Annotated in this window: 295 protein-coding genes, 5 tRNA genes and 3 pseudogenes (1 of these 303 cut by a window edge); 140 read left to right on the forward strand and 163 right to left on the reverse strand. The window is 46.3% G+C overall.

Annotated elements, in window-relative coordinates; all coding sequences use genetic code 11:
• The 3 genes from IC230_RS17120 to IC230_RS17130 all read left to right on the forward strand — a co-directional run.
• Positions 1-1,087, forward strand: partial view of a lactonase family protein gene (locus IC230_RS17120; RefSeq protein ID WP_191040266.1) — the 3' portion only. Its footprint begins 35 nt before the window's first position; the window shows 1,087 of its 1,122 coding nt (coding positions 36-1,122); the start codon falls outside the window, past its left edge; it ends in the stop codon at positions 1,085-1,087.
• A 117-nt stretch (positions 1,088-1,204) separates the two neighbouring features.
• The gene (locus IC230_RS17125; RefSeq protein ID WP_191040267.1) at positions 1,205-1,798 is read left to right on the forward strand and encodes a 3-keto-disaccharide hydrolase; all 594 of its coding nucleotides are present in this window, start codon (positions 1,205-1,207) and stop codon (positions 1,796-1,798) included.
• Positions 1,799-1,927: 129 nt separating this feature from the next.
• Entirely contained in the window at positions 1,928-2,845 is a 918-nt protein-coding gene (locus tag IC230_RS17130; RefSeq protein ID WP_223860695.1) for a 3-keto-disaccharide hydrolase, read from the forward strand.
• A 20-nt stretch (positions 2,846-2,865) separates the two neighbouring features.
• On the opposite strand, the gene IC230_RS17135 is transcribed toward IC230_RS17130, so the two are convergent.
• The gene (locus IC230_RS17135) at positions 2,866-3,357 is read right to left on the reverse strand and encodes a VOC family protein (RefSeq protein WP_191040268.1); all 492 of its coding nucleotides are present in this window, start codon (positions 3,355-3,357) and stop codon (positions 2,866-2,868) included.
• A gap of 94 nt (positions 3,358-3,451) precedes the next feature.
• On the opposite strand from IC230_RS17135, the gene IC230_RS17140 reads away from it, so the two are divergent.
• A complete protein-coding gene (locus IC230_RS17140; protein ID WP_191040269.1) occupies positions 3,452-6,739 on the forward strand; it encodes a S41 family peptidase in 3,288 nt (1,095 codons plus the stop codon).
• A 182-nt stretch (positions 6,740-6,921) separates the two neighbouring features.
• Entirely contained in the window at positions 6,922-7,524 is a 603-nt protein-coding gene (locus IC230_RS17145) for a hypothetical protein (protein WP_191040270.1), read from the forward strand.
• A 117-nt stretch (positions 7,525-7,641) separates the two neighbouring features.
• On the opposite strand, the gene IC230_RS17150 is transcribed toward IC230_RS17145, so the two are convergent.
• Both IC230_RS17150 and IC230_RS17155 read right to left on the reverse strand, forming a co-directional pair.
• On the reverse strand, positions 7,642-8,232 hold the full coding sequence (locus tag IC230_RS17150) for an outer membrane beta-barrel protein (RefSeq protein ID WP_191040271.1): 591 nt from the start codon (positions 8,230-8,232) through the stop codon (positions 7,642-7,644).
• Between the two features lie 247 nt (positions 8,233-8,479).
• Entirely contained in the window at positions 8,480-8,977 is a 498-nt protein-coding gene (locus IC230_RS17155; RefSeq protein ID WP_191040272.1) for a DUF6265 family protein, read from the reverse strand.
• Positions 8,978-9,144: 167 nt separating this feature from the next.
• Here IC230_RS17155 and IC230_RS17160 point away from each other — a divergent pair.
• A pseudogene (locus tag IC230_RS17160) lies at positions 9,145-9,255 on the forward strand (DnaJ domain-containing protein); the annotation flags it as partial.
• A gap of 31 nt (positions 9,256-9,286) precedes the next feature.
• Here the strand turns inward: IC230_RS17160 and IC230_RS17165 are convergent.
• Entirely contained in the window at positions 9,287-9,721 is a 435-nt protein-coding gene (locus IC230_RS17165; protein WP_191040273.1) for a putative toxin-antitoxin system toxin component, PIN family, read from the reverse strand.
• Positions 9,699-9,917, reverse strand: coding sequence for a hypothetical protein (locus IC230_RS17170; protein WP_191040274.1), 219 nt, complete (start codon positions 9,915-9,917; stop codon positions 9,699-9,701). Before IC230_RS17170 ends, IC230_RS17165 begins: the two co-directional genes overlap by 23 nt.
• Before the next feature lie 185 nt (positions 9,918-10,102).
• Here IC230_RS17170 and IC230_RS17175 point away from each other — a divergent pair, with 185 nt between their 5' ends.
• The 7 genes from IC230_RS17175 (at position 10,103) to IC230_RS17205 (ending at position 14,808) form a co-directional block, all read left to right on the forward strand.
• Positions 10,103-11,005 carry a DnaJ C-terminal domain-containing protein gene (locus IC230_RS17175; protein ID WP_191040275.1) on the forward strand — a complete coding sequence of 301 codons (903 nt, stop codon included), beginning with the start codon at positions 10,103-10,105 and terminating at the stop codon, positions 11,003-11,005.
• Positions 11,006-11,017: 12 nt separating this feature from the next.
• Positions 11,018-11,323, forward strand: coding sequence for a chaperone modulator CbpM (locus IC230_RS17180; RefSeq protein WP_191040276.1), 306 nt, complete (start codon positions 11,018-11,020; stop codon positions 11,321-11,323).
• A gap of 111 nt (positions 11,324-11,434) precedes the next feature.
• Positions 11,435-12,049 carry a sulfite oxidase-like oxidoreductase gene (locus IC230_RS17185; RefSeq protein ID WP_191040277.1) on the forward strand — a complete coding sequence of 205 codons (615 nt, stop codon included), beginning with the start codon at positions 11,435-11,437 and terminating at the stop codon, positions 12,047-12,049.
• 8 nt (positions 12,050-12,057) lie between these two features.
• A complete protein-coding gene (locus IC230_RS17190; protein ID WP_191040278.1) occupies positions 12,058-12,798 on the forward strand; it encodes a ferredoxin reductase in 741 nt (246 codons plus the stop codon).
• Between the two features lie 24 nt (positions 12,799-12,822).
• Positions 12,823-13,119: a DUF6510 family protein gene (locus tag IC230_RS17195; protein ID WP_191040279.1), complete on the forward strand. Its 297-nt coding sequence runs from the start codon at positions 12,823-12,825 to the stop codon at positions 13,117-13,119.
• Between the two features lie 11 nt (positions 13,120-13,130).
• Complete coding sequence (locus IC230_RS17200; RefSeq protein ID WP_191040280.1) at positions 13,131-13,595, forward strand: hypothetical protein; 465 nt, start codon at positions 13,131-13,133, stop codon at positions 13,593-13,595.
• A 148-nt stretch (positions 13,596-13,743) separates the two neighbouring features.
• Complete coding sequence (locus IC230_RS17205; RefSeq protein ID WP_223860696.1) at positions 13,744-14,808, forward strand: DmpA family aminopeptidase; 1,065 nt, start codon at positions 13,744-13,746, stop codon at positions 14,806-14,808.
• Positions 14,809-14,824: 16 nt separating this feature from the next.
• Here IC230_RS17205 and IC230_RS17210 read toward each other — a convergent pair whose 3' ends face one another.
• On the reverse strand, positions 14,825-16,885 hold the full coding sequence (locus IC230_RS17210; RefSeq protein WP_191040545.1) for an OPT family oligopeptide transporter: 2,061 nt from the start codon (positions 16,883-16,885) through the stop codon (positions 14,825-14,827).
• A gap of 81 nt (positions 16,886-16,966) precedes the next feature.
• The gene (locus IC230_RS17215) at positions 16,967-17,635 is read right to left on the reverse strand and encodes an AlbA family DNA-binding domain-containing protein (RefSeq protein WP_191040546.1); all 669 of its coding nucleotides are present in this window, start codon (positions 17,633-17,635) and stop codon (positions 16,967-16,969) included.
• Positions 17,636-17,842: 207 nt separating this feature from the next.
• Here IC230_RS17215 and IC230_RS17220 point away from each other — a divergent pair, with 207 nt between their 5' ends.
• On the forward strand, positions 17,843-18,319 hold the full coding sequence (locus IC230_RS17220; protein ID WP_191040282.1) for a sterol desaturase family protein: 477 nt from the start codon (positions 17,843-17,845) through the stop codon (positions 18,317-18,319).
• 150 nt (positions 18,320-18,469) lie between these two features.
• Here the strand turns inward: IC230_RS17220 and IC230_RS17225 are convergent, their stop codons facing one another.
• Positions 18,470-18,691 (reverse strand): DUF2795 domain-containing protein, encoded by a 222-nt coding sequence (locus IC230_RS17225; RefSeq protein ID WP_009284883.1) that lies wholly within the window; start codon positions 18,689-18,691, stop codon positions 18,470-18,472.
• Positions 18,692-18,928: 237 nt separating this feature from the next.
• Between IC230_RS17225 and IC230_RS17230 the strand changes: the two genes are divergently transcribed.
• Entirely contained in the window at positions 18,929-19,681 is a 753-nt protein-coding gene (locus IC230_RS17230) for a copper homeostasis protein CutC (protein ID WP_191040283.1), read from the forward strand.
• On the opposite strand, the gene purU is transcribed toward IC230_RS17230, so the two are convergent.
• Positions 19,650-20,504, reverse strand: coding sequence for a formyltetrahydrofolate deformylase (gene purU / locus IC230_RS17235; RefSeq protein ID WP_191040284.1), 855 nt, complete (start codon positions 20,502-20,504; stop codon positions 19,650-19,652). The genes IC230_RS17230 and purU overlap by 32 nt on opposite strands.
• An 81-nt stretch (positions 20,505-20,585) precedes the next feature.
• On the opposite strand from purU, the gene IC230_RS17240 reads away from it, so the two are divergent.
• The 3 genes from IC230_RS17240 (at position 20,586) to mog (ending at position 24,114) form a co-directional block, all read left to right on the forward strand.
• Positions 20,586-21,578: an isoaspartyl peptidase/L-asparaginase family protein gene (locus IC230_RS17240; protein WP_191040285.1), complete on the forward strand. Its 993-nt coding sequence runs from the start codon at positions 20,586-20,588 to the stop codon at positions 21,576-21,578.
• A 95-nt stretch (positions 21,579-21,673) separates the two neighbouring features.
• Complete coding sequence (locus tag IC230_RS17245) at positions 21,674-23,494, forward strand: glycosyltransferase (RefSeq protein WP_191040286.1); 1,821 nt, start codon at positions 21,674-21,676, stop codon at positions 23,492-23,494.
• Positions 23,495-23,592: 98 nt separating this feature from the next.
• Complete coding sequence (gene mog / locus IC230_RS17250) at positions 23,593-24,114, forward strand: molybdopterin adenylyltransferase (RefSeq protein ID WP_191040287.1); 522 nt, start codon at positions 23,593-23,595, stop codon at positions 24,112-24,114.
• Between the two features lie 63 nt (positions 24,115-24,177).
• Here the strand turns inward: mog and IC230_RS17255 are convergent, their stop codons facing one another.
• On the reverse strand, positions 24,178-25,374 hold the full coding sequence (locus tag IC230_RS17255) for an anhydro-N-acetylmuramic acid kinase (protein ID WP_191040288.1): 1,197 nt from the start codon (positions 25,372-25,374) through the stop codon (positions 24,178-24,180).
• A gap of 109 nt (positions 25,375-25,483) precedes the next feature.
• Here IC230_RS17255 and IC230_RS17260 point away from each other — a divergent pair, with 109 nt between their 5' ends.
• From IC230_RS17260 to IC230_RS17270, 3 genes are all read left to right on the forward strand, one after another.
• Positions 25,484-26,374 carry a fructosamine kinase family protein gene (locus IC230_RS17260; RefSeq protein ID WP_191040289.1) on the forward strand — a complete coding sequence of 297 codons (891 nt, stop codon included), beginning with the start codon at positions 25,484-25,486 and terminating at the stop codon, positions 26,372-26,374.
• A 92-nt stretch (positions 26,375-26,466) separates the two neighbouring features.
• Entirely contained in the window at positions 26,467-27,894 is a 1,428-nt protein-coding gene (locus tag IC230_RS17265) for a DEAD/DEAH box helicase (protein ID WP_191040290.1), read from the forward strand.
• A 72-nt stretch (positions 27,895-27,966) separates the two neighbouring features.
• The gene (locus IC230_RS17270) at positions 27,967-28,770 is read left to right on the forward strand and encodes a tetratricopeptide repeat protein (RefSeq protein ID WP_191040291.1); all 804 of its coding nucleotides are present in this window, start codon (positions 27,967-27,969) and stop codon (positions 28,768-28,770) included.
• Positions 28,771-28,823: 53 nt separating this feature from the next.
• Here the strand turns inward: IC230_RS17270 and IC230_RS17275 are convergent, their stop codons facing one another.
• Complete coding sequence (locus IC230_RS17275) at positions 28,824-29,636, reverse strand: toxin-antitoxin system YwqK family antitoxin (protein WP_191040292.1); 813 nt, start codon at positions 29,634-29,636, stop codon at positions 28,824-28,826.
• Here IC230_RS17275 and IC230_RS17280 point away from each other — a divergent pair.
• Both IC230_RS17280 and fcl read left to right on the forward strand, forming a co-directional pair.
• Complete coding sequence (locus tag IC230_RS17280; RefSeq protein WP_191040293.1) at positions 29,635-29,853, forward strand: hypothetical protein; 219 nt, start codon at positions 29,635-29,637, stop codon at positions 29,851-29,853. The two genes, IC230_RS17275 and IC230_RS17280, sit on opposite strands and share 2 nt — an antisense overlap.
• A gap of 109 nt (positions 29,854-29,962) precedes the next feature.
• Entirely contained in the window at positions 29,963-30,904 is a 942-nt protein-coding gene (gene fcl / locus IC230_RS17285) for a GDP-L-fucose synthase (RefSeq protein WP_191040294.1), read from the forward strand.
• A 56-nt stretch (positions 30,905-30,960) separates the two neighbouring features.
• On the opposite strand, the gene IC230_RS17290 is transcribed toward fcl, so the two are convergent.
• Positions 30,961-31,593, reverse strand: coding sequence for an acetyltransferase (locus tag IC230_RS17290; RefSeq protein ID WP_191040295.1), 633 nt, complete (start codon positions 31,591-31,593; stop codon positions 30,961-30,963).
• A gap of 112 nt (positions 31,594-31,705) precedes the next feature.
• Between IC230_RS17290 and IC230_RS17295 the strand changes: the two genes are divergently transcribed.
• Positions 31,706-32,539, forward strand: a complete 834-nt coding sequence (locus tag IC230_RS17295; RefSeq protein WP_191040296.1) for a UDP-2,3-diacylglucosamine diphosphatase — start codon at positions 31,706-31,708, stop codon at positions 32,537-32,539.
• Positions 32,540-32,550: 11 nt separating this feature from the next.
• Entirely contained in the window at positions 32,551-33,696 is a 1,146-nt protein-coding gene (locus tag IC230_RS17300; RefSeq protein WP_191040297.1) for a glycosyltransferase family protein, read from the forward strand.
• On the opposite strand, the gene IC230_RS17305 is transcribed toward IC230_RS17300, so the two are convergent.
• From IC230_RS17305 to IC230_RS17440, 28 genes are all read right to left on the reverse strand, one after another.
• The gene (locus IC230_RS17305; protein ID WP_191040298.1) at positions 33,691-34,515 is read right to left on the reverse strand and encodes an NAD(P)H-binding protein; all 825 of its coding nucleotides are present in this window, start codon (positions 34,513-34,515) and stop codon (positions 33,691-33,693) included. The genes IC230_RS17300 and IC230_RS17305 overlap by 6 nt on opposite strands.
• A 3-nt stretch (positions 34,516-34,518) precedes the next feature.
• Positions 34,519-35,541 carry an outer membrane beta-barrel protein gene (locus IC230_RS17310; RefSeq protein WP_191040299.1) on the reverse strand — a complete coding sequence of 341 codons (1,023 nt, stop codon included), beginning with the start codon at positions 35,539-35,541 and terminating at the stop codon, positions 34,519-34,521.
• Positions 35,538-36,482, reverse strand: coding sequence for a hypothetical protein (locus IC230_RS17315; protein WP_191040300.1), 945 nt, complete (start codon positions 36,480-36,482; stop codon positions 35,538-35,540). Before IC230_RS17315 ends, IC230_RS17310 begins: the two co-directional genes overlap by 4 nt.
• Entirely contained in the window at positions 36,451-37,065 is a 615-nt protein-coding gene (locus IC230_RS17320; RefSeq protein WP_191040301.1) for an RNA polymerase sigma factor, read from the reverse strand. Before IC230_RS17320 ends, IC230_RS17315 begins: the two co-directional genes overlap by 32 nt.
• A gap of 90 nt (positions 37,066-37,155) precedes the next feature.
• A complete protein-coding gene (locus IC230_RS17325) occupies positions 37,156-37,425 on the reverse strand; it encodes a DUF983 domain-containing protein (RefSeq protein WP_262893168.1) in 270 nt (89 codons plus the stop codon).
• Positions 37,426-37,477: 52 nt separating this feature from the next.
• Positions 37,478-37,759, reverse strand: a complete 282-nt coding sequence (locus IC230_RS17330; protein WP_191040303.1) for a hypothetical protein — start codon at positions 37,757-37,759, stop codon at positions 37,478-37,480.
• 12 nt (positions 37,760-37,771) lie between these two features.
• Entirely contained in the window at positions 37,772-38,314 is a 543-nt protein-coding gene (locus IC230_RS17335) for a DUF420 domain-containing protein (protein WP_191040304.1), read from the reverse strand.
• Between the two features lie 10 nt (positions 38,315-38,324).
• Positions 38,325-39,035 (reverse strand): SCO family protein, encoded by a 711-nt coding sequence (locus IC230_RS17340; RefSeq protein WP_191040305.1) that lies wholly within the window; start codon positions 39,033-39,035, stop codon positions 38,325-38,327.
• 1 nt (position 39,036) lies between these two features.
• A complete protein-coding gene (locus IC230_RS17345) occupies positions 39,037-39,360 on the reverse strand; it encodes a cytochrome C oxidase subunit IV family protein (RefSeq protein WP_191040306.1) in 324 nt (107 codons plus the stop codon).
• A gap of 11 nt (positions 39,361-39,371) precedes the next feature.
• Positions 39,372-40,169, reverse strand: a complete 798-nt coding sequence (locus IC230_RS17350; RefSeq protein WP_191040307.1) for a cytochrome c oxidase subunit 3 — start codon at positions 40,167-40,169, stop codon at positions 39,372-39,374.
• Between the two features lie 15 nt (positions 40,170-40,184).
• Positions 40,185-40,775: a cytochrome c oxidase subunit 3 gene (locus tag IC230_RS17355; RefSeq protein WP_191040308.1), complete on the reverse strand. Its 591-nt coding sequence runs from the start codon at positions 40,773-40,775 to the stop codon at positions 40,185-40,187.
• 9 nt (positions 40,776-40,784) lie between these two features.
• Positions 40,785-41,663 (reverse strand): heme o synthase, encoded by an 879-nt coding sequence (gene cyoE / locus IC230_RS17360; RefSeq protein WP_191040309.1) that lies wholly within the window; start codon positions 41,661-41,663, stop codon positions 40,785-40,787.
• Between the two features lie 2 nt (positions 41,664-41,665).
• On the reverse strand, positions 41,666-42,685 hold the full coding sequence (locus IC230_RS17365; protein ID WP_191040310.1) for a COX15/CtaA family protein: 1,020 nt from the start codon (positions 42,683-42,685) through the stop codon (positions 41,666-41,668).
• Positions 42,660-44,543, reverse strand: coding sequence for a cytochrome c oxidase subunit I (locus tag IC230_RS17370; RefSeq protein ID WP_191040311.1), 1,884 nt, complete (start codon positions 44,541-44,543; stop codon positions 42,660-42,662). Before IC230_RS17370 ends, IC230_RS17365 begins: the two co-directional genes overlap by 26 nt.
• Before the next feature lie 29 nt (positions 44,544-44,572).
• Positions 44,573-45,691 carry a cytochrome c oxidase subunit II gene (locus IC230_RS17375; protein WP_191040312.1) on the reverse strand — a complete coding sequence of 373 codons (1,119 nt, stop codon included), beginning with the start codon at positions 45,689-45,691 and terminating at the stop codon, positions 44,573-44,575.
• Positions 45,692-45,709: 18 nt separating this feature from the next.
• Positions 45,710-47,020, reverse strand: a complete 1,311-nt coding sequence (locus tag IC230_RS17380) for a quinol:cytochrome C oxidoreductase (RefSeq protein WP_191040313.1) — start codon at positions 47,018-47,020, stop codon at positions 45,710-45,712.
• A gap of 72 nt (positions 47,021-47,092) precedes the next feature.
• Positions 47,093-47,698: a c-type cytochrome gene (locus IC230_RS17385; RefSeq protein WP_191040314.1), complete on the reverse strand. Its 606-nt coding sequence runs from the start codon at positions 47,696-47,698 to the stop codon at positions 47,093-47,095.
• Positions 47,699-47,712: 14 nt separating this feature from the next.
• Positions 47,713-48,246 (reverse strand): DUF3341 domain-containing protein, encoded by a 534-nt coding sequence (locus tag IC230_RS17390; RefSeq protein ID WP_191040315.1) that lies wholly within the window; start codon positions 48,244-48,246, stop codon positions 47,713-47,715.
• Positions 48,247-48,327: 81 nt separating this feature from the next.
• Entirely contained in the window at positions 48,328-49,758 is a 1,431-nt protein-coding gene (gene nrfD / locus IC230_RS17395; RefSeq protein ID WP_191040316.1) for an NrfD/PsrC family molybdoenzyme membrane anchor subunit, read from the reverse strand.
• Positions 49,759-49,863: 105 nt separating this feature from the next.
• A complete protein-coding gene (locus IC230_RS17400) occupies positions 49,864-52,977 on the reverse strand; it encodes a TAT-variant-translocated molybdopterin oxidoreductase (protein WP_191040317.1) in 3,114 nt (1,037 codons plus the stop codon).
• 122 nt (positions 52,978-53,099) lie between these two features.
• Complete coding sequence (locus tag IC230_RS17405; RefSeq protein ID WP_191040318.1) at positions 53,100-54,425, reverse strand: c-type cytochrome; 1,326 nt, start codon at positions 54,423-54,425, stop codon at positions 53,100-53,102.
• A 247-nt stretch (positions 54,426-54,672) separates the two neighbouring features.
• A tRNA-Cys gene (locus IC230_RS17410) sits at positions 54,673-54,743 on the reverse strand.
• Between the two features lie 366 nt (positions 54,744-55,109).
• Positions 55,110-56,897 carry a 30S ribosomal protein S1 gene (gene rpsA / locus IC230_RS17415; RefSeq protein WP_191040319.1) on the reverse strand — a complete coding sequence of 596 codons (1,788 nt, stop codon included), beginning with the start codon at positions 56,895-56,897 and terminating at the stop codon, positions 55,110-55,112.
• Between the two features lie 279 nt (positions 56,898-57,176).
• A complete protein-coding gene (locus tag IC230_RS17420) occupies positions 57,177-57,692 on the reverse strand; it encodes an HNH endonuclease (protein WP_191040320.1) in 516 nt (171 codons plus the stop codon).
• A 137-nt stretch (positions 57,693-57,829) separates the two neighbouring features.
• Complete coding sequence (smpB, locus tag IC230_RS17425; protein ID WP_191040321.1) at positions 57,830-58,291, reverse strand: SsrA-binding protein SmpB; 462 nt, start codon at positions 58,289-58,291, stop codon at positions 57,830-57,832.
• A 202-nt stretch (positions 58,292-58,493) separates the two neighbouring features.
• The gene (locus IC230_RS17430) at positions 58,494-59,096 is read right to left on the reverse strand and encodes an OmpH family outer membrane protein (protein ID WP_191040322.1); all 603 of its coding nucleotides are present in this window, start codon (positions 59,094-59,096) and stop codon (positions 58,494-58,496) included.
• Between the two features lie 60 nt (positions 59,097-59,156).
• Positions 59,157-59,528, reverse strand: a complete 372-nt coding sequence (locus IC230_RS17435; RefSeq protein ID WP_191040323.1) for a hypothetical protein — start codon at positions 59,526-59,528, stop codon at positions 59,157-59,159.
• A gap of 66 nt (positions 59,529-59,594) precedes the next feature.
• Positions 59,595-62,042: a penicillin acylase family protein gene (locus IC230_RS17440; protein ID WP_191040324.1), complete on the reverse strand. Its 2,448-nt coding sequence runs from the start codon at positions 62,040-62,042 to the stop codon at positions 59,595-59,597.
• A gap of 103 nt (positions 62,043-62,145) precedes the next feature.
• Between IC230_RS17440 and IC230_RS17445 the strand changes: the two genes are divergently transcribed.
• The 3 genes from IC230_RS17445 to IC230_RS17455 all read left to right on the forward strand — a co-directional run bounded on the left by IC230_RS17445 (position 62,146) and on the right by IC230_RS17455 (position 66,142).
• The gene (locus tag IC230_RS17445) at positions 62,146-63,027 is read left to right on the forward strand and encodes a glycerophosphodiester phosphodiesterase family protein (RefSeq protein WP_191040325.1); all 882 of its coding nucleotides are present in this window, start codon (positions 62,146-62,148) and stop codon (positions 63,025-63,027) included.
• A 73-nt stretch (positions 63,028-63,100) separates the two neighbouring features.
• Positions 63,101-64,624 (forward strand): GH3 auxin-responsive promoter family protein, encoded by a 1,524-nt coding sequence (locus IC230_RS17450; RefSeq protein WP_191040326.1) that lies wholly within the window; start codon positions 63,101-63,103, stop codon positions 64,622-64,624.
• 264 nt (positions 64,625-64,888) lie between these two features.
• Positions 64,889-66,142, forward strand: coding sequence for a 4-hydroxy-3-methylbut-2-enyl diphosphate reductase (locus IC230_RS17455; RefSeq protein ID WP_191040327.1), 1,254 nt, complete (start codon positions 64,889-64,891; stop codon positions 66,140-66,142).
• On the opposite strand, the gene IC230_RS17460 is transcribed toward IC230_RS17455, so the two are convergent.
• The gene (locus IC230_RS17460; RefSeq protein WP_191040328.1) at positions 66,143-67,846 is read right to left on the reverse strand and encodes a glycoside hydrolase family 10 protein; all 1,704 of its coding nucleotides are present in this window, start codon (positions 67,844-67,846) and stop codon (positions 66,143-66,145) included.
• A 251-nt stretch (positions 67,847-68,097) separates the two neighbouring features.
• On the opposite strand from IC230_RS17460, the gene IC230_RS17465 reads away from it, so the two are divergent.
• Entirely contained in the window at positions 68,098-68,568 is a 471-nt protein-coding gene (locus tag IC230_RS17465) for an Lrp/AsnC family transcriptional regulator (protein ID WP_191040329.1), read from the forward strand.
• A 71-nt stretch (positions 68,569-68,639) separates the two neighbouring features.
• On the opposite strand, the gene IC230_RS17470 is transcribed toward IC230_RS17465, so the two are convergent.
• Positions 68,640-69,854 (reverse strand): tetratricopeptide repeat protein, encoded by a 1,215-nt coding sequence (locus tag IC230_RS17470; protein WP_191040330.1) that lies wholly within the window; start codon positions 69,852-69,854, stop codon positions 68,640-68,642.
• A gap of 132 nt (positions 69,855-69,986) precedes the next feature.
• Here IC230_RS17470 and hpt point away from each other — a divergent pair, with 132 nt between their 5' ends.
• A complete protein-coding gene (gene hpt / locus IC230_RS17475) occupies positions 69,987-70,514 on the forward strand; it encodes a hypoxanthine phosphoribosyltransferase (RefSeq protein WP_191040331.1) in 528 nt (175 codons plus the stop codon).
• Positions 70,515-70,580: 66 nt separating this feature from the next.
• On the opposite strand, the gene IC230_RS17480 is transcribed toward hpt, so the two are convergent.
• On the reverse strand, positions 70,581-71,801 hold the full coding sequence (locus IC230_RS17480) for an NADH-quinone oxidoreductase subunit D (protein ID WP_191040332.1): 1,221 nt from the start codon (positions 71,799-71,801) through the stop codon (positions 70,581-70,583).
• A 159-nt stretch (positions 71,802-71,960) separates the two neighbouring features.
• Here IC230_RS17480 and rpmG point away from each other — a divergent pair, with 159 nt between their 5' ends.
• The 8 genes from rpmG (at position 71,961) to IC230_RS17520 (ending at position 78,817) form a co-directional block, all read left to right on the forward strand.
• Positions 71,961-72,146: a 50S ribosomal protein L33 gene (rpmG, locus tag IC230_RS17485; protein ID WP_012929817.1), complete on the forward strand. Its 186-nt coding sequence runs from the start codon at positions 71,961-71,963 to the stop codon at positions 72,144-72,146.
• 74 nt (positions 72,147-72,220) lie between these two features.
• Positions 72,221-72,376, forward strand: a complete 156-nt coding sequence (locus IC230_RS17490) for a DUF4295 domain-containing protein (RefSeq protein WP_106136308.1) — start codon at positions 72,221-72,223, stop codon at positions 72,374-72,376.
• 180 nt (positions 72,377-72,556) lie between these two features.
• Positions 72,557-73,528, forward strand: coding sequence for a signal recognition particle-docking protein FtsY (gene ftsY / locus IC230_RS17495; protein WP_191040333.1), 972 nt, complete (start codon positions 72,557-72,559; stop codon positions 73,526-73,528).
• Positions 73,529-73,551: 23 nt separating this feature from the next.
• On the forward strand, positions 73,552-74,025 hold the full coding sequence (locus IC230_RS17500; RefSeq protein WP_191040334.1) for a hypothetical protein: 474 nt from the start codon (positions 73,552-73,554) through the stop codon (positions 74,023-74,025).
• Between the two features lie 104 nt (positions 74,026-74,129).
• Positions 74,130-75,440, forward strand: a complete 1,311-nt coding sequence (gene rimO / locus IC230_RS17505; protein WP_191040335.1) for a 30S ribosomal protein S12 methylthiotransferase RimO — start codon at positions 74,130-74,132, stop codon at positions 75,438-75,440.
• Positions 75,441-75,519: 79 nt separating this feature from the next.
• Positions 75,520-77,067 carry a bacillithiol biosynthesis cysteine-adding enzyme BshC gene (gene bshC, locus IC230_RS17510; RefSeq protein ID WP_191040336.1) on the forward strand — a complete coding sequence of 516 codons (1,548 nt, stop codon included), beginning with the start codon at positions 75,520-75,522 and terminating at the stop codon, positions 77,065-77,067.
• Between the two features lie 27 nt (positions 77,068-77,094).
• A complete protein-coding gene (locus IC230_RS17515; protein WP_191040337.1) occupies positions 77,095-77,691 on the forward strand; it encodes a 5-formyltetrahydrofolate cyclo-ligase in 597 nt (198 codons plus the stop codon).
• Between the two features lie 112 nt (positions 77,692-77,803).
• Complete coding sequence (locus tag IC230_RS17520; RefSeq protein WP_191040338.1) at positions 77,804-78,817, forward strand: aspartate-semialdehyde dehydrogenase; 1,014 nt, start codon at positions 77,804-77,806, stop codon at positions 78,815-78,817.
• A gap of 180 nt (positions 78,818-78,997) precedes the next feature.
• Here IC230_RS17520 and IC230_RS17525 read toward each other — a convergent pair whose 3' ends face one another.
• The 7 genes from IC230_RS17525 to IC230_RS17555 form a co-directional block, all read right to left on the reverse strand.
• Complete coding sequence (locus IC230_RS17525; protein WP_191040339.1) at positions 78,998-79,558, reverse strand: RNA polymerase sigma factor; 561 nt, start codon at positions 79,556-79,558, stop codon at positions 78,998-79,000.
• A gap of 285 nt (positions 79,559-79,843) precedes the next feature.
• The gene (locus IC230_RS17530; protein WP_191040340.1) at positions 79,844-81,652 is read right to left on the reverse strand and encodes a hybrid sensor histidine kinase/response regulator transcription factor; all 1,809 of its coding nucleotides are present in this window, start codon (positions 81,650-81,652) and stop codon (positions 79,844-79,846) included.
• 144 nt (positions 81,653-81,796) lie between these two features.
• Positions 81,797-81,880: transfer RNA gene (locus IC230_RS17535), tRNA-Leu, on the reverse strand.
• An 80-nt stretch (positions 81,881-81,960) separates the two neighbouring features.
• Complete coding sequence (locus IC230_RS17540; RefSeq protein ID WP_191040341.1) at positions 81,961-83,298, reverse strand: dihydroorotase; 1,338 nt, start codon at positions 83,296-83,298, stop codon at positions 81,961-81,963.
• Positions 83,295-84,266, reverse strand: coding sequence for a porphobilinogen synthase (hemB, locus tag IC230_RS17545; protein WP_191040342.1), 972 nt, complete (start codon positions 84,264-84,266; stop codon positions 83,295-83,297). The genes IC230_RS17540 and hemB overlap by 4 nt, the downstream gene beginning before the upstream one ends.
• A 77-nt stretch (positions 84,267-84,343) precedes the next feature.
• Positions 84,344-85,024, reverse strand: a complete 681-nt coding sequence (locus IC230_RS17550) for a response regulator transcription factor (RefSeq protein WP_191040343.1) — start codon at positions 85,022-85,024, stop codon at positions 84,344-84,346.
• Between the two features lie 50 nt (positions 85,025-85,074).
• Positions 85,075-86,991: a sensor histidine kinase gene (locus IC230_RS17555; RefSeq protein WP_191040344.1), complete on the reverse strand. Its 1,917-nt coding sequence runs from the start codon at positions 86,989-86,991 to the stop codon at positions 85,075-85,077.
• A 177-nt stretch (positions 86,992-87,168) separates the two neighbouring features.
• Here IC230_RS17555 and IC230_RS17560 point away from each other — a divergent pair, with 177 nt between their 5' ends.
• The 8 genes from IC230_RS17560 (at position 87,169) to IC230_RS17595 (ending at position 98,543) form a co-directional block, all read left to right on the forward strand.
• A complete protein-coding gene (locus tag IC230_RS17560; RefSeq protein ID WP_191040345.1) occupies positions 87,169-87,993 on the forward strand; it encodes a T9SS type A sorting domain-containing protein in 825 nt (274 codons plus the stop codon).
• Positions 87,994-88,148: 155 nt separating this feature from the next.
• Positions 88,149-88,394 carry a hypothetical protein gene (locus IC230_RS17565; protein ID WP_191040346.1) on the forward strand — a complete coding sequence of 82 codons (246 nt, stop codon included), beginning with the start codon at positions 88,149-88,151 and terminating at the stop codon, positions 88,392-88,394.
• Positions 88,395-88,864: 470 nt separating this feature from the next.
• Positions 88,865-91,948 (forward strand): glycoside hydrolase family 3 N-terminal domain-containing protein, encoded by a 3,084-nt coding sequence (locus IC230_RS17570; RefSeq protein WP_191040347.1) that lies wholly within the window; start codon positions 88,865-88,867, stop codon positions 91,946-91,948.
• A 238-nt stretch (positions 91,949-92,186) separates the two neighbouring features.
• Entirely contained in the window at positions 92,187-96,032 is a 3,846-nt protein-coding gene (locus tag IC230_RS17575; protein WP_191040348.1) for an Ig-like domain-containing protein, read from the forward strand.
• A gap of 56 nt (positions 96,033-96,088) precedes the next feature.
• Positions 96,089-96,523 carry a nucleoside deaminase gene (locus IC230_RS17580; protein WP_191040349.1) on the forward strand — a complete coding sequence of 145 codons (435 nt, stop codon included), beginning with the start codon at positions 96,089-96,091 and terminating at the stop codon, positions 96,521-96,523.
• Positions 96,524-96,579: 56 nt separating this feature from the next.
• On the forward strand, positions 96,580-97,194 hold the full coding sequence (locus IC230_RS17585; protein WP_191040350.1) for a superoxide dismutase: 615 nt from the start codon (positions 96,580-96,582) through the stop codon (positions 97,192-97,194).
• Positions 97,195-97,293: 99 nt separating this feature from the next.
• Positions 97,294-97,369 (forward strand) — tRNA-His (locus IC230_RS17590).
• Positions 97,370-97,664: 295 nt separating this feature from the next.
• Positions 97,665-98,543 (forward strand): MerR family transcriptional regulator, encoded by an 879-nt coding sequence (locus IC230_RS17595; protein WP_191040351.1) that lies wholly within the window; start codon positions 97,665-97,667, stop codon positions 98,541-98,543.
• Positions 98,544-98,565: 22 nt separating this feature from the next.
• Here IC230_RS17595 and IC230_RS17600 read toward each other — a convergent pair whose 3' ends face one another.
• The 9 genes from IC230_RS17600 to IC230_RS17640 form a co-directional block, all read right to left on the reverse strand.
• Entirely contained in the window at positions 98,566-99,531 is a 966-nt protein-coding gene (locus IC230_RS17600) for a YheT family hydrolase (RefSeq protein ID WP_191040352.1), read from the reverse strand.
• 89 nt (positions 99,532-99,620) lie between these two features.
• On the reverse strand, positions 99,621-100,391 hold the full coding sequence (locus IC230_RS17605; protein WP_191040353.1) for a glycosyltransferase family 2 protein: 771 nt from the start codon (positions 100,389-100,391) through the stop codon (positions 99,621-99,623).
• A gap of 79 nt (positions 100,392-100,470) precedes the next feature.
• Positions 100,471-101,430, reverse strand: coding sequence for a glycosyltransferase family 2 protein (locus tag IC230_RS17610; protein ID WP_191040354.1), 960 nt, complete (start codon positions 101,428-101,430; stop codon positions 100,471-100,473).
• A 121-nt stretch (positions 101,431-101,551) separates the two neighbouring features.
• Positions 101,552-102,376 (reverse strand): hypothetical protein, encoded by an 825-nt coding sequence (locus IC230_RS17615; protein WP_191040355.1) that lies wholly within the window; start codon positions 102,374-102,376, stop codon positions 101,552-101,554.
• Positions 102,377-102,448: 72 nt separating this feature from the next.
• Positions 102,449-103,396, reverse strand: coding sequence for a glycoside hydrolase family protein (locus IC230_RS17620; RefSeq protein ID WP_191040356.1), 948 nt, complete (start codon positions 103,394-103,396; stop codon positions 102,449-102,451).
• A complete protein-coding gene (locus tag IC230_RS17625) occupies positions 103,368-105,062 on the reverse strand; it encodes a hypothetical protein (RefSeq protein ID WP_191040357.1) in 1,695 nt (564 codons plus the stop codon). Before IC230_RS17625 ends, IC230_RS17620 begins: the two co-directional genes overlap by 29 nt.
• Positions 105,063-105,217: 155 nt before the next feature.
• Positions 105,218-106,291: an NAD-dependent epimerase/dehydratase family protein gene (locus tag IC230_RS17630; protein ID WP_191040358.1), complete on the reverse strand. Its 1,074-nt coding sequence runs from the start codon at positions 106,289-106,291 to the stop codon at positions 105,218-105,220.
• Positions 106,292-106,515: 224 nt separating this feature from the next.
• Positions 106,516-106,794, reverse strand: coding sequence for a hypothetical protein (locus IC230_RS17635; RefSeq protein ID WP_191040359.1), 279 nt, complete (start codon positions 106,792-106,794; stop codon positions 106,516-106,518).
• A 113-nt stretch (positions 106,795-106,907) separates the two neighbouring features.
• Positions 106,908-108,638 (reverse strand): M3 family oligoendopeptidase, encoded by a 1,731-nt coding sequence (locus tag IC230_RS17640; RefSeq protein ID WP_191040360.1) that lies wholly within the window; start codon positions 108,636-108,638, stop codon positions 106,908-106,910.
• A 169-nt stretch (positions 108,639-108,807) separates the two neighbouring features.
• Here IC230_RS17640 and IC230_RS17645 point away from each other — a divergent pair, with 169 nt between their 5' ends.
• Together IC230_RS17645 and IC230_RS17650 are read left to right on the forward strand one after the other, a co-directional pair.
• Entirely contained in the window at positions 108,808-109,188 is a 381-nt protein-coding gene (locus tag IC230_RS17645; RefSeq protein WP_191040361.1) for a BlaI/MecI/CopY family transcriptional regulator, read from the forward strand.
• Between the two features lie 50 nt (positions 109,189-109,238).
• Entirely contained in the window at positions 109,239-111,506 is a 2,268-nt protein-coding gene (locus IC230_RS17650; RefSeq protein ID WP_191040362.1) for a M56 family metallopeptidase, read from the forward strand.
• Positions 111,507-111,593: 87 nt separating this feature from the next.
• On the opposite strand, the gene IC230_RS17655 is transcribed toward IC230_RS17650, so the two are convergent.
• The 3 genes from IC230_RS17655 to IC230_RS17665 form a co-directional block, all read right to left on the reverse strand.
• The gene (locus tag IC230_RS17655) at positions 111,594-112,664 is read right to left on the reverse strand and encodes a ferredoxin--NADP reductase (protein WP_191040363.1); all 1,071 of its coding nucleotides are present in this window, start codon (positions 112,662-112,664) and stop codon (positions 111,594-111,596) included.
• A 112-nt stretch (positions 112,665-112,776) separates the two neighbouring features.
• Positions 112,777-113,622 carry an N-acetylglucosamine kinase gene (locus tag IC230_RS17660; protein ID WP_191040364.1) on the reverse strand — a complete coding sequence of 282 codons (846 nt, stop codon included), beginning with the start codon at positions 113,620-113,622 and terminating at the stop codon, positions 112,777-112,779.
• Positions 113,623-113,692: 70 nt separating this feature from the next.
• Complete coding sequence (locus tag IC230_RS17665; protein WP_191040365.1) at positions 113,693-113,941, reverse strand: cytochrome b5 domain-containing protein; 249 nt, start codon at positions 113,939-113,941, stop codon at positions 113,693-113,695.
• Positions 113,942-114,049: 108 nt separating this feature from the next.
• Here IC230_RS17665 and IC230_RS17670 point away from each other — a divergent pair, with 108 nt between their 5' ends.
• Together IC230_RS17670 and thiL are read left to right on the forward strand one after the other, a co-directional pair.
• Positions 114,050-114,508, forward strand: coding sequence for a hypothetical protein (locus IC230_RS17670; protein ID WP_191040366.1), 459 nt, complete (start codon positions 114,050-114,052; stop codon positions 114,506-114,508).
• Between the two features lie 65 nt (positions 114,509-114,573).
• Entirely contained in the window at positions 114,574-115,593 is a 1,020-nt protein-coding gene (gene thiL, locus IC230_RS17675) for a thiamine-phosphate kinase (protein ID WP_191040367.1), read from the forward strand.
• Between the two features lies 1 nt (position 115,594).
• Here the strand turns inward: thiL and IC230_RS17680 are convergent, their stop codons facing one another.
• From IC230_RS17680 to IC230_RS17715, 8 genes are all read right to left on the reverse strand, one after another.
• The gene (locus tag IC230_RS17680; protein ID WP_223860697.1) at positions 115,595-116,500 is read right to left on the reverse strand and encodes a serine hydrolase; all 906 of its coding nucleotides are present in this window, start codon (positions 116,498-116,500) and stop codon (positions 115,595-115,597) included.
• Between the two features lie 39 nt (positions 116,501-116,539).
• A complete protein-coding gene (locus IC230_RS17685) occupies positions 116,540-117,073 on the reverse strand; it encodes a hypothetical protein (protein ID WP_317171801.1) in 534 nt (177 codons plus the stop codon).
• 137 nt (positions 117,074-117,210) lie between these two features.
• Positions 117,211-118,296, reverse strand: coding sequence for a mannose-1-phosphate guanylyltransferase (locus IC230_RS17690; protein WP_191040368.1), 1,086 nt, complete (start codon positions 118,294-118,296; stop codon positions 117,211-117,213).
• Between the two features lie 131 nt (positions 118,297-118,427).
• Complete coding sequence (locus IC230_RS17695; RefSeq protein WP_191040369.1) at positions 118,428-119,924, reverse strand: efflux transporter outer membrane subunit; 1,497 nt, start codon at positions 119,922-119,924, stop codon at positions 118,428-118,430.
• Positions 119,921-121,021, reverse strand: coding sequence for an efflux RND transporter periplasmic adaptor subunit (locus IC230_RS17700; protein ID WP_191040370.1), 1,101 nt, complete (start codon positions 121,019-121,021; stop codon positions 119,921-119,923). The genes IC230_RS17695 and IC230_RS17700 overlap by 4 nt, the downstream gene beginning before the upstream one ends.
• Positions 121,022-121,040: 19 nt before the next feature.
• A complete protein-coding gene (locus tag IC230_RS17705) occupies positions 121,041-121,340 on the reverse strand; it encodes a DUF952 domain-containing protein (RefSeq protein ID WP_191040371.1) in 300 nt (99 codons plus the stop codon).
• Positions 121,337-124,516, reverse strand: coding sequence for an efflux RND transporter permease subunit (locus tag IC230_RS17710; protein WP_191040372.1), 3,180 nt, complete (start codon positions 124,514-124,516; stop codon positions 121,337-121,339). The genes IC230_RS17705 and IC230_RS17710 overlap by 4 nt, the downstream gene beginning before the upstream one ends.
• Positions 124,517-124,684: 168 nt before the next feature.
• Positions 124,685-125,617 (reverse strand): helix-turn-helix domain-containing protein, encoded by a 933-nt coding sequence (locus IC230_RS17715; protein WP_191040373.1) that lies wholly within the window; start codon positions 125,615-125,617, stop codon positions 124,685-124,687.
• 446 nt (positions 125,618-126,063) lie between these two features.
• Between IC230_RS17715 and IC230_RS17720 the strand changes: the two genes are divergently transcribed.
• On the forward strand, positions 126,064-126,510 hold the full coding sequence (locus tag IC230_RS17720) for a peptidylprolyl isomerase (protein WP_191040374.1): 447 nt from the start codon (positions 126,064-126,066) through the stop codon (positions 126,508-126,510).
• Between the two features lie 61 nt (positions 126,511-126,571).
• On the opposite strand, the gene IC230_RS17725 is transcribed toward IC230_RS17720, so the two are convergent.
• The 3 genes from IC230_RS17725 to gcvP form a co-directional block, all read right to left on the reverse strand.
• Positions 126,572-127,381, reverse strand: coding sequence for a TspO/MBR family protein (locus tag IC230_RS17725; protein WP_191040375.1), 810 nt, complete (start codon positions 127,379-127,381; stop codon positions 126,572-126,574).
• Positions 127,382-127,442: 61 nt separating this feature from the next.
• Positions 127,443-129,443 carry an OmpA family protein gene (locus IC230_RS17730; RefSeq protein WP_191040376.1) on the reverse strand — a complete coding sequence of 667 codons (2,001 nt, stop codon included), beginning with the start codon at positions 129,441-129,443 and terminating at the stop codon, positions 127,443-127,445.
• 178 nt (positions 129,444-129,621) lie between these two features.
• Positions 129,622-132,528 carry an aminomethyl-transferring glycine dehydrogenase gene (gene gcvP / locus IC230_RS17735; RefSeq protein WP_191040377.1) on the reverse strand — a complete coding sequence of 969 codons (2,907 nt, stop codon included), beginning with the start codon at positions 132,526-132,528 and terminating at the stop codon, positions 129,622-129,624.
• 270 nt (positions 132,529-132,798) lie between these two features.
• On the opposite strand from gcvP, the gene IC230_RS17740 reads away from it, so the two are divergent.
• The 5 genes from IC230_RS17740 to IC230_RS17760 all read left to right on the forward strand — a co-directional run bounded on the left by IC230_RS17740 (position 132,799) and on the right by IC230_RS17760 (position 137,638).
• The gene (locus tag IC230_RS17740) at positions 132,799-134,160 is read left to right on the forward strand and encodes a hypothetical protein (protein WP_191040378.1); all 1,362 of its coding nucleotides are present in this window, start codon (positions 132,799-132,801) and stop codon (positions 134,158-134,160) included.
• A 143-nt stretch (positions 134,161-134,303) separates the two neighbouring features.
• Positions 134,304-135,200, forward strand: a complete 897-nt coding sequence (locus IC230_RS17745; RefSeq protein ID WP_191040379.1) for an alpha-1,2-fucosyltransferase — start codon at positions 134,304-134,306, stop codon at positions 135,198-135,200.
• A gap of 37 nt (positions 135,201-135,237) precedes the next feature.
• Positions 135,238-136,071 (forward strand): glycosyltransferase family 2 protein, encoded by an 834-nt coding sequence (locus IC230_RS17750; protein WP_191040380.1) that lies wholly within the window; start codon positions 135,238-135,240, stop codon positions 136,069-136,071.
• 4 nt (positions 136,072-136,075) lie between these two features.
• Positions 136,076-136,843, forward strand: coding sequence for a class I SAM-dependent methyltransferase (locus IC230_RS17755; protein WP_191040381.1), 768 nt, complete (start codon positions 136,076-136,078; stop codon positions 136,841-136,843).
• A 57-nt stretch (positions 136,844-136,900) separates the two neighbouring features.
• Positions 136,901-137,638 (forward strand): FkbM family methyltransferase, encoded by a 738-nt coding sequence (locus tag IC230_RS17760; RefSeq protein WP_191040382.1) that lies wholly within the window; start codon positions 136,901-136,903, stop codon positions 137,636-137,638.
• A gap of 7 nt (positions 137,639-137,645) precedes the next feature.
• Here IC230_RS17760 and IC230_RS17765 read toward each other — a convergent pair whose 3' ends face one another.
• From IC230_RS17765 to IC230_RS17775, 3 genes are read right to left on the reverse strand one after another with little or no spacing between them, the layout of a single operon-like run.
• Complete coding sequence (locus IC230_RS17765) at positions 137,646-138,008, reverse strand: DUF2304 domain-containing protein (RefSeq protein ID WP_191040383.1); 363 nt, start codon at positions 138,006-138,008, stop codon at positions 137,646-137,648.
• The gene (locus IC230_RS17770) at positions 138,008-138,688 is read right to left on the reverse strand and encodes a glycosyltransferase family 2 protein (RefSeq protein ID WP_191040384.1); all 681 of its coding nucleotides are present in this window, start codon (positions 138,686-138,688) and stop codon (positions 138,008-138,010) included. The genes IC230_RS17765 and IC230_RS17770 overlap by 1 nt, the downstream gene beginning before the upstream one ends.
• A complete protein-coding gene (locus IC230_RS17775; protein ID WP_191040385.1) occupies positions 138,681-140,771 on the reverse strand; it encodes a DUF7657 domain-containing protein in 2,091 nt (696 codons plus the stop codon). The genes IC230_RS17770 and IC230_RS17775 overlap by 8 nt, the downstream gene beginning before the upstream one ends.
• Before the next feature lie 121 nt (positions 140,772-140,892).
• Here IC230_RS17775 and IC230_RS17780 point away from each other — a divergent pair, with 121 nt between their 5' ends.
• The 4 genes from IC230_RS17780 (at position 140,893) to IC230_RS17795 (ending at position 145,256) form a co-directional block, all read left to right on the forward strand.
• A complete protein-coding gene (locus IC230_RS17780) occupies positions 140,893-141,918 on the forward strand; it encodes a lysylphosphatidylglycerol synthase transmembrane domain-containing protein (protein WP_191040386.1) in 1,026 nt (341 codons plus the stop codon).
• 92 nt (positions 141,919-142,010) lie between these two features.
• The gene (locus IC230_RS17785) at positions 142,011-143,606 is read left to right on the forward strand and encodes a M28 family peptidase (RefSeq protein ID WP_191040387.1); all 1,596 of its coding nucleotides are present in this window, start codon (positions 142,011-142,013) and stop codon (positions 143,604-143,606) included.
• A gap of 171 nt (positions 143,607-143,777) precedes the next feature.
• Entirely contained in the window at positions 143,778-144,047 is a 270-nt protein-coding gene (locus tag IC230_RS17790; protein ID WP_191040388.1) for an ArsR/SmtB family transcription factor, read from the forward strand.
• 102 nt (positions 144,048-144,149) lie between these two features.
• The gene (locus IC230_RS17795; RefSeq protein ID WP_191040389.1) at positions 144,150-145,256 is read left to right on the forward strand and encodes an alkene reductase; all 1,107 of its coding nucleotides are present in this window, start codon (positions 144,150-144,152) and stop codon (positions 145,254-145,256) included.
• 93 nt (positions 145,257-145,349) lie between these two features.
• Here the strand turns inward: IC230_RS17795 and IC230_RS17800 are convergent, their stop codons facing one another.
• Complete coding sequence (locus tag IC230_RS17800; RefSeq protein WP_191040390.1) at positions 145,350-146,978, reverse strand: amidohydrolase family protein; 1,629 nt, start codon at positions 146,976-146,978, stop codon at positions 145,350-145,352.
• A 108-nt stretch (positions 146,979-147,086) separates the two neighbouring features.
• Here IC230_RS17800 and IC230_RS17805 point away from each other — a divergent pair, with 108 nt between their 5' ends.
• Positions 147,087-147,851: a hypothetical protein gene (locus tag IC230_RS17805; protein WP_191040391.1), complete on the forward strand. Its 765-nt coding sequence runs from the start codon at positions 147,087-147,089 to the stop codon at positions 147,849-147,851.
• A 106-nt stretch (positions 147,852-147,957) separates the two neighbouring features.
• Here IC230_RS17805 and IC230_RS17810 read toward each other — a convergent pair whose 3' ends face one another.
• From IC230_RS17810 to IC230_RS17830, 5 genes are all read right to left on the reverse strand, one after another.
• The gene (locus tag IC230_RS17810) at positions 147,958-148,842 is read right to left on the reverse strand and encodes a metallophosphoesterase family protein (protein ID WP_191040392.1); all 885 of its coding nucleotides are present in this window, start codon (positions 148,840-148,842) and stop codon (positions 147,958-147,960) included.
• A 50-nt stretch (positions 148,843-148,892) separates the two neighbouring features.
• Positions 148,893-149,552, reverse strand: coding sequence for a hypothetical protein (locus tag IC230_RS17815; RefSeq protein WP_191040393.1), 660 nt, complete (start codon positions 149,550-149,552; stop codon positions 148,893-148,895).
• A gap of 1 nt (position 149,553) precedes the next feature.
• Positions 149,554-150,825 (reverse strand): glycerophosphodiester phosphodiesterase, encoded by a 1,272-nt coding sequence (locus IC230_RS17820; protein ID WP_191040394.1) that lies wholly within the window; start codon positions 150,823-150,825, stop codon positions 149,554-149,556.
• Positions 150,822-151,622 carry a hypothetical protein gene (locus IC230_RS17825; RefSeq protein WP_223860698.1) on the reverse strand — a complete coding sequence of 267 codons (801 nt, stop codon included), beginning with the start codon at positions 151,620-151,622 and terminating at the stop codon, positions 150,822-150,824. Before IC230_RS17825 ends, IC230_RS17820 begins: the two co-directional genes overlap by 4 nt.
• Before the next feature lie 114 nt (positions 151,623-151,736).
• Positions 151,737-151,809, reverse strand: a tRNA-Met gene (locus IC230_RS17830).
• Positions 151,810-151,955: 146 nt separating this feature from the next.
• On the opposite strand from IC230_RS17830, the gene era reads away from it, so the two are divergent.
• Complete coding sequence (gene era, locus IC230_RS17835) at positions 151,956-152,876, forward strand: GTPase Era (protein ID WP_191040395.1); 921 nt, start codon at positions 151,956-151,958, stop codon at positions 152,874-152,876.
• Between the two features lie 93 nt (positions 152,877-152,969).
• Positions 152,970-154,277 carry a ribosome biogenesis GTPase Der gene (gene der / locus IC230_RS17840; RefSeq protein WP_191040396.1) on the forward strand — a complete coding sequence of 436 codons (1,308 nt, stop codon included), beginning with the start codon at positions 152,970-152,972 and terminating at the stop codon, positions 154,275-154,277.
• A gap of 184 nt (positions 154,278-154,461) precedes the next feature.
• Here the strand turns inward: der and IC230_RS17845 are convergent, their stop codons facing one another.
• Positions 154,462-155,271, reverse strand: a complete 810-nt coding sequence (locus IC230_RS17845) for an alpha/beta fold hydrolase (protein ID WP_191040397.1) — start codon at positions 155,269-155,271, stop codon at positions 154,462-154,464.
• Between the two features lie 30 nt (positions 155,272-155,301).
• On the opposite strand from IC230_RS17845, the gene IC230_RS17850 reads away from it, so the two are divergent.
• The 3 genes from IC230_RS17850 to IC230_RS17860 all read left to right on the forward strand — a co-directional run bounded on the left by IC230_RS17850 (position 155,302) and on the right by IC230_RS17860 (position 158,122).
• Entirely contained in the window at positions 155,302-155,760 is a 459-nt protein-coding gene (locus IC230_RS17850; protein WP_191040398.1) for a MaoC family dehydratase, read from the forward strand.
• 91 nt (positions 155,761-155,851) lie between these two features.
• Entirely contained in the window at positions 155,852-157,021 is a 1,170-nt protein-coding gene (locus IC230_RS17855) for an acyl-CoA dehydrogenase (RefSeq protein ID WP_317171802.1), read from the forward strand.
• Positions 157,022-157,195: 174 nt separating this feature from the next.
• On the forward strand, positions 157,196-158,122 hold the full coding sequence (locus tag IC230_RS17860; RefSeq protein ID WP_191040399.1) for an AraC family transcriptional regulator: 927 nt from the start codon (positions 157,196-157,198) through the stop codon (positions 158,120-158,122).
• 92 nt (positions 158,123-158,214) lie between these two features.
• Here IC230_RS17860 and IC230_RS17865 read toward each other — a convergent pair whose 3' ends face one another.
• From IC230_RS17865 to IC230_RS17885, 5 genes are all read right to left on the reverse strand, one after another.
• Positions 158,215-158,655 carry an energy transducer TonB gene (locus tag IC230_RS17865; RefSeq protein WP_191040400.1) on the reverse strand — a complete coding sequence of 147 codons (441 nt, stop codon included), beginning with the start codon at positions 158,653-158,655 and terminating at the stop codon, positions 158,215-158,217.
• Positions 158,656-158,658: 3 nt separating this feature from the next.
• Positions 158,659-159,432: a geranylgeranylglyceryl/heptaprenylglyceryl phosphate synthase gene (locus tag IC230_RS17870; protein WP_223860699.1), complete on the reverse strand. Its 774-nt coding sequence runs from the start codon at positions 159,430-159,432 to the stop codon at positions 158,659-158,661.
• A complete protein-coding gene (locus IC230_RS17875; RefSeq protein ID WP_191040402.1) occupies positions 159,392-159,916 on the reverse strand; it encodes a hypothetical protein in 525 nt (174 codons plus the stop codon). The genes IC230_RS17870 and IC230_RS17875 overlap by 41 nt, the downstream gene beginning before the upstream one ends.
• Before the next feature lie 36 nt (positions 159,917-159,952).
• Positions 159,953-160,378, reverse strand: coding sequence for a phage holin family protein (locus IC230_RS17880; protein WP_191040403.1), 426 nt, complete (start codon positions 160,376-160,378; stop codon positions 159,953-159,955).
• A 135-nt stretch (positions 160,379-160,513) separates the two neighbouring features.
• The gene (locus IC230_RS17885) at positions 160,514-160,900 is read right to left on the reverse strand and encodes a TraR/DksA family transcriptional regulator (RefSeq protein ID WP_191040404.1); all 387 of its coding nucleotides are present in this window, start codon (positions 160,898-160,900) and stop codon (positions 160,514-160,516) included.
• A 333-nt stretch (positions 160,901-161,233) separates the two neighbouring features.
• On the opposite strand from IC230_RS17885, the gene IC230_RS17890 reads away from it, so the two are divergent.
• Positions 161,234-162,508, forward strand: coding sequence for a Glu/Leu/Phe/Val family dehydrogenase (locus IC230_RS17890; RefSeq protein WP_191040405.1), 1,275 nt, complete (start codon positions 161,234-161,236; stop codon positions 162,506-162,508).
• Positions 162,509-162,620: 112 nt separating this feature from the next.
• Positions 162,621-163,286, forward strand: coding sequence for a phosphatidylserine decarboxylase family protein (locus IC230_RS17895; protein WP_191040406.1), 666 nt, complete (start codon positions 162,621-162,623; stop codon positions 163,284-163,286).
• A gap of 117 nt (positions 163,287-163,403) precedes the next feature.
• Here IC230_RS17895 and IC230_RS17900 read toward each other — a convergent pair whose 3' ends face one another.
• Positions 163,404-164,210, reverse strand: a complete 807-nt coding sequence (locus IC230_RS17900) for an SMP-30/gluconolactonase/LRE family protein (protein WP_191040407.1) — start codon at positions 164,208-164,210, stop codon at positions 163,404-163,406.
• Positions 164,211-164,458: 248 nt separating this feature from the next.
• On the opposite strand from IC230_RS17900, the pseudogene IC230_RS17905 reads away from it, so the two are divergent.
• Positions 164,459-166,147, forward strand: a pseudogene (locus IC230_RS17905) (GMC family oxidoreductase).
• Here the strand turns inward: IC230_RS17905 and IC230_RS17910 are convergent.
• Both IC230_RS17910 and IC230_RS17915 read right to left on the reverse strand, forming a co-directional pair.
• Entirely contained in the window at positions 166,130-168,424 is a 2,295-nt protein-coding gene (locus tag IC230_RS17910; protein ID WP_191040408.1) for an ATP-dependent helicase, read from the reverse strand. The pseudogene IC230_RS17905 and the gene IC230_RS17910 sit on opposite strands and share 18 nt — an antisense overlap.
• Positions 168,425-168,527: 103 nt before the next feature.
• Entirely contained in the window at positions 168,528-168,968 is a 441-nt protein-coding gene (locus IC230_RS17915; RefSeq protein WP_191040409.1) for a hypothetical protein, read from the reverse strand.
• A 161-nt stretch (positions 168,969-169,129) separates the two neighbouring features.
• Between IC230_RS17915 and IC230_RS17920 the strand changes: the two genes are divergently transcribed.
• The 3 genes from IC230_RS17920 to IC230_RS17930 are packed head-to-tail and all read left to right on the forward strand — an operon-like array spanning position 169,130 to position 171,450.
• The gene (locus tag IC230_RS17920) at positions 169,130-169,720 is read left to right on the forward strand and encodes an RNA polymerase sigma factor (protein WP_191040551.1); all 591 of its coding nucleotides are present in this window, start codon (positions 169,130-169,132) and stop codon (positions 169,718-169,720) included.
• Between the two features lie 58 nt (positions 169,721-169,778).
• A complete protein-coding gene (locus IC230_RS17925; RefSeq protein ID WP_191040410.1) occupies positions 169,779-170,417 on the forward strand; it encodes a hypothetical protein in 639 nt (212 codons plus the stop codon).
• Positions 170,398-171,450, forward strand: a complete 1,053-nt coding sequence (locus IC230_RS17930) for a DUF4097 family beta strand repeat-containing protein (protein WP_191040411.1) — start codon at positions 170,398-170,400, stop codon at positions 171,448-171,450. The genes IC230_RS17925 and IC230_RS17930 overlap by 20 nt, the downstream gene beginning before the upstream one ends.
• Before the next feature lie 31 nt (positions 171,451-171,481).
• Here the strand turns inward: IC230_RS17930 and IC230_RS17935 are convergent, their stop codons facing one another.
• Together IC230_RS17935 and tpiA are read right to left on the reverse strand one after the other, a co-directional pair.
• Positions 171,482-171,976, reverse strand: a complete 495-nt coding sequence (locus IC230_RS17935) for a cupin domain-containing protein (RefSeq protein WP_191040412.1) — start codon at positions 171,974-171,976, stop codon at positions 171,482-171,484.
• Positions 171,977-172,066: 90 nt separating this feature from the next.
• On the reverse strand, positions 172,067-172,831 hold the full coding sequence (tpiA, locus tag IC230_RS17940) for a triose-phosphate isomerase (protein ID WP_191040413.1): 765 nt from the start codon (positions 172,829-172,831) through the stop codon (positions 172,067-172,069).
• Between the two features lie 250 nt (positions 172,832-173,081).
• On the opposite strand from tpiA, the gene IC230_RS17945 reads away from it, so the two are divergent.
• Positions 173,082-174,344 (forward strand): aspartyl protease family protein, encoded by a 1,263-nt coding sequence (locus IC230_RS17945; RefSeq protein WP_191040414.1) that lies wholly within the window; start codon positions 173,082-173,084, stop codon positions 174,342-174,344.
• A gap of 8 nt (positions 174,345-174,352) precedes the next feature.
• On the opposite strand, the gene IC230_RS17950 is transcribed toward IC230_RS17945, so the two are convergent.
• Entirely contained in the window at positions 174,353-175,390 is a 1,038-nt protein-coding gene (locus tag IC230_RS17950; RefSeq protein ID WP_191040415.1) for a sensor histidine kinase, read from the reverse strand.
• A gap of 120 nt (positions 175,391-175,510) precedes the next feature.
• Entirely contained in the window at positions 175,511-176,218 is a 708-nt protein-coding gene (locus IC230_RS17955) for a response regulator transcription factor (protein ID WP_191040416.1), read from the reverse strand.
• A 291-nt stretch (positions 176,219-176,509) separates the two neighbouring features.
• On the opposite strand from IC230_RS17955, the gene IC230_RS17960 reads away from it, so the two are divergent.
• On the forward strand, positions 176,510-177,661 hold the full coding sequence (locus tag IC230_RS17960) for an AI-2E family transporter (protein ID WP_191040417.1): 1,152 nt from the start codon (positions 176,510-176,512) through the stop codon (positions 177,659-177,661).
• A gap of 63 nt (positions 177,662-177,724) precedes the next feature.
• Here the strand turns inward: IC230_RS17960 and IC230_RS17965 are convergent, their stop codons facing one another.
• The 6 genes from IC230_RS17965 to IC230_RS17990 all read right to left on the reverse strand — a co-directional run bounded on the left by IC230_RS17965 (position 177,725) and on the right by IC230_RS17990 (position 182,116).
• Positions 177,725-178,354 (reverse strand): LON peptidase substrate-binding domain-containing protein, encoded by a 630-nt coding sequence (locus IC230_RS17965; RefSeq protein ID WP_191040418.1) that lies wholly within the window; start codon positions 178,352-178,354, stop codon positions 177,725-177,727.
• A gap of 22 nt (positions 178,355-178,376) precedes the next feature.
• Positions 178,377-179,162: a cysteine hydrolase family protein gene (locus IC230_RS17970; RefSeq protein WP_191040419.1), complete on the reverse strand. Its 786-nt coding sequence runs from the start codon at positions 179,160-179,162 to the stop codon at positions 178,377-178,379.
• Positions 179,163-179,238: 76 nt separating this feature from the next.
• Positions 179,239-180,033 carry a hypothetical protein gene (locus IC230_RS17975; protein ID WP_191040420.1) on the reverse strand — a complete coding sequence of 265 codons (795 nt, stop codon included), beginning with the start codon at positions 180,031-180,033 and terminating at the stop codon, positions 179,239-179,241.
• A 27-nt stretch (positions 180,034-180,060) separates the two neighbouring features.
• Entirely contained in the window at positions 180,061-180,960 is a 900-nt protein-coding gene (locus IC230_RS17980; RefSeq protein ID WP_191040421.1) for a DUF4097 family beta strand repeat-containing protein, read from the reverse strand.
• Positions 180,957-181,589: a hypothetical protein gene (locus tag IC230_RS17985; protein WP_191040422.1), complete on the reverse strand. Its 633-nt coding sequence runs from the start codon at positions 181,587-181,589 to the stop codon at positions 180,957-180,959. The genes IC230_RS17980 and IC230_RS17985 overlap by 4 nt, the downstream gene beginning before the upstream one ends.
• Positions 181,586-182,116: an RNA polymerase sigma factor gene (locus IC230_RS17990; protein ID WP_191040423.1), complete on the reverse strand. Its 531-nt coding sequence runs from the start codon at positions 182,114-182,116 to the stop codon at positions 181,586-181,588. Before IC230_RS17990 ends, IC230_RS17985 begins: the two co-directional genes overlap by 4 nt.
• 135 nt (positions 182,117-182,251) lie before the next feature.
• Between IC230_RS17990 and prmA the strand changes: the two genes are divergently transcribed.
• The 7 genes and pseudogenes from prmA to IC230_RS18025 all read left to right on the forward strand — a co-directional run bounded on the left by prmA (position 182,252) and on the right by IC230_RS18025 (position 193,066).
• Positions 182,252-183,082 carry a 50S ribosomal protein L11 methyltransferase gene (gene prmA, locus IC230_RS17995; protein ID WP_191040424.1) on the forward strand — a complete coding sequence of 277 codons (831 nt, stop codon included), beginning with the start codon at positions 182,252-182,254 and terminating at the stop codon, positions 183,080-183,082.
• 113 nt (positions 183,083-183,195) lie between these two features.
• Entirely contained in the window at positions 183,196-188,283 is a 5,088-nt protein-coding gene (locus IC230_RS18000; protein WP_191040425.1) for a hypothetical protein, read from the forward strand.
• Between the two features lie 213 nt (positions 188,284-188,496).
• A complete protein-coding gene (locus tag IC230_RS18005) occupies positions 188,497-188,724 on the forward strand; it encodes a hypothetical protein (RefSeq protein WP_191040426.1) in 228 nt (75 codons plus the stop codon).
• 73 nt (positions 188,725-188,797) lie between these two features.
• Entirely contained in the window at positions 188,798-189,049 is a 252-nt protein-coding gene (locus IC230_RS18010) for a type II toxin-antitoxin system RelE/ParE family toxin (RefSeq protein ID WP_317171803.1), read from the forward strand.
• Between the two features lie 30 nt (positions 189,050-189,079).
• The gene (locus tag IC230_RS18015; protein ID WP_191040428.1) at positions 189,080-190,015 is read left to right on the forward strand and encodes a CPBP family intramembrane glutamic endopeptidase; all 936 of its coding nucleotides are present in this window, start codon (positions 189,080-189,082) and stop codon (positions 190,013-190,015) included.
• Between the two features lie 66 nt (positions 190,016-190,081).
• A pseudogene (locus IC230_RS18020) lies at positions 190,082-191,833 on the forward strand (GMC oxidoreductase).
• A 63-nt stretch (positions 191,834-191,896) separates the two neighbouring features.
• Positions 191,897-193,066, forward strand: a complete 1,170-nt coding sequence (locus IC230_RS18025; protein WP_191040429.1) for an alpha/beta hydrolase family protein — start codon at positions 191,897-191,899, stop codon at positions 193,064-193,066.
• Positions 193,067-193,180: 114 nt separating this feature from the next.
• Here IC230_RS18025 and IC230_RS18030 read toward each other — a convergent pair whose 3' ends face one another.
• The 3 genes from IC230_RS18030 to IC230_RS18040 form a co-directional block, all read right to left on the reverse strand.
• Entirely contained in the window at positions 193,181-194,329 is a 1,149-nt protein-coding gene (locus tag IC230_RS18030; RefSeq protein ID WP_191040430.1) for an ATP-binding protein, read from the reverse strand.
• Positions 194,330-194,399: 70 nt separating this feature from the next.
• Positions 194,400-197,936, reverse strand: coding sequence for a DEAD/DEAH box helicase (locus tag IC230_RS18035; protein ID WP_191040431.1), 3,537 nt, complete (start codon positions 197,934-197,936; stop codon positions 194,400-194,402).
• Positions 197,937-198,029: 93 nt separating this feature from the next.
• Positions 198,030-199,052: a hypothetical protein gene (locus IC230_RS18040; protein WP_191040432.1), complete on the reverse strand. Its 1,023-nt coding sequence runs from the start codon at positions 199,050-199,052 to the stop codon at positions 198,030-198,032.
• 252 nt (positions 199,053-199,304) lie between these two features.
• Here IC230_RS18040 and IC230_RS18045 point away from each other — a divergent pair, with 252 nt between their 5' ends.
• The 5 genes from IC230_RS18045 to IC230_RS18065 all read left to right on the forward strand — a co-directional run bounded on the left by IC230_RS18045 (position 199,305) and on the right by IC230_RS18065 (position 203,510).
• On the forward strand, positions 199,305-200,564 hold the full coding sequence (locus tag IC230_RS18045) for an anthranilate phosphoribosyltransferase (protein WP_191040433.1): 1,260 nt from the start codon (positions 199,305-199,307) through the stop codon (positions 200,562-200,564).
• 162 nt (positions 200,565-200,726) lie between these two features.
• Entirely contained in the window at positions 200,727-201,917 is a 1,191-nt protein-coding gene (lhgO, locus tag IC230_RS18050) for an L-2-hydroxyglutarate oxidase (protein WP_191040434.1), read from the forward strand.
• Positions 201,918-201,993: 76 nt separating this feature from the next.
• Entirely contained in the window at positions 201,994-202,500 is a 507-nt protein-coding gene (locus tag IC230_RS18055; protein ID WP_191040435.1) for a Dps family protein, read from the forward strand.
• Between the two features lie 89 nt (positions 202,501-202,589).
• A complete protein-coding gene (locus IC230_RS18060) occupies positions 202,590-203,042 on the forward strand; it encodes an NUDIX domain-containing protein (protein ID WP_191040436.1) in 453 nt (150 codons plus the stop codon).
• Positions 203,043-203,063: 21 nt separating this feature from the next.
• Complete coding sequence (locus tag IC230_RS18065; protein WP_191040437.1) at positions 203,064-203,510, forward strand: DUF1572 family protein; 447 nt, start codon at positions 203,064-203,066, stop codon at positions 203,508-203,510.
• 111 nt (positions 203,511-203,621) lie between these two features.
• Here the strand turns inward: IC230_RS18065 and IC230_RS18070 are convergent, their stop codons facing one another.
• The gene (locus IC230_RS18070) at positions 203,622-204,653 is read right to left on the reverse strand and encodes a PorP/SprF family type IX secretion system membrane protein (protein WP_191040438.1); all 1,032 of its coding nucleotides are present in this window, start codon (positions 204,651-204,653) and stop codon (positions 203,622-203,624) included.
• Between the two features lie 232 nt (positions 204,654-204,885).
• Here IC230_RS18070 and IC230_RS18075 point away from each other — a divergent pair, with 232 nt between their 5' ends.
• Positions 204,886-208,539 carry a PKD domain-containing protein gene (locus IC230_RS18075; protein ID WP_223860700.1) on the forward strand — a complete coding sequence of 1,218 codons (3,654 nt, stop codon included), beginning with the start codon at positions 204,886-204,888 and terminating at the stop codon, positions 208,537-208,539.
• Positions 208,540-208,640: 101 nt separating this feature from the next.
• A complete protein-coding gene (gene ruvB / locus IC230_RS18080; RefSeq protein ID WP_191040439.1) occupies positions 208,641-209,669 on the forward strand; it encodes a Holliday junction branch migration DNA helicase RuvB in 1,029 nt (342 codons plus the stop codon).
• Between the two features lie 83 nt (positions 209,670-209,752).
• Here the strand turns inward: ruvB and IC230_RS18085 are convergent, their stop codons facing one another.
• Positions 209,753-210,043, reverse strand: a complete 291-nt coding sequence (locus IC230_RS18085; RefSeq protein ID WP_394355494.1) for an ArsR/SmtB family transcription factor — start codon at positions 210,041-210,043, stop codon at positions 209,753-209,755.
• 508 nt (positions 210,044-210,551) lie between these two features.
• The gene (locus IC230_RS18090) at positions 210,552-211,223 is read right to left on the reverse strand and encodes a TVP38/TMEM64 family protein (protein ID WP_191040441.1); all 672 of its coding nucleotides are present in this window, start codon (positions 211,221-211,223) and stop codon (positions 210,552-210,554) included.
• Between the two features lie 129 nt (positions 211,224-211,352).
• On the opposite strand from IC230_RS18090, the gene IC230_RS18095 reads away from it, so the two are divergent.
• Complete coding sequence (locus IC230_RS18095) at positions 211,353-212,492, forward strand: cystathionine gamma-synthase (RefSeq protein WP_191040442.1); 1,140 nt, start codon at positions 211,353-211,355, stop codon at positions 212,490-212,492.
• A 102-nt stretch (positions 212,493-212,594) separates the two neighbouring features.
• Here IC230_RS18095 and IC230_RS18100 read toward each other — a convergent pair whose 3' ends face one another.
• Positions 212,595-214,967, reverse strand: a complete 2,373-nt coding sequence (locus IC230_RS18100; RefSeq protein ID WP_191040443.1) for a TonB-dependent receptor — start codon at positions 214,965-214,967, stop codon at positions 212,595-212,597.
• Between the two features lie 234 nt (positions 214,968-215,201).
• Here IC230_RS18100 and IC230_RS18105 point away from each other — a divergent pair, with 234 nt between their 5' ends.
• The 7 genes from IC230_RS18105 (at position 215,202) to serS (ending at position 220,244) form a co-directional block, all read left to right on the forward strand.
• Positions 215,202-215,444 (forward strand): DUF4926 domain-containing protein, encoded by a 243-nt coding sequence (locus tag IC230_RS18105; protein WP_191040444.1) that lies wholly within the window; start codon positions 215,202-215,204, stop codon positions 215,442-215,444.
• A gap of 67 nt (positions 215,445-215,511) precedes the next feature.
• Complete coding sequence (locus IC230_RS18110) at positions 215,512-216,207, forward strand: tetratricopeptide repeat protein (protein ID WP_191040445.1); 696 nt, start codon at positions 215,512-215,514, stop codon at positions 216,205-216,207.
• A gap of 122 nt (positions 216,208-216,329) precedes the next feature.
• Positions 216,330-216,830: a 6,7-dimethyl-8-ribityllumazine synthase gene (ribH, locus tag IC230_RS18115; RefSeq protein WP_191040446.1), complete on the forward strand. Its 501-nt coding sequence runs from the start codon at positions 216,330-216,332 to the stop codon at positions 216,828-216,830.
• A gap of 59 nt (positions 216,831-216,889) precedes the next feature.
• Positions 216,890-218,215, forward strand: coding sequence for an aspartate kinase (locus IC230_RS18120; protein ID WP_191040447.1), 1,326 nt, complete (start codon positions 216,890-216,892; stop codon positions 218,213-218,215).
• 60 nt (positions 218,216-218,275) lie between these two features.
• On the forward strand, positions 218,276-218,584 hold the full coding sequence (locus IC230_RS18125; RefSeq protein ID WP_191040448.1) for a nucleotidyltransferase domain-containing protein: 309 nt from the start codon (positions 218,276-218,278) through the stop codon (positions 218,582-218,584).
• Complete coding sequence (locus IC230_RS18130; protein ID WP_191040449.1) at positions 218,581-218,973, forward strand: HEPN domain-containing protein; 393 nt, start codon at positions 218,581-218,583, stop codon at positions 218,971-218,973. The genes IC230_RS18125 and IC230_RS18130 overlap by 4 nt, the downstream gene beginning before the upstream one ends.
• A complete protein-coding gene (gene serS / locus IC230_RS18135; protein WP_191040450.1) occupies positions 218,973-220,244 on the forward strand; it encodes a serine--tRNA ligase in 1,272 nt (423 codons plus the stop codon). Before IC230_RS18130 ends, serS begins: the two co-directional genes overlap by 1 nt.
• Here serS and IC230_RS18140 read toward each other — a convergent pair.
• Both IC230_RS18140 and IC230_RS18145 read right to left on the reverse strand, forming a co-directional pair.
• Entirely contained in the window at positions 220,241-220,516 is a 276-nt protein-coding gene (locus IC230_RS18140; RefSeq protein WP_191040451.1) for a hypothetical protein, read from the reverse strand. The two genes, serS and IC230_RS18140, sit on opposite strands and share 4 nt — an antisense overlap.
• A gap of 78 nt (positions 220,517-220,594) precedes the next feature.
• Positions 220,595-221,872, reverse strand: a complete 1,278-nt coding sequence (locus IC230_RS18145; protein WP_191040452.1) for a DUF349 domain-containing protein — start codon at positions 221,870-221,872, stop codon at positions 220,595-220,597.
• Positions 221,873-221,946: 74 nt separating this feature from the next.
• On the opposite strand from IC230_RS18145, the gene ettA reads away from it, so the two are divergent.
• Positions 221,947-223,614, forward strand: a complete 1,668-nt coding sequence (gene ettA / locus IC230_RS18150; RefSeq protein ID WP_191040453.1) for an energy-dependent translational throttle protein EttA — start codon at positions 221,947-221,949, stop codon at positions 223,612-223,614.
• An 11-nt stretch (positions 223,615-223,625) separates the two neighbouring features.
• On the opposite strand, the gene IC230_RS18155 is transcribed toward ettA, so the two are convergent.
• Together IC230_RS18155 and IC230_RS18160 are read right to left on the reverse strand one after the other, a co-directional pair.
• Positions 223,626-225,008 carry a sodium:solute symporter family protein gene (locus tag IC230_RS18155; RefSeq protein WP_191040454.1) on the reverse strand — a complete coding sequence of 461 codons (1,383 nt, stop codon included), beginning with the start codon at positions 225,006-225,008 and terminating at the stop codon, positions 223,626-223,628.
• 105 nt (positions 225,009-225,113) lie between these two features.
• The gene (locus IC230_RS18160) at positions 225,114-225,968 is read right to left on the reverse strand and encodes an inositol oxygenase family protein (RefSeq protein ID WP_191040455.1); all 855 of its coding nucleotides are present in this window, start codon (positions 225,966-225,968) and stop codon (positions 225,114-225,116) included.
• A gap of 286 nt (positions 225,969-226,254) precedes the next feature.
• Here IC230_RS18160 and IC230_RS18165 point away from each other — a divergent pair, with 286 nt between their 5' ends.
• Positions 226,255-226,974 carry a hypothetical protein gene (locus IC230_RS18165; RefSeq protein WP_191040456.1) on the forward strand — a complete coding sequence of 240 codons (720 nt, stop codon included), beginning with the start codon at positions 226,255-226,257 and terminating at the stop codon, positions 226,972-226,974.
• 18 nt (positions 226,975-226,992) lie between these two features.
• Here IC230_RS18165 and IC230_RS18170 read toward each other — a convergent pair whose 3' ends face one another.
• The 9 genes from IC230_RS18170 to IC230_RS18210 form a co-directional block, all read right to left on the reverse strand.
• Positions 226,993-228,081 (reverse strand): serine hydrolase domain-containing protein, encoded by a 1,089-nt coding sequence (locus tag IC230_RS18170; RefSeq protein ID WP_191040457.1) that lies wholly within the window; start codon positions 228,079-228,081, stop codon positions 226,993-226,995.
• A gap of 5 nt (positions 228,082-228,086) precedes the next feature.
• A complete protein-coding gene (locus IC230_RS18175) occupies positions 228,087-229,724 on the reverse strand; it encodes a sodium/sugar symporter (protein ID WP_191040458.1) in 1,638 nt (545 codons plus the stop codon).
• Positions 229,725-229,811: 87 nt separating this feature from the next.
• A complete protein-coding gene (gene accC / locus IC230_RS18180) occupies positions 229,812-231,155 on the reverse strand; it encodes an acetyl-CoA carboxylase biotin carboxylase subunit (protein ID WP_191040459.1) in 1,344 nt (447 codons plus the stop codon).
• A 126-nt stretch (positions 231,156-231,281) separates the two neighbouring features.
• Positions 231,282-231,752, reverse strand: coding sequence for an acetyl-CoA carboxylase biotin carboxyl carrier protein (accB, locus tag IC230_RS18185; RefSeq protein ID WP_191040460.1), 471 nt, complete (start codon positions 231,750-231,752; stop codon positions 231,282-231,284).
• Positions 231,753-231,837: 85 nt separating this feature from the next.
• Entirely contained in the window at positions 231,838-232,401 is a 564-nt protein-coding gene (efp, locus tag IC230_RS18190; protein WP_191040461.1) for an elongation factor P, read from the reverse strand.
• Between the two features lie 88 nt (positions 232,402-232,489).
• Positions 232,490-233,473: a beta-ketoacyl-ACP synthase III gene (locus IC230_RS18195; protein WP_191040462.1), complete on the reverse strand. Its 984-nt coding sequence runs from the start codon at positions 233,471-233,473 to the stop codon at positions 232,490-232,492.
• 83 nt (positions 233,474-233,556) lie between these two features.
• Entirely contained in the window at positions 233,557-234,498 is a 942-nt protein-coding gene (gene plsX / locus IC230_RS18200; RefSeq protein WP_191040463.1) for a phosphate acyltransferase PlsX, read from the reverse strand.
• Positions 234,499-234,644: 146 nt separating this feature from the next.
• The gene (gene rpmF, locus IC230_RS18205) at positions 234,645-234,839 is read right to left on the reverse strand and encodes a 50S ribosomal protein L32 (protein ID WP_012929722.1); all 195 of its coding nucleotides are present in this window, start codon (positions 234,837-234,839) and stop codon (positions 234,645-234,647) included.
• 97 nt (positions 234,840-234,936) lie between these two features.
• Positions 234,937-235,482, reverse strand: a complete 546-nt coding sequence (locus tag IC230_RS18210) for a YceD family protein (protein ID WP_191040553.1) — start codon at positions 235,480-235,482, stop codon at positions 234,937-234,939.
• A gap of 132 nt (positions 235,483-235,614) precedes the next feature.
• Here IC230_RS18210 and IC230_RS18215 point away from each other — a divergent pair, with 132 nt between their 5' ends.
• The 4 genes from IC230_RS18215 to IC230_RS18230 all read left to right on the forward strand — a co-directional run bounded on the left by IC230_RS18215 (position 235,615) and on the right by IC230_RS18230 (position 239,133).
• The gene (locus IC230_RS18215) at positions 235,615-236,508 is read left to right on the forward strand and encodes an EamA family transporter (protein ID WP_191040464.1); all 894 of its coding nucleotides are present in this window, start codon (positions 235,615-235,617) and stop codon (positions 236,506-236,508) included.
• Positions 236,509-236,556: 48 nt separating this feature from the next.
• Entirely contained in the window at positions 236,557-236,766 is a 210-nt protein-coding gene (locus tag IC230_RS18220; RefSeq protein ID WP_191040465.1) for a hypothetical protein, read from the forward strand.
• Positions 236,767-236,997: 231 nt separating this feature from the next.
• Complete coding sequence (locus tag IC230_RS18225) at positions 236,998-238,533, forward strand: S41 family peptidase (RefSeq protein ID WP_191040466.1); 1,536 nt, start codon at positions 236,998-237,000, stop codon at positions 238,531-238,533.
• 57 nt (positions 238,534-238,590) lie between these two features.
• Positions 238,591-239,133, forward strand: coding sequence for a 3'-5' exonuclease (locus tag IC230_RS18230; RefSeq protein WP_191040467.1), 543 nt, complete (start codon positions 238,591-238,593; stop codon positions 239,131-239,133).
• Here IC230_RS18230 and IC230_RS18235 read toward each other — a convergent pair.
• Positions 239,126-242,326, reverse strand: coding sequence for a ligand-binding sensor domain-containing protein (locus IC230_RS18235; RefSeq protein WP_191040468.1), 3,201 nt, complete (start codon positions 242,324-242,326; stop codon positions 239,126-239,128). The two genes, IC230_RS18230 and IC230_RS18235, sit on opposite strands and share 8 nt — an antisense overlap.
• Before the next feature lie 220 nt (positions 242,327-242,546).
• On the opposite strand from IC230_RS18235, the gene IC230_RS18240 reads away from it, so the two are divergent.
• From IC230_RS18240 to IC230_RS18250, 3 genes are all read left to right on the forward strand, one after another.
• Positions 242,547-244,658 (forward strand): prolyl oligopeptidase family serine peptidase, encoded by a 2,112-nt coding sequence (locus tag IC230_RS18240; protein WP_191040469.1) that lies wholly within the window; start codon positions 242,547-242,549, stop codon positions 244,656-244,658.
• A gap of 1,287 nt (positions 244,659-245,945) precedes the next feature.
• On the forward strand, positions 245,946-248,834 hold the full coding sequence (locus IC230_RS18245) for a DUF6923 family protein (protein ID WP_191040470.1): 2,889 nt from the start codon (positions 245,946-245,948) through the stop codon (positions 248,832-248,834).
• A 51-nt stretch (positions 248,835-248,885) separates the two neighbouring features.
• On the forward strand, positions 248,886-249,977 hold the full coding sequence (locus IC230_RS18250; RefSeq protein ID WP_191040471.1) for a T9SS type A sorting domain-containing protein: 1,092 nt from the start codon (positions 248,886-248,888) through the stop codon (positions 249,975-249,977).
• Between the two features lie 76 nt (positions 249,978-250,053).
• On the opposite strand, the gene IC230_RS18255 is transcribed toward IC230_RS18250, so the two are convergent.
• Both IC230_RS18255 and msrA read right to left on the reverse strand, forming a co-directional pair.
• Entirely contained in the window at positions 250,054-250,584 is a 531-nt protein-coding gene (locus IC230_RS18255) for a hypothetical protein (protein ID WP_191040472.1), read from the reverse strand.
• Between the two features lie 284 nt (positions 250,585-250,868).
• Positions 250,869-251,435, reverse strand: coding sequence for a peptide-methionine (S)-S-oxide reductase MsrA (msrA, locus tag IC230_RS18260; RefSeq protein WP_191040473.1), 567 nt, complete (start codon positions 251,433-251,435; stop codon positions 250,869-250,871).
• A gap of 182 nt (positions 251,436-251,617) precedes the next feature.
• Between msrA and IC230_RS18265 the strand changes: the two genes are divergently transcribed.
• From IC230_RS18265 to IC230_RS18280, 4 genes are all read left to right on the forward strand, one after another.
• Positions 251,618-252,499 carry a PPK2 family polyphosphate kinase gene (locus IC230_RS18265; RefSeq protein ID WP_191040474.1) on the forward strand — a complete coding sequence of 294 codons (882 nt, stop codon included), beginning with the start codon at positions 251,618-251,620 and terminating at the stop codon, positions 252,497-252,499.
• Between the two features lie 65 nt (positions 252,500-252,564).
• Positions 252,565-253,443, forward strand: a complete 879-nt coding sequence (locus IC230_RS18270) for a PPK2 family polyphosphate kinase (RefSeq protein WP_191040475.1) — start codon at positions 252,565-252,567, stop codon at positions 253,441-253,443.
• Between the two features lie 165 nt (positions 253,444-253,608).
• On the forward strand, positions 253,609-256,035 hold the full coding sequence (locus tag IC230_RS18275) for a TonB-dependent receptor (RefSeq protein ID WP_191040476.1): 2,427 nt from the start codon (positions 253,609-253,611) through the stop codon (positions 256,033-256,035).
• Positions 256,036-256,115: 80 nt separating this feature from the next.
• Positions 256,116-257,018, forward strand: a complete 903-nt coding sequence (locus IC230_RS18280) for a DUF4249 domain-containing protein (RefSeq protein ID WP_191040477.1) — start codon at positions 256,116-256,118, stop codon at positions 257,016-257,018.
• A gap of 104 nt (positions 257,019-257,122) precedes the next feature.
• Here the strand turns inward: IC230_RS18280 and IC230_RS18285 are convergent, their stop codons facing one another.
• Together IC230_RS18285 and IC230_RS18290 are read right to left on the reverse strand one after the other, a co-directional pair.
• The gene (locus IC230_RS18285; protein ID WP_191040478.1) at positions 257,123-260,674 is read right to left on the reverse strand and encodes a VCBS repeat-containing protein; all 3,552 of its coding nucleotides are present in this window, start codon (positions 260,672-260,674) and stop codon (positions 257,123-257,125) included.
• A 191-nt stretch (positions 260,675-260,865) separates the two neighbouring features.
• Positions 260,866-262,395 (reverse strand): oligosaccharide flippase family protein, encoded by a 1,530-nt coding sequence (locus IC230_RS18290; protein WP_191040479.1) that lies wholly within the window; start codon positions 262,393-262,395, stop codon positions 260,866-260,868.
• A gap of 180 nt (positions 262,396-262,575) precedes the next feature.
• Between IC230_RS18290 and purH the strand changes: the two genes are divergently transcribed.
• From purH to gatC, 3 genes are read left to right on the forward strand one after another with little or no spacing between them, the layout of a single operon-like run.
• Positions 262,576-264,144 carry a bifunctional phosphoribosylaminoimidazolecarboxamide formyltransferase/IMP cyclohydrolase gene (gene purH, locus IC230_RS18295; protein WP_191040480.1) on the forward strand — a complete coding sequence of 523 codons (1,569 nt, stop codon included), beginning with the start codon at positions 262,576-262,578 and terminating at the stop codon, positions 264,142-264,144.
• A gap of 20 nt (positions 264,145-264,164) precedes the next feature.
• Complete coding sequence (locus IC230_RS18300) at positions 264,165-264,890, forward strand: lysophospholipid acyltransferase family protein (RefSeq protein ID WP_191040481.1); 726 nt, start codon at positions 264,165-264,167, stop codon at positions 264,888-264,890.
• A gap of 24 nt (positions 264,891-264,914) precedes the next feature.
• A complete protein-coding gene (gene gatC, locus IC230_RS18305) occupies positions 264,915-265,202 on the forward strand; it encodes an Asp-tRNA(Asn)/Glu-tRNA(Gln) amidotransferase subunit GatC (protein ID WP_191040482.1) in 288 nt (95 codons plus the stop codon).
• Positions 265,203-265,227: 25 nt separating this feature from the next.
• On the opposite strand, the gene IC230_RS18310 is transcribed toward gatC, so the two are convergent.
• The 3 genes from IC230_RS18310 to IC230_RS18320 form a co-directional block, all read right to left on the reverse strand.
• Positions 265,228-266,730: a DUF1501 domain-containing protein gene (locus IC230_RS18310; RefSeq protein WP_191040483.1), complete on the reverse strand. Its 1,503-nt coding sequence runs from the start codon at positions 266,728-266,730 to the stop codon at positions 265,228-265,230.
• Between the two features lie 64 nt (positions 266,731-266,794).
• Positions 266,795-269,599, reverse strand: coding sequence for a DUF1553 domain-containing protein (locus IC230_RS18315; RefSeq protein ID WP_191040484.1), 2,805 nt, complete (start codon positions 269,597-269,599; stop codon positions 266,795-266,797).
• A gap of 190 nt (positions 269,600-269,789) precedes the next feature.
• Complete coding sequence (locus IC230_RS18320) at positions 269,790-271,733, reverse strand: sialate O-acetylesterase (RefSeq protein ID WP_191040485.1); 1,944 nt, start codon at positions 271,731-271,733, stop codon at positions 269,790-269,792.
• Positions 271,734-272,054: 321 nt separating this feature from the next.
• Here IC230_RS18320 and IC230_RS18325 point away from each other — a divergent pair, with 321 nt between their 5' ends.
• Positions 272,055-273,884 (forward strand): carboxypeptidase-like regulatory domain-containing protein, encoded by a 1,830-nt coding sequence (locus IC230_RS18325; protein ID WP_191040486.1) that lies wholly within the window; start codon positions 272,055-272,057, stop codon positions 273,882-273,884.
• Between the two features lie 96 nt (positions 273,885-273,980).
• Here the strand turns inward: IC230_RS18325 and uvrA are convergent, their stop codons facing one another.
• Positions 273,981-276,908: an excinuclease ABC subunit UvrA gene (uvrA, locus tag IC230_RS18330; RefSeq protein WP_191040487.1), complete on the reverse strand. Its 2,928-nt coding sequence runs from the start codon at positions 276,906-276,908 to the stop codon at positions 273,981-273,983.
• A 130-nt stretch (positions 276,909-277,038) separates the two neighbouring features.
• On the opposite strand from uvrA, the gene IC230_RS18335 reads away from it, so the two are divergent.
• The 5 genes from IC230_RS18335 to IC230_RS18355 all read left to right on the forward strand — a co-directional run bounded on the left by IC230_RS18335 (position 277,039) and on the right by IC230_RS18355 (position 281,670).
• Positions 277,039-277,668, forward strand: coding sequence for an MgtC/SapB family protein (locus IC230_RS18335; RefSeq protein ID WP_191040488.1), 630 nt, complete (start codon positions 277,039-277,041; stop codon positions 277,666-277,668).
• 42 nt (positions 277,669-277,710) lie between these two features.
• Positions 277,711-278,343 (forward strand): hypothetical protein, encoded by a 633-nt coding sequence (locus IC230_RS18340; RefSeq protein ID WP_191040489.1) that lies wholly within the window; start codon positions 277,711-277,713, stop codon positions 278,341-278,343.
• Positions 278,344-278,669: 326 nt separating this feature from the next.
• The gene (locus IC230_RS18345; protein ID WP_191040554.1) at positions 278,670-280,238 is read left to right on the forward strand and encodes an OmpA family protein; all 1,569 of its coding nucleotides are present in this window, start codon (positions 278,670-278,672) and stop codon (positions 280,236-280,238) included.
• A gap of 125 nt (positions 280,239-280,363) precedes the next feature.
• On the forward strand, positions 280,364-281,230 hold the full coding sequence (locus IC230_RS18350) for a transglutaminase domain-containing protein (RefSeq protein WP_191040490.1): 867 nt from the start codon (positions 280,364-280,366) through the stop codon (positions 281,228-281,230).
• Positions 281,231-281,232: 2 nt separating this feature from the next.
• Positions 281,233-281,670 carry a hypothetical protein gene (locus tag IC230_RS18355; protein WP_191040491.1) on the forward strand — a complete coding sequence of 146 codons (438 nt, stop codon included), beginning with the start codon at positions 281,233-281,235 and terminating at the stop codon, positions 281,668-281,670.
• An 86-nt stretch (positions 281,671-281,756) separates the two neighbouring features.
• Here IC230_RS18355 and IC230_RS18360 read toward each other — a convergent pair whose 3' ends face one another.
• Complete coding sequence (locus tag IC230_RS18360) at positions 281,757-282,704, reverse strand: hypothetical protein (protein WP_191040492.1); 948 nt, start codon at positions 282,702-282,704, stop codon at positions 281,757-281,759.
• Between the two features lie 366 nt (positions 282,705-283,070).
• On the opposite strand from IC230_RS18360, the gene IC230_RS18365 reads away from it, so the two are divergent.
• Both IC230_RS18365 and IC230_RS18370 read left to right on the forward strand, forming a co-directional pair.
• Positions 283,071-283,889 (forward strand): Fpg/Nei family DNA glycosylase, encoded by an 819-nt coding sequence (locus tag IC230_RS18365; protein WP_191040493.1) that lies wholly within the window; start codon positions 283,071-283,073, stop codon positions 283,887-283,889.
• 65 nt (positions 283,890-283,954) lie between these two features.
• Complete coding sequence (locus IC230_RS18370; RefSeq protein WP_191040494.1) at positions 283,955-284,815, forward strand: pirin family protein; 861 nt, start codon at positions 283,955-283,957, stop codon at positions 284,813-284,815.
• A 102-nt stretch (positions 284,816-284,917) separates the two neighbouring features.
• Here the strand turns inward: IC230_RS18370 and IC230_RS18375 are convergent, their stop codons facing one another.
• Positions 284,918-286,183 carry a DNA polymerase Y family protein gene (locus tag IC230_RS18375; RefSeq protein WP_191040495.1) on the reverse strand — a complete coding sequence of 422 codons (1,266 nt, stop codon included), beginning with the start codon at positions 286,181-286,183 and terminating at the stop codon, positions 284,918-284,920.
• A 120-nt stretch (positions 286,184-286,303) separates the two neighbouring features.
• Between IC230_RS18375 and IC230_RS18380 the strand changes: the two genes are divergently transcribed.
• The gene (locus IC230_RS18380) at positions 286,304-287,017 is read left to right on the forward strand and encodes a LexA family transcriptional regulator (protein ID WP_191040496.1); all 714 of its coding nucleotides are present in this window, start codon (positions 286,304-286,306) and stop codon (positions 287,015-287,017) included.
• A gap of 74 nt (positions 287,018-287,091) precedes the next feature.
• Here IC230_RS18380 and IC230_RS18385 read toward each other — a convergent pair whose 3' ends face one another.
• A complete protein-coding gene (locus tag IC230_RS18385; RefSeq protein ID WP_191040497.1) occupies positions 287,092-288,876 on the reverse strand; it encodes an ABC transporter ATP-binding protein in 1,785 nt (594 codons plus the stop codon).
• 211 nt (positions 288,877-289,087) lie between these two features.
• Here IC230_RS18385 and fusA point away from each other — a divergent pair, with 211 nt between their 5' ends.
• The 8 genes from fusA (at position 289,088) to IC230_RS18425 (ending at position 300,005) form a co-directional block, all read left to right on the forward strand.
• The gene (fusA, locus tag IC230_RS18390; RefSeq protein ID WP_191040498.1) at positions 289,088-291,205 is read left to right on the forward strand and encodes an elongation factor G; all 2,118 of its coding nucleotides are present in this window, start codon (positions 289,088-289,090) and stop codon (positions 291,203-291,205) included.
• Between the two features lie 109 nt (positions 291,206-291,314).
• Positions 291,315-291,620, forward strand: a complete 306-nt coding sequence (gene rpsJ / locus IC230_RS18395; RefSeq protein ID WP_191040499.1) for a 30S ribosomal protein S10 — start codon at positions 291,315-291,317, stop codon at positions 291,618-291,620.
• A 235-nt stretch (positions 291,621-291,855) separates the two neighbouring features.
• On the forward strand, positions 291,856-293,889 hold the full coding sequence (gene mutL / locus IC230_RS18400; RefSeq protein ID WP_191040500.1) for a DNA mismatch repair endonuclease MutL: 2,034 nt from the start codon (positions 291,856-291,858) through the stop codon (positions 293,887-293,889).
• A 37-nt stretch (positions 293,890-293,926) separates the two neighbouring features.
• Entirely contained in the window at positions 293,927-294,706 is a 780-nt protein-coding gene (locus tag IC230_RS18405; protein ID WP_191040501.1) for a rhomboid family intramembrane serine protease, read from the forward strand.
• A 2-nt stretch (positions 294,707-294,708) separates the two neighbouring features.
• On the forward strand, positions 294,709-295,629 hold the full coding sequence (locus tag IC230_RS18410) for a rhomboid family intramembrane serine protease (protein ID WP_191040502.1): 921 nt from the start codon (positions 294,709-294,711) through the stop codon (positions 295,627-295,629).
• A gap of 196 nt (positions 295,630-295,825) precedes the next feature.
• On the forward strand, positions 295,826-297,760 hold the full coding sequence (gene dxs, locus IC230_RS18415) for a 1-deoxy-D-xylulose-5-phosphate synthase (RefSeq protein ID WP_191040503.1): 1,935 nt from the start codon (positions 295,826-295,828) through the stop codon (positions 297,758-297,760).
• An 86-nt stretch (positions 297,761-297,846) separates the two neighbouring features.
• Complete coding sequence (locus IC230_RS18420) at positions 297,847-299,088, forward strand: aspartate kinase (protein ID WP_191040504.1); 1,242 nt, start codon at positions 297,847-297,849, stop codon at positions 299,086-299,088.
• A gap of 83 nt (positions 299,089-299,171) precedes the next feature.
• On the forward strand, positions 299,172-300,005 hold the full coding sequence (locus tag IC230_RS18425; RefSeq protein ID WP_191040505.1) for an aminotransferase class IV: 834 nt from the start codon (positions 299,172-299,174) through the stop codon (positions 300,003-300,005).
• Between the two features lies 1 nt (position 300,006).
• Here the strand turns inward: IC230_RS18425 and bioD are convergent, their stop codons facing one another.
• The 3 genes from bioD to IC230_RS18440 all read right to left on the reverse strand — a co-directional run bounded on the left by bioD (position 300,007) and on the right by IC230_RS18440 (position 303,045).
• Positions 300,007-300,654 carry a dethiobiotin synthase gene (gene bioD, locus IC230_RS18430; protein WP_191040506.1) on the reverse strand — a complete coding sequence of 216 codons (648 nt, stop codon included), beginning with the start codon at positions 300,652-300,654 and terminating at the stop codon, positions 300,007-300,009.
• 9 nt (positions 300,655-300,663) lie between these two features.
• Positions 300,664-301,830 carry an aminotransferase class I/II-fold pyridoxal phosphate-dependent enzyme gene (locus tag IC230_RS18435; RefSeq protein WP_191040507.1) on the reverse strand — a complete coding sequence of 389 codons (1,167 nt, stop codon included), beginning with the start codon at positions 301,828-301,830 and terminating at the stop codon, positions 300,664-300,666.
• 183 nt (positions 301,831-302,013) lie between these two features.
• Positions 302,014-303,045 carry a zinc-binding dehydrogenase gene (locus IC230_RS18440; protein WP_191040508.1) on the reverse strand — a complete coding sequence of 344 codons (1,032 nt, stop codon included), beginning with the start codon at positions 303,043-303,045 and terminating at the stop codon, positions 302,014-302,016.
• A gap of 80 nt (positions 303,046-303,125) precedes the next feature.
• Here IC230_RS18440 and IC230_RS18445 point away from each other — a divergent pair, with 80 nt between their 5' ends.
• Positions 303,126-303,647: a GNAT family N-acetyltransferase gene (locus IC230_RS18445; protein ID WP_191040509.1), complete on the forward strand. Its 522-nt coding sequence runs from the start codon at positions 303,126-303,128 to the stop codon at positions 303,645-303,647.
• A complete protein-coding gene (gene ybeY, locus IC230_RS18450) occupies positions 303,644-304,057 on the forward strand; it encodes an rRNA maturation RNase YbeY (RefSeq protein ID WP_191040510.1) in 414 nt (137 codons plus the stop codon). The genes IC230_RS18445 and ybeY overlap by 4 nt, the downstream gene beginning before the upstream one ends.
• A 1-nt stretch (position 304,058) precedes the next feature.
• Here ybeY and IC230_RS18455 read toward each other — a convergent pair whose 3' ends face one another.
• The 5 genes from IC230_RS18455 to IC230_RS18475 all read right to left on the reverse strand — a co-directional run bounded on the left by IC230_RS18455 (position 304,059) and on the right by IC230_RS18475 (position 312,353).
• On the reverse strand, positions 304,059-304,850 hold the full coding sequence (locus IC230_RS18455; RefSeq protein WP_191040511.1) for an SDR family NAD(P)-dependent oxidoreductase: 792 nt from the start codon (positions 304,848-304,850) through the stop codon (positions 304,059-304,061).
• 165 nt (positions 304,851-305,015) lie between these two features.
• Positions 305,016-306,482, reverse strand: coding sequence for a RagB/SusD family nutrient uptake outer membrane protein (locus IC230_RS18460; protein WP_191040512.1), 1,467 nt, complete (start codon positions 306,480-306,482; stop codon positions 305,016-305,018).
• Between the two features lie 26 nt (positions 306,483-306,508).
• Positions 306,509-309,505 carry a SusC/RagA family TonB-linked outer membrane protein gene (locus tag IC230_RS18465; RefSeq protein WP_191040513.1) on the reverse strand — a complete coding sequence of 999 codons (2,997 nt, stop codon included), beginning with the start codon at positions 309,503-309,505 and terminating at the stop codon, positions 306,509-306,511.
• Between the two features lie 725 nt (positions 309,506-310,230).
• Positions 310,231-311,145 carry a PfkB family carbohydrate kinase gene (locus IC230_RS18470; protein WP_191040514.1) on the reverse strand — a complete coding sequence of 305 codons (915 nt, stop codon included), beginning with the start codon at positions 311,143-311,145 and terminating at the stop codon, positions 310,231-310,233.
• Positions 311,146-311,156: 11 nt separating this feature from the next.
• Positions 311,157-312,353: a hypothetical protein gene (locus tag IC230_RS18475; RefSeq protein ID WP_191040515.1), complete on the reverse strand. Its 1,197-nt coding sequence runs from the start codon at positions 312,351-312,353 to the stop codon at positions 311,157-311,159.
• A gap of 257 nt (positions 312,354-312,610) precedes the next feature.
• Here IC230_RS18475 and cysS point away from each other — a divergent pair, with 257 nt between their 5' ends.
• The 3 genes from cysS (at position 312,611) to IC230_RS18490 (ending at position 315,728) form a co-directional block, all read left to right on the forward strand.
• On the forward strand, positions 312,611-314,125 hold the full coding sequence (gene cysS / locus IC230_RS18480) for a cysteine--tRNA ligase (RefSeq protein ID WP_191040516.1): 1,515 nt from the start codon (positions 312,611-312,613) through the stop codon (positions 314,123-314,125).
• Between the two features lie 105 nt (positions 314,126-314,230).
• Entirely contained in the window at positions 314,231-315,259 is a 1,029-nt protein-coding gene (locus tag IC230_RS18485) for a M28 family peptidase (protein WP_191040517.1), read from the forward strand.
• Between the two features lie 88 nt (positions 315,260-315,347).
• Positions 315,348-315,728, forward strand: coding sequence for a hypothetical protein (locus IC230_RS18490; protein WP_191040518.1), 381 nt, complete (start codon positions 315,348-315,350; stop codon positions 315,726-315,728).
• A 16-nt stretch (positions 315,729-315,744) separates the two neighbouring features.
• On the opposite strand, the gene nadD is transcribed toward IC230_RS18490, so the two are convergent.
• From nadD to IC230_RS18525, 7 genes are all read right to left on the reverse strand, one after another.
• Positions 315,745-316,317 (reverse strand): nicotinate (nicotinamide) nucleotide adenylyltransferase, encoded by a 573-nt coding sequence (nadD, locus tag IC230_RS18495; protein WP_191040519.1) that lies wholly within the window; start codon positions 316,315-316,317, stop codon positions 315,745-315,747.
• An 87-nt stretch (positions 316,318-316,404) separates the two neighbouring features.
• The gene (gmk, locus tag IC230_RS18500) at positions 316,405-317,004 is read right to left on the reverse strand and encodes a guanylate kinase (RefSeq protein ID WP_191040520.1); all 600 of its coding nucleotides are present in this window, start codon (positions 317,002-317,004) and stop codon (positions 316,405-316,407) included.
• A gap of 96 nt (positions 317,005-317,100) precedes the next feature.
• Positions 317,101-317,343 carry a hypothetical protein gene (locus tag IC230_RS18505; RefSeq protein ID WP_191040555.1) on the reverse strand — a complete coding sequence of 81 codons (243 nt, stop codon included), beginning with the start codon at positions 317,341-317,343 and terminating at the stop codon, positions 317,101-317,103.
• A gap of 130 nt (positions 317,344-317,473) precedes the next feature.
• Positions 317,474-318,154: a sigma-70 family RNA polymerase sigma factor gene (locus IC230_RS18510; RefSeq protein WP_223860704.1), complete on the reverse strand. Its 681-nt coding sequence runs from the start codon at positions 318,152-318,154 to the stop codon at positions 317,474-317,476.
• A 315-nt stretch (positions 318,155-318,469) separates the two neighbouring features.
• Positions 318,470-318,982, reverse strand: coding sequence for a hypothetical protein (locus IC230_RS18515; RefSeq protein ID WP_191040521.1), 513 nt, complete (start codon positions 318,980-318,982; stop codon positions 318,470-318,472).
• Positions 318,983-319,055: 73 nt separating this feature from the next.
• Positions 319,056-319,859, reverse strand: coding sequence for a (Fe-S)-binding protein (locus IC230_RS18520; RefSeq protein WP_191040522.1), 804 nt, complete (start codon positions 319,857-319,859; stop codon positions 319,056-319,058).
• Between the two features lie 27 nt (positions 319,860-319,886).
• On the reverse strand, positions 319,887-321,263 hold the full coding sequence (locus tag IC230_RS18525; protein WP_191040523.1) for a 4Fe-4S dicluster domain-containing protein: 1,377 nt from the start codon (positions 321,261-321,263) through the stop codon (positions 319,887-319,889).
• Positions 321,264-321,390: 127 nt separating this feature from the next.
• On the opposite strand from IC230_RS18525, the gene IC230_RS18530 reads away from it, so the two are divergent.
• Together IC230_RS18530 and IC230_RS18535 are read left to right on the forward strand one after the other, a co-directional pair.
• Positions 321,391-321,466, forward strand: a tRNA-Phe gene (locus IC230_RS18530).
• 281 nt (positions 321,467-321,747) lie between these two features.
• Positions 321,748-322,659, forward strand: a complete 912-nt coding sequence (locus IC230_RS18535; protein ID WP_191040524.1) for a DUF2279 domain-containing protein — start codon at positions 321,748-321,750, stop codon at positions 322,657-322,659.
• On the opposite strand, the gene IC230_RS18540 is transcribed toward IC230_RS18535, so the two are convergent.
• The 4 genes from IC230_RS18540 to gldB are packed head-to-tail and all read right to left on the reverse strand — an operon-like array spanning position 322,650 to position 327,872.
• Positions 322,650-324,500, reverse strand: coding sequence for a MutS-related protein (locus IC230_RS18540; RefSeq protein ID WP_191040525.1), 1,851 nt, complete (start codon positions 324,498-324,500; stop codon positions 322,650-322,652). The genes IC230_RS18535 and IC230_RS18540 overlap by 10 nt on opposite strands.
• A gap of 57 nt (positions 324,501-324,557) precedes the next feature.
• Entirely contained in the window at positions 324,558-324,974 is a 417-nt protein-coding gene (locus IC230_RS18545) for a Fur family transcriptional regulator (RefSeq protein WP_191040557.1), read from the reverse strand.
• A gap of 54 nt (positions 324,975-325,028) precedes the next feature.
• Complete coding sequence (locus IC230_RS18550) at positions 325,029-326,840, reverse strand: ABC transporter ATP-binding protein (protein WP_191040526.1); 1,812 nt, start codon at positions 326,838-326,840, stop codon at positions 325,029-325,031.
• A gap of 36 nt (positions 326,841-326,876) precedes the next feature.
• Positions 326,877-327,872: a gliding motility lipoprotein GldB gene (gldB, locus tag IC230_RS18555; protein WP_191040558.1), complete on the reverse strand. Its 996-nt coding sequence runs from the start codon at positions 327,870-327,872 to the stop codon at positions 326,877-326,879.
• A gap of 39 nt (positions 327,873-327,911) precedes the next feature.
• Between gldB and IC230_RS18560 the strand changes: the two genes are divergently transcribed.
• Positions 327,912-328,814 carry a porin family protein gene (locus tag IC230_RS18560; RefSeq protein ID WP_191040527.1) on the forward strand — a complete coding sequence of 301 codons (903 nt, stop codon included), beginning with the start codon at positions 327,912-327,914 and terminating at the stop codon, positions 328,812-328,814.
• 65 nt (positions 328,815-328,879) lie between these two features.
• Here IC230_RS18560 and hisF read toward each other — a convergent pair whose 3' ends face one another.
• From hisF to IC230_RS18605, 9 genes are all read right to left on the reverse strand, one after another.
• Positions 328,880-329,635, reverse strand: a complete 756-nt coding sequence (hisF, locus tag IC230_RS18565; protein ID WP_191040528.1) for an imidazole glycerol phosphate synthase subunit HisF — start codon at positions 329,633-329,635, stop codon at positions 328,880-328,882.
• Entirely contained in the window at positions 329,635-330,057 is a 423-nt protein-coding gene (locus IC230_RS18570) for a GNAT family N-acetyltransferase (RefSeq protein WP_191040529.1), read from the reverse strand. Before IC230_RS18570 ends, hisF begins: the two co-directional genes overlap by 1 nt.
• A 28-nt stretch (positions 330,058-330,085) precedes the next feature.
• The gene (locus IC230_RS18575) at positions 330,086-330,751 is read right to left on the reverse strand and encodes a hypothetical protein (protein WP_191040530.1); all 666 of its coding nucleotides are present in this window, start codon (positions 330,749-330,751) and stop codon (positions 330,086-330,088) included.
• A 15-nt stretch (positions 330,752-330,766) separates the two neighbouring features.
• Positions 330,767-331,486: a 1-(5-phosphoribosyl)-5-[(5-phosphoribosylamino)methylideneamino]imidazole-4-carboxamide isomerase gene (hisA, locus tag IC230_RS18580; protein ID WP_191040531.1), complete on the reverse strand. Its 720-nt coding sequence runs from the start codon at positions 331,484-331,486 to the stop codon at positions 330,767-330,769.
• Entirely contained in the window at positions 331,486-331,944 is a 459-nt protein-coding gene (locus IC230_RS18585) for a four helix bundle protein (RefSeq protein WP_191040532.1), read from the reverse strand. Before IC230_RS18585 ends, hisA begins: the two co-directional genes overlap by 1 nt.
• Before the next feature lie 44 nt (positions 331,945-331,988).
• Positions 331,989-332,576, reverse strand: coding sequence for an imidazole glycerol phosphate synthase subunit HisH (gene hisH, locus IC230_RS18590; RefSeq protein ID WP_191040533.1), 588 nt, complete (start codon positions 332,574-332,576; stop codon positions 331,989-331,991).
• Positions 332,577-332,782: 206 nt separating this feature from the next.
• Positions 332,783-333,133: a DUF5615 family PIN-like protein gene (locus IC230_RS18595; RefSeq protein WP_191040534.1), complete on the reverse strand. Its 351-nt coding sequence runs from the start codon at positions 333,131-333,133 to the stop codon at positions 332,783-332,785.
• A complete protein-coding gene (locus IC230_RS18600) occupies positions 333,130-333,363 on the reverse strand; it encodes a DUF433 domain-containing protein (RefSeq protein WP_191040535.1) in 234 nt (77 codons plus the stop codon). The genes IC230_RS18595 and IC230_RS18600 overlap by 4 nt, the downstream gene beginning before the upstream one ends.
• Before the next feature lie 15 nt (positions 333,364-333,378).
• Positions 333,379-334,296, reverse strand: a complete 918-nt coding sequence (locus IC230_RS18605; RefSeq protein ID WP_191040536.1) for a DUF72 domain-containing protein — start codon at positions 334,294-334,296, stop codon at positions 333,379-333,381.
• Positions 334,297-334,503: 207 nt separating this feature from the next.
• Between IC230_RS18605 and IC230_RS18610 the strand changes: the two genes are divergently transcribed.
• A complete protein-coding gene (locus IC230_RS18610) occupies positions 334,504-337,143 on the forward strand; it encodes a valine--tRNA ligase (RefSeq protein WP_191040537.1) in 2,640 nt (879 codons plus the stop codon).
• 146 nt (positions 337,144-337,289) lie between these two features.
• On the forward strand, positions 337,290-337,808 hold the full coding sequence (locus IC230_RS18615) for a D-glycero-alpha-D-manno-heptose-1,7-bisphosphate 7-phosphatase (protein WP_191040538.1): 519 nt from the start codon (positions 337,290-337,292) through the stop codon (positions 337,806-337,808).
• Between the two features lie 52 nt (positions 337,809-337,860).
• On the opposite strand, the gene IC230_RS34500 is transcribed toward IC230_RS18615, so the two are convergent.
• The gene (locus IC230_RS34500; protein ID WP_262893170.1) at positions 337,861-337,992 is read right to left on the reverse strand and encodes a hypothetical protein; all 132 of its coding nucleotides are present in this window, start codon (positions 337,990-337,992) and stop codon (positions 337,861-337,863) included.
• 107 nt (positions 337,993-338,099) lie between these two features.
• Complete coding sequence (locus tag IC230_RS18620) at positions 338,100-339,584, reverse strand: type III PLP-dependent enzyme domain-containing protein (protein ID WP_191040539.1); 1,485 nt, start codon at positions 339,582-339,584, stop codon at positions 338,100-338,102.
• 261 nt (positions 339,585-339,845) lie between these two features.
• Between IC230_RS18620 and IC230_RS18625 the strand changes: the two genes are divergently transcribed.
• The gene (locus IC230_RS18625) at positions 339,846-341,225 is read left to right on the forward strand and encodes a UDP-N-acetylmuramate--L-alanine ligase (protein WP_191040540.1); all 1,380 of its coding nucleotides are present in this window, start codon (positions 339,846-339,848) and stop codon (positions 341,223-341,225) included.
• Positions 341,226-341,383: the final 158 nt, after the last annotated feature.

Genomic DNA, 341,383 nt, shown 5'->3' on the forward strand with positions numbered 1-341,383 from the left:
GAGCCTATCTACTCAGGCACAGTCGTCGAAAGAAATTATGTATGTTGGTACGTATTCTGTTCGGGGAAGCGAAGGTGTTTACGTTTTCGAGTTTGATCGTAAAGCGGGCACCATGCAACAGATCCAGTCAATCTCGAACGGAAAAAATCCATCCTTTCTGGCCCTTCACCCATCCGGCAATTATCTCTATTCGGTTAATGAGGGACCCGACAAAGCAGGAGGAGCTAGTGCTTACGCTGTTGATAAAGCGACGGGAAAATTACAATTTCTGAACAGTCAGTCAACGCTTGGTGGAGGTCCCTGCCATATTAGTATCGATAAAACGGGAAAAACCGCATTCGTTTCCAATTACGGCGGTGGCAGTTTAGCTGTTTTTCCCATAGGTACTGATGGCAAACTCAGTGCAGCAGCCGATAGCGTTCAGGATTCAGGCACTGGGCCCAATGAAAAACGTCAGGAAAAACCGCACGTCCACTCGGCAACACTCGCGCCCGATAATCGATTCGTTTACGTAGCGGATCTCACAACCGATAAGCTGAACATCTTCGATATTGACGTTAAAGCTAGTACCGTAAAACCAGCGTCAACACCGTATGCTAGTGTGAAACCAGGCTCGGGACCGCGTCATTTTACGTTTCACCCGAATGGAAAGTATGGTTATTTAGTCGAAGAACTGACCTCTACAGTTGCTTCATTTTCCCGCAATGCCCAAACAGGAGCGTTGACGTTACTGCAAGACAATGTTAAAACGCTGCCCGACGATTTTACGGGTCAGAACACGAGCGCCGATATTCACATTGATCCGTCCGGAAAGTTTCTGTACCAGTCGAATCGGGGAGCTAATACATTAGCTATTTTCTCAATCGGCAACGATGGTAAACTAACGAAAATAGGCGATCAGCCAACCGAAGGCAAAACACCCCGCAACTTCCTCATTGATCCTAAAGGCGACTTCATTTTTGTGGCGCATCAGGACACGGATAATATCACCATTTTTAAGCGCGACCAGAAAACGGGAAAACTAACCTACACGGGTCAATCGGTGCCAGTACCAGCCGCCGTCTGCGTCATTATGGCTAGTCGGTAGTAACTTACTGTTACGTCTTATAATAGCAAGGGTTTTAAGCCGGATCTAGAAAAACAGATTAGTTTTACACAGAATAGCAACCTAAATCAATTTACGTACTCCAAATTCTTATACTCAATGAAATACTGCATTGCCTTTCTAATGCTGACAGTGCTGGCCTTTACGGCGCCGACCAAAACCATTAAGCTTTTTAACGGAAAAAACTTAGATGGCTGGAAAATTTACGGTACTGAAAAATGGTACGTCGATAATGGCGAACTCATCTGCGAGAGCGGGCCTGATAAGAAATACGGTTATTTGGCCACTGAAAAATTCTACAAAAATTTCGATCTGACGCTGGAATTCAAGCAGGAAGCCAATGGAAACAGCGGTGTCTTTTTCCGCTCAACCATCGACGGCACGAAAATTACCGGCTGGCAGGTAGAAGTAGCGCCACCGAATCATGACACCGGTGGTATTTACGAATCATATGGCCGGAATTGGCTGGTTCAAATTCCCGATGAAAAGGAAAACATCCTGAAACCCGGCGAATGGAACAAAATGCGTATTCGGGTTGAGGGTGATCATGTGCAGACCTACCTCAACGGGGAGTCGATGGTCGATTTTCACGACGAGAAGATTGGTAAGGGCGAGGGCTCCGTTGCTTTGCAAATCCACGACGGTGGCGGTATTAAAGTTCGCTGGAAGAATTTGGAGCTTAAACCATTGTAGTTCGTAAGGTAGCGTAGACTTCAGTACGCGTAGCCGTAGGTTAATGTGTGAAGAAAAATAGCAACTACGACATTAGCCTACGGCTACGCGGACTGAAGTCCACGATACCTTATCAACGTACGACATAGCATGTACTTCGTCGTAAATAAGATGTACCCAAAAATGTCGTCAAACGGTTTTTCTAAACTCGGTACGTTCGTGAAAGCACTCGCTCTACTTGTGTGTATTGGTTTGATCGTAATCACGTCAGCTACTGCGCAGTCAGTAACGTTAGCCGACAATTGGCAGGCTCTTTTTAATGGCAAGGACCTCAGCGGTTGGGAAACGTATCTTGACCGTCCTTACTCGACAGACAAGACAAAAGATAAAGCTTCACCTTTAGGCTTGAACAACGATCCGAACCACGTTTTTTCTGTAACGATGGTTGATGGACTGCCTGCGCTACGTATTTCGGGTGAGACCTTTGGCGGAATCAATACGCTAACCGAGTTTGAGAATTATCACTTCCGTCTGGAATTTAAGTGGGGCACCTTGAAATGGCCACCCAAACTCAACCAACCGCGCGATAGTGGCCTATTGTACCACAGCATTGGCGCGCATGGAACCCCGATGCTCTGGATGGAATCGTTCGAGTACCAGATTCAGGAGGGCGATTGTGGCGATTATTGGGGGGTAATGAACGTACTGGCCGATATTTCCGCCCGCAAAAACGACCAAGACAAGTACGTTTATCAGCCCGCTGCTACGCCCATTACGTTCCAGGATAAAACACCAGTCGGCCGTTCATGCCTCAAAAACCCAGATAGCGAAAAGCCATATGGCCAATGGAACGTATTGGACCTCTATTGTTTCGGCGATACGTGCTTACATATGCTGAATGGCAAAGTAAATCTCGTTCTGACTCACACCCGTCATTTAGTCAATGGGCAGCCGGAGCCGTTAACGAAGGGCAAGATTCAACTACAGTCGGAGGGAGCCGAGATCTTTTACCGGAACATATCCATTCGCGGTATTAAACAGCTTCCGGCTGACTTACTCCAGCAATAAATAGTACTTCGTAATTCCTGTCAAATTTCTCGTAGTAATCCTTCCAGGTCCAGCGGATGTGTGTACATCTCGATAGACCCATCGGGTTTACGCGGCCACTCTTCGTGCGGGCGGTCCCAGTACAATTCAACGCCATTCCGATCCGGGTCATTAAGATAAATCGCTTCTGATACGCCATGATCCGACGCGCCAGTTATGGGGTACTTTGCATCAATAAGCCGTTGTAATGCTACTGCTAAATCCCGGCGCGTCGGGTACAGAATAGCGGTATGAAACAGCCCGGCGCTACGTGCTGGTGCTGGTGGTGCATCTTTGCTATACCACGTATTCAGGCCGATGTGATGATGGTAGCCACCTGCTGAGATAAAAGCAGCTTCTTTGCCATACATGGTTATCAGCGTAAAACCCAGTAGATCCTGGTAAAACGCCAGCGCACGGTCAAGATCGGCAACTTTCAGGTGGATATGACCAATTCGGGTTTGGTCGGGAATGGTGTAGGGAGAATGGTCCATACTATGTAAATTTAGAGGCTGTTTCAGGCTAGTCATTTTTGATGACAGACTTACCCAAAACCAGAATCAACCGAAAATAAATCCGCTTTGCTCAATGCGCACTTCGTTTACTCAATTACTCATTCGTTGCTTACTAATCACGGGCGTTACGTTCCCATCGCTGGGGCAAACGCAACCCGCAACGCCAACACCCCGATTTGCCTTCGCTGAACCCAGCCTTTCGCCCGATGGCTCGGAAATGGCGTTTATATCCGGTGGCGACATCTGGACCGTACCAGTTGGCGGGGGCGAAGCGCGGCTATTGGTTTCGCATCCAGATAATGAGTCCCGGCCGCTGTATTCGCCGGATGGTAAATACCTGGCCTTTGCGTCGTCGCGCACGGGCAACGGCGATATTTACCTGATCACGCTGGAAACGGGGACCATTAAGCGACTGACGTACGACGATGGAGCAGAAGTACTTACTGGCTGGGCACGCGATGGAAAAATGGTTTATTTTCAGTCGACTAGCCATGATATTTCGGGCATGAACGACATCTACCGGGTAGCAATTACAGGCGGAACGCCAATGGCTGTTACAGCGGATCGCTACGCCAATGAATTCTACGGCGTCCCCTCCCCCGACGGCAAAACGCTGGCTTTTTCAGCGCGGGGTATTGCCTCCAACCAATGGTGGCGTAAAGGACGGAGTCATCTTGACGAAGCCGAAATTTGGCTCTATCATCTGGATAGTAAGAAAGCTGAAGAGACCTACAAGCAAGTGTCAGAGAGTGGGGCGAAAGAGCTTTGGCCGATGTGGGGTCAGGATGGCAAAACGCTTTATTACGTATCAGATCGCAATCAGACGCAGAATTTATGGTCGCATCCCCTCGCGGGCAAACCGACCATGTTAACTACGTTTACGAATGGCCGGGTGTTATGGCCATCGATTAGTTACGACGGGAAAACGATCGTATTTGAGCGTGATTTTGGCCTTTGGAAATACGATATCGCGAGTCGTCAGACGACACCCATTTCGATTCGACTCCGGGGTGTTGCAGCTAGTCCAGCTGTCGATCATTTGAAACAGACCAATCAATTTCGCGAACTGGCCCTGTCGCCCGATGGAAAAAAAGTGGCCTTTACAAGTCATGGCGAGGTGTTTGCCACATCAGCGAAAGATGGGGGCGATGCAACGCGGATCAGCCACACGTCCGCTAACGAATCGCAACCCGTCTGGACACCCAATAGCCGGGGATTGGTCTACGTATCAACGCGCGATGGAGCCGCCCATTTGTATCGCTACGACATTGCCACCCGCGACGAAACCCGACTAACGAACGATCCACTAGATGATAGTTCGCCCGTATTTTCTCCCGATGGTAAATCGTTGGCCTTTATTCGAAATGGTCAGGAGTTGCGCGTACTGGACGTAGCTACTAAAAAAGAGCGTTTGCTCAAGAAAGATTATTTAGGTCGGCCACCCTTTGCATCTACCGGTTCTATTGTTTGGTCGCCGGATAACAAATGGATTGCGTTTGCCTCGTTTGGTGCCAAAACGTTTCGGAATATTTCGGTCGTCCCCGCTGCTGGCGGAGTTAGTAAACCGATTAGTTTTCTGGCCAATACGTTTGGTGGCAATCTAAGCTGGAGCCCCGACGGGAAATACATTTTGTTCAGCACAAATCAACGTACCGAAACAGCGCAGATCGCTCGTATTGACCTGGTCCCTCGGCCACCTAAATTTCGAGAAGATCAGTTTCGAGATTTGTTCAACGAAGAAATCCCGAAAACACTAAAACCCGTCACCGTAACGCCCTCAAGCGCAAGAACTGCCGCGCGCGACACGACTGCTCGAACCGACACAACAGACAAAGGCGGACGTAGCGGAGCAACGGCAATCGTTTTTGAGGACATTCGCCAGCGGCTGAGCCTGTTGCCAGTGGGCGTCGATGTGGATGCGCACTCGATCAGCAAGGATGGCAAAACGCTCTTACTCGTCGCAACAGTAGCAGGGCAGCAGAATCTCTACACCTATTCGCTCGATGAACTTGGTCGCGAACAAAGCGTGGCGCGTCAGCTAACGTCAACGGCGGGCAGTAAAAGTGGCGCTCAGTTCTCACCCGATGGCAAAGAGATTTTTTACATCGAGCAGGGTCGAATTCAATCCATTACGCTGGATCGACGGGAACCGAAGCCACTGAGCGTAACGGCCGAAATGGATGTCGATTTCAATGACGAGAAGGTGCAAGTGTTCCGGCAGGCTTGGGACGTTCAAAACAAAGGATTTTATGACTCTACGTTTCATGGTGCCAACTGGAAAGCTATTCGTAGTGAATACGAACCTTTGGCAGCCGGAGCCCGTACGCCGGATGAGTTACGTCGCCTGATTAGTTTAATGCTGGGCGAATTAAACGCGTCGCACTCAGGTATTTCGGCACCAGCGGGATCGGTACAGACGACAACTGGGCGCCTTGGTTTACGCTTCGACCGAACCGAGTACGAAAACTCAGGCCGACTGCGAATCACAGAAGTTATTGAGTTGAGTCCGGCGGCTATAGCGGGGACTATTAAGCCTGGCGACTATCTGCTGGCTGTGGATGATAAGAAGATCAATGCTACAACAAATCTCGATCAACTGCTCGAAAATCAGATTAATCGTCGGGTTTCGCTCATGATTGCCTCATCGCCAACGGCCCCACCTCGTGAAGTGGTCGTACGTCCGGTCAACCTGGCAACAGAAAAAATAGTACTCTACAAACAGTGGGTTCAGCAACAGCGCGAATACGTGAACAAAGTCAGTAACGGACGGCTTGGCTACGTGCATCTGTACGACATGTCGGCCGAATCGCTGGCGCAGTTGAACATTGACCTGGATGCGGATAACCACGCCCGAGAAGGCGTAGTGGTCGACGTTCGAAACAATAACGGTGGTTTTGTGAATGCGTATGCATTGGACGTATTTACGCGCAAAGGCTACATGACCATGACACCGCGCGGCTTACCCGCAGCCCCAGCCCGAACACAGTTAGGCCAGCGAGCGCTGGAAAGTCCAACGATTCTGTTGACTAATCAGCATTCTCTTTCGGACGCGGAAGATTTTACGGAAGGTTACCGTACGCTTAAACTGGGTAAAGTCGTGGGTGAACCAACGGGCGGCTGGATCATTTATACCTCCGCAGCTCAACTTATCGACGGGTCGAACGTACGGTTGCCCTTCATTAAAATTACCGACAATACGGGGAAAAATATGGAATTGGCCCCACGCCCGGTTGATATCATGGTCGCGCGGCCCATTGGCGAGAGCTATACCGATAAAAACGTTCAGTTAGATAAAGCTGTTGCCGAGTTACTCAACGATCTAAACGAATCTAAAACATCTAGAGCCAGTACTGGCAAATAGTATAAACAGAGCAAACCGCGGAATGTGATCGAATGACCATATTCCGCGGTTTGTTAACTACTCTGCCCCATTCAGTAAGTGGGGCTCTTTGCTGGCTAACGTAATGCGTAGCTTTCCAGCCAAATTAACTAGTCATGTCTCTTATTCACACACTGGTTATCGGGCTGGTAACCTGCGCAATTATGACACCTTCAACTGCACAATCCACCAAAGAATCAATTGCCGGGGAATACTACCTGACGGGCGTTCGGGAAGTAGGCTCTGGAATCAAACTCAATGCCGACTCTACGTTTGAGTTTTTCTTTGCCTATGGTGCTCTCGACCGGATGGGTCAAGGCACCTGGAAACAACAAGGCAATCAACTTATATTGAACAGCCGCCCACGTCCACCCAAAGATTTCGCGCTGGTAACCAGCCGAACCATGTCCGAAACCAAGCTAACGATACGTATCGTCGATCCTAACAAACAATTGTTGCGTTACGTAGAAGTTGCGGCCAAAAACAGGGCGGATATTCAGCGAGGAATGACGGATGTTGATGGAAAAGCTACTTTTGCCAAACCGCCTGTGGAAGCAATTTCGTTACGTTTCGAGCTTTGCGCGGATCGTTATTCCGTTTTTCCAATTACGAACAAAGCACACAATTACTACGAGTTTCGGTTTGAGCCGTGGATTGCCGAAGTCTTCTTTAAGAACGCTACATATACGCTTTCCGATGGCGAACTCGAGGGGTCCCATCCGTTGCTGGAGCCGGGTAAAACGTACTCGTTTGAGCGAAATCAATAAAAGCTCTTACATACTTCAGCCGCGTTACGTCCTGGCGAAGAAGTCTGATAGTTGCCGACTAAAAATAAACGATCCGCTCAGGTTTTCTGAGCGGATCGTTTGGCAAAAGGATATGACTTAGCGTCGGCCACCACCAATGTCTGCGCCAATTTTGATTCCCAGGTAAGCATTTTCGCTGGTAACTTCCAGGGCTGACGAATTGTTCTTGGTTGTCGGCACAGCGTTGTATTCAACGGAGGCTACGAAGTGACCGGCTTTGATACCAGCCCGGATCATTCCACCAAATTTGGTGTCACTTACCAATTGAATGTTCTGGTTCGGTTGGCCATTATTGCTGATAACGACCGTACCAGCTGCGCCAATCGTGTATAGTCCAACACCTGCGCCAATAAAAGGACGAACGCTCCCCTGGGTAAACAGATAATTGCCCGTTATTAGGTATGAAGCATAAGCGCCTACGTCACCTGTTGTAATGTTACCGTTATACTGAACACCCCGCGCGACGGAAGCCACCTCCAGGCGAAGGCCTAAATCAAACTGATCGGATAGTCCGTACTTAGGTTCGACGGCTACCAAAAAACCGCCTGATACACCCGCGTTGAAGGGCTTGGCATAGCCAATAGATAAATTTACTTTAAACGGTTTGTACTCCTGAGCAGTAGCCGAAAGAGCAACCAGCATCAATACGCCTGCGAGATAATTTCTCATTTTATAGTGTCAAGTAGTGAATGTGATAAAACTGGCACTATAACTGAGCTCGGAGTAGTCTTGTTTAATCGGCGGGTAAATTTATTGGTAAATACAGAGCGACGGCTTATCGATTTAAACTGTAAGGCACGAATTACTCTTGACAGAACTCAGCGTGACTTTGGGGTTGAAAAACGTATAGACTGTAAATCTACAGCCTTCACTCTGAGTCCGTTATTCTATTTCCCAGGTTTGCAGGATGCTACGTTTATTTTACCCGGTTAAAAACGAACAAATCTTTAAAATCCCATTTATTATCCTGCTGCATCCCCCGTTGAATAGCTAGTTGATTCGCTGAGCGTTTTTCGTAGATGATCCGTATGGAGCCGTCTTCTTTCTCGAAAATGGCTTTGTCTTTCCCGGCTTCAATGAATTTGTAACGATCCGATTTGTCTTTCTCTTCCTGTCCGATCAGACCGGGTTTGAAATGCTTTACCAATACGATTGGTCCCTGCTCGGTTTGCTCGAAAATAAGCATCTCGTACATCGTGACTTTGTTGTCTTTCATCATGCGCATGAACCCAGTGAGGTTATCGCCGACCGGTGCTATCCAGGAGGCCTCAATAGGCCCACCGTTGAACGTACCTAGCCAACGCCCTTCCATAAAACTGACGTCAGCCAGTGAGCCTTTAGCGTTAGTTTGGGCGTATGTGGCAAGGCTAGAAAACAAACAGAGTGAGAAGACAACGAAGCGTGTAATTTTCATAGAGGCTTGGGTTGAATTAGGTTTTAATTAGTAAGATGCAGGAATCTGATATTTACTACAGAAATGACTGGAAAGTGAGCAGATTTTGGAGATTCTTATTTTCACAACCTTCCCTACCGCTTCTGAGTTTATACGGGTGATTAGTACGTAATACACTCCCACCCCGTATGGACTTTATCGATTATTACAGCGTTTTGGGCGTACCGAAAACGGCCTCTGACGACGATATTAAAAAAGCTTATCGCAAACTGGCCCGGAAGCATCATCCTGACCTGAGTGTATGTACTATGTAAATTAGGCGGAGGTGAATCAGTAGCCGAGTAACTGTTTAAACTCCTCTAATCGGAGAACCTTGATTTTAGGATATTCACGTTTCTTGAGGACATTAAAATGAGCGTCATTACTGACTAGATAATCTACCCCACCGGCAAAAGACACATCGGCGAATTTATTATCGTCGGGATCATTTTCAATCATCAACCATTTGAAATTAGCTTCTACATGAATGACGTGCGGAGCTACTGCCAGAATCTTCATTACGTTCTGCGCCAGCGAAGGAGCGTAGAATTCGCTCAATTTTTCTTCGTACTCAGTGATAATTTCCTGACTGACAATCCATTCGAATTTACGTGTTATAAACGCCTGATATAACCAATAATGTTCGCCTGAACGAGGAATAGACGCGATTAGGCAATTGGTATCAATAACAACCCGCATACTATTATCGAGTGCGTTGCGACTCATTCAGCACCCGGTCGAAGTCAGCCTGGGTATAACCTTTCTGAGCAATGATTTCATCCGCTTCTGCGGCAATTAATTCACTGTAATAGTCCATCAATAATTGATGAACCTTATCCAGTTCATCAGGAAGCATAGGACGATCAAAAAGACGCATTAGCGATACCTGAACCGAGTTAGGTTGTTGTGTTCCCGTCATCATACTAGTTGATGCATATATAGACAAAACTAACAAAAAAATAACCTGTTGCCGTTCATACAGATTACGGTATTAGACTCTATTGATAAACGCAACAGATACATAGTTCTTTACTTATATCTCTACAACCTTCCCTACCGCTTCTGAGTTTATACGGGTGATTAGTACGTAATACACTCCCACCCCGTATGGACTTTATCGATTATTACAGCGTTTTGGGCGTACCGAAAACGGCCTCTGACGACGATATTAAAAAAGCTTATCGCAAACTGGCCCGGAAGCATCATCCTGACCTGAACCCGAATGATGCGGAGGCTAACAAGAAATTCCAGCAGATCAACGAAGCGAATGAAGTGCTGAGCAATCCGGAAAATCGTAAGAAATACGATCAGTACGGTAAAGACTGGCAACATGCCGAACAGTTCGAACAAGCTCGGCAGCAACAACAATCGCGTCGACAACAGGCCCAGGGTGACACGGGAGAGTATGATTTTTCAGATGGTTTCGGTGGGGCCGATTTTTCGGATTTCCTTTCGTCGATGTTCGGGCAGGAAGGCGGTCCCCGAAACCGGCAACAAACCAAATTCAGAGGTCAGGACTATCAGGCCGAACTACACCTCAACCTACGCGACGCCTATACAACGCATAAGCAGACAATGACCGTCGATGGCAAGAACATTCGTATCACGGTTCCGGCGGGTATCGAAAATGGGCAGAAAATCAAGCTGGCGGGTTATGGTTCACCAGGTATGAATGGTGGTCCCAACGGCGATCTGTACATTACGTTCGTTATTGCCGACGACAGCCGCTACAAACGTAAAGGCAATGATTTGTATGTCGATGAGGAAATCGATCTGTATACGGCCATGCTGGGCGGAGATCACGTAGTGGAGACGATGGATGGAAAAGTAAAACTGACGGTAAAGCCTGAAACACAGAGCGGTACCAAAGTGCGATTGAAAGGCAAAGGATTTCCCGTTTACAAGCAGGACGGTACGTTTGGCGATCTGTACATTACGTGGCAGGTGAAACTCCCAACTAATCTAACCGATCAACAAAAAGAGCTTTTCCGCCAACTATCGACCCTTTAACCCACTGAAACCATGCAAACGACCCATCTAATTTCAGTTTATGATTTTTGCGTACATCACCACGTCGAAGTCACGTTTGTAGAAACCTTAGCCAATAATGGCCTGATCGAAACAACGCTTGTGGAGCAAGCCATTTATGTTCATCCAGAACAGTTGGTCCGTTTGGAGAAATTCGTTCGGCTGCATCAGGATCTGGCCATTCATACCGACGATCTGGACGTAGTGAGTGATCTGCTGGATCGCGTAGAAGATTTACAGCAACAACTCACGCAGTTACGAAATCGGCTGGTGTTCTACGAACCCGCAACCGATCAGTAAATACGCTCCGAGCACTGAGTTTCAAATCCATCCTTTTTTATGTAGCTTGTTGACAGATTAGGCCGTTTATTGGCCATTACGTTTACTTCCTTCCAGTTTCTACCAAACACCATGGCCTCATTCTTCAACAAAGGCTTCGGCCGAAAACGGGAGTCTGCATCCAGCGAACGGATTCCGCCCGGACAATACGAAACTCACGACTTCCCGGTATTAACGGCGGGACCAACACCCCGCATCCCGCTGACATCCTGGACATTTGTCATCGATGGCTTAGTCAAAACACCTATGCAATGGACCTGGGAGCAGTTTAATGCGTTACCCCAGACATCGTTTATGAATGACATCCACTGCGTAACGAAGTGGTCAAAATTAGATACGCACTGGACGGGCGTTAGTATTGATACGTTGCTCGAGCACATTAATCCGAGTCCCGAAGCCCGGTACGTAATGGCACACTCTTATGGCGATTATACGACTAATATTCCGCTCGATGATTTACGAAACGGAAAGGCGTTTATTGGTCTGAACTTCGAGGGAAAGCCGTTAGCACCTGAACATGGCGGACCGGCCCGGCTGGTTGTGCCGCATTTATACTTCTGGAAAAGTGCCAAATGGATCAAAGGATTACGGTTTATGGAAACGGATAAACCCGGATTTTGGGAGCAGGGAGGCTATAGTATGTACGGTGATCCCTGGAAGGAGCAACGGTATCGCACGGACGATTGAACAACAACATGGAAAAATTTCAGTGGCAGATTGCTCAGGTAAAGGCCATTACGCAGGAAACACCCCGTGTCAAAACGTTCACCTTACAACTTCCGCAGTGGATTCCTCATGTCACAGGTCAGCATTACGATCTTCGCTTAACGGCTGAAGATGGCTATCAGGCGGAACGTAGCTATTCCATTGCTTCGCCACCCGAACAGACCGGCGAAATCGACCTGACAGTTGAGTTAATCGACGATGGCGAAGTCTCTTCTTATCTGCACGAAGGAATTTCTGTCGGCGACCCGCTGGAAGTTCGTGGGCCGATTGGCGGATATTTTGTCTGGAAAGATAACATGGCGAATATACCCCTGCTGCTCATTGCGGGCGGATCTGGCGTTGTGCCCCTGATGGCCATGCTACGTCATCGTGCGAAAATTGGAGCTAAGAACCCAACTGTTTTGTTATTCAGCGTTCGTACGGCCGAAGAGACGATCTATCATCAGGAGTTAAGACAGTTAGCTGATCAGGATGCTCAATTTACGTTGCTTCTCACCTACACCCGGCAGCCACCGCCCGAGTGGAGCGGTTATCAGCGCCGGATTGATCGCCCCATGCTCACGGACGTATTGAAGTCGTTTACGAGCCAACCCATTTCGTTTGTCTGTGGCCCTACATTACTCGTCGAACAAGTTGCCAATACACTGGTCGATTTGGATATACCGACTGACAAAATCCGTACAGAACGATTTGGCCCGACCGGTGCGTAGAATAATCCCAACTTAACTTCTGCCATGATTCCAGAAACCGATACAATCAACGAGGCCCTGCGATTAGACGGAAACGCCGTAGCGGGTGAATTGCAGATGCTCCTGGGTTTCGACGTAACAGTGCTTCAGGCAATATGTGGTCATTGCCACAAAGAAGGCGTTTTTGCAAATCTTGTCGCCTATGTCCGTGGACCGGGTATGGTGCTACGTTGCCCAACCTGCGAAGGGCTTATCCTGCAAATTGTGAAAACACCCCAAACCGTGATTATAAATTTGGAAGGTATCACACCGGGTATAAAAAGTACAGTTATTCAACGCTAATTTGAATTCTTATGCGCACCAGTCTGCTTCTGCTGACCTTGCTATTTTTCCTGTATGGTTGTAACCAACGCTCTACGAAAACTGAATCGACACCAACTGACTCGTCAGCAAGTGCTTCGACAACAGCAATTACTCATCCCGACACCATGTGTTTTCGGCAAGTGGTCGGTCGTGATTCCACTACGTTGCAGTTGGTTATTAAGGATTCAACCGTTACGGGTGAATTGAACGTATTACCCTTTGAGAAGGATCGGGCGAAAGGGTCAATTCAAGGTATACTGGCGAACAACCAGATTCGAGCGGATTGGCAACGGTCGGGTGAAGGTGTCACGCAATCCTATGAAGTAGTCTTTACGTTGAAAGGCGATGCCGTAACTTGGCGCGAAGGAGAACGCATTGAGAAACAAGGAAAATGGGTTCTGAAAAATCCAGCGCAAGGATACGAATACGTATTGATGAAGACGGAGTGTCAATAAACCGATTATCTTTCGGTGGGTAGATTTGACGCGATTAGTTTAACTTGACTTCAACAACCTACTCAGCTAACTTAATAGTCGAATGCGTGTTCTTTGCCACTGCAAAATCTCATCAATAACACTTTTCCTTCTTATCACTGGCTCTATCATGGCGCAAACGCCAAAACGTCCGCGTGAGTATGGCATTCGATTTGGCGTATTACCGACGGGGTCACTCAACGCCATCACCGACGTACCGGGCGTTCGCGTTGGGCAGATAACGCTCAAACAGGGCCAGAACATCCGCACCGGCGTAACGGCTATTCTACCGCACGAAAAAAACCAGTTTCAGCAGAAAAGCCTGGCAGCTATTTATATCGGTAACGGTTTCGGAAAACTGGCAGGCTATAGTCAGGTGGAAGAGCTAGGTACGCTCGAAACACCCATTGTTCTGACGAATACCTTAAGCGTTCCCACGGCTGCCGACGCGCTGATTGATTACACCTTGACGCAACCAGGAAATGAACAGGTTCGCTCCGTCAATTCCGTTGTGGGTGAAACAAACGATGGTTTTCTGAATGACATTCGCGGGCGACACGTAACGAAACAGCACGTCCTGGATGCGCTTCGACAGGCGAAAACCGGGCCGGTCGAGGAAGGTAACGTTGGCGCTGGAACGGGAACCGTTTGCTTTGGCTTTAAAGGTGGCATCGGTACGTCATCGCGGAAATTACCCGCGTCGTTGAATGGGTATACAGTTGGTGTCTTAGTGCAGACGAATTTCGGCGGAACCCTGCAAATTACAGGCGTTCCGGTTGGGGTAGCGCTAGGGAAATATTCTTTCAAAGAAAACCTCGACGGATCGTGTATGATGGTTGTGCTAACGGACGCCCCTTTAGACGCGCGTAATCTCAAACGACTGGCTAAGCGCGCATTTATGGGGCTCGCCCGTACAGGCGGAATAGCGTCTAACGGCAGTGGTGACTACGTTATCGCTGTCTCAACCGCCTATCAGATCCCTCACGAAACAAATAGTGCTTTCGATGAAGTTAAGCTGTTACGTAACGACAACGTCTCAGCGTTGTTTATGGCCGCCATCGAAGCTACGGAAGAAGCAATTGTTAATTCTCTTTTTGCCGCCCAGACCCTTACGGGCGATCAGGGCCATAAAGTCGAGCAATTGCCGGTAGACAAAGTAGTTGACTTATTGAAGAAAGCGGGTCAGGCGAAATAAATCTTGTTTATCCTACCTAGCGCCTGCTCTCGGCTACCCGCCACAAAATACCCGCCAGACCTGCAAAGGCCAATGCGCCCAGCAACATATAGCCGCCTTCGCCCAGTGCTCCGGCTAGTGAAGGTTCCAGAGTCATTGAGGCCAGCCCGTTGTAGATTGAATCATTAACCGAAAGCAGGGCCACCGCTACACCCGCCAAAGCGCCACCCGCGACCAAACCCGTAGCAAAGAGATTCCCTTTACCGAGGTCAGCATCTTCCTCGACGGTTCCTTTTCGTTTAGCATTCCAGTCAACAATGTACTTGACAAGTCCTCCCGAGAAAATGGGCAACGTAGTGGAAAGAGGTAAGTAGAGTCCTACGGCAAATGCCAGCGCGCTAACACCAACCAATTCAAATACAAAGGCAATAAATGCGCCGACCAGCACAAACTGCCAATCGAGGTTAAACGACAGTAACCCTTTGATGAGCGTAGCCATCAGCGTTCCCTGGGGAGCCGGAAATTTATCGGAACCAATGGCGTGTGTAATGCCCTGCGCCAGCAAATCCGGTGTGGGTGTATCCAGAATTTTCACTGTGGCACCCACAACCAACGACGATACAATGACGCCAATGAACAGCGCCATCTGCTGATATTTTGGCGTCGCTCCGACTAAATACCCAGTTTTGAGGTCCTGCGACGTACCACCGGCATTGGCAGCCGCTACGCAAATCATACTTCCTACAACCAGTACCGCCGGTTCATAAACTTTTCCGGTCAACCCAAAACCGATGAAAACAAGCGACGTTCCCATAATCGTCGCAATCGTCATTCCCGAAACCGGCGACGAACTCGATCCGATCAGGCCCACGATTCGGCTGGCAACGGTCACGAAAAAGAATCCGAAGACAATCACCAATATGGCAATCAGCAACTTGGTTATAATCGAATCGCCGGGAATTTGCGGTAAAACAACCATCAACGCGGTCAGGACCACACTTCCGATAATAACGATACGTACGCTCAAATCCTGTTCGGTGCGCGGTGTCCGATTGCCGGTGCTTAATGCATCTTCCTTTTCAATAGCACTAATAGAAGAACGGCTAAAACTTTGCTTGAACGAAGAAATAATGGTTGGAATCGTCTTGATCAAGGTCATGAAACCACCCGCCGTAACGGCTCCCGCGCCAATCTGCCGGATGTACGCCCGGTACACAGCTGCAGCCGTATCGGCAAACGTGTGCGTAGCGGGGTTCCACCCGCCAGGTCCACCCGCTGTCTGCAGATTCGTTAGATAACCGAGTTTCTGGAGTTGAAGCGCAATCGTATCGCCCGGCACGACCGACGCCAGCAGTGGAATCAGCCCTAGCCAGGCTAGTATGCCGCCCCCAACCAACACGGCTGAAATACGAAAACCAATGATATAGCCAACGCCGAGATATTCCGGCGTAATTTCGCCAGCTACCTGCGCCGACGGGAAATAACGATTCGTTTGTTTCGTAGCCCAAACCGGCACTTCAGCGATGACATGCAGTACTTTTTGTAGTAGAGCATAGAGCAGAGCTGCGCCCAAACCCTGATAGGCCGTTTTCGCGAAATCACCCCCTTTTTCTCCGGCAATCAGCACAGACGCACAAGCAGTTCCTTCCGGATAAGGTAACGTACCGTGTTCCTGCACAATCAGTGACCGACGTAGCGGAATCATCATTAACGTACCAATCAACCCACCCAGAATCGCCAGCGTCAGAATCGTCCAGTAATTGAAGAAGTCGGCCCCGCTTCCATTCGTCAGGAAAAGAAAACCCGGCATAGTAAACACCACGCCCGATGCAATGCTCTCTCCCGCCGAGCCCGTGGTCTGGATAATGTTATTTTCGAGAATGGTCGTGTTTAGAAATTTCCGCCCGAGTGAAATAGCCAGTACGGCAATCGGAATGGAAGCCGATACAGAGAGACCAGCTTTGAGAGACAAATAGACTGTAGCGGCTCCGAATAATACGCCAAACACCGCACCCGTAATGATGGCTTTTAGAGTAAACTCAGCGGGTGATTCAGTCGCTGGAACGAACGGCTTATGGGTGGAGACAGGCTGGGACATGGTCTTGGGATTTGTCATGCGGCATCATTACGCATGACAAAGTAAGACATTCCCAATAGATACCGAAAAACAGTTGCGATTTTACTGAATAGCCCGCGTTGTGTATTGATCCATTACGTCGCTGGGGTGAATCTCCAGTACATGCGCTAATACCAGCAGCACGAGCGTTCGGGAAGCGATACGACGCGAGATTCCGGCAATTGACGCAAACAGATCTACCGTAATGCTATTGTGTTCGCCAAGGTGTTGCATTAGTTTATGCTCTTTCTCGCCATACGTAAAGCGAATATCCCGATCCGCCTGTTCGCCTTTCAGAATCTCGCGCACTTCGCGACTGGCCTGAACGGATTTATCGGCCACACGAACATAGACCTTCTTGTCGTCGGGGTTGGCCGGATCAGGAAGTATGTAATGTGGACGAGTCGGACTGCGGGGAACGCGGATGACAAGCACTTCGCGCTCGTCATAGAGTTGTACTCGCTCGATTGTGTAGGAAATGCGCGGAAAACAATACTTGTTAATAGCCCGGACGAGCAGGTATTCGTCCTCATCGGCGTATTTCAATCCCGGAATTTTCTTGTCGTCGCCGACGCCGATGAGCATGATGCCGCCGTTTGTATTAGCGAAGGCGACCACGCCCCGAATAATTTTCTCGGGATGATTTGTTTTCAGCTTGAACTCTAAACTGCTCCCCTCTCCCCGTTTAACCAGGTTTTTGAGTGCTTGATAGTCCATAACCGATGGGGTCATCTGGTTGAGTACCGAATTGGGATAAATATACAGCTTTTCCACAAACATGCAACTATTCGGCCTGTATCTCTATTTTACGTTGAAAACTCGGCTTATTTACTTCAACTTTTCGGCGTAACAAACCGTTAGTAGAGGTAAGCATCTGACGAGCAGGTCAGCCTCTACAACACTTTTGACTGCTCTATCTCTTACTAAATAAACGATAAAATGCTGGTAAACGTTGCTTTGGTCTTAGGGACTTTCCTTTTCATGGAGGGCGTAGCCTGGTTCACCCACAAATACGTCATGCACGGTTTTTTATGGAGTTGGCACCATGATCACCATAACCATCACAAAGGTTTTTTTGAGATAAACGACCTGTTTGCGGTTGTGTTTGCCTTAACGGCCATTGGCCTGATCGGAACGGGTGTTGCTTATCCCGAATTGGGTTTCTTAACCTGGATTGGCGCGGGCGTTACGCTCTATGGCTTCTTCTATTTTGTATTTCACGACATTATCGTCCACCGACGCGTTAAAGTCAAACTGGATACGAGTGGGCGTTATATGCAACGAATCATGCGGGCTCATTACATTCACCATAAAGTGCATACGAAAGAAGGAGCTGAAGCTTTTGGTTTTTTGTATGCGCCCAAGAAATACGACCGATCTGTAAAGGAGCGAAAAGCCGAAAGTAAATCAGTATAAGGTATCGCGGACTTTAGTCCGTATCGCTTCATCCTAAAATAGCCTCTGGTTCTGGTCATACGGACTAAAGTCCGCGATACCTGGCTAACAAAAAAGGCGTATCCACTTTGTTCTGGAGTACGCCTTTTTTGCTGGAGAGAATCCAACGGATCAATATTCGTCTTCGTTGAAAAAGAAATCGTCTTTGGTTGGATAATCCGGCCAGATCTCCTCAATGCTTTCATAAGGTTGACCGTCGTCTTCAAGCTCCTGTAAGTTTTCAACAACTTCAAGGGGGGCGCCTGAGCGAATTGAATAGTCAATTAGTTCATCTTTGGTGGCAGGCCAGGGGGCATCTTCCAGATAGGAAGCTAGTTCGAGAGTCCAGTACATAGTGTGTTCGTATTTAGTGTCTGTTTTTTCAATGAGGGTGCAAAAGTAAAAAAATCGTTAATATCCAAGCTATTTTACGCAAAAATGTTCAGCACCGTTGCTACGTTGGGATTTAGGCCATTAACGCGAAATTATTTCTTTTGTTTCAGGTTTATTTTTTGTTTTACCTCGGTCTTTCTATGTTTCGAGGCAGTCGGTGCCTAATATATCGAAAACTTAGGCTATTTCCACAAAATTATGCTCATCGAAGTTTGCGCTTTTTCTCTTGAATCCTGCTTGACGGCACAACAAGCCGGAGCCGGACGTATTGAACTGTGTGGTGGATTAGCTGACGGGGGCACTACGCCCAGCGCCGGGCTGATTCAACAGGCTCGCCAACACCTGACTATTCCGTTCTACGTAATGATTCGGCCACGTGGCGGTGATTTTATGTATACGGCTACTGAGCTGGACGTTATGAAGGCTGATATTCTAATGGCAAAAACATTGGGTGCTGACGGCATTGTATTGGGCGTTTTACAAGCGGACGGCACTGTTAACGAAGCACAAACGCGGGAATTAATCGAGTTAGCGAAACCGTTGCCCGTTACGTTCCACCGGGCGTTCGACATGACTCGTGACCCACTGGAAGCACTTGAAGCCGTTATTCGTACGGGAGCCGTACGGATTCTAACCTCTGGACAACATCAAAACGTTGAAGCAGGTTTATCGACACTACGTCAATTGGCAGAACTGGCAGCTGGACGCATCGAAATTATGGCTGGCGCGGGGGTAAATGCCCAAAATGCTAAGCCCCTGATCGAAGCAGGCGTCGACGCGCTGCATTTGAGCGGGAGCGTAAAAGAAGATAGCAAAATGACGTACCGACAGCCGTCTGTTTCGATGGCATCAAGCCTGCCGGACGAATATGAATATGTAGAAGCGAATGAAGAAAAAATTAGTAAAGTCGTTGAGCAAACTACAGCACAATCGCTCGGTTCCCCGAAATAAAAACACGGTCGTTAAAGACCAGCTTCAGCGCTTGCGACAGGACAATTTTTTCGACATCTCGACCTTCCGTAGCCATATCAGTTGCCGTTTGACGGTGATCAACTTCTTTTACATTCTGTGCGATAATGGGTCCTTCGTCTAAATTATTATTGACAAAATGGGCCGTAGCACCGATGATTTTTACCCCCCGATCATAAGCCTGCCGATACGGATTCGCGCCTATAAACGCGGGTAGAAAGGAGTGATGAATATTGACGATCCGGTTTGGAAAGTGATTCACAAAACCGGGCGTTAGAACCCGCATGTATTTAGCCAGAACCAGATACTCCGGTTCGTAGATGGTCAGCGTCCGTAAAATACTCTCTTCATGTTCTTCGCGCGTTTTGCCCTCATGCGATACGTAGTGAAACGGAATTCCAAACTTACTGACCAATGGTTGCAATACGTTGTAATTACTGATAACCGCCAGAATATCAGCATCCAATTCATCAAAAGCATAACGAATCAGCAACTCGCCTAAGCAATGGTGTTCTTTTGTGACCATCACTACAATGTTTTTCTTCCGTTTTGGATTCAGTCGGAACGTAATAGCTGATTGATTAGCAGATTCGGGCAATGTTGTTTTTAGCTCATCTAACAAGGCATCATTATCAAAGACGCCTTCAAATTCCGTCCTCATGAAAAACTGACCTGACGGACTGACGTATTCATCATTGTGAATAATGTTTAGGTTATGTCGGAATAATACGCCCGTTACGTGGTAAATCAGCCCCTTACTGTCGGGTCCATCCATCAGTAAGATATGTTTGTTGGGAACCGTCATCGATGGTTTTGAATAAATTGGTTAAAAGTAGCAAATGCCAACCGTTTATTCCTTTATTTTGGGTCATAAGCCTCCCTACCTATGATTAATCGACGCCGTTTTTTAACCCTGGGCTCACTTGCCGGGTTAATTCCCTCTCTACCCTTCAGGTCATCTGGCCAACCTCTTCGTCCTGTATCTGACGATACTGTATCGTCTGCCCCCTTAGCCGTTAAAGCGATGGTTATTTCAACCTGGAAGCAGCCCAAAGCAAATGCGGCTGCTCAGGCTTCATTGGATAAAGGAGAAAGCGCTCTGGATGCCGTTGAAGCGGGCGTTCGGGTACCAGAAGCCGATCCTGCCGACATGAGTGTTGGCTATGGTGGTCGTCCTGATCGCGATGGGCATGTTACGCTCGATGCCTGCATTATGGACGAAAAAGGGAATGCTGGCGCCGTTACGTTCCTGGAACACATTATGCACCCAATTTCTGTAGCGCGGGCAGTCATGGAAAAGACACCCCACGTAATGCTCAGTGGCGAAGGGGCTTTAAACTTTGCGTTATCTCAGGGGTTTAAAAAAGAAAACTTACTCACGAAAAAAGCTGAAAAGGAATGGCGTGAATGGCTCAAAACGGCTAAGTACAAACCCATTGCTAACATCGAACGGCACGATACCATTGGCATGCTAGCCATCGACAGCAAGGGGAATATCTCTGGAGCCTGTACAACGAGTGGGTTAGCTTACAAAATGCGAGGCCGCGTTGGTGATTCACCCATTATCGGGGCCGGTTTGTTTGTTGATAACGAAATCGGCGGTGCCTGCGCAACGGGATTAGGCGAGTTGGTGATGCGTACCTGTGGGGCCTTCTTGGTTGTGGAATTGATGCGCCAGGGCCGGACACCACAGCAAGCCTGTGAAGAGGCAGCACTACGTATTATTAAAAAGCAGGATTACAAAGATATACAGGTTGGCTTTCTGGCTGTAAACAAGAAAGGCGAGCACGGGGCCTACAGTATTCAACCTGGTTTTAACTACACGTTAACACAGGAAAAAAAAACGCAGGTAACCGATGCAAAATCGTACTTGAAATGAACAAGTTTTTCTTTTATTGTTTATAGTACTTAATTGCCGTCCAAATGGCCGGCAATTATCTGGACTAAACTGTTATTTAAAAACCATAAACTACATTGGAATCGGTATTTTCAACATCGAAGCGGAAGCTCCTACTCGAAGTCGCCTGGGAGGTGTGTAATCAGGTAGGTGGAATTTATACGGTTATCCGGTCGAAAGTGCCAGCAATGGTCGAAAAATGGGACGATAACTACGTAGCGCTTGGCCCGTATTTTCCGCAACGATCAGCGGCCGAATTTGAACCGATCACCGAGTCCGATGAGACGGAAATTGGGCAAACGGTACGTAAAATGAGGCAGTTGGGCTTCCATGTTGAATATGGTTATTGGCTCGTTACGGGTCGTCCCCGTGTTGTCTTATTCGATATCAATAGCATCAATGCGGAGCAGCTCAATCAGATAAAAACGCAGCTTTGGCTAAATTATCAATTATCGACGCTCCATATTGAAGACCTTGTCAACCAGACGATTGCGTTTGGTGAAATGGTTCGGTTGTTCATTACGTTATTAGCGGAAGACCATGCCCGTCGCGTTGATTTCGTAGCCCATTTTCACGAATGGATGGCTAGTACTGGCCTACCCGATTTACGGCGTAACAATGTCAAAGTCGCTACGGTGTTCACTACGCACGCTACGATGCTTGGGCGCTATCTGGCGCAGAACGAAGCGGGATTTTATGGCAAACTTCCCTTTTTCGACTGGAAGCGCGAAGCACAACATTACGGTATCGAAACCCAGGCAACTATTGAGCGACTGGCTGCCCTTCAATCACATGTATTTACAACTGTCAGTGACGTAACGGCTCGTGAATGTGAAGTTTTCCTAGGCCGAAACCCTGACCTGGTCTTACCGAACGGTCTGAACGTTACACGATTTGCGGCTGTCCACGAATTTCAGAATCTACACGTTCGCTACAAGCAGAAGATTCACGAATTTGTCATGGGCCATTTCTTCCAGAGTTATTCGTTCGATCTGGAAAAAACCCTCTATTTCTTCACATCAGGCCGTTTCGAGTTTTCTAATAAAGGGTACGACCTGACGCTTGAAGCGCTTGCTCGTTTAAACTACCGCATGCGTCAGGCTAACATGGATACCACCGTGGTGATGTTCATGGTAACCAAACAGCCTTATACATCGATTAACCCCGACGTACTGCACTCGCGTGCTTTGCTCGAAGAGATTCAGGAAACCTGCGAAAGTATTGAGAAACAGGTTGGTGAACGATTGTTTCATGCAGCAGCCTCTAATACACAGAGTACCACTTTACCCGATCTGAACAATTTTGTAGATGACTACTGGCGGCTTCGACTCCGGCGTACCGTACAAAGCTGGAAAACGAACCATTTGCCGCCTTTCCTGACGCACAATCTGGTCCAGGAAGATGACATGACACGATTTATCCGGCAGGCGAATCTGGTAAATAATGAGTTTGATCGGGTTAAAATCGTTTATCACCCTGATTTTATTGCGTCTACCAATCCTCTGTTCGGATTAGATTATAGTCAGTTTGTGCGAGGTTGCCACCTTGGCGTCTTCCCGAGCTATTACGAACCGTGGGGATACACACCCTTAGAGTGCGTCGTGCGGGGAATTCCGACTGTAACCAGCGATCAATCGGGTTTTGGCGATTTCATCATGCAAATCATGCGCGACTATGAAAACCGAGGTATTTACGTGATCAATCGTCGTACACAGTCGTTTAACGAGGCCGCTGATCAATTAACCGACGTACTGTATCGATTCGTCAGAATGGCTCAGCGCGACCGGATCAAGCAGCGTAACCAGGTCGAAAGTATTGCCGAAGTTTTTGACTGGAGCAGCCTCCGCTCCTATTATGACACGGCACACGATTTAGCGTTGAAGCGTAAAAAACCTTAATCCTCCAAGTGAAGAATGAAGAGTGCAAAATGAAGAATAAACGGTAGAGGTAAGTTTATTCTTCATTTTGCACTCTTCATTCTTCACTCTTTCTCTTTATGATTCGTATTGGGATTATTAATGTGTCAGATCGTGCCAGCGCGGGTGTCTACGAAGATATTCCGGGTAAAGCCGTTGTTCAATTGCTAACAGAGTGGCTTACGAGTCGCTGGGAACCGGTTTACCGCGTTATTCCCGACGAGCAGGATCAACTCGAAGCAAACATGATTGAGCTGGCTGATCAGGAAAATTGCTGCCTGGTTGTGACAACGGGTGGTACTGGTCCAGCATTACGTGACGTAACCCCCGAAGCAACCGAAGCCGTCTGCCAGAAAATGATGCCCGGATTTGGCGAATTGATGCGGCAGGAAAGTCTGAAATACGTACCAACAGCCATCTTATCCCGTCAGACAGCTGGCATTCGCAACCAAACATTGATTTTAAATTTACCGGGTAAACCGACAGCTATTGGTCAGTGTCTATCTGTCGTATTTCCCGCTATCCCCTACTGCATCGACCTGATCGGTGGTCCATTCCTGACGACTGATGAAACAAAAATGAAAGTTTTCCGACCCAAGTAAGGTAACACGGGCTTCAGCCCGTACAGGTCAGTCTAAAGATTACAGGCTGAAGCCCGTGTTAACTTACCGTGGGAAACTTACTTTTCCCATCGTTACGCTTGGTACGCCCTGCCGATTACCAAAAGACGTATTGCCCCCCGCTAAACTTTCATTAGCTAATACGGCAAAAAGTACCGCTTCTTTTGCATCACCGTTGATACCAAGCTCGTCAGTACGTCCAAAACTGAACGCAGGTAGTTGCTGCTGAATGGCGCCCGTAAGAATGGGATTATGCATGCCACCCCCGCTCATATACACGTGATACGTTTCGTGCTCACGAGTTACGCGCTTAATGGCATCCACGATCGTATCGGCGCTAAACTGGACGAGTGTTGCCATCAGGTCGGCAGGTAGTAAATCTTTGCTCTGACTGCGTGCTTGCGCTTCCTCAACGTAATGCACATTAAATACTTCAGGACCCGTTGTTTTAGGAAAGGGAGCGTCAAAAAAGAGATTTGTTTTTAATGCTTGAAGAAAATTGGAATTTACCTTTCCCTGAGCGGCCAATGCCCCATTCTCATCGTAGGGTGTATTCAGAAACTTCCGAGCATAGGCATCCAGAATTGTATTTCCAGGGCCGGTATCAGTTGTAAAAACCTCACTGGCGTTTCCATCTGCGGGTAAATACGTAAAATTAGCAATGCCCCCCATGTTCAGCAAAATGCGATTCTCGCCCGCTTTCGAGAACATAAAGTAATCGCCATAAACGGCCAATGGAGCGCCTTCGCCACCGTGGGCAATGTGTTTCTGTCGAAAATCACTGAACGTAATGATTTGTGTTTCAGCCGCTACGTGATCACCGTCGCCGATCTGGAGCGTAGCATTCGGGAACTTATCGCGTCGGTGTTGGCTTTTGGGGGCGTGATAAACGGTTTGTCCATGGCTCGCTACTACGTCGATTTCACTAGGTTCAATGCCCCAGGCATGTAAACAATTGAGAATCATTTGGCCATGTAGCCGACCAATATATGGATTAAGCAAACAAAGCTGCTCAAATTGGATTTCTATTTTAGCGAAGACGGTACGAATATCCGCTTTTAGGGTATCATCGTAGGATACGGTGGCGAAACGTTCGAGCAATACGTTAGTGTCCGGACCGCTGCCCGAAATTCGACATAAAGCAACGTCTAGGCCATCCAGTGAAGTACCGGACATCAGACCTATAATTCGGCGTTCAGGTTTCCGGGCAATGTCATACAGTTTTTGAATTTGTGCATTCATACATAGAGCAGCTTTTCATTTTGTTCTATTGTCGCTATCCTGGTTATCGTACTGTCAGGTTCAGAACCTGACAGTACGATAACTACAAAACACCACTACACAAATAACGATGGATTTTTGGGGTGACGAGCAATTTTCTTTTTTTGAAAGTATTCTATTTTCCACATTAGGTAAGCCGGTTCAAGTAATTGAGACCCAATTTATATCGGGGGGCGACATTAATGTGGCAGCACAGGTATTTTCCTCAGAAGGTGTTTTTTTCGTTAAATGGAACACGTTCGAGCAAGACGAAAACCAGAATCTGTTTGAAGCGGAAGCCAAAGGGCTTGATTTACTACGTCAAACTGATGCGTTACAGATTCCGCAGGTTATTGGCTATGGTCGGCATGGTGATAAAGCTTATCTGATTCTGGAGTACATCGAACTTGGCAAGCCCAATAAAACCTATTGGCACACGCTCGGCCAGTCACTAGCCCTGTTACACTCTCACACTCAACCAAAATTCGGCCTGCACTTCGACAATTTTATTGGCTCACTAAAACAAACCAATACGTTAACGGCTAGTGGATACGACTTTTTTTTCGATCATCGACTTCTTCCGCAGGCTGGTTTAGCAATGTACAGAGGTCTGTTATCCAAAGACGCTTACGATGCCCTGTTACGTCTCCGTACTCGACTACCCGAGCTTATTCCGAATGAACGTCCTGCTTTGCTCCACGGCGATTTGTGGTCGGGTAATGTACTGATCAATGAGCATAACAAACCCGTTCTGATCGATCCGGCGGTTTATTATGGCTTCCGGGAAGCCGAACTTGCGTTCACGAAATTATTTGCTGGCTTTGACGAATACTTCTATGAGGCTTACGATGAAGCCTTCCCACTCGAGAGCGGTTTTAATGAGCGAGTCGGTATCTATAATCTGTATCCATTGCTGGTACACGTGAATCTGTTTGGCTCGGGTTACGTTAGTGGCGTAGAACGTATATTAAAACAGTTCTGAAGTCAGCCGTCGCAACTAGCCTCAACAACGCACTTGCAACGCACCGACGGCTTTTGACTACTAACCACACGGGCTGTCCCGTATTGACTATTATGGAAATTACTTCTTTTGAGCAGTTTGAGTTGAATCGGCAGTTGCTGAACGCTGTAGCCGACTTAGGCTATACAGAACCAACGCCCATTCAGCAGAAAACAATACCGCTGAGTTTAGGCAACCACGACGTTTTGGGTATTGCTCAGACCGGCACTGGCAAAACGGCGGCTTATCTGCTGCCACTGCTCATGAAGGTTAAATATGCACAAGGCAACAGTCCACGAGCATTGATTCTGGCTCCGACACGCGAGCTGGTCATGCAAATCAACGAAGCTGTTGGGGAGTTAGGCAAATATACGGACCTGCGTCATCTGGCTCTGTATGGTGGCCTTGGCCCCAAAACACAGATTGAAACTCTTCGAAAAGGTGTTGACCTGCTGGTGACGACGCCTGGCCGATTCATGGATTTGTACCGCCTTGGCGAGATTGTGACGAAGGATATTCGCACTATGGTACTCGATGAAGCCGATAAAATGATGGATATGGGCTTCATGCCGCAAATTCGGTCTATTCTGGAAGTAATTCCCACGAAGCGGCAGAATCTGTTGTTTTCAGCCACCTTTGGAGGCCGCGTTGAGCGCTTGTCGGCCGAATTTCTGGAAGCGCCCGTCAAAGTGGAAGTGACACCCCAGGCATCCACCGCCGATATGGTTAACCAGGTAATTTACGAGGTGCCGAACTTTCGCACGAAAATAAATTTGCTGGATTATCTCATTAGCAAAGACACGTTTCAACGGGTTATTATCTTCGCCCGCTCGAAAAGTAATGCCGAGAATATTTATAAATTTCTGGCTCGCAAAGTAGTTGAGACAGCTCAAATACGGGTTATCCACGCTAACAAAGGTCAGAACACGCGCATCAACGCGATGGATGCGTTTAAAGAGGGGAATGTTCAGGTACTGGTCGCTACAGACGTAGCGGCACGCGGTATCGACGTAGCACAGGTGAGCCATGTTATCAATTTCGATTTGCCACTCATTTACGAAGATTATGTGCATCGAATTGGTCGAACGGGACGAGCTAATCATACTGGTGAGGCTATTACGTTCCTGACCATGGCCGAGGAATACCACGTACAGAAGATTGAAAAAATCATCCGTATGACAATTCCGCGGCAACCGCTTCCCCCTCAGGTTGAGGTTGCTGAAACCCCTTTTGATGAGCAGCAGGAGATGTTACGGTCAGTTGATGAGCAGCGCCGAAAAGAAGATCCAACCTTTTTGGGCGCTTTTCACGAAAAAAAAGCAAAAAATCTGCCGGGAGGCAAAGACCGGTTAAAAATTAAAGCGAAGCTCCCTGGCACAAAGAAAACCTCATCACAAGCCTCTGGAGGGCGTTCGGGCGGAGCAAGTCGTAAGACCGGTAGTGCAAAAGGAGCGAGTACAGGCAGTTCAAAGCGCCCCAGTTCGCGCGGGGGACATCGGTAATTTATGCCCGATGTACTAAGTTGGATTCTCTAGTCGTTTTATCGAGACACAGACTGTGGTGCATTGATTTCTATGATCGTTCGGATAAAACTGATACAGTGGACTTTAGTTGTTATTCCGTTTCTGGCGGCAGCACAACCTAAACAGTTCGTTACATCGGCGCGCTCAGGCGATTCCGTTCGGCAATCCAGAGCGTCTACCACGCCCGTAGCACCAAGCGCAAAACCAACAGACGTATCTGCCGTCAACGATACCGATGCTACCAGCGCATCGATCAATACGTTGCCTCTTTTTGGGGAACGGCCCAAAACAGCCGCCCAGATTGGCGAAGAAATTCATTTCCTGAACGACTGTGATCGAAACTTTGCCAATCGCTCAGAAGCCAGCGCCTTCTTTGCGGATCGCGGTTGGGACTACGTTGGTAATGGACAATTAGATACAGCGGCTTATCGGTTCAATCTGGCCTGGCTGCTTGATAATCGGAATGCAGATGCTTACTGGGGATTGGGCGTCGTTTGTTATCAGAAGAACCAATTGCCAGATGCCATTCGAATCATGAAAAAAGGGTTGGCCGTCGCCGATAGCCACATTGAATTAATGACGGATCTGGCAACAGTCGAACTCAAACACTATCAGGAAAAGCCAAACGCAGACGTATTAACCGACGCTGAAGGCCATTTACAGCGAGCCGTAGCGCTCAATCCTAATGCTGTCTATTATCAGAAGCTGTCAATGGTCTATTATCTAAAAACCGATTATGCCAAAGCCTGGGATTATTTTCACCAGGCCCGAACGAATGATATGTCTTCGATTGACTTCGGCTACCTGAATGAGTTGTTGGCCAGGCAACCCGATCCAAAGGGTATCTTCAAATAAAAAAGTCGCCACTTGCTGACGACTTTTTTATTTGAAGATACGTAGCGTATTAATTAGTTCTCCGTTTCGTCTTCCTGAATGACTTTTTCTTTCGCCCGTTCGTAAGTGACTTTTCCCTTTTCGTCCCATTCGGTAATTGTATAGGGCTCAAACGCTACGTCCCACTGATCGCTGGCATATTGCGTAAGTTTCCGGCGCATCCGTCGGCCACTGGGGTTAATTGGATAGTACTCCGTCCAACGGCCGATCTTTACGCCATTTTCGTATTTACCTTCCTCAGCCAGCAATCCATTTTCGTGAAAAGCCATGTATGTACCTCTCACTTTACCGTATTCTACGGGTATGATCTCTTTAATCTTCCGATGAGTCGAATCATAGTACGTTAAGCGCGATTCCTGCGGTACGCCCCGATGCCAGTTGGTTTTATCGGTCAGCATAAATTTGGCATCATATTTCTCCCAGCGACCGTCTTTCATACCAGCGTAATAATTGCCTTCTTCAATCAGCGCTTCGTTCTGATAGCGTTTGTAGGGGCCGTGGAGCAATAATCCTCCCCCTTCGTCTTTCACAATTGAATTGGTTACTCGATTTGACTTCTGATAATAGCGATACACATCCCGAACGTACGGAAGCGGCTTAGCCGTATCGTTGTCACGTAGTACATAAAACTCTTCAACAATAGTCCGATCACCACTGCCAAACTTAGTAACAGCTTTAACCATCGATAAGCCTTCATACTCTGTCTTTGCCAGTTTACGCTTGCTTTTCTTATCCGCTTTCAGTTTTTTGAGTTGTTTTACTTTCAGACCTAAATCAGGCATAACACCGGCCAGATAAGCATCTTTCTGCTCTTTTAACGACGCCATGCTTGGCAATCCAAGCGTCGTAAGCGATGCCGGGCCAGAAGAAAACGGTGACGCAGGCGCGCCCGAGGGAGCTAATACCGGTTTTGCCGAAGTTGTCAATGAGGAAGGAGCCGACGGATCTGTTCCGGAAGTTTGTGCCAAAACGGTCGATCTGAACGTAATAGTCAGAAGAAGAAGCGAAATTAGTAGTCTCAAATTAGAAGCAAACATGGGCTGAGCAACGATTGATGCCTGAAGTTTGTTAGTTTTGCAACGCTTAGCGTATCTATATTATTTTATCAACTTGTCCGCTCAACACACGAGCGATTTACTACAAATTAATTCTCGTGGAAAAAGAATCCCGTATTTATGTTGCCGGACACCGAGGTATGGTTGGGTCGGCGCTTGTTCGTAAACTTCAAGCAGAAGGTTATTCGAATATTATTATACGTACCTCCTCAGAACTGGACCTTCGCAACCAGGCTGCCGTTGCCGACTTTTTTGCACAGGAGCGACCCGACTATGTCTTTTTAGCGGCTGCTAAAGTAGGGGGTATTCTGGCGAATAATACGTATCGTGCTGAATTTCTGTATGATAACCTATTGATTGAATCGAACATCATTCATAGTGCTTATCAAACAGAAGTTAAGAAATTACTGTTCCTTGGCTCGTCCTGTATTTATCCTAAAATGGCCCCACAGCCGCTCAAGGAAGAATATTTACTCAGCGGTTATCTGGAACCAACAAATGAACCCTATGCTATTGCTAAAATAACGGGGATCAAGTTGTGCGAAGCTTATCGGGACCAGTACGGTTGTGATTTTATTTCGGCCATGCCTACAAACCTGTATGGGCCTAATGACAATTACGATCTGAATGGCTCACATGTCCTACCGGCCCTAATTCGGAAATTTCACGAAGCAAAAGTCAATGACCAGCCCTTCGTAGAAGTTTGGGGAACGGGATCACCCCGCCGTGAATTTCTTCACGCTGATGATCTTGCAGATGCTTGTTTCTTCCTGATGGAACATTACAATGACGAGCTGTTTGTCAACGTGGGCACAGGTGAGGACGTAACGATTCGCGAACTAGCTGAATTAGTTAAAGAAACGGTTGGATTCGAGGGTGAACTTCGCTGGAACACTGAAAAACCCGATGGTACTCCCCGTAAACTCATGGATGTATCACGATTGCACGCAATGGGTTGGAAGCACACTACCGAATTAAAAGAAGGTGTTGAGCGTACGTACCAGGATTTCCTGGCGAATGAAGTTCTGTACGTAGAATAGAAACAATTAGCTGGTAGGACGCACGGAGAATGGTACGTTCTGCCAGCTAGCTATTTCTATAGTTTTTTCGCAGGATTCCCAAACACAGTTATTCCGGCTTCCACATTTTCGATAACTACTGAGCCCGCTCCTACGCGGGCGTTTTTGCTTATAGTAACTCCCGCCACGATAACTGCGCCGGTTCCAATAAAAGCTCCTTCCTCGATCGTTACGTTGCTGTTTATTACAGCTCCCGTTCCAATCTGAATGTAATCACCAAGCTTGGCCCGACTCTCAATCACAGCGCCAGCCTGAATAATGCAGTGTTGTCCTACCTCTGCAAATGGATTTACCACAGCTTTTGCTGCAATCAGATTACCATGCCCAATGGTAGCCATCGTCGAAACCGTTGCCGTATCGTGAATAGCGTTGACCGGCTGCACTTTGCGCCGTTCGTTTAGCAGTTTGACCAGCCGTTTACGAACGCGCGCATCACCAATCGCAACAAACGCTTCGCATTTCTGACCGATTAATTTTAGGAAACCATCGTCGTCTGTCTCGCCCAATACGGATACATCGCCAAACTCTTTCCCATGTAGGTCTTTGTTATCATCTAAGAGCCCATAGACCACTACGTTATTACGCTGAAATAGATCTAAAGTCGTTACGCCTAAATTGCCTGCTCCGAAAATAAGCACCGGATTCTCCATTTTCTGTGGTTTGTTAAGTGAATATGAACATCTGCTCAAGCAGAGTTATAATGTTGTCAATTTGGTAACATTTCGATAAATCTTACTTCATGGATGATGTATAGTTTCGTTCATGCAAGTAAGTACGCAGTTCCGCACCATTGTGCTCTCCGATATTCACCTGGGCACGGCCGGGTCAAAGGCTAAAGAGGCTACTGAATTCCTGCGAAATTATTCCTGCCAAAAGCTTATCCTCAATGGCGACATCGTTGATGGCTGGCAATTAAAGCAATATGGCACCTGGAAGAAAAAACACACTGCCTTTTTTAAAACGGTTTTAAAGCAAATCGTTCATTATAACACAAAAGTTGTTTACCTGCGCGGCAATCACGACGATTTTCTGGATCAGATTATGCCGCTTAAAGTCGGCAGAAACTTCTCGATTCGTAAAGATTATACCCTTATATCCGGGCCCAAAAAGTACTACGTTACACATGGCGATGTGTTTGACTCTATTACGTCGCACATGAAATGGCTGGCCTATCTGGGTGATTTGGGGTACACGTTTCTTCTGTGGGTCAACAAGTTCTATAACAATTACCGTAACTGGCGCGGACTACCCTACTACTCCCTATCGCAACAAATTAAGTCCCGCATCAAACACGCAGTCAATTACATTTCAGATTACGAACAGAAGTTAACGGAACTGGCCCGTGCCCGCAATTGCGATGGCATTATCTGCGGCCACATTCATCAACCCGCCATTCGTGAATTCGATGGAATTATGTATATGAATTCGGGCGATTGGGTCGAATCACTGAGTGCCCTGGTCGAAGATCATGACGGCAATTGGAGCTTACTGTATTACACGTCAGATTTAGGCCAGGATAAAGAAGCCGACTCCTATTTACAAGGAACTGATAATAAGTCATTTAACAAAAATAACGTAGCAGTACCAAGTACCTAATTTTTGAAATTATGCGCATTTTATTCTTAATACAGGGTGAAGGTCGTGGGCATTTAACTCAAGCATTATCACTGGCACAGATTCTACAAATGGCTGGTCATGAGGTCATTGGTGCAGTCGTCGGCGTAACAGCTGAACGGACTGTGCCTGCTTTTTTTAGTGAAGCCTTCACAGCGCCAATCAAGCCCATTTTTAGTCCTGGCCTTGTTTATAATGCAGGAAATAATTCGCTTGAACCAACCAAAACAACACTACAGGCAGTTCGGAATATAAGACCACTTTGGAAAAGCCTGAAACAGGTACATCATATTATTGAAACGCAGCGACCTGATGTGGTTGTTAATTTTTACGAAATGCTTGGCGGATTGACATACGCCTTACTACGTCCGTCAGCGCCAATGATTTGCATTGCGCATCAGTATATGGTCTTTCATAAAAATTTCCAATGCCCAAAAGACCAGTGGCTCTATCGTCAGGCTTTCAAATTGAATACACGATTGACGTGTTTTGGTGCACAGGAACTGTTAGCCCTCTCATTTGATAAACAGGCTGACGAACCTCGTCATCGACTGCGAATCGTACCGCCATTGCTACGTCAGGAAGTAACGGCATTGAAGCCGACTGATGACGATTTTTTGCTGGCATACGTTACGCAGCCCGGCCTCAAAAGCGAAATTCTAAAGGCGCATCACCAATATCCGGATGTTCGGATGGATGGCTTTCATGCAGGTACGAGCTTGCCTGACGAAATTGTTGATGAAACCCTGACCTACCATGCCATCGATGGAAAACGCTTTTTAGAGTTTATGGCTCGATGCAAGGCCATTGTCACAACTGCTGGTTTTGAATCGGTTTGTGAAGCGGCTTATCTGGGCAAACCTGCTTTGATGATTCCTCAGCCCAACCATTACGAGCAGGCTTGTAATGCGATAGACGGGCAACGATCAGGCGTTGGCGTAGCTTCAGACCGTTTCGATCTCGATCAGCTATTAGCATACATTCCTGAACATAATACCCAGATAAGCGAGCGCTTTAGAGCTTGGCATGCGCAAGGGTATTTCTTATTTCTAGGTGCATTGAACCGGGCTAGTACATCCAGACGAAAATCCTCTGGTGGATTCTTCCAGACGCGCGTGCGTCAGTTGCTACGCTCATAATTCGTACAAAAACTGCAACGGATCAGGATAACGAAAGCTGTAGTGTATGGTCTGAATTAATTTCTCTGGGCTTATAACCTTGTAAGGAATAGATTCTGTTGGCGTAACGAGTATTGGTAATTCATAGCCAAAATCTGCACAACTTTTTCGGTAGATAGCTTCCCGCGTGGGATGCTCAGGCGCGACAACATTGAATGTGCCAGTTGGTTTTTGCTGAATAATAGCCACCAGAATATTGACAGCATCGTCGCGATGAATGTAATTGACTGGCACGGCACCAGTATCTACGGTTCGGCCGGCAACGTATTTTCCCGGTATACGATCGTATCCCATCAATCCCCCAGAGCGTAATACGGTTACTATTCGCTGGGGCGCGAGGCTTTGCACAAACTGTTCTGCCTGAACGAAGGCCGGCGCGGCTGATTGCTCTGGTTTTGTTACATCCTCCTCAATAACAATCCGGTTTAGTTCAGGGTAAACAGACGTAGAACTAACGTAGATAACATGCTTTACTGGAGAGGAACGTAGCGCATCCGTTAAATGCTGAATTTGCTTTGGATGAAACGCATCACCTACTTTTCCGGCTTTCGGTGGAATATTGACAACAAGCGTATCAGCTTCCAATAAGACAGTCAAATCACTGGTTGGTTCGGGATTAAGCTGGAGTTGATAAGCTTCTATTCCCCTCGACTTCAGAATAATTGCCTTCTCGACTGACGTAGTGCTACCTTTTACTTGAAATCCTTCTGATAAAAGTCGTTCCGCTAAAGGCGTACCCAACCAGCCGCAGCCTATAATCGATATCGTTTGATTGGTCATAATTTAGAAACCAATCCCAAACGAAAGCGTTCGCACATCAGGGCCTTTGTCTGTCTGGAAAAGAGGCTTGAGGTCATATTTTACAAAAAAATCGATACTGCGGAGCCCTAAGTGCGCCATTAACCCGTAGCGATAATTATTGAGGTAATAATCTGAATGTCGTCGATCCGTCCCTCCATCGGCTTCTTTTATTTTCCGATAGCTATCCAACCGGTAATTAACGTATCCGCCAAGGCCAATGTGACATATCTTACGTCCTTCGGTATTATAGAACGTAACACGGGGAACTACGGGAATACCAATGGTACAAACGGTCAGTTTACTTTTCTGCAGCTCCCGGCCAGCGTCCGGGAACGCTACACCGGCGGGCGTTTTTTCTGCTACGTTATTTCCCTCGAACATAAAGTTATTCCAGGCTACTTCGACACCATAATACAATTTCAGCGATGCGTACTTCCCCCGACTGATGGTTGGCATTGCCCCCACCGATAGCGCAAAGTAGCGCGATCCTATCGGCCGCAGATCGTAATTATCTTCAGGATAAGCAGGGTTTGAACTCTGCTGAACGAAGTTGTTCAGACCAAAGCTTATTCCGTAATCAATACTCCCTCGATCCCGGTCTCGCTTCTGGCGTCTGGCCCGATCATAGTCCCGATCACCCTGATCCCGTCGCCGTGATAGGGTTTGTGTGGTATCCCCTTTATCATTAATTACGATCGTAACACCATCTTTCTTTTTTGTTACAACCAGAACCGTATCTTTCAGAAAACGGTCCCCACCCTGTGAAATAGCCGTTTGCCCGCCAGCAACTGAATCTAATTTCATGCCCATTTCCCGAACAATTTTATTCAAATCGTAATTCGATAGCGCTTGAATGCCAGCTTTATCGGGTGCATAGATTACCAAACGGGTACGATTGGCAAATCGAATCACTAAAGAATCAGTTGGGCTCACAGGTTTAGCCTGAATGGCTGTCGTTGTCGCCAGACCAACAATCAGGGCGACGATACGTGCTATAGTTTTCATTGCTTCGCTGGTTTGTCTTTATCCAGGCTATGTTTTAGCCCGTCATACGCCCGGCTTAGTAAACCGCGGTCATCGTTGTTCGCATTGTCGCCACGCGCAAATAATTCGCCCTGCTTAAAGCGCTTCACCTGCTTCCACAAGCCACCTTCTTTAGTTTCTTTTTCAGGTTTGTCAGTAGCAGCCACCATTGATTTCTCATCAACGGCAGTTTTTGCCGCCTGTCGGGCAGCCACTAAAGCAGCGGGCTCTTCAATCGTTACAACCAATACCCGTTCAGCAGGTGGATTCGATTTAACGACTGGTTTGTTATCAGCTACCGTCACTTGTTCCAGAGTCGGTTGGCTAACAGGTGCTACGTTGTTAGGTGTTGTAGACGCTGCTGCTGATTCGGGTTTGGCTTTATGTTCAGTAGGCGCCGTCTGAGCTAAAACAGATTCACTACGTACCGACATCTCCGCTTGAGGAATCACGTTCTTTTCATTGACGGGTTGAGCAGATGAGCGAACCTTACCTGTAGTACGACCAGAGGCTTTTTCAACCTTAGCCAGTTGTTGCTGATCAATCGTCAACTTAGACGACGGAGCGATTCCTGTCGCTGGCGTTAACGTACTAGCAGATGGATTAGACTGCTTCACTACAGCTTTTTCCGGACGTACCGGCACGTTCTGATTAACCGCTACCTGCGACTCGTTTGAAGCTACCGGTGCGCCTGATGGCCAGTAGAGCCAGCCCAAAGAGCACAGCAAGACAAGACAGGCAGCTGCGGCCATGTATCGTTGCACGACTGGATTCCGCCAGAATACGATCCGAGCCTCCGGCTTATTCTGGCCCATACGCGCCTGTAACCGCTCAAAACCATCGGCGTTGGGCGGTAACGACATATTGCTCAGCTTTCTGGCAAACAGATTGTCAATTGGCTGTTTTTCGGTATGTTTTTTCATAAGATTCAGTCTGTCCGGTACGTTGTCCCGTTTCCTGTTCTAATTTTTTTAGGTTCGTTTGCAGCAGCAGCCGTGCCCGGCTTAACTGCGACTTCGACGTACCTTCCGATATACCTAACATCTCGGCAATTTCGGCGTGGGCATAGCCTTCAATGGCGTATAGGTTAAAGACAGTACGATAACCGTCTGGCAATTGATTCACGATACGTAGTAAATCATTTTCATTCAACGACGTATCGGCCCATTCATAATCCGGCTCGACCGTTACGTCCTCAAGAGGTACTTCCTGCCGCCATTGTTTCGATTTTCTGAGAAACATCAGCGATTCAGTCACCATCACCCGGCGTACCCACCCTTCGAAACTACCATCTTCCCGAAACTGCTCTATTTTTTCGAATACGCGCATAAAACCATCGAGCATCACTTCTTCAGCATCGGCCCGATTAGCGCAGTAACGAGTGCAAACGGCCATCATTTTACCGGCAAACCGTTCATAAACGACCTTGTGAGCGCGGCTTTCGCCCCGCTTCAAGGCAGTAATTAACTGCGCTTCAGTCGTAAAAAACGGTATAAGTCGAAGCATGTTCGTTTAGGTTCACCAGCAAGATGCAAGATAGTGGGGCGCGGGTTGCATGGATCACGTTATTTTTTTTCGGCCATAAAAAAAGGGCTGTTAAAGCCCTTTTACGTATTTGATTCCTGCTACGTAGTGTAGCCAGATGACTCGTGATATTCGAAAGTTAATCGGCGCAATTACAATCATAACCGGGGCAACAACGGCGGCATAAACCCAGCCTTCAGGATCTCCACCAAAATAAAAAAGGAGAAAGCCTAAAACTAAAGCTACACCACCTGAAATGGCGTAACTAACATACATAGCCCCAATAAAATACCCTGGTTCAACTTCGTAACGTAAGCCACAATGCGGGCAAAACTCATACATATCATCGAATCCCCGGGGAGAGTAGAACGGCTTTTTAAAAATCTTGCCTTGTCTACATCTGGGACATAGCCCGCTTAACGCGGCCTGCAATCTCGAGACGTCTTCCATGTTCGCGCTTGCTATTTCGATACCATAAATAGCCAATTGACGCGACTATCAGATAAGGGGCCATTAATAAATAAAGAATACCAAAATTCAGTTCAGAGGCCACCGTGCTACGTCCATTGCTAACCGTACTTTCCACCGTTCCACGGCACATAGCGCACTGAGCCATTAAGTCGGGCGTAACGGCCAGGAAAACAAGCACTATTAACCACACTTTCCAACTTCTCATGTCTCTTCCAGATTAATGAAGGTAATAGGGCTTAATCATCAGATAAACGATTACTCCCGTAATGCTAACGTACAGCCAAATTGGGAATGCATATTTCACCGTTTGTTTGTGCCGGGCAATCTGTCCACTTAGGGCGTAATAAACAGCTCTTAACACAAACCACACTACGACAACTGACAAAACAATATGCGATACCAGCAAAAAATAATAAACTGGACGTACCCAGCCTTGTCCCCCAAATGATGTTGACTCATTTGTCAAGTGATACAGGACGTAACTGACCAGAAACAGAGAACCAAACGCAAAAGCTGTTAACATAGTCCGTTTGTGCGCTTCTACATTTTTCTGCTTGATGAAGTACAGTCCCAACAACAATAACACTGCCGTAATAGAATTAATTACACCATTGATATGGGGCAGATACGTTGTCCAGTTGCCTAAATCAACTTTCTGACGAATGCCCAACAAGACAGCTACTGCAACTGGAATCGCTAAGGCCAGGATATTTATAACCCGGTTAGCTTTCTGCTCCTGAACGGGTTGTATTGTTTCCATACGTAGTGAATTATTCTTTACTGTAGATGTCCAGTAACACGCGGATTTCGAGTACCAAACGGTCTACCTGTTCCTTGTCAGTGCCATCATAAAAGCCTCTGACAATCCCCTGTTTATCTACTAATACCAACTTTTCGCTATGGATAAAAGTTTCGTCGGGCTTGCCTTCCTTCACCCCAGCGTCAACGGTTGGTAAATAATAACCGTGCATGGCTAAATCATAAATATCGGTTTTGCTTCCCGTTAGAAAATACCACTTGCCGGGGATGGCTTCGTATTTCTCGGCGTAGGCTTTCAGTTGCGCCGGACGGTCGTGTTCCGGATCAACGCTATGCGATAGAAAAACGATACTTGGGTTATCACGGAAGATATCCTGGACTCGGGTAAGCTGCGATGAGATTCGGGGGCAAACCGTTCCGCAACGGGTGAAGAAGAAGCTCGCGACGTAAATCTTGTTTTTTACAATCGACTGGTCGACCGTTGTGCCATCCTGATCAATCAGTTTAAATGGCGGAATATGATTGTAGAGCGTATCGGTTACTTTCTGACCGTCTGGCAACGTAACGATGCCCATCAGCGGTTCACCTTTTGCCGAGTCGATTTTGGGCAAATATCGAGGTAGGACGTAGTGGTTTTGCGTCCCAAATCTGAGGAATAGATACAGCAAAGCCGGGACCAGCAGCGTAGCGAGCAGAATCCCGGCTTTTCGAGTGGCCGTCATATTAACGTAATTCAAAAATCGACCCGCCTTCCATAAGCAGTGCGGTCAACAACCAGATAATGAAAACGATAGGTATGACAATTGCCCAGATCAGGCTTTTTACTTCGTGCTTCAAGTGCATGAACTCGCCAACGATGTAGAAAGCTTTCACCAACGTCATGATAATAAAGAATGACGTTCTGAGTCCTCCAGCTTTCATCAAATAGGCAAGCGTAAATTCAACGACGGTAATGCCTAACAAAATCCAGAATGTGCGCCAAATGGTACCTGTGTTTGCGGGTGGTATTTCGCCAACCTCATGGGTTCCGTGTGTGTGATCAGACATATAAGAGGTAATTATACCAGATAGAAGAATGTAAAGACAAATACCCAGACCAAGTCGACAAAGTGCCAGTAAAGACCAACTTTCTCAACCATTTCGTAATGACCACGGCGTGCGTACAATCCTGTGGCCGCCCGATAAAAAATCAGGACATTCAGTACAACACCGCTAAATACGTGTGTTCCGTGGAAACCCGTAATGAAGAAAAATAAGTCAGCGAACGCTGGTGGACCATATTGGTTTTCCACCAGATTAGCACCAAAGATGGTACGTTGTATGGTCTGTCCGTTTACCAGTTCATTAATTGTCGTACCGGTTTCTGTACCATGAATAAAGTGAGACCATTCCCAGGCCTGGCTCCCCAAAAAGGCGATACCGCCTAAGATGGTCCAGAGCATGTATTTTTCAACATCTGCCTGATCCATCCGGTGGCCAGCTTCAACGGCCAATACCATCGTTACGCTACTGAAAATTAGGATAAACGTCATGATACCGACGAAAATCAGCGGCAAATTGACTCCATGCAAGAACGGAACAGAATTGTAGACGTGTTCAGGAGACGGCCAGTACAGGTTCGAGAATTTAAATACTTCACCGAAAACAGCCGGGTCCCAGGCTGGGTAGCTATACCGAATCAAACCGTACGTAACCAGCAATGCCGAGAACGTAAAGGTGTCAGAAATCAGGAAGAACCACATCATCAGCTTGCCGTAGCTCACCTTCATTGGTTCAACACCCCCCATCCATGTCTTCTTGTCGAACACTTGATCAGAGTCGGTCGTCAGGGTATCGTGTGTTACAGTAGCCGCCATGCGTCTAAAAGATTATCAATGAAAATAGACTAAAAAGAAAAACAAATACAACCACAAAATGTCTAAAAAATGCCAGTACGTAGCCGCAATTTCTATTTGATTCAGACTCGTCGCATGAATCTTCAGTCGAAAAGCCGCTATCAACGCAACCAGCAGCACGATTATACCGGAAATTAAATGGAATCCATGTAATCCCGTGAAAATATACATAAATGATCCGGCTGGATTGCCAACAAAAAATACATTTTCATTGACTAACTCTATCCAACCCTGGAACTGCATGTACAGGAAAATCGCTCCGAGTACAAAAGTAATAGTTATCGCTATTTTCAGACTGCCAAAATTGTCTTTTTTTGCAGCCAGATAAGCCCAGTGCATCGTCAGACTACTAACAATCAGGACCACCGAACTATAGCTAAAGATCGATGGAATGTCGTATTCCAGCCAGTTCCCCTCCGCTCTACGTACCAAATACGCGCTGGTCATAGCTGCAAACAGCATGATGATGCTAACAATGAACAACCACAGAATAAACTTCCGTGGATTCATTGAGAGCGTTTCTTCTGGCTCCTCTACAATCGAAATGTCGTTTACTAACTCACTCATGATTTGTTGTTACACTTTGTCTAACAGATAAACAATCTGTACAACCGGCAAATACAGCAATGAACCGAACATCATCTGAAGCGCTGCCTTGTCTGTACAGGTTCTCATTAAATGAAACGTCTGCGCCAGAAACAAGATTCCGCCAATCGTAGCAACTAACGCCGAATTAATTCCAGTCATACCGAGCATGTAAGGCAACCAACCGACAGGAATCAGAAAAAGCGTGTAAATCATGATTCTGAAGGCCGTATCGGTTGTTTTACCAGTACCGGGCATCATCTGAATCCCTGCTTTTTTGTATTCGTCAAAAGCTAACCAGCCAATTGCCCAAAAGTGAGGAAACTGCCAAAAAAATTGAATGGCGAACAAAATACCCGGTGCCCAGCCAAAATGATTTGTAGCGGCTACCCAACCGATCATCGGAGGAAAAGCCCCCGGTAAGGCACCAACAAATACGGCAATCTGCCCTTTACATTTCAGGGGTGTATAAACAAACCCATACAACAGTAATGACAGAACTGCTAAGCCAGCTGCGCGAATATTGAAAAACTCAACGTACAGAACAGAGGCTACGCTAAACAGAATAAAGGCAAATACCGCTGCTTCCTGAACCGTCAGGCGTCCCGTTGGTAATGGGCGGACAGCGGTACGCTTCATCACTTTGTCGGAATCCTTTTCAATAATCTGATTGATAATATTGGCTGCACCCGTCATGCAAATCGAAGCGATCACTAAAATCGCCACTTTCCACCAACTGATATGATCAATGGCGAGGCAATATCCAAACACACCGGAGAATACAACCGCCAGCGTAAGCTTCAATTTTAATAATTCAATATAGGCTTTCGCTTTTACGTTGAGTGCTGCTACGGCAATTGTCTTTTCCATATTTATACGCCTACTAACCGAGAGTCTTGCTTATATCCTTTAGCAATGATCGTAACCGGATTTACCAATAACCAGGCTACAAACTGTAAGCCAATCATTATTATTGCTAAAAGTAAATGAATGGGTTGCGCTATGGCTGGAACACTAAAATAAGCCATAATTACACCCGTACCAATTTCAATAATGACAAACGTAATGAGTGCGTTTGAAATAGTTGGTAACCAGCTAATTGCCGGAAGTTTTCTCAGCTGATAGATAACAGCCAGATGAAAGGCCAATACAACTAGTGAGAAGGATCGGTGGATGTAAAAACTCATATCCAAATTACCAATCCAATTCTCGCGTTGTTCGTAACCTAATCGCTTGACAACAGCATCAAGTGCTTCACGTACCTGAGTTCCAAGAATTATTTGTCCCAATGTCAGTACCATTACCATCAGTAATAACCAGCGTACTGACTTGGTCTTCTCAGGAATTGACTTTATCTGCAAATGCGGTGCGTTTGAACGTACCATTACAAATAACAGCGCGAAGACAACAACTATAGCTAGTAATAAATGCAATGTTATTACGTACTGCGCTAATTCTGTAGCCACTACTCGTGAGCCAAGCCAACCATTAACTCCGATCAACAAGAAGGCAGCCAAGCTTCCGAAAAACACCGTTTTATCTTTGCGGAGATAGGAAAGCGAAGCCAGCAACGTACCAAAAACGAAGAAACCAGATAAGACGCCTAATAACCTATTGACGTATTCTATCCAGGTTTTTACAGCATTGAACTCAACTTCGCCCTTCAGCTTAGCGCCGTATATCCCCTGATAATTAGTTGGTAACTGGGAAATTTCGGTTGGGGGAATCCAGCGACCAAAACACTTCGGCCAGTCAGGACAGCCCATTCCGGAGCCGGTGCCTCTGACAATACCACCTGCTAAAATCAACAGGTAAATAATAATTACTGTCAGAAACGCCAGACTCCGGAATCGCTGTTCTTGTTTATCAGTGAGGCTGCTTGAACTGGTCATTCAGGTTTTGTGCCTCGATTTCTTTTTCCAAACCAATCAACTCGTTTTCGTGCGGCAGATTGGACTCAGGTGTTTGCGAATAAGGCACGTTTTGAGGGATAAAGTCATCCTTAGCACCTGGCTTGCTGTAATCATAAGGCCAACGATAAACGGCAGGAATTTCACCTGGCCAGTTACCATGCCCTGGATTGATTGGCGTTGTCCACTCCAGCGTGTTCGACTTCCACGGATTCTGAGTAGCCTTCCGGCCTTTGATCAGGCTATGAACGAAGTTATAAATGAATACCCACTGAGCGGTGAAGGTAAAAATGGCCGCCAAGCTAATAAAGGCATTCATGTCGGCGAAGATATTCTTCGTGAAATCGTAGCTGGTAAAAGCGTAATAGCGACGGGGGAAACCGGCAATACCAACGTAGTGCATCGGGAAGAATACAAGGTAAATCCCAATGAATGTTAGCCAGAAGTGAACATAACCCAGCTTTTCGTTCATCATTCGGCCGAACATTTTGGGGAACCAGTGGTAAACACCCGCTAACAGACCAAACGCTGACGCAGCTCCCATCACTAAGTGAAAGTGGGCTACTACGAAATATGTGTCGTGCAGCTGAATATCTAAAGCCGAGTTACCTAAGATCAGACCCGTTAGTCCACCCGAGATAAAGAACGATACCAGACCGATCGAGAACAACATCGCTGGTGTAAACCGGATATTGCCACGCCATAACGTAGTAATGTAGTTGAACGCTTTTACCGCCGATGGAACAGCAATAATTAGCGTCAGGAACATAAAGATCGAACCCAGGAACGGATTCATACCCGTTACGAACATATGGTGAGCCCAGACAATGAACGCCAGGAAGGCAATACCCATCATAGATGCGATCATGGCACGATAGCCGAAGATAGGCTTACGTGAATTCGTCGCAATAATCTCTGAGGTCATACCCAGTGCAGGTAGCAGTACAATATATACTTCAGGGTGACCTAAGAACCAGAACAAGTGTTGGAACAGAATCGGACTACCACCAACGTTTGGTAACGCTTCCCCTTTGATGTAGATCTCAGATAGGTAGAAGCTGGTTCCAAAGCTACGGTCGAAAATGAGCAGCAACGCAGCTGATAACAATACTGGGAATGAAATCAGACCAAGAACAGCTGTTAAAAAGAACGCCCAAATCGTCAGCGGTAATTTGCTGAAGGACATTCCACGAGTACGCAGGTTGATTACCGTAGTAATGTAATTGATACCGCCTAGCAATTGCGATACAATAAACAACGCCATACTGATTAACCACAGTGTCATACCCAATTCTGAGCCTTTATGCGCTTGTGGCAATGCACTTAATGGTGGGTAGATTACCCAGCCACCTGAAGCAGGACCTGTTTCAATAAACAACGATCCTAACATGATCATACTGGCCAGAAAGAAGAACCAGTAGGACAACATATTTAAGAAGCCCGAAGCCATATCCCGTGCGCCAACCTGTAATGGAATCAGGAAGTTCGAGAACGTACCACTTAGTCCAGCTGTTAGTACAAAGAACACCATGATTGTTCCGTGCATGGTGACTAATGCAAGGTAGAAGTCAGGGTCAAGTTTGCCTGTTTCGTTAATCCAGCTGCCAAGAATGGGGCGCAGGAAGTCCAGTTTCATATTAGGAAATCCTAGTTGAAGCCGGAACATCACGGACAAGCTAATACCAATAATCGACCAAATAATACCTGATATCAGATACTGTTTAGCAATCGTTTTATGATCTTCGGAGAAAATGTATGTCCGCCAAAAACTTTGCGGCTCATGATGGTCATGCTCTGCTGCATGTGCCACGGTTGCCGAGTTTGCTGATACAGTCGCCATCGTATTTGGGTTCTTGTAAGGTTAATAAGTTAACGAAGTGTGGCGCTCGCTACGGATACTCCACCTTGTGTAGTTGATGCTGTTGTACTGTCAGCAGGAGCCGCCGGGGCGTCTGCTGGCAAATATTTAGCTGCTTTAGCTTTTAAATTCGCTGGGATACGTGATGCCAACTCAGGAGTTGAGGTAAGCAAAGGCTTTTGCTCTCTGCACCAAGCCAGCCATGACGCTTCATCTTCAACAATTAAACGTATCCGCATAGAGAAGTGGCCTTGACCACAAACTTCTGTACAAGCGATTTCGTACCCGAAATTTGGATTACCTGTGATGTTACGCATTTCATCTGTCGTTTTATCGGCAGTGAATTGAAAGCGTGTTGGCATCCCAGGAACGGCATCCATTTTCACCCGTAGATGAGGAATAAATACACTATGTAATACGTCCCGAGCACGAATTTTCAGCAGAATTGGCTTATTGACAGGAATGTGAAGTTCCGAGGTCGAGGTAAAGTCATCAAACGATGCTTCGTCTGTGTAGTCAATACCCGTGTCGTTGTTGTTGTCGATCAACTTATAATTGAACGAACCAAGTTTGTTGTTATCAACACCTGGGTAGCGTGCAATCCAGTTGAACTGTTTACCAACAATTTCAAATACCTGTGCGTTTTCCGGTGCTTCAGCCATAATATCACGCCACGCTCTCCAGCCTGTAAATACCATTACGGCCATCACAACGGCCGGAATAACCGTCCAGATCAATTCCAGTTTGTGGTTCTCAGGATAGTAAGCGGCTCTACGTCCTTCTTTATGCTGATACAACCACGCAAAAATGAACAGCAAAGCATTCGTAACAACAAAGGCAACGGTAATAATGCCCATTGACAACCAGAACAGAAAGTCCGTCCGACGTCCGTGTGGTGATGCTGCTTCTGGCAGAAAGAATTGCTTAGCGTAGAGAAATGACCATACGGCACCGATTAAGGCAACTACAAAGAAAATCATGAATAACGCACCATTAATGCGATTACTCATACCAATACGTCCTTCTTCAACAGGACCATTGGTGTTCTTCACAACGGCAGCCATCCGGGAAACGACGACAGCAGCCAATCCCAGAAAAACTACCGATAATAAAGCGATTATATAAACCATTTTTGTGCGGGTTATTGATTAAATGTCGTGATGCAAAGTTTCCTCCAGCATTGGGTGATTCTTTGGAACCAAATTTGCTTTCGTTAGCTGTGAATACAGCGACCACGCAAAGCCACAAGCGAAAATCAAAATCATACCGAATTCCATCGGTCCAAAACCAGCGTGCTCACCAACCGTTCCTGGCATGATATTATTATAGAAGTCAAAGTAGTGACCAATGATAATACCCCATGCTGCCACTTTCAAAATAATGTATGTCCGTTTCGCATCCCGTGTCATTAGAACGAGGAATGGAAAAACAAAGTTTAGGAAAATGTTTATAAAGAAGGGCGCTTTGTAAATACCTCCGTAACCGCTGAAACGCTCTCGGTAATAAATGGTTTCTTCGGGTAAGTTGGCGTAGTAAATCAACATAAACTGGGCAAACCACACGTATGTCCAGAAAATTGTGAAAGCGAACATAAACTTACCAAGGTCATGCAGATGGCTTTCGTTGACCCACTGCATATAGCCCCGTTCTTTCAACGTAACAACTGTAAGCGTGATGATCGCCAGACCCGTTACGTGCCAGCTTGCCAGCGTATACCAGCCAAACATCGTGCTAAACCAGTGTGTGTCGATGGACATCACAAAGTCCCAGGCAGAAGTTGATGAGGTTACCCCAAAAACCAGAAGAAAAGCAGTCCCGAACTTTACACTCTTTTCATAATATGACGTACCACCGTAAAGATCCTCCTGCAATGAAAAAGCACGTAGTCTCTGCCATAAGAAATACCAAAGGCCAAAATAAGCTACGATCCGACCTACGTAAAAAGGTGTATTTAAGAATCCTTTTTTGCCGTTGATAATCGGATCAAATTCTGGACTGGCTTTATCATACAGTCCTGGATGAGTCCAGTGAAAAAGGTCATGACCAGCAATGAAGAACGTAGCCAGCATAACAATACCCATAAATGGCAGATAAGCAGGCATTGCCTCGGGGATACGCTTGAATGCAACTGACCAGCCAGCTTGTGCTAAATAATTATAAGACATGAAAAACATGCCAATAACGGACGCGCCAGTAAAGTAAACGGCATTTAACCAGATGTTAGCCCACAGACGGTTTGTCCACTTATACTCATGGTGTCCGCCCCCGTGTGCTTCATGAGCACCAGCAGCGTGAGCCGCTCCGTGCGCTTCATGTGAGCCAGCACCAGATGCCAGCAGATAAGCGCCTATTGCTACCAGCGCGACTCCGGCTCCGATGCCAATTAGCAGTCGACGTTTGGCTTCTGCGGTAAATTCAAATTCTTCGTCTAAGGACGGTATTGCGTGAGCCGATGCCATTCTTATTTGGTTGTCAATTAATTAGAATACGGTAGAGCTTAGTTGTTGAATGACTATTATCTATCGTTAAAACTATCCTTGCTGAAGCTTGTGCACATATTGAACAATCTTCCAGCGATCTTCCGGCGTAATCTGCGAACCATGTGGCCACATACGTCCTTTACCGTGTGTAATGACGTGAAAAATATGTCCGTCATTCATTGTCTTATAGGCATCTGATGAATAATTCGGTACGCCTTTATATTCTTTTGCTACTGGTCCATCACCTTTACCGGCTGCGCCATGGCAATGACTGCAATACCGAGTGTACAATAACTGCCCTTCAGCCTGCGCTTTTTCTGAGTCTGGAATTGGGTTCGTCAGTACACGCTCGGCTATTCCTATGCTATCCGCCGGAATATTGTACATCATTAGATCCGTTGTAGCGTTCGCGCCCGTACCGAATGTTGTGTGGTAATTAGGACGAGCAACGGTGCCGCGAGCCGGAAGACGCATGTTCAACCCCTGCGGGTTTATGGTGTTAGCCCGAATTTGCCGATACGGTTCGTAGCCTACTGCATCGTACATCTGAGGAGCATATTCAACACCCGTGTTGTCATGGTCTTTTTTACAGGATGTACCCGCAAATAGTAATCCAACAATAGCTAATGCTGTTACGCTCTTATGCTTAGTAATCATTCCCATTCTGGACATTAGAACTGCTTAACATTTACTTCAGCAGCACCTGATCTCTTCAGGATCTGCTCAATATCCGTTTCACCAATATTGTTTTTGCTCAGATCAATGGCCATCGCAAATTTGTTATCGGTGGTTCTGAGATCGTACATTAACGGCTTTACGGTTGGTCCTAATCCATTCGATACGATGAACGTACCAACCATACCTAATGCACAAAAAAGAACGGTTAACTCAAAAATAACCGGTACGTAGATCACTGGTGAATATGAATCCTTACCACCCACAATCATAGGCCAATCAAAACCTTCTGTGTAGAAAGTAAGTGCCAGAGCCGTAAGCGTACCCGATAAGGCAAACATAAATGCGGCTATCCCCAGACGACTGCGCGGGTGGCCAAGTGCTACGTCCAGTCCGTGAATCGGGAATGGTGAGTAGACTTCGTGAATCCGAACACCGGATTTCTTTACTTCTCTGACAGCTTTCAGTACAACATCATCATCATCGAAAATGCCTACTAAAAATTTACTATTACCGTGGACGTCTGACATACCTCTTGTTTGTCTATCTCAGATTCTGAATCGAAAGCGTTAATTCGACTGAGATTCAGAATGTGAGACGTTTATCTATTTCTATTCTACGTCTTTATTAAAAGTTGGGTTAGCAACACGCTCACCCTTGGCAACACCTGATACCGAAATCGGCAGTTTCTCAGATGACGACTTAATGATCGTTTTCACTTCAGCCATGTTGACTACCGGCAGGAATTTCGAGAACAGCAGGAACAACGTGAAGAAGAGGCCGAACGAGAAAATATAATCGCTGATGTCAAACAGGGTTGGGTGGAACATGGCCCAGCTTGATGGCAGGTAATCACGGTGTAATGAAGTCACAATGATTACAAAGCGCTCAAACCACATCCCGATGTTTACGATAACTGATAAAACGAATGTCCAAACAACGCTCCGGCGAATAGCCCGCGACCAGAACAGCTGTGGCGTAATTACGTTACAGGTCATCATCGCCCAATAAGCCCACCAATAGGGACCAGTTGCCCGATTAATGAAAGCATATGCTTCGAATTCAACTCCCGAATACCAAGCAATGAAGAACTCTGTCAGATAGGCAACACCCACAATCGAACCTGTCAACGTAATGACTTTGTTCATTGATTCGATGTGCTCTACTGTAATGTAATCTTCTAGCTTGAAAACGACACGGATAATCAAAACCAGGTTTTGCACCATGGCAAATCCGGAAAAGATAGCTCCTGCAACGAAGTAAGGAGGGAAAATAGTGGTGTGCCATCCGGGAATTACCGACGTAGCAAAGTCCATACTTACAATCGTGTGTACAGAGAGTACAAGGGGTGTCGACAAACCAGCCAGAATTAAGCTCATGTATTCATAACGAGCCCACGTTTTTGCAGAACCATTCCAGCCTAACGAGAAAGCACCATAGATATAACGAGATACTTTGCTACGTGCCCGGTCGCGGATTGTGGCTAAATCGGGGATAAGACCCATGTACCAGAAAACCAGCGATACTGTGAAATACGTACTGATGGCGAATACGTCCCAGACCAGCGGAGACTTAAAGTTCACCCAAAGTGATCCTAACGTATTTGGTAATGGTAAGCACCAGTAAGCAACCCAGGGACGGCCTGCGTGCATCATGATGAAGCTTGCCGCGCATATAACGGCGAAAATCGTCATAGCTTCAGCAGCCCGGTTAACGGCAGTCCGCCATTTCTGCCGGAACAACAGGAGAATAGCCGAAATCAGTGTACCAGCGTGACCGATACCTACCCACCATACGAAGTTGGTGATATCCCAGGCCCACCCAACGGTTTTATTAAGGCCCCAGACACCTAAACCTTCCCACCACGTCCAGAATAGACAGGCGGTACCGTATAGGAGCACAACCACCGCAATGGTGAAAGCGATAGTCCACTCCCGGGTTGGACTGCCTTCAACCTGTTTGCTGATATCCTCCGTCACGTCGGCATAGGTTTTGCCACCGGTGACCAGAGGAGGTCTTACAGCTGATGTAACATGCGACATATATCTTACTGATTTACGATGTATGGTTTATACTATACGAGTTACAAATTGTACGTCTGATTGTTACTACAAATCAAACATTAACTATATTAACTCGTACTTAATTTATGCATGAGCTTCCTGACGCTCAGTTTCCTTATTTTTTGGTTCTTCGTCTTTGTTACGAATCTTGGTCAAATATGAGATTTGCGGTCTCACGTTGATCTCTTCCAGTACGTGGAATGCGCGGCCTTCCAGTTCAACAGCAAGCACTTTAGAAATTGTGCTCTCTGGGTTATTCATATCACCGAAAACAATTGCCGTTGTTGGGCAAGACTGCGCACAGGCAGTTTGTACTTCATCAGCCCCTAATCGACGACGCTCTTTCTTGGCGGTGAGTTTGCTTTCCTGAATACGCTGAACGCAGAATGAGCATTTTTCAATTACACCCCGTGACCGAACCGTTACGTCTGGGTTAATGACCATTTTCCCAAGGTCATTGTTGAAATGATAATCGAAATTATCATTATCAAAATACTTAAACCAGTTAAAGCGACGGACTTTGTAAGGGCAGTTGTTTGCGCAATAACGTGTGCCGATACAACGGTTATACGTCATCTGATTCAACCCCTCGGTGCTGTGAGTTGTTGCCAGAACCGGGCAAACCGTTTCGCAAGGCGCATTGCTACAATGTTGGCAAAGCATCGGTTGGAATGTTACCTCGGGATTAGCGGAAGCAACTTCCAAAGCTGAGTAGTTTTCAGCCTCGCCATCACTACTATAATACCGGTCAATCCGCATCCAGTGCATTTCACGCCGTCTGATTACCTCTTTACGGCCAACAACTTGAATATTATTCTCGGCATTACAGGCCACAACGCAGGTTCCGCAACCGATACAGGAGTTCAGGTCAATGACCATTCCCCATGAGTGGTTCGGCTTACCGTAACCATTCCAGAGCGTAATATCGGTTGGATCAGTTGCTCCTTTTGAAGTCTGAACTTTGGGTTCGTACCGACCCGCTTTAGGACTCTTCTGGTATTGAGCTAAAATAGACTCCTGCAACACAGCTTTACGACCCATTACGGTATCGTGCGTTTGCGTTTGCGCTATTTCATGCGTTCCACTGGCTTTTTCTACTTTAGCGTCAAAAGCGGAATACGTAGCATAACCACCCGTTATTGTAGCAAATGGGTATGCATTCTTTCCAACACCGTTTGCCGATTTACCTGCTTTCTCACGACCATAACCGATAGCAACCGATACGGTGTTGTCCGCCTGTCCGGGCTGAATAAGTACGGGTAATTCGATTGACTTGCCATTAACAGAAACCGTTACCAGATCATTCTGGGCAAGTTTCATATCACCCGCAGTTTTCTGAGAGATAGCTGCGTAGTTATCCCAGCAAGCTTTCGAAACAGGATCAGGTAACTCCTGTAACCAGGGGTTATTCGCCATCGCTCCCGTACCAATAGCATTCTTCTCGTACAGCGCCAACTCCATACCTGTTGTTGGTTTATAGCGTTGTGCAATACCAGCCGCAGCCTGTGCTACGTTTCCAGCAAAGGTTGCACCACCTGCAACAGCCGGAGCCGCATTCGGTTCAAACACACCGTCGTTCAAACACTTTACCCAGAATGCATCAAAAGAACTGAAGCCTGTTGCCTGAGGAAAATGGGTTGTACGCCAGTAATTTTTCAAATACGTCTGATAGTCACTCGGCTTGCCAGCCCAGGTCAACAGACTCGACTGGAACTGACGAGTCTTGAAAATGAGCGTAATAGCGGGTTGCATTAAGCTGTAATAACCCTGCTTAGGCTCAGCGTCATTCCAGGACTCCAGAAAGTGAGGAGCTGGGGTGATATATTTCGATAGAGAAGCCGTTTCATCAGCCCGATCGGCGAATGATACAGACAAGGCAATTCTTGGCAAAGCCTCAGCAAGTTCGGCCCCGCGTGGGTGATCGTATACCGGATTAGAAGCAAAGAACAAAGCCGCCCCAATCTGCCCCGCTTTAGCCTCGTTGATAAAGGCATTCATCTGCTGGTCATTACCCTGACGGTAATTGACAGGCGTGTTAATATCTATCGTTGTTCCGTAGCTACCAAGTAGATTATTGAGTGCATTAACAACAATCTGTACGTTTGGATCATTTGAACCCGAAACAACTAATGCTTTTCCACGTGCGTTAGCAAGATCAGTAGCCGCCTTATCCAAATTGGCAACCGTAACTGATGGTGTACCGATTGCAGTCCCACCTAATTTAGCGGCTACTTTATTATACAGAGCTGCTACAACCAAGCCTTCCTGCGATGGTTTGATGGCAGTGCGATAATCAGCATTTGCCCCCGTCATTGACAGGCCAGTCTCGAATTGATAGTGCCGAGACATGGTTTTCTTACCACCGCCTATGGCACCGATTTTCCGGCCCTGTGCATAAGGACCCATGTATTCGATAGGCGCTATCCAGCTACCCAAGAAATCAGCACCAACGCTAACAATTGTCTGTGCTTTACTGAAATCATACGATGGAATAACGGCTTTACCAAATGATGCCTGGTTCGCCTGTACAATGCCAAAGACAGAATTAGCATCATACGTAATGTGTCGGGTAGTCGGGTATTTAGCAACGAAATCAGCAATAACAGCTTTGGTTGCCGGGCTAAGAATCGTTGATGTAATGATCCGAATCGCCCCACCTCTACCAGCTACCGAATTTAGTTGACTACTAATTTCGCGGTCAGCAACTGCCCATTCAATGGACGAGCCACCCCGTTGCGGGCCTTTCAGTTTATCAATATCGTATAAGGATAGAAGAGACGCCTGAACTCGAGGGGTTGTACCACCTTTCGATACGCTCGACGTTGGGTTACCTTCAATTTTAATAGGCCGACCTTCACGGGTTTCAACCAGAATAGCGGCATAATCTCCTCCTTCGCTGAAAGTAGAAGCGTAGTAATCCGATATCGATGGAAACGTAAATTCCGGTTTATTAATATAGGGGATGGCTTTATGAACGGGTGTTTCGCAAGCAGCCAGCGATACAGCGGCCATACCAAAGCCCATTACTTTAAGGAAGTCACGGCGTTGGGTGTTTGAACCACCGAGCAGACCTTCCAGATCGTCTGATGATTCGCTTAGGTCTGGGTTAGCAAATTCGCTATTTGCGTTCTTCACGAACGTAGCATCATTACGTAACTCTTCAACCCCTTTCCAATACCGTTTAGATGTATTTTCCATGCGTGTTTTTATGCAGCAGTGGTTAAAATGATTAATGTAGAAGATTAAATGAACCGCCCGTCAATTCCGGGTAAATCAGTTGCATTGGTGAATCACAATGCAATGGTCATTAGTCATCAACATTAGTAGTGACATTTAGAACATTCCAGACCGCCAATATTAGCAACTTTAAGCGGTTCTTTGCTTTCCTTCCGGTGAAGAGCCACCAGTTTATCGTAGTAGGCGTTGTCTTTCGTATTCACTTCGGTCCGACGGTGGCAATCGATACACCAGCCCATCGTCAGCGATGATCGAGCTTCCATCACCTCCATTTTTTCGACCTCACCGTGGCAGGTTTGACACGCTACGTTCCCAACATTTACGTGTTGAGCGTGGTTGAAATACGCCAGATCAGGTAAGTTGTGAACCCGAATCCACTCAATTGGGCGATTCTCTTCAATAGCTGTATAAATCTTCTGAATTTCAGGCGACTCTTTTTTGATAACGCCGTGGCAGTTCATACAGATGTTGGCCGCTGGAATCGTAGCGCTTTTCCCTTTCTGTGCACCTGTGTGGCAGTAGTTACAGTCAATTTTATATTGACCAGCGTGAAGCTTGTGCGAGTAAGCAATTGGTTGCTTTGGCGCATATCCTTGCTGAATACCAATACCATAAGCGCCATCAATAGTCTCTTTAGCAGCAACTAAAAGAAATAACCAAATGACGATTGAGCGAAGTGTAGGATTGTTAAAGGTATTCGATAAACCTGTTTTTAGTCGTTGGCTGAACGTGGAAGGAATTTGAGTACCTTCTCCTATTGAGACAGGAGATACAGCTTTCGAAAGAATCGTTACGATAACCAACAGAACACCCAGGACGAGCAACATTACGACCAACAAGGCAACCAAAACAAGTGTAAAAAGCTCAGATGGGCCGCCACTTGTTGGCCCTGAACCGCCCGTACCACCTGCGTTTTTGGTATCTGCTGCTCCAGCAACATCTGCCGTAACCGCAGGTTTACCAGCCTGGTCGATGTAAGCCAAGATGCCATCAATATCAGCATCCGACAGACTCGGAAAACTTGACATTTGAACCTTTCCGTTCGCATTAAACACCTGGTTTGCATATTGATCGCCAGAAGCAATCAGAGCCGAGGAGTTTTTAATCCACTTGTGCAACCAATCTCCTCCAGGCGCCCGTTCTTTGATTCCTTTCAGACCGGGACCAACTACCTTCTCACTCGTTACTGCATGGCATTGGGCGCAGTTATTGGTAAATAAGGTCTTCCCTTTTTCAACATCACCACCACCCCCTGCTGGGGCCGCTGGGGCCGCGGCACCGCCGGCTGCTGCATCCTGCGCCTTCACCTGAGCGTTAGCAAGCAACAGCATCAGAAATAAAGCGATGGTCCCACAGAGCTTGTATAAATGACTCATTTTATAAACTCTATTAATTGAGCGAATCAACATAATCACTACTGCTTTTTTATTAGCGTCCAAAAGTACGACACGATTACTGTATAGGCAAAAATTGGTGTTTAGTTATTTGAACCGACGTTTTTATTTATATTGGTTCTAATTAAGCAAGTGATGAATGGCAACTGGTACCTGACAAACATTGAGGATTATCGTTGTTTGTTGAAAACAAAATGCCACTTTTCTAATATTCTATTTGGATATTAGAAAGTGGCAAATGATCTACACTACTTATTATATGAGGTTCCGAGCGGATTCGAACCGCTGTACGAGGTTTTGCAGACCTCTGCCTAGCCACTCGGCCACGGAACCTGATAACCCAAACTTAACCGTCGTTATGTTTGGGAGTGCAAATATAGGTGTTTATTAGTTAGAGAGAAAGCTGGTTTAAAAAATCGTTTTGAATCTCGAGAATGAATAAAAGATTCTACGTGGCTTTTCTACAATGTTAAAGGTCAGTAATCGTAAAATACCAGGTAAAAGGCTGTTTCTGTGATCACCAAAAAGTTATTACGATTCGTTAATTAACTTTTTGGTGAAATAGAAAGTAGTTCTTACAAAAGAATTGGCATCAATACCAAGTGCATAAAAAGGCTATTGAACTTCTAGACAGTTTAAAAACAGAAATGCCCCTATATTCTCAGACATAGGGGCATTTCCTCACAGACGTACTACCTTTTAGTTACGACCTTCCATTTGCTCTTTCAAAGCAGCCAGTGCGTCAAGATCACCTAACGTAGCACCACGCTCTGCCTGAGCTGGAGCTGTAGTCGCTTTTGGTGAAGACACTTTTGCAGCTTTTTGCTCTTTAGCAGGCTCATTCTTCTCCTGCCACGTTTTTGTGTGCGAGAGCATGATCCGCTTCTCTTCTTTCGAGAATTCCGTTACTTTGAAGTCAAGCGTCTCGCCAACTTCAGCGAACGTGCCATCTTCTTTAGTCAAATTCTTTAGAGACGAGAAGCCTTCGATACCGTAAGGTAATTCCAGGGTTGCCATTTTGTCGTTCTTGCTGATGATTGTGCAACGATGAATTGTACCAACGGCAAATACGGTTTCAAAGGTATCCCATGGATTCTCTTCGAGTTGCTTATGACCCAGCGCTAGTCGACGGTTATCAATGTCCAGCTCAAGAACAACTACTTCGAGTTCATCGCCAACTTTGATAAAATCAGAAGGGTGTTTGATCTTCTTTGTCCACGATAAATCCGATACGTGTACTAAGCCGTCGATACCCTCTTCCAATTCCAGGAATAAACCGAAATTAGTTAGGTTGCGGACAACGCCTTTGTGTTTCGTACCAACAGCATATTTAGTACGTAGCTCCGGACGAGTCCAAGGATCTTCGGTCAATTGCTTAATACCTAACGACATTTTCCGATCGTTCCGGTCAAGTGTCAACACAACGGCTTCCACTTCATCACCAACTTTCAGGAACTCCTGTGGATTGCGAAGGTGCTGCGACCATGACATTTCTGACACGTGAATCAGTCCTTCAACACCCGGCATGATTTCAAGGAATGCACCGTAGTCCGCTACATTCACAATCTTGCCTTTCACTTTCGAACCAACCTGAATATCTTCAGCCAGAGCATCCCAAGGATGGGCCTGTAGCTGCTTCATGCCTAACGAAATACGCTTCTTGTCTTCGTCGAAATCAAGAACTACTACGTTGACTTTCTGATCGAGATGAAGAACTTCCGAAGGATGGCTGATACGACCCCACGAAATATCTGTGATGTGTAGCAGACCATCTACACCACCAAGATCGATGAATACACCGAAGTTGGTCATGTTCTTGATAACACCTTCCAGAACCTGACCTTTTTCAAGGTTGTTCAGGATTTGAGCGCGTTGGGCTTCAAGGTCTTTTTCGATCAGGACTTTATGCGAAACAACGACGTTGTCATTAGCATAATTGATCTTGACGACTTTAACCTCCATTTTCTTACCAACGAAAATATCGAAGTCACGAATTGGCTTCACGTCAATCTGCGATCCTGGCAAGAAGGCTTCAACACCATAAATATCAACAATCAGACCGCCTTTCGTCCGGCGTTTTACGAAACCATCAATAACGAGGTCATCGTCCAAAGCCTTCTGAATTTTCTGCCAAGCTGTGATTACCTTCGCTTTTTTGCGCGAAAGCACCAACTGGCCGTTGGGGTCTTCCTGATTTTCTACGTAAACTTCAATTTCATCCCCCATCTTCAGGTCCGGCATATCCCGAAACTCCGAAGCAGGTACCAAGCCGTCCGACTTGAATCCGATGTTGAGTAATACTTCCCGGTCCGTTATCCCAACGACGGTTCCCATTACCACTTCTTTTTCTTTAACCTCCGACAACGTATTGTCATACAGTTCCAACATCCGGTTGCGCTCCGCATCCGAATAGCCACTCCCAAAACCTTTGTTGTCTGCGCGGTCCCAATCAAATGCCGGCAGTTCGCGTTGCTGCGTTTTGCTCATAAAAAAAAGTTTCCTGACCCTCTCGGTACATCAGCCCGTAGGTCAATGGCGGGCTGACTTTTGGTTGTAAATAGTTTGCCTTCAAAAAAGGACTGCAAAGATAGCAATTGCTTTGATAAAAAAGTTTCGAAAAAGGCAAAAGTCTTTGAAATAGAGGGAGAAAGGAGGAGGGGGACAAACGGGAGAAGAGGAAAAAAGGGAAAGTGATGCAGAACATCTTCTATTTTCCTTTCTTCTTCTCCTTCCGTTCGTCCCCCTCCTCCTTTCTTTTACTTTATCTTATCGAAATGCTTTCTCTTTTTTGGCTAAGAATGGCATCCAGCTTTGCTCGATAGATCCTGAGAACTCGCGCAAGAAAACCAGGAATGTAGGCTTGAAAGGTTTCTGGTGTAATTTGAGGTTTGCTTCTTCTGGGGTGAAATCGCCTTTGCGAGAATTACATCGTTTGCAGGCAGTGGCCAGATTATCCCAACTGGTTTTGCCCCCCCGCGACTTTGGCATAACATGATCAAGCGTTAAATCTTCGGTGGTTCCGCAGTACTGGCAATGATGGCCATCGCGCTTAAAAATGTTCTGCCGGGTAAGCATTACACCTTTATAGGGAAGATTTATGTACCGATGAAGCCGAATCACCGACGGCATCGGGAACTCTGCTGATACGGTTCGGAGCATGAATTGCTCGGATTCAGCAACAAGTTCGGCTTTTTCTAAATAAACCAGCAAGAATGCTTTGGGAACGGAGCAGATGCTGAGGGCACTGTAATCTTGATTTAAGACTAATACTTTCCTACCCATAAACGTTTGAGATGCCTCTGTACGGTAGCAAGTTACAGAGTTATCCACATAAGGGCAAGCGTTGTAAAAAATTTAGTCAGCAGCTTTCTTGATTACCTAAATACTATCCATTAACGACTATTGACTGACATCTAAAATTAATATCGTTCCCGTTGCAGATCGCGTTCAACCTCACGCTCTTTAATGCTGTCGCGCTTATCATAAAGTTTCTTACCCTTGGCTAAGGCAATGTCTACTTTAGCAAAACCACGTTCGTTGGTGAAGAGACGGGTTGGTACGATTGTCAGGCCCTGATCCTTTAATTTTTCGGTCAGCCGTTTGATCTCGCGTTTCGTCAGCAAAAGTTTGCGATCACGAAGTGGTTCGTGATTATAGTGAGTCCCTTCGGTATAAACAGAAATGCTCATTTGGCGAACAAAAAGTTCGTCATTATGAATCACACAGTACGCATCCTGTAAATTCACTTTCCCCTGCCGGATAGATTTAATTTCTGTACCGGTCAGAACTATACCTGCCGTATACGTTTCTAAAAACGAATATTCGAAGGATGCGCGTCGATTACGGATATCAACTTGTTTAACAATAGAAGCAGAAGCCATAATAAATATAAACAGGGCTACAAAGGTAGCCAGGTAAGACCAAGAACACCGGAAATTGCGGAGAGGTTTATCTCTTTAGGAGAAAATGACAATCCATAAAACAAGTTATCCGTCTTCTGAGCGCGGCAAATGCATTCGCTCAGAAGACGGATACGTAAGACACGACAAAAATCAAGCGTCGGCTTTACTTGTTAGTACTACGTTATTTTTTGGGTTTTGTCTCTTTAGTCTGATACTCTTTGTTCAGTCCGTCGAGAATCGTTTTTGTCTGATCGGCCGATGGATCGGCAAACAGGATACCTCCACCCTTTGTATAACCGAGCACAAATTCATATTTGTTCTGAGCGTTTATCTTCTTCAGATAATCGTAGATTTGGTCGTACAGCTCTTTATTTTTACTCTGCTCTTCAACAGCCAGATTTTGGGCTGCCCGTTCGCGATAAGCCAGAATATCCTGTTGCTCTTTTTGGAGAGAAGCTTCTGTAGCACGCCCCTGCTCCTGCGTCATCGTGGCAGCACGTTGCTGAAAGAAAGCCACTTTATTCTGGAGATTCCGGCCTTTAGCTGCCAGATCGTTCTCTAACTGGAACCGTTTGCTTTCGAGAACTTTTTGCGTGTCTTTGAAATATTCGTATTTGGTCAATAACGAATCGACGTTTACATATACAATCGATTTACCTTTCGCTTCGGTTGAGGTCTTTGTTGCAGGAGCCGCTTCGGGCTGTTTGTCTTTGAAATGTAGATAATACAGTACAGCTACGGCAATTGTCAGGATGACGTTCAGAATTAATGAGGCATTCTTCACAGTAAAGAAATTGGTTAGTGACAAGTTTATCTTACAAATGTAGAGGGAATTATCGAATTACTAGGAACGCCTGAGAGTACGATTTGCCATCTGAGTGCCGGTAATTTGTCGGACAAAGAAACCCGATAAGCCAGATAAGCCTCCAACCAATCCGCCCAGAATACCCGTTACTAGTATAAGGATAGCTTCATTATTGGTCTTAAAAAGTAAGCTGCTCATTCGACCAGTAAAGACTCCATCAGTACGTACGTGAATGAGTAGTGCGTAGGCTACCCATACCAACATAATGCCTGCAAAGCCGTAAAAAAACGCGCGACCAGCACCTGGGCTGCGCCAGAAACAAACGCCAAACGCGACGACGGCCAGGCTCCACCAGGGCAGAATCAGTTGAGCCAATAAACTAAATATGGCAATGAGGATAATTTGAATCATAACATAATGGCTGGAAGCCACGAATTTTAGATAGATAAGAAGCTGCTTTCAGCCATGCTACGTTGGCTATTTCAGTAGTATTCTCCGTTTAACTCTTGGATGTTTGTCCTGCGCCGATTGTAGATAGAGCAATTCGTTCAATTGACCTTTTTTCCAGGTCTCAATCGTATTCTGATAATAAGGACTCCCTGGATTACCAGACTGACCGCCAGGATAAACCCCAAAGGCTTTTGGCTGCTCGCCTAGTGCAACTACCATTCGCCAGGAAGGTCCTGTCCGTTCATTTGTCGCGTTTACAATAACATTCCCTCCACCAACATCAAGATCAAGTACACTAAACGCATCAACGCCAGGTAACAAGTGCCGGATGTCTGTGCTTTTGTGCGGTCCCCAGGCCCAATTACTCCCGACAGGGCCATGCTTCTTTATGAGTGTGTCGCAGGTTGATTGAAAACTTTGAGCCAGCAAATCAGGCAAATGTTCGCGAGCAGGCGTTTTGACGTTATCGAACCAACGGGCACCTGAGTCGCGCTGCATAAGCGTCAACGTGCGGTCAAAGGATGGGAAACGCATGGGCAACGTATCGCCCGTATCGAACTCATCGGCCCAAATTGCTTTCATGAGTTGCGCATTCCATTCAGTAAAAATTGTTGGCCCTACTTCGCCCGCGTCGTTGTTACGTTTCCACTGCCGAAGCGACTGCAGTACTTTACGCTGTTCCTGGTTCAGACTTTTTTCTGACAACATTGACAACAGTGTCGGTAATGCGTCGGCGGCTCTGAGATTATACGTATCGTTCTGTAGCTGGCGCAGGCTATCTGTGGTAGCTCGTTGCATAGCCGCCAGACGCTGATTAATACGTCGGCCACGTTCGTAAGGTGCAAACTGCCAGTTGATATAGTACGGATAAGTTGGATCGGTGGAAAACTGGTTCGCCGAGCTGACGAACCCGCGGGGCGGATTCTTAACGATTGGATTCTGATCGGCAGGAATAAAGCCATGCCAATCAGTAGCCGGGTTAGTACCGTCCAGAAGAAACTTACCCTGATCTTTCCATTTAAGCGGAAAACGGCCGTTGGGCGAAATGGCTATGTCCTTTTTATTATCGGCAAAAATGAAGTTTTGCGCCGGTGCTACGTAGTAAGCCAGCGCTTTCCGATAATCAGCAAAGTTTTTGGCGCGGTTCAGGTAGTAAAAACAGCGCATTTCATTGGAAGGCTCGTGAGCAATCCAGCGAGCAGCATACCCCGTTGGAATACTTGCCCGGAAAGGCTTCGCGCCCGCTTCATAAACCAATGGTCCATGATGCGTATAATAAACCGTGTCAATTACGTCTGGCTTACCCTTCACACGTATCGTTTCAATTCGCCGATTAACTGCTTTCCATTGATTATCATGCCAGTATTTCCGACGTGAATCATCCTGGAAGCGAATAGCGTAAAAATCAAGTACGTCGGCCCCAACATTGGTTACGCCCCAGGCAACGTCTTTATTGAACCCAATAATGACGTTCGGTGCGCCGGGTAACGAGGCTCCATAAACGTTGACGGTTGGCGAGACTAGTTGAATCTGATACCAGATAGATGGTAGGCTTAGGGTCAAGTGTGGGTCGTTAGCTAAAATAGGATAACCCGTTGCTGATTTCTGTGGACCAACGGCCCAATTGTTTGACCCAATTTCCGGATTAGCCCGATTGGGGGGCGTACCAAAGCCCGGCGCCGATAAAGCAATCAGGCCACTTAACGCACTGTCTTTTGGCGCAGATGGTATAGGCAGCGGCTTGAATTCCCATTTCGTACCCGGCGGAATGATGGGATCTTCACGAGTTGGATAGTCCGGGAATAAATTAGCCGTGACCGTAGCGCCATATCTCCGCAGAATATTGGTCATGAGCAGATCATCAGCTCCGCCAGCAAGCGTGCTGCTCATTTGTTTCAGCAACAAAGCACATTTGAGTGGTGTCCAAGGCTCAGGCGCGTAACCTAGTAACTTGTATTCAATCGGATAGTGAGCGGGTGTAAGTTGGCCGATCCAGGCATTAACCCCAGCCGTATACGCATCGAGGGCATCGCGAGTTGTTGGGTCTGCCTGCATGCCCTTCAAGGTTTGTTCAGCACCGTAACCCATACCCAGGTGACGATTGAAACGGTCCAGCTCCAACGCTCTGTCACCAACAATTTCGGAGACGCGGCCAGCGGCTGCGTGTGTCTGAAATTCCATTTGCCAGAGTCGGTCGCGGGCCGTGAGATAACCTTGCGCGAAATAAAGATCATGGTCATTTTGAGCAAAAACGTGTGGAACGGCCTGATCATCAATAATAACTGTGACAGGCGATTTGGTGCCATGTACTGTTACCTCTTCATCTGCATCAATAATGGTCTCAGCATTTTGCCAGAAACCAACAAACGGGCTTAGTAACTGACCGAACGCCGGAATGCCTCCCCAGGAACGGTTTAACGCCCAAACCAGTAGGCATGTCAATAAAGTACTAATGATGGCCTTCGTATAGCGCATAACAGGGTAGAAACAACGGATCGTACAGGTATAGAGTCGAATACTGCCGAAAACTAACTAAAAAGAAGTAGTACTTTTGAGTGTTTCTTCTACTACGTTAGTTATGCGCTTTCTGGTATTACTGGTTTGCCTGATTAATTCGAGTGCTGCTCAAACCATTTTTGACCTACAGGGACACCGGGGAGGTCGGGGGCTAATGCCTGAAAATACAGTTCCAGCCTTTCTCAAAGCGCTCGATCTTGGTGTCAAAACGCTGGAAATGGACGTAGTAATCAGCAAAGACAGACAGGTCGTTGTTTCGCATGAACCCTATTTCAGCGCGGCTTACAGCATAAGCCCCGATGGAAAGCCAGTTGATAAAAGAGACCAAAAAAAATTGGTGCTTTATCACATGGATTACGTCGACATCAGGCAGTATGATGTTGGCTCTAACGGAAATTCAGCTTATCCGGAACAGCAGAAAATTAAAACGTATAAACCGCTCCTGAGCGAAGTTATTGAACAAGCTGAAGCCTATAGGAAAAAGAAAAACCTACCCATTTTTTCTTACAGTATTGAAATCAAAAGCGAACCATCGCAGTATAACAAAAGCCAGCCTGAACCAGCTGCTTTCGGCGATCTTGTAGAGGCTGTTATCCGTAAGCAATCGATTACCGAACGTACCATCATTCAGAGTTTTGATTTTGCAGTTTTAAAGCACTGGAAACAGCAGGTTATCGCAGGTAATTATGCTAATGTCAGGCTATCTGCACTGGTAGCCAGCTTACATAGACCGGAGAAAAGCATTCGGAAGCTTGGGTTCAAACCTGATATTTATAGTCCGCATTTTCGCTTGTTAAACAAAGCCAAGATTGCCCGTCTACATGAACAAACCATTAAGGTTATACCCTGGACAGTAAATAAGCGTAGGGATATGCTACGTTTGAAAGAGTGGGGTGTCGATGGGTTAATTACAGACTATCCTAATCGGGCAAGTGGTTTGTAAAAACTAATTATTACTTTCGTAAGTTTCTAAAAATAACCAATTTGGCAGATTGGTTTATGTGCATTGCGGATTTATGACCTTGCTTAATACTACGCTTAAATGGCTCCTACAACGGCGATTGCCGCGTATTGAAGCTATTATGCAACGCCCCGGTGCAGCGCAACAGAAAGTTTTCACTGAACTTATTCGGGCTGGGTGCCATACGGAGTGGGGCCGTAAACACGCGTATAAATCCATTCAGTGTATCCGCGATTTTCAGGAGCGAGTGTCTGTTTCGAGTTACGAAGACCTGTTTCCGTACATCGAACGTGTCATGAAGGGCGAAAGTAAAGTACTTTGGCCTTCGCCGGTTCGTTGGTTTGCCAAGTCGTCTGGTACAACCAATGCCCGTTCTAAATTCATTCCCGTCACTACGGAATCGCTGGACGAAAGCCACCTTAAAGGCGGTAAGGATATGATGGCCCTTTATATTGCCAATAATCCTGACAGCCGGGCATTTGAAGGCAAAGGTCTTTCCATTGGCGGCAGCCTGCATCAAAATCCCTATAGCACCAACAGCGCGGCCGGCGACGTTTCGGCGGTGGTTATGAACAACCTGCCCAGTTGGGCGCAGTATATCCGTACGCCTTCACTTTCAGTAGCCCTAATGGACGAATGGGAGGCCAAATTAGAGCGTATGGCAGAAATTACGTCGCAGGAAAACGTTACCAGTTTACTAGGTACGCCAACCTGGGGGTTAGTGTTGATTGACAAAATTCTCGCTCGTACAGGAAAATCAAACATTCTGGAAGTTTGGCCGAATTTTGAGGTGATGATGCACGGTGCGGTCAACTTTCAGCCATACCGGGAATTGTTCCAACAGCAAATTTTCCCGTCTAAAAGCGTTCTGTATCAAGAGATTTACAATGCCTCCGAAGGCTTTTTTGCCATCCAGGATGATCTGAAACGAGTGGGTGAAATGCTGCTGATGCTCGACTATGGCATTTTTTACGAATTCGTACCGATTGCCGAAGCCGATCAGCCTTTTCCTAAAGCGCTGACTATTGATGAAGTCGAACTGGATAAAAATTACGCCCTCATTGTCTCAACTAATGGCGGTTTGTGGCGATACAGAGTCGGCGATACGGTTCGGTTCACATCCCTATATCCGCATCGGCTCAAAGTCAGCGGACGTACAAAGCATTTTATCAATGCGTTTGGCGAAGAAGTCATCGTTGAAAATGCTGAAATGGCCATTACGCGAGCCTGTGAAGCGACCAACGCTGTTATAACAGATTATACTGCCGGACCGATCTATATGAGTAATGGTGCCAATGGATGCCACGAGTGGGTTATTGAATTTGCACAGGAGCCAGACAGCCAGCAACGATTCAATCAAATTCTGGATGAAACGCTACGTCAAATAAACTCTGATTATGATGCGAAGCGATACAATGACATGGTGCTGAAACGACCCCGTATTCATGTGGTGCAACCTGGTACGTTCTACGCCTGGATGAAACAACGCGGCAAATTAGGCGGTCAGCATAAAGTGCCCAGACTGGCTAACTCCCGCGAATACTTAGACGATATTCTTGGGCAGGTTCTTGAACTGTAATTGTGGCTACGTAACGATATGGATTATTCAATCTTTATCGCTTCGTTTGTGAAATTTTAGTGTTATCAGCTCTCGAATCCTTGTCAGGAATGATTTCGGCGTTCAAGTGCAGCGCTTAACCAGCTTCCTGATCAGGACTCTGTCCGTTTAGGACAACAACTAACTTTGTGTCGAACGAAGCCCTTTGTCTCTCTGTTTCTCTAATAGAAGTTACCATTGAGTTGACAGCTTAATCAGCTATTGATTCATCTGCTTATTGTTCTGATGAAATCTTTCGATATACCTGAATATTACCGTAGTAGCATTGTTACACCCCTGAAGGAATTTCGGCGGAAACGTGATAAGCTAAAGCGCGATTTTACACCGACTCTTCTTGATTTCGGACCGATCCGTTTGTTAATCGCTCGTCATTTCGGGTTTTGCTACGGGGTCGAAAACGCCGTTGAGATTGCCTATAAGGCTATTGCCGAGAATCCAGATAAACGGATTTTTCTACTCAGCGAAATGATTCATAATCCGGATGTGAATGCTGACTTACAGGATCGGGGAGTTCAGTTCATTATGGACACGAGTGGCCGCCAGATTACGCCCTGGACTGATTTAAAATCAGATGATGTGGTCATTATTCCTGCTTTTGGAACAACCTTAGAAACGCAAAATCAGTTGGCTTCCCTGGGATTAGACGTAGCCAAATACGATACCACCTGCCCATTTGTGGAAAAAGTTTGGAACAAAGCCAACCAGATTGGACAGAAAGACTATACGGTTATTGTACATGGCAAGCCCAGTCACGAAGAGACCCGCGCTACGTTCTCGCACAGTAAAGAAGCAGCTCCAACGGTTGTCGTTAAAGACATGAGTCAGGCTCAGCGATTGGCGAAGTATATTCTTGGAGAGTTGTCGCCGGAGCAATTTTACACTGAATTTACCGGACAATATTCTGCAGGTTTTGATATCGACCGCGATCTACAACGTATCGGTGTCGTTAATCAGACAACCATGCTGGCCTCTGATACACAAGGCATTGCCGACTATTTGAAACAGGTGATGGTTCAAAAATATGATTTAGCTGGAGATGAAATCGAGAACCACTTTGCCAATACCCGCGACACACTTTGTTACGCAACAAACGACAATCAGGATGCTACGTATGCGTTACTAACCTATCCAGCCGATTTTGCCATTGTAGCTGGAGGCTATAATTCGTCTAATACGTCGCATATCGTTGAGCTCTGTGAAGAGAAATTACCGACTTATTTCATCGAATCTGAGCAGAAAATTTTGTCCGATAGACTAATTCGGCATTTTGATGGTCACACAAAACAGGAGATTGTAACGGAAAACTTTATTCCCCGGCTGAACGATTCCGATGAGCAGCCGGTAACAATTGCTCTCACTTGCGGAGCCTCTTGTCCAGACGCCGTTGTCGAAGGTATTCTACTTAAATTGATCAGCTTTTTCCCCGACGCTCGGCCGATTAGTGACGTAATCACTAACGTAATGGGCGAAAATCAATAGTTAACGCGCTGTTTCGCTAAATTTTACGGTAACCTCTCGGCTTTCGTTCTGTAGTTGATCCAGAGCGGTAACGGCGTAGATGTATTTCTTTTGCGGATCAGCCGTTTTGTCCACATAATGAGTTGTTGATTGGCCAACACACTTCGCCACAATGTGCCGGGGATCATCCAGACGGATTAGCGGTCGTAATCCTTCAAATCGATAAACGAGATACCCATTCGCGCCATCGCCATCCAGCGCTTCGGCCGATTGCTGCCAGGACAATTCAATGCCGTCGGGCGTTCTAATTAATTTTAAATCACGCGGTGGCAAAGGCGGAAGGCTGTCTAACCAGGGCATAGTGGGAACCAGCGCCAGATGTCGGTAGAAATTTGTTTTCAACGAATCATTAATCGCCAATGGATTGGCTTTTAGATTTCTGGCGCTGAAAAACACACTGCCAGATACGGCCTTCTGCTGACGATTGTATCGCATCTGATTCGGAAATTCGGTAGCTCGCCACCAACCCGGATCGCGATCAGAACCACGGCCAACCCGATAAGCGCCATGACCGATGTATAACTGGCAGGTGCTGCTGGTACAATTACGTGTCCACCAATCAACTAAGGTTTTGTAAGGCGCTCGTCCAAACTCCGAACTAAAGTACACTTGTGGCACAATGTAATCGATCAGGCCATCACGTATCCACTTACGGGTATCAGCGTAAATATCGTAGTACGACTGCCCGCCATTCGTAGCGGACCCTTCAGGGTCATTTGCCTGATTTTTCCAGATACCAAATGGGCTAATACCAAATTTTACCCACGCTTTATTGGCTCGGATTGAATCGCGTAGTTCGGCAACGAGTCTATTAACATTATCGCGTCGCCAGTCACCTTTATTTTTTATGCCATTCGAATACGCTCGATACGTACTGTCGTCACGTAACGTCTGGCCCGGTTCTGCGTATGGATAGAAGTAGTCGTCAAAATGAATACCATCTACGTCATATTCGCGTACTACGTTCGCTACAACACCGGCAATATAGGATCGAACGGCAGGCACGCCGAGATTAAATAATTTGCGCCCTCCATAGGTCAGCATCCATTCTGGTTTACGATAGATAATGTTGGTTGGAGCGACACTAGACGTTTTGCTAAACGTTGCCCGATCAAGATTAAACCACGCATGGAATTCAAGACCACGTTTATGGGCTTGCTCAATCATAAAGTCTAACGGGTCATAAAAAGGCTCTGGTGCTAATCCCTGCTGACCTGTTAGCCATTCTGACCAGGGCTCTGAACTTTTCGCGTAAAATGCATCGGCAGCGGAGCGAATCTGTACAACTACCGCATTAAGCCCTATTTCCTGATGCTGATCGAACATAGCCAAAATCTCACGCTGCTGGTTGGCAACAGGGAGTCCTTTTTTAGTAGGCCAGTCTAGGTTATCAATAGTAGCAATCCATACTGCCCGAAACTCTCGCTTTGGAGGAGGGGGCGTTAAGTCAATTATATCGTCATACTTAAGGGTATCAACAGAAGTCGGTAAGGTCTGTTTTGGCGGAATTGGTTTAGCCACGATTGGCTTGGCAAACGCGGGTTTACTCACTGTTGATTGAGTTACGACACCCGATGTTTTGGCAGTCACCACCGGTTTATTATCGCGACAACTAATGCCTATAAGGCCAACAAAAGCAAGAAAAAGGTACGCGATTGGACGCATCGATACGAATAAATTAATCAACAAAAATAGGTATCATCTATTAGACCGGTGCACTTCATATAAGGTCGTCAGAAGAAAAAAGTCAATTTGGCTGCTTATAGATTTCACTTAATATTGTGCCGTATAATATGATTCCACACAACATTTGTTTTGATTTTTAGAAAAATTCATCATAATTTAAGAATTTTCTATCGCAAAAGATACTAGCTTTGTAGGGAATAATAACTAAGTATAACAGATTACTTTAATCTATGTCGAGCCACAAATTAGATCAGATAGATCGCAACGTATTAGAAATTCTGCAAGCCAATGCTAAAATAACTAACGCTCAGTTGTCCAAAGAAATTGGCCTTTCGCCCGCTCCCACGCTGGAACGCGTTAAAAAACTTGAAACGTCAGGCATTATCCAAAGTTATCATGCGCAGTTAAATCGTGACAAAATAGGCTTAGGCGTTACTACGTTCGTCATGGTTACGCTGGTCGGCCATAAGAAAGATACGACCATGTCGTTTGTAGACCGGGTCAACGAAATTCCTGAAATCATTGAATGCCACCACATCACGGGCTCAGGCGACTTCCTGCTTAAGGTGATTTCTAAAGACATATCCTCCTATCAGGCACTAATGCTGGACGTTATCAACGAGATCGATGAAGTGGCGAATACGCAGACGATGGTGATTATGTCTACGTTTAAAGAAAGCAAAGTATTACCAATTCCGTAATGACTGATGAATTGTGAATGATAAATGCTACAGGAATGAATGTTCGTTCGTCATTTATCATTCATAATTCGTTACTTACGTTTCCGGCGCTCCTCTCTCCTCGATTTCTTTGCGTCTTCCAACGCCTTTTTAGCTTCTTTATATTGACTGGATTTTCGCTCAGCTTTATCCATCACTTCTTTAAAATAAGTCTGAGCCAGATCATAGTTTTTTTCTTCCGTAGCAATTTTCGCTAAGCCCAGCACAGAAGACCAGTAATACCCAGCATTTGTTGAGTTCGTCTGCTTGGCAAAATCGATCGACTGCTGGTAATATTTCTTTGCTTCCGCTGTGTTCTTGTAAAAAATCTGATTGATGTAAGCGAGAATGTAAGCGGCTGTTCGGCCACCCACGCCCTCGTATCCCGACTGCGTCCGTTCAATCTTGGCCAGCATATTTTTGGAAACCCGCTCGGCTTCATTCAAACGTCCAGTCACGAAGGCTGATCGGGCGTAATAGCGCTCAAAGAATGGATTGTCAGGATATTGCTCATTCATGTATTTCGACATTTCATAAGCCTTGTCGTACTGATTTTCCATACTATAGATCTGAACCAGAAAATAGCGAGCCTCAACGCGCGTGTAAAACGCCGTATTAGCCGTTTTTTCCAACTCTTTAATGCCTTTCACTTTATTTCCTTTCGGAAAAAACATCAGAATTGGCTTTAGCAATGGATAATTTTCGGGAATCCACTGCGCGTAAAAATCGTACATGCCATCCCCAAAGAGTAATTCGGGACTGAAATCAGCATTGCCTTTACATTTCTCGAAGTATTTAAGCGCACTTTTTCCAGAAAAGGTAGCTTTCGTCCACTTTTTTCGCTCAGCATACAAGCGGCTTTTAAAGGCATACGCAGCGGCCAGAAAAAACGCTGGCTCCAGTTTATTATCGCTATCATCGTAAAGCTTTTCGGCCAACGTAATGGTTGTATCCATAAGCGACAGACAGCGATCATCATAGTCCGTTACGTCCGTATTTGGCACAATTTTCCACCATTCCGCTAGGCCCATCAAAAAATACGGCATCGGATGTTTGGGGTACCGCACACGAAGCCATCGAAACTCTTTATCGGCATCATAAAACTTGTAGTTGTACATGAGATTGATCGCTTCTGCTGACTCAATCTGTACACCCGGATGTTTTAATAAGCCATCATATTTTTTATCGAACGCAGACGGATCATAAAGCTGAGCCTGTGCAAAAAAAGCCATTCCCGTTAGCCATACCGTCAATACTAAGTTCTTCATTGGTTAAAAAGTGCTTATACTGATATATCAACGCAAACAGGTCGCAGACCGTTTGCCAAGACTTCTTTTTCCCATAATTTTTTGTCCACCAACCTATTGTCAGCGTATCTTTGACGCCCTACAGACGCTAACATGCTAACGATTAAAGATAAAACGTTCGTCCCATTTATTACTTCTGAATCGATCCAGGCTCGAATTCAGGAATTAGCCGAACAAATCAATCAGGAATACGCTGGTAAACAGCCCCTTTTAGTAGTCATTCTGAATGGGGCTTTTCTCTTCGCGGCTGATCTGGCAAAACATTTGACTGTTCCCTGCGAAATCACATTTCTACGCGTTTCATCGTATAAAGGCACAGAATCTACCGGCCAGCTTAAAGAGATTTTAGGCCTCACGGAATCCATTATTGATCGGGACTTGATTGTGATCGAAGATATTGTGGATACGGGTAAAACTCTTCACGATATATGCAATCAGCTTCAGGCACAGAAACCGGCATCGCTTACCATTGCTACGTTGCTATACAAGCCGGAAGCCTTACAAAAACCGCTTGATTTACACTACGTCGGTTTCGAGATTGAAAACCGTTTTGTTCTGGGATACGGATTAGACTATGACGGTTTAGGGCGAAATACGCCAGATATTCTGGTTCTGGAATAACAGATCGGAAAATTTCATTCGCTGGTTAAAACAATGTGAACAGCTGGCGTATAATTCCGGGATTCGTTACCGGTCTACTTCACCCATCACGATATCAATCGAGCCGATAACGGCAATTAAATCGGCCAGCATGGCGCCCCGACTGATTTCGCCGATAACGGACAAGTTATGGAACGAACACGACCGGGCTTTGCAACGTATCGGCACATCTGATCGACCATCGGTTCGGAAAAAAAAGCCTAATTCTCCTTTTGCACTCTCGGCCCGGGCGTAAAAATCCATTGCTTTCGGTCGAATTTTCTTGGGGACTACGGCCTGAGGGTCATAGTCCCGAGTGCGCCGATGATCGCCCGTAAGTTGGTCTAAGCATTGTTCCACAATGCGAATTGACTCATAACATTCGAGCACCCGAATGTTATTACGGTCCCAGCAATCGCCAACCGTGCCCATTTTCCCTTCTCCAATCGGAATATCAAAGTCCAGTTCAGGATAAACCGAATAATTATCTACTCTCCGAAGATCATACGCTAATCCAGAACCACGTAGCACCGGTCCTGTACAACCATAATTAATCGCTACCGCCAGTGGCAATACACCTACGTTAGCAGTACGTTTTATAAAAATCTCATTGTCGATTACTAGCTGGCGCAGCTCCAGTAACTTGGGTTTCAGATACGTAATAAATTCTCGGCAGCGCTCCTCAAAACCCACGGGAAGATCGTAAAACAAGCCCCCAACCCAAATGTAATTGTAGAGCATGCGGGCTCCACTCACCCACTCCAGTAACCGCTGGATGTGCTCGCGGTCACGCATAAGCCACAGAAAGGGCGTATAGGCCCCTATATCAAGTGCGTACGTACCAACACCGACAAAATGGGAAGCAATCCGGTTCAGCTCAGCTACCAAGACACGGATGTACTCCGTACGCTTTGGAATATCGTTCTGAATTCCCAGCATTTTCTCTACTCCCATGACAAATGCATGCTCGCAATTCATGGCAGCCAGATAATCAAGACGGTCTACGAACGGAATTGTCTGGTTGAAGGGCAACGCCTGAGCGTGTTTCTCAAAGCAGCGGTGCAAATAGCCCAGATGCGGCACTACGTCGACGATAATTTCACCGTCTGTGATGACTTCGAGCCGCAATACACCGTGGGTTGATGGGTGTTGAGGCCCCATATTCAGAATCATTTCCCCTTCACTCAGCATGTCGGGCTGATACAGACTCGGATCAGAGGCCCGGAAATGGCCGGGTGCATATTCATATTGAATCGTTTGCGTAGTCATTACAATGTCAAAGGTCGAAAGGTAAAGCCCGAAAGCCAAACGCCGTTGATCTTTTGCGGATTAAGATCAAAAAATCATTACTTTTTCCTGATACCCAGTTTGGTAAATAAAAGGAATTTCGTACCTTTGCGCTCCTTATCGAGAAAACAGACTTTAGCAATGGCAAAGAAAGGCGCCAATAGAATCCAGGTCATTCTGGAATGCACCGAGCAAAAAGACAGCGGTGTTCCCGGCATGTCCCGGTACATTACTACGAAAAACCGGAAGAATACGCCGGCTCGTATCGAACGGAAGAAATACAATCCGTTTCTGAAAAAAGTAACGCTGCATAAAGAAATTAAGTAATCAGTCAATTTTCGTTAGCTAATAGTGATTATATTGCTATCAACTAACTATTGACTACTAACTTCTATAAAGAAATGGCAAAAAAGGTAGTTGCAACCCTGAAAACGAAGGATAACGGCAAGGCATTCGCTAAGATTATCAAAGCCGTAAAGTCGCCTAAAACTGGCGCTTATACCTTCAAAGAAGAAATGGTCCCGGTTGATGAAGTACAATCTGCACTGAAAGCGTAAGCTTTTCAGCCATCAACTTTCTACGTAAAGATGCATAGGTCCCACAGCCTCAACTGGCTTCGTGGGACTTTTTTTATGAAAAAACAGTTAGGTCAGATAATAAGTCAGCCGGTCTGAAAGTAATTATGTACCTGTAAATCTGTCTGACTTACCATCTCATCTAACTCACTGACTAGTCACATGGCTTTATTCGGTTTATTTTCGAAAGAAAAGAAAGAAACACTCGACAAAGGCTTAGAAAAAACAAAGGACAACTTTTTCTCTAAACTCGGCCGGGCAGTTGTCGGTAAATCTACCGTTGACGAAGAAGTTCTGGACGAAGTAGAGAATGTTCTGGTTTCGTCGGATGTAGGCGTAGAAACGACTGTTAAGATTATCAAACGGATTGAGGAACGTGTTGCCCGCGACAAATATATGGGCACCGATGAATTAGACCGTATCCTTCGGGAAGAGATAGCCGCTTTGCTATCTGATAACAATACCACTGATGTAACCGGAGCGCCGGACCGTGATGATTTTGCTTTACCTACCGACAAAAAACCATACGTTATTATGGTCGTAGGAGTTAATGGCGTTGGTAAAACGACAACGATCGGAAAACTAGCAGCTCAGTTTCATAAGCGAGGCAAAAAGGTAGTACTGGGCGCGGGCGATACGTTCCGGGCGGCTGCCGTTGACCAGCTTAAACTCTGGGGGGATCGTGTTGGTGTACCGGTCATTTCGCATGGCATGAACACTGACCCGTCAGCGGTTGCTTATGATGCCGTCAAAAAAGCGACCGAAACAGGCGCTGACGTTGTCATCATTGACACGGCCGGACGACTCCACACGAAGGTTAACCTGATGAATGAGCTAGCTAAAATCAAACGCGTGATGCAAAAATTCACGCCTGATGCTCCCCATGAAGTACTGCTGGTGCTTGACGGATCGACGGGTCAGAATGCGTTTATTCAGGCCACGGAGTTTACCAAAGTAACGGAAGTCACAGCGCTGGCTATTACTAAATTAGACGGCACAGCGAAAGGTGGCGTCGTCATCGGTATTTCGGATCAGTTTAAAATTCCAGTTAAATATATTGGCGTTGGTGAGAAAATCGACGATTTGCAGACATTTAACAAGATGGAGTTCGTGGATTCGTTCTTCAAGAAATGAAATCGCTTCGACCCAGTACTAGCATGAAATACCTGACCTTGAGCCTAATAGTGTTACTACTTGCTGGTTCGCTTTTTGCTCAAAAGCCTTACCGCCGAAAAGCTGTAAAAACTACACCCATGCAAGGCATTTGTGGAACTGTTGTTTTGAAGCAGGGAAATTTTATGCCCAGTCCCGACAGACCCGCTCGTACAGGCCAGTTAGTCGAGCGGGAAGTTCTGGTTTTTCCACTTTTGAATAAAAGCCAGGTAGATTCGAGCGAAGATGGTTTTGTCAGTTCTGTGCGCGAAACGAAGCCCGTTAAAACTATAAAATCTGACAAAAACGGAAAATTCTGCGTGCGTTTGCCCATCGGTAAATACTCCGTACTGGTACGGGAGCCCAAGGGTTTATACGCCAATCTGTATGACGATCAGAATAATATTTTTCCCGTTGTCGTCCAGAAGAACCGCCAATCCGATGTGCGGGTCGAGATTACACACCAAGCTGTTTTCTAGGCATATAGAATTATTTCCCTACTTACGTTAAAGATTAATTCATCGAACTTTGCTACTTAACATTAGCGTTAGTTAGTACTAATGCACTGAAATTCATTTCTGTTTTGAAAACCAAAGGAATACGGACCAATAAAATCAATATCGTTACGCTGGGTTGTTCAAAGAATCTTGTGGATTCGGAGGTACTTTTTACGCAACTCAAAGGCAATGGGATGAACGTAACGCATGAATCGAAGAAAGACGACGCCAATATTGTCGTTATCAATACGTGCGGTTTCATCGATAATGCCAAAGAAGAATCTATAAATACAATCCTGCGCTACGTTGATGCCAAAGAAGCGGGCGTAGTCGATAAGGTTTACGTAACGGGTTGCCTCTCCCACCGCTATAAGGACGAACTTGAAGTAGAAATGCCAACGGTAGACGCCTGGTTTGGTACCAATGAGCTACCGCGGATGCTGAAAACGTTACGTGCTGATTATAAGCATGAGCTTGTTGGCGAACGACTGTTGACAACGCCTGCTCATTATGCCTACCTTAAAATTGCCGAAGGTTGCGACCGCCCCTGTTCGTTCTGTGCTATTCCGCTGATGCGTGGGGGGCACGTATCGCGTCCAATAGATGAATTGATTACTGAAGCTAAATCGTTGGCTCGGCGTGGTACTAAAGAGCTAATCTTAATCGCGCAGGATCTTACGTACTACGGTCTGGACCTCTATAAAAAACGCAATCTAGCTGACCTCATCGACCAACTCTCTGACGTAGAGGGCATTGACTGGATTCGTTTGCAGTATGCTTACCCTTCTGGTTTTCCAATGGATGTACTGGACGTAATGCGCGACCGTCCGAATGTTTGTAAGTATCTGGACATGCCTTTGCAAACTGGATCGACGGAGCTATTGAAACTCATGCGACGGGGAATTACACGCGAAAAAACAGAAGGACTTATTCATACTATTCGGGAGAAAATTCCGGACATTACCCTCCGCACTACGTTGATTGTGGGCCACCCCGGTGAAACCGACGCGATGTTTGACGAAACATACGACTTTGTCGAACGGATGCGCTTTGACCGTATGGGTGTGTTTACCTACTCGCACGAAGAAAATACGCATTCTTACTCCATGCCCGACGATATTCCTTCCGATGTGAAACAGGAACGCGCCGATGAACTAATGGAACTTCAGCAGGGTATTTCCCAGGAATTGAACCAACAAAAAGTTGGAAGAACGTATAAAGTGTTGTTCGATCGAAAAGAAGGGGGGTATTTTATCGGACGTACTGAAGCCGATTCACCTGAAGTAGACAATGAAGTACTAGTGCCCGCTACACAGTACGTTCGACTTGGCGACTTTGCTACTGTGCGAATTGATCGTGCCGAAGAATTTGATTTGTATGGAGAAGTTATCTCCTGAATTTTATAAACCCGCAAGCGTATCGAACTCCGAACCTTGCGGGTTTTTCTATTGTTGAGCCGAATAAATCCCAACCTGCATGGACTGTCAGTACCTGCCACTTGCCTCAACTGGCCAGTTTTCGTCACTGTTTCTTGATTACATCACTAAAAAAGATAAACTAAAATCATTTTATAGCCGCTTCCCGGAACTACCCGCTTTCCAGGAACAGATTAATGATAAATCATTCGACGAATCGAAACGACAGATTCTAGTCGACACCCTTGAGCGGCAGTACCAGCAGATTACCAATAAGCCTGACTTTTCTGTGCTCCTTCAGGCCAATACGTTCACCGTCACAACAGGCCATCAACTCAACATTTTTACAGGCCCGCTTTACATTGTCTATAAACTTATTACGACAATTAACCTCGCTCGACGGCTGAAAGAAGCTTACCCTGATTACAATTTCGTACCTGTCTACTGGATGGCTACGGAAGACCATGACTTTGCCGAAATAAACCACTTCTCTTTATTAGGTCGGAATTACGCCTGGCAGACGGAGCAGCGCGGAGCCGTAGGGCGCATGAATCCGCAGGAGTTAAAAAGTCTTTTCAGCCAGATTCCTGAAAAGCTATCTTTGTTCGAAGAAGCTTATTTGAAGCGCAATACGCTTGCCGACGCAGCACGACACTACGTCAACGAATTGTTTGGAGCGGAAGGCCTTATCTGTTTAGATGCGGATGATACGGCTTTAAAACGCGTTTTTGCTCCTATAATGCACGATGAACTTATTTATCAGAAATCTGGCGAACTCGTTCAGAAGAAAACGGAACAGCTAGAAAGTTTAGGCTATAAAACCGTTATCGCTCCCCGCGACATTAACCTGTTTTACCTGGACGATCAACTTCGGGAACGTATCGAACGTACGGCTGATGGAACGTATCGGGTTTTACACACAAAGCTGAAATTTTCAGAAAGTGAGATAACTGCCCTTCTTGAGGAACACCCTGAGCAGTTCAGTCCGAACGTTGTACTACGTCCATTGTATCAGGAAACGATTTTACCAAATCTAGCCTATGTAGGCGGCCCATCGGAAGTACCCTACTGGCTACAATTAAAGGACGTTTTTGACCATTTTCAGACAACGTTTCCTATTTTGATGCCGCGTAATTTCGCGATGTATGTCCCCTCTGTAGCAGCAAAGCGCATCTGCAAACTAGGGCTGACTCCTGAAGATCTGTTTCAGGATACACTGGTTCTCAAACGTGAATACGTTGAACACCATGCCCGCCATACGCTCAAGTTTGATAATGAGAATAAGACTGTCCATAAGGCATTAGACGCTATTTTGCATAAAGCCCAAATGGTTGATCCAACACTTGAAAAGGCCGTACTGGCTGAAACAAAACGTTTTGCTAATGCGGTTGCCCGGCTCGAAAAGAAAATGCGACGGGCAGAAGAACGTAATCAGGAAACGGGGGTCCGGCAGTTACTAGCCGTCAAAAATGAGCTTTTTCCCAATGGTGCTTTACAGGAACGTAGCGAAAATTTTCTTACCTTCTATTTAAACGACCGAACGTTTCTAGAAAAAATGCTGGCTGTATTTAATCCGTTCGATTACCGTATGCAGCTTTGTTTAGAGTAGCAACGACTGTTCTGGCCGATTGACAGTATGGACAAAGTAACAGCCCGTCAACAATTTCTAGCCAAACGAAAGACGCTTTCTGCAAACGACGTTAAACGACGTAGTGAGCTTATCGCCAGGCGTTTTTTCGATTTTTTGAAAAAACATGGCTTAGCTGATAAGTCTCCAACAATCCATACGTTTTTGCCAATTAAGCGCCAGAATGAGGTTGATACCTGGCTGATTATTCGCCACATATGGTCTGAATACACCAATTTACGAATTATAGTCCCCGTTACAGATATTTCCACAAATGCATTAAGGCATTATAATTTACATCCACAAACAGCACTTGTTGAGAATCGCTGGGGTATTTCTGAGCCAGTAACTGATAGTCAGGCTTCGGTGAGCCCTGCCGATTTTGATATCGTTCTTGTTCCCTTGCTGGCTTTTGACGAGCAGGGCAATAGGGTTGGTTACGGAGGAGGTTTTTATGATCGATTCTTAGCCGACTGTCGACCAGATTGCCGGAAAATTGGTCTGTCTCTCTTTGATCCTATTAAGCAAATTGAGGACACAGAACAAACAGACGTACCATTAGACATCTGCATAACGCCAGACCGAGTCTGGCTTTTTTCGCAATAAATTAACTGTGCGTCAAAGTTTTGCCGTATTTTTGCACTCCAAATTGGAACACGGGTACGGAACCCGTTTTTTATTAACTAAGCAAAAGCGGATTTATACCCGCATTACTAAAATGAAAATCGCAGTCGTTGGCGCCACGGGCCTTGTCGGTGGCGAAATCCTGAAGGTTCTGGAAGAGCGTAACTTTCCAGTAACTGAACTTATTCCCGTTGCATCCGAACGATCGGTTGGTAAACAGGTTGAGTTCAAGGGTAAACCATACACGGTTGTTAGCTTCGAGGACGCCATTGCTGCTAAACCTGCTATTGCCATTTTTTCGGCTGGTGGTAGTACGTCGTTAGCCTTAGCTCCCAAATTTGCGGAAGCTGGTATCGTTGTTGTCGATAACTCTTCAGCTTGGCGTATGGATCCAACCAAAAAATTGGTCGTTCCTGAAGTCAACGCCGACGTGTTAACAGCTGCTGACAAAATTATTGCGAATCCAAACTGCTCAACAATCCAAATGGTTGTGGCGCTAAAACCGCTGCATGACCGCTATACAATTAAGCGGGTTGTTGTCTCCACATATCAATCGGTAACTGGTACGGGTAAAGCCGCTGTTGATCAGCTTTTCGCTGAACGCAAAGGAGAGAAAGAAACCCCAAAAGTATATCCGCACCCTATTGACCTCAACGTATTGCCTCACATTGATGTCTTCCTCGATAATGGGTATACAAAAGAGGAGATGAAAATGGTTAATGAAACCAAGAAAATCATGGGTGACGATTCGATTCAGGTGACAGCTACAACGGTACGCATCCCAACCATTGGTGGGCACTCGGAAGCGGTTAACATCGAGTTCGAAAATGAGTTTGAGTTGAATGAAGTCGTTGAAATCTTGACTAATGCTGAAGGCGTTATTGTACAGGATGATCCGCAAAATAAAGTTTACCCTATGCCATTAACGGCACACGGTAAAGATGAGGTTTTTGTAGGGCGCATCCGACGCGATGAAAGTCAGCCCAAAACATTGAATATGTGGATCGTAGCTGACAATCTCCGTAAGGGGGCGGCTACCAACGCAGTTCAAATCGCGGAATATTTATTGAAACACAGCTTGGTAGAAAGCGAGGCAATAACCGCTTAAGCTCTTTCTCAAGCAAAAAAGAAAGCCTTAACCAATAAGAATTTGGTTGAGGCTTTCTTTTTTTTACGATTGTCAAGAACTATAAAAAATCCTAGTGACTGGGCAAATAGGCAATTGCATCATACCAACCAGTAATTCTTTAAGCAAGGCAAAAAACCACATACCCACTTTTATCAGCGGTTAAAGTGTCCGGCACATCTGTTGATTATAGACTTTACATACCTTGTCGCGGCTGCGTTTAAGTCGCATTTTAACGGCGCTTTCTGAAATCTGATACTGCTCACCTATTAATTTAATCGATAAACCCTGTTCATGTTTCAATCGTAATAATGTTGCCTCTTCAGACGGTATAGTATTCATAGCCTGCTCAAGAACACGCCATTGTGTAAGAAACGGATCAATCTGGTCTGGTTCTATTACCTCTTGGGCATAATTTTCTAGTAATGGCTCTGTATTCATTCGTTTACTCAAACGAAGTTGATCCAGACAATAGTTATGTGAAACACTATAAAGCCAGGTTAAAAAAGCCGAGCGATTCTGAAAAGTATCCAGTTTACAGAATACTTTGATAAAAATATCCTGCGTGAAGTCTTTAGCTACCTCAGGATCCTTAGTCATTGACAAACATTTTTGATAAACTTTCTCAGCGTATCGCTTGTAGATAGCTTCAAAATTATCTATCGAAATAACATTATTATATATGTTAATTTTTTTATTATTTGTTGATGAAAGCGTGTGCATAGTGAGTAGGTGACTAATTAAAATGGAGAAAATAGGGTGAAATTAACTTAGTAAGCAGTTGAGCGGTGATCTTTCAAAAGGGAGAGGTTCAATAGCATAAATCAACCGATTGTCGTAGTCAAGCTGTGTTTATTGAAGAATAATACAAGCGCAAAGGTCCGTGACTCTAATAATAAAGACCGGTACTTTCATATCAAAAACTAGTACATATGTCCCAAATACAATTGTATAGACCTCAATAGGTTACTATCAGGACATTATTTTGATTAAACAGATAAGTAAAGTTTAATTTCTACGGGAGAAATCAGAGGGGGTAGTTTGATATACTTTGCGGAAAGAACGAGCAAAGTAAGATGGGTCTTCAAAACCTACTAAGTAGGCTGTTTCAGAAACAGATCTTCCCTGACGTAACAGTTGAGCTGCTCGCTTAAGGCGATAATTGCGGATGAATTCACCAGTCGACAGATCGACCAAAGCTTTTAACTTGCGATGTAAATTCATGCGACTTATACCGCTGGCCAGGATAAGCTGATCAACGCCAAAAGTACTATCGTCCAGATGATCTTCAACAAGCTGGCAGAGCTTTTCAACGAGAGGATCAGTAGTTGTCGGAAGAGCGCTGGGGTTAGTCAGGCTAGCTGCCACTCGTTGTCGCATTTGTCGGCGCTGTTCTAACAAATTACGGATACGTAGTTGTAATTCCTGAACGTAGAATGGTTTAGTTATATAATCGTCAGCGCCTGTTGATAAGCCTCTTAATCTACTATCGATCGACGTTTTTGCTGTTAGAAGAATAACGGGTATGTGACTAGTACGCGAATCCGTCTTCAATCGCTGGCAAAGTTCATAACCGTCCATAATCGGCATCAGCACATCGCTAATGACTACATCTGGCCCTATACTTAGCGCTTTTTCCCACCCTTCAGCCCCGTTTTTCACTTGATGGATTTTATAGTAGACAGGTAAATTATCAGCAATAAAATCACTCAAAGCAGGGTTATCTTCTACTATTAATATTATCGGAGATTCATTGGAGCGTTGTTCCTGAATATTCAGGGATTGGATTTCTTCTATCTGTTTGACTGGAACTACATGTTGGACAATAAACGATTCAGCTGTAGCTATTCGGTACGGTAAATCGACGAGAAACGTAGTGCCTATACTCACTTTACTCGAAACCTGAATCGTGCCGTTCTGTATTTCTACCAACTCTTTTACGAGCGCCAATCCGATCCCCATACCATCCTGATTTTCAATACGATCATCATCTATCCAAAAAAATCTATCGAAAATATGCACGATTTTTTCAGGAGATATACCGATTCCATTGTCAGAAATTTCCAGGTGAACCCGTACTACCCGATCAGAAGCGGTTCTGGAAGAATCTACAGATTCACGGTCCTCGTCAGTTGTTACGTCCACAATTACTCTTCCACCGATTGGCGTAAATTTTAACGCATTAGCAAGCAAATTCGAAACAATGCGCTCAAGCTTATCCGGGTCGAACCAATAGTTTGTGTTTGTTTTTTCAGCGCGAAAAAGCACCTGAATGCCTTTTGCCATTGCATGAGTCTCAAACGATTGAATTGTACGGCTTAAAAATTCTATTAAATTCCCCTGGCTTTCTCTTACTTTTAATACGTTTGCTTCAGCTTTGGATAGGTCCGTTAGTTGATTGACCCTAGCCAGCAACTGGGTTACATTCTGGTTAATAATTTCGAGCTGCTGCTGGTCACTGTCGTGCTGTAAACGTTGCTTCAACTGATCAACAGAAGCCAGAATTAACGTTAATGGTGTGCGGAATTCATGCGTAACACCTGTAAATAACCGAGCTTTCAGGGTTTCCATCGCCTTCAACTGCCTGGTTTGCTGATGGTAGAGATAGATTCGAATAAAACCATATATCAGGACCGATATGAGGGTAATGTACAGAATGATAGTCCACCCCTGTGGTAAACCTTGTTGATTCGAAATAATCTCGGGTTGAGGTAAGGTACTTTGTGCCCATACCAGAGTCTTACCACCACAAAAGATTGATAGAAGGAGAAGATTTTTGGGGATCAAACGCCGATAATTAGTCCAACCCGGTTGCATTAGTTACAATAGAGGAAGTCACTAACAATGTTATAAGTAATTCGCAAATATCGTTTAGTCCGACAAAATACTATTATAATATGATCATTAATAAACTTTAGAGAAACAAAAAAAGTCTGTCAGTTTATTGCTGACAGACTTTTGTGCCGAAGGCGAGACTCGAACTCGCATGTCCGTAAAGACACACGCCCCTGAAACGTGCGTGTCTACCAATTTCACCACTTCGGCAGCGCGTTCCCCATGTTGGGCTGGCAAATATACGGCGCTAAATAGGTTTTGCGCAAAAATTTTAGAAAAATTTCTTATGGTTATCGGTTAAACAATAAGCGCTCACCAGACTGATCTGTTAAAAATTGGCCGTCTGCATAGACAAGCTTCCCCGATACGATTGTATTTGTAACACTAGCGTTAAATGTGTGCCCCTCAAGCGGTGACCATCCACATTGATAATAAATATTTTGTTTAGAAACGGTTGTTGGCTTTTCTGTATCCACCAGAACAAGATCGGCCCAATAACCCTCGCGAATGTAGCCTCGTCGATCAATCTGAAAGCACTCGGCAGGTGCGTGGCTCATTTTACGGACAACGGACTCTAGTGATAGCTTGCCTTGTTTAACGAGATCAATCATGAGCAACAGCGGGTGCTGAACTAAGGGCAGTCCAGACGGAGCTTGCCAATACGTTTGCTGCTTTTCTGCCCAGGTATGAGGAGCGTGGTCTGTAGCAATAATATCCAGGCGGTCATCTAAAAGGGCCGTTAAGAGCGCTTCCTTGTGATGAGGAGCTTTTATCGCTGGATTACATTTGATTTGATTACCTAATGTGGCATAATCACGACTATCGAACCATAAATGATGAACACAAACTTCAGCCGTGATAAGTTTTTGCGCAAGTGGGAGCTTTTTGTCGAAAAGGGAGAGTTCGTCGGCTGTCGAGATATGCAGGATATGCAGACGCGCATTGTGCTGTCGCGCCAACTCAACGGCCAGCGAGGACGATTTTAGACAAGCTTCTTCGTTCCGGATAAGTGGATGCAGTTCAGCAGTAGCCTGATTACCGTATTTAGCTTTATAGTGTTCTGTGTTAGCACGAATAGTGGCTTCATCTTCGCAGTGGGTCGCAATCAGCATGGGGCTTTGTCGAAATAACTCGTTCAGAACGCGTTCGTTATCGACCAGCATATTGCCTGTTGATGAACCCATAAATACTTTAATCCCGCAAACCGTACTCGAATCAGTACGTAGTACCTCGTCGAGATTATCATTCGAGGCCCCCATGAAAAACGAATAATTCGCTAACGACGTTTGGGCAGCAATCTCGTATTTCTGAGCTAGTAATTCCTGCGTTAATGCATTTGGAACGGTATTAGGCATCTCCATAAAGCTGGTAACACCACCTGCCACAGCCGCCCGAGCCTCAGATTGTATGGTTGCTTTGTGCGTTAAACCCGGCTCACGAAAATGTACCTGATCATCAATAATCCCAGGTAACAGACATTGCCCATTGGCGTCAATGACCGTATCAACATGTTGATCAGATAGCCCTGATTTTATCTGCGCGATAAATCCACTTTCTACTAGTACGTCGGTTTCAGTGATTCGACCTTCGTTAACTACACGAGCGTTACGTATCAGGAGTTTAGTCATAGTAACCGAGCGGCTTCTTTCGCGAAATAGGTTAAAATGACGTTAGCACCAGCTCGTTTAATCGCCATCAGCGATTCCACCATCGCCCGTTCGCCATCAAGCCAACCCTTTTGAGCAGCCGCCTTAATCATAGCGTATTCACCACTGACGTTATAAGCAGCAATGGGCAGATGGAAGTTGTCATTTAGTAGCTTGATGATATCCAGATACGCCATGGCAGGCTTAACCATCAAAAAATCAGCGCCTTCTTCAAAATCAAGCTGCGCTTCGATTAAGGCCTCCCGACTGTTAGCCGGATTCATTTGATACGTCTTTTTATCGCCAAACTTTGGTGCTGAATTCAACGCATCACGAAAAGGGCCGTAGAAAGCACTGGCATACTTGGCGGCATAAGACATTATCGCTACCTCATGAAAGCCGCCTTCATCGAGTACTTGACGCAAGTAGCCAACACGGCCGTCCATCATATCTGACGGCCCAACAATGGTGGCTCCGGCCTGCGCCTGCGCTAGAGCCATCTTACCTAATACCTCCAAAGTGGGGTCATTCAATATTTTCCCATTTTCGACAATACCATCGTGCCCATCGGAACTGTAAGGGTCCATAGCCACATCAGTCATAATGATAATATCGGGAAAGCGGTCTTTGATGGCTCGAATTGTTTGTAGATATAGTCCATCCGGATTATAACTCTCAGTCGCGTATTTGTCTTTCCTGGATTCGGGTAGATTTGGAAACAGGTCAAATGCCTGAATGCCTAAATCCACGCATTCCTGGATTTCATCCAAGAGTAAATCCATTGACAAGCGATGAATACCAGGCATGGAAGCCACTTCAGAACGAACGTTCTGCCCTTCCATGATAAAAACAGGCAAGATAAAATCAGTGACAGATAAACGAGTTTCCTGCACCATATCGCGAATAACGGCTGATTGCCGATTCCGACGTGGACGACGTATTAGGTTCATTGAGTTATGAAGTTTCTGAGTTATAAAGTTTTTGAGTGCGCCAGCCAACTGTACAACACTACAATCTTATAACTTTCTCAGACAATTAATTTAAATCCTTCGCCGTGTACGTTAACGAGTTGAACCGCTGGGTCTTCTTTTAAATATTTCCTCAGCTTTGTTACGTATACATCCATGCTTCGGGCGTTGAAGTAAGAATCATCGCCCCAAACCATCTTTAAGGCAAAGCTACGGCTAACCGGCTGATTCAGGTTTTGTGCCAGCAACTTTAATAACTCCGATTCCTTACTGGTTAGTTTCTGCGCGTTGCCATTATGGGTCAATAATTGATGGGGGTAATCAAAAGCAAAAGCACCGATCTGATACGTTGTTGGTTCAGTTGCGTCGGTTGATCGCTGGGAGCGCCGAAGAATAGCCTGGATACGTAGTAGCAACTCTTCCATACTGAAGGGTTTAGTTATGTAGTCATCGGCGCCAACTTTAAACCCCTGAATAGTATCTTCCTGCATTGACTTGGCCGTTAGGAAGATAATTGGCACGTCACGATTACCCATACGAACCTCTTTCGCTAACGTAAAGCCATCTTTCTTAGGCATCATTACGTCGAAGATGCAGAGATCATAATTACCGGTCATGAACTCCTGAAGGCCCTTATTGCCATCGGTAGCGCGGTCGGTAGCATAGCCTTTCATGGTCAGGTATTCCTGCACCAATTGCCCCAGGTTCGGATCGTCTTCAACTAATAAAATAGTAGGCATAGTATGATGAGTGAATGAGAAAATGAGTGAATTGTTCGCACCAGCTTTATTCACTCATTCATAACTTTATAAGGTAAAATCACCTCGAATGAACTGCCTATGCCTGGTTGACTTTCAACTTTAATCTGGCCATGGTGTTCGTCAATCATTTTCTTTACATAGCTGAGTCCCAAGCCAAAACCTTTCACGTCGTGCCGATTTCCGGTTGGTACGCGGTAGAACTTTTCGAAAATGCGACTAGTCTGATCCTTCGTCATACCCACCCCCTGGTCTGTAACCGTAATGCTAACGCCTTCCGGCAAACTGCGGGTCGTTAATGCAATATGCGGGCTATCGGGCGAGTACTTAAGCGCATTGTCCAGCAGGTTATAAACAATATTGGTCAAATGTAACTCATCGGCTTCGACAACTTCCCGGTCAGCATCGAAGTTTAGATCAACCTCGCCCCCACGTTGCTCGATTTGCAAACTCATGTTATTCAGTACTTTTTCGATCACATCGTGGATGTTCACTGGCGAGAAATTAAGCTTGATTTCCCCACGGTCCAACAGAGCCATTTGCAGCACTTTTTCTACGTGTGAACCAAGCCGTCGGGTTTCGTCCCGAATAATACCCATATAGCGGGTCAGACGCAGGTCAGGTCTATCTGTTGACTCAACCGACGTAGCAGAGTTTTTCTGTGTTACAGGATCAGACCGCAATTGCTCCTGAGCCATTTCGACGGCCAGAGAGATCGTTGAAATAGGCGTTTTGAACTCATGGGTCATGTTATTAATAAAGTCGTTCTTAATATCAGCCAGTTTCTTCTGTTTGACAATAGTGCTGATTGCAATATAAAAACAAGCCAGAATGACCAGAATTAGTACAACTGAGGCCCCAAACGTAAAGCCTAGCCGACTTAAAATGAACTGCTGCTGAGTTGGGAAATAAACATAAACGTAATTACCACCCTCAAGCAGATTATTCGGAAACAAAGCAGCTTTATACCCATCAGCATCAAATTGCTGTGTTTCCATACCCAGCGATGTAAAAAGGAATTTAGGATGTTTCTGGGTCCTGACAGCGTAAGCAAACGGAATGCTAATACCCCTCTCTGCTAACGATTGGCGTAGAAGCGTATCAAGCACCAATCGATTTACACGATCTTCGATAGGTCGATCTGATAAGAACACCCCTTTCAATACGTCCTTAACAATGTCCGATTTATCTTCCGGACTGTGCTGGCTCGTACTTGTCAAACGATTGGGCGAACTTTCTTTAGAAGACGTAGTGATGTTTGTTCCTGAATTTTTTCGCGGTTGAACAGCCTGCATACGTTTTTTAGCAGCCCGCGCTAGTGAATCCTTGTAATGAGATAACTGACCTGCCTGGTTGTTAATCCGGGGTAGTTCATTGGTCAGTACGTTCTCAACCCAACGATCAAACAGGTGCTGCTGTTCTAATTGAGTCTGCCAGTCACCAACGGCCATCAGCTCCTCCTGTTGGCGAAAAAACTCTTCGACAACAGCCATTTGCTCAGGCGATAGCGGATGGACAGTCGGATGGAGTATATCCGATTGAACGACAACAGTCCCCGCTGCCCCCCCGCTGGGTGACATCATCTGGCGAGTGGTACCGGCTGGGTTGAATGAATGATCTGGTCGTTTATTCTGGGCTATTGGACTGGTTTCTGTTATTGATGCTCTTGGTTTAGCAGCGTTAGGTGTGAGAGGTTTATTTTCCTTTTTTGCAATTGACATCAGGCGGCTTTGTTGCTCACGGGCTCGGTAACGTTGTCTTGTTAGGTAAACGATTTCCTGCCGTTCCAGTGTCCGAACGACCTCCTGTAAAGCATCCGTAACCTTATAGGCAAACTGTTCCTTCTGCAATTTCAGCGCACTACTAATCCAGTATAACTGTAGGCCAACCAATCCCAATAGGCCTACAGCCATTAAAATGACAATCCAGCGTATGCGTTGTTTAGACATTTTTTTACTCGCTCATGCAACCTTCGACTAACTTTTTCATCTATAAGAAACCGGTCGGGGTGTCAGTAAAAGTACGAACCAGGCTAATGACACATTGGCTCATTAACAAACTTTAACACCCCCACTATCAACCGGTTTAGCAACTTATCGTTCCTTCGTTTGCAATTCATGACTACTATGAAAAAAACAGTTTTTGCAGGACCCCGGTTCGCACTGGCCTTGTTACTCGTGAGCTTTATTAGTGGGGTTGCTACCGCCCAGAAGACCGTGTCGCCTTCGCCCAAGCCAGAAAAAAATGACGTAAATGTCCGAATCATTGAACGTAACGGCGATGAAGTCCGTGAAATCGAGCGTACCTATCATATGGATGGTATGAACGATCTTGAACGAGATAAGCTGGTGATGAAATTGGTTGATTCACTTAAAACTACCCGTAAAGGCGCAGGCCAACGCCAGATGACGATTATTGTTGAAGACAATTACGGAGACCGTACTGTTACACGCGAACGTATTAGCCCCGGCAAAAGGCGCGTTCCTGCTGATGCTTACGTTCAGCGAGGTAAATTGCAAAGGAATAATCCTGACTTCTGGAATAATCAGACCTGGCAACAGGAGTTTCGCTGGCATGCTGATTCAATGGCCGACCAACTCAGACGGTTTAAATTTCAGATGCCGAAAGACTTTGACCGACAAATTGCCCGACCTTTTGAAGACTGGGCCCGCAATTTCAATAGCAAGCCATCAACTATTCGGGGTTTAGATGCTTATCCTAATAATCCTGACCGCGATCAGTTGAATGTTCGCTTTACAGCCCCTTCGAAAGGTGATGTAAGCATTATCGTTACAAATACGAAAGGAAAAGAAATTGCTAAACGGGAGATTAAGGATTTTTCTGGTGAATTTGTCGGGCAGATTGATTTAGGCAAAAAATCACAGGGTACATACTTTGTTACCGTCACTCAAAATGAAGATGGCGCTGTTAAGCGAATAGTCGTTGAATAGCTTGCAAACCAGAATCAACGATCAAACTGGATTCTCTCCAGATCTGATCGTTGATTCTACCGATCTTGAAAAAATATTTTCAAAAATTTAGTACTATGTATTGCAAGATACCAATCGAAACCTATATCTTTGTATTGTAATTAAACCCAAGGATCATGAAGACGTTATCAATAATAGGTATCATATTGCTGGGCTTAAGCGGACAAGCATTTAGCATGGGACATCCGCATAATATGTTTGCTGCTCGAAAACAGATGCGAGCCAAAGCATCAACAGCTGTAGTTAAAACAAAGTCATCTGCCTGTTTAACTATTCAGCAGACTGTACAGCTCACTAAAACCGCTTTTAATGATCGCTTAGTATCAGCTTTGTCGCAGATACGTCCAGCAGCCTCTTATTAATAGGCAAGCTGTTCAATTAATCTATCTATGCGATCTATCGATATTACTATAGTTCTAGTACATATTTTTGATACAAAATCTAGTTGATTTCTTCCCATAAAATTTCTCGATTTATTAAGTTTACAGCCTCCCCTGCTACGTATAGTCTCTTTTCGTTATTAACATAGTTGATCTGGATTCTCCTCTAGTTAACTTATACTCCGCATATTTCTTCTCCACTTACGCTTGGTCTGGCCATCTCCGCAAAAGCTAATTCCATAGTAATCATTGAATTCCACTCGCAAGTCTGCAAAAATCTTCTTTTTAATTTTGGATTAATCCATTGCAAAAGACTAATATTATAAATTATTTCGTTAAAAACTTAGACAATTCAATGATCAGCTATTGATTTCGATAGGCTTTGTCTATTTTTATGCTTTAGCTAAAAAACCTGGAATAGCCAGCCGTAACATTTTACTTCCCGAGTGCCCATGCGGAACATTGTTGTACGACCCATTTTACTTGTCGGCCTTCTGTTCGTCAGTCTTTTAACTGCGTTTGGTTTAATGAAACCAGGTCGGAGTATGTGGGCTCGACTTTCTCACAAAACTTTTTCTAAATCCACGGCCAAACGTCTGGAAAATCGCGCCGTCCGCAACGCGATTTCTACGTATAAGTTTGGTCCGGCGGCACGACCTGTTGAAGTATTCAACCTATCCGACAGTGGCCAACATTGGGTAGACAGCGTCTTCCAGACGATGACGCCCGACCAGAAAATCGGTCAGTTTTTTATGGTAGCGACTTTCTCAAATCGTCATGAGAATCACTATCAGTATATCGATCACCTGATTCAGACCAATCATATCGGCGGATTAATCTTCTTCCAGGGTGGCCCCTACCGCCAGGCCATCTTAACAAATCGCTATCAGGCTGAGTCAAAAATACCTTTGCTTATCGGCATTGACGGCGAGTGGGGTTTAGGCATGCGTTTGGATAGCGCAATGGATTTCCCGAAGCAAATGGCTCTGGGCGCTATTCGGGACAATGAGGTAATTTATCGGATGGGGGCTGAAATTGGTCGTCAATGTCAGCGTTTGGGTATTCATATCAACTTTGCTCCGGTTTCAGACATCAACAGCAATCCATATAATCCGGTCATTGGCGTTCGATCGTTCGGTGAGTCTAAGGAGAACGTAGCATTGAAAGCTTCGGCTTATATGCGTGGCATGCAACAAACGCATGTTATCGCTACAGCTAAGCATTTTCCGGGTCATGGTAACACAGACGTCGATTCGCATCACTCATTGCCAACGGTCAGTCGGTCGTCGGAGCAAATGCGCGAAATTGATTTGTATCCGTTCCGAAAACTGATTGACGATAGCTTAATGGGCGTTGTCACGGGGCATCTGCACGTACCTGTAATCGATAACACACCTGCCTTAGCCGCTACGTTGTCGGAAAAAATTGTAACAGAACTGCTGAAAAAAGAATTAGGCTTCCGCGGTTTAGTCTTTACCGATGCCCTCAATATGGGCGGTATTAATCGGTCGCCGAAGCTGATAGATGTTAATCTGCGGGCATTGATCGCCGGGAATGATATTCTGTTATACCCTGAAAATATCCGCGACGCTACAACGAACATCTTAAATGCGATTCAGCAGGGCGTTATCTCTCAGGAATTTATTGATGAGAAAGTCAAAAAAATTCTACGAGCCAAATATTGGGCTGGTCTCCATCAATATAAATCCATTAATCTCAACGGGTTAGCAGCTGACCTGAATTCGCCAGAAGCCAAACTCCTGAAGCAAGAACTCTGTGAACAATCGGTTACCGTAACGGATAATCATAACGGCCTTTTGCCGCTAAGCCGACTCGACACCCTTCGATTGGCTTCAGTAGCTATTGGCGCCGAGCCCGGTAACGTATTTCAAAAAGCGTTAAACCAATACGCTCCTTTCCAGACTATTGCTCTTTCTGAAAAGCCAGCTACAGAAACTGACTTAAACAATATACTAACTCAGATCGGTGAAGCGAATACCGTAGTGCTCAGCTTTCACCGAATGAGCGAGTCTGCATCCCGGAAATTTGGGATCACGAAAACGTCGCTTGATCTAATCAGCCGCCTGAAGCAGCGTGGCATTAAAGTGATTGTTACAGCCTTTGGCTCACCTTATAGTCTACCCCAGTTTTCAGGAGCCGATGCGCTTGTTTGCGCTTACCAGGAACTCGATGATATGCAACGCGTGGTCCCACAAATCTTGTTCGGTGGTTTGGGCGCACGGGGTATGCTTCCAATTTCAACGGGAGATCTTAAAGTGGGGCTTGGTCTGACACTATCTCCTGAAGGCCGTTTATCGGCCGGATCACCGGAAAGTGTTGGGATGAAAACAGCCGTGCTGAATCAGATCGATGCGATTGTTCAGAATGCCGTAAAGAACCATGTTGTTCCAGGATGCGAGATTCTGGTGGCCCGAAAAGGCAAGATCGTTTACAATAAAAACTTTGGTGCGCTGACCTACGCGGCTGGAGCCGAAAAAGTAACGGACGAAACGCTGTATGATCTGGCTTCGCTTACGAAGGTTCTGGCTACGTTACAGTCGGTCATGGTTCTATACGACCGGAAACAAATTGATCTGAGCCAGAAGGCGTCGCTTTATTTGCCGGAATTACGTAATACGAATAAGCAAAATATTACCCTTCAGGACCTACTCTGGCATCAGTCCGGAATGGTGTCCTATTACCCAACGACCTGGGATCGTACGCGACTACCGGGTGGGGGATTGAAAGCACAGTATTACTCGGCAACAGGCGATAGTCTACATACCCTCCAGATCGCCCCAACGCTTTGGGGAGTTCCGGCGTTGAAAGATTCGGTCTGGAAATGGGTCGTTCAGTCGCCAATGTCGCGAAAAATGGACGAAAGTGGTAAACCAGCGTATGTGTATAGTGATCTGAATTTCCTGACCTTGCAAAAAATTGTAGAGAGAGTCAGCAAGCAATCATTAGACAAGTTTGTTACGGAAAACGTCTATAAACCGCTCGGGCTTCATCAACTTGGCTTTACGCCACTACAGCGGCTGTCACACCCGCAATGCGCACCAACTGAGCAGGATACGTATTATCGGAACCAGCTCTTGATGGGTACCGTACACGACCAGATGGCAGCAGTTCAGGGTGGTATTTCAGGGCATGCCGGCTTGTTTGGAAACGCTCGTGACATTGCTACGTTACTGCAAATGAATCTGCAAAAAGGCCAGTACGGAGACCTACGCATTTTTCAGCCAATGACAGTACCTTATTTCACACAAACGCTTAGTAGCCGTAGTCATCGGTCGTTGGGTTGGGACAAACCGAATCCAGAAAGTACGAGCAGTGTATATCTAGCTCAACAGGCTTCTCCCCGGTCGTTTGGTCACACGGGTTTCACAGGCAATGTTGTGTGGGTCGACCCAGATGAAGAACTAATCTTTGTTTTCCTTTCTAATCGTATCTATCCAACGGCTGGCAATAATTCAATTAATACAACCAAACTTCGCCGACGTATTCACGAACTTATTTATAGTGCAGTACAATAACCCAATATGATTTTCCTGTAAAACTTTTCAATGCCACAACGTAACAGAAGTGGCATTTTTTATTCTCCTTTTCATTTAATAGTTTCTCATTAATTTAATAGGACCCTAAAAATCAGCCTGTTAATTAAACTCATTATATACTGATTCTTCATAAGCTCAGTCTATAACATATCACTTTCTTTATATCGTCTATAAATGCATTAACTTTAAAGCCGTAATTATTTTTTACTCCTATTATATGAATGGACGTAAGCTTTACTCCTATCTATTTATCTGGTTTTGCATTTGTAGTTTGACAATTAATAGCCTCGCTCAGACTATTACAACTGGTTCAATTACGCCATCTACTATCTGTCCGGGTGGAGTTGTCACGGTTACGTTTACTACAAGCGGGACGTTCGCAGCAGCGAACACATTTTCCGCTCAACTATCGGACGCATCCGGTACGTTCGCTGCAACTCCTACTGTTATTGGTACTGTTGCAAGCACATCTGCGGTAGCCATTAGTGCAACGATTCCTTCATCGACAGTTAATGGGTCTTATAAAATTCGAGTTGTTTCCAGTGCGGCTGCTGTCATTGGCAGTTCTCAAGCGCTTGCCGTTAACGTACCGGCAGCTCCTGGCACAAGTCCAGTAAGTTACTGTGTCGGACAGGCGGCATCCGTGTTAACCGCTACAGGTACGAATTTGAAATGGTATACAGCCCAAACTGGTGGTACACCCCTAGCCGTTACACCTACTCCCTCAACAACGGTTGCTAGCTCAACTACCTACTACGTTAGTCAGACGGTAGACGGGTGCGAAAGTGAGCGGGCTAGCCTAGTAGTGACCATAAATAATCAGCCCCCTCCACCTGGCGTGACGAATATTGGGCTTTGCATTAACGGTCCCACCTCACCATTGACAGCCACTGGCAGCAACCTGAAGTGGTACGATGCAAATGATAACTTGTTGAGCGGAGCGCCCACGCCTAGTACAAGTACCTTAACGCTTTGGGTGTACAAAGTCTCTCAGACGTCGGCAATCGGCTGTGAAAGCCCAAAAGCAACGATAACTGCGAACATCAAGTCCCGGCCCGCTGGACCCAGTGTAACACCTCCAACCCCTTATTGCCAAGGGGCACCGGCAGCCCCTCTTTCAGCAACGGGCGAGAGCTTACTATGGTATGGCACGGATGCCAATGGGGGCATTGGCTCTACAGCAGCTCCAGTACCAAGCACGGATACGCCCGGTGAAAAAACCTACTACGTAACGCAAACCGTAACGGGCTGTGAGAACAGCCCCCGCACCCCCATCGTTGTCACGGTAAAACCAAAGCCAACAGCTCCTGGCACAAGTCCAGTAAGTTACTGTGTCGGACAGGCGGCATCCGTGTTAACCGCTACAGGTACGAATTTGAAATGGTATACAGCCCAAACTGGTGGTACACCCCTAGCCGTTACACCTACTCCCTCAACAACGGTTGCTAGCTCAACTACCTACTACGTTAGTCAGACGGTAGACGGGTGCGAAAGTGAGCGGGCTAGCCTAGTAGTGACCATAAATAATCAGCCCCCTCCACCTGGCGTGACGAATATTGGGCTTTGCATTAACGGTCCCACCTCACCATTGACAGCCACTGGCAGCAACCTGAAGTGGTACGATGCAAATGATAACTTGTTGAGCGGAGCGCCCACGCCTAGTACAAGTACCTTAACGCTTTGGGTGTACAAAGTCTCTCAGACGTCGGCAATCGGCTGTGAAAGCCCAAAAGCAACGATAACTGCGAACATCAAGTCCCGGCCCGCTGGACCCAGTGTAACACCTCCAACCCCTTATTGCCAAGGGGCACCGGCAGCCCCTCTTTCAGCAACGGGCGAGAGCTTACTATGGTATGGCACGGATGCCAATGGGGGCATTGGCTCTACAGCAGCTCCAGTACCAAGCACGGATACGCCCGGTGAAAAAACCTACTACGTAACGCAAACCGTAACGGGCTGTGAGAACAGCCCCCGCACCCCCATCGTTGTCACGGTAAAACCAAAGCCAACGGCTCCTGGCACCACCGCAATTGCCTTTTGTCAAAACGTGGCTTCACCATCACTTGTAGCTGTTTTTGCCGCTAATACTTCTCCAAATTGGTATGGTACTAACGCTACTGGTGGTAGTGCCACAACGACCGCTCCGATACCTCCCAACAACGTTGCTCAAACTATAGTCTATTACGTAAGTCAAACCCTGGACGGTTGTGAAAGTGATCGGGCAAGTTTGAGTGTACGTGTAAAACCCTTACCGGCTGCACCAGCGGTTACAGCAGTAAGCTTCTGTAATACGAGTGCCGCATCTGCCTTGACAGCGAGCGGCAATGAATTGAAATGGTATGATGGTACCGGAAATCCATTAGGAGCCCCCCCCACACCGAATACAAGCGCGGTTGGTAACCAAACGTTTAAAGTTTCACAGACATTAGAAAGCTGTGAAGGTCCTAAAGCGGATCTGGTTGTTACGATCAAGCCACTACCTGATGCGCCAGGAACATCTAACCTTTTCTATTGTCTGCCCACTCAGGACCAGCCCGCTCAGAACGTAGCGGCCCTGACAGCAGCCGGACAGAATCTGAAATGGTTTAATCCATCTGATGGTAATATATTCTCTTCAGCGCCTATACCATCCATCGGTCAACTAGGTACGCAGAGTTTTCAGGTAAGCCAAACAGTGAACGGATGTGAAGGTGGCAAGTCGACGCTTCAGGTAACTATACGTACTACTGCCGTACCGACGGTTAGCAAACCGTTAGTCACATACTGCATCAATGACAAGCCTGTACCCCTGGAGGCTAGTGCGGAATCTGGCGGTAGTTTGCGTTGGGTCAATCCTTATGACCAGATTTCAAACGACGCGCCTATACCTTCTACACTAAACACGAGCATTCAGGCTGGTGGTGACCCTTTTTATGTATTTCAAATTGGCCAGAACACTTGCTATAGCGGACGTTCGGTTGTCAGAGTTCTTGTCAATGCATTACCAACACTATCGCTAATTCCATCAGCAACCAGTATCAACCTAGGCCAGAGAGTCAATCTAAACTTGAAATTTACTAGTACGGCTCCGTACAGCTATACACTTACAGATGGACTCTCAGGCGTATCTAACAAAGCTGATACGACTATTTCTGTGTTGCCTCGCGCTACCACAACTTATCAGATCACTACAATTAGAAACAGTTGTGGTGTCGGTCTACCGGGCAATCCAGCAACAGCGACTATTACGGTTCGTATACCAACTGTTACGACAAGTGCCCTGACTACTTCAACCTTATGCGTAGGTACATCGCTTAGTGTTCCGTTCACGACTACGGGTGAATTCAATCAAGGAAATGCATTCAGAATTGAACTGGTAAGCGTCGCAGATACGTCAAAAAAATATGGAGTTTCGGCAACGGCAACGATTTCGCCGGTGACGGCACCGTTGCCTTTAACACTGGTCGGTGGGCAGTATTATGTACGCGTGAAGGCTGATAATCCGGAAATAGCCGTTACGGGTAGTAACAGCCCTACCTTATTGACCATCCGTCCACAACCAACAGCAGCGTTAACCGGCACACAAAACATTTACGAAGGTTATCCGGCTAATTTAACCCTTACACTTGGAGGAGAAAGTCCATGGACAGTCGTATATGCCGATAGTGTTCGAAGTTATTCAGCCACGGCAACCACTAATCCTTACGCTGTTGAAGTGCGCCCCAGCCGTACGACTACGTATCGCTTAGTTAGTGTGGCGAACGTTTGTGGAAACGGCCCAATATCCGGTACGGCCACTGTCTCAGTATTACCTCTGCTAGGCATAGACGATAACCCACTTGACCCATTAGTGAAAACCTATCCGATACCGACCACGTCTGTGGTAACGATCGAACTTGATCTACCCCTAACGCGAGATTCCGCTACCTTATCACTATCCGATATGAGCGGAAGGCAAGTATTGCAACAAACAACCCGAAATCGGAAACAAGATCTGGATCTAACTTCGCAACCTAATGGTTTGTATTTACTACGTATCCAGGTCGGTGATCGCCAAACCGTCCGTAAAATATTAAAACAATAAATTACTCGATAGCAACTTACAAATGACTGTCAAGTAATTCCCAACGTTACTAACTCATGTCCGATGAATATTTTATGGAAATTGCACTTGGGCTTGCAGAAGAAGCAGGTGATGAGGGCGAAATTCCTGTCGGAGCAGTTGTTGTTTGTCGTAATAGAATCATTGCAAAAGCTCGTAATCAAACGGAGCAGTTGAATGATGTAACAGCCCATGCAGAGTTAATGGCGATCACAGCGGCTGCTCAATATTTGGGAGGAAAATATCTGACCGACTGCACTATGTACGTTACGCTGGAACCCTGCGTAATGTGTGCAGGGGCTTTATTCTGGGCACAACTTGGCCGATTAGTTATCGGCGCCAGTGATCCAAAACGGGGATACAGCCGTCTTGAATCACCAGTTCTCCATCCCAAGACCCGGCTCGAAACAGGCATACTTGCTGAGGAGACCCAACTCCTTTTGGCTAAGTTTTTTAAGCGCTTAAGAACATAATCGGAAGCCACCTTGTTAATTTAACTGAATAATCATCCATTCTAACAAACAATAAAATGGCTTTTGTATTAGACCCCCTTCCCTACCCGAGCGATTCGCTTGAACCAAATATTGACAAACAAACTATGGAAATTCATCACGGAAAGCACCATAATGCCTACGTGACGAATTTGAATAACGCAATTGCTGGCACTGATATGGAAAATAAATCCATTGAAGATTTACTGGCAAGCGTTAGCCAAGCCCCTATAGCTGTTCGAAATAATGGAGGTGGGCATTATAACCATACATTATTTTGGAATACAATTTCAGGTAGTGGCGGTGGCCAACCAACCGGTACGTTAGCGGAAGCTATCAACCAGAAATTCGGCTCATTCGATGCTTTCAAAGAAGAGTTTACAAAAGCGGCAACAACTCGCTTCGGTTCAGGTTGGGCTTGGTTAATCGTAACACCCGAAGGTGAACTGGCGATTACGTCTTCTCCTAATCAGGATAACCCATTGATGGATATAGCCGAAGTAAAAGGTTTCCCGATTATTGGTCTTGACGTTTGGGAGCATGCTTACTACTTGAAGTATCAAAACCGTCGGCCGGACTACATTGCTGCTTATTTTAATGTAGTGGATTGGAATGCTGCAGAAAAACGGTACCAACAAGGTAAACAGGCTTAACGAAGAATAAAGAGTAATGTACCAGGAAAAATAACCAACTTTCCTGATCATTTTCCGTTGTACATTACTCTTTATTCATTACTTTTGCAATCCTAAAACGGTGATTGTAGCTCAGTCGGTTAGAGCGTCGGATTGTGGTTCCGAAGGTCGCGGGTTCGAGCCCCGTCTTTCACCCTTTATAGCCCTGCTTATAGCAGGGCTTTTTTATTGTATAAAACTTACCATTGACTCCCACTACTACAAGTTACATTAGTAATTCTGTTCAGGATGTATTCTATCCTCATTTTGTTGATGCTTTTCCTTAAAAGCTTAAACAAAAAGGAAACACCTAGGTTAACCATTCTATTAACTCCCTATTTGAATTGACTAAGCAGTTCGTGCGTAGTCTACCTATAAAACTTATTTAATTGTAATAGTCCACTTACTAATAGTTACTTCTTTTACAGAAGTAACTGCTTGCAAAGTTTTTTATGAACAGTTACTCTATAAAAGATTTAGAGCAGCTTTCTGGTATTAAAGCACACACATTGCGAATCTGGGAACAGCGTTACAATATTATTGCTCCAAAACGCACTGATACTAACATTCGCACGTATGATGACCAAGACCTTAAGCTAGTCTTAAATATATCGCTACTGAAAGATAATGGCTATAAAATTTCGGAAATCGCGAAGTTTTCTATAGAAGATATGTCTCGAGAGGTACTTAAAATTTCTGCCAGACCACTCAATTATTCTGACCAAATTCAGGCGCTTACGCTTTGCATGATTGACCTGGACGAAGAGGGTTTTGAAAAGATCATCACTGCCAATATTCAGCAATTCGGGTTCGAAAACATGGTAGTAAATATTATTTACCCGTTTATGAGCCGTATTGGTTTACTTTGGGTAACGGGTTCAATTGGATCCGCGCAAGAGCATTTCATTACGAACTTAATTCGGCAGAAACTCGTCGCAGCCATTAATGAGCAAAGCAATAAATCATCATCGGCGGGTAAAACATTTCTCTTGTTTCTACCTGAAGGAGAGTTCCACGAAATCAGTCTACTGTTTGCCAATTACCTCATCCGCGTCCGTTCTAATAAGGTTATTTATTTAGGACAGAATTTGCCATTTGATGATTTGCTGTTCATATACAAGACTAAACAGCCAGATTATATTTTTACAGCGTTTACGTCCGTCCCAGCCAATCACCAGGTTCAGCCTTTTGTGAATCGAATGGGCAAGTGTTTTCCAAAATCGCAGTTACTCTTAACGGGTTATCAGGTAATTGGTCAGGATATCGTCCTTCCTGATAATGCTGTAATCATTAATCAAATCACCGATCTGACACGTATTATCAGTCGCTGAGGTCATTCAACAAAAGTATTAGCTAGCCCAGATGTTGCGCAAACGCTAATGCCCGCCGTTCAGCGTACGTGTGAGAGTCACGGTTCACTTGAAACCCAACATGGCCACCTGTTCGAGGAGTTTCCAAAAAGAAATATTTGTGCTTTTCAGCTAACCAATCAGGCGAACATTCTGGCGATAATAATGGATCGTTTTGTGCATTCAGGAGTAATGTAGGGACAGTAATACCCTGCATAAAATTAATAGCAGAGGCTTGCGTATAGAAATCATCAGCGTTACGATAGCTATTGACTGGTGCAGAGAAAAATTCGTCAAAATCCCGCCACTGCTTCACCTCCTGTAGCTTACTCATATCTAACCGTCCAGGAAACATGGCGGCCTTCTGACTTATCTTAGCAACCAGTTTTTTCATAAAGCGATTGCGATAGAAACGGTTCAACGGTCGATCAAGTAAGACTGCACTGGCCCCCAGATCTGTCGGCGATGAAACAGCAATACCACATTTGATACTATCTGGAAGCATATTACCTTGAACCCCAAGGTATTTCAACGTAATGTTACCGCCCATGCTGTAGCCGATCAACACAACTTCTTTATATGACCTTGTGCGTAGAGCATGATTAATTACTTCGCTTAAATCGCCAACTTCACCGTGATTGTAAAGACGAAACGCCCGGTTCATTTCACCACTGCATGAACGGCAATTCCAGGCCAGTACGTCGTAATTATGCTGAGCGAACAGCTTGGCCGTCCCTCGAATGTACTGTCGATTACTATCTCCCTCAAGGCCATGAGTTAGTATCGCTAAACGATCTTTACCCGTATCGATCCAATCCAGATCGACAAAATCATCATCCGAAAGCGTTAGCCGCTCACGTTCGTACGTTACTCCTGAAACCTGACGGGTAAGACTGGGAATAATGGTTTGCAGATGACCATTATATTGATAAGCCGGTGGACCCGGATAGTCAGAATGAACCAGAGGCATATAGATGCGATGCAACAACGAACACATTTACGCCGTTATTTTAGGCTAAATCAAGCAAGTTTTGACTATTACGTATCAGTAAGCCTAATTCAGCGGCTAACCGTCTGTTGAACAGGCGTAGCCGACTTTTTACGAAAATCACCCCGTGAGAAGTATTTTTCAATAAAGCAGTACATGAGGATAAAGAAATAGCGGCTGCCCATTTCTTTGATCTTCAGCTTTGATTCGCCGTATTTTCGATTCGTCCAACTATTCGGCACTACTTCGTAACTGTAACCACGCACAATGGCTTTTAACGGCAACTCGACGGTTAAATTAAAATGTGGTGCTAAGAATGGCTTAATACCTTCAATCGTTTCGCGTTTATAAAGCTTGAAGGCATTAGTTGTGTCATTGTATTTGATACCCATTACCATACGAACAATAAAGTTGGCAACGCGGTTGATAACTTTTTTGAGTGCCGGATAGTCGATTACTTTGCCACCCCTATCCCATCGTGAACCAAAAACAGCATCGACGTTGGTTTCAAGCATCTTATTATAATATTTCACTAAGTCTTCAGGATCATCCGACAAATCGGCCATAAAGACCGCTACACAATCTCCCGAAAAGCGTTCCAGTCCGTAGCGTACGGCGTATCCAAATCCGTTAGGGCCAGGGTTTGTATAATAAACCAGCGTAGGAATTTCCGTGGCTGCCAATTGCTGCAAGACACGTAGCGTATTATCTTTTGAATTATCGTTTGTTACGCAGATTTCGTGTGGAATTCCATGCTTTGCCAACGTCTGATACAGCGAACGTAGCGTCGGTGGAAGCGATTCCTCTTCATTATAAGCTGGTATAACTATGCTTAGCTTCATAAATATTATAAATGATAATTCGGAGTGTATATACGAATATATTAACTGATGTGACTGCTAAATGCAAACAAAGCACTGACTAGGTGCGATGTGGCAATAATCTAATGTTACTGTAAAGCTTTGCTAAAGCTGGTGGTAATATATAATTCCGAACTACATCTTTCGTCTTATCCCACCCTGGTTTTCCCAAATAAAGATATTTGAATGCTAAACGAGCGCGTCGAAAATAGCTCTTCTCGTACTGCTTAGCATCGAGCATCATTCGGTAATAGCGAGCAATGTTACGACGTAAAACTGTATCATAGCGGTAGTCGAGTTCACGATTAATATCGCTATACATCCGGATACGATTTCGTAAAAATAGCTCATCCCGCTCATTATCATGAAAACTAGCTCCCGCCCGGTTCTTTCGATAGACGGACATTACATCTGGAATATAACCGATTTTCCCAAGTTTAGCCTTTAAAATTAACCGGGGAATGTCGCCACTTGACGATTCCCTAAACCAGGTCGGGTACTCCTTGATGTTATTTCGGTACATAGTACTCGATGTGGCCATGAACCATATTTCGCTTTCGCCAATTAAATCATCAACGGTATAAAACGGTTTCATGTCCGACCCATTCAACAGATGTGAAGGAGCGCCATCTTCGTATGTAATGAGTGCGTTATTAAAAACCGTTGAGTAATCCGGATGAGCATCTAAAAAATCGGCCTGTTTCTGAAGCTTCATTGGATCAGTCCAATAATCATCCCCATCCATCAGTGCGTAATATTCTCCCTTAGCCAGTTTAAGCGTTTCCAAAAAATTTATACCGCCGTTTTTACCCATATTGTGCGGATGCAATACGCCAATTACCAAGCCGGGATGTTTTTGTTCGTACTCCTGAATAATCTCCCGTGTACCATCCTTCGAAAAATCGTCTCCAACCAAGATTTCAATCGGAAAGGTAGTCGTTTGTGCAAGCGCACTATCGATTGCTTTGCGAATGAATTTATGCTGATTGTACGTAATAATTAGGACGCTGACTTTGATCATACACGAAAATGAACCCGGTCTGAACGCAACGTATTGGCGTAAAGACCGGGTCCGTTAGTTGGCAATACAAAGATAGGAACCAGAAAAACGTACTAGATGGTTCGTTTGTCAGAATTTCCGATTAAATGGTTGCTTCCGACGTTACGTTCTTAGCCGACTGAATATGAGCTTTCCAGCCTTGGGGTTCATCTTTTTCAGCAGGTGTTCCCCACGGGTCATAGAATGGCAAAATGGCTACCCAACGACCGGCAGGATCATCCCAACTAAAGCGGTCAGCGAAACTTGATGGGCTCACCCAATGCGGCAAATCATAGCGAAAGAGAATCAGGTCGCCAACATCCTGGAATCCTTCTGTTTCAACAATATGGTCGTTGATCACATAACCCGTTCCGCCTGAATTGTAATCTTTACCGTATTGGTTCAATGCCAGAATTGTACCTACTTTCTGTGGATTGAGAGGATGCCAGTGGCGACCGAAGAAGCTTCCTCCTAATGGATAGTGAGTAACCTGAGGGTGAAAATACGGCTGTCCCTTCCGGATACCATATTCTTCATTATTTTCCGTCAGCTTATTCCAGAACTGCCGCATTGGGTCAAAAACAGTCAGCAGCGTTTGCTTGGCTGGCTCGTCAAGCTCCAGAATCGCATCGAATGTGTGATCGTGAAATAGTTGTGGAGCTTTCTGAATTTTAGCGATATGCAACCGTTGTTTATGCTGGTTGTTATCAAACGTATCGGGTCCTTCAGCCAGGGGCGTTTCTGAAGCCCAGGCACGTGTCGTATCAATGATGCTGCGAAGTGTCGTTTCTGGAATGCCCGTTTTGATGATAACGATGTTTGGCTCGTTCACCAATCGCATTACTTCTTCATATGGAATCTCAGGGACGATCTGGCCGTCTTTGAATTCGGCATTGACTTTTATCAGGTATTTTGCTACTTCTTTCATATTTTTTCGCGTACTGATTTAATACAAATTAGGAAGCTAACTACGTAAAATGCAAATTCTATAAGGCTGATTTTAGTCAGCTAGTGGCTGCATTGCATATCCAAATCCTGATGCACCAAAGCCATTCCCGTTATAAAACATAACCCATTGATCACGGTAAGGGAAAATATGACAATAATCCATCATTAATGAATCCCAGCCTTCAGTTGATCGCTCGATGCCCGCCAGTTCGTCTTTACGCTCCCAGGTAATTCCATCCTGCGATTCAGCATAACCGATTCGATAACTGCGCTGAACGTCGGTTCGATAATTGACTGCATTACGATAAGAAAAATACATTTTGTACAAATTCTCATCTTTATACACCGTCGGGCGACCAATTGCATCGGTAAATTCATCATACCCTACGCACACATGTCCTGTTCGCTCCCACGTAATGCCATCGGTCGATTCAGCATATTTAACGTCATAGAACGGTTCAGGATGGCCATTGATCACCTCAATTTTGGTGCAGGATAAGTACCACATCCGCCACAAGGTTGAACCATCAGTCTGTTCCTCACGTATGACGCATGGCTGCGCCACCCAAACCTGATCATAAATGGACCGGTCAAGTAATGGACCTGTGTACTTCCGCTCGAATGTTAGTCCGCCATCACGGCTGATCGCCAATCCTATACCCAAACGGTAGCTGGCTGTTTCGCTCTTATTCCAACCTGTATAATAAAGCCAGATTTCGTCACCAACTGGCAAAAACCACGATGGCATCGTTCCCGTTTCGTCAAACATACCCACATCCCCTTTACTTAGACAGGCCTTATCGTGGATATACGTTACCTGAGATAAATTATCCGGGTTGAGCTCAACGAAAGAAACAGCCGAAGAAACGCTTTCATCGCGTGTTGAGAAATATACCCGGAGTTTATCATTGATTGGATACCCGAATGGTACTTGTGCGTGCGTACGGCTGAAGGATTTAGATCCATCAGGTTTATAAATGAGTCCTTTTTTCGTCCACATACGTACTAGTGGTAGTTAATGGTTTATAACGATCTATTCGGGCAAAAACACGGTTCTTCTCAATCTCGCCAACCAGGCGATAATTGGTATCAATAAAGTTTTTCAGTTCTGGAAACGTCTCATAACCATACGCTTTCCGGTCATATAGCCACATGGAGTGAGGACCTACAGCATCTATAAAAACAGGAGGACGCGACCGTTGAATATTTTGCATATAGCGGGCTCTGTGAGTGGCTATATCATTCCCCATAACGCAACGAATCGTGTGGTTATCACATACGCCCTGCGGCATCTGCGTTTGTACGTTGTATTGCGGTGCCCACCCCCAAACAACCAGGTCCTCGCCAGATCGGGCAAATTTCCGGACTTCCTGGGCCGTTTCTGACAAATGAAATTGACAAAAGGCAAAAGGAGCAGTTAGGTAATCCGTTAAAGAATTCTTTACCAACCTATTAGTCTGGATCACAGAATTTATCCCAACAGATAGTATAATTAACCCTACCCAGGCTATAGTATAACGTGGCGCGCGAAATGTGTCGATAAGCCAGGCGTTTAGTAAGCAAATAGGAAAAACCAGGTAGAGGAGATAATGTGTAAATTCATTACCTGGTTTAATCACAGCATACCCGCTAGCGGCTATCAAGGCAAGGCTGACCAAAAGCAGACTTGAATTTCCTCTCTCGTTTCGAAACTGTAGAAATAACCAACCAACAATCAGGATTAGGGTAGGCGTAACAAACGTCAAAAAGTCGCCGGTGCGACCAACAAACAATGGGAATTGGCCTAAAAAATACCAGAAACCGGCCTCTGCACTATAAGCAAAATTGCCAGCGATATAAAAATGCACAAAGTCATAAAACACACCAAATCCGGCTGCGAATAAGCCTACCAACGCTGGAAAGAAAATTCCACCCAGTAGCAAGCCACCAAATGATCGCCAGAATGCAGCTCGGGACATTTTGGGGTACTGATTCAGTAAACCAATAAGGGCGGCTACAATCAATACCAAAACAGTTGGCGTTCCCTGTAGCTTGGCAAAAGGCACAAGGCTGCTAATGAAACTCAGTAAGAATAAATTACTGACCGACTGAAAAGATTGGTAGCGCCACAACCGGGAATACTGCCAGACCGCCAGACCAATCAGAGCCAGCGAAAGCTGCTCATTCGTAGCGTGCAGGAAATCAAAATTCGTAGTAAAAGCCAGAAAGGCAATACCTGGTAATAGTGCCAGACGCGCAGTGCGCGCATTAAAAAAATTTTCGATGGTAAAATACCCGCTTACCATACTCACTAGTAAGCAGAAAAAAGCAATCCAGCGAAGAACGACGTAGTTAAGCGGTACGCCTAAATAACCTGGAATTGCTACGTAATAACAACTAAGCGGCCCCATAGTAGCCCCATCTACGTATTTCCAGTAAACAGGATGATGCCGAAGGGTAATGGCTTGAGAGAGAAGTTGACTTTCGTCGGGATTCAGTTCCCAATTGATAAACAGGATTGGGAGCCGCATAAAAAAAAGGAGTCCTACTAACGAAAGGAGCAATCCAATTTGTTGGCCACGAGACGATTGTGTTTGAAAATCGCTCTTGATCAATAAACTTCCCACAATCAAAAAGACGATCCAGCCGCCCACTTCCCAGAATAAGGGAGATTGTAAAAAATTCATTGCAGATCTAAACTGATAATACGCTTAATGAGTAAGCTGACATATAGTCGCTAAAGCCTGCTTAATAAGTGCAGTAAGGATACAAGAAAGTCTTCAATCGTCAGCCTGATTATAGTAAACCTATTTTATTCAGGCTGACGATTAAAAGTACAGGGTTATTTCTGAAGCATAAGACGGGCAGCCATGCTATCGTGAATCTGAGTCATTGTTTCTTTAAGATCAAACGTCCAGTCCCAACCCGGATAGTGCTGTTTAAACTTAGTTAGATCAGAAATATACCAGATATGATCGCCACTACGGTTGGTTTCAGAATACTGGTAGTTCATTTTATTACCCGATATTTCTTCGCAGAGCGCAATTGCTTCGAGCATTGAGCAGTTAGCGTAACGACCACCCCCAGCGTTATAAACTTCACCTGGGCGTGGGTTTTGATAGAAATGCCAGAACATATTTACCAGATCCCAGCTATGAATATTATCCCGAACTTGCTTGCCTTTATACCCAAAAATCGTGTATTGATTGCCGGTTATAGCACATTTCATCAGATAGGACAGGAAGCCATGTAACTGTGCACCTGAGTGATTTGGCCCCGTCAGACAGCCTCCACGGAATACACCCGTATTCATTCCGAAATAGCGACCATATTCCTGCACCATGATGTCGGCAGCTACTTTCGATGCTCCAAAAACAGAGTGCTTAGTATGATCAATACTCATGTATTCATCGATACCGTTTTCGAAATAAGGATGATTTTGGTCAATCTCCCAGCGTGTTTCGGTTTCGATAAGTGGAAGGAAGTTCGGATTATCACCATACACCTTATTGGTTGACGTGAAGACGAATACAGCCTCAGGAGAATGTAGGCGGGTCATCTCAAGCATGTTGAGTGTACCAACAGCATTAACACCGAAATCAGTGAAGGGCTCACGGGCAGCCCAATCGTGGCTTGGCTGAGCGGCTGTGTGTAATACTAACTTAATATCAGATCCGTACTCCTGAAAAATGGGCTCTAATTGACTTACTTCACGAATATCAGCCGGACGATGTTGGTAATTGGCATACGTATCAGCTAGCCGGTTTCTATTCCACTCAGTTGAACCATCGGCACCAAAAAAATATTGCCGCATGTTGTTGTCTATACCAACAACGAAGTCGAATTTATCGGAGAAAAAGGCAACTGCTTCGCTACCAATTAGTCCAGCCGAACCTGTAATTAATGCAATTTTCATATCGCTATTTAAGCCTAAAGGAACGAATATACAAAAAAAGTACTCTTTTGCGGTAAGCTTTAGATAGACAAAGTAAAGCAAAATTTTACAATTACGCTGCTTTTCAGATCATGCCACCTCTAAACGGGCTACGCTTTTTAGTTAATGGTATAGAAATACCAAATGCGATAAATTCAGCGTAGAGGTGGCTGATTTATCGCATTTGGTATTCTGGGAAAATTAACCTAAGAACCTTGGGTGATCGAACCTGCTCCAAACAGTTTTTGCCGAATTTTTTCGGTACGTGCATCCAGAGCTGGATTAGGCGTGTATTTGTATTTACTCTGTACAGCTGCCGAATCTTTACCGGTTCCATATACTTCTGGATCACCAGCACGGTAGTCAGCCCGATAGTCGTCGGCGCGGTAGTCGTTCTGCCGGACCGTATTGTATTTTTGGTAGTCGCAAGACGCCAGCGACAAGACCGTCACAGCCAACAAACCTATATTTAGTACGCGTTTCATAGCCACTTGATTACGAATTGATTCAGCAAAAATAAGCAAAGAGTCGTTAGTCAACAGCCATTAGCCGTTAGTTTTTTTGTCAGTAGCCGTCAAGGGCTTTCAAGCGTTAATTTTTAACTCAGTTTTCTAATTTCATCCCAGACAAAATGCATCAATTCCTGAATATGTTCGCGTGAAAAGTCAAATGGTACGTTCGCAGCCGCGTAAATCTCACGAATAGGGGCCTTGTAACCCAGGGCTAATGCTTTTTTGTAGCCTTCCAGTCCCGCTTGGGGATCACGTCGATAATTACGCCATACACCAATTGCTCCCAATTGTGCAATACCATATTCGATGTAATAGAACGGTACTTCGTAAAGATGCAGTTGTCGCTGCCAGATGTACTCCTGATAAAAAGCGAACCCGTCCCAATTCGTTACTGAGTCAGCGAACTGATTATAGATTCGAAGCCAGTTTTCCCGTCGATCGGAATCTGTATGCTGAGGATTTTCATAAATCCAGTGCTGAAATTTATCAATCGTAGCCACCCAGGGCAGCGTTTCAATAATGGATTCCAGATGCTGTAACTTAGCGCGACGTAACTCTTCAGGATTGTTAAAAAATACGTCCCAATGATCCATCGATAATAGTTCCATGCTCATGGAAGCTAGTTCAGCAACTTCCATTGGCGGATTTCGAAACGCTTTTAACGACAAGTCACGGGTTAGAAACGAATGAACAGCATGGCCGCCCTCGTGCACCATCGTAACCAAATCGCGCAGACTTGACGTAGCGTTCATGAAAATAAAGGGTACACCAATTTCTTCAAGCGGATAATTATAACCACCCGGCGCCTTGCCTTTCCGCGACTCCAGATCCAGATGCCCCATTGCCCGCATGATGCGCAGGTCGTCTCCTAACTCTTTATCGAGACGATCAAAACAAACAATCGCTTTTTCTAGCAGCTCATCACCCGTTGCAAACGGCTTTAGGGGCGAACGTCCTTCCACATCAACCTTAGCATCCCAGGGACGTAATGGCTCTACATGTAGCTTCTGCTTTCGCTCAGTCGCCAACTCGTTTAGTAAAGGGACAACAGCTTCTGCGACAGATGTATGAAAATCAAAGCAGTCCTGTGGGGTGTAGTCAAATCGGCCTAGTGCAGCAAACGAATAATCACGGAAGTTGGCAAACCCGGCGTTTGTGGCTATCTGATGCCGAAGGTCACGTAATCGATCAAATAACTGGTCGAGAACTTCGTGATCTTTATACCGCCGTTCCCAGATTTTCCGCCAGGCTTCCTCACGTACCGCCCGATCCGTCGATTGCAGTCGATCACTGGCTTCGGGCAAGGTCATTTCGTGTCCGTCGATAACAACCGTCATGGCCCCAACGATAGCACCGTACTTCCGTTCTTCGGTCTGAAGTTCAGTCTGTAAGGGAATATTTTCCTCCCGAAAAATTTCAATGGCTTTTTTCATCCCACGCACCATTACGTCGTAGCCTTCATCAGTGAGCTGGCTAAGGAAAGCGCTGTTGACAGCCTTTAGATCGAGGTCGTTCCCATAAGATGTCATGTAGGGCTGAATTTCAGCGATGAAAAAATTCAACTGGTCCACTAATTCTTCATTAGCCGTATCGCAGGTCATACGGATGTAGCGCCAGGCAAAGTTTTCGGATAGGTAGGATTCCAGCTCGCTCCGGTCGAGCAGCCACTGTTTCAGTTCATCGGCGTTGTCAATCGAGCGATCAAGTAATTCTTCGTATAAGGTTTTGACGTCATCCCAACCCTGTAACGTGATGGTTTCGCCGATAAAATTGCGGGATGGTCGGGCAGGTAGATTGAGAGTTTCGTTTGATGTCATTAAGTAGTGCGGCTCGAAAGCCATAGTATCGTTGAAAAAAGCACAAATAGTAACGTAGCGGCTCCTTAACCACTCTACGAATAAGTCATTCTAAAACTTTTTTGTTCACAAATTTGCATCTACGAAATTGTTCGTATATGTTTACTACGAATTATTTCGTAGTTCAATTATGAAGCCAACTGATGCCGAACTGGAAATCCTGCACGTACTCTGGGCCAATGGGCCCAGCACAGTACGTCAAGTACACGAAAAATTAAGTCAGAGCCGTGATATTGGCTATACGACCGCACTGAAACTGATGCAGATTATGCACGAAAAAGGGCTGCTTTCCCGCGAAGAAGATGCCCGATCGCACACGTATACAGCGCTCGTCAGTGAAGAAGATACGCAACGAAATCTGGTCGATCGTTTTGTTGAAACGGCCTTTCGTGGATCAGCCTCGAAGCTGGTTATGCAGGTGCTGGGTCAGCATAAAGCTTCACGCAAAGAATTAGATGAAATTAAAGCCCTGCTGAACAACCTGAATCGGGACGCCAACAACCAGGATTGATTGAATCAACCAATCTGATTTTGCTCAAACTAAACGATCTCCTATAACTCATGAACGCTTTCAATTTTTTGTCAAATCCAATAGCGGATGCATTGGGCTGGACATTGCTTCATGCCATCTGGCAGGGTTTTGCGCTCGTTCTACCAACAGCGTTTATCCTGCATCTGTTGCGTAATCAGTCCAGTACGTTACGTTATCACGTAAGTGTGTTCACGTTACTGACTCAAGTCCTATTATCAGCCGCTACGTTCATCTGGTATTACCGACCAACAGAAAACTCGCCGTTGTACGTACCCACAACACTGTCGGCTAGTTATGCCACCCATATCAAATGGCAAACGGTAGCTCAAACACTTCCCTGGCATCAGCAGGTACAACAATTCCTGGAAGCGCATTTAAGCCAGTTCGTATTGGTCTATCTCCTTGGTGTAGCACTATTTGGCTTACGACTCGCAGGTGGCTGGATTTATCTGCAACGATTAAGCCAAACCGCTACGTCTCCCGCAACAGTCCTTTGGACACACATGACCGATAAACTTCGGTCCTCGTTATTGATCCAGACACCCGTTCAGGTGCGCGAGTCAGCCCGGATCAGCGTTCCGATGGTTGTTGGTGTTCTGAAGCCGATTCTACTCTTGCCAATTGGCTTGATAACTCATTTGACGACCCGCGAAATCGAAGCCGTTTTAGCGCATGAACTGGCCCATATCAAACGGCATGACTATGCTGTCAATCTCTTGCAGTCGGTCGTAGAGGTGCTTTATTTCTTTCATCCAGCGCTGTGGTGGTTATCGGCCCGGGTACGTGAAGAACGAGAACATTGCTGCGATGACCTGGCCGTTCAGGTGTGCGGGGGTGATGGGCGCATCTTAGCGCAGGCACTCGCTCGTGTAGAAGAGCTGCGCTTAACACAAATCAGTCAGACACCCGCGCTGGCGATGGCTTTCGCTTCGAAACGGCAGCAGTTATTACATCGTGTTCGGCGGATGCTGGGTGTTCCTACCCGACCGTTTGTTTCGAACAGCAGTCTGGCTGGTATAACACTGGCAACGCTTCTATTGATGAGTGTTTCAGTTTATGCTGTACAACAGGAAAAGCCTACGTCTGGAACCAGGCAACCACGTCCCTCGCACTCGACACGGCGACACAGCAAAGGGAATGGTACTGAATACAGTATGATCGACAACAAGAAAGTCGATTACGTAATCTGGAAAGGCCAGAAACTATCCACTAAACGTGTAGCTCGCTTACAACGTCAGCTTGATCAGGTAATGGCCGGTAAACTCTCCCTTGATAACGTAGCGAAATCCGACCGCGACATTCTCCTAACTATTATTGAAACGAACCAATCGTTCGATGGTGGTATGAATGCCTTATCGGAAGGATTATCTCATATAGACTACAACAATATTGTTACATCAGCCCTGAATAACGTACCACTTAGTCCGGATGGAACGATAGAAGGCTTAGCGAAAGTTGACTATAACAGCATTATTCATGATGCACTGGCTTCGGTCCCGCAATCTCTTAACCCTTTGTCTGACTCACTGGATAAACAGCGCGCTTACCACCAGCATCAACTGGATAGTTTAAGTCAACTAGTGAATCAGCAGTCAAAGCAGGTTCAGAATCTACATCGCCAGATGGAGAATCTCCGGTTTCCGGTTGAAGAAGTCGAGCGAAGTCAGCAAGTTCTGGAGTGGCGCAAAGAGAAGCTGGCTGAACAACGTAATGCCTTGATTGAAAAGCACCAACGGCTTTTGAACAACGAAGGCAAACAAAAACTGACTCAGGCCGACATTGAAAAGCAATTGACCGCTATTGAGCCTGAAATTAAGAAGCAGGAAATAAGCATTGATGAGCTCAATAAGGAACTCGAAGCTACTCAGTCGAAATTGCAAGCCGCTCAGCAACCCCTCGAAAAATTAGAGCGGGAAGCCGAGCAGTTAAATGAGAGGATCGAGAAACTATCGAATCAAATGGACCAACACGGCAATCACTTATCCTACGTAATGCCAGACTTATCTGATCTGAATGTAAATGCTATGGCTACTACGCGCTTAAATCGTCTGAACCGAGTGATAAATGCACCGCGGCCTCCTCGCCCGCCCAAAGCGGCTATCAGCATTCCTGCTTCACCCAGGGCACCACGTGTATCCGTACCAAGTCCAGCGGCAGCATCAATTCCGTCCGCAGTGGCAGCTCCAGCGCGAGTATCAAACGCACGTACGCTACCACCTGCCCCGCCTGCATCAGCAGCAAAGCCTCGTGCTTTGCCCAAACCAGCTCTCGCTCCCAAACCCGAGAAACTAGAGTAAGTGTGTCCTATCGAACGTATCATTCGGGGGTTAAAGCAATATATTATTGCTTAATACCCGAATGATACGTTCGATAGGACACACTTACTATTCAATCTCAATGACTACATCTAATCCAACTGGGTGAGCAACACAGGTTAATACATACCCGGCTTTCAGCTCCGATTCCGACAGTCCATCCTCTTCGTCTAACTTCACTTTACCCGAAATACAACGGCCCATGCAGGCTGTACACATGCCCGCCTGACACGAGTAAGGCAAATCAATATCCAGATCCAGAGCGGCTTCCAGAATGGTTTGATGGGGCGCAACAGCAAATTTGTATTCGCTGCCTTCGTACAAAACCGTCACCTCAGGCGTACCACTATCGGCGGCTGTCAGAGGTTCTTCCACTACGTCACCCGCAGCCACGGGAGCGTGAGCAAAGCTTTCTTTATGCACGCGTTCGGTTGGAACACCCACCAGCGACAATGCGGAGCGAGCTTCGGCCATCATACCATCAGGCCCGCAAAGATAGAAACTGGCATTCTGGCGCTCAGCAGCGGGTAATTGTTCGAGAAGCTTAGTCAGCAAATGCTGATTCAGACGACCATCCAGACCTGTCCAGCCCGCTGATGGCTGGCTCAAAACGTGCGTCACCTGAAACCGCGATCGTCCGTAAGCCTGCTCCATGGCATCCAGATGCGCTTTGTAGATAATCGATCCTTGGTCCCGGTTGCCGTAAACAAGCCAGACACGGCTGTTCGGTTCTACGTGCAACGCTGATTTAGCCATCGAAAAGAGGGGCGTAATACCGCTACCGGCTCCAATCAATATGAGTGTTCGGCGGCTCTGCGGATCAAGTTTCGGAACAAACGTGCCCATTGGCTCCAGCGTTTCCAGAATATCGCCGGGTTTAATGCGATCACAGAGATAATTTGACGCAAATCCACCCGGTACCCGCTTTACCGAAACTGACAGCGATACGTCTACATGGGGCGACGATGCCATTGAGTAAGACCGACGCACCTTTTGCCCATCAATAGTCAACAGAAATGTCAAAAACTGGCCAGGCTGGTAACGGACTTCTTCGCTAATTGGGTGCCAGAAACTTATCGTTACGGCGTCGGGTGTTTCCCGAACGACGTCTTTTACTTTCAAAAAATATCGATTTGCCATTACAATTCCTTGGTTGTTGCATTCCAAACACAAAGGGACTTCACACCCTCACTACTTGTCGAGTTCTCTTCGTGTAGAATCTTCCTGCAAAGGTAGGGCGAACACCTGGAACTTATCCATTTTTATGGAATTCAACCAACTGTTCAGCAGGTGCTTTAAGAATATGACCAATTGTCAAGCCAGTTTGTTTCACCGCCTGACGCAAGGATTCAGTAAAATAATGAGCGATCGAGCCGACAAAATTAACCGGCCATCTATCGGCTTCAGGAAAGCGCTTAACATACGTGGTCAAAAACAGGACAAAGGCGTCGAGTACAAGTTTACCTACGTAAGGATGCGTAAAATGATCGGACAGAAAGGGCGTGAATGACGCGAAATAACGATTCGGGAACGGTCTCTGGTAAGCGTTTTCCAGCAACGTAGCACGATCAAGAGCATAGCGGCTGTAAAACGCTTCGCGCAGGTCATCCGGTAACCGCTCCTGAAAAAAATCGCGCACCAGCGTTTTTCCTAAATACCCGCCACTTCCTTCGTCTCCCAGCCAGAAACCAAGCGACTGAATGCCACGTATAATTTGTTGTCCGTCGTAGCAACAGGCATTTGAGCCTGTCCCTAGAATGCAAACAATTCCTGGCTCATAAGCCGCGGCTGCTCTGGCTGCACCCAACATGTCCGTATTGACCGTAACAGATTGCAAATTTGGCAAGACAGTACGTAGCGCATCAACGACAATATGATTCACGGCCGGACCGGTACAGCCCGTTCCATAAAAGAATACGTCTGTGATCAGTTCGTCAGATACGTACGGCACCAGTTGCGCACGTAACGTAGCAACCATTTGAGCAACGGTCTGATAATACGGATTGAATCCATCCGTTTGTATAACACGGACCTGATTATCGGCTGTAACAAGCCGCCAGTCGGTTTTTGTTGAGCCACTATCGGCAATGAGAAGCATGCGATTGATAGTCGTTTTAGAGCACGGGTTTCAGGGTTAAAAGAAAACGTATCAGCTTGCCTGAGACGTATTAAACTAATTTTCCCACTATCGGAAACCGGTCGAATACGCTGTTGGAATGAGGGGCGTCGGCCAGTTCGGTTGTGAGATCCTGACCAGCCCAGTGTTCGTAATGTTTACCCGAACGCCAGAGACGCGAGATCGATACGTCATAAATGATGCCTTTGTAAGCGCACCAGATTTCGTCCCGATCCTGGCCGTTCCGCAAGGCTAGTTGCGAACGAGTATAGCTAGTAACCTGATTAGAATCAGCAGGCATCAGCTGCTTGCGTTAAGTAAAACAAAGGAATTATTCAGCATCACTTTTGTGAGTGAGCACAAAATTAGCGTAACTTTAGCCACTTCTGTTTCTATGCAACAATTAACTATGAGAAAGACTTCGGTCATCGCTTTACTGTTGGTAACTGTGTTCTTCAGTGTACTGACGGGCTGCAAAAAAGACCCTGCTCCGTCTGTTTCCGAGCTCATCGCGAAAAACTGGACGTTAACCAAAGTAGAGGAAACTAACGTAACGGTTTATACACGGGGGGCAACCAATAACATCCGCGATTATTCTAAATTCAGACTGAATCTCAGTTCACCTCCTACAGCTAATTATACAGACTGGGATGGTATTGCCTCTACGGGAAAATATACCGTACCTGTCGATACACGCCTTGTTATCAGCGACATGAATCCTCAGCTGACGACGTCTAGCGGTGGCACAGCTGGTACGATTGAATTTACGATTAATTCGATTGATGCCGGTACCTTAGTCATTACGCGCGTTGGAACGAGCATCAAAACGGGAGGTACAACGAATAAATACACATTCACAAATCCCTAAGGTTTTATAAACTAATTGTATTGCGAAGCCGTTCCGTATCTTAATCGGAGCGGCTTTTTATTTGTATGACTGATTTAAATACACTGGGTGAAATTGGCCTGATCGAGCGAATCCGGCAGGCAAACCCTGCGTCTACCCATCCTGAAACGATACGTAGTATTGGCGATGATGCAGCGGTGTTCGACTGGGGAAACGATTATGGTTTGTTAACTAGCGATATGCTTGTTGAAGGGATACATTTCGATCTCACCTACGTACCGTTGAAGCATCTTGGTTATAAGGCTGTTACGTTCGGCGTGTCAGACATTGCCGCCATGAATGGCTTACCGATTCAGCTAACGGTCAGTATTGGTCTAAGCAGTCGGTTTCCAGTCGAAGCAATTGATGAACTGTACGAAGGAATTCGAGCGGCTTGCCAGGCTTACAACGTCGATTTAGTGGGGGGAGACACTACAGCGTCGCGGTCGGGATTGATTATCTCGGTATCGGTACTGGGGAAAGTGCCGAAAGAACTCATTACGTATCGCAACACAGCACAGCCGAACGATGTCGTTTGCGTGACGGGTGATTTGGGAGCTGCTTACCTTGGTCTGCAACTGTTAGAACGTGAGAAGCAGGTATTTCTAGCCGATCCGAATATGCAGCCCAACTTGTCGGAAGAGCGCGCCTACCTGGTCCAGCGTCAACTTCGACCGGATGCTCGCACCGACATGGTTCATGAACTGCGCGATCTTAACGTTCTCCCAACGGCTATGATCGACATCTCAGACGGTCTTGCTTCTGAAATCCTTCATCTGTGCCGACAATCCAATACGGGTGCGGTAATTTTCGATGAGAATCTGCCTATTGATGACCAGACCCATTTGGCCGCCGACGAGTTTAAGATTAGTCCTATAACGGCTGCACTAAACGGTGGAGAAGACTACGAACTACTGTTTACGGTACGTCCGCAGGAATATGAGAAGCTCTCAACTAACGCTCGCATTACAGCGATTGGTTACCTCACCGCCGACCCTTCACAGATCGTATTGGCAACGAAAGCTGGTCAGCAGACGCCAATTCGGGCGCAGGGCTGGACGAAGTAAACTATTGCATCTCGTACTGATAAATCCATTCTGACAGCGTGGCCATAGTTGCGCATGTCAAAGCATCGTCCTTGATTTCTTTCGACAAAAGCACCAGTACGTATTTCCGTCCATCGGGCAGAAAAACAATTCCTGAATCGTGTCGAACGCCTTTGATCGAACCTGTTTTGTGCGCGACTTTGATTGTTTTTGGTAATTTAGCCGGAATCGCACTATTGAATTTTTGATCCATCAACGTAGCAATCATAGCTTTCGACGCTTTGGGACTCACGGCCTGCCCTTTGGCAATCTTGTCAAAAATCACCATCAGATCATAGGCGGTTGTTGTGTTGTTGAGGCCTTTGGCAAACGCTTTACTATCTTCAACACCCCGCCAAACCTGAATATCATTTGCCCCTAGCTCACGCATGGTTTGCGTTACGTTCTGGGCACCTACCCGCTCGATCACTAGATTGGTGGCCAGGTTACTGCTCCAGATAATCATGTCATAGACCAAAGACGATATGGTTCGTTTGGTCCCAATGGCTTTGTAAATGGTCGTATCGCTGTCGTCAGTAGCCTTTAATTGGTAAGGACTTCCGTCGACAATACTCTTAAAATCCGTCGTTATCGTGATTGAATCGGAGAGTGACAATTTATGCTGGGCCGCCTGCTTGTATACCTCAATCATAACGGGCGTTTTCATGGTGCTTGCCGCGTGAAACCCTTCACGCTCCCGAATCAGCAATTCCTCACCCGTAGTCAAATCTTTAAATGCAACCGCAAAAGTCCCTGTCTGTTGCCTCAGTTCACTCTCGATCTTTTGCTTCAGTTGCTCTAACGTCAGCTTCGTTTGACCGTAAGTTGGCGACCAGACTGTTATAGCGCACGCCGTTAGCAGGGCAAACGATAATGCCTTGTTCTTCATACTCATCATCTTTGATTATTGCAGTGATCACGCCATATGTTAACGCACACGAAGCAACTTCGAATAGCAGGGTTGATCACAGCGAGGCTTCAGCACCAGCGTGTCTTTGCGAAATTCTACTCCTTGTTGAAAGGGTACATTCGCCCGATTTGTGCTAATAAAAAAATTAATCAGCAGGCTGTCGGCATATGTCTTATCGACATTATAATACTTGATCGGACTATAGTACGTCATTTCGGTGCCGCTACCGGTTAGCTTGCCGTCGACGTCGAACGTGAGTATTTGTGGTGGTGTTCTTGAATAGCGCCTTGTCGTATAGAAAGACGTATCGCGCCGAATGTAAATGGAGTCTAATTTATTCTTCGATGTATCTTGAGCGATGGCCAGGGAATCGCGTTTCACGCGGATAGTAAACGTAGAATCTTTAGAAAACCGACGCTCCAGCAATTGCCACGTACCCGTAATACGGGAATCACCAGCGCCGGGCGAAAACTCGCCGTTTGTGCTTTTGCACTGGACGAGTAGGCAGGCCAGTGATGTTGTAAAAATCAGGAAAAGTACTGTTTTTTTCACAGGTCAATCAATAGTTCGTAAAATTAACGAATAGATTCCTGCTGCCATTGTTTTACTGGTATTATCAGGTACTAAAATGAATGGGTCTTCATAAACCGTAACCCAGTTTATGAAGACCCTATTTTATCGACAACCAGTTAAACAAATTCTGCTCCTCGCTCTTTCGCGTCGGCAACGAAATTTTTAACCTTTTGCTCTTCCTCTTTTCGGCAGATCATCAATACGTTATCATACTCAGCCACAATATAGCCGTCCAGGCCGTTTACTACTACAAGCCGATCTTTTGGCGTTTTGATGATGCAGTTTTTCGTATCGTAAAGCATGATATGACCGTCGATGACATTAAAGTCCTCGTTCTTGTCGGATACTTCATAGAGTGATTTCCATGTTCCCAGATCAGACCAGCCAAAATCACTCAAGACAACGTACACGTTGTGGGCCTTCTCCATGACGCCATTATCGATCGAGATACTTTTGGTTAACGAATACGCTTTATCAATGAAGGCAGCCTCTTTGTCGGTATAATAGGCTTCTTTCCCTTCCTCAAAAATCTCGGCAATTTCAGGCAGATGGGTTTCAAACGCTTTGATGATGGCCTGAACGTTCCATACGAAAATACCTGCATTCCAGACAAATTCGCCACTTTCTACGAATTGCTGCGCCAACTCAAGGTGCGGCTTCTCCGTAAAGGTCTTCACCTTCTTAATCTGGGAATTCGATTCACTGGTATCTGCTGAGTGAACGTACTGGATATACCCATAACCCGTATCCGGGCGACTGGGCTGAATACCCAGCGTTACCAGAATATCCTGACCATTCGTCGCGTCGAGCGCCGTCTGAATTGTACGTTTGAATTCTTCTTCTTTCAGAATAATATGATCGGCCGGTGCAACGATGATATTGGCTTCCGGATCGTGCTGAGCGATCTTGTAGCACGCGTAAGCAATACAGGGCGCGGTATTTCTGGCAATGGGTTCACAGAGCACCTGATCGTCCGACAATTGTGGAAGTTGCTGCTGGCAAAGGTCTTTATAAAGTGAACTGGTAACGATAAAGATATTTTCTGGCGGGCAAATACCGTCGAAACGATCAGCTGTTTGTTGTAACAGCGTTCGGCCCATGCCGAGTACATCGTGGAATTGTTTAGGATAACTTGTTCGGCTAAAAGGCCAGAATCGGGTTCCGATCCCTCCAGCCATGATAATAACGTATGTATGATTCATTGATGCTTACCTATAAGTAATATGGACACAAAGTTGTCAATATCTAACTAATTTAGGAAAGATGAGTTTTGATTTACGATTTAGCGGACGTATTGAGGCAGGATAACCAATCGTTTTTTCTACATCATACGTTAATTGAAATCTCCGCCAACGGCCCGCAGCAATGCCACGGCATACTGAACTTCCTGACTACGTAACTGAACCAGTTGCTGTTCCGACAAAAGAATGGTACGCTGTGCATCCAGTACTTCAAGATACGTAGCTAAACCACGAACATACAACTCCCGGTTGTACTGCTCTGTTCGCCGGGCCAGCGTTAGCGTTTGCTGCTGTAAGTCAATTTGTTGACGTAGCATGGCCAGATTATCCAGTGCAGTTTCGGCATCGCGCTGAGCCAGTTGCAACGCCTGTTGATACGTCTGCTGATTGGTTTGAATCTGTTGCCTCGAGAGTGCGATGTTCTGACGGGCCCGATGTCCTTCATACAGTGGCACGGAGGCATTGATGCCCAGAATATAGGTCGCGCTACTTGGCGTAAACCAAGGACCGATCTTTCCAGATAAGATCCCACCCGAACCTATCAACGTGACCCGTGGCAACGTACTACTCTGCTGAAGCGTAACCTGAGCAGCTGCAATCTCATTTTGTCGGATAAACTGTAACAGGTCCGGTCGACGCGCTAACTGTTCAATGGCAACATTAGCGTAGGGATAAGTCGGTACCGTGGTCGGCAACGTACCGGTATCAACTGAAAACTGGTTGGGGTCCTGTGCGCAAAGTTGAGACAGACCATTCACCAGTTCTTTTCGAGCCCGCTCCAAGCCTCTTAGCGTAACTTGTAAACCCGCGTAATCCGTTTCGGCCCGTTGAACGTCGATCTGATTGATTAAGCCAACCCGAAAGCGTTCGCGAAGGATCGATATTGTTGTATCACGTGATTGGATATTCCGACGAAAAACGGCCTGTTCAGTGTCGTTGCCGCGAATAAGTAAATAGGTTCGGGCAATATCAGACGCCAGTGTAAGCCGGAACGATTGATAGTCGGCATCGCTAGCCTGCGCCTGTAAATCAGCCACGGCTATGCCGCTCCGAATACGCTTAAACAAATCCAGCTCGTAGCTGGCGTCAATCGGCAAGAGTTGGAACGTATTGAGCTGAAAACGAGGCAATAAATCCGTCTGATTCGGTATTGAAAGAGGTCGGCGCTCCGATAAACTCTGTGTGGTAATCAAGGCAGAACTCCTAATGGACGGAGACAGAAAGGATTGAGCCACTTTCACCCGAATCCGGGCTTCTTCCAGGCGGCTCAGCGCACCCCGCAAATTTGGACTATTATCCAGCCCTAACTGAATTAATGATTCAAGCGTCGGATCACCAAAGCGACGAAAACCGCTGATCGTTAAAGCCGGCACGGAACCGTTCGGAGCTGGCGCGGCCGCTGACGTAGTGGTCACCCCGGAAGTCGTGTTTGTGGCTGGTGCTTGCGGTTGAACGGTACCGTTTGTTGCAGGGGCAGCACTCGGTTGAACCGTTACGGCACCACCTGGTGCATTCAGGGGCGTGGTTTGTGCATTTACCTGAAAGACAACTACACTGGCAAATAAAATACTCGTTAAATAGTTATTCATCGGAGAGCTACTGATTTTTCGGATGCCGGTTTCGTGAACCGAACTTTCTGGCCGTCGCGCAGACGATCGTTGGGATTGGTAACCACGTTTTCGTTGCCCGTCAAGCCACTGGATGCTTCGAGCGTTGTGCCATAATCCCGACCGAGCGTAATCGGCACAAATCGCACGCGCTGGTCGGCTTCAACAACCACAACATGGGCACCATTGGGCGTTACGACCAGCGCGTTAGCAGGAATCAATACTGGAGCGTTGGTTGCAATCATATCAAACTTAACCTGACTATACAAACCCGAAGGTAACTCCTGTTTGGGATTCGGGATCGCTACTTCAGCCAGTAAGGTTCGGGAATCACTACGTAACGTGCCTGATGTCCGTACGACCTTGCCTGTGAATACTTTGTTTTGCAATTCCGGTATGACTACCGTAGCGGGTAGACCGACTTTTATGTATCGATAATACGTCTGCGGTACGTCGACAAATACACGTAGCGTTCCTAATTCTGAGATTGTAAAAAGTGGCTGACCCGTACCTGGTGACACTAACGTACCGTTTTCAGCCGTCCGGCTGGTAATTACCCCTGTGAACGGCGCCCGAATTTGCTGTAAATCTTTCAGCGCCTGTAATCGTCCCAGATTTGCCTGGGCAACCGTTACGGCCGACCGTCGGGTATCGACATCCTGTTTGGCAATTGCGCCGGGTAGCTGCACACTTTGTAAGCGATCGAGGTTGACTTGCGCCAGTTGCTGATCGGCTTTAGCGCGCGCAATGTCCTGATCGAGTTCAGGGGCATCGATTGTAGCCAGTAGCTGCCCCTGTTTAACCTGAGTACCAATATCGACGTACCAGCGACGCAAAAAACCCTGGGTGCGGGCATAGAGTGGTGTTTGCCGATACGGCTGAATCTGGCCGGGTAAGGTTAGCCCGGTCGTATCGGATGAGTGCTTTAGTGGCACTACGTTCACGATTGGTATCCGGTTCTTTTCGGCGTTGGCTTCTGTTTTTAATTCCTCCTCGTTTTTCAGTCGTGGGAATACGCCAAAGACCACAAACAGCGCGATCAGCACGAACAACGGAAGTATGATTCTAAACGCTCTCATATAGCTTGGTTGCTAAAACTCAATTCAACTTTTCGACCGTTACAACGGCATCTTTATTCAGCGGGCCATACAGATGTGGAAACTGCTCATTGTTTGTGGCCGTCTCGTATTTCAACGGCTGTGTCAGTTTATCGACCTCAACGTGTAGCAATAACAAATCTGGTACGTTTTGATAATAGCGACGTAACGTTCCACTAACCTGCTCTTTCGTTGACAAATGAATAAATCCTTCGGTTTGTAAGCTATCCGCTTTGTACTCCGGCTGATTCTCCTGACTCATCCAGTCAGCGGTCGCAACGATGTGATAAATTAAGTTCATTGATAAAGTTCTGACGGCTCCTCCTGTTCCTTTTTACTGGATTTACGAGCCAGATAACTGAATACCACCGGTACAAACAGCAACGTAGTGAACGTAGCCAGTAGCAGCCCACCCATTACCGCCCGGCCAAGGGGTGCATTTTGTTCTCCTCCTTCACCTAACCCCAACGACATGGGCAACATCCCAATAATCATGGCTATGGCCGTCATCAGAATGGGGCGCAGACGCGTTCGGCCCGCTTCAAGAGCGGCTTCATAGGCATCTCCACTGACTTCGGGCAGATGATCTTTCGCGAAACTAACCAGCAAAATACTGTTAGCCGTTGCTACGCCCACGCTCATAATAGCGCCCATCAGCGACGGAATACTGAACGTAGTGCCAGTCAGGAACAACATCCACACCATCCCACACAAAGCACCCGGCAAGGCTGTAATAATAATGAACGGATACCGGAACGACTGGAAATTAACGACCATCAGCAGATACACCAGCAGAGCGGCAAACACGATCCCCAGACCCAACCGATTAAAGGCACTTTCCATACTTTCGACCTGCCCCCGAATCGAAATTACATTACCGGGTTTGAGTTGAGTTTTGTATTCAGCCGTAAGTTTCTCCAGCGCCTTGGCTACGGAACCCAAATCCGTTTTTTCGACCGAAGCATAGACATCGTAGCTCGGTTGCGTATTGACCCGATTGATAATGACCGGCGACGTAGTACGCTTCATTTTCATGACGTTACTAAGCAACTGGGGCGAAGACTGACCGGGAATAATCGGCGTACGGAGCAGTTTGTCGTATGAATCCAGTTTATAAGGGGGCGTCTGTACAACAATCAGATACGGAAATCCGGTATTTGGATCAGGCCAGAAGTTCGGACGCGTTTGTCCGGTACCGCTGAGCGAAATATTCAGATTAGAAGCGACGCGTTGTTCCGTCAGACCAAACTGGCTGGCTCGTTCACGGTCGATATCCAGGAACAGTTCGGGCGCGTCGAGTACCTGATGCAGATGCACATCAACCGCGCCGGGAATCTGAGCGATTTTTTCCTGCATTTCCTGTGTCACTTTGAGATTATTAGCCCGATCGAAACCCGATACCTGCACGTCGATACTAGCCGTCAGACCGAAGTTCAGAATCTGACTGACAATATCGGCAGGCAGGAAAAAATACGTAACGTCGGGCATTTCCTCCCGTAGTCGCGCCCGAATTTTACGGACGTACTCAAGCGTAGGCTTCGACCGCTCTTCGCTTAGCGAAATGAGCAACTCCGAATCCGCCGAACCAGCCGTCGAGTTATCCGAGAAAAAGAAATTATACCGCTCTGATGTCAGGCCGATATTGCTGATGATCGAGCTGACTTCCTTTTCGGGAATAACTTCTCGTACAATCTCCGTGGTTTTGGCCGATATTTGTTCAGTGGATTCCAGCCGGGTTCCAGCCGGGGCACGCAGGTGCAGTTTGATTTGTCCCCCATCAACTTGGGGAAAGAAATCACGTCCTATAAATGGCAGCAGTACAGCCGTAAACGCAATAACGCTCAGAAAAACGACGAGCACCGTCCGGCGATTAGTAAGCACCCATTCCAGTGCCCGCATGTAACGAGTCTGAAACCGATCGAATCCATGATTAAAGCGGTTGTAGATCCGTCGGAATGGACTAGGCCGCTTGGTACTGTTGAAATCATGCTGATGTTCATTTCTAAGCATCAGGTCCGCTAAAGCAGGCACCAATGTACGGGAGAGTATATAAGAAGCCAGCATGGCAAACACAACCGCTTCGGCCAGTGGGCCAAATAGGAAACGAGCCGGGCCTTCCAGAAACAGGACCGATGTAAAAACAATACAGATAGTCAGCGTTGAAACAAGCGTTGGCGTCGCGATCTGCTGAGCACCTTCCAAAATTGCCTGCCGTAGTGGCATTCCCAGCTCCTCGTTCCGGTGAATATTCTCAATCGTAACCGTCGCGTCATCGACTAGAATTCCAATAGCGAGAGCCAGGCCACCAAGCGTCTGAATATTCAGTGTTTCGCCTAGTAAATACAACGTAATCAGCGACGAAAGAATAGACAACGGAATGGAGATGGCGACAATAAGTGTGCTACGCCAGCTTCCCAGAAACAGCAGAATCAATGCCGCCGTCAACAAAGCCGCAATCAACCCTTCGACCAAAACCCCTTTGATGGAAGCCCGAACAAATAAAGACTGGTCGAATAAACCTTCGATACGTAGGTTCTTAGGCGCGGCTGCCCGTACGGTCGGTAGAATCTGGTTTTTAATTTTGTCAACGATCTCGGTTGTCGATGCGTTACCGGTCTTCACAATCCGCATCAATATCCCCTTACTACCATCCTGCTTAACGATATTGGTCTGTACAGCAGCGCCGTCGTGCACATTCGCTACGTCTCGCATGTGGACCGTCGTACCCCCAATCACCTTTATTGGAATATCGTTTAGCGCCGAAATAACATCGGGCTTGGAATTTAGACGTACGTTGTACTCCCGATCGGCCAGTCGTAACGAACCGCCCGGCAGGGTCAAGTTCTGCGCACCAACGGCATTCGTTACTTCTTCAGGTGTTACGTTATAAGCGATCAATTGGTCTGGCTCCAGATCGACCGCAATCTGACGTGTTTTACCACCAAATCCCTGCGATAGTCGACTACCCTGTACCGTCGAAATCTGTGGTCGAACGCGGGTTTGAGCGTAGTCGGTAATCTGGGATTCGGTAAGGCTATCGGATGAAAGGCCTAGTTGCAATACTGGTACGTCGGTAGCATTGTACCGAACAATGAGGGGCGGCTGCGTGCCGGGTGGCATCCGAACCAGAATCGTCTGCGAAATAGCTGTCACCTGCGCAATAGCCTCTTCAATCTTTACCGTAGGCTGAAAGAAAATCTTCAGAACAGCTGTACCATTATATGTCTGGGATTCGAGCCGTTGAACGTCACTTACGTTATTGATGAGCGAGGTTTCAGAGAAGTTCGTGATCATCTTCTCCATTTCGTTGGTCGACAGGCCGCTATATCCCCAAATGACCGATACCACCGGAATATTAATGCGCGGAAAAATATCGGTAGGCATCTGACTAACGGCCAGCCCGCCCATAATCATAATCAGCAACGCCATTACGGCGATGGTGTACTTTTTTTCTAAGGCTAAACGGACAATCCACATGGTGAGCCTGATGAGTAATTGGCACCTATAGAATTAAGCATTAACTCTATCTAGTAATGGAACAAAATTACCAGCAGTCCTGCCAACAGAACAGGTAAGTTTGGTAGATTCACTGGTAAAAAATGCAGATTTCTAAAATTAGTCAGCTAAAATTACCAGTTACGGCGCTCAAGCAGCCAGCGCATATTGTTGTTCACGATAAGCCCGGGGCGTCATTCCCATCACACTCTTGAAAAACTTCGTAAAATTCGACGGGTCTTCAAACCGAAGTCGGTAACCAATTTCAGCGACGGTCAGGTCCGTATTCCGGATCAGGTTCTGGGCTTCGAAAGCGGTTCGTTCGCGAATGTGCTGGAGGGCCGTTTTACCGGTATATTTTTTCAGAATATCGCTTAGATAATGTGGATGAATATGCAGTCGATCAGCCGCTTCATGAACGGTTAACAGCACCGGCGTCTCCTGACCCGGATCAGGCAAATAGTACATCTGCAACAAACTTTGAAACCGTTCAACTAATGATACGGGTTGCGAGTACTCGATGGCAGAAAGCGTCTGGCGATAAATCTGACGACTCTTAATCATCAACGCCTGCAACAGATGATACGTCAAATCTAGTCGATCCGCTTTGGAACGATTTTGATTGCCAAACTCTTTGTCTATCAGTTCGAATTGGCTGTGTAGCTCGACTACTTCAGCAGGGGTAATATGAATAAGTGGCTGCGCTCCCTTCCGATAAAAAGGGTATTCGTGCATCGGATTAGCCAGCACCGACCGTTTCGTCACAAATTCTGACGTAAACATCAGTACGTATCCATGCCACTGATCCTGCTTATGGATCGATCGAACCGTCCAGGGACGCAACCCGTATAGGGTTCCTGGTTTAACGTCGTAAGGAACACCATCCAGATGGATTGTTCCGCTTCCTTCCGTTACTAAAGCCGCTACGTAGGTACTGCTCCGGAATGGCGGAATCAGCTCGCCCGGTGCCCCAAATTGCTCAAATGGAAAGATACCAAAGCATCGGTTGGTGGAATCAATAGATTTGACCGCCTTCAGAAAATCCGGCAGATTATCATAGTAGGGAATCGGTTGATTTTCCACAGCGATGTAACGTATTAAACTATTCCTAAAAGGAGCAAATTAATCAATAGTGAAACCTACCCGAGTAATACTACTTACCAACCACAATAAGGTTGAGTAGTATTGAACAAAAACAAGAACTTAGTGGGTGGTTAGTTTTCTTTCTAACTTAGAGTCAGGCAATTTAGTTGTATTATCCCAGAAAAACGAATCCAAAAATTGACTTATTTGAAGAATAAATTTATTAACAATACGCTTCTGGAATTTAGCAAAGGGTTAGCTCGTATCGTTGGTCCTAACTAGTTTGCCCCACATCCGAACGGACTCATGTTCTTCTTCTAGTTTGAACGCCAGGCGGTGATATACGTAGTAGCGGGATTTAAAACTCACTTTAACCAGCGACTCTCTGCATCATCGTGAACGGAATTCCTTGTAATTTTGTAGGTACAACAAAATCGATTTTAGTTATGCCAAAGGCACAAATGAATACCGATAAGGGAACGATGCTGATCGAGTTTTTCGAGAAAGATGCCCCTAAAGCGGTTGATAACTTTATTTCGCTCGCCAAGAAAGGATTTTATGACGGCGTTGTGTTCCACCGCGTTATCCCAAATTTCATGATTCAGGGTGGCGACCCAACCGGCACCGGCGCGGGCGGCCCAGGCTACACCATTGATTGTGAACTAACGGGCGATAATCAATACCACGACCGGGGCGTTCTATCGATGGCTCACCGGGGACGTAACACAGGCGGTTCACAGTTTTTCATTTGCCACAACCGCCAGAATACAGCCCACCTCGATCGGAATCACACTGTTTTTGGTAAAGTCGTCGACGGTCTGGACGTGATCGATCAGATTCGTCAGGGTGATAAAATTAACAGCATCACAGTGCTGGAAGACGAAGCTGCTTAAGCAAGTAAGCTTTCCTTAAAAATGAACGTAGCGTGGTCAGGAGACCACGCTACGTTCATTTTTAACTATAGGCAGGAGTCCTGCGAGAAACCAAGCCAACAATTGCCAGTATCACTGCGACGATGGCACCAGCTAAAGCCACTAATTGAATCTGACTGTAGCTAGCCTGCTCTATGGCAATAGCGGCATAAGCCCAGGTGAATACTAGGATATAAGCAACGCTTCGGAATCGATTAAATAAGACTGTGCCAACTAGTATGCCAACAATTAGAATGACAATGGCCCACGTTGGTTCACTCAGTCCTAATAGGCTAAAGCTCGTTGCTTTTAAGTAAACCGCTACGTTCAAAATAGTAGCCACCGTCAGCCAGCCAAAGTAGATTGAAAATGGAATGCGAGCCAGCCACGTTTCCGTAGTCGAAGCGGCCGATTCGGGCAACGTAGCGTCGGAATCTGTTGGAAAAAGCGGGACCTTTGGGCGCGCAAGCAGGCGTTGTTCAATAACAGCTAGTGAAAATAGCATCACCAGAATAACCAGCAGAGCCAGACCGATTCGCTCGGTATTAAACAGCGGGCTCCAAATGGCGTTGCAAAACGCATTCACTACTACCCACCAACCTACAGACCGAAAACGTAGATTGGTTCGTTGCGACGGTAGTGCCTGGTAAATGGCAAACCCCAGTAATCCCAGAAAAATAAGTCCCCAGATTGAGAAGGCGTAACCAGCCGGGGTTACCAGTGTATGGTATTTATTAGAAACCTCCCCATTCGTTTGCCCGCCGAACATACCCGTGTTGGATAAGTAATTCATCACGATTAGGGCGATGATACCAAAGACTACGAGGAATTGCCGAAGTCGATCGTTTTGCATAAAAAACCCGTTGATTGATACGGCTATCAACCAACGGGTTTGCGTGTTTGTTTTCAGCGGTTTACAGCTCCGTAATCTTGAATTCGGTTCGGCGGTTACGCTGATGCTCTTCTTCGGTTTTTGCGTTTTTGATAATTAATTGCGTTTCGCCATACCCTTTATACGTAAGCCGGTCAGCCACAATCCCTTTCGAGACTATGTATTCAACCGCCGATTTAGCGCGGTTTTGAGACAGCTTTTGGTTATAGGCGTCGCTGGCACGAGTATCTGTATGCGAGCCAAGTTCGATTTTCAGCGTTGGGTTATCCTGCAAAATCGCTACGAGCTTATCAAGTTCAGTGGCTGCATCAGGGCGAATGTTATACTTGTCGAGGTCGTAGTAGATGTTCTCCAGAACGAACGTTTTGTTCAACGTTGCTTTATCCAGTAAAATCGCTACGTTAAACGTTGTATCCGTTTGCGGCTTCGTCAGAAAAATTTCAGGAATGCTTTTTCCCTGCATCGTGAACGGCTCCCGACGCGTCAGATAACCCTTGCGCTCAGCCAGAATGGTGTAGTCTTTCCCTTCCTGCAGCGGATACGTACCAAACGTACCCGGCTGCCCCGTCGTTACTTCGGCAATGGGTTGTCCCGTAACATCGTCCAGAATCCGCACCCGAGCCGAGTCGAGCGGAGTAATGGGTGTTTCGTTAGCTGAAACCGTTCCGGCGAGGAAGTAGCGAACTAGTTTGGGGCTTCCCGGCGGATTCTGGGCAATAGTTGGTGTACCGGGGGCTGGACCTTCCTGGAAGAAATAAATATCATCGTCGCCCTTACCACCCGACCGGTTCGACGCCAGGAAACCCTTTGTCGGATCGGTATAAATCAAACCAAAATCATCGGCTGGCGAGTTGATGGGCTGACCCATATTTTCGACTCGCGTAACGCCACCCGAGCGCGTTGCCACGAACACATCCAGCTTACCTAATCCCGGATGTCCGTCGGACGCAAAATATAGTTTAGCGTTTGGTCCAACATAAGGAAACATTTCGTCGCCGGGTGTATTGATGTCGCGCCCCATATTGACGGGTCGGCTAAACCGACCCGATGCGTCAATGCTGGTCCGGTAAAGGTCAATCCCGCCCGCGCCACCCGCGCGGTTCGAAGCAAAGTAGAGCGTCTTCCCATCACCCGAAAAAGCCGGAGAACCATCCCAGGCTGTCGAGTCACTGATTGGCAAACGTAGCGGCTGGCTCCATGCGCCACCGTCACCTAAGCGACTTATGTACAGATCTACGTCTAAACCACCTTTTTTCTTTCCGTTATTACCACGGGCAAAAACCATCGTTTTGCCGTCTTTGGTAAACGCGGGGGTACCTTCGTTTACGTCACCCTGAAAGACATTGTTGCTAAACTGCTCAGGCGTACCGGTCGGGGCCGAATTACCCGCTTCATCGGGGTTTTGTGGCAGTTTAGTTTTATACAACCCCAGCATTGGCAAGCCATTGTTTTTGTAGACTTGATCTTTCCGGGAAGCCGTAAATACCAATTCTTCTCCTCGCATAACCGGCGCAAATTCAGCACCCGTTGAGTTCAGATTGCCCAGGTTTTTGAGGGTGATCATCGACTTATTTTTCGCGATGATATCAATTGCCTTTAGCGTTTCTACCTCACGTCTGGCCTTATCAAGCGTAGTTTTAGCCACAGTTTTAGGGGCGCCGGTAACGTATTGCTGTAATTGTTCCAGCGCACCCGTGTAATTACCCTGCGATTTCAACGCGTAGGCATAATTGAAGCGCGCATCTGGCTCAGCAGTACCGGTTTCGATGGCTTTTTGATAGAACGGAGCCGCTTCACCAAACCGATTCGATAACCGGTAGGATTCAGCCGTATAATAGTTCAGACGAGCCGGGTCAATAGTACCTTTGGCTGCTTTCTCAAACTGAGGTATAGCCAGGTTATATTCTCCGGCCTCGTAATGACGGACACCTTTTCGATACGCCTGCATGGCTGAATTGCAGCCCGTCAACGTCAGGGCCACACTCAACGCCACCAGCAGCGCAGACGACGTAATGCTTTTCATAGAATTTTGAGCAGAAAACTTTTCCACGCCCAAGATAATGTAAATTCAGGCGGGTCTATTTTTTAACGAATACAATCCACAATTTATTTAACATAACGCGGGTGGAAACCGGTGATTGATAGAGTTTAATGTCAACTGCTATCAATCACCGGTTTCCACCCGCGCTGGTATCGTCAATTTAGGCTTGTTGCTCTACGTTTGCTTCTTCAGTTACCTCTGTTTCGTAAGCCTCCGTGGGAATGCAGGCACAAATCAGATTCCGGTCGCCATAGGCCGAGTCAATCCGGCTTACGCTTGGCCAGAACTTACGCGCACGTACTTGTGGTAATGGATAAACGGCTTTTTCACGACTGTAAGGCCGACTCCAGTTATCGCTCAACGCAACCGTAGCTGTGTGTGGCGCATGCTTCAATACGTTACTGGTCCGGTCGGCTTCGCCCGTTTCAATTTCCCGAATTTCGTTGCGGATAGCAAGCATAGCTTCGCAGAAACGATCGAGTTCAGCTTTTGACTCCGACTCGGTTGGCTCGATCATAAGCGTACCGGCTACTGGGAACGAAACCGTTGGCGCGTGGAAGCCGTAGTCCATCAGGCGTTTGGCAATGTCTTCAACCTCAACACCTGCTGCCGCTTTGAACGGTCGACAGTCAATAATCATTTCGTGGGCGCACCGGCCATTTGTACCGGTGTACAGCGTCTCGTAGTGACCTTCCAGACGGGCTTTGATATAATTTGCGTTCAGGATAGCTCGCTTGGTTGCATTGGTCAATCCTTCACCACCCATCATTGCGATATACGCATAAGAAATCGTGAGAATGCTGGCCGAACCGTACGGAGCCGCCGATACGGCACCAGCTCCCTCTGCCCTTCTCCCTCTGCTCTCTGCTACGTGACCTGGCAAAAATGGCACTAACTGCGGTGCTACGCCGATTGGTCCCATACCGGGTCCACCTCCGCCGTGGGGAATGCAGAAGGTTTTATGCAGATTCAGGTGACAAACATCGGCCCCGATGGTGGCGGGTGACGTCAAGCCTACCTGGGCGTTCATGTTGGCCCCATCCATGTAAACCTGTCCGCCGTTCTGATGGATAATAGCACAAATCTCCTTTATACTTTCCTCAAACACGCCGTGCGTCGATGGATACGTAGCCATCAGGCACGACAGATCTTTGCTGTACTGTTCGGCTTTCGCTTTCAGATCCGCTATGTCGATGTTGCCTCGCTCATCGCATTTCACAATAACCACTTTCATACCGGCCATCACGGCGCTGGCGGGGTTCGTACCGTGAGCCGACTGCGGAATCAGCGCGATGTTGCGGTGATGATCGTCGCGGCTTTCGTGATACGCCCGAATAACCATCAGTCCCGCGTATTCGCCCTGCGCGCCGGAGTTTGGCTGTAGCGACATGGCTGCAAAGCCCGTAATCTCACACAGCCAGGCACTCAGTTCAGCAAATAACTGCTGATAGCCTGCCGTTTGCTCTTTCGGTGCAAACGGGTGTAGTTTCCCAAATTCTGGCCACGTAACAGGAATCATTTCGGCCGTAGCATTCAGTTTCATGGTACAGCTACCCAATGAAATCATGGAATGCACCAGCGACAGATCTTTTTCTTCCAGCGATTTCAGGTAACGTAGCATTTCGTGCTCCGTATGATGCGTATTAAATACCGGATGGGTCAGATACTCAGACTTACGAATCAATTGTTCCGGCCAGGTAAGCTCCAGACTGTCCTGAATGGCTTCCATGTCAGCTTTTACGCCAAACACGGTCAGCAGTTCGGTTAGGTCATGTACCGTTTTAGCTTCGTCGAAAGAAACACTGACGTGCTCACCATCGGGCAAATACCGAAGATTGACCTGGGCCGCCCGCGCCGATTTTTTCAGCGACTCTGTATCCTCTACCCGAATCGTAACGGTATCGAAATATTGTTCAGTACTGACCTCATGGGCGCTCCAGCGTAACGCCGTAGCGAAGGCTTTCGTTAGCGCGTGAACTTGTTCAGCTATGGCGCGAAGACCTTTTGGTCCGTGATAAACGGCATAACTGCCCGCCATAACAGCCAATAGCACCTGTGCCGTGCAGATGTTGGACGTAGCTTTTTCACGACGAATGTGCTGCTCACGAGTTTGCAGCGCCATTCGGAGAGCCGGTTTCCCCTCAGCATCCTGCGATACTCCAATGATACGTCCCGGAATTTGTCGCTTAAAAGCATCGCGGGTGGCGAAGAAAGCGGCATGCGGTCCACCGAAGCCCATGGGTACGCCCAGCCGTTGCGACGACCCAACCACTACGTCAGCTCCCATTTCGCCAGGGGAGGTTAGCATCGTCAGGGCCAGCAAATCAGCCGCTACAGCAACGGTAATGTTCAGTTCATGAGCCGCTGAAATCAGGTCTGTATAATCGAATACTTCGCCATCAGACGCTGGGTATTGCAGCAGCACACCAAAAATATTGCCGTTGGTCAGATCAACCGAACGGTGATCGCCAACCAGAATCGTAATATCCAGGGGCGTTGCGCGCGTCAGTACTACGTCGATTGTTTGCGGATGGCATCGCTCCGATACAAAAAACGTGCTGGCGTTTTTCTTAGCCGCTGGACGCATAGCGTACAGCATGTGCATCGCTTCAGCCGCAGCCGTTCCCTCATCCAGTAGCGAGGCATTTGCCAGATCCATACCGGTTAGGTCCGATACAACCGTCTGAAAATTCAGCAAAGCCTCTAGACGACCCTGGGCAATCTCGGCCTGGTAGGGCGTATAGGCCGTATACCAGGCTGGGTTTTCCAGGATATTGCGAAGAATAACGTTCGGTGTCTGGGTATCATAATAGCCCGTACCGATGTATGATTTAAAAACTTTGTTCTGGCTGGCTATCTTTTTAAAATCGGTCAGAAACTGCATTTCCGTCTTAGGTGCAGGCAGATTAAGCGGTTTCTCTAGCCGAATAGCATTGGGTACAGTTTGTTCAATAAGTTTGTCGATGGACGCTACTCCAACTTTCTGGAGCATTTCGGCCTGAGCCGTGTCGGTCTGGCCATGATGGCGATCTTCGAAAGATTCCTGATACTGAAGGCTCAACTTCATTGAGAATAGCTCTGATATATCTGATATAAGAAACAAATTTACACAGTAGTCTGCTAAGAATTAACGGATAGTTAAAGAGTTAATAGAAAAACCGGCTGATTACAAAAGCATCCGCCCTAAAATACTATTTTATGGTGAAGGTTCAGCTAGCTGGCTTGTGTAGATGATAATACGTCGACATAATCGTCATTCTTTTAGCAAATTTTATTTACCGATATTTGCGTAAAACCTCATTGTTGTTTTGTAGCTACAGGCCAATAGGCTATTTCAATGATCAGTAATAACCGAGAAACGTCGTCCGCTCCTCTTCAAAAGCTAACCTGGTACCGGAGTAGTTCTACGTTTCTTCCTATTATTTGGGGAATGCTACTGGTGATTCCAATGGTGTACTATTACGTTATCATCTTCAGGAATGCCTATAATTTTCCTTACGAAGACGATTTCAATAGTGCGCTCTCGTTCGTTTCCAGCTTTGCCTTTGGCCATCTTAGTGCCTTCGAAAAAATAAAGCTCTTATTTTCACAGTATAACGAGCATCGTATTGTATTCGACCGACTGGTTTTTCTGGCCGATTACTATTTATTCGGCGAGCTAAATTTTCGGCATCTTATCTTATTTGGTAACGTATCGATGCTATTGCTGAGTTGGCTTTTCTTCAACGTCACACTTCAGTCGATACCCTGGCAACAACGCTTATTCTATTTACTGCCCGTAGCCTACTCTCTGTTTTTGTTTAAATACTGGGACTTAAGTACCTGGGCGATGGCCGCCTTGCAAAATTTATATGTGGTCGTTTTCGCTATGTTCAGCCTATACAAGCTGAGTCAGCCAGGTCGGGCGTCGTTCGCTATGGCATGCGCAGCGGCTTTACTGGCTATGTTTACCAGCGGCAATGGTCTATTCTGCTTTATGGCCGGTCTACCAATCCTTATCTTACTAAAATCCTATCGACGACTGGTAATCTGGGCGACCGTGGGTATCACAGCCGTAGGATTATATTTTTGGGGATACCGACAGCCTCCTTATCATCCCGACGTTGTTGACTCATTATTTAACCATTCTGACCGCGCCATTCGCTACCTGTTTTCATTGATGGGAGCTATGATTCACAATCATTCCACTCTGTCGATGTTGTTCGGTGGCGCATCCCTCCTGCTTACCATAGCTCTTGTTGGCTATCTGTGGTATTCTCACCGTCTGGCTAATTATCTGCCCCTGGTTGGTCTACTAATTTTTTTGTACCTGACCTGTTTCTCATTGATGGCTACACGATCGGGTTTTGGCGTTGAGCAGGCATTCAGCACGCGATACGGCATTGTTGTGGTTATGTTGTATGCAAGCCAGGCCGTACTAGCTATTGACGTCATCACCCAGCGGATGCTACGTCTAGGCGTAACGGTAGCCTACGCAGGCTTTGCGATTCTGGTGTTTTTATCCGGTGGTAATGCTGAAAACCGACGAAGTATTGAGAAGCGCACTGTCCGTCTGCAAGAGCTTGCGGCTCAGTATTATACAGATCCATCCCGCGTTGTTTTGCCTTACGGTGATACTACATTAGCCAACGCTATTTTTAATGACGCCATTAGGCAAGGGATTTACCGGGTACCAAAGGAATCCACTACGAAACGATAGCTACCGTCTAAGGTAGATATGGCTACGTCAGAGAATGAATCTTAAGTACTAGTCATCTACACAAGATCGTTTCAACTAGTTAATCAGCCGTCAGAATAGTAGCATGAACTATTTACATCCAGCAACTACCCATAAAAACTGTAATGGCTAATCGGGTGGTTGTGCAATTAAAAGGCGGGTTAGGAAACCAGTTATTTCAATACGCGCTGGGCAGAAGGCTATCCATGCAACTGAATGCATCGCTTCTGTTTGATTGCTCTATTCTCGACAATCGGGTTCCTGTTTCCAATTTCACGTTTCGCTCTTTCGAGCTGGATATCTTTCCGATAACGGGTCGTATAGCCACAGCTTCTGATTTAGCCCTGTTTCCAGTATCATCTTCTATTCGTTCGCCCTGGCCTCATTTACTGCAGATTGCCCAACTTATTAGTCGGGGCTATACGTATGTTTATGAGCGAGGCTACGCTTATAATCCGGCCGTTGCTGAAAAACAAGCGAAACGAATTTATCTGAATGGCTATTGGCAATCGTATCGCTATGTTGAGCCAATTGCCTCTACCCTTCTCTCAGACCTTACGTTTACTAGTCCTTTACCGGAGAATTGTTTATCTCTAGCCAATCAAATCAGCCAGTCAACGTCGGTTTGTTTGCATATTCGTCGTTCAGACTTTCTCCACTTACCTTTGCATCAGGCCAATAATCCAAATTACATTGATCGAGCCGTGCAGTTGATTGGGCAACGAGTGACAAATCCTCGTTTTTTCGTGTTCTCTGACGATCTTGCCTGGTGTCGGGCTAATTTATCACTGCCTTACCCGACGGTTTTTGTACCCGATGAGCTGTCTGGGCGAAATGGAACGCTCCATTTTCGGCTGATGACGTATTGTAAGCATTATATTACTGCCAACAGTACGTTTAGCTGGTGGGCAGCCTGGCTCTCGCAGGCAAGTTCTGATAAACTTGTGATTACGCCGAACCAGTGGTTTGGTGACGGCCGTTCTATTGACGATCTTATTCCTAAATCTTGGATTCGTCTCTGAACTCAACACTGCTTTCCACTATTCGCCTATCAACACCATGCCAGTTACGCCTAAACTATCGGTCGTCATGCCTGTTCATAACGGCGAGCGATTTCTGGCCGAAGCGATAGAGAGTATCCTTAGTCAAACGTATGGTGATTTTGAATTTCTGCTCATTGATGATGGCTCAACCGACACATCAGCCAGTATTATCGAACAGTATGCCGCTCAGGATGCCCGCATTCGGATCTTGACGAATTCCGTTGCGCAGGGGTTTGGGGGCGAAAAAGCCAGTAATTCGGCCTATAAGCAAGCGCGCGGTCAATACATTGCGAAGTTGGATGCTGACGACATTGCCTATCCACAGCGGTTAGAACGACAGCTAAATTTTCTGGAAACAAATCCCGATATTTTTCTTGTGGGCAGTTGGCTAACGCTGATTGATACGCAGGGTAAAGTGATTGGTAAACGCCGTTACCCTACTGATCCGGACGACATTGTCCGTGAATTTTATTACCGCAATTGCATCGGCCATCCGTCGATCATGTTTCGGAATAACGTTATAACCGACGACTTCTACACACTTCGCTTTGCCGCTCTGAACGATTATTATAGCCATTTTCTGCACATGCAGGCTGGATTAACGATGGCGAACATCCCTGAGTATTTAGTGAAATACCGCGTTCATGACAGCAACACGACCTTTTCGGGCCTCAAGCGTCAATGGTTAACAAATGTGGGAATTAAGCAAAGCTTTGTCGACGATTTTGGCTATCGTCCTCCGTTGACTCATCGATTGACCATGCAGTTGATTACGCTGGGGATTCGTATTTTGCCGGAGCATTTGTTAATGAGAATTATGAATCAGGCTCGTAAACTGTTGAATACGTAACCTTATGCTTGGAAGATTGATCACATTAGGTTCTCAGATAGTCTGGAATGGCCTCAAAGCTGTCCCTTCGTATGTGAGTGACTACGTCGAACTAAAGAAACAGTTGAACGGACGGACGGATTTTCCGGTTAAAGGCTATTTTCCGGCTCTCTTTGATCGATACGAGCAGAGTGGTCACCTGACGAAACATTATTTTCAACAGGATCTCTTTGTTGCCCAACGAGTTTTCCAACAGCAACCCGTTCGTCACGTTGATATAGGCTCTCGTATAGATGGGTTCGTAGCGCACGTAGCGGCTTTCCGTCCGATTGAGGTCATCGATATACGTCCTCTGGATAAAGCGATTCAGAATGTTACGTTCCGGCAGGCCGACCTAATGGCGCTCCCCCCTGATCTACTCCACTATACAGACTCGATTTCTGCGCTACACGTTATCGAACACTTTGGATTAGGTCGCTATGGTGACCCGATTGACGTGGATGGTCATTTGAAAGCCATTACAAACATCGGAGCAATCCTAAAACCCGGTGGGACTTTTTACTTCTCAACGCCGATTGGTCAGCAGGGAATTGTTTACAACGCACACCGGGTGTTTGATCTACCCTATCTGATTCGGTTGTTTGAAAAAGATTATCACATTAAAAATGTGTCTTATATTGATGATGATGAGCGTTTTGTCAAAAACGCCGATTGGCAGTCTGAGGCAGCAAAAACCAGTTTTGGTTGTTCGTACGGTTGTGGCATTTTTGAACTGGTAAAACATGGAGCTTAGCTCATCAATACGTATCAAAACCGATGTTGTGCTTAAAAATAGTGTAATCGCTTAATCATGCTACTGACCTTAAAAAAACTGCTCGCTCCGTACTGGCATAAAATAAACGATCAGTTAATGGCAGGCCGACGCCGTAAATTTTACGCATCCATTCTCGAATCGGGTGATTTATGCTTCGACGTAGGGGCAAATGTGGGCAATCGAACGGCTGCTTTTTTACAGGCTGGTGCCAGGGTCGTAGCGATTGAACCACAGCCTGCCTGCGTTAACCAACTAAAAAAACGGTTTGGGGCAACCATTACCATTATATCCAAAGGTTTGGGTGCTGAAGAAGGCATCCTACCCATGCACATTAGCGATGCATCCACTTTATCCACATTCTCAAATGACTGGATTCAGAAAATGGGAAATGATCGGTTTGCAGGTTACAAATGGAACGATACCATTGACGTTCCTGTCACTACGCTCGATCGGGTGATTGGCGAATATGGGCTGCCTAAATTCTGTAAAATTGACGTAGAAGGATTCGAACTGAACGTAATCAAAGGCCTTTCGCACCCTATCCCTTTTGTTTCATTCGAGTATGCAGTCCCCGAAAACATGGACAACCTGGTCAGCGTTATTGATGCCCTGGTCAGCATTAGTCCAACCACGGTTTTCAACTATTCCCCCCTCGAATCCATGCAGTTTGCTTTACCTGAGTACGTGGACGCGCCTGCGCTAAGGAAACTGATACGTTCCGACGCCTTTATTAAAACCGGCTTTGGCGACATTTACGCGCATATGAATCCCTGATCAGACACTACGTAGCTTTTTGGCTGGGTGGTCGATGATTTCGAATGGCATTCTGTCGAATAATCTGCGTGATGATCACGTCGTGCTGAAGGAGCCTCCGATAAAGAATAGCGATCAGGAGTAAAAACCCGGTAAACAGTAAATAAAAAACCAGATCGACACCCCGCCCAACGCCGATCAGAGAAGCTAGATAAACAGGCAGAATAGGAACCGCTACAAACAGAATCCCGACGAATACAATCCCGATAAAGAACAGCCGATATAAGATACGGTTGCGGAACAGACGTAACGACGCAACAGCTACAATCAGCAACAAAGCCGACAGCAGGATCTGAATGGGGGTCAATGTCAGTTGTAAATCAGCGTTCATTAGCGGAAGTATTTATTGATAAACACATCGATCAGAATATCAAAAGCGCCTTGCCAGCGCTGGCCTTTTACCTGTGAGTATTCCGTGTATATAATGTGCGTTGGCTGTTCAACGTAACGTAGCTGCTTTCGCCGGATCTGCATTAAGATTTCCGTAGCGTGGGCCATCCGATTTTCTTTCAACTGAATACCTGCCAGCGCCCGTCGGTTCATTACCCGAAATCCGTTGTGTGCGTCGGATAGCCAAAGCCCTGAAAGTAAGCCATTGACAATTCGAGCTACCCGTAACAATATCCGTCGTAGCCGGGGAATGGCCAGTAAATCCTCTTTACGTAGGAAACGAGACCCCAGCACCACATCGACCGACTGCGTTTTCAATACCTGAATAAACCGGTCAATATCATCGGGATTATGCTGCCCGTCTGCATCGAAATGCACGACAATATCAGCTCCCTGTTGGCGGGCAAACTCCATGCCTGTTTGCAGAGCGGCTCCCTGGCCTAAGTTGATTTCGTGGCGCAGATAATAAATAGGCAGATCCCGGACGGCATTCTCTGTGTCGTCCGTTGATGCGTCATCAATCAGCACAATGTCATACGCGTTCCCCAATGACCGAATTGTCTGACGGATCACCTTTTCTTCGTTGTACGACGGAATCAGTATGAAAACCCGCTCAGTCATTCGTACGGTATATTTCGAGCCCCCCTAGTTTAGCTACCTGTTTCATGCACCGAATTTCTACGGGTTGCGGTGCATGATCGAAAATGAAGTAGCGAACGTTAAGTTTTCTCAGTTTTGGCGAGCAGGGATCAACGCCTACCTGATAAGCATCTTCAAAGTTATTCTGAATCACCACGGTGTCTGGATGAACCGGGTCGATATACGTACTGTAGACCGTATGGGCATACCGGTTATAAGCCGAGTCGCGTTTGGCCGTAGGGTCAAGCGCTCGCATCGTTTTAAAATCCGGCTGATTTTTTACGCCACTGAGTTGATTTACGCCTGTTGCGGTAACCATATACGTCAGATACTGGCTTCCCAAGACCACCCATCGCGCATTCGGCTCCTGTAAATGCAGCTCCCTCACCTTCTGATACAACATATTTTCAGTGATGGGCGACATGCCTTTGCCAACCGGATTAATTTTAAAGTTAGGAATCGTAAAAAAAACAAGTGCGCCCGCTATCACTACGTCTTTATACCGAAACGTAGAAACCGGAAGCATCAGGTAATTAAGACCCATAAAAAACAGCGTCGGAATAAACAACTGGTGTGCTTTGTAAAAACCGTCAGAATCGTTCAGGTTTAGCCAGGCGGCATACACCATGAAGCCAATTACGCCCACGACTAATCCAAACGATAACCCGCCCTTTATCTTCAGATTCTGTTGACGCATGTAATCCAGGTATAATACTGCCAGCACTACGTTGGCGATGCCAAACGGTACCTGTGCCCGACGCGTTGGACTGAGGTCAAACAAAGTTGCTTTTGCCAGAAACGTTGGAAAGCCAATCTCAATATAGACCAGTGTGAACAGAACAAACCCCAGTAGAATGGTCAGCAAGGGATCAATCCGACGCGTACGAATAAAGTACAGCACCGTGCAAACAGCAATGACTGGCGTGAACGTAATGAAGTGCGATAACTCACAGACATTCAGCCAGTTTTTCGGAAAATTCTCATTATCGATTAGCCATCCTGAATAATATTCCGAGAACCAGTTGGCAATGAAACCAGTCCCGCCCGTTTCACTACGTTTGCCCGGATAAACGGTGTTACTCATTACGTCGATGGTTGATTTGGCATCAACGTAGAACTGGTAGAAAACAAGTCCCAATACTATCCCCGCAACGGCGAACGTACCGAGTTTAAGCCAGAGCTTGTTGAAAAGTAATTCTTTACGATAATTCCGCCAGACAAAGCCAACCAGCAATAGCAGCAGCAGATAGCCGAGAATAACCTGGTAAGGCGGATAAAGAATAAGCGCAAACGAGGCAAATGACCAAAGAAAGAGCAGTCCACTAATGAGAATCGTGCGAGTACTGCTGGCATAAAACACATAAATAGATGACAGCAACATGACTGTCCCGGCAAATTGCAGAGTCAGCAAGAAGAAGGACCACCAAGCAAAACCGGGCGAAAAAATCAACCAAACCGACCCAAATACGGAAAGCCAGAAATTGTTGCGGGTCAATACCAGAAAGAGTAACGTAGTAGAAATGATACTGAAAAAGATAACGAAGTTCCAGTGCCACGCAAAGCCGTGCTCAATGTCGAATAAAAAGAACCCCCAGTGGCTGGGGCGAAAAATTGAAACGAAGTGCTTAATCGGGTAATAGCCAACCAGTGCGACTTTCTCCCCGCCAATAGCCGAATTCTCCAGCGGAAAATTCTGATGCGCCTGCGACATCATAAAGGGCGTAACCACCCCCCACTCATCAATTCGGATCGAACGAGGCTTTCCCGAAACAATACCCCGCCGGGCATCCGACCCATCCGGAACGACGGTATTCCACATACCGATTGACGAGTAATTGATCTTTGCCAGCGTCAACAGCAAGAATAAGCCTACGCAAATGCCAAGAAACCACTTCACCCGCTTATCGAATCGAATTAACTCAAAGGCTGGTTCTTTGTCGGGCTCAACACCTGGTCTGGGCGAATCAACACGAGCAGTTGGCGTTGGGGACGAAGGCTGAGGTTCAATTGGCTTAACAACCGGACTGGAAACAGCAGGCGGGATACTTTTCTTTTTCTTAGACATGGGTCAGGTTACGGACGCTTATGGCACTAAATTTCGGTAGATGCGTAGTCAAACTTACTAATCCCCTGCCAGTCTGCCAAAATCCGCTTATTCTGTTTCCGAAAATAGCTAATTTGGCCACATGAATAAACGGTTGGTACGGCAGGGCTTGCCGATCTTACTGGCAATTGGCTTGCTTTGGTACGTTCTCAAAGAGGTACCGTTCGCAACGCTGGTCGCTCAGTTCGGTCAGGCTAATTATTGGTGGCTGGCCGTAGCAGGACTTATCATAGGCATTTACCACATTTCCCGGTCGGCCCGCTGGCAGCTTACCCTGCAAGCACTCGGTTACCATCCGGCTCTGTTTCATACTACGGTAGCTTTACTGGCCGGAACGCTGGCCAGTATGATCATTCCCGGCGCGGGCGAACTAACTCGATGTGGTACTTTACAACGTACCGACGGCATCCCGATAGCGAAGGGAATTGGCTCCGTGGTGGCGGAACGAGTAATTGACCTGATCATGTTGGGGGCACTGGTTGGCCTGACGTTCCTGCTCGAGTTCAAACGGGTAGGTAGTTACCTTATCAGTATTCTATCGCCCTTGTGGATACGTATCACGGCCAACGAAAACGCTGGATTTTTTTTCCTGTGTACGCTGGTAATTGTTGGTCTTCTGACTGGTGTAGTTTACTGGCTTCTCTGGCGCACTACGTTACGGCAACACGCATTTATTCTTCGCTTATCAGCCATCAGCCGTGACATCGGCAAAGGCTTTATGGGGATTCGCCAATTAAAACGACCAGGATTATTTATTGTATTAACGCTCCTCAGCTACGGTCTGGCTTTTCTAACGACTTACGTTTTATTTTTTGCCACTTCCCAGACGCTCACCTTGCCGCCCACAGCGGCTTTGACGATTTTAACAGTCAGTTCTCTGGGTGGACTGGCAGTACCGACTCAGGGTGGCCTGGGAACGTATCACTTTCTGGTAAGCCGGGTTTTGATGCTTTATGGTCTTCCCGAAACTGAAAGCGTTGTGGTGGCTACATTTCTGCATGCTGTTGGCTTTGGTATAAATCTGGTACTGAGCAGCCTTAGCTTTTTAGTAGTACCTATGCTCACACCTACACAACGGCCTGCGTCCAGCACAAGCATTGTCAAATGAGCTATGCGAAATAGATCCTGTTCAACGTTTTAGTAAGCATTAGTGTCAATTATCGTAGCTTAGCTATCTAAAAATACAACCCAATTCAGTCAATGACCTATAAATCATTCCTCCTGGCTACTAGCCTGCTTGGTCTGCCTCTTCTTAGTTTTGCCCAGGAAAAATTTGCGACCACTATTACGTCGGCCGATCTCGAAAAGCAACTACGTATTCTGGCGGCCGACGATATGGAAGGACGCGAAACCGGAACCCGTGGTCAGCGAAAAGCCGCTGAATACATTGCCAGTCAGTTTGCGGCTTACGGCCTGAAACCCATCGTTAAAACAGCTGATGGCAAGCTCGATTATCAGCAACATTTTACGTTGTATAAGAAAACATGGGGCGATTTTTACGTGAGTGCGGGTGGCAAACGATTCGAGTATTTGAAAGATTTCGTAACGAATGGCCTGCTGAACCTTCCGACCGAAACCAACTATGAGACCGTATTTGTCGGTTATGGCATCAGCGAAGCTAGTTATGACGATTATGCCGGACGCGACGTAACGGGCAAAGCGTTAGTGATGGCGGAGGGCGAACCTAAAACAGCTGATGGTAAAAGCAAGCTAAGCGGTACCAGCGAAGCGTCTAAGTGGGGAGGTCCGAACGGCTGGCGTGCTAAAAGTTTGCTGGCCAAGCAAAAAGGCGCCGGTCAGATTTTCATTATTTCGGCCGAGTCGGCAGAGGCATTCAAGACCTTGCTTTCGCAGCGTGGCGCAATGCAACAGCGTTTTAATCGACTCAGTCTAAAACCAGGTGCTGAAAATGTAGGCTCGATGGGCATATTCCTCGTTACGGCTGAAACAGGAGCGACTTTACTAAACACATCAACGGATGCGCTAAATCAGCTTACGACGTCACTTGCTCAAGCCGAAAAGCCAGTTTCATCGTCGCTAACGGGCAGCCTCAGTGTAAAGGCGGAGCGGGTCGATGAGAAAACAGAGTCGTCGAACGTATTGGGCTTTCTGGAAGGCACCGATAAAAAAGATGAAGTACTTATCGTTTCATCCCACTACGATCACATTGGCATTAGCCCTGATGGTCAGATCAATAATGGTGCTAACGACGATGGTTCTGGTACGGTATCTGTAATCGAAATCGCCCAGGCTTTCGCGCAGGCCAAAGCGGCTGGCAAAGGACCACGTCGGTCTGTTCTATTCCTGACCGTATCGGGAGAAGAAAAAGGTCTGTTAGGCTCGGAATATTATGCCGACATGAGCCCGGTGATACCACTGGATAAAACCGTCGGTGATTTGAACATCGACATGGTAGGCCGTGTTGATGACCTGCATCAGGGCAAATCGGATAACTATATCTACGTAATCGGCTCCGATAAGCTATCGTCTGAACTTCATAAAATCAGCGAAGCCGCGAACCAGACTTACACGAAGATGGAGCTGGATTACAAGTACAACGACCCGAAAGACCCCGAACGGATTTATTACCGCTCAGACCATTACAACTTCGCGAAACACAATATTCCCATTATTTTCTATTTCAATGGGCTGCATGCTGACTACCACAAACCCACTGACGACGCCGAAAAAATCGATTTCAAACTGGCCGAACGTAGCGCCCGATTGGTCTTCTATACAGCCTGGGATATCGCCAACCGAGACCAGCGATTAGTGGTTGATAGTCACAAGCAGTAAGTGAAAGTTTAGCTGTAACTCGCAATAAGCACGAATACTAGCAGCTCACTACCACTTACTAAAACACAGGCACCATTGCCTGATGAATTTCGTTAGCTTTATAATCATGTCGGGAGAGAGCCAGCAAACGTTACTAGTTGCCAGCTCTCTCCCGCAGAACGTCAAGTGATCATGGACTGTAAATTCATCGAAAAAGCGACTGGTGCTATTGCTGATAAATCACGGTTGTCAATTCTTATCGAATTGGCGAAAAAAGAGTCGTTGACCAATGCCGACGTAATGGAATTGGTGGGCTTATCGCAACCTTGCGTTTCACACCATATTAAGCTACTGATAGATAGCGGCTTAGTAAACTCAACTAAGGACGGGCGCACGGCTCATCTCCGTATAAATAAAGAGGCTATGCAACAGTTAACCTCCTTTCTGGAGGCATTGGGCTAATTATTTTAATTAATCCATCCAAACTTTTAAATATATGGATTTGTTAGCAGAATGGATTTAAGGCAAAGCGAAAGCTTTGCTCACAAATAAAACTGCTAAATAATGGCCCAGAAACTGTTTTCAGAAGCTACCCTCGGCGCTCTAACGCTCGCCAACCACATCGTCATGGCTCCAATGACCCGGAGCCGCGCGATTGGTAACATTCCTAACGACATGATCGCTGAATATTACGCTCAACGGGCATCAGCGGGTCTGATTATTACGGAAGGAACATCCCCTTCGCCCAATGGACTTGGTTACGCTCGAATACCTGGTCTTTATAACGACGAACAAATTGAAGGCTGGAAAAAAGTCACATCCGCTGTACACGACAAGGGCAGTAAGATTTTTGTTCAGCTCATGCATACAGGCCGTATTTCTCATGGAGCCAATATGCCCGCAGGAGCCCAGATTCTGGCGCCTTCATCCGTAGCGGCCGCTGGTAATATGTGGACAGATTCTGAAGGCCTGGTGCCAAATGCGACTCCACGCGAGATGACGACTGCCGACGTTAAAGAAGCGATACAAGAGTTTGTTCAAGCCGCTAAGAATGCTGTAGAAGCTGGCTTCGATGGGATTGAATTACATGGTGCCAACGGCTATCTAATTGAGCAGTTTCTGAGCGATCGCAGCAATCAACGTACAGATGAATACGGTGGCTCTGTCGAAAACCGGGCTCGTTTTTTACTTGAAATCGTTGAAGGTTCAATTGCTGCCATTGGTGCGGATAAAGTAGGGCTGCGTTTATCACCTTTCGGAGCCGCAGGCGATCTGCTACCTCATGCAGATGATACGCACGACTTATACGTCTATCTAACCAGCCAGCTTGACCAATTAGGTGTAGTCTATCTGCACTTAGTAGATCACTCAGGTATGGGTGCCCCCGCTGTACCGACGGCTACCGTTGATGCCATTCGGGAAACGTTTACAGGAACGCTGATTCTCTGTGGCAGTTACAACGTGGAGCGGGCTGAAGCTGACCTTGAAAGCGGGAAGGCAGACTTAGTGGCCTTTGGTCGCCCATTTATTGCTAACCCTGACTTGGTCGAACGGCTGGAAACAGGGGCGGAATTAGCTCAACTTGACCCAGCTACACTTTATGCTGGTGGTCCGAAGGGTTTTGAACAAGGATATATCGATTATCCCGCTTTAGCGGAAGCCCAGGCATAGCGCTTACTTATCGAATTATACAGAGATGCCCGTAACGATACGTATCGTTACGGGCATCTCTGTATAACCTAGTCTTGTTTTGAATGCTATAGATCAATTCTTCCCGCCTGACACTTTACCTGGTTTTGGCGTTACACCCGGCTGGGTTATTTCAAAATTTTCTTTCTGCTTAGCATCAGCCACTAACTTCCGCACATCAGCCAGAAGTTTTTTAGCGTCATACACAACTCCGTCTTTCACCGTATACGTAACGCCCCCAACGCGTTCCACCTCATTTTTTTCATTCAGATGAATGGCACCCGTTCCATAAAGCACTTTCAGATTCGCTAGTGGGTTTTGGTCCACGATGACGAAATCAGCCAGTTTACCAACTTCAACGGAGCCAATTTGATCAGCCATGCCAAGCGCTTCGGCGCCTTTTAACGTAGCAGCCCGAATCACTTCGAGCGGATGGAAACCTGCTTCGCGAAGAAGCTCAAGTTCGCGGATATAGGCAAAGCCATAAAGCTGGTAGATGAAGCCTGAATCAGAGCCCGCCGTAACACGTCCACCCCGGTTTTTGTATTCATTGATGAACTCCATCCAGAGCTGGTAGTTTTTTTTCCAGGCCACTTCCTGCTCTGTTCCCCAGGAATGCCAGTACGAACCGTGCGACATGCGGCTGGGTCCATAAAACCGCCAAAGACTCGGCATGGTGTATTCATCGTGCCACTCAGCTCGTCTGGCCAGCATCAGTTCACGGTTGGCTTCGTATATATTGAAGGTTGGATCAAGGGTAAAATCTAAGGCGATAAGCTCGCCCATAACTTTATTCCATCGGTCCGATCCAGGTTTAGCGGCCTGTTGCCACAGATTACCGGCCTCTTCAAAGCGATTTTGCTCGTTGTTGTAGTTATACGTAGCGGGATAATTCTGGACTGTTTTGTTGTCGAACAAAGCTTCTGGAAGTCCATACCAGTGTTCGAGTGAAGTCAGTCCCGCTTTTGCCGTAGCTAAAGCGTTCATCCGAGCAACCTCTAACTGCGCATGATGACAGGCCGACCGTAATCCAAGCTTTTTGTTTTCTTCCAGAGCCGCCCGAAAAACGGTAGGTTCTGCGCCGAAGAACTTAATCCCATCGGCTCCCCGTTTGGCATTCTGTTGTACCCAGGCGCGTGCCTGTTCGGGCGTACTGATGGGCTCTTTGGCACCCTGCCCAAATACCGTATAGGCTTTAATACGTGGGGCTACTATTTCGTTACGTTCACTTTTGGTCCGGTGTTCAAGTACCCAATCGAGACCATTCCCGCATGACGGATCGCGAATCGTTGTGATGCCATGACCAAGCCACAGTTTAAATACATACTCCGCATTAGCCCCCTGGGCCTGGCCGCCAATATGCCCATGCATGTCCACAAAGCCAGGCATTAGATACATGCCTTCGCAATTCAATTCTTTATCCTCGGAACCTGCTTTCGGGCGATTTTTCGCGTCAATTGGAACACCCGGATAGCCAACCTGTTTAATCTGAGTAATGCGATTTTTTTCGACCACAATATCCATTGGTCCAACCGGTGGCGCACCCGTGCTGTTAATCAACGTAACACCCCGAATGATGAGTTTTCCGTACGGACCATCACCTTCCTTTCGTGGTGGCGCTTTCTCAACCTGAGCGATTAGTGAGTGGAAGATGCAGATTGAGAAGTAAAAAATAAAGAGAATTCGGTTGTAGAAACGAGTCATGAGCAGGAAGTTGGCAGGTTAAATAGTTGTAAGATAAGCGAATCTGCCGGATTTTTGCATCCTAACCCGACTAACAGCCAGGTATTCTGCGTTTGTCAATAAATACTTATGATAAAATACATTACTCTTTTCGCTTTACTTCTTCTGGCTGCCTGCTCGGGCAGTAGCGACAAATCGAAACAAACGACCGACGACCCTGTTTATACGCTGATCTTTATCGATAAAACACGTAGTGTTAACGTTAATAAAGCCTTTGTCGCTCAGAAATACCAACAGGCAATAACAGACATTATTGAACAGAACATCCGACAGAAAGGCGATAAACTGGACGTTTATTTTATCCACGAAAACACGTCTAAAGCGCGCGCGCTGAACGTAACAGTACGTACTGAAATGGAGGATGTGTCAGCCGCAAGCCCCACCGACCGGGAGGCCGCCGAAACGGAATTCAACCTGACCTTAACGCGCGAAAAAGCCCAAATTCGCCAACGTGTCTTGCAGCAGTTAGTCGCGCAGAATGCTGGCTCATCGAACCAGGAAACCGACATTTGGGCCAGCCTTCCCGTTATCCAGAGAGCGAACGAGTCGGGAGTAACCGTAAAAGTGTATTACCTCAGCGACATGATCGAGAGCGTTAAGGGCACTGCTCGCCGGGATTTTCAGGTGAAATCGCCTAAAGACAATACGCAGGCCGATGAGTGGGCTAAAGCCGACGCGAAGCAACTAAAACGCTACGTTATCGGTAGCCCCGACATTACGATGATTTTGCCGTTTGAGCCGAACGCATCCGTTAAAGAAAATAATCCGGCGGTTACTCAGTACTGGCAAACTTTATTTTCTGAATTGGGCGCGGGTAACGTAGCAGAAGAATGATGTCAGGGGAATGACATCATTGATCACGTAAACACCCTCTATTCTGAGATTTTCAGGTCGATAGGTTCTTACCAGAAATCAACCGGCTCTCAACTTATCCACTACGTTAACTGTCTACAGGCGCGGGCACGCCTGCTGGGATCTCGAAATGATACCCTTCCGAAAAGCCGGTAAAATCTTTTTTCAGACAGTATGAGGTTAAATATAGTCCATCTCCATCGCGACGAACGGAGAGGTAATGAAACATCGGTTTATATTCTGTCGCCAGATCAGGCAGGCGAGTTGGCGATACGTTCAGCGGTTGGCGAAGCCCCCCTCCTCCCCCAATGACAAGAAACGTCTTACCGTCAAATTCATATCGCTCGAAGGCATGCGAATGTCCAGTAATAAACAGTCTGGCTTTCTGACACTTAGCATAGGGTGGCACAAACCGTTGCTGCACTAATTTCGATGAACCAACCAGCTTACTGTTCGAGTAAGGGGCATGATGGCAGGTTACAATTACAACCTTTATTTCCGGATCAGTATCCAGCTCATCCAGCGTTTCCTGGTACCAGGTTTGCTGCTTAACTAAATCAGCTGCTGAAAGCGTACTGAAATTGGAGTTTAGCATAACAACAGCAATAGAATCCGTTGTTTTAACGTAGCCAGTTGGGCTATGCTCCGGAAATCGTTTCTGAAAATTACGGGCTCCTTTTCGGGGGCGCCCCATTACGTCATGATTGCCCATAATGGCATAGACCGCTGTGCTAACTTCCGTGCATTTCAGCAGAAACTGATCAATCAGCCGCCATTTGTTATTCCGATAACCCAGCGAGACAATATCACCCAGCCAATAAAGCACCGCCGGGCGTATACGTAAAATTTCAGCAAAGATGGCTTGTGTCGCTTTTGTGTTCTGGTGAGTACGTAGCACTAATTTCTCGACCCACATGGGAGCCTGTGTATCACTCAAAAACAGAATCTCCCGCTTGTTATTATCTTGTTCCATACCGTTGCCGCTCTACGTACTTTTTTTATATCTTATTTCTAACTCTTGATTTACCAGGAAAATGCTCGCCAAACCAGTTGAACTTCAGCCGTGAAAGCGGCATTTTCCGCAGCCACGGCATCGTACCACTTCAGTTCACCCGCTACCCGCAAACGCCGACCAATGGGTTGTGTATAAGAACCCGCTGCCATCCAGCCTAAACTGTTCGTATTGGTTAGTACAGTACCCAAATAATCTAATCGTGAGTGATTTAGATAAACCCCCGTTCCAACTGTCGCAGCAAATCGTCGGGCTATACTCCGTTCTGTACCACTCAACCAGGCCATAGGCATTGAAAACACCAACAAAATCGGCACAAGCGATACATATACATGCGCTGGCTCTCCCGATACGTGTCCACGGTAACTGTACATGGTTGTCCAACCCGTTTCGAGTCCTATCCGCAGCCGATGGTCAGGATACCACATCATTCGAAGCGTTGCCGGAACCCCAAATCGGCTAACGTGCGTCTGCTCCAGAGCTGCCGGTACGCCAAGATGGGTTGAATAGAAGGATAAGCCACTGCCTACCGTCATCACAAAATTATACGGTCCACGCGGTGGCGGAGTGAGCTGAACGGTATCCGTACGCTGGACAGACTGAGCATTGGCGACCGATCTACTAATGAGCAGACAGGTGATCCAGACTAATATGCGTAAATGAATCATCATACTATTGCTGTTCGCTATAGTGGTAGTAGGCAACAACCGACGAATAATTAGACAGGATTCCATCGAAATTGTTCTGACTAACAAATTCCTGGATAAACTTCGGCTCGTCGAGTGTCCAGACGAATACCGTTGTTCCCTCGGCTTTCATCGCTAAGACTTCCTGTGTTTGCGGGCCAAGCGTCCAGCGAGGGGCCCAAATACGAGCGCCTAAACTTCGGGTGATAGCCGTATCCAGTTCGCACAGAATCGGTGTATTATCTTTATTTGCTAAGGCTTTGTATTGATCTACAGCCTCTGTAGTGGGTAATCCGATGATAATTCGCAGGTTACGTCGGTTCAGAATAGCCTTCTGGCGATACTTCTGCTGAATAGCCTGTACCTTATCCATTGGCCCAATGTATTTGGTATCGAGCCAGACCAAACTGAGTGACGTATTCGTCACAACGGTTTCGAGTGCTTCTTCCAGCGTTGGAATTTTTTCGCCGTTCACCAGCCTGACGAGCGTATTCAACTGTTCATACGTGTAATTCTCGATAGGCCCGGTTAGGCCATTTTTCTGAATAAGCCGTAGATTCAGCGCATTATCGTGATACAAAATAGGAACGCCATCTTTCGTATAGCGCACATCGATCTCAATCCCGGTTGCTCCTAATCGTGAAGCCAGTTTGATCATCTCGACCGAATTTTCAGAGACGGGCAGTAAATCAGATGTTCGTCCCCCGCTTCGGTGAGCCATGATAGAGAAGGGCCTCGAGTTCAGCGGACGACGATACGTAAGCGTCAGCTTCTGCGTCGGCGATGCTTTGTCATTACTATATAAACCCTCCAGCACAAGCGTATCTGCGGTTTCCAGCTTGTTGGTGTCATAAACTTGTAATCTACCGTTGTGCTTGGATTTCACCGTCAATTGAACCAGACCTGTCGACGTATTCACTAATTTTCGCCAATATCCATTTAGTACCAGACTATCAGCCTTAGGATTTCCTTCCAGATTGAAGTAACCAGCATCTGTTCCCGTAAAAATGGAAAGGTAATGATTCGTATCGGCCCCATTGAGCAGGTATGTCCACTTTAATACCACCTGACCACCGAATTGACCCGCACCATCCGAAACGGCATAAACACCCTCCATACTCTGCCGAACTGAAGGGACAAAATGACCAGCACCGGGTGTGTTATTGAAGGCATAGGGCACCGGCGCTTCATAATTCTTCCGGCAACTGCCAGTCAGTATGAGTAGTACACCCAGCAAAAAATAGATAACCGATTTCACAGAATAAAGCCGAAAATAAATTGTGGATAGAAAAGATTTCGGTCAAACGTATCATAGAGTGACCAGAGTTGCCAGTTGAAATTTGAGTAGGCCGCTCGAAAACCAACCGAAACATGCTGTTGCTTATAAAACGGTTGCTCCAGCATAAACGTAAAAGCTACCCCATTCACCCGTCGACGATCATACGTAACGGCCAGGTTCCCCACCTGTGACCGATAATACAAATCCATAATTGCTTCCGACTTAACCGTCAGTTGAACATCTCTGGTGAATCGATAGCCTACCGACACAGATGGAAAGGCCTGTACACCATAGGCTTGGCTATTGAATACATCTTTGATCGCTAGGGCGCCAAACCAACCCGTTATATCAATGCCGGGCGCAATAAAAAGCCGATCGGTAAGCTGACTCGACCAACGTAAGCCAGCGCCTACATTACTCTGCACAATCTGCGTTTGTATACGTCCAATGGCATAAAGACGTTTCGTTAAACCACGCTGAATGTTAAAATCAATAGCCGGTACGCTCACGCGAATCTCCTCAGTCAGTTCAGGCGGAGTAGTGGTAAACACCAGTCCAATGGATTTACGGGTTTTGCCAGGAAGCGGAGCCTGCGGGAAGTAAATAGCTGGCTGTCGCGCATCAGGCTGAACGTAGCGGGGATGCTCTGGCGCAAAGACGCGCTTTGGTCTGGGCAGATGGCTGTACCTAGTTCGTTGACGCTGCGCGTCAGCTGACAGACTGATCAGCAATAAGCACACTACCCACGTATACAGCCGTATATATTGAGAATACATCACTCACAAATTAGGAAACAATTGTCAAGTGAAGTAAACTCTTACAAAAGGGCTTATGTTATCACAGATTTGTGAAACGAAAAAAGCCACTGAATTTCAGTGGCTTTTACTTAGTAGCGGGAGCTGGACTCGAACCAGCGACCTTTGGGTTATGAGCCCAACGAGCTACCAACTGCTCCATCCCGCGGTGTTGGGATTGCAAAAGTACGACGACTTTCTGGAAATACAACTATCTTTGTTAAAAAAAAGTTTATACTCTCTCGGAAACGTTTTTCTGAAATAGAGAGTTGTCTACCAAAGCTACTGGTAATCAGCCAGTGGGATCACCTCAGCATGAATACGGAAATTATCCAGAATTTTCCGGCCGATCATAAGGCCGGCTTCGTTAGTATCGTCGGTAAGCCCAATGTCGGTAAGTCAACGCTGATGAATCAACTCGTTGGTGAGCGTCTATCGATCATCACCTCGAAGGCACAGACCACCCGCCACCGCATTATGGGTATCCTGAATGGAACGCATAATGGCCAGGAATTCCAGCTTGTTTATTCCGACACTCCCGGCATCATCAAACCTCAGTATAAGCTTCAGGAGTCAATGATGAGCTTTGTGCGCGGGTCAATTGAGGATGCCGACGTAGTACTGTTCGTAACTGATATTTTCGAGCAGCACGATGAAAACGACGTAATTGAAAGGCTGCAAAAATCGGAAGTACCTGTTCTGCTGCTGATTAACAAGATCGATCAGGCTACGCAGGCCCAGGTTAATGAGAAGATTGTCTACTGGCATGAGCGTTTTAACGCTCAGGAAATCATTCCAATATCAGCGCTGAATAACTTCAATACCGATAAGGTATTTGATGGTATCATCAGCCGCTTGCCGCAACACCCACCTTATTTCCCGAAAGATGAACTGACGGATAGGCCTGAGCGCTTTTTCGCATCGGAGATTATTCGGGAGAAAATTTTCCTGAACTACAAAAAAGAAGTCCCCTACAGCAGCGAAGTTGTTGTAACGGGCTTTAAGGAAAAAGAAGATATCATTGTTATTCAGGCTGAAATTCTGGTTGAACGGGCTACCCAACGGGCTATTTTGCTGGGTGAAGGTGGTAAGATGATCAAGAAAACGGGCATTATGGCTCGCGAAGAACTCGAACGTTTCTTCGGTAAAAAAGTATTTTTAGAACAATTCGTCAAAGTAGAACCTGACTGGCGTCAAAAAGAGCGAATGCTCAAGCGGTTAGGGTATGATGAATAAAAGGAGTTAGAGGATGAAAGGAAAAAATAGGAAGGATCTGACTCCTACTCTCTTTTCCCTTTCTTCTTCTCCTCCCTTTTCTCCTTTATAATCATGGCAAATATTGTTGCAATCGTTGGCCGCCCAAACGTGGGTAAGTCTACGCTGTTTAATCGCCTGACGGAACAACGGCAGGCCATTATGGATAACCAAAGTGGTGTTACGCGCGACCGGCATTACGGCACGGCTGAGTGGAACAACAATTATTTTACCGTCATCGATACGGGTGGCTATGTTGTTGGCTCCGAAGACGTTTTCGAGGAATCAATTCGGGAACAAGTCGAAATTGCTATTCAGGAATCGACCGTGCTTTTATTTGTGGTTGATACACAAACAGGCATTACAGGCTTAGATGAAGATTTTGCACACGTATTACGCCGGTCTAAGAAACCAGTATACGTAGTAGCTAATAAAGCAGAAACAGCAGAACGATCACACGCTGCGGCTGAATTCTATGCGCTGGGCTTGGGTGATCCTTACCCAATTTCGTCACAAACGGGCACGGGTACCGGCGATTTATTAGACGAGATCGTTACGCATTTTCCAAATACAGGTATTGAAAATCCAGATGCGGGTATTCCACGCATTGCTATTCTGGGTCGGCCTAATGTAGGCAAGTCGTCGTTTCTAAACGTACTGACGGGCCAGGACCGTAGTATTGTGACCGACATTGCCGGAACGACCCGCGACGCTATTGACACGCGTTACAAAGCCTACGGCAAAGATTTTATTCTGACGGACACGGCCGGAATCCGACGCAAAGCCCGTATTCAGGACAACATCGAATTTTATTCGACGCTACGTTCAATCAAGGCGATGGAAGAGTCGGACGTGTGCATCATCCTGCTCGATGCTACGCGGGGACTCGAATCGCAGGACATGACTATTATCGGCCAGGCTGTAAAAGCGAAGAAAGGTGTTGTGATTATGGTCAATAAGTGGGATGCTGTTGAGAAAGACCACCGAACCGCCGACGTATTGCGGAAGGAGATGATCCAACGGCTGATGCCTATCGATTACCTACCAATCATTTTCGCGTCAGTTCATGAAAAACAGCGAATTTTTCAGGTGATGGAGAAGGCGATGGAAGTCTACGAGAACAAGAACAAGAAGGTTGCCACGTCAAAACTGAATGAGGCTATGCAACCTGAAATCGAAAAATATCCGCCACCAGCCATCAAAGGAAAGCATATCAAAATTAAGTATATGCTTCAGGTGCCAACGCCTTCGCCAACGTTCGTGTTTTTCTGTAATCTACCGCAGTATGTCCAGGAAGCGTATCAGCGTTTTTTGGAGAATCGACTTCGAGACCATTTCGATTTTACGGGTGTGCCGCTCACGCTGTTCTTCCGGCAGAAATAAACATAGCGAATTAAAAAACAGGAATAGCCAGAACCAGTCAGGATTGACCGGTTCTGGCTATTTTTTGCTCCTTTTCTACTGAAAAACCCCTGCGCCGGTTGTGTTTGTTTTGTGGTTAACGCTGACCAAGCCACTACGTATTTTAGGTAGGTTAGCTCTTCATTCTTGCATTGTCATCACTGATTCAATACGTACGAACAAGTTGCTCTGTCGCTAATTCTATCAAGCGATTGTGCCCTGTTTTCAAAACCGTTAATTCATAGTTCCGGAGCTTCTTCGTTAACGGCAGGATGTATGCTCCTGGCACAAGTCGGTCAAAAGCACCGGTAAAAAAATAAACACGTACTTCGTTAGTAGTCAACCGTTTGCCGACTAGATCTAAATTGGGTTGGACACGTCGAAACTGTGTCCAGCTTTTATATACCTGCTCTCGCTGGTCGAATGTGCTGAGCGAAATTTCGACGAATCGCATAACCGTTCGGTTGAGTAGGCCAACCTGCGTTAAGATATGTCCCAACCCATGTAGAAGCGGTAGGTGGCGCAGTACGTATCGAAACAGCCTACGACCCAGCTTAGAGCCGGTTGCCAATTCATACCAAAAACTACGCGTAATCCCATCTGGAGCAATTAAGATTAGCTGATCAATTCGGTCGGAGAAATTATCAGCAGTTGTCAGAGCAAACCGGCCGCCCAAACTAAAACCCATCAGCGAGAACCGATCGATACATTGTTCAAGCAAAAAGGCCTGAATTATTCGATACCAATCCTTTTTAGCCAACAACTGGCTGCCTACGTATCGACTATGGCCATGAAAAAATAAATCTATAGCAAAAACGGTAAACCGATCTCCCAAGTGCTTTTCTATTGGTAAATATACTTGGCTGGTTTGCCCAAATCCGTGAAAGGCCAGTAGCGTAGCCGGACCATGTCCGACTTTTCGGTAGGCTACAGAATGGCCTTCAAACGGAAATAGCTGAACGTCAGGTAGGGGCATATCAGCAAAATTGCATAAACCCAGACAACGATGCTAACCTTTGGAAATTTAAACGAGTTTGCCGCTCATACCGGGCAATCACTCGGCGAAACAGACTATGTTTTTATTACCCAGGAAATGGTCGATCTTTTTGCACAAGCTACCGGGGATCATCAATGGATTCATACGGATTCCGAACGAGCTGCTCTTGAATCACCCTATAAAACGACTATTGCGCATGGTTTTTTAACCCTCTCACTGGCGCCTAAATTCATGGCTGAACTCTATCGGGTTGAGTCAGTAACGATGGGTATCAATTACGGAGCAAATAAAATCCGCTTCACAAATGCGGTTCCTGTCGGAAGTAATTTGCGAATGAGAGCGTGGTTGCGGCAGGCAGACTTACAGGGAAAGGCACTTAGAGTTACCATCGAATGCGTTTTTGACATAGAAGGCGAAGATAAACCTGCCTGTGTAGCCGAATTGATTACGTTGCTAACTGAGTCCTGATGTAAATTAGAAGAACAGTATGCATGCATACTATTGTCTCGTTTTTTCTTATTTTTACCGAACTCATTGTAGATAATAAGACAGGATTTACATGGCAACGCAAACGCTGGAGTTACAGGGACTGAATTTTAATTTGTCGGAAGAGCATCTGGCTGTACAGGAAGCCGCTCGTAGTTTTGCCCAGAATGAACTCCTTCCGGGTATTGTCGAGCGTGACAACGAAGCTCGATTCCCAGCCGAGCAAGTCAAACGGATGGGCGAATTGGGGTTTATGGGCATGATGGTCTCGCCAGAATACGGTGGTGGCGGTATGGATGCTGTGTCTTACGTGCTGGCGATGGAGGAGATTTCCAAAATTGATGCATCAGCCTCGGTTGTCATGTCGGTGAACAACTCATTAGTTTGCTATGGGCTGGAAGCTTACGGTACGGAGGAGCAAAAACAGAAGTATTTGACGAAACTGGCTTCTGGGCAAGTTATTGGCGCATTTTGTCTTTCAGAACCAGAAGCGGGCTCCGACGCTACGTCACAAGCCACGACCGCTGAAGACGAAGGTGATTATTATTTGCTAAATGGAACCAAGAACTGGATTACCAACGGCAATTCGTCCAGCGTGTGCCTGGTGATTGCACAAACGGATCGAGAGAAAAAACACCGGGGCATCAACTGCCTTATTGTTGAGAAAGGAACACCTGGGTTTGTGGTTGGGAAAAAAGAAGATAAAATGGGTATTCGGGCTTCAGATACTCATTCATTACTTTTTACAGATGTAAAAGTGCCTAAGGAAAACCGCGTTGGTGAAGATGGTTTCGGCTTTAAATTCGCGATGTCGACGCTCAATGGTGGCCGAATAGGCATTGCTGCCCAGGCGTTAGGCATTGCCGCTGGCGCGTATGAACTGGCTCTAAAGTATAGCCAGGAACGGAAAGCGTTCGGAAAGCAGATCTTTGACCATCAGGCGATTCAGTTCAAATTGGCCGAAATGGCAACTAAGATTGAAGCGGCTCGTCTGCTTGTTTATAAAGCGGCCAGGCTGAAAGATGAGCATAAAGACTATGTACAGGCGGCTGCGATGGCTAAATTGTTTGCCTCTGAAGTGGCGATGTGGACTACTACCGAAGCCGTACAAATTCATGGCGGATACGGTTATGTAAAAGAATTCCACGTGGAGCGGCTGATGCGTGACGCAAAAATTACTCAGATTTATGAGGGTACATCGGAAATCCAAAAATTAGTTATTGCCCGCGAGCTCGTTCGCTAAGAATTTTCTTGGTAAAATAGAATTTTTCAAAAGAGATAGTGCGTGTTCAATCTGAAAACGCACTATTTTTTTTATATTTTGGAAACATTTATACTTTTATTAGTTTTGTACAAATTATTAGTTTTGTGCAACTTTGCATGTAGGCACAGATTTTAGCGTTACACCCTTTCAGCTATGGAAGATTATAATAAAATTATCGAATCATTGGGCGTTAAGTTCATTAAAGCCCGTAATATTCGGATTTTACAGCCGATCACCATCAAGAATTTCTATGATGTTGAGAATACCCTGCTGATTTTGTATAACGGTGAGGTATCTATCGGTGATGAAAAGATAAAAGTAGACGTGGGGGATATGCTGTTTATACCAGGAGGTAAGCATGTTACCGTTACGTATGGCGATCCATCGAATCCTAAGACTGTCTCAAACGAGGAGTTCATGACCCATCGCGAGTCGTACTGGGAAGGCAATCATGACCCTAAACTCATTGGGCATCTTCCTAATTCGTTCGGATATGTGTCATTCGAAGCTAAAGTGTTTGACTCGGTCAACTTCTTCAATTCGTTAGATGTGCCTCCCTTTATTATCAAACGGGAAGAGCATCTGGCCACAACGATTGACCAGATATTAGCTGAAGATATGACGGATCTGGCCGGAAAAGGGCGGATCATTAAAATCAAGACGGAAGAGATTGTCATTGAGGTAGTTCGATACATCCTTAAGAATCACTTGTTTGTCGAACAGTTAGTCACGAATAGTACTTACTTCAAAGATCCCCGCCTGATCGACATTTTTGCTTATATCAAGGAAAATCTCGGGGGTGATCTGTCGAACAAAGTGCTGGCCAACGTAGCGAACGTCTCGGAAGACTATGTTGGGCAATACTTCAAAATGCTGACGGGCATTAACCCGCAGGATTATATCGAATATCAGCGGATGGAAGCAGCGGTGGGCTTACTACGTACCAGTAAGAAAAGTATCCGTGCTATCGGTTCAGAGGTAGGTTATAAAGACACAGCTTACTTCTGCCGTCGATTTAAGATGATGTTCGGCATTCCGGCGGGTAAAATGCGTCGTCGTGAGTCGTTAATGAACGTGTAGACAAAGGAGACGAAAGGAAAAGAAAAAAGGAGGAAGGATTCATCACTGAAATTACCTTCCTCCTTTTTTCTTTTCCTTTCCTGTCTTGTTACTTACTGCAGGTTAACCTCAATGGGTAGCGTGTAAAATACAGCTACAGGCTTCCCTCCCACTTCACCAGGTTGCCAGCGGGGCATTTTTTCTACGGCTGTAATAATCGACGTCAGATAGCCCTGCATTCTTTTTTGGGCTTTTTTGTCTAGTGGTTTTGTCGTTATTCGAACATCATGCACAAAGCCCAGATTATCGACAATGAATTTAGCCGAGATAGGGCCTGTATTGAAATTCTTTCGAAGAAGTGCATTAGGAATACGTATATTCTCAGCTAAATACAGACTTAGCGCAGTCGGTCCACCCGGATATTCAGGCTGCCGTTCAGCTATAGTATAGACTTTTTCATTAAGAGATTGGGCAAAAACACTCGAGCAGGAAAACAGACTACTTAAGGATGCTATAGCTCCCAGGCAAAGCAAGACCAGGACAAAACGTTTCATAACTTAGGCTTGAACAACAGATTGATTAAATTCCCGAATCACCGCCGACAGTTGTGGTAACAGATCGGGATCCTGCTCAATACCATTTCCGACTACAATCATATCGGCTCCTGCTTTTAAAGCTTCATAGGCTTTTTCACCAGAATTAATGCCTCCACCAACAATGAGAGGTAAATCGATGACAGCACGTACGGCATTAATCATGGCGGGTGTTACAGGCCAGCGTGCGCCACTGCCAGCGTCCAGATAAATTAGTTTTAGCCCAAGCATTTCTCCAGCCATTGCTGTGCACGCAGCTACTCCGGGTTTATCATGTGGGAGAGGCATTGTACCGCTTATGTAGGAAACAGTTGTTTGTGTTCCACTATCAACAAGCATATAGCCAGTCGGTAGGATTTCTAATCCGCTTTTTTTCAGTAGAGGTGCAGCAATAACGTGTTGCCCGATAAGAAATTCTGGATTACGCCCTGAAATAAGCGAGAGAAACAAAATGGCATCCGCCGAAGCGTCAATATGAAGCGGGTTACCAGGAAACAGTACAATCGGTACGTTGGAATGTTCACGAATTGTAGCAATGACTTCTTTGTGAATATAGTCAGTAACCAGACTACCGCCTACCAGAAAGAAATCAACGGGGAATTCGTTTGTGCGAAGCAGAAGATCAGAAAGCGCGTTCTGCTCGATCTTATCCGGATCGAGCAGAATAGCAAGTGCCTTCCGGCCAGAAAGCCTATAATTACGAAGTATAGTCAACAGGCTTTGTGGAAGCCTGTTCATGGTATTCGGTTGGTTCGGCAGTTGGATTGATGGCATTATTAGAACGGATGCGGGCTAAAAATCCGGTTAGCTGCTCACGGGCAATGTTAGTGAGAACAGAGGTTAATATTCCACCAATTAGCCCACTAGTAGCTGCGGAGGATTTTATTTGTTTCGCCTGCTGCTTTACGGCTTTATGATTTGACGGACGAGTAGAATCCTGGTCATCCTCATCGTCCTCTTCATAATCGTAGTCCAACTCATCTGGTTCACCATATTTCTCGGCATACCGGTATTCATCGGACTTAGGCAGAATGGCATTAACAACCAAATATACAGCTAAAGCGGCACCCGCGACAAACGCTGTTGTTTTACCAATCTCAGTTGCGTCCTCTTTGATGGATTCAACTCCATCCGTAATCGATGTTTTAAACTGCTCAGTGGCGGCCATTAACTGAGCCCGACGGGCCGTTGTATCAGCGAATGGTACTTTGGGATCTTCCATTTTATTTGTTCTGAGTTCGTATAAAGTTAAGTAATCTTATTGCGCAAGGCGACCAGCATTACTGATTGAGGAACGCGTCTGAGCCATTAATTCTTCAACAGCTTCTGACTTCTCCTCCGTTTTTTTCTCTTGGCTTTTCTTTATTGCACTATAAGCGGCTACTCTAATCTTTGACTTAAAGAAATCCTTAGCACCTATCCATAGAATACTTAATAGTAAGAAAAACCCAGCCACAATTAAAAAACCCAGATACCGGCTTTCGAGTAGTTCATTTAAATAAGCCGCCAGCAGAATAAATAAAAATATAGTTGTCATTGTTCCTAGCAAAGCCAGCACAATGCCATGAATTCCCACAACAACACCTTCTTCGAGTTTTCCCCGGCTTTCTAGCGTAAATAACTCAATTCGCGCTTCCAGATAACGGAATATATTCTCTCGAATTTCTTCCAGACGTTCTAACATAATCGTATACAATTAGATTTTACTCTGCGTTATTTACAAATAATGATCTAATTTGTTTGAAAAACAGGCAAAAAATAAAAATAGCCTGGTTAACGATACCGTAACCAAGCTATTTTTATGTATACTCGTTAAAACTTACTTCGACTGGCGTAATTTGGCCTCAATCGTTTGTTGCGTATGAGGTACGGCCCGCAGGCGCTCTTTAGGGATTAACTTGCCAGTATCCTTGCAGACGCCGTAGGTTCCGTTTTTAATACGTACCATTGCAGCATCTAACTGCTGAATAAATTTCTGTAAACGAGCGGCCAATTGGCTTAAATTTTCTCGTTCGCTGGTATCGGCTCCGTCTTCAAGAAGTTTAGAATTACCTGATGTATTGTCGGTGCCGCTGTCATTTCGTTTGCTAAGCGTTTCTTTAATATAATTTAGCTCACTACGGGTGGCATCAAGCTTCTGACTAATCAGTTCCTCAAACTCCTTTAAATCTTCTTCCGAATAACGCTTTTTCTCCTCTTGAACCATAGCAAGTACGTACGTTAGATGGGGACCCTTGTTTTGGCCACAAAAGTAATGCTTTGTCATTAGTATTTCAATGAATTATTAAAGTATCAACACTTTTTTCTAAAAACTTACTCAATTGGCATTCACTGATTTTTCAAATGAATATTCGGCAATAAATAAGCACTAGAAAAAACTCTTCTGAAAGATGCCTTATCTATAGATGATTATACTGTACATTATTTTTATATTAATCTTAGAAAAAATATACCTTTCATAATATTGTTATCGATTTGCTAAGTTTGTATGACACTTCACGCCCAAATTTGTTTCTAAGAAAGAAGTTAAAATAAGATCATGGCCTACATTGAACCAGCTCCAATAAAAGATAAAGAGAATCCGCTTGAATCAATGATGTCGCGTTTTGATGCCGCAGCCAAATTGGTGGGTATTTCAGACGAAATGTATGACATCTTAAAAGTACCAGCCCGACAGGTAATTGTTGGCTTACCCGTTACGATGGATAACGGTGCAATTAAAGTGTTTGAAGGATATCGTGTCCTTCACTCCAATATCCTTGGTCCGGCAAAGGGGGGAATTCGACTTGATCCAGGCGTAAACCTTGATGAAGTTCGGGCACTAGCGGCCTGGATGACCTGGAAATGCGCAGTTGTTGATATTCCTTACGGAGGTGCTAAGGGTGGTATAGCCTGTAACCCAAGAGAAATGTCGGCAGGGGAAATTGAACGGCTCATTCGACAGTACACAGTCGCCATGCTCGACGTAATTGGCCCCGATCGTGATATTCCTGCTCCTGACATGGGTACTGGCCCGCGCGAAATGGCCTGGATTGTGGATGAATACTCCAAGTCCAAAGGAATGACGGTTAACGGTGTTGTGACGGGTAAACCGCTAGTACTTGGTGGTTCCCTAGGACGTACTGAAGCTACAGGCCGGGGAGTTACCGTAGCCGCTCTGGCAGCTATGGATAAGTTACGCATGAACCCTTACCGGGCAACGGCTGCTGTGCAGGGTTTCGGCAATGTAGGTTCGTTTGCCGCTGAGTTACTCCATGAACGGGGTGTTACGGTAGTGGCCGTCAGTGACATTTCTGGGGGCTATTATAATAAGAGTGGGATTGACATTACAGCAGCTGTAAGTTACCGAAACTCGAACAAAGGAACGCTGGAAGGGTTTACTGGAGCAGAGAAGATTTCAAATGAAGAACTGCTGTCGTTAGCCGTAGATGTACTGGTTCCGGCTGCTAAAGAAGATGTTATTACCGACGATAATGCGGCTTCGATTCAGGCTAAAATGATTGTAGAAGGCGCAAATGGTCCTACATCGGCCAGTGCTGACGAGATTATTAATAGCAAAGGTATTCTTGTTGTTCCTGATATTCTGGCCAACGCGGGGGGCGTTACAGTGTCCTACTTTGAGTGGGTACAAAATCGAATTGGCTACAAGTGGACGCTTGATCGTGTAAATCGTCGCGCTGACCGCGTCATGAAAGACGCCTTTGACCGTGTATATGAAACCTCGCAGCGATACCAGGTTCCGCTGCGACTGGCGGCCTACATTGTTGCCATTGATAAAGTATCCAGTACGTATAAATTCCGGGGCGGATACTGATTTGGGATTTATGATTGCTGATTTGCGGTTATATAAACAGCCTGCTGTTCATTATAGCCTAACTTTGGCCTCTATAAATCTCAATCAGCCATCATAAATTACAGATTAACACATGCGTTTACACCGTGAAGGAAAAACAATAATGATTACGACAGGACTGGTACTGTTAGCCCTAAACCTGCTCGCTTATTTTTATTTATTTTCTGATAACCCAACTGCCATTACGTTATTGGCTGTAGTTAGCCTGGTTCTGTTCGTATTGGTCGTACAATTTTTCCGAATTCCGAACCGGTTGCTGACAACGGGTGATTTACAGGTTATTGCCCCAGCCGATGGTAAAGTTGTGGTGATTGAAGAAACCACCGAAAACGAATATTTTCAGGACCGTCGTCGGCAGGTTTCTATTTTTATGTCGCCCCTGAACGTACACGTTAATCGAAATCCTGTGTCGGGTATTGTCCGGTATTTCAAGTACTTTCCAGGGAAGTATTTAGTAGCTTGGCATCCAAAATCCAGTACAGAAAATGAGCGGACTACAGTCGTTGTTCAGATGGCCAACGGTGTAGAAGTGTTATTTCGTCAGATTGCAGGTGCTGTTGCACGACGTATCATTTGGTATGTAAAAGAAGGTCAACCCGTCAAGCAGGGCGACGAATTCGGATTTATAAAATTTGGCTCCCGCGTTGATGTGTTCCTGCCCCTGGATGCTGAGATAAACGTGCAAATTGGCGATGTTACAAAAGGAGGGGTTACAGTACTGGCCAAGCTAAAAGAGTAAAAGCTTAATAAAGTTTATCAAACACAGAAATTCCGAGAATACAAAGACCTGTGGACTATACAATCCACAGGTCTTTGTATTCTCGGAATTTCTGTGTTTGCTACGTTCGCTAATTATTTATATCGTAATACTCAGTAATTCACCTCTTTCGGTTTCCGTTACGACTAAGCCTAGATTGCCCGATGAATCGAACGTACAGTTAGAAGGGTTTTGACCGGGCAAGTGAATATCTCTTACGAACTGTCCTTCTCCAGAGAACACACGCACTACACCTGCTCCAAACACCGCTACGTATAGATTTCCATCAGGACCAACAGTCATACCATCAGGGCCGGGTATAGGGCCAGCATCCGGATTTTCGATAACTGTAGTCCAAACACGTATGGTCTCCCAGCTTATTCCCTTAGTATCCCAATAACCGCTCCAGATACGTTGCTGATGCGTTTCGGCGATTAATAATGTCCGGCGATCAGGAAGTAATGCCAGCCCATTAGGATATTGTAATCCATCTGCAATTATTTCGACAGACCCAGCGGCTGAAAAAACCGCTACGTAGCCTGCCAGACTGTCATCAGGTGACCCTGGACAAGTGACCAGCAAATTGCCATCATCATCAAAAAGAAGATCATTGGGCATGCTGAGGGGCTGACCGTTTATATCACTAAAAACAGTTTCTACCCTTTCGGTCCTGAGATTCATACGTCGAATCGAATTGTGGCCAGAATCGCAAAACCACAGGTGACCGTGGTGGCACGTTAGCCCATTAGGACGTCCACCAGTATGAATTCGTTTTGTAGAGCCATCAGCTTTGCGGCAAAATATACTTTCTCCTTCCTGCTCTACACACCAGAGATTGCCTGCTGCGTCAAATTCCGGACCTTCCGGGAAACGTAAATCCTTTGCCAGTACACGTATATCGTCCATAGTGAAAAGTCGTTGAGTTGCTATCTTTTATTCACAAAATACACCGCGCTATCCTGAAGGTTCACTTGAGTAAAGTAACCGAACCCCTGCAACTACACTTTATAAATCGAAGCTATTGGCTTTTGTTTAGAAATTATGACTTACATATGAATAAGTCTTAGGAAGTCATCTACGTACTAATCAATAGAATTAGTTTAATTTTATTCTTTATCAAATAAGTGATACGAGTACACTAGATTTTCTGATATATGACCTTCGATTACATTATTGTTGGCGCCGGATCGGCTGGGTGTGTGCTGGCGAATCGACTCTCTGCTGATCCTTCTAGCTCCATTCTTTTATTGGAAGCAGGCGGACCTGACACAAAAATGGAAATTCATATCCCTGCTGCTTATACTAAATTACATAGATCAGCGGTCGATTGGGGTTTCTGGACAGAGCCACAACGAGCACTTAACGGCCGGCGAATGTATCAACCGCGGGGGAAAACACTGGGAGGCTGTTCAGCCACGAACGCCATGGCCTATGTCCGGGGTAATGCTCTCGATTATGATGACTGGGAACAACTGGGAAATAAGGGCTGGGGTTATCAGGACGTGTTGCCTTACTTCATTCGTTCTGAACGTAATGAACAATATCATCAGCTTGACAGTGGCTATCATGGAAACAGCGGTCCGCTAAATGTTACGTATGCTACACGGTTTCATACTCCTTTAGCTAGTGCTTTTGTGGAAGCTTGTAAAGAGACAGGCATTCCACCCAATAATGACTACAATGGTACGCAGCAGGCAGGTGTAGGACTGTTTCAGTTCACGATGAAAGATGGTCGACGGCATAGTGTGGCATCAGCCTTTTTAAAACCCGTGATAAACCGATCGAACCTTAAGGTGATTACCCACGCTCATGCAACCCAGATCCTCATTCAAAACGACCGCGCCATTGGTGTTGAATTTATCACGGGCAAGAACGTAACACAACAGGCAACCGCTCGTAAGGAGGTTATTTTATCGGCGGGTGCTTTTCAGTCTCCTCAATTACTGATATTATCGGGCATTGGGCCAGTCGATACGTTGCAGGCGGTTGGTATTCCGGTGAAGAAGGAGTTACCCGGCGTTGGACAGAATTTGCAGGATCACGTATTTACCGGCATCAGCAGTTTAAGTTCGCTACGGGGTAGCTCTGCTAACTTTCATCTGAAGCCATCCAATCAACTCAAAGCGCTAACCCAATATCTCATTAATAGGACCGGACCGCTGACACTTGGTCCAATCGAAGCGGTGGCGTTTCTGAAATCAAGCCACATTATGTCGCAACCTGATTCAACTCAGCACTCATCAGGCAGGATAGATTCCGGACGGGTTGATATGCAGTTTCATTTTATTCCTGCGCACTTCGGTAATGATGATCGGACGGACGTTTATAATCTGGCTACGTATCCACACACCGATGGCTATACGATTTTGCCAACGCTACTAAAACCTAAAAGCCTCGGTTATATTGGATTACGCTCCGGAAATCCCCTCGATGCACCGCTAATCCAGCCGAACTACTTTGCGGATGAAGACGATCGACGTGTGTTAATCAGTGGTTTACGGAAAGTGATAGAAGTAAGTCAGGCCGATGCTTTTCATCCTTATAGTTTGTGAATCAATATGCCTAAAGATTACAGCTCAGATGAGGCACTTTGGCAGCATATCATTGACAAGGTAGAAACGGTTTACCATCCGGTTGGTACGTGCCGAATGGGACCAGCTTCGGATGAAATGTCCGTTGTAGACGATACGTTGCGGGTACGAGGCATCGACGGTTTACGGGTCGTCGATGCCTCTATTATGCCAACGATTGTATCAGGCAACACCAATGCTCCTGTTATCATGATCGCTGAAAAAGCAGCCGATCTTATTTTGGGAAAGCTGAATTTATTGAACCACACGTAGCTTCGCGAAGCTTAGCAATAAAACCTTCTCACCTGCCTGTTCAAACTGAATGGTTGCTTTCCGTTCAGTTCCATTGACGTCGACTTGTTTCACTGTTCCGAAACCGAACTTGGCATGTTCAACACGTTGCCCGGCTGCCAGATCAGCGGTGCTGGTGGGCGTAAAATCGGCAGAAGGCGTATGCGAGACAATTGGTTGTGGAGCCTGCGAACGGGCTGTTTTCTGAGCCAGCGATCGCACAAACGACATTGAACCACTCGATGTACTTTCACTCCGATCACGCTCGGGTCGATCGAAATCCATTCGACTGGGCGCTGAACGTAGCTTCGACATTTTCAGGTATCGCTGGTCCATTTCCATCAGAAAACGGCTTGGCTCGCACATCTTCAGACGACCGTAGTGATAACGCGTTTCAGCATACGACATTGACAGACGCTTTTCGGCGCGGGTAATCGCTACGTAAAACAGGCGCCGTTCCTCTTCCAGATCGTTACGACTTTCAAGCATCATCTGACTCGGAAACAAATCTTCTTCCAGCCCGACGATGTGTACGTTTTTAAATTCCAGGCCTTTAGCCGCGTGAATGGTCATCAACGTCACTCTGTCATTGTCGCCGTCGTCTTCCTTCTCATCTGCCGTTGTCAGCAGCGACACTGACTGAAGAAAAGCGCCAAGACTTTTCTCGTCATTATCCGGATTATCGACAAATTCCTTGATGGCATTCAACAATTCCTGTACGTTCTCGTACCGGGCTAAGCCTTCAACAGTTTTGTCGTCGTATAACTCCTTCAACAAACCCGAAGCCTTAGCAATGTGCGACGCTACGTCAAAAGCATCTTTCTGATCAAGCAGAAGTTTAAAACTTTTGATCAGGTCCGCAAACCCTTCGATAGCAATGGCCGCACGGCCCGCCACGTGTTTGCTAATTTCGGCAACAATCTCCCAGACAGAATCCTGTTTCTCGGCCGCAATGACGCTGATTTTTGCTACGGTTGTGTCGCCAATACCGCGCTTAGGCAGATTGATAATCCGTTTAAAAGCTTCCTCGTCCTGTTGATTGACCGTGAAGCGCAAATAGGCAATCAGATCTTTGATTTCTTTCCGCTGATAGAATGAAAGGCCACCAATGATTCGATACTTGATACTAACCTTGCGTAAAGCTTCTTCAAAGGCCCGCGACTGAGCGTTGGTACGGTATAGAATCGCAAAATCGTTGTTGGTCAGCGACTCGTTCATCTTCGTCTCAAAAATCGCGGACGCTACCAAACGCCCTTCTTCGTTGTCCGACGAAGCTTTAATGACGTCGATCAATGGACCGGCTTCATTGTCCGTAAAAACGTGTTTCTCTAATTGATGCTTGTTACGGGAGATAATCGAGTTGGCAGCCTCTACGATCGTTTTTGTGGATCGATAGTTTTGCTCCAGTTTTACAATCTTGACGTTTTCTTTGCCGTAATCGCGCTGGAAATTCAGGATGTTTTCGATGTTGGCCCCGCGGAAGGCATAAATACTTTGCGCGTCGTCGCCAACTACGCAGATATTCTGATGAACAGCCGCCAGTTTGCGTGTGATGAGATACTGCGATACGTTGGTATCCTGAAACTCATCGACCATTACATGCTGGAACTTATGCTGGTATTTATTCAGAATGTCCAGATGGTCGCGGAACAAGACATTCGTATTAAACAGCAGATCGTCGAAATCCATGGCGTTCGCCTGGAAACAACGTAACGCATACTGCCTGTAAATACGACCAATATGCGGCATTCGGGCCGATTCGTCATCTGCCTGAATCACTGAGTTATTAATGTAATCATCCGGGCCGATCAGCCGGTTTTTGGCTCCCGAAATCCTGGAGAAAACGCTGTTGACACGATATGTCTTATCGTCCAAACCCATTTCCTTAACGATACTACGTAGCAACGACTTTGAATCGTCGGTATCGTAAATCGAAAAGTTACTGGTATACCCAATGGCTTTGGCTTCGATACGTAGTATTTTGGCGAATACCGAGTGAAACGTACCCATCCAGATATTCCGCGCTTCAGTACCCACCACTTTTTCGATACGATGGCGCATCTCGCCAGCGGCTTTGTTTGTGAATGTCAGCGATAGAATTCGGAAGGGATCAACACCGTTTTCAATCAGATGGGCAATCCGGTAAGTCAGTACGCGAGTCTTGCCCGAACCGGCACCCGCTATAATCATCAGCGGGCCGTCGCCATGCATAACGGCCTCCCGCTGGGGTTCATTTAATCCAGAAATGTAATCAACCATTCAGCTCGTCTCTATCCTTCTATAACAAGTAAAGCTACGAAATAATTTGGTCAGGTAGAGAACAAACTAAAGTAAACCAGCGGCCTTAATCAGGAGAGAACACCTACAGAAAAACACCCAGATCAATACCCATAAGCTCCGAAATCGACGAATTTGTAGCAGCGCCACCGTCGCCTTTCCGGTAACGAAACCACTCATGGGTTTTATAATTATAGACAAACCCTTCCAGAATTCCGTAGTCATCTTCGTCAATCAGTCGGATTACCTTACGGAGATCGCTATTAACACTACGGTTGTTGCTAACTTCAATGATAATCCGGGTCTGTTCGGCAGCTTCCTCAAAGAGTATTACATCGGGAACGGGGTAGCCAGGCCCTTCTGCCAAGGGTGTTTCAGGGAGGGGAATGAAGGGTAGGGTCTGTTTATGATAATATAAAATACCTAGTTCAACCGTTAGTTTGCTAATGACACGCTGATGATCAAAAGGCGAATTGGTGCCATCATCCTGCATAATGAACGGTGAGGAATATCTTACTTCATACATACCTTTATGCAATTAATTGATTGTCTAAGTTACAGAAAAACAGCGCATAAGCTAAGTTGCGACAAGAAACGCACACTTTTTCTAAATTATTGTGCAACATTCTCATTTTTCCTGCATCTTTCTTCTAATTAACAACCTAAACACCATTGAGTCTGAACCTGTTGGAAACGAACCGAAATCGCAACGGCGAACCGACCGGACCGCTATATCCAGACCGACATGCTGACCTGGTCAAACGCTGCCAACAGGGTGAGCGACGGGCCCAGTATGACCTCTATCAGCAGTACGTTAAGGCGATGTATAACGTATGCCTGCGGATTGTGAACCACGAGGCTGAAGCGGAGGATGTGTTGCAGGAAGCATTTATTGATGCCTTTAGTCATATCAACTCGTTTCGGGGACAGAGTACGTTTGGCGCGTGGTTAAAGCAGATAGTTGTGAATCGGGCGATCAACCATCTGCGTAGTCGACGGTTGGAGTTGGTCGATATGGAATCGCGCCGATTTGGTGAAGATGACGGACCCGACCTAGCCAATCCAGAACCTTACGACGAAGACGGTGTTCAGCTAGAGGTTGATCGTGTTAAGCGAGCTATGCAACTGTTGCCCGAAGGATACCGAGTTGTGCTATCGCTTTATTTGTTTGAGGGGTATGATCATGAAGAAATCGGCAACGTATTGAATATCAGCGAAACAACATCTAGAACACAATATTTGCGAGGTAAGAAACGCTTACTTGAATTATTAAACTAATTGTGAATGGGAAGATCAATGCTACTGTAAACAAGCATTACGTTTTCGCTCATTAGCTATGAAAAATAATCTTGAACGATTTGTACGGGATAACCGAGAGGACTTTGACGACAAAGAACCATCGGCCAAACTATGGCAAAAAATAGAAGCCGGTCTGGATAAAACCAGTTTAGATCGAACGGGCTTAGACAACCCAGGCTTAAATAGGCAGGAACCTAACAAAACCTCCCCGTTTCAGCAGATTCATAGAAATCATTCGCAATCGAGTGGTCGGCAGATTGGTTGGCCGTTCCTCGACTGGCGCGTGGCGGCTTCGATTGCCGTACTCTTACTGCTGGGCGGTTTTCTATACATGAACCAACAGTATGGCGTGACGAAACAGCCCGAAGTAGTGGCAGCTAATCCGACATACGCAAAGGAAGTGGTGCAGTACACCCGGTTAATTGATACCAAACGTACTGAGTTGAAGCAAATGACTGAAGACAACCCGGAGCTATATCAGGAATTTGCTACCGATCTGGACCGACTTGAAAATTCATACAAGTCGCTAAAGGCGGATTTACCCAAAAACCCGAATCAGGAAGTCTTGATTCAGGCAATGATTCAGAATCTGCAATTGCAGATTAACCTGCTTAATGAACAGTTGCGCGTTATCGAGCGCATTAAACAACAAACCCATGAAAGTACTCCTGTATAGCGTATTGCTTTGTCTTTGCCCGTTGCTCACCAGGGCTGAGGATCCGATTGGCTTTGGCGCAATTGAGAAGAGAAAAACCATCATCAAGCTATTTGATGTGGATAGTAAAGACAACCTGGTCGTCGATAATCAATTTGGCCAGGTGAATGTAGGGCTGTGGGACAAAAAAGAAATCCGTATTCAGATTACCATTGTGGCGAATTCGGATTCCGACGAGCGTGTACAGAAATTTCTGGATGCGGTCACCATCGAAGAGAAACGTACTGGTGATCAGATTTTGGTTAAGACGCATTTCGGCCAAAGCAGTGTTTCAAATTTGAGTCTTGGGAGGTGGAAAGAGGGCGGTGAGCGGAACTACGTTAAAATCAATTACGAGGTAATGATGCCAAGGCAAAATGCCTTGACAGTACGCAATCGATTTGGGAATACGAGCATTCCAGCTTTCCAGGCGCCCCTTACGGTTCATAACCGGTATGGCAACTTCAGCGCGGAAGATCTTACAGGACGCCATAATGACATTGATGTGGCTTATGGGAAAGCAAACATCGGAAACATTGATCAGGGAAAGTTAGAGGTAGCTTACGGAAATCTTGAGCTATCAAGTGCCAAGGTGCTAACGCTGATTAATAAGTTCGGCAAGATGACCATCGGCGATGTTGGTAAATTAGACGCTGATATCAATTATTCGGGCGCCAAGATTGGGACTCTGCGCGAATCCGGAAAAATCAAGCTCGATTTCTCAGGTGGATTCCGAATTGATCAACTGCCAAAAACAGCTGACAATGTAGACATTCAGGCTTCATACTCATCAATCGCTTTACCTATGTCTAGCGATAGTGACTGTGACTTCGACGTAACCGTTAGCTACGGCAACTTTAATTACGGATCTGGCTCAACGATGCACTTCAAAAGCCAGCCCAGTGATGATAATCGTCGTGGCCCAAAACTGATCAAGCAATACGTTGGCAAGGTTGGCAATGGCTCAGGCACTAAGGTCCGGGTCGTAGCGAAGTTTGGAAACGTGAATTTTTAATAGCTTGAACCGCTCCAGGCCGCTGGAGCAGTTATGTCAGCATCTCGATCACCTCTTTGTGCTGCGGAAACTGAGCCAGCAACGTTTGGCGGTCAGCCATTTCGAAATCAGCGAAATCGAAGCCGGGAGCTACGGTGCAGCCAACCAAAGAAAAATCGGTTCCCACTGCTGGTTTTGAACCAAACCAGTATCCAGCCGGGACGACTGCCTGAAAAACCTCACCTTGCTGGAGATTGCTTCCTAGTTTAATGACGGTTAAATCACCAGCTGGCGAAATCGCGAAAACTTCCAGCGGACCACCGGCATAAAAATGCCAGACTTCGTCAGCCTGAATGCGGTGTAAAGCGGAAATGTGATGGCTTTCGAGCAGGAAATAAATCGCTGTGCTGAATGCCCGATCACCGCTGAAGCGATTTGGTAAAGCGGAATGAGAAATGGTTTCTCCTGACCGATACGTTTCGGCAAAGTATCCGCCCTCGGGATGAGGCTGCATAGCAAGCGCCTGAACGTAATATGTGGCAGTCATAAAGGTGAATGAGCGTAAAGTTAGAAGAGCGAAAGAAGCGAATCGACGTCGTGCCGACTTTCATTCTTTCGCTTTTCCAGCATTTAACATTTACTGAGCCGCCTTCACTACAGTAAGGAAATCGCGCGATTTGAGCGAGGCTCCACCAATGAGCCCTCCATCTACATCCGTTTGGGCGAAGAGCTCGGCGGCATTCTGGGCATTAGCACTGCCACCGTATAGAATTGTGGTATCCTGGGCTACAGAATCGCCATACTGATCCGCAATGTGGCGACGTAGTTCAAAATGCATATCCTGCGCCTGTGCGGACGAGGCTGTCAACCCTGTACCAATCGCCCAAATGGGTTCATACGCGATGACTACGTTCGCAAATGATTCGGCAGAAAGATGGAACAGGCTGTCTGTGATCTGATCCTTAACAAAAGCGACGTAATCGCCGTTTTCGCGCAAGTCACGCGATTCACCGCAGCAGAAGATGGGTTTTAGTCCACTGGCGAGCGCAACGTTAACTTTTTCGGCCAATTGCGCACTGGTTTCATCGAAATACTGACGACGTTCGCTATGACCAAGAATCACATACTCAACCCCAATTGACTGTAACATCGGTGCCGAAATTTCACCCGTATACGCACCCGATTCTTTTTCATGGCAGTTCTGCGCACCCAGCGAAACCTTACCACCGGGTGTAACATACTGGCGGGCTGTAGCCAAGTATAGCGCGGGCGGGCATAACACGACCTCGACATTCCCTGTCACTTCGTCCTTAACCATATTAACTACTTCCGACAGAAGTGCTTTCGCTTCGTCGGCCGTTTTATTCATTTTCCAGTTACCGGCAACAATTTTCTTACGCATAACGACTTGATAATTGGGTGAAAATCAGGTTTTAAAATAAAAATCGTGAAAATTTTTATTCGTTTTTCCAGGGCGAAATTAGAACATTTAGCATGAACCCGTTACCTGCCTAGTACTAAATTTTGCAGGAGTGATCTTATGCAGTAATTGGCATTCATTCGCTAAAAAACTAATTGTTAATTTATTGTGTTATTCGGATAAAAAATACGTAATTTCAGTGCTACAACTATAGGGGCAACAAATACAAATCATGAAAACGCTGGTATTAGTAATCGGGCTAATAGGCATCTGTCTGGTTGCACGGGGAGATGACGAACGGCGTACACCCGATAAAGACCGTTATGGTTTTTTTATCGCTGGTAATCGAACCTGGACACGGATTCCGTTCCAGCTCCATTCAAACCTTATCATCGTTCCCGTAAAAATCAACGATTCGGATACGTTGAATTTTATTCTGGATACTGGCGTCAGTAATACAATTATTACGGACCCAAGCGCTTTTCGAAAAAAATCGATGGTGCTAACTCGCAAAGTTAAACTTAATGGAGCCGGGGAAGGGAACAACCTGACAGCCTCTATCGCTATTAACAATACGCTGACGATGGGTGGCCTACGGGCAGCACACCATAACGTAGTGATTCTGGATGAAGACGTTCTTAAGCTATCTGAATACGTTGGTACACCGGTACATGGTATTTTCGGCTATGAGATCTTTGCCAATTTTGTCGTAAACGTTGATTTTCAACGTCGTGAGTTGATGATCATGCGGGCAGGCAAATACCGCTATCGTAAAGGAAAAGGAGATCGATACCCAATTACCATTCAGGATACTAAAGCTTACACAGACGCTTTATCCGTATTTGACGGGGAGAAAGTGATGCCATTGCGGGTGGTACTCGACACGGGGGCAGGTCACGCGCTATTACTCGACCGGTCACGTAGTACGGCCGCCATGCCACTTCCGGAGAAAAGTATCCGGGCGCAATTAGGCCGGGGGCTAAACGGGGTTATTAATGGTTGCCTCGGTCGTATTCAGAAAATCCGATTTGGCCGCTATGAATTAGATAATATTCTCGCATCCTTTCCCGATAGTATGGCTTATGGCATGAAGCTGGTCAATATGCCTGAACGTCAGGGTAACGTTGGCTGTGAGATATTACGTCGCTTTAACGTTACGTTCAATTATCCCGACCAGTACATCGTCATGAAGCCAATCAAACGGCTGATGCGCGAGAGCTTTGAACACGATATGAGCGGGATGGAGCTACGAGCCAGGGGAAGTGGATTCCGTAATTATTACGTCGATAAGATCGTTGAAGGTTCCCCAGCCGATATGGCCGGTTTAGTTGAGGGTGACGAAGTATTGTTCGTAAATAACAACTCGGCTAACGATCTGACAATAAGCGATATCTACAAGCTTTTACAGAAAGGTGAAGGAAAAGAAATATCGTTGCTGGTTCGACGAAAGGGCCAGATTGTACTCGCTACGTTTGCTCTAAAACGGTTGATTTAACGTCTATACTACGAATCTATCCGGTCCAGTTTAAATTTAAACGTAGTCCCTTTCTCGACTTTACTCATTACCGTAATTTTGGTTTTGTGAGCATTGAGGATGTGTTTCACAATGGCTAAACCCAGGCCGGTGCCTCCCCGATCTTTTGAACGGCTTTTCTCGACCCGATAGAGTCGCTCGAAAATCCGGCTTAAATGTTCAGGCGGAATCCCTGGTCCGTTGTCTCGAACGAAGACGAGAATGTGTTTTTTATCTTCTTCTAAACTGACGACCACCCGGCCATTTTCATTCCCATATTTTATTGCATTTTCAACTAAGTTGATCATTACCTGCTTGATACGTTGTGGATCAGCTTTCACCCAAACATTACCCGAGTATGGCGGCTTTAGTAACAGCGACGTACCTTTAGCGAGTGCTGATTTTTCCAGTTGCTCAAAAACCTCCTGAATAACCTGGATGAAATCGATGCGCTCAAAGCTCATCTTTACTTCCCCCATTTCCAACTGCGATAAGACCACCAGATCTTTCACCAACGCATCGAGACCATCGAGACTTTTGGCTGCTTTGGACAAGAATTTATCACGTACCTGCTCATCATCAACAGCCCCATCAATAAGGGTGTGAATGAAGCCCTGAGCGGCAAAAATGGGCGTTTTCAGTTCGTGTGATACGTCGGCCAGAAACTCCCGCCGGAATTGCTCAAGCCGTTTTAATTCATCAATTTCCTTCTGCTTCTTAGCGACATACACGAAAATCTCATCGTTTAGCTTCTTGAACGGATTTGCATTCTGGATAATGGATTTCCTGGATATGCTGAAGTCGCGAATCTTAAGCTGATGAATGGTTTTATACATCTTGTTGACTTCACGGAATACGAGCAGTTCAATCGCGTAGTAAACCAGGAAAAAAGAAATAATAAATGAAGAAATGCCCACGACAAACAGCATAGCGTTTGTAACTCCTTCCACAAACGTCAGGAATACAAGCGTCAGCGCTGAAATAATACAGGCCAGCAAAAGCGCAATAACGCGGGGACTAAGGGACATGTAGCAAAGATAAAAAGAGTGAATGAACGATCCGCTGCAGTGAGGAAGGGCGAATTGTTAACATACGTGTTACTCGCTCTTTCTCCGCTACAGCGGACCGTTCATTCACTCTGACACTCTTTATTCTGGCTGATCAGTAAACATATATCCTACACCTTTCAGGGTTCGGATGTGGGCATCACCAATTTTTTCGCGGAGCTTGCGAATGTGCACATCAACGGTACGTTCGAGTACGTAAATATCGGCACCCCATATTTTCTGAAGCAGCTCTTCACGACTGCATACTTTGTTGGGATGCTGTGCCAGAAAAAACAGTAATTCAAATTCTTTCTTTGGTAAGATCACTGATTTATCATTTTGACTAACCGAATAATTTTTTCGATTAATCAGCAGATCAGCAATCGCAATTTGCTCACCAGGATCGGCTTTTTGGGCTTCGCGCCGGAATAAGGCGTTGATACGGCTCATTAACGCACGAGGTTTGATCGGTTTGGTAATATAGTCGTCAGCACCAATGTCAAAAGCGGCCACTTCAGAATATTCTTCCGACCGGGCAGTTAGGTAAATGATGTATGATTGACGTAGTTCGGCAATATCCCGCAGTTGCCGCCCCGTCTCGATACCATCCATCTGTGGCATCATAATATCGAGCAGAACCAGTTCAGGTAAATACACCTTTGCTACTTCGATGGCTTTTCGACCATCCGTAGCTGTTTGAACCTCATAGCCTTCTTTAACGAGGTTATATTCGAGCATCTCAACGATGTCGATGTCGTCATCCACGACTAATACTCGGTGTTTGGATTGAGCAGCTTTAGCAGCACTCATAGGTGAAAAAGTTGGTGAGAATGACTGTTCTATAGGTAGATTTCCACAGATTGAGTACCCGAAGGTACGGGGCTTATCTACAACGTTATCAACCTGCAATGCATACTTAACAAAAACTTAACAGCACATCCATGGATTCAGTCCAGCATTTCGGAATTGAAAATTAATCTATTAATTCCCACTTAAGAATTCTGCTGCTCAAAACAAAGGTACTGATAGATGGTTCGCTACGTAGGCAATGTGCCAGCGACTAACAAACGACGAAGGACGCCATTGCCTTTATACACGATCATGAATATTCGCCTTCGGGAAATTGAACTTCCATCCTACGCCAGACTGTCCTGCGTACTGCTTTCATTAGTTATTGTTATTTATGGACTCCACGTATTGGCAGGCTTGTTAATTCCATTGGTTTTTGCTATTCTATTTGCTGTCTTGCTCTTTCCGCTAGTGCAGCGACTCGAAAACTGGCATGTACCGCGCATACTCGCGATCGTGATTTGTTTATTGTTGGCACTGGCATTCCTAACGGGTTTGTTCTATGCTGTTTCAGTTCAGATCAGCAGTTTTTCGGAAGTTGTTCCCCAATTTGTCAAGCGTGCGAACGAGTACATCAACAGCATACGAACGTTTGCCGATGAGCAGCTGAATATTGATCGCCAGCGGCAGGTTGCTGAAATCAAAAAATATCTGAACCAGGCTCTTGCCGAAGGGGGAACGATCGTAACGACGACTTTACTGGCCACGACCAGTATTCTTACCAATCTCTTTCTGGTGTTGCTGTTTGCGTTTTTCTTTCTACTCTACCGTGATTTCTTCCGGTCGTTTTTCTACAAGGCTTTCAATGATGTTCGCCGGTCAGATATTGACAGCGTCATGGCTGGAATCTATGAAGTTGTGAAAGATTATCTCGCAGGGTTAGTGCTGGTAATTCTTATCATCGGTACGTTAATGACGGTTGGGTTACTCATTCTTGGGGTCGACTATGCCGTATTCTTTGGCTTTTTCGGCGCGTGCCTGGTGTTAATTCCTTATTTTGGCATATCGCTCGGTTCACTGCTCCCGGCAGCCTATACGCTGGTTACACAGGATAATCCCTTTAAAGCGTTAGGTGTAATCGGTGTTTTTCTTTTCGTACAAGCTCTGGAAGGCAATTTTATTACCCCTTATATTGTTGGCTCTAAAGTAAGTATCAACCCGCTGGCTGCTATTATTGTGCTGATCCTCTGGGAAAATGTTTGGGGGTTGCCTGGTCTGGTGCTGGCCTTACCACTCACTGCCATTCTAAAAGTGATTTTCGACGCAGTCGACTCCCTCAAACCCTACGGCTTCCTGATTGGCGAAGCAGAAAAACCCCGTCCACCCATAAGAAATCTACAGGATTTAGCAGAACAACTTCCGAAACGGGTAAAAAAAGTGGGAAAAGTAGAGGAGAAAGAATAATAGTTAACGAGAGAATGATAAATACCTAAACAGGTTGTGTATCAGCTATCCACTCATCAATTATTAAAAATTCAGTGGGTCGAGGTTTTTAAAATGACCATTCATCCGGATACGCTGTTTGGTGCGCTCCATGTCAGATACAACGGGCAGTACGTTGTTGAGGTGCTGAATCAGGAAAAGTTGTCGTTCAGCTTCGGTTTCGAGCGTAAGCAAATCGTATTCCTGCTCAACGGAAAGCCCGACTTTATGCGCAACTTTATAGGAAAGATTTTCAGTGGTCGCTACGTAGTCGATTTCGATCTGTAGTAAGTTGTAGAGTCGTTCGAGCCGTTCAGTTAGAGCTACTGCATGTGCACTGAACCCGTCGGCCAGTTCAATCAACTCGACCTCTCCCCCTGCGTAGAGCTTGCCCGGCACTGGGTTTTCGAAATTCACTAACCGAAATACCGTCAATCCCTTCGATTTAATGTCCATACGACCGTCGGGATAGCGCTTATGCAGTGTTGTTACGTGCATCTCGGTACCGTAGCCTGGCAATTTGTTATTGATAAACGCCGGAATCCCAAATGTTTTTTCTTCCTCCAGACATTCGTTGATAAGTTGTCGATAGCGCGGCTCGAAAATATGCAGGTTCAGATCCTCGCCGGGATAAACAATCAGGTTGAGCGGAAATAAGGATAACGTCTTCTCCATAACGCGGAAAAGGTACGGGTTTTTACCGGAAAATGGCGTCTGATTTGACAAAACGAACCTTTCGGGCTTTCGCTTCGGCATAGATTGGGCCGGCCAGATAGCCTAGTCCCGTTACGTCCGACATACAATCTGTTACGACTACGATTCTAGGAACTAAGCTCGGAGCAAAGTCCAGAATCTGTTTGAGGCTATTTGCTACACAGTGCGATTTAGCTTCACCCATCAGGTAAATCGTATCGAAACGCTCTAAGTCAGTCAGTAACGACGTATTGAGTTGCGTTTCGGGAACATCCGGATCGGGTACCTGCGCTCGAAAAATTCCGAAATGTTCCGATAGCGGATACAGGCCTTTTTGCACCGCTACGTAGTCAAGATCGCGTATACGTGACCAGTCTTTAAGTGCGCGGAGTAACGTATCGTGCAGCGCTGCCCCACGAGAGCCGATCAGGCAATGTTCAGGCCAAATGAAATGAGTGAACTGGCCATCGGCCTCAAGGTCATGAACGTATTTTCTGGCTTTTTCGGCTAAAAAACGGGGTATCCAGCGACCAGTATCTACATTGGTTGCTGTGATTTTTGTGAAAGGTTTCGGATGGTTACCCGATTCATCGTGCCAGAATAATGGATGGGCAATGTCTAAAACATGGTGCGTATCCAGGGTTACGACGATGTGATCAATCTGGTCTGCGTGCGTTCTAATAAGCGCTGCGATGCGTTCAACATCCTGTTCCGCTCCGGGTACAAACAATGAACCTTCAGGATGACAGAAATCAAATTGAGCATCAATGATCAGAAAAGCGTTTTTCATATCACAAAGCGTAATTAGGGTGGCTAAGTTAGCGGCAATTACGCTTCAAATGAAAAGCTAATTGGTTAATGTAGAATTACCAGCCGAGCCCAATAATCGCACTGACTCGCAGTGTTAGTTGGGTTCGGGAACTGTTGTTACTGTTATAAGCTCTGTTCGAATCGAAAAGTGTTAGTTCTGGACCAACGTTCAGATCAATATAACCCCGACGGCCTAAACGTTGCTGAATACCCCATTGAATAGAGAGCGAGGGCGTGTTAAGTGTACCTAAAGGGGATGCTTCCGCTTCTGTGCGAGTGTCCCCTGACACTAATTCATATTGGCGTCTTTTTAAGTAGCTTAATACGGGCCTCCGCACCTGAAACGCTACGTAAGTTCCTGAAAAATTATTGGCGGATTTACCTTCTTTAATTCTTCTGGCCATGCTGTAATAGTATCGGACGGCAACTTTGGCAGAAGAACTTAACGAAAGCGTATGATCTGTCAACCATAACGGACCTGGTCCGGGAGAAATCCGACTGAATGCCTCCCGTCGATAGTAGTTGGCAAACACCTGATTATCAAAACCAAACAGAACAGAAAACGATGGGTTTATTTTCCGCTCAATGCTTATATCCGTGTTAAGACCTCCTGTAAACAATCCTCCTGTTTGTGTAAAGGGATTAGAATTAGGCAGACCACCAATTTTTATAAGCGTTTTCTCCTCTACATTGGCGCGGGTAATGTAGCGGATCACCCGCTGGATTTCACTTCGTGATATGGCTTCGTCCTCGGTTTGATATTCAGTACGTACCGAATCGGTCTGTGTCTGAGCATACACAGACCCTCCTGTCAAACAGGCCACTAGTGAATAAATAGTTATCAATTTCATATGCGTTGACTCGTAAAAATGGGTTAGTTAATTGGTAACCAGTGGCTTTTCTCCCTGAATGGTCACGTTACCGTAGCTGTTCTGTATTCTGACTTCGGATTTACGATCCAGAGGCTGGTAGGTGAAGGTTCGTTTGTTTCCAGATTTGCTTACTTGGGGCATTAACGTTTCCGGCAGATTGATATCTGCATACGACGTAACAACATCGAATCGAAAATCAGACAGGCGTCTGGTCGTAACTAAAATTTCCGAGCGAGCGGCATCCACTTTCAGTATTTTGAGAGACGTAGCCGGTAAAAGAGTCAAATTACCGTAATGGCTCTGTATGTCGACCGTACCACTAAGATCCTGTAGGATAACGTCTGCTTTTTCGGTTTTGGCGATTAACGTAGCGTCCAGATTTCGACCGTCGATATCACCGTAAGTGGATTGGATAGCTAGTTTCCCCCTAATATCCGTTAGCGTGAGTTTACCAAACTCAAACGTTACGTTGATAGTACCAGAAAGAGCATTGAGCCGAATATCACCAAACGAATTGGTAAGCGCCATCAGAGCTTTAGCGGGCATATTAATTTCGTAAACAGCCTTTAATTGGCTCTGTAGTTTGCCAGCTCGTTGTGGAATAATAAAGCGGTTTGATAACTCAATTTGACCGTTTTCATTTTGCAGAACGTATTGATGATAAGCTACTTCCCGCTCAGCAACGGCTCGGTCGGGATGCTTGGCGATTAATCGGAGCTTAACCACAACTGTTGATTGTCCCCAACCTTTTAGCGTTACGTCTGCTTTCTGAGCATTTAATTGAATAAGCTGACCATCTGTGTATGGTAACGATTTTTCAATAACCTTCGTGACAACCTGCACGGACGTTTGTGAGCGGCCTAACAATGGTACCCACACGAATAAACTTATTAACAGTGATTTCATGAGCGAAGGAGGGTAATTAGTTCTTTCAGGACTTCAGCCCTCTGGTTTTCAACTTTTACCTGAGCACGCACAAAGACTGGATCATCGCCAAAAACCTGCCGCTCATGCACAATACGCTGCTGTTCCGTTTCCAACTCAGCCAATTGATTTCGGAGTTCATGTACCTCAGGTCGCTGACAAAGAGCCTGGTAGTCATCGCACTGACGATTTATGAACTCTTCGGCACGCTTGTCGGCAGGCGATTGACCAGTAGGTTCGATTGAGGGAGCAGGATCAGGGTTTGGCTGGGTTGCCTGCTCAACGGCATATTCAACACGTATCTGTTCATCTGTTTTCGGATTTAGATACAACCAAATCCCAACAAGTACTATGGCTGCCGCGGCTGTTAAGCCTGTCCATAACCAATGCGTTTGCGGCTTACTCCAGATTGGGCGAAGGGTGGGTTTATCAAGTTCCTGTTCAATTGTTGCCCAGATATCGGCTTTAGGTTCGTACGTGGGTAAATCATGGACAAGGCGACCGAACGATTCTACCGATGAGTCAGCATTTCGAGCTAAATCGGCGTCAATGCGTACCCATAAGTCTGGGTGCGGATCGTATTCGGGTAGCTGTGGAAGTGAGTGGTTCATGCTAGTCGTTGTCTCAGTAGTTTTTTGGCATAGCTCACCTGCGATTTCGAGGTACCTTCCGAAATGCCCAGCATGTCAGCTACTTCTTTGTGCATATAGCCTTCCACCTCAACCAGAAGAAAAATTGTGCGGGCACCGTCGGGGAGGGTTCGTATGGCGGCATCTAGTTCTTCACCCGTGAGCGTATCACGAAAAGGCACAGGTTCATCGTGAATAGCCTCATTAAGCTTTAAGTAACGACCTTCCAATTGTTGCTTTCGAATAGCCTGACGTACCACAATCGTCTTGATCCAGGCCCCCAGCGTCGAGCGAAATGCAAACTGGTTGAGATTTCGAAACACCTCCACAAAAGCATCCTGTAAGGCGTCGTTGGCGTGATCATAATCGTTAATAATTCGATAAGCCGTCGAAAACATAGCTCGCTTGTACCGTTCGAATAACACGCGTTGCGCAATACGATCATTCGCCCGACAACGGTCGACGAGGTCTCGTTCAGATATATCGGTTGGAATGGCCAAGCGGAACATGCTTTTAACGTTGCTTCTGCCTAAGGGGAACCATAGCAGCCAGAAGGTTGGAAAGGTATCGGGAAATAAATGAAAGATTGTTCCATAACAGATAGACACTCTCACCAACTACGTCCTTTTTCGTTACTTTACTCTATGAATTACATTGAACTCCAACTACACGTATCGCCCGATTACACCGATATTCTCACAGCCGAACTGGCCGAACTAGGCTACGAGTCGTTTGTTGAAACCGATGAGGGCCTGAATGCGTACGTTACAGAAACTGATTTTAATGAGGAAGCCGTACAGGAACTCCTTGATAAATACGACAGTCAGACCGCAATAGCCTATCAAGTCAGTTCGTTAGAAAAACGAAACTGGAACGCCGAGTGGGAGCGCGATTATGAGCCGATTGAAGTGGCGAGCCAAGTCCGGGTCCGGGCGTCCTTCCACAAAATGGACGCCCGGTTTCGTTACGACATCGTCATTAATCCGAAAATGTCGTTCGGCACGGGCCATCACGAAACCACAGCCATGATGCTGGAACAGCAGCTAAATCTTGATTTCGTAGAGAAAGCAGTACTTGATGTGGGCAGTGGGACGGGCATCCTGGCAATTCTGGCAGCCAAAATGGGAGCGGAGTCGGTTCTGGCGTTCGATATTGAAGAGTGGGCTGTTGAAAATGCCCACGAAAATGCCGAACTTAATGACTGCCCACAGATTACGGTGTTTCAGGGGACGATAAGTGAGGTTGATCCAGCAAATCGGTACCATGTCGTACTAGCCAATATAAACCGGAACGTACTGCTAGCCGAAATTCCAATATATACCAGCCTTCTAACCGAAAAAGGATATTTGGTTGTTAGTGGATTTTATGAACACGATGCGTCAGATATTCAGCAGAAATCCACTGAGTCGGGCCTAATTTTCGTTAACCATATGACGAATCGAGAGTGGACCTCGCTTATGTTTCAAAAGAATTAAACAGATAAAAATTTAACCACGGAGGCACGGAGAACACAGAGAACCAATTTATGCAAATTGGCAAACTAGTTTCTGTTTTCTCCGTGGTTAAATTTCTCTACAACAGATACGTAATGAATCGCCTATACAAAATAGCTTTAGTTAGTTTGCTAACCTTGCCCGCTGCGTTTGGTCAGGCGGTCCGGCTTTCCGATAAGCCCGATCAATTTATGACTGAGGTGCAGAAACTGATGGCAACGGGTGGGCCAGCCGCTGTACGCGCCGGTACGAATTTGCAGACAATGTGGTCCGAAAATCGGTTGTCGACGCAGCAGCAGGAGCGAGTCATGGCGCTGAGCCGGAAACTGAATCAAAAACGACTTCAACCGGCTACGTACTTCGTTCCTTTCTACGAATCGCTGTATCAGGCGACGCAGCAACAGCCTGCATCACCGGCAAACGTTGACGGTCTGTTGACAATCGCCGAAAAACTATTCGATGCTAACGATCCTAAGGCATTTGCGCGTAGTCTGGAAACAGCCCGGCGCTTTCTGGAACGGCACGAACTTTACGCCAGTACGTATAATAAGCTTTACGGGCAAGGCGGTACATTTCAATTTCGTTACGTAGAGGGAGTCCCATCAGTTAATCAACCAGGTGTACCCCAAACCGCGGCTGACTCAATTGCGTCGGCAAAAGCCTCTGCCGAACGGTCTCGTTTTGATGGCTGGGATACACCTGCTCCTTCGGATTCTACGCAGCCCCATTCGCTGGGTGTACAATACGTACCACAGCGTCGAGCTATTCCAACCGTATCTGGTGCCGTTATTACGCTGAAAGACGTATCGCTGGCCATGGTTGCCAATGGAGATTCGGCTATTCTGGCCAATACGAACGGTGATCTGATGCTAAAAGACGGTGTTTTCGTTGGACAGGGTGGCAAGTTCAGTTGGGAAACGGCCGGAAGACCCGATATCTTCGTGACGTTGAGCGATTATAGTCTGACAACCATGAGCCCTAAACTGATGGCTGATGACGTAACACTCACCTACGACAAGATGAAGCCTGTCAAGGGCGTATTCGAGTACGTTAGTAAGAAAAAAGGAGGGACTGTTACGTATCCGCGCTTCATGTCGTGGCAGAATGATGTGAAACTACCTGATCTGGGCTCTGATATAGAATACCGGGGTGGTTTAGCGTTGTCTGGCGCGCAGATGGTTGGTGCATCGGCCAGTGGACAGCTGTCTCAATTGCTTGTAAGACATAATGGAAAGATAGCCTTCAAAGCCAATAGTCGGCGGTTTGATTTCAGCAATACGCTTACGGATTCAACAGCTTCGTCGGGCGGTGGTTTTAATAGCACGAGTCCGTCCAAATCGTTTATTTCAGCAAACTCAGCGGCTTTCGTTGGTTATGTGGATGCCGATTCTGTAACCCATCCATCCGTTAAATTCCGGTACGACAAGAACCAGCGTATCGCCTGGCTTGATCGCGAGCAACGCACTGATTACGCCCGCGTTCCCTACGCCGACTCTTATCACAAATTCTACATTTTACCCGAGGTCGTGCGTTGGGATCTGCCTCGTCGAAAAGTCGATTTTTATCAGGTTGGCGCTAAGCAGGAGGTGCCGGTGCGCTTTGAATCGTTCGATTATTTTCAGCCACAACGCTACGCTGATCTGACTCTCGACTATGGTTTTCACCCGTTGCAAATCGTTGCGAATTACGTAGCGACGAAGAAGCAGTCTACCTTTTTGGATGGCGACATTATTGACTTCGCGAAAGTTAATAAAGTTAGTCCGGTCGCGTTACGAGGTGCCCTGAACCGTATGGTGCTGGAAGGATATATCGACCGCGATCCAGTCACAAAGTTGATGCGTCTCAGCCGCAAGGGGGTGTTATACGTACTGGCCTATGCGCAAAAACGCGACTATGACAACTTTCAGGTACAATCGATCTTTCCCTCGACGGATAGCACGAAGAATGCGACCATCAATCTGGATGATAAATTCTTAACGATCCGCGGTGTTGATCGGTTTACGCTTTCCGATTCGCTGAAAATTTTCGGCTATCCCTCCGATAAAACGTTACGTATTGGTAAAGGCCGGGCCTTCACACTGAATGGTCAGCTCAAAGCCGGTACACTACGTTACGCAGGGCGCGATCTCAAATTCGATTACGATAAGTTCGCGGTAGGTCTGAATAAGATCGACTCCATTACGTTCTCGTCGCAGAAACTAGCGGCTCAGGAAAAAGGAACTGAGTCAGAAATGGGGGGTGATATCAAATATGAGAATCCGGGAATGGTCTATCTCAGCGGTGCTGATAATAAATCGGGTCGAATTGCGGGCAAGAAATCAACACAGCGCCTGGTGATGCCCGAGGGGATGACGGTGTATTTTAACCAACCTGTCCGGGGCGATAAAGCTTATAACCAGAAGGTTTATTTCAAGATTCCGGCAATCGATAATGATAGCTTAGGCAAGGGCGATATTGCTTTCATCGGTACGTTCTACTCCGATGGAATTTTCCCGCCGTTCAAGGCGACCCTCAAAACGATGCCCGATAATACGCTGGGTTTTGAGCATAAGGCGCCTGCCACAGGTTACCCGGTATACAGTGATAAGAAAGGCGCTACTGCGTCGAACGTGAAGTTTACAGGTGAGTTGGTCATGGATAAGGGTGGCCTGCGCGCCGATGGCGTACTCAATCACCTCACAGCGAGCCTGAATGCAAAGAATATTTTGTTTATGACCGATTCGCTGGTCGCGTCAGGCGAAAAAGGTGAGATTAAGGAGGGGCTGGGCGGCAAGGCTGGACAGAGCTATTTTCCGCAGGTACAGCTCAATAATTATAATCTGAAATGGTGGCCCAAAGCTGATAGCATGGTCATTATTACGCAGAAGAAAAATTTCAACTTTTATAATGCAACCACCAACCTCGATGGCGATCTGGTACTACGTTCGTCGGGTTTATTTGGCCACGGCACCCTGCATCGGAAAGATTCGGAAGTTATTTCCAATAGCATTAAATTCAATAAAGAAGGATTCCTGGCCAGCAATGCGGAGTTTAAGGTATTATCGGATAAAGTCGTAAATGGAACAGCGGCAGTTGCCAAACCAATGCTATTGGGAACAGCGATCGACGTTGATTTTAACCAGGTAAAAGGAGTCGTCGGGCTGTCGATCAATAAAAATATAAGCATTACGGATACGATACAGTCGAGTCTGGAATTCCCATCGGCGGCTTATAAAACCAGTATCAGCAAAGCACAGTGGAATATCAATGCCAAAACCATTCTGATGAAAGGCGACGTGAAAACGTCTACGTTTACTGCTACGGCCGAAGAACAGGAAGGACTGACATTCAATGGGTCGGGTGCGGTGTATGACGTAGAGAAAATGACGCTCAACATTACGGGCGTGCCTTACGTAACATCAGCCGATGCCCGCATCTATCCAGATAAAGGCGCAGTGAGCATCAAACGGAACGGCGAGATGCTGGCGCTTAAAAATGCTAAGCTGGTGTTAGATACGGTTAGTCTGTTCCACCGACTTAAAAACGGCAATATTCAGATTCTTTCCCGTACCAAATTTACAGGCGACGCTACGTATCAGTTTGCGACAGCGAAAGGCGATACAGCTAGTATAAAAATGGGAAGCTTTGAGTTAAAAGAAGCGCCTGCTGTAGCATCCAGCACATTAACGGCGGATACAAAGAAGTCGACTAAAGGCCGTAAAAATAGTGCACAGTCTGCAATGACCTATTTCACGGTTGCTCGTGCGGAAGTTGACGAAGATGATAATCTCCAGCTGGCACCGAAGATGTTATACAAAGGTGCGATCATGATGCAGGCTCCCCAACCTGATCTGGCAATGGATGGCTTCATAAAACCAGCGTTGAAAAAACGCGCTGATCTGGTTGGGGGCTGGATTCCATTCAAAGAGAAAGTAGCCGAACGACTTGAGATTAAAGTAGACAAAAATCTGAAAAACGAAGGGGGACAACCGCTTGTGGCCGGTATTCATTTCCGGTTGGGTAATGCCGGACTCTACCCAACGTTCCTGTCACCGAAGGAAGATCCGAAAGATGAGGATTTGTTTACAGCTACGGGCATCATGCGCTACGATGAGAAAGACAAAGTGTATCGGATTGCGTCGAAAGCCAGTGATCTAACGTCCAGCCAAACGGAAGAAGCACCTGCACCCGTCACTCCAGTAGCCGACAGTTCCAAGACAGCTCTTATTGCAAAAGCGGATAGTACAGGTGGATTTAACAATACAGCAAGTCTTGATAGTGCCGCACGGATAGCCACAGCGAACGCTCCGGCAGCTGTGGTTGAGGATGTTGAAAATGCGTTTACGTTCAATGATGCGCGGGGCCTGATGACGTTCAAAGGCAAGATGAATCTAATGAACGCTGCTCCTAACCAATACCTATTATCGGCGGGGTCAGCGCGGATTAACATCGACAGCACTCAGTATCGATTCAATACGTTGATGGCCTTTGCCTTTCCGGTACCCGAACCGCTTGTGAAAACCATCGGTGATCGAATCGTTAAAGCCAATCTGGAAGAAAAGAATGATGAAGCTGCCGACGATGATCTGAACCGGCTATCGGATAAACTAACTCCGCTTATCGGTTCGCAGGCTGTAGATGCATATCGACTTAAAGCACAAAACCAGCACGTATCACTCGGTCAGGCAGCACCTCAGCTGAATGCCATGCTGGTATTGGCAAATGCTAACCTGCGCTGGTCGACCAAGTTTAATACGTTTTACAGTACGGGGCAGTTGGGCGTATCGAACATGATGGGAACAGACATCAATGCGCAGATGGATGGCTTTGTTGAAATTCGGAAGACCGACAACGGGGATGAAGCCAGTATCTATTTAGAATCGTCACCTGAAGTATGGGTTTTCTATGATTACAAGCCGGGCAGCACGCCAACTTCTCAAGGCCAGTTAGCGATCATTACGTCGGAGCAGGAAATCAACGACCAGTTGTTGGCTATCAAATCTTCCAGCAAATCCGCTCTTGATGTAGTGCCCGCTACAGTTGATGAAAAATCGCTGTTTGTGGACCGGTATCTGGATCAGTACAAAACCAAAGCGAAAGCTGCGCCAAAGCCGAAACCACAGCCTGGTCAGAAGATCGTGAAAGAAGAAAAGAAAAAAGAGGAGAAGAAAAAGGACAAGGAAGCTGAGAAAGAAGGATTTTAACACTGCTCCAATTTAATCTTATTACCGGTACCACGGGTTTTAACCCGTTTAGGAATTGACCGAAAAACGGGTTAAAACCCGTGGTACCATTTTCTCAAACCATTAAATGGGTCAAGTACTAGTCTCTGAACCTGTTTGGACTTTCTACAATTAAAAATCAGAATCTTAAACCATTTTTTTCTGTTTATTTTGCTGCAACGAATGTAGAATCACATGGATATTTTAGTGAAAGTGCCGGATAATAAAGTTGAGTTTTTTATGGAATTGGTGCAGAACCTAAAATTTAAGGCTGAACCCACTGGCAAATCCAAATCCAAAACATTTACGCCCGAACAACAGGAATGGATCAATGATCTGAAAGAATCTCTGGAGCAAGTAGAATTGCATCAACAGGGTAAAATTAAATTAAAATCTTTCGATCAGTTATTGGATGAGTTATAGGATTGAGATTACTGAGAAATTTGAGCGTGACGTTCGGAAACTATCAAAAAAGCATAAATCCTTAAAAGCAGACTTGCTCGTTTTTCGAGATCAGTTAAGAAGTGATCCAAACCAGGGAGTGTCATTAGGTAAGGATTGTTACAAGATTCGTCTGGCTATCTCATCGAAGGGAAAAGGTAAGCGAGGGGGCGGGCGTGTGATTACGTGCGTTAAAGTTGTGCAGGAAACGGTATATCTGTTAGCGATTTATGACAAAAGTGAACGCGATACAGTCTCAGACACTGAATTAGATGATATGTTATCAGAAGCAGGGCTTGGTGAGTAACAAATACAACTAAAGTAAATCATCAAACCTGTGAAAGCCTTCTGGCACGACCTGCGTTCGCATCTCCGCACCGACTTTCGACCTGACCTTTACGTAGCAACCGTACTCTGGGCTGCGATACTTCTTGCCGTCAATTTCTCGCTCGATTTAGAGGATACTTATATTGATTCATTTCAGGAAAAACCTCTCTGGACAGTTTTGTACTTCGGGCTGTATGCTACGGCCTATTACGTTAGCGTCTGGCTCTGGACGCATTTCCACAGTAGGTCCGACATCTGGCGAAATCGTAAATTCTGGCTCCGTAGCACGTTTGCGCTGATTTGTTATTCATTTTATGCTGGCTTCTATGGGCACAATAAATGGAGTCAGGAGCTATTCAACGGGCAGATTTATGTGTTTGCGTATTACTGTCTGCACAATCTGCAATCACTACTAACGATTGTACTGCCACTATATCTCTTCTATAAATTCGCCGATCCCTATCCGACTAATTTTTATGGTATGGCGCCAAAGCGGAAAGGTCTGGTGCTGTATCTGCAATTGCTGGCGCTGATGATTCCGCTTATTACGTTAGCTTCTTTCCAACCTGATTTTCTCCAATCTTATCCGACGTATCGTGACACGAACGCCAACGAATTTTTCGGCGTACCGGAATGGCTAACTGCCTTGATTTATGAACTGTGCTACGGATGGGATTTTGTGCCGACCGAATTACTCTTTCGTGGATTTTTAGTTATTGGCATGAGTCGCGTATTGGGTCGTGGTGCCGTATTACCCATGGTGGTTTGGTACTGTTCCATTCACTTTGGGCGACCATTGGGAGAAGCTGTTTCTTCTCTGTTTGGTGGTTATTTGCTTGGTGTACTTGCCCTGAGCACACGTAGTATCTGGGGTGGTTTACTGATTCATATTGGTATAGCTTGGGGAATGGAAATTGCTGCTTTTTTGCAGAACGCGCGGTCGTGACGCTCATATCACCTGCCGGTCTTCAGTCGTTATCTTTGTCAGTAACTCAACAAAACCCTACCTGTGATGAAACGTCCTGATAACGGAAGCCAACCGCCTATTCCGTCTGGAAAGAAATTCGATGCCATTGTTGTTGGTTCAGGGATTAGCGGAGGCTGGTCGGCGAAGGAACTGTGCGAAAAGGGATTGAACGTGCTGTTGCTTGAACGGGGACGCATGATTGAACACGTAACGGATTACCATACCGCTACGATGGCACCGTGGGAATTTCCGCATCATAATCGGACAATGCCACTTGACGTATTAAAACGCTATCCTGTGCAAAATAGAACAGGATTTACAATTACAGAGGCCACGCACCAGCACTTTGTTAATGACTTGGAGAACCCCTACGTCGAGGAAAAGCCTTTCGATTGGATTCGGGGCTATCACGTTGGCGGAAAATCGCTGATGTGGGGACGCTATTCGTTCCGATTCTCGGATCTGGATTTTGAAGCCAACGTGAAAGAAGGCATTGCTACGGATTGGCCCATTCGTTACAAAGACATTGCTCCCTGGTACGACCACGTAGAGAAATTTGCCGGAATCGCTGGCGACCGCGACGGGTTACCACATCTGCCCGACGGTCAGTTTCAACCAGCTTTGCCGGACAATTGTGTTGAACAACACTTGCGGAAAAGCGTAAATACGCAGTTTTCAGACCGCAAAGTGATTTCGGCGCGGGCGGCTCATCTAACAGCTCCTTCACAGCAGCAAATGAATTTAGGGCGCGCCAAGTGTCAGTTCCGAAATCTATGTATGCGGGGTTGCCCATATGGAGCTTATTTCAGTACACAATCGGCTACATTGCCCGCAGCCCGCCCGTAGCCCGCCGGACCAAACGGTTAACGGTACGTCCCCATTCTATTGTCAACTCAATTATTTACGATGAAAAAACAGGCAAGGCTACAGGCGTTCGGGTCATTGACGAGCAGACGCATCAGTGGCACGATTTTCATGCCAGCATTATTTTCCTGAACGCATCAGCCTTAGGGTCTACATACATCCTGATGAATTCTAAGTCAAAGCGGTTTCCGAATGGCATGGACGACAGTGGGCAACTAGGTCGTAATCTGATGGATCACCATTTTCACGTCGGAGCTACGGCCGATTATGACCACGACCAGGATAAATACTACTACGGTCGACATCCGGCTGGTCTATACATCCCACGCTTTCGCAATCTACCTGGGCAGGATAAGCAGGATTTTAAAACGAGGTTACGGTTTTGAGGTGTATACCGAACGCGATAATTGGGGCCATGCCTATAGCGATGATGGCTTTGGGGCAGCGTTTAAAGAAAAAGCCACTCAGTTCGGTACGTGGAAAATTACGCTGGATGCTTTTGGCGAGTGCATGCCTTACGAAGATAACCGCGTTTATCTGACCAGCGACGTAACGGACAAATGGGGACAACCCGTCTTGAAAATGGACGTGCATTATCGTGAAAACGAAACCCTTATGCGGAAAGACGCTCGCGAACAGGCCATATTAATGCTGGAAAAAGCAGGTTTCTCGAACATTGATGGATTTGATAGTCAGGCACATCCAGGACTAAGCATTCATGAAATGGGAACGGCTCGTATGGGGACGTCATCGAAAAATTCAGTCTTTAACAAATTCAATCAGCATCACCTTGTTAAAAACGTCTTTTGCAAGGATGGTGCCAGCATGACTTCGTCGCCCTGCCAGAATCCATCATTAACCTACATGGCATTGTCTGCGCGGGCAGCCGATTATGCCGTTCGCGCCTTAAAACGGGGCGATATACCTCGCTAAATGAAGTAGGCACTTGATTCTGTCCGCTTTAGTAGCTGATAACCCTTTCCTTACCTGCTACGTATGAAAGCCCGAATTGCTTTTGCTCTTTGTTACGCCATCGGAATTGCGAGTGTTCTGGCTCAACCGAATCCTGATCGTCCCGATTTATGCCAGGGAGCCTATTTTACGGAAGCGCAGGGGGCTGAAGCTTTACATAGCTTCGCCCAAACGTATCATGACCGGGCCAGTTGGGAAACCCGTGCGGCTATGATTCGAAAAGGTATTCGCGAGGGTATGCAACTGCCTGATAAACCTAAATTTGCTCTGCTCCAGCCAATCCGGCACAGCTTGCGAAAAATGAACGGCTACACGGTTGAGAACGTAGCGTTTGAAAGCGTTCCCGGCTTTTTTGTGACCGGCAATTTGTACCGGCCTTTAAACACGGCGGGAAAAACCGCCGGAATTTTATGTACACACGGGCACGGAGCCGATCAGAATAACCGGCTAATGGAGTATACACAACAACGGTGTGCTACGTTAGCGCGCATGGGCGCTGTCGTATTTGCGTACGATATGATCGGTTACGGTGATTCAAAACAATGTTCTCACAAAATTCCGGATGCTCTAAAACTACAAACTCTGAATAGCATACGAGCACTGGATTTTCTAACCAGTTTACCTGATGTCGATACGTCCCGAATTGGCGTAACTGGGGAATCGGGTGGAGGAACGCAAACCTTTCTTTTAACGGCCTTAGATTCCCGGGTGAAAGTGGCGGCTCCGGTAGTTATGGTATCCGCTCATTTTTTCGGCGGTTGTACCTGCGAAAGCGGAATGCCCATTCACAAGCGGCCAACACATCAGACCAGCAACGTAGAGATTGCTGCGCTGACGGCCCCCCGCCCCTTGTTACTTATTTCTGATGGCAAGGATTGGACAAAGAACACGCCGAACGTAGAGTTTCCTTACATCCATACTGTTTATGGCTATTATAGAGCAAAAGAGCGAGTTGAGAACGTGCATTTGCCTACTGAAGGCCATGATTATGGCCCAAACAAACGAATGGTTGCCTATCGTTTTCTCGCTAAAAACCTGAAATTAGATATAAATCGGGTAATGAAAGATGGGCAAGTAGATGAGTCACCTAATACAATCCTTGATTCAACATCCTTACAAGTATTTAATGCTGGACACCCCCGTCCTGCCCGCGCTGTTGTAGGTGATGACGCAATTATGGCATTGTTAAAGTAAAAGTTTAAAAACTTTTATCTGCTTTTTATTCAATGAATTAACGTTAATTCATTGAATAAAAAGCAGATCGTATTGACTTAGCATGCTTTTCGTCGGCAAATAGATTTCGGCTTTTTAAACATTAAAATAGTTGTGTGTAATAAAATCCAGATAGTTTTCGGGATTAATAACTGATAACGTAGCGTTAGGATAAGCTTTCTGAAATCCTTTGGGGAAACGTACCCGACCAGCATACCACTTAAATGCATAACCACTCAACTGCTCATTGGCTTCTTCTACCCAGCTGAGTTCCTGTTGATCATACGTGCGCCAGAAGTAAGGTACGGCTTGATTTTGTAAATACGCATTACGTTTAAGTCGCTCTGCCATTAGATAATTTTCCCACAATACGTTTGTATCAGGGCGTTGCGAGAGTAGATCGAAATTATTGATAAGAGCGTTACGGATTCCATTATCGAAAAAATACCACTTCGAACTCTTAGTAACTTCCTTCCTAAGCGATTTACTATAACCACCTAAGCGAAACAGGATAAAGACGTTGGCGAATAAGTCCAGATAACGTACCACTGTATTCCGGTCAATCTGTAACTGATTGCTTAAGTCATCGTACGAAATTTCACTACCAGTCTGGTACGCAATCAATCGCAATAATTGCAACATTTTCTCCTCGTTCCGGACCTGTTCAACTTGACGGATATCTTTCAATAGATTAGAAGATACTGCACTTTTTAAATAGTCTATCCGATCCGTGTTCTTCTCCATTTGTAATACTTCTGGGTAACTACCAAAAATTAGCCGTTCTTCAAGTTGCTGACGAGTTTGCAGATAGGTCTCCGTTAGCCCAATTTCTAATTGAGCGGGTGGATAAAGTGTATAGATCTGTTGATGTTGCGTTAGGAAATTGTTAACCTGATTAGCTATATGAAAAGATGACGAGCTTGTTGCTAGAATGGTTAAACCTGGAAATGAATTAACCAAAAATTGTAGCACTTTTTCAAAATCAGGGATTGCCTGTACTTCATCAATCAGCAGCAGTTGTGTATCGCCGAGCCAGCGTTGATAACTCGGAATCGTTTGATCGCTTAGTAGATGGGCTGTAGCAGAATCCTCTCCGTTTAGCACAATCTTTGGCCCAACGTATACATCGGCAAGCTGATTTATCAGGACGGTTTTACCAACTCGTCGAGCACCCACTAGTAGAATTACCTGGTTAGATCCTAGCTTCTTTTGAAGTGTCTTATAAAGCGACCTATGAATCAGCATAAACTTAATCTGTGTTTTATTCAACGAATTAACTTTAATTCGTTGAATAAAACATAAATCTGTACTGAATTTACCCCAGCGACACGAGTTCTTTCAGTTCGACATCGCTTAAATCGCCCAGCCAAGTTTCCCCGGTTTGAACGCTGAGGTCGGCCAATTCGCGTTTGGAACGTATCATCGCGTCGATTTTTTCCTCCAGCGTTCCCTGATTCATGAGCCGGTAGACCAGTACGTTTTTCGTCTGGCCAATTCGGAAAGCGCGGTCAGTGGCCTGTGATTCTACGGCTGGGTTCCACCATAAATCGTAGTGAATAACGTGATTCGCCTGGGTTAGATTCAGACCTGTACCGCCTGCTTTGAGTGATAAAATAAACGTGTGATCGCTACGGTTACGTTGAAACTGCTCTACCATTTCGTCACGATCAGACCGCGACGTACCACCGTGAAGAAAAAGGGGCTGTGTGCCAAACGTATGCTGAATGAACTTTGACAACAGCTCACCCATTTCACGATACTGTGTGAAAATCAGGACCTTTTCGTGGCTGGCGTAAATGTTTTCAAGTAAATTGAGCAACAACGTTGCCTTTCCAGAAAGCGCGGCTCCTTCGCCACCACGCTTCAGATATTGATAAGGGTGATTGCCAATTTGCTTAAGAGCCGTCATTAGCTTTAGCACCAGGCCCCGGCGAGCAATGCCATCTTTTTCTTCAATAGCCCGAATGCTCTCCTGAACAACGCTTTCATACAACGCCGTCTGCTCTGGCGTGAGCGAGCAAAACTGGTTATTCTCAATTTTGTCGGGCAAGTCGCTGATAATAGTCTGATCCGTTTTGACGCGCCGGAGTAGAAATGGACTTGTAATACGTCGAAATTTATCGAGTTTTTGGTGGTCGCGCTCCTGCTGAATCGGCTTGCCAAATTCTTCATTGAATTTACTTAAGCCACCCAGATAACCCTTGTTCACGAAATCCATGATACTCCAAAACTCCGATAACCGGTTCTCCACGGGCGTACCACTGAGGGCAATCCGAATCGGAGCTTTTAGGGCTTTAACAGCTTTTGTTTGCTCTGTATCCGCGTTTTTAATGTTCTGCGCTTCGTCAATCACTACAACCGCCCAGGTTATTTTCTTTAGCGCATCAAGATCTGACCGAACGATGCCATAAGTTGTCAGCAACACATCATAGTCATTCGCCTTATCTGTCGGTAATTTTCTGGTGGAGCCATGATAAATCCGGGGCTGCAGGTCAGGTGCAAACCGGGCAATTTCTTTCTGCCAGTTCGTGAGCAACGTAGTGGGAAGCACAACCAAACCTTTTTGTTTCTTGAACCGGCCTTCCTGCTTGAATTTGAGTAACAGACTGATTACCTGTAGCGTTTTGCCAAGTCCCATATCATCGGCCAGTAGACTACCCATACCGAGAGCTGTATTTCTGACAAGCCAGTCGTAGCCACGGTGCTGATATGGACGTAACGTAGCGTTCAGAGCATCGGGTAAGGGTTGCACGGCACTGTCGGTAAACTGTTTGACTAGCGTTCGAACCTCTGCCGTTAAGCCTAACCGACTGCCCTTATATTCTTCGGATAAGGCCGCTTTCAGCAGATCGGCTCCTGTCAGTTCCGGGGGATTTTCGAGTTGTTTGTAGAGTTTTGTTAACTCATCAGGGTCGACTAATACGTATTGATCTTTAATCTTAACCAAGCCCGTCGTACGTCCCACTAACTTCTGAAATTCCTTTACGCTCATCATATCGTCGCCCAGAGCCACCTGCCAATCGAATGTAAGCATATCGTCCAATCGCATAAACGAATCGTTGGCTGTAACTTTCGCTTTCAGCCGTCCACCTGCCTGCGGGCGTACCCAGTGCTGGAGCGATTTGGGTAGCCAGAGCGCAATACCAAGCAGTTGCATCCGAGGCAACGTATCGAGCAATACCTCAACGAAAAGGCTAGGCGAATAGGAAAGGTACTCTGGCCCATCCATTCTGGTTAATTTCGACAGGTCCGGAAAATGGCGGGATAGAACCAGTAAATCCTGCAAAACAGCCATGCGAATAGGCTCGTGCTTCTTTTTTCGAAGAAGATCCGGAAGCGGAATTGGTTGATCAACAGCACCTTTACTAGAAGAGACATCACGGTCACGGATTAATAATCTTAACCGAAATTCGTCTCCAAGTTCGTTGTCTTCAACGGCTAGGATCGGTACAAATCGCTTATGCGTTAAGAAGAAGTCATTGAACCAGAGTTGCATGGCCAACGGCATTTCTTTACGTCCGAAACCTTCAAAACGCAACGTTTCGATCCCAAAATATAGCCGATCAGCGTCTTCAAGCGGCCAGCGCTCCCACAGTTCAATGGTTGTTGGTTTGATGGTACGTCGCATAAACAGCGAGCAAAGCGTTAGTACCAACTGCTCATCAGGTAGAGCCAGCCATTCTTTTTGCCAACGTACTGTCAGCAGCGATGGTGGTATTTGGGTATTAAGCAGATTTGTCTGCTGCTTGATGGTTTCATTCAGTGTGGCTGGTAGCCAGCGCACCCGATACTGATCTTCTGTAGGGCCGACACGTAGCAACTGGGGTACTACGGCTCCCCGACGTAGCAGCGCTGCCGAAAATTGCTGTGTCAGATACAGAGCACGTACCGAATCACTCATTTCTGGCCAATTGTCCTCAGTAAGCGTACTGATCCATCCGACCAGATCACTCATTTCGAATCCACTGATCGCTCTCGAATCGCCATGCTCGCTGAAGATGCCAATTTTCTTTACCGACATAAACTCGTCAAGCTGTAGCTCAATGCTATCACTAAACTGAGGTGTTTCGGTATCGCCCGCTTCTTTTTCGTCAACTTGTAGCTTACTAAATAACTTATAAGCCTTGGTAAGCGATTTATGGAAATCCCCTTTCGCAAACGTAACGTCGGGAGAAAGTAAACCCAGCAGTTGGTCGGCTAAAGACGGAATTGTTGCAAAATTCAGGCTGGCACGGGGTTTTTCATCGGCTTTCCAATCCTCTTCTTCGGGCAATTCATCCGTACAGATATCCTTGAATGAAAGAACGGTTCCCATGTTTCCACCAACAGGAACAAGCTGATCCTTTTGGATCTCCTCCAGGATATTCAAGCCTTTTAGCTGAAAAACCAGAAACGGATTTCGGTCAATTTCGTTTGCAATTACATAAACGACAGCCGCCAGATGTTTACAGGGTTCAGCCTGGTCGGGGCAGGAACAGCCCATTGACAAATCCTCGAACGACTCTGGAAATAGCTTGATACTCCGGCGTTTGGCAAAATCAATGAGCTCGGGTGGGAGCTGGCGATTGAGAAGCTGGGCTAACGTAGCGGGATTCTCGCGAATTTCGTTCAGCAACCATTCTTTTTCCTGTTCTGTAAACAAGGGTACGGAGAGCCTGACTTTGTAGGGTCTGGGCGCCGTTCCTTTTACGGAAGCACTAATCTGATTGTTTGCAATAGACAAACCCATCACAGCCCCCTGGTTGGCATACGTTCGACCACGCGGCAAACGATTCGCCATATCGATATTCGCCAGGGCATTAAGCCACTGCTGTCCCCACCACGTTTTTCCGTAACTAATACGTTCAGCCATGCTGCCGAAAAAGATTAATCCAGTGCAAAAATAGCGTATTAAGCATTCATTGACGGATAACGCTTATTTCGGTAGAAATTGATGCTATTTATTTCAGTTTAATGTTTTCTGCTCGTTCAGAGCCTGTATGAAAGCAGTTCGATCATCGACAAAAAATGAAAGCTGCCGAACGGTTTTCTGTATACCATATGGTCCCTCAACACAAACCGGCTCATGGAGCGTAAGCAATACGTTCGGTGTCGCCAGAAAAGCACCGTTTAGTCGATCCGCTTGTTTGGATGGTTTGTCGTGTATAGGCACAACATCGGCAATCGATGAATGGGAAATCCGGGCTCGCCAGCGAATACCTAATCGTATGTGTAGATAATTTTTTGTCAAATAGGAAGGACGCTTGACGGTTGCCATAATGTCTGCCACAAAAAACAGCAGTCCATAACCACTTAGCGCTGTCACCCAAAAAGCAACTGTAGGATTCCAGCGGCTCAATACTACGTGAAGAACCACACCTTCGACCAGTCCCACTATCAATACTCCCGCCGTTAACGCAACCTGCCCCGACTGACGATACGTCGTTACAGCCCTTGCTTCGACGGGTAGATCAGACTGAAGTCGCCAACCCACTAATACGTAATACAGCGTAAGTCCTTCGCCGATTATGACGTCGGCAGCCCGCTTGCTAACTACTGCAGCCAGGCTGTCTCTCAAAGCCGTTTGTCTATCAGTTTCTTTCCATAAGAATTGATACTTTTTCGTAATCGTGCGAATACGCAGCACAACCAGGATTAGTACTGCTCCTTCGGCTAAGACCAGTAATGCAGGCCAGATTTTGTCTGATGAGAACGCAGTTTTGGGTAAGATAAATAAGGCAATACGCAGCATCAACAGAGCTACTACAACTAAGCGACTATTCGCTAGACGTAGTGGCCGGGCTACAAGCCAATAGAATAAAGCTGTCGTTACGAAAACCAGATCGAACAATACAGCCACTGATAAGCCCACCGGATGGCGGCTAAATGCCGGCGTATGCGTAACAAACACTTCTGTGCTGATCAGCAAAACCGCGATCAGTATGAAGATTGCCATTCGGGACGTAGCGAACAGGCGAAGAAACGTCATCGACTTGTCAGTTAAAAAAAGATTAACTTCTGACTAGCAGTAGTATTTTTCTAAAAGTAGATGTTTTTGACTAGGCAGAAAAGGTAAAAATCTCAGTAATAGATGGAAATGTTGGATAGTATCGTGATGCGTCATAATTGAGCAAAGAAAAGCCTTATTATCTGCGATTTACATCCGCTTTTTGCTCCGATCATCTGGCTTTTTTGTTTACTTTTACTTAACCCCCTATGTTCAGCTAAATCAATTGTTTCTATGGTTCTGGATACTCCCGCTACCGAAACGCCACTTGGTCGAGGCATTAAGCATATTGGAATTGGCAAATACGGTAGCAAGCCCCTCACGCCCGAACTACTCGCTGAGTGTCGGGCCGCTCTGGCTGATCCGGCCAGCCATCCGTTGCAGGTTGGAGCTTTCCTAGGGGCTTTGTTAGCGAAAGGGCCAACACCCGAAGAGCAAACCTTAGAAGATGTTATCGGTAAAGGAGCTTTCTCGCACCCGACGTTTTTTATCAATAAAGTATGTCCTGATTTGCCAGGTCGTTTGTTGCCTATTGCGACAAAACTGGTACGTGGTGCTAATCTACAAGTGAGTGAAGCCGAGCAACTGGGCGACTATCTGTATGGGGAAGAAGATTGTGAAACCTTCCGGGGGCTAGCCGCCAGTATTATGCGGGTCCGGCATGAGACCAATGAAGAATACCAGGGATTGATGCGAGCTGCCGAGCGGACCTTCTCGCCGGGTTTCGGACCAATTAGTTGTGCTGACCGCCCGCTAATCCAGCTAGCAGAACCGTTTGATGGGGTTGAGAATAACTACCTGATTACGCCTTTACTGGCAAAATTTTTTCAAAAGCGTGGGTATGGTGCGATATCGCTGGTTGGCCGATCGGGAGGCCCGAAGTTTACGCTGAATGCACTCGATCTATGCATGCATCTCGGCTGCCAGTTTCTGCAAAGTAATCATGAACTCGATACGCCACTCGATACGTATGGTTGGGTGCTCGATCAGAAAGCACTATCGCCCGCGCTCAATCGCTGGGTAGATCGTCGGCACGTGATTATCAAACGTCCGTTTCTGGCTACGCTCGAAAAAGTACTAAACCCGTGCCATGCCCAGATTCTTGTTACGTCGGTGTTTCACATAACGTATCAGATGAAAATGGCTGAACTGGCACTACTGGCTGGTTTCGATGGCGTTATTGTGTTAAAACGGGGTATGGAAGGTAGCCTGGCCCCATCAACAAGCCGAGCGTGTGGCGTTTTGTGCGCTGTCCGTACACCCCGCGGCCATTTGTTCTTTCAACATTTTGAGGGCGACGCCCCTGCTTTTTCCGCTTTTCGGACGGAAACCGAAACCGAATATGAACAACCCCAGGCTGCGGACAATGCCCGCATCGTACGACAGTTTATGAACGACGGCCATTCATCCGACGCTGCGTTTGATAACCGCGTTCGTTTCGCACATGCACTCTATGGTCGTGGTTTGGACTGGATCGAAAGCCAATTGCGGTAAAGACTTTAACCTGTAGCATCATACCATACGTACAGTTGCTCAAATTCAGCACGATAAATGAGAGGACGTAGCGAGGTATCGTTACGTCCTTTTTTAACGTACGCGCTGTACCTTTGTGGCTAACATGCCCGACAGCAATTGTTGTTGAGTACATTGGCAACTATGATAGACGTAGTGATTATTGGCGGAGGCATTGTGGGGTTAGCCACTGCTTTGCAATTGAAACAGCAACGGCCTGGTCTAAATATAATTCTAGTTGAGAAAGAACCCTTTGTAGCGCGTCATCAAACGGGCCACAACAGTGGGGTTATTCACTCCGGATTGTATTATAAACCGGGTAGTCTGAAAGCGACGAATTGCATACGTGGTTATCAGATGCTCATTGACTTCTGCGACGCCGAAGATATTCCGTATGATCTCTGCGGTAAAATTGTTGTCGCGACCAAGCAGGAAGAACTCCCTCAGTTAGAAACACTTTACCAACGGGGTCAACAAAATGGGCTGAGCGGTTTGAAAAAACTGACGTTGGCCGAAATGCGTGAAATTGAGCCGCACGTCAATGGCGTAGCCGGGATGTTCGTGCCTCAAACAGGAATTGTTGATTATAAGCAGGTTTCTGAAAAATATGCGGAGAAATTTCAGGCGTTAGGGGGCGAAATTCACTTAAATGAGCGCGTTGAGCAGATAACGCCCGGCACGAGTCTGAGCATTGTCGTTACGAACAAAGGCCGTTATGAAACCAAACTTGTCGTTAACTGCGCCGGATTGTATTCTGATAAAATTGCTCAACTGACCCAACCTGTCGACGTACGAATTGTACCCTTCCGAGGAGAGTATTACAAGATCAGGCCACATAAGGAATACCTGGTCAAAAATCTGATCTATCCCGTACCAGATCCTAACTTTCCGTTCCTGGGCGTTCATTTTACGCGTATGGTTCATGGGGGAGTAGAGGCTGGGCCGAATGCAGTGCTGGCTTTCCAGCGCGAAGGCTACAAAAAATCAGACATTAACCTGAAAGAATTATTCGAGACGCTGGCCTGGCCCGGCTTTCAGAAAGTAGCCGCCAAATACTGGGAAACGGGTTTTGGCGAGATGTATCGCTCATTCTCGAAATCAGCGTTTACGAAAGCGTTACAGGAATTAATTCCCGACGTACAGGAAGATGACTTAGAAGACGGTGGTGCAGGTGTCCGGGCACAGGCCTGCGATCGCACAGGCGGCTTGCTCGATGATTTCGCCATTCTGGAAACTGACAAAGCCATCAATGTCGTCAACGCACCTTCACCCGCTGCTACGTCGTCGTTGTCGATTGGAAAAACCGTTTCTGAAAAAGTTCTGACGCGTTTTTAAGGGAATCTTAACAAACAATAGTCGCGAAACAAGGTTTGTTCTGTAGTTGAATACAAGTCATAAAACAGCATTAACCATGAAAGCGATTAATCAAATTGACGTGTTAGATACGCCCAACGATCTGGAAGAAAAAGGCCGGGAAAAAGTGGCTGAGTCTCTGAATCGACTTGTTGCGGATGCTTTCGCGTTATATATCAAAACCAAAAATTATCACTGGCACATGTCCGGTCGTCACTTCCGCGACTATCATTTGCTGTTAGATGAACAAGCTGAGCAGATTTTTGCCACAATCGATCCGCTAGCAGAGCGGGTTCGGAAAGTTGGAGGTAACACCATCCGATCGGTTGCTCATATTGCGCAATTGCAACGGGTAAAAGATAACGATGAAGATTTCGTATCGCCTTTAGATATGCTGAAGGACCTAGAAACCGAAAACAGGAAAATGGCGAAGAATATGCGGGATGCGCACAAAGTTTGTGACGACGCTGAGGACGTAGCATCTGCCAGTTTGCTTGAAGTTTACATTGATGAAACCGAACGACGTACCTGGTTCCTGTTCGAAACCTCAAGGGATCTGAATTGATAAAACCTTGTAAGTCTACTCTTTTTACCGCGGTCATCTTTTCCAGCAATACGTTGGGAAAGATGACCGCTCTTTTATAAGTTGCCCGTATGAAAGTTCGTCCCTCCGCTCTTATCTGGCGTCATCAGGCTGATCAACCTGAAATTTTACTAATGCGCTACTGTTATGGCGGGCAGGATGTGTTTGCCCTACCTGGCGGTAATCCTGACCGGAGTGAAACGCTTCCCGAAACAATTGTGCGCGAAATCAGAGAAGAATTAGACGTTTCGGTAGATGTTGGCGCAATGATTCTGGCGGGTGAAATGCTTCTTACACAACGTAACGACGACGTCTTACACGTAGTGTTTGCCGCACACAATCTACAAGGTGAGCCAACGCTGAATCCGACCGAAACAACTGCTCTTGACGTAGTATGGAAAACTACAGACGAGTTAAATCAATTGAATCTGTACCCAAATGTTGGGAAGAAAATTCAGGAGTGGTTTGACAGTGCCGTGGATTTGGGCTACGTCGGCCGGATTGAGCAACAGTATTTTGGCTAAGTCTTTAATCAGGCCTTAACGATGCTTGTACAAACTTTAAAATCACTATTTCGCCGGGACCTTGAGCGACTGAAACAGGAGATCTGTTCCTATAAAGACGAAACTAAAATTTGGTACGTAGAAAAAAACATTGCCAATTCTGCCGGAAACCTATGTCTGCATTTAGTCGGAAATTTGAATACGTATATCGGCGCCGAATTTGGTAAGACCGAATATATCCGACATCGGGAACTTGAGTTTTCGCTGAAGAACATTCCCGCAACTGAACTATTGATAAAAATTAATGAGACAATTACCGTTGTGGAGAAGGCACTAGATAACGTAACGGACGACCAATTGCATCAGGAGTATCCGATTCTGGTATTTACCGAGAAGACCTCAACAGAATACTTTTTGGTTCATCTCGCTACGCATTTGACGTATCACTTGGGTCAGGTCAACTACCATCGGCGGTTGTTGGACACGTAACGTCAATTACCTTTATCAGTCTGCTCTATTAATACCCAAAAATGATCAACGCCCCACAGTTTGCTTACGTTAAGCAAACTGTGGGGCGTTGATTTCAGAAATAGCCTTTTGCTAGAACTTGGGACAGGGTAATTTTTTGTCGCGTCGGCGAACGCCCGGCCGGCGACCTTCGGGTTTATCAAAAATATAGGATAGTGATAATTCGTGGGACCCACCACTATTACCCAGTGTAGAGATCGTTACGTCGTAGCTATAGCCAATGGAAAATTTCTCCATCCGCCAGCCAACCAGGGCTGCCAGCGCATCATGATTGTTCAGTGTCTGATCGTATTTCTTAAAAGGAATACCACGGTAATAAGCACCAATCGTTAGCGGAGAATAAGTTAAATAAGCGCCTAAATCCAATTGGTCGTATTTTCCCTGATGCTTGTACATAACGACGGGCGAAATACTGATCTCACGATCCTGCTCATCAGCCAGTCCGGTAAAACCACCCAGCGGAATCCGAAGACCTGCCTGAATACTGGTTTTCATCGGCAATCGATCCGTACCGATCGCATAAAAAGCCTGATCGGGTCGATTCATGTGATGTACGGATGCGCCAAGCCAAAACCAGTCCGAATAGAACAAACCTCCCGTCGAAAAATCGAGGTATTTATTTTTGGGTGAGCCGGCCAGCAAAGCGGGATCAGCCGAGACGCTACCGGTAATAAAACCCCGATCCGTAAATTGATCACCGGTTGTCAGTCCGAAATAGTTAACGTTCCGGTTCACGTAGGATCCTTGCAAACCTAAACGAATAAAGGAGCTTTCACTCACCTGAAATTGGTAGGAGTATTGCAACCCTATGTCCGTTGATTGAATCCTACCTTGACCCTGGTTATCGTTCTGAATCAGTAAACCAACGCCACTATTATATTTTTCAATAAAATGATCGAAGGCAACCATTGTTGTTACGTAATTCGTAATAGATGGCCATTGATTACGGTAGTTAGCGGTAATACGTGGAGCCAGGGCCGAACCCGCAAAAGCAGGATTTAAGTAAAGCGGAGCGGCATAAAACTGAGTGAACTGAGGGTCCTGCGCAAAGGCCATTCGGCTCATTACCAAGGTTAAAACCGTCAGGACGTATTTTTTAATCATAGAAGTAAAATCGAGACAAAAACAGAGTCAACTTCTTAGTTGCAACGTTGTTAATACAAACGAAGTATTTAGGACCAGAACAACCGATAAAAATAGCTGTATTTAAGGTGCTTCCGAGCTTATCAGACAATAAAATTTTAACGAGTCACCGTCGTTTATACTAACGTAATGCCCCCGCTCTTGTTATGCTGAGGAAAGAATTTGCGAGGGTGGCTTTATTCAGCGTCTATTCATGGTCATTTCTAATAAGTATATTCGTGTAATTGGCGTCTGGGCCATGCTGTTCCTGCTGGCAGGCCTGACTACGGCCTGGGCGCAGGGATTTAAAATCAGTGGGAAAGCCTGCGTACCCGATCAGGAGTGTAAAGCTGACTCCATTACGTTTACCGACAGTACGTTAACAGGACTGGTTAATCGGGTCTGGAATTTTGGCGATGGAAGCCCCACCGTCAATAAGCAAAATGATCCTATAGCCAAGCACGTTTACCAAATGGCGGGTACCTATAGCGTTACGCTGACAAGAACGGTTAATGGAACGCCGTCTACGTTTACTCGAAACATTACGATCAATAACCGACCCCAGCCTTTTTCCAATTGGCGGACAGATACGACGATCTGTAAAGGCGAAACCATTACGTTGGACCCATATGCGGGTGGCGCTCAGTCTGGCTATCGGTATTTGTGGTATCCCAAAGGCGATACAACACAAACATTAAAGGTAGACAGCTCAGGCTGCTACTCGGTCGAAGCAATAAGCCCTAATGGTTGCTCCTATCAGGATCGGATCAATGTCGATGTTTGTGGTGAACAGAAAGAGTCTCAAGGTGTGAAGTGGTATTTTGGGCAGAATGCGGGCCTGGACTTTAGCGGAGGAGGAACGCCGAAACCCATCACCGACGGCAAACTGAGCACCATTGAGGGGTCGTCGTCCATTGCCGATACAAAAGGAAAGCTTCTTTTTTACTCCGACGGAATTTCAATCTACGATAAAGACGGGAAGATCATGAAATCGCTCGTGCCGGGCGATACGAATGCCGTACAGATACCACTAGGCGGTAATAAGAATTCAACGCAGTCAGCTCTAATTGTCCCTAAACCAACCTGCCGAGGCTGCGAATACCTGTATTACGTATACACTACGTCGGAAATCCGGGGCAAAAAGACCCTGACATACAGCGTTGTCGATATGCGGCAGAATGGCGGTAAGGGAGCAGTCGTTGAGAAAAACATTCCCTTAACAGAGAAAAGCACCGAACAGTCGGCAGCGGTTGAAAACAAGCGGGATTCCACGTATTGGGTTATCACCCGTATCTATGGCACAAATCAGTTTCAGGTTCGCCATTTAACCCGTGCCGAAGGTTCCGATCCAATAACGTATACAGGTGGACAGGTAATTGATTCGCTGGCTAATGCTGAAGGCTACATCAAAATTGGTCCAGCCGATACAACAGGCGGCAACGAAGGGAATCGTCCAATGGCCGTTGTTATTCCAGGTCCACCCAAAAACTCCGTCGATCTCTACACCTTTAATGACTCAACGGGTGTCTTGACGTTTAATCGAACGCTAGATCTGGGCCCTGCCCCCCCAAAAGCGTACGGGGTCGAGTTCTCGCCTGATGGGAAAAGTCTGTATGCGACCATGCTGGCCGATACAAATTCGGATGGTAGCCAGAAAGGAGCTTCGTACATCGTCAAATACGATCTGTCGCAGAAGGATACGTTGCTTACGCAGTCACGAACGGTAGTCGACAGTAGCACAACCAGGCAATATGGGTCCATTCAGATTGGACCGGATGGACGGCTTTACGTGGCGGTTAAAGGCAGTACGTCGCTCGCAACAATTGAAAACCCGAATGGTGGTTTGCTGGATAGCCTGATCTTTAATCCAATCGGACAGCCTTTGGGTGGTAAGAACAGCCAGTTAGGTTTACCAAACCTGGTCGCCAACTTCAATGATCAGTCCAGCGGGCCGGGTATTACGTATGCCGATACGTGTGTGAATGCGCCAACTGTATTCCAGATAAGTCCGAACTGTCCTAAATTAAAAGAGGCTTACACGCTGGATTTTGGGGATGGCAGCCGCCCCACATCAACGACGGCTACGAACCCAATCACACACGCTTATGCAAAGCCTGGACAGTACTTTATCAGTTTGCGGATCGTAACCCGGACCAGTGCGGGTGGTATCTGTAAAGACACATTAATTAAAGACACACTGAATATTCTGGAATTACCGCCCGATATAAATCTGGGCGCCGATACATCCATCTGTAATAAGCGCGGCATTACACTTGACCTGAAAGTACAGGCTAAGCTATACGTGTGGCTGGTGAACGGCGCGGTTGTCAGCAGGCAAAAAACCATAAAGCTTGAACGACCCGGTTTTTATCGGGTGATTGGCCTAGCTGCCAATGGCGAATGTTTCAAGAGTGACACCATTGAAGTACAGATCAGGCCGGTTCCTTCGCTCGATCTTGGGCCTGATACGGTTTTCTGTTACCGAAGCTCGGTTAAGTTAACGGTGCCACAACAAACCTGGAACCAGTTTCAGTGGAGCAATGGCGGTACGGAGCGATCGACTGATGTATCAACGGCTGGCACTTACTATGTTACGGCGAAGAACTTTGCTGGCTGCGAGAATTCTGATACGATCAAAGTTAGTGAACTGCCCAAACTACGAGTAGCGGCTGCGCTGACAGGCCCCCGAGCCTGTACGTCTGCTGACGGATCGATTGTATTAACCCCAACGCCGGTAGGAAAGTATGTCTATGACTGGACCCGCACAGAGGGCGGTGCTTTGACCGGTACTGGTAGCCAGCAAACTGGCCTGACAGAAGGTGGGTATAAAGTCAGCGTAACCGATACGGTGCATACGTGTAAGGCAGATACGGGCTTTACATTGAAATCGCCGGAAAATCAGTTAAAACTGACGGCCCTGGTTAAAGACGCCTTGTGTGGTACGCCCAATAGTGGCACAATTAGTCTGTCGGTTACGGGCGGGACACCGCAGAGTTATGCCTGGCTGGATCAGAACAATAATCTTATTACTGCGACACCTATCTTCGGTCAGGCGGCACCGGGGAAATATAACGTGCAGATCATTGATACAAGAGGCTGCAAAGCTAGCCTGGATAGCATACAGGTTGGGCTGGATAGTACCGGTTTTGCCCGACTGGTTCCGGATACTCTTAAATGTGCTGGTATTGGCATCGTATTAGCTCCTCTTTCGGGCGATGTTCCCGGCAATACGTATCAGTGGAGCACGGGCGTGTCTACACCAACTCTTACAGTAACGCAGCCTGGGTCCTATAGTCTTGTTGTTCGAAACACAATTACGGGTTGTGTCGGGCGTAGTCGCACGCAGGTAGGCGATCGGCCTGCTCCTCAATTTTCGCTGACCAGTCCGGTTTCACTCTGCGAAGGCGATCAGGGAAAAACCCAGGTAACAGCGAGTGGGGCTACGGGATTGAAATTCCTGTGGCTTAACCGGAGCGACACAACGAATGCGATAATTGTTGACCGGGCAGGTAATTACCAGGTTCAGGTCACAAATCCATTGGGTTGTACGGCCGTTGGTGTAGCTCAGGTCCTAAATCTATGCGAACCGCGGGTAAACGTACCGGATGCATTTTCTCCCAATAGCGACCGGATAAACGACGTCCTTCAAGTCTTCACGGCTTACGTTACCGACTACGAATTCAGGGTATATAATCGCTGGGGCGAAGTGATTTTTGTTAGTAACAATCCAGAGCAGAAGTGGGACGGGACTTATAAGGGTGTAGCCTATCCGTCTATGCTTTATCCCTACATTGTTACGTATAAAAGTGAGTCGTTTCCAGAGCGCGCACGGGTTGTAAAACGAGGGACAGTTATGGTCGTTCGATAGCAAATTTCTGCGTTTTTTTTCGTAAATTTGAAGTAAACGATCTTGCCTGAATGACTTGAAAAACAGGCTATTCAGGCCAGTGATACGCACTAATCAAAACCATGCGAAACGACTTTTTGAAAGGCTCGAATGAGGGCATGACCGCTACGGACAAAGAGATCGAACGGGCGCTTCGGCCACTCTCGTTCGAAGATTTTACAGGGCAGGCTAAAGTTCTCGAAAACCTCAACGTATTTGTGCGAGCTGCTATGCTACGTGGCGAAGCACTTGACCATGTACTGCTTCACGGACCTCCGGGTTTAGGTAAAACTACTCTGTCGCATATTATTTCGAATGAATTAAATGCGAGTATTAAAATGACCTCTGGCCCTGTGCTTGATAAGCCCAGCGATCTGGCCGGTCTACTCACCAATTTACAGCCTAATGATGTCTTATTTATTGATGAGATTCACCGGCTTAATCCCATTGTTGAAGAGTATCTTTATTCAGCAATGGAAGATTATAAGATTGATATTATGCTCGACTCCGGGCCGAATGCCCGTACCGTACAGATCAAGCTAAATCCCTTTACGCTCATTGGCGCTACGACTCGGGCGGGTATGTTAACATCTCCCCTGCGGGCGCGATTCGGGATCAGTTGCCGACTGGAGTATTACGATGCCAAGCTGTTAACCAGCATCGTACAGCGGTCAGCGGCAATCCTGGGAACACCTATTGACGAAACGGGTGCTTATGAAATTGCTCGCCGGAGCCGGGGGACACCACGTATTGCTAACAATCTACTACGTCGAACCCGCGATTTCGCGCAGGTAAAAGGGAACGGATACATTAATGTAGACATTGCTGAAATGGCTTTAAGTGCCCTTGACGTCGATCAGAACGGTCTGGACGATATGGACAACCGGATTCTGATGACGATCATCGATAAATTCAAAGGCGGTCCCGTTGGCCTTACAACCATCGCAACAGCCTGTGGTGAAGAAGCTGAAACTATTGAGGAAGTTTATGAGCCTTTCCTAATTCAGGAGGGTTTTTTAAAGCGAACCTCACGGGGTCGCGAAGCTACGGAAAGGGCTTATCTACATCTTGGTATTATTCCCAATTACCGTACTGGTGATCTATTTGGATAAATAGTTTGGTAGCTATAAACAAAGAGCCGTAAGAAGACAAGTTTAGTTGTTCTTCTTACGGCTCTTTGTTTATGGGTGACTTATCAAACCATAGCTTTACTTCTGTAGATACATTCGATGACATCAGCCACGGCTGTATCTACCAGAAAATAATAAATATTCTTGCCGCTACGTCGGATATCCAAGATGCCTTTGTCACGCATGTTGATCAAATGGTGTGAGATAAGCGACTGTTCAGCGTTCAGGTCTTTGTAAATAGCTGAAACGTTCAATTCTTTGTTCTCATTCAGCATTTGAATTATTTTAATCCGTAACGGGTGAGCTACTGCTTTAAGAACATAAGCGGCCTTATCAATTTTTTTTTCGTCATTCATAGTGTTAATGGTTGCCATAAGAAGATTTCTATCGATCCCCGATTGTTGAAATTAGATACAGAAGCTTTTACAGATAAATAACAACATGCTGAATATGAGGTCAAACTTATTTTATAGCAATTTTCCCGCTTTACCTTGGCATGAGATTAAATTTATAAGAAAGGCATTTACCAATAAGTAAGTAACTAACGTGCGTATTTACACGAATGTTTGTAGACAGAATGAATTTAAACCCAAATATCAATATAGGATTAAACTCACATGCAGTCGTAACTTACTATTTTAATCGGATGTTTAAATATATTACTAATTACTATAAAATTTATTTCAGACTAGGTATAATTCCTCAAAATATACTGTCAAAAAGACGAGCTTTCAGGAAACGTTGTGAAAATTATTACGGTATTCCCTATCTATAAGTAGTGAAATTAGGCTTAGATCAAATTATGATCTTATGCTAAAATAAGCATAAATAGTTGATTATCAGCAATTAACTAAAGACTACAGGTTACTTTAGCGACTTTTGGATGACATGCCACAAGCCAACAATGGAAACAATCACCAAACCAATGATAATAATTTGCGTCCACGAGCTTTGGTTAGGGCTTTCCAGAAGCGTTTTGATTTCATGAGCCTCATGACCAGACCAAATTGCCAGGATCGTTCGGGGGGTCATACCTAAAAAACCACCCAGCAAAATATTTTTAAGTTTGGCACCCGATAGCGCAAACATAAGGTTCGTCAGGCCAAAGGGTAGAACTGGAGAAAGTTTAGCGTAAAAGATGACTTCTAATTCATTCGTTAAAATACGATCAAGCACAGACTGAGCTTTCGGATTTCGCCGAATGAAGGCACGAAAACGTTCGTGATCAAGCCATCGAACCAGTAAATTTATAAAAAGAATTCCGCCCAGATTAATAACGAAAAGCGGCAGAACGGCCTGCCAACCCAGAAAGTAGCCAAAGATTAGCGCCAACATCGTCGGCGGGGTTAACCCCGCCGATGTTATTGTGCAAATGAGCGTGATACCAGTCCATTGCCATGCCGAAAATCCAGCAATAACTGTTTCGTAGACAATAGCGTAGTACGTTAATAAGGACGTAAATACAATAGGCGTTGCAGAGAGTACTATACCCGCAATCGCTGGTCCGGTAATATATTTGAGAACGGCGGTCTTCACGTCTACCAAACGGCCAAACAGCGGTTGTGGTTTTAGGTAACCTAAACTTTAGCCGACGTAGCAAAATGTCTTTCTTTACTTTACGCTGACACAACCTAAATCTCCAGTCTACTTTCGCTACTTTTGACTATGAAATTCGGAACGAAAGCCATACATGCCGGGATTGAACCCGACCCAACGACAGGCGCCATTATGACGCCTATTTACCAGACTTCAACTTACGTGCAGGAGTCGCCAGGGAAGCACAAGGGCTATGAGTATGCCCGTACGCAGAACCCAACGCGAACCGTTCTACAAAATAATCTGGCCGCACTCGAAAACGGCAAACATGGTATTTGTTATTCATCGGGTTTAGGGGCGACAGATGCTATTTTGAAGCTGTTCAAACCCGGGGACGAAATTATCGCCAGCAACGATCTTTACGGCGGTACGTACCGAATTATGGTACGTGTGTTTCAGGAATTCGGCCTGCATTTTAAGTTTGTTGACTTATCGAATCCTGCGAATCTCGAACCCGTGATTACGTCTGCCACGAAGATGGTTTGGATTGAAACCCCAACCAACCCTTTGCTACGTCTGGTGGACATTACGGCCATTGCTGCCATTACAAAATCACGCGGCATTCAACTCGTTGTTGATAATACGTTCGCATCACCTTACCTGCAAAATCCACTCGATTTAGGAGCCGATATCGTCATGCATTCGGTAACGAAATACCTCGGCGGGCATTCCGATACGGTAATGGGCGCTATTGTTCTGAATGACGACGAAACGGCTCAGCGACTGGCTTTTATTCAAAATGCCTGCGGAGCCGTACCGGGTCCGCAAGATTGTTTTCTGGTGTTACGTGGGATTAAAACATTACATATCCGAATGCAGCGACACTGTGAGAACGCGATGAAAGTGGCTCAGTATTTACAACAGCATCCCAAAGTTGGCCAGGTTTATTATCCCGGTTTAGAATCGCACGCAGGCCACGAATTAGCCAAAAAACAGATGCGTGGTTTTGGCGGCATGGTATCGTTTGAACTGAAAGGTGATTCGATGCCCGAGGCCGTTAAGGTGATGGAAAGCTTCGAGGTGTTTTCGCTCGGCGAATCACTGGGCGGGGTTGAGTCGCTCTGCACCCATCCAGCCAGTATGACTCACGCCAGTATTCCGAAGGAAGAACGTCAACGGAACGGACTGAAGGACACGCTTATTCGACTTAGCGTTGGTATTGAAGACATAGAAGATCTAATCCAGGATTTACAACAAGCGATTGGTTAGTACAAAAAGCACTCCCACGCACGAAACCACTGGCCTTTCGTACGTGGGAGTGACAAATTCAATCCTGCGGCATTACTACCACCAATGAATCTTTTCAGTGGGTTAGAATCGAATTCTTATACCGGCCAGAAAATTACGTCCCGCCTGTGGATAGTAGCCGTTATCAGCCCTAACCTGACCATCTAAAACGTAGGCATACGTATAACCATTCGACTCATACAGTTCATTCAATACGTTGTTGAGAAGCAACGTAAAGGCGATTTCCTGTGCAAACTTCGGTTTCACGCTGTAAATCAGGCGAATGTCATTCGTGAAATACGAATTCAGCTTACGGTCTTCGTTCGATGTGTTGTCTAAATATTGCTTGCCAACGTATTTCGAGAGCAAACCCAACTCAAGACCTTTTATCGGCGTAAGTAACAACTGTGACCCAGCGATTACATTGGGTGAGAAGGAAATATCCGTTTGGCTGTACTGCCGGGTTTCCTGTGGATTATCGCCATTGTCTAAATACTCCGTGAAATTTTTCACCTTATTCTGGCTGAACGTAGCGTTCGCGTTCCAACGGAGCTGCTTCGCCAGGCGAATACCTAATTCCAGCTCCAGCCCGGCGCGGTAACTCGTCGGTACGTTCACCCGGTTAGCCGCCCCAACATCATTCAGTTGCCCGGACAGTACTAACTGATTTCGGTAATTCATGTAATACGCATTGACTGTAACCGCCATCTTTTCCGTCTGTACTTTGTAGCCTGCTTCATAATCAACCAGTTTTTCCGATTTGGGGCGACTATCGGGCGATGATTGTGTATAATCGTCGCGATTGGGTTCGCGCTGGCCTACTCCCACCGACGCATAAGCCGTACTACGATCATTGATCGTGTAGGTTATTCCTGCTTTCGGATTGAAAAACGTCAGCTGGACATCCTGCTGGACATTTTGCAGCTGGCTATTAAAGCCCAGGAACGAGTAATCAATCCGTCGGATTTGTGCGTCCACAAAGGCATTCAACTTTGGCGTAAACTGATAAAATGCTTTTGCATAGAAATTCGCATCACGCTTTGTAGCCTTATCGTTGTAGTAACGATCCCGGATATTCGTATTTCCGGCGATACGTGCCCAGATAATTTCACCGTAGTGTTCCCCTTCGTACTGGTTCCAGCCACCGCCAATGTTTGCCGTTAGCTTTCCGAAACTGGTATAATCCAGTGAAAAGACGCTGCCATAGAAATTATTATCTAACCACCGACGTCGAATAATATCGGTTCGACTAATGGTAGAATCGCCAATCACTACGTTGGGCAAACCATACCGGCTAAGTCGATCGTTTGGCCGATATTGTTCGTAATATCCTCTGCCTTTCGTATAAAACGCCGATACGTTCAGTCGCCAGTTCCGGCTTAGCTCATGGGACGTAATGAGCTGATAATTATCCTGCTGATAATTATCCGTCTCATTATCATACGTGTAAACGTTATACGTCCGGTTCGTTTTCAATAGGTTCTCCGGTACTCCTCCCCACGACTGATACGTCTGCTCCTGACCAGAAAAAACGTTTAGCCGGAAAAAACTTTTTTTCGTGTAATAGCCCCCCGAAACATAAAATGACCGAAGGTCCGAGAAAGCCCGATCGACATACCCATCAGAATAAATTTTCGATAGCCGGGCATCCAGAACAAAATGATTATTCAGTAAGCCCGTTCCGACCAGTACGTTCACTTTTCGCGTTCCGAACGATCCGGCAGATAGGTTTGCCTCAGCATAGGGCTTTTCTTCCAGCTTATTCGTCTGAATATTTACGGATGCCCCAAATGCACCCGCGCCATTCGTCGACGTACCGACGCCCCGCTGAATCTGAACCGTACTAACTGACGAAGCAAAATCAGGCATATTTACAAAAAACGTTCCCTGCGATTCAGCATCGTTATACGGAATTCCGTTGAGCGTTACGTTGACCCGCGTGGCATCAGATCCTCGGATACGAATACCGGTATATCCCACGCCAGCACCCGCATCCGATGTCGTAACGATGGAGGGCGTAAAATTGAGCAGTTGCGGAATATCCTGCCCCAGATTCAGTTTATTCAAATCCCGGCGCGTTACGTCGGTGTAGGCAATAGCTGATTTTTGATTGGCCCGTGTTGCGCTCACAACAACTTCGTCGACCGCAATGGCCGCTTTTTGCAACGTAACGGTAATCGTTGCGTTCTGATTTAGATCGAGCGTTTGAGTTTGTGGATCATAGCCAAGCAGCGAAATACGCAAGGATGCAGCACCTGGCCTCACATTCGTGAGTTGAAATGCTCCATTCGCATCGGTAAACGTACCTTTATACGTCCCTTCTATTACGATAGCTGCTCCGGGTAACGTACCGCCATCAGCATCGTTGACGGTTCCGGTAATAGTCATCTGCGCCCAGGCAGAAACGACAGATAGCCAAGCTATCAAAGTAAGAAGATAGGTCGTCGGTTTTTTCATGACGAAAAAGCATGACGATAGGCAAAGGGGCCAAACCTACCTTTGGTTAAATGATAAATATGATAAGAATTCCAGTTCCCTTCGTAGCATTACCTGCGCAGGTTCAATGGGTATAATCTCAGCCCGTTGTTTTAGGGCACCCCTTATTTAAGATTAGCGGGCCAAAGTTAATTTAATTTTAACAAAACAAGACCTTGTATCAAGCGTTTCTTTTAGTAACCACTATAGTCACGTATGAGCGAATTTGATTTAGTTGTGCTGCAGGAAGATGTGACTAACGGGCGTCTGAAAGCAGGCGATGTCGGTACGATTTTAACGGTCTACAATGAAGGAAAAGCCTTCGAAGTTGAGTTTGTCACGTTGACCGGCGAAGTGATAGCTGTTGAAACGTTATTACCTCGCCAGATTCGTCCGGTACGGGCGTCTGAAGTTATGACGGTGCGAGATACCTGCCTGCAGGAAGAAAATGATTCGTAAACTTTTGAGGCTTACGCTTTTCCACTATGGTAAATATTCCTAATTTTGCAGTCCAAATTGCAAAAGCATGAGTAAGAAGAACACCGGAATGGAGTTTTTGGAAGACCCGGACGCACTGGCCGGTCAATTTGAGCGGGCTGAAGATTTTTTCGACCAGTATCGTAACATCGTCTTTGGCGTACTGGGAGGTATCGTTCTGTTAATTGTTGGTTTCGTTGGCTATCGGTATTACGTAGGTAGCCAGGATGAAACGGCCCAGGCTGAAATGTTTCCAGCCGTTTATAAACTTGAAGCTGATTCGCTCAAGAAAGCGCTGAATGGCGACGGTAAAAGCGCCGGGCTCCTGTCCGTTGCTGATAATTACGGATCAACGCCCGCTGGTAACCTGGCGGAGTTCTATGCCGGTGCCGGTTTATTGAAAGACGGTAAATACGACGAAGCGATTGAGCGCCTGAAGAGTTTTAGCTCGTCGGACCTGTTGGTGCAGGCTCGTGCCTATGCGCTTATCGGTGATGCGTATATGGAAAAGAAGAGCTTCGACGAAGCAACGGATTATTACCAAAAAGCGGCTGATTATAAGCCCAATAAATTCTTTACGCCCGGTTATCTGTTGAAATTAGCTATTGCTCAGGAGCAAGCTAAACAGAACGATAAGGCCGTAGAGACATATACGAACATTATTGAAAAATACGGACAATCCGCTGAAGCTGTCAATGCGAAGAAGTATAAATCCATGCTTGAAGCCATGGTCGGTGAGTCATAAGCGTATTTAACACAATACCACTAAGGACAAAACCGACCAAGTTTTGTCCTTTTTTTATGACCACTTTAACAGTCCAGAGTAGTACCTGACAATCTTACACATCCGTTAAATCCCGATTTAGCATGGCCAGTGCCGAAAAAAGCCTAAGTGTCTTTTCAACAGACGAATTACCAGATGTCAGCTATCGACGATTCGCAATTCTCGTTTCAGAATGGAATACCGACGTAACGGAAGCCCTCTTTAACGGGGCTTACCAAACCTTACTCCAGCACGGCGCTAAGGCTGAACATATTATCCGGGGTAACGTACCAGGTAGCTATGAATTAAGTCTGGGGGCACAATGGTTTGCCCAACGAGATGATATTGACGCCGTGATTGCCCTTGGCTGCGTTATTCAGGGTGAAACCAAACATAATGATTATATCAACCATGCGGTGGCTCAAGGCTTGACCAACGTTGGTCTTAAAACCGGCAAGCCAGTCATTTTTGGCGTTTTAACGCCAAACGACCAGCAGCAGGCGATTGACCGGGCAGGTGGTAAACACGGTAACAAGGGTGACGAAGCCGCTATCACAGCCATCAAAATGCTCGGATTACAACAACAGGTTTATACTAAATTCTAATTTTGACTGGGTGAATTTTCTGCTGTGCCATTCACTCAGTCAGTCATTCAACATTAACCATGCACGTCTGGAAATTTGGCGGTACGTCGGTTGGTAAGCCCGAGCGTATGAAGTCCATCCGTAATCTGATTACTGAAGACGATACTCGTAAAATTGTCGTCTTGTCGGCCTTGTCCGGCTCTACAAATGCCTTGTTAGCGATCGGTGAATCGCTTAAAGCCAACGATGATGCCGATGCAAATGAAAAAATCGACACGCTCAAAGTACACTATGATGCTTTTATTGCCGATCTCTACAAAACGGTAGCAGGTAAAGCAGCCGGCCAGAAAATCATTGATAACGAGTTTTCATTTATTCGTTCCTTGGTGGGCATCAAGCCTTTTACGCTGAAGCAGGAAAAAGAATTAGTAGCCGAAGGCGAATTGCTGAGTACGCAGATTTTTCAAGCGTATCTGGAAGAAGAAGGTGTAACAGCTACGTTACTACCGGCGCTGGAATTCATGCGGATCGACGCCGATAATGAGCCTGAAATTCCATTTACGGAACAAAAGCTGGCCGAAATACTGCCGCAACATGAGAATAAGCAGATTATTGTAACGCAGGGCTTTATTTGCCGGAATCCACGTGGCGAAGTCGATAATCTTAAGCGGGGCGGCTCCGATTATACAGCCTCATTGATTGGTGGAGCCATTCGCGCCGAGGAAATCCAGATCTGGACCGATATTGACGGTATGCACAATAATGACCCGCGTATCGTAAAAAATACGTTTCCCGTACGTGAATTAACGTTTGACGAAGCCGCAGAACTAGCCTATTTCGGAGCGAAGATTCTACATCCCTCGACGATTACGCCCGCCCGGATGTTTGGTGTTCCGGTACGGCTGAAAAATACGATGGAGCCCAGCGCGCCCGGTACGCTTATCGCGGATCGCACCTCAAGCGAAGTATTTAAAGCGATCGCGGCTAAAGATGGCATCACCGCTTTGTACATTCACTCGACGCGTATGCTGAATGCCTACGGTTTCCTACGTCGAATTTTCGAGATTTTCGAGAAGTACAAAACGCCGGTCGATATGATCACGACGTCGGAAGTGTCGGTGTCGGTAACGATTGACAATACGGACCGGATTCAGGAAATTTCGGACGAGTTGAGCACGTTCTGTACACTGGAAGAGCCAGACTTTGATCAAACGATTATTTGCATCGTCGGCAATTTCAGCGCTGACAACGAAGGCGTAGCGGTCCGTGTTTTCAACGCGATGAAAAACATCCCTATTCGGATGGTTTCTTACGGAGGCACTGAAAGTAACCTATCGTTACTGGTTCATGGTAAGTACAAAGCCGACGCGCTGAATGCCTTAAACGACGGATTATTTTCGGCGTAATTTTGCGACTAGACTTATACGGTTTTTGACACTTTATAGGTCTCTTACAGATCAGTTACTATGACCGACGAACTATTCTTACAGGAAGTTAAGCGGTATGTCCACGAAATCGACCCGCAGGCCGAAGTATGGCTCTTTGGATCGCGGGCACGGGGCGACGCACGTGATGACTCGGATTGGGATTTTTTGGTGCTGACAGAGCAGTCTGTTAATAGGGTCTTTAAATACAAAGTGTGGGACCATCTAAATGATTTAGAACTACTTGCAGAACGGGTTATGAGTACTCGTGTACAGAATAAAACGGACTGGGAAGATGTTGAGGTCACTGATTTGTATCAGAACATCAAGGATGACGGCAGGCGATTATGAAAAAGAGCAAAGAAGAAACACTGACATTTAGACTAAATAAGTCAGATGCGGTGTTGAACGAAGCCAAATCGCTTATTAACAATAAACAGTGGGAAGGCGCCGTGAATAGACTTTATTATAGCGCTTTCCACGCAGTATCAGCCTTAATGTTACACCGGAACATTCGAATTAAAGCTCATGCAGGCGCAAAGGCAATGTTCGAATTGCATGTAATAAAATCTGGAGAAGTTGACGCAAAATGGTCAAAATTTTATACTAGACTTTTTGAGAACCGTAACGACAGTGATTATGAAGACTTCGCCATCTTCACCGAAGAAGATGTATTACCTCTAGTACCACAAACTCAAGAATTTATTGACGTTATCAAGCGTCTTATCAATACAAACTAATGCTTCAACTACCCTTCATTCGCGATAATAAAGAGACTGTGTTAGCAGGCCTTCGTAAGCGGCATTTTCCGAATGCCGACGCTACCGTTGAGCAGGTACTTGCGCTCGATCAGCAACGGCGCGATACTCAACGCGAACTTGACGATATACTGGCTCAATCAAATGCTAAAGCAGGTCAGATTGGTGCTCTGATGAAAGCGGGCGATAAAACGGCCGCTGAAGCCGCTAAAGTAGAGACCGCGAGTTTGAAAGCCCGCTCAAAAGATCTTGCCGATACGTTACGTCAGCTCGAAGCCGATCAACAATCAGTTCTGGTAACATTACCCAACATACCCCACACTAGCGTTCCTGAAGGACGTAGTGCTGAAGATAATGAAGTGGTGCTGGAACACGGGGAGAAACCAACCCTTCACGCGGGTGCTCAACCTCACTGGGAATTGATCAAGAAGTATGATATAATCGATTTTGAGCTGGGCGTCAAAATTTCGGGAGCTGGCTTTCCAGTATACAAAGGGAAAGGTGCTCGGATTCAGCGGGCAATGATCAATTTCTTTCTTGATGAGGCTCTGAAAGCGGGGTATATCGAAGTGCAGCCACCGATTGTCGTGAATGAGGATTCTGGTTTCGGAACAGGACAATTGCCAGATAAAGAGGGGCAGATGTACTACGTTACGGAAGATAAACTCTATCTGATTCCTACGGCGGAAGTACCCATCACGAATATCTACCGTGACGTTATTTTGCCCGAGAACCAACTCCCCGTCAAAAATGTGGGCTATACACCCTGTTTTCGGCGCGAAGCGGGCTCATGGGGAGCACATGTGCGGGGGCTAAATCGCCTACATCAGTTCGACAAAGTTGAAATTGTTCGCATCGAGAAGCCCGGGAATTCATATGCAGCTTTGGAAGAAATGAGTCAGCATGTACAGGGACTGCTACAAAAGCTGGAGCTACCCTATCGCGTACTACGTCTTTCTGGAGGTGACATGGGCTTTACGTCAGCGCTGACCTATGACATGGAAGTCTGGTCAGCGGCTCAACAACGTTGGTTGGAAGTTAGCTCGGTCTCAAACTTTGAAACGTATCAGGCTAATCGACTTAGACTACGCTCGAAAGTTGAGGGCAAAATGCAGCTACTGCATACGCTAAACGGTTCTGCCCTGGCGCTACCACGTATCCTGGCCTCAATTTTGGAAAATAACCAGACATCAGCGGGCATTCGGATTCCGAGTGTACTGGTGCCATACTGTGGCTTTGATACAATCAGTTAACAATCACAGGAATAATTACCGTAGCCAGGGTATTTAGGAGACAACCTGCCCGAAATACTCACTACACGATCGAGCGGGATAACATCACCGGTAGCTAGTTCAAGTTGCTCAAATTCTCCTTCTTGAAGAAGTTGCTTGATCGTTACGTCGGTTTTGATAAACTCGTTCAAATCGGTCAGATATTCGATTCGGACGAATTTCCCTGGAATAATAGCCGATCGGAAGGCGGTATCGGATACAAAAAAGTCGGGTTGATTCAAGTTCGTTTCCATATACAGATAACAATTCAGGAGTACGAAACGTGCTACAAACGAAGATGCCTCGAGTTAATCCCGAGGCATCTTCGTTTATTAGTATCCAACCGTTTCCAGTTGTTTTTGCAATTCACGCAGGATCGTTTCCTTCATCGCAATCTTACGCTTCTGTGTATTGATTTTGTTCAGAATCTGCTTGTCAGCGTCGTTATTTGGGTCGAGGCCATCAGCGTCCTGCAAGGCAAATTGAAGGTCATTTTTCTCTCGTTTGACAAGATATTCCATTTCCCGAATCTTCGTCCGAATCTGCTCCGGCTGGCTTTTCAGCTCAAACGCCGGGTATTTACGCGTCAGTACCCGTCCGAGGTAACTCAGTTCAAAAATCTTGTCGCAGGCCGCCCGAAAACGTTCGTTAACTACTTTGTCCTGCAACTTAAACGGAACTCGAATCTCTTTCCAGCTATTAAGTAACACTTTGGCCCGCTCAGCAGCTGCGAAAATGTCTGATTGTTTCGCAAGTCGTTCAACTTCATCGGCCATTTTCATTTGAGCCTCCACACGTGGATCGATCTTCGGCACGATAACAATACCTTTAGCATCATTATATTTAGTGTAGAACATCGTAGTCGCCTTCTTAAACTGCTTATACAGCTTCCCACTTTTCTTGATCGGAACTTCGCCAACTGCCTTCCAGGCATTGTTAAGCTTCCGAACTTCCTGAAAAGCAGCATCCAGATCACCAAGGCGATTAGCCCGGAAAGCTAGTCGGATCAATTCATCATATTTATCCAGTCGCTCCTGGATAACCTTGTTCTGTTCGTTGAAGAACTCACGACGACGTTGGAAAAAGCCATCCAGCAACGCTTGAAATCGGTCTTCGATTTCTGCATCAGTTGCCTTGTCTACCGGTCCCGTCTTGATCCATTTCGTTTTAATTTCCTGTAAAGCATCGGCTGTTGTACGCCAATCGGTACTGTCAATGATCGCTTCTGCTTCGGCAATCAATGCCCGTTTGATGTCAAGATTTTTGAGCTGGTTGACACTAATTAACTCGGTCAATCGCTTTTCCTGTACGTCCAGGCGATCGAGCAAGGGCGGAAAATCGCCCAACGCGTCAAATCCGATCAGCTTTTTACGGAGCTGAACCAATTTTGTCAGATACGAGCCTTTATTCTGAGCTTCTTCAATGTCATCTTCTAACTGACTGACTTTGTGCTCAGCAATAATGAAGCGATTCTTAAAATAGTCGAGCGCTTCCTGCTCGGTACGTTTTACTTCGCCAATCTGGCGATCTTCATAATTCAGGTAGCCTTTTAAAAATACCTTTCCGTCTTTGACGTAACCGTATTCATCTACCAGTGAAGCGTTTTCCATTCCTATTCTTGGTTAAGGCTGCGCTGTGGGTTAATTTTGAGGACTGTTGCCAACCACAAATCTATCAGAAATTAATGAGTCAGGAAACCATAATTTTCTCCATGGCCGGCGTGAGTAAAAATATTCCGCCTAACCGACAAATCCTAAAGAACATCTACCTTTCCTTTTTTTACGGTGCTAAAATTGGGGTTTTAGGCTTAAACGGTTCCGGTAAGTCTACCCTACTACGAATCATTGCCGGTATCGACAAGAGCTATACGGGTGAAGTCGTATTCTCGCCTGGTTACTCTGTCGGGATGCTTGAACAAGAACCGAAGTTCGAACCCGGCAAAACGGTTCGCGAAGTTGTCGAAGAAGGGGTTCAGGAAGTTGTCAATCTGTTAAAGGAGTTCGATGAAATTAACGAAGCATTTGGCGATCCTGATGCCGATTTCGACAAATTAATTGAGCGACAGGGTGAGGTGCAGGAAAAACTGGACCATTACAACGCCTGGGAACTCGACCAGAAACTCGAACGGGCGATGGATGCGCTACGTTGCCCACCCTCCGAAGCGCTGATCGATACCCTGTCCGGGGGAGAAAAACGCCGGGTGGCGCTCTGCCGGTTATTACTTCAACAACCGGACGTACTGCTGTTGGATGAACCAACGAACCACCTCGATGCAGAATCGGTACTTTGGCTGGAAGAACACTTACGGCAATATAGCGGGACAGTTATCGCTGTTACGCACGATCGTTATTTCCTGGATAACGTAGCAGGCTGGATTCTCGAACTTGACCGGGGCGAGGGTATTCCCTGGAAAGGCAATTATTCGTCTTGGCTAGATCAGAAACAACAGCGTCTGGCCAAAGAAGAAAAGAGCGAATCGAAACGACAAAAAACGCTTCAGCGCGAGTTGGAATGGGTACGCATGGCACCTAAAGCCAGACAGGCCAAATCCAAAGCCCGCTTGGGCGCTTATGAGCGGCTCCTGGACGAAGACAATCGCCAAAAAGAAGAACGGCTCGAAATTTTTATTCCTTCCGGACCTCGATTGGGGGCTAAAGTTATTGAAGCAGAAGACGTAGCGAAAGCCTTCGGGGATCGACTGTTGTTCGAGCATTTGGGATTCCGGCTGCCGCAGGGCGGTATTGTGGGCATCATCGGGCCGAACGGTGCTGGTAAAACGACTCTTTTCAAGCTCATTACGGGTCGCGATAAACCCGATGCCGGTACGTTCGACGTGGGCGAAACAGTGAAAGTGGCTTACGTTGATCAGGAACACGATGGCTTGGACCCAAACAAAACCGTATACGAGACTATTTCGGGTGGTAATGAATGGATTATGATGGGCGGCAAGCAAAGCAATGCCCGCGCTTATGTGAGCCGGTTTAACTTTGCTGGTGCCGATCAGGAAAAGAAAATAAGTACGCTATCAGGTGGCGAACGTAACCGCGTTCATCTAGCCATGACGCTCAAGGAAGGCGCGAATCTTTTATTGCTGGATGAGCCTACCAACGATCTCGATGTCAACACGTTACGTGCTCTGGAAGAAGGTCTGGAAAACTTTGCCGGTTGTGCTGTAGTTATCAGCCACGATCGCTGGTTCCTGGACCGTATTGCTACGCACATTCTGGCGTTCGAAGGCGATTCGCAGGTTTACTGGTTCGAAGGCAATTTTTCGGAATACGAAGAAAATCGCCGGAAACGATTAGGTTCAGACGCTACACCGACCCGCATCAAATACAAAAAGTTAGCCTAGCAAAAAGCGCCCTACGTTGCAACGTAGGGCGCTTTTTTTGTTAAACTCCCTCCTATCATTCCCACCGTACTGGCCAACAAACCCCAGAGTATAGCTGGATATTCTGTCTTCTGCCAAAGACACAGCAGCCAAACAACAAATCCGATAGCCATCGACCATAGGCAACCCGTTAGGTTAGCACGTTTCCAGTAAATACCAGCCGCCAGCGGCACAAAAAGCGAGACCAAACTAAAGGCAGAAGACTCACCTACGAGATCAAAAATATTGGTATCGCGCGTAGTGCTTATCAACACGCATATAATCGTGATAACGACAATTGCCCACCGGATGGTTTTCAGAAGATTCTGATCGCTAATCTCAGGCCGAAAGAACTTCACGACGTTTTCCCCAAAAACCGTCGCGGGAGCCAGAATCGCTCCGCTCGAAACACTCAGGATGGCTGACGTAACGGCCCCAAAAAAAAGCACTTGTAAGGGTACGCTTCCGTGGCGCATAACCATATTCGGAATGATTAACTGATTATCGCTCGGCAAATCGGGATGGATTAATTTGGCGGCTAAAGCGATAAACAGCGGTAACATGGCTATCGTCAAGTACATCCCTGAGGCTAGATAGGAGGCACAAACCGATATATTTTCAGTTTTAGCGGCCATAACGCGCTGAAAAACGTCCTGTTGCGGAATAGATCCCAAGCCAATCGTTATCCAGGCCGCGACGTAGGCTAGCCAATCTTTACCCGTTGCGTTTGGCAGAAAACGAAAAAACCCATCTGGTGTCTTTTTTTGAATAGTTTCCCAACCACCGACATCCTTCCATAATAAAACCGCCAGCACAGCCAACGCCAGAATAATGATGAGGTTGTGGAAAAAGTCAGTCACTGAAATAGACCACATCCCTCCTAAAAGCGTATAAATCATGACCACAACCGCACTGGCAATAATGCAGTATTCACGTGGTACGTCTGTTACGACACTCAAGACAATACCGATTGCAACGAGCTGAGCAGCAATCCAGCTGAAGTAGGAAGGAATTACCATTAATGCCGACAGCAACTCAGCGGGGCGACCAAATCGAATACGAAAGTAGTCCGAGAACGTAGTGATATTCAGCCGATATAGCGGTCTTGCAAAAAAAGCGCCGACCAGAAACAGACACAGGGAAGAACCAAATGGCTCCTCAATTACAGCCAGAAACCCACCTTCTACAAACATGGCAGGGGCCCCCATAATCGTTTCCGAACCGAACCAGGTAGCAAACGTAACGGATGCGGCCAGAAACAGCGGCAAACCCCGGCCTGCCAGAACAAAATCCTGCGACGTCGTTACGCGTCGGGCTGCCCAAACACCAACGGCTACATTCGACAGCAGATAGAGTGCGATAAAGAAGAGGAGCATGTATGAATGGATCTAGTCAAAACTACGTAACCAGACAATAAAAAACCGTACTCAGCCATTGACATTGACTGAGTACGGAATTAAACTATCTAAATCGGTCCCTAATTACAACTTAAGCTTGGCCGGCAAATATTTTGCAATCAAGTCCTCATAGTATGGCTTCAATTCGCTGACGACCGGTGGTTTGGGACTTTTTGAGTACAAATCATACGGATTGAATTTATGGACCCATTTGAACATTTCGTGATCATGATCGTCCATCAGGTGGTTGTAGGCTTCCTCGCGGTGTTGCGAGTAGAACGAGTGGTATCGCATCATGTATAAAGCCGGTTCTGGCATGTAATCCTTCATGATCTGATACAAGTACTCATCGTGTCCCCATGACATATGCACGTTACGCAGGCCACAGTTTGGTTCATAAACACCGTACTTGGTGTTGTATCGTTCGTCGTAGCTATCTGGATTGTTCGCGAAATATTCAGGGTACACAATCTTATCCGAATGCTGACAACCAACAGGAAACGTATCACCGACTACAGCCCATTGCGGCTCACCGAACAGACACAGGACTTTACCCATATCGTGCAGAAAGCCCGTCAGCACAAACCAATCAGGATGGCCGTCGGCCCGGATGGCTTCGGCCGTCTGGAGTAAGTGCTGAAGCTGATCGAGATCTGTATCCGGGTCGGAGTCATCTACCAGGGTGTTCAAAAACTCCATGGCACCCCAAACAGGCAATTCTTTTTTGTCAAATTTCAGAAACTCACGCTCTTTTTCTCGGACGAAATCATACGTCTGATACGTATGGTTCAGCCGATAAAATTCCCGGACCGTATCGCGTTCGGGGGAGTCGTAATTTCGGTATTCTTCCTTCGCTTTGTGCTCAGGTTCGGGATAGCGAATCAGGAGGTCGTCTTCCCACTGATCGAGGCTGGCAAGGGGCGCGGTTTCGCTAATCATGTCAATGTGAAATTTATACAACAAATCTACAATTTATTTCCTGTCAACCAGCGAGATAGGGCAAATCGTTCTCGGAAATTCAACCTACTGCATCTTTTGCACTGCTTCATCTGATTGACCAACGTAACAGAGAACCACAAATGATATCTCACCCGTACAATTTTACGCGTTTTCTCTGCCTGGCTTGAGTATTTCTGGTGCAGAAAAACATCTTTCTTTTACCGATCTGAAATGCCTCTGTTATTATCGACTTCGTTACGTATTATCTGTATAACCTAACGATACTATGAACGTTTTCTTTCTTCCCTTATTGATTACTGCACTGAACAATCACCCTCAGCCGGTAAACCAACATGCTCTGACGTTCACGCCGAAAAGCGCCAAAATGAATAACCCTCAACCCTGGCTATTTCAATTTAATTCGTTTCAGGAGGGACAGGTCATTTTTCGAAATGGTTCTAGCCGCAAGGCCTTAATAAACTATAGTTTCCTTCATGGAAAGCTACAATTTATTGACGAACACAGAGATACGCTTTTGCTAACGAATAAGTACCTGGTAAGCCGTGTAGTGATTAATAACCACGAATTTGTACCAGGAATGAACGACAATGATGATGACCTGGAAATTGTTGGCGTATATGCGAAGCTGAAGGTGGCTAAACTAACCAAATTGGTCCCCTCAGTAAATCCATCGGTGGCTTCGACTCAACAATTTAAAGTGGACCCCTCAGCGCCCACACCCAGCTCACTTTTCGTGTCGAATAAAGCGAATGAATTTCAATGGCAGAACACGACTTCACCTACTGACAGACAACTCAAGACCACGTATTATTTCATCGATACGAACGACATTGTTCATCCAGCCTCGCTTAAGAGTATTCACAAACTATATCAAAAGCAATTGGGCGATGTTCGGACGTATTCTAAAACGCATCGGGTTGATTATACGGACGTAACACAATTGACGGGTTTCCTAACTTATCTTGAGAATAGAAACTCTGACTAAAAATCGGGCTGAAACTTACTACTGGGTCAGGTCATCTAACGTCAACATATCAGTCAGTTCGGGGTAGCCAGCGTTAGCCAGTATTTTTACTACGCTAATTGCATTGGCTTTGTTAGTAGCCTTGTTCGAGAAATAGACCAGCAGAAATTGCTTCGACGGAATATTGATTACGTAGTTATTAAAGCCACACGTACTGCCTGAATGAAACAGAATCGGATTATCGGGCTGACGAAAAAACCAGCCAGCTCCGTAAAAACTATCCGATGATTTTGGAATAGCTTGCCCCGTACGGGCCAGCACAGCTTTCAGGTCAAGTAACGTACCGTTACGTAGTGCTGTGTTCCACTTCTGGTAATCCACCAGCGAGGTATAGACGCCCCCATCGCCTTTGGTTGCACTTGTTACGCTCTGATCCGAAAAAACAAACCCGTTCTCTTTTTTGCGGTATCCCATTGCCCGATTAACGATTAGCCCGCCAGCTTTATAGACCATGGACTGATTCATCTTCAACGGCATGAAAATACGTTGCTGAATGAAGGATGCGAACGATTGATCGGATACCCGTTCGATGATCAATGCCAGCAAACAATACGCCGAGTTGCTATAGCGAAACTGACTTCCTGGTTCGAAATAGAGCGAATCGCGATCTTTCAGTAAGGTTAGTACGTCAGAATCGAGAAGCTGTTTCTGCTGATTAGGGTTCATTACCGACTCATAATCGAGAATACCGGAAGTATGTGTTAGTAAATGACGAATCTGTACTTTTCCGGCAACCTGAGCAGTAAAGCCCGGAAAGAATTTAACCAGCGGGTCATTTAACGATAGTTTTCGGTCTTTCTCCAACAGCAGAATCCCCATTGCGGTAAACTGCTTCGAGACCGATGCCATTCGAAAATTAGTTTCGGGGGTAATTGGCACTTTCGTCTCGACATTCGCCAGACCATACCCTTTTTGATAGACACGTTTATTACCGGCTATAACCAGTAAAGCCGCGCCGGGTTGGTTTGATGAGGTCGTTACCTGCATCAACGAATCAAGCCGTTCAGCCAGTTGGGCAACAGCCGACGTTGATAAGAACAGAAGCCCCGCCATCAGAAATTTCAGCATTGAGTTTACCAGAATACGGTATACAATACAGCCAGAATACTAAAAATACCAACAGATCCAACGACGAAGGAAGGCGTTACGCGAAACATTTGCTTATCAACAATAATGCTTTCATCAGCTTCATGGCTAGCCGGATCTGTGAGCGATATGATTATCATCAGCAGTATATCGATGCAAAATACCCAGGTTGTACGATGCAAAAACGGAATCGAATCAGCCTCAACACCAATCATGCCCATCACTGCTGGCCAGAACTTGAGTAAAATCGAAAGCGGTAATGTCAGGATTGCTACAGTTAGTGCAGCCCGGTTCGTTGCTCGTTTCCAGAAAAAGCCCAATAGAAAAATGGCAAATATGCCCGGTGTAATGAAGTTCGTGTACTCCTGAATGTACTGATACACCTGATCAAGCGAACGTAGCAATGGAGCCAGTCCAATGGCAATCGCAAACGAAACAATGATGCCCCAGCGTCCTACACTGACCAGTTTTCGCTCGGAGGCATTCTTATCGACATATTTTCTGTAGAGATCCAGCGTAAAAATGGTAGAGATCGAGTTGCATTTGCTGGCTAGCGAAGCGACAATGGCTGCTGTTAACGCGGCAAATGCCAGGCCTTTCATCCCGACAGGCAACAGATTCATGAGTACAGGATACGCATGATCAGGCTTTACTACGCCAGCGGCATCAGTCATGGCGGCATGAAATGGTCCACTCTGGTATAATACATAAGCCGCAATGCCGGGGATAACCACAATCAATGGAATCATCAGTTTCAGAAAAGCTGCAAACAGAATGCCTGTACGGGCCGTCTTCAGGTCAGCGCCAAGAGCGCGTTGTACGATGTATTGATTGCAGCCCCAGTAGTATAAGTTATTGAGCCACATGCCACCCGTTACCAGCGCCATACCAGGAAGCTCTTCATAATGCGGATGCCCTTTCGGAAGAAACATATGGAAATGGCCATCGGCTTTCTGGCGAAGCGACAGTAAGCCACCCCAGACACTTGTAGCCCCAGTTTCCTGAGCCACTAACTCTAACGCCAGATACGTAATAACTAAGCCACCAAAAATCAACACGACCACCTGAATAACATCTGTGTAGCCAATAACTTTCATGCCACCTAACGTAATGAAAATGGCAAACACCGCCAGCCCGATTGTGCAGGCTGTAAATGAAATACCGACTAAAGATTCGATAGCAATGGCCCCTAAATAGAGAATGGATGTAAGATTGACCAGTACGTATACGACCAACCAGAACACGGCCAGAATTGTACTGACGGTATCGCTATACCGCTGCGCCAGAAACTGGGGCATTGTATAGATGTGGTTCCGAAGATAGATGGGTATAAAAAAAACGGCGACAATAAGTAACGTAGCAGCCGCAAACCATTCATACGATGAAATAGCCAGGCCCATGGCAAACCCAGAGCCAGCCATGCCAATAAAGTGCTCAGCAGAAATATTTGACGCAATCAATGACGCACCGATTGCCCACCAGGTAAGCGAACCCTCAGCCAGAAAAAAGTCCGTCGTATTAAATTCAGCTTTGCGTCTGCGATTGTAAATCCAGTAGCCGTAGCCGACGACGATAATGAAATAGACGAAGAAAACAATGTAATCGGCAATAGCGAGGTGATTCATACGACTATAAAAAACGGGGGTACTGCCTATAAAGCAATGCCCCCGTTTTTTATACCAGAATACAACGTAACAGATCTTTGCTACGTATTACAATTTGCTAAAATCGAACCCTTCCAGAAATGCCGTTGTAAACTGTCCCGATTTAAATTTCGGATCATCCATCAGCTTTATGTGGAATGGAATGGTGGTTTTAATGCCTTCAATGACAAACTCCTGCAATGCCCGCTTCATACGGGTAATGACTTCCTCCCGCGATTGACCCGACACGATTAATTTCGCAATCATAGAGTCGTAGTTGGGTGGAATGGTATAACCGGTATAAACGTGGCTGTCAATCCGAACACCGTGGCCTCCGGGAAAATGAAGGTTTGTGATCTTACCCGGCGATGGGCGGAAACCATTAGCAGGATCTTCAGCATTAATCCGGCACTCCATCGCGTAGAGTTTAGGCGTATAATTTCGACCAGAAATCTCGGCGCCAGCGGCCACTTTGATTTGTTCTTTAATCAGATCGAAATCCGTCACTTCCTCTGTAATCGGATGCTCTACTTGAATACGGGTATTCATTTCCATGAAATAGAAATCTCCATTTTTGTCGACCAGAAACTCAACCGTTCCAGCACCTTCATAGCCGATTGCCTGCGCTCCTTTTATAGCCGCTTCGCCCATTCGCATCCGAAGCTCATCCGATACGATTGGCGAAGGCGTTTCTTCAACCAATTTCTGGTGTCGACGCTGGATGGAACAGTCCCGCTCAGAGAGGTGGCAAACTTTACCAAACTGGTCACCAACAATCTGAATTTCAATGTGACGAGGCTCCTCTACGAATTTCTCCAGGTATAAGCCGTCGTTGCCAAAAGCGGCTCCTGCTTCGGTTCGGGCGTCATTCCAGGCTTTCTCAAAATCTTCTTCCGAACGAACGATACGCATTCCACGACCACCGCCCCCAGCCGTCGCTTTCACAATCACGGGATAGCCCATTCCAGCCGACAGCATCTTCCCCTGCTCAACCGATTCAAGCAAACCATCTGAGCCCGGAATAACGGGTACACCGGCTAATCTCATGGTTGCTTTTGCCGTAGACTTATCGCCCATGCCGTTGATCTGCTCGGCCGTAGCGCCAATGAATTTGATACCGTAATCAGCACAGATTTGCGAGAATTCGGCGTTTTCGGATAAAAAACCGTAGCCAGGGTGAATAGCGTCGGCACCGGTCACTTCGGCAGCAGAAATAATGCTCGGAATACTTAGGTATGATTGTCGGCTAGCAGGCGGTCCAATGCAAACGGCCTCATCAGCAAAGCGTACATGCAGACTATCGCGATCAGCTGTTGAGTAAACAGCCACCGTTTTAATGCCCATCTCGCGGCAGGTACGGATAATACGTAGCGCAATTTCTCCCCGATTAGCAATTAATATTTTCTTAAACATAGCGTAAAGAACAAAAGAGCGAACGAGTGAATGACCGGACCGTCGGAGCGGTGAAATACTTGCGAATGCTATTTTCGCCCTTTCACCGCCCCGGCGGTCCGGTCATTCACTCGTTCGCTCTTTATTTTAGATGGGTTCTACCAAGAATAGCGGTTGGTCGTATTCGACTGGCGTAGCATTCTCAACCAGCACTTTTACAATGCGACCTGCTACTTCCGATTCGATTTCATTGAAAAGCTTCATGGCCTCGATGATACATACCACTTTGCCTTCCGTTACGTTGTCACCTACTTCTACAAACGAAGGTGTTTCGGGGTTTGCTGATCGGTAGAACGTACCGATCATAGGCGATTTGATGGTAATGTAGTTCGATGTATCGGCCTTAGGTGCAACGGCAGGAAGCGTGGCAGGCGGTGTGGCTGGTACCGGTGCCTGAGCAACAGGTACCGGTGCAGCCAGAACACTAGCTGGGGCAGCAGGCGCGCCCGATCCGTACCGCTTGACACTGATTTTCAGGTCATTCGTTTCAATATTAACCTCATCTAAACCCGATTGAGAGATGAAGTCGATCAGTTGTTGTATGTCTTTTGTGCTCATAGTTAAGGAGTCGATAGTCGATAGTCGCCAGTAAGATAGTAGTTCAATAGCGATACTATCAACTATCGACCAATGACTTTTTTTACTATTTCACTCGTTCTACGTAATCGCGTGTGCGGGTATCAACCCGAATTTTCTGACCTGATTCGATAAAGAGGGGTACCATAATTTTAGCACCAGATTCTACCTCAACCCGTTTTTTAGGACTGTTAGCGGTATCTCCTTTAATACCCGGTTCTGCGTAAGTTACTTCCAGTTCAACAAACGGTGGTAATTCGCAGGACAGAGGAATTTCGGTTTCAGCGTTAATCAGCATTTCAACTTCCTGTCCTTCCTTCATTAGATCAGCATTTTCAACGATTTTTTCGTCGAGATTAATCTGGTCGAACGATTCCTGGTCCATAAAGTTATAACCTGCTTCGTCCTTGTAAAGGTATTGGAATTTACGACGTTCAACACGTACCGGATAAATCGTTACCCCGGAGTTAAACGTATTGTCAATTACCCGTCCCGTGGTCAGGCTTTTCAGTTTGGTACGGACGAAGGCGGCACCTTTACCAGGCTTAACGTGCTGAAAATCGGTAATTTGAAAAAGGTCGTTATTAAAGTTTAAAACTAATCCGTTACGGATATCTGCGGTTGTTGCCATGTTTACAATGTATAATACAGACTGTATGATGTTTGATGAAATTACCAGCGACATTGCCAGTATTCTACCCTGTACACCATATATAAAACTAATACGCCCACTTCACGTAAGCTGCTCCCCACGTAAAGCCTCCACCAAAAGCCGCTAATATCAGATTATCTCCTTTCTTCAACTGTGGCTCATAATCATATAAACAGAGGGGAATCGTCGCTGCTGTGGTGTTCCCATACTTCTGGATATTCATCATCACTTTGTCGGATTCGATACCCATTCGATGAGCGGTAGCTTCAATAATGCGTTTGTTAGCCTGATGTGGCACTAGCCAGGCAACATCATTACCTGCCAAGTGATTTCGCTCCATAATTTCAGCCGATACGTCCGCCATATTTTTGACTGCAAATTTAAACACAGACGGTCCGTCCTGATAAACGTAATGCCAGCGTTTTTCGACGGTCTCATGGGTCGGTGGGTAGCGGCTGCCGCCTGCTTTCTGAAACAAATGATTCTGACCAACGCCGTCTGAACGAATAATTGAGTCCAGTATGCCCAGTCCCTCTTCACTAGGCTCAAGCATTACAGCCCCAGCTCCGTCGCCAAATAGGATACAGGTTGTTCGGTCTGTATAATCAACGATGGCCGACATCTTATCGGCTCCAACGATGATTACTTTCTTGTATTTACCCGTTTCGATAAACTGTGATCCGATCGTCAGCGCGTACAGAAACCCAGAACAGGCGGCCTGAACGTCAAAACTGCCGACGTTACGTATGCCAACCATATCGCAGATAAGATTCGCAGTGCAGGGAAATACGTAATCGGGGGTAGTCGTAGCGCAGATGAGCAGGTCAATTTCTTCCGGCTTTGTATTCAATTTTTTCAACAAGCCTTCCACTGCCTTGGCTCCCATGTGTGAAGAACCCATGCCTTCACCCTTCAGGATATGCCGCTCTTTGATACCCGTGCGACTCGTAATCCATTCATCATTTGTGTCTACCATGCGCTCCAATTCGGCATTGGTTAACACATAGTCGGGAACATAGCCGTGGATTCCAGTTATGGCAGCTTTACTCATAAGTTCGGTTTCAGTTAACGGTTGTCAACTAACAGTAAACAGCACCTCCAGGAGGCTAACCAATAACTATTAGCTACTAATTATTAACTGAGAGCTTGTGCTATTTTAGTGTATGCGTCTGATTCAACCTGCCGGATGGCTAAGCTGATCATATTTTTTATCGCTAATGGTGATGATACACCATGTGCAATGATTACATTACCGTTTACGCCCAGGATTGGACTACCCCCAACCGATTCATAGTTGGTTTTATCCAGAAATTCGTCGCTAATGCCGCGTTGCTTGGCCGTCGAGTAAAACGATTCACCCAATTTGAACATCGTATTGCCCGTAAAACCTTCCGTAACAATTACGTCAGCTTTACCTGCAAAGAAGTCTCCTCCCTCCATGTTGCCGATAAAATTGATTCGTCGGCTTTCCTTCAGAAGTTGATGGGCTGCCTGCGCCACCAGTGAGCCTTTTTGTTCTTCGGAACCAATATTCATCAGCGCTACGCGAGGGCGTTCAATACCGAACGTATATTGAGCATAAATAGAGCCCACTTCGCCAAATTGAGCGAGCATTTCGGGTTTACAGTCGGCATTGGCACCGATATCGAGCATGACCGCGTGCCCTCCTGTAATCTGGGGAACAAAACCGGCGATACACGGCCTAATAATTCCTTCAATTGCTTTAATGCTGAATAAGGCACCAACGTGCATCGCGCCTGTATTCCCCGCGCTGCAAAAGGCATTTACCTGACCGTCTTTCAAAAGCTTAAACCCAACTCCGATACTGGAATTGGGTTTTTGCGAGAGCGCCTTCGTTGGGTGCTCGCTCATTTCGATAATATCGTCGGCGTTAACCAATTCAATATTGGCAACGGCACTAACGTCGTGTTTTTGAAGTAACTCCTGAATAACGGACTGCTTGCCTATCAGCACAATAGATACTTGTTCCGACAATTCAGCAGCGGCCATTACAACTCCTTCCACAATCGCTTCGGGAGCGAAATCGCCACCCATTGCGTCCACTGCAATTTTCATTGACTCTGTTTTTTCAATACCTCCCAGTTAAGCTGGCCTAGAAACTAACTACGCGTAAAAATAGGGAGGTAGCAGGCAATAAAAAAGTATTTCACGTTCATCTTCGGAAAGACGTCAGCGAAATACTTTTTAGAAATCACAAGGATTTATGCCGTTTTGGCGTAATTCTCAATAATCATTTGTCCTTTATAGAACAGATTTCCTTCAAAAACGTGGGCATGGTGCCGCTCGTGTACTTCGCCCGTCTGTGCGTCGGTTGAAAGAGCCACTGGAGTAGCTTTATAATGCGTTCTGCGTTTATCGCGCCGGGTACTTGAGTGGCGCCGTTTGGGATGTGCCATTTTCTTAAGTTATTCAGTTATACAGGTATAGAGCCGTAGAGTTTATTTCTGCTTTTGTCATTTACTTGGTAACAATCAGAACACTCTATAACTCAGATTAATTATCACTCAGTTTTCGTAAAGCTGCCCAGCGCGGATCAATAGTAGACTGGCCATCTTCATCGTCATTGGTTTCTGCATCGGACCGGTAAATGAGTTTACCGGTCGGAGAATCATCGTCTTCGTCCTCTTCATTTCGAAAGCGGGGGTGAAGGCGCTTCATAGGAAGCGACAGACTAATGAATTCAAAAATGTAACGTGCTACGTTAATCGTTGCCGTGTTACGTTCAATGAGTTCAATCTCATCACTTAATTCTTCGTTGTGATCGCCAAATTTCAGCAGCATTGTTTGCCGCGTGTCAACTGGCTCATCATATTCATCAAGGCTGCGGTCGCAAATCTGTTCAACAGTACCTGTGATGTGAAAATCAAGCCGGATCATCGTTTCGGACTTTTCCAGCAGCAAATGCGTCTGGATGTTGCCTTTCTGGATTAAATCTTGCTCCAGCGCGACAAAAAACGCATCGTCCGACGTAAAATCGTACTCATAACGTTTGTTCTCCAGACCGACAATATGAATGTCGTATGCGCGTAGTGCGTTCACCTCGGTATCTCCTCTCAAAAAATAAGACCGCAAAGGTACGAAACGTTTGTGAATCAGGAAAGTGATAATTAAAATTTGCCTATACTTGAGCCATTAAGTTTTCTAATTCTGCCCATTACGGCTAGTTAGTGTATGCTGCTTACCATTCTTTCCCTGACCAGTTTTGCCGTCTTAACACGTATTATCGTCAATCCGCTCTCCAACGTATTTCAGAAGCAGCTTGCCCATCGCTCTGCTGATCCTTTATTTATTATTTCGTCAACATATGGTTTTCTGATGCTCGCTTGTCTGATCGTCTGGCCTCAACTTCGTTTTGTGGGCTTGCCATCCGCTTTCTGGCAAAGTATAATCGTAGCAGGGCTGTTGGCCATGCTAGGGAATGTTTTTCTGGTGAAGGCCCTGCACATCGGTGACCTGTCGGTACTTGGACCGATTAATGCCTACAAATCAGTAGTGGGGCTGTTAATTGGTATTTTTTTATTGAATGAAATACCTGGCTTGTGGGGGCTGGCGGGCATTCTGCTTATTGTAGCGGGTAGTTATATTGTACTAATTGATTGGAAACAACGCACTGCCTTCTCGTGGGAAGTATTTCAGCGCCCCGAAGTAAAGATGCGGTTACTTGCTCTAGTCTTTTCGGCGATTGATGGCGCCTTCCTAAAAAAAGCCATTCTTCTTTCCACGCCAACCATTGCTTTTTTCTATTGGTGTGTATTTGGGTTTGCTTTTACGCTCATCTGGATTTCACTGACGCTACGTAGACAGTGGCGGCAACAGACGAAGCTATTATTTAGACAGAAATTCACCTTTGGTGGCCTATTTTTAGCCGTTGGCGTATCACAAATGGCCAGCAACGTGGCTTTAGCGAATATGCCTGTCGGTTATGCGTTGGCCTTGTTTCAGACGTCTGCACTGATAAGTGTATTATTTGGGTATCAGTTTTTTAGCGAACAGGGTATCGTTCGTAAGCTAATCGGCGCCGGGATTATGGTAACCGGAGCAATATTAATTACGGTTCTCGGATAAACATCATTTCTAAAATTGGGTTAACGTTACGTACTAATTCATTTCTCCATGGCACAATACCAACTCGTCGATAAACATACCATTCAGCAACATAATGAATATTATGAGCTACGTACTACACAGGATACGGACCAGCCCACAAGCCTGTTTTTTATAACTAATGAGGAAAACCTCGAAGACGTAGCTGCGACTATCGTTGCCGAACATCTGTCGAAAGTAAAACACTGGACAATCATTCCGCACCAAAAAGGTAGCTGATGGTACCGCAGCAATTAAGTGATTCGTAAGTTTCTTTCGGGAGAAAAAATATATACTAACAGATTGGTGTAATCAGGCTAGAGCTATAGCTTCTCCTGTTTTCTTTGCCGAACACAAAATTTTTATAAAATTCTAAACATAATCTGTTGATTATAGTTGCGTCAAATCTTATCTTCACCGTACGATTCCTCTCAGACGCCAAACGTCTGGTTTCTACCGTAACGTGTATCGATGAAGATTGGGCAAATCCTTTGTTTAGCTAGCCTGCTAATCGGGCTAAGCTGTCAGACTGTTTCCTCTCAAAACCTTACTCCTGCTCAAACCCGCGAGGACCTGAGCTACCTGAAACGCAAGCTTGATTTGCTGCACCCGGGTATGGGCTATTACACTCCACAACCCCAAATGGAGCAACTTTATGATTCATTGTATAATCGCCTGACGGCTCCCATGGATTACCAGGCGTTTTATCACCATGTCAGTCCTTTTATAACAGCACTGAAAGATGGTCATACTAATCTGAATCATCATAAGCACTATTTCAATAAGCACACTCGTTACGTTCCTTTCTTTATTCGACCGGTAGAATCCAGCTATTTTATAAGCCATAACGTATCCGTTGATACAAGTTTAAGACGTGGTACGGAACTGTTAACGATTAATAACCGTGCAATAGCCGATTTGCATCATGAGCTGATGAATGCCGACCACTCGGGTTCTGATGGCGACAACCTTACCGGGCGTCAGCAGTGGAGTTTGGTCCAGTTTGCTGATTATTATGCAGCCTGGTATGGCTCAATGGATTCGATTACTATTACGTATCGGCGTAGTGGTGATACAACGATTCGGCGTACTCAGCTCTCCTGCCCAACGTTACGGGAGTTCCGGTCGACAATGAGGGATCGGTATAGTTCAGAAATTGATCGACTTGCTCAGCAATCTAATTTATCTGTACGCGTGGTTGACACACTGACTCGTACAGCGGTACTGCGCGTATCGTCATTTATGGGTTTGAAAAAAAAGGACCCTTTTCAGTGGGCTTTTAATCGACGACTTAAGCGCGCATTTAAGCAGCTACGGGAAGACAATATTCAGAATCTCGTTGTTGATATGCAGGGAAATGGTGGTGGTATTGTTTTAAATTCTGCCCGTTTACTACGTTACTGGATGCCAAAGCGATTTAGGATGATGGAGCAGGAAACGATGAAACGGGCTGCCCGGAACGAGCTGATAACCCGATGGAATCCAGTTTCAGCGCTGAATTTCAGTTTACAGTACAAAGCTGATCATTCGGGCGGGTTCTCAAGTCGTTCGGGACATCGGCGTTACCGTCCTCACCACAAAGATGCATTTAAGGGAAATCTGTATTTGCTCATGAACGGGGCTTCTTTCTCCGCAGCTACCACTGTGCTGGCCAAAACACTGGATGCTGGCATCGGTACGTTTATTGGCGAAGCCAGCGGAAGTGCTTACTGGGGTGATTTTGCAGGTCACTTCAAAACCGTAACTTTACCGAATTCGCGCTTACAGGTCCGAATCCCACTCAAGAAGATGACGCACGCCGTTACTGCCGACCGGGCAAACGGATTCACAGTTGAACCTGATTTTACGGTTACGCGTAGCTACGACGATTTGATGACCAACCGTGATTACATTCTGGATTACACGCTTCAGTTAATCCGGCAGGGTGTGGTGGCAAGGCATCCAACACGGCCACGGTCGTTGCAAGCTTATCGAATGTTGTCTGGTAATTCTTCGTCAACCCAATAAATAGCGAACTCATCAGCCGTAAATAGCTGTTTAGGAATGACACATAACTGATTTTTTGTGTATTGTATTGTTGACGTTGAAACGACTGGGGGCGTAAAAGGTCCTACTCGCCTTACCGAGATTGCAATCTTCCGCCATGACGGAAATCAAGTTGTCGACTCTTTTCATTCGCTGCTGAATCCGGGTTGCCAAATTCCACCGTTCATTCGCCACTTGACCGGCATTTCGGATGAGATGGTTCAGGACGCGCCCACATTCGCTGACGTAGCACGTGAGGTATTGAGCATTACCGAAGACGCTATTTTTGTAGCGCATAATGTTGGTTTCGACTTCAACTTCATCCAGAAAGAATTGAATTGGCTAGGCTACGATTACTTCCGTCGGACACTCTGTACCGTGCGAACGAGTCGTAAACTCATTCCGGGACATGCTTCCTACAGTTTAGGAAAACTATGTCGCGCCCTTGACATCCCAGTAAATGGCCGCCATCGGGCACAGGGCGATGCTGCTGCCACAGTATTATTATTCGAGATGTTGCTTCGACATGATTCACAGGGGTTAATTCCGAAGTTAAGCCCTAATTCAAGTGCCTTTATGTAGCGAGTGGCGTTTGAGGTTCAAAAAAACGCCGTTTACGAACGGGGCTAATGGGCACCTCAATCGTGGCCTGAACGCCCTGGTCAGGCTTACTTTCCCAGGAAATCCGTCCACCCAAAATAGCCACACGAGATTCGATATTGCTCATTCCTAAGCCTGTTGCCTTCTTTTGCGTTTGTTCGTAGTTAAATCCCTGTCCATTATCCTGATAGATCAGAATAATACGGTTAGTTTGCCACATCATATGCAAGTCGATTCGAGTGGCGTTCGCATGTTTGAGCGAATTACTAACCAATTCCTGCGTAATCCGGTATAGCATGACTTCGATATGAGTCGGAAGGCGCGTTTCGTTATCCGGGAAACTTCCCTCAATCGCTGGCATTTCGCTCAGGAGGAATTGAGCACTGACTACCTCACTAGCACTGATTCGGGAGAACAATTCGTCAACGGCTGCTACGTAACCATGTCGCTCTAGTGTTTGCGGATTCAATTTCCGGAGCATATTCCGGACGTCGCCGATCGTATCATTAATCAATTGGAAGATCGTATTCTTAAGCGATAAGATTGTCGGGGTTCCGCCAACCTGTTGGGTTAATTGAGTCGTATACAGCTTAATTGTTGCCAGACGGGTGCCTATTTCATCATGGATGTCTCTGGCAATATCTTTTTTCACTTGTTCCTGTATGTCGTAAGCTAATCGCAAACGCTCTTCCTGCTGAAGACGGATGCCATTTTCGCGTTGGCGTATCCAGATCCAGCTCGCGAGCAATAGAACGAGAATAACCAGTATAACGAACGGTAGTGTTAGCCAGAAAGGTGGTTCGATATGGATAAATAATTTCCGGACATAGCTCCAACGACCATCCTGATTGGCCGCTCTTACCTGAAATGTGTAATCACCGGGCGGTAGATTTGTGTAACGGACATAATTACGTTCCCCGGATGCTATCCAGTCTTTGTCGTAGTTCGTAAGCTGATACTGGTACATAGTATGCCCGTTACTACTATAGTCGAGCGCGGCAAACTCAAGCGATATTGTGCTTTGTGCGTGATTCAAGTCAAGATGATTGGTTTCGCCCACATACGTATCGGTATGCAGAGGCTCCTCATTAACCTCAAGCGAATAAATATGAACGTGAGGATTGAACAAACTGCTGCGAAATGCTTCAGGCATAAACCGGTTAAAGCCATTTACGCCCCCAAAATAGAGCTCGCCATTGGTAGCCTGCAGAAAAGCGTTCCCGTTGAACTCATATCCCTGGAGACCATCATTTGGTGTAAAGTTTTTTATCATCTGAGTGGCCAGGTTCAAACGCGAGATACCTCGGTTTGTACTCATCCAGATTCTATTCTGAGCATCAGAAAATGTTCCATAAACGAAAGAATTAGCCAAGCCCTGCAATTCAGTATATAACCGGAACTGTCCCGTCTGCGCGTTTAAGGCTACCAAACCCCGGCTACTGGCGAGCCATAGTGTCTGCTTAGTGGCATCAGGACGGATGTTTAAAACCATATATCCACTTAGTCCAGACTTAAGAATTTTCCAGGGTTGTGTTTCAAGACTGGACGTAGGAAGCCGATAACAGTAGTATCCATCTAAGTGCGTTCCAACCCAAAGCTGGCGGGCATTGGCATTGTACCAGAGGCTAAAAATATTCTGTCCGGATAATGTAGTCACTCTGTCCCAACGACGTCGGAGCGTATGTAAGGTGTAAAGCCCATCTTCGGTTGCAGCCATCAGTATCGTATCAGAAATACTGACCATATTTCGTACATACGTATTGACAGCCAGGGGCTCTGAAAATGGAATTGCCTCAAACGTTCGGGTTTCCGACTTAAAAACCATTACACCTTCTGTCGTACCAACCCAGATATGTCCTTGAGGGTCCCGATAAAGACTTTTAAGAAAAGGGCGAGCGGTTCTGCTCTTTCCCATTGGTCGAGTCAGATACCGCTCAACAATTCGGTTCGTACGAGGATTTAGTACATTGATTCCATTCTCGGTAAGAATCCATATCCGGTCGGGTCGCTCTTCCAGAAATCCTCGTACTACGTAGTTATTTAGTTTCTGGCCGGACGCGAGCGTGTCCGCAAATTGCCGTTTAACGATCCCTCCGAATACAAACCCATCAGGCACGATGCGAGCCAGCCCGTCGGGATCAGCATTAGCCCAGACAATACCCAGATCATCGACGTAAACTTTGCTGATTCTAAAGTCTGTCAGCCGTTGTGTATGATTTGTATACGTAGTGATCTGCCCAAATACCTGCGTTTTCTTATCAAAGTAAAGCACCCCATCCTGTTGGGTACCAAGCCAGAGCCTACCCAGTTGGTCAGGAGCGATGCTATGGATCGCACTGATTATAGTCTGACCAATGTTTGTGTAGGTCTGATACGTATTACGGCGATAATCGAAGCGAATCAAACCTGCGGTTGTCCCCATCCAGACAATAGCGTCGGAATCGATATAATACGAGAGAATGGCCGTTGGTGGTCCAAACTGATTAGTAGGGTGATCGCTAAAATAGTACGAGCGCGTATTCGCCTGAAGATTATACCGCATCAGGCCTATCGGTTCCTGTAACCATACATCGTTTGACGAAGTCAATACAGGCGAACTTTGCAGATCGTATTTCTTGGTTGCATGCAAGTCGGTTGCCAACACGGTTTTACGCCGTTTACGGAAATCAAACCGTACCAGCCCTTCATAATCGCTGAGATAAATCAGTTCACGTTGATTGATAAAAAACGGCATCGTCCGACTAGTCAATGACTTTCGGTTTCCAGTAGAATCCTGTACAGAAACATAATCGAAGCGGTCGCGTCGGCGGTCATATCGATTAAGACCTTCGTCAGTACCAATCCATAAATTACCGCCGGGATCTTCAACCATACCCAAAATATTACCTCCCCGAATAGAGCCGGGCTGAATGGTACCGTGCTCGTCTACAACTGGACGATAGGTTCGAAAACGAGAGCCATCATACCGATTTAACCCATCCTGAGTACCGAACCATAGAAATCCACGGCTATCTTTCAACATGTGATAAACGGAACCCTGCGTTAGGCCGTCACTCACACTGATGCGATCGACCCGGAACGTAGCGGCATCACCAGCAACTGTTTGTGCGTATCCACCCAGAGGGCATAGACTCCAGAAAAGTAGAAAAGCACAGGTGTGACGTACCGTTCGCATTATCAAAAGTCAAGTTGGATTACGATAAGGAATTGTAAATGAGCCATCTATTTATTAAATATCCAAGCTAAGCGGTCAATAAACCAGCCACTCTATAAAAACCTGAAAAACGGTACGTCTTAATTTGATTCTTTACGGCTTAGTCCGTACTTCGTGATCTCTTTTTATCTCATTTCCCGACGCTCCGGCTTCTGTTTTTACACGCATTTCATTACGTATCATGTCAAGTTCATCCGCTGCCCAAGTCCCGAATAATCACCGACTGCCCTACCCCGTTGCTCGTAAAACAGATCAGATCGATACGTATCATGAAACTCAGGTTGCTGATCCTTATCGCTGGCTTGAAGATGACAGTTCAGTTGAAACAACGGCCTGGGTTGAGGCTGAAAATCGGGTAACGTTTGACTATTTGTCGAAAATTCCTTACCGAAGGCAACTTCAGGACCGACTAGAGCAGGTGTATAATTACGCCAAGTACTCAGCCCCTGTTCGAAAAGGAGTCGGAGCAATGGGGAACTGGTTCTACTTTTCGAAAAACGATGGCTTACAAAATCAGGCGGTCCTCTATCGGCAGCGTGGTCTTGATGGAGCGCCCGAAGTTGTTATCGATCCAAACACGCTTTCAGCCGATAGTACCACTGTATTGAGTGCTTTTTCCGTTTCCAAAGATGGTACGTACGCAGTTGTGGGCTTATCAAAGGGCGGCTCCGATTGGCAGGAATACCAGATTATGGACTTAGCCACGAAGCAGTATTTACCCGAAAAAGTAGAATGGGTAAAGGTCTCGGGAGCCGCCTGGCAGAACCATGGTTTCTATTATAGCCGCTATCCGAAACCCGAAGGCAGTATACTGGCTGCTAAGAATGAAAATCATCACAAAGTAGGCACAGATCAATCCAGCGATCAGTTAGTCTACGAAGATTCGGTACATCCGCAACGCTTCCACATTACCAGCACTACTGATGATGAACGTTTTGCCCTGTTATCGATTAGCGATAGAGGACAGGGGAAAGACGGTAATGCCCTGTTTTATATCGATGCAGCTACAACCGAACAAACGTTTGTTCCTGTTATAGCCGAGGTCACGAACTTTAGTTATAGCGTCATTGATAATGATGGCGACCGATTGTTGATTTTAACTAACGAAAACGCGCCGAATAATAAAGTCATCGTATTCGATATAAGCACACGAACGTTTTCGACACTCATTCCCGAAAAGCCAGAACCCATTGCCGAAGGGGGGGTGAGTGCAGTTGGGGGTAAACTTTTTGTTGAGTATGTAAACGATGTGTCCTCCCAGATAATGGTTTTCAATTATGCTGGCCAGTTCGAAAATGAAGTTCATTTACCTAGTCTGGGTTCAGCAAGCGGGTTTTCTGGAAATAAAGATGATACGTTCGTTTTCTATACGTTTACGTCATTTACATTTCCGCCAACCATTTACCGTTATGAGATTGCCAGTCGCGAAAGTACCGTCTTTCGGACACCCGAAGTAGACTTTGTTCCGGATGATTATGAAACGAAACAAGTGTTTTTCGCTAGTAAAGACGGCACGAACGTTCCTATGTTTCTAACGTATCGGAAAGGACTAAAACGTGATGGGGCTAATCCAACTCTGCTATATGGCTATGGAGGTTTTAATGTTAGTTTATTACCTGCCTTCAGTCCGTTTCGAATTCCTTTTTTGGATCAGGGAGGTATCTACGCCCAGGCGAACCTACGAGGTGGCAGCGAATACGGGGAAGCCTGGCACGAACAGGGTATGAAGCTAAAAAAACAGAATGTTTTCGACGATTTTATTGCCGCTGCAGAGCATCTGATTACGGAGCAGTATACCAGTTCAGCTAAATTAGCCATTCAGGGTGGTTCGAATGGTGGGCTTTTGGTAGGAGCCGTGATCAATCAACGGCCTGAATTGTTTCGGGTGGCAATTCCGCAGGTGGGCGTAATGGATATGCTCCGATTTCATAAATTCACAATTGGCTGGAACTGGATTGCGGATTATGGTAGCAGTGATAATGCTGATGAGTTTAACGTACTGTATGCTTACTCCCCTATTCACAATATAAGAACGGGTCTGAACTATCCCGCTACGTTAATCACGACGGCTGATCACGACGACCGGGTTGTACCAGCTCATTCTTTCAAATATGCAGCCACCTTACAAGAGATGTATCTGGGACAAAACCCAGTCTTGATTCGAATTGATACAAAATCTGGGCATGGTGCTAGTAACACCAGGAAGAACATTGAGACTGCAGCGGATATTTATTCCTTTATTCTATGGAACATGGGAATAATTCATTTAAGACAACAGAACCCAACCCATTAACGCAACCTTTTCATTCGCAGGTCCGTATAAGCTCGAGACACCTATAATAGCTGCCCCATTCAGGTCGGGAAGCCTTGCTCTACCCAAAACTAGCTTTACAATCTCGACAATCGATTAATTCAGAAGTTAGTAAATCAGTGTAACTTATGAATAGACAATTAAAATGGCGTCCACTTAATACATTCATTAATCAAATCACAATAAACTGCATTTTCAAAAAACAGTCTGTTTACGTATATAGTCTAGAGTATATAAATTGTAGCTAAAACAATTAGCTGATAGAAAGCGTCGTAACCTATTTATACCCATATTTATAAACGGCTTTCTCGGCTAATACAGGCTTTATTACTGCCCTTACAAGCGTTCTAAACGTTACACAGCAAGCACCTTAGTTAGCCATTTTACACTAAGAAATAGACTGAATAATCTAAAAGGTAGTTCGCAAAAACCGATATCGAACAAGAGATTACAAAAATATGACTGTTAGAAATATAAATTTTTCAAATGGCTTATTCTGTTGATTTACAATCAATTAACTAAATTTTTTAAAATATAATTTTTTAAGACATACCCATAAAAAATACATCATATATAAGAAAACATATATAATTCATTAACTATCTGATTTTCAGATAGTTTTCAAATACGACAAAATGCACTTTTTCATGGATGCCCGTATGAGTGTAAATTGAAAATAACCGTAAAAATATGTTACAATAAAGTATGTAGATACTGTCATATTATACAATAAGTTGCTACATAAAAAAACACCCAACTACCTTTGTTACACATTTAGCGTATCGCCTGGAGGCTACATAAAGTAGCTAACGCCAAAGCTAATCGACTGAATATAAGCCAAAAGAGAATTCAGATAATAAATTTCTCTTTTTACTCAAAGTTATCAACTTTAAGATTTTCATAACACGAAATTAGGTTTGTTTTCAACTTTATCAGTGTAGTAACATTAATTTCAATTGTAGGCATTTTTGCACTAAAACAAGTTTGCCTAAATAAAAAATATTCACTTTCCAGAATGGCGAGTACTTAATTGATACCTCTAAAATGGGTAGATGACTTCTTGTTGTCTTGTCCCAGCATAAGGATACTAAATACTTGTAAATACACACAAACATAACCATGTACACACTTCCTAATCACTTACTATTTATGCATTGACAGATGTCTACTTTTTTCTCTCGCATCCTACAGGGCATCAGAGAAGTTCGCGCTTTTCCAAAGCTCCTCATAAATCTCGATCATCAGTTAAATCCATTTCTTTCCACTTTTATGAAGACAATTTTTATCAATTATTCTGCTCGCCAGCTCACGCATTCAGTGCATCGGGTGATGCTGGTCGTGTTGCTTCTGACATGCGTCAGTGCGGCTAATGCACAACAAGAACGTGCTGTAGTATCTCATAAGACGATAACTAGATTATCGGATTCACCTAACACAGCTAAAACATCAACCGTTTTAGGCGTTAATGGTGTAGCCACTACACTGACTACGTTCAATTGCGACGACAACAAATCCTATCTGTTTCAGGGAGAAGGAGGAGCGCAAACGATTGATAGTAAAACCAGCGTTTTCGAGTTTAACATTCTCTTAGGTAAGATCACCGAAGTAAAGGCTCAGTTGATCCCAAGCGGCCTCGACCCAGACAACCATACGGCCGTCAACAATGTCGGGTACAACCAACAGGATAACTACATGTGGGGCTACCGCCGGGGTACAAACCAGCTAGTACGTATCGCTAATAACTGGACCGTAACAACTTATGGTATTAACAATTTAGGCGATGATGTCCCATATAATGCGGGTGACATCGACCCAAACGGTGTCATGTACTTGTTTTATGGTGCACCCGAGAACTCTTCAACGAAAATTCGTCGGGTAAATCTTAGCACAAAAGCATTACTTAGCGACATTACACTTAGCCCTGTTGATAACGGTCGCTACATAATTGACTTGGGTTATAACCCTAAGGATGGCAATCTATACGGTATCGATTCGAGAAGCAGCAGCAGTAATTTAGTCAGAATCAGCCTTCAGGCCGGATCAGTTGGACAAGTTACAGATCTAGGTCATATAGGTATTAGTGACAACAGTCCTTTTGGAGCGGTTTATTTTGACAATCAGGGAACGTTATTTCTGAGCCAAAACGGAACAGGTAAGATCTATAAAATTGCGAATGTTTCGACGGGCAATCATGCTGCTTCCTTTTTAAGAGATGGACCTGTTACGAATGACAACGACGGCGCACGCTGTTCTGATGGTGATGTACCTGTCGATATTTCAGGTAAAGTCTTCAATGATGCTAATGGATTGTTAGGGACACCAGCCAATACCGTCGACGGCACACCGGTTAATAGTTTAACAGCAAATACCTTCTCGGTTAACCTGATAAAAGCAGGTAAAGTAGTCGCTACGACAACATTAACCAACGGAGCTTATTCTTTCGAGAATCTTTCTGTAAATACATCCTATACGCTGGTACTCAGCAACTATCCTGGTACGATCGGCGCCAATGCGCCTAGCACGACCTTAGCCAACGGTGTTGTCAACACAGGAGAAAATATTGGCTCGGGAGCGGGCAGCGATGGAAATCCCAACGGTATGATCGTTGTAACCGTAGCTAGAGATGACGTAGATGATGTTAACTTTGGTGTCGAGCGGTTACCAACGGCTAACCCCGTAACGGCCAGTAGCCAGCCGAACCCTGGTGGTAGCACCAAAGTCACGGTACCAACTTTGAACGGATCGGATCCTGAAGATGGAACGTACAACGGAACCAGCAAGACGAATACCATCATCATCAAGAGTCTGCCCTCTAACGGTACATTGTATTACAATAACGTCGCTGTCACTGACGAGCAGGTCATCACCAACTATGACCCCACTAAACTCACGCTGGATCCTAACGACGGAGCCATCACAGTGACCTTCACTTATGCAGAACGCGATGCGGCTGGAAAAGATAGCTCACCCGCTACCGTGACTATGCCCTTTGGCAGCAGTACAGTAAGCATCTCGGGTACGGTCTTTCAGGATGCTAACGGTTTGTTAGGGACCCCAGCTAATACGGTCGATGGCACGCCTGTCAGTAGCCTGACAGCCAACACCTTCTCGGTCAATTTAGTCGCTTCTACTGGCAAAGTGGTATCAACGACGACCCTGACCAACGGTACTTATACCTTCAACGGTGTCTCGCCCAGCAGCTCTTATACGGTGGTGCTCAGCAACTATCCCGGTACGATCGGCGCGAATGCGCCTAGCACGACCTTAGCCAACGGTGTTGTTAACACAGGTGAGAATATTGGCTCGGGAGCGGGTAGCGATGGAAATCCCAACGGCGTATTAGTTGTCGCGGTAGGAACCAGTTCTGTGAGCAATGCCAACTTTGGCGTGGAGCGGCTACCAACGGCTAAGGACGTAACAGCAAGCACCCAGCCTAACCCTGGGAGCTCGAACCGAGTCACGATACCAACCCTGAATGGCTCAGATCCTGAGGATGGCATCTATAACGGGACCAGCAAGACCAATACCATCGTTATCAAGAGTCTGCCCTCTAACGGTACGCTGTACTACAATAATGTTGCCGTCACTGATGAGCAGGTCATCACCAATTATGACCCCACTAAACTCACGCTGGACCCTAACGATGGGGACATCACAGTGACCTTCACTTATGCAGAACGCGATGCAGCCGGAAAAGATAGCTCACCTGCTACCGTGACTGTACCTTTCAAGAACGCGCCAGATTTAACGCCAATTATCTATGCTCGTCCATCTACAGTATATGGAACAACGGATATTACGGTCGTAGTCGATGTGGTAGAATTGTTAAGTATCCCTACCAGCGGAACCATTGTTGTGAAAGTTACCAAAGATTCGAAAGTAGCGCTTACTTTTCCTCCTGGCGCCACAACGATTAATGGTAAGTCGGTGCAAAACGGCTCCTGGACATACACTTCAGACGCTAGTTACCACGTACTTACTACGAGCCGAGTTGTACCCGCAGGTGATAAACTATCCTTTGGTTTCACCGGTCGATTGACACCTGGAGCAACCTCAGGAAGCTTAACAGTCAGCACAGTAATTATTGGCGGTAGTGGTGGCGAAGTTAAAGTCAATAACAATGCGGATGCCGACAAAATTGATTATTTCCAGCAATAACCGTTAGTCAGCTAGGGCCTTCTCAATAAGAAGGCCCTAGTTATATCTCCTATGAATATTAACCGGTTTACGCTACTTGTTAGTTTTTATCTGCTGCTAAGGCTAACTAGCTTCGCCCAGCCCGCTTCTGACCCTGTACCGTCCGGGGCTGATCCAGCCGTCACCAGTCGAAATTTAGAGCCTGCCCCTTTAGCAGGCGTAGGTTCGCCTTTTTCGATGACGTTCACTATCGGCAATAACGGAACGGTCCCTATTAGCGGAACAAGTGTTTCTGAGCAAATGCAATTCACGATTTGCTTAACGAAAAGTGCTCCGTTGACTGCCAGGCCAGAGGAGTCATTATCAGGTAGCCTGATGAATTATTTCGATATAAGTTGGACGGGTACCTGCTTTGAAGGCCGACAAAAACAAGATGTGTCTATTAGCGCTGTTGAATTGTATGAGCTGTATATTTCAGCGGTAGCGACGAGCGCTTCTTCCAATACAGCAGTTAATGATATTGGAGCTTTCTGTAATATCATCCCCAATGGAAGCTCTAATCCTCAGCCAACGGATAACGACTTTGCTTCGATCTATACACACACAACGACCACAGCCATGCCTGTAGCGCTGATCAGCTTTACAGCGCAGGCACAGGAAGACCGTACGGTGTTACTTAACTGGAAAACCTCCTGGGAACACGGAAATAAAGGGTACGTAGTGGAACGTAGTAAAGATCTAAAGGTATTTGAGCCCGTTGGTGAAATAACGGACGTAGCTAGTAATAGCAATACACTTACTCAATATCAGCTAACAGATACGGCTCCGTATCGGGGAACCAGCTATTACCGTCTCACACAGACAGACCTGGATGGTCGAATTCATACGTATCCAGTAGTGAGCGTTGTCATTCGAAATGAGGCTTATGGCATCTATCCTAATCCCGTTCGGGACAACCGGTTTATGCTGGCTCTGGATGAACCCCAATCGGCTCTGGTACAAATGCATACCGTTTCTGGGCAGCAGGTGCCTTTACAGGCCAAAATAGCGGATGACACGCATTTAGAACTACGTAGTGAACGTTCGTTACCAATAGGGGTATATGTATTACGAGTAGAAGAGCGTGGTCAGAAGCGACAGTACCGTCTTGTCGTTAGCGAGTAGAGTTTTAACAGCATGAAATAAACAAAAATGCCATCCAGAAGCTTCTGGATGGCATTTTTTATGGAGAATATTTTGATTAAAATTTAAACGTAACACCCAGTTTTAACGGAGCGACACTGGAACCTAGTTCAGCGAAACCACCTACACTCTCACTGAAAAAATAACGCCCACCAAGGTGAACAGGTAGGAAAATCCCCCCTACACTTCCTGCGTAATACGTACCAGAAACACCTAAATACCCCAGACCAATACCTGCATACAGATCTACCTTATCATTGGGTATGTTGATTATCTCATTAAAGTGGTACGATCCTCGGGCACCTATATAAAAATATGATACGCCATCACCACTAATACCACTTAGCCCACTGTAGCTTAATCGACGGTAATCCACAAATCCCCCGACCGTAATGTTTTTTGTTACACCAAATTCTAGCGATGCACCTAACGATATACCAGAACTGTAGCCAAGGCCAAGGCCATAACCACCAACGCCGATACCAGCATTTAGCAGCTTACTGCCTTTATCAGGAATATATTGAGCATACGATTGAGTAGCGGCTAACAAACCGAGGACTAGTAGAATAGAAAAGTGAAGTTTTTTCATGTGGTTCAACTGATTTTAAGTTAAAATTTGAGACAAAGTAAACGCGAATTCATTGGGCTTACAAACGTCAGGTTGACGTCTTATTTAGCGGTAACATAAGTCGAATACGAGGCAAACATAATCAACCAAATCTGATACGTCTATATTTTTTTGCAAAATTCTCAAATTAATGAACTCTAAATCAATCATTTAAAAAATTTGAATTTTAACATTTCTATAACAGAATAAACAAAAAAGACTTCTCATAAGGAGAAGTCTTTTGAAAAAATACGCACAAAATTCTGTTAATAAGCTAGTTCTGATTTCAACTTTTCTTTAAACACTTTTTTAAATTTATCTACTTTCGGAGCGATCACGAAGGCGCAGTATCCCTGGTTTGGGTTGTTGGCAAAATAACTCTGGTGGTAAGCTTCTGCTTCATAGAACGTAGTGGCCGGGCTGATTTCCGTCACGATCGGATCAGTATAAGCGCCCGCCTTATCTAGCTCTGCTTTCGCCGTTTCTGCCAGGCGTTTCTGCTCATCAGTATGATAAAAAATGACCGACCGATACTGTGTACCCACATCAGCTCCCTGACGATTCAGTGAAGTTGGATCGTGACTACGAAAGAACGCTTCCAATAACTCCTGATACGTAATTTTTGCCGGATCATACGTTACCTCAACACATTCTGCATGTCCGGTTGTACCGGTGCAAACTTCCTTATACGTTGGGTTTGCTTTCTGGCCACCTTCGTAGCCTGATACCGCCGAAATAACCCCATCGAGCGATTCATATAACGCTTCTGTACACCAAAAGCAGCCCGTTCCGAACGTTGCTTTGGCCAGATTGTCTGATTGATTGGTTGTCATAAGTATTGTTTTCTTTTTCGTAACTGACGGTGAACGTGTCAGCAATTTCAGGTTCATAGATAAATCCGCTACCAACGTAGTGAGACCGTTGCGAAGTCGGGTTACAACTATTCCGGTTATTTGTGGTTAGAACTCAAACGAATAACATATCAGACCCACGTAAAGTTTACGCAACTACGCCTGTGAAAGACTTCAATACCGACCGTTTTCGCTATGACGGAGAAAAAACATTTAAACTAAAAAAAGCGCCCACCAAAGTAGACGATCTGTATGAAGATGATGAGCATTACGAAGCATTGCTACGTCAGCAGGCCAACGATATCGACAAGTTACAGGAGCGAATGTATGCCTACAACCGATACGGGCTGGTAGCCGTATTTCAGGCGTTAGACGCGGCCGGAAAGGATGGTACGATTCAGCACGTTTTCACAGGCACGAATCCAGCCGGAGTCCGCGTCTATTCCTTTAAGCGACCAACTGAGCAGGAACTCGACCACGATTTTCTGTGGCGTAGCTGGCGTGAACTGCCCGAACGTGGCACGATTGGCATTTTTAATCGGTCATATTACGAAGAAGTGCTGGTTACGAAAGTTCATCCCGAAATTCTGACGGAAAGCCAGCGCTTGCCGGAAAAAGCGACCAATGATCTGGATAAACTGTTCAAGCATCGTTATGAGGCTATCCGGAATATGGAAACGTTTCTACACCAGAATGGCTTCCCGACGATCAAATTTTATCTGCATGTATCCAAAGACGAACAGGCCGACCGGCTCATTGCTCGCATTGAAGATCCTGATAAGAACTGGAAATTTGAAGAAGGGGATGTAAACGAACGTGATTTCTGGAGTGATTATCAGGATGCCTATGAAGACTGTATCAATGAAACAGCTACCGATAAAGCTCCCTGGTACGTCATTCCAGCTGACGATAAAAAAAACATGCGCCTGTTAGTCGGTCGAATCATTATTGAAGAACTCAAAAAATTACCCATTGTCGATCCGCAGCCCGACGATAAACGGTTTAAAGAATTACAGAAACTGATCTCAGTAATTCGTGCTCAATAGTAACGCGGCAGGAAAGCCGCGCCACAAGTAGAACTCCATGGCGGCTTTCCTGCCGCGTTACGTGAATGAAAAAAATCAACGCAAGCCAGTTTCGGTACGACGAAAAGAAACCGTTTTCGATCAAATCTAGTCCAACATTAATCGATCCATTTTATACTGACGAAGCTGATTTTGGTCAACAGTTAGATGCTTTATCGGTCCGGATGGATCAGGCTCAGAATCGGATGCATGCCGACGAGCATTATGGCTTATTGGTTATCTTTCAGGCGATGGATGCAGCCGGAAAAGATAGCAGCATCCGGCGCGTCTTTAAAGGCGTCAATCCATCCCGTTTTCAGATAGCACCCTTCAAGAAACCAGCGGAGGAAGATATGAAACATGACTTTCTGTGGCGCTTCTGGCAGGAACTCCCCGAACGTGGCAACATTGGCGTCTTCAATCGGTCGTATTACGAAGAAGTGTTGACGTTACGTGTTCACCCGGAAAAGTTACAGGATCAGCTAATTCCGGCGGACTTACTACCTAAAAACGAGCAAACCCTTTGGAGGCAGCGCTTTGGCGATATTGTTCATTTCGAAGATTACCTGTTCCGGAATGGATTTCCAATTGTCAAGTTTTACCTGAATGTGACTAAAGAGGAACAGGGAAAACGGCTTATCGCCCGTTTGGAAGATACCGAGAAACAATGGAAGCTGAGCGAAAATGATTTGAAAGAACGAGAATTCTGGCCTGAGTATATGCAGGCGTATGAAGATACCATCAACGCAACAGCAACCAAGCAGAATCCCTGGTACGTCATTCCCAGCGATGATCGCACTAACCAGCAACTTATTATTGCGCACATTCTTACCGAAATTCTGGAGTCGTTGCCCGTTCAGTTTCCCAAAACGGACGAAAAGGAAGCTAAGAACTTGATAAAAGTAATTAAGAAACAGGATAATTAATCAAGCTTTTACTCTTGCCAATATTGGTTTTATCGTATCCAGAGGACCGTTCAGAATCAGATTTAGCAGCTTTATCCAATTTTAAATTCTATTGAAGCCAGGGTAAAGTACCTTTACGTTGTCATGATTACAACCTAATCGTCTGTTTGATCAACAGACAACGTAATGAAACATCACCTACTTGTTTATCTATTCTGTTTTTCCGTTACGCTGGTCCCGATTGGTTCTAAAGCGCAGACTATCAATGTCCTCGAAAAAGCATCGAATAAAGGTAACCATGCTGCGTTGACGGTTAGTGGCTATATAAAGGATGCGGCTAATGGCGAAGGGCTTATTGGCGTATCGGTTTACGTAAAGGAAACCAGCACAGGAGCTGTTACGAACAATTATGGTTTTTATGCGGTAACAGTCCCCCCCGGCAATTACAACCTCGTTATCAGCTACGTTGGGTACGCGAAACAAACGCGCTCCGTTGACCTGACAGACCGCAACATACGCCTTGACCTTGAACTTCAGCAGGAAGGTAAGGAACTTCAGGAAGTGACGGTTTCGACGAAGCGAGAGGATGATAACGTCAAAAACATTGAAATGAGCGTCAATCAGATTGACGTAAAAACGCTGAAGCGCATTCCGGCCTTATTGGGTGAAGTTGACGTAATACGCAGCATTCAATTGCTACCCGGCGTTTCGACCGTGGGCGAGGGGGCAACCGGCTTTAACGTACGGGGTGGTAGCATCGATCAGAATCTGGTTCTCCTAGACGAAGCGCCGGTCTATAATTCTTCACATTTATTTGGCTTTTTTTCAGTCTTTAATCCCGATGCCGTTAAGGACGTAAAGCTGATCAAAGGCGGTATTCCTTCTAACTACGGCGGACGGATTGCTTCCATCCTGGACGTTCGTTTAAAAGAAGGCAATGCAAAGAAGCCCGAATTAAACGGAGGTATCGGATTAATTTTTAGCCGTTTATCCTACGAACAGCCGCTTTTTAAGGGAAAAGGTTCCTTTATCGTAGCGGCCCGCCGTTCGTATGCCGATATTCTGGCGCAACCGTTTTTAAACAGCGATCTAAAAGGTGCTAAATTCTATTTCTACGACCTGACGGCGAAAGGTAATTACCGTATCAACGACAAAAACATTGTTTTTCTCTCGGGCTACCTGGGTCGCGATGTATTTGGTTCTGACTTTGGGTTTAATTGGGGAAACACGACGTTATCGGCCCGCTGGAACCACGTGTTCAGCGATCGCTTATTCCTGAACACAACAGCTTATTACAGCAATTATGATTATTCACTAAACACTGATCTCAAGCAGAAAAGGCCTAATGACTTCTTTCGTACAGACTCCCGTATTGTCGACTACAGTATAAAACCTGACTTTTCGATTGCGCTGGGCAAAAATTTAATCACGTTTGGTGGGCAGGCCATTATTCATGATTTTCAACCAGGAACAGCCACAGCCGCCAGTGCAGGCAGTGTTCGCTCCTTTGGCATCGCGAACAAACATGCCCTTGAATCAGCTCTTTACATCGGCAACGAACAACAGGTTACGCCCCGATTACAACTTCAATATGGCTTACGTTACTCCTTGTTCAATTATACCGGACCAGGTGAAGCATATACGTTTTCAACAGAGATTCCACTTGGCCAACGTCGGGAAGTCGTTACAACTATAGATTACAAAGGAAACAATACGATACAAACGTATGGCAACTGGGAGCCGCGATTCTCTGCAAAGTATGAATTGAACAACAGTAGTTCGCTAAAATTGAGCTACAATCGCCTGGCTCAGTACATTCACCTGATTTCTAATACGACAGCCTCAACACCACTAGACATCTGGACACCTTCTACTAACAACATTAAACCCCAGATTGGCGATCAGGTTGCCGGAGGCTATTTCAGGAATTTCGGACGCTCGACCGGTACAGGTAGCGAATTTGAAGCTTCTGTAGAAGTCTATTACAAATGGCTCCAGAATCAGATCGACTATATTGATGGTGCCAGCCTGATTCTGAACAAATACCTCGAAGGTGATCTGCTAAGCGGAAGAGGGCGAGCCTACGGAGCCGAATTTTACATCAAACGCAATACAGGTGTAGTCAATGGCTGGATAAGCTATACGCTGGCGAAAACGGAGCGTCAGGTAAATGGAATTAATAATAACGATTGGTATCCAACTCGTTTCGATAAACGCCACACGTTAACGTCGGTGCTGATGTTTGATCCGCCTAACGCGAAGCGCTGGAATTTTTCCGCTACGTTCACGCTTGCCAGTGGCACACCCGGTACGTTTCCGACCGGACGATTTGAGTTCGATGGTCACGTAGCGCCGATCTACGAAGCGCGGAATAACTATCGTATTCCAGCGTATCATCGACTCGATTTAGCCGCTACGTTACAGGGGCGAAAACGGCCCGGCAAACGCAAAGACGATAGCTGGGTCTTTTCGGTTTATAACGCTTACGCTCGAAAGAACGCCTTCTCGGTTTATTTTCAGCCGAATGTCGATAATCCGCGGGTAACCGAAGCCATTCGGTATTCTGTTTTTGCAACGATTATCCCATCCGTCACATACAATTTTAAATTTTAACCTGAGCCACGCTTCCGGTGCTTACTACCGGATGGTTAAACCAAACTTGACTACCGACCTAAAAAGTTGGTGCTACAGCAATGCAACGATTCTTTTTTATACCCTGTCTGTTGCTCGCAAGTCTGTTTCTGAACAGTTGCACAACCGTAATCGACGCGAAGCTCGATACAGGCCCTATCGAGCTTTCGGTGGATGCCCTCCTAACCGATCAACCGGGTTCACAAACGATACGTCTGACGCAAACAGCGGCTTACTTCGATAGCAGCACTCCGCCAGCCGCAACCAGCGCAACCGTGACCGTTTCGGATGATGCAGGAAAAACGTACTCATTTTCAGACCCTGACAACGACGGATATTACGTCTGGCAACCAACCGGAAAAGACACCCTGGGGCACATCGGACGCACGTACCAACTCACTATTGCCTATCAAGGTGAAACGTATCGGGCTAGCTCTAAAATGAATCGGGTTCCAGCTATCGACTCGCTCATTTTTGTGAAGCGGAAACTCAATCCTTTGTCAAAAAATGAGGGTTATCGGGCCGAATTTTACGCTCGTGACATTGCCGGGGCGGCAGACTACTATCGGGTTCGGTTTTTCCGTAACGGTGAGCTGCAAAATAAACCCGCGAACATCATTACGTCGCAGGACGGCGGCTTTCGGACAAGCAGCGGAGTTACGGATGGCCTGGCCTTTATTGTTCCTATTCGCCGGTCGATCAATCCAGATAGTTTGTTTGCGCTGAACGACAATGTAAAAGTAGAATTACACTCGCTTACGCTGGAAGGATTCGATTTCTGGCAGCAACTTCGCACCCAGATTACGAATGGCGGCCTGTTTGCCCCTCCTCCAACGAACGTACCAACGAACATCATCAATACCAACGCGGCCGGTCGAAAAGCAACAGGCTTCTTTGTTACGTCAGCCGTCCGCAGTTTTAGCGCTAGTGTAACCCAAGTCAATATTCGCGTTCGAGAGGATTAAACGTCCTAACATAACGAGGTCGGGTCGAGGTGGTGTCAGGTTCGAAAACCTGACACCACCTCGACCCGACCTCGTTATGTTAGGACACTTCCTGTGTACTCTTGCTACTTCTTTATAATCTGCTCTCCCGGCAGCAACCATACTCCCCGCGCTGATTGCCCATAAAACGATGTGCCAAATGGGATTTCCTGTCGCCGGATTCGACCATTTTTGAGACGCACATCCAAAGCCGTCGTGCGCGCATCTACGGGCGTAAACGTTTGTGGCTTTTCCACAGCAAACACACGTAATGGACCTCGATTTTCAGTAACCGCCAATCGACAGCGTCCCTGCGCATCTGGCCAGTTTACCAGCGCCTTCGCATTACCCGGAACGTAAAAACCCGTTTCAGCCATGGTCAGCGAAGCAAAATTTCCTTTACCATCACCTTTCAGCACCAGGCCGTTAAAGGCATCCATACGACCGGCAACCAAATCACTCCCGTGTTCATTACCTACCAACACCGCATCTAAATTGCCATCACCATCGACATCCTGCGCCAGCATACCAAATACAGGGGCAGTCTGGGCCATAACCGGCAACGGGCGTACGTCGAACTGGCCGTTGCCTTTGTTTTCGATATAGCTGCTGGACAGATAAGTTGCTGACAATTTCAGCGCCTGATTCCGTTCGTCGTCGGTCAGTATCTGGTTAATCGTTGCTTCACCGAAGGCATTGTATTTGATATACCGACGCTTAATACCGATCATTTGCTTCACCATGTCGTCCCAGCCGAAGTATGGATATTCTTCATATTGCCCTTTTGCATTTTTGAAATATACTGTCGGGAAGGCGTCATAAAAGCCGTTATTATCGAAATCACCAGCATAGATACGTACCGGATGTTCAGTACTGGCACGTAGCAAATTGTTCTGACCGAGATTACCCGCCAGATAGTCGATATCGCCATCGTTATCGAAATCGCCGGGAGTCAGAGAATTCCAGAAGCCGGATTTATCGGACAGGCCGCTATTCTCAAGCGGTTTGAAATAACCTTTTTCGTTACGTAGCATAGTGAGCGGAGCCCATTCACTGGCCAGCAGCAAATCAACGTAACCATCTTTATCGTAATCTGTCCATAGCGCATCGCAGGTTAAACCACCTTTGGTGAGAACGGGCGCGATCTGAGCCGTTACGTCTGTGAAATGCGGTTTACCGTTTCTGCTGTCGTTACGTAGTAAATAACTGGGCACACCCACTGGATATTTATACGGCTCGACGCGTCCACCCACAAACAGATCCAAGTCACCGTCACGATCAAAGTCAGCGGCTTTCACGCATGAGCCATCGACCCGAAAGTTAGGTAATGCATCTTGTGCCAGCGTAAAGTTGCCTTTCCCATCGTTCACATAAAGTCGATGTCTCAACGCTTCAGCCAGTTGATCCGGGTTAAACTCCGTACTGCCACTTGCTGCATACAGATCCATATCACCGTCGCTATCGGCATCGAAAAGCAATAGGCCAGCGTCTTCCGATAATTTGGCCGGTAACGCTTTTAATGTGAACCGACCCGTTGGCTGCTGAAGCAATACTTCTGTCGAATAATTTGAACTTCCGCCAACAACCATATCCATCAGTCCGTCACCGTTAACATCTCCTACAGCCAGTGCGGGGCCATATTCGGTGAGCTTATGCAGTAGGGTCTTTTGCAGGTTGAAGTCGATAATGTCCGTTTCTTCGTGCCGGTACGTAATCCCAAGCGCGGCTGTTACATCCTGCAACAAAGGGGTCGGTAGTGCAGTAATTGAATGGGGAACCGGTCGGGCATCCGTTGCCTTAAGCGTAATCACCTGATCGGCACTGACATTTGGCAGAATTTGGACTCGCCCACCAGGCCAGGTTACTTTCAGGTTTTTAATAGTGGCCTCCTTACCCAACCCAAGATGTGCAACTGGCTCAACGCTGGAGAGAAATCCCCGATACGGCGTATGCTCGTACAACTCCTTCCGACCGTTCGGCAGCGTGTATTCCACGATGGCGCCAAATCCCATCCGGTTAGCGCCATCGCCCTGAAATTGTATCCGGAGGTAGTGAGCGTTTTCCGATTTTTGATCCGTCAAGTTATTCCGGTAGATGAACGCTTCGTCGTTGATGTTATTGATGACGTAATCCAGATCGCCATCACCGTCGAAATCAGCATAAGCCGCGCCGTTTGAGAAACTGGGTTCAGTCATTCCCCAGCGAGCCGTTACGTTCTCAAACTTAGTGTCTCCCTGATTCCGAAAGGCATAGTTGCTAACTTTGACCTGGGGCATTTTCCCGGTCAGATCTTTCCGAAGATCATTGCTCAAATACGAATTAACCGAGCTATAATAATTCGTAAAATCCCGATCGGTTACGTCGCGCGGAAACCCATTGGTAATCAACAAATCCCGGTTTCCGTCATGATCGAAGTCGACCAGCAAGGGCGACCAGCTCCATTCCGTTTCGGCCACGCCAGCCAGCATGCTGATCTCGCTAAAAATTGGCATATAGGCATGTGACGTATCCGTGGGACGCACTCCTTGGTTCAACTGTAACGTATTGCGGGCGTACTGGTGTTCATAGCCCATCCGATCCCACTCCTGATAGGCGAAATAACTACTAGGTCCCATCAGGCTCTTTTTGCGCAGATTATCTTCTGGCAACATATCCATCACAACCATGTCGGCCAGCCCATCGCCGTTGATGTCGGCGACATCGTTTCCCATGGCCGATGAACTGGTATGTTTAAACGCTTCATGGGCGCGGTTAGTGAACGTTCCATCATGATTGTTGATGTAGAGGACATCGTTCGTTGCGAAGTCGTTCGTTACGTAAATATCCTTCCAGCCATCGCGGTTGATGTCGCAGATGTTCACGCCCAGCCCAAAGCCCTCAGCCAGCGTACCCGCCTGCTTCGTTACGTCGGTAAAGTACGCATGACCACGTTGTGCGTCGAAATCGTTGCGATAGAGCCGGTCGGTGTTGGGCGACGTACCGTCATTTACCCGAGCGCGGAGATTCGTCGGGTTGCGGGGATCATCGATCTGATCGACCAGTACAAAAAGATCCAGATCGCCATCGTTGTCATAATCGAAAAACGCGGAATGAGTCGTGTAGGTTGTATCAGCGACACCGTACTCCACAGCCATTTCCTGAAATTTTGGAGCACCGTCCGCGTCATTTCCCTGATTGACGTACAGCAGATTGGCCCGTTGAGCGGCCTTTTTGTGAAGGGTATTTGACACATAAACGTCTAATTTACCATCGGCGTTAATATCCACCACCGATACTCCCGAACACCAGCGGCCTCCTCCCCCAACACCCGCCGACTGCGTAACATCTTTAAACGTAAATTTTCCACTCCCCGATTCGATTTCATTGATGTACAGCCGATTTGGTACCTGATTACCCGCAAAAAACACGTCGGGTTTCTGATCACCATTAAAATCACCCACACCAACGCCCCCACCGTTGTAGATGTACTGATAGTTCAGAATGTTAAGCGTATCGCTATCGGTTATGGTATTGGCAAACGTAATACCCGTTTCGGACGAGTCAACGCGCTCAAATAGCGTCTTTTCCCGACAGGCCGTAAATAAAAAAAGAAACGAGAGTGGGAATAGCCACGTACCGTTCCGATTAACTAGTTTCATGCAGTAAGAATGTGCCGTTTATGAAGGCAACTGGAACAGATTAATCTCCAAATTTATCTAGAAAAACCACCAAAACCGCAGAAATTATGCTTTTTTGTATCACGTGTACTCTCTTCAAAAAGGCCCATTTTTGGTAACGGTACTCGACACTACTACGAGATATTACCGAGTGAAAAAATAGCTGTTTCCTACTATTTTTTTCTTTTCTGAAACCGGGCTAGTAACGGTAGGAACGTATCGCGCTCAATAAATAATACGGCAGCGACAAACAATCCACAGAGCGCCAGATGCACTGGTACGGCAATCCATAAATTTAGAATCGGAAATAGCCACGATGCATAAATCAACAAACCCGCCCCAAGGACATACCCCAACGCTGACTGAACGTCATAAGGTACAGGATAATATTTTTCACCTAAGCCATAACAAAGAGCCAACATCACAAAACTAGACAGCAGAAACGCCACCGCACAACCCATGTACCCAAGAATCGGTATTAGCAGAATATTCCCTAAAATGGTGATAGCGGCCCCAACGATGGTAATAAACGTACCAAATTTAGTTTTATCACTGAGTTTAAACCAGAAGGAAATGTTGTAGTAGACACCTAAAAATAAATATGCTAACAAAAGTAAGGGTACAATATCCAGCCCAACACGATACCGTTTCGATAAAACTAAGCCTATTATATCGAGATTCAGGCTCGCTCCAACCCAGATAATAACGCAAACGATCAGAAACCATTTTGTAACACGAGCCAGCAAATCTGGGGCATTTTTGTCGTCAGACTGCGAAAAAAAGAAAGGGTCCGCGGCAAATTTAAACGACTGAATAGCCAGCGCCATAAATACGGATAGCTTGTAGCAATTGCCATAAATACCCAGTGCATCAGCCGAACTAATACCTGCGTAGAAACCTTCAGGCAGAAAATGTCGCAAAAAGATTCGGTCGGTGGTATTGTTAACCAGACCAGCCAAATTTGTTAGCATGAGCGGAAAGGCATACGCTAACAAAAGGCCCATCTCGCTTTTGTTGATTCGAAATCGGAAGTTGCTAAACGCATTACGGATTAGAATGAAGAAAGTCGCATTGGCTAACAGATTAGCCAGAAAGATATAACCTGGCCCAATGGCAGGGTTGTAAAAAAGACGGACAAGCGGCTGTAAATTCTGTAGATACTTACCGGCATATATATCCCGGCAAATGATTAGAAAGAAAACATTTAGCCCGACGACGATGACAATGTTAGTGATCTTAGCTATAACAAACTGACGAGCCTTGTTCTCAATCCGTAATCGGGCAAAGGGAATAGCCACAATTGCGTCAATGGCAATAATCAGTGCTACCCAGATAATGGATGATTGCTGGCCAGGGTAATTTAACCAAACAGCTATTTGAGGGGTCAAACCAATGATCAGGACACTAGCCAGACCACTGACGATCATGACTAAGCTTAGATTGTCATTAAAAATTCGTTGCCGTTCAGCAGGATCATTTTTGGCTTTGGCAGCAAATCGAAAAAAAGCGGTTTCAAGGCCTACTGTATATAGCGTAAGCAGAACACCGACGTAGCTGTATAATTCTACGTTTGACGCTAATGCGCCGGGTTTTGTAAAGACATAGGTGTGTAACGGGACCAAAACAAAGTTGAGCATACGACCCAAAATTGTGCTTACACCATAAAGCGCGGTGTCGCTGGCTAATTTTTTAAATTGACTCATCAGAACAATCAAACCTGATTCTATTCAGGCAACGTATCTCGGACAGCACGGCCGGGACTGACAAAGTTAAGAGCTTTGCTTATCTTTGCCCGTCATCTACCAGAAACAACAAGTATCCGTTTTCACGTAACTTGATCATCTAGTCAAGATACAGTCGGCAGGCTGTCTCGTATCCAATATATGTCTCTGAAAATATCTTCTGCGCTGATTTCCGTTTTTTATAAAGACGGTCTCGAACCTTTAGTCCGACTGCTGCACGAACAGAACGTCAAACTTTATTCGACGGGTGGCACCCAGGCCTTTATCGAACAGTTAGGCGTGCCGGTTACGGCTGTTGAAAACTTAACGGGGTATCCCTCCATTTTTGGCGGACGGGTAAAAACCCTGCATCCAGCCGTGATGGGCGGCATCTTATATCGTCGCCAATTACCCGAAGATCTTGCTCAGGCCGAGCGTCACCGGATTCCACCGATTGATCTGGTCGTCGTTGATTTGTATCCGTTTGAGGAAACTGTTGCGTCGGGAGCGTCGGACGAAGACATTATCGAAAAAATTGACATTGGTGGTATTTCCCTGATTCGGGCGGCTGCCAAGAATTACAACGACGTATTGATTGTTTCTTCGCGGAGCCAGTATGCGGATGCCGTCGGGTTGCTGACTGAAAAAACGGGCGCTACCGATCTGGCTGATCGTCGGCGTTACGCGGGCGAAGCCTTTGCCGTTACGTCGCATTACGACACAGCGATTCAAGTCTATTTTGCTGGTGGAAGCAATCAGGGTACGGACCACGAAGGATCGATTTATGATTTCAAATCGCTGCCTGCCAACCATCTCCGCTACGGTGAGAATCCGCACCAGCAAGCCAGCTTCTATGGTAATCTGGACGCAATGTTCGACAAATTGCACGGTAAAGAGCTGTCATACAACAACCTGGTCGACGTTGACGCCTGTGTGAGCCTGATCGATGAATTTCCCGCAACGGAAGGTTCGCCAGCAGCTTATGCCATTATCAAACACACGAACGCCTGCGGAATTGCTACGGCTCCAACGCCCAAAGAAGCGTATCTGAACGCCTTAGCCTGCGATCCGGTCTCGGCATTCGGGGGTGTTGTGATTAGCAACATGCCCGTCGATCTGGAAACAGCAGAAGAACTGAACAAGCTGTTCATGGAAATTCTGATTGCGCCCGACTATGCGCCAGAAGCACTGAAACTACTTCGGTCGAAGAAGAACCGGATTCTGTTACAACGGAAGCCCGTCGACTTACCGACCGTTATGTTCAAAACGATCCTGAACGGCGTATTGGAACAGGATAAAGATGATCAGGCTGAAACAGCCAGTCAATTTAAAACTGTTACGGAGAAAGCGCCTACTGACAGTGAAGTACGGGCGCTGGAGTTTGCACTTAAAGTTTGCAAGCACACAAAATCTAACACGATTGTCTTAGCCAAAGAAGCCGGACCATCGTACGGGCAGTTACTGGCCAGTGGTGTCGGGCAAACATCACGCGTAGATGCATTGCGGCAGGCCATCGAGAAAGCCCATGCGTTCGGCTTCGATCTGAACGGATCAGTTATGGCATCGGATGCCTTTTTCCCCTTCCCTGACTGCGTCGAAATCGCAGGAAAAGCGGGAATTACTGCCGTGGTACAGCCCGGCGGTTCCATTCGTGATCAGGATTCAATCGATTATTGCAATCAGCATGGCCTGGCAATGGTTACGACCGGCGTCAGACATTTTAAACATTAAATCAGAATAGTCGGACCCTTATGCTCTACACAATCTGGTGCGCGATCTGGTTCGTATCTCTGTATCTGGTGCTCTTCCCGATCCAGTTTGTGTTTTTGCAACGTAATGAATGGAAGCCACTGGCACATAAGATCAATTACATCTGGGGTCGTCTGTTTTTTATCGGGGCAGGCATACCGATTCGGGTTGAATACCGCTTCCGACCTGACCCCAAAGGTGTCTATGTCTTATGTGCCAATCACTTTTCCTACCTGGACATTGCGGCTATGGGTGTCATCGTTCAAAACTATTACGCCTTCGTTGGAAAAAGTGAGGTGAAGCACATCCCCCTCTTAGGCTACATGTTTGCCAAGCTACACGTTCAGGTCGATCGCGCTCAACCGAACAGCCGGGCGTATTCGTTAGCAAAATCCATTCGAACGCTGGCTTCGGGACGTAGTATCATGATTTTCCCGGAGGGTGGTATTCGGGCACCGGAACCACCTCAGATGGTATCGTTCAAAGATGGGGCCTTCACAATGGCTATTCAACAGCAAGTTCCGATTGTTCCCATTACCCTACTGAATACGTATCAGATCTTACCCGACAAGAGTCCGATACGTTTTCACTGGCATTCGCTGCGAGCGGTCATTCACCCACCCATCGCAACAACAGGCATGACACAGGATGATGTGGAGCGCTTGAAACAGGAAACGTATCAGATTATTGACGCCGAATTAGTGAGCGAAAAGAATGCCGTGACCTAATAGTCACTCATTCACTTAGTGATTATGAAAGTAGACCAGGAAACCTTACATAAAATTGCTCATCTCGCCCGACTGGAAGTGCGGCCGGGGGAGGAAACCGAGCTACTCAACAGCCTGAACGGCGTGTTGACGTGGATGGAACAGCTCAATGAGGTTAATACAACGGGTGTTGAGCCGCTGACGCACATTTCTGTAGAAACCAACGTACTGCGCGATGACGTCGTTGGCAATCACCTCCCGCGTGAGCAGGCACTCGCAAATGCCCCCCAGCACGACGAACGTTTTTTTGAAGTACCGAAGGTATTGGAATAGTCTGAACCGCTCCGGCGGTCTGGGGTCAAGCCAGTACTGGCTTCACTACTTTTCCTGCTACGTCGGTCAATCGAAAAGGGCGTCCCTGAAATTGGTACGTTAATTTCGTATGATCGAAGCCAAGCAGATGCAGAATAGTGGCTTGCAGATCGTGGATATGCACTTTGTCTTTTACGCCGTAATAGCCAATATCATCCGTTTCGCCATAGGAAAATCCTTTTTTTACGCCACCACCGGCCATCCAGACTGTGAATGCTTCGAGATGGTGATCTCGGCCCATGAACGGCAGCGTTTGCCCATCACGGTTTTCCTGCATGGGAGTTCGTCCAAACTCTCCGCCCCAGACAACCAGCGTATCATCCAGTAAGCCTCGTTGTTTCAGATCTTTTAGCAAGGCAACAACGGCCTGATCGGATTCTTTACATTTCTTTTTCAGGCCAATTTCGATGGCACCATCGGCACTGGTGCCATGCGTATCCCACCCCCAGTCAAATAACTGTACAAACCGCACTCCGCGCTCAACCAGACGTCGGGCCAATAAACAGTTTCGGGCGAACGAACCTTTATTCGGATCAACCCCGTAGCTATCCAGGATGTACTGTGGTTCGCTTTTAATGTCCATTGCGTCGGGAACCGACATTTGCATACGAAACGCCAATTCGTATTGAGCAATACGAGTCAGAATCTCGGGGTCTTTTACATCCTCATATTGCTGCTGATTGATCTGGCTAATGGCGTCGATGGTTTGTTTCCGAACATCGCGGCTGATGCCCGATGGATCGGATGCGTAGAGAACAGGATCGCCATCGGTACGGCATTGAACCCCCTGATAAACCGTCGGCAGAAACCCACTTCCCCAAACCGACTTGCCTGCGTCAGGTTGTTTGCCTCCTGATGCCAGCACGATGTAGCCAGGTAAATTATCGTTTTCTGTTCCAAGACCATACGTTACCCACGAGCCTAAGCTTGGCCGTCCCAGACGTGCACTGCCCGTATGCATAAGTAGTTGTGCGGGTGCGTGGTTGAACTGATCGGTGTGCATGGCTTTCAGGAACGTAACATCATCCACTACGTCTTGTAAATGAGGCAGATAATCAGACACCCACGCTCCCGACTGACCATGCTGCGCGAACTTACCCTGTGGTCCCAGCATTTTGGGTACTCCCCGGATAAAAGCGAATTTCTTGCCAGTCAGCAACTCCTGTGGACAATCTTTGCCGTGGTATTTCACCAATTCGGGCTTATAATCGAACAGTTCCAACTGACTCGGCGAGCCAGCCATGTGAATGTAAATGATCCGCTTTGCTTTTGGAACGTACTGCGACGGATGCGGAGCTGTTGGTTCGCCGGATAAAGAAGGACTTCCGACAGCATTTGATGACGGATCATCTTTCCCGAAAAAGCCACAGCTACCAAGAACCGAACTAAGCGCCATAGCACCCAGTCCCGTTGAACACGTATGCAGAAAATGCCGTCGGGTTTCACGCTCAGCGGCTGCCTGTTGGAGTTCCTGAAGGAGTTTATTCATTTGGGTACCACGGTCTTCAGACCGTTTTTTAGTTCAAACACATACGGGCTGAAGCCCATGATACCTATTCTTTCGTAATTACCTCATCTAAATTCAGCATCGTATTGGCCGTCACGGTCAGAGCCGCTAACTGGGGGGTAACGGTAGTACAATTCAGGCCGGGCTGAGACAGTAAGTTTTCCATCTCATTCGGTTTTTGCCGGTAATGCTCCTCGGTGGTGCGATAAAGATGGGTTAGTATAGCCAGTTTTTTCGATGGCAGATCACGTAGCATTACCCGCCGGAAACCAGCCTGGATTTGTTGTTCGACGGTTTGGCCATGTTCACGCATGTAAGTTGCCAGTTGCTGAGCCGCTTCAACATAAACCGGATCGTTTAAGGTTACCAGTGCCTGTAATGGCGTATTGGTACGTAGTCGACGTAACTGGCAAAACTCCCGGCTAGGGCTGTCGAACGTAACCATAGACGGATAAGGCGCGGTGCGCTTCCAGTACGTATACAAAGCCCGTCGATAGAGGTCTTCACCCGTACTTTGTTTCCAGCTTTCGCCGTCGTAGGGTGATTGCCAGATGCCTTCGGGCTGCACGGGCATGACACTCGGGCCATACATTTTATGACTCAGTAACCCGCTAACGGCCAACGCCTGATCGTGCACAGCTTCGGCGGATAAACGCACCCGTGGCCCACGAGCTAAAAATTTGTTGAATGGGTCTTTCGCTAACAGTTCGGGCGAGGCATTGGATTGCTGTCGATACGTTGCCGACATGACCATTCGCTTCAGCAATTTCTTAACACTCCAGTTGTCGGTTTCCATGAACTCAACGGCCAGATAATCCAAGAGCTCGCGGTGAGTTGGTTGAATACCCTGCGTACCCATGTCCTCAACGGTTTCGACAATACCGGTTCCGAAGAGTTGTTCCCAGAATCGATTGACGGCCACCCGAGCGGTGAGTGGGTGTTCGCGACTAATCATCCACCGAGCTAATCCCAAGCGATTTTTAGGGAGTTTGGAATCCATCGCCGGGAATGACTTCGGCACGTCGGGCGTCACCTGTTTTCCTTTCACCATCCAGTTACCCCGTTCAAAAACGTGTGCCTCGCGAGCTAGATCACCCGAGCCATCCAGCATGATAGGCGTTTGTTCGGCATCGGCATTCAATAAGTCAGTGAGCAACTTATCTTTATCGTCTAGTACGTGCACCGATTGGCCGGGCAATAATGGCTGAAAAGATACCCATTTGATTTGTACCCAATCTTTCGGTTTTTTCGGGCTGTCAAGCGACAAATAAAGATCATGGCGCCCCTGAACGGCTGGCAACGTAATGATCTGAACCGTATCTTTTCCTGGCTTAGGTGTTGGGAACTGCACTAAAACCGGTCCATCGAGTTTATCCAGACGTAACGTAACGGTAGCATCCGTTGCTTTTGTACCCCACTTCATAAATAAGCGTGGGCGATCAGTCAGTGTTACGCTCTTGATTCGGGTCGAACCTTTGTCCTGAAAACCAAAATATTTGGCATCGATCAGGGAGGCATTAACGTACTGATCGAAATCATGTGAGTTGATTTTTGGCTCAATGGTACGAACAAAATTCGTAACGCGATTCACGTCGGCCTGCGCCTGTTTCGGACCAGTAGTTGTTGACCGAATGTAGTGTTGCAACGTAACGACTTTGAGTGAGTCATCCGGCTTAAAAAATCGTAATGTAGGCGTATCACTCTGGACGTCTTCATCGCGGGTGTTATTAAAAAAAGCCAGATACTTGTAATATTCGTCGTGAACAAATGGATCGTAAGGATGGCTATGGCATTGTACACACGAAAAAGTCGTCCCCTGCCAGACATCCCAAGTTGTATTGACCCGGTCCAACACGGCTGCCGTCCTGAATTCCTCGTCCTGGGTACCACCCTCATCATTATTCATCGTATTCCGGTGGAAACCTGTTGCAACGAGTTGATCATCTGTACGATTGGGAATCAAGTCCCCCGCTAGTTGCTCGACGGTAAACTGATCGAATGGTTTATCGCTATTAAATGCCTTGATCAGCCAGTCACGATAACGCCATATTTTTCGACCTGGGTCCCGTTCATACCCCTTCGTATCTGCGTAACGAGCCAGATCGAGCCACATCCCTGTCCAGCGTTCGCCATAAGCCGGAGACTTCAGAAACCGATCAACCACTTTTTCGTAAGCGTCCGGAGATTTATCGTTCAGAAAATCAGCAACTTCTTTTTCCGTTGGGGGCAAGCCTGTCAGGTCAAGCGACACCCGGCGAATCAACGTAGCACGGTCAGCTTCCGGAGATGGCTTTAAACGGTCCGAAGTCCGGGATTCCTGATGAAGCTTGTCTATGATGAAATGATCGATTTCATTTTTAGCCCAATTCGTTTCGTCATCCTCAGCAATTCCCGGAATGGAGATTCCCAGACGACTCCAGAACGTACCAATCTCAGGTACATCGGGTTTCTTAACGGATTGATAGGCCCAGTGGTCACCCCACTCAGCGCCCTGATCGATCCATTTTCGGAGCACGTCTATCTCATCGGGTTTGAGGGGGGGATGATCGAGCGGCATCCGTTCGTCAGAATCGGTCAGCGTCAATCGTCGAATCATTTCGCTGCCATCAGCATCCCCCGGAATAATGGCGGGTTTACCCGATTTGGCAGGCGCTACAGCTTCATGTCGGAACAACAGTGAGAAGCCCGAAGCTTTTTTGACACCACCATGGCAGGCAATGCAATTTTTATTCAGTAGCGGCTTAATTTGGGTATTGTAATCGACCCGATTCTCAAAAAAACCGAGAAACGATGAAAGCAACAACACCAACGCGATAGCACCCGCGCCAAAGAGAATCCACCCAGTTTTCATACAAACGATACCAGCAGACAGGCCTTACACATAAAAGCAGAAAGACCAGGTTTTGTACTATGAAAGTCTTCGATTGATTCAATTTTAACGAAGAATTCTTTCAATCCGTTCATAATGAGCGAATACTCAGCAGGTTATTACCGACTCATCTGGAATCCTGTTCCGTAAAAAAGATAGGCTTTCTTTTACGCTATCTGGGAAAGCTATTGATTTTATCGGCATCGGCGTTGTTATCAACACGTACTTCTCCCCCACTGCCACCGACAATGACCGAACTGAGAGTTAGTGCACCTGACGTACTGCCTGGATTTATGTTCCCCGTCAAGCCAAAAGAAAGTTTATCTCCCGGAGCAATCGTTTGTGTGGTTTGTAACACATAGTAACTCGGGTCCGTGTTATCAAGAGTCCACTGACTGTTTTGCACCGGTCTCCCACCCACGTTCGTATCAGTACTCGTAAAGCCGAGCGCAATTGATGCACCTCGAGTTAGCTTAACAGTGATTGGTCCGGTGGTGGCTACGTCCTTAAGTGACAGGACATCGACCACAACAGTCATCGTTGTAAGGCCATAGACTGTAGTTGGACGTGCATAAATGGTAGGAACCAAATCGGCAGTAGTAATTTGAAATACATTCGACGGTACAGCGGGTACTGCTGGTGATGTCGACACAACCCGAACCTGATACCGACCGCTCTGATAGGCACTTGGCAGCGTCACCTGAATCGGACTCGTAGAACCCGTTCCCAATACCGCTTTATAGTGGCCCAGCGAATCCAGCAATTGTACTTGCCATTGGTTGCCAGCATCAAACGTGCCGACGGTACTGAAGGATACGCTTAAACTGGAACCAGGAAGAACGTACTCAGCCAGATTACCTGTTACGGCAAACTGCGTAGGTGTAACGGGCGTAGCATTTTGGAAAAATGTATTATCCAAACTATTATTCCAATTACGGGCGAAACGCGACAGACCCATATTCAGCGGAATCGAATTTGGATTGAGATAGTATTGCGGATGGGGAGATGGCCGCAATGCATTACGAAAATGCACATCTTCAGATCCAGCGTTTCGGTATCGAATGGTATCCTGGTAAGGGCCCTGAAATACGTTCAATCCGGTTGTATTGATAACCTGTTGCTGTGCCGTAACGAGGTCAGGCCGTGTCACACTTCCGTCGTAGGACTCTCGTGCTACGACCCAGGGAATATTCCGGCCGCCAAAATCCTGTCTTGATTTTTGGATGAGCGCCGTTAGTTGGTTTGCGTAAGCCGGAATAGTGCCTGTTGTCGCATCACCATATTCTGATTCACCCTGACCCCATAAGATTGCCCGCGCCCCAGCAACGGATGCATAGTAAGACAATACGTTCTTTAAATTTGTATAGGGCTGTAGATTGGGCCAGTTTTCGACGCAGTAATAGCGGTTACAGGCGGGGATACCATTAGCCGTATTGATCCAGTTTTCGGCGGTGGAGCTATCCCAGCCCACTACGTAGAAAGCGACCGGAACATTATACCGATTGACAATATAGTCGCCCAGCTCACCCCAGCCCCATGAACTTTCAGCCATTGGAAAAACGCGCCGAGTTGCCGTTAAGGCTTTGAAAACAGGAACCGGCGATGGATCTCCCGACGAAACAAGCGCCTGTGCACCAGGCGGGTACGAATGGTTGATCGAATCAATAGCATTAACACGATCCGTAGCCGTGCCAAGATCGTTATCACCACTACCCAGGCCACGTGCGTTTGATTGGCCGGCGGTAATAAATACTTCACCGATCCCAACAGGTTGTACGATAGCCTGTGCTGTTGCGGTCGTGCCCACGATGGTACGTACCGTCAATACGTACCATCCCCCAGAAGCCGTGATATAGCCCAGAAAAATATTATTTGTTGGATTAGCTTGTATCGTTTGCCAGCCGGTAGCAACGCCCTGCCCAGTGGTGACGGGAGTCAATTGAGCCTCCACCCGATCAACAGCAGCCGAGAGTCGTCCTGAGATATATAAACGTCCATTCCCGTCGGCTGCCCGCTGAACCACCAGACGCGGCATTGGGTGCGTAATCTGGAGTTGAGCGGCAGCGAAAAAGGGCCAGCTAAGAAATACTAAAATCCATTTAACCAATGTGGACATGCGCAGCGTATAAAGAAACCATTACGAAAATACGAACAAAGATCCGTTAAACTAAGACAGAGATTACGTTCAGACATACCTTCAATAATTTGAACTGGTTTAAGCTTTCTATAATCGGGGTCTTTTTGTCATTCTGACAAAATACATGCTACAGAAAAGTTTAACCAGATTCACAATTAATTCGAAACAGCATAAAAAACGTTGACTTTTTTGTTTGGCAGTAAAGCTAAATAATTGGCTTATGATCAACTGTAGGTCTATTTCTTACTTAGTCTTCTTTATGTACTTTTGGTGGTTATTTGTAGCTTAATAAGTGCTAATATGATTTTAAAGAACTACTATTCTGCCGTAACTCTACTTTTCTTATTGCTCTTTATCAGTTGTCAGCCTAAGGAAGTTCCGGCAGAGAAAGGGAATATTTACATACAAGTTCGGGACCAGTATGGAAGAGCCGTCGCGAATGCTGTACTGTCAGCGGAACCTACGCTTCCAGAATATAAAACAGATGAATTTGGTACAGTATTACTCAAAGAGGTGAATGTTGGTAGTTACGAAATAATTGCCCGGAAAGATAATTATGGTAGCGGTAAAACTGCGGTTCAAGTAAAAGCCAATGATATTACCAATGCAACAATCGTACTCGAACAAGGGAAATTTGTAAGTTTTGCTCCTACCGTTCGTATTGAATTTCCGACACGACCGGCCAACTTTTCGCTGGATGAACCAATTTTGTTTAAAGGGTATGTATCGGACAACGATACCGGCAACGAATCTTTAGATGTTAAGTGGGAAAGTAACAAGGATGGCTTGCTGAATAGTGATAAACCCGATAAAGATGGGGTTACTACGTTCTCAACAAATAAACTGTCTAAAGCAACCCATTTCATTACGTTAACAGTTAAAGACAAATCGGGAAACACAACCCGCGACACCATTACGGTATCGACCCTGTCGCCTAAATCGATCACGCTGGAAAAACCTACGAAAATAAAGGAAGGCATAAGTCTTACCTGGAATAAATCCGATGCGTCTGATTTTAAGGAATACAGGGTCTATCGAAGCAATGAAACGTGTGCTGAAAACGCAAAGGTATTGCTGGCAGTTATAACAGAAGCTGGCAAAACTACTTATACAGATACCCAGCCACCCCTGAGTAAGCAGGCCTGTTATTTCGTTGAAGTCTCGACTACCCTGGGCTTGACAAGACGAAGCCTACAGCAGCAGATAGACTATCCAGGAGGAGTACTATTTACATTTGTTCCTACAGATGCCGATATTCATCCAACAAAGCCCTGGATTTTCCTGGCTAACAGAGATAAAGAACAGGTCATTGTTTATGATTACGAAGCGGGAAAAACGGTTTCCGAATTAAGTGTTCCACAGGCATCGGGTAGTATCCTGGTTGGCGATAATGGTGATGGGGTGAATGTATATATTCCTTCCCGTTCCGGTCATGTTTATGTTTACGATGCGACTTCTCTGGCGCTAAAACGCTCCATTTTAGCGGATGCTTCTGCTACCGACGTAGCCATTAGCGGTAAAGGACATGTATTCATTTCCGTAAGCAATCAGTGGACTAACCCGCTGGGTTCTTACAACGAGAAAACAGGAATGCTCATTAATCAGCTTACCTGGTCTTGTCTGTACGGTGGTGCCAGAATTAAAAAAGTGCCAGGTCGGAATGAACTCATTGCAATTAGTACAGCCATTAGCCCGACCGATATGGACTATGTTGCTTATGATACTAATGGAGCGCTTATTTTATGTAAAGATGATAGTCAGCACGGAAGCTATCCACTTGATGGATCAATCTTCCGAATTTCCCCAAACGGTACCTACCTCCTTACGTCTGCTAACGGTGCCGCCTACCTACCGAACGAAACCATGAAATACTTGGGAAACATTTCAGCCAGTAGCGGCATAAGCTTTTCCGATTTTGCTTTCGAAAGCGATGAGAAAATTTTTTATGGAGCAACCAGTAGTAGGCGATCCATTCAAATTATACGTTACCCAGAACTGCTTCGGACCGATGAACTAGTGACCAAAGGCTACCCGATCAGGTTATTTAAAAAAGGACAGACGCTTATTTCAGTAAGCCGGGCGGATCAGAGTTCAACTGGTTCAGCAATAGAAGTGGTTCAGCTAAAATAAATTTCCCATAACAGAGAATTAGCTTCTCTGTTATGGGAATCCCTTAGAAGAAAAGCCATCTTAGAGATTTAACTCTGTTTAAGATGGCTTATTTTTTTACACTTTACCCCGCAAGTAATCCGCAGTATAGTTTTCGCCAGCTGGTAGTTTCACCATGTCTTCGGGCGTACCTGTAAACGTAACGTAGCCACCGGTTTCGCCCCCTTCGGGACCCAGATCGATGATGTGATCGGCATTTTTGATTACTTCCATGTTGTGTTCGATGATAATCACCGAATCACCCTGATCCACCAGTGCGTTGATGGCTGCGAGCAGCTTGCGGATATCGTGGAAGTGAAGGCCCGTTGTTGGTTCATCGAAGATAAACAACGTACTGCCTTTATTGGGATTGCCTTTCCCTAAGAACGACGCCAACTTAACCCGCTGAGCTTCACCACCTGAAAGCGTATTTGCCGATTGCCCAAGACCAATATACCCTAACCCCACATCTTGTAGGGGCTGAAGTTTGTCGGCCATTTTAGGTTCAACCTTACGGAAGAAATCAACGGCTTCATCGACGGTCATATCCAGAATATCCGATACGTTCTTATCGTGCAGGGTTACCTCCAGCACTTCCTGTTTGAAACGCTTACCATCACAGCCTTCGCATTTAAGGTAAATGTCGGCCATGAACTGCATCTCGATCTTTACCTCACCTTCGCCCTGACACACCTCGCAACGGCCTCCATCGACGTTAAACGAAAAATGGCTCGGTTTATACCCCCGCGCTTTGGATACCTGCTGGTCGGCCATAACCTGCCGCAGGTAATCGTACGCTTTGATATACGTAACAGGATTCGACCGGCTCGATTTTCCAATCGGATTCTGATCAATCATTTCAATCGACGAAATTCGATCGATTGAACCTTCAAGGCTATCATATCTACCGGCTTCTTCAGCGGCATCGCCTTTCTGACGTATCAGTGCCGGGTATAATACTTTTCGAATCAGCGTACTCTTACCCGAACCTGATACACCCGTTACGACCGTCAACGTATTGAGCGGAAACCGGACGTCCACATCTTTCAGGTTATTTTCCCGTGCTCCCTTAAGCTCAATAAAATTCGTTGCCTTCCGCCGGAACGTCGGCACAGGAACCGTCTCGCGCCCAGTCAAAAAATCCAGAGTATGCGAAGTCATGTGGCCTTCCAGCTCTTCGCCCTCCACCCCATACCCTCTGCCCTCGGCAATTTCGTTCCACGTTCCCTGGAAGACCAGATGCCCGCCCAGTGAACCAGCATCAGGCCCGATGTCGATCAATTGATCGGCTGAGCGCATCACTTCTTCTTCATGTTCAACAACGATAACCGTATTGCCCATATCCCGTAATGACTCCAGCACACTCACTAATCGCTGCGTATCACGTGGATGCAGACCGATGCTGGGCTCGTCCAGAATATACATCGAACCGACTAAAGCCGAGCCAAGCGACGTAGCCAGTTTAATGCGCTGATATTCACCACCCGACAACGTATTAGTAAGACGGTTCAAGGTAAGATAGCCCAGTCCAACGCGTTCCATATAATCCAGGCGATTGCGAATTTCAATCAAAATTCGGTTCGCCACTTGCTGCTGTTGTTCGGGTAGTTCTAGTTCGCGGAAGAAAACTGTAACCTTTGTAATAGGCATCAGAACCAGATCCGTAATGGATTTACCGGCCACTTTTACGTAACCCGCATCCTTACGCAACCGCGAGCCCCGACATTCAGGACAAGTCGTCTTGCCCCGATAGCGCGACAGCATAACGCGATACTGGACTTTAAACGTCTGACTTTCAACGTAGCTAAAGAATCCGTTTAGCCCGTCAAAGTACTTGTTTCCCGTCCAGAGCAATTCCTGTTCGGCGGGCGTTAGATCTTTGTAAGGCCGGTGAATGGGGAAGTCGAAGCGAATACCATTTTTGAGTAAAGGTCGTAGAAACTCCTCGCTCATTTTCTCGCTCCGCCAGGGTGCAATGGCTCCTTCAAACACGGACAGATTTTTGTCGGGAATAACCAGATCCGGATCAATACCCAGGACTTTACCGAAACCGTCGCAGCGTCGGCAGGCACCGTACGGATTGTTGAACGTAAATAGGTTTACACTCGGCTCTTCGAACGTAATGCCATCCAGTTCAAACTTATCCGAGAAAATACGCGATTCCCGACCGACAATATCAACCCGACACGTACCGTCGCCTTCATTAAACGCCGTTTGTACCGAATCCGAAAAGCGATACTGGTTGTCTTCATCGGGTTTACCTTCGGCGTCATACAAGACCGTTCCGCGATCAACCAGAATTTCCAGGTCGTTCGCGTTTTCTATGGCCTGCTGATCCTCAACGGACGACTCCAATACGTCTTCAATCTGTAATACCTGCCGACCCGTTGCACCGCCATCGGCCACAATACGAGTATAGCCTTTCTGAAGGAGAATATTCAGTTCATATGCCAGCGTCCGATCATCACGGATACGCAGCGGAGCCATGATCATAACACGCTGACCGGCCTCGAAGCCATACATGAAGTTAACAACGTCAGTAACTGTGTCTCGACGAACTTCATGACCTGAAACCGGCGAGTACGTAACGCCCGCCCGAGCAAAAAGCAGTTTCAGGTAATCATATATTTCGGTCGACGTTCCAACTGTAGAGCGGGGGTTGCGGGTCGATACTTTTTGTTCGATTGCAATAGCAGGCGAAACGCCTTTAATGTACTCAACCTCAGGCTTTTCCATTCGGCCCAGAAATTGACGGGCGTAGCTACTGAGGCTTTCAACATACATACGCTGGCCTTCGGCAAATAACGTATCGAACGCTAAAGACGATTTACCTGACCCCGACAGGCCAGTTAGAACAACTAATTTGTTGCGCGGAATAGCAACGTCAATGCCTTTTAGATTATGTACTTTCGCACCCTTAATAATAATAAACTGCTTAGGGTCGAGATGGTCAACGGAACGTAGCGGACTGGCCATCTGGCGTTCGGTTTCCGTAGTCTGAGTCATTCGGTAGTAACAAGGGTAAACTCTATCTAAATTTTAACGGTTTATTTCAAAATATGGTTTCTCGGAATTGTTATTCTTACAGACAAGCGCAACGAGTTGGCCTAAAACACCGTAATGGGTAGTGAAGCAAATGAATTTTACACAAGAAGACATTGTTCGACTAAGTGTCGCCCTGGTAATTGGTGGCCTGATTGGCGCCGAACGTGAATATCATGGTAAGTCAGCCGGTCTGCGCACGATGATTATGATTTGCGTAGGTTCGGCGTTGTTTACGATGGTATCGGGGCGGATTGGGGGTTCTACCGACCGGATTGCCGCTAACATTGTCAATGGCATCGGTTTTTTAGGAGCGGGAATAATTTTCCGGGAAGATAATCGGGTAAAGGGATTAACCACAGCCGCTACTGTGTGGGCGGTATCGGCCCTGGGCATGTGCATTGGAGCTGGTCAGTATGACATTGCGATCATTGGGTTCGTGTTTATTTTGGGCTCACTACTGTTTCTTGTACGTTTTGGCGATCGGATTCAGAAAATGAATCAAACGCGCGACTATAAAATCGTTACAACATTTCATAATAAAGCCCTTACTCAATACGAAGAGCTATTTGAAGAGTATAATCTGTCGCCAGCACGCAATCAGCAACAACGCATTGGTAACGACATTATTGGTCGATGGCGGGTGGATGGCTCCGAGCAGAATCATGAAAAATGCATTAATCGCTTGCTCAATGATCCTGAAGTAAAAGAATTTACATTCTGATTTCGTTAAGGTTAGTATAAATTTTATTTGGTAAAAATCCCCATGAATTATACGCAGAAGTTTCTGTTTATCACCCTTTTACTAAGTAGCGGTTTAGCCTACGGGCAACTTACCGAAGACCCGGAAGACCGCCGGGACCAGGGCCGTGATCCACTACGTACCCAAACCCCCGAAGGCCGCCCGTTACCGTTTGTTCAGCGACTACGATTTGGCGGAGGCATCAATGGCTTTCGTTTTGGTAACCCGTTCAGTATAGGTGTTTCTCCCGTAATTGCCTACCAGGCTACCGAACGTATGATTGTCGGGATCGGCGGAAATTATACCTATACACGGTATAAAGGGTACACGAATACTGGCGCTACGGTCCCCCTTCAGACGTATAATCAGTATGGTGGCCGGGCGTTTGTCATGTATGAATTCATTCCATCTATTCTGCCGAATTTGTACCTGCATGGCGAGATTGAAAACAGCACTGTAGACATCAAGTTTGATCAGACTGGCCAGAAGCTTAGTGACGGCTTAACCTCACCCTTAGTTGGTGTTACGTATTCACAGCCGATTTCACGCCGATTCGGGGTTAATCTGACTGCGTTGTATAACCTTAACTATAACGACAATAATTTGGCTCGTACGATTTATGGTAGCCCGTTTGTCCTCCGGTTATCGTTCTTTTAACGTAACGACAGAAACATAGAGCAGGCAGAACCCTTCGGGTTAGCTAACTGTTATTCGCGAAACAAATCAAGTGACGTAGTCCGGACTACGTCACTTTCTGTATACAAAACCCGCGTTTTCTGTCGTTTAGAAAGTACATTTATCCACTATCCTGCGTCCACCTTATGAATGCCCATGGTGCTGTTGCTGCCAGCCTGTTTTTGCTATTTATTTCTCTGTCGACAAGTGGTCAGCCGGGTAAGGATTCCACTGTATCGGCAGGCCGAAATACGGCACCACAGGTTGCCGTGCCACAGAATCCTCCTGCCGAACCAGCCAGTCCAGCTATGGCCCGCCGGGACAGTGCCACTTCAGCGTCGAATCAGCCTTTCGAAAACCTTGGTAATCAGATCAATTCGGAATTTAACGAAATCAATCCTATGATTTCGCCCGATGGTCAAACGCTTTATTTTGCCCGGATCAGCCATCCCAACAATACGCATGGCGTTAAGGGAAGTCAGGATATCTGGTTCGCTAAACTTGATACAACAAGCGGGAAATGGGGTCCTGCTCAGCACATGAGCGCTCCACTCAACAAAGACGAGTACAACTGCGCTTATAGCATTACGCCCGACGGGAACACCATGCTCATCAAAGGGCAGTATAACAACGGCACCTACGAAACCCGTGGGTTTTCGTTCAGCAAACGTATACCAGCGGGTTGGTCAGCTCCCCAAAAAATAGACATTCCCAATTATGTCAGCATGAGCAAAGGGCAGTTCGACTGTGGGTTTATGTCATCGGACGGGAAAGTGCTGCTGATGGCATTCAGCGAGAAGAAGAACAGCAAAGATGACGATCTCTACGTAAGTTTCCGACAGAAAGATGGTTCCTGGACAAAACCCGTGGACCTTGGCCCGGAGGTAAACACGAAATTTACCGAAACGACGCCCTTTCTGGCCCCTGACGGAGCAACGCTTTATTTTTCGAGCAATCGGGATGGCGGACAGGGCAGTAACGATATTTACGTCTGCAAACGGGTCGATAAAACCTGGAAGCACTGGTCAAAACCCGTTAACCTCGGCCCCAAAGTTAATACAGACGGCTATGACGCGTATTATACACTCTCAGCTACGGGCGACTACGCGTATCTCACTACGTTCAAAAATACACTGGGCAAGGGCGATATTGTACGGATTAAACTTCGCGACAGTTCAACGGATCAGCCGAGCAAAGTGGGCGGTGGCGATGACGTAGCTGGAAAAACCGACGTAACAACCCCAGATCCAGTCGCGCTGATTAGCGGTAAAGTGATTGATCAGACAACTGGTAAGCCTGTTGAAGCCCGCATTATTTACCAGACCCTGCCCGATGGCGCCGAAGCGGGTGAAGCTACGTCAGATCCACTTACGGGTGAGTATAAGATCATTTTGCCGTTCGGTCAGAAATATACCATGCGAGCTGTTGCCAAGGATTTTATTGCTGAGGGCGACAACATCGACTTAACTGGGAAAGGAACTGGTTATAAAGAAATTAAGGGAAAAGAGCTGAAGCTCGTACCGGTAGAAGTTGGCCGAACGGTGCGGTTAAACAATATTTTCTTCGATACGGGTAAGTCCGAACTCCGGCCTGAGTCCAGCCCCGAACTGGATCGCCTGGTAACGACTCTGAACGAAGCGCCTAAAATGGTCGTCGAAGTACGTGGGCATACGGATAATACCGGCTCAAACGAGCTAAATGCCAAGCTCTCACAGGATCGGGCCGATGCCGTTCGTGAATATTTCATCAGCAAGGGAATTGAACCCGACCGTGTGGCCAGCAAAGGCTTGGGCGAAACAAAGCCCGTTGCCACCAATGACACCGATGAGGGTCGCCAGCAGAACCGACGGGTTGAGTTTGTGATCGTGAAGAAGTAAGTACCCGTATGGGCTTTCTAAGGCAAAAAATAGTTATGAACCCCTAACTATCTCCAGACTATTGAGTTAACATCTTGATTTAAAAAAGTTCAATCAGGATACAACCTCATTCATTTACTTCAGACATGCAACTCAACGCAGGCTGCGAACTTACTTTTGACGCGCAAACGCCAACACCATTAATTCTTATGCTACGTCCCCGGTCAGGAGCCGGCCAATGGATCATTCGCGAAGAATATCAGATTACTCCCGCCGTTAATGTAACTGAGTTTACCGATATGTACGGTAACCTCTGTCAACGGGTTGTAGCCCCCCAGGGATTATTTTCGATTCATTTTTCAGCTACGGTTCAAACAGCCGATCTGATCGACGTATCGCCGGGAGCTCCGTACACGCCCGTTGAAGAATTACCCGATAGTGTTCTGCATTATACCTTGCCCAGCCGTTATTGCCAGTCTGATCAGTTGGGTGATTTAGCCGCCCAGATTACAGAGGGTACAGAGCCGGGTTATGATCAGGCAGAAGCCATTCGTAAGTGGATTCACGAAAATATCAAATACCAGTACGGAACCAGCGATGCCAGTACGTCAGCTGTCGATACCGCCAACAATCGCGTTGGCGTTTGCCGGGATTTCACGCACCTGGGTATCTCCTTGTGCCGGGCGTTAAATATTCCAGCCCGAATGGTCGTTGGGTATTTATATCAGCTTGATCCAATGGACTTACATGCCTGGTTTGAGGCTTATGTAGATGGCCGCTGGTTTACATTTGACGCAACCCAGGAACTGCCGCGGGGCAACCGAGTTACGGTTGCTTATGGCCGGGATGCCGCTGACGTAGCGTTTACAACACAATTCGGATCGATGCAACTCAACGATATGAAAGTATGGGTCGATACGGCTCAGAATGAGGAGTTGGAAAGTGAAAAAAAATCGGAACAGGCTCCAACCCTATCGACATCAGTAGGGTCTAATAACCAAGACAGTAATTAACGATGAAAAAACAACTGCTTTTCTGTGCTTTTGTGGGATTAATGACATCCTGCCAACAGGAAGATGCTATTCAGCCGAGCTCACCAACGCTGGCCGGAGAAGCAGTCGGTACGTATCAAACGAATGTTTATCTCGATCCTGCCTACGTAGCAACGGCATCGAGCGAATTACCTTATGCTGAGCTAAAGGCGGAATCGGCCAATAGCGTAACGCTGATTTATTCAAAACTTTACCCAGTCAAATCCAGTCATTCGATTGAACACGTAACGTTACTCCGTGAGCCGAATGGCATTCAGCTGAGCGCAGCCGGGTCGGTTATTGGTACTTTGCAAACCGATCGTGTTTTCACTAGTAATGGTATGGAGAAGCAGGGCCAACTGCTACGTATCAGTATGCAGAATGATTCTGCCAATGGACTTTATTTTATAGGCTCCAAATAGTATAAACCTGACTTTCTTACTAAGAAAAAAGCGCACTACCGTTGAGTAGCGCGCTTTTTTGTTGATATATGCTATGCTTTGAATGTCTAGCGAACAGCAAATTCGCCGGAACCGATACGGAAACCTTCAGAATACAACTCTACCGTGTATTTACCTGGCTTGTAAGGAATACCACGGCTATACAGAAGTTCAACACTCTGACCATTGCTTGTATAGTTAACAGTTTGTTTGGTTGTATAAACCGTTTCACTGCCATCTACCGTAAATGTTCCAGAACCGTTTGCCATATCTGATACAACAGCGCCGGTTGGATCAAGTACCCGAACAAAAACATCTTTGGGCTCTTCTTTCGTCAACGGATTGTCTAACAGAGTATAAACCAGTTTGATTTTGTCCAGACGCTTCGCTTTGTATGAATCATCTTCTTTCACTTTGCCTTTAGCATTCACTGCAAACACTTTTACATTTTGTGCTTTCAGAGCAGCTGCGCGGGTAACCTTCGTGCTAAGTTCCTGATTCTGGGATTGAACCTGCGATACAACAGTCGTTACCGAATCACGGAATTGCTGACCTTTCACTTTCAGGCCGGTGTTTTCTTCATCCAGCGTTTTGACGTTGGTTGCCAGTGTTACGTTTTCACGTTGCAGATTAGCAATAAGCGTATCTTTCTCAACCAAAAAAGCTTCGTATTCTTTAATTTTAGCTTCGTATTTAGCAATAGATATCCGGTTACCTTTACGTAAGGAAGCCTTATCGCGCTCTAATTGCGTTTTCATTTTTTCTAGCTCAGAAACGTCGCCACCCAATTTCTGTACTTCGGCAATTTTAGCATCCAGAGCAGTCGAGATCGAATCCAGCTTAACTCGGGTTGTTGATAATTCTTCAACACGTTCGGAGATGGTTACTTCCTGATTTTCGGATACTTTCTTCTGGTCGAAATACAGATAACTCGATACCCCAGCCAGACCAGTCATGATAATTAGACCTGCCAGCAGAGCACCGCTTGTTTTGGATTTTTGCGAATTACCTTCCATAAAGAATTTTCAGTTTAGTTTAACGATTAAACATGCACCAACTTCAAAAAGCCGCTTACGCGGTGTGTAAAGGTTATTGCATTCAAGGTTTGGTCTAGAATAAAAACAGCGACGAAAACAATAAACAATATTCTCGAAACGTCGGTTCCCGCCAATCTATTGTCGACTACAACCGATTGAGGCAAAAAAAGTTTATTAACTCACCTTTCTAAAGCTACAAAGTCACATCTGACTATCAATTATTTACGCCGAATAATAAATCCGTGTTTTATAGATCAGTTAGACTATACAGTTAGTAGCGTATTATTCCATCGGACCATAACAACAAAATACTACCTATGGTTATCAGGTAAACAACGACACTCTATGCCCGAACTGCCTGAGGTTGAAATTAGACGTCAATACCTCGAAACATCTTCTCTGCATCAGCCAATCAATCATATTGAGGTTGAGGACAAAAAACTTTTAACCACCGACTACGCTACGTTAGCACAGGCGTTGACCGGTCGTCAATTCACGGGTACGCGCCGAACTGGGAAAAATCTGTTCGTGCTAACTGACGATCCAGCCGTGATTGTTCACATGCATTTTGGCATGACCGGCGATCTGGAATATTATCACTCCTCACTCGACCGGCCACGCTTTGCCCGGATCGTATTCGAGTTTGCTAACGGCTTTAATCTCGGCTTTTTGTGTCCCCGTAAGTTTGAGCGGGTTGGTTTAGTGGATGATATCGACGCTTTCCTACTACGCAAAAAAATTGGGCCAGATGGGTTAGCGATTTCCCTGGATGAGCTAACCGAACGCATTCGTCGTAAAAAAGCCTTCATTAAACCCGTTCTCCTCGATCAAAGCGTTGTGGCTGGCCTTGGGAACTGGATTGTCGATGAAGTTTTATTTCAGGCCTTTATTCATCCTGAGCAACGGGCCGATACCCTCACCGATATCCAGATGCGTCAGTTGCATCAGGCCATTTATCTTGTCCTTGAAACCGCCATCCGGTATGAAGCGACGTACCGGGACTTTCCAAACAATTTCCTGATACATGTTCGTGAATGGGATGATTCACCTTACGACGACGTCGAAGCGCATAAGTTCTGCCCCCGTTGCCAGACCCGGATCGAGCGATCAGTCGTGGGGGGACGTACTACGTTCTTTTGTCCCAAAGAACAGGTAATTAGCTGAAGCTTCAGGCAATGAACTTGTGTAAAACTTAGTGCGTTTAGAAATTACATGTAGATACATGAATCATGAAAACGCAACGAACAATTTTGGATATACGTACCGCTACGCCAACCAACGTTGGGGACGGATTCACGGGTTTAAACGCTTTTCATCCGCAGGGGTCAAAGCCGTTCAATCCATTTCTACTCTTAGATCATCACGGTCCGATGCAGGTGCAACCTTCCCCTTATCCTAAAGGTGTTGATGAGCACCCTCATCGGGGATTCGAGACCGTAACGATTGTCTACGAGGGGGCTTTAGAACATCGGGATTCGGCGGGCAATCATGGCAAGCTTTATGCCGGTGACGTACAATGGATGACGGCGGCATCGGGCATCATTCACGAAGAAAAGCACGAGCGTGAATTCTCACGTCAGGGCGGTCGTCTTGATTTTGTGCAGTTATGGGTCAATCTCCCGGCTAAGGATAAAATGAGTCCACCCAATTATCAGGACCTTGCTTCGTCACGAATTCCAACGGAAATCTTGCCCGGTGGTGGTCGATTACGTGTCATTGCGGGTGAACTTGGAGGTATACGGGGGCCGGCTCATACATTTAGCCCGGTTATTGTTGCCGATCTGGCACTATCAACCAGTCAGGTCGAAACGTTTGCTGTGCCTGCTGATTATTCGCTGATGGTGTATGTACTGAGTGGATCGGCCAGGATAAATGGGGCAGCTATAGAACATGGCCAGATTGCTTTGACGAACACAGATGGCGATACCGTTACGCTCTCGACCAATGCTGAAACAAAATTACTCATTCTGGCTGGCGAGCCTATTCATGAACCGCTGGCCGTTTATGGGCCGTTCGTGATGAATACCCGCGAAGAACTTATTGACGCCTTCAGCGACTTCCAGGCAGGAAAGATGGGGGTACTTAATTAAGGAGTTGTCATCAATAGCCATTTGCGTTACGTCATTTGTTCTTATTCTTCTATGAATGAAATTGTCAAATGATGTAACGTAAATGGCTGTTAGCAGCCTTACTCACAAATCTTTAATATTCCCGAATCCGATTACGTCCCGATAAACAGGATTGTCGCGTAGCTCAGTAGCCCGCATGAGTTTATCCTGACCAAACTTTGTTTTGAGATCATACAGCGTTTGCCGGAGTTTATTTTTGCGGGTATCATCATCAAACAGACGTAGCGGTACCAGTTCGGTTGGTATGAATCGGTAAACGACGACCGACATGCTACGTAAATAATTATTCAACACCGGTTCGCAGCGATGAGCTGCCTGAAATTTATCGAGTCTGTCCTTAATAATTTGATACAATTCAGGCCCGTCCTGCTTCGGCTCTGGAAAATGTACGTCAAAATTATAGGTTTTGCCATTGTGATAGCGACAGGAGAACGACAGGTCCTGACAAAATATATTCTTACTGACCATCCGCCGTTCAAGCGTCAGACAGAGCGATTGGAGTAGTTCATCCAAACGCTCGGGTGTGTTTCGCTGCTCGGTCGAAATGGTACGCATCGCCGACATGCTTTTCATCGCATCGTTGGTATCTAAATCAACCTCCCCGCCGAAATTCAACCGTATGTGCCAGTGCCAGCCAATGATACTTTTGCAAACAGCCCGCAGATGCTCTGGTGTTGTATATCGTAACGCCAACGGTGTATGAATGCCACCATCTTCAAGCCGGATAGCCATTCGCTGACCAATTCCGGGCAAGTCTGTAAGTTTTAGCCTGCGTAATACGTCATCAATTGTTTCGGGCGTAATGATTGTCAACCCATCGGGTTTTTGTACATCGGAAGCCAGCTTGGCCAGAAAGACGTTCGGCGCAATGCCAATGGAACAGCGAAGCCAGTCACCTACTTTCTGTTTAATGGCCTGTTTGATCGTCATTGCTGTCTGGCGCATGTCTTTGTAGACCAGTTGATAGTTCGTTAGATCCACAACAGCTTCATCAATACTTTTCGGCACCACATCTTCCGAGAACTCCCGCAGTACCTCCACAATCTTCACGTGGTATTCCCTGTACCGACTTGGGTGCGTTTCAACCGGCACCAAGTCTGGACACAAAACCATAGCTTCGTCTAACCGCATTCCTGTTTTTACGCCCCGCTGCTTTGCTTCTACGGAAGGGGCAATCACACAACCTTGCCGCCCCGTATACACGCATACACCGATAGGCCGCCCACGTAACCAGTAGTTATCCTGCTGTTCACAGGAAGCAAAGAAACTGTTCATATCCACAAACATTACTGTTGGGAGCACATGCGTGGCGAGTCGGTTCCGGTTCATCAATTTTTGGGTAAGAACGTTGCTTTTCGTGCAAGCATTCGTCTGTATTTATTGTATATTTGCTGTAATACAAGCGCAATATATTTTACTTGTATTATATCGGCAATTATTTATCCGATAATGACAGAAATTTGTTCAAAAAAAATTGACAGTACCGTGACGATCCAGGACCGACTAAAGCAGGTTTTCGACGCTCTAGGCATAACGATTTATCAGATAGCTAAGGAGTTGGGCGAGAATCCATCTAAGTTTTATAATATTCTTAACGGTCGGGCCAAACCCTCATACGATACCATTATGAGCCTGCTGGCCTGCTATCCTCAAATCAGTGCAGACTATCTGATTCGGGGTATTACGCCTATTTTAAAGTCACCGGAGGAGAACGCTAGGTTAATGAACGTGGAAGACGACACGATCGAAGTACCGTTTGTGCCGGTTAAATTCTACGCCAGTTTCGTGGAGAGTTATGCCGACGGGCATAGTACCGCCGAAACGGAATTATTCAGAATACGAAAGACGGTCGCTAAAGGTCATAAACAGGCAGTCGTGCTGGAGATTTCGGGGAACAGCATGAGTCCTCAACTGGCGCACGGCGCTAAAGTGCTGGCCGTCCCTGTGAGCGAAAATAACTGGGAATATCAATCGGGTGGGGTGTATGCCGTCATGTATCGCGATTATTTCGTGGTTAAACGCATTCGCGACAACGAGCTCCTGACCCGTAAATACCTTACTCTTCACTCCGATAATCCGAACGGTGGTAACGTAACAGTACCCTTGCAGGACATACGAGGCCTATGGAAGATCGTATCCATTGTTGAGGCTCCGGTAGAATAAACAATGTTCATCCAACAGAAAGGGCTTGCTCATCGAGCAAGCCCTTTCTGTTGGATGAACATATCAATCGACAATTACGCCGGCTCGACTTTTTTCATCACATCCTCCTGGTGCGTCCACATTTCCTGAAAAATGGTACTACGCTGGCGAAGTTCCGTAAAACTACCTTCATCCACGATTTTGCCACTCTGCATAATATAAATATAGTCAAACAGAGGTAGTAGATGAAGGCGGTGCAGCGTTGAAACAACCGCTTTGCCAGCAAACTCGCGCAGCAGCTCCCGATAGATAGCCAACTCCGTTTTGGGGTCTACACTGCTCGTTGGCTCGTCAAATAACACAATATCGCTGGTTCTAGCCGCCAGTACGCCCCTGGCCAGGGCCAAGCGTTGGCGTTGCCCGCCAGACAGGTTTACACCTTTCTCCTGAATATTCGTTTCCAGTCCGTTCGGTAACTGTTTCACTACGTCGTCGAACCGCGCAATCCGGCAAACCTCAGCCACGGCTTCATCGTCAAAAGGGAGACCAAGCGTAATATTATACGCAATCGTATTCTCAAAAATCTCCGGCTCCTGCGGAAATAGCGTTACGGTATTTGCAACGGCGTTCAGACTGGTCGATACCTGATCGTCTACCTGAACTGACAAACCCGGCCCAGGTACATACAAGCCGCGTAATAGCGTCAATAACGTACTTTTACCAGAACCGCTTTCGCCGATAAACGCAATTCGCTTACCCCGACCCAGGCTGATCCGTAAATCACTAAGATTCGCTGCTTTCCGCGACATACCCGCTACGTTGCGCCCATGTGAGAAATTGAGTCCGGCGATCTCGATTGTCTGCCAATTGACAGGTAATGTTTCGTGTTCAGGTCGCTCGTGTTGAGCATAAGCATCACCAATACTCCGAGCCGTTTGTACGTCGGTATTGTATTTCACAATTTCGGTGTATTGGTACGCAACATCATGAAACACGCTCGTAAACTGATTCACATACCCGAGCAGCGTTACCAATCCACCAATCAGAAAAACCTGCCCGGGAACGTAGTGCTGATAGACATAACCAGCTGCCATGACGACGTAAATCAAACTGACGAGTATGCTGGCGGCAAACCATTTCCATTCATTAATCCGCACCTGTCGCATGAATGGCGGGAAAACAGCCAAAACTTTACTACCCAAACTAGCCTGGATTCGCTCTTCCAGTCGCAGCGTAATTACCGTAATGATATTCGACAAACTATCGAAGAGCGTGGCAGAGAGTACATGTTCGTGTTCGTTGGTTTCGTCGAGAGCTTTAATAAACGGCCGGTCGAAACGTCGGATTACCCCTATTGTAACAGCACCCAGGGCTACGCCTACTAATCCAAAAACGGGCGAAAAGTACAACATCGCCCCAAACGAGAACACGAATTTTGCCAGCGTTTGAAGGTAAATAAAGCCATCCTGAAAAAACGTTTTGAGCGCGTCATAGGCTTTGCGAATTCGGTTAATGGTGGAGCCACTATGATGATCTTTATGCCAGCCGACAGGTAGATACAACGTCTGATGAAAGAGTTCATCCAGGAAATTGCGGCTTACATTAAACGCTAACCGTCGTTCCTTTATCCGCGCAGGTCCGTGAAATGCCCACTCCAGCAATTCAAGTGTTACGTACCCACCCGCATATAGCCAGACCAATCGAAGAATATTGGCATCCTGTTGTTGCAGTTGCCCGACAAACCAACCGAACAGCAACGGCCGTAGTGCCGCCACGACGTTTGCCAGAATAAACAGGGAATAAATCAGTACGTACTGCCGTTTCTCATGCCGGGCATACGTCCAGACAGTTCGCAACAGAGCGATGTATGGATTTTGCATGATTCCAAGTTATGGTCTCATTTTTTGAGACGTAATCAATTCCTAAAATGGACAAAAAAGGAGAATAGTTTCTGCGATATTCTTTACCTTATCATTGCTTTTCTGATTGAAATTCAGTAATTTTGCGACCTGATTTATAGCGGGGTCATATGCTGAACGTAATGGCCCTTCTTTCGAATTTAGAAAAACATAACTTTCAGTATACAAGCTAATGGCTCGCGATTTAAATTTCACGAGAAACATCGGTATCGCTGCCCACATTGATGCGGGTAAGACGACCACAACCGAACGCATTCTCTATTACGCCGGGGTAAGCCACAAGATTGGTGAGGTACACGATGGTGCCGCTACCATGGACTGGATGGAACAGGAGCAGGAGCGGGGTATCACAATCACCTCAGCTGCCACGACTGTTGACTGGACCTACCGTGACAAAAAATACCACATCAACATCATCGATACACCAGGACACGTTGACTTCACGGTTGAAGTGAACCGCTCGTTACGTGTACTTGATGGGCTGGTGTTCCTGTTCAGCGCCGTTGATGGTGTTGAACCTCAGTCAGAAACCAACTGGCGTCTGGCTAACAACTATAACGTAGCCCGTCTGGGCTTCGTGAACAAAATGGACCGCTCTGGTGCCGATTTCCTGAACGTGTGTAAGCAGGTGAAGGAAATGCTCGGTAGCTACGCTGTTCCCCTTCAGTTACCAATCGGTGAAGAAGATAACTTCAAAGGTGTTGTTGACCTTGTTAACTTCCGGGGTATTGTCTGGAATGAGTCGGATAAGGGTATGACCTTTGAGGTTGTCCCCATTCCCGATGACATGCTGGAGGAGGCCACCGAATGGCGCGAGAAACTTCTCGAAGCCGTTGCTGAATTCGACGATCAACTGATGGAGAAGTATTTCGACGACCCTGACACGATTTCGGAAGACGAAATTCTGGCGGCTCTTCGCAAAGCGACCATCAGCATGAAAATCGTGCCGATGCTGTGCGGTTCATCGTTCAAAAACAAGGGTGTTCAAACCATGCTCGACTACGTGATGGCCCTGTTGCCATCACCAATGGACAAGGAGAGCATCAAAGGAACCAACCCAGATACGGGTGAAGAAATTTCGCGGAAACCGTCATCGACCGAACCCTTCTCGGCGCTGGCGTTTAAAATCGCGACTGATCCTTACGTAGGTCGTTTGTGCTTCGTGCGTTCATACTCGGGTGTGCTGGAGTCAGGTTCGTATATCCTGAACAACCGTTCGGGTAATAAGGAACGGATTTCGCGGATTTTCCAAATGCACGCTAACAAGCAAAACCAGATCGAACGTCTGGAAGCTGGTGACATCGGTGCTGTAGTTGGTTTCAAGGACATCAAAACGGGCGATACGTTATCGGATGAGAAGCACCCAATCGTGCTCGAGTCGATGGTATTCCCAGACCCAGTTATTGGTTACGCTATCGAGCCGAAGAAAACAGCTGATCAGGATAACTTCTCGAAAGCAATTGGTAAACTGATCGAAGAAGATCCAACGCTGAAAGTTGAGTCGAACGAAGAAACGGGTCAGACAATCATCCGGGGTATGGGTGAGCTTCACCTCGAAATCATTATCGATCGGATGCGTCGGGAGTTCAAGGTTGAAGTAAACCAGGGTGCACCCCAGGTGGCTTATAAAGAGAAACTTACCAAAAACGTTGAACACCGCGAAGTTTATAAGAAACAAACGGGTGGTCGCGGTAAGTTTGCCGATATCGTATTCGAACTCGGACCACGTGATGCCGACGAAAATGGTGTTACGCAGCCTGGTCTGGATTTTGTGAATGGTATTGTTGGTGGTGTAATTCCTCGTGAATTTATCCCTGCCGTACAGAAAGGCTTTGACGAATCGCTGAAAAACGGTCCGTTAGCTGGTTTCCCGCTTGAAAGCATGAAAGTTCGGCTGTTCCACGGTTCATACCATGACGTTGACTCCGATTCGCTTTCGTTCGAAATGGCAGCTCGTCTGGGCTTCCGCGAGGCCGCTCGTCAGGCTGGCCCGAAATTGCTTGAACCAATTATGGCTGTTGAAGTCCTTACTCCGGAAGAATATACGGGCCCAATCACGGGTGATTTGAACCGTCGTCGGGGTGTGATGAAAGGTATGGACTCGAAAGCCGGCTCACAAGTGATCAAAGCTGACGTTCCTCTTTCTGAGCTGTTCGGTTACGTAACGGATCTGCGGACAATGTCGTCGGGTCGCGCTACCGCCAACCTAACGTTCGCTCACTATGAAGTGGTACCACAGAACATTTCGGATACAGTGGTCGCTAAAGAAAAAGGTACAGTGAAGGCGTAAGCCTTTAAGATATTGGGCAGTTGGTTCTAGTAACTAACTGCCCATTTTTTGTGTCGTCGGAGTAAATGGTTCTTTCGACAGGCACGTTCACTTAACGAACCAAAACACAATGAGCCAAAAAATTCGTATTAAGCTGCGGTCGTTTGACCACATGCTGGTTGACAAATCAGCCGAGAAGATTGTAAAGGCAGTAAAATCAACGGGTGCTATCGTAAGCGGTCCCATCCCACTGCCAACTAACAAGGAAATCTACACTGTACTGCGGTCGCCCCACGTCAATAAAAAGGCGCGGGAACAGTTTCAGCTTTGCACGTATAAGCGCTTAGTCGATATCTATAGCAGCAGTGCTAAAACGGTTGATGCGCTGATGAAGCTCGAATTACCGAGTGGCGTTGACGTAGAAATCAAAGTCTAATGATTTCAGCTTAAGGCTTAAACTGCCGCAAATACGAGACTACGGTTTCGCGTTTGCGGCAGTTATTTTTTTACTCAATAGCCCATACGATTAGTTCTTTACTGTGTGCTGAAATGTAGACTATAGAACTTTGTCCATTCGACAACTTTTCGTTGAATTTTACATACAGTATATGAGTTATTATTGTATATTGTTACGTTACGGCGAACCATCGTAACAGGAGCTTTTATACGTTATGTTAAACGTCATTCAGTTACTGCCCGACTCGATTGCGAACCAGATTGCAGCTGGTGAAGTAGTACAGCGACCCGCGTCGGTGGTAAAAGAGTTGCTTGAAAACTCAGTCGACGCGAAAGCAAAATCAATACAGGTCATTATTCGGGAGGCAGGACGTAATCTGATTCAGATTGTTGATGATGGGGCAGGCATGACGGAAACGGACGCCCGCATGAGTTTTGAGCGCCACGCTACGTCCAAAATTCGTTCGTCCGACGATTTATTCCGCATTCGGACAATGGGATTTCGGGGTGAAGCCCTGGCTTCTATTGCCGCCGTTGCTCAGGTTGAGATGCGTACGCGCCGAGCCACGGATGAACTCGGTACGCTTGTACGTATAGAAGGTTCCGATATTAAAGCACAGGAAGCGATATCCTGCCTACCCGGAACGAATTTGCTCATTAAAAATCTGTTCTTTAACGTACCAGCCCGGCGTAATTTTCTGAAGTCAAATTCGGTGGAAATGCGTCATATTATTGATGAATTTCAGCGTGTTGCCCTTGCGAATCCAGAGGTAGCCTTTTCTCTGTTTCATAATGATCAGGAAATTTATAATCTGCCTGCCGGAAAACTCAGCCGCCGAATCATTGATATGTTTGGCAAAAGTTATCGTGAGCAACTCAATCAGTGCGAAGAAACAACGCCTTATGTAACGGTACGCGGCTACATCGGTAAACCGGAATCAGCGAAGAAAGCCCGTAACGAGCAGTTCTTCTTCGTCAATAATCGTTACATAAAACACAATTACCTGCATCATGCTGTCATCGGTGCTTACGAAGGCACTTTGCCGGAAGGTAGCCATCCGTTCTATGTGCTGTTCATTGATATTGATCCATCTCACATCGACATAAATATTCATCCAACCAAAACCGAAATAAAATTCGACGATGAGCGGTCTGTTTATGCAATTATGATGGCGGCTGTCCGGAAAGCGGTAGGAGTTTATAACCTTTCCCCCTCGCTCGATTTTGAGTCAGATGTTAATTTCCTGGCGGGTGTGCGCCCAAGTACATCAAAAGTAGCAGCCGTAGACGTAACGACTGAACGTAACGCTGCCCGACCTATTACACCCTCCTGGGCATCTGGAGAAAAACCGGTTGCTACCCAGCCAGTAAAAGAGCGCAGTGCGTTACGTTATGATGCGTTGGATAAAGCCGCAGGCAGTAGTTTTGATATACCTAAAAAGCCTGAACTTCGTCCGTCGGTAAATAACTGGCAAACACTGTATGAGGGCGTTGCAGGGACGGACACACCCGTTCGTCCCGTTGGTGATTCTAAGGAAGGCGGTGATTGGCTGGGCCCCGTTAAACTTGACTCAGCAGCTACCGAAGACGTATTGCCCGAGAATGAACCAATTACACTGGGAAGCCGTGCCAATCAGTTGCAGATCGGACTAGAGGCATCGGAACAAGATACGCCCGTAGTGGTTGAAGATGATAACCTCGTGCAGATTCAGAATCGTTACCTTCTGGCACCGATCAAGTCAGGAGTGATGCTTATTGACCAGCGAAGGGCGTATGAACGAATTCTGTATGATCAGTTCCACGTAGCGCTAACGAAGCGGAACGGAGCTTCACAGCAACTGTTATTTCCAAAGACGATTACGTTGATGCCTGTCGATTTTCAGTTAGCAATCGAACTGCGCGATGATCTGACGAATCTTGGTTTTGAGTTTGATGAATTGGGGGCCAATACGTTTGTTATTCGGGGAGTGCCCACGCTAACTATGGGTGACAATGAAGAAGAACTGTTCGCGAACTTATTAGCCCAATTACGGGCCGATACCGGGCGATTGAAATTAGATAAGATTGAATCGATGGCGCGGTCGTTGGCGCGTCGATCAGCTATGCGTCATACATCCCGTTTAAGCACAACGGAACGACGGGCGCTGGTTGATCAGTTGTTTGCATCGACCAACCCAAGTTATACACCTAATGGCGAACCCGTAACGGTTGTTTTGACGTTGGATAAAATTGCGGGACTTTTTCGCTGATAATTGAGTTAATCAGCATATATTAGTTGACATTAAAATGTTTAACCTTACTCCGGTAGTTCGTGTTCTGTTAATATTAAATGTAGTTGTCTTTCTATTTACGAACGATGCCATTATTGAGCAATTTGGGCTTCACTCGTTTTTGTCAGACAAATTCAATCCAATTCAGCTACTAACACACATGTTTCTGCATGGCGGTTTTGGCCATATCTTCAGCAACATGATTGGATTAGTGGTTTTCGGACCGATGCTGGAGTTGTTTTGGGGACCACGCCGGTTTACGTTTTTTTACTTTTTTTGCGGTTTAGGCGCTGCGTTGTTGTTCTCGGGAATAAACTATTTTGAGACGCACGACGTATACGAAACAGTTCAAACGTATCGGCTGAGCCCGGGTTTTGATAGTTTTTCAGCGTTCGTTGATCAGTATGCTGCGTCTTATTATGAACGACTGGTTCCTTTTTTAGAAAAATTTAAAAGCTATCCGAATGACAGTAAAAACCTGCAGGACAGCGTGTCGATTGCCAATCGAATTCTTCTAAATCAGGTCGACGAGCCAATGGTTGGTGCTTCTGGCGCGATTTTTGGCGTAATAATGGGATTTGGTTTATTGTTTCCGAACACTCAGTTATTTTTATTGTTTCCACCTATACCGATTAAGGCAAAGTACCTCGTTATTTTTTACGGAGCCTATGAGCTGTATTCGGGTATTTATCGGGCGCAGAGCGATAACGTTGCACACTTCGCCCACATTGGCGGCATGTTATTTGCATTTATACTGGTGAAATACTGGGGTTCCCAGCGTAAAACATTTTATTAGTGATGAGCGGTTTGTTCGAGGATTTTCGGAGCGAATTCAATAAGCCCAACAATACGTTGGTGCAATTGATACTGATTAATATTGTTGTTTTTCTGGTGCTATTGGTAGCTAAAGTAAGCTTAACAATGGCGCAGAATCTGGATGTGTATTACTTCATCCGGGAGCAACTCATGTTACCCGGTCAGGTACAGGCCTTCCTGTATAAACCCTGGACTCTCTTTACGTATTTCTTTACGCATGATGAGATTTTTCACATTCTCTATAACATGCTTTTTTTGTACTGGTTTGGTCGCTTGATTGACGAATATTTAGGTAATCGCCGATTGATTGGTCTATACATTATGGGTGGTTTGGCCGGTGGTGTCCTATACTTGGCTATGTACAACTTAGTACCTTATTTTCAGAACCAGTCAGATGCTGCACGCATGTTAGGCGCATCTGCTGCTGCTTTCTCAGTGGCTGTTGGTGCCGCTACCTTACTACCGAATTATACGTTTCATCTCTTATTCTTTGGCGCTGTACGTATTAAGTACATCGTATTTTTCTTTATCATTCTTTCTGTGGCTCAGTCAGCCGGAACGAATGCGGGTGGAAATCTGGCTCACCTTGGTGGGGCACTGATGGGATTTTTCTATGTCAAACTACTTCAAAACGGTACTGACCTGGGACGTCCAGTTTATTGGCTGGCTGACGGCTGGAGTAATTTATTTAAACCCAAGCCAGCAGTTAAAGTATCGTACCGCCAACGTAGCAATGCTAACACACAGGCTAGTTCGTACGTAGCCCCATCCAGCTCATCATCTTTGTCGACTCCTGACCAGGATGAAGTTGATACCATTTTGGATAAGATCTCCCGCTCGGGTTACGAAAGCCTGACCCGCGAAGAAAAACAAAAACTCTTTCGGGCAAGCCAGCGAAACTGACTTGCCGAGATAAATATTCTTACAAAAATCTAAGCCTTTGTCGTCTACGTATATGTGTAGGCAGGCAGGGGCTTCGTTTTTTTATAAATATCAAAAAATTATAGTAGCTTCGCTGTTTGAACACAATGGGCGGTTCGCCAGTAGAACATTGTGTCTACTACGTGTGTTGTAAAACAGACGCTTAGCTGTTACCACCATGCTGATTACCCCTGGCAATCTTTTGGCCACTATTAATACACCCGACGATCTTCGTAAACTCGATAAATCTCGCTTGCCTCAGGTTGCCGACGAACTCCGTCAATTCATTATTGATGACGTATCCGTTTATGGTGGCCATTTTGGCGCTAGTCTGGGCGTAGTCGAATTAACCGTTGCGTTACACTACGTATTCAATACGCCCGATGATCAACTGATTTGGGATGTAGGCCATCAGGCTTACGGCCATAAAATATTAACTGGTCGACGCGACAAATTTTATACAAATCGGTTTTACAAAGGTCTATCAGGCTTTCCTAAACGCAAGGAGAGCGAGTATGATGCGTTTGGTGTCGGTCATTCCTCTACGTCTATTTCGGCAGCTTTGGGCATGGCTGTAGCCTCACAGCTACAGGGTAATCTCAAGCGTAATCATATTGCAGTTATCGGCGATGGGGCATTAACAGCTGGTGAAGCGTTTGAGGGTATGAACCATGCCGGAGCAACGGATAGCAACTTGCTGATTGTCCTGAATGACAACTGCATGAGCATTGATCCGAATGTGGGGGCTCTGCGAGAATACCTGACCGATATTACTACATCACACACCTACAATAAGGTGAAAGATGAAGTCTGGAATTTACTGGGCAAGATGGATAAACTGGGCAAAACCGCTCAGGAACTAGTCTCTCAGGTTCAGTCAGGGATTAAGAGTTCACTGCTGGAACAGAGCAATTTATTTGAATCACTAAATCTACGTTATTTTGGTCCGATCGATGGTCACGATATTGATCATTTAGTAAGCGTTCTAGCCGATCTAAAACACATTCCTGGCCCCAAATTACTGCACATCCTGACGGTGAAAGGCAAAGGCTACGGTCCTGCCGAAAAAGATCAGACGAAGTGGCATGCGCCCGGTTTGTTTGATAAGGTAACTGGCGTTATTCACAAGAAAATATACGATGCGCCCCAGCCGCCAAAATATCAGGACGTTTTTGGTAATACGTTAGTTGAGTTGGCTGAGCAAAATTTACGTATCGTTGGCGTTACGCCAGCTATGCCCTCAGGTTCATCCATGAACCTGATGATGAAGGCCATGCCTAAGCGGGCTTTCGACGTTGGGATTGCCGAGCAACATGCCGTTACGTTCTCGGCGGGTATGGCCACGCAAGGTGAGGTAGTCTTCTGCAATATCTATTCAACGTTTATGCAGCGGGCTTATGACCAGGTCATCCACGACGTTTGTATTCAGGAACTCCCCGTCATTTTTTGCCTCGACCGGGCCGGCTTTGCAGGTGCCGATGGCCCAACACATCATGGCGCTTATGACATAGCCTATATGCGCTGCATTCCGAATATGATTGTGGCTGCGCCAATGAATGAGCAGGAGTTACGTAACATGATGTTTACCGCTCAGTCAGATGAGGTTCAGCAGGGAAAACGAGCGTTTACGATACGTTACCCACGAGGTGAGGGCGTTATGTCTAACTGGCGTACGCCACTTGAAAAGCAAGTTGTCGGAAAAGGTCGAATGATTAGCGATGGCGAAAACGTAGCAATCCTGACGATTGGGCACATTGGTAACTACGCTGTTCAAGCTATAGAACTGCTGGCCAAAGAAGGCATTCAGCCCGCGCATTTCGACATGCGTTACGTAAAGCCACTGGACCAAGAACTCCTTCATCAGATTTTCAGCCGTTTCGACCGTGTATTAACCGTTGAGGATGGCTGTGTTATGGGTGGTTTCGGAAGCTCTATACTGGAGTTCATGGCGAATCAGGGTTATATGGCTCGTGTCAAACGCCTGGGAATTCCGGATGCTGTCATTGAACACGGTGAGCAAATTGAATTACAACGAGAATGTGGTTTCGATCCACAAGGTATTGCTGATTCCGTTCGTGAGCTACTATTTACAGGGCGTACGATAACGGTTTAGACGTCTTTTTTCGACAGGATTACAGAATTATGCGGGATGAAGCAAAATCCTTTTAATTCTGTAATCCTGTCTTTTTTTAATGAATCATGAAAGTTTTCAAGTTTGGTGGTGCATCAGTAAAAGATGCGGCTGGCGTTCGAAATCTGGCTAAGATTGTTAGAACGCAGGGGCAAACCGCGATGGTAGTTATATCAGCGATGGGAAAAACGACCAATGCGCTGGAAGACCTTGTTCGGGCTTATACTCATCATCGAACAAACGAAGTCCAGAAGCATTTTGGGCTAATTCGATCTTATCACAACAGCGTTCTCTCAGAACTGTCAGGCGATTTCTCCAGAGTCCATCAAACATTTGCCCAGCTTGAAGCGTATCTGTCGAAACCATCTACGGCAGCCCATGATGACATTTATGATCAGATTGTTTCGCTGGGAGAAGTTCTATCAACACAAATCGTAGCGGCTTATCTGGCACAAACAGGATTGCCAACAGAATGGCTTGATGCCCGGCAACTGATCCGTACCGACACCAATTTTCGCGAAGGCCAGGTTGACTGGAATGAAACAAATCGGCGCATATATCAAGTGGTAACAGGTAAGTCTATCAAAGTGACCCAGGGGTTTATTGGGCAAACGCCTGATGGTCGAACCACTACACTTGGGCGTGAGGGTTCTGATTACTCAGCCGCCATTTTTGCCTACTGCCTGAATGCGGAAAGTGTTACAATCTGGAAGGACGTACCGGGCGTATTAAATGCCGATCCGAAGTGGTTCGACGACACCGTCCTGCTGGATAAACTAACGTATCAGGATGCCATTGAACTGGCCTATTATGGTGCGACCGTTATTCATCCAAAAACAATCAAGCCGTTACAGAACAAAAGTATACCGCTGTATGTACGGTCATTTTTAAAGCCTGATGCGCCCGGTACGGTTATCGGCAACTCGGAAGGGCATTTGCAGACGCCTTCGTTTATTTTCAAGATTAAGCAGGTCTTGATTTCGCTTCATCCAAACGATTTTTCGTTCATTGCGGAAGATAACCTGAGCCGAATTTTTGGCCGATTTGCCCAGGCCGGTGTGAAAATCAACCTAATGCAGAATACCGCAATCAGCTTCTCCGTGGTTGTCGACAATAACCCTGATCGCGTCCCAGCTTTATTGGCTCAGTTGAAGCAGGATTTCCGGGTTAGTTATAACGACGGGTTAGAACTGATTACCATTCGTTACTATAACCAGAATACGATTGATCGCGTACTGATTCACAAAAAGCTGTTATTAGAGCAGAAAAGCCGATATACCGTGCAGTTGGTAGTGAAAGATCTAGGATAAGCGAATTGCGGGTTTACTTAGTTTAGCCAATTGAGTCAGACCATTTACCTTTATCTTTGATCTCTATAAAACAGACGCATTTTATGCACTACGGCTATTTCAACGGCACCATCGCTCCTACCGACCAACTCGCCGTCGGTGTAACAGACCTCGCCCTGCTTCGCGGTTATGGTCTATTCGATTACTTTCTGACCTACAACGGTCGGCCCTTTCAGTGGGATTGGTATTGGGAGCGGTTTCAGAATTCGGCAACGCGTATGCACTTGCCACTTCCACTTGGAAAGAACGAGACCTACGCCATTCTGATGGATCTCATCGAACGTAGCGTTGGAGCTGGTGCGGCCTCTGATATGGCGTTTCGATTCGTAATGACAGGTGGATACTCCGCCGACAGCATCAGTATCGAACGACCCAATTTACTTATCCTGACAGAGCCAATTCATCCAGTGCCAACGGTTCAATATGAACAGGGCATTAAAGTGATTCTGGATGAGTACGTCCGGGAAATGGCCGAAGTGAAAAGCACGGATTATAAGCGCGTTATTCTGATGGCCCAGGCTATTAGATCAGCTGGCGCGTCCGATTTGCTGTATCAAAAAGGGGGAGAAATCAGTGAATTAAGTCGGAGTAATTTCTTCATTGTCAAGGGAGACAAGCTCGTTACGCCCAGCCGGTATATTTTACACGGCATCACCCGGCGAACTATTATGCAACTAGCACAGAGCGACTTCCAGGTGGAAGAACGACCGCTATTGCTCTCCGAACTCTACGATGCGGATGAAGCCTTTACGACAAGTTCAACGAAAAAAGTGCTGCCCATTACTCAAATTGGCGATCTGACCATTGGTGATGGCTACGTTGGCCCCAAATCGAAATTCCTACTGGAGCGCTTTAACGAACTGGTGAAGAACTGGTAATCTAATTTGAATTTCTGATAGCTTCTAAGTCTATTAAGGAAGCGTACTTGTTGATAATCTCGGGAGTGATCTGCCCTTCTTGCCCGATTCGAGCGATACAAGGCAGAGTAGTATAAGCCAGAATGAAGTCTTCAGTGGCCGGATTAGACGCACCATTAAAAATTATTCCTAAGATTTCAATTTTCCGACTACGACAGGCTTCGACCGACAGCAACGTGTGATTAATGCTACCCAAGTAGTTTCGGGATACCAACACAACGGGTAGATCCAGTTGCTGTACCAAATCAATATTCAGATAAGTTCTGTTGAGCGGCACCAGTAATCCACCTGCTAGTTCAACGACTAACGCGTTATCGGTCTGCGGTAACGTAATAACTTCTGGCTCAATCGTAATTCCATCCAACTCAGCGGCAGCATGAGGAGACAAGGGCTGCGTCAGCCGGTATGCTTCAGCATGAAATTGAGAAACCGGATTACGTACTAACTCACGAACTGTGTTTGTATCCGAATCCGTTAGAGCACCTGACTGAACAGGTTTCCAGTAATCGGCTTGTAGTGCTTCGACCAGGATGGCCGAAACGACTGTCTTCCCAATTTCTGTACCGATTCCGGCTACGATAAACTGAGTAGGTTTTGGATTTAGACTCATAACCCGGAATTACTTTTTCAGAGAGGTTTGTAAAACAGCCAGAAGCCTGTCTATTTCTTCCGTTGTATTAAACGAATGAATGCACAACCGGAGTCGCTCCTGACCAGCTGGCACAGTTGGACTAAGGATTGCCCGCACATCCAGGCCTGTTTTCTGAGCTACACTGGCAACGTAGCGCGCCTGTTCATTTCCCGGTATAATCAGACATTGGATTGGTGACTCACTATCTGTCCAGGTAGCATCAGGCAGCAAATCATGAGCGCGCTCCCGGAAGTAGATAAGTCGTTCGTTAAGCCGATGTCGAGCGTCTGTATGTGCTTTTACGTGCTCATGAGCACAACGTATCGCCAGCAGACTATGCGGAGGTAAAGCGGTCGTATAGATAAACGAACGAGCAAAATTGATGAGATAGCTACGTAAAGTGGCCGATCCTACTATGGCCGCGCCGTGAATACCTAACGCTTTCCCGAATGTATGAACGCGAGCCAATACGCGATCCTGTAAGCCTAGCTCAACTACTAAACCTTCACCATTGGGGCCGCAAATCCCAGTCGCATGGGCCTCATCGACGATCAAAGCCGCACCATATTGCTCGCAGAGATCGACTATTGCACGTAGCGGAGCCACATCACCATCCATCGAATAAACGGACTCAACCCCTACAAACAGTTCTCCGCTTTGTTGTGACTGAGCAGCTTCCTGTAGCTTGGTTTCCAAGTCGGTCAGGTCGTTATGACGAAACCGTTGGCGGGTAGCATAACACAGACGGGCTCCGTCAATCATACTGGCGTGTACTAATGCATCGGTTAGCAACGTATCGCCTACTTTGGGCAAACAAGCTAACAGGCCAAGGTTAGCGTCGTAACCGGAATTAAAAATAAGTGCCGATTCGGTTTGATAAAACAAAGCTAATTCTTGCTCAACCTCATCCGCTAGAACTGTCTGACCAGCTAACAAACGAGATCCGGTCGCGCCAATCCGCGCACTTACGTACTGATCGTCCGCCTGGCGAATCGCAGCTTTGAGTTCAGCCGATCGGGCGAATCCGAGATAATCGTTCGAACAAAAATCGACGGCTCCGTCTGTTGTCCGAAGTTGACGTAATAGGCCTGCTTGTTGGTAAGCCGCTAAGCGTTCCGATAACGTATCGGTAACAGACCGTGTCAGAATAGGCATGTCACAAAGGTAAAGTCTCTTGACGGAATGATCGTAACCGGAAAAGGCTAGTATGTGAAAATGTGTGTAAGTATGGAGTTATCCACATTCACTTTGTGGATAACTTTTCATTAACGTGTATTGCTTGCGAAGAAACTGAACAAATAGGCCATATTCTCACTAAATGCGCAACTATAAAAACAGTTATTGACTTATTTGTAGAATTATTTTCCCCGTTTGTTTTCCTGCATCCATTTTTTGCATCGCCTGATTTGCATCACGTAATGGCATAATCTCATCGATAATGGGCACAATTTGTTTATCAATAACGAAGGCAAGCATGTCGGCAAATTCGCGTTCATTTCCCATTGTCGAACCGAAAATAGACAGCTGCTTAAAAAAGACTTTAGCCGGTACGATGTCCGTAATGTTGCCCGTTGTTCCACCATAAAAGGCGATGCGGCCACCCGGTGCTGCTACGTCAATCAGTTTGGCAAACGCGGCTCCACCAGCGCTATCAATGATTACGTCGAAATAACCGCTTCTGCCACCGCCCGTTTGGGCCAGGAGCGCTTTATGCCAGTCTGCTTCGTGGTAATTAATTCCACCGGTGGCTCCTAACGCCTTTGCTTTTTCCAGCTTTTCTTCGGAACCGGAAGTCACCCAGACTTCGGCCCCTGCTGCTACAGCAAACTGCAAAGCGAACAAAGCTGCTCCCCCACCAATGCCTGTAATTAGTACCTTCTCGGGCGCGTTATTGCCATCAGCATGCAACCTTGCCCGCGTCATAAGTGCGCGCCAGGCTGTCAGGCCCGTCAATGGAAGCGCAGCTGCCTGTTCAAACGAAAGGTGATTTGGCTTGTGATGAATGTAGTTGACACCAACCGTTACGTATTCCGCGAACGTACCATTTTCAGGCATACCCAGAATTCGAAAGTCGGGACCGTCAAATCGTGGATTATCGCCCCAGCCCATCCCCGGATTAATAATAACGGCCTGACCTCGCCAGACCGGATCAACACCTTCACCAACTTCTTCTACAATACCTGACCCGTCTGAACCAAGAATTACAGGCAACTTAATTTTGGGATACAAACCCTGCTGAATAAACACATCGCGGTGATTCAGAGCAGCCGCCTGTACTTTTATAAGCACTTCGCCCGATCCGGCAGACGGCTTAGGAACGTCAATGTATTGAACAGGTTGGTGTTTCTCAGGCAGTAAGATGGCTTTCATTGGCTAATTCGTAGTTGTACGATGACTTTGTAACACAATTTCTGGCTTTTAGATTTGCCGAAACTAATTCTATCTACCTAATGATAACGTATCGGGAGGCTACATCTGAAGACACAGAGGCCATTGCTCAACTACATAGTCTTAGCTGGCAGCAAAACTACAGAGGAGCCTTCAGCGATACGTTTCTGGATGGTCCTGTTATTCAAAATAGGCGCGAAGTCTGGCAGAAACGTATCAATCACCCTTCGTCAAATCAATGCATTATCGTGGCAGAGTCGGAGGGAGCAATTTGCGGTTTTGCCTGTGCTTACGCCAACGATAATCCAGTTTGGGGAACCCTTCTCGACAATCTGCACGTTCGTAAAGACCTGAAAGGCCAGGGTATTGGCCGTGTTCTTATCAAATTAGCCGCTGAATGGGCTTATCTGAAAAGCCCCGAAGCTGGATTTTATCTGTGGGTTCTGGTCCAAAATACGAATGCTCAGAAATTTTACGACAAAATGGGTGGAATTAACCAAGAGAGGGCTTCTCTGGAGAATCCAGATGGAAGCTTTTCGGATTGCTACCGCTACGTATGGCCTGATATAAAGACATTGTTATGATTCGGTTTTTCAACGAAGACGTTCCCTATAAACTTCCTCAGAAACAGGCAATTCGTCAGTGGCTTAAGCAACAAGCCGAACACGAAGGTTATGCTGTAGGAGAGTTAAATTATATTTTCTGCTCCGATGAGTATGTATTGCAGGTTAACCGGGACTATCTACAGCACGATTATTACACGGATATCATTACGTTCGATCAGAGTGAGGAGGAGGGCAAAATCGAGGGCGACATTTTTGTCAGCGTCGAACGCGTCGCCGATAATGCATCTCAACTAGGCGTCTCGGCTGAGCAGGAAATGCGTCGCGTACTGGCCCACGGCCTCTTGCATCTCTGCGGTTACGGCGACAAAACGGATGAAGAGCAAACCCAGATGCGGAAGAAAGAAGAAGAATGGCTAAGAAGTACGTAAACTAACCCGCCGTCATACCGCCGTCTAGCTGAATTGCTTGCCCGGTAACGAAATCGTTATCATCGGAGCATAGCCAAAGAATGGCCTGAGCAATTTCTTCTGGCTCACCTAGGCGACCAATCGGAATCCGTCGACGCATTTTTTCCTCCATATCTGGTACTTCCCGAACTAATTCGTCTACCATTGCAGAGTGGGTATAAACCGGACAAACGGCGTTGATACGGATATGTCGTCGAACGTATTCCAGGGCAGCCGTTCTGGTTAAGCCAATCACGGCATGTTTCGACGCACTATAGAGCGCACCCATTGGCATACCCCGCACTCCGGCAATACTTGATACGTTAACGATCTTTCCGCGAGCGGGATGGTCCCGGACTGGATGGTCACCGTCTTTCTGAGTCAGCATTTGGCGAATCTGGGCCTGCATTCCATAAAATACGCCCCCTACGTTAACAGCCATCATCTGCTCAAAATCGAGGTTGGTTTGCTCCGTTAAACGGGCGTATTTCCCGCCAATGCCCGCGTTATTAATGCCAATATCCAGACGGCCATACGTATCAACGGTCTTCTGCACAGCCGCATTAATTTGATCAGCATGGGCGACATCACAGCTAACAAACAAAGCCTCACTGCCCAATTGCTGGATTTGATCAACCGTTTCCTGTCCAGCCACTTCGTTGAGTTCAGCAACGACAACCCTTGCACCCGCTTTCGCAAACGCTAGTGCAGTGGCCCGGCCAATTCCTGATCCGGCACCGGTAATAAACGCAACCTGGTTTGTGAAGTCTGGCATGATGTGTTGACTAAATCGTGATTAATCCCTGATCGAAAATACAATTATTTCGCAGCTCCTTTGCTTCATGTATATTAGAAGACAGGTCTTTTTTGAAAAATCCTGGCAGTGGCATCAGCATAAAAAAGCTCCCGGTTTCGCAGGAGCTTTTTTGTTGATTCCGTCCTATTTGATCAGTGGATTGTTGGTTAACTCGACATCGGGGATGAAATACGTGAACCGGGTGATGCTACCACCCGTGGGCGTCTTACCAGCAGCTTTAGCAACCGCGTCGGCTCGGCCCGTACGAACCATATCCCACCAGCGCTTGCACTCGTACATAAATTCATATCCTCGTTCCTGGAAAATCAGATCGTCGAACGCCGTTTTCGAGAGCCCCGCCGGGAAATCAGCGACGGTGCTGGTTCTGGATAGATCGACGCCATAACCCCGACGTCTGACCTGATTGACTGCATCATAGGCCGCAGACGTTGGTCCATTCAGCTGATTTTCCGCTTCTGCAAAAATCAGGTAGGCATCGGCGAACCGGTAAAGGTAAAAATCGTTCCCGGCGGCTGTTTCCTCGGGAGCGGCTCCATCGCGGTATTTACCAAACATGTAGCTAGCATCCGGAATCATGTTGGCCCGGAGCTTAACGCCACTGATGGTAATGGTATCGATCAGATTCCAGCTTCTGCGTAGGTCCCGCTTATCCCAATCTCTAACTAACGGAGCGTTTCGGACCATGAGCGCCGAAATACCACGAGCCGCCAGACCAGCCTGTAACGCCCGACCTTCGAACGCATACGTCGGCAGAAACGAGCCGAGGGCTTTTTGCTGCGAGAATTTAATGGCAAAAATCTCTTCCGAGTTAGTCGGTGCCGTTGGCGAATAGAGCGTTTCCAGCGATCTGACCAGGTCGTACCCGTATTTAGCTTTGTTATCGATCACCTCTTTGGCTTTGGCCCGCGCGTTCGTGTAATCTTTATTCCAGAGGTAGATTTCGGCCAGCATCATCTTGGCTGCCCCCTGCGTGGCCCGTCCGGTGTTGGCTTCCGCTACTTTCAGGGGTAATATGGCTTCACAAAACGTCAGATCTTTGATGATCTGGTCGATTACCGTTTTGGAATCAGACAAAGGCAGGGCGGTATCGTTCGAGTTTTGAATAGGGATTAACCGCAACGGCACTGCCCCAAACATCCGCGTCAGCCACCAATAGCAGGTTGATCGAATAAAGAGGGCTTCTCCCTTGAATGGCGCCTTGATGTCAGTACCCAGCGACTGGTCGTCGTCGATGGTTTTCAGAATTAAGTTTGCCTTTCCGATCGCTTCGTAGAAGGTGGTCCAGCGGGCCGTGTTATCCCCCCGTTGCGGCTCGAAATTGTAGTTCATGTAGTTGGTTCCGCCACCGGCCGGCAACTGACAATATTCGGCACAGCCTTCCACGTCGCGGGTGAGGGTCGATTCCCAAAGCCGTCCCCTTGAGCGGGAGAGAGGTTCGTAAGCACCAATGACAAACGCATCCAGCAAGGGCTTGTTCAAGGTGGCAATCTGGTATTTAGCGGGGGGCACTTCTTCCAGCAGCTTGTCGCAACCCGACAAAGCTCCCAGCAGGATGGTCAAAAGAACAGGGATGATGTATGTTATTTTCATGGTCTGAATGTCTGTTTCGGTTGGCATTAAAAACTGACGGATACCCCTAGTGTAACGGATTTAACCCCCGGATAAACCCCGTTGTCGACCCCCTGCTGCAGCGAGTTACCGCTGAATGCGTTCACTTCCGGGTCGAATCCTTTGTAGTTGGTGAACGTGATCAGGTTTTGCCCTGACACATAGACATTCGCCGATTTGATCACGGTTTGATTGCCCAGCGGCAATCTATAATCCAGCCGGATGTTCCGTAAACGGACGTAGGAACCATCTTGAATAAACAGCTCTGACCGACGGTGGACAATCCCGGCTTTTGGATTTGGGTAATAGTCGTAAATGTTGTCAATCCGATTGAACGCCGGGGTGGGTTCGGCCAGCGTAAACAGCAGTTGATTATCAATGCGATTTCCCTGTACGCTTGACCAGGTCATGGTGAAGTTGAGCCGCTTGTACCGAATGCTGTTGGTCAGACCGATGATAGAGGTGGGATAGGGGCTACCCAAAAACTGGTTGTCGCGTCCATCGATAATGCCGTCGTTATTGATATCCTCAAAGGCCAGTTCTCCTTTAGCATCCACCCCATTGGTTTTGGGTCCATAAAAGGCCGACAGCGGATCCCCTGGTGTGATTCTGGAGTTACCCGAACTGATCGGCAGGTTATTTTTGGTGGCTATTACCTTGTTTTTATTGATCGACAGGTTGGCGTCCACCATCCAGCGTAAATCATTGGTATTGAGCAGATCAGCGCCTACTTCCAGCTCAAAGCCCTTATTCTGAACCTGCCCTACATTGTCGATAATGGTGTTGTAGCCCGTCGACGGTGCTAACTGAACGGTGGCCAGCAGCGACGTCGTGTTTTTCACATAGTAGTCGAACGAAGCCCGGAATTTATCATTTAACAGACCAGCATCCATACCTACATTGGTTTGCGTGGTCGTTTCCCAGGTCAGGTTATCGTTGGGCAACGTAGGCGACAGACCAACCACCAGCCCCGAACCAGCCCCCTGCGCCGTGTTGATTATGTTACCAACCAGCAAGGACTGATAGGGCTGAATGGCCGGATTCCCCGATTGTCCCCAGCTGCCGCGCACTTTCAGGTTAGAAAGCATACTAAACTGCTTGAGCCACGGTTCTTCCGACGCCCGCCAGGCTAAGCCTACCGAAGGGAATGTACCGTATTTGTGGTTTTTGCTGAACACCGATGCACCGTCCCGGCGAAGGCTGGCTGAAAACAAATACCGGTCGTTATAATTCAGCCGTAACCGACCGAAGGCTGAAACCAGGTTATTTTTGATAATGTCCGTAACAGGCTTAGAGACACTACCTGCTGCCGAGAAGTTATAATCTTTCAAATCGTCATTGATGTATTTTGACCCCAACAGCTGAATCAGGTCCACTTGAGTTGCCTGAACGGATGCTCCGACGACTCCTTCGAAATCCAGCTTTCCCAGTTTCTTTTTATACTCCATAAAATCTTCAGCGACGACGTTGATGGAGTTGGTCGTCGTCAATTGTCCGATGCCGACGCCTGAACTCAACTGTGCCAGCACAATTGGAAAATACAAATCGGCGCGAGCCGTAAAATAATCGATACCAACCCGGGTCGTGTTCGTCAGTCCTTCGATCATCTTTACGCTAAAATCCATACCGCCCTGAAAACGGGTTACGGTGTTTCTGTCCAGCGACTCTTTAGTGAACGCCAGCGGATTTTCGACATCGATACCGCTGAATGAAAATGGGCGCGGATTTCCATACGTACCGTCAGCATTATACGGAGCAACCGTGGGTGAGGCCAGCACCATAGCGCCAACCCCGTTTTTACCCATATAACGCGTCGGAGAATTGTCGGAAGCGGAGAACCCGTTAGACTGAGTTCGGGCAACCGTCATGTAAGTGCGAAGGCTTATTCTAGAATTCAGCTGTGTGTTTAGATTGAACCGTAGCGACCCTCTAAAAAAATTAGTCGCCAGAATGATACCAGGTTGCGTCAGGTAGTTACCTGACACGTAGTATTGCGTTTTCTCGGTCCCTCCCGAAAAACTCAGCGTATGGCTTTGTTGCAGGGCCGATCGAACCACCTGGTCCTGCCAGTAGGTGTTGGCATTGGTGGCATTGGTCACTTCGGATGGGATGGCCAGGCTGGAATTCGTATAGTATCGCTTTGTAAAATCGAGATACTGCGTACCATCCATTACGTTCATTTTCCTTTGGATGGTCTGATTCGTAAAGCTGGCATCGTAGGTGATCCGATTCTGACCCGCCTTACCGCTTTTTGTCGTAATCTGAACCACACCGTTAGCGCCCCGCGACCCGTAAATGGCGGTGGCCGACGCATCTTTGAGAACTTCGATGCTTTCAATATCGCTTGAATTGAAGGACGACAAGCCATTCAGCGCCCGGTTGTCATTATTGAACTGCGGCACCCCATCAATAACGAACAGCGGCTCATTTCCGCCTGCAATGGACGTAACGCCCCGTACCCGAATCGAGACACCCGCTCCTGGCTGGCCCGAACTCTGCTGAACTTGTACACCCGTCATGCGCCCCTGCATGGCACTTTCAACGCTGGTGACAGGCATTTCCTGAATCGTTGTCGATTTGATAGCCGCCGACGAGCCGACAAACTCAGCCCGTTTCTGATTCCCGTAGCCCGTCACTACCACTTCCTCCAGCGCTTTCGTGTCCGGTTTAAGCTGGATATTTACCACCGTTTGGGAAGCTATTTTAACTTCTTCTTTCAAATAACCTACAAACGAGAAAACAAGTACGTCGCCGGAATTGACATCAATGCTGAATTTTCCATTATTGTCAGTCGTTACACCGGCTGTAGTAGCTTTTCGGATAACGCTAACTCCCGGCAGCCCTGCACCATTTTCATCGGTTACAGTACCCGAAATTTTTTGTATTGCTTCATGATGGGCATGAGAGGTGCTGGCCTCTGAAAACTGGACATTTGTCACGAGCACGATCGCCGTTAAAATAGCGGTGACGAACACGTTTTGTCTACACCTTACTTGATTTGTCATAGGAAAAGGGGGAGGGAAAAGATGAATCAGACATATTGCAAATCGTTGGGCAAAAGACGAGTTGACTATCCTGCCCTGGAGGTATTCCTTCAAGGCAGCCAACGAACTGATCGAGTTGGCAGAAAATACGCTGGAATTAGATCGTAGAATACTATAAGGCATATACTTAAGTACTTGCACATAAAACTAGTAAGTAATTATACCTGATTTTTACTTAGAATAATATCAATAATTTTTTGATTTTTTACGCAATCGTTCCCGGCAACGTTTTCAGGCCATTTTTATCATACTAGACTCAGGTCCATTAGCTAGATGGCTCGTTGTCCTTGCTTGCTACCAACTTATACACTGGCACGAAACCAGTACACATAGTGGCTGAGGCTGACCGAATTACTAATGATGCTGTCTACCTCTGGGATTGTGGGCTGAAAAGATGCCGCGTTATAGCGGATTGCCGGAGTATAGTAGTGTATGAAAACTGATTGCTCATTTCTACCGTTTCGTGCTGTTCTAAGGCAGCTATAATCTGAGTAGTGGCAGCGGATATGCTATAATAGGTACGTACAAGGCAATAACGGGATCAGGCAACGGGGAGTCAGCTATAAGCATCTGACTCCCCGTTGCCTGATCCCGTTATTGAGAATACGCTTTTGTTGCGTTGGTCCCTTCGCTCACCAAGTTATTCGACTTGTTTCAAATAACACGGTGAGCGAAAGGCCTGTGTATTATAGTCCGAATGCTGACAATGTAACGAACTCATTTACACGAGCTTGAATTTCTTCCTGCGTCAGGTTCATAATACGTTCAGCACCAAACTTTTCTACGCAGAACGACGCCATTGCTGAACCATAAATGATAGCCCGTTTCATGTTATCGAACGAAGTATCATCGGTTTTGGCAATGTGTCCAATAAAACCACCGGCAAACGTATCGCCCGCACCGGTCGGATCAAAAACGACTTCGAGTGGCAACGCAGGAGCAAAAAATGTACGGCCTTCACTGAAAAGTAACGCACCGTGTTCGCCTTTCTTAATGATAACCGTTTTTGGCCCCATCGCTTGAATTTTGGCGGCTGCTTTCACCAACGAATACTCGTGGGTCAGCATTCGGGACTCTTCGTCGTTCAGCACCAGAACGTCAACCAGCTTCAACAAACTCATCAGATCAGCGTTTGCAATATCAATCCAGAGATTCATTGTGTCCAGCACGATCAGCTTTGGTCGTTTTTGCAGCCGCTCAACGACAAGTTGCTGAATAGAGGGCGCGGTGTTTCCCAGCATTAGATACTGGCAGTTCTGATACGAGTCTGGAATGATTGGATCGAAGTTTTCCATTACATTCAGCTCCGTCACCAACGTATCACGCGAGTTCATATCGTTATGATATTTCCCCGACCAGAAGAACGTCTTCTCCCCTTTCCGAACCTGTAATCCCTCGGTATTGATGCCATGCTGAGTCAGATCATCAATCATGGACTGCGGGAAATCATCACCTACAACGGCAACCAGATTATTTTCTTTCGTGAAATACGAAGCCGACAGCGTGATATACGTAGCGGCACCGCCGATGATTTTGTCGGTCTTGCCGAACGGGGTCTCCAGTGCGTCGAACGCTACGGACCCAACAGTTAATAGACTCATGTGTATTTAGTTTATTTCTTGCGCCCAATTACCGGGCAACGTTTGAATGGTTTGGTCTCGTCGAACAGTTTACGATACGTAATGTGGGTTTTAACGATTTTTGATCCTAACTGGCTCACAAAACGTACCATAATCGGATTAAAATCACCGACCCAGTTCATTTCCAGTTCGGTGTATTGAAAGTTATGATTACGATCAGCTTCATGCGGCATACGTAACGCAATGGCCGCTTCTACCCCCTTTCCCTGATGCTCTGGCGCTACACCAAACACGACGCCAAATGCTTTGTGGTTGGTTTTCAAGAGCATGTGCCACAGAAATTTCAATTTTCCAATCAGATCCAATTTACCATTAACGTGCTTAAATACCTGATTCAGTTCGGGTAAGCAAACGAAAAAAGCGACAGGCTCATCATGATAATAAGCGAAGTAGATGATTTTTTCATCAATAACCGGCTTTAGTTTCGACATCAGTAACTGCGCCTGTTCAGCCGACATCTCTTTAACGCCACTATGTCCACCCCATGCTGCGTTATAAATGTGTCGAAATTGCTCAGCCGCAGCCGGAAGGTGTTTCTTATCAATCGTTCGGAAACTGTAATCGGGATTCTCGTAAATCCGTTGGGCACGATCTTTTACAGCCTGCGACATATCGACCAGTTTCGACCAGGTCGTTGGAATGCCGAACGTAAACTGCTTAAAATAATCTTTGAAGCCGTAATTCTCAAAAAGTAGAACGTAGTACGGCTTGGTGTAGGGCATGCAATAATTGGGCTCCCGGTCGAATCCGTCGACCAGAAGTCCCCACCAGCGATCGCGATCTCCGAAATTAATCGGTCCGTCCATCGCTTCCATACCTTTGCTCTGAAGCCACGATTTGGCCGCATCGAACAGTATGAAAGCGGCTTTCTGGTCGTCAATGCATTCAAAAAAGCCACAGCCTCCGGTAGGCTGATCGTTATCAAGATTGGCAATTTCGTAGTCGACGAAAACCGCGATACGTCCGATTGTTTCTTTTTTGTCGTTCAGCAGTAAATACCGAATGCACGCTCCGTGCTCGAATCGTTTGTTGCGAGCGGGGTCAAATACTTCCTCAACATCGGTATCCAATGGGCGAATCCAGCACGAATCATTGCGATAGAGTCGTACCGGAAACTGGATAAATTCTTTCTGATAGTTGGCGTTAGCGCCTACCTCAACTATCTGCATTACAGCGTTGGAGATGGTCAGTTTTTAAAACAAAACGCGAATATAGCCAAAAGTGACGGGGCCTCTTTGGTTAACCTACCGTTTTCCCCGAACAATCCGTAACTTCGCCCTATTAAACAGGATCTTTTCTGCCATGTTGACGAAGGAAATTTACGTTTTACGCACACACTGTTGTCGCTGATTTAGTAACCTCTACACTACCTATGCCGCTCGGCAGGTCTATTCCTTTGTCAATTCCAGAAACAGGTAATCAACCTATGCAACCGCTTCATTTATATAATACCCTCGCTCGCAAAAAACAATTATTCGAACCACTCAGCCCGCCTTACGTAGGCATGTACGTCTGTGGTCCAACGGTCTATAATTACGTTCACCTTGGCAACGTCCGTACGTTTCTGACATTCGATACGCTATATCGTTATCTAACATTTATCGGCTATAAAGTACGCTACGTCCGTAACCTCACCGATGTGGGCCACTTAGTCGGCGATGGTGACGAGGGCGAAGATAAAATCGGGCGAATGGCTAAGCTTGAGAAGGTTGAGCCGATGGAAATCGTGCAGCGCTTCACGAACGATTTTCACACCGTAATGACCCAGTTTAATACGTTACCGCCCAGTATTGAACCAACGGCAACGGGTCACATGGTTGAACAAATTGAAGCCGTGCAGGCTTTGCTGACGAAAGGACTGGCTTACGAATCGAATGGCTCGGTCTACTTCGACATTGATACGTATAACCAGCGCGGTGGTAATTACGGCAAGCTCTCCGGCCGGATTCTGGAGGATCTGCTCAATGAAACCCGTGAGTTAGATGGACAGTCCGAAAAGCGTAGTCCACTTGATTTTGCCATCTGGAAACGAGCGGCTCCCGAGCATATTATGCGCTGGAACTCGCCCTGGGGTGAGGGTTTTCCAGGCTGGCATCTGGAGTGTACGTGCATGAGTACCAAATATTTAGGCAAGCAGTTTGACATTCACGGCGGAGGTATGGACTTAAAGTTTCCGCACCATGAATGCGAAATTGCCCAGGGCGACGGACTGACTGGTCATGATCCAGTACGTTACTGGATGCACTCGAATATGCTGACGGTTAATGGCCAGAAAATGTCAAAGTCGCTGGGCAACTCTTTTCTGCCTTCCGAGTTGTTCGCAGGAAGCCATTACCTGCTCGAACAGGCCTATAGCCCCATGACAGTACGTTTCTTCATGCTCCAGTCACACTACCGCAGCACCCTCGATTTCTCGAACGATGCGCTCAAAGCAGCTCAGAAAGGTTATCGTCGTTTGGCAAACGGATTACGTATCATCAAAATGATGACGTACCAGGCTGGTGAAGGTGAGCCCGGCGTGGATTCGCCCAGCGTGGATTCGCCAGATGAGACGAAGCAGCAGGATATTCGGCAGGCGGTTCAGCAGTTTTACGATGCGATGAATGATGACCTTAATACGGCCGTCGGCATTGCGCAGTTGTTTACGCTGCTGAAGTATATCAACATGCTTTATCTGCAACAGCTTCAGGCATCGGCGCTTGGCGAAGACGTATTTAATCTGCTTAAAGAATCGTTTGTTACGTTCATGCAGGATGTACTTGGCCTTAAAGAAGAAGGTACGTCTAATCAGCCGGTTCTGGAAGGTCTGTTAACCTTATATCGCGAGTATAAAGAGCAACGCCAATACGACAAAGTCGATCAGATACGTTCGTACTTCAAGGCACAGGGACTGGCTATCAAGGATATGAAGCACCAGATTGACTGGGCGTATGAGGAATAAGAAATGTTATTTCCTGTCATTCGTAGCCATAGGTCATTAAACCAGAATATCTGATTAGAGATCAAAGGCTATAGATGACCCCGAATGACGATCAATAACCATAAAATGACGAAATCCATTCTTGGCTATTCCATAGCCCTTTTGCTGTTAACAACCAGTGCCTGCCGGACAAAAGAGTCGAAAACCGATACTACACAGACAACTGAGCAACCAGCAGTTGTTACAGCCCCAGCCTTTAATGCGGACTCAGCTTATACGTACGTTGACCAACAGGTAAAGTTTGGTCCACGTGTACCTAACACGCCCGCGCACGTTCAAACAGGTAACTACCTTGCTGCTAAACTAAAACAGTTCGGTTGTGGGGTTACTGAGCAATCGTTTGTAGCCACTACGTGGGATGGCAAAAAACTCAATGCCCGCAATATAATTGGCAGTATTAACCCTAAGGCGACCAAGCGAATTTTATTAGCTTCTCACTGGGATTCGCGCCCTCATGCCGATCAGGATCCTGACGCGGCTGATAAAAATAAGGCGGTAACGGCAGCTAACGATGGAGCAAGTGGTGTAGGCGTATTGCTTGAATTAGCCCGTGCGATTCAACAAAGTCAGCAGAAGCCAACGGTGGGCATTGACATCATTTTCTTTGATGCTGAGGATTGGGGGAACGGCGAAAAGGCGAGTGGTGATTTTGAGAAAGAAACGGGAAATCAGTACGATTATATTGGCTTTTGTCTGGGTTCGCGTTATTGGGCTAAAAATCTCCACAAGCCTGGCTACTCGGCGTACTACGGTATTTTGCTGGACATGGTTGGAGCCAAAGGTGCTACGTTCGCCAAGGAAGGCCTTTCGATGCAGTTTGCGCCGACAGTTGTCAATAATGTCTGGCAAACAGCTAGCCGCGCCGGTTACAGTCAATATTTCATTGATACGCCCGGCGGCCAAATCACGGACGATCACCTTGCCCCAAACACCATTGCTAAAATTCCGATGATTGACATCATTCATACGAATATTGGGTCGGGGGGCTTTTTCCCGGCCTGGCATACAGCTGAAGACAACATGAGTAATATTGATCGGGGTACACTTAAAGCCGTAGGCCAAACCCTGTTGCAGGTTCTTTATAACGAACAATGAGGGTCTAACCACAGAGTCACGGAGAACACAGAGAAATATTGAGGAAGACTCTGTGCTCTCCGTGACTCTGTGGTTAAATAAAATAAATATGAAGTTTTTGCTCTTACCACTTACTGTAATCTTGTTATCTAGATGCAGTCCTGCTCCTGATACGTTTGGCAAACTTGATTTGAAAAAATGGCGAGGTGATCGGGGCGGCTGCAATGGTGTTCGCGATGCAATTTTGCCCGATTTTAGGGCTGAAGTTCAAAATTTGAAAGGCCAGACCGCGAATACACTTACAGAGTTACTGGGCCGTCCTGATATCAACCAGATTGCCGACCGTAATCAGAAGTTCTATATTTATTTTTTGGAGAAAGGGCCTCAATGTGACCAACCCGGCGCAAAATCCAACAGTCGCTCGGTAGCGATACGTATGAGTGCCATCGGCTTAGCCACCGAAATTACCTTCCAGAATGGTCTTCCGTAATAGTAGCCTGGCCGGGCTACACATAAAATTTTTTCCGCTCAATCATTTCTTCCACGACTTCCGGCACCATATAGCGGATGGAACGATTGGCACGAATACAGTCGCGGATGAACGTAGCGGAAATATCCAGCAAAGGCGCTTCGATGACGCGAACATTAGCGTGCGTTTTGAACGGACTTTCTACCGCACGGGGACGTTTGTAAACGTATAATCCGTAGTATTCCAGAATCTTATCGTAGTTTTTCCAGTTGGCAAATTGCTCCAGATTGTCTTCGCCCATAATCAGCCGAAATGTGTGCTGCGGATATTTTTCTCCAAGCCGCACCAACGTATCAATTGTATAACTGGGCTTTGGCATCGAAAACTCAATGTTAGTTGCTTTCAGGCGGCTATTGTCGGCAATAGCGCGCTCGACCATGTCGATCCGGTCGAATTCGTGCAGCAAACTCTTCGTCTTCTTAAATGGATTCTGGGGCGACACCACGAACCACACCTGCTCCAGGTCAGTAGTCGTGGCCATCGTGTTTGCAATGATCAGGTGACCAGTATGAATGGGATTGAACGAGCCGAAGAATAAGCCGATTTTCATAATTAGTCGTTAGTCAATAGCCAGCAGTCGATAGTACTACGTATACTTACTGTCGACTGACGACTATTGGCTTATGGTACTGATGACCTATATTATAGCGCCTTTTGCCGGCACTTTGTTTTCTGTCACAAAATCATCAACCAGCTTTTGGGCTTTTTGTAGCGATGTTTCCAGGTCATCGTTCATCAGAATGACGTCGAAACGATCCTGGAAACTCATTTCAAAATGGACTTTAAACAAACGCCGGGACAAACTCTCTTCCGTTTCAGAACCCCGACCAATCAGGCGCTGACGTAGCGTTTCTTCATCCGGCACTTTTACAAAGACAGCTAAGGCTTTATCGCCGTAAAAATTCTTCAGCTTTAGCCCTCCCTGTACGTCTACGTCAAATAATACGTGTTTACCGCTTGCCCAAACGCGCTCAATTTCAGACTTCAACGTACCATAAAAGGCTCCAGTATACACCTCTTCCCATTCGACAAACTCGTTGTTGTCCAGTTTCTGCTTAAAATCTTCAGGCGTTAGAAAATAATAGTCTTTGCCGTTCTCTTCAGCACGACCCCGACGGTCGCGGGTGCAGGCTGAAATGGAAAAGCCGAGATTGTTGTTCTCGGCCAGCAAATGCTTAACGATGGTGGTTTTGCCCGAACCAGAAGGGGCTGAAAAAATAATAAGTTTACCGTCCACAGTGGATAATACGTTGGTTGGAATAAAAAATAATTGGGGTAATTAAGGTTGCTTCCATAAGCAATGCCTTAATTACCCCAATTATCCTGATTGCAATTAGCTGAAACTCAGAATTCGAGATTTAATTGTTGCCACTAACTGTTCTGGACAACATCTTTTCTCCATGCGTTTAGTCAGTAATTCCTTTACTTCCTTTTCGAGATGATACATCTCAATACAAGGTTTGCAGGATTCGAGATTAGCTTGCAGTTTAGCAAGCTGTTGTTCGGTGGCTTCTCCATCCAGAATCAACTGAATCATCTTCAAGCAGTCAGCCTGGTGGCTGCAATTGTGCTTCATCTCAGGCTTTAGTTCGGATGAAGATGAGGACGGCAACGACGTTTGCATTGGAAAAATTTAATTTATTCCAAGAATAATAATACCCTTAAAGTTATTAGCAGAACCAATTTAGGCTTAGAAAAAGTTCGGTTTATTCTTCATTTTCTTCTTTGTATCCCATCGAAGAGGCATAATCACGTAACTTTTCTTTCAACAGGTTGCGGGCGCGGTGCAAACGAGATCGGACAGTACCGATTGGGATGTCCAGGATCTTAGCCATTTCCTCGTAGGTAAATCCTTCAATATCGCAAAGAATAATAACCGTTCGGAAGTCGACTGGCAACGCATTTAGCGCATTCGCAACTTCATCGCCAATTAAATCAGAAACGGATTCTGCCCGGAGGTCTACCGTGTGTTCAGATTCAGCGTCTTCAGAGTTATAGGTCGTTTCAACGTCCTGATAATCTACCTTAGCTGGCTCCTTACTTTTTTTCCGATAATCGTTAATGAAGCTGTTCTTCAGTATCCGAAACAGCCACGCTTTCGCGTTAGTTCCTTGCTCAAATGACGAAATAAACCGAAAAGCCTTCAGATACGTATCCTGAACGAGGTCGTTGGCATCATCCTCGTCCATGGTTAGCCGGAAGGCAAAGTTGTACATAGAGTCTATATGAGGCATAAACTCCTTATTGAATACCTGGTATTTCTGCTCATCGGTGTAGCGCCGGGCAGGGGTATCTTCCGAGGGCTGCTCAATTGGATCGCCGTCGGGTAATAGTTGGTCTTCGTCGCGAGTTGGCGTATCTGACATAACTTGTTGTATAGTCGCCATAAAAGTAAGCGTTAATTGCCGTTTACTGTCGGCAATCCTCAACGAATTCGCAAATTAGACACGTTCTATTTGCTGAGTTTTATATTACCTGACAGCAAAAACCAATCCTTTGTTTGAGAAAAAGGTTTAAAATCAGTTATATATGACGATTTGGCAGGAACGATTCCATACATGACAATGTTAAAGCCGGTCAATTACTACGTATGGGTAGCAATCGACCGGCTTCTTTTGGGTAGCATGGACTTTAGTCCGTGTAGCCGTAGGCTAAAATATCAACTCCATTTTAGCCTACGGCTACACGGACTAAAGTCCATGCTACCTATTGAATACCTGTGTTACGTTGAAATAGCGTTTGAGCCATGAATCAGCAGCACGTATACGCCAAGTAGTCAAAAATTCCGCTTTCGTTTGTACCAATGTATTAAACACAATCGTCTCTGGCGTTATTGACCCATCCGAAACGGCAGCTTTGAGCATGGGTAAAGCATAAGTCTGAACCGTACCGTTGCCTAACTGAATAGCCGCAGATCGATCGAAAAAGTCAACCGGCGGATCGACCTGACGCCCAATCTCCTGCAGCGTTCGTACCGATGAGTCGATTGAACAGCCACTGGGCAATGTGTACCCTTCATCGACGCCAACTACCACAAAGCGATTCTCGACCACCTGCGCCGAAGCCAGCAAAGGCTGACCGTGTGCAGCCCATTGATCCAAGGCTGGTTTTAGAGCCTCTTCAATTGTTTTCACATCGCCGTCACTAAGCGGACGGTTAGCCTGATACACCCATACGCGAGCATGATCTGGCAGTTTATCAAAGTCAACGTACATTTTAAATGATAAATGATGAATTAGCAGTGATGAATACGTAACAGCAAATGCCCTATGAACATTCATCATTTACTTAAAGCCCCTCACCCTGCGCGATGAGTTCCGAAATGTCATAGACACGTACTGAATCTTCACGGTTTTTATTCTTAACGCCGTCAGACATCATGGTCATACAAAAGGGGCAGGCCACAGCAATTGTATCGGCACCTGTGCCAAGTGCTTCTTCGACACGTTCGACGTTTACGTCTTTCTTGCCGGGTTCAGGCTCTTTGAAATATTGACCACCACCCGCACCACAGCACAGGCCATTGGCTCGCACTCGCTTCATTTCAACCAGATCGGCGTCTAAGGCCGCCAGAACCTCGCGTGGCGCTTCGTATACTTTATTAGCACGGCCAAGGTAGCACGAGTCATGAAACGTTATGCGCCGGCCTTTAAACGACTCACCGTCTTTAACCCGAATACGCCCTTCGTTAATAAGTCCCTGCAAAAACTGCGAATGGTGGATGACCTCGTATGTACCGCCCAGTTCAGGGTATTCATTTTTGATTGTGTTGAAGCAGTGCGGACAGGCTGTCACGATTTTCTTGACGTTATAGCCATTTAATACCTGAATATTCGATATAGCCTGCATCTGAAACAAGAACTCGTTCCCCGCCCGACGCGCCGGATCACCCGTACAGGCTTCTTCCGGTCCCAACACGGCAAACTTAATCCCGACGTGGTTCAGAATCCGGACGAATGCGATAGTTACGCGTTTATAGCGATCATCGAACGAACCCGCGCAACCGACCCAGAACAGAATTTCCGGCTCCTCGCCCGAAGCAGCCATGTCGGCCATCGTCGGAACTTTATATGTTTTTACTTCCTGCGTCATGATTTTAGTCTGTAGTCTGGCCCAACCTTATTTACTTTCATTCACCTGCTCAGCCCAGTTAAAGCGGTCGCTCGGCGAAAATTTCCAGGGAGCCATATTATTCTCGATATTACTAAACATCGCATTCCACGACGCCGGTGCCTGCGACTCTTCCATCACCCGATACCGACGTAATTGCAGAATAATATCCAATGGATTGATGTTGATCGGACAGGCATTGATGCAGGCCTGACAGGTTGTGCAGGCGTTCAGTTCTTCGGCTGTAATGTAATCGTTCAGGAGCGATTTATCGTCACGGTAGTCATCGCCATTCGTTTTCCAACCCTGTTGAATTTCTTCGAGCCGGTCGCGGGTATCCATCATGATCTTCCGGGGCGACAGTTTCTTGCCGGTAATATTGGCCGGACACGCTGACGTACACCGTCCACACTCCGTACAACTGTAGGCGTTCATGAGGTTGATCCATTTCAGATCCTGTACGTCCTTCGCACCAAACCGACCAACTTCGGCTGGCTGCTCGCCATTATCATTCGTCTGAGAACCGTCTGGTTCTGTTGTTACAGGCAAGCCAAGCGAAAGCTGAACCTCCTTTGTTATTTCAGGCATATTCTGCATTTCTCCTTTTGGCTGAAGATCGGAGAAATAGACATTCGGAAAACCCAGCGCGATGTGCAGGTGCTTCGAATACGTTACGTAGATAGCAAAGGCCATAATCCCCAAAATATGTGCCCACCAGGCAAAACGCTCATAAAAAACCAACGTAGTGTCGCTGAAACCAGTAAAGAGTGGTTTTAAATAGTGACTGATTAGAAAATCAGGAACGATACCCTGTAATTCGCCGTAGTGGCCAACACCCCGATCCCGTAGAACGCTGTCCGACGCATTCCAGGTCAGAAATGCAATCATCAGCAGAATTTCGGCGGTTAGAATAATAGCGGCATCAGTACGTGGCCAGCGAGTCATTTCGCGATGACGTTCCGGCTGAAACCGATTCACTTTCGCCACAAACCGACGGCATAAAAACACTACGCACACGGCCAGCACCCCGAACGCCAGGATTTCAAATACGTCAATCAAAATCGGGTAAACAGGTGTAATGTAAGGCGCAAACAAGCGGTGTGTTCCCAGAATACCATCCAGAATAATCTCAAGAATTTCAAGATTGATGATGATAAAACCCGCATAGATGACAAAGTGCATCACCCCAACCAGCAGATTCGTAAACATCTTTTTCTGCCCAAAAGCCACCAGCAGCATCGTCTTCAATCGCTCATCGGCATGATCGAATCGATTCTCCGGTCTGCCGAGGTTAATGGCACGGGCGATAAGCCGGACACGCTTTGTTATATACCAGATTGTTGCAGCCAGAGCCGCAACGAACAAAATTTGTTGTACAATTTCCATTCGCTTACTATTACGTATTATATCTGATAATCAGCAGGATTAGTCAAATGCTTGTACTTCATTGAAAAATATTCCGGACAATGTCTTGCAAAAAGGCATGTAACGCGTACTTTTGCACCCACGTTTCGGTGATGTAGCTCAGTTGGTAGAGCAAAGGACTGAAAATCCTTGTGTCGGCGGTTCGATTCCGTCCATCACCACCACCTTAACGTAAGCCTTCCCAACCGGGGAGGCTTTTTTTGTGTCCCTGACGCCAAACATCTGCTTTTGCTACACAAATTCATAAATGTAATGCAGATTATTAGTATGCATGCATACTAATTTTCATATCGGCAAAGGTACTACTTTCCCTAAATTTAACAAGCAGATTCAATACGTTGTTTACGGGGTCTCCGATACTAATGCACATACGTCTGATTTCATAAGGTAGCTGCTAAGTTTTCGCTATGTAACTTATTCATTGCCTTTGAGTCATATAGCACTTATGACTCTGACACTGATTTTTCTTTTGTCTTTTCTCAATAGCAATGCATCATCTGATACGTTACCTACTCATTCGGATAGTATTATAAATCAATCGACGTTACAAGGTATACGTCCGAAAAAAGGGCGATTATGGGCCGTAGGCGCTACGTCGTTGCTCACACTGGGTTCAACGTACGTTTATCTGGAACGGACCTGGTGGAATGGCAAGGGCGTCCCGTTTCACTTTGATGAAGGGCGAGATTTGACCTACGCCAGTGGATTAGACAAAATTGCTCATCTGGAAGGTGGCGCTTTCGTATCAGAAACGTATTACAATGCGTTCCGATGGGCTGGCGTTTCGGAACGGAAGGCGGAATGGCTAGCTCTTGGTTCAGCGGCTTTTGTGGAACTAGGGATTGAGTTGAAAGATTCTTATTCGCCCACGTATGGTTTTAGCTGGCGCGACGTAGCCGCAGGCACATTGGGTGGTTTCTGGCCAATTGCACAGCATCGGTCAGGATTTTTGCGGGATGCGCAGTGGAAAGTCAGTTATTGGCAACAAACCCCCAAATACTTTAAGGCTCGTGGTATTCCGGTACAACGCTTTTCTATTGACGATTATATCAACCAAACGTACTGGTTTTCATTTTCGCCCGAACATTTTGGCGGACAACGTTGGAAGCAAGCCTGGCCCGATTGGCTGCAACTGTCCGTTGGTATGGGCCTCGAAGCCGAAACCTGGAGTGTAAACAAAGACGGCCTGGGCGGACGACACGAATGGTACATCGCTCCAGACATTAATCTAGTGAAACTTCTAAAACCACGTAGCACGGTAGCCAAAGTGATTCTGAACGTTCTCAAATACATCAAGATTCCGGCACCCACCTTACAAATTGGTCCGAAACTACGCTGGTACTGGGTTTATTTCTGAACGGCATCCATGTCAATGCCGATTGCCTTCATGAGCTGGCTGGCGTTGAAACTCTGGCAAATGCCGTTGCGGAGCTTATAATCAAATATCAGTTCGCCGTTAAGAAGATCCGATTGGAAATGGTAATTTCTGACAAAGCCATCGGCATCCGTAAGTTGACCTAATTCAAGATCGTGTGTGGAAACAAACCCTGAAGCACTCGTGTGATTCAACTGGCGAATTAACGCTTCCGCACCCCGGTGCCGGTCGGCGGAGTTGGTGCCTTTCAGAATCTCATCCAGAAAATATAATACCGGCAGACGATCCTGAGGCATTTGCTCTCTACCACTACGTTCCTGATACGTAGCAATCGGCTGTTTTGTCAGATTGATTAACGTCTGAAGCCGCTTGAGTTCGGCATAAAACGATGACGTACTTTCCTCCAATGAGTCCTGCGTACGCATACTTGTAAACACGCGCACGGGCGAACACCAGAAACGTTCCGCACTCACGACAGCTCCCGCAAGCGCCAGTACTACGTTCGCGCCAACGGTGCGCAAAAACGTGCTTTTCCCTGACATATTCGATCCCGTAATCAACACCGTCTGCCCCGCTCCCGTCAACGTTAATGAATTAGCAACGCTACGTTCGGTTGGCAATAACGGGTGAGATGCCGACGTGAAATCCAGCGTCAGCTCGTCTTCAACGATGTCGGGCGTTACGTATGTCGGATGGGCGTAGGCAAATCCGGCTAGACTATTGAGGGCTTCCAGTTCGCCTAATGCTTCGAACCAGCGACTTAAGTCGGGCCCATAGGTTTTTCGCCACCGTTCGAGTTGAATCAAGTAATGAATGTCCCATAACGTAGCGACGCCAAACAGCAGGAAAAAATAGGGATTGCGTCGGTAGTTTAGCCCTTCTGTCAGTTTAAAAAGCTGCCCAATGGCTTCTGATGCTGAACGTTCGTTGGACGTTAACGCCCGTTGAATAGCCCGCAATCGAACCGCTTTACCTTCGATTTGCTTAGCCTGCTGAAACAAGGTCTGAAAAGCACGTAGTGCTGTCGAAATCTCAAACGTTTGCTCGCTAACTTCTTTGGCCCGTGCCGATGTTTGACTAAGAACGGCCCCGTGGATAGCTAATGCCACTAAAACCACAACGCCCGGTACGTATCCCAGCAGCCAGCTAACAAACAATCCCAACGTAATAGCCGGAAATAGGAACCGAACAATACTTAGATAACCCGGCAAGGGCGAAATCTCAGCAGTCGCCCATTTGATAAGCGCGTCCGGTGGTCGGCTAATTGTTTCCTCTACGTTAGCTACGGACTCAAACTGTTGTCGCCAGTCAATATTCGGCTTTAGTTCGGCTGCGGCCTCTTGACGAAGCCGAATGGAGTCGGGAGACGATGGAGCCTTAAGCCATCCAGCTAATCGATTCCGGCCTTCGTACGTATGGGTTCGATTGAGAAGCCGGAAGAGTGAATGTTTACCGAATACGTCTAAATCACCCGAATAATAATGCGTCGGGCCGGCAAACTGATCGCCGGTTTCAGAACGCAGATATTGACGTTTGAGTCGGGCGGTTTCATCCTGATTGATAAACACCAGTTGACGATTTAAATCCCGTTCCCGCCGAACAGTCTGGTGCTTTTTCAGCAAAACCAGAAACCCGATGATACCAATCAATAAAGTACCTGAGGCAACCAGTTGCTGATCGAGCCGAATAAGACCCCAAATGATGACAACGCAGCCAATGAACCAGATAAGCCGCCAGAAAGCCAATTGATTATACTGACGTTGGGCAGCTTGTTCGGCCTGAGAAAATTGTTGTTGACGTTGGGAAAAGATTTCGGTGGGCATATTGTAACGCGGGTGGAAACCCGCGATTGTGATTAAAATCGCGGGTTTCCACCCGCGTTACTTATTGCAGTCCTGGCAAACGCCCTGGATCAGCAAATTCATTTCTTTACGATCGTATCCTTCGGGTAATGTAACAGTCGGGATACTAACATGATCCAGACAAGTTGTTTGACCGCAGGTTTCACATTTAAAATGAACATGGTCGTGGTGGTGATGTCCCTGAGCACATGTCTCGCGACAAAGGGCATATTTTGTTCCACCTTCGTCGTCGAGAACTTTGTGAAGCAAGCCTTTATCCAGAAATGTACGTAGCGTCCGGTAAATCGTTACGCGGTCATGATCGGGGCCGAGGCCGTTTTCGATGTCATGGTGTGCCAATGCATGACCAGCGTTCAGAAACAAGTCCAGCACCTCCTCACGCCCGCTCGTATGGCGAAGACTAAAGTCTTTCAGGGTTTTCGAAGCAAGTGTCATCATTTATGGATTGGGAATGAATTACAAAAAGCTGAATCGGTTTCGGCCTCTGTGTTATTCATTATCTATTATCTCAAACTGCAATTTAACCAGATTCGCATAGATGCCGTCTTCATGAGCCGCCAATTCATCGTGGGTTCCGGACTCAGCAATCTGGCCTTCACGCATGACATAAATCATGTCGACCTTACGGATTGTAGCCAATCGGTGAGCAATAATCATTGTCGTACGGTTTTGCATCAACTCATCCAAAGCTTCCTGCACTAATCGCTCCGACTCAGCATCCAGCGAGCTGGTGGCTTCATCCAAAATCAAAATAGCCGGATCTTTTAGAATAGCCCGGGCAATGGCGATACGCTGCCGCTGGCCACCCGAGAGCTTAATGCCCCGTTCGCCAACAAGCGTTTGAAAGCCTTCCGGAAATAACTCGATAAACTGTAAAGCATTAGCCTTACGAGCAGCTTCACGCACTTCGGCTTCGGTTGACCCAGGTTTACCGTACTGAATATTTTCCATGATTGTTCCGCCAAATAACATGACTTCCTGCGGGACAATGGCAATATTTTTCCGTAACTCCGTAATGTTAAAACTAGTCAAATCCCGATCATCTACCGTGATAAAACCACCCCCAATGGGGTAATAGTGCATCAGCAGCTGAACGATCGTCGATTTTCCGGCTCCACTCTGGCCAACTAAAGCAATTTTTCGCCCAGCCGCTACGTCCAGCGAAATACCCTTCAAAACCTCTACATCGGGCCTCGAAGGATACGAGAAATGAACATCATGGAGCTGAACATGGCCCTGTATCGGAACAAACAGCGGCAATTGTTCATTTGCTTTTACCTCAGATGGTTCATGTAGAATCTCCAGAATGCGTTCCGATGCCCCCATTGTCTGTGCTAACTGCGAATACATGTCGCCCATTCCGGCTACTGAACCGCCAATAAAGGTTGTATAGACGAGGAAAGTCAGCAAGTCAGCAAAAGGCATCTCGTTCGCTAACACCAGCGAGCCGCCGTACCACACCACGCCAATAATTCCCCCGAAGAGCGTAAAAATCACGAAGGAGACAAAGATTCCCCGGTATTTGGCTGCTCGTAAGGCCATGCCAACGACACGTTGTAAAGCACTCCCATACCGATTAATTTCCAGATTTTCATTCGTAAACGCCTTCACTACGTGTACCGACTGCAATGTTTCTTCAACCACTACGTTCGCTTGTGCCAGTAAATCCTGCACCTGCTTTGACAGTTTACGGATGAAACGGCCGAAAAATAAGGCGGCCACAATCATGACAGGAAACGTAGCCAGCATGAACAGCGTGAGCTTCCAGGAAACGTAGAGTATAATACCAGTGCCGATAACCAGTGAAGCCACCTGGCGGAATAATTCAGCCAATGTCAGCGTAAATACGCCCTGTAACTGCGACACGTCAGCCGAAATGCGACTGGTTAATTCGCCAACACGCCGTTGCTCGAAAAATGAAATGGGCAACGTAATGATCTTAGCGTACGTTTCCCGGCGTACATCGGCCATCGCCCGTTCGCCTACCTGTGAGAAAAAGTAAATACGGCAAAACGAGAAAACACCCTGCGCAATCAAAACAAAGACAAAAAACAGGATAATCTGATTGAGTGTAAAGGCTGATTTCCCCTGAATGACGCTCGTAATTTGGCCAATCAGGAGCCCAAAACTCATGGTTGTAGCCGTCGACAAGACCAGAAAAATAAATCCAATAATGTATAACCCCCGATAGGGTTTTATGAACCGGAAAACACTTATCGCCTTTCGAAAACCTTCCCGAGTAAATTTCTTTTTGTCTTCTTCGCTGGCCTCTTCGCCAAAACTCTCTCTTCGCTTTGCCATTATTATTCAGTTGTAGAGCCACCAAATAGTACCTCTCTACGGATTATCTTTTTGTCCTTTGTATCCCGATTGCTCAAAAATCTGCCGGGCATCTGCGTTTCGCATCAGATCGGCGATGCTAACGCCACTATGTTCGTCATGATACCGCCCAACAATCCGCCAGCCGACCCAACGACCAATCGCACCAGGGCAAGCCTGCCCAATTTCGGCGGTAAAGGGCCGTTCATTCAAATATCGCTGTTTTATAGCTGGATTTGTTTGGTACAGCAGCTGATTATCAATAAAATGTGCCCAAACAATATCTTGGGCGTTAAACGTTTGAGTCAGTTGTTTGTCTGAATAACCGATGACTAAACTATCCGCCACCTCAGGCAACATCGCTTTCGTAAATACGTATCCTTTACCGTAATAAACCATATCGGCCAGCATCGTCTGATCCTGACGATTGGTGGCGTTATATTTATCAGAAATAGCAAAAACAATGGCCGGAACAATGTACTCTTTATCGTAGCGACGTAGAATGTATTGTGGATATTCTGGACCCTGTGGTCGAAATTTCGCAGTCGGTCCGGCAAAATAATCGAGACCGATAACAATCAGACTATCCGTAACAACCAGATCCGGTCCCATAAAACCTGTTGTCACGGTAACAACTCTGGGCGAATGGAAATCGGGAAAATCTTTTTTGATGTGTGTAAAAGCTTCGGTCAGTTGAGTACGCAGGTCGGCCATATCGCCAAATTTGGCCTGAATTTGCTCATTAAATTCGTTGAGCGCTGGATTATTGATCCGGTTGGTCAATTCTCGAACGACAGCTGTATCATTTCCGGCTCCGTTCGCGTTAAAGTACAATTGAGCCACAGCCGGATTTCGATTCAGAAACGCTCGAACGCTGTCTGGCGATTTGCTGGAAAAGAGTTGCTGATCGAGTCGAACAAACGTAACATCTTCGTTTTTTGTACACGAAGTCAATAAGCATAAGAGAAAAAGCCCCGCAAGGGCAATCCAGCCGGGGGCCATCCGTAGGTGCATGAAAATCATTAGTTTTCAATATAGAAAACGTGCAAAATTATGAAAAAAGTTGCAGGGTTAGGATTCATTTTGGTCATGCTGACAGTTATCAGTGGTCGGAGCCAATCTAAATCGACCGCGCTTTACCAACTGCGAACCAAAGAATCGACCGCAACCGAAAAGCGATTCCGCAAAATCTTGGGCGATAATTACGACGGTCAGGACCAGAATCGTCGGGATTATGACGATGATCGTAAGAAACGTCGTCAGCGGCAACAACAAGGCACGAACGAATCAACTGAGAACAACGGTTATGGCTCGGGTCCTGATTATGCCTGGCCTACTCATTTGATCGAAATGAGTATCCGCTTTGCGCCTTCGCTCGATATCAACACAGCCGAAGGGACAGGAAATTATACAGGTTTTCAGCCTAACGGGGTGGGTGCCCGGATGAGCGTTGGCCCTTCGCTCGATTATTTTTTCTTTAAAAATCGCTACGCGTTTAGCACAGGGCTTTGGTATACTATTAAGCGCTCAGGTTTTCAAATGCCTGGTACGTTCGGTTCAAGCGTCTGGAATCCTGGCGCACCTGAGAAAGAGTCGATTTACAATCTTCAATATTTACAGATTCCGGCAACGGTGAAACTGTTTGCGAATAACATCGCCCCCAACATCCGTCTGTATGTGCAGACTGGCGGTTTGTTCAGTGTGAAATTAGCTGAGAGAGCTTTAGAACAGGCACGTAACGGCTTATATACAGCAGAGAGTGGCGGAGAACGTCGTCAATACGGTTTTGGCGATATTGAGTTGCTGCTCAGAACCGGAATTCAGTATAAAATTAATCAGAATAACGCCTTCAATCTAGGCATGAGCTACCAGCGTGGTTTGATCAACGTAGCACGGGGCAGCGAACTGGTTTCCAAAAATCGGGTTGTCTCGCTGGAATTAGGGTTTAAGTTTTGAGTCAGGTATCACGGACTTTAGTCCGTATTTAAGAAGCGTACGGACTGAAGTCCGTGGTACCTGCACTAAATCCGCATCTCTATTCCCTTTTCTCGCAGATAGCTTTTCAAAACAGGAATATCGATTTCCTTGAAATGGAAAATACTGGCAGCCAGACCCGCATCGGCCTTACCCGTTGTGAATACGTCCACAAAGTGTTCCATCGACCCGGCTCCGCCCGAAGCAATGACTGGAATGTTAGCCGAGCCAGAGATCTGTGCCGTTAACTCAAGCGCGAAACCGGCTTTGGTGCCATCAGTATCCATTGAGGTTAGTAATAGTTCACCCGCTCCTCGCTCCTCAACTTCTTTCGCCCAGGCAATCGTACGCAGCTCTGTTGGTTTGCGGCCACCGTGTGTATGAACGATGTGTTCGCCGTTAACGTAACGTGTGTCAATGGCAACGACTACGCATTGACTGCCAAATTCCAACGCTAATTCGTTTACCAAATCGGGATTTCTTACGGCCGACGAATTAATCGAAATCTTGTCAGCTCCTGCATTTAGCAAAGCCGATACGTCTGCTACAGACGAAATACCGCCACCAACCGTAAACGGAATATTGATCGTATGTGCTACGTTGCGAACAAGCTCAATTAAGGTTTTTCGCTCATCGACTGTAGCGGTAATATCCAGAAAAACCAGTTCGTCAGCTCCCTGTTCGGCGTAAATGGCGGCCAGGGCAACCGGATCGCCAGCATCGCGCAGGTTGACGAAATTCGTGCCTTTTACGGTGCGACCATCTTTTATGTCGAGGCAGGGAATAATACGTTTGGTAAGCATTAGTAAGCGGTAAAAGCTTTAATAGACATTGTATTTTCGGGACTATCAATCGGCTTAAAACCAAATTGTGTGTAAAGCCCGTGGGCGTCTTGTGTAACCAGCATTATCCGACGTAAGCCCTGCAAAACCGGATAAGCCATGATGAAGGCTACTAGTTGTTTTGACAGGCCTTGTCCACGGTGTTCCGGTAAAATGAACACATCCGCTAGATAGCTGAACGTAGCGAAGTCAGTTATCACCCGTGCAAAACCAACCTGTTCATCACCCCGATATACGCCGAAACAGAGCGAATTCTCAATCGACCGCTGGACAATCTCAATCGGAATGTTCCGGCACCAATACGCTTCCTGACTTAGAAACTGATGAATAACGGCCAGATTAAGTTTCGTTTTATCGGTGCTGATGGTGTATTTGGGTGTCATGATTTGACAGGATGATTAAGCAGATGTATTAGTTAGAAGATCGAAAAAGAACAGCCAGTTTATTTAGAATAGTCACTACTTTCCGTAGTTCAGCAATGTTGGGCTTATGTTCCAGATAGCCTCGCGGATTTCCATAACTAGCGCTTTGATAACTAGTGGCGCTAAATACTTCAAAATAATAGCCTTCGCCATCAGCAATAAGAACTCTAGTGTCATTGCGAAGTTTGGCCTTGACGCTAACAATCCCATCCGCTTCCACCACGTTCCAGGTTGAATCTTTTGGCGGTTTTGCAAAAAGCTGGTCATGGATAACTACCTCATTGGGTGGACCAAGAATTCCCTGCTGTACGAATTGCTCCCAAAGCGTATTATCAATTGGGATTGTAGGATTTGGATTCAATTGCACTGCATACCTAAAACCTTGTCTGTCAGATTCTATAAGGTATTTAGATACACTGAATTGCTTCTCCTTTTTAGTCAATATGTAAAGCATTTGCGCTTCGCCATAACGTAAAGCCTGATCATTCCAGATACGTACTTCATACTCTCCTTCCTTCAGTTCCGGAGTTTTCAAGCGCATTTTTTTTGCCAGAGTTTGAAAGCGTAGTTTCGTCGTAGAATCAGTCGAGACGCCTGCCAATGCGTTCATTGACACAACACATGCGAACATCAGGAAAATGGCGAGTCGTTTCATACGAGCCGTAATCTATTACTCAGCAAACTGTCTCAATTCTTTCAACGTAACGCGTCCTTCGTAAATCGCTTTGCCCACGATAACGCCGAATATATCCATATCGGCCAGCGTTTCAATATCACTCATAGTACTGACACCCCCGCTAGCAATGATGTTCAGGTCAGGAAAACGGTCCTGTAAGTTGCGGTATAAATCGAACGATGGTCCTTGCAAAAGGCCGTCTTTTGCTACGTCGGTGCTGATAACGTACTGAATACCTTTTTCGACCCATTTCTCTACGAAATCATAAATCCAGACATCGGTGCCTTCTTCCCAGCCACTAACGGCTATTTTCTCATTCTTAGCATCGGCACCCAGAATGATTTTCTCTGAACCGAGCCGCGAAAGCCACCGTTCCATTACGTCGGGTTGCTTCATAGCAATACTTCCGCCCGTCACCTGTTTAGCTCCACATTCGAAAACCATACGCAGATCATCGTCAGACTGAACGCCACCACCAAAATCAACGTGCAGACTGGTTTTCGACGCAATCAATTCCAGTACCTTCCAGTTGATTACACGCTTTTCTTTAGCCCCATCAAGATCTACCAAATGCAGACGAGTCAAGCCAGCGTCTTCAAACTGTTGCGCCACTTCCAGCGGACGGGCGTTGTATTCTTTTTTCTGGCTATAATCGCCCTGCGTTAATCGGACGGCTTTACCTTCGATGATATCGATAGCGGGGATAATGTGCATTAGATTTTAGGAAGAAAGAGAAAAGACGCAAGAGGTAAGATAAAGTAGCGAGAGGCCAAGCGTACTAATGTAGGAATTGGAAGTAGGAATGAGTTCAAAAAGCTCTTAGTGAGTTTACGTTGTAGACCATAAATCATTCGCTGAACTTCCTGAGTCTTCTGAATAACTTCATCTATAACTCTCTGACTAGCAAAATTAAGGTTAAGTGAGAGAATCAATTGAGTCTCTACTTCGTATGCCGACGAGAGACTTATCGATAGAAAACGAACAAAATCTTTATCAGACCTGCCTGACCCTTCAGCAATATTGGAAGGAATAGAAACTGCAGCTCGCCGTATCTGTGATGTTAAACCAAAACGTTCATCTTCGGGGAAATTAGAAGATAGTTGATAAATGTCTTTTACTAAAGAACGAGCTAGTTGCCATACCTTAAGTTCTCTAAAATTATGTGATTGCATAGTAGGTGTGTTTATCTTTCTTCTTTTATCTTTTTCTCTTGCTTCTATAAAGAAAGAAAATTCTCCAGAATCCGCTGACCTTCGTTCCCGCTGATTTCAGCGTGAAACTGCGCTGCGTAGAAATTATCCCGGTGAAGCATCGCGCTGAACGGTCGAATGTAATCGCAAGTGGCGGTTGTTTCGGGGCAAACATCGGCGGCATAACTGTGGACGAAATACATATAGGCGCTTTCTGGAAGGCCATTGGTTAGCGGCCCACGCAGATCGTGAATGTTATTCCAGCCCGTATGCGGCACTTTGAAACCAGTCACTGCCGAAAATCGCCGAACGTCAATATCGAAAATCCCCATACAGGTTGTATCGTTCTCTTCTGAATAACGACACATGAGCTGCATCCCTACGCACGTACCGAGAACAGGCTGTTTCAACGACGGAATCAATTTATCAAGCCCACGTTCCCGCAGATAAGCCATCGCCGTACTGGCTTCACCCACACCGGGAAAAATGACCTTGTCTGCCGAGCGTATCTCGGTCTCATCGTCGGTAAGCAGATAGCTGGCTCCTATTCGCTCCAGCGCGTACATGACCGACTGTACATTTCCAGCGTTGTATTTGATGATGACAGTTTTCATAAAGCAAAAGCCCGGCTCCTTAGCAGAACCGGGCTTTGTATATTGTGGAAATCAGGATTATCTCACCGAACTCACAAACACGCGCATCTCGTTCTGCTGCGTTACCGCCCAGAACGATGCCGATGATAGGTGCTTGTTAATATCATACTGCAAAGGTAAGTATCTGAGTCTGTAGTTCAAAAAACTCCTTTACATAGTCCTATGAGTTAATCTATCCGACGCGTTCTAATTTTTTGGATAGTTACTGTAGTAAAACAGCCTACTAGCTCTGTAAGGCGTTCGGATAATAGTTTGGTCAAAACTTGACGCATAGCTTCTGTTTCTTTAAAATGGTATCGAAGAAACAAAACACTTATACCTTTCACATTATGAGCAAATACCCACTCACCAAAATCTTTGTCTTCGGTTAGAATAATACGAGGAGGATTACGAGATGACTCGATAACCGTTTCATCACGAATGCCTCGGTTCGATTCATATACCGAGTATATCTCAATACCTAACCCGCGAATGGTTAGAATCAGGCTATGATCAATGTTTTCGTCAGCAATAATCATGCTGCATTCAAAATAATTACCTCTTCATTCGCTAATATATCAGATGCGTACATCAATGCCGCTAACACGTCATCCTCTTCCAAATGTGGGTACATCACTATTAAATCTTTTGTGGTAGCACCTTCGGAAAGTTTTCGCAGGAGCAATTCGACCGTAATTCGGGTACCTCTGATAACAGGTTTACCCAACATAATTCGATGGTCAGAAATAATCCGTTCTTTATAGTTCATAAGATACAATATTAATCAAAACAAACTCCCCTGCACCACTTTAGGCTGTAGAACTGGCTCACGCAGGTTTAGGCCACAATGCTTATTTAGTTCGCGAATCCAATATAGAATTAGTTCAGGTGCTGTATCATTGTCGCCACCGCCGTGAATAAATAAATAAGCGGTTTGCAGGCCTTTCTCAAACCAGGTTTTTAATCGTTGTACCCAGGCATCGACGCGCGTGTAATCGGTTGGATGGCCTTCGTTAGCAATAAAACGTAGTGTCAAAACAGGGCTACTTAGGCCCATATGCAATACATCGCGTCGCCCCGCTACGTCTGAAATGACTACGTGCCGACGTAGCAGATAAAGTCGTTCGAGTGTCTGTTGCCATGTGGCAGCTTTACTGAACCAGTCGGGATGGCGAAATTCGACCGCTACGTCTAATTCATCGGGCAGGCTTTTGAGATAGGCTTCCAGTATAGGCCATTTCTCTGGTCCGAAGGTGGGCGGTAATTGCAGAAATGTCATACCCAGAAACTCTTCCAGATTTAGTACGGTATTCACGAATTCTTCGGTGAATGTTTCCGCAGCGATTAACTGCCGTTCGTGGCTAATAATCTGCGGAAATTTGGGGCAATACGTAAACCCAGGTGTTGCTTCCGCTTTCCACTTTTCGATCATACCCGCCGTCGGAATCTGATAGTGCGTTAGATTCAGTTCAATCGTGTTGAATTGTCGGGTATAATAATGTAAAAAATCACGCTCTTTAGCGATGGACGGATAGACTTTTCCTACGTAATCTTTGTTAGCCCAAATCGGACCACCGATGAATACGGTAGGCTGGCTGCGGTAAGTCGGTTCAACGCCGTCCCAAATACGCGCGTTGAACGCGGCACCGGGTGGCAGTATAAAATTTACCGCATCAGGATTCTGTGTTTTTCCGAATTCCATAATTTGTTGAGTCAGACGGCACGGGTCACGGCGGGGAACTGCGCCCCACGTCGAAGCGGAAGTATTGTTGTAAAACTGGCAAAGACCCGCTTTCGTTTTTTCGCCCTAGTCAATTTAACTAATTTTGCTTTTTATCCGTAATCTCAACGCTGATTTTTACTGTATGCATTTTCAGTAAAGCCAAAACGATTGAGTTTCAACTGAATTATGATTTCAAAGACATACGCCCCCCAGGAAATTGAAGAAAAATGGTATCAATATTGGCTTGATAACCAATTTTTTAAATCTGTTCCCGACGATCGTGAGCCTTACACGGTTGTGATTCCACCCCCGAACGTAACGGGTGTGTTACACATGGGCCACATGCTCAACAATACCATTCAGGACGTATTGATCCGTAAGGCTCGTATGGAAGGCAAAAATGCGTGCTGGGTACCCGGAACTGATCATGCCAGCATTGCCACGGAAGCCAAAGTGGTAGCGATGCTCAAGGAACGAGGCATTAGCAAGCGTGACCTTAACCGCGAAGAATTTCTAGAATACGCCTGGGAATGGACGCACAAATACGGTGGTATTATTCTTCAGCAACTCCGTAAACTCGGCGCTTCCTGCGATTGGGATCGGACACGCTTCACGATGGAGCCCGCCCTCCACGACTCCGTGATCGACGTATTTGTTGACTTGTATAATAAAGGTCAGATTTACCGGGGTGTTCGCATGGTCAACTGGGACCCGCAGGGACGTACTGCCGTTTCGGATGAGGAAGTTATCACGAAGGAAATCCAGCAAAAACTCGTTTATATCCGGTATGAAATAGCTGGGAGCAAGGAACAAGGAGCAGAAGCTGACTATATCACGATTGCGACCGTTCGACCGGAGACGATTATGGCCGATGCGGCCATCGCCGTTAACCCAAACGACGAGCGATATAAACATCTGCACGGCAAGAAAGCGCTTATTCCGCTGATTAACCGTGAGATTCCAATCATTACTGACGAATACGTAACGATGGATTTCGGAACGGGTGGCCTGAAAGTTACGCCCGCGCACGACCCGAACGATTACACGCTGGGTATCACGCACAATTTGCCCGTACTGGATATTCTCAATGACGATGGTACGTTGAACGAGAAAGCGCAGATTCTGGTTGGAGTAGATCGGTTTGCAGCCCGGAAAGCCATTATTAAGATGCTGGAAGAATCCGGCAATCTGGTCAAAACGGAAGATTATAAATCGAATGTTGGTACGTCGGAGCGGACCGGAGCGGTTATTGAGCCGAAGCTCTCGTTACAGTGGTTCCTGAAAATGGACGAACTTTCGAAACCTGCGTTGAAGAACGTAATGGACGATACCATTCAGCTGGTTCCGCCAAAATTCAAAAACATGTATCGAGCCTGGATGGAAAACGTCCACGACTGGTGCATCAGTCGCCAATTATGGTGGGGCCAGCGTATTCCGGCGTTTTATATGCAGGATGGAACTGTCATCGTAGCCAAGAACAAGCACGAGGCTCTGGAAAAAGTGCAACATGAAATGCTGCTCTTTGCGATGACCGAAGCCGATTTGACGCAGGATGAGGACGTATTGGATACGTGGTTCTCGTCGTGGCTCTGGCCAATGTCGGTATTCGATGGGCTGAAGGACCCGGACAATGCAGATATCAATTATTATTATCCCACAAACGACCTCGTTACGGCTCCCGAAATTCTGTTTTTCTGGGTTGCCCGGATGATTATCGCTGGCTACGAGTATCGGGGTGAAGCACCTTTCAAAAACGTTTACCTGACGGGTATCGTCCGCGATAAGCTAGGCCGTAAGATGTCCAAATCATTGGGTAACTCGCCCGACCCGCTCGATCTGATTGACCAGTATGGAGCCGATGGCGTACGTACCGGTATGTTGTTCAGCTCGGCGGCTGGTAATGACCTGATGTTCGACGAAAAGCTGGTTGAGCAGGGTCGTAATTTCAGCAACAAAATATGGAATGCATTCCGGTTAGTAAAGGGCTGGACGGTTAGTGAAGAGAATGCGGGTAACATCAATCAGTTGGCTATTGGCTGGTTTGAATCGAAGCTTAACGCTACGTTGATTCAGATTGAGGATGATTTCAGTAAATTCCGTATTTCTGATGCCTTACAGGCCGTTTACAAGCTTATCTGGGATGATTTCTGTTCGCAGTATCTGGAATTAATCAAGCCTGGTTTCGAGCAGCCTATTGATTCTGTTACGTATGCGGCTACGATCAATTTCTTCGAGCGGCTGATGAGCTTAGCGCATCCATTTATGCCATTTATTACCGAAGAAATCTGGCAGGATATTCGCGAGCGGAAGCCGGGCGATAGCATCTGTATCGCGCCTTTTCCCAAAGCTGGAGCCGTAGATACTCAGACGCTAACTGATTTTGATACGTTGTTTGACGTGATTTCCAACGTGCGAAACATACGTAATGCAAAACAGATTTCGCCAAAGATCGCTTTGCCATTGGCCATAAAAACAGCCGTTCAGGACCGATTTAAGCCGCTTGAGCCATTGATTAGTAAAATGGCGAATGTCTCTGAGATCAGCTACGTTCAGGAAAAAGCCCAGGGTGTTGCCTTCTTAATTAAGAGCGACGAGTTTTTCGTTAACGTCGTTGGTGAGATTGACGCAGAACAGGAAGTTGCCAGCACTCGCAAAGAACTAGAATACAATACAGGCTTCCGCGATTCGGTCCTTAAGAAATTGTCGAATGAGAAATTTGTGGCCAACGCAAAATCCGAGATTATCGAACGCGAGCGTCAGAAACTTGCGGATGCCGATGCGAAGATTCAGGCCTTACAACAACGTCTAGTCGATTTAGGCGCATAATTGCCTATCCGTTTCCTTCATATTTAGTGCCTAATTATGAAAGGATTTGTATCCATTTACAAAATTTGGCAACAAATTTTAGAGCAATAGTACAATTATTTAGTTAAATAATTGTACTATTGCTTCGTAAACTGACCACGTTGGGCATGAACAAGTGCATCTTTCTAGACCGTGATGGCGTATTAAACGAAGATCGAACAGACTACGTTTATCGGGTTGAAGATTTTATTATTCCCGATGGCGTACCGGAAGCATTACGTTCGCTGAAAGATGCAGGTTACCTGCTTATCGTGATCACGAACCAGGCTGGCATCGCGAAAGGTCTTTATACGCGCGAGGACGTAATGACTTGTTATAATTATTTGCAGGAACGATGCGATCAGGTTATTGATGATATTTACTACTGCCCTCATCACCCTAACTACGATAGTGAGTCGCTTACCCGCAAGCCTGGTTCACTGCTACTCGAAAAAGCAATAGCTAAATACAACATCGAACCCGACGAATCGTGGATGATTGGTGATGCCCTTCGTGATATGCAGGCAGGGCGTCGGGTTGGTGTCCGGACAGTACGTATTGCCCATGAATCACAATCTTCTTCTGAGTGCGACGGTTGCGCACCGAATTTATTAGAAGCGTCGCGGTTTGTGCTTCAGTACGCTTAAAAAAATCTCCGCTTTTTCTCTAAAGCGGAGTCATTCATCACTTAACTGTTTCTTAAGCGCGCACCTGCGTCGTCGCCGGAACTGGCTTTTGTAGACTGCCATAAGCAGGACAAGTTGCTTTACGCGAACACGCTCCCAGCGACAACGTAGCAAGTAGAGTCGTAAAAATCAGTAATTTTTTCATGAATTCTTCCGTCCTTTTGTAATAACACTCAGATAGTTAAACGAATATAATCGTTATATGTGTATATTCTTCTGGCCATGGACGAATTAATTCGTCCATGGCATTTATCAATTTTCTTCTTTAATCAGCTCCGCTTCCTCTTCACGTTCTTCAGCGGCCTCGGTTGCTTCCAACTCCGTCATACCAGGCTCGGCACCACCGTAGCCCAGAATTTTCAGCATCACTTCGCTATTTTGTTCTGGCGCAAATAATCGCGTTCGTAAATTTCCTTCTTCGTCTTTATCAACAATAACATGCTGCGGAGCCGGAATTAAACAGTGTTGAATGCCACCATAACCACCCAGCGATTCCTGGTACGCTCCCGTATGGAACAAACCAATGTATTGATCTTCAGCATCCTGATCAAAAATTGGCAGATATAAATCAGCACTATGGGCTTCGGTATTATAAAAATCGTGCGAATCGCAGGTCAATCCACCCAGATTTACTTTCTGATAAGGATTATCCCAGTTGTTAACCGAAAGCATTATGTATTTCTGCCCTAAACCCCATGAGTCTGGTAATTGCGTAATGAACGAACCGTCAATCATGTACCACAATTCTTTGTCGTTTTGTAGCTTCTGATCAATCACTTTGTATATAACCGCACCACTTTCACCAACTGTATAGGAACCAAACTCCGTAAAAATATGCGGAACCGGTACATTGTTTTTATTGCAAATCCACTGGATACTTTCCACGATCTGATCAATCATGGCCTGATAATCATACGTAAATTGGAACGATGTCTGAATAGGCATGCCTCCCCCAATATCAATCGAGTCAAGGTCAGGACACATTTTCCGTAGTTCGCAATATTTATACATAAAGCGACTCAGTTCACTCCAATAATAGGCGCTGTCCTTAATACCAGTATTAATAAAAAAATGCAACATTTTGAGCTTAAATCGCTCATTCGGTTGAATCTTACTACGGTATAATTCATTTACGTCGCTATAACGAATACCTAGCCGTGAGGTGTAGAAGGCAAAGTTTGGCTCTTCATCTGTAGCAATCCGGATTCCAAAATTTACCGTATCAGCCGTTACCGAGTTTTCATAAGCCTCTATTTCCTTGAGATTATCAAGAACTGGAATACAATTCGTGAAGCCTTCATTGATCAACTCACTTATGTATTGGGTATACAATGGCCTTTTGTAACCATTACAGACAATATAAGTATTCTTAGAAACCTTACCCATCTTTACTAACTCCCGAATAATAGGAATGTCGTAAGCCGAAGAGGTTTCAAGATGAATATTATTTTTGAGTGCTTCTTCGAGCACAAAACGGAAGTGAGATGACTTTGTGCAATAACAGTACGTATAGTTACCCTTATAGTTGTACCGTTTCATAGCATTTTTAAACAGCAATTTAGCATGTTCGATATGCTCTGTAATTTTCGGTAAATACGTTAGCTTTAGGGGCGTACCGTATTGTTTGACAATGTCCATTAACGGAACATTATTGAACATCAGTTCATTTTTTTCGACATTAAACTCCCGAGTTGGAAACTCAAATGTCTGGTCAATCAGGTCATAATACGTCTTCATCCCTTCGTTCGGTGCATAAATGGACGGCTTGCCGTTGCGGTTTGTGTTTCTAAGAAAACAGGCGCGAATTTGGTCCCGAAAATCGGGCTTTGCAACTATAATCCGTTCGCAACTTGGTTAACGAAAAAGGTAAGAGTTTGATTCGGGAACAGCCTAAATTTAACATATTAGACTCATTGGACTGAAGTCTCGAAATCAGCCCGTCAGGCAAACCAAAAAGAAGCTGTATTTTTGCCTCTAACAACTGACAAATTTTATCGAATGCCACAGGCCATTCACTTTATTTCCATCGGTGGCAGCACCATGCACAATCTTGCCCTGGCTCTTCAACAGCAGGGTTATCTTATTACAGGCTCCGATGACAAAATTTATGAGCCTTCGCAGTCACGTTTACAGAAGTATGGTTTATTACCACCCGAAACAGGCTGGTTTCCCAGCAAAATTCATTCCGGCTTAAAAGCTATCGTTGTCGGAATGCACGCTCGTAAGGACAATCCTGAGCTGGTCAAAGCTTTAGAGCTCGATTTGCCTATTTATTCATATCCCGAATTTATTTACCAGCAGAGTCAGCAAAAACAACGCATAGTAATTGCCGGTAGTCATGGAAAAACGACCATTACAGCGATGGTTTTACATACTCTAAAATTCCATAACCGTACTTTCGATTATTGGATTGGTGATTCCATTGATGGTTTTGACACCACAGTTAAGTTAACATCTGGCCTAAACGGTTCTGCAGCACCAATAATAATTATCGAAGGTGACGAATATGCGTCATCTCCCATTGATTCACGGCCCAAGTTTTTACATTACCAACCACATATCGCCCTTATTAGCGGAATTGCCTGGGATCATGTCAACACATATCCAACTTGGGAAGAATACGTCGATCAATTTGAGTCGCTCGCTGAAGCTATGCCAAAAGCTGGAGTTCTGATCTTTGATGAGTCTGATGACATGCTCGACGTTATCGGCCAAAAAGAACGTACTGATATTACTAAAATTCCTTACGTAGCTCATCCCAATAAAATTGTAAATGGTCAGACATACCTCATCACTAAGCAGGATCGCCAGGTAGCAGTGCAGATTTTTGGCGATCATAATATGAAAAACATTGCGGGGGCGATAGCCGTATGTGACCGTATTGGTATCACAGAAGACCAGTTTTATGAAGCTATTCCTACATTTAAAGGGGTAGCTCAACGTTTAGAAAAAATTGCTGAGAAAGGAGAACGGGTTTTTTATCATGATTCTGCTCATTCTCCTGCTAAAGTGGAAGCAGCAACAGAGGCAGTAAAACATCAATATCCGGACAAGCGATTGCTAGCAGTTTTGGAATTGCATCCGTTTAATACTTTGAACACAAGCTTTTTAGAACAGTATAAGGGCACGTTAGATAAAGCGGATACAGCCATCATTTATTTTAACACAAATGATTTAGAAGGCGCTCGAAAGGGAGATTCGATCAACTTAAAGGACTTTATAACAGCTTTTGATAAATCAAATCTTCAGGCTTTTACTAGTATTACTAAGCTACAGAACTATTTAAGTCAGCAAAGCGACAAAGCCCAAGCATTTTTATTCATGGGTTCTGAGATAGTTCAAAATCTGGATTTAAATACTATTGCCGGGAGTTTATAATACAGAAGCCATTGCCTATCGGCAGAGGTAGATTGTAGATGGCCTTAAAACGCATCGAGCCTGTCATTGCTGACAGGCTCGCTACTCTATATCAAAGGTGGCACCTTCCTACTCTCCCGCTTGTGACAGCAGTACCATCGGCAGTACGGGGCTTAACG

The sequence above is a fragment of the Spirosoma validum genome, from assembly GCF_014699035.1.
GTDB classification, from domain to species: Bacteria; Bacteroidota; Bacteroidia; order Cytophagales; family Spirosomataceae; genus Spirosoma; species Spirosoma validum.

Excerpts from the sequence above, each read along its gene's own strand:
- IC230_RS17125 (WP_191040267.1), top strand. The coding sequence starts at position 1,205 with ATGAAATACTGCATTGCCTTTCTAATGCTGACAGTGCTGGCCTTTACG.
- IC230_RS17130 (WP_223860695.1), top strand. The coding sequence starts at position 1,928 with ATGTACTTCGTCGTAAATAAGATGTACCCAAAAATGTCGTCAAACGGT.
- IC230_RS17135 (WP_191040268.1), bottom strand. The coding sequence starts at position 3,357 with ATGGACCATTCTCCCTACACCATTCCCGACCAAACCCGAATTGGTCAT.
- IC230_RS17140 (WP_191040269.1), top strand. The coding sequence starts at position 3,452 with ATGCGCACTTCGTTTACTCAATTACTCATTCGTTGCTTACTAATCACG.
- IC230_RS17145 (WP_191040270.1), top strand. The coding sequence starts at position 6,922 with ATGACACCTTCAACTGCACAATCCACCAAAGAATCAATTGCCGGGGAA.
- IC230_RS17150 (WP_191040271.1), bottom strand. The coding sequence starts at position 8,232 with ATGAGAAATTATCTCGCAGGCGTATTGATGCTGGTTGCTCTTTCGGCT.
- IC230_RS17155 (WP_191040272.1), bottom strand. The coding sequence starts at position 8,977 with ATGAAAATTACACGCTTCGTTGTCTTCTCACTCTGTTTGTTTTCTAGC.
- IC230_RS17165 (WP_191040273.1), bottom strand. The coding sequence starts at position 9,721 with ATGAGTCGCAACGCACTCGATAATAGTATGCGGGTTGTTATTGATACC.
- IC230_RS17170 (WP_191040274.1), bottom strand. The coding sequence starts at position 9,917 with ATGATGACGGGAACACAACAACCTAACTCGGTTCAGGTATCGCTAATG.
- IC230_RS17175 (WP_191040275.1), top strand. The coding sequence starts at position 10,103 with ATGGACTTTATCGATTATTACAGCGTTTTGGGCGTACCGAAAACGGCC.
- IC230_RS17180 (WP_191040276.1), top strand. The coding sequence starts at position 11,018 with ATGCAAACGACCCATCTAATTTCAGTTTATGATTTTTGCGTACATCAC.
- IC230_RS17185 (WP_191040277.1), top strand. The coding sequence starts at position 11,435 with ATGGCCTCATTCTTCAACAAAGGCTTCGGCCGAAAACGGGAGTCTGCA.
- IC230_RS17190 (WP_191040278.1), top strand. The coding sequence starts at position 12,058 with ATGGAAAAATTTCAGTGGCAGATTGCTCAGGTAAAGGCCATTACGCAG.
- IC230_RS17195 (WP_191040279.1), top strand. The coding sequence starts at position 12,823 with ATGATTCCAGAAACCGATACAATCAACGAGGCCCTGCGATTAGACGGA.
- IC230_RS17200 (WP_191040280.1), top strand. The coding sequence starts at position 13,131 with ATGCGCACCAGTCTGCTTCTGCTGACCTTGCTATTTTTCCTGTATGGT.
- IC230_RS17205 (WP_223860696.1), top strand. The coding sequence starts at position 13,744 with ATGGCGCAAACGCCAAAACGTCCGCGTGAGTATGGCATTCGATTTGGC.
- IC230_RS17210 (WP_191040545.1), bottom strand. The coding sequence starts at position 16,885 with ATGTCCCAGCCTGTCTCCACCCATAAGCCGTTCGTTCCAGCGACTGAA.
- IC230_RS17215 (WP_191040546.1), bottom strand. The coding sequence starts at position 17,635 with ATGACCCCATCGGTTATGGACTATCAAGCACTCAAAAACCTGGTTAAA.
- IC230_RS17220 (WP_191040282.1), top strand. The coding sequence starts at position 17,843 with ATGCTGGTAAACGTTGCTTTGGTCTTAGGGACTTTCCTTTTCATGGAG.
- IC230_RS17225 (WP_009284883.1), bottom strand. The coding sequence starts at position 18,691 with ATGTACTGGACTCTCGAACTAGCTTCCTATCTGGAAGATGCCCCCTGG.
- IC230_RS17230 (WP_191040283.1), top strand. The coding sequence starts at position 18,929 with ATGCTCATCGAAGTTTGCGCTTTTTCTCTTGAATCCTGCTTGACGGCA.
- purU (WP_191040284.1), bottom strand. The coding sequence starts at position 20,504 with ATGACGGTTCCCAACAAACATATCTTACTGATGGATGGACCCGACAGT.
- IC230_RS17240 (WP_191040285.1), top strand. The coding sequence starts at position 20,586 with ATGATTAATCGACGCCGTTTTTTAACCCTGGGCTCACTTGCCGGGTTA.
- mog (WP_191040287.1), top strand. The coding sequence starts at position 23,593 with ATGATTCGTATTGGGATTATTAATGTGTCAGATCGTGCCAGCGCGGGT.
- IC230_RS17255 (WP_191040288.1), bottom strand. The coding sequence starts at position 25,374 with ATGAATGCACAAATTCAAAAACTGTATGACATTGCCCGGAAACCTGAA.
- IC230_RS17260 (WP_191040289.1), top strand. The coding sequence starts at position 25,484 with ATGGATTTTTGGGGTGACGAGCAATTTTCTTTTTTTGAAAGTATTCTA.
- IC230_RS17265 (WP_191040290.1), top strand. The coding sequence starts at position 26,467 with ATGGAAATTACTTCTTTTGAGCAGTTTGAGTTGAATCGGCAGTTGCTG.
- IC230_RS17270 (WP_191040291.1), top strand. The coding sequence starts at position 27,967 with ATGATCGTTCGGATAAAACTGATACAGTGGACTTTAGTTGTTATTCCG.
- IC230_RS17280 (WP_191040293.1), top strand. The coding sequence starts at position 29,635 with ATGCTTGGCAATCCAAGCGTCGTAAGCGATGCCGGGCCAGAAGAAAAC.
- IC230_RS17275 (WP_191040292.1), bottom strand. The coding sequence starts at position 29,636 with ATGGCGTCGTTAAAAGAGCAGAAAGATGCTTATCTGGCCGGTGTTATG.
- IC230_RS17290 (WP_191040295.1), bottom strand. The coding sequence starts at position 31,593 with ATGGAGAATCCGGTGCTTATTTTCGGAGCAGGCAATTTAGGCGTAACG.
- IC230_RS17295 (WP_191040296.1), top strand. The coding sequence starts at position 31,706 with ATGCAAGTAAGTACGCAGTTCCGCACCATTGTGCTCTCCGATATTCAC.
- IC230_RS17300 (WP_191040297.1), top strand. The coding sequence starts at position 32,551 with ATGCGCATTTTATTCTTAATACAGGGTGAAGGTCGTGGGCATTTAACT.
- IC230_RS17305 (WP_191040298.1), bottom strand. The coding sequence starts at position 34,515 with ATGACCAATCAAACGATATCGATTATAGGCTGCGGCTGGTTGGGTACG.
- IC230_RS17310 (WP_191040299.1), bottom strand. The coding sequence starts at position 35,541 with ATGAAAACTATAGCACGTATCGTCGCCCTGATTGTTGGTCTGGCGACA.
- IC230_RS17315 (WP_191040300.1), bottom strand. The coding sequence starts at position 36,482 with ATGAAAAAACATACCGAAAAACAGCCAATTGACAATCTGTTTGCCAGA.
- IC230_RS17320 (WP_191040301.1), bottom strand. The coding sequence starts at position 37,065 with ATGCTTCGACTTATACCGTTTTTTACGACTGAAGCGCAGTTAATTACT.
- IC230_RS17325 (WP_262893168.1), bottom strand. The coding sequence starts at position 37,425 with ATGTATGAGTTTTGCCCGCATTGTGGCTTACGTTACGAAGTTGAACCA.
- IC230_RS17330 (WP_191040303.1), bottom strand. The coding sequence starts at position 37,759 with ATGAGAAGTTGGAAAGTGTGGTTAATAGTGCTTGTTTTCCTGGCCGTT.
- IC230_RS17335 (WP_191040304.1), bottom strand. The coding sequence starts at position 38,314 with ATGGAAACAATACAACCCGTTCAGGAGCAGAAAGCTAACCGGGTTATA.
- IC230_RS17340 (WP_191040305.1), bottom strand. The coding sequence starts at position 39,035 with ATGACGGCCACTCGAAAAGCCGGGATTCTGCTCGCTACGCTGCTGGTC.
- IC230_RS17345 (WP_191040306.1), bottom strand. The coding sequence starts at position 39,360 with ATGTCTGATCACACACACGGAACCCATGAGGTTGGCGAAATACCACCC.
- IC230_RS17350 (WP_191040307.1), bottom strand. The coding sequence starts at position 40,169 with ATGGCGGCTACTGTAACACACGATACCCTGACGACCGACTCTGATCAA.
- IC230_RS17355 (WP_191040308.1), bottom strand. The coding sequence starts at position 40,775 with ATGAGTGAGTTAGTAAACGACATTTCGATTGTAGAGGAGCCAGAAGAA.
- cyoE (WP_191040309.1), bottom strand. The coding sequence starts at position 41,663 with ATGGAAAAGACAATTGCCGTAGCAGCACTCAACGTAAAAGCGAAAGCC.
- IC230_RS17365 (WP_191040310.1), bottom strand. The coding sequence starts at position 42,685 with ATGACCAGTTCAAGCAGCCTCACTGATAAACAAGAACAGCGATTCCGG.
- IC230_RS17370 (WP_191040311.1), bottom strand. The coding sequence starts at position 44,543 with ATGGCGACTGTATCAGCAAACTCGGCAACCGTGGCACATGCAGCAGAG.
- IC230_RS17375 (WP_191040312.1), bottom strand. The coding sequence starts at position 45,691 with ATGGTTTATATAATCGCTTTATTATCGGTAGTTTTTCTGGGATTGGCT.
- IC230_RS17380 (WP_191040313.1), bottom strand. The coding sequence starts at position 47,020 with ATGGCATCGGCTCACGCAATACCGTCCTTAGACGAAGAATTTGAATTT.
- IC230_RS17385 (WP_191040314.1), bottom strand. The coding sequence starts at position 47,698 with ATGATTACTAAGCATAAGAGCGTAACAGCATTAGCTATTGTTGGATTA.
- IC230_RS17390 (WP_191040315.1), bottom strand. The coding sequence starts at position 48,246 with ATGTCAGACGTCCACGGTAATAGTAAATTTTTAGTAGGCATTTTCGAT.
- nrfD (WP_191040316.1), bottom strand. The coding sequence starts at position 49,758 with ATGTCGCATGTTACATCAGCTGTAAGACCTCCTCTGGTCACCGGTGGC.
- IC230_RS17400 (WP_191040317.1), bottom strand. The coding sequence starts at position 52,977 with ATGGAAAATACATCTAAACGGTATTGGAAAGGGGTTGAAGAGTTACGT.
- IC230_RS17405 (WP_191040318.1), bottom strand. The coding sequence starts at position 54,425 with ATGTTGATTCGCTCAATTAATAGAGTTTATAAAATGAGTCATTTATAC.
- rpsA (WP_191040319.1), bottom strand. The coding sequence starts at position 56,897 with ATGAGCAAAACGCAGCAACGCGAACTGCCGGCATTTGATTGGGACCGC.
- IC230_RS17420 (WP_191040320.1), bottom strand. The coding sequence starts at position 57,692 with ATGGGTAGGAAAGTATTAGTCTTAAATCAAGATTACAGTGCCCTCAGC.
- smpB (WP_191040321.1), bottom strand. The coding sequence starts at position 58,291 with ATGGCTTCTGCTTCTATTGTTAAACAAGTTGATATCCGTAATCGACGC.
- IC230_RS17435 (WP_191040323.1), bottom strand. The coding sequence starts at position 59,528 with ATGATTCAAATTATCCTCATTGCCATATTTAGTTTATTGGCTCAACTG.
- IC230_RS17440 (WP_191040324.1), bottom strand. The coding sequence starts at position 62,042 with ATGCGCTATACGAAGGCCATCATTAGTACTTTATTGACATGCCTACTG.
- IC230_RS17445 (WP_191040325.1), top strand. The coding sequence starts at position 62,146 with ATGCGCTTTCTGGTATTACTGGTTTGCCTGATTAATTCGAGTGCTGCT.
- IC230_RS17450 (WP_191040326.1), top strand. The coding sequence starts at position 63,101 with ATGACCTTGCTTAATACTACGCTTAAATGGCTCCTACAACGGCGATTG.
- IC230_RS17455 (WP_191040327.1), top strand. The coding sequence starts at position 64,889 with ATGAAATCTTTCGATATACCTGAATATTACCGTAGTAGCATTGTTACA.
- IC230_RS17460 (WP_191040328.1), bottom strand. The coding sequence starts at position 67,846 with ATGCGTCCAATCGCGTACCTTTTTCTTGCTTTTGTTGGCCTTATAGGC.
- IC230_RS17465 (WP_191040329.1), top strand. The coding sequence starts at position 68,098 with ATGTCGAGCCACAAATTAGATCAGATAGATCGCAACGTATTAGAAATT.
- IC230_RS17470 (WP_191040330.1), bottom strand. The coding sequence starts at position 69,854 with ATGAAGAACTTAGTATTGACGGTATGGCTAACGGGAATGGCTTTTTTT.
- hpt (WP_191040331.1), top strand. The coding sequence starts at position 69,987 with ATGCTAACGATTAAAGATAAAACGTTCGTCCCATTTATTACTTCTGAA.
- IC230_RS17480 (WP_191040332.1), bottom strand. The coding sequence starts at position 71,801 with ATGACTACGCAAACGATTCAATATGAATATGCACCCGGCCATTTCCGG.
- rpmG (WP_012929817.1), top strand. The coding sequence starts at position 71,961 with ATGGCAAAGAAAGGCGCCAATAGAATCCAGGTCATTCTGGAATGCACC.
- IC230_RS17490 (WP_106136308.1), top strand. The coding sequence starts at position 72,221 with ATGGCAAAAAAGGTAGTTGCAACCCTGAAAACGAAGGATAACGGCAAG.
- ftsY (WP_191040333.1), top strand. The coding sequence starts at position 72,557 with ATGGCTTTATTCGGTTTATTTTCGAAAGAAAAGAAAGAAACACTCGAC.
- IC230_RS17500 (WP_191040334.1), top strand. The coding sequence starts at position 73,552 with ATGAAATACCTGACCTTGAGCCTAATAGTGTTACTACTTGCTGGTTCG.
- bshC (WP_191040336.1), top strand. The coding sequence starts at position 75,520 with ATGGACTGTCAGTACCTGCCACTTGCCTCAACTGGCCAGTTTTCGTCA.
- IC230_RS17515 (WP_191040337.1), top strand. The coding sequence starts at position 77,095 with ATGGACAAAGTAACAGCCCGTCAACAATTTCTAGCCAAACGAAAGACG.
- IC230_RS17520 (WP_191040338.1), top strand. The coding sequence starts at position 77,804 with ATGAAAATCGCAGTCGTTGGCGCCACGGGCCTTGTCGGTGGCGAAATC.
- IC230_RS17525 (WP_191040339.1), bottom strand. The coding sequence starts at position 79,558 with ATGCACACGCTTTCATCAACAAATAATAAAAAAATTAACATATATAAT.
- IC230_RS17530 (WP_191040340.1), bottom strand. The coding sequence starts at position 81,652 with ATGCAACCGGGTTGGACTAATTATCGGCGTTTGATCCCCAAAAATCTT.
- IC230_RS17540 (WP_191040341.1), bottom strand. The coding sequence starts at position 83,298 with ATGACTAAACTCCTGATACGTAACGCTCGTGTAGTTAACGAAGGTCGA.
- hemB (WP_191040342.1), bottom strand. The coding sequence starts at position 84,266 with ATGAACCTAATACGTCGTCCACGTCGGAATCGGCAATCAGCCGTTATT.
- IC230_RS17550 (WP_191040343.1), bottom strand. The coding sequence starts at position 85,024 with ATGCCTACTATTTTATTAGTTGAAGACGATCCGAACCTGGGGCAATTG.
- IC230_RS17555 (WP_191040344.1), bottom strand. The coding sequence starts at position 86,991 with ATGTCTAAACAACGCATACGCTGGATTGTCATTTTAATGGCTGTAGGC.
- IC230_RS17560 (WP_191040345.1), top strand. The coding sequence starts at position 87,169 with ATGAAAAAAACAGTTTTTGCAGGACCCCGGTTCGCACTGGCCTTGTTA.
- IC230_RS17565 (WP_191040346.1), top strand. The coding sequence starts at position 88,149 with ATGAAGACGTTATCAATAATAGGTATCATATTGCTGGGCTTAAGCGGA.
- IC230_RS17570 (WP_191040347.1), top strand. The coding sequence starts at position 88,865 with ATGCGGAACATTGTTGTACGACCCATTTTACTTGTCGGCCTTCTGTTC.
- IC230_RS17575 (WP_191040348.1), top strand. The coding sequence starts at position 92,187 with ATGAATGGACGTAAGCTTTACTCCTATCTATTTATCTGGTTTTGCATT.
- IC230_RS17580 (WP_191040349.1), top strand. The coding sequence starts at position 96,089 with ATGTCCGATGAATATTTTATGGAAATTGCACTTGGGCTTGCAGAAGAA.
- IC230_RS17585 (WP_191040350.1), top strand. The coding sequence starts at position 96,580 with ATGGCTTTTGTATTAGACCCCCTTCCCTACCCGAGCGATTCGCTTGAA.
- IC230_RS17595 (WP_191040351.1), top strand. The coding sequence starts at position 97,665 with ATGAACAGTTACTCTATAAAAGATTTAGAGCAGCTTTCTGGTATTAAA.
- IC230_RS17600 (WP_191040352.1), bottom strand. The coding sequence starts at position 99,531 with ATGCCTCTGGTTCATTCTGACTATCCGGGTCCACCGGCTTATCAATAT.
- IC230_RS17605 (WP_191040353.1), bottom strand. The coding sequence starts at position 100,391 with ATGAAGCTAAGCATAGTTATACCAGCTTATAATGAAGAGGAATCGCTT.
- IC230_RS17610 (WP_191040354.1), bottom strand. The coding sequence starts at position 101,430 with ATGATCAAAGTCAGCGTCCTAATTATTACGTACAATCAGCATAAATTC.
- IC230_RS17615 (WP_191040355.1), bottom strand. The coding sequence starts at position 102,376 with ATGAAAGAAGTAGCAAAATACCTGATAAAAGTCAATGCCGAATTCAAA.
- IC230_RS17620 (WP_191040356.1), bottom strand. The coding sequence starts at position 103,396 with ATGTGGACGAAAAAAGGACTCATTTATAAACCTGATGGATCTAAATCC.
- IC230_RS17625 (WP_191040357.1), bottom strand. The coding sequence starts at position 105,062 with ATGAATTTTTTACAATCTCCCTTATTCTGGGAAGTGGGCGGCTGGATC.
- IC230_RS17630 (WP_191040358.1), bottom strand. The coding sequence starts at position 106,291 with ATGAAAATTGCATTAATTACAGGTTCGGCTGGACTAATTGGTAGCGAA.
- IC230_RS17635 (WP_191040359.1), bottom strand. The coding sequence starts at position 106,794 with ATGAAACGCGTACTAAATATAGGTTTGTTGGCTGTGACGGTCTTGTCG.
- IC230_RS17640 (WP_191040360.1), bottom strand. The coding sequence starts at position 108,638 with ATGACATCAAACGAAACTCTCAATCTACCTGCCCGACCATCCCGCAAT.
- IC230_RS17645 (WP_191040361.1), top strand. The coding sequence starts at position 108,808 with ATGAAGCCAACTGATGCCGAACTGGAAATCCTGCACGTACTCTGGGCC.
- IC230_RS17650 (WP_191040362.1), top strand. The coding sequence starts at position 109,239 with ATGAACGCTTTCAATTTTTTGTCAAATCCAATAGCGGATGCATTGGGC.
- IC230_RS17655 (WP_191040363.1), bottom strand. The coding sequence starts at position 112,664 with ATGGCAAATCGATATTTTTTGAAAGTAAAAGACGTCGTTCGGGAAACA.
- IC230_RS17660 (WP_191040364.1), bottom strand. The coding sequence starts at position 113,622 with ATGCTTCTCATTGCCGATAGTGGCTCAACAAAAACCGACTGGCGGCTT.
- IC230_RS17665 (WP_191040365.1), bottom strand. The coding sequence starts at position 113,941 with ATGCCTGCTGATTCTAATCAGGTTACTAGCTATACTCGTTCGCAACTA.
- IC230_RS17670 (WP_191040366.1), top strand. The coding sequence starts at position 114,050 with ATGAGAAAGACTTCGGTCATCGCTTTACTGTTGGTAACTGTGTTCTTC.
- thiL (WP_191040367.1), top strand. The coding sequence starts at position 114,574 with ATGACTGATTTAAATACACTGGGTGAAATTGGCCTGATCGAGCGAATC.
- IC230_RS17680 (WP_223860697.1), bottom strand. The coding sequence starts at position 116,500 with ATGAAGAACAAGGCATTATCGTTTGCCCTGCTAACGGCGTGCGCTATA.
- IC230_RS17690 (WP_191040368.1), bottom strand. The coding sequence starts at position 118,296 with ATGAATCATACATACGTTATTATCATGGCTGGAGGGATCGGAACCCGA.
- IC230_RS17695 (WP_191040369.1), bottom strand. The coding sequence starts at position 119,924 with ATGAATAACTATTTAACGAGTATTTTATTTGCCAGTGTAGTTGTCTTT.
- IC230_RS17700 (WP_191040370.1), bottom strand. The coding sequence starts at position 121,021 with ATGAGAGCGTTTAGAATCATACTTCCGTTGTTCGTGCTGATCGCGCTG.
- IC230_RS17705 (WP_191040371.1), bottom strand. The coding sequence starts at position 121,340 with ATGAACTTAATTTATCACATCGTTGCGACCGCTGACTGGATGAGTCAG.
- IC230_RS17710 (WP_191040372.1), bottom strand. The coding sequence starts at position 124,516 with ATGTGGATTGTCCGTTTAGCCTTAGAAAAAAAGTACACCATCGCCGTA.
- IC230_RS17720 (WP_191040374.1), top strand. The coding sequence starts at position 126,064 with ATGCCAAAGGCACAAATGAATACCGATAAGGGAACGATGCTGATCGAG.
- IC230_RS17725 (WP_191040375.1), bottom strand. The coding sequence starts at position 127,381 with ATGCAAAACGATCGACTTCGGCAATTCCTCGTAGTCTTTGGTATCATC.
- IC230_RS17730 (WP_191040376.1), bottom strand. The coding sequence starts at position 129,443 with ATGAAAAGCATTACGTCGTCTGCGCTGCTGGTGGCGTTGAGTGTGGCC.
- gcvP (WP_191040377.1), bottom strand. The coding sequence starts at position 132,528 with ATGAAGTTGAGCCTTCAGTATCAGGAATCTTTCGAAGATCGCCATCAT.
- IC230_RS17740 (WP_191040378.1), top strand. The coding sequence starts at position 132,799 with ATGATCAGTAATAACCGAGAAACGTCGTCCGCTCCTCTTCAAAAGCTA.
- IC230_RS17745 (WP_191040379.1), top strand. The coding sequence starts at position 134,304 with ATGGCTAATCGGGTGGTTGTGCAATTAAAAGGCGGGTTAGGAAACCAG.
- IC230_RS17750 (WP_191040380.1), top strand. The coding sequence starts at position 135,238 with ATGCCAGTTACGCCTAAACTATCGGTCGTCATGCCTGTTCATAACGGC.
- IC230_RS17755 (WP_191040381.1), top strand. The coding sequence starts at position 136,076 with ATGCTTGGAAGATTGATCACATTAGGTTCTCAGATAGTCTGGAATGGC.
- IC230_RS17760 (WP_191040382.1), top strand. The coding sequence starts at position 136,901 with ATGCTACTGACCTTAAAAAAACTGCTCGCTCCGTACTGGCATAAAATA.
- IC230_RS17765 (WP_191040383.1), bottom strand. The coding sequence starts at position 138,008 with ATGAACGCTGATTTACAACTGACATTGACCCCCATTCAGATCCTGCTG.
- IC230_RS17770 (WP_191040384.1), bottom strand. The coding sequence starts at position 138,688 with ATGACTGAGCGGGTTTTCATACTGATTCCGTCGTACAACGAAGAAAAG.
- IC230_RS17775 (WP_191040385.1), bottom strand. The coding sequence starts at position 140,771 with ATGTCTAAGAAAAAGAAAAGTATCCCGCCTGCTGTTTCCAGTCCGGTT.
- IC230_RS17780 (WP_191040386.1), top strand. The coding sequence starts at position 140,893 with ATGAATAAACGGTTGGTACGGCAGGGCTTGCCGATCTTACTGGCAATT.
- IC230_RS17785 (WP_191040387.1), top strand. The coding sequence starts at position 142,011 with ATGACCTATAAATCATTCCTCCTGGCTACTAGCCTGCTTGGTCTGCCT.
- IC230_RS17790 (WP_191040388.1), top strand. The coding sequence starts at position 143,778 with ATGGACTGTAAATTCATCGAAAAAGCGACTGGTGCTATTGCTGATAAA.
- IC230_RS17795 (WP_191040389.1), top strand. The coding sequence starts at position 144,150 with ATGGCCCAGAAACTGTTTTCAGAAGCTACCCTCGGCGCTCTAACGCTC.
- IC230_RS17800 (WP_191040390.1), bottom strand. The coding sequence starts at position 146,978 with ATGACTCGTTTCTACAACCGAATTCTCTTTATTTTTTACTTCTCAATC.
- IC230_RS17805 (WP_191040391.1), top strand. The coding sequence starts at position 147,087 with ATGATAAAATACATTACTCTTTTCGCTTTACTTCTTCTGGCTGCCTGC.
- IC230_RS17810 (WP_191040392.1), bottom strand. The coding sequence starts at position 148,842 with ATGGAACAAGATAATAACAAGCGGGAGATTCTGTTTTTGAGTGATACA.
- IC230_RS17815 (WP_191040393.1), bottom strand. The coding sequence starts at position 149,552 with ATGATGATTCATTTACGCATATTAGTCTGGATCACCTGTCTGCTCATT.
- IC230_RS17825 (WP_223860698.1), bottom strand. The coding sequence starts at position 151,622 with ATGTATTCTCAATATATACGGCTGTATACGTGGGTAGTGTGCTTATTG.
- era (WP_191040395.1), top strand. The coding sequence starts at position 151,956 with ATGAATACGGAAATTATCCAGAATTTTCCGGCCGATCATAAGGCCGGC.
- der (WP_191040396.1), top strand. The coding sequence starts at position 152,970 with ATGGCAAATATTGTTGCAATCGTTGGCCGCCCAAACGTGGGTAAGTCT.
- IC230_RS17845 (WP_191040397.1), bottom strand. The coding sequence starts at position 155,271 with ATGCCCCTACCTGACGTTCAGCTATTTCCGTTTGAAGGCCATTCTGTA.
- IC230_RS17850 (WP_191040398.1), top strand. The coding sequence starts at position 155,302 with ATGCTAACCTTTGGAAATTTAAACGAGTTTGCCGCTCATACCGGGCAA.
- IC230_RS17855 (WP_317171802.1), top strand. The coding sequence starts at position 155,852 with ATGGCAACGCAAACGCTGGAGTTACAGGGACTGAATTTTAATTTGTCG.
- IC230_RS17860 (WP_191040399.1), top strand. The coding sequence starts at position 157,196 with ATGGAAGATTATAATAAAATTATCGAATCATTGGGCGTTAAGTTCATT.
- IC230_RS17865 (WP_191040400.1), bottom strand. The coding sequence starts at position 158,655 with ATGAAACGTTTTGTCCTGGTCTTGCTTTGCCTGGGAGCTATAGCATCC.
- IC230_RS17870 (WP_223860699.1), bottom strand. The coding sequence starts at position 159,432 with ATGAACAGGCTTCCACAAAGCCTGTTGACTATACTTCGTAATTATAGG.
- IC230_RS17875 (WP_191040402.1), bottom strand. The coding sequence starts at position 159,916 with ATGGAAGATCCCAAAGTACCATTCGCTGATACAACGGCCCGTCGGGCT.
- IC230_RS17880 (WP_191040403.1), bottom strand. The coding sequence starts at position 160,378 with ATGTTAGAACGTCTGGAAGAAATTCGAGAGAATATATTCCGTTATCTG.
- IC230_RS17885 (WP_191040404.1), bottom strand. The coding sequence starts at position 160,900 with ATGGTTCAAGAGGAGAAAAAGCGTTATTCGGAAGAAGATTTAAAGGAG.
- IC230_RS17890 (WP_191040405.1), top strand. The coding sequence starts at position 161,234 with ATGGCCTACATTGAACCAGCTCCAATAAAAGATAAAGAGAATCCGCTT.
- IC230_RS17895 (WP_191040406.1), top strand. The coding sequence starts at position 162,621 with ATGCGTTTACACCGTGAAGGAAAAACAATAATGATTACGACAGGACTG.
- IC230_RS17900 (WP_191040407.1), bottom strand. The coding sequence starts at position 164,210 with ATGGACGATATACGTGTACTGGCAAAGGATTTACGTTTCCCGGAAGGT.
- IC230_RS17910 (WP_191040408.1), bottom strand. The coding sequence starts at position 168,424 with ATGGTTGATTACATTTCTGGATTAAATGAACCCCAGCGGGAGGCCGTT.
- IC230_RS17915 (WP_191040409.1), bottom strand. The coding sequence starts at position 168,968 with ATGTATGAAGTAAGATATTCCTCACCGTTCATTATGCAGGATGATGGC.
- IC230_RS17925 (WP_191040410.1), top strand. The coding sequence starts at position 169,779 with ATGAAAAATAATCTTGAACGATTTGTACGGGATAACCGAGAGGACTTT.
- IC230_RS17930 (WP_191040411.1), top strand. The coding sequence starts at position 170,398 with ATGAAAGTACTCCTGTATAGCGTATTGCTTTGTCTTTGCCCGTTGCTC.
- IC230_RS17935 (WP_191040412.1), bottom strand. The coding sequence starts at position 171,976 with ATGACTGCCACATATTACGTTCAGGCGCTTGCTATGCAGCCTCATCCC.
- tpiA (WP_191040413.1), bottom strand. The coding sequence starts at position 172,831 with ATGCGTAAGAAAATTGTTGCCGGTAACTGGAAAATGAATAAAACGGCC.
- IC230_RS17945 (WP_191040414.1), top strand. The coding sequence starts at position 173,082 with ATGAAAACGCTGGTATTAGTAATCGGGCTAATAGGCATCTGTCTGGTT.
- IC230_RS17950 (WP_191040415.1), bottom strand. The coding sequence starts at position 175,390 with ATGTCCCTTAGTCCCCGCGTTATTGCGCTTTTGCTGGCCTGTATTATT.
- IC230_RS17955 (WP_191040416.1), bottom strand. The coding sequence starts at position 176,218 with ATGAGTGCTGCTAAAGCTGCTCAATCCAAACACCGAGTATTAGTCGTG.
- IC230_RS17960 (WP_191040417.1), top strand. The coding sequence starts at position 176,510 with ATGAATATTCGCCTTCGGGAAATTGAACTTCCATCCTACGCCAGACTG.
- IC230_RS17965 (WP_191040418.1), bottom strand. The coding sequence starts at position 178,354 with ATGGAGAAGACGTTATCCTTATTTCCGCTCAACCTGATTGTTTATCCC.
- IC230_RS17970 (WP_191040419.1), bottom strand. The coding sequence starts at position 179,162 with ATGAAAAACGCTTTTCTGATCATTGATGCTCAATTTGATTTCTGTCAT.
- IC230_RS17975 (WP_191040420.1), bottom strand. The coding sequence starts at position 180,033 with ATGAAATTGATAACTATTTATTCACTAGTGGCCTGTTTGACAGGAGGG.
- IC230_RS17980 (WP_191040421.1), bottom strand. The coding sequence starts at position 180,960 with ATGAAATCACTGTTAATAAGTTTATTCGTGTGGGTACCATTGTTAGGC.
- IC230_RS17985 (WP_191040422.1), bottom strand. The coding sequence starts at position 181,589 with ATGAACCACTCACTTCCACAGCTACCCGAATACGATCCGCACCCAGAC.
- IC230_RS17990 (WP_191040423.1), bottom strand. The coding sequence starts at position 182,116 with ATGTTCCGCTTGGCCATTCCAACCGATATATCTGAACGAGACCTCGTC.
- prmA (WP_191040424.1), top strand. The coding sequence starts at position 182,252 with ATGAATTACATTGAACTCCAACTACACGTATCGCCCGATTACACCGAT.
- IC230_RS18000 (WP_191040425.1), top strand. The coding sequence starts at position 183,196 with ATGAATCGCCTATACAAAATAGCTTTAGTTAGTTTGCTAACCTTGCCC.
- IC230_RS18005 (WP_191040426.1), top strand. The coding sequence starts at position 188,497 with ATGGATATTTTAGTGAAAGTGCCGGATAATAAAGTTGAGTTTTTTATG.
- IC230_RS18025 (WP_191040429.1), top strand. The coding sequence starts at position 191,897 with ATGAAAGCCCGAATTGCTTTTGCTCTTTGTTACGCCATCGGAATTGCG.
- IC230_RS18030 (WP_191040430.1), bottom strand. The coding sequence starts at position 194,329 with ATGCTGATTCATAGGTCGCTTTATAAGACACTTCAAAAGAAGCTAGGA.
- IC230_RS18035 (WP_191040431.1), bottom strand. The coding sequence starts at position 197,936 with ATGGCTGAACGTATTAGTTACGGAAAAACGTGGTGGGGACAGCAGTGG.
- IC230_RS18040 (WP_191040432.1), bottom strand. The coding sequence starts at position 199,052 with ATGACGTTTCTTCGCCTGTTCGCTACGTCCCGAATGGCAATCTTCATA.
- IC230_RS18045 (WP_191040433.1), top strand. The coding sequence starts at position 199,305 with ATGGTTCTGGATACTCCCGCTACCGAAACGCCACTTGGTCGAGGCATT.
- lhgO (WP_191040434.1), top strand. The coding sequence starts at position 200,727 with ATGATAGACGTAGTGATTATTGGCGGAGGCATTGTGGGGTTAGCCACT.
- IC230_RS18055 (WP_191040435.1), top strand. The coding sequence starts at position 201,994 with ATGAAAGCGATTAATCAAATTGACGTGTTAGATACGCCCAACGATCTG.
- IC230_RS18060 (WP_191040436.1), top strand. The coding sequence starts at position 202,590 with ATGAAAGTTCGTCCCTCCGCTCTTATCTGGCGTCATCAGGCTGATCAA.
- IC230_RS18065 (WP_191040437.1), top strand. The coding sequence starts at position 203,064 with ATGCTTGTACAAACTTTAAAATCACTATTTCGCCGGGACCTTGAGCGA.
- IC230_RS18070 (WP_191040438.1), bottom strand. The coding sequence starts at position 204,653 with ATGATTAAAAAATACGTCCTGACGGTTTTAACCTTGGTAATGAGCCGA.
- IC230_RS18075 (WP_223860700.1), top strand. The coding sequence starts at position 204,886 with ATGGTCATTTCTAATAAGTATATTCGTGTAATTGGCGTCTGGGCCATG.
- ruvB (WP_191040439.1), top strand. The coding sequence starts at position 208,641 with ATGCGAAACGACTTTTTGAAAGGCTCGAATGAGGGCATGACCGCTACG.
- IC230_RS18085 (WP_394355494.1), bottom strand. The coding sequence starts at position 210,043 with ATGAATGACGAAAAAAAAATTGATAAGGCCGCTTATGTTCTTAAAGCA.
- IC230_RS18095 (WP_191040442.1), top strand. The coding sequence starts at position 211,353 with ATGAAATTCGGAACGAAAGCCATACATGCCGGGATTGAACCCGACCCA.
- IC230_RS18100 (WP_191040443.1), bottom strand. The coding sequence starts at position 214,967 with ATGAAAAAACCGACGACCTATCTTCTTACTTTGATAGCTTGGCTATCT.
- IC230_RS18105 (WP_191040444.1), top strand. The coding sequence starts at position 215,202 with ATGAGCGAATTTGATTTAGTTGTGCTGCAGGAAGATGTGACTAACGGG.
- IC230_RS18110 (WP_191040445.1), top strand. The coding sequence starts at position 215,512 with ATGAGTAAGAAGAACACCGGAATGGAGTTTTTGGAAGACCCGGACGCA.
- ribH (WP_191040446.1), top strand. The coding sequence starts at position 216,330 with ATGGCCAGTGCCGAAAAAAGCCTAAGTGTCTTTTCAACAGACGAATTA.
- IC230_RS18120 (WP_191040447.1), top strand. The coding sequence starts at position 216,890 with ATGCACGTCTGGAAATTTGGCGGTACGTCGGTTGGTAAGCCCGAGCGT.
- IC230_RS18125 (WP_191040448.1), top strand. The coding sequence starts at position 218,276 with ATGACCGACGAACTATTCTTACAGGAAGTTAAGCGGTATGTCCACGAA.
- IC230_RS18130 (WP_191040449.1), top strand. The coding sequence starts at position 218,581 with ATGAAAAAGAGCAAAGAAGAAACACTGACATTTAGACTAAATAAGTCA.
- serS (WP_191040450.1), top strand. The coding sequence starts at position 218,973 with ATGCTTCAACTACCCTTCATTCGCGATAATAAAGAGACTGTGTTAGCA.
- IC230_RS18140 (WP_191040451.1), bottom strand. The coding sequence starts at position 220,516 with ATGGAAACGAACTTGAATCAACCCGACTTTTTTGTATCCGATACCGCC.
- IC230_RS18145 (WP_191040452.1), bottom strand. The coding sequence starts at position 221,872 with ATGGAAAACGCTTCACTGGTAGATGAATACGGTTACGTCAAAGACGGA.
- ettA (WP_191040453.1), top strand. The coding sequence starts at position 221,947 with ATGAGTCAGGAAACCATAATTTTCTCCATGGCCGGCGTGAGTAAAAAT.
- IC230_RS18155 (WP_191040454.1), bottom strand. The coding sequence starts at position 225,008 with ATGCTCCTCTTCTTTATCGCACTCTATCTGCTGTCGAATGTAGCCGTT.
- IC230_RS18160 (WP_191040455.1), bottom strand. The coding sequence starts at position 225,968 with ATGATTAGCGAAACCGCGCCCCTTGCCAGCCTCGATCAGTGGGAAGAC.
- IC230_RS18165 (WP_191040456.1), top strand. The coding sequence starts at position 226,255 with ATGAACGTTTTCTTTCTTCCCTTATTGATTACTGCACTGAACAATCAC.
- IC230_RS18170 (WP_191040457.1), bottom strand. The coding sequence starts at position 228,081 with ATGCTGAAATTTCTGATGGCGGGGCTTCTGTTCTTATCAACGTCGGCT.
- IC230_RS18175 (WP_191040458.1), bottom strand. The coding sequence starts at position 229,724 with ATGAATCACCTCGCTATTGCCGATTACATTGTTTTCTTCGTCTATTTC.
- accC (WP_191040459.1), bottom strand. The coding sequence starts at position 231,155 with ATGTTTAAGAAAATATTAATTGCTAATCGGGGAGAAATTGCGCTACGT.
- accB (WP_191040460.1), bottom strand. The coding sequence starts at position 231,752 with ATGAGCACAAAAGACATACAACAACTGATCGACTTCATCTCTCAATCG.
- efp (WP_191040461.1), bottom strand. The coding sequence starts at position 232,401 with ATGGCAACAACCGCAGATATCCGTAACGGATTAGTTTTAAACTTTAAT.
- IC230_RS18195 (WP_191040462.1), bottom strand. The coding sequence starts at position 233,473 with ATGAGTAAAGCTGCCATAACTGGAATCCACGGCTATGTTCCCGACTAT.
- plsX (WP_191040463.1), bottom strand. The coding sequence starts at position 234,498 with ATGAAAATTGCAGTGGACGCAATGGGTGGCGATTTCGCTCCCGAAGCG.
- rpmF (WP_012929722.1), bottom strand. The coding sequence starts at position 234,839 with ATGGCACATCCCAAACGGCGCCACTCAAGTACCCGGCGCGATAAACGC.
- IC230_RS18215 (WP_191040464.1), top strand. The coding sequence starts at position 235,615 with ATGCTGCTTACCATTCTTTCCCTGACCAGTTTTGCCGTCTTAACACGT.
- IC230_RS18220 (WP_191040465.1), top strand. The coding sequence starts at position 236,557 with ATGGCACAATACCAACTCGTCGATAAACATACCATTCAGCAACATAAT.
- IC230_RS18225 (WP_191040466.1), top strand. The coding sequence starts at position 236,998 with ATGAAGATTGGGCAAATCCTTTGTTTAGCTAGCCTGCTAATCGGGCTA.
- IC230_RS18235 (WP_191040468.1), bottom strand. The coding sequence starts at position 242,326 with ATGCGAACGGTACGTCACACCTGTGCTTTTCTACTTTTCTGGAGTCTA.
- IC230_RS18240 (WP_191040469.1), top strand. The coding sequence starts at position 242,547 with ATGTCAAGTTCATCCGCTGCCCAAGTCCCGAATAATCACCGACTGCCC.
- IC230_RS18245 (WP_191040470.1), top strand. The coding sequence starts at position 245,946 with ATGAAGACAATTTTTATCAATTATTCTGCTCGCCAGCTCACGCATTCA.
- IC230_RS18250 (WP_191040471.1), top strand. The coding sequence starts at position 248,886 with ATGAATATTAACCGGTTTACGCTACTTGTTAGTTTTTATCTGCTGCTA.
- IC230_RS18255 (WP_191040472.1), bottom strand. The coding sequence starts at position 250,584 with ATGAAAAAACTTCACTTTTCTATTCTACTAGTCCTCGGTTTGTTAGCC.
- msrA (WP_191040473.1), bottom strand. The coding sequence starts at position 251,435 with ATGACAACCAATCAATCAGACAATCTGGCCAAAGCAACGTTCGGAACG.
- IC230_RS18270 (WP_191040475.1), top strand. The coding sequence starts at position 252,565 with ATGAAAAAAATCAACGCAAGCCAGTTTCGGTACGACGAAAAGAAACCG.
- IC230_RS18275 (WP_191040476.1), top strand. The coding sequence starts at position 253,609 with ATGAAACATCACCTACTTGTTTATCTATTCTGTTTTTCCGTTACGCTG.
- IC230_RS18280 (WP_191040477.1), top strand. The coding sequence starts at position 256,116 with ATGCAACGATTCTTTTTTATACCCTGTCTGTTGCTCGCAAGTCTGTTT.
- IC230_RS18285 (WP_191040478.1), bottom strand. The coding sequence starts at position 260,674 with ATGAAACTAGTTAATCGGAACGGTACGTGGCTATTCCCACTCTCGTTT.
- IC230_RS18290 (WP_191040479.1), bottom strand. The coding sequence starts at position 262,395 with ATGAGTCAATTTAAAAAATTAGCCAGCGACACCGCGCTTTATGGTGTA.
- purH (WP_191040480.1), top strand. The coding sequence starts at position 262,576 with ATGTCTCTGAAAATATCTTCTGCGCTGATTTCCGTTTTTTATAAAGAC.
- IC230_RS18300 (WP_191040481.1), top strand. The coding sequence starts at position 264,165 with ATGCTCTACACAATCTGGTGCGCGATCTGGTTCGTATCTCTGTATCTG.
- gatC (WP_191040482.1), top strand. The coding sequence starts at position 264,915 with ATGAAAGTAGACCAGGAAACCTTACATAAAATTGCTCATCTCGCCCGA.
- IC230_RS18310 (WP_191040483.1), bottom strand. The coding sequence starts at position 266,730 with ATGAATAAACTCCTTCAGGAACTCCAACAGGCAGCCGCTGAGCGTGAA.
- IC230_RS18315 (WP_191040484.1), bottom strand. The coding sequence starts at position 269,599 with ATGAAAACTGGGTGGATTCTCTTTGGCGCGGGTGCTATCGCGTTGGTG.
- IC230_RS18320 (WP_191040485.1), bottom strand. The coding sequence starts at position 271,733 with ATGTCCACATTGGTTAAATGGATTTTAGTATTTCTTAGCTGGCCCTTT.
- IC230_RS18325 (WP_191040486.1), top strand. The coding sequence starts at position 272,055 with ATGATTTTAAAGAACTACTATTCTGCCGTAACTCTACTTTTCTTATTG.
- uvrA (WP_191040487.1), bottom strand. The coding sequence starts at position 276,908 with ATGACTCAGACTACGGAAACCGAACGCCAGATGGCCAGTCCGCTACGT.
- IC230_RS18335 (WP_191040488.1), top strand. The coding sequence starts at position 277,039 with ATGAATTTTACACAAGAAGACATTGTTCGACTAAGTGTCGCCCTGGTA.
- IC230_RS18340 (WP_191040489.1), top strand. The coding sequence starts at position 277,711 with ATGAATTATACGCAGAAGTTTCTGTTTATCACCCTTTTACTAAGTAGC.
- IC230_RS18345 (WP_191040554.1), top strand. The coding sequence starts at position 278,670 with ATGGCCCGCCGGGACAGTGCCACTTCAGCGTCGAATCAGCCTTTCGAA.
- IC230_RS18350 (WP_191040490.1), top strand. The coding sequence starts at position 280,364 with ATGCAACTCAACGCAGGCTGCGAACTTACTTTTGACGCGCAAACGCCA.
- IC230_RS18355 (WP_191040491.1), top strand. The coding sequence starts at position 281,233 with ATGAAAAAACAACTGCTTTTCTGTGCTTTTGTGGGATTAATGACATCC.
- IC230_RS18360 (WP_191040492.1), bottom strand. The coding sequence starts at position 282,704 with ATGGAAGGTAATTCGCAAAAATCCAAAACAAGCGGTGCTCTGCTGGCA.
- IC230_RS18365 (WP_191040493.1), top strand. The coding sequence starts at position 283,071 with ATGCCCGAACTGCCTGAGGTTGAAATTAGACGTCAATACCTCGAAACA.
- IC230_RS18370 (WP_191040494.1), top strand. The coding sequence starts at position 283,955 with ATGAAAACGCAACGAACAATTTTGGATATACGTACCGCTACGCCAACC.
- IC230_RS18375 (WP_191040495.1), bottom strand. The coding sequence starts at position 286,183 with ATGAACCGGAACCGACTCGCCACGCATGTGCTCCCAACAGTAATGTTT.
- IC230_RS18380 (WP_191040496.1), top strand. The coding sequence starts at position 286,304 with ATGACAGAAATTTGTTCAAAAAAAATTGACAGTACCGTGACGATCCAG.
- IC230_RS18385 (WP_191040497.1), bottom strand. The coding sequence starts at position 288,876 with ATGCAAAATCCATACATCGCTCTGTTGCGAACTGTCTGGACGTATGCC.
- fusA (WP_191040498.1), top strand. The coding sequence starts at position 289,088 with ATGGCTCGCGATTTAAATTTCACGAGAAACATCGGTATCGCTGCCCAC.
- rpsJ (WP_191040499.1), top strand. The coding sequence starts at position 291,315 with ATGAGCCAAAAAATTCGTATTAAGCTGCGGTCGTTTGACCACATGCTG.
- mutL (WP_191040500.1), top strand. The coding sequence starts at position 291,856 with ATGTTAAACGTCATTCAGTTACTGCCCGACTCGATTGCGAACCAGATT.
- IC230_RS18405 (WP_191040501.1), top strand. The coding sequence starts at position 293,927 with ATGTTTAACCTTACTCCGGTAGTTCGTGTTCTGTTAATATTAAATGTA.
- IC230_RS18410 (WP_191040502.1), top strand. The coding sequence starts at position 294,709 with ATGAGCGGTTTGTTCGAGGATTTTCGGAGCGAATTCAATAAGCCCAAC.
- dxs (WP_191040503.1), top strand. The coding sequence starts at position 295,826 with ATGCTGATTACCCCTGGCAATCTTTTGGCCACTATTAATACACCCGAC.
- IC230_RS18420 (WP_191040504.1), top strand. The coding sequence starts at position 297,847 with ATGAAAGTTTTCAAGTTTGGTGGTGCATCAGTAAAAGATGCGGCTGGC.
- IC230_RS18425 (WP_191040505.1), top strand. The coding sequence starts at position 299,172 with ATGCACTACGGCTATTTCAACGGCACCATCGCTCCTACCGACCAACTC.
- bioD (WP_191040506.1), bottom strand. The coding sequence starts at position 300,654 with ATGAGTCTAAATCCAAAACCTACTCAGTTTATCGTAGCCGGAATCGGT.
- IC230_RS18435 (WP_191040507.1), bottom strand. The coding sequence starts at position 301,830 with ATGCCTATTCTGACACGGTCTGTTACCGATACGTTATCGGAACGCTTA.
- IC230_RS18440 (WP_191040508.1), bottom strand. The coding sequence starts at position 303,045 with ATGAAAGCCATCTTACTGCCTGAGAAACACCAACCTGTTCAATACATT.
- IC230_RS18445 (WP_191040509.1), top strand. The coding sequence starts at position 303,126 with ATGATAACGTATCGGGAGGCTACATCTGAAGACACAGAGGCCATTGCT.
- ybeY (WP_191040510.1), top strand. The coding sequence starts at position 303,644 with ATGATTCGGTTTTTCAACGAAGACGTTCCCTATAAACTTCCTCAGAAA.
- IC230_RS18455 (WP_191040511.1), bottom strand. The coding sequence starts at position 304,850 with ATGCCAGACTTCACAAACCAGGTTGCGTTTATTACCGGTGCCGGATCA.
- IC230_RS18460 (WP_191040512.1), bottom strand. The coding sequence starts at position 306,482 with ATGAAAATAACATACATCATCCCTGTTCTTTTGACCATCCTGCTGGGA.
- IC230_RS18465 (WP_191040513.1), bottom strand. The coding sequence starts at position 309,505 with ATGACAAATCAAGTAAGGTGTAGACAAAACGTGTTCGTCACCGCTATT.
- IC230_RS18470 (WP_191040514.1), bottom strand. The coding sequence starts at position 311,145 with ATGAGTCTATTAACTGTTGGGTCCGTAGCGTTCGACGCACTGGAGACC.
- IC230_RS18475 (WP_191040515.1), bottom strand. The coding sequence starts at position 312,353 with ATGCAGATAGTTGAGGTAGGCGCTAACGCCAACTATCAGAAAGAATTT.
- cysS (WP_191040516.1), top strand. The coding sequence starts at position 312,611 with ATGCAACCGCTTCATTTATATAATACCCTCGCTCGCAAAAAACAATTA.
- IC230_RS18485 (WP_191040517.1), top strand. The coding sequence starts at position 314,231 with ATGACGAAATCCATTCTTGGCTATTCCATAGCCCTTTTGCTGTTAACA.
- IC230_RS18490 (WP_191040518.1), top strand. The coding sequence starts at position 315,348 with ATGAAGTTTTTGCTCTTACCACTTACTGTAATCTTGTTATCTAGATGC.
- nadD (WP_191040519.1), bottom strand. The coding sequence starts at position 316,317 with ATGAAAATCGGCTTATTCTTCGGCTCGTTCAATCCCATTCATACTGGT.
- IC230_RS18505 (WP_191040555.1), bottom strand. The coding sequence starts at position 317,343 with ATGAAGCACAATTGCAGCCACCAGGCTGACTGCTTGAAGATGATTCAG.
- IC230_RS18510 (WP_223860704.1), bottom strand. The coding sequence starts at position 318,154 with ATGGCGACTATACAACAAGTTATGTCAGATACGCCAACTCGCGACGAA.
- IC230_RS18515 (WP_191040521.1), bottom strand. The coding sequence starts at position 318,982 with ATGTACGTTGACTTTGATAAACTGCCAGATCATGCTCGCGTATGGGTG.
- IC230_RS18520 (WP_191040522.1), bottom strand. The coding sequence starts at position 319,859 with ATGACGCAGGAAGTAAAAACATATAAAGTTCCGACGATGGCCGACATG.
- IC230_RS18525 (WP_191040523.1), bottom strand. The coding sequence starts at position 321,263 with ATGGAAATTGTACAACAAATTTTGTTCGTTGCGGCTCTGGCTGCAACA.
- IC230_RS18535 (WP_191040524.1), top strand. The coding sequence starts at position 321,748 with ATGACTCTGACACTGATTTTTCTTTTGTCTTTTCTCAATAGCAATGCA.
- IC230_RS18540 (WP_191040525.1), bottom strand. The coding sequence starts at position 324,500 with ATGCCCACCGAAATCTTTTCCCAACGTCAACAACAATTTTCTCAGGCC.
- IC230_RS18545 (WP_191040557.1), bottom strand. The coding sequence starts at position 324,974 with ATGACACTTGCTTCGAAAACCCTGAAAGACTTTAGTCTTCGCCATACG.
- IC230_RS18550 (WP_191040526.1), bottom strand. The coding sequence starts at position 326,840 with ATGGCAAAGCGAAGAGAGAGTTTTGGCGAAGAGGCCAGCGAAGAAGAC.
- gldB (WP_191040558.1), bottom strand. The coding sequence starts at position 327,872 with ATGCACCTACGGATGGCCCCCGGCTGGATTGCCCTTGCGGGGCTTTTT.
- IC230_RS18560 (WP_191040527.1), top strand. The coding sequence starts at position 327,912 with ATGAAAAAAGTTGCAGGGTTAGGATTCATTTTGGTCATGCTGACAGTT.
- hisF (WP_191040528.1), bottom strand. The coding sequence starts at position 329,635 with ATGCTTACCAAACGTATTATTCCCTGCCTCGACATAAAAGATGGTCGC.
- IC230_RS18570 (WP_191040529.1), bottom strand. The coding sequence starts at position 330,057 with ATGACACCCAAATACACCATCAGCACCGATAAAACGAAACTTAATCTG.
- IC230_RS18575 (WP_191040530.1), bottom strand. The coding sequence starts at position 330,751 with ATGAAACGACTCGCCATTTTCCTGATGTTCGCATGTGTTGTGTCAATG.
- hisA (WP_191040531.1), bottom strand. The coding sequence starts at position 331,486 with ATGCACATTATCCCCGCTATCGATATCATCGAAGGTAAAGCCGTCCGA.
- IC230_RS18585 (WP_191040532.1), bottom strand. The coding sequence starts at position 331,944 with ATGCAATCACATAATTTTAGAGAACTTAAGGTATGGCAACTAGCTCGT.
- hisH (WP_191040533.1), bottom strand. The coding sequence starts at position 332,576 with ATGAAAACTGTCATCATCAAATACAACGCTGGAAATGTACAGTCGGTC.
- IC230_RS18595 (WP_191040534.1), bottom strand. The coding sequence starts at position 333,133 with ATGATTATTGCTGACGAAAACATTGATCATAGCCTGATTCTAACCATT.
- IC230_RS18600 (WP_191040535.1), bottom strand. The coding sequence starts at position 333,363 with ATGAACTATAAAGAACGGATTATTTCTGACCATCGAATTATGTTGGGT.
- IC230_RS18605 (WP_191040536.1), bottom strand. The coding sequence starts at position 334,296 with ATGGAATTCGGAAAAACACAGAATCCTGATGCGGTAAATTTTATACTG.
- IC230_RS18610 (WP_191040537.1), top strand. The coding sequence starts at position 334,504 with ATGATTTCAAAGACATACGCCCCCCAGGAAATTGAAGAAAAATGGTAT.
- IC230_RS18615 (WP_191040538.1), top strand. The coding sequence starts at position 337,290 with ATGAACAAGTGCATCTTTCTAGACCGTGATGGCGTATTAAACGAAGAT.
- IC230_RS34500 (WP_262893170.1), bottom strand. The coding sequence starts at position 337,992 with ATGAAAAAATTACTGATTTTTACGACTCTACTTGCTACGTTGTCGCTG.
- IC230_RS18620 (WP_191040539.1), bottom strand. The coding sequence starts at position 339,584 with ATGAAGACGTATTATGACCTGATTGACCAGACATTTGAGTTTCCAACT.
- IC230_RS18625 (WP_191040540.1), top strand. The coding sequence starts at position 339,846 with ATGCCACAGGCCATTCACTTTATTTCCATCGGTGGCAGCACCATGCAC.